Source organism: Natronospira bacteriovora (assembly GCF_030848495.1).
In the GTDB taxonomy this organism is placed as follows: Bacteria; Pseudomonadota; Gammaproteobacteria; order Natronospirales; family Natronospiraceae; genus Natronospira; species Natronospira bacteriovora.
In genome coordinates, this window is sequence record NZ_JAVDDT010000002.1 from 57,672 (window position 1) to 519,044 (window position 461,373).

Annotated in this window: 417 protein-coding genes, 16 tRNA genes, 1 other RNA gene and 2 pseudogenes (2 of these 436 running past the window's edge); 273 read left to right on the forward strand and 163 right to left on the reverse strand. The window is 62.0% G+C overall.

The genetic code is table 11. From position 1 onward, the window contains the following. Positions 1-1,079: the 3' portion of a DNA repair protein RadA gene (gene radA, locus RBH19_RS03045; RefSeq protein ID WP_306727348.1), read on the forward strand. The gene continues 301 nt to the left of window position 1, outside the view; the window shows 1,079 of its 1,380 coding nt (coding positions 302-1,380); its start codon lies off the left edge, out of view; the stop codon is at positions 1,077-1,079. Positions 1,080-1,094: 15 nt separating this feature from the next. Here radA and RBH19_RS03050 read toward each other — a convergent pair whose 3' ends face one another. Both RBH19_RS03050 and RBH19_RS03055 read right to left on the reverse strand, forming a co-directional pair. After that, a complete protein-coding gene (locus RBH19_RS03050; protein WP_306727349.1) occupies positions 1,095-2,381 on the reverse strand; it encodes an HlyC/CorC family transporter in 1,287 nt (428 codons plus the stop codon). Positions 2,382-2,489: 108 nt separating this feature from the next. Then, the gene (locus RBH19_RS03055) at positions 2,490-3,320 is read right to left on the reverse strand and encodes a cytochrome C assembly family protein (protein ID WP_306727350.1); all 831 of its coding nucleotides are present in this window, start codon (positions 3,318-3,320) and stop codon (positions 2,490-2,492) included. 173 nt (positions 3,321-3,493) lie between these two features. Between RBH19_RS03055 and ffh the strand changes: the two genes are divergently transcribed. The 12 genes from ffh (at position 3,494) to sppA (ending at position 16,426) form a co-directional block, all read left to right on the forward strand. Further along, positions 3,494-4,864 carry a signal recognition particle protein gene (gene ffh / locus RBH19_RS03060; protein ID WP_306727351.1) on the forward strand — a complete coding sequence of 457 codons (1,371 nt, stop codon included), beginning with the start codon at positions 3,494-3,496 and terminating at the stop codon, positions 4,862-4,864. A gap of 309 nt (positions 4,865-5,173) precedes the next feature. Next, complete coding sequence (gene rpsP / locus RBH19_RS03065; protein ID WP_306727352.1) at positions 5,174-5,440, forward strand: 30S ribosomal protein S16; 267 nt, start codon at positions 5,174-5,176, stop codon at positions 5,438-5,440. Between the two features lie 86 nt (positions 5,441-5,526). Beyond that, positions 5,527-6,018 carry a ribosome maturation factor RimM gene (gene rimM / locus RBH19_RS03070; RefSeq protein ID WP_306727819.1) on the forward strand — a complete coding sequence of 164 codons (492 nt, stop codon included), beginning with the start codon at positions 5,527-5,529 and terminating at the stop codon, positions 6,016-6,018. Next, positions 6,018-6,776, forward strand: coding sequence for a tRNA (guanosine(37)-N1)-methyltransferase TrmD (trmD, locus tag RBH19_RS03075; RefSeq protein ID WP_306727353.1), 759 nt, complete (start codon positions 6,018-6,020; stop codon positions 6,774-6,776). The genes rimM and trmD overlap by 1 nt, the downstream gene beginning before the upstream one ends. A gap of 84 nt (positions 6,777-6,860) precedes the next feature. Next, positions 6,861-7,205, forward strand: coding sequence for a 50S ribosomal protein L19 (rplS, locus tag RBH19_RS03080; protein ID WP_306727354.1), 345 nt, complete (start codon positions 6,861-6,863; stop codon positions 7,203-7,205). Positions 7,206-7,728: 523 nt separating this feature from the next. Beyond that, positions 7,729-9,495: a hypothetical protein gene (locus tag RBH19_RS03085; RefSeq protein WP_306727355.1), complete on the forward strand. Its 1,767-nt coding sequence runs from the start codon at positions 7,729-7,731 to the stop codon at positions 9,493-9,495. Then, positions 9,492-9,968, forward strand: coding sequence for a methylated-DNA--[protein]-cysteine S-methyltransferase (locus RBH19_RS03090; RefSeq protein ID WP_306727356.1), 477 nt, complete (start codon positions 9,492-9,494; stop codon positions 9,966-9,968). Before RBH19_RS03085 ends, RBH19_RS03090 begins: the two co-directional genes overlap by 4 nt. A gap of 121 nt (positions 9,969-10,089) precedes the next feature. Next, positions 10,090-11,946, forward strand: coding sequence for a molecular chaperone HtpG (gene htpG / locus RBH19_RS03095; RefSeq protein WP_306727357.1), 1,857 nt, complete (start codon positions 10,090-10,092; stop codon positions 11,944-11,946). Between the two features lie 169 nt (positions 11,947-12,115). Then, positions 12,116-12,655, forward strand: coding sequence for a peroxiredoxin (locus RBH19_RS03100; protein ID WP_306727358.1), 540 nt, complete (start codon positions 12,116-12,118; stop codon positions 12,653-12,655). A 108-nt stretch (positions 12,656-12,763) separates the two neighbouring features. Further along, positions 12,764-13,294 carry an alkylhydroperoxidase, AhpD family gene (ahpD, locus tag RBH19_RS03105; protein ID WP_306727359.1) on the forward strand — a complete coding sequence of 177 codons (531 nt, stop codon included), beginning with the start codon at positions 12,764-12,766 and terminating at the stop codon, positions 13,292-13,294. 290 nt (positions 13,295-13,584) lie between these two features. Then, entirely contained in the window at positions 13,585-14,367 is a 783-nt protein-coding gene (locus tag RBH19_RS03110) for a DUF6502 family protein (RefSeq protein WP_306727360.1), read from the forward strand. Positions 14,368-14,572: 205 nt separating this feature from the next. Next, positions 14,573-16,426, forward strand: a complete 1,854-nt coding sequence (sppA, locus tag RBH19_RS03115; RefSeq protein WP_306727361.1) for a signal peptide peptidase SppA — start codon at positions 14,573-14,575, stop codon at positions 16,424-16,426. Positions 16,427-16,600: 174 nt separating this feature from the next. Here sppA and RBH19_RS03120 read toward each other — a convergent pair whose 3' ends face one another. The 3 genes from RBH19_RS03120 to RBH19_RS03130 all read right to left on the reverse strand — a co-directional run bounded on the left by RBH19_RS03120 (position 16,601) and on the right by RBH19_RS03130 (position 20,708). Continuing rightward, a complete protein-coding gene (locus tag RBH19_RS03120) occupies positions 16,601-17,875 on the reverse strand; it encodes a M48 family metalloprotease (RefSeq protein WP_306727362.1) in 1,275 nt (424 codons plus the stop codon). 370 nt (positions 17,876-18,245) lie between these two features. Further along, positions 18,246-19,271 (reverse strand): L-threonine 3-dehydrogenase, encoded by a 1,026-nt coding sequence (tdh, locus tag RBH19_RS03125; RefSeq protein WP_306727363.1) that lies wholly within the window; start codon positions 19,269-19,271, stop codon positions 18,246-18,248. A 240-nt stretch (positions 19,272-19,511) separates the two neighbouring features. Then, complete coding sequence (locus RBH19_RS03130; RefSeq protein WP_306727364.1) at positions 19,512-20,708, reverse strand: glycine C-acetyltransferase; 1,197 nt, start codon at positions 20,706-20,708, stop codon at positions 19,512-19,514. Between the two features lie 152 nt (positions 20,709-20,860). On the opposite strand from RBH19_RS03130, the gene RBH19_RS03135 reads away from it, so the two are divergent. The 10 genes and pseudogenes from RBH19_RS03135 to RBH19_RS03180 all read left to right on the forward strand — a co-directional run bounded on the left by RBH19_RS03135 (position 20,861) and on the right by RBH19_RS03180 (position 36,045). Further along, complete coding sequence (locus RBH19_RS03135; RefSeq protein WP_306727365.1) at positions 20,861-21,907, forward strand: SAM-dependent methyltransferase; 1,047 nt, start codon at positions 20,861-20,863, stop codon at positions 21,905-21,907. Further along, entirely contained in the window at positions 21,904-22,725 is an 822-nt protein-coding gene (locus tag RBH19_RS03140; protein ID WP_306727366.1) for a DUF1295 domain-containing protein, read from the forward strand. Before RBH19_RS03135 ends, RBH19_RS03140 begins: the two co-directional genes overlap by 4 nt. Then, positions 22,722-23,246, forward strand: a complete 525-nt coding sequence (locus tag RBH19_RS03145; RefSeq protein WP_306727367.1) for a chalcone isomerase family protein — start codon at positions 22,722-22,724, stop codon at positions 23,244-23,246. Before RBH19_RS03140 ends, RBH19_RS03145 begins: the two co-directional genes overlap by 4 nt. A gap of 199 nt (positions 23,247-23,445) precedes the next feature. After that, positions 23,446-23,826, forward strand: a complete 381-nt coding sequence (locus RBH19_RS03150; protein WP_306727368.1) for an Hsp15 family ribosome-associated heat shock protein — start codon at positions 23,446-23,448, stop codon at positions 23,824-23,826. A gap of 40 nt (positions 23,827-23,866) precedes the next feature. After that, positions 23,867-24,322 (forward strand): NUDIX domain-containing protein, encoded by a 456-nt coding sequence (locus RBH19_RS03155; protein ID WP_306727369.1) that lies wholly within the window; start codon positions 23,867-23,869, stop codon positions 24,320-24,322. Positions 24,323-24,627: 305 nt separating this feature from the next. Then, positions 24,628-25,869 (forward strand): annotated as a pseudogene (gene icd, locus RBH19_RS03160) (isocitrate dehydrogenase (NADP(+))); the annotation flags it as partial. Between the two features lie 378 nt (positions 25,870-26,247). Next, a complete protein-coding gene (putA, locus tag RBH19_RS03165; protein ID WP_306727371.1) occupies positions 26,248-29,445 on the forward strand; it encodes a bifunctional proline dehydrogenase/L-glutamate gamma-semialdehyde dehydrogenase PutA in 3,198 nt (1,065 codons plus the stop codon). Between the two features lie 196 nt (positions 29,446-29,641). Next, complete coding sequence (locus RBH19_RS03170) at positions 29,642-31,012, forward strand: L-serine ammonia-lyase (protein WP_306727372.1); 1,371 nt, start codon at positions 29,642-29,644, stop codon at positions 31,010-31,012. Next, positions 30,996-32,189: a hypothetical protein gene (locus RBH19_RS03175; protein WP_306727373.1), complete on the forward strand. Its 1,194-nt coding sequence runs from the start codon at positions 30,996-30,998 to the stop codon at positions 32,187-32,189. The genes RBH19_RS03170 and RBH19_RS03175 overlap by 17 nt, the downstream gene beginning before the upstream one ends. Positions 32,190-32,355: 166 nt before the next feature. Continuing rightward, complete coding sequence (locus RBH19_RS03180) at positions 32,356-36,045, forward strand: bifunctional diguanylate cyclase/phosphodiesterase (protein ID WP_306727374.1); 3,690 nt, start codon at positions 32,356-32,358, stop codon at positions 36,043-36,045. 8 nt (positions 36,046-36,053) lie between these two features. Here the strand turns inward: RBH19_RS03180 and RBH19_RS03185 are convergent, their stop codons facing one another. Together RBH19_RS03185 and RBH19_RS03190 are read right to left on the reverse strand one after the other, a co-directional pair. Then, complete coding sequence (locus tag RBH19_RS03185) at positions 36,054-36,707, reverse strand: ankyrin repeat domain-containing protein (protein ID WP_306727375.1); 654 nt, start codon at positions 36,705-36,707, stop codon at positions 36,054-36,056. Positions 36,708-36,852: 145 nt separating this feature from the next. Beyond that, the gene (locus RBH19_RS03190; RefSeq protein WP_306727376.1) at positions 36,853-37,239 is read right to left on the reverse strand and encodes a DUF4168 domain-containing protein; all 387 of its coding nucleotides are present in this window, start codon (positions 37,237-37,239) and stop codon (positions 36,853-36,855) included. A 209-nt stretch (positions 37,240-37,448) separates the two neighbouring features. Here RBH19_RS03190 and RBH19_RS03195 point away from each other — a divergent pair, with 209 nt between their 5' ends. The 6 genes from RBH19_RS03195 to RBH19_RS03220 all read left to right on the forward strand — a co-directional run bounded on the left by RBH19_RS03195 (position 37,449) and on the right by RBH19_RS03220 (position 44,417). Continuing rightward, positions 37,449-38,978 carry a sensor histidine kinase gene (locus tag RBH19_RS03195; protein WP_306727377.1) on the forward strand — a complete coding sequence of 510 codons (1,530 nt, stop codon included), beginning with the start codon at positions 37,449-37,451 and terminating at the stop codon, positions 38,976-38,978. After that, the gene (locus RBH19_RS03200) at positions 38,975-40,354 is read left to right on the forward strand and encodes a sigma-54-dependent transcriptional regulator (RefSeq protein ID WP_306727378.1); all 1,380 of its coding nucleotides are present in this window, start codon (positions 38,975-38,977) and stop codon (positions 40,352-40,354) included. The genes RBH19_RS03195 and RBH19_RS03200 overlap by 4 nt, the downstream gene beginning before the upstream one ends. Before the next feature lie 164 nt (positions 40,355-40,518). Next, complete coding sequence (gene lexA / locus RBH19_RS03205; protein ID WP_306727379.1) at positions 40,519-41,127, forward strand: transcriptional repressor LexA; 609 nt, start codon at positions 40,519-40,521, stop codon at positions 41,125-41,127. A 196-nt stretch (positions 41,128-41,323) separates the two neighbouring features. Further along, on the forward strand, positions 41,324-41,935 hold the full coding sequence (gene imuA / locus RBH19_RS03210; RefSeq protein WP_306727380.1) for a translesion DNA synthesis-associated protein ImuA: 612 nt from the start codon (positions 41,324-41,326) through the stop codon (positions 41,933-41,935). A 36-nt stretch (positions 41,936-41,971) separates the two neighbouring features. Next, entirely contained in the window at positions 41,972-43,492 is a 1,521-nt protein-coding gene (locus RBH19_RS03215; protein ID WP_306727381.1) for a Y-family DNA polymerase, read from the forward strand. 37 nt (positions 43,493-43,529) lie between these two features. Next, on the forward strand, positions 43,530-44,417 hold the full coding sequence (locus tag RBH19_RS03220) for an alpha/beta hydrolase (RefSeq protein ID WP_306727382.1): 888 nt from the start codon (positions 43,530-43,532) through the stop codon (positions 44,415-44,417). On the opposite strand, the gene RBH19_RS03225 is transcribed toward RBH19_RS03220, so the two are convergent. Continuing rightward, a complete protein-coding gene (locus RBH19_RS03225) occupies positions 44,418-44,861 on the reverse strand; it encodes an FxsA family protein (protein ID WP_306727383.1) in 444 nt (147 codons plus the stop codon). 82 nt (positions 44,862-44,943) lie between these two features. Here RBH19_RS03225 and RBH19_RS03230 point away from each other — a divergent pair, with 82 nt between their 5' ends. The 6 genes from RBH19_RS03230 to RBH19_RS03255 all read left to right on the forward strand — a co-directional run bounded on the left by RBH19_RS03230 (position 44,944) and on the right by RBH19_RS03255 (position 51,886). After that, on the forward strand, positions 44,944-45,249 hold the full coding sequence (locus RBH19_RS03230) for a GIY-YIG nuclease family protein (RefSeq protein ID WP_306727384.1): 306 nt from the start codon (positions 44,944-44,946) through the stop codon (positions 45,247-45,249). A gap of 914 nt (positions 45,250-46,163) precedes the next feature. After that, positions 46,164-49,235 (forward strand): error-prone DNA polymerase, encoded by a 3,072-nt coding sequence (locus tag RBH19_RS03235; protein WP_306727385.1) that lies wholly within the window; start codon positions 46,164-46,166, stop codon positions 49,233-49,235. A 146-nt stretch (positions 49,236-49,381) separates the two neighbouring features. Further along, a complete protein-coding gene (locus RBH19_RS03240) occupies positions 49,382-49,738 on the forward strand; it encodes a hypothetical protein (protein ID WP_306727386.1) in 357 nt (118 codons plus the stop codon). 28 nt (positions 49,739-49,766) lie between these two features. Continuing rightward, positions 49,767-50,021, forward strand: a complete 255-nt coding sequence (locus RBH19_RS03245) for a hypothetical protein (RefSeq protein ID WP_306727387.1) — start codon at positions 49,767-49,769, stop codon at positions 50,019-50,021. Positions 50,022-50,643: 622 nt separating this feature from the next. Beyond that, on the forward strand, positions 50,644-51,591 hold the full coding sequence (locus tag RBH19_RS03250; RefSeq protein ID WP_306727388.1) for a sodium-dependent bicarbonate transport family permease: 948 nt from the start codon (positions 50,644-50,646) through the stop codon (positions 51,589-51,591). A gap of 1 nt (position 51,592) precedes the next feature. Beyond that, on the forward strand, positions 51,593-51,886 hold the full coding sequence (locus RBH19_RS03255) for a P-II family nitrogen regulator (RefSeq protein WP_306727389.1): 294 nt from the start codon (positions 51,593-51,595) through the stop codon (positions 51,884-51,886). Between the two features lie 117 nt (positions 51,887-52,003). Here RBH19_RS03255 and RBH19_RS03260 read toward each other — a convergent pair whose 3' ends face one another. The 5 genes from RBH19_RS03260 to RBH19_RS03280 form a co-directional block, all read right to left on the reverse strand. Then, positions 52,004-52,882 carry an alpha/beta fold hydrolase gene (locus tag RBH19_RS03260; protein ID WP_306727390.1) on the reverse strand — a complete coding sequence of 293 codons (879 nt, stop codon included), beginning with the start codon at positions 52,880-52,882 and terminating at the stop codon, positions 52,004-52,006. Positions 52,883-52,889: 7 nt separating this feature from the next. Beyond that, positions 52,890-53,501, reverse strand: a complete 612-nt coding sequence (pdxH, locus tag RBH19_RS03265) for a pyridoxamine 5'-phosphate oxidase (protein ID WP_306727391.1) — start codon at positions 53,499-53,501, stop codon at positions 52,890-52,892. A gap of 70 nt (positions 53,502-53,571) precedes the next feature. Beyond that, a complete protein-coding gene (gene arsJ, locus RBH19_RS03270; protein ID WP_306727820.1) occupies positions 53,572-54,816 on the reverse strand; it encodes an organoarsenical effux MFS transporter ArsJ in 1,245 nt (414 codons plus the stop codon). A gap of 65 nt (positions 54,817-54,881) precedes the next feature. Next, positions 54,882-55,922, reverse strand: a complete 1,041-nt coding sequence (locus RBH19_RS03275; RefSeq protein ID WP_374728949.1) for an ArsJ-associated glyceraldehyde-3-phosphate dehydrogenase — start codon at positions 55,920-55,922, stop codon at positions 54,882-54,884. Then, on the reverse strand, positions 55,909-56,253 hold the full coding sequence (locus RBH19_RS03280) for an ArsR/SmtB family transcription factor (RefSeq protein WP_306727393.1): 345 nt from the start codon (positions 56,251-56,253) through the stop codon (positions 55,909-55,911). Before RBH19_RS03280 ends, RBH19_RS03275 begins: the two co-directional genes overlap by 14 nt. 143 nt (positions 56,254-56,396) lie before the next feature. On the opposite strand from RBH19_RS03280, the gene RBH19_RS03285 reads away from it, so the two are divergent. Further along, positions 56,397-57,125, forward strand: coding sequence for a hypothetical protein (locus RBH19_RS03285; RefSeq protein ID WP_306727394.1), 729 nt, complete (start codon positions 56,397-56,399; stop codon positions 57,123-57,125). Between the two features lie 20 nt (positions 57,126-57,145). On the opposite strand, the gene RBH19_RS03290 is transcribed toward RBH19_RS03285, so the two are convergent. Then, positions 57,146-57,925 carry a DUF1499 domain-containing protein gene (locus RBH19_RS03290; protein WP_306727395.1) on the reverse strand — a complete coding sequence of 260 codons (780 nt, stop codon included), beginning with the start codon at positions 57,923-57,925 and terminating at the stop codon, positions 57,146-57,148. A gap of 29 nt (positions 57,926-57,954) precedes the next feature. After that, entirely contained in the window at positions 57,955-58,944 is a 990-nt protein-coding gene (gene arsS / locus RBH19_RS03295) for an arsenosugar biosynthesis radical SAM (seleno)protein ArsS (RefSeq protein ID WP_306727396.1), read from the reverse strand. Positions 58,945-59,133: 189 nt separating this feature from the next. On the opposite strand from arsS, the gene RBH19_RS03300 reads away from it, so the two are divergent. Next, complete coding sequence (locus RBH19_RS03300; protein WP_306727397.1) at positions 59,134-61,266, forward strand: dihydrolipoyl dehydrogenase family protein; 2,133 nt, start codon at positions 59,134-59,136, stop codon at positions 61,264-61,266. A 24-nt stretch (positions 61,267-61,290) separates the two neighbouring features. Here RBH19_RS03300 and RBH19_RS03305 read toward each other — a convergent pair whose 3' ends face one another. The 3 genes from RBH19_RS03305 to trmH all read right to left on the reverse strand — a co-directional run bounded on the left by RBH19_RS03305 (position 61,291) and on the right by trmH (position 63,099). Next, on the reverse strand, positions 61,291-61,893 hold the full coding sequence (locus RBH19_RS03305; protein ID WP_306727398.1) for a hypothetical protein: 603 nt from the start codon (positions 61,891-61,893) through the stop codon (positions 61,291-61,293). Between the two features lie 159 nt (positions 61,894-62,052). Beyond that, positions 62,053-62,280 (reverse strand): hypothetical protein, encoded by a 228-nt coding sequence (locus RBH19_RS03310; RefSeq protein WP_306727399.1) that lies wholly within the window; start codon positions 62,278-62,280, stop codon positions 62,053-62,055. 150 nt (positions 62,281-62,430) lie between these two features. Further along, positions 62,431-63,099 carry a tRNA (guanosine(18)-2'-O)-methyltransferase TrmH gene (gene trmH / locus RBH19_RS03315; protein WP_306727400.1) on the reverse strand — a complete coding sequence of 223 codons (669 nt, stop codon included), beginning with the start codon at positions 63,097-63,099 and terminating at the stop codon, positions 62,431-62,433. A 99-nt stretch (positions 63,100-63,198) separates the two neighbouring features. Here trmH and RBH19_RS03320 point away from each other — a divergent pair, with 99 nt between their 5' ends. From RBH19_RS03320 to RBH19_RS03345, 6 genes are all read left to right on the forward strand, one after another. After that, a complete protein-coding gene (locus tag RBH19_RS03320) occupies positions 63,199-63,606 on the forward strand; it encodes a secondary thiamine-phosphate synthase enzyme YjbQ (protein ID WP_306727401.1) in 408 nt (135 codons plus the stop codon). 36 nt (positions 63,607-63,642) lie between these two features. Next, complete coding sequence (locus tag RBH19_RS03325; protein ID WP_306727402.1) at positions 63,643-64,188, forward strand: thioesterase family protein; 546 nt, start codon at positions 63,643-63,645, stop codon at positions 64,186-64,188. Further along, positions 64,181-64,666: a GNAT family N-acetyltransferase gene (locus RBH19_RS03330; RefSeq protein ID WP_306727403.1), complete on the forward strand. Its 486-nt coding sequence runs from the start codon at positions 64,181-64,183 to the stop codon at positions 64,664-64,666. The genes RBH19_RS03325 and RBH19_RS03330 overlap by 8 nt, the downstream gene beginning before the upstream one ends. A 96-nt stretch (positions 64,667-64,762) precedes the next feature. Continuing rightward, a tRNA-Ala gene (locus RBH19_RS03335) sits at positions 64,763-64,838 on the forward strand. 127 nt (positions 64,839-64,965) lie between these two features. Further along, entirely contained in the window at positions 64,966-65,541 is a 576-nt protein-coding gene (gene msrB, locus RBH19_RS03340; protein WP_306727404.1) for a peptide-methionine (R)-S-oxide reductase MsrB, read from the forward strand. Positions 65,542-65,575: 34 nt separating this feature from the next. After that, a complete protein-coding gene (locus tag RBH19_RS03345) occupies positions 65,576-66,463 on the forward strand; it encodes a substrate-binding periplasmic protein (RefSeq protein ID WP_306727405.1) in 888 nt (295 codons plus the stop codon). Between the two features lie 7 nt (positions 66,464-66,470). Here the strand turns inward: RBH19_RS03345 and RBH19_RS03350 are convergent, their stop codons facing one another. Beyond that, on the reverse strand, positions 66,471-67,631 hold the full coding sequence (locus RBH19_RS03350; protein ID WP_306727406.1) for a hypothetical protein: 1,161 nt from the start codon (positions 67,629-67,631) through the stop codon (positions 66,471-66,473). 94 nt (positions 67,632-67,725) lie between these two features. Here RBH19_RS03350 and RBH19_RS03355 point away from each other — a divergent pair, with 94 nt between their 5' ends. Next, positions 67,726-68,472, forward strand: coding sequence for a creatininase family protein (locus tag RBH19_RS03355; RefSeq protein ID WP_306727407.1), 747 nt, complete (start codon positions 67,726-67,728; stop codon positions 68,470-68,472). 12 nt (positions 68,473-68,484) lie between these two features. Beyond that, a complete protein-coding gene (locus tag RBH19_RS03360) occupies positions 68,485-69,660 on the forward strand; it encodes a BaiN/RdsA family NAD(P)/FAD-dependent oxidoreductase (protein WP_306727408.1) in 1,176 nt (391 codons plus the stop codon). 8 nt (positions 69,661-69,668) lie between these two features. On the opposite strand, the gene RBH19_RS03365 is transcribed toward RBH19_RS03360, so the two are convergent. From RBH19_RS03365 to RBH19_RS03385, 5 genes are all read right to left on the reverse strand, one after another. Beyond that, the gene (locus RBH19_RS03365; RefSeq protein WP_306727409.1) at positions 69,669-70,934 is read right to left on the reverse strand and encodes an HD-GYP domain-containing protein; all 1,266 of its coding nucleotides are present in this window, start codon (positions 70,932-70,934) and stop codon (positions 69,669-69,671) included. A gap of 71 nt (positions 70,935-71,005) precedes the next feature. After that, positions 71,006-71,479: a free L-methionine (R)-S-oxide reductase MsrC gene (gene msrC / locus RBH19_RS03370; RefSeq protein WP_306727410.1), complete on the reverse strand. Its 474-nt coding sequence runs from the start codon at positions 71,477-71,479 to the stop codon at positions 71,006-71,008. A gap of 20 nt (positions 71,480-71,499) precedes the next feature. Further along, a complete protein-coding gene (gene asd, locus RBH19_RS03375; protein WP_306727411.1) occupies positions 71,500-72,366 on the reverse strand; it encodes an archaetidylserine decarboxylase in 867 nt (288 codons plus the stop codon). After that, positions 72,363-72,845, reverse strand: a complete 483-nt coding sequence (locus tag RBH19_RS03380) for a copper chaperone PCu(A)C (RefSeq protein WP_306727412.1) — start codon at positions 72,843-72,845, stop codon at positions 72,363-72,365. The genes asd and RBH19_RS03380 overlap by 4 nt, the downstream gene beginning before the upstream one ends. A 12-nt stretch (positions 72,846-72,857) precedes the next feature. Then, entirely contained in the window at positions 72,858-73,487 is a 630-nt protein-coding gene (locus RBH19_RS03385; protein ID WP_306727413.1) for an SCO family protein, read from the reverse strand. A gap of 103 nt (positions 73,488-73,590) precedes the next feature. On the opposite strand from RBH19_RS03385, the gene prmB reads away from it, so the two are divergent. The 17 genes from prmB to RBH19_RS03470 all read left to right on the forward strand — a co-directional run bounded on the left by prmB (position 73,591) and on the right by RBH19_RS03470 (position 92,089). Beyond that, on the forward strand, positions 73,591-74,544 hold the full coding sequence (gene prmB / locus RBH19_RS03390; RefSeq protein ID WP_306727414.1) for a 50S ribosomal protein L3 N(5)-glutamine methyltransferase: 954 nt from the start codon (positions 73,591-73,593) through the stop codon (positions 74,542-74,544). Next, entirely contained in the window at positions 74,534-75,637 is a 1,104-nt protein-coding gene (gene aroC / locus RBH19_RS03395) for a chorismate synthase (protein ID WP_306727415.1), read from the forward strand. Before prmB ends, aroC begins: the two co-directional genes overlap by 11 nt. Next, positions 75,634-76,791, forward strand: coding sequence for an MFS transporter (locus RBH19_RS03400; RefSeq protein ID WP_306727416.1), 1,158 nt, complete (start codon positions 75,634-75,636; stop codon positions 76,789-76,791). Before aroC ends, RBH19_RS03400 begins: the two co-directional genes overlap by 4 nt. A 17-nt stretch (positions 76,792-76,808) precedes the next feature. After that, positions 76,809-77,828 carry an aspartate-semialdehyde dehydrogenase gene (locus tag RBH19_RS03405; RefSeq protein WP_306727417.1) on the forward strand — a complete coding sequence of 340 codons (1,020 nt, stop codon included), beginning with the start codon at positions 76,809-76,811 and terminating at the stop codon, positions 77,826-77,828. A gap of 142 nt (positions 77,829-77,970) precedes the next feature. Beyond that, positions 77,971-80,715 (forward strand): motility hub landmark protein FimV, encoded by a 2,745-nt coding sequence (locus tag RBH19_RS03410; RefSeq protein ID WP_306727418.1) that lies wholly within the window; start codon positions 77,971-77,973, stop codon positions 80,713-80,715. A gap of 78 nt (positions 80,716-80,793) precedes the next feature. Then, positions 80,794-81,468 carry a hypothetical protein gene (locus RBH19_RS03415; RefSeq protein WP_306727419.1) on the forward strand — a complete coding sequence of 225 codons (675 nt, stop codon included), beginning with the start codon at positions 80,794-80,796 and terminating at the stop codon, positions 81,466-81,468. A gap of 51 nt (positions 81,469-81,519) precedes the next feature. Beyond that, complete coding sequence (gene truA, locus RBH19_RS03420; RefSeq protein WP_306727420.1) at positions 81,520-82,347, forward strand: tRNA pseudouridine(38-40) synthase TruA; 828 nt, start codon at positions 81,520-81,522, stop codon at positions 82,345-82,347. 108 nt (positions 82,348-82,455) lie between these two features. Next, positions 82,456-83,091 carry a phosphoribosylanthranilate isomerase gene (locus tag RBH19_RS03425; protein ID WP_306727421.1) on the forward strand — a complete coding sequence of 212 codons (636 nt, stop codon included), beginning with the start codon at positions 82,456-82,458 and terminating at the stop codon, positions 83,089-83,091. A gap of 34 nt (positions 83,092-83,125) precedes the next feature. Then, on the forward strand, positions 83,126-84,310 hold the full coding sequence (gene trpB / locus RBH19_RS03430; RefSeq protein WP_306727821.1) for a tryptophan synthase subunit beta: 1,185 nt from the start codon (positions 83,126-83,128) through the stop codon (positions 84,308-84,310). Beyond that, positions 84,307-85,152 carry a tryptophan synthase subunit alpha gene (trpA, locus tag RBH19_RS03435; protein ID WP_306727422.1) on the forward strand — a complete coding sequence of 282 codons (846 nt, stop codon included), beginning with the start codon at positions 84,307-84,309 and terminating at the stop codon, positions 85,150-85,152. The genes trpB and trpA overlap by 4 nt, the downstream gene beginning before the upstream one ends. Continuing rightward, a complete protein-coding gene (gene accD / locus RBH19_RS03440) occupies positions 85,149-86,018 on the forward strand; it encodes an acetyl-CoA carboxylase, carboxyltransferase subunit beta (protein WP_306727423.1) in 870 nt (289 codons plus the stop codon). The genes trpA and accD overlap by 4 nt, the downstream gene beginning before the upstream one ends. A gap of 22 nt (positions 86,019-86,040) precedes the next feature. Beyond that, entirely contained in the window at positions 86,041-87,405 is a 1,365-nt protein-coding gene (gene folC / locus RBH19_RS03445; RefSeq protein ID WP_306727424.1) for a bifunctional tetrahydrofolate synthase/dihydrofolate synthase, read from the forward strand. 1 nt (position 87,406) lies between these two features. Continuing rightward, positions 87,407-88,033, forward strand: a complete 627-nt coding sequence (locus RBH19_RS03450) for an SPOR domain-containing protein (protein ID WP_306727425.1) — start codon at positions 87,407-87,409, stop codon at positions 88,031-88,033. Between the two features lie 126 nt (positions 88,034-88,159). Beyond that, positions 88,160-88,657 (forward strand): CvpA family protein, encoded by a 498-nt coding sequence (locus RBH19_RS03455; RefSeq protein ID WP_306727426.1) that lies wholly within the window; start codon positions 88,160-88,162, stop codon positions 88,655-88,657. Positions 88,658-88,668: 11 nt separating this feature from the next. Continuing rightward, positions 88,669-90,180, forward strand: coding sequence for an amidophosphoribosyltransferase (gene purF, locus RBH19_RS03460; protein WP_306727427.1), 1,512 nt, complete (start codon positions 88,669-88,671; stop codon positions 90,178-90,180). A gap of 56 nt (positions 90,181-90,236) precedes the next feature. Next, positions 90,237-91,451 carry a DUF4147 domain-containing protein gene (locus tag RBH19_RS03465; protein WP_306727428.1) on the forward strand — a complete coding sequence of 405 codons (1,215 nt, stop codon included), beginning with the start codon at positions 90,237-90,239 and terminating at the stop codon, positions 91,449-91,451. Positions 91,452-91,492: 41 nt separating this feature from the next. Further along, entirely contained in the window at positions 91,493-92,089 is a 597-nt protein-coding gene (locus RBH19_RS03470) for a MiaE family protein (protein ID WP_306727429.1), read from the forward strand. A gap of 88 nt (positions 92,090-92,177) precedes the next feature. On the opposite strand, the gene lpxH is transcribed toward RBH19_RS03470, so the two are convergent. After that, positions 92,178-92,906: a UDP-2,3-diacylglucosamine diphosphatase gene (gene lpxH, locus RBH19_RS03475; protein ID WP_306727430.1), complete on the reverse strand. Its 729-nt coding sequence runs from the start codon at positions 92,904-92,906 to the stop codon at positions 92,178-92,180. Continuing rightward, positions 92,903-93,532, reverse strand: coding sequence for a peptidylprolyl isomerase (locus RBH19_RS03480; RefSeq protein WP_306727431.1), 630 nt, complete (start codon positions 93,530-93,532; stop codon positions 92,903-92,905). The genes lpxH and RBH19_RS03480 overlap by 4 nt, the downstream gene beginning before the upstream one ends. 102 nt (positions 93,533-93,634) lie before the next feature. Between RBH19_RS03480 and gltX (RBH19_RS03485) the strand changes: the two genes are divergently transcribed. Both gltX (RBH19_RS03485) and cysS read left to right on the forward strand, forming a co-directional pair. Then, positions 93,635-95,050: a glutamate--tRNA ligase gene (gene gltX, locus RBH19_RS03485; RefSeq protein WP_306727432.1), complete on the forward strand. Its 1,416-nt coding sequence runs from the start codon at positions 93,635-93,637 to the stop codon at positions 95,048-95,050. A 120-nt stretch (positions 95,051-95,170) separates the two neighbouring features. Beyond that, the gene (gene cysS / locus RBH19_RS03490) at positions 95,171-96,559 is read left to right on the forward strand and encodes a cysteine--tRNA ligase (protein ID WP_306727433.1); all 1,389 of its coding nucleotides are present in this window, start codon (positions 95,171-95,173) and stop codon (positions 96,557-96,559) included. A 164-nt stretch (positions 96,560-96,723) separates the two neighbouring features. Here cysS and folD read toward each other — a convergent pair whose 3' ends face one another. After that, a complete protein-coding gene (gene folD, locus RBH19_RS03495; protein ID WP_306727434.1) occupies positions 96,724-97,578 on the reverse strand; it encodes a bifunctional methylenetetrahydrofolate dehydrogenase/methenyltetrahydrofolate cyclohydrolase FolD in 855 nt (284 codons plus the stop codon). 178 nt (positions 97,579-97,756) lie between these two features. Between folD and RBH19_RS03500 the strand changes: the two genes are divergently transcribed. The 4 genes from RBH19_RS03500 (at position 97,757) to RBH19_RS03515 (ending at position 98,260) form a co-directional block, all read left to right on the forward strand. After that, positions 97,757-97,833: transfer RNA gene (locus tag RBH19_RS03500), tRNA-Pro, on the forward strand. Positions 97,834-97,871: 38 nt separating this feature from the next. After that, positions 97,872-97,948 (forward strand) — tRNA-Arg (locus RBH19_RS03505). 52 nt (positions 97,949-98,000) lie between these two features. Then, positions 98,001-98,076 (forward strand) — tRNA-His (locus tag RBH19_RS03510). Between the two features lie 108 nt (positions 98,077-98,184). Beyond that, positions 98,185-98,260, forward strand: a tRNA-Lys gene (locus RBH19_RS03515). A gap of 512 nt (positions 98,261-98,772) precedes the next feature. Here RBH19_RS03515 and RBH19_RS03520 read toward each other — a convergent pair. After that, positions 98,773-99,942: a pyridoxal phosphate-dependent aminotransferase gene (locus RBH19_RS03520; protein WP_306727435.1), complete on the reverse strand. Its 1,170-nt coding sequence runs from the start codon at positions 99,940-99,942 to the stop codon at positions 98,773-98,775. Positions 99,943-100,102: 160 nt separating this feature from the next. Between RBH19_RS03520 and RBH19_RS03525 the strand changes: the two genes are divergently transcribed. Next, a complete protein-coding gene (locus RBH19_RS03525; RefSeq protein WP_306727436.1) occupies positions 100,103-101,080 on the forward strand; it encodes an esterase/lipase family protein in 978 nt (325 codons plus the stop codon). Positions 101,081-101,101: 21 nt separating this feature from the next. On the opposite strand, the gene RBH19_RS03530 is transcribed toward RBH19_RS03525, so the two are convergent. Continuing rightward, positions 101,102-101,491 (reverse strand): DUF559 domain-containing protein, encoded by a 390-nt coding sequence (locus RBH19_RS03530; protein ID WP_306727437.1) that lies wholly within the window; start codon positions 101,489-101,491, stop codon positions 101,102-101,104. Positions 101,492-101,692: 201 nt separating this feature from the next. Between RBH19_RS03530 and RBH19_RS03535 the strand changes: the two genes are divergently transcribed. After that, positions 101,693-102,070: a DUF6164 family protein gene (locus RBH19_RS03535; RefSeq protein ID WP_306727438.1), complete on the forward strand. Its 378-nt coding sequence runs from the start codon at positions 101,693-101,695 to the stop codon at positions 102,068-102,070. Positions 102,071-102,077: 7 nt separating this feature from the next. On the opposite strand, the gene RBH19_RS03540 is transcribed toward RBH19_RS03535, so the two are convergent. Beyond that, the gene (locus tag RBH19_RS03540) at positions 102,078-103,028 is read right to left on the reverse strand and encodes a pirin family protein (RefSeq protein ID WP_306727439.1); all 951 of its coding nucleotides are present in this window, start codon (positions 103,026-103,028) and stop codon (positions 102,078-102,080) included. A gap of 300 nt (positions 103,029-103,328) precedes the next feature. On the opposite strand from RBH19_RS03540, the gene RBH19_RS03545 reads away from it, so the two are divergent. From RBH19_RS03545 to RBH19_RS03590, 10 genes are all read left to right on the forward strand, one after another. Further along, a tRNA-Leu gene (locus RBH19_RS03545) sits at positions 103,329-103,416 on the forward strand. A 97-nt stretch (positions 103,417-103,513) separates the two neighbouring features. Then, positions 103,514-104,815: a trigger factor gene (gene tig / locus RBH19_RS03550; RefSeq protein WP_306727440.1), complete on the forward strand. Its 1,302-nt coding sequence runs from the start codon at positions 103,514-103,516 to the stop codon at positions 104,813-104,815. Between the two features lie 34 nt (positions 104,816-104,849). Continuing rightward, the gene (gene clpP, locus RBH19_RS03555) at positions 104,850-105,488 is read left to right on the forward strand and encodes an ATP-dependent Clp endopeptidase proteolytic subunit ClpP (RefSeq protein WP_306727441.1); all 639 of its coding nucleotides are present in this window, start codon (positions 104,850-104,852) and stop codon (positions 105,486-105,488) included. Positions 105,489-105,682: 194 nt separating this feature from the next. Further along, a complete protein-coding gene (gene clpX, locus RBH19_RS03560; protein WP_306727442.1) occupies positions 105,683-106,963 on the forward strand; it encodes an ATP-dependent Clp protease ATP-binding subunit ClpX in 1,281 nt (426 codons plus the stop codon). Between the two features lie 195 nt (positions 106,964-107,158). Continuing rightward, positions 107,159-109,618, forward strand: coding sequence for an endopeptidase La (gene lon, locus RBH19_RS03565; protein ID WP_374728951.1), 2,460 nt, complete (start codon positions 107,159-107,161; stop codon positions 109,616-109,618). Between the two features lie 255 nt (positions 109,619-109,873). Further along, complete coding sequence (gene hbs / locus RBH19_RS03570; RefSeq protein ID WP_306727443.1) at positions 109,874-110,146, forward strand: non-specific DNA-binding protein Hbs; 273 nt, start codon at positions 109,874-109,876, stop codon at positions 110,144-110,146. Positions 110,147-110,158: 12 nt separating this feature from the next. Next, a tRNA-Val gene (locus tag RBH19_RS03575) sits at positions 110,159-110,234 on the forward strand. 8 nt (positions 110,235-110,242) lie between these two features. Continuing rightward, positions 110,243-110,319 (forward strand) — tRNA-Asp (locus tag RBH19_RS03580). 257 nt (positions 110,320-110,576) lie between these two features. Further along, positions 110,577-112,493: a SurA N-terminal domain-containing protein gene (locus tag RBH19_RS03585; RefSeq protein ID WP_306727444.1), complete on the forward strand. Its 1,917-nt coding sequence runs from the start codon at positions 110,577-110,579 to the stop codon at positions 112,491-112,493. 127 nt (positions 112,494-112,620) lie between these two features. Then, complete coding sequence (locus RBH19_RS03590; protein WP_306727445.1) at positions 112,621-113,916, forward strand: dicarboxylate/amino acid:cation symporter; 1,296 nt, start codon at positions 112,621-112,623, stop codon at positions 113,914-113,916. 164 nt (positions 113,917-114,080) lie between these two features. Here RBH19_RS03590 and RBH19_RS03595 read toward each other — a convergent pair whose 3' ends face one another. From RBH19_RS03595 to gloB, 3 genes are all read right to left on the reverse strand, one after another. Continuing rightward, positions 114,081-114,866, reverse strand: a complete 786-nt coding sequence (locus RBH19_RS03595) for an enoyl-ACP reductase FabI (protein WP_306727446.1) — start codon at positions 114,864-114,866, stop codon at positions 114,081-114,083. Positions 114,867-114,973: 107 nt separating this feature from the next. Continuing rightward, the gene (locus RBH19_RS03600; RefSeq protein WP_306727447.1) at positions 114,974-116,641 is read right to left on the reverse strand and encodes a lytic transglycosylase; all 1,668 of its coding nucleotides are present in this window, start codon (positions 116,639-116,641) and stop codon (positions 114,974-114,976) included. 22 nt (positions 116,642-116,663) lie between these two features. Further along, positions 116,664-117,437 carry a hydroxyacylglutathione hydrolase gene (gene gloB, locus RBH19_RS03605; RefSeq protein ID WP_306727448.1) on the reverse strand — a complete coding sequence of 258 codons (774 nt, stop codon included), beginning with the start codon at positions 117,435-117,437 and terminating at the stop codon, positions 116,664-116,666. Between the two features lie 185 nt (positions 117,438-117,622). On the opposite strand from gloB, the gene RBH19_RS03610 reads away from it, so the two are divergent. From RBH19_RS03610 to RBH19_RS03625, 4 genes are read left to right on the forward strand one after another with little or no spacing between them, the layout of a single operon-like run. Beyond that, a complete protein-coding gene (locus RBH19_RS03610) occupies positions 117,623-118,369 on the forward strand; it encodes a class I SAM-dependent methyltransferase (protein WP_306727449.1) in 747 nt (248 codons plus the stop codon). 58 nt (positions 118,370-118,427) lie between these two features. Further along, complete coding sequence (gene rnhA / locus RBH19_RS03615) at positions 118,428-118,880, forward strand: ribonuclease HI (protein ID WP_306727450.1); 453 nt, start codon at positions 118,428-118,430, stop codon at positions 118,878-118,880. Between the two features lie 14 nt (positions 118,881-118,894). Then, entirely contained in the window at positions 118,895-119,677 is a 783-nt protein-coding gene (gene dnaQ, locus RBH19_RS03620; RefSeq protein ID WP_306727451.1) for a DNA polymerase III subunit epsilon, read from the forward strand. Beyond that, on the forward strand, positions 119,667-120,164 hold the full coding sequence (locus tag RBH19_RS03625) for a GNAT family N-acetyltransferase (RefSeq protein WP_306727452.1): 498 nt from the start codon (positions 119,667-119,669) through the stop codon (positions 120,162-120,164). The genes dnaQ and RBH19_RS03625 overlap by 11 nt, the downstream gene beginning before the upstream one ends. A gap of 195 nt (positions 120,165-120,359) precedes the next feature. Here RBH19_RS03625 and RBH19_RS03630 read toward each other — a convergent pair whose 3' ends face one another. From RBH19_RS03630 to RBH19_RS03675, 10 genes are all read right to left on the reverse strand, one after another. Continuing rightward, positions 120,360-122,072, reverse strand: coding sequence for a Na(+)/H(+) antiporter subunit D (locus RBH19_RS03630; protein ID WP_306727453.1), 1,713 nt, complete (start codon positions 122,070-122,072; stop codon positions 120,360-120,362). Beyond that, the gene (locus RBH19_RS03635) at positions 122,065-122,376 is read right to left on the reverse strand and encodes a hypothetical protein (protein WP_306727454.1); all 312 of its coding nucleotides are present in this window, start codon (positions 122,374-122,376) and stop codon (positions 122,065-122,067) included. Before RBH19_RS03635 ends, RBH19_RS03630 begins: the two co-directional genes overlap by 8 nt. 76 nt (positions 122,377-122,452) lie before the next feature. Continuing rightward, a complete protein-coding gene (locus RBH19_RS03640) occupies positions 122,453-123,931 on the reverse strand; it encodes a monovalent cation/H+ antiporter subunit D family protein (protein WP_306727455.1) in 1,479 nt (492 codons plus the stop codon). Beyond that, a complete protein-coding gene (locus RBH19_RS03645; protein ID WP_306727456.1) occupies positions 123,928-125,418 on the reverse strand; it encodes a monovalent cation/H+ antiporter subunit D family protein in 1,491 nt (496 codons plus the stop codon). Before RBH19_RS03645 ends, RBH19_RS03640 begins: the two co-directional genes overlap by 4 nt. Continuing rightward, the gene (locus RBH19_RS03650; protein ID WP_306727457.1) at positions 125,418-125,771 is read right to left on the reverse strand and encodes a cation:proton antiporter subunit C; all 354 of its coding nucleotides are present in this window, start codon (positions 125,769-125,771) and stop codon (positions 125,418-125,420) included. Before RBH19_RS03650 ends, RBH19_RS03645 begins: the two co-directional genes overlap by 1 nt. Beyond that, positions 125,771-126,190 (reverse strand): Na(+)/H(+) antiporter subunit B, encoded by a 420-nt coding sequence (locus RBH19_RS03655; protein WP_306727458.1) that lies wholly within the window; start codon positions 126,188-126,190, stop codon positions 125,771-125,773. Before RBH19_RS03655 ends, RBH19_RS03650 begins: the two co-directional genes overlap by 1 nt. Then, entirely contained in the window at positions 126,187-126,705 is a 519-nt protein-coding gene (locus tag RBH19_RS03660; protein WP_445353961.1) for a DUF4040 domain-containing protein, read from the reverse strand. The genes RBH19_RS03655 and RBH19_RS03660 overlap by 4 nt, the downstream gene beginning before the upstream one ends. A gap of 47 nt (positions 126,706-126,752) precedes the next feature. Then, positions 126,753-127,082 (reverse strand): monovalent cation/H(+) antiporter subunit G, encoded by a 330-nt coding sequence (gene mnhG, locus RBH19_RS03665; protein ID WP_306727460.1) that lies wholly within the window; start codon positions 127,080-127,082, stop codon positions 126,753-126,755. Next, entirely contained in the window at positions 127,082-127,381 is a 300-nt protein-coding gene (locus tag RBH19_RS03670) for an MrpF/PhaF family protein (protein ID WP_306727461.1), read from the reverse strand. Before RBH19_RS03670 ends, mnhG begins: the two co-directional genes overlap by 1 nt. Then, entirely contained in the window at positions 127,381-127,863 is a 483-nt protein-coding gene (locus RBH19_RS03675; protein ID WP_306727462.1) for a Na+/H+ antiporter subunit E, read from the reverse strand. The genes RBH19_RS03670 and RBH19_RS03675 overlap by 1 nt, the downstream gene beginning before the upstream one ends. A gap of 310 nt (positions 127,864-128,173) precedes the next feature. Here RBH19_RS03675 and RBH19_RS03680 point away from each other — a divergent pair, with 310 nt between their 5' ends. Both RBH19_RS03680 and RBH19_RS03685 read left to right on the forward strand, forming a co-directional pair. Further along, a complete protein-coding gene (locus RBH19_RS03680) occupies positions 128,174-129,916 on the forward strand; it encodes a S49 family peptidase (protein ID WP_306727463.1) in 1,743 nt (580 codons plus the stop codon). A gap of 314 nt (positions 129,917-130,230) precedes the next feature. Beyond that, the gene (locus RBH19_RS03685; protein ID WP_306727464.1) at positions 130,231-130,527 is read left to right on the forward strand and encodes a DUF3634 family protein; all 297 of its coding nucleotides are present in this window, start codon (positions 130,231-130,233) and stop codon (positions 130,525-130,527) included. A gap of 3 nt (positions 130,528-130,530) precedes the next feature. On the opposite strand, the gene RBH19_RS03690 is transcribed toward RBH19_RS03685, so the two are convergent. Together RBH19_RS03690 and RBH19_RS03695 are read right to left on the reverse strand one after the other, a co-directional pair. Further along, complete coding sequence (locus RBH19_RS03690) at positions 130,531-132,060, reverse strand: sensor domain-containing diguanylate cyclase (RefSeq protein ID WP_306727465.1); 1,530 nt, start codon at positions 132,058-132,060, stop codon at positions 130,531-130,533. A gap of 215 nt (positions 132,061-132,275) precedes the next feature. After that, positions 132,276-132,662 carry a SirB2 family protein gene (locus RBH19_RS03695; RefSeq protein WP_306727466.1) on the reverse strand — a complete coding sequence of 129 codons (387 nt, stop codon included), beginning with the start codon at positions 132,660-132,662 and terminating at the stop codon, positions 132,276-132,278. 733 nt (positions 132,663-133,395) lie between these two features. Between RBH19_RS03695 and RBH19_RS03700 the strand changes: the two genes are divergently transcribed. Next, positions 133,396-135,900, forward strand: coding sequence for a putative bifunctional diguanylate cyclase/phosphodiesterase (locus RBH19_RS03700; protein ID WP_306727467.1), 2,505 nt, complete (start codon positions 133,396-133,398; stop codon positions 135,898-135,900). Between the two features lie 80 nt (positions 135,901-135,980). Here RBH19_RS03700 and recD read toward each other — a convergent pair whose 3' ends face one another. The 5 genes from recD to RBH19_RS03725 all read right to left on the reverse strand — a co-directional run bounded on the left by recD (position 135,981) and on the right by RBH19_RS03725 (position 146,653). Then, the gene (gene recD, locus RBH19_RS03705) at positions 135,981-137,792 is read right to left on the reverse strand and encodes an exodeoxyribonuclease V subunit alpha (protein WP_306727468.1); all 1,812 of its coding nucleotides are present in this window, start codon (positions 137,790-137,792) and stop codon (positions 135,981-135,983) included. After that, positions 137,789-141,442, reverse strand: coding sequence for an exodeoxyribonuclease V subunit beta (recB, locus tag RBH19_RS03710; protein ID WP_306727469.1), 3,654 nt, complete (start codon positions 141,440-141,442; stop codon positions 137,789-137,791). The genes recD and recB overlap by 4 nt, the downstream gene beginning before the upstream one ends. After that, the gene (recC, locus tag RBH19_RS03715) at positions 141,439-144,810 is read right to left on the reverse strand and encodes an exodeoxyribonuclease V subunit gamma (RefSeq protein WP_306727470.1); all 3,372 of its coding nucleotides are present in this window, start codon (positions 144,808-144,810) and stop codon (positions 141,439-141,441) included. The genes recB and recC overlap by 4 nt, the downstream gene beginning before the upstream one ends. Positions 144,811-144,908: 98 nt before the next feature. After that, positions 144,909-145,622, reverse strand: coding sequence for an SIMPL domain-containing protein (locus tag RBH19_RS03720; RefSeq protein ID WP_306727471.1), 714 nt, complete (start codon positions 145,620-145,622; stop codon positions 144,909-144,911). Positions 145,623-145,642: 20 nt separating this feature from the next. Then, a complete protein-coding gene (locus RBH19_RS03725) occupies positions 145,643-146,653 on the reverse strand; it encodes a helix-turn-helix transcriptional regulator (RefSeq protein WP_306727472.1) in 1,011 nt (336 codons plus the stop codon). Between the two features lie 309 nt (positions 146,654-146,962). On the opposite strand from RBH19_RS03725, the gene RBH19_RS03730 reads away from it, so the two are divergent. From RBH19_RS03730 to RBH19_RS03740, 3 genes are all read left to right on the forward strand, one after another. Continuing rightward, complete coding sequence (locus RBH19_RS03730; RefSeq protein ID WP_306727473.1) at positions 146,963-147,121, forward strand: hypothetical protein; 159 nt, start codon at positions 146,963-146,965, stop codon at positions 147,119-147,121. Between the two features lie 146 nt (positions 147,122-147,267). Beyond that, a complete protein-coding gene (locus RBH19_RS03735; protein WP_306727474.1) occupies positions 147,268-147,642 on the forward strand; it encodes a helix-turn-helix transcriptional regulator in 375 nt (124 codons plus the stop codon). After that, positions 147,639-148,964, forward strand: a complete 1,326-nt coding sequence (locus RBH19_RS03740; protein WP_306727475.1) for a type II toxin-antitoxin system HipA family toxin — start codon at positions 147,639-147,641, stop codon at positions 148,962-148,964. The genes RBH19_RS03735 and RBH19_RS03740 overlap by 4 nt, the downstream gene beginning before the upstream one ends. Positions 148,965-149,035: 71 nt before the next feature. Here RBH19_RS03740 and RBH19_RS03745 read toward each other — a convergent pair whose 3' ends face one another. The 3 genes from RBH19_RS03745 to RBH19_RS03755 form a co-directional block, all read right to left on the reverse strand. Next, positions 149,036-149,521: a DUF411 domain-containing protein gene (locus RBH19_RS03745; RefSeq protein WP_306727476.1), complete on the reverse strand. Its 486-nt coding sequence runs from the start codon at positions 149,519-149,521 to the stop codon at positions 149,036-149,038. Positions 149,522-149,678: 157 nt separating this feature from the next. After that, a complete protein-coding gene (locus RBH19_RS03750; RefSeq protein WP_306727477.1) occupies positions 149,679-149,876 on the reverse strand; it encodes a helix-turn-helix transcriptional regulator in 198 nt (65 codons plus the stop codon). Then, a complete protein-coding gene (locus tag RBH19_RS03755) occupies positions 149,873-150,265 on the reverse strand; it encodes a hypothetical protein (RefSeq protein ID WP_306727478.1) in 393 nt (130 codons plus the stop codon). Before RBH19_RS03755 ends, RBH19_RS03750 begins: the two co-directional genes overlap by 4 nt. 234 nt (positions 150,266-150,499) lie before the next feature. On the opposite strand from RBH19_RS03755, the gene RBH19_RS03760 reads away from it, so the two are divergent. Together RBH19_RS03760 and RBH19_RS03765 are read left to right on the forward strand one after the other, a co-directional pair. Further along, positions 150,500-150,985, forward strand: coding sequence for a GFA family protein (locus RBH19_RS03760; RefSeq protein ID WP_306727479.1), 486 nt, complete (start codon positions 150,500-150,502; stop codon positions 150,983-150,985). A 105-nt stretch (positions 150,986-151,090) separates the two neighbouring features. After that, the gene (locus RBH19_RS03765) at positions 151,091-151,843 is read left to right on the forward strand and encodes a UPF0149 family protein (RefSeq protein WP_306727480.1); all 753 of its coding nucleotides are present in this window, start codon (positions 151,091-151,093) and stop codon (positions 151,841-151,843) included. 214 nt (positions 151,844-152,057) lie between these two features. On the opposite strand, the gene RBH19_RS03770 is transcribed toward RBH19_RS03765, so the two are convergent. After that, on the reverse strand, positions 152,058-152,426 hold the full coding sequence (locus RBH19_RS03770) for a helix-turn-helix domain-containing protein (protein WP_306727481.1): 369 nt from the start codon (positions 152,424-152,426) through the stop codon (positions 152,058-152,060). Continuing rightward, on the reverse strand, positions 152,426-152,719 hold the full coding sequence (locus tag RBH19_RS03775) for a type II toxin-antitoxin system HigB family toxin (RefSeq protein WP_306727482.1): 294 nt from the start codon (positions 152,717-152,719) through the stop codon (positions 152,426-152,428). Before RBH19_RS03775 ends, RBH19_RS03770 begins: the two co-directional genes overlap by 1 nt. A gap of 546 nt (positions 152,720-153,265) precedes the next feature. On the opposite strand from RBH19_RS03775, the gene RBH19_RS03780 reads away from it, so the two are divergent. Beyond that, positions 153,266-154,324: a helix-turn-helix domain-containing protein gene (locus RBH19_RS03780; protein ID WP_306727483.1), complete on the forward strand. Its 1,059-nt coding sequence runs from the start codon at positions 153,266-153,268 to the stop codon at positions 154,322-154,324. Further along, positions 154,308-154,802 carry a PIN domain-containing protein gene (locus tag RBH19_RS03785; RefSeq protein ID WP_306727484.1) on the forward strand — a complete coding sequence of 165 codons (495 nt, stop codon included), beginning with the start codon at positions 154,308-154,310 and terminating at the stop codon, positions 154,800-154,802. The genes RBH19_RS03780 and RBH19_RS03785 overlap by 17 nt, the downstream gene beginning before the upstream one ends. Before the next feature lie 289 nt (positions 154,803-155,091). Here the strand turns inward: RBH19_RS03785 and RBH19_RS03790 are convergent, their stop codons facing one another. Next, a complete protein-coding gene (locus RBH19_RS03790; protein ID WP_306727485.1) occupies positions 155,092-155,409 on the reverse strand; it encodes a hypothetical protein in 318 nt (105 codons plus the stop codon). A 187-nt stretch (positions 155,410-155,596) separates the two neighbouring features. Between RBH19_RS03790 and RBH19_RS03795 the strand changes: the two genes are divergently transcribed. Next, on the forward strand, positions 155,597-156,559 hold the full coding sequence (locus RBH19_RS03795) for an IS5 family transposase (RefSeq protein ID WP_306727486.1): 963 nt from the start codon (positions 155,597-155,599) through the stop codon (positions 156,557-156,559). A 168-nt stretch (positions 156,560-156,727) separates the two neighbouring features. On the opposite strand, the gene RBH19_RS03800 is transcribed toward RBH19_RS03795, so the two are convergent. The 3 genes from RBH19_RS03800 to RBH19_RS03810 all read right to left on the reverse strand — a co-directional run bounded on the left by RBH19_RS03800 (position 156,728) and on the right by RBH19_RS03810 (position 158,168). Continuing rightward, the gene (locus RBH19_RS03800; RefSeq protein ID WP_306727487.1) at positions 156,728-156,994 is read right to left on the reverse strand and encodes a class I SAM-dependent methyltransferase; all 267 of its coding nucleotides are present in this window, start codon (positions 156,992-156,994) and stop codon (positions 156,728-156,730) included. Between the two features lie 143 nt (positions 156,995-157,137). Continuing rightward, positions 157,138-157,929, reverse strand: coding sequence for a hypothetical protein (locus tag RBH19_RS03805; protein WP_306727488.1), 792 nt, complete (start codon positions 157,927-157,929; stop codon positions 157,138-157,140). Continuing rightward, positions 157,917-158,168: a hypothetical protein gene (locus RBH19_RS03810; protein ID WP_306727489.1), complete on the reverse strand. Its 252-nt coding sequence runs from the start codon at positions 158,166-158,168 to the stop codon at positions 157,917-157,919. Before RBH19_RS03810 ends, RBH19_RS03805 begins: the two co-directional genes overlap by 13 nt. 110 nt (positions 158,169-158,278) lie before the next feature. Between RBH19_RS03810 and RBH19_RS03815 the strand changes: the two genes are divergently transcribed. The 3 genes from RBH19_RS03815 (at position 158,279) to yjjJ (ending at position 161,486) form a co-directional block, all read left to right on the forward strand. Beyond that, a complete protein-coding gene (locus tag RBH19_RS03815) occupies positions 158,279-159,223 on the forward strand; it encodes a metallophosphoesterase (protein WP_306727490.1) in 945 nt (314 codons plus the stop codon). Next, complete coding sequence (locus tag RBH19_RS03820; RefSeq protein ID WP_306727491.1) at positions 159,220-159,972, forward strand: SGNH/GDSL hydrolase family protein; 753 nt, start codon at positions 159,220-159,222, stop codon at positions 159,970-159,972. The genes RBH19_RS03815 and RBH19_RS03820 overlap by 4 nt, the downstream gene beginning before the upstream one ends. Positions 159,973-160,133: 161 nt before the next feature. Then, positions 160,134-161,486, forward strand: a complete 1,353-nt coding sequence (yjjJ, locus tag RBH19_RS03825) for a type II toxin-antitoxin system HipA family toxin YjjJ (protein WP_306727492.1) — start codon at positions 160,134-160,136, stop codon at positions 161,484-161,486. A 28-nt stretch (positions 161,487-161,514) separates the two neighbouring features. Here the strand turns inward: yjjJ and RBH19_RS03830 are convergent, their stop codons facing one another. Then, positions 161,515-162,537: an NAD(P)-dependent alcohol dehydrogenase gene (locus RBH19_RS03830; RefSeq protein ID WP_306727493.1), complete on the reverse strand. Its 1,023-nt coding sequence runs from the start codon at positions 162,535-162,537 to the stop codon at positions 161,515-161,517. A 148-nt stretch (positions 162,538-162,685) separates the two neighbouring features. On the opposite strand from RBH19_RS03830, the gene RBH19_RS03835 reads away from it, so the two are divergent. Then, the gene (locus RBH19_RS03835; protein WP_306727494.1) at positions 162,686-163,744 is read left to right on the forward strand and encodes a Kelch repeat-containing protein; all 1,059 of its coding nucleotides are present in this window, start codon (positions 162,686-162,688) and stop codon (positions 163,742-163,744) included. Between the two features lie 54 nt (positions 163,745-163,798). Here RBH19_RS03835 and RBH19_RS03840 read toward each other — a convergent pair whose 3' ends face one another. Together RBH19_RS03840 and RBH19_RS03845 are read right to left on the reverse strand one after the other, a co-directional pair. Further along, positions 163,799-164,116: a hypothetical protein gene (locus RBH19_RS03840; protein WP_306727495.1), complete on the reverse strand. Its 318-nt coding sequence runs from the start codon at positions 164,114-164,116 to the stop codon at positions 163,799-163,801. Between the two features lie 43 nt (positions 164,117-164,159). Next, positions 164,160-165,797, reverse strand: coding sequence for a sensor domain-containing diguanylate cyclase (locus RBH19_RS03845; RefSeq protein ID WP_306727496.1), 1,638 nt, complete (start codon positions 165,795-165,797; stop codon positions 164,160-164,162). Positions 165,798-166,047: 250 nt separating this feature from the next. Here RBH19_RS03845 and RBH19_RS03850 point away from each other — a divergent pair, with 250 nt between their 5' ends. Continuing rightward, positions 166,048-167,439 (forward strand): amidohydrolase, encoded by a 1,392-nt coding sequence (locus RBH19_RS03850; protein ID WP_306727497.1) that lies wholly within the window; start codon positions 166,048-166,050, stop codon positions 167,437-167,439. Here the strand turns inward: RBH19_RS03850 and RBH19_RS03855 are convergent. Both RBH19_RS03855 and RBH19_RS03860 read right to left on the reverse strand, forming a co-directional pair. Then, complete coding sequence (locus RBH19_RS03855; RefSeq protein ID WP_306727498.1) at positions 167,415-169,550, reverse strand: tetratricopeptide repeat-containing diguanylate cyclase; 2,136 nt, start codon at positions 169,548-169,550, stop codon at positions 167,415-167,417. The two genes, RBH19_RS03850 and RBH19_RS03855, sit on opposite strands and share 25 nt — an antisense overlap. 203 nt (positions 169,551-169,753) lie before the next feature. Then, positions 169,754-170,797 (reverse strand): lipid A deacylase LpxR family protein, encoded by a 1,044-nt coding sequence (locus RBH19_RS03860; RefSeq protein ID WP_306727499.1) that lies wholly within the window; start codon positions 170,795-170,797, stop codon positions 169,754-169,756. A gap of 313 nt (positions 170,798-171,110) precedes the next feature. Between RBH19_RS03860 and RBH19_RS03865 the strand changes: the two genes are divergently transcribed. Genes RBH19_RS03865 through RBH19_RS03880 form a run of 4 tightly spaced genes read left to right on the forward strand, consistent with a single transcriptional unit; the run spans position 171,111 to position 173,317 of the window. Further along, entirely contained in the window at positions 171,111-171,677 is a 567-nt protein-coding gene (locus RBH19_RS03865; protein WP_306727500.1) for a hypothetical protein, read from the forward strand. A 36-nt stretch (positions 171,678-171,713) separates the two neighbouring features. Further along, positions 171,714-172,310, forward strand: coding sequence for a hypothetical protein (locus RBH19_RS03870; protein ID WP_306727501.1), 597 nt, complete (start codon positions 171,714-171,716; stop codon positions 172,308-172,310). A gap of 10 nt (positions 172,311-172,320) precedes the next feature. After that, positions 172,321-172,941, forward strand: a complete 621-nt coding sequence (locus RBH19_RS03875) for an RNA polymerase sigma factor (RefSeq protein ID WP_306727502.1) — start codon at positions 172,321-172,323, stop codon at positions 172,939-172,941. Next, entirely contained in the window at positions 172,928-173,317 is a 390-nt protein-coding gene (locus RBH19_RS03880; protein WP_306727503.1) for a hypothetical protein, read from the forward strand. The genes RBH19_RS03875 and RBH19_RS03880 overlap by 14 nt, the downstream gene beginning before the upstream one ends. A 42-nt stretch (positions 173,318-173,359) precedes the next feature. On the opposite strand, the gene RBH19_RS03885 is transcribed toward RBH19_RS03880, so the two are convergent. Both RBH19_RS03885 and RBH19_RS03890 read right to left on the reverse strand, forming a co-directional pair. Further along, a complete protein-coding gene (locus RBH19_RS03885; protein ID WP_306727504.1) occupies positions 173,360-174,493 on the reverse strand; it encodes a GGDEF domain-containing protein in 1,134 nt (377 codons plus the stop codon). Positions 174,494-174,604: 111 nt separating this feature from the next. Further along, a complete protein-coding gene (locus RBH19_RS03890) occupies positions 174,605-176,896 on the reverse strand; it encodes a cyclic nucleotide-binding domain-containing protein (RefSeq protein ID WP_306727505.1) in 2,292 nt (763 codons plus the stop codon). A gap of 169 nt (positions 176,897-177,065) precedes the next feature. On the opposite strand from RBH19_RS03890, the gene RBH19_RS03895 reads away from it, so the two are divergent. The 4 genes from RBH19_RS03895 to RBH19_RS03910 all read left to right on the forward strand — a co-directional run bounded on the left by RBH19_RS03895 (position 177,066) and on the right by RBH19_RS03910 (position 182,553). Further along, a complete protein-coding gene (locus RBH19_RS03895; RefSeq protein WP_306727506.1) occupies positions 177,066-177,293 on the forward strand; it encodes an AbrB/MazE/SpoVT family DNA-binding domain-containing protein in 228 nt (75 codons plus the stop codon). 13 nt (positions 177,294-177,306) lie between these two features. Further along, on the forward strand, positions 177,307-177,729 hold the full coding sequence (locus RBH19_RS03900; protein ID WP_306727507.1) for a type II toxin-antitoxin system death-on-curing family toxin: 423 nt from the start codon (positions 177,307-177,309) through the stop codon (positions 177,727-177,729). Positions 177,730-177,820: 91 nt separating this feature from the next. Next, on the forward strand, positions 177,821-179,113 hold the full coding sequence (locus RBH19_RS03905) for a metallophosphoesterase family protein (protein ID WP_306727508.1): 1,293 nt from the start codon (positions 177,821-177,823) through the stop codon (positions 179,111-179,113). Further along, complete coding sequence (locus RBH19_RS03910; RefSeq protein WP_306727509.1) at positions 179,110-182,553, forward strand: ATP-binding protein; 3,444 nt, start codon at positions 179,110-179,112, stop codon at positions 182,551-182,553. The genes RBH19_RS03905 and RBH19_RS03910 overlap by 4 nt, the downstream gene beginning before the upstream one ends. Here RBH19_RS03910 and RBH19_RS03915 read toward each other — a convergent pair. Beyond that, the gene (locus RBH19_RS03915; RefSeq protein WP_306727510.1) at positions 182,538-183,080 is read right to left on the reverse strand and encodes a TlpA family protein disulfide reductase; all 543 of its coding nucleotides are present in this window, start codon (positions 183,078-183,080) and stop codon (positions 182,538-182,540) included. The two genes, RBH19_RS03910 and RBH19_RS03915, sit on opposite strands and share 16 nt — an antisense overlap. A 143-nt stretch (positions 183,081-183,223) precedes the next feature. Between RBH19_RS03915 and RBH19_RS03920 the strand changes: the two genes are divergently transcribed. Continuing rightward, positions 183,224-184,405 (forward strand): S1C family serine protease, encoded by a 1,182-nt coding sequence (locus RBH19_RS03920; protein WP_306727511.1) that lies wholly within the window; start codon positions 183,224-183,226, stop codon positions 184,403-184,405. Position 184,406: 1 nt separating this feature from the next. Here the strand turns inward: RBH19_RS03920 and RBH19_RS03925 are convergent, their stop codons facing one another. Together RBH19_RS03925 and RBH19_RS03930 are read right to left on the reverse strand one after the other, a co-directional pair. Continuing rightward, positions 184,407-185,444: an amidohydrolase family protein gene (locus tag RBH19_RS03925; RefSeq protein WP_306727512.1), complete on the reverse strand. Its 1,038-nt coding sequence runs from the start codon at positions 185,442-185,444 to the stop codon at positions 184,407-184,409. Beyond that, a complete protein-coding gene (locus RBH19_RS03930; RefSeq protein ID WP_306727513.1) occupies positions 185,441-186,268 on the reverse strand; it encodes an SAM-dependent methyltransferase in 828 nt (275 codons plus the stop codon). Before RBH19_RS03930 ends, RBH19_RS03925 begins: the two co-directional genes overlap by 4 nt. A gap of 204 nt (positions 186,269-186,472) precedes the next feature. Here RBH19_RS03930 and RBH19_RS03935 point away from each other — a divergent pair, with 204 nt between their 5' ends. Then, positions 186,473-187,210 (forward strand): DUF2884 family protein, encoded by a 738-nt coding sequence (locus RBH19_RS03935; protein WP_306727514.1) that lies wholly within the window; start codon positions 186,473-186,475, stop codon positions 187,208-187,210. 58 nt (positions 187,211-187,268) lie between these two features. Here the strand turns inward: RBH19_RS03935 and RBH19_RS03940 are convergent, their stop codons facing one another. After that, positions 187,269-188,432, reverse strand: coding sequence for a serine hydrolase domain-containing protein (locus tag RBH19_RS03940; protein WP_306727515.1), 1,164 nt, complete (start codon positions 188,430-188,432; stop codon positions 187,269-187,271). 89 nt (positions 188,433-188,521) lie between these two features. Continuing rightward, the gene (locus tag RBH19_RS03945; protein ID WP_306727516.1) at positions 188,522-189,604 is read right to left on the reverse strand and encodes an alpha/beta hydrolase; all 1,083 of its coding nucleotides are present in this window, start codon (positions 189,602-189,604) and stop codon (positions 188,522-188,524) included. A 246-nt stretch (positions 189,605-189,850) separates the two neighbouring features. On the opposite strand from RBH19_RS03945, the gene RBH19_RS03950 reads away from it, so the two are divergent. From RBH19_RS03950 to RBH19_RS03960, 3 genes are all read left to right on the forward strand, one after another. Further along, the gene (locus RBH19_RS03950; protein ID WP_306727517.1) at positions 189,851-192,676 is read left to right on the forward strand and encodes an AMP-binding protein; all 2,826 of its coding nucleotides are present in this window, start codon (positions 189,851-189,853) and stop codon (positions 192,674-192,676) included. A 91-nt stretch (positions 192,677-192,767) separates the two neighbouring features. Beyond that, the gene (locus tag RBH19_RS03955; RefSeq protein WP_306727518.1) at positions 192,768-193,139 is read left to right on the forward strand and encodes a TraR/DksA family transcriptional regulator; all 372 of its coding nucleotides are present in this window, start codon (positions 192,768-192,770) and stop codon (positions 193,137-193,139) included. A gap of 16 nt (positions 193,140-193,155) precedes the next feature. Further along, a complete protein-coding gene (locus RBH19_RS03960) occupies positions 193,156-193,812 on the forward strand; it encodes a thiopurine S-methyltransferase (RefSeq protein WP_306727519.1) in 657 nt (218 codons plus the stop codon). 33 nt (positions 193,813-193,845) lie between these two features. Here RBH19_RS03960 and RBH19_RS03965 read toward each other — a convergent pair whose 3' ends face one another. The 9 genes from RBH19_RS03965 to fbp all read right to left on the reverse strand — a co-directional run bounded on the left by RBH19_RS03965 (position 193,846) and on the right by fbp (position 204,999). Then, positions 193,846-194,967 carry a site-2 protease family protein gene (locus RBH19_RS03965; protein WP_306727520.1) on the reverse strand — a complete coding sequence of 374 codons (1,122 nt, stop codon included), beginning with the start codon at positions 194,965-194,967 and terminating at the stop codon, positions 193,846-193,848. A 12-nt stretch (positions 194,968-194,979) separates the two neighbouring features. Continuing rightward, complete coding sequence (locus RBH19_RS03970; protein WP_306727521.1) at positions 194,980-195,225, reverse strand: acyl carrier protein; 246 nt, start codon at positions 195,223-195,225, stop codon at positions 194,980-194,982. Beyond that, positions 195,222-196,415 carry a dihydrolipoamide acetyltransferase family protein gene (locus tag RBH19_RS03975; protein WP_306727522.1) on the reverse strand — a complete coding sequence of 398 codons (1,194 nt, stop codon included), beginning with the start codon at positions 196,413-196,415 and terminating at the stop codon, positions 195,222-195,224. Before RBH19_RS03975 ends, RBH19_RS03970 begins: the two co-directional genes overlap by 4 nt. After that, a complete protein-coding gene (pdhA, locus tag RBH19_RS03980) occupies positions 196,412-198,424 on the reverse strand; it encodes a pyruvate dehydrogenase (acetyl-transferring) E1 component subunit alpha (RefSeq protein ID WP_306727523.1) in 2,013 nt (670 codons plus the stop codon). Before pdhA ends, RBH19_RS03975 begins: the two co-directional genes overlap by 4 nt. Next, positions 198,417-200,150: an acetate--CoA ligase gene (gene acsA / locus RBH19_RS03985; RefSeq protein WP_306727524.1), complete on the reverse strand. Its 1,734-nt coding sequence runs from the start codon at positions 200,148-200,150 to the stop codon at positions 198,417-198,419. The genes pdhA and acsA overlap by 8 nt, the downstream gene beginning before the upstream one ends. A 140-nt stretch (positions 200,151-200,290) precedes the next feature. Continuing rightward, positions 200,291-200,989: a helix-turn-helix domain-containing protein gene (locus RBH19_RS03990; protein ID WP_306727525.1), complete on the reverse strand. Its 699-nt coding sequence runs from the start codon at positions 200,987-200,989 to the stop codon at positions 200,291-200,293. A 186-nt stretch (positions 200,990-201,175) separates the two neighbouring features. Further along, a complete protein-coding gene (locus tag RBH19_RS03995) occupies positions 201,176-201,802 on the reverse strand; it encodes a response regulator transcription factor (protein WP_306727526.1) in 627 nt (208 codons plus the stop codon). Beyond that, positions 201,789-203,714, reverse strand: a complete 1,926-nt coding sequence (locus tag RBH19_RS04000) for a PAS domain-containing sensor histidine kinase (protein ID WP_306727527.1) — start codon at positions 203,712-203,714, stop codon at positions 201,789-201,791. Before RBH19_RS04000 ends, RBH19_RS03995 begins: the two co-directional genes overlap by 14 nt. Positions 203,715-203,868: 154 nt before the next feature. Beyond that, positions 203,869-204,999, reverse strand: a complete 1,131-nt coding sequence (fbp, locus tag RBH19_RS04005) for a fructose-1,6-bisphosphate aldolase/phosphatase (RefSeq protein ID WP_306727528.1) — start codon at positions 204,997-204,999, stop codon at positions 203,869-203,871. Positions 205,000-205,160: 161 nt separating this feature from the next. On the opposite strand from fbp, the gene glgP reads away from it, so the two are divergent. After that, complete coding sequence (gene glgP / locus RBH19_RS04010) at positions 205,161-207,803, forward strand: alpha-glucan family phosphorylase (protein WP_306727529.1); 2,643 nt, start codon at positions 205,161-205,163, stop codon at positions 207,801-207,803. Here the strand turns inward: glgP and malQ are convergent. From malQ to glgC, 3 genes are read right to left on the reverse strand one after another with little or no spacing between them, the layout of a single operon-like run. Continuing rightward, complete coding sequence (gene malQ / locus RBH19_RS04015) at positions 207,739-209,277, reverse strand: 4-alpha-glucanotransferase (RefSeq protein ID WP_306727530.1); 1,539 nt, start codon at positions 209,275-209,277, stop codon at positions 207,739-207,741. The genes glgP and malQ overlap by 65 nt on opposite strands. Before the next feature lie 2 nt (positions 209,278-209,279). Beyond that, positions 209,280-210,947, reverse strand: a complete 1,668-nt coding sequence (locus RBH19_RS04020; RefSeq protein ID WP_306727531.1) for a glycoside hydrolase family 57 protein — start codon at positions 210,945-210,947, stop codon at positions 209,280-209,282. Then, a complete protein-coding gene (gene glgC, locus RBH19_RS04025) occupies positions 210,937-212,211 on the reverse strand; it encodes a glucose-1-phosphate adenylyltransferase (RefSeq protein ID WP_406671980.1) in 1,275 nt (424 codons plus the stop codon). Before glgC ends, RBH19_RS04020 begins: the two co-directional genes overlap by 11 nt. A gap of 148 nt (positions 212,212-212,359) precedes the next feature. On the opposite strand from glgC, the gene glgB reads away from it, so the two are divergent. Together glgB and glgA are read left to right on the forward strand one after the other, a co-directional pair. Further along, positions 212,360-214,540, forward strand: a complete 2,181-nt coding sequence (gene glgB / locus RBH19_RS04030) for a 1,4-alpha-glucan branching protein GlgB (protein ID WP_306727533.1) — start codon at positions 212,360-212,362, stop codon at positions 214,538-214,540. After that, the gene (glgA, locus tag RBH19_RS04035; RefSeq protein WP_306727534.1) at positions 214,537-216,072 is read left to right on the forward strand and encodes a glycogen synthase GlgA; all 1,536 of its coding nucleotides are present in this window, start codon (positions 214,537-214,539) and stop codon (positions 216,070-216,072) included. The genes glgB and glgA overlap by 4 nt, the downstream gene beginning before the upstream one ends. A gap of 47 nt (positions 216,073-216,119) precedes the next feature. On the opposite strand, the gene glk is transcribed toward glgA, so the two are convergent. From glk to RBH19_RS04055, 4 genes are read right to left on the reverse strand one after another with little or no spacing between them, the layout of a single operon-like run. Further along, positions 216,120-217,184 (reverse strand): glucokinase, encoded by a 1,065-nt coding sequence (glk, locus tag RBH19_RS04040; RefSeq protein WP_306727535.1) that lies wholly within the window; start codon positions 217,182-217,184, stop codon positions 216,120-216,122. 24 nt (positions 217,185-217,208) lie between these two features. After that, a complete protein-coding gene (locus RBH19_RS04045; RefSeq protein WP_306727536.1) occupies positions 217,209-217,661 on the reverse strand; it encodes a CBS domain-containing protein in 453 nt (150 codons plus the stop codon). Then, positions 217,658-218,395: a dienelactone hydrolase family protein gene (locus RBH19_RS04050; RefSeq protein ID WP_306727537.1), complete on the reverse strand. Its 738-nt coding sequence runs from the start codon at positions 218,393-218,395 to the stop codon at positions 217,658-217,660. Before RBH19_RS04050 ends, RBH19_RS04045 begins: the two co-directional genes overlap by 4 nt. Positions 218,396-218,408: 13 nt before the next feature. Continuing rightward, entirely contained in the window at positions 218,409-219,101 is a 693-nt protein-coding gene (locus RBH19_RS04055; protein WP_306727538.1) for a phosphoribosyltransferase, read from the reverse strand. Positions 219,102-219,252: 151 nt separating this feature from the next. Between RBH19_RS04055 and RBH19_RS04060 the strand changes: the two genes are divergently transcribed. After that, on the forward strand, positions 219,253-221,091 hold the full coding sequence (locus RBH19_RS04060) for an adenosylcobalamin-dependent ribonucleoside-diphosphate reductase (protein WP_306727539.1): 1,839 nt from the start codon (positions 219,253-219,255) through the stop codon (positions 221,089-221,091). Here the strand turns inward: RBH19_RS04060 and RBH19_RS04065 are convergent. From RBH19_RS04065 to RBH19_RS04080, 4 genes are all read right to left on the reverse strand, one after another. Then, a complete protein-coding gene (locus RBH19_RS04065; RefSeq protein WP_510184478.1) occupies positions 221,088-221,348 on the reverse strand; it encodes a metallothionein in 261 nt (86 codons plus the stop codon). The genes RBH19_RS04060 and RBH19_RS04065 overlap by 4 nt on opposite strands. Positions 221,349-221,350: 2 nt before the next feature. Beyond that, on the reverse strand, positions 221,351-221,926 hold the full coding sequence (locus tag RBH19_RS04070; protein WP_306727541.1) for an HPF/RaiA family ribosome-associated protein: 576 nt from the start codon (positions 221,924-221,926) through the stop codon (positions 221,351-221,353). A gap of 68 nt (positions 221,927-221,994) precedes the next feature. Continuing rightward, entirely contained in the window at positions 221,995-222,459 is a 465-nt protein-coding gene (locus RBH19_RS04075) for an archease (protein WP_306727542.1), read from the reverse strand. Next, on the reverse strand, positions 222,456-223,175 hold the full coding sequence (locus tag RBH19_RS04080) for a dienelactone hydrolase family protein (RefSeq protein WP_306727543.1): 720 nt from the start codon (positions 223,173-223,175) through the stop codon (positions 222,456-222,458). Before RBH19_RS04080 ends, RBH19_RS04075 begins: the two co-directional genes overlap by 4 nt. A gap of 167 nt (positions 223,176-223,342) precedes the next feature. On the opposite strand from RBH19_RS04080, the gene RBH19_RS04085 reads away from it, so the two are divergent. After that, positions 223,343-224,401 carry a hypothetical protein gene (locus RBH19_RS04085; RefSeq protein WP_306727544.1) on the forward strand — a complete coding sequence of 353 codons (1,059 nt, stop codon included), beginning with the start codon at positions 223,343-223,345 and terminating at the stop codon, positions 224,399-224,401. Here RBH19_RS04085 and RBH19_RS04090 read toward each other — a convergent pair. From RBH19_RS04090 to RBH19_RS04100, 3 genes are read right to left on the reverse strand one after another with little or no spacing between them, the layout of a single operon-like run. Next, complete coding sequence (locus RBH19_RS04090) at positions 224,365-225,459, reverse strand: ribose-phosphate diphosphokinase (protein WP_306727545.1); 1,095 nt, start codon at positions 225,457-225,459, stop codon at positions 224,365-224,367. The genes RBH19_RS04085 and RBH19_RS04090 overlap by 37 nt on opposite strands. Beyond that, complete coding sequence (locus RBH19_RS04095; RefSeq protein WP_306727546.1) at positions 225,452-225,871, reverse strand: DUF3775 domain-containing protein; 420 nt, start codon at positions 225,869-225,871, stop codon at positions 225,452-225,454. Before RBH19_RS04095 ends, RBH19_RS04090 begins: the two co-directional genes overlap by 8 nt. Then, on the reverse strand, positions 225,861-226,091 hold the full coding sequence (locus tag RBH19_RS04100) for a hypothetical protein (RefSeq protein WP_306727547.1): 231 nt from the start codon (positions 226,089-226,091) through the stop codon (positions 225,861-225,863). Before RBH19_RS04100 ends, RBH19_RS04095 begins: the two co-directional genes overlap by 11 nt. Before the next feature lie 198 nt (positions 226,092-226,289). On the opposite strand from RBH19_RS04100, the gene RBH19_RS04105 reads away from it, so the two are divergent. After that, positions 226,290-226,490, forward strand: a complete 201-nt coding sequence (locus RBH19_RS04105) for a dodecin family protein (RefSeq protein WP_306727548.1) — start codon at positions 226,290-226,292, stop codon at positions 226,488-226,490. A 126-nt stretch (positions 226,491-226,616) separates the two neighbouring features. Here the strand turns inward: RBH19_RS04105 and RBH19_RS04110 are convergent, their stop codons facing one another. Together RBH19_RS04110 and RBH19_RS04115 are read right to left on the reverse strand one after the other, a co-directional pair. Continuing rightward, entirely contained in the window at positions 226,617-227,063 is a 447-nt protein-coding gene (locus RBH19_RS04110; protein WP_306727549.1) for an Hsp20/alpha crystallin family protein, read from the reverse strand. A gap of 117 nt (positions 227,064-227,180) precedes the next feature. Next, positions 227,181-228,173, reverse strand: a complete 993-nt coding sequence (locus RBH19_RS04115) for a zinc-dependent alcohol dehydrogenase family protein (RefSeq protein WP_445353964.1) — start codon at positions 228,171-228,173, stop codon at positions 227,181-227,183. Positions 228,174-228,472: 299 nt separating this feature from the next. Here RBH19_RS04115 and RBH19_RS04120 point away from each other — a divergent pair, with 299 nt between their 5' ends. The 9 genes from RBH19_RS04120 to RBH19_RS04155 all read left to right on the forward strand — a co-directional run bounded on the left by RBH19_RS04120 (position 228,473) and on the right by RBH19_RS04155 (position 236,459). Beyond that, the gene (locus RBH19_RS04120; RefSeq protein WP_306727551.1) at positions 228,473-229,831 is read left to right on the forward strand and encodes a site-specific integrase; all 1,359 of its coding nucleotides are present in this window, start codon (positions 228,473-228,475) and stop codon (positions 229,829-229,831) included. A gap of 237 nt (positions 229,832-230,068) precedes the next feature. Further along, a complete protein-coding gene (locus tag RBH19_RS13630; protein ID WP_374728957.1) occupies positions 230,069-230,266 on the forward strand; it encodes a helix-turn-helix transcriptional regulator in 198 nt (65 codons plus the stop codon). A gap of 417 nt (positions 230,267-230,683) precedes the next feature. Next, a complete protein-coding gene (locus RBH19_RS04125; RefSeq protein ID WP_306727552.1) occupies positions 230,684-232,114 on the forward strand; it encodes a DUF6371 domain-containing protein in 1,431 nt (476 codons plus the stop codon). A 134-nt stretch (positions 232,115-232,248) separates the two neighbouring features. Continuing rightward, the gene (locus tag RBH19_RS04130; RefSeq protein WP_306727553.1) at positions 232,249-233,043 is read left to right on the forward strand and encodes an RNA polymerase sigma factor; all 795 of its coding nucleotides are present in this window, start codon (positions 232,249-232,251) and stop codon (positions 233,041-233,043) included. A 66-nt stretch (positions 233,044-233,109) separates the two neighbouring features. Then, positions 233,110-233,322, forward strand: a complete 213-nt coding sequence (locus RBH19_RS04135; protein WP_306727554.1) for a hypothetical protein — start codon at positions 233,110-233,112, stop codon at positions 233,320-233,322. A gap of 189 nt (positions 233,323-233,511) precedes the next feature. After that, entirely contained in the window at positions 233,512-233,880 is a 369-nt protein-coding gene (locus tag RBH19_RS04140; RefSeq protein ID WP_306727555.1) for a hypothetical protein, read from the forward strand. A 79-nt stretch (positions 233,881-233,959) separates the two neighbouring features. Beyond that, positions 233,960-235,363, forward strand: a complete 1,404-nt coding sequence (locus RBH19_RS04145) for a terminase large subunit domain-containing protein (RefSeq protein ID WP_306727823.1) — start codon at positions 233,960-233,962, stop codon at positions 235,361-235,363. Next, positions 235,360-235,758 (forward strand): hypothetical protein, encoded by a 399-nt coding sequence (locus tag RBH19_RS04150; protein WP_306727556.1) that lies wholly within the window; start codon positions 235,360-235,362, stop codon positions 235,756-235,758. The genes RBH19_RS04145 and RBH19_RS04150 overlap by 4 nt, the downstream gene beginning before the upstream one ends. Then, complete coding sequence (locus RBH19_RS04155; protein WP_306727557.1) at positions 235,755-236,459, forward strand: hypothetical protein; 705 nt, start codon at positions 235,755-235,757, stop codon at positions 236,457-236,459. Before RBH19_RS04150 ends, RBH19_RS04155 begins: the two co-directional genes overlap by 4 nt. Positions 236,460-237,398: 939 nt before the next feature. Here RBH19_RS04155 and RBH19_RS04160 read toward each other — a convergent pair. Beyond that, positions 237,399-237,473: transfer RNA gene (locus RBH19_RS04160), tRNA-Val, on the reverse strand. A 168-nt stretch (positions 237,474-237,641) separates the two neighbouring features. Here RBH19_RS04160 and RBH19_RS04165 point away from each other — a divergent pair. The 10 genes from RBH19_RS04165 to RBH19_RS04210 all read left to right on the forward strand — a co-directional run bounded on the left by RBH19_RS04165 (position 237,642) and on the right by RBH19_RS04210 (position 248,414). Continuing rightward, positions 237,642-237,944 carry an ArsR/SmtB family transcription factor gene (locus RBH19_RS04165; protein ID WP_306727558.1) on the forward strand — a complete coding sequence of 101 codons (303 nt, stop codon included), beginning with the start codon at positions 237,642-237,644 and terminating at the stop codon, positions 237,942-237,944. An 86-nt stretch (positions 237,945-238,030) separates the two neighbouring features. Next, positions 238,031-238,612, forward strand: coding sequence for a Tll0287-like domain-containing protein (locus RBH19_RS04170; protein ID WP_306727559.1), 582 nt, complete (start codon positions 238,031-238,033; stop codon positions 238,610-238,612). Positions 238,613-238,666: 54 nt separating this feature from the next. Beyond that, entirely contained in the window at positions 238,667-239,797 is a 1,131-nt protein-coding gene (locus tag RBH19_RS04175; RefSeq protein WP_306727560.1) for an NAD(P)/FAD-dependent oxidoreductase, read from the forward strand. Between the two features lie 19 nt (positions 239,798-239,816). Continuing rightward, positions 239,817-241,139: a sensor domain-containing diguanylate cyclase gene (locus RBH19_RS04180; protein WP_306727561.1), complete on the forward strand. Its 1,323-nt coding sequence runs from the start codon at positions 239,817-239,819 to the stop codon at positions 241,137-241,139. A 106-nt stretch (positions 241,140-241,245) separates the two neighbouring features. Beyond that, a complete protein-coding gene (locus RBH19_RS04185; protein WP_306727562.1) occupies positions 241,246-242,646 on the forward strand; it encodes a winged helix-turn-helix domain-containing protein in 1,401 nt (466 codons plus the stop codon). A gap of 105 nt (positions 242,647-242,751) precedes the next feature. Beyond that, complete coding sequence (locus tag RBH19_RS04190; protein ID WP_306727563.1) at positions 242,752-244,095, forward strand: outer membrane protein assembly factor BamB family protein; 1,344 nt, start codon at positions 242,752-242,754, stop codon at positions 244,093-244,095. A 206-nt stretch (positions 244,096-244,301) separates the two neighbouring features. After that, entirely contained in the window at positions 244,302-245,480 is a 1,179-nt protein-coding gene (locus tag RBH19_RS04195) for a serine hydrolase domain-containing protein (RefSeq protein ID WP_306727564.1), read from the forward strand. Between the two features lie 25 nt (positions 245,481-245,505). Beyond that, a complete protein-coding gene (locus tag RBH19_RS04200; RefSeq protein ID WP_306727565.1) occupies positions 245,506-247,359 on the forward strand; it encodes a DUF885 domain-containing protein in 1,854 nt (617 codons plus the stop codon). A gap of 148 nt (positions 247,360-247,507) precedes the next feature. Continuing rightward, complete coding sequence (locus RBH19_RS04205) at positions 247,508-247,945, forward strand: YciI family protein (protein WP_306727566.1); 438 nt, start codon at positions 247,508-247,510, stop codon at positions 247,943-247,945. Between the two features lie 31 nt (positions 247,946-247,976). Then, positions 247,977-248,414 carry a hypothetical protein gene (locus RBH19_RS04210; RefSeq protein ID WP_306727567.1) on the forward strand — a complete coding sequence of 146 codons (438 nt, stop codon included), beginning with the start codon at positions 247,977-247,979 and terminating at the stop codon, positions 248,412-248,414. 23 nt (positions 248,415-248,437) lie between these two features. Here the strand turns inward: RBH19_RS04210 and RBH19_RS04215 are convergent, their stop codons facing one another. Further along, positions 248,438-249,637, reverse strand: a complete 1,200-nt coding sequence (locus RBH19_RS04215) for an aminotransferase class V-fold PLP-dependent enzyme (protein WP_306727568.1) — start codon at positions 249,635-249,637, stop codon at positions 248,438-248,440. Positions 249,638-249,934: 297 nt separating this feature from the next. On the opposite strand from RBH19_RS04215, the gene RBH19_RS04220 reads away from it, so the two are divergent. After that, positions 249,935-250,420 carry a CBS domain-containing protein gene (locus RBH19_RS04220; protein ID WP_306727569.1) on the forward strand — a complete coding sequence of 162 codons (486 nt, stop codon included), beginning with the start codon at positions 249,935-249,937 and terminating at the stop codon, positions 250,418-250,420. 144 nt (positions 250,421-250,564) lie between these two features. Here the strand turns inward: RBH19_RS04220 and RBH19_RS04225 are convergent, their stop codons facing one another. The 10 genes from RBH19_RS04225 to RBH19_RS04270 form a co-directional block, all read right to left on the reverse strand. Further along, entirely contained in the window at positions 250,565-251,848 is a 1,284-nt protein-coding gene (locus tag RBH19_RS04225; protein WP_306727570.1) for a thioredoxin, read from the reverse strand. Between the two features lie 97 nt (positions 251,849-251,945). Beyond that, the gene (locus RBH19_RS04230) at positions 251,946-252,395 is read right to left on the reverse strand and encodes a Dps family protein (protein ID WP_306727571.1); all 450 of its coding nucleotides are present in this window, start codon (positions 252,393-252,395) and stop codon (positions 251,946-251,948) included. Continuing rightward, entirely contained in the window at positions 252,376-252,801 is a 426-nt protein-coding gene (locus RBH19_RS04235; protein ID WP_306727572.1) for an ArsR/SmtB family transcription factor, read from the reverse strand. Before RBH19_RS04235 ends, RBH19_RS04230 begins: the two co-directional genes overlap by 20 nt. 6 nt (positions 252,802-252,807) lie before the next feature. Next, positions 252,808-254,103: an NAD(P)/FAD-dependent oxidoreductase gene (locus RBH19_RS04240; RefSeq protein WP_306727573.1), complete on the reverse strand. Its 1,296-nt coding sequence runs from the start codon at positions 254,101-254,103 to the stop codon at positions 252,808-252,810. Between the two features lie 170 nt (positions 254,104-254,273). Beyond that, complete coding sequence (locus RBH19_RS04245; RefSeq protein ID WP_306727574.1) at positions 254,274-254,465, reverse strand: YgaP family membrane protein; 192 nt, start codon at positions 254,463-254,465, stop codon at positions 254,274-254,276. Between the two features lie 51 nt (positions 254,466-254,516). After that, complete coding sequence (locus RBH19_RS04250) at positions 254,517-255,818, reverse strand: hypothetical protein (RefSeq protein ID WP_306727575.1); 1,302 nt, start codon at positions 255,816-255,818, stop codon at positions 254,517-254,519. A gap of 24 nt (positions 255,819-255,842) precedes the next feature. Next, positions 255,843-256,658: an outer membrane lipoprotein-sorting protein gene (locus RBH19_RS04255; RefSeq protein ID WP_306727576.1), complete on the reverse strand. Its 816-nt coding sequence runs from the start codon at positions 256,656-256,658 to the stop codon at positions 255,843-255,845. A 43-nt stretch (positions 256,659-256,701) separates the two neighbouring features. After that, on the reverse strand, positions 256,702-259,302 hold the full coding sequence (locus RBH19_RS04260) for an efflux RND transporter permease subunit (protein WP_306727577.1): 2,601 nt from the start codon (positions 259,300-259,302) through the stop codon (positions 256,702-256,704). Between the two features lie 275 nt (positions 259,303-259,577). After that, entirely contained in the window at positions 259,578-260,471 is an 894-nt protein-coding gene (locus RBH19_RS04265; protein ID WP_306727578.1) for an MBL fold metallo-hydrolase, read from the reverse strand. Positions 260,472-260,644: 173 nt separating this feature from the next. Beyond that, entirely contained in the window at positions 260,645-261,034 is a 390-nt protein-coding gene (locus tag RBH19_RS04270) for an HPF/RaiA family ribosome-associated protein (RefSeq protein ID WP_306727579.1), read from the reverse strand. 160 nt (positions 261,035-261,194) lie between these two features. On the opposite strand from RBH19_RS04270, the gene gltX (RBH19_RS04275) reads away from it, so the two are divergent. The 3 genes from gltX (RBH19_RS04275) (at position 261,195) to RBH19_RS04285 (ending at position 262,910) form a co-directional block, all read left to right on the forward strand. After that, positions 261,195-262,607 carry a glutamate--tRNA ligase gene (gene gltX, locus RBH19_RS04275; RefSeq protein ID WP_306727580.1) on the forward strand — a complete coding sequence of 471 codons (1,413 nt, stop codon included), beginning with the start codon at positions 261,195-261,197 and terminating at the stop codon, positions 262,605-262,607. Positions 262,608-262,718: 111 nt separating this feature from the next. Next, positions 262,719-262,794: transfer RNA gene (locus RBH19_RS04280), tRNA-Ala, on the forward strand. 40 nt (positions 262,795-262,834) lie between these two features. Next, a tRNA-Glu gene (locus RBH19_RS04285) sits at positions 262,835-262,910 on the forward strand. A gap of 112 nt (positions 262,911-263,022) precedes the next feature. On the opposite strand, the gene RBH19_RS04290 is transcribed toward RBH19_RS04285, so the two are convergent. Both RBH19_RS04290 and RBH19_RS04295 read right to left on the reverse strand, forming a co-directional pair. After that, a complete protein-coding gene (locus RBH19_RS04290) occupies positions 263,023-263,661 on the reverse strand; it encodes a hypothetical protein (RefSeq protein ID WP_306727581.1) in 639 nt (212 codons plus the stop codon). Then, complete coding sequence (locus RBH19_RS04295; RefSeq protein ID WP_306727582.1) at positions 263,658-265,070, reverse strand: hypothetical protein; 1,413 nt, start codon at positions 265,068-265,070, stop codon at positions 263,658-263,660. The genes RBH19_RS04290 and RBH19_RS04295 overlap by 4 nt, the downstream gene beginning before the upstream one ends. A 389-nt stretch (positions 265,071-265,459) precedes the next feature. Here RBH19_RS04295 and RBH19_RS04300 point away from each other — a divergent pair, with 389 nt between their 5' ends. The 3 genes from RBH19_RS04300 to RBH19_RS04310 all read left to right on the forward strand — a co-directional run bounded on the left by RBH19_RS04300 (position 265,460) and on the right by RBH19_RS04310 (position 270,609). Beyond that, positions 265,460-266,695, forward strand: coding sequence for a cyclic di-GMP phosphodiesterase (locus tag RBH19_RS04300; protein WP_306727583.1), 1,236 nt, complete (start codon positions 265,460-265,462; stop codon positions 266,693-266,695). A 279-nt stretch (positions 266,696-266,974) separates the two neighbouring features. After that, a complete protein-coding gene (locus tag RBH19_RS04305) occupies positions 266,975-268,039 on the forward strand; it encodes a ParM/StbA family protein (RefSeq protein WP_306727584.1) in 1,065 nt (354 codons plus the stop codon). A 218-nt stretch (positions 268,040-268,257) separates the two neighbouring features. Next, positions 268,258-270,609 (forward strand): N-acetylmuramoyl-L-alanine amidase, encoded by a 2,352-nt coding sequence (locus RBH19_RS04310; RefSeq protein ID WP_306727585.1) that lies wholly within the window; start codon positions 268,258-268,260, stop codon positions 270,607-270,609. A gap of 76 nt (positions 270,610-270,685) precedes the next feature. Here the strand turns inward: RBH19_RS04310 and RBH19_RS04315 are convergent, their stop codons facing one another. The 3 genes from RBH19_RS04315 to RBH19_RS04325 all read right to left on the reverse strand — a co-directional run bounded on the left by RBH19_RS04315 (position 270,686) and on the right by RBH19_RS04325 (position 273,049). After that, positions 270,686-271,387 (reverse strand): class I SAM-dependent methyltransferase, encoded by a 702-nt coding sequence (locus RBH19_RS04315; RefSeq protein ID WP_306727586.1) that lies wholly within the window; start codon positions 271,385-271,387, stop codon positions 270,686-270,688. Between the two features lie 140 nt (positions 271,388-271,527). Further along, complete coding sequence (locus RBH19_RS04320) at positions 271,528-272,505, reverse strand: glutathione S-transferase family protein (RefSeq protein ID WP_306727587.1); 978 nt, start codon at positions 272,503-272,505, stop codon at positions 271,528-271,530. A gap of 130 nt (positions 272,506-272,635) precedes the next feature. Beyond that, complete coding sequence (locus RBH19_RS04325) at positions 272,636-273,049, reverse strand: DoxX family protein (protein WP_445353962.1); 414 nt, start codon at positions 273,047-273,049, stop codon at positions 272,636-272,638. 112 nt (positions 273,050-273,161) lie between these two features. On the opposite strand from RBH19_RS04325, the gene RBH19_RS04330 reads away from it, so the two are divergent. Continuing rightward, the gene (locus RBH19_RS04330) at positions 273,162-274,052 is read left to right on the forward strand and encodes a LysR family transcriptional regulator (protein WP_306727589.1); all 891 of its coding nucleotides are present in this window, start codon (positions 273,162-273,164) and stop codon (positions 274,050-274,052) included. Between the two features lie 57 nt (positions 274,053-274,109). Here the strand turns inward: RBH19_RS04330 and RBH19_RS04335 are convergent, their stop codons facing one another. The 5 genes from RBH19_RS04335 to RBH19_RS04355 all read right to left on the reverse strand — a co-directional run bounded on the left by RBH19_RS04335 (position 274,110) and on the right by RBH19_RS04355 (position 278,521). After that, positions 274,110-274,559 (reverse strand): host attachment protein, encoded by a 450-nt coding sequence (locus RBH19_RS04335; protein ID WP_306727590.1) that lies wholly within the window; start codon positions 274,557-274,559, stop codon positions 274,110-274,112. 176 nt (positions 274,560-274,735) lie between these two features. Further along, entirely contained in the window at positions 274,736-275,743 is a 1,008-nt protein-coding gene (locus RBH19_RS04340; RefSeq protein ID WP_306727591.1) for a serine/threonine protein kinase, read from the reverse strand. After that, entirely contained in the window at positions 275,740-276,984 is a 1,245-nt protein-coding gene (locus RBH19_RS04345; RefSeq protein ID WP_306727592.1) for a threonine/serine exporter family protein, read from the reverse strand. The genes RBH19_RS04340 and RBH19_RS04345 overlap by 4 nt, the downstream gene beginning before the upstream one ends. After that, positions 276,981-277,349 (reverse strand): DUF3301 domain-containing protein, encoded by a 369-nt coding sequence (locus RBH19_RS04350; protein ID WP_306727593.1) that lies wholly within the window; start codon positions 277,347-277,349, stop codon positions 276,981-276,983. The genes RBH19_RS04345 and RBH19_RS04350 overlap by 4 nt, the downstream gene beginning before the upstream one ends. Positions 277,350-277,366: 17 nt before the next feature. After that, a complete protein-coding gene (locus RBH19_RS04355) occupies positions 277,367-278,521 on the reverse strand; it encodes a GGDEF domain-containing protein (RefSeq protein ID WP_306727594.1) in 1,155 nt (384 codons plus the stop codon). Positions 278,522-278,720: 199 nt separating this feature from the next. Between RBH19_RS04355 and typA the strand changes: the two genes are divergently transcribed. Both typA and dusA read left to right on the forward strand, forming a co-directional pair. Beyond that, complete coding sequence (typA, locus tag RBH19_RS04360; protein ID WP_306727595.1) at positions 278,721-280,535, forward strand: translational GTPase TypA; 1,815 nt, start codon at positions 278,721-278,723, stop codon at positions 280,533-280,535. Positions 280,536-280,619: 84 nt separating this feature from the next. Then, positions 280,620-281,612 (forward strand): tRNA dihydrouridine(20/20a) synthase DusA, encoded by a 993-nt coding sequence (gene dusA, locus RBH19_RS04365; protein WP_306727596.1) that lies wholly within the window; start codon positions 280,620-280,622, stop codon positions 281,610-281,612. Between the two features lie 572 nt (positions 281,613-282,184). Here the strand turns inward: dusA and RBH19_RS04370 are convergent. Then, positions 282,185-283,615, reverse strand: coding sequence for a M28 family peptidase (locus tag RBH19_RS04370; RefSeq protein WP_306727597.1), 1,431 nt, complete (start codon positions 283,613-283,615; stop codon positions 282,185-282,187). A gap of 164 nt (positions 283,616-283,779) precedes the next feature. On the opposite strand from RBH19_RS04370, the gene RBH19_RS04375 reads away from it, so the two are divergent. Beyond that, complete coding sequence (locus tag RBH19_RS04375) at positions 283,780-284,604, forward strand: class I SAM-dependent methyltransferase (RefSeq protein ID WP_306727598.1); 825 nt, start codon at positions 283,780-283,782, stop codon at positions 284,602-284,604. 64 nt (positions 284,605-284,668) lie between these two features. Here the strand turns inward: RBH19_RS04375 and RBH19_RS04380 are convergent, their stop codons facing one another. Continuing rightward, entirely contained in the window at positions 284,669-287,482 is a 2,814-nt protein-coding gene (locus tag RBH19_RS04380) for a serine/threonine-protein kinase (RefSeq protein WP_306727599.1), read from the reverse strand. A 134-nt stretch (positions 287,483-287,616) separates the two neighbouring features. On the opposite strand from RBH19_RS04380, the gene RBH19_RS04385 reads away from it, so the two are divergent. Beyond that, positions 287,617-289,041 carry an SLC13 family permease gene (locus RBH19_RS04385; protein ID WP_306727600.1) on the forward strand — a complete coding sequence of 475 codons (1,425 nt, stop codon included), beginning with the start codon at positions 287,617-287,619 and terminating at the stop codon, positions 289,039-289,041. Between the two features lie 69 nt (positions 289,042-289,110). On the opposite strand, the gene ssrA is transcribed toward RBH19_RS04385, so the two are convergent. Further along, positions 289,111-289,483: a transfer-messenger RNA gene (ssrA, locus tag RBH19_RS04390) on the reverse strand. A gap of 72 nt (positions 289,484-289,555) precedes the next feature. Next, the gene (gene smpB, locus RBH19_RS04395; protein WP_306727601.1) at positions 289,556-290,044 is read right to left on the reverse strand and encodes an SsrA-binding protein SmpB; all 489 of its coding nucleotides are present in this window, start codon (positions 290,042-290,044) and stop codon (positions 289,556-289,558) included. 255 nt (positions 290,045-290,299) lie between these two features. Between smpB and RBH19_RS04400 the strand changes: the two are divergent. From RBH19_RS04400 to RBH19_RS04410, 3 genes and pseudogenes are all read left to right on the forward strand, one after another. Beyond that, a pseudogene (locus RBH19_RS04400) lies at positions 290,300-291,646 on the forward strand (sodium-dependent transporter); the annotation flags it as partial. 94 nt (positions 291,647-291,740) lie between these two features. Next, positions 291,741-292,178 carry a type II toxin-antitoxin system RatA family toxin gene (locus RBH19_RS04405; RefSeq protein ID WP_306727602.1) on the forward strand — a complete coding sequence of 146 codons (438 nt, stop codon included), beginning with the start codon at positions 291,741-291,743 and terminating at the stop codon, positions 292,176-292,178. Continuing rightward, positions 292,165-292,488: an RnfH family protein gene (locus tag RBH19_RS04410; protein WP_306727603.1), complete on the forward strand. Its 324-nt coding sequence runs from the start codon at positions 292,165-292,167 to the stop codon at positions 292,486-292,488. The genes RBH19_RS04405 and RBH19_RS04410 overlap by 14 nt, the downstream gene beginning before the upstream one ends. Before the next feature lie 51 nt (positions 292,489-292,539). On the opposite strand, the gene RBH19_RS04415 is transcribed toward RBH19_RS04410, so the two are convergent. After that, on the reverse strand, positions 292,540-292,896 hold the full coding sequence (locus RBH19_RS04415) for an outer membrane protein assembly factor BamE (RefSeq protein ID WP_306727604.1): 357 nt from the start codon (positions 292,894-292,896) through the stop codon (positions 292,540-292,542). 81 nt (positions 292,897-292,977) lie between these two features. Here RBH19_RS04415 and fur point away from each other — a divergent pair, with 81 nt between their 5' ends. Next, positions 292,978-293,406 (forward strand): ferric iron uptake transcriptional regulator, encoded by a 429-nt coding sequence (gene fur, locus RBH19_RS04420; protein WP_306727605.1) that lies wholly within the window; start codon positions 292,978-292,980, stop codon positions 293,404-293,406. A gap of 18 nt (positions 293,407-293,424) precedes the next feature. Here fur and recN read toward each other — a convergent pair whose 3' ends face one another. Together recN and RBH19_RS04430 are read right to left on the reverse strand one after the other, a co-directional pair. Then, positions 293,425-295,092, reverse strand: coding sequence for a DNA repair protein RecN (gene recN, locus RBH19_RS04425; RefSeq protein ID WP_306727606.1), 1,668 nt, complete (start codon positions 295,090-295,092; stop codon positions 293,425-293,427). 93 nt (positions 295,093-295,185) lie between these two features. Continuing rightward, positions 295,186-296,082 carry an NAD(+) kinase gene (locus RBH19_RS04430; protein WP_306727607.1) on the reverse strand — a complete coding sequence of 299 codons (897 nt, stop codon included), beginning with the start codon at positions 296,080-296,082 and terminating at the stop codon, positions 295,186-295,188. A gap of 147 nt (positions 296,083-296,229) precedes the next feature. Between RBH19_RS04430 and hrcA the strand changes: the two genes are divergently transcribed. From hrcA to greA, 8 genes are all read left to right on the forward strand, one after another. Beyond that, positions 296,230-297,291, forward strand: a complete 1,062-nt coding sequence (gene hrcA / locus RBH19_RS04435; RefSeq protein WP_306727608.1) for a heat-inducible transcriptional repressor HrcA — start codon at positions 296,230-296,232, stop codon at positions 297,289-297,291. Between the two features lie 79 nt (positions 297,292-297,370). Next, entirely contained in the window at positions 297,371-297,973 is a 603-nt protein-coding gene (gene grpE, locus RBH19_RS04440) for a nucleotide exchange factor GrpE (RefSeq protein ID WP_306727609.1), read from the forward strand. A gap of 87 nt (positions 297,974-298,060) precedes the next feature. After that, positions 298,061-299,992, forward strand: coding sequence for a molecular chaperone DnaK (gene dnaK, locus RBH19_RS04445; RefSeq protein ID WP_306727610.1), 1,932 nt, complete (start codon positions 298,061-298,063; stop codon positions 299,990-299,992). A 125-nt stretch (positions 299,993-300,117) separates the two neighbouring features. Then, complete coding sequence (gene dnaJ, locus RBH19_RS04450; RefSeq protein ID WP_306727611.1) at positions 300,118-301,260, forward strand: molecular chaperone DnaJ; 1,143 nt, start codon at positions 300,118-300,120, stop codon at positions 301,258-301,260. Between the two features lie 44 nt (positions 301,261-301,304). After that, positions 301,305-302,090, forward strand: a complete 786-nt coding sequence (dapB, locus tag RBH19_RS04455) for a 4-hydroxy-tetrahydrodipicolinate reductase (RefSeq protein ID WP_306727612.1) — start codon at positions 301,305-301,307, stop codon at positions 302,088-302,090. A gap of 234 nt (positions 302,091-302,324) precedes the next feature. After that, entirely contained in the window at positions 302,325-303,467 is a 1,143-nt protein-coding gene (carA, locus tag RBH19_RS04460; protein ID WP_306727613.1) for a glutamine-hydrolyzing carbamoyl-phosphate synthase small subunit, read from the forward strand. A 71-nt stretch (positions 303,468-303,538) separates the two neighbouring features. Then, on the forward strand, positions 303,539-306,760 hold the full coding sequence (gene carB, locus RBH19_RS04465) for a carbamoyl-phosphate synthase large subunit (protein WP_306727614.1): 3,222 nt from the start codon (positions 303,539-303,541) through the stop codon (positions 306,758-306,760). After that, positions 306,757-307,233, forward strand: a complete 477-nt coding sequence (greA, locus tag RBH19_RS04470; protein ID WP_306727615.1) for a transcription elongation factor GreA — start codon at positions 306,757-306,759, stop codon at positions 307,231-307,233. Before carB ends, greA begins: the two co-directional genes overlap by 4 nt. On the opposite strand, the gene yhbY is transcribed toward greA, so the two are convergent. After that, positions 307,224-307,565 carry a ribosome assembly RNA-binding protein YhbY gene (yhbY, locus tag RBH19_RS04475; protein WP_306727616.1) on the reverse strand — a complete coding sequence of 114 codons (342 nt, stop codon included), beginning with the start codon at positions 307,563-307,565 and terminating at the stop codon, positions 307,224-307,226. The two genes, greA and yhbY, sit on opposite strands and share 10 nt — an antisense overlap. A gap of 100 nt (positions 307,566-307,665) precedes the next feature. Here yhbY and rlmE point away from each other — a divergent pair, with 100 nt between their 5' ends. The 29 genes from rlmE (at position 307,666) to pnp (ending at position 338,221) form a co-directional block, all read left to right on the forward strand. Then, positions 307,666-308,289, forward strand: coding sequence for a 23S rRNA (uridine(2552)-2'-O)-methyltransferase RlmE (rlmE, locus tag RBH19_RS04480; RefSeq protein ID WP_306727617.1), 624 nt, complete (start codon positions 307,666-307,668; stop codon positions 308,287-308,289). 92 nt (positions 308,290-308,381) lie between these two features. Then, positions 308,382-310,313 (forward strand): ATP-dependent zinc metalloprotease FtsH, encoded by a 1,932-nt coding sequence (ftsH, locus tag RBH19_RS04485; protein ID WP_306727618.1) that lies wholly within the window; start codon positions 308,382-308,384, stop codon positions 310,311-310,313. Positions 310,314-310,510: 197 nt separating this feature from the next. Next, a complete protein-coding gene (folP, locus tag RBH19_RS04490) occupies positions 310,511-311,362 on the forward strand; it encodes a dihydropteroate synthase (protein WP_306727619.1) in 852 nt (283 codons plus the stop codon). Next, the gene (gene glmM, locus RBH19_RS04495; protein WP_306727620.1) at positions 311,362-312,717 is read left to right on the forward strand and encodes a phosphoglucosamine mutase; all 1,356 of its coding nucleotides are present in this window, start codon (positions 311,362-311,364) and stop codon (positions 312,715-312,717) included. Before folP ends, glmM begins: the two co-directional genes overlap by 1 nt. A 189-nt stretch (positions 312,718-312,906) precedes the next feature. Then, a complete protein-coding gene (gene tpiA, locus RBH19_RS04500) occupies positions 312,907-313,671 on the forward strand; it encodes a triose-phosphate isomerase (RefSeq protein WP_306727621.1) in 765 nt (254 codons plus the stop codon). A gap of 14 nt (positions 313,672-313,685) precedes the next feature. Beyond that, positions 313,686-314,057, forward strand: a complete 372-nt coding sequence (secG, locus tag RBH19_RS04505) for a preprotein translocase subunit SecG (protein ID WP_306727622.1) — start codon at positions 313,686-313,688, stop codon at positions 314,055-314,057. Between the two features lie 102 nt (positions 314,058-314,159). Then, positions 314,160-314,246 (forward strand) — tRNA-Leu (locus tag RBH19_RS04510). Between the two features lie 231 nt (positions 314,247-314,477). Further along, entirely contained in the window at positions 314,478-314,834 is a 357-nt protein-coding gene (locus tag RBH19_RS04515) for an NADH-quinone oxidoreductase subunit A (protein ID WP_306727623.1), read from the forward strand. After that, positions 314,825-315,304 carry a NuoB/complex I 20 kDa subunit family protein gene (locus RBH19_RS04520; protein ID WP_306727624.1) on the forward strand — a complete coding sequence of 160 codons (480 nt, stop codon included), beginning with the start codon at positions 314,825-314,827 and terminating at the stop codon, positions 315,302-315,304. The genes RBH19_RS04515 and RBH19_RS04520 overlap by 10 nt, the downstream gene beginning before the upstream one ends. 13 nt (positions 315,305-315,317) lie before the next feature. After that, the gene (locus tag RBH19_RS04525; protein WP_306727625.1) at positions 315,318-316,031 is read left to right on the forward strand and encodes an NADH-quinone oxidoreductase subunit C; all 714 of its coding nucleotides are present in this window, start codon (positions 315,318-315,320) and stop codon (positions 316,029-316,031) included. Beyond that, the gene (locus tag RBH19_RS04530) at positions 316,024-317,277 is read left to right on the forward strand and encodes an NADH-quinone oxidoreductase subunit D (RefSeq protein WP_306727626.1); all 1,254 of its coding nucleotides are present in this window, start codon (positions 316,024-316,026) and stop codon (positions 317,275-317,277) included. Before RBH19_RS04525 ends, RBH19_RS04530 begins: the two co-directional genes overlap by 8 nt. A gap of 35 nt (positions 317,278-317,312) precedes the next feature. Next, positions 317,313-317,774: an NADH-quinone oxidoreductase subunit NuoE family protein gene (locus tag RBH19_RS04535; RefSeq protein ID WP_306727824.1), complete on the forward strand. Its 462-nt coding sequence runs from the start codon at positions 317,313-317,315 to the stop codon at positions 317,772-317,774. Positions 317,775-317,779: 5 nt separating this feature from the next. After that, positions 317,780-319,108, forward strand: coding sequence for an NADH-quinone oxidoreductase subunit NuoF (nuoF, locus tag RBH19_RS04540; protein ID WP_306727627.1), 1,329 nt, complete (start codon positions 317,780-317,782; stop codon positions 319,106-319,108). Positions 319,109-319,173: 65 nt separating this feature from the next. Continuing rightward, positions 319,174-321,549: an NADH-quinone oxidoreductase subunit NuoG gene (nuoG, locus tag RBH19_RS04545; protein ID WP_306727628.1), complete on the forward strand. Its 2,376-nt coding sequence runs from the start codon at positions 319,174-319,176 to the stop codon at positions 321,547-321,549. Positions 321,550-321,619: 70 nt separating this feature from the next. Beyond that, positions 321,620-322,678: an NADH-quinone oxidoreductase subunit NuoH gene (nuoH, locus tag RBH19_RS04550; protein ID WP_306727629.1), complete on the forward strand. Its 1,059-nt coding sequence runs from the start codon at positions 321,620-321,622 to the stop codon at positions 322,676-322,678. A 7-nt stretch (positions 322,679-322,685) separates the two neighbouring features. Beyond that, positions 322,686-323,174: an NADH-quinone oxidoreductase subunit NuoI gene (gene nuoI, locus RBH19_RS04555; protein WP_306727630.1), complete on the forward strand. Its 489-nt coding sequence runs from the start codon at positions 322,686-322,688 to the stop codon at positions 323,172-323,174. 47 nt (positions 323,175-323,221) lie between these two features. Further along, complete coding sequence (locus RBH19_RS04560) at positions 323,222-323,821, forward strand: NADH-quinone oxidoreductase subunit J (RefSeq protein WP_306727631.1); 600 nt, start codon at positions 323,222-323,224, stop codon at positions 323,819-323,821. A gap of 37 nt (positions 323,822-323,858) precedes the next feature. Further along, a complete protein-coding gene (nuoK, locus tag RBH19_RS04565; RefSeq protein ID WP_306727632.1) occupies positions 323,859-324,164 on the forward strand; it encodes an NADH-quinone oxidoreductase subunit NuoK in 306 nt (101 codons plus the stop codon). A gap of 51 nt (positions 324,165-324,215) precedes the next feature. Beyond that, on the forward strand, positions 324,216-326,168 hold the full coding sequence (nuoL, locus tag RBH19_RS04570; RefSeq protein ID WP_306727633.1) for an NADH-quinone oxidoreductase subunit L: 1,953 nt from the start codon (positions 324,216-324,218) through the stop codon (positions 326,166-326,168). Between the two features lie 26 nt (positions 326,169-326,194). Continuing rightward, positions 326,195-327,709, forward strand: coding sequence for an NADH-quinone oxidoreductase subunit M (locus RBH19_RS04575; RefSeq protein ID WP_306727634.1), 1,515 nt, complete (start codon positions 326,195-326,197; stop codon positions 327,707-327,709). A gap of 89 nt (positions 327,710-327,798) precedes the next feature. Beyond that, positions 327,799-329,235: an NADH-quinone oxidoreductase subunit NuoN gene (gene nuoN / locus RBH19_RS04580; protein ID WP_306727635.1), complete on the forward strand. Its 1,437-nt coding sequence runs from the start codon at positions 327,799-327,801 to the stop codon at positions 329,233-329,235. Positions 329,236-329,364: 129 nt separating this feature from the next. Continuing rightward, a tRNA-Met gene (locus RBH19_RS04585) sits at positions 329,365-329,441 on the forward strand. A gap of 186 nt (positions 329,442-329,627) precedes the next feature. Next, positions 329,628-330,062: a ribosome maturation factor RimP gene (gene rimP, locus RBH19_RS04590; RefSeq protein WP_306727636.1), complete on the forward strand. Its 435-nt coding sequence runs from the start codon at positions 329,628-329,630 to the stop codon at positions 330,060-330,062. Positions 330,063-330,094: 32 nt separating this feature from the next. Further along, a complete protein-coding gene (nusA, locus tag RBH19_RS04595) occupies positions 330,095-331,609 on the forward strand; it encodes a transcription termination factor NusA (protein ID WP_306727637.1) in 1,515 nt (504 codons plus the stop codon). 91 nt (positions 331,610-331,700) lie between these two features. After that, the gene (infB, locus tag RBH19_RS04600; RefSeq protein WP_306727638.1) at positions 331,701-334,310 is read left to right on the forward strand and encodes a translation initiation factor IF-2; all 2,610 of its coding nucleotides are present in this window, start codon (positions 331,701-331,703) and stop codon (positions 334,308-334,310) included. Between the two features lie 13 nt (positions 334,311-334,323). Beyond that, positions 334,324-334,725, forward strand: a complete 402-nt coding sequence (gene rbfA / locus RBH19_RS04605; protein WP_306727639.1) for a 30S ribosome-binding factor RbfA — start codon at positions 334,324-334,326, stop codon at positions 334,723-334,725. A gap of 4 nt (positions 334,726-334,729) precedes the next feature. Further along, positions 334,730-335,644 carry a tRNA pseudouridine(55) synthase TruB gene (truB, locus tag RBH19_RS04610; RefSeq protein ID WP_306727640.1) on the forward strand — a complete coding sequence of 305 codons (915 nt, stop codon included), beginning with the start codon at positions 334,730-334,732 and terminating at the stop codon, positions 335,642-335,644. Between the two features lie 188 nt (positions 335,645-335,832). After that, complete coding sequence (gene rpsO / locus RBH19_RS04615; RefSeq protein WP_306727641.1) at positions 335,833-336,102, forward strand: 30S ribosomal protein S15; 270 nt, start codon at positions 335,833-335,835, stop codon at positions 336,100-336,102. 25 nt (positions 336,103-336,127) lie between these two features. Continuing rightward, complete coding sequence (gene pnp / locus RBH19_RS04620; protein WP_306727642.1) at positions 336,128-338,221, forward strand: polyribonucleotide nucleotidyltransferase; 2,094 nt, start codon at positions 336,128-336,130, stop codon at positions 338,219-338,221. Positions 338,222-338,378: 157 nt separating this feature from the next. On the opposite strand, the gene RBH19_RS04625 is transcribed toward pnp, so the two are convergent. From RBH19_RS04625 to queF, 5 genes are all read right to left on the reverse strand, one after another. Next, positions 338,379-339,344: a hydrolase gene (locus RBH19_RS04625; RefSeq protein WP_306727643.1), complete on the reverse strand. Its 966-nt coding sequence runs from the start codon at positions 339,342-339,344 to the stop codon at positions 338,379-338,381. A 28-nt stretch (positions 339,345-339,372) separates the two neighbouring features. Continuing rightward, the gene (gene acs / locus RBH19_RS04630; protein WP_306727644.1) at positions 339,373-341,316 is read right to left on the reverse strand and encodes an acetate--CoA ligase; all 1,944 of its coding nucleotides are present in this window, start codon (positions 341,314-341,316) and stop codon (positions 339,373-339,375) included. Positions 341,317-341,404: 88 nt separating this feature from the next. Then, complete coding sequence (gene gluQRS, locus RBH19_RS04635; protein ID WP_306727645.1) at positions 341,405-342,355, reverse strand: tRNA glutamyl-Q(34) synthetase GluQRS; 951 nt, start codon at positions 342,353-342,355, stop codon at positions 341,405-341,407. Positions 342,356-342,395: 40 nt separating this feature from the next. Next, on the reverse strand, positions 342,396-342,887 hold the full coding sequence (dksA, locus tag RBH19_RS04640) for an RNA polymerase-binding protein DksA (protein ID WP_374728962.1): 492 nt from the start codon (positions 342,885-342,887) through the stop codon (positions 342,396-342,398). Positions 342,888-343,119: 232 nt separating this feature from the next. Further along, positions 343,120-343,509, reverse strand: a complete 390-nt coding sequence (gene queF, locus RBH19_RS04645; protein ID WP_306727646.1) for a preQ(1) synthase — start codon at positions 343,507-343,509, stop codon at positions 343,120-343,122. A gap of 218 nt (positions 343,510-343,727) precedes the next feature. Between queF and smc the strand changes: the two genes are divergently transcribed. From smc to RBH19_RS04665, 4 genes are all read left to right on the forward strand, one after another. Next, positions 343,728-347,225, forward strand: coding sequence for a chromosome segregation protein SMC (gene smc / locus RBH19_RS04650; protein ID WP_306727647.1), 3,498 nt, complete (start codon positions 343,728-343,730; stop codon positions 347,223-347,225). A 79-nt stretch (positions 347,226-347,304) separates the two neighbouring features. Beyond that, the gene (gene zipA / locus RBH19_RS04655) at positions 347,305-348,246 is read left to right on the forward strand and encodes a cell division protein ZipA (RefSeq protein WP_306727648.1); all 942 of its coding nucleotides are present in this window, start codon (positions 347,305-347,307) and stop codon (positions 348,244-348,246) included. A gap of 3 nt (positions 348,247-348,249) precedes the next feature. Continuing rightward, entirely contained in the window at positions 348,250-350,574 is a 2,325-nt protein-coding gene (gene ligA, locus RBH19_RS04660; protein ID WP_306727649.1) for an NAD-dependent DNA ligase LigA, read from the forward strand. 87 nt (positions 350,575-350,661) lie between these two features. Then, complete coding sequence (locus RBH19_RS04665) at positions 350,662-351,177, forward strand: DUF1499 domain-containing protein (RefSeq protein ID WP_306727650.1); 516 nt, start codon at positions 350,662-350,664, stop codon at positions 351,175-351,177. An 84-nt stretch (positions 351,178-351,261) separates the two neighbouring features. On the opposite strand, the gene RBH19_RS04670 is transcribed toward RBH19_RS04665, so the two are convergent. The 3 genes from RBH19_RS04670 to RBH19_RS04680 all read right to left on the reverse strand — a co-directional run bounded on the left by RBH19_RS04670 (position 351,262) and on the right by RBH19_RS04680 (position 352,796). Then, positions 351,262-352,077, reverse strand: coding sequence for a foldase protein PrsA (locus RBH19_RS04670; RefSeq protein WP_306727651.1), 816 nt, complete (start codon positions 352,075-352,077; stop codon positions 351,262-351,264). 54 nt (positions 352,078-352,131) lie between these two features. Further along, the gene (locus RBH19_RS04675) at positions 352,132-352,413 is read right to left on the reverse strand and encodes a BolA family protein (RefSeq protein WP_306727652.1); all 282 of its coding nucleotides are present in this window, start codon (positions 352,411-352,413) and stop codon (positions 352,132-352,134) included. A gap of 83 nt (positions 352,414-352,496) precedes the next feature. After that, a complete protein-coding gene (locus tag RBH19_RS04680; RefSeq protein WP_306727653.1) occupies positions 352,497-352,796 on the reverse strand; it encodes a YciI family protein in 300 nt (99 codons plus the stop codon). Positions 352,797-352,993: 197 nt separating this feature from the next. Between RBH19_RS04680 and RBH19_RS04685 the strand changes: the two genes are divergently transcribed. The 5 genes from RBH19_RS04685 (at position 352,994) to rluB (ending at position 357,895) form a co-directional block, all read left to right on the forward strand. Further along, positions 352,994-353,617, forward strand: coding sequence for an L-threonylcarbamoyladenylate synthase (locus RBH19_RS04685; RefSeq protein WP_306727654.1), 624 nt, complete (start codon positions 352,994-352,996; stop codon positions 353,615-353,617). A gap of 119 nt (positions 353,618-353,736) precedes the next feature. After that, positions 353,737-354,954, forward strand: coding sequence for a tryptophan--tRNA ligase (locus RBH19_RS04690; protein ID WP_306727655.1), 1,218 nt, complete (start codon positions 353,737-353,739; stop codon positions 354,952-354,954). 53 nt (positions 354,955-355,007) lie between these two features. Then, positions 355,008-355,991 (forward strand): segregation and condensation protein A, encoded by a 984-nt coding sequence (locus RBH19_RS04695; RefSeq protein WP_445353965.1) that lies wholly within the window; start codon positions 355,008-355,010, stop codon positions 355,989-355,991. After that, positions 355,984-357,003 carry an SMC-Scp complex subunit ScpB gene (gene scpB / locus RBH19_RS13635; protein WP_374728958.1) on the forward strand — a complete coding sequence of 340 codons (1,020 nt, stop codon included), beginning with the start codon at positions 355,984-355,986 and terminating at the stop codon, positions 357,001-357,003. The genes RBH19_RS04695 and scpB overlap by 8 nt, the downstream gene beginning before the upstream one ends. Continuing rightward, positions 356,975-357,895, forward strand: a complete 921-nt coding sequence (rluB, locus tag RBH19_RS04705; RefSeq protein ID WP_306727656.1) for a 23S rRNA pseudouridine(2605) synthase RluB — start codon at positions 356,975-356,977, stop codon at positions 357,893-357,895. The genes scpB and rluB overlap by 29 nt, the downstream gene beginning before the upstream one ends. A gap of 5 nt (positions 357,896-357,900) precedes the next feature. Here the strand turns inward: rluB and RBH19_RS04710 are convergent, their stop codons facing one another. Further along, the gene (locus tag RBH19_RS04710) at positions 357,901-358,527 is read right to left on the reverse strand and encodes an FkbM family methyltransferase (RefSeq protein WP_306727657.1); all 627 of its coding nucleotides are present in this window, start codon (positions 358,525-358,527) and stop codon (positions 357,901-357,903) included. A 77-nt stretch (positions 358,528-358,604) separates the two neighbouring features. Between RBH19_RS04710 and RBH19_RS04715 the strand changes: the two genes are divergently transcribed. From RBH19_RS04715 to RBH19_RS04725, 3 genes are read left to right on the forward strand one after another with little or no spacing between them, the layout of a single operon-like run. After that, positions 358,605-359,267, forward strand: a complete 663-nt coding sequence (locus RBH19_RS04715; RefSeq protein ID WP_374728959.1) for an endonuclease III domain-containing protein — start codon at positions 358,605-358,607, stop codon at positions 359,265-359,267. A gap of 25 nt (positions 359,268-359,292) precedes the next feature. Further along, positions 359,293-361,395, forward strand: coding sequence for a prolyl oligopeptidase family serine peptidase (locus tag RBH19_RS04720; RefSeq protein WP_306727658.1), 2,103 nt, complete (start codon positions 359,293-359,295; stop codon positions 361,393-361,395). A 15-nt stretch (positions 361,396-361,410) separates the two neighbouring features. Continuing rightward, on the forward strand, positions 361,411-363,207 hold the full coding sequence (locus RBH19_RS04725) for a choice-of-anchor B family protein (RefSeq protein WP_306727659.1): 1,797 nt from the start codon (positions 361,411-361,413) through the stop codon (positions 363,205-363,207). Between the two features lie 82 nt (positions 363,208-363,289). Here RBH19_RS04725 and RBH19_RS04730 read toward each other — a convergent pair whose 3' ends face one another. The 8 genes from RBH19_RS04730 to RBH19_RS04765 form a co-directional block, all read right to left on the reverse strand. Beyond that, on the reverse strand, positions 363,290-364,111 hold the full coding sequence (locus RBH19_RS04730) for a hypothetical protein (RefSeq protein ID WP_306727660.1): 822 nt from the start codon (positions 364,109-364,111) through the stop codon (positions 363,290-363,292). Between the two features lie 67 nt (positions 364,112-364,178). Further along, complete coding sequence (locus RBH19_RS04735) at positions 364,179-364,931, reverse strand: YciK family oxidoreductase (RefSeq protein WP_346433171.1); 753 nt, start codon at positions 364,929-364,931, stop codon at positions 364,179-364,181. 47 nt (positions 364,932-364,978) lie between these two features. Further along, positions 364,979-365,827, reverse strand: a complete 849-nt coding sequence (locus RBH19_RS04740) for a squalene/phytoene synthase family protein (protein WP_306727661.1) — start codon at positions 365,825-365,827, stop codon at positions 364,979-364,981. A gap of 9 nt (positions 365,828-365,836) precedes the next feature. After that, positions 365,837-366,535, reverse strand: a complete 699-nt coding sequence (locus tag RBH19_RS04745; RefSeq protein ID WP_306727662.1) for an HAD family hydrolase — start codon at positions 366,533-366,535, stop codon at positions 365,837-365,839. Then, a complete protein-coding gene (gene ubiG, locus RBH19_RS04750; RefSeq protein ID WP_306727663.1) occupies positions 366,535-367,251 on the reverse strand; it encodes a bifunctional 2-polyprenyl-6-hydroxyphenol methylase/3-demethylubiquinol 3-O-methyltransferase UbiG in 717 nt (238 codons plus the stop codon). The genes RBH19_RS04745 and ubiG overlap by 1 nt, the downstream gene beginning before the upstream one ends. Continuing rightward, positions 367,248-368,600, reverse strand: coding sequence for a TRZ/ATZ family hydrolase (locus RBH19_RS04755; RefSeq protein ID WP_306727664.1), 1,353 nt, complete (start codon positions 368,598-368,600; stop codon positions 367,248-367,250). The genes ubiG and RBH19_RS04755 overlap by 4 nt, the downstream gene beginning before the upstream one ends. After that, positions 368,597-369,430 carry a mechanosensitive ion channel family protein gene (locus RBH19_RS04760; protein WP_306727665.1) on the reverse strand — a complete coding sequence of 278 codons (834 nt, stop codon included), beginning with the start codon at positions 369,428-369,430 and terminating at the stop codon, positions 368,597-368,599. The genes RBH19_RS04755 and RBH19_RS04760 overlap by 4 nt, the downstream gene beginning before the upstream one ends. Before the next feature lie 84 nt (positions 369,431-369,514). Beyond that, complete coding sequence (locus tag RBH19_RS04765; RefSeq protein WP_306727666.1) at positions 369,515-370,147, reverse strand: DUF3047 domain-containing protein; 633 nt, start codon at positions 370,145-370,147, stop codon at positions 369,515-369,517. A gap of 69 nt (positions 370,148-370,216) precedes the next feature. On the opposite strand from RBH19_RS04765, the gene mtnA reads away from it, so the two are divergent. From mtnA to RBH19_RS04840, 15 genes are all read left to right on the forward strand, one after another. Next, positions 370,217-371,257 carry an S-methyl-5-thioribose-1-phosphate isomerase gene (mtnA, locus tag RBH19_RS04770; RefSeq protein ID WP_306727667.1) on the forward strand — a complete coding sequence of 347 codons (1,041 nt, stop codon included), beginning with the start codon at positions 370,217-370,219 and terminating at the stop codon, positions 371,255-371,257. Between the two features lie 153 nt (positions 371,258-371,410). After that, complete coding sequence (gyrA, locus tag RBH19_RS04775; RefSeq protein ID WP_306727668.1) at positions 371,411-373,999, forward strand: DNA gyrase subunit A; 2,589 nt, start codon at positions 371,411-371,413, stop codon at positions 373,997-373,999. 122 nt (positions 374,000-374,121) lie between these two features. Then, positions 374,122-375,201, forward strand: coding sequence for a 3-phosphoserine/phosphohydroxythreonine transaminase (gene serC, locus RBH19_RS04780; protein ID WP_306727669.1), 1,080 nt, complete (start codon positions 374,122-374,124; stop codon positions 375,199-375,201). A gap of 125 nt (positions 375,202-375,326) precedes the next feature. Further along, positions 375,327-376,514 carry a phosphoglycerate dehydrogenase gene (locus RBH19_RS04785; protein ID WP_306727670.1) on the forward strand — a complete coding sequence of 396 codons (1,188 nt, stop codon included), beginning with the start codon at positions 375,327-375,329 and terminating at the stop codon, positions 376,512-376,514. A gap of 39 nt (positions 376,515-376,553) precedes the next feature. Beyond that, positions 376,554-377,684 carry a histidinol-phosphate transaminase gene (gene hisC / locus RBH19_RS04790; RefSeq protein WP_306727671.1) on the forward strand — a complete coding sequence of 377 codons (1,131 nt, stop codon included), beginning with the start codon at positions 376,554-376,556 and terminating at the stop codon, positions 377,682-377,684. Positions 377,685-377,710: 26 nt separating this feature from the next. Next, entirely contained in the window at positions 377,711-379,000 is a 1,290-nt protein-coding gene (gene aroA / locus RBH19_RS04795) for a 3-phosphoshikimate 1-carboxyvinyltransferase (protein ID WP_306727828.1), read from the forward strand. Beyond that, a complete protein-coding gene (gene cmk, locus RBH19_RS04800; protein WP_306727672.1) occupies positions 379,000-379,683 on the forward strand; it encodes a (d)CMP kinase in 684 nt (227 codons plus the stop codon). The genes aroA and cmk overlap by 1 nt, the downstream gene beginning before the upstream one ends. A 109-nt stretch (positions 379,684-379,792) precedes the next feature. Then, a complete protein-coding gene (rpsA, locus tag RBH19_RS04805; protein WP_306727829.1) occupies positions 379,793-381,499 on the forward strand; it encodes a 30S ribosomal protein S1 in 1,707 nt (568 codons plus the stop codon). A 124-nt stretch (positions 381,500-381,623) separates the two neighbouring features. Next, positions 381,624-381,938 carry an integration host factor subunit beta gene (locus RBH19_RS04810; RefSeq protein ID WP_306727830.1) on the forward strand — a complete coding sequence of 105 codons (315 nt, stop codon included), beginning with the start codon at positions 381,624-381,626 and terminating at the stop codon, positions 381,936-381,938. 141 nt (positions 381,939-382,079) lie between these two features. After that, complete coding sequence (locus RBH19_RS04815; protein WP_306727673.1) at positions 382,080-382,370, forward strand: LapA family protein; 291 nt, start codon at positions 382,080-382,082, stop codon at positions 382,368-382,370. Then, positions 382,360-383,583, forward strand: a complete 1,224-nt coding sequence (lapB, locus tag RBH19_RS04820; RefSeq protein ID WP_306727674.1) for a lipopolysaccharide assembly protein LapB — start codon at positions 382,360-382,362, stop codon at positions 383,581-383,583. Before RBH19_RS04815 ends, lapB begins: the two co-directional genes overlap by 11 nt. A gap of 119 nt (positions 383,584-383,702) precedes the next feature. Next, complete coding sequence (locus RBH19_RS04825) at positions 383,703-383,972, forward strand: helix-hairpin-helix domain-containing protein (protein WP_306727675.1); 270 nt, start codon at positions 383,703-383,705, stop codon at positions 383,970-383,972. 185 nt (positions 383,973-384,157) lie between these two features. Beyond that, entirely contained in the window at positions 384,158-385,039 is an 882-nt protein-coding gene (gene galU, locus RBH19_RS04830) for a UTP--glucose-1-phosphate uridylyltransferase GalU (RefSeq protein WP_306727676.1), read from the forward strand. A 329-nt stretch (positions 385,040-385,368) separates the two neighbouring features. Continuing rightward, positions 385,369-386,700 (forward strand): S8 family peptidase, encoded by a 1,332-nt coding sequence (locus RBH19_RS04835; protein WP_306727677.1) that lies wholly within the window; start codon positions 385,369-385,371, stop codon positions 386,698-386,700. A gap of 175 nt (positions 386,701-386,875) precedes the next feature. Next, positions 386,876-388,576: a hypothetical protein gene (locus RBH19_RS04840; protein ID WP_306727678.1), complete on the forward strand. Its 1,701-nt coding sequence runs from the start codon at positions 386,876-386,878 to the stop codon at positions 388,574-388,576. A gap of 38 nt (positions 388,577-388,614) precedes the next feature. Here RBH19_RS04840 and chrA read toward each other — a convergent pair whose 3' ends face one another. Next, positions 388,615-389,793 (reverse strand): chromate efflux transporter, encoded by a 1,179-nt coding sequence (chrA, locus tag RBH19_RS04845; RefSeq protein WP_306727679.1) that lies wholly within the window; start codon positions 389,791-389,793, stop codon positions 388,615-388,617. 2 nt (positions 389,794-389,795) lie between these two features. After that, on the reverse strand, positions 389,796-390,185 hold the full coding sequence (locus RBH19_RS04850; RefSeq protein WP_306727680.1) for a DCC1-like thiol-disulfide oxidoreductase family protein: 390 nt from the start codon (positions 390,183-390,185) through the stop codon (positions 389,796-389,798). A gap of 428 nt (positions 390,186-390,613) precedes the next feature. Here RBH19_RS04850 and RBH19_RS04855 point away from each other — a divergent pair, with 428 nt between their 5' ends. From RBH19_RS04855 to RBH19_RS04895, 9 genes are all read left to right on the forward strand, one after another. Next, entirely contained in the window at positions 390,614-392,020 is a 1,407-nt protein-coding gene (locus RBH19_RS04855) for a tyrosine-type recombinase/integrase (RefSeq protein WP_306727681.1), read from the forward strand. Beyond that, entirely contained in the window at positions 392,017-392,427 is a 411-nt protein-coding gene (locus RBH19_RS04860; protein ID WP_306727682.1) for a hypothetical protein, read from the forward strand. The genes RBH19_RS04855 and RBH19_RS04860 overlap by 4 nt, the downstream gene beginning before the upstream one ends. A 76-nt stretch (positions 392,428-392,503) precedes the next feature. Continuing rightward, positions 392,504-392,728, forward strand: a complete 225-nt coding sequence (locus RBH19_RS04865; protein ID WP_306727683.1) for a helix-turn-helix transcriptional regulator — start codon at positions 392,504-392,506, stop codon at positions 392,726-392,728. Between the two features lie 490 nt (positions 392,729-393,218). Next, complete coding sequence (locus RBH19_RS04870) at positions 393,219-394,040, forward strand: hypothetical protein (protein ID WP_306727684.1); 822 nt, start codon at positions 393,219-393,221, stop codon at positions 394,038-394,040. Between the two features lie 108 nt (positions 394,041-394,148). Next, the gene (locus RBH19_RS04875) at positions 394,149-394,460 is read left to right on the forward strand and encodes a P27 family phage terminase small subunit (protein WP_346433172.1); all 312 of its coding nucleotides are present in this window, start codon (positions 394,149-394,151) and stop codon (positions 394,458-394,460) included. Between the two features lie 89 nt (positions 394,461-394,549). Continuing rightward, positions 394,550-394,756: a hypothetical protein gene (locus RBH19_RS04880; protein WP_306727686.1), complete on the forward strand. Its 207-nt coding sequence runs from the start codon at positions 394,550-394,552 to the stop codon at positions 394,754-394,756. Next, complete coding sequence (locus tag RBH19_RS04885) at positions 394,716-395,321, forward strand: hypothetical protein (protein WP_306727687.1); 606 nt, start codon at positions 394,716-394,718, stop codon at positions 395,319-395,321. Before RBH19_RS04880 ends, RBH19_RS04885 begins: the two co-directional genes overlap by 41 nt. Then, complete coding sequence (locus tag RBH19_RS04890; protein WP_306727688.1) at positions 395,318-395,554, forward strand: hypothetical protein; 237 nt, start codon at positions 395,318-395,320, stop codon at positions 395,552-395,554. The genes RBH19_RS04885 and RBH19_RS04890 overlap by 4 nt, the downstream gene beginning before the upstream one ends. Then, positions 395,551-396,075: an HK97 family phage prohead protease gene (locus tag RBH19_RS04895; protein WP_306727689.1), complete on the forward strand. Its 525-nt coding sequence runs from the start codon at positions 395,551-395,553 to the stop codon at positions 396,073-396,075. The genes RBH19_RS04890 and RBH19_RS04895 overlap by 4 nt, the downstream gene beginning before the upstream one ends. Positions 396,076-396,475: 400 nt before the next feature. On the opposite strand, the gene RBH19_RS04900 is transcribed toward RBH19_RS04895, so the two are convergent. Both RBH19_RS04900 and RBH19_RS04905 read right to left on the reverse strand, forming a co-directional pair. Next, positions 396,476-397,399 carry an SH3 domain-containing protein gene (locus tag RBH19_RS04900; protein WP_306727690.1) on the reverse strand — a complete coding sequence of 308 codons (924 nt, stop codon included), beginning with the start codon at positions 397,397-397,399 and terminating at the stop codon, positions 396,476-396,478. Beyond that, on the reverse strand, positions 397,392-397,754 hold the full coding sequence (locus RBH19_RS04905; RefSeq protein WP_306727691.1) for a hypothetical protein: 363 nt from the start codon (positions 397,752-397,754) through the stop codon (positions 397,392-397,394). The genes RBH19_RS04900 and RBH19_RS04905 overlap by 8 nt, the downstream gene beginning before the upstream one ends. Before the next feature lie 221 nt (positions 397,755-397,975). Here RBH19_RS04905 and RBH19_RS04910 point away from each other — a divergent pair, with 221 nt between their 5' ends. Beyond that, entirely contained in the window at positions 397,976-398,284 is a 309-nt protein-coding gene (locus RBH19_RS04910) for a hypothetical protein (protein ID WP_306727692.1), read from the forward strand. Between the two features lie 265 nt (positions 398,285-398,549). Here RBH19_RS04910 and RBH19_RS04915 read toward each other — a convergent pair. Continuing rightward, a tRNA-Asn gene (locus RBH19_RS04915) sits at positions 398,550-398,625 on the reverse strand. Positions 398,626-398,708: 83 nt separating this feature from the next. Continuing rightward, positions 398,709-399,896 carry a pyridoxal phosphate-dependent aminotransferase gene (locus RBH19_RS04920; RefSeq protein WP_306727693.1) on the reverse strand — a complete coding sequence of 396 codons (1,188 nt, stop codon included), beginning with the start codon at positions 399,894-399,896 and terminating at the stop codon, positions 398,709-398,711. A 171-nt stretch (positions 399,897-400,067) separates the two neighbouring features. Between RBH19_RS04920 and uvrB the strand changes: the two genes are divergently transcribed. From uvrB to RBH19_RS04995, 15 genes are all read left to right on the forward strand, one after another. After that, positions 400,068-402,086 carry an excinuclease ABC subunit UvrB gene (gene uvrB, locus RBH19_RS04925; RefSeq protein WP_306727694.1) on the forward strand — a complete coding sequence of 673 codons (2,019 nt, stop codon included), beginning with the start codon at positions 400,068-400,070 and terminating at the stop codon, positions 402,084-402,086. Positions 402,087-402,219: 133 nt separating this feature from the next. Beyond that, positions 402,220-403,728: an AAA family ATPase gene (locus tag RBH19_RS04930; RefSeq protein ID WP_306727695.1), complete on the forward strand. Its 1,509-nt coding sequence runs from the start codon at positions 402,220-402,222 to the stop codon at positions 403,726-403,728. A 29-nt stretch (positions 403,729-403,757) separates the two neighbouring features. Then, positions 403,758-404,435 carry a hypothetical protein gene (locus tag RBH19_RS04935; protein ID WP_306727696.1) on the forward strand — a complete coding sequence of 226 codons (678 nt, stop codon included), beginning with the start codon at positions 403,758-403,760 and terminating at the stop codon, positions 404,433-404,435. 69 nt (positions 404,436-404,504) lie between these two features. Further along, positions 404,505-404,581: transfer RNA gene (locus RBH19_RS04940), tRNA-Val, on the forward strand. A gap of 271 nt (positions 404,582-404,852) precedes the next feature. After that, positions 404,853-406,775 (forward strand): threonine--tRNA ligase, encoded by a 1,923-nt coding sequence (gene thrS / locus RBH19_RS04945; protein WP_306727697.1) that lies wholly within the window; start codon positions 404,853-404,855, stop codon positions 406,773-406,775. Positions 406,776-406,778: 3 nt separating this feature from the next. Then, entirely contained in the window at positions 406,779-407,294 is a 516-nt protein-coding gene (gene infC, locus RBH19_RS04950; RefSeq protein ID WP_306727831.1) for a translation initiation factor IF-3, read from the forward strand. Between the two features lie 152 nt (positions 407,295-407,446). Continuing rightward, entirely contained in the window at positions 407,447-407,647 is a 201-nt protein-coding gene (gene rpmI / locus RBH19_RS04955; protein ID WP_306727698.1) for a 50S ribosomal protein L35, read from the forward strand. A gap of 12 nt (positions 407,648-407,659) precedes the next feature. Then, positions 407,660-408,016: a 50S ribosomal protein L20 gene (gene rplT, locus RBH19_RS04960; protein WP_306727699.1), complete on the forward strand. Its 357-nt coding sequence runs from the start codon at positions 407,660-407,662 to the stop codon at positions 408,014-408,016. A gap of 146 nt (positions 408,017-408,162) precedes the next feature. Further along, on the forward strand, positions 408,163-409,179 hold the full coding sequence (gene pheS / locus RBH19_RS04965) for a phenylalanine--tRNA ligase subunit alpha (RefSeq protein WP_306727700.1): 1,017 nt from the start codon (positions 408,163-408,165) through the stop codon (positions 409,177-409,179). A 187-nt stretch (positions 409,180-409,366) separates the two neighbouring features. Then, positions 409,367-411,736, forward strand: a complete 2,370-nt coding sequence (gene pheT, locus RBH19_RS04970; protein ID WP_306727701.1) for a phenylalanine--tRNA ligase subunit beta — start codon at positions 409,367-409,369, stop codon at positions 411,734-411,736. A 5-nt stretch (positions 411,737-411,741) separates the two neighbouring features. Further along, positions 411,742-412,041, forward strand: a complete 300-nt coding sequence (gene ihfA / locus RBH19_RS04975) for an integration host factor subunit alpha (protein WP_306727702.1) — start codon at positions 411,742-411,744, stop codon at positions 412,039-412,041. After that, the gene (locus tag RBH19_RS04980; protein ID WP_306727703.1) at positions 412,022-412,378 is read left to right on the forward strand and encodes a MerR family transcriptional regulator; all 357 of its coding nucleotides are present in this window, start codon (positions 412,022-412,024) and stop codon (positions 412,376-412,378) included. The genes ihfA and RBH19_RS04980 overlap by 20 nt, the downstream gene beginning before the upstream one ends. 100 nt (positions 412,379-412,478) lie before the next feature. Then, positions 412,479-412,555, forward strand: a tRNA-Pro gene (locus RBH19_RS04985). Positions 412,556-412,765: 210 nt separating this feature from the next. Then, positions 412,766-413,434: a rhomboid family intramembrane serine protease gene (locus RBH19_RS04990; protein WP_306727704.1), complete on the forward strand. Its 669-nt coding sequence runs from the start codon at positions 412,766-412,768 to the stop codon at positions 413,432-413,434. Positions 413,435-413,524: 90 nt separating this feature from the next. After that, positions 413,525-414,592: a PA0069 family radical SAM protein gene (locus RBH19_RS04995; protein ID WP_306727705.1), complete on the forward strand. Its 1,068-nt coding sequence runs from the start codon at positions 413,525-413,527 to the stop codon at positions 414,590-414,592. 19 nt (positions 414,593-414,611) lie between these two features. On the opposite strand, the gene RBH19_RS05000 is transcribed toward RBH19_RS04995, so the two are convergent. Further along, positions 414,612-415,811, reverse strand: coding sequence for a cyclic di-GMP phosphodiesterase (locus RBH19_RS05000; RefSeq protein ID WP_306727706.1), 1,200 nt, complete (start codon positions 415,809-415,811; stop codon positions 414,612-414,614). Between the two features lie 221 nt (positions 415,812-416,032). Here RBH19_RS05000 and RBH19_RS05005 point away from each other — a divergent pair, with 221 nt between their 5' ends. Next, on the forward strand, positions 416,033-416,560 hold the full coding sequence (locus RBH19_RS05005) for a PH domain-containing protein (RefSeq protein WP_306727707.1): 528 nt from the start codon (positions 416,033-416,035) through the stop codon (positions 416,558-416,560). Beyond that, entirely contained in the window at positions 416,553-418,088 is a 1,536-nt protein-coding gene (locus RBH19_RS05010; protein WP_306727708.1) for a PH domain-containing protein, read from the forward strand. The genes RBH19_RS05005 and RBH19_RS05010 overlap by 8 nt, the downstream gene beginning before the upstream one ends. Here the strand turns inward: RBH19_RS05010 and RBH19_RS05015 are convergent. After that, positions 418,076-420,157, reverse strand: a complete 2,082-nt coding sequence (locus tag RBH19_RS05015) for a methyl-accepting chemotaxis protein (RefSeq protein WP_306727709.1) — start codon at positions 420,155-420,157, stop codon at positions 418,076-418,078. The genes RBH19_RS05010 and RBH19_RS05015 overlap by 13 nt on opposite strands. Positions 420,158-420,446: 289 nt before the next feature. Here RBH19_RS05015 and RBH19_RS05020 point away from each other — a divergent pair, with 289 nt between their 5' ends. From RBH19_RS05020 to RBH19_RS05030, 3 genes are all read left to right on the forward strand, one after another. Continuing rightward, complete coding sequence (locus RBH19_RS05020) at positions 420,447-421,811, forward strand: leucyl aminopeptidase family protein (protein WP_306727710.1); 1,365 nt, start codon at positions 420,447-420,449, stop codon at positions 421,809-421,811. A 233-nt stretch (positions 421,812-422,044) separates the two neighbouring features. After that, complete coding sequence (locus tag RBH19_RS05025; RefSeq protein ID WP_306727711.1) at positions 422,045-423,250, forward strand: Na/Pi cotransporter family protein; 1,206 nt, start codon at positions 422,045-422,047, stop codon at positions 423,248-423,250. A gap of 51 nt (positions 423,251-423,301) precedes the next feature. Then, positions 423,302-423,985, forward strand: coding sequence for a PhoU domain-containing protein (locus tag RBH19_RS05030; protein ID WP_306727712.1), 684 nt, complete (start codon positions 423,302-423,304; stop codon positions 423,983-423,985). A gap of 84 nt (positions 423,986-424,069) precedes the next feature. Here RBH19_RS05030 and RBH19_RS05035 read toward each other — a convergent pair whose 3' ends face one another. Beyond that, positions 424,070-424,627 carry a hypothetical protein gene (locus tag RBH19_RS05035; protein ID WP_306727713.1) on the reverse strand — a complete coding sequence of 186 codons (558 nt, stop codon included), beginning with the start codon at positions 424,625-424,627 and terminating at the stop codon, positions 424,070-424,072. A 161-nt stretch (positions 424,628-424,788) separates the two neighbouring features. On the opposite strand from RBH19_RS05035, the gene RBH19_RS05040 reads away from it, so the two are divergent. Together RBH19_RS05040 and RBH19_RS05045 are read left to right on the forward strand one after the other, a co-directional pair. Next, positions 424,789-425,688 (forward strand): EamA family transporter, encoded by a 900-nt coding sequence (locus RBH19_RS05040; RefSeq protein ID WP_306727714.1) that lies wholly within the window; start codon positions 424,789-424,791, stop codon positions 425,686-425,688. Next, positions 425,685-425,813 carry a hypothetical protein gene (locus RBH19_RS05045; protein WP_306727715.1) on the forward strand — a complete coding sequence of 43 codons (129 nt, stop codon included), beginning with the start codon at positions 425,685-425,687 and terminating at the stop codon, positions 425,811-425,813. The genes RBH19_RS05040 and RBH19_RS05045 overlap by 4 nt, the downstream gene beginning before the upstream one ends. 5 nt (positions 425,814-425,818) lie before the next feature. Here the strand turns inward: RBH19_RS05045 and RBH19_RS05050 are convergent, their stop codons facing one another. Together RBH19_RS05050 and RBH19_RS05055 are read right to left on the reverse strand one after the other, a co-directional pair. Further along, positions 425,819-426,844: a DUF5924 family protein gene (locus RBH19_RS05050; RefSeq protein WP_306727716.1), complete on the reverse strand. Its 1,026-nt coding sequence runs from the start codon at positions 426,842-426,844 to the stop codon at positions 425,819-425,821. A 116-nt stretch (positions 426,845-426,960) separates the two neighbouring features. After that, the gene (locus RBH19_RS05055) at positions 426,961-428,388 is read right to left on the reverse strand and encodes an aldehyde dehydrogenase family protein (RefSeq protein ID WP_306727717.1); all 1,428 of its coding nucleotides are present in this window, start codon (positions 428,386-428,388) and stop codon (positions 426,961-426,963) included. Positions 428,389-428,554: 166 nt separating this feature from the next. Between RBH19_RS05055 and fabB the strand changes: the two genes are divergently transcribed. The 7 genes from fabB to RBH19_RS05090 all read left to right on the forward strand — a co-directional run bounded on the left by fabB (position 428,555) and on the right by RBH19_RS05090 (position 437,885). Further along, positions 428,555-429,772 carry a beta-ketoacyl-ACP synthase I gene (gene fabB / locus RBH19_RS05060; protein ID WP_306727718.1) on the forward strand — a complete coding sequence of 406 codons (1,218 nt, stop codon included), beginning with the start codon at positions 428,555-428,557 and terminating at the stop codon, positions 429,770-429,772. Positions 429,773-429,829: 57 nt separating this feature from the next. After that, complete coding sequence (locus RBH19_RS05065) at positions 429,830-430,360, forward strand: macro domain-containing protein (RefSeq protein WP_306727719.1); 531 nt, start codon at positions 429,830-429,832, stop codon at positions 430,358-430,360. Between the two features lie 9 nt (positions 430,361-430,369). Further along, the gene (gene cls, locus RBH19_RS05070) at positions 430,370-431,821 is read left to right on the forward strand and encodes a cardiolipin synthase (protein ID WP_306727720.1); all 1,452 of its coding nucleotides are present in this window, start codon (positions 430,370-430,372) and stop codon (positions 431,819-431,821) included. Between the two features lie 57 nt (positions 431,822-431,878). After that, positions 431,879-432,409 (forward strand): phosphatase domain-containing putative toxin, encoded by a 531-nt coding sequence (locus tag RBH19_RS05075; protein ID WP_306727721.1) that lies wholly within the window; start codon positions 431,879-431,881, stop codon positions 432,407-432,409. 126 nt (positions 432,410-432,535) lie between these two features. Beyond that, positions 432,536-433,726, forward strand: coding sequence for an efflux RND transporter periplasmic adaptor subunit (locus RBH19_RS05080; RefSeq protein WP_306727722.1), 1,191 nt, complete (start codon positions 432,536-432,538; stop codon positions 433,724-433,726). A gap of 76 nt (positions 433,727-433,802) precedes the next feature. Then, positions 433,803-436,916, forward strand: coding sequence for an efflux RND transporter permease subunit (locus RBH19_RS05085; RefSeq protein WP_306727723.1), 3,114 nt, complete (start codon positions 433,803-433,805; stop codon positions 436,914-436,916). 144 nt (positions 436,917-437,060) lie between these two features. Further along, positions 437,061-437,885 carry a GGDEF domain-containing protein gene (locus RBH19_RS05090; RefSeq protein ID WP_306727724.1) on the forward strand — a complete coding sequence of 275 codons (825 nt, stop codon included), beginning with the start codon at positions 437,061-437,063 and terminating at the stop codon, positions 437,883-437,885. Positions 437,886-437,928: 43 nt separating this feature from the next. Here the strand turns inward: RBH19_RS05090 and RBH19_RS05095 are convergent, their stop codons facing one another. Beyond that, the gene (locus RBH19_RS05095) at positions 437,929-439,128 is read right to left on the reverse strand and encodes an EAL and HDOD domain-containing protein (protein WP_306727725.1); all 1,200 of its coding nucleotides are present in this window, start codon (positions 439,126-439,128) and stop codon (positions 437,929-437,931) included. 241 nt (positions 439,129-439,369) lie between these two features. Between RBH19_RS05095 and RBH19_RS05100 the strand changes: the two genes are divergently transcribed. The 4 genes from RBH19_RS05100 to RBH19_RS05115 all read left to right on the forward strand — a co-directional run bounded on the left by RBH19_RS05100 (position 439,370) and on the right by RBH19_RS05115 (position 444,841). Next, entirely contained in the window at positions 439,370-439,639 is a 270-nt protein-coding gene (locus RBH19_RS05100) for a late competence development ComFB family protein (protein ID WP_306727726.1), read from the forward strand. Positions 439,640-439,830: 191 nt separating this feature from the next. After that, positions 439,831-443,373, forward strand: coding sequence for a diguanylate cyclase (locus RBH19_RS05105; RefSeq protein WP_306727727.1), 3,543 nt, complete (start codon positions 439,831-439,833; stop codon positions 443,371-443,373). Then, positions 443,373-443,894 carry an alpha/beta fold hydrolase gene (locus RBH19_RS05110; protein ID WP_306727728.1) on the forward strand — a complete coding sequence of 174 codons (522 nt, stop codon included), beginning with the start codon at positions 443,373-443,375 and terminating at the stop codon, positions 443,892-443,894. The genes RBH19_RS05105 and RBH19_RS05110 overlap by 1 nt, the downstream gene beginning before the upstream one ends. A gap of 125 nt (positions 443,895-444,019) precedes the next feature. Further along, complete coding sequence (locus RBH19_RS05115; RefSeq protein ID WP_306727729.1) at positions 444,020-444,841, forward strand: hypothetical protein; 822 nt, start codon at positions 444,020-444,022, stop codon at positions 444,839-444,841. Positions 444,842-444,869: 28 nt separating this feature from the next. Here the strand turns inward: RBH19_RS05115 and RBH19_RS05120 are convergent, their stop codons facing one another. The 8 genes from RBH19_RS05120 to gspG are packed head-to-tail and all read right to left on the reverse strand — an operon-like array spanning position 444,870 to position 450,473. After that, entirely contained in the window at positions 444,870-445,631 is a 762-nt protein-coding gene (locus RBH19_RS05120; RefSeq protein WP_306727730.1) for a type II secretion system protein N, read from the reverse strand. Beyond that, positions 445,631-446,128, reverse strand: a complete 498-nt coding sequence (locus RBH19_RS05125; protein ID WP_306727731.1) for a type II secretion system protein M — start codon at positions 446,126-446,128, stop codon at positions 445,631-445,633. The genes RBH19_RS05120 and RBH19_RS05125 overlap by 1 nt, the downstream gene beginning before the upstream one ends. Then, entirely contained in the window at positions 446,128-447,375 is a 1,248-nt protein-coding gene (gene gspL, locus RBH19_RS05130) for a type II secretion system protein GspL (protein ID WP_306727732.1), read from the reverse strand. Before gspL ends, RBH19_RS05125 begins: the two co-directional genes overlap by 1 nt. A 24-nt stretch (positions 447,376-447,399) precedes the next feature. Continuing rightward, a complete protein-coding gene (gene gspK, locus RBH19_RS05135; RefSeq protein ID WP_306727733.1) occupies positions 447,400-448,329 on the reverse strand; it encodes a type II secretion system minor pseudopilin GspK in 930 nt (309 codons plus the stop codon). Beyond that, complete coding sequence (gene gspJ, locus RBH19_RS05140; protein ID WP_306727734.1) at positions 448,326-448,967, reverse strand: type II secretion system minor pseudopilin GspJ; 642 nt, start codon at positions 448,965-448,967, stop codon at positions 448,326-448,328. Before gspJ ends, gspK begins: the two co-directional genes overlap by 4 nt. Continuing rightward, a complete protein-coding gene (gene gspI, locus RBH19_RS05145) occupies positions 448,967-449,467 on the reverse strand; it encodes a type II secretion system minor pseudopilin GspI (protein WP_306727735.1) in 501 nt (166 codons plus the stop codon). Before gspI ends, gspJ begins: the two co-directional genes overlap by 1 nt. Then, the gene (gene gspH / locus RBH19_RS05150) at positions 449,464-450,030 is read right to left on the reverse strand and encodes a type II secretion system minor pseudopilin GspH (protein WP_306727736.1); all 567 of its coding nucleotides are present in this window, start codon (positions 450,028-450,030) and stop codon (positions 449,464-449,466) included. Before gspH ends, gspI begins: the two co-directional genes overlap by 4 nt. Before the next feature lie 11 nt (positions 450,031-450,041). Continuing rightward, positions 450,042-450,473 (reverse strand): type II secretion system major pseudopilin GspG, encoded by a 432-nt coding sequence (gene gspG, locus RBH19_RS05155; RefSeq protein WP_306727737.1) that lies wholly within the window; start codon positions 450,471-450,473, stop codon positions 450,042-450,044. Between the two features lie 321 nt (positions 450,474-450,794). Between gspG and fabD the strand changes: the two genes are divergently transcribed. From fabD to pgsC, 12 genes are all read left to right on the forward strand, one after another. Further along, on the forward strand, positions 450,795-451,727 hold the full coding sequence (gene fabD / locus RBH19_RS05160) for an ACP S-malonyltransferase (RefSeq protein WP_306727738.1): 933 nt from the start codon (positions 450,795-450,797) through the stop codon (positions 451,725-451,727). Positions 451,728-451,780: 53 nt separating this feature from the next. Continuing rightward, complete coding sequence (fabG, locus tag RBH19_RS05165) at positions 451,781-452,512, forward strand: 3-oxoacyl-ACP reductase FabG (RefSeq protein WP_306727739.1); 732 nt, start codon at positions 451,781-451,783, stop codon at positions 452,510-452,512. Between the two features lie 275 nt (positions 452,513-452,787). Further along, positions 452,788-453,030, forward strand: coding sequence for an acyl carrier protein (gene acpP / locus RBH19_RS05170; protein ID WP_306727740.1), 243 nt, complete (start codon positions 452,788-452,790; stop codon positions 453,028-453,030). Positions 453,031-453,121: 91 nt separating this feature from the next. Further along, a complete protein-coding gene (gene fabF / locus RBH19_RS05175) occupies positions 453,122-454,366 on the forward strand; it encodes a beta-ketoacyl-ACP synthase II (protein WP_306727741.1) in 1,245 nt (414 codons plus the stop codon). Between the two features lie 33 nt (positions 454,367-454,399). Next, positions 454,400-455,764, forward strand: coding sequence for an aminodeoxychorismate synthase component I (locus tag RBH19_RS05180; protein WP_306727832.1), 1,365 nt, complete (start codon positions 454,400-454,402; stop codon positions 455,762-455,764). Further along, positions 455,751-456,569, forward strand: coding sequence for an aminodeoxychorismate lyase (gene pabC, locus RBH19_RS05185; RefSeq protein ID WP_306727742.1), 819 nt, complete (start codon positions 455,751-455,753; stop codon positions 456,567-456,569). Before RBH19_RS05180 ends, pabC begins: the two co-directional genes overlap by 14 nt. Continuing rightward, entirely contained in the window at positions 456,560-457,609 is a 1,050-nt protein-coding gene (gene mltG, locus RBH19_RS05190) for an endolytic transglycosylase MltG (RefSeq protein ID WP_306727743.1), read from the forward strand. The genes pabC and mltG overlap by 10 nt, the downstream gene beginning before the upstream one ends. Further along, positions 457,596-458,276, forward strand: a complete 681-nt coding sequence (gene tmk, locus RBH19_RS05195) for a dTMP kinase (protein ID WP_445353963.1) — start codon at positions 457,596-457,598, stop codon at positions 458,274-458,276. Before mltG ends, tmk begins: the two co-directional genes overlap by 14 nt. Continuing rightward, entirely contained in the window at positions 458,269-459,318 is a 1,050-nt protein-coding gene (holB, locus tag RBH19_RS05200; protein WP_306727744.1) for a DNA polymerase III subunit delta', read from the forward strand. Before tmk ends, holB begins: the two co-directional genes overlap by 8 nt. Further along, a complete protein-coding gene (locus RBH19_RS05205) occupies positions 459,318-459,671 on the forward strand; it encodes a PilZ domain-containing protein (RefSeq protein ID WP_306727745.1) in 354 nt (117 codons plus the stop codon). Before holB ends, RBH19_RS05205 begins: the two co-directional genes overlap by 1 nt. Before the next feature lie 73 nt (positions 459,672-459,744). Then, complete coding sequence (pgsB, locus tag RBH19_RS05210; RefSeq protein WP_306727746.1) at positions 459,745-460,950, forward strand: poly-gamma-glutamate synthase PgsB; 1,206 nt, start codon at positions 459,745-459,747, stop codon at positions 460,948-460,950. Then, a protein-coding gene (gene pgsC, locus RBH19_RS05215) for a poly-gamma-glutamate biosynthesis protein PgsC (protein WP_306727747.1) crosses the window boundary here: on the forward strand, positions 460,947-461,373 show its 5' portion. It continues 149 nt past the right edge of the window; only the first 427 of its 576 coding nucleotides appear in the window; its start codon is at positions 460,947-460,949; its stop codon lies off the right edge, out of view. Before pgsB ends, pgsC begins: the two co-directional genes overlap by 4 nt.

A 461,373-nucleotide genomic window follows, 5' to 3' on the forward strand; every position in this document is an offset into this window, starting at 1 on the left:
GCGACCCCGGCATCGGCAAGTCCACGCTCCTGTTACAGGCCTGCGCCCGTCTGGCCAATGATCGGGGGGTGCTCTATGTCACCGGTGAGGAGTCACTGGAACAGGTTCGCCTGCGTGCCGAGCGCCTTGCGGTAGGGGATGCCAGCCTGCGCCTGGCCGCGGAGACCTGCGTGGAGCGGATCCTCGCCACCGCCGAGGCCGAGAAACCGGCAGTGCTGATCGTGGATTCCATCCAGACGATCTTCTCGGAGGCCGTGCAATCGGCGCCGGGTGCCGTCGGCCAGTTACGGGAAAGCGCGGCCCAGCTGGTGCGCTTTGCCAAACAGACGGGAACGGCCGTCTTTCTGGTCGGGCATGTCACCAAGGAAGGGGTAATTGCCGGCCCCCGTGTACTGGAACACATGGTGGACACGGTGCTGTACTTCGAGAATGATGCCGGAAGCCGTTACCGGGTCATCCGGGCCGTGAAGAATCGCTTCGGTGCAGTCAATGAGCTGGGTGTCTTTGCCATGGATGATGCCGGGCTCAAGGAAGTACGCAATCCCTCGGCCATATTCCTGTCAGGGCATGAGACCGGTGTCAGCGGCAGTGCCGTGATGGTGGCCCGGGAAGGCAGTCGCCCGCTGCTGGTTGAAGTGCAGGCCCTGGTGGACGCCAGTCACATGAATAATCCGCGTCGCGTGGCCGTGGGACTGGATCAGAATCGTCTCTCCATGTTGCTGGCGGTGATGCATCGCCATGGTGGCATTGCCATGGCTGACCAGGATGTGTTCATCAATGTGGTGGGGGGGCTCAAGGTGGAGGAAACCGCCGCGGATCTGCCCCTGCTGATGGCCGCCCTGTCCAGCTTTCGTGACCGTCCCCTGCCGGCGGAAATGGTGGTGTTCGGGGAGATCGGTCTGTCCGGAGAGGTACGTCCGGTCTACAACGGAGAAGAGCGCCTTAACGAAGCGGCCAAGCATGGTTTCCGACGCGCCATCGTGCCGAAGGCCAATGCCCCAAGGCGCGCCCCCGCCGGCATGGAAGTGGTTCCCGTTCGACGCCTGAGTGATGCCATCAACGCGGTGTTGAGGGACTGAGTCCAGCGCATCGGTTCAGTCTTCCTCGACGGGAGTGGCGGGCGTCAGTCGCGGTTTGATTCGCACCGTGCGAACGGCGCTGGCACTGCTCTGAATGATTTCCATGGGGTAGTCGGCAATGCGCAGGCTGGTGCCCGGTTCCGGGATGGTCTCCATGTATTCCAGGATCAGGCCGTTGATGGTCTTCGGGCCGTCGGTGGGCAGATCCAGTCCCAGCACACGATTGATGGTGCGCAGGTGCAGCGTGCCGGTCACCATGTAATTGCCGTCCTCTTCCTCGACAATGCCCTTGACCCGGGTGGCCATGGGATCGGTGGTGAACTCGCCCACAATCTCCTCGAGAATGTCCTCCAGCGTCACCAGGCCCTGGATGTCGCCGTATTCATCCACCACCAGGCCGATTCGGCGCTGGGTGTTCTGGAAATTGATGAGCTGGCGATGCAAGGGGGTGTTCTCGGGGATGAAGTAGGGCTCTCGAACGATATCCTCCAGCTTGGCCCGGTTCAGTTCACCGCGGGCGATGGCATTGAGTACCCGGCGTGTATGCAGAATGCCGACGATATCGTCGATGTTTTCCCGGTAGACCGGGAGACGGGTGTGCTGGCTGTTGGTCAGCTCCTCAATGATCTCTTCCCAGGGATCTTCCAGGTCAATGCCCGCGATCTCGTTGCGCGGCACCATGATGTCCTCCACCGTCGCCTGCTCAAGGTCGAGGATGCTGATGAGCATGTTCTGGTGGCGCTTCGGGATCAGCCGCCCGGCTTCGGCCACCACTGTGCGCAGCTCGTCCGGGCTCAGGGCATCATCACGGGCGACTTCCGGCCGGATACCAAAGGGGCGCAGCAGAGTATTGGCAACGAGGTTGACCAGCCAGATTACCGGATACAGCAGGCGGATCAGGGGTGTGTAGACGTAGGCGGCGGGGTAGGCCAGGCGTTCCGGATGGATCGCCGCCAGGGTCTTGGGTGCCACCTCCGCGAAAATGAGAATCACCAGCGTGAGCAAACCGGTGGCAATGGCGATGGCGGCCTCACCACCCAGGCGCAACGCAATGATCGTGGCCAGGGCCGAGGCGGCGATGTTGACGAAATTGTTGCACAGCAGGATCAGGCCCAGCAGTCGGTCCGGGCGCTGCAGCAGGCGCTCGGCGAAACGGGCGCCGCGATATCCGGCCTGAACCTGATTGCGCAGGCGATAGCGGTTCAGGGTCATCAGGGCCGTTTCCGACCCGGAGAAAAATCCGGAAAGTATGATCAGCAGCCCGAGTGTCCAGAACAGGGCGCTTAGGGGAATGGCTTCCACGAGCGGTGATGTCTCCCTTTATCCGCGTGAGTGCATTGTCTCCGGCCCGGGACGGGCCCTGCAAGGGGGCGGCGGGCGTGAATGGATCGATCGGGGGTCCTGGCCGCCTTAGCCCCAGCGTTGGTCGAGGATCAGTTCCAGGACGATGCGACTGCCGAAGTAGGCAAGTGCCAGCAGGACAAAGGCGATCAGGGTCCAGCGGATGGCAATGCGGCCCCGCCAGCCGAACTGGATCCGGCCCCAGATCAGGATTCCGAAGAGGATCCAGGCCAGCAGGGACAGAATTGTCTTGTGAACGAGATGCTGGGCAAACAGGTTCTCGACGAAGAAGAATCCGCTGAACAGGGCCAGCGTCAATCCGGCAAAGCCAAGACCGATCAGCTGAAACAGCAGCCGTTCGGTGATCTCAAGGGGGGGCAGAATACGTAGCACCCCCCCGGGATGGCGTTTTCGCAGGCGGCTTTCCTGGAAACTGAGCACGATGGCCAGGACGGCCGCGATGCTGAGCAGGCTGTAGCTGGCTATGGATAGCAGGATGTGAGCCACCAGCATGCCTGAGGGCTGATCCACCAGGGTGGGCATGTCCTGGCTGGCAATCACGCCCGCCAGGCTGCTCATGGCCCCGATGGGCAGCAAGGGGATGGCCAGATTGAGCACCCGCTGGCGCAGGGCGGAAACCAGGATCACGGTGCTCACGACCCAACCCACCAGGGACACGATATTCAGCAGGCCAAGGTCCAGCCCGTCGGGGCGCATGATCAATGCGTACAGACTCAGGGCGTGCAGCAGGCTGCCCGAGAGGCCAATGCCCAGTGCGGTTCCACGCATGCGGTCGGCGGCCAGCGGCGAGGCTGTACGCCGCACCAGGCGAATGATCAGCAGGATCATGGCCACGGTGTAGGCGCTTGCAGCCAGAATGGCGGTTAGCGGCGTGAACATGGTGAAGTGGCGTCTCTCATCAGCTGTCGGGTCATCCGGCCCTGTCGGGCGGCATGGCCGCAGGGTGTCGACTTTCAGATTACCTGCAAAGACAGGCAAATTGGAACAGGCGGGGTGCGTTCTGTGTGGGCCGGACGGTACAATAGGGGGTTCAATTCACAGTGAGCCGTAACATGTTCAAGGGACTCAGTGACAGAATCAGTCAGAGCCTCGATCGGGTAAAGGGCCGGGGCCGCCTGACCGAAGACAACATCCGCCAGACCCTGCGGGAAATCCGCATGGCCCTGCTGGAGGCCGACGTGGCCCTGCCGGTGGTCAAGGATTTCATCGAGCATGTTCGTGAACGGGCGGTGGGCCAGGAAGTCCTCAAGAGCCTGACCCCCGGCCAGGCACTGGTCAAGGTCGTCAATGACGAAATGGTTCGCGTCATGGGTGAAGCCCATGACGGGCTGAACCTGCACGGCAAACCGCCCGTGGTCATTCTCATGGCGGGTCTGCAGGGGGCCGGCAAGACCACCAGCACTGCCAAGCTCGCCCGCTACCTCATGGAGAGCGAGAAGAAGAAGGTGGCGGTGGTGAGCACCGACGTGCGTCGTCCGGCGGCCATCGAGCAGCTGGAAACCCTGGCCGGGGATATCGGTGCGGTCTTCTATCGGGCCGAGTCGGGCACCGAGCCTCGCCGTATTGCCGAGCAGGGTCTGGAGCACGCCCGGCGTCAGCACGCCGATGTTCTGATCGTTGATACGGCAGGCCGTCTCCACGTGGATGCAGACCTCATGCAGGAGGTGCGTGACATCCATGCGGCCGTGGAGCCTTTGGAGACCCTGTTCGTGGTGGACGCCATGACCGGCCAGGATGCGGCCCGCTCGGCCGCCGCCTTCGGCGAGGCGCTGCCGCTGACCGGGGTGGTGCTGACCAAGGCCGATGGTGATGCCCGGGGTGGCGCGGCCCTGTCCGTGCGGCAGGTCACCGGCAAGCCGATCAAGTTCATGGGGGTGGGGGAAAAGACCGATGCCCTGGAACCCTTCCACCCGGACCGGGTGGCCTCGCGCATCCTCGGCATGGGCGATGTGCTCAGCCTGGTGGATGAGGTTCAGCGCAAGGTTGATCAGGAAAAGGCCGACAAGCTCGGCAAGAAGCTCAAGAAGGGCAAGGGTTTCTCCCTGGCGGATTTCCGCGACCAGCTGGAGCAGATGCAGAACATGGGTGGGGTCGGCGCCCTGCTCGACAAGCTGCCCGGCGCCGGAAAGCTGCCGCCCGGTGCGGCCAGCCAGTTCGATGACCGAGCCATTCGCCGCCAGGTTGCCATCATCAATTCCATGACCCGGGAAGAACGGCGCAAGCCGGCCGTGATCAATGGCTCCCGCAAGCGCCGGATTGCCCGTGGTTCCGGGGTGGAAGTCCAGGACGTCAACAAGCTTCTCAAGCAGTTCACCCAGGCCCAGAAAATGATGCGAAAGATGGGCAAGAAGGGGGGCATGAAGAAGATGATGCGCGGCCTGCAGGGCAAGATGCCCCCGGGCATGGGTTTTCCCGGCCAGTAGGCCGGGAGCTTCAAACGACAAGCTTCACGCTGCAAGCGACCCCTGTCGGCCGCCGGTTTGTCGTTAGTTGGTTGAATTACATGGTTTTTTCAAGCTGGTAGTTTGCCGTTTTCCCTTTGCTTGGAGCACGGCATCAGCGGCGGCCCGGAGCAGCTTGTCGCTTGCGCCTTGAAGCTTGCAGCTGCCCGGCTATGCCGGGCGCCTTGAGCTTGTAGCTTTTATCTCCTTCGCGTAAAATGCCCGGTTTACCGTCGCAGCGGTAGGGCTGGCGGCGGGCAGGGATTTCTCACAGAACCGAAGAGTAACGGCATGGTCACGATTCGTCTTGCTCGGGGCGGCATGAAAAAGCGTCCCTTTTATCATCTGGTTGTCACCGACAGCCGTAACAGCCGTGATGGCCGCTTTGTCGAGCGCCTGGGGTTCTTCAACCCCGTGGCTCGCGGCAATGAAGAGAAGCTGCGCGTGGATCTGGAGCGGGCCGATTACTGGCTGTCCCAGGGCGCCCAGCCTTCCGAGCGTGCTGCCAAGCTGCTGAAGCAGGGCCGCAAGCAGGCGGAAGCCCAGGCTGAAGCCTGATTCCTGCCGCCATGGCTGAGCGCTCACCCAGTCGGGGTTCGGCGGGCGAAGCGGACCGTCATGGCGGTCAGACGCAGGCGACCGGAATGGTCACCCTGGGCCGGATATCCGGCCTGTTTGGTGTCAAGGGCTGGGTCAAGGTCTATTCCCACGCCCGGCCAAGAGAGTCGATCGTCGACTTCGACACCTGGTATCTGCGTCATCGTGGTGAATGGCAGCCCTTCCGGGTACTGGAGGGGAGAAAGCACGGCAAGGGTGTGGTTGCCCGGCTCGAAGGCATTGAGGACCGGGATCAGGCAGCGGCCCTGATTCAGCGGGACATCGCCATTCCCCGCGAAACCATGCCCGCCACCCAGGCGGATGAGTTTTACTGGGTGGACCTGATCGGCCTTTCCGTCAGGAATCTGGAAGGCGTCGAGTTCGGTGAAGTGACCGGGCTGCTGGAAACCGGGGCCAATGACGTGATGGTGGTCCAGGGTGACCGGGAAAGGCTGCTGCCCTTCGTGCAGGGCCAGTTCGTGAAATCCGTGGACCTGGAAGTCGGCCTGATCCTGGTGGACTGGGATCCGGACTTCTGATGCAGGTCTCGGTGGTGACATTGTTTCCGGAGCGGGTCGCGGCAGTGACCGGCTTCGGGGTGACGGGCCGCGCCGCGGAGCGTGGCCTTCTGCGTCTGGATACCTGGAATCCGCGGGACTTTGCCCGCGACCGTCATCGCACGGTGGATGACAGGGCTTACGGCGGCGGTCCCGGCATGGTCATGCGGGTCGAGCCCCTGGGCGAAACCATACGTACGGCGCGGGCGGCCATGCCGGCCGGCAGCCGGACAATCTACCTCAGCCCCCAGGGGCGCCTGCTGGATCAGGCCCTGGTGGAAGAGCTTGCGACCCTGCCGGGCCTGTTGCTGGTTTCGGGGCGCTACGAAGGCGTCGATGAGCGGCTTCTGGAGCGTGAGGTGGATGAAGAGATTTCCATTGGGGACTATGTCCTCAGTGGGGGAGAGCTTCCGGCCATGGTGCTGATCGACGCAGTGGCAAGGCTGCTGCCCGGGGCGCTGGGGCATGCGGAGTCGGCCGAGCAGGATTCTTTCTCGGCCGATGGTCTTCTGGACCATCCGCATTACACCCGGCCGGAGGTGGTGGACGATCAGGCTGTTCCGCCGGTACTGCTGGGTGGCGATCATGAGGCCATCCGGCAGTGGCGTCTCAAGCAGGCCCTGGGCAGGACGTGGCAGCGTCGTCCGGATCTGCTGGCGCAGCGGGAGCTGAGTGAAGAGGAGCGCCGCCTGCTGGATGAGTTCATCCGCGAGCAGGGCGGAGATCATGGGGCGGTCTAGCCCTGCCCCCTGTCCATGGGGTTCCGTGGGCAGAGGGCAGGGTTGAACTCTCCGGTAAATTCGAAAGACTGAGCAGGTGAAGTCATGAGCGACATCATCCAGGAACTGGAAAAAGAACAGATGAAGACCGACGTGCCGGAGTTTGGTCCCGGCGATACGGTCCTGGTGCAGGTGCGTGTGAAGGAAGGCGACCGTGAGCGTCTGCAGCCCTTCGAAGGCGTGGTGATCGCCAAGCGCAACCGGGGTCTGAACTCCGCGTTCACCGTGCGCAAGACCACCCACGGTGAAGGTGTGGAGCGAGTCTTCCAGACCCACAGCCCGAACGTGGCCGAGATCACCGTGAAGCGTCGCGGTGATGTGCGTCGCGCCAAGCTGTACTATCTGCGCGAGCGTCAGGGCAAGTCTGCCCGAATCAAGGAAAAGGTCTGATTGCACGGGGTCTTCTGCCCCGTTCCGCCAGACAAAACGGCCTCCGGCACAACCGGGGGCCGTTTTTTTTTGGTTCTTCGTGGAAAAGCGGGGAGGAAATTCGGGCGTGGTTGCCGGGGCGGGTCTTGGTGGCCCTGACCAGAACACGCCGTGAATACATCCCTGTAGGCTCGAGGGAAACATCCCTGTTTCCCACGGTTCTGGTCAGGGCCACCAAGACCCTTTCCAGAGCGGTGATTCGGCGGGCAGTGGTTCCAAACAGGACGTTGATTACGCAGCCTACAGGGACGTACTCGCGGCGGTTCCGGGCACGCCCCCACCAACCCGACGCCCCCTAACCGCTCGGCACTCCCCGCTTTTCCGCGATGAGTCGTTCTTGTGTTGACGTGGGATTCCTGCTCTGTTCCGCCACTCCTGGCAACGGAGTTCCGGTCTGGTCCGCGGGGCTGATCTTCCGGCGCCGTTCGGCGGGATTTGTGGCAACATTGTGGCCCTGGGCGCTTTCAGGAGAGGGATATTGAGATTGCGTGGGTTTAAAGCCGGCCTGCTGGGCCTGGCGGTCATCACATCGCCGCTGTCTGCGGCCGACCTCGCCGAGATCAGCACCCTGGCGCGAGGCGGTGCCACCGGGCTGGCGCTGGAGCTGATGGATCGCCATCAGCCGCCGCTGGCCGAGGACCCGGTGACCTGGATTCGCTGGGAACGGGAGCGCGTTTTTCTCTACCGCAGTCGCCAGCAATGGGCGGCAATGGATGCCCGCGTGGCGGCCTATCCTGAGCATGCGCCGGTGGAGTTTTCCCGCTGGGCGCGCACCCAGCAGGCTCAGGCCCTGTTGGCCCTCGGCGATGACGTCAAGGCGCGGCAGGTGCTGCGTGGCCTGATCTGGCAGGACGATGCGCCCTCCGGCGAGCGGCTGCGGGAATGGCGCCGTCTCGTCCTCGAAAGCCAGGTCGAGGCCGGCAACGCAGACGCGGCCCGGACCGCCCTCCGGCGATTCCGTCAGGATTACGGTGACGACAGCGGCGAGACTCGCGTGATCGAAGCGCGTCTCTATCTGCAGCAGGGGCAGGGCAGCGAGGCGCTCAGGGCACTGGATGGCCTGCCGGAGAATCAGTATCGCCCGCTGCGTCTGCTGGCCCGGCTGCAGGCGGACCAGGGAAATGCCGGCCGGGTTCTGAGTGCGGCCATCGAGCTGGGTTTTGATGAAGATGCCGCCATCGCCGATCGGCGAATGGCCTGGTCCGTGGCGGTGCGCGCCGCCGATGTTACCGGCAACCGTTCAGCCCGTGTCGGCGCGCTGGAGCGTGGCCTGGCCTACCGCGGCGACGAGCTGCGCGCGGACCCGGTCTTTCAACTGATGCCGGAAATGCTGTGGTCGGCCTACGAGGCTTTCGGCCGGCAGCTTGGCAATGAGGCGCGCATACTGGTGGGGGATGACCCCATGTGGTTCGAGCACGCCGATGACTTCCTGGCCAGCGAGCCGGTCAAGGGCCGCGCCATGCTGGCGGTCATTGCCCTGCACAGTTTTGAACGGGATGCCCGTCAGCGGGCCCATGGCCTGTTGACTGACAGTCTTGCCAATCAGCGCAATGGTCCGGCCCTGATCCGGCGCCTGTATCTGGACAGTGACCGCTTCCCGGAGATCGACGCTATCCCCCTCCCAGTACGTTATCGACTGGCCGACATGGCCCTGGCCGAGGCGGATATTCCGCTGGCGTCACGGCTCATGAGCGCCCTGACCGAAGCACCGGCGGGTGCGGATCCCGAGGAATGGGGGTTGCGCCGTGCCCGGGTACTGCTTCTGGGGGGGCAGCGCGAGGAAGGGCTGCTGGCCCTGGAGGGCGTCCTGCTGGAGGCCGAGGACGAGCTCAATGTGGGGCGTTTCCTGCAGGTGATCTTTGATCTGCAGAACATGAACGATCACGAGGCGGCCATGGATTTTCTGCGGCGTCTGCAGGCACTGGACCTGGAAGGGCAGCAGCGGCGGGAGATTCTTTTCTGGGCAGCGGAATCCGCCGAGGGCCTGAATGACCCCCTTGAGGCCGCACGCCTGTACCTGCGCTCGGCGGGCTTTCATGACCCCTTTTCCATGGATCAGTGGGCTCAGACGGCCCGGTATCGGGCGGCGGATGCCCTGGCCGAAGCCGGTCTGGCGGCGGATGCCCGGCGTCTCTATCAGTCTCTGCTCAATGCCACCGATGATGAGGCTCGGCGCTCGGTACTGCGCAATCGCATTCAGCGATTGCAGACCCGTCCCCTGGACGGACAGCGGGAGCGCCCCGAGCCATGAGTCCGCGTGCTCACCATGCCCTGCGCTGGCCCTTCGGGTGGCTGGACGTGGTTCTGGACGGGGACATGATCGTTGCACTGGACATGCGGGCGCAGCCGCATCCCGACAGCCTCATGGATTCCTCCCATCCCTCCGTGATACTGGTTCGGCGCTGGCTGGATGGTGACTTCAGCGTGGCTGATTCGGCACCGATCCGCCTGGAGGGAAGTGCCTTCCAGCGTCGGGTCTGGAGTGGCATGCGCACGATTCCGGCCGGGGAGATCCGATCCTACGGTGATCTGGCGCGAGCGCTGGGCTCCAGTCCGCGCGCGGTTGCCGGTGCCTGCCGACGCAATCCCGTCGCCTTGCTGGTGCCCTGTCACCGGGTGGTGTCGGCTACCGGCATCGGTGGCTATGCCGGGGCGACGCAGGGTGAACCGGTGGCGCGCAAGCGATGGCTGCTTGCCCGTGAAGGGGTGCATTTCCCGTCGTAAGGCCACGTGGCCCCTGTGGCCCTTGAAACCGAGCGGAACGCCCCCATTTCAGTGATCGCTGCCCGCCGCAGCCAATCCGAATCCCGTCGAACCGAAGAAACCGAGGAGGCTCAGCTTCGTCATGGCGACCGCCAATGCCCAGACTCGACCCTTCGAGGCCGAGGTCAAGCAGCTCCTGCAGCTGATGATCCATTCCCTCTACTCCAATCGCGAGATCTTCCTGCGGGAACTGGTCTCCAATGCATCCGATGCCTGTGATCGCCTGCATTTTGCCGCCCTGCAGGACGAAACGCTGCTGCAAGGTGACGGCGACCTGCAGATTCGGATCAGTGTCGATCCCGAGGCGCGCACCCTCACCATTGCCGACAACGGTATCGGCATGAGCGAACAGGAAGTGGTCGAGAACCTGGGCACCATCGCCCGTTCCGGTACCCGGCGTTTTCTGGATTCCCTGTCGGGAGACCAGCGCAAGGATGCCCAGCTGATCGGCCAGTTCGGGGTCGGCTTCTATTCCAGTTTCATCGTTGCCGAGCAGGTAACCGTGAATACCCGCCGGGCCGATGAAAAACAGGGTGTGCGCTGGCAGTCCGACGGGGGTGGCGAATTCAGCATCGAGACCATCGAGCGGGCCGAACGCGGCACCGAGGTGATTCTCAAGCTGCGCGAGGATGCCGACGAGTTTCTCGAGCCGGCCCGCCTGCGACACATCATCCGCCGCTATTCCGATCACATCGGTCGGCCGATCCTGATGCCGGCCGGGGAAGGCGAGGAGTGGGAGACCGTCAACAGCGCCTCCGCCCTCTGGACCCGGGGCCGGGACGAACTCAAGGACGAGGATTACCAGGGCTTCTACCAGCATCTCAGCCATGACAGCGAGAAGCCGCTGGCCTGGACCCACAATCACGTGGAAGGACGCCAGCGCTACAGCATGCTGCTCTACATTCCCGCCCGCGCCCCCTTTGACCTCTGGGATCGGGAGCGCCGGCGTGGCGTGCGCCTCTATGTGCGCCGCGTGTTCATCATGGACGAGGCCGATCAGCTGATGCCCGGCTGGCTGCGTTTCGTGAGAGGGGTGATCGATTCCGATGATCTGCCCCTCAATGTCTCCCGCGAGATTCTCCAGGACAATCGCCTGGTGCGCAGCATTCGCGCCGGTGCCGTGAAGAAGGTGCTGGGGCTGCTGGAGGACATGGCGAAGAATCGGCCGGAAGACTATGCCCGCTTCTGGGAGCAGTTCGGTGCGGTGATCAAGGAAGGCCCGGCGGAAGACCCGGACAATGCCGAGCGCATTGCCGGCCTCCTGCGTTTCGCTTCCACCCGGCATCCGGAAAGCCAGACGGTCTCCCTGCAGGACTACGTCGACCGCATGCAGCCGGACCAGAAGGCCATCTATTACCTGACCGCGGACAATCACGCCACGGCCATGAGCAGCCCGCACCTGGAGGCCTTCCGCAAGAAGGACATTGAAGTGCTGCTGCTGTCGGACCGGGTGGACGAATGGCTGGTGGCGCATCTGCCGGAGTTTGACGGCAAGCCGCTGAAATCAGTGGCCCAGGCTGACAGCGCCGAGGAGGAGATCGACTCGGAGAAGGACGCCGAGCAGCAGGCAGAGCAGCACAAGGACCTGCTCGAGCGCTTGCGGAAAGCCCTGGACGGACAGGCCAGCGACGTGCGCGTTTCACGGCGTCTGGTGGATTCGCCGGCCTGCCTGGTCTCCGAACAGGGCGGTCTCAGCCTGAATCTGCAACGACTGCTCAAGGAGGCGGGACAGAGTGTGCCGGAGCTGCACCCCATCCTGGAGATCAATCCAGAACACCCCCTGCTGTCGCGGCTGGAAGGACAGAGCGATGACGCACGTTTTGCGGACTGGGCCCAGGTGCTGTTCGATCAGGCCCTGCTCGCCGAAGGTGGCCAGCTCAGTGATCCGGCGGCGTTCGTCAAGCGCCTGAACAGCATGCTGGTGCAGCAGGGCGACTAGTGGTGCTCCGGGCCCTGACGGAGCGGTAGATAGCTTCAGGCAATGAGTCGGATAGAAAAACTTCGGTTGATCCCGGGGTCCAAATCGGTTTAAATAGCGCCCGTTAATCGAAATCGGAACTTCGATAGCAATTAACTTCGTTTGTCAATCCAACCTAGGAGAAAAAATAATGCTGGGAAACGGCGAAAAGTTTCCGGAATTTTCCGTGAACGCCACTGTGTCCACTGATGCGAAGAATGCCTTCGAGGAAATCAACAATAAGAGCTTCCCGGGCAAGTGGACCATCTACATGTTCTATCCCAAGGACTTCACCTTCGTCTGCCCGACGGAGATCCAGTCCTTCGGTGACATGGCCGATGAGTTCGAGGACCGTGACGCCCAGCTGATGGTTGCCAGCACCGACAGCGAGTTCGTGCACCTGGCCTGGCGCACCCATGACGAGCGCCTGCAGAACCTGCCCGTTCCCATGCTGGCAGACCTGAATCGCAAGCTGGTCAGCGAACTGGGCATTCAGGACAAGGAAGAAGGTGTTGCCCAGCGTGCCACCTACATCGTTGATCCGGACGGCATCATTCGTCATGTCTCCGTCAACGACATGAGCGTGGGCCGCAACCCGAACGAAATCCTGCGTGTCCTCGATGCCCTGCAGACGGACGAACTCTGCCCCTGTAACTGGGAGAAGGGTGACGAGACGTTGAACGCTGCCTGATCCGGCCGCGTATCCGATGAACCGGCGGGGCCCTTCGGGGCCCCGTTTTTTAGGCGGGGACCGCTGACCACAGCGGTATCTGCCTGACTGAATCCCTGAGGTGTTGTGATGAGCGTGAGCGATCTCAAGCAGGCATTGCCTGATTATGCCAAGGACATTCGACTGAATCTGTCCTCGGTGCTGAAGAAGGAAGGGGCACCGGGCCTGAGCCAGGAACAGGTGTACGGCGTCGCCGTGGCGTCGGCCTATGCCTCGGACAACGTGGACTTCGCCCGTCAGGTGGAAGCCATGGTGCAGGACGAGGTGGAGGAGGCCACCATCAATGCCGCCAAGGCCGCAGCCTCGATCATGGCCATGAACAATGTCTACTACCGCTTCCTGCACCTGGTCGGTGACGAGGAGTACGGTCGCATGCCGGCGAACCTGCGCATGAATGTCATTGGCCGTCCCGGTGTGGAGAAGACTGATTTTGAACTCTATTCCCTGGCGGTTTCCGCCATCAACGGCTGCGGGCTGTGCGTGGAGAACCACGAAAAGGCTCTACGCAGGGCGGATGTCAGCCGCGAAGCCATCCAGAGTGCGGTGCGCATTGCTGCCGTGGTCAAGGCAGCGGCCACCACCACCCGCTACGCGGCCTGATTGACCGGGAAGCAGGAATCTCAGGAGCCCACCGACGCGAATTCAGCGGTGGGCCACCTGCCAATTTTGGCCGACATGCGGTGCAAAAAATGGGACTGGGCGGCCATGCCGGGTGGTTGCGCCATTCGTATCCCGATATTACAATTTCGTATGACTGCGTGGTTTTTACGCATCATCGATTTTGCATAATGCAGTCACAGCCCATTGTTCGGGGGGCGGTTTTCAATGGGTTGGGAGGGAATCAAGTGATTTCGGCTCCAACAGATATTTTACATAAGAGAGATCCCGCCATGACTGACAACGGAAACCTCGCACGCGCACTGGCGACCTTCCTCCGCCCACTGGCGCGGCTGTTGCTCCGCAACGGCATGAGTTACAAGGCGTTTGCAGAACTGGCGAAGCGTGTCTTCGTGGAAGTGGCCCGTGACGAGTTTCGGATTCCCGGCCGCAAGCAAAGTGATTCCCGGGTCTCCGTCATTACTGGTCTTTCCCGAAAGGAGGTCAAACGGGTTCAGTCCGATGCTGCGCATCAGCCCGACAGTGAATTGCGCCTGCACAATCGGGCGGCACGTGTCATTCATGGCTGGGTCAATGATCCGGATTTTCAGGATCGAACGGGTGAGCCCGATCGCCTGCCCATGGAGAACGGTGGCCGCAGTTTCACCGCCCTGGTGCGGCGATACAGTGGTGATGCCCCGCCCCGTGCCGTGCTGGATGAACTCGATCGGGTGCATGCGGTTGAACGGCATGATGACGGCAGGCTGTCGTTGATTGCCCGGGACTACCGGCCACCAGCCGATGTCTCGCCGGAGAAGCTGGATTACCTGGCTGAAGCCATGGCCGGACTGATCAGCAGCGTGGACGGTCACTGGCAGAACGGCGAGCTGACCCATTTCCAGGGGCATGCCGCCGTGACTCTTTCATCGGAGGAACTGGCCGAGTTCCGTTCCCGGGCACGGATTGAAGGGGTCGAGCTGCTGGACAAGGCAAAAGCCTGGTTGCCGGCAACCTCGCAGGCGGCCGGCAAGGAGAAGTATACGGCCGGCATCGTCCTCTACACCTACGAAAAATGATCTTCCAATGGTGGTGGGCCGGAGTGCGGCCCATCACCATGCCACCAATTCCCCGTTTTCCCGCCTCCATCTAGCAGGTATAGTCAGCTCTTTCCCGCCGGCTTTGTCAGGCATGGCCTGAAGTCACGGGCGGATTGGGGGTGCATGTGACGGCGACGTGCATGAGCCCGCATCGTCAAGGATGTCGCAAGGGGAGCATTGTTCAATGAGCGATACACAACGAACCGGGGTATTGGGACGCGTGCTTCGCGGATTCGACCTCACCCGCCGGGTTGTCGTCAATCTGCTGTTCCTGATAGTTGTTCTGGTCATACTGGTGTTGGCCTTTTCGTCCCCGGACAAACCGGAAGTGGAGCGTGATGTTGCGCTGGTGCTGAACCCATCCGGTCTGCTCGTTGACCAGAAGTCGGGTACTGTGGTCGACCGGGCCATGGATCGCCTGATGGGTCAGGAACGGCCGGAGACTCTGGTCCGGGATGTGGTTCGCGCGATTCGCCTGGCCGCGGATGATGACCGCGTCAGCGCGCTGGTGCTGAATCTGAACAATCTCCACGGTGGTGGTCTCAGCAAGCTTCAGACCGTCGCCGATGAATTGAGTGCTTTTCGGGACACCGGTAAACCGGTCTACGCCCTCGGGGATCGCTTTACCCAGTCCCAGTATTTCCTCGCTGCCCAGGCCGACGAAATCTTCATGCATCCGGGTGGCATGGTGTTGCTGACCGGTTTCGAGACCTATCGCAATTACTACAAGGGCGCCATCGACATGCTGGACGCGGAGTGGAATATCTTCCGTGTCGGTGAATACAAATCCTTCGTTGAACCCTACATGCGTGCGGACATGTCGGATGAAGACCGGGAGGCTCGCCTGACCTATCTGACCTCCCTGTGGGATGCCTGGCTGGAAGATGTGGCCGAGCGGCGTGGCATGGGGTCGGATGACATCCAGAATTACATCAACGGCTTCCCGGAGCGTCTTCAGGGGGTGGACGGTGATTATGCCCGTCTGACGCTTGAGCTCGGTCTGGTGGATGCCCTTCTCCCGCGCGACGCCATGCGGGATCGTGTCATGGAGGTCACCGGCAAGGACGAGAACAACGGCAGTTTCCGCCAGATCAGCATGGGCAACTACCTGGAAGCCATGGAGGATCGCAAGAAGCGTCGTCGTGGTGGCCAGATTGCCGTCATCCCGGCCGTGGGCCCGATCATGGATGGGTTTCATCCACCGGGCACCGTGGGTGGGGATTCAACGGCGGCTCTCATTCGTGAGGCACGACGCGATGATTCGGTGAAGGCCGTGGTTTTGCTGGTGGACAGCCCTGGCGGTTCTGCGTTTGCCTCGGACGTCATCCTGCGCGAGCTGGAACTGGTGCAGGAGGCCGGCAAACCGGTGGTGGCTTCCATGGGCAGTGTTGCCGCCTCGGGAGGTTACTGGATTTCCATGGCGGCGGATGAGATCTGGGCACACCCAACCACGGTGACCGGTTCCATCGGCATTCTTTCCATGTTCCCTACTTTCGAGGGCACCCTGGACAAGATCGGCATCACCACTGATGGGGTCGGTACTACGGAGATGTCCGGCGCCTTCCGTGCCGATCGCACCATGGAAGAACCCATGCGCCGGATCCTCCAGCAGGGCATTGAGCACGGTTATCGGGAGTTCATCGAGAAGGTGGCACATCACCGGGAAATGTCCCTCTCGGAAGTGGATGCCGTGGCACGTGGACGGGTCTGGAGCGGCGTGGACGCTCATCGTGCCGGCCTGGTGGATCATCTGGGTAAGCTGGAACAGGCCATTGAAAGCGCGGCCGCCTTAGCGGAACTGGATGAATGGCATGTCCGTTATCGCGAGCGCGAGCCCACGTGGCGAGAGCAGCTGATTGCGGATTTCCTCGGTGGCGCAGGTGCCGAAATGCTGGATTTCACCGAACGCCGCCTGCATCAGGCGCCCCATCGCCGGGTGCTGGAACAACTGCGACGGGATCTGGAACAGCTTGATGCTTTCAATGATCCCAACCATCTGTATTACTACTGTGATGCCTGCGTGATTCGGGATTACTGAGTTATTCGGTATGGCAAACCAAAAGCCCCGGCCGCGAAAGCGGCCGGGGCTTTTTCGTTGTCGTTGTCGTTGTCGTTGTCGTTGTCGGCTTTTTTAAACGCGCCTGAAAATCTCGATTACGACAACGACAACGACAACGACTCAACGTCTCTTTAGCTTCGGCGTTTCGGGGCGTTACTCAACCCCCATCTCCCTCAACGCCTCCCTCGCCTGACCGCCGGCATCCGATTCGGATTGGGCCGCTACCCGATAATGCTCGATGGCGGCTGCACGCTGGCCGGCGCGGCGCTCGATGTGGCCGAGCTGCAGGTGGGCGGTGGCGGTAGGCAGTAGTTCGAGGCTGCGATTGAGGGCCGCTCGGGCCTGGCTGTCGCGTTCCCGCTCGGCTTCGAGCAGGCCGATCATCAGATGGTGATGGAAATAGCCGTCTTCCCGCCGGCGGGCCTCCTGATAGTGCTCCAGGGCCGTGTCGGTCTCGCCCCGCTGATGGTGGATGTCGCCCACCAGGGCATGGAAGCGGGCTTCGCGGGGAACAGCATCACGGGCTTCACGGGCCAAGCGCAATGCCTGTCCGGTATCACCTTCACGCAGGCGTGAGCGGGCCTCACCGGCCTTGTCGTAGGCCGGTTTGTGTTCCCGCAATGTGGCCAGAGCCTGCTCGAAGCGCTCCCGGCCCCATTCGCCCTCACGCCCCAGGCGTGCGGCCGTGCGCTGGTTGGCCTGCACCCGCTCACGGGATGGAGGGTGGCTGGCGAACAGCCCTTCCAGCCAGTTCGGGTTGCGTCCTTCGGACAGCTGCACGAATCGCTCCATAAGCTGTACAGCGCCGTCCGGGTGGTAACCGGCACGATGCATGTAGAGGGTGCCGAACTCGTCCGCTTCCAGCTCCGCGCTACGACTGAAGCGCTGGCCGATCAGGCCGGCACCGATCATGGCCGAGCCGACAATGGCTCCGGCATAGCGGCTGTCCGAACTGGCCGCGGCAATGGCGATGACACCGGTCTGCAGGAGGAGCTGGCGCTCTATCTGCTGGGCGCTGTGGCGTGCGGCGGAATGAACAATCTCATGGCCCAGCACGGCGGCCAGTTCCGCCTCGCTCTCGAACTCGGTCAACAGGCCCCGGTTGATGGCAATCTTGCCGCCCGGCAGGGCCCAGGCATTGGGCACATCACTGTTGATGACCGTGAATTCGTAGGGCAGGCGAGGGCGGTCACTTTCCCGGGCCACCCGCTGGCCGACGCGGTTCACATAGCGAAGCAGTTCCGGGTCGACCTGATATTCCCCGCCCTGCATTTGCTTGAGCGGCGCGTAGTTCTGCTCGCCCAGTCGGATCTCCTCGCTTTCCGAGATCAACCGCAATTCCCGCTCCCCCGTCACCGGATTCACGGCGCAGGCGGTCAACAGCCAGGAAGTGAGCAACAAGAGGGCAGGCGTGCACAGTCGACGCATGATCACATCTCCAGTGGGTGTTCGCCGATTCTAGCACCCGCCCTCATCACGCCAATACAGGCCAGCGCACGGAGCAGACCCTCAATCGGGAAACAAAAAACCGGCCAAAAGGCCGGTTTCTATAATGCCGAAAAAGCGCCCTGACAACCGTCAAAGCCGCCTGCCGATTCACTCGAAAGCCGAAAAGCCGAAAAGCCGACAACGACAACGACAACGACAACGACACAAATGCGTCGGGAGCGTATTTGAACTCGTGCTTTGCACGAGGCCCCGACCGCAGGGAGGGGTGAGTCTCATGGATGAGACGAATAACGACAACGAGCGGCACTGCCTACTCAGCACTCAGAACTCAGCACTCAGAACTCAAACCTCACCCCCAATCCAGAACCACCTTTCCGGACTGCCCCGAGCGCATGATGTCAAAACCCTTCTGGTATTCATCCGCGCCCAGTTCATGGGTGAGCACGGGGGAGATATCCAGGCCGGAATCCAGCATGGCCAGCATCTTGTACCACGTCTCGAACATTTCCCGGCCATACACGCCCTTCAGGAACAGACCCTTGAAGATGACTTCGTTCCAGTCAATGGCGGTGTCGGAAGGTGGGATGCCCAGCAGGGCCACCCGGCCGCCATTGGTCATGGCGGAAATCAGCTGGCGAAAGGCAGGGCCGGCGCCGGACATTTCCATACCCACGTCAAAGCCTTCCTTCATGCCCATCTCGGACATGACCTGACGCAGATTTTCATTGCCCACATTCACCGTCCGTGTCGCCCCCATGGTTCTGGCCAGATCCAGGCGGTAATCGTTCATGTCGGTGACCACCACATGGCGGGCGCCGGCATGCTTGGCAATGCCGGCCGCCATCATGCCGATGGGCCCGGCGCCGGTGATCAATACATCCTCACCCACCAGGTCGAAGGAGAGGGCGGTGTGAGTGGCATTGCCGAAGGGATCCAGGAAAGCCGCAATCTCGTCGGGCAGGGAATCCGGGAGGGGATAGGCATTTTCCGCCGGGATCACCAGGTACTCGGCGAAGCAGCCCGGGCGATTCACCCCCACGCCCACGGTATTGGGGCAGAGATGACGACGGCCGGCCCGGCAGTTGCGGCAATGGCCGCAGGTGATATGGCCTTCACCGGAGACCCGCTGGCCCTTCTCATAACCTCGGACCTCGGAACCCATGTCCACCACTACACCGGAGAACTCATGGCCCACGGTCATGGGCACCGGAATGGTTTTCTGCGCCCACTCATCCCAGTTGTAGATATGGATGTCCGTCCCGCAGATGGCGGTCTTCTTCACCTGGATGAGCAGATCGTTCGGCCCCGGCTCCGGCACCGGCACCTCTTCCATCCAGATCCCTTCCTCGGCGTGTTTCTTCACCAGCGCGCGCATAAGTCATCCTTAATCGACATGTTGAAAACCTGGAACCACCGAAGACACCGAAAGAAACAAAAGCATTAACGCAGAAAGCAATTCAAATGACGTTCACGCGGCAGGCGAACCGCCTCTCATCAGCCAGTTACTAACCTGAGACACAAAAAATTTCTCCGTGTTCTCTGCCTTCTCCGGGCTAAAGCGTTTCCTCTTTTTTTTCGGTGTATTCGGCGTCTTCGGTGGTTCCCATGTTTGCTCTTACTTGATGATACCCATCTCACGGCCCACCTTGGCGAAGGCCGCCACCGCGCGATCCAGGTGTTCGCGGCTGAGGCCGGCGGACATCTGGGTGCGGATTCGGGCCTTGCCTCGTGGCACCACGGGGAAGGAGAAACCAATCACGTAGACGCCTTCGGCAAGCAGGCGATCGGCCATTTCACTGGCCACCTTGGCGTCACCCAGCATCACCGGAATGATCGGGGTCTCGCCGGGCAGCAGTTCAAAGCCGAGCTTCTCCATTTCCTGGCGGAAATAACGGGTGTTGTCCCACAGGCGTTCACGGAAACTGTCGTCGCTGGAGAGTATGTCAATCACGCGGATGGAGGTCTGGGCAATGACCGGCGCCAGGGTGTTGGAAAAGAGATAGGGCCGGGAGCGCTGTCTCAGCCACTCCACGATTTCCTTTTTTGCCGAGGTGTAGCCACCGGAGGCGCCGCCCAGGGCCTTGCCCAGGGTGCCGGTGAGGATATCCACCCGGCCCATCACATCACAGTGTTCATGGGTGCCACGGCCGCCCTTGCCCAGAAAACCGGTGGCGTGACAGTCATCCACCATGACCAGGGCATTGTACTGGTCGGCCAGGTCACAGATGGTCTTGAGATCGGCGATGTAGCCGTCCATGGAGAAGACGCCATCGGTGGCAATCAGCTTGAAGCGCGCCCCCTGCTCGTCGGCTTCCTTGAGCTTGGCTTCCAGGTCCGCCATGTCGTTGTTGCGATAGCGGAAGCGCTTGGCCTTGCACAGACGAATACCGTCAATGATGGAGGCGTGGTTGAGCTCATCGGAGATCACCGCGTCCTCGGGGCCCAGCAGGGTCTCGAACAGGCCGCCATTGGCATCGAAGGCAGAGGGGTAGAGGATGGTGTCTTCCTGGCCCAGGAACTCGGATATCTTCTTTTCCAGGTCCTTGTGGATGTCCTGGGTGCCGCAGATGAAGCGCACCGAAGACATGCCAAAGCCATGCTCGTCCAGTGCCTGGTGGGCCGCCTTGACCAGTTCCGGGTGATTGGACAGGCCCAGGTAATTGTTGGCGCAGAGGTTGATGACCTGCTTGCCATCGGCCAGGGCGATTTCCGCCTCCTGCGGGGTGGTGATCACCCGTTCGGCCTTGTACAGGCCTTCCTCGCGGAGCGTGTCCAGTTCCTTGCGGAGATGATCCAGGATGTCCGAGTTCACGTGCTGCCTCCGGATTGATTGAAAGGTTCCGGATTATAACAGTCCGGGTGCCTTCCCCGGCCAGCGGGGGAGTGGCGTGCAAAAAATTGTAGCTGTTTTGTACAAATATTGTATAATAGGTGGCGAAAGTGAACTCGCCCTCTGGAGGCACCATGCAATCGTTGATCACCCTGGTCGAGAAAGGCCTCATGCCGGATGTGCTTACCCGATTCGGCATCCGGCAACTGCTTCGAGAGCGGGCCGACCGTCAGCGTCCCAGCCAGGCCGAAACCCGCAGCGTGGCCATTGAACGCCTTCTGGCCGCCATGCGCGAAGGACCGATCGCCGTCGCCACGGACAGCGCCAATGAGCAGCATTACGAAGTTCCCAGCGCCTTCTTCCAGCAGGTTCTCGGCCCTCACCTCAAGTACTCCTGCTGCCTGTGGGAGCCGGGTACGAGGGATCTGGCCCAGGCCGAGGCCGCCATGCTGGCCTTGTCCTGTGAACGGGCGGATTTGGCCGACGGGCAGGAGATCCTCGAACTGGGCTGTGGCTGGGGTGCTCTCACCCTGTGGATGGCGGAACACTACCCCGCCGCCCGGATCACGGCACTGTCCAACTCGGCCTCCCAGCGGGCCTTGATCGAGGAGCGCGCTCGTGAACGCGGCCTGGATAATCTCCAGGTCATCACCGCCGACATCAACGACTTCCAGACCGCAAAGCACTTTGATCGGGTGGTGTCCCTGGAAATGTTCGAGCACATGCGAAACTGGGGTGAGCTGACCCGCCGGGTGGGGCAATGGCTGCGGCCCGGGGGCAAGCTGTTCATGCATATCTTCTGTCACCGGGATTTCCCCTACTTCTTCGAAACCGATGGTGAGCGGGACTGGATGGCACGCCATTTCTTTACCGGTGGCCTGATGCCCTCCGATGAACTGCCCGCCCGCTTTCAGGATCACTTCCGTCTGCAACAGCGCTGGCGCGTGAATGGCCGTCACTACGCCCGTACCTGCGGTGCCTGGCTGGCCAACCAGGATGCCCGGCGCGGGCAGCTGATGCCGATCATGGAAGCCAGCTACGGCAAGAGGCAGGCCCGTATCTGGTTCAACCGCTGGCGCATGTTCTTCATGGCCAGTGAAGAATTCTTCGGTTTCAGGAGAGGGGAAGAGTGGTGGGTCTCCCATTACCTCTTCCGCAAACCCGGGGAGGGTGAGCAATGATCATCGACAGTGTGGCAATGACCGCGGTGGCCGGCCTGGGGGTGGCCCTGGGCATTATGTTCCTCATCTGGCTTGCCAGCCTCCTGCTTCGGGACGCCAGTCTGGTGGATCGCTTCTGGGGCTTCGGCTTCGTGCTGCTGGCCTGGTTCTGGTGGTGGAGTGGCAGTCGCGATGCCATCGCCCTGATTCCCGTCGTGCTGGTGTCCCTGTGGGGCCTGCGGCTGTCAACCTATCTCAGCTGGCGCAACTGGGGTCATGGCGAGGATTATCGCTATCGGGAAATGCGCGACAAGCACCGAGGCCATTTCTGGTGGGTCAGCCTGTTCACCGTGTTCGTGCTTCAGGGCGTGATCATGTGGGTGGTGGCCATGCCCCTCATGGTGATCGGCCATGCTGCTCCCGACATGAGCGGACCGTGGCCGCTCGTCTTCCTCATTGCCGTGATGCTCTGGGCCACCGGTTTCATCTTCGAATCCGTCGGCGACTGGCAACTGGCGCGCTTCAAGGCCGATCCGGCCAACCGGGGGCGGGTCATGGACCGTGGCCTCTGGCGCTATACCCGGCACCCCAATTACTTCGGTGACATCTGTGTCTGGTGGGCTTACTGGCTGATGAGTCTGCCCGCCGGCGGTTGGTGGACGATCTTCGGCCCGGCCCTGATGACGTTTGCCATCATCCGTTTCTCCGGGGTCATGCTGCTGGAGAAAGGGCTGAATGACAGAAAGCCGGAGTACGCCGACTATGTTCGCCGTACCAACGCTCTGATTCCGGGGCGGCCGAGAACTTCCATGTCTCGGAACGAGGGGGAAGAATCATGAGAGCCCTATTGTCGGCACTGGTGCTTTCGCTCCTGTTTCCCTTCAATCTTCATGCAGACGGAGTGGGGGAGCTGCCCGCCGAGATCCGTGAAAGCAGTGACTGGCAGGTGAAGGGAACGGCCCGTCTGCGGGCTTATCTCTTCCACGTCTACGACGGTGCCCTTTGGACCACCAACGGTGAATGGGGTTGGGATGAGCCATTCGTGCTGGATTTTCGCTATGCCAGGCGCCTGAACGGAGCTGACATTGCCGAGCGGGGCGCAAAGGAAATGCAGGCCCTCGGCCACTGTGAGGAGCTAAAGGATTGCTGGCTGGAGGAGCAGAAGAAGGCCTTTCCCGATGTCGCCGACGGTGACCGCATTACCGGATGGTACCGGCCGGGTCAGCCAACCCGCTTTTATTTCAACGGCGAGTTTCACCACCAGGTGGACGATCCGGATTTCGCTCGCCCCTTCTTCGAAATCTGGATGAGCGAAGACACCAGTGAACCTGCCTTCCGGCGGCGTCTGCTGGGACTGTGAAAACCTGGAACCACCGAAAACGCCGAAGACACCGAAGGACCCATTGTGTGCCACGGGTGCCGCCCTTGCCCCGAGCCATTGATATTCTCTGAGGCCCACTATGATTGCATTTTACTGTCGGTGTCTTCGGCGTTTTCAGTGGTTCCAGGGTTTCGCTCCAGCGCCCAGACTATCCCGTGCACCCTGATAGAATGTCCCCATGAGTGAAGTCAGAATCGATAAGTGGTTGTGGGCGGCGCGCTTCTTCAAGACCCGGTCCATGGCGCAGCAGGCCGTGGCTGGTGGCAAGGTGCATGTGAACGGCCATCGGGTAAAGCCGGCTCATGGACTGAAGATCGGGGATGAGGTGCGTGTCACCAAAGGGCCGCAGCAGTTCGAGCTCGTCGTTCATGGCTTATCCGAGAAGCGCGGCCCGGCAAAGGTGGCCGAGACGCTTTACGAAGAGACCCTGGAGAGCCTCGAGCGGCGGGAGAAAGAATCCGAAATCCGCAAGATGGAACGCCTCGCTCGCCCCATTCCCGAGCGGCGCCCGGACAAGAAACAACGCCGGGTGTTGCGGCGCATGACCGGCAAGGATTGATCCTGTTATTCTCGAAGCGCACAGGCCGACAGGAGTCCCCATGCCGAAACCCCAGACCCCCTTGTTGACGGTGGATGTGGTCATCGAGAAGCCGGATCGCAATGACGGGCGGATCGTGCTCATCGAGCGGCACCATGAACCCCTGGGCTGGGCATTGCCCGGTGGTTTCGTGGACGTGGGTGAGACAGTGGAGCGGGCCGCCATGCGTGAGGTCTGGGAAGAAACCGGCCTGGATGTCCGTCTGGTGGCTTTGCTCGGTGTCTACTCCGATCCCCGCCGGGATCCGCGCGGTCACAATGTCAGCATCACCTATGTCGGTCGTGCCGTGGGTACCCCCCGGGCCGGTGACGACGCTCGGGCCATCCAGCTGGCGGATCCCGCCAAGCCGCCCCCCCTGGCCTTCGACCACGGCCTCATCCTGCACGACTACCTGCGCTGGCGCGACAAGGGCGAATGCGCCCCCGTCCGGCCCCTGCCCGTGCCGGACAAGCCCTGAAAACCTTGTAACCACCGAAGACGCCGAAAACACCGAAGAAGACCCGAAAGATCAAGCACGTAGACAAAGTAAAGCGGCAGTGCTCAAGTGCTTGAACCCTCCATACATCCGGTGTTCTCTGTAGTTGACGGTTTTTCGCCCTTGAATTTCTTCGGTGTTTTCGGCGTCTTCGGTGGTTACAAGGTTTTCGCGGCTAGCCCGGCGCCGGGAAATCGTGGTCGGATTTCGGTATAATGGACGTTTTTTCGCCCCCGGCCATGCGCTCGGGGGCGGCTTCGTATTGTCAAAACTCCAAGGAGCACTCCATGGCTTATCAGCATGTCGTCCTGCCCGAGGGCGGGCAGAAGATCACGCGTGAAAATGGCGAGCTGAAGGTGCCGGACAACCCCATCGTCGGCATGGTGGAAGGTGACGGCATCGGCGTCGACATTAGCCCGGCCTGCCAGAAGGTCTGGGACGCCGCCGTGGAGAAGGCCTATGGCGGCAAGCGCAAGATTCACTGGGCCGAGCTGTACATGGGCGAGAAGGCCGCCGCCAAGTACGACGGTGACTACTTCCCGGCCGAGACCCTGGAAGCCATCAAGGATCTGCGCGTGGCCATCAAGGGCCCGCTGACCACCCCGGTGGGCGAGGGTTTCCGTTCCCTGAACGTGTCCCTGCGCCAGCAGCTGGACCTCTTCGCCTGCGTGCGCCCGGTGAAGTACTACGAGGGCGTGCCCTCGCCGCTGAAAAAGCCGGAAGACATCGACGTGGTGATCTTCCGCGAGAACACCGAAGACGTCTACGCCGGCATCGAATACCAGTCTGGCAGCGACGAGAACAAGAAGCTGTCCGCCTTCCTGCGGGATGAAATGGGCGCCACCTTCTTCGATGACGCCGGTCTGGGCGTGAAGCCCATCAGCCCCTTCGGCTCCAAGCGCCTGGTGCGCAAGGCCATCGAGTGGGCCATCGAGCAGGGCCGCAAGAGCGTGACCCTGGTCCACAAGGGCAACATCATGAAGTTTACCGAGGGTGCCTTCCGCACCTGGGGCTATGAAGTGGCCAAGGAAGAGTTCGGCGACAAGGTCATTACCGAGGACGAGCTGTGGGACAAGTACGATGGCAAGCAGCCGGAAGGCAAGATTGTCATCAAGGATCGCATCGCCGACATCATGTTCCAGCTGATGCTGCTGCGTCCGGACGAATTCGACGTGCTCGCCACCATGAACCTCAATGGCGATTACCTCTCCGACGCCTGTGCCGCGGAAGTGGGTGGTGTGGGTATTGCCCCCGGCGCCAACATCTCCGACGAAGTGGCCGTGTTCGAGGCCACCCACGGTACCGCGCCGAAGCACGCCGGCAAGGACAAGGTGAACCCGGGTTCCCTGCTGTTCTCCGGCACCATGATGCTGGACTACATGGGCTGGACCGAAGCCAGCGAGCTGGTGCAGAAGGCCTACGAGAAGACCGTGGCCGGCAAGACCGTGACCTATGACTTCGCCCGCCAGATGGACGGCGCGAAGGAAGTGAAGACCAGCGAGTTTGCCGATGCCCTGATTGCCAACATGTAATTGGCGTCGGTTTCGAGTCTGTCACAGGAAGCCGCCTTCCCTCCGGGGAGGGCGGCTTTTTTGAGCGCGAATGAATTGATTTGAGCTGCCTTGGTGCTGATGCGGATTTGAGACGCCGCTCTCTCGCTCGTGTCGCCAAACGCGGTGCAAGCAGAAAACCGCTGCAGGAACAAACCCCTGCGTGTCGAATTCCAACAACTGTCGACAGCGGCACGGGCTGTCAGCGGACGCGCATTCCGCTAGAATGGGGGTTTGACCGTTGTCCGGACGATTCGACGCGGCGTGTCGTGCGGAGAGCGGTTTCAATCAGTCTGTCCCGGCATCGGGCTTGTCGGGTTTATCTCAATTAATTCAACACCTTGCGGGAGTCTTATCGTGGCACTACCCGAACGCAGCCAGCCGGCAACCACCCCCTTCGTTTTCGAACGCGGCCGTCCCGCCGTGGACGATTTGCGGGCGGAGATGAACAAGCTGTACCTGGCCGACGAGGCCGAGTGCATGGAGCGTCTGCTGCCCTTGGCGAAGCTGGATGACGCCACCCGCCGACGCATCGTGGCCAAGGCGGAATCCCTGGTGGAAGTGGTGCGCAAGAAGGGTGGCAAGAAGGGCGGAATTTCCGCCTTCATGCAGCAGTACGATCTGTCCTCCCAGGAGGGCGTGGTACTGATGTGCCTGTCCGAGGCCCTGATTCGTGTGCCGGACTCCATCACCGCCGACAAACTCATTCAGGACAAGATCGCCTCCGGCGACTGGCGTTCCCATCTGGGGGAAAGTGATTCCCTCTTCGTCAATGCCTCCACCTGGGGCCTGATGCTTACCGGTGGCGTCGTCAAGGTGGACAAGCGTATCCGCAAGGACGTTTCCGGCTTCATGGGCCGTCTGACTGCCCGTCTGGGCGAGCCCATGATTCGCGCCGCCATGCGCCAGACCATGAAGATCCTGGGTTTCGAGTTTGTCATGGGCCGCACCATCGAAGAGGCCCTCAAGCGGGCTCGCGGCAAGGAACATCGCAGCTACCGTCACAGCTTCGACATGCTGGGCGAAGCGGCCCTGACCTGGGCCGATGCGGATCGCTACTTCGAGGCCTATGCCGATGCCATCGACAAGACTGGCCAGGCGGTGGGCAAGGATGAAACCATCTGGCAGGCCCACAGCATCTCGGTCAAGCTCTCCGCCCTGCATCCGCGTTACGAATATGCCAACCGCGAAGCGGTGCTGGCCGAGCTCACCCCCCGTCTGCTGCGCCTGGCCGAACGCGCCCGGGACGCCGGCATTCAGTTGACGGTGGACGCCGAGGAGGCCGACCGCCTGGATCTGTCCCTGGAAGTCATCGAAGGCGTGTATCGTTCGCCCTCCCTGGAAGGCTGGGAAGGTTTTGGCCTGGCCATTCAGGCCTATCAGAAGCGCTGCATTCGCCTGATCGACTGGCTCAAGGCCCTGACCACCGACGTGGGTCGGCGCATGCCGGTGCGCCTGGTCAAGGGCGCCTATTGGGACAATGAAATCAAATGGGCGCAGATGGAAGGTGAGCACGGCTACCCGGTGTTCACCCGCAAGATCAACACCGACGTGTCCTATCTGGCCTGCGCGAAGAAACTGCTGCAGGAGTGCGACCTGATCTATCCCCAGTTCGCTACCCACAATGCCCATACCCTGGCCAGCATTCTGGAAATGGCCAATGGCAGCACGGATTATGAATTCCAGCGTCTGCATGGCATGGGCGAAGAGCTCTACGGCGAAGTCATGAGCGAGAACGCGGGCATTTCCTGCCGCGTCTATGCCCCGGTGGGCCGGCACAAGGAGCTGCTGCCCTATCTGGTGCGTCGTCTGCTGGAGAATGGTGCCAACACCTCCTTCGTCAATCACATCATGGATCCCAAGGTGCCGGTCAGCCAGATCACCCGTGATCCGGTGGCCGAAGTAGAGAAGCTGACCCAGTTCTCGCACCCGAAGATTGCCCTGCCCAAGGACATGTATCGCGCCTTTGGCCAGGAGCGGGAAAACTCCGCCGGCGTGAACCTGACCGACCCGGACGAACTGACGCCCCTGGCCGAGTCCATGGACAAGGCCATGCAGCAGCACTGGGAGGCCCGGGCCATCATCGGTGGCAAGATTCATGGCGGTGGCAAGGAAGTGCGTGCCACGGATCCCACCGATAATCGGCGTTCCCCGGGTGTGTATTACGAGCCGGAAGAAGACGCCATTCGCGAGGCCATTGATATTGCCCATCGCGCCCAGCCGGCCTGGGACGCCACCCCGGCCACGGAGCGTGCGGCCATCCTGCGCAAGGCGGCGGACCTGTACGAAGAGCACATGGGCGAGCTGATGGCCCTGTGTACCCGTGAAGCGGGCAAGACCATCCCTGACGGGGTGGCGGAAGTGCGCGAAGCGGTGGATTTCCTGCGCTATTACGCCAACCAGTGTGAAGAGAAGTTCGGCGCTGAAATGCCCCTGCCGGGGCCCACCGGCGAAAAGAATACCCTGCGCCTGACGGGCAAGGGCGTGTTCGTCTGCATCAGCCCCTGGAACTTCCCCCTGGCCATCTTCACCGGCCAGGTCACGGCGGCCCTGGCGGCCGGTAATGCCGTCTTGGCCAAGCCGGCCGAGCAGACCTCGCTGATCGGTTCTCTGGCGGTCAAGCTCCTGCACAAGGCCGGCATCCCCGGTGATGTGCTGCATTTCCTGCCCTGTCGCGGCAGCACCATCGGCAAGATCGTGACGCCGGATGAACGCATCAGCGGTGTCGCCTTCACCGGCTCCACCGAGACCGCCCAGCTGGTCAACCGCACCCTGGCCGATCGCAAGGGCGTGATCCCCACCCTGATTGCCGAGACCGGCGGCCAGAACGCCATGATCGTGGACAGCTCGGCCCTGCCGGAACAGGTGGCCGACGACGTGGTGCAGTCGGCCTTTCACAGTGCCGGTCAGCGCTGTTCCGCCCTGCGCGTGCTGTTCCTGCAGGAGGAAATCGCGCCGCGGGTTCTGGATATCCTCAGTGGTTACATGGACACCCTCAAGCTGGGTGATCCGGGCCTGCTGAGTACCGACATCGGCCCGGTGATTGACGAAAAAGCGCTCAAGGGTCTGAAAGAACACGTGGAGTGGATCAAGACCAAGGGCAAGCTGATCAAGGAAGCCCCCCTGGGGCCGGAGTGCGCTCACGGCACCTTCCTGGCACCGGTGGCCATCGAGATTGATGACATTGGCGTGCTGGAGCGGGAACAGTTCGGCCCGGTGCTGCATGTGGTGCGTTACAAGGCCAAGGATCTGGACAAGGTCATCGAGGCGGTGAACAACACCGGTTACGGCCTGACCCTGGGCATTCACACCCGCATTGACAGCGAGGCCGATTACATTCAGCGTCGCATCCGGGTGGGCAATGCCTATGTGAACCGCAACATGGTGGGCGCCGTGGTGGGCGTACAGCCCTTTGGTGGCCAGGGCCTCTCCGGCACCGGCCCCAAGGCCGGCGGCCCCCACTACATGCTGCGTTTTGCCAATGAGCGTACCCTGACCATCAACACCGCCGCCGTCGGCGGCAACGCCAGCCTGCTGGCCTTGTCGGACGACTAAGGCACGTGAACAGTGAACAGATGAAAGTGAACAGTGGGCCGTGCTCTCGAAAATGCTATACCGATTCAGCGGGATTTCTGCACGCTCTTGGTTCCGGTTGGTAACGGCCATTCAGAAAACAGTGGGCAGTTGAGTGGGCAGGGCCCGCTGTTCACTGGGAACTGTTCACTTTCATCTCAAAAACGGAGTTTTCATCGTGGCAGTCAGCGTCTTTGACATGTTCAAGATCGGGATCGGGCCGTCCAGCTCCCATACCGTGGGACCCATGCGGGCGGCTCTGGCTTTTTGTGAGGACATGGTGGAGAAGGGCGTGCTGGAGGATGCCAGCGATGTGGTGGTCAAGCTATACGGTTCCCTGGCCCTGACCGGTGTGGGCCACGGCACGGACAAGGCCGTGATCCTGGGTCTGCTGGGCGAGACGCCGAGGGAGGTAAATCCGGACGCCATCGAGGGCATGCTGGATCAGGTCAAGGGCGACCGGCGTATTGCTCTGATGGGCCGGCATGAAATCGATTTCGATCCGGCGGTGAAGATTGAATTCCACAACGATGAACGCCTGCCTCGTCATTCCAACGGCATGGGCATGGTGGCCTTCGACGCGAATGGTCAGTTGCTCCACGAAGAGATCTTCTACTCCATTGGCGGTGGTTTCATCGTGCGTGAGCATGAGGATGACGGCGATGGGGATGCCGATGAAAGTTCCCGCATCCCCCATCCTTTCAGTACCGCGGAAGACCTGCTGGGCGAATGCCGTCGGCATAAGGTTTCCATCTGGCAGCTGATGCTGGAGAACGAGAAGACCTGGCGTGAAGAAGCCACGGTTTGCGAAGAGCTTCTGGCGATCTGGCAGGTAATGCAGGAATGCACCCAGCGCGGGTTCCGGGTGGAAGGCAATCTGCCCGGGGGGCTGGAAGTACGACGCCGTGCGCCCAGGCTCTATCGTGAACTGCAGGAACAGAATGCCGATGAGCATCTGGACCTGCTTGACTGGGTCAACGTCTTCGCCCTGGCCGTGAACGAAGAGAATGCAGCGGGCGGCCAGGTGGTCACTGCACCCACCAATGGTGCTGCCGGCATCATTCCGGCCGTGCTGCATTATTACAATCGTTTTGTTGACGATGCCTCGGAGGAGGGTGTGATCCGCTTCCTGCTGACGGCCGGTGCCATCGGCATTCTCTACAAGAAGAACGCCGGCATATCCGGGGCGGAAATGGGCTGTCAGGGCGAGGTCGGCGTGGCCTGTTCCATGGCTGCGGCAGGTCTTACCGAAGCCATCGGCGGCAGTCTCGAACAAGTGGAGAATGCAGCCGAGATCGGCATGGAACACAACCTGGGACTGACCTGTGATCCGGTGGGCGGACTGGTGCAGATTCCCTGCATCGAGCGCAATGCCATGGGCGCACTCAAGGCCATCAACGCCTCGCGCATGGCCATGCGCGGCGATGGGCAGCACAAGGTCTCCCTGGATCAGGTCATCCGCACCATGCGCCAGACCGGCGAAGACATGAAGTCCATTTACAAGGAAACCTCCCTGGGCGGGCTGGCTGTCAATGTTCCGGAATGTTGACCTCCGCCTGACAGGCCTGCTTCCACTTTTCTTCCTGCTTCTGGGCTGCGGCCATACCGCCCAGCCGGACCAGGTGCCCACTCGGGGCCAGCTGTCCGACCAGGACATCATGGTGCCGCTGGACAGGGAGATCGCCCGCTACTACGTGGAGGATTATCCGGCGGAGCATCCGGAGGGCTGGCACGAGCGTTTGCAGTCCTATGACGAGATCATTGGCAGCGGGCGCATGGATCAGCGCTTCCTGGCCGATGTGGCCGAGCGATATGATTCAGTGGACCTGGCCGCCCTGATGTTCATGCGCCATGTTTTCGAGGATCAGACCAACCGTGAATGGCAGGCCTGTCTCGGCCGGGTTTCCCGTGATCTGCGACTGGGCGACCGCAACAACCTGCCATCCCTGGAGCCGGATGCGAACGACTGGAAAGTGGTCTTCATGCCCGGTTGGCTCTACAAGGATCACGCCCACACGGAAGCGGATTTTTCTCGTACTCGCCGGGCGCTGGATTCCATTGGCTTTCCCTACCGTTTTGTCGAAACACCGCAGGATGGCACGGTGGAAGAGAATGCGCAGGTGCTGGCTGACGTTCTGCGCGAGTATGACGGCCGGGCCCAACAGCTGATTCTCGTCAGTGCCAGCAAGTCGGCGGCCGAGGTGCATTGGGCCCTGGGGCATTTGCTTGAGCCGGAAGAAACGGAAGCGGTTGCGGCCTGGATCAATGCCGGAGGGGTGATCGGCGGCACGCCGCTGGCGGATCATTGGTCCCGCTTTCCTCGAAACCTCTTTGCCCGTTCCGTTTTCCTCTGGAAAGGCTGGTCCTTCGCCAGCCTGAAGTCATTGAGAACGGAAGACAGTCAGGCCCGTCTTGAACAGGCCCGTCTGCCCGACCACGTCCTGGTGGTGAATTACGTCGCCGTGCCCATGGGTTATCAGGTCTCCCAGGCCGCCCGCAATCGTTACCAGCTTCTGAGTCGGCAAGGGCCCAGTGACGGTCTCGCCCCCCTCTGGCACAGCAAGATGCCCGGCGGTGTGACCCTGGTCGAGTTGGGTGCCGACCATTATTTCCTGACCGTGGACATCAGTAACCGAACATTGGCGCTGACGGAGATGGTCCTGGCCTGGCTGGCGTCCGGTCAATGCCCGGATGCCCCGGCGAACGCTTCCGACTTCGTGGTGTAGGATCCGGCACCACGCGCCCGGATCAAGGGCTGGCCGGAGCCTCGCGGGAGGACGAATCCCGTCGGCGTTGAGCGCGAACGGATTAATCGGAGGTTCCGTGAGCTGAAATCTCCGGGAAATGCTTTAGACTGAGTGATATGGAGCCCATGAATCGCCAGTCTGGAGAATGCAGCCGCAGCCGGGAGTGGCCGCCGGTGCATTCCGTGCTGATACCGTGACGGGGGGCAGGGTATTGCTATTGCTCAAGGGCGGTTTCCAGACTCTGCCCAGGAATCTCGTCCTCGGCTTGATTCTGGGGGGCATGTTGCTTGTCAGCCTGGGCGCCTGGCGCCTGGCGCTTGATGCAGAGCGGGTGGAGCTGCAGAGTGAGCTCCACGCACGCCTGGGGGATATCAGCCGCGAGATTGAAACCCAGATGGGGCGGTATTTTTCCCTGCTCCGTGCCGGCAGTGCGACGCTGGCATTGATCGATGATCTGGAAGCCTCTGACTGGGAGCGATTCGTCGCCGGCCTGTCGCTTGCGCGTCACTATCCGAATATTACCAGCCTGCATTACATCACCCGGGTACCGCGCGACCAGGCAGACAGCTTCGAAGCGAACATGCGAGCCGGTGCCTACCCGGAATTTCGCATCCGCAGTGAATCCAGCCTGGGTTATTTCTGCGTACTCACCCACTCGGCCCTGGATACCGGGGCCGCACGCGGTTTCGATGCCTGCCAGAATCCGACACCCCGGGCGCTTCTGGCGGCTGCGACCCAACAGGCTACACCGCTCATCTCCGGGCGCCTGGTATTCACTCCGGCAGATCGGCCCGGTGCCATCGGTGATCCCATCGACGATGCGGGTTTCATACTCGTTGTGCCGGTGTACTCAGCCGCGTCCATGGCGCGTGGTGTGCCCAGCGGCTGGCTCGGGATTGTCTTGCGTGTCGACGCTGCATTTCGGGAGTTGGGTGACTGGCACGGTGATTATCATCTGCGGGTCGTGGATATCAGCGACGATGCCGCAGGTAGTGTGATCATTGACACCAATCCCGCCGAGCAACGGGGTTATCGGATCGAAGCCAGTCAATCTCTCCCGCTGGGCAACCGGGATTGGCTCATTCAACTGTCCCATCATCATTCGGCCAGCTTGTTCCCATGGACTGTTCTCGCTTCCGGTCTTTCCATCAGTTTTCTGCTTTTCTTTCTCTTTCGGGGAAATTATCTCACCCGCTCCCGGGCTGAAGCCCTGGCGGATCAAATGACCCGTGCCTACCGTGAAAGCGAACGCCGAAGGCAGCGGACCGAAGAGATTTCCCTGATCATGGTGACTCACCTTGATGCTGACGGTCTCTGGCTCAAGGTACCACCACGCCTGCCAGAGCTCCTTGACCTGTCAGAGGCGGAGCTGCTTGGCCGTCCAGCGCGGGATTCGGTCTATCCGCTGGATGTCTCCATTCTGGACGAGGCAATGTCCCACCTGCTTGACGGGAAGGAGGAGTCTGCTCAGATCGAGCTCCGATTGCAGTCACAGTCGGGTCGGGCAGTCTGGGTGGAGATGAGTCTTTCCAGCGTTGCCGCTCACGACGGTCAGCCCAGGTATTTTCTGGCGTTCCTTCAGGATGTGAGCGAGCGCAAGCAGTGGGAGCAGGAGCTGGAGAATCGGGATCGCCTGCTGGAAGCAATCTCAAGGAGCCTGGATGATCTGATTGCGCCGGGCCAGTTCGGCCCGTCCGTCAACAAGGCACTGGAGACCATTGCCGAAGCCATGGATGTGGATCGTGCCTACATCTTTACCAACCATCCTCATTCCACCAGTGGCTTGCCCGCCCATAGCATGCGCTATGAGTGGGTGCGGGAGGGGATTACCGCCGAGATCGAGAACCCCCGCATGCAGAATCTTCCCTATGCGGATTTCCCCGAGTTCTGGTATGACCGCCTCAATACCGGAAGACCGGTCATTGCCCGGCCTCGGGAGCTGTCCGGCGAGGCCCGGGCACTGCTGGAGGCACAGAGCATCCAGTCTCTACTGCTGGTGCCCATCATGATGCGGGGAGGTTTTTTCGGTTTTGTTGGTCTGGATGATTGTCGTAGCGAGCGCCTGTGGCCTGACAGCCAGCTCACTGCATTGCTGGCCGCTGCCGCCAGTCTGGGTAATGCCTTTGAGCGCCAGGAAACCGAAGAGGCGCTCGAGCATAACCGACGTCTACTGAGTTCCATCACCGACAATATCTCGGAAGGAATCTACCGCAGCACGCCAGCGGGGCATTTGGAGTACGTGAACTCGGCTCTGGCGGGCATGTTCGGTTACGACAGCCCGGAAGAGATGATGCGGGTACCCGCACCCATTCATTATGTGTCGCCGGGGCGTCGCCGTGAGCTCCAGCAGCTGGTCACCGAACAGGGAGGTTACCGGGATGAGGAGGTGGAGTTCCTGCGGCGGGATGGCTCCCGTTTCGTAGCACTGAACAGTGCGGTGGCCATCCATGATGAAGTAGAAGGTGTCACGTACCTGGACGGTGTGATTTCCGACATCACAGAGCGCAAGGAAGCTGAAAAGAAGATCAATTATCTGGCCCATTACGACACCTTGACGGGCCTTCCCAACCGTACCTTGTTGCGGGATCGCATGGAACAGGCCATCGCCAAGGCCAGACGCGACAATACCTATCTTGCGGTTCTGTTCATTGATCTTGACCGCTTCAAGAACGTCAATGATTCCCTGGGGCATGCGGTGGGTGATCGCCTGCTGGAGGAAGTTGCTCGACGCCTGAAGCGGGATACCCGTGCCGAAGATACCGTCAGTCGACAGGGCGGGGATGAATTCATCGTACTCTTGCCGGGCATCGAGGAAGCCAACCGGGCGGCACAGGTGGCCACCAAACTCCTGAGCAGCCTCGGCCAGCCCTACCGGGTGGGCAATCATGAATTGCATGTCACCCCCAGTATCGGCATCAGTCTCTATCCCAATGATGCCGAAGATCTGGATGAGCTGATCCGCAATGCCGACGCGGCCATGTACCAGGCCAAGGAGCGTGGTCGTTACAACTTCCAGTTCTTTACCCACGATCTGAGTATTCAGGCCTGGGAACGACTGTCCCTGGAAAACCAGTTGCGCCGGGCCATCCAGCGCAATGAATTCGTGTTGTATTACCAGCCCCAGGTAAGCCTGGAAACGGGAGAGATCGTGGGAGTGGAGGCACTGGTGCGCTGGCGGCATGAAGGGCGGTTGATCTCCCCCGCGGTATTCATTCCCGTGGCCGAGCAGACCGGCATGATCATCGAGATTGGTGACTGGGTTCTGCATGAGGCCTGTCAGCAAATGCGTAGCTGGATGGACGAAGGTCTGGCTTCTTTGCCCATTTCAGTCAACCTGTCCGCGCTGCAGTTTCGCCGTCGTGATATCCGCTCTCATATCCAGGAAGCACTGACGGCAACCGGCCTGCCGCCGGATTTGCTGGAGCTGGAATTGACCGAAAGCACGGTGATGGAAGAAGTGGAAGAAAGCGTGCGCATGCTCGGCCAGCTCAGTCGCCTGGGTGTTGGCCTCTGCATTGATGATTTCGGTACCGGATATTCCAGTCTGAGCTATCTCAAGCGCTTCCCCATCGACAAGCTCAAGATTGACCAGTCATTCGTATCCGATATTCCCGATGATTCGGATGATGCTGCCATTACCGGCGCCGTGATCGATCTCGGGCATAACCTCAATCTGCGAATCTGTGCGGAAGGGGTGGAGACAAGGGAGCAGCTTCATTTCCTGCGCGACCGCGGCTGTCAGGAAATGCAGGGCTTTCTGTTCAGCCGGCCCATTCCGGCCAGCGCCATGGCGGATATGCTGCGGGAGCAGGCCCGTCTGGATGTGGCCTCCTGACGCGGATCTCAGTCCAGAATGTCGGCGATTTCGTCAAAGCCCTGATCAACGGCAATTTCCGCAGCTCGCAAGCCCTTCTGGTTGCGCATTTCCCGGTTGGCGCCGTGGTCGATCAGCAATTCGATCATTTCGATCTGCCCGGTGGCGGCGGCGGCCATCAGTGAGGTCAGTCCATCACCCTGGCGCGCATCCACAAAGGCGCCCGCATCCAGCAGCAGTTCCGCACTTTCCAGACTGGCGCCGGCAATGGCGGCATGCAGTGGCGTGAAGGCCAGGGGATTCTCACTGACATGGTCGGGCGCCGCCCCCCTTTCCAGCAACAGCGCCGTCGCCTCCGCTTGATCGAATCGGGCGGCAAAGTGCAGCGGCGTCATGCCGTCAGCACTGACGTGCATGGCGGCATCGGGATCCATTTCCAGACTGCGCTCGATATGACCACACAGACCCAGCGCCGCCGCCTCGAAGATGTCCAGCCCGTCGCGATGATCGGCGATGGCCCGTGCCAGACGGCGCTGGCCGGTGTACAGCGCCAGCATGAGTGCGCTGACGCCGGCATCCGTTCGTGTATCCGCCAGTGCCGGGTTCGCGGCGAGCAGCGAGGACAGCGTTTCACTGTCGCGAGCCTGGATCGCCTGTACGACGGCTTCTTCCTGCGGGCTCATGGCATCTCCCCGAAAAGTGTGATCAGGGCATAGTATCGGCAATTTGGCTTTGAGCCGAAACCGGGCGACAAAAAAGCCCCGCCGGAGCGGGGCTTTTCCGAAAGACGATTGGGTCTTTCGCGAGCCTTTTATCCGTGGCTACGGATTAAAGGGCGCCACGTTCTTCCAGCATGGTGGTGACCTGCTCGCGCACTTCGGCGTCGGCATTCACGGCCATGGCCACCTGCTGGTACTCCTCGATGCTCAGGCCGCTGTCTTCGATGGCGGCCGTCATGGCGTCATTGGCTTCCTGCTGCAGTTCCTGGGCTTCTTCCTGACTATCGGCTTCCTGCAGTCGCGCCGTGTATTCCTCGCGCACTTCACTCACGGCAACGTAGGCGTCCACGAAGGCATTGATCTGCTCATCGCTGACATCCGGCGCTTCCTGCTGCTGGGGCATGGGCTGGGCCTGTTGCTGACCCTGGGCCATGGCCATGGGGGCAGCGAGGAAGGCGGCGGTCATGAAAGAAATGAGTACGTTACGGATCTTCATGGTTTTCTCCTGTTCAGAGTACAAGGACATTGATTCGCATTTATTCGATGCAGGCAGCGTGCCAAGACCGCCGAATCGGGGAATGTTTTGTAACGCATTGAAATTCATGAAAGTAAGGTGAATTGGAGTCTGCCGCCGTTTTTGCATGGGTTTGTTTTGGGTGTCACAATATTGGACATGACACGTCCTGCGACAATTTGGATGCTCCCATGAAGCTGCTTTCACGCTTCCCGCGACATTTCGGACTCAGCCTTCGTGTGCGCCTGCTGCTGGGAATCGTGTTTCCCCTGCTGCTGGCCGTGCTGCTGACCATGACGGTGGTGCTGGCCACCATCGAGCAGCGGGCGGAGCAGCGCATGCAACAGGATATCGAACTGATCGCCCAGGCGATTCAGCTGCCGGTCAGTTACAGCATGGAACGTGATCGCCGTGGCTCCGTTCACCAGGCACTGGAATCGGTCTTTCAGCTGGATCAGGTCTACGGGGCCTATGTCTATGACGCTGAAGGGGCACAGATTGCCGCGGTGGGCGCCGTCCGGCCTCGCCAGGAACCTGAAATCGTCCAGGACATCACCGTGACCGGAGAGGACGAAACCGGGCAGTATGAGGAGATTGACGGTCGCGACGTCTATTCCCATTACGTTGCCCTTACGGATGAAGCAACCGGCCAGATCATCGGCTGGCTGCAGGTAACCCGCCGCGCCAGCGATTTCGAGGAGCATCTGCAACAGATCCAGCAACAAATGGCTCTGGGGCTGGCCGGCGGCACCTTGCTGGTGATTCTTCTGGTGCTGTTTGGTCACCACCGAGCCGTCGGGCATCATCTCGGCCGTTTGAGTGACACCATGGCCCGCATTGAACGGGGTCAGCGCGGTGTGCGCGCCGAACCAGACGGCCCGCGGGAATTGTCGCAGCTGGCCACGGCCCTCAATACCATGCTGGACGCCATCGAGCAGGCCGAGCAGGAAATTCAGCAGCGGCGAAATACCCAGCTGGAACTGGAAGAGCGCTTGCGTCATTCCGAGAAACTGGCCGCCATCGGTCGCCTGGCCGCCGGGATTGCCCATGAGCTGGGTGCGCCACTGTCAGTAGTGGATGGCCGTGCCCGCCGGGTATTGAAACTGGATGGAATCGATCAATCGGCCCGCGGCAACCTGGAGGATATTCGGGGCGAAGTGCAGCGCATGAGCCATATCGTCCGGCAGCTGCTGGACTTCGGTCGTGCCTCGAGTCGGGAGCGGCGTTCAGTCTCCAGTGCCCAGCTGGCGAGTACGGCCCGGGGGCAGGTTCAGGAGCTGGCCGTCGAGCGATCCGTGAAGTTGGCGGTATCCGGGGAGGAGCCCGCGCCCGAACTGGTGGTGGACCCCATTCGTATCGAGCAGGTGCTGGTCAATCTCCTGCGCAATGGCATACAGGCCAATGGCGTGAAGCGGATGGAATTGAATTGGATGAGCCACGCGAACGGTGTGGAGTTCCAGGTTCATGATGATGGTGAGGGGGTGGCATCCGCGGATCGAACCCGCCTGTTCGAACCCTTCTTTACCACCAAGACCGTGGGGGAAGGGACGGGCCTGGGCCTGGCCGTGGCGCATGGCATCATCAGTGAGCATCGTGGCTGGATTACCGTGGAAGACAGTCCGCTCGGCGGGGCCTGTTTCCGTTTCTGGCTGCCCTTTGAATCCCCCGAGTTGCCGGTCAATGACGACACTGAAACCGAACAGACCGAGGAAAAGGCATGAGTGATGCCCCGGAACGTATTCTGGTGGTCGAAGACGACCCCTCATTGTCGCGTCTGATGGACGAGGAGTTGAGCGAAGCCGGGCATGATGTGCAGTGCGTGGATACGGCCGAGAAAGCCGTACCGGTGCTCAAGGAGTGGAATCCGGCACTGGTGCTGAGTGATCTTCGCCTGCCCGGCGCTGATGGCATGAACCTGTTACGGGAGGCCCGTAGTGTCTCCGTGCCTCCCGCCTTCGTGATCCTGACCGCTTTCGGCAGCATCGAGCAGGCGGTGGAGGCACTCAAGGCCGGTGCCGACGAGTTCCTGACCAAGCCCATCGATATCGACCATCTACTCCTGAGTACCCAGCGGGTATTGGAGAACCGTCGCCTGCGCACCGAAGTCCAGCGTTTCCGTGAAGTATTCAGTGGCGATGACTTTCACGGCATGGTGGGTGAAAGCCCGGCTATGCGGCAGCTCTATGAAGAGATTCAGAGTGTTGCCGTGGCCAGTGGCCCGGTGCTTGTCGTGGGTGAGAGCGGCACCGGCAAGGAGCTGGTGGCGCGGGCCATTCACCAGGAAAGTGATCGCCGTGATGGTCCCTTTCTGGCCGTGAACTGCGCCGGCATTCCTGCGGATCTGCTGGAAAGCGAGTTTTTCGGCCACATGGCCGGCGCCTTTACCGGTGCCGTCAAGAAACACGAGGGGATCTTTGCGCGTGCCGATGGTGGCACCCTGCTGCTGGACGAGATCGGTGAAATGCCCATGAATCTGCAGGCCAAGCTGTTGCGGGTCTTGCAGGAAGGTGTCATCCGGCCGGTGGGTGGCGAGGCAGACATCAATGTGGATGTTCGTATTGTGGCGGCCACCAACCGTGATCTGGAGCAAGGGGTGGCCGACGGAGACTTCCGCGAGGATCTTTTCTATCGCATGGAAACCTTCTCCCTGCATGTGCCGCCGCTGCGGGATCGGGAACGGGACCTGGAGATGCTGGCCATTCGTTTCATGCGCCGTTTCAGTCTGGAACAGGGGCGCCAGATCAACGGGTTTTCCGATGAAGCCCTGGAAAGCCTTCAGGCCTATCCCTTTCCGGGCAATGTACGTGAGCTGCAGAACGCCATCGAGCGGGCGGTCACCTTCTGCCGGGGCGATACTGTCCAGCGCGAACATCTTCCGACCCGTCTGCGCAATCACCGCAATACCGGCGGGGCCGAAGGGCAGGGCGTCCGCGCGGGTCTGATGGAGAAGCTCAGTACCGGCCAGGCCCTGCCCACCCTGGAAGAACTCGAGCGGCGCTATATCGAGCACGTCCTGAGTCAGGTGGACGGCAACAAGCGCCGCGCGGCAGGCATCCTGGGCGTCAGTCGCCAGACCCTGTACCGCAAACTGGATTGAGGGTCATTCCGGCCCGTAATCGTAGTCGTAATCGTAATCGGCTTTCTCGCACCCTGGCTAAAGGCCGATTACGACTACGAGACAACCCCTTCTCCCCTTGCCCTCTCCGAATTACTGTATATACTGACAGTAACTGTCGGAATATACAGTCCCGGAGGTGGGCAATGAGCGAATTGACAGCACGTCAGGCGGAGGTACTCGAGCTGATCCGCCAGGTGATCGAGAATACCGGCCGGCCGCCGACCCGGGCCGAGATTGCCGAACATCTCGGCTTCAGCTCGGCCAATGCGGCGGAAACCCATCTGCGGGCCCTGGCGCGCAAGGGCGTGATCGAGCTCTCGCCGGGCTCTTCCCGGGGCATTCGTCTGGTGGAAGAGGAAGAACCGGGGCTGCCCGTGGTCGGGCGGGTCGCGGCCGGTACCCCCATTCTCGCCGAAGAGCATGTGGAGACCCGCTATCGGATGGATCCGGAAGTCTTTCAGCCCCGTGCCCATTACCTGCTGCAGGTGAAGGGCATGAGCATGAAGGATGCCGGCATCTTCGAGGGTGACCTGGTGGCCGTGCACCGGGCCACGGATGTGCGCAACGGCCAGATCGTGGTCGCCCGCCTGGATGATGAAGTCACCGTGAAGCGTTTCCGTCAGCGGGGGCGCCAGATCTGGCTGCTGCCGGAGAACGAGGAATTCGAGCCCATCGAGGTGGACCTGGCAACCCAGAGCCTGGTGCTGGAAGGCGTGGTGGTAGGCGTCATCCGCAACGGGCGTATTCAGTGAGGTAGGGAAGCACGGGTGGACTCCCGGCTGCACGCTTCCGCGTCTGTGGACTGCAGCTCCTGCGTTGCAGCACTTGCCCGTAGCGCTGCTACTGTGCGGCGTGCTGCGCCTTGGATCAGCAGCCCACAGACGCGGAATCGCACAGTCGGGAGCCCACCCGTGCTTCCAGCCGGTGATCTCTTTTCGGGGATGTAGCGTGTCGGGGCTGGATGAGCTGTTGCGGGATCCGCGGGTCTTTCGGCCGCGGCGGGGCGGGGCATCGCTGACGCCAAGCCAGGCGACCGGTTTTGCCGCCCTGGATGCCCTGCTGCCTGGCGGCGGTTGGCCCCGGGGGGCGCTGGTGGAACTGCTGGGCGATGAGCAGGGCATAGGCGAGCTGCGCCTTTTGCTGCCGGCCTTGTGCGAATGCCAACGGCAGGGGCAGTGGCTGCTCTGGGTTTCACCGCCTTATCTGCCCTATGCGCCGGCCCTGAGAGCGCACGGGTTGGCGCCCCATCGTTGCGTGATTACCCGCCCCGAAGGCGTGGAAGAACAGGTCTGGACACTGGAGCAGGGCCTGCGCTCCGGTGCCTGTGGCGCCGTGCTGGGCTGGCCTCGACAGCTTTCAGGTCGTCATGTCCGGCGTCTTCAGCTGGCCGCGGAATCCACCCGGAGCCTGGCCTTCCTGTTTCGTCCGGGGGCCATGGCCATTCAGCGATCGCCGGCGGCCCTGCGGCTGGCCCTGAGTGGCCAGCCGGAAGGATTGGGGGTCGAGTTGATCAAGTCGCGTGGAGCGGCGGTCGGGCAGCGCATCTCGCTGCCGCTGTAGAGCCGTCGCGCCGGCCATTGGCGGAGTGTACTGGCAATGACCCTGCCCCTGTTTCCCGAACTGGACCCCGGAACAGATGCAGCGCGAGCCAAGACGCTGCCGGCTCTGTCCCTGGCTCGCCCGACGCCGCGTCCGCTCCGGCGCCGGCCACCGTTGCTCTGGCTGTGTCTGCACTTTCCCGATCTGATCCTGGAGGCCCTTGAGCCTTCGCAAGCGCAGCCCTGTCTTGTCGTGGACGGGGAGGGCGGTTCGGCCCGTGTGGTGGCCGCGGACCATCAGGCCTGCTCCGCCGGTGTTCGGATTGGCATGCGCCTGTCGGCGGCCCTGGCCTGCGTGGACCTTCCCTGCCTCTTGCGGCGAAAGCCGGTCATGGAGCGGGACTGCCTGTATGCGGCGGCGGATGCGGCCATGGCCTTCAGTGACCGGGTCAGTCTGTTGCCGGGGGAGGGGCTGCTGCTGGAAGTGCGCGGCAGCCTGCGGCTCTTTGGGGGTCTGGATATCCTGCGTGAACAGTTGCTGCAGCGTCTGCGTGAGAGGGGGCATCGCTGCCACTGGGCGGTTGCTCCCACGCCACTGGCCGCGGAGTGGCTGTGTCGTGCGGCTCCGGCTTCGGAGGTGACCTCCCTGTCCGAATTGTCCGCTCGTCTGGGTACGCTGCCCCTTGCCTGCATGCAACTGCCGCCTGAGCCCTTGGCGCAGCTCAGCGGCATGGGCCTGCGCCGGATGGAGGATCTCTTTCGTCTGCCCCGGGCCGGGCTCAGCCGTCGTTGGGGGCCGGCCTTGTGTCATTCCCTGGACCGGGCACTGGGACGTGTACCCGATCCACGGCCCTGCTGGCGGGGGGCCATACGTTTCCATGCCCGGGATGAGCTGCCCCGGGAATCGGACAAGCGTTCCTTTCTGCTTCGATTTCTGAGGCGTCAGCTGGAATCGCTGCTGCGTTTTCTTCGGCGCCACGACAGCCAGATCGCCTGGCTGCAGTGTCGCTTTCATCATCATCGGGCTCCGACCACGGTGGTGGAGATACAGCTGCTCGCCGCCGTGGCCACGGTGGATGAACTGTCAACGCTGCTGGAGATTCGCCTGGAAAGCATTCGTTTCCCGGAGCCGGTGCTGGTAGTGGAGATCGTGACCGCCCCCCTGCGGGCCCGGCAGGTGGCCAGCCATGCCCTGTTTCCCGGGGTGGCGGATGCCGGCCGCGAGCAGCGTCTGCTGGAGCGCCTGCGTACGCGCCTGGGCCCGGAGCGGGTCTTTGCCATGGCCAGTTTCCCCGAACACCGGCCGGAAGCCAGCTGGCGGGTTGCCGAGCCAGGACCGGAAGCCAGTGACTATGCGCGCCCTGATCGCCCTCTCTGGTTGCTGCCTCGGCCAAGGCCTCTGTCCAGGCCCGAGTGTTTCCGGCCCCTCGCCGGGCCGGAACGCATTGAAACCGGCTGGTGGGAAGGCAGGGACATTCAGAGAGACTATTATCGGGTCATGGATGCGCAGGGGCATGAAGCCTGGGTGTTTCGTGACCGCCGATTGAAACGCTGGTTTCTGCATGGCCTGTTTGCCTGACCAGGCCAGCAGAAAACGACAGACAGGGAGACGATGCTTGAAGCCCCACAATCGACTGTTTCTGGTTCTGATATTGCTCTGCATGGGCGCCTGCGCCAGCTACCAGGGCCATATCGGTGATCGGCGCCCTCTCGATCTCGTTGCCTTCGATACGCTTGAACCCCAGGTCTATACACCCCCGCACTGGCCACAGGCACTGGAAGCCCGCGTTCGGATTCCCCGCACCCAGGGCCCGCACCCGGCCGTCCTTCTGGTGCATGGGGGCGGTTGGCAGCGGGGCTCACCCGGCAGCATGGAGGGCATTGCCCGCCGCCTGGCCCGCCAGGGGCTTGTCACCGTCAACGTGGATTATCGTTTTGCCCCGGCGCATCGCTTTCCGGCACAGCTCCATGACCTGCAGCTGGCCATGCACTGGCTCCACGAGCAGGCGGATGAGCTCGACATTAATCCGAACCGTATCGCTGCCTTCGGCTTTTCCTCCGGCGGCCACCTGGTCAGCCTGCTGACCGTAGTGGCCGGGCAGGGCGGGGAGCTGGACCAGCAATGGGGCGGGCCGCGCACCCGCCCGGCGGCGGTGGTACTGGGCGGAAGTCCCAGCGATCTGCGTCTCTGGGAGGATGGGCGCTTAGTGGTGGATTTTCTTGGTGGTACCCGGGCGGAAATGCCGGAGACTTACGCTCAGGCCTCACCGCTGGTGCATGTCCACGACAATGGTCTGCCGCCTTTCTTCCTGTTCCATGCCACCCGGGATCGCATTGTTTCCCCGGAGCATTCGGAACAGTTTCACGCCCGGCTCCAGGAAAAGGGGGTGCCGAGCGAACTTCACTACCAGTGCTGTCGTGGTCACTTCAGTGGTTTCATCTTCCGCCGAGTGGCCATGATGGAGCTGGAGGCCTTCCTGCTTCGGGAACTGGCCGGGCCCTGATCAGTCGCGGCGTTCGTAATCGCCTTCGAGGGTGCGCCGGCCTTTGTCACCGCTTTGCCCCCGGTGTTGCTGCCAGGCCGGCCCCACGGTGACGTTCATGCGCGCCAGACTGCGGCGGATGAGCGTCCGCCGCAGGGGCGGCAGCAGGAGCAGAAAGCCGAACAGATCCGTGGCAAAACCCGGTGTCAGCAGCAGCAGGCCGGCCAGTGCCAGGGCAACACCTTCCAGCATCTCCAGTGCCGGCGCCATGCCCTGCTCCATGTTGCGCCGTGCACGCATCAGCGTGCCCAGGCCCTGCAGGCGGATCAGCCCAGCCCCCAGCACTGCCGTGAGCACACACAGCAGGATCGTGGGCAGGGCGCCCAGGGACTGGCCCACCTGGATGAGAATATAGAGTTCAAACAGGGGAACCCCGACAAACAGCAGCAGAAGGATGAAAGGCAAGGCAGACCTCACGATGGGCAGAATGGATTGATTCAAAGTTTCTATACACTGGTGGCGCTTCTACAGGAGTTCAAGGCTTTTCATGGAACCTTCCCGGCAATCAGTCTGGTGGCTTTATCTTCTCGATTGCGACGGTCGCCTGTATACCGGCGTTACCACCGACGTGGACCGGCGTCTGTCCGAGCACCGACAGGGCCAATCCCGTGGCGCCCGCTTCACTCGCGGCGCCGGGCGAATCGAGCTCGTCTATCAGATCGCGCTCAATGATCGTAGCGAGGCCTTGCGTGCCGAGGCCCGTCTGCGGCGCCTGCGACGTCCGGAGAAGCTGGCCGTCGTTGAGGCGGATTTGGGGCGTGTCGCGTTGTTGGCGCGGCTTGGTCTTGGTTGAGGGGGCTTCGATGGGGGTGTGAATCTTTCCAGATCGGTGGAGGGTTTGGCTTCGGATAGGCGCTGGACCCTTCGGCGACGGTAACGGGGCGTCTCGGCCTGGGGTCAGTCGGGGGCTTTGCAGGGACGCCGTGAGGGCCCCTACCTTCGCCCCCAACGAACCCGCGACCGCACGTATTTCGTCTCTCGTGCGGCGCGCCGAGCGTGGTGTAGCCGCTGTGCTACATAAGCGAGGCGCAACAAAGCGAGAGACGAAATACGTGCGGTCCCTCCGGGTTCACAGTGAGATCCGCCGCTCCGGTGTTGCAGTGCTTGCCCGTAGTCGAACTACTGTGCTGCGCACTGCGCCTTGGAGCGACGAATCTCACTGTGAACGCGGGTTCGTTGGGGGCGAAGGTAGGGGCCTAATCCCTGGAGGCTCTGGTCGCGACGTCCTGTCGCTCACAGCCCTGCAAAGCCCCCGACTGACCCCAGGCCTAATGTTGGGTGGTGTCACCTTTGCCGTGCCTGCGGAAAGCAACGTTCAGGCTTTAACTTGAAGAGCCGTTCCTCAAAGCCGCGTGCACTGCCGCCTGAACACAACCCTCGGTTGGCACCAGCGAGGTGACACCCTCCTAGAGGAGGTCCTGTATCGGGTGGGCTTGCTCAGGGCTGTGAGCGACATGGATGTCGCGACCAGAGCCTCCAGGGATGGATTTACGGCGTCCCTGAGCAAGCCCACCCGATACAGGACCGGAACGCCCCCCGTCACCGACTTAGAAGGGTCCAAACCTCATCGAAGCCATACCCCATCACCAAGACCAAAGGGCCCAACGCCGACGGAAGCCATCCACCCCGAAAACACCACCCCAGATATCTTGCGATCAACAGCAATACTGTGTTTTTATACAGTCCCTATAAGCCGGGTACTGCCCCATGCCCTACGCCGAACTCCATTGCCTGAGCAACTTCAGCTTCCTGCGCGGGGCCTCCCACGCCGGGGAACTGGTAGCGCGTGCGGCGGAGCTGGGGTATCGGGCTCTGGCCATCACCGACGAGTGCTCGGTGGCCGGTGCAGTGCGGGCCCACCAGGCAGCCCGGCAGCAGGGTCTGCCCCTGATTCATGGCAGTGAATTCCGTCTCGACGACGGTCTGCGTTTCGTCGCCCTGGTCAGTGACCGTCGGGCCTGGGCCCGGCTGTGTGCCCTGATCACCACCGGCCGGCGGGCGGCAGGGAAGGGCAGTTACCACCTCACGCGCAAGGATGTGATGGAGAACGGCCTGGCGGGCTGCCTCATCCTGTGGCTGCCCGGGCAGACAGCGGAAGAGGGCGAACTGGCCTGGCTGCGACAGCATTTTCACGACCGCCTGTGGATCACCGTGGAGCTGCTGGCGGAGGGGGATGATCGTCGGCGATGTGATGCCCTCATGGCGCTGGGAGAGTCCAGCGGTGTGCCCTGCGTGGCGGCGGGGGATGTGCACATGCACCTGCGGGAACGCCGGACCCTGCAGGATACCCTGACGGCCCTGCGTCATCGTGTTCCCCTGGCCGATGCCGGCCTGGCCCTCTTTCCCAGTGGCGAGCGGCATCTGCGCCCCCTGAGTCGCCTGGCCCGCCTTTATCCCGCCGCTCTGATGGAAGAGACCGTGCGCATCGTCCGGCGCTGCGCCTTCAGCCTGGCGGAACTGCGTTACGAGTATCCGGCCGAGCTGGTGCCTGAGGGCGAAACAGCAGCCAGTTACCTGCGCAAGCGTGTACTGTCGGGCATGCAGCGGCGCTGGCCCCGGGGCGTGGCGTTTCGCCTGAAGCGCCAGATCGTGCGTGAACTCCAGCTCATTCATGAAATGGCCTATGAACCTTTCTTTCTCACCGTGGATGATGTCGTCGCCTTTGCCCGCTCCCGCGGCATTCTCTGCCAGGGGCGGGGGTCGGCCGCCAATTCCGTGGTCTGTTTCTGTCTCGGCATCACCGAGGTGGACCCGGCGCGCATGAACGTGCTGTTCGAACGCTTCATCTCGAAGGAACGAGGTGAGCCACCGGATATCGACGTGGATTTCGAACACGAACGCCGCGAAGAAGTCATCCAGTACATCTACGGCAAGTATGGGCGGGCCCGTGCCGCGCTGGCGGCCACGGTGATTGCCTATCGCCCGCGTTCCGCCGTGCGCGATGTGGGGCGGGCGCTGGGGCTGGATTCGGCCCGGCTGGATCGTCTGGCCTCTGCCTTCCAGTGGTGGGATGGTCTCAAGGCCCGGCGGGAAAGACTGCAGGAAGCCGGGGAAGACCCGGACAATCCGGTGATTCGTCGACTGATGGTGCTGGTCAACACCCTGATCGGCTTTCCCCGGCATCTGTCCCAGCATGTGGGCGGCTTCGTCATTTCCGACGGGCCGCTGCATGAACTGGTGCCGGTGGAGAATGCGGCCATGTCGGATCGCACCGTGATCCAGTGGGACAAGGATGATCTGGAAGCGCTGGGGCTGCTCAAGGTGGATATTCTGGCCCTGGGCATGCTCACGGCCATTCGCCGCTGCTTTGCACTGATCGGGCAATGGTCCGGTCATCACTGGGAGCTGGCCGATATCCCGGCCGAGGACGGCCGGGTCTATGACATGCTCTGCCGGGCGGACACCATGGGCGTCTTCCAGATCGAGTCCCGCGCCCAGATGGCCATGCTGCCCCGCTTGCGGCCTCGCACCTTCTACGATCTGGTCATCGAGGTGGCCATTGTGCGCCCGGGCCCCATCCAGGGCGACATGGTGCACCCTTACCTCAGTCGACGCTGTGGCGAAGAGCCGGTGGACTACCCCAGCCCGGAAGTGAAGGCCGTGCTGGAGCGCACGCTGGGGGTTCCCATCTTCCAGGAGCAGGTCATGCAGCTGGCCATCGTGGCCGCCGGTTTCAGCCCCGGGGAGGCCGACCAGCTGCGACGCTCCATGGCCGCCTGGAAGAAGCGCGGTGGCCTGGGGCATTTCGAGGATCGTCTCATCAACGGCATGCGCGAACGGGGTTACAGCGAGGATTTTGCCCGCCGGGTCTTCAAGCAGATTCAGGGTTTTGGCGAATACGGTTTTCCCGAATCCCATTCCGCCAGCTTTGCCCTGCTGGTGTACGTCTCGGCCTGGCTCAAGTGCCATGAACCGGCTGCCTTCTGTGCGGCGCTGCTCAACAGCCAGCCCATGGGGTTCTACGCCCCGGCCCAGCTGGTCCGTGATGCCCGGGAGCACGGCGTGACGGTGTATCCGGTGGATGTGCGTCACAGTCAGTGGGAATGCACCCTGGAACCCGATGAAGACGGTGCCCCGGCCCTGCGACTGGGCCTCAACCGGATCAAGGGCCTGGCCCGGGAGGTGGGGGAAAGGGTGGCAAGGGTCATGACGGCCGTGGACGGTGCGATCGGCAGTGTGGATGAGCTCCGGCACCGGGCCGGGCTGGATCGGCGGGCGGTGGATGCCCTGGCGGATGCCGGGGCTCTGGCTTCACTGGCCGGTCACCGTCACCGGGCCCGCTGGGCAGCGGCCGGCATTGAAGCGCCCACCCCCCTGTTTGCCTCAGGTGCCGTGGCGGAAGCGGAACCCATGCTGAGAAAACCCCGTGAAGGGGAGGACCTGCTGGCCGATTACGGGCGCCTGGGCCTGAGTCTCGGGCGGCACCCCCTGGCCCTGCTGCGGGATCGCCTGGAAGGCTGGCAGACCGCGGCCGACCTCTGGCAATGCCCCGCCGACAGTCCGGTATTGACCGGCGGGCTGGTGATCAATCGCCAGCGCCCGGGCAGTGCCCGGGGGGTGACCTTCATGACCCTGGAAGATGAAACGGGCAACATCAACCTCATCTGCTGGCGCCGGCTGGCGGAACAGTATCGCCCCGTGGTGCTCAATGCCCGCCTGCTCATGGTGGTCGGCACGGTACAGCGGGAGCATGGTGTCCAGCATGTCATTGCCCGCCACCTGGAGGACTGGGGCCATCTGCTTGGACGCCTCATGCACCGCTCACGGGATTTTCGCTGACGTTCGTCGGCTTTTCCATCAGGACAGCTTTTCTTCACCCATTTGGGTGAGGTGGTTTCTGGTTTATTCCCATAAGCTTTTCCTCAAGCGGAGCGAACTCCGCCCCGTCTTGGGTGTGTTTGACATAAAACATGAGGGCTCTGGTTATGACAAAACGATATCCGTGGTTGCTTCTGCTCCCGCTTTTGCTGCTGGGGTTGGCCTTGACCGGTTGTCTTGGCGATGACGACGATGACGGTGGTTCCTCCCATACGCTGACGGTTCAGAACAACAGCTCCCACACCGTCTGGTACCTCTACGTTTCACCGGTCACGGACGATTACTGGGGGAGTGATGTGCTCGGGAGCAGTGTGATTTCCCCAGGCGGCAGCTTCGACCATGAAGTCCGCAATTGTGGACAGAATCATGACATGCGTGCGGAGGACAGTGGCAGCGGCTTCTGGCAACGCTGGGATGTGGCCATGCCCTGTGATTCATCCAGTACCTGGACATTGGTGGACTGAGACGTTTGTGAGTCGAGGAGAATACATTATGAAAATCATGCACAAGATGGCGGTGTTGACTGCAGCCGGTACTTTGATGGTGGCCGGTTTGGTTTCCGCCCAGGAGACCCCGGTGCATCCGATTACCGATACCGCCCCTGCGGTTGGTGAAAAGGGCAAGGTCATGCTGTATGGGGTGATTATCGAGAAGGCACCTGAGTCACAGCGTGTCAACGACCCCCATGACACTCGTCAGTCCCTTGAGCGGAGCGGTAAGGCCGAGCAGAAATCGGACTCGGATTGAGCGCTTCCCGGGTTGGAGTCAGGCTCGCGAGCTGAGGCTGACTCCGGCCCGGGTAACTGCATGAGCCCACCGGGCCATCCATTTTCATGGCAGCGGCATGTGAGTGACTGTTGCCGGATGGCCGTCGGGGGGCTGGTATTGCGACAGATTCCCTGCGATCATTCGACCATTGACCGTATCAAGATCGGGCACTGCCCTGGAGGTTGGTCATGGTAAGAAATGCGGCACGCTTGATGGCTGTGATCGTGATGTCCTTGATGTTCGTGGCCCCCGTATGGGCGAAGAAGCCGCCGGAGCCTGAAGATATCCCTGTCTTGTCTCCGGAGGCTGAGCAGAAGATCAAGCAGTCAGCTGCTGAACGCGAAGCCAGGCAGGCTGAAATCGAGGCCAGGCGGGAGGCGGCATCTCGGAACAAAGATCGGGGACAGACCCCCCGCCAACGTAACCGTTGATAGATAGCAAGGGGTTCCGTATTCGGCTCAACTTTGCAACCAGACCACCGGGGCGCCCTTCAAGGGCGCCTTTTTCATGGCGTCTGTTACAAGGCGTGAGCGACACTCCCAGCTTGATTCGTGCCGTTCATTTGGCATGGTAATATCCCTGTGTGTGCAGGGGAGATGTAATGGGAATTGATCCGATCATTCTGTTTTTCATTCTTGGGATCCTGGCGGGTGCCGTGAAAGCGGATCTTCACCTGCCCAAGGCCGTATACGAGCTCCTCACGGTTCTGCTGCTGCTTTCCATTGGTCTGAAGGGGGGCGTGGAGCTGGCGGACAGCGACCTGCTGAGCATCCTGCCCGGTCTCGGTGTGATCGCCATCAAGGGGGTGATTCTCGGACTGATTGCCTTTGCCATGCTGCGTCTGTCGCGTAAGTTGCCCCGCGCGGATGCTGCCTCCATCGCCGCCCATTACGGTTCAGTCAGTGTGGGTACCTTTGCCGTTGCCATGGCCTATCTGGAACATCAGGGCATTCCCTTCGAGGCCCATGCCGCTGCTTGGGTGGTGGTGCTTGAGGTACCCGCTATTCTGCTGGGGGTCGTACTGGTTCGGGGCCTGCGCCCGGCCATGGGATGGGCCGGTCTCTCCCGGGAGGTATTCCTTGGCAAGGGTGTGGTCCTGTTGTTGGGAGGGCTTTTCATCGGCCTACTGGCTGGGCCTGCGGCCATGCAGCCCCTGGAACCGCTGTTCTTCGACGCCTTCCGGGGTGTGCTTGCGCTGTTCCTGCTGGAGATGGGTCTCGTGGCTGCCAGCCGGGCTGGTGCCCTGCGTGAACACGGGCTGTTCATTGCCGCCTTCGGTCTGGTGTTTCCTCTGGTCGGCGCCGCGGTTGGTACTCTCTTTGCCTGGATGCTGGGGCTCAGCCTGGGTGGGGCGGTTCTTCTTGTTACCCTGAGTGCCAGCGCCTCTTACATCGCGGCCCCTGCGGCCATGCGTTTATCCGTTCCGGAGGCTAATCCGAGCTTGTCGCTCACTGCCTCCCTGGCATTGACCTTCCCCTTCAATGTCATCGTTGGAATCCCCCTGTATCACTACATTCTTTCGCTTTTCTATCCGGGTTCCGGAGGCTGACATGCGCCGTAAACTGTTGACTGTGATTACTGAAGAGGCGCTGGAACGCCCCCTGGTCAAGATCATCAGGGATTGTGGTGCGAGGGGTTATACCATCACGGAGGCTCGTGGTGCGGGGCGCCGGGGTGCCAGAGCACCGGGTGTGGAGCAGGGTGCGAACATTCGGGTAGAGGTCATCTGTGAAGAGCAGATTGCCTGGCAGATTGCCGAGCTGCTCCATCAGAAATATTTCAAGGACTTCGCCATGGTTCTGTATCTGGCGGAAGTGGACGTCATTCGGGGTGAGAAATTCTAGCCAAAGCCTGGCCTTCATCGCACGGGAGTCGCCACAACTTCTGTCAAACCGGTCAGTCTTTCTTTGCCCCGCGGTGCCGTAACTTGCCGACAACGCCGGAGGCGCTTCCCCATGCCATTAGCTGCGAAGCGTGTTGTGGAAGGCTTTCAACAGGGGTGAAAGCTTGTCCGCCGACTCGAACTGCGGCGCATGGCCCAGTTTTCCGATCATTTCCCGCCGCAAATCCGGTAGCGCCCGACGAAAGGCCGCTTCCAGACGGTGGCCGGCCACTGGATCTTCCGGGCCGGCAACCAGACGCAGGGGGCGGCGGGTTTCTCTCAATGCACGAACCCATCGTTTGCTGCGTTTCATCAGTTCCTGGTGATAGCGGGCGTGGGCAGGCAGTATCCAGCGACCTTCATTCCGTTTCAGCAATTGCCAAAGCTGCTTTACCTCCATCGGTGTAGGTCGACTGTATGGGCCGGAGAGCTCGTTTAGGTACTGCCAGAAAAGATTTCTGCTAGCGACAAACTTCAGCAACTCCCCGAACTGGCTTGCCAGCCAACGTTCAGCGCGAGGTGGTTCCGATAGTTCCGGGAAGATGGGTGCATTGATCAGGAACAGACTCAGCGGGTTGATGCGCGGATCAAGTTCTTCCGCTTCACGGCCTTCGGCACGTGCCATCAACTCAAGCCCGATCATGGCCCCCAGGCCCTGGCCCATGACATGGAAATCACGAATATCCAGCGCCTTGAGCAGATCTTCCATGCGATCACTGTGGGCAACCACTGAGTAGCGTGCATCGCCGGGCTTGTCGGAATGACCGAAGCCGAGCAGATCGGGGGCAATGACCCGAAACCCATCCAGGTGGGGCATGAGCTTGTGCCAGCTCCATGATGCACCGGGCAGGCCATGCAGACAGAGCAGCACCGGGCCATCGCCCACGTCGTGGACGTAAAGGCGCTGCCCCCCGAGATCAATGAGCTGCTGTGGCTGGTACCACTGTGATGGTTTCATGAAAATCTCAGGGATAGAGCCGCTCGGTCAGCCACTGCTGGCCCTGGCGACGGTAAACGATGCGGTCATGCAGGCGGTGAGCACCATCGTCCCAGAACTCGATCTCGTGTGGAACGACCCGAAAGCCACCCCAGTGCAACGGACGGGTGATGGGGCCGTCACCAAACTCCTTCTCCAGTTCCGCCACTCGCTGGCTCAGGGTATCCCGGCTGTCCAGGGGGCGGCTCTGCTGGGAGGCCCAGGCGCCGATCTGGCTGCCTCGCGGGCGGCTGGCAAAATAGGCGTCCGATTCCTGTTCCGGCAGTTTCTCCACCGGCCCCTGAACACGAATCTGGCGGCGCAGCTTGTCCCACCAGAAGAGCAGGGAAGCCCAGGGGTTCTCCAGTAGTTCACGGCCCTTGCGGCTGTTGTAGTTGGTGAAGAAGGTAAAGCCGCGTCGATCCCAGTATTTCAGCAGAACGATGCGGTTTGACGGTCGACCCTCGGCGTCCGCCGTGGCCAGGCTCATGCCGGTGGGCTCATTCATGCCGGAGCGGGCCTGAGCGTCGTCCCACCAGATGCGGAACTGCTCGAAGGGGTCGTTGGCGGCGCTGTCTTCGTGAATGCCTGTCTGACTCATCGTGGCTCCCGTGATCGAAGGGTAAGACCTGCATGATGGCCTCGAGAGCGTAATTCTACCTTGATTGACGTCAGCTTTGGCAGCGACGCTCGCTCGGTGCTGCCGGCTTTGGCAGCGCCGTGGCAATCAGTGAGGACAGCAAAATGAAGGCGAGTGCTGCCAGCAGACAGCCACTCAGGCCATGGAACTGGTACACCAGCCCCGACAACAGGGTACCCACCAGGCGGCCGGCGGCATTGGCCATGTAGTAGAAACCCACGTCCAGCGAGACGCCGTCGCCCCGGGCGTATTCCAGGATCAGCCAGGAGTGCAGGGAGGAGTTGATGGCGAACAGGAAGCCGAACAGGCCAAGCCCGATGATCAGGGTTGCCGCCGGCGAGAAACCCGCATCAAGGGCGACCACCATCAGGGCGAGGGACAGGGCCAGTGCAATGGCCCAGGCAATGGCGGCGCGTCGTCCGCCGTGGGCGGAGTCCCGGCCCTGCAGGCGGGCGAAGCGTGGTGCCAGTGACTGCACCACACCGTAGCCGATCACCCAGAGCGCCATGAAGGTCCCCACCTGCACGTGGCTCCAGCCCAGTACGCCCTGCAGGAAAACCGGCAGGGCCACCACGAACCAGATATCCCGCGCGCCGAAAAGGAAGAAGCGGGCAGCCGACAGATAGTTGACGGCGCGGCTCTTGGAGAGAATCTGCCGGAAGGGCGTCTTGCCACTGGCCTGGCCCATGCCGCGCCGCAGCAGGATCAGGCTGAGCAGGAAGAACACGGCAATCCAGACCGCCATGGCCAGCACGCCGACCTGAAAGCCGATGGTGCCCAACAGGGCGCTGCCCACGAAGAACCCCACCCCCTTGAGCGCGTTCTTGGATCCGGTCAGGGCGGCCACCCACTTGAACAGTCGGCCGCTTTCTCCGGCCGGCACCAGCAGCTTTACGCTGCTCTTGGCGCTCATCTTGTTGAGGTCCTTGGCGATCCCCGACAGTGCCTGGGCCAGCATCACGTAGATCACGCCCAGCCAGGCCTCCGGCACGGTGAGCATCAGCAGCGCCACCACCTGCAGGAACATCCCCGCAAACAGCGTCCGATGGAGACCGAAGCGTGCCCCGATCCAGCCCCCCAGCAGATTCGTGATTACACCGAACAGTTCGTAGAGCACGAACAGCATGGCCACTTCGAAGGGCGAGTAACCCAGCTGGTAGAAATACAGCAGCACCAGCATGCGAAGCGCACCATCGGTGATGGTGAAGGACCAGTAGGCCATGGTGACCACCATGTACTGGCGGATGGCTTCCGGAAGTTGTCTTACACGCTCCATCATCCCTTCAATCTTCCATCCACAGTCATGATTGTCGCCGGTGGTCAACGCTCAATGAGTGAAAGTCAGGAAGTCCTGATGCGATCCACCAGATCAAGCATCCGGCAGACATAGCCCGTCTCATTGTCATACCAGGCCACCACCTTCAATTGAGTGCCATCCACCACCATGGTCGACAGGCCATCCACGATGGATGACCGGGTATCCCCGCGATAATCGCTGGAGACCAGTGGCCGATCTTCGTAGCCCAGCACGCCATTCAGCTCACCCTCGGCAGCGGCCTTCAGTGCCGCATTGACTTCCTCCTCGCTGACGGCCCGCTCCAGCTCGAACACGGCGTCGGTCAGTGAGGCATTGAGTATGGGGACCCGCACGGCCATGCCGTTCAGGCGGCCTTCCAGTTCGGGGAAAATCACCGTGATGGCTTTGGCGGAACCGGTCGTGGTCGGTATCAGGTTCTCGCCGGTGGCCCGGGCACGACGAAAATCCCGGTGGGCGGAATCGATGACGCGCTGGGTATTGGTTGCATCATGAATGGTGGTGATGGCGCCATGACGGATCCCGAATGCCTCGTGGACAACCTTGACCACGGGGGCAAGGCAGTTGGTGGTACAGGAAGCGGCAGAGACCACCCGGTCCCGGCTGGGGTCGAAGTCGCTGTCATTGACGCCGACAACCACATTGGGTGCACCACCCTTGACCGGGGCCGATACCACGCAGTGGGCACTGAGCTGCTGCCAGGGGCCAAGGGCTTCGGCATCACGGTAGCGGCCCGAGCATTCCAGGGCGATGTCCGCCGAAGCGAAGCGGGCCAGCTCCGTCAGTGAGGCGGCCTGGCTGAAGGCAATTCGCTGCTTCCCGATGATGAGGTGGTCACCATCACTGTCGACCGCATGATGCCAGCGACCATGAATGGAATCGAAGGCCAACAGGTGGGCGGCCAGGTCGGCATCCATGTTCGGGTCGTTGATGCGGATGAAGTTCATGCCCGGGCGGTCGAAGCCGTGGCGAAGCGCCAGGCGGCCCATGCGGCCGAAGCCATTGATGATGATGGAGCTCACGGTGTCGTCCTGTGCTTGGGTGCGGGGTCGTTCATTGGGGTTCATGATTCTGCCGAAGACGGGTGATCAGCCCTTCCGGGCAGGCCGCGGGGTTGCCCTCGCAGCAGTCCTCGAAGAGATAGGCCATGAGCGCATTCATGGTGACCAGGCGGGCCTGGTACAGGCGGCTGCGCCCCTGGCGGCGATGCTGGATCAGGCCTGCCCGTTCCAGGGTCGCCAGATGAAAGCTGAGCGTGGCCGGTGCCAGCCCGAGTGCATCGCCGATCTCACCGGCCGAGGCGGGGTTGGGGTGGCGTCTGACCAGCCAGCGGAACAGGGTGAGGCGGCTGTCCTGGGCGAGGGCCGACAGGGCATTGATGGCATCGTTCTTTTCCATGCTTCCAATATTATCGAAATATATTCATGGCTTCCATCGCATTCTCCGCCCGGGCCGACGTCACGGTTCGCTGTTGAAAAAGGCCGGTGCCTCTGGGTACCATTTTTTTTCTGGGGAATCATTGACCAAAACAAGGGGGGATAATGTCCGAACTCGCGCCTGGTGCCGCCAGCCGGCGGCTGACTGTTTGCCTCGTTTTCGTTGCTGTCCTGTTTACGGCCTGCGCCAGCGGCCCCGACTATTTCGAGGGCCCGGCGGCACCCAGCTACGAGAACACGCCGTCCAGTGCCCAGCTTCAGCGTGCCCAGGAGGCCTACCGTGCCGGTCGTTATGCCACGGCGCTGGAGTACTACAAGCTGGCCGCCTACTGGGCGGACAAGTTCGCCCAGTACAACGTCGCTGTGATGTACCTCCAGGGAAAGGGCATGGAACGTGATCTGGCGCGTGGCTGGGCCTGGCTGGAACTGTCAGCCGAGCGTGGCTATCCACAGATGGCCGGCCCCGCCGGCGACATCTATCCACTGCTCGACGAGGAAATTCGGCAGGAGGCGAGGCAGATACTGGGAGAAGAGCTGTTACCGGAATACGGCGACGAGGTGGCCATCGAACGAACGGCAAGGCGCATGGACCGCAATCGCCGCGTGGCCACGGGTAGCAACACTGGTTCAACGGCCGGTCTTGGACGGTTGACCGTCATTGACGGTCGCGGTGTTCACAGTGGTACCCAGTATTACGATGACAGCCGCTGGGATTTTGAACAGATCGTGGAGGCGGAAACGCGTTTCATGTTCAACTGGGCCCGCGGCACCATCGGCCTCGGCGAGATGGAACTTCATGATGACGAGCCCGAAGGCGAGGGCGAGCAACGATAGCCCTCGCCGTCGGTGGTGCCTCAGGGCATATCTTCCTGCAGTCGCGCCTCGAGCCGGGCTCGGAACTCACGAATGCGTTCCGCATTGGCGCCCACGTCCGAACGACCCACCCGGGATTTGGAGCGAATGTCCAGTTCACTGCCCCGGGTGGTTTCCCGGATGCGGATGACCACATCGTCCTTGAAGCCGAACCAGCGGGTAGTGGCCGTCGCCTCGATCCGGCCTTCGGGGGCGTCCACGTCCACCAGTATCCAGCGCATGGACTGCGCCACATGGACGGCGGCTTCCACGGCCGTGTTCCTGTCCACATTCAGGATCATTGTCTCCAGGTCAGGGTAGGCCTCCCGTTGCTGCCGGGCCGTTTCCTCACCGGCGTACGCCACCGGATTGGGGGCATCCGCCCGCAATGGTGCGATGGCCTCGAAGGCCGGAGGCTCCTCGGTGTCGGTGCTGATATCGTGAATGGGCGGGACGGAGCGGGCTTTCTGCAGCCAGCTGTAGGGAAGCCCCACGCTGATGGCGCCAATCAGCAATGCAATCAGGGCCACCGCCAGACTCTGATGTGCCCGACCCAGCCAGAGGCAGAGTCCGGCCACGGGCAGGGCAAGCAGTGCCACCAGCAGGCCGGTCCACGCGCCGTACCGGAACAGGCCGAAGGCGCTGGACAGCTCCAGCAGTCCACTGCGATACGCAGGCCCGGCAAGGGCAAGCAGAGCCAGAGCCACGATGGCAGCGGCCAGCAGCAGCCAGGCAGCCACGGGTAGCCATTGACGAACACGGTCGGTGGAAACCCGAAGCATGGCCATTCTCCTCGCAGGATGATCCCTTCTCAGCCGTTGATGATAGCAGGCCTTTCAGCGCTGTTATCGCTGAGCGCGCCGCCGCAGCTGGAGCCCTGCCCGGCGGTACAGCCGTAACAGTGTCCGGAGACCCGGATCGGATGGCCTTCAAGGTTCCTGTCCAGGAGGTCGGCCAGGTGAACGCGCTCGCCGCCCAGGCCCAGTTCCAGCATCTGGTTGAAGTCGCAGTCGTAGACAAAGCCTTGCCAGTCCACGCTGATCAGGTCACGGCACATGACGCCAGCCAGATTTTCGGGGCGGTGCGACTGGCGCAGGGTGTCCATGTAGTCATCGAACTGTCCGGTGGACAGCAGCAGGCTGCCCCAGCGCTTGATGGGCATGTTGGCCAGCGCGAACAGACGGTTGAAGCGAAGACCGAATTCATGCTCCAGAAACGCCCGGTAGTCCTGCTCCAGCTGAGACTGTTCAGGCGGCAGGTGCGCCCCCACCGGGTTGTACACCAGATCCAGTTCCAGCCCGGAATCCGGATCACCGTAACCCAGCTCATTCAGCTTCTGCAGGCCGCGAATGCTTTTGTCAAAGCTGCCCTTTCCGCGCTGTTTTTCCACATTGTCGGACTGATAGCAGGGCAGGGAGGCCACCACCTGAACCCGATGCTCCGCGAGAAAGCCGGGAATCCAGTCAAAGCCGGCTTCCTCGATGATGGTGGGGTTGCAGCGATCCATGAGGTGAACGCCCAGCTCATGGGCGGCCTGGAACAACCGGCGGAAATGCGGGTTCATTTCCGGGGACCCCCCGGTCACGTCCAGGGTGCGGATCTTCTGCCGCTCCATGAATGCCAGTGCGGTTTCCATGGTGCCCCAGTCCATGAGTTCGGTACGATTGGGGCCGGCGGCCACATGACAATGAACGCAGGACAGGTTGCAGAGGTAGCCCAGGTTCATCTGCAGCGTGTCCAGCCGGGCACGCCGGAGACCGGGGAAGGGGATCTTTTCCAGCTTGGGCAATGTATCGCGCATGCGGAGCCTGCTTCGCTTGGGTGATGTCTGGAATGTAACAGCTCGCCAGGGTGGGCGTCTTCCCACTCAAGGCCCCTCCGATTTGAATCCGAGGGGCCATGAGTGGGACGGTGGATCTCGGCCACTGTTACAGCCCTCTGGGCAAAATCAAGGGAACCTCGGGTTCCTGAGAACACCAAGGAGTGTTGAGTGATCAAGCGCATCCTGCTGATCGCGGTCGTGATCTCACTGATCGCCGCTTTTTTCCTCTCGGGTCTGGATCGTTATCTGGATTTCGAGTTCCTCCAGGCCCAGCGGGAGGCGCTCCAGCGGCTCATTGTCGAGCAGCCGCTGCTGACCATGGGGGGGTATTTTCTCCTCTACGTGCTGGTGACGGCCCTGTCCATTCCGGGCGCGGCCGTCATGACCCTGGCCGGTGGTTTCATCTTCGGCCTGCTCTGGGGAACCCTGCTGGTTTCGGTGGCCTCCACCCTCGGTGCAACCGCGGCTTTCCTGATCGCCCGTTTTCTCTTCCGTGACAGCGTCCAGCAGCGTTACGGGGACCGCCTTCGGGCCGTCAATCGTGGCATCGAGCGGGAAGGGGCCTTCTACCTCTTTGCCCTGCGCCTGGTGCCGGTCTTTCCCTTCTTCGTCATCAACATCGCCATGGGTCTGACCCCCATACGGACCCTGACCTTTCTGCTGGTCAGCTGGGCGGGCATGTTGCCGGCCACCATCGTCTACGTGAATGCCGGCACCCAGCTGGCCCGTATTGACGGGCCGGGAGACGTGTTGTCGCCGGCCCTGATCGCTTCTTTCGTCCTGTTGGGTCTTTTCCCCCTGGTCGCCCGTCGCCTGCTGGCCATTTTCAAGCGTCGCAAGGCCCTGCGGGGCTGGAAGAAACCGAAGCGCTTCGATCGCAATCTGATTGTCATCGGCGCCGGCTCCGGTGGTCTGGTCGCCGCCCTGATTGCCGCCGCGGTACGCGCCAGGGTCAGCCTGATCGAGCGCGACCGCATGGGCGGTGACTGCCTCAATACCGGCTGTGTGCCGTCCAAGGCCTTGATACGTTCGGCGACGTTCAAGGCCGCCGTGGAACATTCCGGGAAGCTCGGTTTTCCCGAAGCCAGCGCACCCGTTGATTTCCCGGCCGTGATGGAACGGGTGCAGCGGGTCATTCGCACCATTGAGCCGCATGATTCGGTGGAACGATTCGAATCCCTCGGGGTGGATTGTATCCAGGGGGAGGCGAAGATTGTTTCACCCTGGGAAGTGGCGGTGAACGGCCGGCATCTGAGCAGCCGGCATATCATCATCGCCACGGGTTCGTCCCCGCTGATTCCCCCCATCCCCGGCCTGAAGGATGTGGATTACCTGACCAGTGACACGCTCTGGTCCCTGCGGGAGCAGCCCCGTCGGCTGGTGGTGCTGGGGGGCGGGCCCATCGGCTGTGAGCTGTCGCAGGCCTTCGCCCGGCTGGGCTCGCAGGTCACTCAGGTGGAAATGGCGTCGCACCTACTGGGGCGGGAAGACGCGGATGTGGCCGACTACACTCGCCGAATCCTGGAACGGGACGGTGTCGATGTCCGCCTTGGCCACAAGGCAGTGAAGTGCGAGCAGCGTCCCGAGGGCGGCTTTGGGCTGATCACGGAAGTGGATGGCGAGGAAGTGACCATTGAGGGGGACCGGCTGCTGGTGGCCGTGGGGCGCAAACCGGTCACCGAGGGCCTGGGTCTGGAAGAACTGGGTGTGCGTCTCAACGCCAACGGCACCATCGAGACCGATGAGTTCCTGCGCAGCTCGATCCCGACCATCCACGCCTGTGGTGACGTGGCCGGCCCTTTTCAGTTCACCCATGCCGCCTCCCATCAGGCCTGGCATGCGGCGGTCAATGCCCTGTTTGGCTGGGCAAGGCGATTCCGGGTGGACTATCGTTTCCTGCCCTGGGTGACCTTTACCGATCCGCAGGTCGCCCGCCTGGGGCTGAATGAACACAATGCCCGTGAGCAGGGCGTGGCCCACGAAGTGACCCGTTACGATTTCGAAGGCCTTGATCGTGCCATCGTCGACGAATCCGCCGAAGGCTTCATCAAGGTTCTGACACCGCCAGGAAAGGATCGCATTCTGGGCGTGACCATTGTCGGTCCACAGGCGGGGGAGCTGATCAGCCAGTTCACGCTGGCCATGAAAAACGGGATCGGGCTCAACAGGCTGTTGTCGACGATCTACCCCTACCCCACGTTCAGTGAGGCCAACAAGTTTGCGGCGGGCAACTGGAAGAAGGCCCATGCCCCCGAGGGTGTGCTGCGCTGGCTGGAGCGCCTTCACGCCTGGCGGCGATAGGCGCCTCCGGCGACAGCCGGTGGCTTACCAGCGTACCCGTGCACCGAGGCGCCACTGGCGGCTTTCTTCGCGATAGTCGTAACTGCCACTCAAGGCAACCCTATCAGACAGATCAAAAACGCCCTGCACCCGCATGCTCCATTCATGGTCGTCCGGGTCGAGGCGGTGGCGACCGTCCAGCCGCGGGCCGCCACCCAGCTCGAAGCGTGGGCTGATGCGGGTCCGGATGCCGACGGCGAACACCACCGAACGGACAGTGGCTTCCTGTCGAAGATGGCTGAAGCTGGGGCCCGCTTCAACATAAGCCATGCCACGGTCGGTGATCATCTGACCGGCGCCAAAGAGCAGGGCGTTGTATTCCAGGCCGAGACGGCTGTCGTCATCAAATTCTTCGCTGGAGAGGCTTTCCCGTTCCAGGGCCACCCAGCTGTGTTCCGCAATCGACAGGTTGAGGCGCCCGGCCAGGCCGGTGAGGGTCGTGCCCTGGAGGGCCGTATCCCGGTCGGGGTTCAGGCGCGTATAGGAAAGCGACAGATAGTCATGACCGAAGCCCGGTTCCGCGTGCGCCGACGGTGGAGCGAGGACGGACAGGGCAAGGACAAGAAGGCCGAATTGCAGCTGGCGCATGACACCATCTCCCCGGGGAACCGCTTTTCAAGGGTTCCTGATACTGAAAAACACTCCCCGCTCAAGGCGGGGAGTCGGAAAAGCAGTCAAGCCCCGATCAACCGGGCACATTCACGGAACCTCTGCAGGTTCCTTGGATCGTTTTCCCTGGAGTATGCCTCATTCTTCCTCGTCGAAGCCGTAATGCTTCAGCTCATCCTGGAGGCGGCGGGCCTCCATGTATTCCTCGACGGAGCGCCATTGACTCTTTCGCTGGCTGTTGCGGGCGGCGGGGGGGCGGTTGGCCGGTTCCGTTGCCGCGAACAGCTTTTCCAGGTCACCGGCCTCGTCCAGATCCAGTTCATCGTCAAAGTCATGCTCTTCCAGCGATTTCTTCTTTCCGGCCATCGTTTGCTCGTCCTCCATGCCAGGCACGCTTGCAGGCTGACGGGGTCAATGGTGCCCCCATTTTTCAGCGCAGCCTTTTATAGGGATTTTGACCGTGAAAAGAAAGCCCTTTCTGCAAAAAAACTTCGCCGGGAACCGTGAAACTGCCGATCAATCCACCCGCGTACCCGGAGCCTCTTGCATCAGGCCGTGCTCGTCCAGGGGCGGGTAGGGGAGTCGCTTGTCCCGGCAGTATCGGGCAATGCGCGGATAGGCCCACTCGAACAACAGCTGTCGGTAGCGTTCCGGCGGCAGGCGGCAATGCTCATACAGGCCGGCCGCCAGTCGCTGCCGTTGCGCTTCGTAGAGGATCAGGGCCGCGGCTACCGAGACATTGAGCGAAGCCACCATGCCCAGCATGGGAATGATAACGTGCTCGTCGGCCAGCGCGCTGCCCTGTTCGCTGACGCCGCTGAGTTCATTCCCCAGCAACAGGGCCGTTGGGCGGGTGTAGTCCACCTCGCGAAAATCCCGGGCACGGGGGGAGAAGTGGGCAGCCACGATGCGATGGCCACTGGCCTTGAGCTTGTCGGCGGCGGTGGGGATGTCCGGGTGAATATGGGTTGCCACCCATTTTCGACTACCACCGGACATGATGCGGTAGCGCTGCACGGAACGGTCCGGGGAAACGGCGTGAATATCCTGGATCCCCACCGCGTCCGCGGTGCGCATTACGGCGGAGAGATTGTGGCTCTTGTGGACATCATCCATCAGCACGGTCAGGTCCGGCTGTCGCCGGTTCAGGGTGTCGTGCAGTTTCTGCAGTCGTTCCGGTGTCATGGATTCGCGCCAGATCACTGTCGTTTGCCGGTGGTGGACGGTTATCATACCGGCTTGAGAGAAACGCTGAACACGATCTGGCCGTGAACGGGAGTATCCATGTTCCGCAAACAGCTGGCGTTGGAGTTTTCCGGGCGGGAGATGCGCGATATCACCCGCCTGCTGAATGATCTGGTGTCCCAGAGTGGTGTTCAGCAGGGCTTGTGCCATCTGCTCTGCCTGCACACCAGTGCTTCACTGCTAATCTGTGAGAATGCCGATCCGGACGTGCCAGCGGACATGGAGCGATTTCTGGCCCGGCTGGTGCCTGACGGTGATCCCCTTTTCGTTCATGACGCGGAAGGGCCGGATGATATGCCCGCTCACGTGCGCAGCATGCTGACCCAGCCGGCGATGACGCTGCCCGTGGAGGCCGGTCGCCTGCTGCTGGGCACCTGGCAGGGGGTTTTTCTCTGTGAGCACCGAACGTGCCCCCAGCGCCGTCGTGTGGTGGTTACCATCTGCTAGGGAAGCTCTGTACAGCGGTTTCCCCAGGGAGCTGTCGTGAATCTGTGGTTGAGAATGATTCGGGTCGTGCTGAGAGCCCTGCTGGGGCAGCGCCTGGCACCGCTGGACACCTCACGGGTTTACTTTCGCGTCTGGCCCCATGATCTTGATATCAACCTGCACATGAACAATGGTCGTTATCTGACCCTGATGGATCTGGGGCGGCTGGATCTCATGCTGCGTACCGGCATGGGGCGGGTCATCTTTCAGGAGAAGTGGATGCCCGTGGTGGCCACCGCCATGGTGCGCTTCAAGCGCTCCCTCCTGCCGTTCCAGTTTTTCCGGCTCGAGAGCCGGGTCATTTGCTGGGATGAGAAATGGTTCTATCTGGAACAGAAACTTCTGCGGGGTGATCGTGAAGTGGCCCATGCCATCATGAAAGGCTGCATCCGCCGATCGGGGGGTGTTGTGCCGCCGGCAGAGATCTTTGAACGGGTGCTCGGTGAGGCGGTCGAATCCCCCGCCATGCCCGACAGCATCAGGCACTGGCAGGACAGTGAGGAAAGCCTGCGTGCTGGTTACGAGGGAGAGGGCAATGACTGAAGAGCTGATTCATATCCGCCAGGCACGTCCAGGCGATGAAGCTGTCATCGTCGAGTTCAACATGGAGCTGGCGAGAGAATCCGAAGGTCTGGTGCTGGATCCGGTGGACGTGCGGCCGGGTGTTCGGGCCGTCCTCAATGACCCCGGGCGGGGCTGCTACTACCTTTCCGAACTGGGCAATCGGGTGGTCGGGCAGATTGGCCTGACCTTCGAGTGGAGTGACTGGCGCAATGGCTTCTTCTGGTGGATCCAGAGCGTGTACGTTCGCCCGGACGCCCGTCGCGGCGGCGTCTTCCGGGCCCTCTACCATCATGTGGAGGCCATGGCTCTGGAAGATCCGGGCTGCACCGGGCTGAGGTTGTATGTGGAGCCCGAGAACGAGTCCGCCATTGCCACCTACCATGCCCTGGGTCTGGGTGATGCCCCCTATCGCATGCTGGAGCTGGATTTCTCCGAACCCGAACGGAGTGGTGAGTAGGTGCGGGTGCCTGCCCTTGCTCTGCTGGCGAAGCGTTGGGCTGGGTGCTAGAATCCACGCCTCATCCCGCCACGTGGCGGTGATGGTCCACAACACGGGGCCGTAGCTCAGTTGGGAGAGCGCAGCAATCGCACTGCTGAGGTCAGGGGTTCGACTCCCCTCGGCTCCACCATCTTCCGAAAATGCCGGGCCTCGCCCGGCATTTTTCATGGGCCTCTCTCCGCCTGTTTTCCCCGGCTTGATCCGGCGCTATGCTGGCCTCCAGTGGGTTGGTGCCCGAGCGGGCCGGGAGGTGACGCATGACGTCGGAATTCAGTCGCCGCACGATTCTGCGTGGCATGGCCGCCCTGTCCGTGTTGGCCATGCCCCTGCTGCACGGGTCGGGCCGCCGTCTGCGTGCAGCCACCCTGGATGAGGAGGCCAATGCCATGAGTAAGGAGGAATTTCCGCCCGTCGATTTCAGCAAGGAAGAATGGCGCGAACGACTGGATCCGGAAGCGTTCGACATCCTGTTCCGCGAAAAGACCGAGCGGGCCTTCACCAGCCCCTTGAACGAGGAAAAGCGGGATGGCACCTATGTCTGTGCCGCCTGCTATCTGCCGCTCTTTCTGTCGGACATGAAATTCGACAGCGGAACCGGGTGGCCCAGCTTCTACACCCACATCGAGGGTCGCATCGGAACCAAGCGGGATTTCCGCCTGATCATTCCCCGCACCGAGTACCATTGCATTCGCTGTGGCGGCCACCAGGGTCATGTCTTCAGCGACGGCCCGGAGCCGACCGGCCAGCGTTGGTGCAACAACGGCCGGGCCTTGCGTTTCGTCCCCGAGGGCGAACCCCTGCCGGCCCTGCGCGGACAACGCCAGGACGGATGATCTCTGAACACCCAATCAGCTTGAGACCGACACCATGCTAAAACAGCTTTCCCTGTGTATTGCCGCTCTGTCCATTCTCATGTCCGCCTGCGATCAGTCCGGCAGTGATTACGCTGATCGGCGTGACGGGGTGGATCATGCCGACCGCTTTGAAAGCGTCAGTGAACGTGGCCACGGTCGTATCGAGGTGCTTTATGTGCCCGCCACCGGCTGGGCCTATCGGGATGATCGTGGCGAGCTGACCGGTGTCACCGTGGAGATCATGCGTGATTTCAAGCGCTGGCTGGCCAGGGAGCAGGGCCTGGACCTGGAGTTGCTGTTTGTCACCGAGCGTGACTGGCGCCGTTTCTATCAGCGGGTGGTGGATGCCGAAGGCGGGGTCTTTGGGATTGGCAATGTCACCATTACCGAAGAGCGACGTCAGGAGCTGGCCTTCTCTCCGGCCTATCTCACCAACGTGGCCGTGTTGATCACCCATGAATCACAGGCGGAACTGCGGGCCATGGTGGACATCGCCGGCGCCTTTGAAGACCTGAGTGCGCTGGCCTTCGAAGGCACCCTGCATGAGGAGCGCCTGCAGGCCATTCGGGCGCAGTACGCACCGGAACTGACCATTGAATCCGCCCAGAGCAATGATGCAATCATCGACGGCGTGGCCGCGGGCGACTATTTTGCCTACATCGATGCCTACAACTACTGGCGTGCCCGGGAGGCCGGGCAGCCCCTGCGTCATCATCCCGTGGGTGATGATCCGGGTGAGCATTTCGGGATCATCATGCCGAGGGGCTCCGACTGGGCTCCCGTGATGGAAGCCTTCTTTCAGGCCGATGACGGCTATGTGCAGAGTGAACGCTACCGTTCCCTCCTGAAACGTCACCTGGGCGAGGAAGTGGCCGAGCTACTGCTGTCGGCCGCTGACTGAGCGCCCTTCAGAAACGGGCGGTCAGGCGCAGATAGATGTCTTCGAGGCGGGGACGTTGTGTCTCATGCTCATAGTCCAGGGGTGAGCGCAGGCGGTAACGGGCTTCCATGGACAGGGCCTGACTGAAGCGTCGCTGATAGCGGATCTCGCTCAGTCGCTGGTTGTTCTGGTAATCGACTGAATGCAGCCAGCCTTGCTCGGCCAGGCCGTGAACCAGGCCGATATGGTGGCCGGGCAGAACATCGAAAAGGTTGATGGAAGCCTGCCAGGCTTGCCCGCCTGCCTTGCCAGGCGCCCCGGCCTCGAAATGGGCCGCATCCGGACGCCCCTCGGCGTAGCCCACCTCACCGGCGAGCACCAGGCGGGTGCCCCGGATGCCAACCGGCCAGTTGGCAGCCAGACTGGCGGTCAGGCTGCGGTAATCGCGTCGTGCTCCATTGTCGTTACCGGCTGGCGGCAGGGCATCCGGCAGCCAGGTCAGGGTGACCCGCTGGAGAGAGATGGGGCCCGGCCCGCCGGGGCGTTCCATCAGGCTGTTGAGGCCGGCCCGACTCCCGGAGGCGGTGTAATCCAGCGGGGCCCGCGAGACGCTGCCACTGCCCTTGCGGTGGTTATGGAAAAGACGGCTGCGGCCCCGCCATTCTCCCGCCAGCGGGTAGCGCAGTTCCACGCCGTCGGTCCAGGAGACACCCAGGTTCGAGCTGTCCTTCCGATCCAGGGCCTTGCCGGGAACGATGGGAATGCCGGCGCTCATCTGGAAGCGGCCCACGATCATGCCCCACTCGCTGCCCGGTGCCGACCAGCGCAGCTGCAGCTCATCCACGGTGGTGTCGCCGGTGGCGATGCCGCTGCGGGTGGGGGCCCGGCCCCTCAGGTAGACATCACCGCCACTCACCTCGGAACTGTAACTGCCCGCCGCGCGCAGACGAAAGGCCCAGTTGGGGGCCAGCGGACCCTGAAAGCCGGCTCTCAGTCGTGCGCGCCAGGCGTCGCTGTCGGAACGCTCACCGCCTGTGTCCCGGCTCTCACTGGCGTAATAGCCGCCACGCAGATCACCCAGGGGTTCCCATTGCGCTGGCAGCTCTTGTGTCAGCCCGATAACGGGCAGCACAAGCAAGGCGAGGAGGGCGGGGGCGGCCCGGCTTGTCGGGCGTCGGTAAGGTCGCATTCTGTTAGGATACCCCCAGTCGATCGGCCTGGCATGCTTTTCATCGCCCTGAGCCATTCCCTGAGTCAATTTCGGAATCTGGACGGAGTTCATCGTGAAGCTGCAGCTGTGTTCCTGGCAGGAAGTGGAAAGTTATCTCGAGCGCCATCGGGGCATCATCGTGCCCATCGGTTCCACCGAGCAGCACGGTCCCAACGGTCTGGTGGGTACCGATGCCCTGTGTCCGGAAGTCATCGCCCACGGCGCCGGGGAACGGGAAGGCATCATGGTAGCCCCGACCCTGAGTATCGGCATGGCCCAGCATCACCTGTCGTTCCCGGGTTCCATGACGCTTCGGCCCCGCACGCTCATTGCCGTGGTCTACGATGTGGTCCAGTCATTGACCCGTCACGGCTTCAGCCACATCTATTTCCTCAACGGCCATGGTGGCAACATCAATACGGTGCAGGCCGCCTTTGCCGAATACTATGCCGACTACAGTCTCCACAATGCGCCGGATTGCGAAGCCCCCGGTCATCTCAAGCTGGGCAACTGGTTCGCGGGGCAGCGGGTGAAGGCCCTGTCGGCAGAGCTGTTCGGCGACCGCGAAGGCTCCCACGCCACCTGCTCGGAAGTGTCGTTGACCTATTACGCCTACCCCGAGGCCATCAAGCAGGTGAAGATGAGCCCGGAAATCGCTCCCAACGGCTCCTTCCGCGACGCGGTGGATTTCCGTCGTCGTTTCCCCGATGGGCGCATGGGTTCCGATCCTTCCCTGGCCACGCCGGAAAAGGGCAAGCAGCTCTTTGAGGCCGGCATTGAGGATCTGCTCGAGGACTACCAGGCCTTCCTGGCCGCCTGAGTCGACGCCCGCATGCAGCACGTGGATGTCATCGTCATCGGTGCCGGTGCCGCCGGCCTGATGTGCGCCCTGACCGCCGGCCAGAGGGGCCGGCGGGTGCTGGTGCTGGATCATGCCAACAAGGTGGGCAAGAAGATCCTCATGTCCGGCGGGGGGCGCTGCAACTTCACCAACATGTATTCCACGCCGGCGAATTTCCTCTCCCGCAATCCTCATTTCTGCAAATCAGCCCTGAGCCGCTATACCCCCTGGGATTTCATTGCCCTGGTGGAATCACACGGCATTCCCTATCACGAGAAGAAGCTGGGCCAGCTGTTCTGCGACAACAAGTCCCGCGACATCGTGCAGCTGCTGCTGGATGAATGCGCGGCGGCCGGGGTGGAAATTCGTACCCACACAAGCATCAGCGCCGTCGAGTACCGTGATCGCTTTGAGGTGAGTGCCGCCGGGCAGGGCTGGCGGGCCGAGTCCCTGGTGGTGGCCAGTGGTGGCCTGTCGATTCCGAAGATGGGCGCGAGCGGTTTTGGTTATGAGCTGGCGCGGCAGTTTGGCCTCAAGGTATTGCCGACCCGGGCCGGGCTGGTGCCCTTTACCCTCGATGAGCGCAAGCTCCGGGACCTGGCCAATCTCGCCGGTATCTCCGTGGATGTCCAGGCCAGTGCCGGCGAAGGGCATTTTCGGGAAAACCTGCTGTTCACGCACCGGGGGTTGAGCGGGCCGGCCGTGTTGCAGGTGTCGTCCTACTGGCAGCCGGGTGAGCCGGTAAGCTTCGATCTCTTTCCGGAACGAGATCTGTCCGCCTGGCTCAAGCAACTGCGCCGGGAACGGCCGCGCATTCAGCTCAAGCCCCTGTTGGCGGAAGCCTTCAGTCGCCGAATGGCCGAATTATGGTGTGATCGTTACCTCGGCAATCCCATCCTGGCTGACCTGTCGAACCAGGCCATCGAGGGCATCGTCAGCCAATGCCAGCCCTGGCGCATCACGCCCTCGGGTACGGAAGGTTATCGCACGGCGGAGGTGACTCTGGGCGGCGTGGACACGGATGAACTCTCGTCACAGACCATGGAAGCCCGCCGGGTGAAAGGCCTGTACTTCATCGGTGAAGTGGTGGATGTGACCGGCCATCTGGGCGGGCACAACTTCCAGTGGGCCTGGGCTTCCGGGCGAGCGGCGGGGGAGGTCGTCTAGGTGTTTTCTCAGCTCGGCAAGTCGGCCAGGGTCAATTCCTCACCACCGATACCGTGTTGCCCCGGCTCCACCACCCGTCGTATCTGCCAGTCCTGACCGGGGCGGTTGCGTACGGCAACGGCCAGATCCACCAGCTTGCGTTGCTCCAAGCGGTGTCCATGGGCATCACGCAGCATCAGAACCTGTGGCAGCAGGCGCTCACTGCGACCGGGTGAGATCACCAGTGCCAGGCTGCCGTTACCCAGCTCCACCACGCTACCCACCGGGAAAATCCCCACGCAGCGAATGAAATCCTCCATCAGTTCCCGGCCGAAGGTCTGACCGGCACCCTTGCGCATGAGACGCAGCACTTCATCCGCTGCCATGGCCTGGTGATAACAGCGCTCGCTGGTCATGGCGTCATACACGTCGGCAATGGCCACCGTCAGTACCGGGACATCCAGCTCGCCGAGCGGGAATTGCTCGGGGTAGCCGGCACCATTCACCCGCCGATGGTGGCCGCGGATGATCTGCAGAGCCACATCGGGAATATCCCCGCCGGCCTCCTGCATCATGCGGTAACCATCTTCCGGATGGCGCTGCATGATCTGCCATTCCTCGGGGCTGAGACGTCCGGGCTTGTTGAGGATGTGCTCCGGTGTCTTTGACTTGCCAATATCATGCAGCAGGGCGCCGATGCCGATGGTTTCAAGGTCCGTTCTCGAGTAACCCAGGTGGCGGCAGAAAGCCACGGTCAGTACGCAGACATTGAGGCAATGCAGCGAGGTGTACTCGTCCTTGTTCTTCATCTGCGTCAGCCATATGGCCACATCCGGGTAGTCGGTGATGGCATCGACCATCTGGCTGACAAAGCCCCTGGCTTCTTCCGTGTCCACGGTATGTCCCAGGCGCAGATCCCGGAACAGTGTCTTCAGGTAACCATGGGTGCGTTGACGGGTGTCATGACCTGTCTGTACGGCGGACAGAATGCGTTTCGGATCCAGTTGAACGACTCGGGATGTACGTGGCGAAGCGCTGTCGACCCCGGGACGGCTGGATGCCACCACCCTCTCATGCCCCGACGTCGATGAATGACTGCCGGTATGGTCACTCACGGTGGACAGGGCCTCATCCACCAGTACATGCCGGCAGAGGGAGCGGATGGTTGTCAGGTCTTCCTGCCGTTCCAGCAGGAAGCCCTGGAACAGGAAGGGGCTGTCCAGCCAGGGGCGGTCCAGCTCCGCGACATACATGCCGAGGCGCAGATCCTCGACGGCTACCTGAATCCGTTTCATTGAATGATCGTCTCCCTGATCCCGCTTCGCCTGGACTTATTCGAAATACCCAATTGGCACGATATGCGCTTTCACTCTAGTACGCTTACCAGCGCCTCCAGGCCGATGCGATCCTCCTCCCCGAAACGCGCCGGAACCGGTGCGTCGATGTCCAGGACACCGACAATCTCGCCAGCCATTCGAACCGGCACCACAATCTCCGAGCGACTGTCAGCGTCGCAGGCAATATGCCCCGGGAAGGCATCCACATCATCCACCCTTAGCGTGCGACCTTCCTTCACCGCCGTCCCGCAGACCCCTTCGCCGATGGCGATGCGCACACAGGCCGGCTTGCCCTGGAAGGGCCCGACCACCAGCTCGCCTTCCTTCAGGAAATAGAAGCCGGCCCAGTTGATTTCCGGGAGGCTCTGGAAAACCAGGGCCGACAGATTGGCACAGTTGGCGATCAGATCCCGTTCGCCGTGAACCAGACCCCGGGCGGCCAGCAGCAAGTCCTCATAGAAGACGGTCTTGTCAGCGTAGTTGAGTTCGGGCAGTGAAAGCATGCGATCTCCGTGACGGTGGCTCAGTGGCGGCTCAATGCCTGGCCCAGACGAAGGGCGGCCCCGGGGAAGAGCTGTTCCCGGAAAGCGGGTGCCGATTTCGGCATCAACAGTATGACGGTGCTGCCCATGTTGAAGCGGCCCATCTCGTCTCCCCGCCCCAGCGTCCGCCTCGCTGCCGCGGGCAGTGGCAGTCGTCGGGGTGACAGGCGAGTGGGGGGCGTGATCTCACCCGTCCACACGGTCTCGATGGAGCCGACCAGCAGGGCCCCCACCAGCACCATGGCCATCGGACCATGCGCCGTATCGAAGCAGGCGGCCACGCGTTCATTGCGTGCAAAGAGGCGTGGAATTACCCGGGTGGTGCGTGGATTGACCGAGAACAGGCGGCCGGGCAGATGCACCAGATCGGTGAGCGTCCCGTCCACGGGCATGTGAATACGGTGATAGTTGTGCGGGGCCAGGTAGATGGTGGCGAACTGTCCGTCCAGGAAGGGCTGTGCCCGCTGCTCATTACCCAGCAATTCCTCGAGGCCGTAATCACGCCCCTTGGCCTGAAAGAGCCGATCGCCCGAGATTGAGCCCAGTTGACTGATGCGGCCATCCACCGGCGAGACCAGGGCGGCGTCATCCAGCGGCCGAGCCCCCGATTTGAGGGCCCGCGTGAAGAAGGCATTGAAACTGTCGTAATGGGACAGATCGCTGTGTTCGGCTTCGTCCAGGTTCACTTCGAAGTGATCCAGGAAACGCTGCATGATGGCATCCCGCAGCCATGGACGACGAGAGCGTGTGGCCCGGTGAATGACCCGCGACAGGAGATGCTGAGGCAGCAGATACTGAGGCCAGGCGGCGGCGTAGTCACCAGGCGAGGGAGGCAGCGCAGCCGTCATTCATGGGCTCCATGATGATGGTGTTCATGCTCATCATCGCCGGCTTCCTCGCGTCCGGTACGTTTGCGCACGGGGGCAGCGATCTGCAATAGCTGCCCGTTGTCGAAGCGCAGCGTCAGCGTGACCCAGTCGCCGGCTTCCAGGGTTCGGCGAGGTTCGTGCAGCATGATGTGTTTTCCACCCGGCGCCAGCTCGGCCTGGCCGCCAGCGGGGATGAGCACGGCGTCCACGTGGCGCATGCGGGCCTGTCCATCTTCATGCACGGTCTCATGCAATTCACTGCGGCGAAACTCGTCGGCCGAAACGGCCGTCAGTGACACGGCTTCATCACCGCGATTGTGCAGTTGCAGGTAGCCGGCCGTGACCGATGTGCCGGGTGGCGCTTCCCTGACCCAGGGCGATTCTGCCGTGATCGGCGGCTCGGCGGTCAGCGCCAGGCTGCACAGGGACAGGCTCAGAAACAGGGCAATTCGCTTCATTCGGCGCATTCCTTAATGGTGACTATTGAGGTAACGGACGATGGCTTCGTAGTCCCGGGCAATGCTCTCCACCCGATGGGGTGGGGTGAAGAAGGCACGGATATGGCCATCCGGATCCACCAGGGTCAGCGATGCGCCATGATCCACCTCGTAATCCTCACCCGGCTCCACCTCGGGAATGGCCACCGGAACCCCCATCGACAGGGCCAGTTCAACCACGGCGTCCTCGCTGCCGGTCAGGCCGAGAAAGTTGCGATTGAAGTAGGGGACGTACTGGGCCAGGCGTTCCGGCGTATCCCTCGCCGGATCCACGGATACGAAGATGACCGACGGTGGCATCACCTGCCCGCTCTCTTCCACCAGGCGATGCACCTGGTTCATTTGCACCATGGTTTCCGGACAGATGTCCGGGCAGTGGGTGAAGCCGTAGAAGATCAGCGACCATTGCCCCTGCAGGCGCCCGGGTGACCAGGCCGTGCCGTAGTGATCCAGCAGGATCATGTCCGGGATCAGGCGTGGCTGATCCAGCAGTACGGCTTCCGTTTCCGGCTTCTGCCCCGGGCGGTCCGTGATCAGGTGAGCCACGAAGGCCCCGGCGGCGGCGAAAACAAGAGCAATCAGAAGAATCAGGCTGCGATGCATGGCTAAACGGTCACTAATCGTAAGGCGGTGGATGACGCCCCTTCCGCTGAAGGTGGGGCAGTCTTTATGATGGGCGCTTATTCTACCCGTTTGGAGCAGCAACTTGGATAGGCGCAACGATCAGGAAGGCCTCCCCCCGGGCGAATTGCAGACCCTGGCTGATTTTGTCCGCTGGGGTGCCAGCGAGTTCAACCGGGCCGGCCTGTATTTCGGCCACGGCACCGATAATGCCGTCGATGAGGCGCTGTGGCTGGTTCTTCACACCCTGTCCCTGGAGCCGCCTCTGCCTGAGGCTCTGTTCCATGCCCGTCTGACCCATGCTGAGGGCGTTCGCATCATGGCCCTGTTCCGGGAACGGATCGAGAGCCGGCGTCCGGCCGCGTATCTCACGGGGCGCACCCGCTTTGCCGGCCTTGAATTTCGCGTCAATGAGCATGTTCTGGTGCCACGCTCGCCCGTCGCGGAACTGATCGAAAGCGGTTTCACCCCCTGGCGCGAGGACCGTCCCGTCCATTCGGCCCTGGACCTGTGTACCGGCAGTGGCTGCATTGCGATTGCCTGTGCCGCCCATCTGCCGGTGGACGTGGTGCATGCCACCGATATTTCGCCCCAGGCCCTGGCCGTGGCCCGTGAGAATGTGGCCTTGCACGGCATGGAAGCCCTGGTGCAGCTCCACCAGGGGGATCTGTTCGCGGACGTTCCACGCCTGGGCTTCGACCTGATCATCAGCAATCCGCCCTATGTGCCCGAGGAAGAGCTGACGGATCTGCCCGAGGAGTTTCTGCGCGAGCCCGGGCTGGGTCTGGTGGCGGGGGATGCCGGTACGGCCCTGGCGGCGCGGATCATCCGGCAGGCAGCGGATTACCTGGCCGACGACGGCCTGCTGGTGCTTGAAGTGGGCAATGCGGCGCCGGCGCTGGCCGAGCGTTTCCCGGAACTGCCCATGGAGTGGCCCGAATTCGCGCGTGGCGGGCAGGGCGTGTGCATCATCCAGGCCGCCGATCTCGGCGTGCTGGAGCATGAAGAACCGGCAGGGAGGCCTGATCATGTCCGGTAGCGGTTTTGGTGAACGATTCCGGGTGACGACCTTCGGCGAGAGCCATGGCCCGGGGCTGGGCTGCATCGTCGAGGGCTGCCCGCCCGGGCTCGTCATCAGCGAGGAAGATATCCAGCAGGATGTGGAACGTCGGCGCACCGGCAAGTCCCGGCACACCAGCCAGCGGCGCGAGCCCGACCAGGTGCGGATCCTTTCCGGCGTATTCGAGGGCGCCACCACCGGGACGCCCATTGGTTTGCTGGTCGAGAACCAGGATCAGAAACCCCGGGATTACCGCAATATTGCCGACCGTTTCCGCCCCGGTCATGCCGATTACAGCTATCTGCAGAAATACGGGCGGCGTGACTACCGGGGCGGTGGCCGCTCCTCGGCCCGGGAGACTGTCATGCGCGTGGCCGCCGCCGCCATTGCGCGCAAGTACCTGCGGCAAGAGACTGGCCTGGAAGTACGCGGCTACCTGGCCCAGCTGGGTGAGATTCCGCTGGGCTTCGAGTGCTGGGAGGCCGTCGAGGAAAACCCCTTCTTCTGCGCCGATTCCACCCGCGTCCCGGAGCTCGAGGACTACATGCAACGCCTGCGCAAATCCGGCGATTCGGTGGGCGCCCGCATCAATGTAGTGGCCAGCGGCATGCCCACCGGCCTGGGTGAGCCCGTCTTCGATCGCCTGGATGCCGATGTGGCCAAGGCCATGATGAGCATCAATGCGGTCAAGGGTGTCGAGGTCGGGGATGGCTTCGCCTCCGTGGTGCAGAAAGGCACCCAGCACCGCGACGAGATGACCCCGGAGGGCTTTCTCAGCAATCATGCCGGTGGTGTACTGGGCGGGATCAGCACCGGCCAGGATCTGCGCGTGAGCATCGCGCTCAAGCCCACCTCCAGCATCCGCCTGCCGGGACGCAGCATCGATCTGGAGGGCAAGCCGGTGGACGTGGTGACCACCGGGCGCCATGATCCCTGCGTGGGTCTGCGTGCCGTACCCATCGCCGAAGCCATGGTGCTGCTGGTGCTGATGGATCACTATCTCCGCCAGCGGGCGCAGAATGCCGACAGCGAGCGGCCGGGACCGCTGGTGCCGGGACAGGCGGGAGAATGATCGGACTTCGCCTGTCCAGTTTCTATTTCTTCTACTTCGCCGTTCTCGGGGCCCTGGTTCCCTACTGGGGCCCCTATCTCCGCTCCCTGGGCTTCGGGGCCTCGGAAATCGGCGAACTCATGGCCATCCTGCTGGGCACCAAGCTCATTGCACCCTATATCTGGGGCTGGATCGCTGACCGCCGTGGCCGGCGCATGCCGGTCATCCGTCTGGCCGGTTTCCTCGCCGTTCTCAGTTTCGGTGCCGTCCTCCTCGGCGATGCCTATTTCTGGCTGGCCGGTGTCATGCTGCTGTTCAGTTTCTTCTGGAATGCCGCGCTGCCCCAGTTCGAGGCGGTGACGCTCAACCACCTGGGTGATCGGGTCAGTCGCTACGGACGCATCCGCCTGTGGGGCTCGGTGGGCTTCATTGCCTCGGTGGTGCTCCTTGGCCCCTTGCTGGAGAACGCCGGCTTCCGCCTCCTGCCCTGGATCGTCTGGGGGCTGCTGCTGGCCATGTGGCTGGGTACCCTGACGGTGCCAGAGCGGGGCGATGACCGGCCCCGCCCCACGGGCGCTGGCAGCGTGATGGCCGTGCTGCGCCGCCCCGAAGTCATCGCCCTGTTCATGGCCTGCTTTCTGGCCAAGGCCAGTCATGGCCCCTATTACGGTTTCTTCACCCTCTATCTGCAGGATGTGGGCTATGGCGGCACCGCCATCGGCTGGTTCTGGGCCCTGGGGGTGATCGCGGAGATCGGGGTCTTTCTGCTCATGCCCCGTCTGATGCCCTGGGCCGGCCCCAGGGCCCTCATGCTGGTGGCTCTGGGGCTTACGGCACTGCGCTGGCTGCTGATTGCCGGCTTTGTTGATAAAATACCCGTTCTGATCGTCGCGCAATTGCTTCACATGGCCAGTTTTGGCCTGTATCACGCGGTGGCGGTGCATTTCATCCACCGCTTCTTCACCGGCCCCGTACAGGGGAGGGGGCAGGCGCTCTACAGCAGCCTGAGTTTTGGCGCCGGCGGCGCCGTGGGCAGCCTGGCCGGGGGCTATCTCTGGGACGGTGTCGGCCCTTCCGTCGTCTTCATGAGCGCAGCCGCGAGTGCTGCCGTGGCCTTCGCCATCGCCTGGTGGGGGCTGCCGCGCCGTGACGAATCGGCAATCATTCATCGTTGAAACAGGAGTCACGCAACATGAGCAAGCAGGTCAATATCGCCATCGTCGGTGCCACCGGTGCCGTGGGTGAAACCATGCTCGAGATTCTCGAACAGCGGAAGTTTCCCGCCGCCGAGATCCATCCGCTCGCCAGCAGCCGTTCTGCCGGCAAGAGGCTGCGTTACGCCGGTCGTGAACTCGTGGTGCAGGATCTCGCCGAATTCGATTTCTCGAAAGTCCAGGTGGCCCTGTTTTCGGCCGGGGGCGACATTTCCGCCGAATTCGCTCCCAAGGCGGCCGCCGCCGGTTGCGTGGTGATCGACAACACCTCCAAGTTCCGCCGCGAGGACGACATTCCGCTGGTGGTGCCGGAAGTGAACCCGGAAAAGATTGCCGACTACGGCAAGCGCAACATCATCGCCAACCCCAACTGTTCCACCATCCAGATGCTGGTGGCGCTCAAGCCCCTGCATGATGCCGCCACCATCGAGCGCATCAATGTGGCCACCTACCAGGCCGTGTCCGGTGCCGGCAAGTCGGCCATGGAAGAGCTGGCCGACCAGACGGCCAAGCTGCTCAATGGCAAGCCGATCGAGAACCGGATCTCGCCCAAGCAGATTGCCTTCAATGCCATTCCCCACATCGACACCTTCCAGGACAATGGCTACACCCGGGAAGAAATGAAGATGGTGTGGGAGACCCAGAAGATTCTGGACCCGAACATTCAGGTCAACCCCACCGCCGTGCGCATCCCGGTCTTCTTCGGGCACAGCGAAGCGGTGCACATCGAGACCCGTGACAAGCTCAGTGCCGAGGAAGCCACCCGTTTGCTCAAGAAGGCACCGGGCGTGAAGGTGCTGGACAAGCGGGAGCCCGCCGGGTACCCGACGGCGGTCACCGAAGCCGCCGGTCAGGACCCGGTCTGGGTTGGCCGGATTCGGGAGGACATCTCCTGCGAACGTGGCCTCGATCTCTGGGTGGTGGCCGATAACGTCCGAAAGGGGGCGGCGCTGAACAGTGTTCAGATCGCCGAACTTTTGGTAAAAGACTACTTGTGAGCTATATTTAGCTCACTTACATAAGAAAGCTGATGAGGTATCGGCTCCATGCCCATGACCGCCGGCGCCAGGCGCGTCCCGGTCGCGGCAGTCGGCTTTCGCCTGGCAGCGACCTCAGTGACCGGGGAGTGACGGAGTGATAATGCGACCGATTCTGGCCTGCGCCGTGGCAATTGCCGCCCTGATCTGGATGCCTGCAAGCTGGGCATTGGGTCTGGGTGATGTGGAGCTTCGGTCCGCCCTGAACCAGCCCCTTGATGCGCGCATCGAGCTGGTTTCTCCGCGGCAGGAGGAGCTGGATCAATTACAGGTGGGCCTGGCCTCGACCGAGCATTTCCAGCGTTACGGCCTGGAGCGCACGGCCATTCACGCCCGCATGCGTTTCGAGCTGGTTCGTGATGGCCGGGATGCCTACATTCATGTCACCACGGAGCAGCCCGTCCGGGATCCCTTCGTCAGCTTCCTGGTGGAGGCCCGATGGGCGGCCGGGCGTCTCCTGCGCGAATACACCCTGCTGCTGGACCCGCCGGACTTCGGTCCCGGTGAGGCGGCGGAGCCGGAGCGGGCCGTGACCGAGGCGGAACCCCGTGAACCGCGGCCCGAACCCCGCGCCGAGCGGCCCAGGCCGGAACCGGAACCGGAACGGGTAACACCCCGTCGCACGGAAATCGACCGGGCCGCGCCGCGGCTCGGTGGTCGTTTCGGCCCGGTGCAACGCAATCAGAACCTCTGGAACATCGCCAATGAACTGCGCCCCTCCGGCGTTTCCATCAACCAGATGATGATTGCGCTGTTTGAAGCCAACCCGGGTGCCTTCGACGGCAACATCAACCGTTTGCGTCAGGGCGCCGTGCTGCGTGTTCCCGAGCGCGCGGAGCTGGATCGGGTCAATGTCAGCGTTGCCAACCGTGAAGTGACACGGCAGAACGAAGCCTGGCAACAGGGTCGTGCCCGCGTTGCCGAAGCCCCGCAGCGTGAGCAACGCGATGAGCTGCGTCTGGTGGCGCCGGGCGAGGAGGATGCCGAGGCCGTTGGCGTGGGTACGGAGGAGGCCGAAACCCGGATTGCCGAGCTGGAAACCCAGCTGGATCGCGCACGCGATCAGCGGGCTGAGGCTGAAGACCAGAGTGCCGGCCTGCGCGACCGCGTCAGCGAACTGGAAGGCGAGATCGATGAGCTGCGCCGCATGCTGGAACTCAAGGATGAGCAGCTTGCTTCCCTGCAGCAGCGGGTTCGGGACGATGATCTCGTCGCCGGTCTGGAGGAAGAGCCGGTCTTCGTGGATGAGGAAGACATGCTTCCCGAAGAGGACGATGAGCTGATTCGGGACGAGGATGAAGACGCGGCTCTGGCGGATGAGGATGATGACGCCCTCGCCGCGTTGGATGACGAGGCGGCGGCCGAGGATATGGCAGCGCTGGAGGAGGAGCCGGTGACCGAAGCCGAGGAGCCGGCCCGCCCGGCTACCCGTCATCAGGAACCGCCCTCAATGCTGTCGCGGATCACCGGGCTGCTGGCCACGCCAGTCGGCATGGGTATTCTGGGTGCCCTGGTGCTGGCGGCCGCCCTGGGTCTGGTGGCGGTTCGCCGCCGACGCGCTGCCACAACGGCGTCCGTGACCGAGTGGGATGAAGGAGACGATGGAGATCTTGCCGATGCGGAAGTCAGCCCGGACGGTAGTGACGTCGAGGATGTGAACCTGTCCGATGATCTGGACGCAGCCGAGGCGCGTGAGGAAGCCGCACCTGCCGACTGTGGCACCAACGTCGAAGAGCTGCTTGAAGAAGCTGATTTCCATGTGGCCTACGGTACCTACGACAAGGCCTCGGGCATGTTGGAAGATGCTCTGGCCAATAACGCAAGGGACGCGCGCATCCACCTCAAGCTCGCCGAAACCCATTTCGCGGCCGGGAATGCCGCCGCCTTTGTTGAAGCCGCCCGGCGGTTCCGCAACGAGATGGGCGATGACAGTGATGAATGGGCCCAGATCGCCCGCATGGGGCGTGAGATTGCCCCCAGCGAAGACATGTTTGCCGGTGCTGCCCCGGACGAAGCAGGTACGGATGATCTGGAGCCGCCTGAAGGTGGCACGCTGAGTGATGGCATGCTGCATGCCGATGACATGAGCGAAGCCATTGATCTAGATCTGGACGCCGACGTTACCGCTGATGACGGTGAAGACGAGCCTGTCTTCGACCTGCCGGACGACAGCGCCGGTGACGAAGGCGGGGTGTCTGGCCGCAGTGACGAGCTGGTGGACTCAGACGCCGGTGGCGGCGATGACGATCTTTCCTTTGATCTGCCGGATCTGGACGAGGGCGACGGCTCCGGGCCGTCACAGGCCGAACCCGAGTCACCCGCGCCGGCGGCGGAAGAGCCGTCCGACAGTGATGATCTGGATTTCGGTCTCGACGAGGAAAGCGCCTCCGTTCTCGACAGGACGGCCGAGGGTGACACGGACAAGGACGAGGACCTGGATTTCCCGACCGTGGATGTTCCGCCGGAAAAGGCCAACGAGGCTTTCGGGACCGATTCCCAGGCCCAGTTCGAAAAAGCCTTCCAGGAGTTGTCCGCTTATGTGGGCAGTGACGAGGACAAGGGCGGCGATGCCGGTGAAATGAGCTGGCAACGTGACGAGCCGGGCACCACCACGGCCGACGAAGGTCGCCCCGGTGGCATCGATTTCGGCGATGATGACGATGAGTTGCTCGACCTGGGTGACGATGACGGTGATGAAATGGGCGAGATCGATACCAAGATCGATCTGGCACGCGCCTACATCGACATGGGTGACAGCGACGGGGCGCGTGGCATTCTGGAAGAAGTGATCGACGAGGGTAACGAGGATCAGCAGAAGGAAGCCCGTTCCCTGCTCGAATCCATCTGATTGCCCGGTATCCGATGAAAGTGGCCGCCGACTCTCATGGAGGGTCGGCGGCTTTTTGATGTCAGCGCGGTAGCCGTGATGCTCAATCCACGCCTTCATCTGTTGTTGGTGGTTCTGCTGGCCTGTGCACTGCCATGGATGTCGCCCCTGTCCTTGCTGATTCTGGCTGCGGTGCTGCTCGTCTGGCATGTAAGCAGGGGCAGGGCGGCCATGCGGGGCCTGGGCCGTGGACTGTGGCGCTTGAAGTGGTTGTTGCTGGCCCTGGCGCTGGTCTATTTTTGGCTGGCCGGCATGGCCGACTGGGCAAATGCGATCGCCGAGGCCGGAACACGCATGGCCATCCTCGTTCTCATGTTCGCCAGCGTGCATACACTGCTTGTCAGTCTTTCGGCTTCGGCACTCACGGGTCTGCTCATGCTGGCCTTGCAACCACTGGATCGCATTGGTTTGCCCGGACGCCGTTTCGGCCAACGGCTCGGATGGCTGGTGCAGGCCGCGATGGCGGATCGCCAGGCACTCAGGGATCGGGCCGGGGGGCCGTCAACATCGGCAGGCCATTTCCGTTTTCGTGCCTGGCTGGCCTGGATTCCGGCGGCGCTGGCAGCAGAGATTCACCGTATCGAGGCCCGGGCCGAGGAAGAGGACGGCAAAGTTGTCCTGCCCCGGCCACCACCGGCCCCGCAGGTGCGTGACTGGCTGCTGTTCCTGGCCGGCATGACGGGCATTCTGTTATTGGCGGGCTTGCCCCTTTGATGCACTGTTGGATCGCGGAGTCAGGGACTTGCGCGCAATCTGGAGAGAGTTTTGAGCGAGATCGACAACCGCCGGATCTGGTGTGCCGGCGTGGAATACGATGGCAGCGCCTATCGTGGCTGGCAAACCCAGCAGCCCGGGGTGCCCACCATTCAGGAGCGCCTGTCCGAGGCCATTGCCTTTGTCGCCAACCACCCCGTTGATGTGGTCTGCGCCGGCCGCACGGATGCCGAAGTGCATGCGCTCGGGCAGGTCGTGCATTTTCACGGTACGGCAGATCGGGATCCACGAGCCTGGCTTCTGGGCAGCAACAGCCGCCTGCCGGATGACATCAATCTGCGCTGGGTGCTTCCGGCCCCGTCGGATTTTCATGCCCGCTATGCCGCCCGTTCACGCAGCTATCGATATGTGATCTGGAACCGCCAGGCACGCACGGCCCTGGGTCGACATCGTGCCGCCTGGATCTATCACCGCCTGGACGCGGCGGCCATGCATCGCGCTGCCCAGCATCTGCTTGGCGAGCACGACTTCAGCGCCTTTCGGGCCGTGGCCTGCCAGTCCCGCACACCGTTCCGCAATGTGGAATTCATCCAGGTGCAGCGACAGGGCGACCTGCTGTGGATGGATATACGTGCCAATGCCTTCCTGCATCACATGGTGCGCAATATTGCCGGTGTGCTGATCGCCATCGGCAAGGGTGAGGCGGATGAAGATTGGCCGCTGCGTCTGCTGGAATTGCGGGATCGCACCCAGGGTGGCGTCACGGCGCCAGCGGGTGGCCTGTACTTCCATGGTGTGCGTTATCCGGATTACCCGGACATCGATGCTCTCAGCCGCCCCGGTGATGAACCCATGCTGCCCGGAGCGCCACTGCTCTGAGGCCACGCCGTCTGGCGCGTTGTACAGGGGCGCCCGGCAGGGTGAGGCGACAAGGCCTTTCTGTTATCGTTGCAGCATTGCTGCATCACCTCGATGGAATACCGAAACATGGCTCGCGTTCCCCGCGTCAAGATCTGTGGCATCACAACGGCGCAGGAAGCGACCCTGGCGGCGGAGGCCGGTGCCGACGCCATCGGCCTGGTCTTTCATGAACGCAGTCCCCGTCATCTCGACCCGGACAGGGCAGCCCGTATCATCGCGGCCACCCCGGCCTTCGTGACGGTGGTGGGCCTGTTCATGAATCCCGAGCGCCGGCAGCTGGAAACCCTGCTGCAAATCCTGCCTCTGGAACTGTTGCAGTTCCATGGGCGTGAGAGCGGGGCGTTCTGCCGTTCCTTCGGGCGCCGATACATCAAGGCCGTGGGCATGTCGGGGAACCCTGACATGGATTCCATTGCCGGAGAATATGGCGATGCCGCCGCCCTGCTGGTGGACAGCCACGCCGGTGACCGGGATGGCGGCAGCGGTGAAACCTTCGACTGGTCCCGATGGCCGGAGGTGCCCGACCGTCGCCTGATCCTCGCTGGTGGCCTGAATCCGGGCAATGTGGGGCAGGCCATTCGTGAACTGAGACCCTGGGGCGTGGATGTGAGCTCCGGGGTTGAAAGTGCGCCGGGTCGCAAGGATCCGGAAAAGATGCAGCAATTCATCCAAGAGGTTCATCGTGTCCGTGAAAGCCACTGATCTGGAAAATGAAGCCCCGGCCAGCCTGCGCCAGATGCCTGATGCCACCGGCCACTTCGGCATCTTTGGCGGTCGCTTTGTCTCCGAGACCCTGATGGGGCCGGTGGAGGAACTGCGCCAGGCCTATGAGGACGCCCGCCGGGATCCGGAGTTCCACGCTGAAATCCGGCGCGAGCTGGCCCGCTTCGTGGGACGGCCCACGCCGCTGTATCCGGCCGATCGCCTGAGCGAGTGGGCCGGCGGAGCGCGAATCTGGCTCAAGCGCGAGGACCTCTGTCATACCGGCGCCCACAAGGTGAACAACACCGTGGGCCAGGCTATCCTGGCCCGGCGCATGGGCAAGCCCCGGGTGATTGCCGAGACCGGTGCCGGCCAGCATGGCGTGGCCTCGGCCACGGTGGCCGCCCGCCTCGGTCTCAAGTGCGTGGTTTACATGGGTGCCGAGGACATGCGTCGTCAGGAGGCCAACGTCTATCGCATGCGACTGCTGGGTGCCGAGGTGGTGCCGGTGGAATCCGGTTCACGCACCCTCAAGGACGCCCTCAACGAAGCCATGCGGGACTGGGTGGCCAATGTGGACGATACCTTCTACATCATCGGCACCGTGGCCGGCCCGCATCCCTATCCCATGATGGTGCGCGACTTCCAGTCAGTGATCGGGGAAGAAACGCGGGAGCAGATGCAGAGTCTGGAAGAGCGCCTCCCCGATGCGGTGGTGGCCTGTGTGGGCGGCGGTTCCAATGCCATCGGCATCTTTCATCCCTTCCTTGATGACCGATCCGTGGCGCTGCATGGCGTGGAGGCGGCCGGTGATGGTGTCGACACCGGACGTCACGCGGCATCACTGTCCGCCGGCAAGCCGGGTGTGCTGCACGGCAATCGCACCTACCTCATGAGTGATGAACACGGCCAGATCATCCACACCCATTCCATCTCCGCTGGTCTGGATTATCCCGGTGTGGGGCCGGAGCACGCCTGGCTGAAGGACAATGGCCGCGTGCAGTACGGCCATGTGGGGGACCGCGAGGCCATTGAGGCCTTTCACCGCCTGAGCCGTCTTGAGGGCATCATTCCCGCACTGGAGTCTGCCCATGCCATTGCCTACGGCATCCGCCTGGCGCGTGAGCTGGGCAGGGGCAAGGACATCGTCATCAATTTGTCCGGTCGTGGTGACAAGGACATGCACACCGTGGCCGCGCAGGAGGGCATTGAGCTGTGAGTCGCATTGAAACCCGTTTTGCTCATCTGCGGGAGGCTGGACGCGCCGCACTGGTGCCCTATGTGATGACCGGCGATCCGTCCCCCGATTCCACCGTCGCTATCATGCATGCCCTGGTATCGGCCGGGGCAGACATGGTGGAGTTGGGCATGCCCTTTTCCGACCCGGTGGCCGACGGCGCCGTGATTCAGGCGGCGGGCGAGCGGGCTCTGGCCGCGGGACAGCGACTGGAAGATACCCTGCAGGCGGTGCGCCAGTTCCGTGACCGCGACGGAGAAACCCCGGTGATCCTGATGGGCTACCTCAACCCGGTGGAGATCATGGGCAGTGAACGTTTCGTGGCCGCCGCCGCCGAGGCTGGCGTGGATGGCGTGCTGCTGGTGGATTCCCCCCCGGAGGAATCAGCCGAGCTGGCCCCGCGACTGCGGGAGGCGGGCCTGGACATGATCTTTCTGGTGGCACCGACCACCAGTGAGGCACGCCGTGCGCGCATCGGGCAGCTGGCCAGCGGTTTCGTTTACTATGTCTCTCTCAAGGGCGTGACCGGAGCGGGTGGACTGGACGCGGCGGCCGTGGCCGGCAGCCTGGACGGCCTTCGTCGGCACACCGACCTGCCGCTGGGCGTCGGCTTCGGAATCCGGGATGCGCAAACCGCCGCTGCTGTGGGACAATTCGCGGATGCCGTGATCATCGGCAGCAGCCTGGTGGCCCGTCTGCATGAAGCCGCCAGAAACGGTCAGGATCCGGCCGAAGCGGCAGGAGAATTCATGCGCCCCCTGCGTGAGGCCATCGATGGAGCCCGCGGGGCCGATATCGCGAAAAAGGAAATGGCACAGCAATGAACTGGTTCAAACGACTTGTTCCTTCCAGAATCAAGACCCAGGGCCGCAGCCACAGTGTGCCCGAAGGCCTGTGGACCAAGTGTTCCGCCTGTGACTCCGTGCTCTATCGTTCGGATCTGGAGCGCAACCAGCATGTCTGCCCCAAGTGCGGGCATCATATGCGACTGCGGGCCCGCCATCGTCTCGAGCTTTTCCTGGATGCGGATTCCATGGCGGAAATCGGCGCTTCCGTGGAGCCGGTGGATGCCCTGAAGTTTCGTGACAGCAAGAAATACAAGGATCGGATCTCCCAGAGCCAGAAGAAGACCGGCGAGAAGGATGCCCTGGTGGTGATGAAGGGCCGACTCAAGGGCATGACCGTGGTGGCCTGCTCCTTTGATTTTGCCTTCATGGGTGGTTCCATGGGGTCGGTGGTTGGCGAGCGCTTTGTGCGCGCCGCCCAGGCCGCTTCCGACGCCAATTGCCCGCTGATCTGTTTCACCGCCAGCGGCGGGGCCCGCATGCAGGAAGCCCTGTTGTCGTTGATGCAGATGGCCAAGACCAGTGCCGCCCTGGCGCGTCTTTCCGAGCAGGGTGTCCCCTTCATTTCCGTGCTCACCGATCCCACCACCGGCGGTGTCAGCGCCAGTCTGGCCATGTTGGGTGACCTCAATGTGGCCGAGCCCAAGGCCCTGATCGGTTTTGCCGGCCCGCGGGTAATCGAGCAGACCGTGCGCGAGACGTTGCCCGAAGGCTTCCAGCGCAGTGAGTTTCTGGTCGAGCATGGTGCCGTGGACATGATCGTGGACCGCCGCGAGATGCGTGACCGGCTTGCCAATGTGCTGTCCATCCTGACCCGTCAGAACGCCACCGACGTCGCCGGCTGACGACGCCGGCAGGGCCTTGGCCATGGCCACCACACCCTCGAACAGACGCGGGGCCCCCGGCCCGGGTGCCCCGCTCTCGGACTGGCTGTCCTGGTTGGAGGGTCTGCATTCCGCGGCCATTGATCTGGGGCTGGATCGACTCATTCCCGTTCGTGATGCCCTGGGTCTCAAGCGGCCCGGGTTCCGTGTGCTCACCGTTGCCGGTACCAACGGCAAGGGCAGCAGTGTCGCCCTGGCTGAGGCCCTGCTGCGTGCTGATGGATGCCGGACCGGCGCCTATACCTCTCCCCATCTGATCGAATTCAACGAACGTATCCGGGTCGATGGCGAGAATGCCAGTGACCAGGCCATCGTGTCGGCTCTGTGCCAGGTGGAGGCAGCGCGTGGGGACGCGAGTCTGAGCTATTTCGAATACACCACCCTGGCCGCCCTGCTGTTGTTTCGGGAACAGGGCGTGGATCATGCCGTGCTGGAGGTGGGCCTCGGCGGTCGCCTTGACGCGGTCAACATGGTGGACGCGGATGTGGCCCTGTTGACGCGAGTGGCTCTGGATCATGCCGACTGGCTGGGCAGCGACCTGGCCGGTATCGCCCGCGAGAAGGCGGGGGTGTGCCGCCCGGGGCGATCGGCGGTGGTGGCTGACGGCCAGGTTGGTGGCCATCTGCACCGGGCGGCCGAAGACAGTGGTGCCCGTGTGCACCTGGCGGGGCGCGATTTTTCCTGGCAGGGCGCGTCGGAAGAGAACTGGTCCTGGCGAGGGCCACAGGCCCAATCCCTGCAGTCACTGCCCGTCGAACCCTGGTGGCAGCGTTCCTGGCAGCGTGACAACGCCAGCGGTGCCCTGGCGGCCGTGGCCCTGTTGCGGCCTTCGGCAGTGGCCGACGGGCCTCGTGTCGTGAATGTCCTGAGCGAAATCCGACTGCCTGGACGGGTACAGCGAATGCCCGGCCCACCCGAGACTCTGCTGGATGTGGCGCACAACCCGGATGCAGCGCTCGCCCTGGCCGATTGGCTGGCGGCCCATCCGGTTGCCGGCTCCGTGCGGGCCGTGATCGGCATGAAAGCCGACAAGGATGTGGGCGGGGTGATCGCGGCGCTGATGCCTTACGTGGATGAATGGTGGCCGGCCGATCTGTCCGCACAGGGCGGTCTTGGCAGTGCCGAGCTGTCCGCCCGCTTGCCGGACACGGCGACTGTGGCCATGGATGCCAGAACCGCCGCCTTGACGCCGGAGCACTGCTGGCGAGCGGCAAGTCGGGCGAGCGCCGATACCGATCGCATACTGGTGCTGGGTTCCTTCTTCACGGTCGGGCCCGTGTTGCGTGAATGGCGCGACACGCGGCAAACTGCAGCTGTATCCCAATCCGTCGAGAAGGGGAGCCCCTGACGTGGATCGCAAGCTCAAGGAACGCCTGATCGGTCTCGTGGTGCTGCTCACGGCAGCCATCATCATTCTGCCCATGATTCTTGGTGGTCCGGACGACGGGGAAGAGCGCATCGTTCGCCTCGACCGAGAGCGGCAACAGGATGAATTGCCCGTGACCCGCCTGGATTTGCGTGACCCGGAGCAGCGCGAGCGTCAGGAGGTCGACCCCGAGCCTGTGCGGGAAGTACCCAGAGTGCGGGCCCTGGATGAGGCCAGCGACGATCGCCGGCAGGCCGTGCGGGAAGCGGAGGAGCCTCGGCCCGAAGCAGAGCCCGAACCGGAACCTGAATCCGAACCTGAATCCGAACCGGAACAGCGTGAGGCCGCGGATCGGGAAGGCACGGTACCCAGTGGCAGTGGCTGGAGTGCACAGGTGGGGAGTTTTTCCGAGCGCAGCAATGCCGAAGGACTGGTCCAGCAGCTGCGTGATGAAGGCTTCGAGGCCTTTGTCATGCAGCATGAGCGCGGCGGTACTACCTTCTACCGTGTGCGTGTGGGCCTTGAGCCGGAACGGGAGGGCGCCCAGCGAATTGCCGAACGCATTCGGCAGCGAACGGGCCATGAGGCCAGACCGGTGCCACATCCGTGAGCCATGCCGCCCGCCCCGAGGCATCGTGCCCGCAGCGCTTCCCTGATAGAATGCCCCCCGCCGGTGTGTCTGGCGATTGCCTGCTGTGGGGCAGGCACTGGCCGCTGATCCTGGGGATGGAAGGGCATGGTCTGGGTTGATTACTTCATTGTCGCGCTGGTCATCCTCTCCGCACTGATCAGTCTGATGCGGGGTTTCGTCAAGGAGGCCCTGTCCCTGGCCACCTGGATCATGGCCTTCTGGGTGTCCCTCACCTTCGTGGATGCCCTTGATGCGCTGTTGGCCAATCGCATCGAAACGCCGTCCGTGCGTGTTCTGGTTGCGTTTTCCAGCCTGTTCATCGTGACCTTGATCATCGGCGCCATGGTCAATCATTTCGTCAGCCTGGCCGTGAAGAAGACGGGGCTGGGCGGCACGGATCGCATGATCGGCGTACTGTTCGGCCTTGCTCGTGGCGTGCTGGTGGTGGCGGCACTGGTTCTGCTGGGCATACTGACGGAGGTGAACCAGGACCCCTGGTGGTCGAACTCCGCCTTCATCCCCATACTGGAGCCGGTCGCCGCCTGGCTGGCCTCCTTCCTGCCGCCGGATATGGTCGGCGACGTGCTTACGTTCAATCGCTAGAGGTATTTCGCATGTGTGGCATCGTGGGCCTGACCGGGCATCAGCCGGTCAACCAGGCAATCTATGACGCGCTGACGGTGGTTCAGCATCGTGGACAGGATGCGGCCGGCATCATGACATGTGAGGGCGACCGTCTCTTCCTGCGCAAGAGCAATGGTCTGGTACGTGATGTCTTCGCTGCCGAACACATGCTGCGTCTGCGCGGCAACATGGGCATCGGTCATTGCCGTTATCCCACCGCCGGCAGCTCGAGCTCCTCCGAAGCCCAGCCGCTCTACACGAATTCGCCCTACGGTATCGCCCTGGCTCACAATGGCAACCTCACCAATGCGGGTGAGCTCAGAGAGCTGCTGTATCGTGAAGACCTGCGCCACCTGAACACCGACTCGGATTCGGAAATCCTGCTCAATGTCTTTGCCCATGAGCTGCAGCGGGCCGGCAAGCTCAAGCTGGAGGCCGGGGATATCTTCGCGGCGGTCAGTGCCGTGCATCACCGCTGTCGTGGCGGCTATGCCGCCGTGGCGCTGATTACCGGTTATGGCCTCGTGGCATTCCGGGATCCCTGGGGGATCCGTCCCCTGGTCTTCGGTGTCCGTGAGACCGAGCAGGGCCGGGAGTACATGGTGGCATCGGAAAGTGTTGCCCTGAGTGCGCTGGGCTTTGAGCTGGTACGGGACGTGGCGCCGGGTGAAGGGATCATTATCGACAGCGAAGGGCAGCTGCATACCCATCAGTGCGCTGAAGGCCCCTCGGCCAACCCCTGCCTGTTTGAATTCGTCTATTTCGCGCGGCCGGATTCCATCATGGATGATGTTTCAGTGTACAAGGCGCGGTTGCGCATGGGGGACACGCTGGCCGAGAAGATCAACCGGGAATGGCCCGACAACGACATCGATGTGGTGATCCCCATCCCGGATACCAGCCGCACGGCCGCCCTACAGGTGGCCTTTCAGCTGGGGGTGAAGTACCGCGAAGGCTTCATGAAGAATCGCTACATCGGCCGTACCTTCATCATGCCCGGGCAGAAGCAGCGGAAGAAATCCGTTCGCCAGAAACTCAACGCCATTGACCTGGAATTTCGCGGCAAGAACGTGCTGCTTGTCGATGATTCCATCGTTCGAGGCACCACCTCGCGGGAGATCATCCAGATGGCCCGGGATGCCGGCGCCAAAAACGTCTATTTCGCCTCGGCCGCACCGCCAGTGCGATACCCCAATGTCTACGGCATCGATATGCCCACGACTGATGAGCTCATCGCTCACGGCCGCAGCACGGAAGAGGTCTGCGAACTCATCGGCGCCGATCGCCTTTTCTACCAGGATCTCCCGGATCTCGTGGAAGCGGTGCGAATTGGCAATCCGGGTCTCAAGACCTTCGATACTTCTGTCTTTGACGGCCATTACGTCACCGGTGATGTCAGCGAGGAGTATCTTGCCCGTCTGGCTCGGGAACGATCTGACGCGGCCAAGTCGAAGAAGGACAATCAATACCGGGGTGTGATCGATCTGCACAACGCGTCCTGACCGTCAGGAAGCATCACCGCTCTGTTCAAGCGGCGGACGTGTCATTGGGGATATGCATGAATCCGCGTATTGACGAAGCACGTTTTCGATTGTTGTCCGTTTACCACGATGCCGTTGCCCGGGTATCCGGGCGCCGTCTGGTGGCGAACCATCTTGATCACAACCCCTTTGCGTCACACTGTCATGTGCTGGCGATCGGCAAGGCGGCCGTGGCCATGTGCCATGGTGTGCTGGACAGTGGCATGGCCGTTCAAAGCGGGCTGGTCGTTTATCCCGACCAGCAGTGTCCGGCGGCTATCGCGCCCTCCATCGAATGTCATGCTGCCCAACATCCCTTGCCAGGCCCGGGCTCCTTCGCGGCTGGTGAACGCGCACTTGAGTTCCTGGCCGGCCTGCCGGATGCGGCTCCCTTGCTGGCCCTGCTCTCTGGTGGCGGTTCCAGCCTCATGGAGGCGCCGTGGGAGGGGGTGAGCGAACAGGATGTGGCGGCGGTTCATGACTGGCTGCTTTCTTCCGGTCTGGACATCGTTGATGTGAACCGGATTCGCCAGAGCCTGTCCCGAGTCAAGGGAGGTGGCCTGGCTCGGCACATGGGGGCGAGGCCCTGTCGCGTTCTTGCCTTGTCCGATGTGCCGCCCGGGTATCCCTCCGCCCTGGCCTCCGGCCCCTTTTTGCCTGCACTTGGCGGCGAGCTCCCCATCGTGCCGGACTGGATCTCCGTTCTGCTCGGCAAGGAGGCGCCTCCTGATACCCCCGAGATCGACCATGTGGTCGTGGCAGACTCGGGAACCCTGGCGGCGGTGGCTGCCGAGCTTGGCGGGGTATTCCACCTGCCGGTTCACGCCGGTCATGGCTGGGTGGAGGGGGATGCCGCGGACATGGGGCGTTCGCTGGCGCAGACCCTGCGTGATGCCGAGCCCGGCTTCTGGGTCTGGACCGGGGAAACCACCATCACCCTGCCCAGCGTACCGGGGCGTGGCGGTCGCTGTCAGCAGCTGGCGCTGGCTGCCGCGGAGTGTCTGGCCGGACAGGACGACTGCCTGCTGCTCGCCTGCGGCAGTGATGGCCTGGACGGGCCGGAAGGGGATGCCGGAGCCATCGTGGACGGTGAGACCCTGGAACGGGGCAGGGCAGCCGGATTGTGTGCCGAGGATGCCCTGGACTGGGCTGATGCCGGGCGCTTTTTGGCCGCCGCCGGAGACCTGGTGAATACCGGGCCGAGTGATACCAATGTCAATGACCTCATCATCGGTGTGAAACTGCCGCGCTGATCAGGCTGCCGTATAATGTTCGGCCATCCAAGACACGGTTCATGACCATGACCATTCATGATTTCCTTCCCTGTCCGACCCCAGAGGCCTGGCTCGCGGTCGCCCCGGATGATCTGGAAACCCTGTTGGTGGATCATGCCCACTGTGAGCGCAAGGCAGCTGCCACCGCCATGCGCCTGATGCATGATTACGCGGGTCTGACGGATCTGCAGGAAAAGATGTCACGCCTGGCGCGGGAAGAGCTGCGTCATTTCGAACAGGTGCTGAAAATCATCCGCCAGCGCGGCATGCGCTATCGGCGCATGGCGCCTTCGCGCTATGCGTCCGGCCTGCGGGAACAGGTCAGGAAGGAGGAGCCGGGCAAGCTGGTGGACCTGCTGGTCTGTGGCGCCTTCATCGAAGCGCGCTCCTGTGAGCGTTTCGAAGCACTGATTCCGCGGCTGGACGAGCAAGTCGGTGGCTTCTACGCTCGTCTGCTCAAGTCAGAGGCCCGGCATTTTCGTGATTATCTCAAGCTGGCCGAAGCGGCCAATGAAGGCCCGGTGGATGACAGGGTTGCCCTGTTCGCTGAACGGGAAGCAGAGCTGATCACAAGCCCGGATACCCAGTTTCGCTTTCATTCGGGGGTTCCCGCCTAGTCGATCGTTGTCGTTGTCGTTGTCGTAATCGGCATTAGTCCCTCTGGAAAAGGCCGATTACGACAACGACAACGACAACGAGAAAGGCTCAAGCCTCCAGGGGAATGCTCCGCAGGTCATAGCCCCCGGCATTCACCCGCAGGACACTGCCCTGTTCGTACCAGTCCCCCAGCACGATGCGCTGGGCCGGTTCCCCATTGACTTCAATGTCATGAATGGCCGGGCGATGGGTGTGGCCGTGAATGAAGCGGCGAACGCCGGCTGCGGCCATGCTCTTCTTCACTTCCTGCTTGTTCACATCCATGATTTCCATGGACTTTTCCTTGCCTCGGGCCGCGCTTTCCTCCCGGGCCTTCCTGGCGAAGGCGATGCGATCCTCAATGGGTTTGGAGAGAAAGTCCTGTTGCCAGGCCTCACTGCGAACCACCTGCTGAAAGGCCATGTAGTCGTGGTCGTCAATGCACAGGGAGTCGCCGTGCATCAGCAGGACCGGTTCACCGTAGAGGGTCACGGTGGTGGGGTCGGGGAGAATGCTGAAGCCGGTTTCGCGGGCGAAGCGTTCGCCGATCAGAAAATCCCGGTTGCCTCGCATGAAGTAGCCCGGCACACCGCTGTCGGTGAGCGCCTTCATGCCGGCGATCACGGCCTGGTCATGTTCGCTGGCGGCATCGTCACCGATCCAGGCTTCAAACAGGTCGCCCAGAATATATAACGCTTCCGCCTCCCGGGCTTCGCCCTGCAGAAAGTCAAGAAACAGCCGGGTGATTTCCGGGCGCGTGGTGTGCAGGTGCAGGTCGGAGATGAACAGGGTGCTCATTGTTCGTTTTCCTTTTCCATCCGGGCCTCTTCCCAGGCAATGATCCATTCCAGCGCGGCGTCCCGGTCCAGGCCGACGGCGCGCTCAACGACGATGGGCTGTTCGGGGACATCCGACGGCAGGGGCGGGCGGGCGCCGGTGGGTATCTCGGCCATGGTATCCAGCACCTCCATGCCGGCGATGACCCGCCCGAAGACGGCATAGCCCCAACGGCGGGAGCTGGGGTCGAGGCTGTCATTGTCATCCAGGTTGAAGTAGATCTGGCCCGTGCCCGAGTGCGGTTCATTGCCCCGGGCCAGAGCAACCTTGCCTCGGCGATTGCGCAGGCCATTGCCGGATTCATTGACGATGGTGGCCTCCGGGTTGCGGGGCTCCAGCGCTCTGGTGAAGCCGCCGGTCTGCGCCACGAACCCCGGAATGACCCGGTGGAAGATCAGGCCATCGTAATGCCCCTCATCGGTCAGCTCCACGATCCGTGCCGTGGTCAGGGGCGCCCGGCGATGATTGAGTTCGATCAGGATGTCACCCAGGCTGGTTTCCAGCAGGATGTGGCTGCTGCGGGTCGCGGCGTCGGCCGGCAGGGCCAGGCAGAGGGCAAGAAGCAGTGCGCAAAGCGTGCGGGGCATGGCCAGTCGTCCTGTGTCGGAGGTCGATGAGCGGGATTGGCGCATAATTCTAACAGGCCGGCTCTTTGTGGCCATGGCCGCGATCGGCTATGATGCCGCGCCATGAACGATACCGTCACCACCCGATTCGCGCCCAGCCCCACCGGCCACATTCATGTGGGCAATGCCCGCACGGCCCTGTTCAACGCCCTGCTGGCTCGAGGCCGCGGCGGGCATTTCATGCTGCGTGTCGAGGATACCGACGCGGAACGGTCGCGGGACAACTTTCTGACCTCCCTGATGGAGGATCTTCGCTGGCTCGGTCTGGACTGGTCCCTGGGGCACGATGCCGGCGGTGAGCAGGGCCCCTATCGGCAGTCGGAACGCCAGGCGATCTACGCAAGGCATTTCAAGCGTCTGGATGACGCCGGTCTGATCTATCCCTGCTTCTGCACACCGGAACAGCTCAAGCGCAGCCGGGCCGCCCAGCGGGCCGCCGGCAAGCCGCCGCGCTATGCCGGCACCTGCGCGCGGCTGGATCCGGACGAGGCGCGCAGACGCCTTGAATCCGGTGAGCCTGCTTCCTGGCGCTTCCGGGTACCCTCCGGGCGCCGTATCGAGTTCGAGGATTTCATTCGCGGACCCCAGTCTTTCCAGAGTGATGAGATCGGCGATTTCGTCATCCGCCGCACGGACGGCACGCCCGCCTTCTTCTTCAGCAATGCGCTGGATGATGCCCTGATGGGTGTCAGTCATGTGATGCGGGGGGAGGATCACCTCACCAATACGCCCCGCCAGCTCTTGCTGCTGGAAGCCCTTGATCTGCCGGCCCCCGTTTACGGTCATCTGCCGTTGATTGCCGACTCGGATGGGGGGCCCCTGTCCAAGCGGGCCGGCAGCCTCGGAATCCGGGATTTTCGTGCCGAAGGCTATCTGCCCCTGGCACTGCTCAATTACATGGCGCGCCTGGGTCATCGTTACGACGAAGAGGACCGCTTCCGCAGCCTGGAGGAACTGGCGGCGGATTTCGCCCCCGGACGCGTAGGCCGTGCCCCGGCCCGTTACGATGCCCAGCAGTTGCTGCACTGGCAGAAGGTGGCGGTGGCGCGCCTGGACGCGGACGCGGCCTGGCAGTGGATGGCCGATGCGGTCGCCGGGGCGGTTCCGCCGGGCAAGGCGCGCGCTTTCTGTGACCTGATTCGTCACAATGTGGTCTTCCCGGCAGAAGCCCGGGCGTGGGCCCGTCGCCTCTTTGATCATCCCGGTGATCTGGATGCCGACACCCGGGCGGTGGTGGAAGAAAGCGGTCGGGAGTTCTTCGAAGCGGCCCTTGATGCGCTGGAAGCGACTGGCCCGGATTATCAGGAATGGGTGGATCGCATTCGCCAGACAACCGGTGCCAGGGGAAAGAAGCTCTTCATGCCCTTGCGAATCGCCCTGACCGGCAGCCGGCGTGGTCCGGAGCTGGATGGCGTCCTCACCCTGATTGGCCAGACCGAAGCGGCCCGACGTCTGGAACGATGTATCGGACTCACCTGAGGTATCCTGTCCAGTCGTTGTCGTTGTCGTAATCGGCTTTTCTACGATTTGTTAAAATCCGACAACGATTTGAGAACCCCGGCATTGCTGTCCACTCCCCCTTACCGGCCAGAACAAGTCATGCTGAAAATCCACAACTCACTCACTCGCCAGAAAGAAGACTTTCAGCCTATCGAGCCCGGAAAGATCCGCATGTATGTCTGCGGCATTACCGTGTATGACTACTGTCATATCGGCCATGCCCGTGTGATGGTGATGTTCGATGTCATCGCTCGCTATCTGCGTCATGCCGGCTATGACCTGACCTATGTTCGCAACATCACCGACATCGACGACAAGATCATCGCCCGGGCGGTGGAGAACGGTGAGTCCGTCGACAGCCTGACCGAGCGCTTCACGGCCGCCATGCATGAAGATGAGCGGGCCCTGAATGTGCTGCCGCCGGATCATGAGCCCCGGGCCACCGGACACATGGACGACATCATTGCCATGATCCAGCGCCTGGAGGAAAAGGGCTATGCCTATGTGGCGGCCAACGGCGATGTCTATTACTCGGTGAGCCGTTTCGAGGATTACGGACGTCTTTCCGGCAAGCGCACCGAGGATCTTCGGGCCGGGTCGCGGGTAGCAGTGGAAGAGGCCAAACGGGATCCGCTGGATTTCGTGCTGTGGAAGAAGGCCAAGCCGGGCGAGCCCAGCTGGCCTAGTCCCTGGGGGGAAGGGCGGCCGGGTTGGCATATCGAGTGCTCAGCCATGTCCACCCATCACCTGGGCCGGCATTTCGACATTCATGGCGGGGGCATGGATCTCAAGTTTCCCCATCACGAGAACGAGATTGCCCAATCCTGTGCGGCCCATGATTCTCCCTATGTGAATTACTGGATTCACAACGGCTTCGTCCAGGTGGATGAAGAGAAGATGTCCAAATCCCTGGGCAACTTCTTCACCATTCGGGATGTGCTCCAGGCTTATCCCGCTGAAGTGGTGCGCATGTTCATGCTGAACAGTCACTACCGCAGTCCCCTGAATTACTCCACCGCGAACCTGGATACCGCTCGCGCTGCGCTGGAGCGTTTCTACACCACCCTGCGCGAAACCCCGCCCGCCGGTGAGCCACCCCGGGAATCCTCGTTCAGGGAGCGCTTTGCAGCGGCCATGGATGACGATTTCAACACCCCGGAAGCCGTGGCGGTCCTGTTCGACCTGGCGAGGGAGATCAATCGTCTGCGGGACCAGGGAGAACAGACATCGGCGGGAGAACATGCGGCCTTGCTGGTCGAGCTGGGCGGCGTGCTTGGCATCCTGGAGAGTGACGCGGATGCTTTCCTGAAGGGCGGCAGCGATGCCGCTGACCTGGACGCGAGCACCATCGAGTCCATGATCGAGCAGCGCAATCAGGCCCGGAAGGACCGGGACTTCGCGGAAGCCGACCGTATCCGTGATGAGCTGCAGGCCCAGGGCGTCGTGCTGGAAGATGGTCCCGACGGAACCAAGTGGAAGCGGGGATGACCGGGAAGGTGAACGGTTTCTGCTAGCGGGACTGCCATGCCGCTTCGGTGAACGGTCGAGAGAAGCCGGGTAAGGGATCGATCGGAACCCTGCTGGCGCACTTGGCTGGGCCGGCTATCGGTTCACTGGGAACGGTTCACTCGACGGAACGGCGACAAAGCGGTTCAGTCATCGTGATGCCGGGCGGCGTCGAGGGTGTTCTGCAGCAGCATGGCCCGGGTCATGGGGCCCACCCCGCCGGGCACCGGTGTGATCCAGGCGGCCCGTTCCTTTGCCACATCGAACTCCACGTCCCCCACCAGGCGGCCATCATCCATGCGGTTGATGCCCACATCCACTACCGTGGCCCCTTCCTTGATCCACTCACCCTTGACCAGGCCCGGCTTGCCCACGCCCACCACCACCAGGTCGGCATTGCGAACATGTGCCTCGGTATCCCGGGTGAAACGGTGGCAGACCGTCACCGTGGCGCCGGCCAGCAACAGCTCCAGAGCCATGGGGCGACCCACGATGTTGGAGGCGCCCACCACCACGGCATCCCGTTCCTTGAAGGGCTCGCCGATGGATTCCAGCAGGCGGATGACACCGAAGGGGGTGCAGGGCCTCAGTGCCGGAATGCGCTGGGCGAGACGACCGATGTTGTAGGGGTGAAAGCCGTCCACGTCCTTGTCCGGCCGAATGCGCTCGATGACCCGGGTGGTGTCAATGTGGCGGGGAAGGGGCAGCTGGACCAGGATGCCATCCACATCCGGGTTGGCATTGTATTCATCGATATGGTGGAGGACTTCGGCTTCCGTGGTGGAAAAGGGCAGATCCAGTACCTGGGACTCAATGCCCACCTGCTCGCAGTCATTTCGCTTGTGGCCCACATAGACCTTCGAAGCCGGGTCGTCCCCCACCAGAATCACCGCCAGCCCCGGACGGCGCAGGCCGCGCCGGATGCGCTGATCCACACCCCGCTGGATGTCTTCGCGAATGCGGGCAGCAAAGCCCTTGCCGTCGATCAGTTGTGCTGACATGGCGGATCCCGGTTCTGCGATTGGCCTGGAGCGCCGTCGGGCGCCCCCGGAGAGGGCGCAGATTGTCGCACAAAGCCGGATTGGGGGACAGTTCCCGCGATTGACGCTTACCCGCCCAGGCAGTATCATTCGCGGTCTGCCGGATCGGGCCCCCGCGGGAGGCCCGGACAGGTCGGCGCGGGGCATAGCGCAGCCTGGTAGCGCGCCTGCTTTGGGAGCAGGAAGTCGGGGGTTCAAATCCCTCTGCCCCGACCAAACATCCGGTCGGGACTCAAGGCAGGAAAACAGGGTTTGCGCCTGTAGCTCAATTGGATAGAGCAACGGCCTTCTAAGCCGTCGGTTGCAGGTTCGAGTCCTGCCGGGCGCGCCAGTCCCGGCCCGAGGGTTCGCGATGCCGCGGGCTTTCGTAAGCAGTTTCAATGGTGGGCGTAGCTCAGTTGGTAGAGCCCCGGATTGTGATTCCGGTCGTCGTGGGTTCGAGTCCCATCGTCCACCCCATTTTTATTGTGGGAGAGGCTTTCAGCCTCGATGCCAGGTAGCCACTGGCACTGGATTGTCATCCGCCGAATACGGTAGATGATGAACCGACAAGCGTTTTTTAGACGCGGGCCGCTAGCTCAACTGGTAGAGCAGCTGACTCTTAATCAGTAGGTTCGGGGTTCGAGTCCCTGGCGGCCCACCAATTACCAGCACGGCTCACCCGGTCTCGGGTGGGCCGTTTCTGTATCTGGGGGCGCGACTGGGCCAGGGACTCAAACCCCGATCATTTTTATTGGTTCGGGGTTGTGAGGGCCATCCATGGCCCTCACCCTCCGCTGTCGCTACGGGCTCCGCGCTAACGCGCTTCGCGATGGATTGTTCCTGACAATCCATTCGAGTCCCTGGCGGCCCACCAATTACCAGCACGGCTCACCCGGTCTCGGGTGGGCCGTTTCTGTATCTGGGGGCGCGACTGGGCCAGGGACTCAAACCCCGATCATTTTTATTGGTTCGGGGTTGTGAGGGCCATCCATGGCCCTCACCCTCCGCTGTCGCTACGGGCTCCGCGCTAACGCGCTTCGCGATGGATTGTTCCTGACAATCCATTCGAGTCCCTGGCGGCCCACCAATTACCAGCACGGCTCACCCGGTCTCGGGTGGGCCGTTTCTGTATCTGGGGGCGCGACTGGGCCAGGGACTCAAACCCCGATCATTTCAGCGCTGCTTTCTTGCCCAGTCGCTGAGCTGTTCGCAGCCGCGGTTGAGAGTGTCTTCGTCCTTGGCAAAGCAGAAGCGGACGAGCTGTTCGCCTCGGGGGTCGGCGAAGAAGGCGCTGCCGGGGATGCTGGCGATGCCGGCTTCTTCCAGAAGCTTCATGGCGGCGTCGCGGGCATTGTCACAGCCCAGTCGGCGGATGTCGGCGAGGACGTAATAGGCGCCTTCGGGAATGGCGGGGGTGAGGCCGGCTTCCTTGAGCACGCCGCAGAAGCGGTCGCGCTTGTCCTGGTATTCTTGTGCCAGATCCCGGTAGAAGTCGTCAGCCAGGGTGTTGATGCCATCGGCAACGGCGTACTGCAGGGGGGAGGGGGCGCAGACGTAATAGAGGTCGTTGACCAGGCCGATGGGAGCGGCCAGATCCCGGTGAGCGGCCACGGCCCCGATGCGCCAGCCGGTGATGGAGAAGGTCTTGGAGTAGCCGGTGATGGTGACCGTGCGCTCCCACATGCCCGGCAGGGTGGCGATGCTGATGTGCTTACGTCCGTCGTAGAGAAAATACTCATAGATTTCGTCGGTGATGCATAGCAGATTATGCCGCCGGCAGATATCCGCGATCGCCTCCAGTTCCTCACGCGTGAAGACCCGACCGGAGGGATTGCCGGGGGTGTTGAGCACCAGCGCACGGGCACCGCGTGCCTTTTCTTCCAGAAGACCGGCATCCAGCTTCAGTTCGGGCCCTTGTAGGGGTACCAGCTCGGTTTCGAGCTGGGCCACGCGGGCGGTGTTGAGGTGATAGCCGTAATAGGGCTCCAGCAGCAGGAGCCGGTCACCCGGATTGCAGAGCGCCATCAGGGTGGCGGCAAAGGCCCCGGTGCTGCCGATGGTGACCACGATCTCACAGTCCGGATCCGGCTTGAGACCGTTATGCCGCTCGAACTTGCCGGCCAGAGCCTTGCGCAGGCGGCCGACACCGTCGAAGCGGGTGTAGATGTTGGCGCCCCGATCCAGGGCACCCTGCACACCGGCAACCACGGGGTTGGGGGGCGGAGTGTCGCAGACCCCCTGGCCCAGGTTGACGCCCCCGAGCTCGACGCAGCGCTGGGTCATGGCGCGGATGTCCGACTGCACCAGATCGGCGACGCGATGACTGCGGATGGGTTCAAGCATGGTCAGGCTCCGGTCTTCAGGGTATGGTTTTCCGGGTGTCTGTGATTGAATTGGAGACACCCCGGCTCGGGTTGTTCATGGTGCCACGGCATCATGCTGGCATGCATCCACGAGTCGGCCACTGAAGGCGACGGGCAAGGAGCCCGGAAGGAAGTGCTTGATGACTGCCACGCGATTCGGCCTTGCTGCGGTTCCCCTGATGTTGTTGGCGGCTTGTGCCATTCCCAGGATCGAACCCGAGGGGCTGGAAGGGATCGATGACGGCTTGTTGCCCGAGCCGAACGCGAGATTGGCAATCGAGAGCCTTGGCCCCTGTTCGGATGTGCCCGATCGGCAGTTTTCAATCAATACCGGCGAGCCGGTCACCGTACTGGTGCATGGCTGCTACGGATCCGCGGGGCGGCTGCGCAGCCTTTCCCAGGTCTACGCCTTTCACGGGCAGCAGTCGGTCTGTTTCAGCTACGACGATCGGGACAGCCTTGAAGTCAGTTCCCGGCAATTGATGACGGCGCTCGAGGCCCTGGGTGAAGCCATGGATGACGATGTGGCCGTGAATGTACTCGCTCACAGCCAGGGTGGATTGGTGGCCCGGCGGGCCGTGATCGAGGATCGGCCGGATGGGCTCACCCTGTCGCGGGTTCCGAACGACCTGGTGACCGTGGCCACGCCATTCGCCGGCATACCGGCCGCCAGCGCCTGCGGATCCCGTCTGACACATGTTCTTTCGTTGGGCATTACGGTGGGGATCTGCCGCTACATCAGCGGCGACAAGTGGTGGGAGATCACGGCTGCCTCGGATTTCATTCAGCAGCCGGGCGCTCCGCTGCCGGAGCTTGAGCGCCACCTCAAGGTGGTCACCGATGAAAGGGATACCTGCCGGGTGAAGGACGACCGTGGGCGCTGCATCAGCCGGGATGGCGTGTTCGGGGTGGCAGAGCAGTATCACCCGCCGGTGGATCGCTTCCCCGTGGTCAGCAATGTGCAGGTGGAGGCCGGTCACGTGGAGATCGTTGGAGATGCCAGGCGTCCGCCGGTAAAGCTGATCGAGATCCTGCAGGTGGAAGGGCTGCTGGCTCCAACGCCGCCGGATCGTCAGGCGGCATTCGAAGCCTTGCTGGCACGTCTCTACGGGCCTTGAGCGCCTTGAGTGTTCCGGCCCTCAGCCATTGGAACGTTTTTCGCTTCGGGCGGTGCGGTTGAGCGTGTTGCGGAAGATTTCGACCACCACCCGGTCGGTATCGAACAGCACTTCCTGTTCGCTGAAGCGCAGGGTCTCCAGGCCGAATCGCCGCAGGCGAGCATCTTCGTTCTGCTGTTGTTCGCAGTTGATGCCCTCATCGTCGATGCAGATGACCAGTGCCGCTTCCGGCGAGAAGAAATCCTGCTTGTCCCTGCCCACCGCGGTGCGCTTGCGGAAGGAAACGCCCAGTTGGTGATGGCAAAGCCGTTTCCAGAGCTTCTTTTCGGCATCCTCACGGATGGCGGCGCTGGCGGGCAATCGGGTCTGGGTGGTGGTCTGGATGTTCATGTTCCCTTTCTCTCCCTTCATCAACGCATGGCTCCCCGTGCGATGTGTGATGTTGGAGCAGATTGTAGGAAGGTCCCGGTCAGGAAACTGCCATCCCAGGGCGGCAGACCGTGTAGGAAATGTCTGATCCCCCCTGCCAGCAAATGCTCACCACCCTGTCAGTCTCCTGCCAGTGGCCTGTTAGAATGGCGTTCATTACGGTGTTTGGGAGCGTTCCGGGTCATGTCAAAGCTGTTGCTCAATCTTCGCCATGTGCCAGATGACGAGGCCGAGGATGTCCGCGCGATGCTGGAAAAGGCGGACATTCCCTTCTACGAGACACCGCCCAACCGCTGGGGGATCACGGTGGGTGGCATCTGGCTGCGGGATCGCTCGGACTATCCCCGTGCCCGCTCCCTCATGGATGAGTATCAGCGCGAGCGCTTGCTGCGAGTCCGGGCGGAACGTGAGCAGCGGCGGCGGGAAGGGCGCGAGGAAACCCTCTGGCAGCGGGTGTGCCGGCAGCCCGTGAGGGTGGTGGCCAGCCTGGCGGCGGTGGCCTTCATCGTCTTTCTGATGATGCTGCCCTTTCTCTGGATTGAATGGGCTGGAAGCTCATGATCGCCAGTCAGGAGGCTCTTGGTCGCGGATTGAATTCCGGGGCGTCCAGTGGGCAGCCCGGGTAGGACGTGACGCGGCCGAACCCTTCCCCGCGCGTCCAGGCCTCGCGGGCCTCGCTGATTTCTTCCGGTTGCCGGGCAACAAAATTCCACCACATCAGAATTTCCTCCTCGAAGGGCTCACCGCCGATGAGCAGGGCGCGACTGCCCGGGGCTCCGGTAATGGTGAGGCGCTCGCGGCCGATGCCCAGATCCGCCAGTTCGCCGACCTCCGACGTGGTGGTTCCGTCCAGGTGCAGGGGGCCGTCCAGCGCCACCAGGGCATGCTCGAAGGTCGGTGCCAGCGGCAGCTCCATCTTGCCGCTGTCCCCCATTTGCAGTTCCGCGCCCACCAGGGGGCATTCCACCCGGGCGGGGGCCGTGTGAGCCAGCCACTGCCCGAGGAACAGCGTCAGGCGGCTGTCGCCCACGGCATGCTCCGGCAGCTGCGGGTGGTGCTGGAATGCCGGTTCGCCGTGGCGCCCTGATTCCGGCTGGGCCACCCACAGCTGCAGGCCGTGCAGGGTGCCGGTCTCGCCCTCCGGGCTTTCCTCGGAATGGGAAATCCCGCGGCCGGCGGTCATCAGGTTGAGCTGGCCCGGCCGGATCAGCTGTTCGTTTCCGAGGCTGTCCCGATGCAGGATGCGGCCTTCCAGCAGCCAGGTGACGGTGTGCAGGCCGATATGTGGGTGAGGTGCCACATCCAGGCCTTGTCCGGCCGAGATCGGCATGGGGCCGAAATGATCAAGAAAACACCAGGCCCCCACCATGCGCCGCTGCCGGCGGGGCATGAGCCGGTACAGATCCACGCCGGGACCCAGGGTGGCCTTGCGGCCCCGGATGGTCTCGATTGCCGTCGTGGCGTGCGGTTCATCCCGGCAGCTCAGGGCCGATCCGGGGCTGGGCAGTCGTTCACTCATTGGCGTTCCTTTCACTGCGGCGTTTCCGGCAGGAACGGTCAGCATAGCGCCCGGGCCATGCACGGTACAGTCAGGTCGGCTGGTCGGCGCGACCGGGGTTTCCCGCGCGCCGGGCGAGCCGGTATAATTGAGAATTGGCCGAAAACGCCCCGGTCAGATCAGCGAGGTCTGATCCGGTGCGCGGATTTTCCCGTTTTATGGCGTACAATCAGCCGCTTGCCGTTGAGTCCGCGTCGGCTGCCGCTCCTTGCCACGACCGGAAAGAGGCTCGCTCTGCTGGTCGCAGGGCGTGACGTTCATGCGAAAGTGGCGGAATTGGTAGACGCGCTGGGTTTAGGTCCCAGTGGGGTAATACCCCGTGAGAGTTCGAGTCTCTCCTTTCGCACCAGACAAACAGTGGGCCGGAGGATGAACCCTGTCCCGGCCCGTCATCCGGACCGGTGGGTGCGTGAGCCCGCCGGTCTTAAGTTATGAGGGAGTTTTCAATGCAGGTTTCAGTGGAGTCCACCGGCGGTCTCAAGCGCCGGATGAAGGTTCAGGTTCCGGCCGAGCGGGTCGATCAGGAAGTGGACAGCCGTCTGCGGTCCCTGGGCCGCAAGGCCAAGCTGCCCGGCTTCCGTCCCGGCAAGGTGCCGTTCAAGGTGCTGCGCCAGCAGTACGGGGATCAGGTTCGGGCCGAGGTCATCAACGAGGTGGTTCGCTCCACCTACAGTGAGGCCCTGAGCCAGGAATCCCTTCGTCCCGCCGGCGGCCCCGAGATCAGTGATCTCAAGGATGAAGCCGGCCAGGAGCTGGAATACGAGGCCATCTTCGAGGTGTATCCGGAGATCGAGCTCAACAGCATCGAAGGCGAAACCATCGAGAAGCCCGATGTGGAGATCACCGACGACGATCTCGAGGCCATGATCGAGAACCTGCGCAAGCAGCACGGCGATTTCAAGGCCGTTGATCGTGCGGCGAAGGAAGGCGACCAGGTCCGCATTGACTTTGTTGGCAAGGTGGACGGTGAGGCCTTTGAGGGCGGCACCGGTGAAGGTGTTGACGTGGAGCTGGGCGCCGGCCGCCTGCTGGAAGACTTCGAAAAGGGCCTGAAAGGCGTCAAGGCGGGCGACGAGAAGGAAATCAAGGTCAAGTTCCCCAAGGACTATGGCAACGAGGAAATCGCCGGCAAGAAGGGCGTGTTCGATGTCAAGGTTCACGAAGTCCGCGAACTGGAGCTGCCCGAGCTTGACGAGGCCTTCTGCGAGAAGTTCGGCATCACCGAGGGTGGCGTCGAGAAGCTGCGCGAGGAAGTGAAGGCCAACATGCAGCGGGAGCTGGACCAGACCCTGGACAACCACATCCGCGAAAAGGCCCTGGAGAAACTGGTCGAGAAGAACGACGTCGAGGTTCCCGAGGCCATGGTCGACGCCGAGATCGAACAGCTCAAGCAGGATACCCTGCAGCGCATGGGTGTCACCGACCCGGCCAAGGCCCCGGATCTGCCCCGCGACATGTTCGTCGAGCAGGCCACCCGCCGAGTCAAGGTCGGGCTGCTGATGGGCGAAGTGATCCGCAAGCACGAGCTCAAGCCCGGCGAGGAAGCCATCAAGGTGGTGCTGGATCGCCTCACCGCCGGTCAGGACAATGCCGAGGAGCTGGCCAAGCAGTACCGGGCCAATCCCCAGGCCATGCAGCAGATCCAGTCCATGGCCCTGGAGCAGCAGGTGGTGGACAAACTGCTGGACGAGGCCGAGCTCAAGCCCGTCAAGAAGGGCTTCCAGGACGTGATGAACTTCGGTCGCTGATACTCCTCCAAACAGGACAACAGGAAGCGCAATTATGAGCACTCATGGCAACGGCGGCGCACTGGACACCAGCGCCCTGAATCTGGTGCCGATTGTCGTCGAGCAGACCGCTCGCGGCGAGCGTAGCTACGACATCTATTCCCGCCTCCTCAAGGAGCGGGTCATCTTCGCCGTGGGTCCGGTCGAGGACTACATGGCGAACCTGATCGTGGCGCAGATGCTGTTCCTGGAGTCCGAAAATCCGGACAAGGACATCCACCTCTACATCAACTCGCCGGGCGGTCACGTCAGTGCGGGCCTGGCCATCTACGACACCATGCAGTTCATTCGGCCGGATGTGAGCACCATCTGCGTGGGGCAGGCCGCCAGCATGGGTGCCGTGCTGCTGGCGGGAGGCGCCAAGGGAAAACGGCATTCCCTGGAGCACTCCCGCATCATGATTCACCAGCCTCTGGGCGGTTTTCAGGGGCAGGCCTCGGATATCGATATCCATGCCAAGGAAATCCTCAAGACCCGTGAGCGCCTGAACCAGCTACTGTCGAAGGACACCGGACAGCCCATGGAGCAGATCCAGAAGGATACGGATCGTGACAACTTCATGAGCAGTGCCGAAGCCGTGGATTACGGGCTGATCGACAGCGTTCTCAGCCGCCGGGATCTGCCGAGCGAATAAGGTGTCATCGCGGCTGGCCGGACCAGTGGCCGGCCGGGCGGGTCAGGCGGCCCTCCGGGGGCTTGGGTGGCCCCGGTTGCCATGCTATACATAATGGTGTGAGGGAAGGCGCCAGGCGCCTTTCCCGGCATCGACGCGCCGGCCGGAACCATCCGGCCGGCCAAACTCACCGCCAGGCGAGGCTGAGACAAGTAATGACCGACGAGAAGGGCGGCAAGAACGACGACGGCAAGCTGCTGTATTGCTCATTCTGCGGCAAGAGCCAGCATGAGGTGCGCAAGCTGATTGCCGGGCCATCCGTTTTTGTCTGTGACGAATGCGTGGAGCTTTGCAATGACATCATCCGCGAGGAGATGCAGGAGAGCTCCGAGTCCGGACGCAGCGAGCTGCCCACCCCCCAGGAAATCAATGATGTCCTCGGGGAGTACGTGATCGGCCAGGAACGGGCCAAGAAGGTCCTCTCCGTGGCGGTTTACAACCATTACAAGCGGCTTGAATCGGCCCAGCGCAAGGATGATGTGGAGCTATCGAAGAGCAATATCCTGCTCATCGGGCCCACCGGTTGCGGCAAGACTCTGCTCGCCGAGACCCTGGCGCGTCTGCTCAATGTGCCGTTCACCATTGCCGACGCCACCACCCTGACCGAAGCCGGTTATGTGGGGGAAGACGTCGAGAACATCATCCAGAAGCTGCTGCAGAAGTGTGACTACGATGTGGAAAAGGCCCAGACGGGCATTGTCTACATTGATGAAATCGACAAGATTTCCCGCAAGTCGGACAATCCCTCCATCACCCGTGACGTCTCGGGCGAGGGCGTGCAGCAGGCCCTGCTCAAGCTGATCGAAGGCACGGTGGCTTCGGTGCCGCCCCAGGGTGGGCGCAAGCACCCCCAGCAGGAATTCCTGCAGGTGGACACCTCCAATATCCTGTTCATCGTGGGGGGTGCCTTCGCCGGCCTGGAAAAGGTCATCCGTGACCGCTCCAAGAAGAGTGGCATCGGGTTTGCCGCCGAGGTTCATTCCCGCGACGAGAACGTCAATGTGGGCGAAGTCCTGCATGACGTGGAACCGGAAGATCTGATCAAGTTCGGCCTGATCCCCGAGTTCGTCGGTCGTCTGCCCGTGGTGGCAACGCTGGAAGAGCTGGACGAGGACGCGCTGATCAAGATTCTGGTCGAGCCCAAGAACTCCGTGGTCAAGCAGTATCGCAAGCTGTTCGAGATGGAAGGTGTGGAACTGGATTTCCGCGACGACGGCCTGCGTGCCGTGGCCCGCAAGGCCATGGAACGCAAGACCGGGGCCCGCGGCCTGCGAACCATCCTCGAGGGCGTGTTGCTTGACACCATGTACGACCTGCCCTCCATGGAGAATGTGGAGAAGGTGGTGGTGGATGAAGCCGTCATCAACGGCGAAGCCCGGCCCTACATCATCTACCACTCGGAAGAGAAGGCGGTCGCCGGATCCGGCGAGGAGTAGGCATCCTGGCTCGGTCCGGGCCGACAAGGCTGGGATGCGGCCACGAATCGGGCCCCGCAATGTGGCGTTGCGGGGCCTTTTGGTTCTTGAAAGGCCTTCCCATCGCCCCCACATCCAGTCCAGACTGAGACGATTCGACCCCGGATGCGCCACGGCTCTCGTGCCGGCCGTATCCCCTGCAAGAGGTCACACCTGATGAGTGATGAAGAACGCATGAGCGAAGAAGCCCGGGAACCCATCCTCGAGGAAGGGGACCGTATGCAGGTTCCGGTGCTGCCGCTCCGGGATGTGGTCGTGTATCCACATATGGTCATCCCCCTGTTCGTGGGGCGCGAGAAGTCCATCCAGGCCCTGGAGCAGGCCATGGAGCGGGGCAAGCAGGTTCTGCTGGTGGCCCAGAAAAGCGCGGAGGTGGATGATCCCGGTGAGCAGGACATCTACCGGGTCGGAACCCTGGCGCAGATCCTGCAATTGCTGAAACTCCCCGACGGCACCGTAAAGGTTCTGGTGGAAGGGGTTCAGCGCGCCCGCATCACCGAACTGGATGACGCTGAATTCTTTACCGCTGAAGTGGCCGCCGTGTCCGAAGACGAACGCTACGACGAGCGGGAGATCGACGTTCTCATGCGTTCGGTGATTTCCCAGTTCGACCAGTACGTGAAGCTGAACAAGAAGGTGCCGCCGGAAGTGCTGACTTCCCTCAGCGGTATCGATGCCCCCGGTCGTCTGGCGGACACCGTGGTGGCGCACATGGCGCTCAAGCTGGAAGAAAAGCAGCAGATCCTGGAACTGGACAGCGTCCGTGAGCGCCTGGAACATGTGCTCGGGCTGATCGAGGGTGAGATCGACATTCTGCAGGTGGAGCGGCGCATCCGCGGCCGCGTCAAGCAGCAGATGGAGAAGAGCCAGCGCGAGTACTACCTCAATGAGCAGATGAAGGCCATCCAGAAAGAACTGGGTGACATGGAGGACGCGCCCAACGAGCTGGAAAACCTCGAGAAGAAGATCGAGGAGTCCGGCATGCCGAAGGAGGCCATGGACAAGGCCAATAACGAGCTCAACAAGCTCAAGCTGATGTCGCCCATGTCGGCCGAGGCCACCGTGGTGCGCAATTACATCGACTGGCTGACCAGCGTGCCATGGAAGAAGCGCAGTCGCATCCGCAAGGATCTGGCTCGCGCCCAGCGGATCCTGGATGAAGACCATTTCGGACTGGAGAAGGTCAAGGAACGCATCCTGGAATACCTGGCCGTTCAGCACCGGGTGAAAAAGCTCAAGGGGCCCATCCTCTGTCTCGTGGGTCCGCCCGGCGTGGGCAAGACCTCACTGGGGCGGAGCATTGCCCGTGCCACCGGTCGCAAGTTCGTGCGCATGTCCCTGGGTGGCGTGCGTGACGAGGCCGAGATCCGTGGTCACCGCCGCACCTATATCGGTTCGCTGCCGGGCAAGATCACACAGAACATGGCCAAGGTAGGCGTCAAGAATCCGCTCTTCCTGCTTGATGAAGTCGACAAGATGGCCATGGATTTTCGTGGTGATCCGGCCTCTGCTCTTTTGGAAGTGCTTGATCCGGAACAGAATTCCACCTTCGGGGACCACTACCTGGAAGTGGATTTCGATCTGTCCGATGTCATGTTCGTGTGCACCGCCAATACCCTCAACATTCCGGCACCACTGCTGGATCGCATGGAAGTGATTCGTCTGGCCGGTTACACCGAGGACGAGAAGCTCAGCATTGCCCGGGAGTTCCTGCTGCCCAAGCAGATCCGCGACAACGGGCTCAAGGATCAGGAGATCAGCGTCTCCGATGACACCTTGCGAGCGGTGATTCGCACCTATACCCGCGAGTCGGGTGTGCGCAGCCTGGAGCGGGAAGTCTCCAAGATCTGCCGCAAGGTGGTGAAGAAGCTTCTGCTCGAGAAGGAGACCACGCACATCGAGGTGACGCCGGATAACCTGAGTGACTTCCTGGGTGTGCCGCGTTATCGCTTCGGTCGCGCTGAAGAGCATGACCAGGTCGGGCAGGTCACCGGTCTGGCCTGGACGGAAGTGGGCGGCGAGTTGCTGACCATTGAGAGTACGGTCATGCCCGGCAAGGGCAAGCTGATTCAGACCGGTCAGCTCGGTGATGTGATGCAGGAATCCATTCAGGCGGCCATGACGGTCGTGCGCAGTCGCACTGGCATGCTCGGGGTTCCGGGGGATTTCCATCAGCAGAATGATGTGCACGTGCACGTCCCCGAGGGCGCAACGCCGAAGGACGGCCCCAGTGCGGGCATCGGCATGTGCACCGCTCTGGTTTCTTCACTCACTGGCATTCCGGTGCGTGCGGATGTGGCCATGACGGGCGAAATCACTCTGCGTGGTGAAGTGCTGCCCATCGGCGGGCTGAAGGAGAAGCTCCTCGCAGCCCACCGTGGCGGGATTACAACAGTGGTGATTCCCGACGAGAACCGCAAGGATCTGGTGGACATCCCCGAGAATATCAAGGAAAAGATCGACATCCGCCCGGTGAAGTGGATCGATGAAGTGCTCAAGATCGCGCTCACCCGGATGCCCGAGGGCAAGGCTTCGGAGCCGGAGGCGGGTGGCGCCAAGCCGGCCTCGGAGGAGGCCGCCGGAAAAGAAGACAAGGACGGCGTTCGCCCTCATTGAGGGTGAACGCCGAAATCCGTTGATCCATGCTGGTTGACACCCATTTTCGCGTGTTGGTATAACGCAATGGTCGCTTGATGGTGATAGGCACCAGAAAGTGAGAAACACGGTTGCCGCGAATTCTGAATGCTGACATAATGCCCCGCCTCATGGAGGTGAGCAGTCGGGGCCGGCAAGGATTTTGTCCAGCTTGGCAGACATTGCCTGCCTTCGGAATCTCGCGGATATTCCACCGCTAACAGGGGAAAGGTTTCCATGAATAAACAGGAACTGATCGAAGCCGTGGCCGCGTCCGCGGATCTGTCCAAGGCCGATGCCACTCGTGCCGTTGATTCCATGGTTGACACCGTGACCCAGGCCCTCAAGAAGGGCGACCAGGTCACTCTCGTCGGTTTTGGCACCTTCTCCGTGAAGGAGCGCGCTGCCCGTACCGGCCGTAACCCGCAGACCGGCGCTACCATCCAGATCGCTGCCAGCAAGGTTCCGGGTTTCAAGGCTGGTAAAGCGCTCAAGGATGCAGTAAACTAAGCAGCTCCTTGAGGGTGCTTAGCTCAGCTGGGAGAGCATCGCCCTTACAAGGCGAGGGTCGGAGGTTCGAGCCCTCCAGCACCCACCAGTCAAAGTGGAGTGGTAGTTCAGTTGGTTAGAATACCGGCCTGTCACGCCGGGGGTCGCGGGTTCGAGTCCCGTCCACTCCGCCATATAAAAAGAGCGCCCCACGGGCGCTCTTTTTTTTGCACTGTCTTTTTCTACCGTTGATGACCGCCCGGCAAGGATTCAGCGTAGATGCGCCGAAAATAGTGGCCTCCAGGCTTTGAGCCGGGGGGCATTTGGTGGCATGCTACTCCATTGTTCCGAACACGCGGATTCCGCCCGGGCAACAGTAGTGAACGGGCATTCCGATCATCATGGGGGGTCCGGATCAGCGGACCGTACAGACTGCCTCTAAAGAGTACTTATGCTTCAGTCCATCAGAGATAACATCACCGGCTGGATTGCCTGGGTCGTCGTGATCCTGCTCAGCATTCCCTTTGCCCTGTTTGGCATCAACACCTACTTCGAGGGCCGCTTCTCGAACGACGTGGCTCGCGTCAACGGGGAAGAGTTGACCAACCAGGCCTTCCGAGAACGTTACCAGAACCAGTACCAGCAGATTCGCCAGATGTTCGGTGACCAGTTCGATCCGGAAATGATCGACGAAGAACGTCTGCGTCGCCAGGTTCTGGATCAGATGATCGAGGAAGAACTCCTGGTTCAGCGTGCCGACGATCAGCGTTATCGGGTTTCCGAAGAGGAAATCATTGCCCAGATTCAGAGCTTCGAGGCCTTCCAGGTCAACGGTCGTTTCGACATGGACCGTTATCGAGGCTTGCTGCGTGCCCAGGGCATGACGCCCGCCATGCTGGAGCGCCGTATCGAGCGCGACATGAAGAGTCGCCTGATCCAGAATGCGATTACCGGCTCTGCGTTCGCCACGGAGCTGGAAGTTCAGCGCATGGCCGCGCTTGAAGGACAGCAGCGCAGCTTCAGCGAGATTCGTTTCGCACTGGATGACTTCCTTGCTCGTGTGGAGGTTAGTGAGGAGGAAGTCGAAGCATACTATCAGGCCAATTCGAACCAGTTCATGACCGAAGAGGCGGTGGATCTGGAATACGTCCAACTGGCCCTCTCCAGTATTGCGGAGACAATTGATGTCAGCGAGGAAGAGCTGCGCGATGCCTGGGAAGCGAATCGGGCCGCCTTCATGGAAGACGAGGAGCGTTACGCCCGTCATATTCTGATTGCCGTGGATAACGGTGAAGATGAAGCCCGCGCTCGCATCGAGGCGCTGGCCGACCGCCTGGCCGAGGGTGAATCCTTCGAGACACTGGCTCGTGATTATTCCGACGATCCGCTGTCCGGCGCCGAAGGTGGCAGCCTGGGCTGGGTCTTGCCAGGCGACATGGTGGATGAAGTGGATCGTGCCATCTTCGAGCTGGAAGCCGGGGAAGTCAGTGAAATTGTTCGCAGTGAGTTCGGCTTCCATCTGATTCGAGTTGACGAAATCGAAAGTCCCGAGCCCATGCCGTTTGAAGACGCCCGGGATGAACTGCTGGCCGAACTGCGTCAGGAGAAAGCCGAACGGGACTACTACGATCAGCGTGAAAAACTCGCGGATGAGTCTTTCGCCAATCCCGACGATCTCTCCCACATCGCCAGCATCATGGATCTTGAGATTCGTGAGCAGTCCAGCGTCACACGTGACGGCGGTGACGGCATTGCCGATCATGCCCGCGTGCGTCGTGAGGCCTTCAGCGACATGGTGCTGCGTGAGCGCATGAACAGTGACCCCATCGAGCTGGACGATGAGCGCGTGGTGGTGATTCGAGTGACCGACCATCATCCGGCCGAGCAGCGTCCTCTCGAGGAGGTAGCCGGCGAGATTCGTGACCGGCTCACGCGGGAGAAGGCGCAGGCGGAAGCCGAGTTGCGGGCGGAGGAGCTGCTCGCCCAACTGCGTGACGGGCGTGACCCGGCGGAACTGGCTGAGGAAGCCAATCTTCGTCTGGACGGCCCCCGCAGCGTGGGTCGCGGGGATCGTGAGCTGGATTCCCGTGTAAGCCAGCACCTGTTCCGCCTGCCACGGCCCACCGACGGCGATGTCTTCGATCTGGTTCAGCGGGATGACGGTGATCTTGCCCTGCTGATGCTGCACACCGTCGAGACACCCGAGCTGGCGGAGTTGTCCGAGCGGGAGATCGAGCAGCGCCAGGCGAACCTGCGCCAGCAGATGGCCCGCAATGATTTCAACGCCTATCTGCGCGAGCTGCGCCGTACCGCCGACGTGGAAGTGCTGGTTGATACGGCGGATGAGGACGAGGTGTTCGGGCGCTGAGTATCCCGAGCCCCGATAAGGCAAGACCCACCGTTCATCGGTGGGTCTTCTGCGTCAGGGCCAGTATCTGGCCCGCTGGCCCGCGACCGTGGGTGGCCTGAAACCGAAAGCCCGGCAGGAGACTGGAATGCCCAAGATCAAGCTGCACTGGCAGATTCTCATCGCCATCGTCCTGGCAATCGTCGCCGGCCTGATTACCGGCCACCCCGACGAGACGGAACTGGGCGCCCGCGCGGCCGCAGTCTATGATTTCTTCGGTACGCTGTTCCTCAGTGCCTTGCTGATGATCATCGTGCCGCTGATCGTGTCGTCCATCATCATCGGTATTGCCGGCATCGCCCGCGAAGGACGCCTGGGTTCGCTGGGTGGCAAGACGCTGGGTTTCTACATCAGTACCGGCCTGGTGGCCGTGTTGGTTGGGCTGGTTGCCGTGAACATCAGCCAGCCTGGTTTCATCAACGGTGAACCAGCCGGTGATCGTCTGGCCCTGGACCGCGACGCCGACGAGGTGGTGGAGCAGGTGGGCGAGGGCGGTCCGGGTGAGCTCGTGGCCATCTTTCACCGCATGATCCCCGAGAACGTGGTTGATGCGGCCGCCAACAACGAACTGCTGGGGCTGATTTTCTTCGCTCTGCTGTTCGGCTATTTCATGACCCGGGTAAAGAAGGAAAACGCCGATACCCTCTACAACTTCTGGGACGGCGTTTTCGAGGTGATGATGAAGATCACTCACCTGGTGATGCTGTTTGCGCCCCTGGGCGTATTCGGCTTGGTTGCCAAGGTGGCGGCGGAGACCGGGGTGGATGCCGCCGGGCCATTGCTGGTGTTTGCCACCACCGTGGTCATTGCCCTGGCCGTGCACGTTTTCATGGTCATGCCCCTTATGGTGCGCCTGATCACCAGCTACAACCCCTACCGGCTTTTCCGGGCCATGGGTCCCGCCTTGCTGACGGCCTTTTCCACGGCGTCTTCCATGGCTACCCTGCCGGTGACCATGGATTGCGTGCGCAAGAATGCCAAGGTCTCGCAAAAGACCAGCAGCTTCGTGCTGCCGCTGGGGGCCACGGTCAACATGAACGGTACTGCCCTGTATGAGTGCGTGGCGGCGATCTTCATTGCCCAGGCCTACGGCCTGGATCTCACCATCGGTGTCCAGTTCACCATCGTCGTGGCCGCCCTGGTGACGTCCATCGGTGTGGCCGGTGTGCCCATGGCTTCCATGGTGGCCATCGGCATCATCCTCACCGCCGTGGGCCTGCCCCTGGAGGCGTTGGGTCTGCTCTTCGTCTTCGACCGCATCCTCGACATGCTGCGAACCGCCACCAACGTCTATGGTGACGGTGTGTGTTCGGTGATCGTGGCGCACCTGGAGGGCGAAAAGGATCTTCTGCCCTCTGGCAAGATGGAGAAGGTGAATATTTGAGGTAGCGACAAGCTACAAGCTGAATCAGAAAAGCGGGGCCGTCAGGCCCCGCTTTTTTTCGCAACAAAAAAGCCGACGCCCAAAGGGCGCCGGCTTTGTGCCTTTGGCTTGCAGCTTGAGGCTTGCAGCTTGAGGCTTGCAGCTGGCGACTGATGGCGCCGCCATCAGTCGTTCAAGGTCATCCCCATCATGCTGTAGCCATTGTCCACGTGGATGATCTCGCCGGTGATGCCGGAGGCCAGGTCGGAGCAGAGGAAAGCCGCGGTGTTGCCCACTTCTTCAATGGTCACGTTACGGTTGAGCGGCGTGATGCGCTTGACGTGATCCAGCATGCTGCGAAAGTTGCTGATGCCCGCGGCGGCCAGGGTCTTGATGGGGCCGGCGGAAATGCTGTTGACGCGAATGCCGCTGGCACCCAGGTCAGCGGCCATGAAGCGCACATTGGCTTCCAGGCTGGCCTTGGCCACGCCCATGACGTTGTAGTTGGGGATGGCCCGCTCGGCGCCCAGATAGCTCATGGTGAGCAGGGAGCCATTACGACCTTCCATCATCGGGCGCGCCGCCTTGGCGAGCGCGGCGAAGCTGTAAGAGCTGATGTCGTGGGCCACCGCGAAGTTGTCGCGGGTCACGCTTTCCAGGTAGCCGCCCTGCAGGGCTTCCCGCGGTGCGTAGGCCACGCTGTGAACGAGAATGTCCAGGCCGTCCCAGCTCTTGCCCAGGCCATCGAACACGGCCTGGATTTCCGCATCGCTGCTGACGTCACAGGGGAAGCACAGTTCGGAGCCGAAATCGGCGGCCATCTTCTCCACCCGCGGCTTGAGCTTGTCGTTCTGGTAGGTGAACGCCAGTTCCGCGCCTTGCTCATGCATGGCCTGGGCGATGCCATAGGCGATGGAGCGATTGCTTGCCAGACCCACGATCAGGGCCTTCTTACCCTTGAGAAATGCCATGGTTTTCTCCCCTTGGACAATTCAGAAAGGCGGCCGGCCCCGCGAGGGGCCGGCGCCATGGAAACAATGGCGGAAATCTTACAGCCCGAAGGCCAATTCCACCAGTATCAGCTGCCGGCGTGGCTGTTGGTCACATCCACGATGATGGTCAGCCGCTGACCGGGTTGCAGATAGTCATCGGCATTGAGGCTGTTCCAGCGCAGCAGGTCGCTTACCGTCACACCGAAGCGACTGGCAATGCGCGCGAGGGAATCACCGCTGCGCACCTGGTAGTTCACCCGGCGCTCCCGGTCACTCGGCCCCCCACGCATGGGGCTTAGCTGGGCCACGCTGGCGTCGCTGACCCACACCGTCAGGGTCTGGCCGGCGCGCAGGGTATCGCCTGGTGCCATGCCATTCCACTGGGCCAGCTGACGCACGCCCACGCCGTAGCGCTGGGCGATGGACCAGAAGGATTCGCCCGGCTGCACACTGTGGTTCACCCGCTCGCGGTTGCCACGCTGGGTGGACTGGATGCGGGCAATGCGCTGGCTGACGGTGCCACTGTAACTGGCTGCATCTGCCATGGGCTGGGGCACCAGCAGGTGATCACCGGCACGGATGACGTGGCTTCGCAGCTCATTCACGTCCTGCAGCAGTTCCACGGTGGTGTTGTAGTTGCGGGCTATGCGATTGAGGCTCTCACCCGACTCAATGCGATGACGCACCCAGCGGATACGGTCGCCGGGATCGAGTTCCGCCAGGGCCTGTTCGAAGGCTTCCTTTCGGTCGATGGGTACCACCAGGCGATGGGGGCCATCCGGGTCGGTCGCCCAGCGATTGAAGCCGGCGTTCAGGCGGTAAACCTCGTCGATGTCCATGTCGGCCAGTCTGGCGGCCAGGGCCAGGTCGATCTGGCCGTCCAGCTCCACCACGGCGATGCGCGGCTCGTTGTCGATGGGCCGCAGGCTGACACCGTACTCTTCCGGATGGGCGATGATCTCGCGCAGGGCCAGCACCTTGGGTACGTAGTGCATGGTCTCGCGGGGCAGGCGCAGGCTCCAGTAATCCGTGTCCTGACCGCGCTGGCGGGCGGTACGCATGGCGCGGGAGACATTGCCGCCACCGGCATTGTAGGCGGCCAGGGCCAGCTCGTAATCGCCACCAAAACGGTTGGCGAGGGATTCCAGGTAGGTCAGTGCGGCATCGGTGGCGGCGATGAAATCCCGGCGACCGTCATACCACCAGTTCTGCTTGAGGCCGAAATGACGCCCCGTGGACGGAATGAACTGCCACATGCCGGCCGCGCGGCCATGGGAATAGGCAAAGGGGTCGTAGGCGCTTTCCACGATGGGCACCAGGGCCATTTCCGTGGGCATGCCCCGTGCCTCGATTTCATCGAGAATGTAGGTCAGAAAGGGTTCGGCGCGTGTGGCGACCCGATCCATGTAGCCGGGATAGCGCTGATGCCAGCGGATCTGCGGGTCGATGCGGTTGTTTTCCCGCGACTCCATGGCGAAACCACGGCGCATGCGCTCCCACACGTCCTCGGGCGCCTTGAGTTCGCCATCCTCGTCCAGCAGATGCCGGGCATGGTCACGCCAGTCAATATGGGTAGTGAGATCCAGCTCCACCGGCGGATCCAGCTCCAGTGCCGGCTCCAGGCCGATATCGGCCACCACATCGCTGTCCTCGCGCTCGAAGAAAGGCAGGCTGGCGCAGGCTCCCAGCGTCAGGGGCAGGGTGACGACGAGGCCGATACGGCGGAATCGACACAGGGGGGAGGCGGATGACATGAGCATTGGTTTCCTTGTTGGTTCAGAACCGGTCTTTCCAGTCCCGGATGACGGCAAATACCTCGGAGGCGGCCGGCAGCGGTTTTCCGGCCCGGGCCTCGGCGCTTTCGCGCACGGCCGGCTCACGGCAGCGCAGAAAGACATTGAAGCGTCGTTCTTCGGCGAGCGTCGTGGGCAGACTGGGCTTCTCGTCCGCAAGCCGGGCTTCGGCACGCTGCCGAAATTCAGCGATGACGTCGGCATTGGCCGGTTCCACCGCCTCACAGAAGGCCAGATTCTTCAGGGTGTATTCATGGCCGCAGTAGATCAGGGTTTCGCCGGGCAGTTCGGTGAGGCGATCCAGAGAGCCCAGCATCTGTTCCGCATCACCCTCGAACATGCGTCCACAGCCGCCGCTGAACAGGGTATCACCGCTCAGGAGCAGGCCATGCCCCGCAAAGGCGATATGGCCGCGCGTGTGACCGGGGATGCCGATGACATCGAATTCGAGGCCGAGTCCGTCCAGGGCCAGGCGGTCACCGCCACTGAGGCCCTGGGTGCGTGCGGGAACCGGCTCATCCGCCGGGCCGTAGACGGGAACGGGGTAATCCTCTAGCAGCGCCTCGATGCCGTTGACGTGATCCCAGTGCCGATGGGTCACCAGAATGGCCTCCGGGACAAGCGCCTGGGCGGTCAGGGCTTCGCGCACCGGCCCGGCCTCACCGGGATCCACGATGGCCACGTGGCGGCGATCCCGGCCATGCAGCAGCCAGACATAATTGTCATTGAGTGTGGGAACGGGCGTCACTTCGAGCATGGCGTCTATCCTACCTTGACCAACGAAAAGGTCAACAAAAATAGTGCCTTGGCCGATTTTTTCCGAGCCGGTCACAGCCGGCCTGGCCCAGGCACTGATCGCGGCGGCACTGGTCTCGAAGGCGCCGTGGGTTTATGCTCTCAGGCGGACGCACCGCCCCCTCGCCAGTGAGACCGTCGCCGTCAATGAGAGCATCACCCGACAGCCTGGAGGCCTGGTTCCACACCCCCCTGGGTACGGCCACCCTGGCCTGTGAGCGCTTGCTGGCCGGGCATCTAATGGATGAGCTGTTCGGCTATTATCTGATTCAGGTGGGCCACTGGGGGGGAACCGAGGCCCTGATCGAATCCTGCCGGGTTCGCCATCATCTGCTGGTGGAAGAGACCCCGCCGGCCAGTGTCATTGCGCCGCGTGATTCCCTGCCCGTGGCCAGCAGCAGCGTGGACGTGGTGCTGTTGCCCCATACCCTGGAATTTGACGACAATCCCCACGGGGTGCTGCGGGAAGCCCACCGAGTGCTGATCAACGGGGGCCATGTCCTGTTGCTGGGGTTTTCCCGCTACAGCCTCTGGGGTCTGCGGGAGATCATTCGCCGCCCGCCCTTCGGGGAGCTGAACCTGCTGCCGGAACGGCGCGTGGGGGACTGGATGCGGCTGCTCGGCCTGGAGCTGGTGGCCATGGAGCGTTTCCTCTATCGCCTGCCGCTCAATTACGGCAGCCTCACCCGGCGCAGTCGCTGGTTGGAGAACTGGGGCCGGTCCCTGGTGCCCGGACCCTGGCCGGCGGCGGCCTACGCCGCACTGTTCCGCAAGCAGGCCCTGGGTGGACGACCCATTCGTCCGCGCTGGAAGCGAAGCCGCCGACGTGCCCGCCAGGCAGCGGTACCGGAGGGCTGGCCCTCGAACCGGTTGCAGAAGCAACGGCGGAACTGATCGCGATACATCATGCACGGACACGACAGTCGCCGTCGTGGCCAGACAGGAGAATCACTTGGCAGACAAGACTGTAATCGTACACACCGATGGCGCTTGCCGTGGCAACCCCGGGCCCGGAGGCTGGGGAGCGCTGCTGGAATGGGGTGGTCATTGTCGCGAGCTCAAGGGCGGCGAGCCAGAGACCACCAACAACCGTATGGAGCTGCGGGCCGCCATTGAGGCCCTGAGTACACTCAAACGTCGCTGCCAGGTGGAGCTTTATACGGATTCCGAATACGTTCGTCAGGGCATCACCCAGTGGATGGACGGCTGGAAACAGCGCGGCTGGAAGACGTCGGCGAAAAAGCCGGTCAAGAACCGCGAGTTGTGGGAGGCGCTCGATCGCCAGTGTCAGCGTCACGATATTCGCTGGCACTGGGTCAAGGGGCATGCCGGCCATCCTGGCAATGAGCGTGCCGATGCCCTGGCCAATGAAGCCATTGATGAAATGCAGGGCGCCAAAGCCTGAGCAGGGAGTAGACCGTGAGCCAGAACCCGACCCATCGCCAGATCGTGCTGGATACCGAGACCACTGGTATTGAAACCAGCGACGGCCACCGTGTGATCGAGATCGGTTGCGTGGAAATGGTCAATCGCCGTTTCACGGGCCGAAATTTCCACCAGTATCTGAATCCGGATCGGGAAGTGGATGCAGGCGCCGTCGAAGTGCATGGCCTGAGCAATGATTTCCTGGCCGACAAGCCCCGATTCGAGGAGGTGGTGGAAGACTTTCTCGACTTCGTGCGTGGGGCCGAGCTGGTCATCCACAATGCCCCATTCGATGTGGGCTTTCTGGATCATGAGCTGTCCATGCTGGGGCGAGACGAGCGCGTCAATGATCTCTGCGAAGTACTGGACACCCTGGTCATGGCCCGGCGCATGCACCCGGGGCAGCGCAACAGCCTGGATGCTCTGTGCAAGCGCTATGAGGTAGACAACTCCAACCGTGATCTGCACGGCGCTCTGCTGGATGCGGAAATCCTGGCAGACGTTTACCTGGCCATGACCGGTGGCCAGAAAGCCCTCCTGCTGGGTCAGTCAGACACTGAAGACGGCGGGGAGCAGGGTGGTGCCGAACGGGTCCGGCGCGTGAATCGTGAAGGGCTCGTACTGCCGGTGGTTCGTGCCAGTGACGAGGAAGTACGCGAGCACGAGAAGCGCCTTCAGGCCATCCATGAGGCAAGTGGTGACGCGGTCTGGTTGCGTGCCGGTCAGGCACCGCAGGAGGATGACGCAACGGTGGAGGAGGCCGGCCATGAAAGCTGAAGCAGCAGCGCGACGTTTTGGCGATTTCAGCATTCGGCCCTGGCAGGCGGACGATTGCGATGCCGTGGTCGCCGTTCTCGGGCAGGTGCTGAACGAATACGGCCTCAATTTCGAACCCGAGGAAGCGGACCGGGACGTGGTCGAAGTTTCGCAGCATTACAGTGATCGGGGCGGTGAGTTCTGGGTCATCGAGCTGGACGGCAGACTCGTGGGTACGGCCGCCTTCTTTCCCCTTCATGATCGGCCCGAGGTGGCCGAGATCCGCAAGATGTATCTCTTGCCAGAGGCTCGCGGCAAGGGCCTTGGCCGCTGGCTGCTGAAGCTGCTGGAAGACCGGGCCCGTGAACGGGGTTTCAGATATGCCCGCCTGGAAACCGCCGCCGTGCTCAAGGAAGCCATCGCCTTGTACGAATCCGCCGGCTACACCACCGCCTCCGACGCCGTGGCCACCCGCCGCTGCGACCGCGTCCTCATCAAGCCGCTTTAATCCGCAAAAAAATCTTCGCGGAAAAGCGGGGAGGGAATACGGGCGTGGTTGCCGGGGCGGGTCTTGGTGGCCCTGCCCAGAATACGCCCCCACCAACCCGACGGCGCCAAACCGCTCGGCCCCCCGCTTTTCCGCGAAGATCCAAAAAAAAAACGGGGCCCGAGGGCCCCGTTTTTTTCGCTTGCAGCTTGTGGCTTACAAATAATAGATCAACAGACTTGCCGCCAGCAGAACCGCTACCCACAACACCATGCTGCCCGTGGGCCAGGTGCGGGCCAGCGCCCCCTGGGGACCGTGGTGGCGGCTGGCCGCCTCCACCACGCGATCCATGGGCCAGCGCAGGCTGGCCAGGAAGGCATGCCAGATGACCGTGCCGTGATGGCCGACGAACTTCACCGTCCGCGGGAAGGCCACCCGGTAAACCCAGTCCGTATCCACACTGATCTTGGCTTCACCACCCACATGCTTGAGCAGCAGGAAGAAGCCCAGGCCGGTGAACAGAAGCAACTGCAGTTCCCAGAACACATGGCCGGCCGTGTAGGCGTTGTAATCAACCGGGCCGGGAAGGAACTGGTAAAGCCACTGCGGGTGCACGCCGATGAAGATACAGAAGAAGGCGGCGATACCCATGGCAAAGAGCATGTTCCACGGCGCTTCCTTCGGGCGCAGCCCGCTGTCCTTGCCCATGAAGGTGAACCAGGGCAGTTTCAGGCCGGTGTGCAGGAAGGTACCCGCCGAAGCCAGGGACAGCATGAGCCAGATGGCCGCTCGGCCATCCACGGCGGCGGCTTCCACCACCATGGTCTTGGACACGAAGCCACTGAACAGCGGGAAGGCCGAAATCGAGAAGGCCCCCACCATGTACAGCAGGAAGGTGATGGGCATCCAGCGATAGATGCCGCCCAGCTCGGTGAGCTTGGCACGGCCGGTCATGTAGATCACCGCGCCGGCCCCCATGAAGAGCAGGGACTTGTAAAGAATGTGGGTGAAGGCATGGGAGGCTGTACCGTTGAGGGCGATGATGGTACCCATGCCCACGCCAGCCACCATGTAACCCACCTGGGAAATGATGTGGTAGGCCAGCAGGCGACGGATGTCATTGGCCAGCACCGCGTAGACCACGCCCCACAGCGCCATGATGGCGCCCAGCCAGACCAGGAACTCGGTGCCTGGATAACCACGGATCAGGGTGTAGACCGCGGTCTTGGTGGTGAAGGCACTGAGGAAAATGGCACCGGTAATGGTGGCTTCCGGATAGGCATCGGTGAGCCAGGCGTGCAGCGGGGGCACGGCGGCGTTGATCATGAAACCGATCAGGATCAGCCAGAAGGCCGGGCCACCCACTTCGATCTGTTCAAAGGCAAAGCTCCCGGTCTGCATGTAGTAGAGGATGATGCCGCCCAGCAAAAGCACACCACTGACGGCGTGAACCAGCAGGTAGCGGAAACCGGCAGCGAAGGACACCGGGTTCTTGCGCCGCCAGATCAGCCACACCGAGGAGAAGAGCATCATCTCCCAGAACACGTAAAGCGTCAGCAGGTCGCCCGCAAACACCACGCCCACGGCGGAGCCGGCGTAAATGAAGGCAGCCACATGCTGAACGTTGTCCTTCAGATGCAGGGAATAGATGGAGCCGATAATGGCCATGATGCCGAAGACATAGCCGAAGACCAGGGCCAGCTGGTCGGCCCGGCCCAGAGTCAGCTCGAAGCCCAGGAACTGGAAGACCCCGTGGGTGCCATGGGCCGTGCCAAAGATGGCGGCGGCAAACAGCACCGCGAGCAGTACACGATAGCTCTGTTGCACCACACCCTTGAACAAGGGAATGAACAGGGCCCCCACGATCAGCAGCAGTGAGGGATGCAGCCAGTCAATGAATGGCAGGTCAATCATCAGGTTCTCACTCATTGCCCTGCTCCTTGTCGTCGCGCGGATCACCACTCATTTCGTGGCCTTCCAGCTCGTGGTCGTAGTAATCCTCCTTGCGGTAGAGCAGGGCATAGCCCAGTGCCTTGGACACCACGATGATCAGGACGCAGGAGATGAACCCGTAGACGGCACCGAAGCCGCCGATCTGCTCCCAGAAGAAACGGTCGTAGCTGGAAGGCACGAGAATGTCGCCGATCACCAGCAAGCCCATGATGGCCAGGATGATCCACTTCAGCGTGCGACCGTTGTTGACCAGAGTTTCGAGAAACTTACCGATAGCCATCTCGCCAAACCCGTATTGAATGGATCGGCTCGCCGGCCGTGGGGCCGGCGAGACTCAGTTTACCGTTCAGCGGCTGTCAGCCGATGAACATGCCGCCCAGAAGCTCGCGCAGCGGGCCGGCCATGAAGAACATCACCAGGCACCCCAGGGCCGTCAGACACAGGGGCACCACGGAGAACAGCGGGGCTTCCTTGATGCCGCCCTGATAACCATCCCTGGGCGGAAGCAGGAAGGCGCGGATCACCGGAGGCAGCAGATAGGCGATGTTCAGCAGGGTCGAGAGCATGAACACGCCGATCATCAGCAGATGGCCGGAATCCACCGCACCCAGAACCAGGTGCCACTTGCTCCAGAGTCCGCCCATGGGTGGTGCGCCGATCACGGTCATGGCGCCAATGAAGAAGGCAGCCATGGTAAAGGGCATGCGCCGGCCGATACCGTCCATTTCGCTGATTTTGGTCTTCTTGCTGGCCACATAGATGGCGCCGGCGCAGAAGAAGAGGGTGATCTTGCCGAAGGCATGCATGACGATGTGCATGCCACCGCCGATGGTGGCGTACTGGCTGACCAGCATGGCACCGAGCACGATGTAGCTCAGCTGACTCACGGTGGAGTAGGCCAGCCGGGCCTTCAGGTTGTCTTTCTGAAGGGCCACGATGGACGCCGCCAGCAGCGTGAAGGCTGCCACGTACATGATCAGGTCCGTGGTCACCAGATTGCCCAGGTAATCCAGGCCGAAGAGGTATGTGCTTACCTTGAGTACGGTGAACACACCGGCCTTCACCACCGCCACGGCATGCAGCAGGGCTGACACCGGGGTCGGTGCGACCATGGCCGAGGGCAGCCAGCGATGGAAAGGCATCAGCGCGGCCTTGCCGATGCCGTACATGTACAGCACCAGCAGGATGGCACCCACGCCATAACCCACATGGCCTTCCATGATGCCGCCATCGGTGAAGTCCAGCGTGCCGGTCATCCACCAGGTAGCGATGATTGCCACCAACTGGAAGCCGATGGAGGTGCCCAGCAGCAGACCCAGATAAGTTCGTGCACCCAGCTTCGCGGCCTCATTGCCCTTATGTGCCACCAGCGGGTAGGTGGACAGGGTGAGCAGCTCGTAGAAGATGAACAGGGTGAACATGTTCTGGGCGAAGGCGATGCCCGCCGCACTGAACAGGGCCACGGCAAAGCAGGCATTGAAGCGGGTCTGGTTCTCCTCGCCCGCCCCGCGCATGTAGCCAATGGAGTAGAGCGACGTGAGCACCCACAGGCCCGATCCCACCAGGGCGAAAACCATGCCCAGGGGTTCCACCTCGAAGGCGATGGTCAGCCCCGGGAAGAATTCGAACAGGGTCACGCCGGGGCGAGCACCGGCCATCACCGCAGGCAGAACCTGCAGCACCATCAGGAACATGGTGGCGGCAGTGGCCACCATGAGGGTGTCACGCAGGTTCGGCCAGCGGCCGGTCAGCAGGATAAGTACGGTGCCGATGGCCGGCACCGCCAGGGCCAGTTGGATGGCCAGGTCCGGTTGGATACCGAGGAATCCGGTCACAGGTAACCTCCCAGCAGGGTTTCAGCCGCGCGGCCGGCCATGTCCAGCGGCAGCGAGGTCTGGATGCCGAAGTAGATGCACAGCAGGGTCAGTGCCCAGGTGGGTACCAGCAGGGACGGCGGTGCTTCGCGCACGACGGCCCTGTCTGCGTCCGGCTCCTTGAGGTAAGCCGCTTCCACCACCTTCCAGATGTAGATGGTGGCCAGCAGGGAGGTGCCCAGCAGGAACAGGGCCACCGGCCACAGGCCACCCTCAAGTGCTGCCAGCAGCAGGTGCCACTTGGTGACAAAGCCTACGGTCAGCGGCACGCCGATCAGGCTCAGGCCCGCCACCACGAAGGCCGCCATGGTCCAGGGCATCTGCTTGCCGATACCGGCCATGCGATCCAGGGAAACACCACCCACCCGATAGATCACGCAGGCCAGGGCCATGAAGAGTGCGGCCTTGGTGACGGCGTGGTTGAACAGGTGAACCACCGAGGCCATCAGACCCAGGGCGCTGGCAAAGCTCACGCCCAGGATCATGTAGCCGATCTGGGCCACACTGGAGTAGGCCAGCATGCGCTTGATGTTGGTCTGGAAGATGGCAACGATCGAGGGAATCAGAATGCCCAGCAGCGCCAGCGGCATGAGCACGTATTCCATGTTGAGCTCAGTGAAACTGAGCTCAAAGCCGAATACGCTGAAAATGAAGCGAAGCAGCACATAGATCGCCACCTTCGTGGCCGTCGCCGACAGGAACACCGTCACCATGGAGGGTGCGTAGGTGTAGGCGTTGGGCAGCCACAGGTGGAGCGGGAACAGGGCCAGCTTCAGGGAAATGCCCACGGCAATGAAGGCAAAGGCCGCCCGCACGGTGCGGGTGTCATTGACTTCGGGCAGGCGCTGGGCAAGATCCGCCAGATTCAGCGTACCGGTCATGATGTAGAGAAAACCGATGCCGATCAGCAGGAACGTGGTGCCGATGGTGCCCATCACCAGGTACTGGTAGGAAGACATCACCGCACGGCGATCCCGTCCCATGGCGATCAGGGCGTAGGAGGCCAGGGCGGAGATCTCGAAGAACACGAAGATGTTGAAGGCATCTCCGGTGATGGCGATCCCCAGCAGGCCACAATTCGCCAGCAGGAAGGCGGCGTAGAAAAGGCCATGCTTTTCATTGGCCACTTCCTGCTCCACGCTGCGCCGGGCAAAAGGCATGGAGATCGCCCCCATGAGGGAGATGATCAACAGCACGAAGATGTTGGCCGAATCCACGAAGTACTCGATGCCCACCGGCGGCGCCCAGCCACCCATGTGGTAGGAGATGGTGCCGTGAACGAATATCTGCTGGGCCAGAAGGATGGAGACACCCAGGGTCAGCCAGGTCACCAGCGTGGTGGTGGCCCAGGCCATTCGCGGCGAACGTGCCATCAGCATCACGATGGGTGCGGCCAGCATCGGCAGCACCACCTGCAGAGCAGGCAGATGTTGGATGAGAAGATCCATTAGTGTTTCCCGTCCTGTTCGTGAATCTCGTCTTCCTCGATGGAGCCATACAGCTCATGAACCCGGACAACCAGCGCCAGGCCCATGGCAGTCAGCGCAACGCCGACCACAATGGCGGTGAGGATGAGCACGTGGGGCAGGGGGTTGGAGTACTCGGTGACGCCCTCGATGTAGACAGGGGCGGTACCCCCATCCAGTTTTGCCAGACTGATGAAGAAGATGAACACCGAGGTCTGGAAGATGTTCAGACCCACAATCTTCTTCACCAGGTTGCCCTGGGCGATGACGATGTAGAAACCCACCATCATCAGGACAACGACGACCCAGTAGTTATAGTGGCCAAGCCATTCCATCAGTCACGCTCCCGGCCGGCAAATGAATAGAACAGTGACAGGGCAACCGTTGCCACGGTGATGCCCACACCCAGTTCAATGCCGATGATGCCGAAGGTTTCACCGGCATGATCGTCGGGCAGCAACACCTTGTATTCCAGGAAGTTGCCACCGAGGAAGAAGGATGCCAGGCCAAAGCCGATGTACAGCAGGACACCAAAGGCCGCCAGCACATGTGCCGCTTCCGGAGGAACGGCGTCCTGCGCCTTGTCCAGGCCATAGATCAGGCTGTAGATCACGAAGCCGGCGGCAAAGATGATGCCCGCCTGGAAGCCGCCGCCCGGGCTGTACTCCCCGTGGAACTGAATGTAGAGCCCGTAAAGGAGGATGACGGGGATCATCAGCTTGGTGACGATCCGAAGCACCACATACTGATTCATGATTGCTCCTCCCCGCGGTCATCGACATGGCCATCCTTGCGACGGCGGCGAACCGCGCCGCTGCCCAGCACCAGCAGCACACCCACGGCAGCGGCGTAGATCACCACGGCCTCGCCCAGGGTATCGATGCCTCGGTAGCTGGCCAGTACGGAAGTGACCATGTTGGGAATGCCGATCTCGTCCACCGACTCCTGGGTGAAGTGGGGAGAGAGATGGGTGTGTGCCGGCGCTTCCGGATCACCGAAGCTCGGCATGTCCAGGGTGCCGTAGATCAGGCCGGCGCCGGTCACGAAAACCACCACCAGGGCCAGCAGATTCTGTCCCTTGCCGTGGACCTTTTCCTTGCTGGTGGTCAGCGCCAGGGTGCCCAGCATCAGAATGATCATGATGCCCGCGCCAACGGCGGCTTCGGTCAGGGCCACGTCCACGGCATCCAGCACCACGAACAGGGAAGCGGCCAACAGACTGTAGATACCGGTGAGCATGGTCACCGCAAACAGATTGCGGATCTTCACGATGGCCACCGCCACCATGGCCAGGAAGGCCAGCAGGGTAATGTCGATTAGCGTTTCGATGACGCACCCCCTTCCCCTGGCTGCCAGGGATCGAGCTTGCTGTGACGGGCCGCCTTCGCCAGGGCATGGCTGGCCGTGGGCGCCGTGAACATGAGAAAGAGCAGGGTGAACAGCAATTTGGCGGCCACCGGAATGGATCCGGCCTGCAGCATCAGCCCCACCAGAATGAGAATCGAGCACAGGGTGTCGGTGATGCCGGCCGCCTGTAGCCGGGAATAGAAATCGGGAAAGCGCAGCAGGCCGATGCCGCCGATGATCAACAGCAGGGAGCCGGCCGCAAGCATGATCCCGCTGGTGACATTGATAAGGAGTTCCATCAGTGTTCCTCCCCGTCGTGCCGATCGGTGGACTTCCCGGCAAAGCTGCCGTATTCGAAGAACTTGAGCACGGCCACGATGCCAATGAAATTGATCAGGGCATAGACGATGGCGATGTCAATGAACTCCGGCCGGCCCACAATGAAGCCGATCACGGCAATCATCAGCACGGTCTTGGTGCCGAAGACGTTTACCGCCAGGATGCGATCGTAGGTGGTTGGCCCCACGAAGGCTCGCAGCAGGGCCAGGCCCATGGTGACCAGAATGGCGAGGGCGGCGCCGATAAACGCGAGTTCCATCACTTCTCTCCCTCGAATTCAGTGGCCCGACGGTCCATTTCACCATTGAGTACGCCCTGTTCGATTGCCTCGCTCAGGGCGTAGAACCAGATCTCGTTGTCCCGCACGTGCACAGTCACCGTGCCGGGGGTCAGCGTGATCGAGTTGGCGTAGATGGTGCGGCCCAGTTCGGTCTTCTGGCTGGCCTTCACCCTGGACAGGCGCGGGTTGATGCTGCCCTTGCCGGCCAGAACATGGCGCGCCACCGTGATGTTGGACTTGACGATCTCAAGCAGCAGCCAGGGCCAGTATTTCAATGAGGGCACGATCAGGTGCAGCGGGTGCCCTTCGCGGTCAACGATCTTCATCCGGGTGGCGAGCCAGACGGTCAGTGCCACCGATGCCGCGCCCAGAGGCACGATGATCGGGTGCGTCCACATTCCGGAGAAGAGAAGCCAGATAATGGCCAGGACGATGGCCAGGCTGACGGTGTACTTCAGCACGATCAGCTCCTTCAAGCAGCGGGATTTCACGGCGAACCGTGAAACGGGATGCGTCGGTCAGAAAACGCGAGCCCGGAAGTTTACCGACCCGGCTTGTTCCGGGCAAGTCCCCGCCAATTGGGAACATTTCGCCGCGTTCTCCGTATATTTAATAAGTATAAGGGCTGCGGTTCAGCAAGGTGTCGAGCCCGTGAAAGTGCCGACACGCAGGTGCGCAAAGCGAAAGAACACCGTTCACACTGGCTCTTGCCACATGAGGTTTGCTGTACTAATCTGCTAACACACTTAATCTGGAACGCGGGGGGTGTTCATGAAGTGGCTAAAACGAATTTGCACCGGACTGGGTGCGCTGGTTCTTGTGCTCGTCGCCATCACCCTGGTGGTGAGTCTCGTCAGCCGTGACAGCGTGCCGCGACAGGCGGTACTGAGCATCAATCTGGAGCAGGGCGTGATCGAGTCCGTCCCGGACGACCCGTTGGCCAGGGCCATGCTGGGGGAGCGCCTGATTCTGCGTGATGTGGTGGAGACCATTGACCGGGCCGCCGAGGACGATCGAGTCAAGGCCCTGATCGCCCGGGTGGGCGGTGCCAGTCAGGGCACGGCGGCCGTTCAGGAGCTGCGCCAGGCGGTGCTCCGCTTCCGCGAAAGCGGCAAACCGGCCATTGCCTATGCCGAGACCATTGGTGAGGTGGGGCCCGGCAACCAGGGTTACTACCTGGCCACCGCCTTCGACGAGATTCACATGCAGCAATCCGGTGATATCGGCCTGGTGGGGCTGATGACGGAAAGCCTGTTCCTGGGCGGCGCCTTCGAAAAGTTCGACGTGGAACCGCGCTTCGATCATCGCCATGAATACAAGAATGCCAAGAACATGTTCACCGAGACCGGCTACACCGATGCTCATCGGGAAGCCGAGCAGACCCTGCTCGATGACATGTTTTCGGTCATGGCAAAGGATATCGCCGAGGCCCGTGGTCTGAGTGTGGATGAGGTGCGGAGCCTGATTGATCGAGGTCCCTTCCTGGGCCGTGAAGCCCTCGATGCCGGGCTCATTGACGGCATTGCCTATCGCAGTGAAATCAACGACTTGCTTGAAGAGCGGGTGGGTGGTTTCGAGCTGATCGAGCAACGGCGTTATCTTGCGCTGGCCGGCCGTCCCCATCAGCGGGGCACCGGTGTGGCGGTGATCCATGGCACCGGCGGAGTGGGCCGTGGCGAGAGTGGATTCAGTCCGCTGTTCGGCAATGTCTTCATGGGCTCGGATACCGTCAGTCGGGCCTTCCAGAGCGCCATCGACGATGCCGAGGTCAAGGCCATTCTGTTCCGTGTGGACAGCCCCGGCGGCTCCTATGTCGCCTCCGACGCCATTCTCCACAAGGTGCGCCAGGCCCGTGCGGCCGGCAAGCCGGTGGTGGTGAGCATGGGCAATGTGGCGGCCTCCGGTGGCTATTTCGTGGCCATGGACGCGGATCGCATCATCGCCCAGCCGGGCACCATCACCGGTTCCATCGGTGTCCTGGGCGGCAAGCTCCTGACCAGTGATTACTGGGAAGAACGCTTTGGCATTCGCTGGGAATCACTGGTTACCAGTGACAATGCCACCATGTACAGCAGTGGCCATGACTACAGCGAACAGGGTTGGCAACGCCACCAGGATTGGCTGGACCGGGTGTACGAGGATTTCGTGGCCCAGGCCGCCGCCGGCCGGGACATGAGCTACGAGGAACTGGAAGCCTTCGCCAAGGGACGCATCTGGACCGGGCAGCAGGCTCTGGAACGCGGCCTGGTTGACGGCGTGGGTGGCTACGGTGAATCCATGGCCGCCATCCGCGAACTGCTGGAACTGGACGCTGATGCTCCGCTCAAGCTCAAGGCTTATCCCGAGCCCAAGGGCTGGATGGGGCTGTTGGGTGGGGGGTCGCCGCAACCCGTGGCCACCAGCGCGGCCGTACAGGCACTGGAGAGCATCCAGCCCCTGATGCGCCAGCTGCGTCGCGCGGGCATCGTCGGTGAAAAGGCGATACTCGAAGCGGATATCCCTGAGGTGAAATGAACCATCAGACAATCAACGTGCCCGACAAGTCGTAATCGTAATCGTAATCGTAATCGTAATCGGCTCTTAATCGGGCAATCGAAGCCAAACAACGAGCTGCAGGCAGAACCGTTCCGAAGGGTTCCCCGCCTGCAGCTCGTTTTTTTTAAAATCCGACAACGACAACGACAACGACAACGACAACGACAACGACACAAATGCGTCGGGAACGTATTTGAACTCGCGCTCTGCGCGAGGCCCCGACCGCAGGGAGGGGTGAGTCTCATGGATGAGACGAATAACGACAGCGGCTGGGTCTTGTATAATCCCCCACCATGCCTCGATCACTCCCCATCCTCGCCCGTCTGTTCAACGTCAGTGGCCGAATCCGTTTCGCCGATCACGCCATTCGCGAAACTGCCGGCAATGTGCCGGCCGCCTTCCGTTCTGCCTGCCAGGACATCGCCCGCCTGCACCGGGTGAAGAAGGGGCGGGTGGATATCATCGGCCGGGGCCGGCGTCAGCATCTGCATTTCAGCCGGGATCTGCCCGCATCGGCTTGCCAGGCGATTGCCAATTGCTGGACACCACCGCCCGGGCCGGAGCGGGGCGGTGCCCGGAAGTCACGTTGACCGTCAGTCATTGACGTCCTTGTCCGCACCGTCACGGCTGCGGTGGTGACGGGCGTAAAAGGCTTCCTTGTGGGCGTACATGCGGGCATCGGCTTCCGGCATGACCCGATTCGGTGGATGCTGATCCGAACCGGCGACACCGACGCTGATCTCCACCGGCAGCTCGGATTGACGCCCGTTGCCGAGGCGAATTCGTCCACTGGATTCCTGGCAGGCCCCCATCAGGCGTTCCACCGCACGCATGGCGTCCGCTTCACGGCAGTCATGACACAGCACGACAAACTCATCACCGCCGAAGCGTGCCACTACATCGGATTTGCGAGCATGGCGGCGCAGGCGCCGGGCCACGGTTCGTATCAGTTCGTCACCGGCTTCATGCCCGAGGCGGTCGTTGGCCTGCTTGAGGCCGATCACATCCAGCATGATGACTGAAAAATCCGCCGCATCATGGCTGCGCTTGCGCTCCATGGCGTCATTCAGCTGTTCCTCCAGATAACCCCGATTGTAAAGACCGGTCAGGGCATCGGTTTCCGCCGCCTTGCGCAGCTCCTCGGTGAGCAGTTTGTTCTGCAGGGCCGAGGCGAGCTGATCCACGAACAGCGTGAGAATTCGTCCAAGAAACTCCGCCCGCTTGCGGTCCATGACCAGATAGCCGCTGGCCTGATCCATGTATTCATGCATGGGCAGAGCCAGGAGCGGGCGGGGCAAGCCTTCCAGTACCAGAGGCTGACCGCGATCATTGCTGGCATTGTGAGCCGTAAGGCGACGAATCATGCTTTCCTGAAGGTGTTCGGGCACACCCCGGAACACCGCGTGAAGGAGAAACCGTGGTCGCCCACGATCAAACAGCAATAGACCAAAGGGGTGGCCCGACTGGAGGCGTCGGAAATGCTCCAGCGTGCGCTCGATCAGTTCCTTGACCGTGCCGGTTTCATTGCTGATCGACGCATATTCCAGCAGGGAGCGAAACACCTCATTGTTCTGCTCGATGGCACGGTGAGCACGCGCCAGTTTGGTGTTCTGGCGATAGTAGGTAATGCCCACGCCGAGAATGTAGAGCAGACTGGCGCTTGCCATGTAGAGGGTGACCATCAGGCTGGCGTGGGGTTCGAACTGGAATCCGCCAAACAGTACCCAGAGCAGGGCGCCGGCAAGAAAGCAGATCGCCGCCAGGCCCAGACGAGCGGGGCCACCGTTGATGGCGTTGTTGAGCAGGGTGGCGAGCAACAGGGCAAAGGTGATCCACAGGGTGAAGCCGAGTGCGGCCGACCAGACGCCCAGCATGATGCTGTCCGCCAGCAGGTTCTTCTGTTCAGCAGACTTGGAATCGCGTGCCAGACGGGCATGGGCGAAGGCCAGATGCGGGTACAGGATGAAGGTGGCCACGGCCAGCAGCAGGGTGGTGGTGCCGAACTCGCGTTCCGCCGTCAGCAGCAGAATGGCCACGAAGGTGCTGCCAAAGCCGAGTGCCCGGGGCAGATAATTGATCCGGGCGATGCGGTGGATGGATTCGGACTGTTCGGGGCCGGACATGGCTTGCCTCGCTGCTGGCATGCATCAGGGGGTGTGGCCCCGTCCGTGGTTTATCCGGCCCTGATGGCGGTGATGGTTTCCCTGTGTATCCGCTCCTGTGACTACCAGAGGTGGTCACGGTTTCTTTTTCGCCATGATTGAAGTCTAGACGCTGCCGGAACGGCCGGTGGCGCCGTTCCGGACAGCCGGTGGCTCAAGGAGTCTCCAGAGGTTCCCTAGAACAGAAGGGCGAGCAGGCCGCCGGCCTGCTTGCTGAAGGCAATGGCCATGGTCTGGACGAACAGCAGCACGGCCAGGAAGAACAGGCCCCAGCGCAGGCTGCCCGCCCCGGCCCGGAAAGCGGCGATGCCCACCCCGATGTAGGCGGCAACGAACAGCAGCTTGAGCAGCATCCAGCCTTGCGTGAGGAAGGCCCAGCCGGTCATGCCCAACAGGACGATACCGCTCAGCAACAGCAGGGTATCCAGCACATGCGGGGCAATTTTCGCGAAGCGGTTGGCCGGTTTCTCGCCAGTGACCAGCAGCCAGCCACCCCGCAGCATGAAACCGAGGATGCTCAACAGGGCTAGGGTCATGTGCAGATGCTTGATGCCCATATACATGGTGAAAACTCCTTCGAAAAAGGCTTGACAGAATGCTGTTGCGTTGTGGCGACAATGGCCAACGATTGCTCATTCCAGGGCGTGGGCCGATGATTGGCCGCCCTGGCGCTTTATGCACAGGGATATCCACAGATATTGTGGATGAACCGTGTACCGATGGTATCTGAACCGCCCGCCCCGGGGCAGTTTCCCGCTTTCCGGTCAACCATCCTCCACAATATACGTTAACCATGCACAGGGGCGATCCCCACCGTGAATGTCATGGCGAGAATGTATCCGTTGAGCCTCGCGTGTTGTTGCACACCGGCGACATCAGACACCCGCCGACAGGCCTGTCATGCTGGTGAAATAATGCCCATTTCGGTGGATGCCTTATCGACTCGAAGGTCCGGTCGGATTATTCACAAGCTTATCCACAGAATCTGTGGAAACTTGTACAACAGGCCGTTATTGCGGTTGGGCCGGTGGTAATTGAGCGTGGTCGCCGTGAGCAAGCCAGGACAGCTTCTTAGGGGCTATTGTTCATAAAGAGTTTCGTTTTTTTACCGAAGCCGTTATTTTCAGTCAATTTTTCCTGAGTTTGAGCTACTATTGGGCTGCAGGTAACAAATTCAGGCCGGATGATCTCCGTTCAGGGGAGTGTCCGGTTTTTCCTGCTCCATCGGCAAGCTGGCCGCGCGGCACTGGTTTTCGCGGCCAGACTTGACCGGGTGCGGGCCGCTGGAGCGATGCAATGGATTCAGCTTCCGGAACGCTGCGCATGGCCGTTGCCGCCGTACAGGCGAGGCAGGCCCGTGTGCAGCGAGGTCTGAAGCAACATTTCGAGAACGCGAGGGACTGGCTCAGGGAGCAGCCGGCGCCTGCTTTCCGACACCTGCTTTTCTGGATCATCGTGGCCGTTGCCATTCCCACCACCGCCTGGTTTCTGACTGCGGCGTGGATTGCCCATGACCGCTACCAGACGGTCCGTTCCATGAATTACACCGGGCAGCTGGCCGATTTCGCTCTCGCCGGAAATCGCCTGATCCATGCCCTGCAGCTGGAACGTAGCCTCTCTGCGGCCCATCTTGTGGAAGGCGACCCCTTCTTCTCGGTCCGGCTTGCCGAGGCGCGTCAGGAAACGTCCCGGCACATGCGACAGGTTCAGCATCAGATGCTCAACCTGCCGGCGGCGCCGCTGACCAGGCAGCTGGACAACTGCATGCAGGAAGTTCGTGGCGTGGAGGAGCGTCTTCAGAGCCTTCGCCACAACATCAATCTCGGTCATCTGACGGTCATGGAAGGTGTGGATGGCCTGAGCATCGTCATCGAGGATATTCACGCCTGCCTGTCGGTGGTGGAGCAGGCCAGCAATGAATCCGCCATTACCCAGCGCCTGCGGACGCTGCGGGCCTTCGCTGCCTACAAGGATTTTGCCGATCTGGAACGCAGTTATGGTACCGCCCTGCTGGCAGCGGGTATCCCTGATCCTGGTGTCTATCGTCAGTTCCTGCACCATGCCGAGCTTCAGGCACCCTACGCACGACGCATCCTGACGGAACAGGATTCGGGGCTGGAGAAGGCCCTCGGGTATGTGCATGACAGTGAGGTGGAACAGCGCCTGCACGACCTCCGCACGGTGATGACCCAGGCCATTGACGGGCGGAGTGATGCAAACCGCAATGCGCTGCCGGTTCCGGAAGTCTGGTTTGCCGTTGCCAGCGATCGCCTGGAAGCCTTGCATCAGGCCGAGCGCATGCTGATGGACAAGCTCTCGTCCACGGTGGCGGGAATTGATGCTTCCGCACGTCAGGATCTGCAGCGGGTGCTGGCCGCCTTCGGTGTCACTGCCCTGGCCGTGCCGCTGTTATCCCTGGGCATCGCCGCCGGTGTTGGCCGTCGTATTCGCCTGGAGCGTCGTCAGAACCGCAATATCCGCTTTCTGGCAACCCGGGACTTTCTCACCGGTCTCTACAATCGGCGTCGTTTCGACGAGGTGGCCAGACGGGTCATCGCCAAGGCTCGGCGATATGACCGCAAGGCCGCTCTGCTGATCATCGATCTGCACCGTTTCACGGACATCAACCATATCTGGGGTGAGGCCGTGGGCGACGCCGTGCTGCGCGAGACGGCCAGCCGTCTCAAGGTCGTCGCCGGACGTCATGCCCTCATCGCGCGAACCTACGGCGATGAATTTTCCATTCTGCTGCCTGATTGCAACGATCATGTGGAGGCGGAAGTGCAGGCCCGGCAGATCATGGCCGTGTTCAGTGCGCCCTTCGACCTGGAACACCGCTCCATCAATATTCAGGCAAGCGGGGGTGGTGCCGTTTTCCCGGATGATGGCAGTGACCAGGAAGAAATGATGGTGGCCGCCCGCCTTGCCCGGGACGTGGCCAAGGAGTCCAGCAGCGACAGCTTCCATTTCTTCTCTGCCGGAATGTATGAACGTTTCGAATACCAGGTGGTGATCGAGGAGGGCCTGAAACAGGCGCTGAGCAACAAGGAATTCGAGGTCTACTATCAACCTCGTTTGCGCCTGCCGGATCAGAAGCTGGTTGCCGTGGAAGCGTTGGTGCGATGGAATCACCCGGCTCTCGGTCAGGTCAATCCGGAGGATTTCGTTCCCGTTGCCGAGGCCAACGGCAGCATCGTCCGCATTGGTCGCTGGGTGCTTGAGGAGGCCTGCCGTCGTGCCGTGGATTGGCAGCGGGACGGCTTGCCGGACTTGCGGGTCTCGGTCAATCTCTCGGCTGTGCAGTTCCACCAGTCCGACATCATTGCCGACGTGACCCGTGCACTGGAGAAGAGCGGGCTTCCGGCTGACCGGCTCGAGCTGGAGCTGACCGAAACCGCCGTCATGGCCGACATTGATCAGAGTGCCGAGATCCTCCTCAAGCTGCGTGAGCTGGGCGTGATGCTCTCCATTGATGACTTCGGTACCGGATACAGCTCGCTCAGTTATCTGCAGCGATTCCCGGTTCAGCAGCTCAAGCTCGACAAGAGTTTTGTCCATGGCCTGCCCCAGGATGCCGATGCCGTTGCCATTGCCCGAACCATCATCAACTTGAGCCAGGGGCTTAACCGTGAAGTGGTGGCCGAAGGGGTCGAGAATGCCGAGCAGGCACAATTCCTGAGTGAGGCCGGCTGCAAGGAAGGGCAGGGCTATTACTTCAGCAAACCATTGACGGCCCGTGAGCTGAGCGCCTTCGCCAGCGAAAAATCCAATCTGCCTGCCGAATCGGGATCCGGTTACTGAGACCGGCCTTGGCCCTTCACCGACAGCTGGACGCGTCTCGGCGATATCCATCCTGAAGGCAGCGATTGATCAGAGGTTCCTCAGCCCGCCAATCGCTCGGCCAGGCCGGAATGGCGGCGGGTCTGGCGGCCGATGGCGGCACGCAGGATGTCTTCAGGGCCGTGCAGGCTCAGGCTTTTCCTGGCGCGGGTAATGCCGGTGTAGAGCAGCTCCCGGGACAGAACCGGGGTATCCACCGCCGGCAGCAGCAGGTGCACATGCTCGAACTCCGAGCCCTGGCTCTTGTGCACCGTCATGGCGTAGACGCTGTCATGTTGGGGCAGGGCCGTGGGCAGCAGGGCGCGGGGTTGCTCGCCCGTCTGGAACCAGACCCGCCGTCGCCCGGCCTTGTCCGCCAGGCAGATGCCGATGTCGCCGTTGAACAGCCCCGCCCGGTAGTCATTGTGCTGGATGATGATGGGCCGGCCCGGATACCAGGTTTCGGCCGGGTCCAGGCCAGCTTCCCGGCAGAGACGCTCGTGGATGGCCTGGTTGAGGCTGTCGCTGCCAGTGGGGCCGACGCGGGTGGCGGTCAGCAGCTGGATCTCGCCCAACCGGGCCAGGGCGGCCACCGGGTCGCTTTCGCTGAGCAGGGGGGCATGCGCCGCCGCCACGGTTTCAACCAGGGCGTCGAGCCCGTCGCCGGCGTCCAGCCGCGCTTCGATGGCTTCCGGCGCGGCTTCCCGGATCACGCCCATGGCCGAATCGGCATCGCCGGCGTTGACTGACGCAGCCAGTCGGCCGATGGCACTGTCGGCGGTGAAACGGTGGCTGGTCTGCAAGGTGACCACATGATCGGCCAGCGGCGGCAAGGGCGGGTCGGCGGTGGGGGCGTCCGACTTGAGCAGGGGCGCGAAGGCCTCGCGCTGTTGGGGACCGAAACCGTTCACGCCGGCCGCCCGGCACAGCTCGGCCAGCACCGATCCGGATTCCACCGAGGCCAGCTGGTAGCGGTCACCGAGCAGGATCAGGCGCCCATGGCGCGGCATGGCATCCACCAGCTTGGCCATCATCGGCAGGTCCACCATGGAGGCCTCGTCCACGATCACCACATCGGCATTGAGGGGGTTGTCGCGGTCATGGCGTGGCCGGGTGGTGTCACCGCGCAGGCCCAGCAGGCGGTGCAGCGTGGCGGCATCCTCCGGCAGGCTGGGCCCGAGGGCCTCGCTGTCGGGCAGATCCGCCAGGCCATTGCGCATGGACTCCATCATGCGCGCGGCGGCCTTGCCGGTGGGGGCGGCCAGGGCGATGGTGGGCACCGGGGTCTGGCGGGCGGCGGCATCCGCGAGCAGCAGTTTGACCAGGCGCAGCACGGTGTAGGTCTTGCCGGTGCCGGGGCCGCCGGAGATCACGCAGAAGCGGTGGCGCAGGGCGGTGGCGGCCGCCACCGCCTGCCAGTGGGTCTCTTCATCGCCCACCCAGGCGTAATCAAACAGTTCGCCCTCGCGCTCCAGGGGGGCGGTGTCCACCGCCGCCGGGGCGGTGCCGATCATGGCCTTCAGGCGTTCGGCCAGCAGGGCCTCGTATTGCCAGTAGCGATGGAGGTAGAGCCGCTCGCCCTCCAGGATAAGGGGCCGGGCTTCGCCGGGCTCGCCCACCAGCCGGCTTTCCGCCAGCGACTGGCGCCAGGCGGCCGTCTCGCAGATGGGGTTTTCCTCGGGGATCGCCGGGGGTGCCTGCTCGTCCAGCGGCAGGCAGGTATGGCCTTCGCCCACGGCCCGGTTGGCCAGCGCCAGGGCCAGTGCCACACGTTCGTCGGCACCATGGCGCAGGCCCCAATCGGCCAGGGCGGTGTCCACCGCCCGCAGCCGGCCCTCGGCGCAGGCCCGTCGCAATCGTTGGGCAAGACTCATAGCAGCACCCCCTGTTCGGGCTCAGGACGGGTTCCGGCCAGCGCCCGGTCCAGCGCCGTGATCAGCGCCGTGGGCGGCTGGTCGCTGAAGACACCGTCTGAATGTTCGCCACCGCGCATGCCCCGGAGGAAGAGATAATGCACCCCGCCCAGGTGGGTCTCCGGTTGGTAGCCGGGCAGCCGCAGGGCCAGGTGACGGTGCAGGGCCACGCAATAGATCAGGTATTGCAGGTCGTAATGGGCCACGCTCACCGCCTGGCGCAGTCGGGCCGGGGCGTAGTCCGCCTGGTCGGGGCCCAGGTCATTGGTCTTGTAGTCGATCACGTAATAGCGGCCGTCGGCTTCCACAATAAGGTCGATGTAGCCGTGCATGAGCCCGGCCAGGGTTTCCCGCTGGCGGGCCTCCGGCAGTTCGATGGCGTAACCGTGCCGGTGCAGCTGGTCCATGACCGTCGCCACCGATTGCCCGCCCAGGCCGAGCATGAATTCCATCTCCGCCAGTCGTTGCGTGGCCGGCACGGCGGCGAGGGGGCCGATGCCGGGCAGTTGTGTGTGCAGGCAGCGCGAGATCAGCCCGCCCACCTGTTCCAGCAGTGTCTGCCGCGCCCGGCCGTCGGGCAGGACCAGGCCGGCATCAACTAGCTGCTTTTCCACATGGCCCTTGTGGGACTCGTCCAGAGGCTGGTCCGGGCCGGGCCAGTCGGCGAAGTCGGCCTTCTCCAGCATGTCGTGGACCGCAATACCGAAACCGGCACCGCGCAGGCCGATGTCGCCACCGGCGGCGGCCAGTTGTTCATCGGCCACTTCGTCGCCGGCGCCGGTGCCCAGTTCGGTGCCGGCGGTGGCGTGGGCCGCGCCACGCACCAGGCGTGTAAAGCTGAACACCGACCAGGGCGGCCGCGGCCGCGGCCAGTCCGAACGGGCCTCACCGGCCGGCGCCGGTGGGCGCGGGGCGCGGGCGTCCGGCGGCAGGGTGTCGGGCAGCGCCTCCAGCCGGATGGCGCCTGGCGCCTGTTCGGCCAGCACGCCCAGGCGCTCAGCGGTGCATTCGGGCGTCATCCATTTTGGCGCCTTGGTGCTGCGGTCCCGAACATCGGCACTGACCCCGTCGGCCTGGTGCAGCAGCCAGGCCAAGGCGCCGTTCTGGGCGGTGTTGATCGGGCCCCAGGGCAGGTAACAGGCCTGCTCGGCCCGGGTCAGGGCGACGTACAGCAGGCGGATCGCCTCGGCCCGGTCCTCGGCGATGGCCTGCCTGGCAGTGTCGTCGCCGGGGCCGGCCAGGAAGTCCAGGCAGGCCCGGCCCTGCTCGTCGTGGTGGAGGAAGGGTGGCTTGTCGGCCGCCCCGCCGGCGCCCAGCAGCGGCGCGAAGGGCAGCAGGACGATGCCGTACTGCAGGCCCTTGACCTTGTGCACCGTGGCGATGCGGATCAGGGCATCGTCGGATTCCAGGCGCAGTTGTCGTTCATCGTCGCCGCTATCCCCGCCGGGGTCTTCGATCATGCGGTGGAGCCAGTCAATCAGCCCGTCCGGGCCGAATTGCTCGCCACTGGCCTGCTGCAGCAGCTCGGCCAGCTGCAGGTAATTGCTCATGCGCCGCTCACCATCCTCCAGGGCCAGCAGACGCGGGGCCTCGTCCTGCAGCAGGGGCTGCAGCATGGCCAGTACCCCGGCCTGCCGCCAGGCTTCGTGGGCCTGCTGGAAACGGGCGGTGACCTGGCGCCATGCCTCTTCGTCCTCCGCCAGCCGGATCAGGTCACCCAGGCGGTGGCCCAGGAGTGGCGTGGCCAGGGCCGCCCGCAGGGCGTCCTCGTCGGCGGGGGTGGCCGTGGCCTGGAGCAGGCGCAGCAGGTGCTCGGCTTCCTCGCTGGCAAACACGCTCTGCTGGTGCAGGCAGACCGCGGCGATGCCGCGCCGGCTCAAGGCCTGTTGCACGGCCGCCGCCTGGTCATTGGTATTGACCAGCACGGCAATGTCGGCCGGCGCCAGGGGGCGGGGCGCTTCCCTTGCCTTCACCACCTCGCAGCGCCCGTCCAGCAGCTGATGGATCTGGTGCACGGTGGCATCGATCAGGCGGGGCTCGGCGTTCTTCTTGGGCAGGGCTTCGTCCATCCGCCACAGGGTCATGGCCGGCAGGGGCTCGCCGTCGCGGCGGATCTCCCGGTCGCCGGCCTTGCGTCCGGCCTTGACCGGCTGAAAGCGAATATCCTCGATCACGAAGGCCTGTTCGCCACCGGCGCGAAAGACCGTTTCCACCGCATCCAGCACGGACTGGGTGGAGCGGAAGTTGGTGTCCAGGTGATAGCGGGCATCGGCGTCCCGCACTGCCTGCAGATAGGCGAAGACATCCCCGCCACGGAAACCGTAGATGGCCTGCTTGGGGTCACCGATCATCAACAGCCCGCCACGCTCGCGTTCCCGGTAGATGCGGCGCAGGATGGCGTACTGCAGCGGGTCGGTGTCCTGGAACTCATCCACCAGGGCCCAGGGCCAGGTGCTGTGCAGGGAGTCGGCCAGGGCTGGCCCGCCCTGTTCATCATGAATGGCCTCCGACAGGCCGGTGATCATGTCATTGAAACTGTACTTGCGGCGTTCCCGCTTGCGGGCCAGGACCGTTTCCCGGACGTGTGCCAGGGCCTCGCGCAAGGCGCCCAGGCGGCCCAGGGGCTGGACCTCGGCCAGAGCCCGGCTCAGTGCCAGCTCCTGGGGCCGGAACCAGCTCTCGGCGGGTTTTTTCTTGCACAGCGCCCGCACGCCCTCATCCGAGCCCAGTTGCACCAGCCAGTCAGGCAGGCCCACATGCCCGTTCGCGGTGCCCATGACACCGGCGCCAATCTGGCTGGCCAGTTCCCCGGCGCCACCGGCCCGCTGCAGGGCAGTTTCCAGGCTCTTTTTCTTGAGAAAGGCCTGCTCGGCCTCGCATTGCTCGAGCAGCTCGGCGAGCCTCTCGCCTTCGGCTTCCCAGAGACGGCGGGCCCTGGCGGTGAGCTTGTCGATGCGGGCCGGGTCCGGTCCGGTGAGGCTCACATGCGGCTTTCTCAGGACCGGCTCCAGATCCTTTTTCAGCGCTTCCGGGTCGGGCCAGAGCTGCAGAAAGGCCAGGGCCTGGTCAGCGGGACGGCCCACCACCTGGCCGCGCCAGTAATCGCTGATCACCTCGGTGAACAGGGGTTGGTCGTCCACCTGTTCACCCCGGTCGAAGGGCAGGGCGCTGTCGAAGGCATTTTCCGCGGCGGCCTGCTGGGCGAAGCCGTGGATGGTGCTGATGGTGGCCTCGTCCATGCGCGCGGCGGATTCACGCAAGTGGCGGATCACGGCTTCCCGCCCCCGTTGGCCGGCCACCCGCTCAATGATGGTCAGGGCGAATTGCTGTTCGTGATCGTCGTCTTCGGCCGAGTCCGGGTCCATGGCCAGCCGGGCGGCCTGGCCCAGGCGGGCGCGAATGCGTTCCCGCAGCTCCTGGGTGGCGGCACGGGTAAAGGTCATGACCAGAATCTCGCGCACCGACAGCCACTGCTCCAGCAGCAGGCGCAGGTAAAGCCCGGCCAGGCTGAAGGTCTTGCCGGTGCCGGCGCTGGCCTCGATCAGGCGCAGGCCATGCAGCGGCACCGTGGCCGCGTCGAAACGCTCCCATTGCGGTTCGCGCCGGCTCATGTGGCTTCTCCTTCCGTGCCCGGTGCCTCATCCGCCGGAATCAGGTGAGCGGTCAGGGGCCCACAGATGGCTTCGGCAACCCGGCAGAAGTCGCTGCTCTCGGCCTCGGCGCCAAGGAAGTACGGGGCCGGCGCCAGCACCAGCCGGAACCAGGGATCCGAAAGTTCCCAGGCTGGTGTCCAGGTGTTGGCCAGGTAACCGTTGCGTGACTCCAGGGCCTCGTCCGGCGATTTGGGTTCCTTCGTGTGTGCCGGGGACTGTTCTTCGGCAAAGCGCCCGCCCAGGCTGGGCAGGAAAGGCAGGGGATGCTGGCGGCCTTCATGATGAAGATCCAGCCATCGCTCGAGCTGCTCACGCGCCGCTTCCCGGCTGAGTTCCGCGGCCATCACGCTCAGGCTGCCCTCCGCCAGGCCCGCGCACTGGAGTCGGCCGTCGTGGCCGGCCGCCCGCAGGGCCAGATAGTCCAGCCAGAAGGCGAGGCGGTGGCGGGTGCCCAGCTTGCCCACCTGGATGCGTCGCAGGCCGTCCGGGAAGACGTCCCGCACCACGCCGCGCAGGCGGTGCTCGCCAAGGCGGAGGTCAATGTCCACGGCCTCGGCCGGGTCGCCGTTGTCATGCCAGGCCTGCCAGGCCGGCAACAGGGCGTTGACGTCTTCAACAAGAGCGCGGTATTCGGGCCGGTCCAGGGGCGGGGGCGGCAGCACGCCACGGGCGCGGATGAGCGCGTCGGGTTCCGGTGTCAGGGGCCCGTCTTCGCAGGCCCGCTGGAACAGTTCCCGGCGCAGCTGGTGGGCGGTCAGCCCGTCCACGCGGCGCGGTTCCTCGTCCTCCAGCAGGCTTTCCTTGCTGTCCAGGGCCAGGTGCAGGCATTCGCGGAAGAAGTAGCGTGGCGGATGATCCACAAAGCGGGCCAGATCCGCCAGACCGACCGTGGTCTCCGTGGGCGGCCGGGCACGGCTGCCGTCGACAAAGTGCGGCGCCGTGGTGCGGTCGCCGAACTGGGCCCGGGTGCCGGCCAGCCATTCGCCCTGGAAGGTGAAAACCCGTTCCTCCTCCCCGGCGTCGAAATAGCGGCGGCTGAAGGGCTGCATGGGCTGGTGGGTGATCAGGCGCTGGTGGGCGGCCTTGCGATCCAAGGCGCGCAGGTAATGGCCGTGGAGGAAATCCAGCAGCTCGCCCACCACCGGCGAGGGCTCCAGCTCCTCGCCACTGCGCACGTCCTGGCCGGTGAAGGAAAGGTAAAAGGTATCCCGCGCCGCCATCACGGCCTGCAGAAAGAGCAGGCGGTCGTCATCCCGGGTGCTGGCATCCCCCAGGCGCGGGAAGCGGCGGATGAGATTGAAACTGCGATTGCGATCCTGGCGGGGGAAATCACCGTCGTTCATGCCGAGGATGGCCACCATGCGAAAGGGCACGGCCCGCAAGGGCACCAGGCCGCAGAAGGTGATGCCCGCGCCCAGGAAAGGCTGGCGTTCGCCGCTGTCATCCAGCGCCTGACCGAGCGCCTCGCGGACCGCCTCCCAGGAAAGGAGCGTGTCCCCGCCCAGGTTGTCGTCCGCTGTGCCCAGTACCTGCAGGGCCTCGTGGACCATGGCCATGGCCATGGTCTCCTGGGGCTCTTCGCGGTCAGGGGCGAACAGGTCGTCCAGCATGGCATTGAGCCGCTCCCGCCAGTCCGCCGCACTGGCCGGCTCAGCCAGGGTGTCGCGCCAGTGGCGCAGGCGCTCCAGCAGCCACCAGAGCTTGCCCAGGGCCGCGGTACCGCCGCCCTCCAGTTCGCTCCAGGGCGCCACGTCGGCGGTGAGGCGGTCATCGTCGGCCTGGGCCAGGCCCAGCAGCAGACGGTCGAGGCCGAAGCGCCAGCTGTTCTGTTCCCAGTCGCCGGCGCCGGCCGCCTGACGGGTGCCGGCGTCCAGGCCCCAGCGCACCCCGGCCGCCGCGATCCACTGGCTCAGGCTGTCCAGGTCGGCGCCGTCGAGACCGAAGCGGCGCATCACCGCGGGCACCGAGGCCAGGCCCATCACTTCGCTGGCCGTCCAGCGCGACAGTGGCAACTCCAGCAGTTCATGCACGCTGCGGGCGATCGGGTGGGTGGACAGCCGGGCCTGATCGGAAACGGTATAGGGCAGGGCATGGGCCCCCTCCTCGCCACCGAAGACGGCGTGAATGGCCGGGGCGTAGCGGGCCACGTCCGGCAGCATCACCAGGATGTCGCGGGGCTGCAGGGACTCATCGGCGGAAAGGCGGTCCAGGATCTGGTCATGCAGTACCTGCACTTCCCGCAGGGGGCCGTGGCAGGCGTGAATCTGCAGGGAGGCGTCGGGCCCGGCGTCATCGCTCTGGTCGGCCGCAGCGTCCATGCGAATGATGCCCCGCTGCAGGCGATGCAGCAGGGCATCGCCCTCGGGCGGCCGGTAGGCCAGGGCCTCGCCCAGCTCCGGTTCATGGATGGCCGAGAGCTCATCGGAATACAGCACCCGAAGAAAGTCCCGGGCCGGCCGGCCCAGACTGGCCAGCAGGGGATGACCACCCGCCACGGCGTCTTCGCCGGGGATACTGTCGGCGGACGGATCCAGGCTTAGGGAGACCTTACGGCTGTCGATATCACCCCAGTACTCGGCGCTGGGGTTCGGCAGCAGGTAATGCACGGACACCTCCCGGCCCAGGCCATAGAGCAGGCGCAGGTAGTCCGGCGGCAGGTTGCCCAGACCGAAGCAGTACAGCCGTTCCGGCCAGGCCTGCCGGTCCAGGCTGTCCGCGCTCTCTTCCAGGCCCTGGGTAAACTCGGTCAGCAATCGGGCGCGATGGCGTTCGCCCAGGCGGGCGACCAGCGCCCGCCACAAGGGGGCCTGCCAGTCTGCCGGCGCGCGGTCCTCGCCTTCACCGGTCTCCCATGCCGCCAGCATCTCGCGCCGATAGATCAGGTACTGGTCGAAGACATCGGCCAGTTGCTCGGCCAACTGCCAGCGCCGCAGTTCCGTCGGTTTGCCGTCGAGATAATGACCCACCCGCGGGATCGATTCGGCCAGCTCGGGCAGCATGGCATAGAGATGCCAGCGCAGGTTCTCCCGTTCATAGGCAGAGCTGTCCGGCGAGGCGGGCAGGCTGCTGCTGAGCAGGCGCCAGAAGAACTTCGCCGGCAACAGAAAGTTGAGATTGGCCGCCACGCCATCACTCTCGGCCAGCTTCATCTGCAGCCAGCGGCCCACGCCCCGGTTCGGCACCAGCACCGTCTCGGTGGCCAGCGGCCCGGCGGGCGAACGCGAGAGCAGAGCGCCCAGCAATTCCGCCAGGCGCTCCAGATCGTGGTGGTGATAGAGGTGAAACAAGAGGCCGCTCCTTCGCCGTGCCTGATCATTGCAGGCCATACCTTATCCCATCCGGGCGACAGATGATGTCGCTCAGCAGACGGGAACCGGATGGCAGGTCGCCGCCGTTTCGCCGCCGCCGAGCGGGCCGTCTGAACTCAGTTCCCCATTTTGAAAGTCGCGTTCACGGTTGCACTCAGGGAAATGGGTTCGGGCTCGAAACGGATGGCGGTATCTGCCTGCTCCATGCGAGAGCCGGTGACCATCAAGCGCTCGAAGCCGCTGGCCTCTTCGGCCCGGATGAGACGGCCCAGCTCACGTTCATCACCACGGGCGATGGCGGCGGCCCGCTGGCGGGCATCGGCGGTGGCTTCGGCCAGCAGCGCCTGCTGGATGGCGCGGGGATCCTGCAGACGCGACTGCACGCGCTGCAGCTCGCCGGCCCCCGAGACCAGCAGGTCACCGAGCAGGGCGCCCACATCCAGATCGGCATCCACGTTCAGGCGCACTTCCCGGGACAGGCGCATCTCGCCAAGCACCCGGCGCTGCTGTTCACGATCCCAGTGGCTCTCCTGGCGCAGCTGCACCTCCCAGGCGCGGATATCCTCATCCGCAAGGCCGTAGTCGCGTGCAATCGCCATGATGCGATCGAGGCGGTTCTCCAGCGGCCCGGCCAGGGCGGTGCCGTCCTCGCCACGTTCCACCAGCAGAAGATGTACCTGGTAGTAGTCGGGCATCTGTTGGCGTTCGGCCGAGCCGGTGACCGTGACGGTGTCGGGCCCGCCGTTCGTGGTCGCGGCATTGCAACCGGCCAGGGCAACGGCCAGCAGGGTGATCAGCACGCAGCTGAAGGTACGTGGATGGTATTTCATGTTCCCTCCCATTTTTTGCTTCATTCATAACGGGCGGCCAGGGCCCGGGCACCGGCCGCCATTTCCTCGCGCAGTGACTGAGGCTTGATGACCTCAACCGCGGCTGCAAAGCCCTGCAGCCACCAGCGCAACTGTTTGGTGTTCTGAACCGTGGCGGTGACGCGAATGCGCTCCCCGTCCAGTTCTTCCAGTGTCTGCTGCTTGCTCAGCGGCGTCTCCTTCAGATGTTGTGCCGCCTGGGCATCGAAATCGGCCACCAGTTCGATCTCCGGGCCTTCCACAATGTCGATGACACCCGAACGCACATAGCCGTGCAGATCGAAACCCTTCGGCCGCCAGGCCGTCTCATCAATCAACTCGGCTTCTTCCATGCGGTGCAGGGCCAGCAGTCGCACGTCCTCGTAATCCGCGAGGGTGCAGGCCAGGTACAGTAGGTGATCGCGCAGAATCAGGCCGAGTGGATTGATGCGGTATTCACGGCCTTCGCCCCCCTTGGAGGCGGCGTGGTAAACGGCCTGGAAGCGCACACCCTTGAGCAGGGCATCGTAGGCCACGCGAATGGCGTTCTCATCGCCCCGCGGCGGCAGCAGCGGCTGGCTGCGCGGGGCAATGGCCACCAGCTCCGACCACTCGCTCATGCCGGGTTCGCGATCGCGGATCTCCTCCAGCACATGCCGTGCCCGGTCCAGGTGCTGGTCGAGAAAGCTGCGCATGTTGTTGGGCAACAGCGGGCGGGAGAACTCGTTCAGCATGAGAAAGGCCAGGGCCGTGGCCGGGCTCATGCTGGGCAGCTCGATCAGGCGGGCATCCCTGGCCCAGGACCAGCCGCGCGGCCGGCCGTCGTCATGGGTGACGGGGAAGTACTCGATGAAGGTATTGAGATCCCGCTCCACCGAGCGCTTGGAGATGTTGAAGCCTTCATCCTCCAGGCGATCCCGCAGTTCCCCGGCGGTGGTCTTGTAGGGCCAGCGGGGCAGGCGTTCCAGAGTGCGGATGTAACGCAGGGCGGTCTTGGCAACGTCTTGGCTCATGATGTCCGGCTCCTTCCGGATTTTCCGCCCGGCCCGTAAGTCCGGCGTGGCGGCAGTTTATCGTCAGTGATTGTGAACCATGCCAAGCGGCCGCGACAACGGCTGTCGCAATGGCCGGGATAATGAAGACTATAGCTCAAGGCAGGGCGTCCGATTGGCGGCGCTAAGCGATCGCAAGAGCTTGGCGTAACAATCGGGCCCGCCAGGCTCACGAGCCGATTGCCTTGCCCGGCGTTCTACCGGAGGATGGGCCTGAACGCATTGATGTCATGCCCGGGCGCTGACCGGGCTTCACGGAAGGAGTCTGCCATGTCCATCAACAAGACCCGTGGCCTGCTGTATTGGCTGGCGCGACTGCTCGGCGACGTGAACGCCGTCAAGCGCGGCCGGGTAGGGCGCCGCATCGGCCGCCGCGCCGCCGGCCGCCTGACCGGGCGCGGCCTGGGGCGCCTGTTCCGCCGCTTCTGATCATTTAGCACTATATAGTGCGCATTTAGAGTCTCCTTGTTGGTACAAAAAGATTATATCGATCAATTAAGCGCGCATTATATGAGTGAAATAATGCGCAGGATGAGTTACAATTAGGTCATGAATTGATCGTTGTGAGACACATCATGCGCACAGTGGATTGGAAGTCTCTGAGTGACGAGGGTGTGCTTGGTACCCTCGGCGAGCGCCTGGCCCGCCATCGCCTGAACCGGAACCTGACTCAAGCCATGGTGGCCCGTGAGGCCGGCGTGGCCCGGCGCACCGTCTCGCGTCTGGAGAACGGCCATGCCGTGGACAGCCACAGCCTGATTCGCATCCTGCGCGCCCTGGACCTGCTGGACCGCCTGGATGCCTTCCTACCCGAACCGCTGCCCAGTCCGCTGGCCTTGGCCGAACGCCGGGGACAGGAGCGACAGCGGGCCCGGCCGGACGCCGAGCCGGTAGCGAAGGGCGTGGCCGATTCCTCCGGCTGGCGCTGGCCGGATGAGGAGGACCAATGAGCGGTCGTGCTGCCGAAGTCTGGCTCTGGGGTGCACAGATCGGTGCGGTAAGCTGGGATGCCGAGCGGGCCATCGGTGCCTTTGAATACACCCCGGCGTTTCAGGGCAGCGGCATTGAGATCGCGCCGCTGACCATGCCCCTCAAGCCCGGCACACAGCCGCTGATCTACCGCTTCCCGGAACTGGCACGCGAGACCTTTCATGGTTTGCCCGGTCTGCTTGCCGATCACCTGCCAGATCGCTTCGGCCACCGAGTCATTGATGCCTGGCTGGCGCGGGAAGGGCGTTCACCAGCGGATTTCAGCCCCGTAGATCGTCTGCTTTATATCGGCCGCCGCGCCATGGGCGCGCTCGAGTTTCGGCCGCCCGAAAGCCGGGTGCGCAAGGCCCAGCCCATCGATCTCGCCGCCCTCGTGGCCCTGGCCAACGACATCCTGGCGGAGCGGGAAGATTTCAGCACCGAACTGGGTCTGGACGAGGCCGAACACCGTGAGGCCATGAACGATATTCTGCAGGTAGGGGTCTCCGCCGGTGGGGCCCGGGCCAAGGCCATCATTGCCTGGAACTCCCGGACCAATGAAATTCGTTCCGGCCAGATCGATGTGCCGGAAGGTTTCGAGCACTGGCTGCTCAAGTTCGACGGCATCAGTCACAATCGTGATCGCGAGGCCCTGGCCGACCCCCAGGGCTATGGCCTGATCGAATACGCCTATTACCGCATGGCCCGTGCCGCCGGAATTGAAATGAGTGAGTGCCGTCTGCTGCAGGAGAACGGCCGCCACCATTTCATGACCCGCCGTTTTGATCGCAGCGAGAACGGTGGCCGCCTGCACATGCTCTCCCTCTGCGGCATGGCTCACCTGGATTACAACGAAGCCGGTGCCCATGGTTATGAACAGGCCTTCCAGGTCATTGAGCAGTTGGGCATGGGCAAGGATGCCATTGAAGAACAGTTCCGGCGCATGGCCTTCAATGTCCTGGCCCGCAATCAGGATGACCACACCCGCAACATCGCCTTCTTGATGGACCGCCGTGGCCGATGGCATCTGTCCCCGGCCTTTGATCTCACCCTGGCCTATAACCCCCGGGGGCAGTGGACCCATCGTCACCAGATGAGCATCAACGGCAAGCGTGATGACTTCCACCGCGACGACCTCCTGACGGTGGCCGAGCGTTTTCGCATCACCCGCCCGCGCGCCCGGGACATCCTGAGAACCGTCGATGACGCCATCGCTCGCTGGCCGGAGTTCGGGGAGGAAGCTGGAATCGACGGCGATGGCATCCGTCAGATCGGCGGCTTGCATCGGCGTCTCTCCGGCTGACCTCGATCAAGCAGGATGCAAAAAGAAAGGGGCCACAGGGCCCCTTTCTTCAATTCATTCCTGAGCGGCGCTCAGTCCCGGTGATAACTGGCAAACACCGTGGTGCTGCCATCCGGCTGGAAGGCCAGCACGTCGTAGGGGTCATAACGGTCGCCGTGCTCCATGCCCGGTGAACCGATGGGCATGCCGGGCACCGTCAGGCCGGCTACATCCGGGCGTTCTTCCAGCAGGCGAATGATCTGCTCCGCCGGCACATGACCCTCGATGGCGTAGCCGTCAATGAAGGCCGTGTGGCAGGAGGCCAGACCGAAATCCAGCCCCGCCTCGCGCTTCTTCTCGTTCAGCTCCCGGTGGCTGATGTCATGGGCCGTAACGGCAAAGCCGGCGTCCTTCACGTGATCCACCCAGACCTCGCAGCAACCGCAGGTTTCGGTCTTGTAGACCACCATCTCCGGCAGGCCATCGGCGCCTTCATTGGCGTCCGAACAGGCCGCCAGGCCGATCAGCAGCAAGGGCAGGGCCAGGAGGAGGGCGGGCAAGTAATTCCGTGCAGTCATCAAGCATCCCCGAATGTGTTCGCCACGGCGGGCGGTAGAAAAAGGCCAACGCCGGTTTCATCCCTTTTGAGCCGGCCACGCCCGTTCGGTTCCCATAAAAGGCGCGAGGCCGGCATTCTAGCCGGCCCCGCCGCATTCGTCATGCGCCGGTTCAGCGCTAGGACGATTCATACTCGAAGATATCCTCAATCCGGCAGTCGAACAGCCGGGCCATCCGGAAGGCCGTATCCAGGGCCGGGTCATACTTGCCCTTCTCGATGGCGTTGATGGTCTGGCGACTGACACCCAGCTCATCGGCCAGGGTCTGCTGGGTCCAGTCCCGCTCCGCTCGCAGTACCTTGAGTCGATTCTTCATTGGTAGCGCTTCCATACCAGGGTGTAAGTCGCACTCCAGCCCGCCAGGGAGAACGCCCCCCACCAGACCGGGTTGATCGCCGGCAGGCCGGCCATGGCTTCCAGAATGCCCCAGCAAAGGGTGCCCGCCGAGAACACCGTCAAAATGGCCACCGCCGCAATACCGGCCGCCCGCCGCTCCAGTTCATCCCCGCACAGGAACAGCCGCAGACTGGCCCAGACCAGCAGCAGTACCGCCGCCACCGGCAGCAGTGCCACCAGCGTGTGGCCCGCCCCCTCGCTCAGTACCGAGCCCTGCAGCCAGGTGGCCAGCAAAAGGGCCACCACATAGAAGCCCATCGCCCCCAGAAAGGTCAGCGTGGCCCGTCGTTTTTTCGTTTGCAGTGTCATGCTCTCATCCTCGTTAAGTTATCCAGTCAAAAGGTAAAGCGCGCTTTACAATTTGAAAGGTAGGCGGCCCTCAGGAAAATGTCAAGTGAGCTAGACAAAAAGACGCGTGAAGATGACTCATTGGTGGTCATCCGACATGGTGTAATTCATGGTTCATAATGGGTAAGCCAGCCAGAAACTCGCGAACAGCCGCTATTTCGCGGTCCGAATTCTCGAAACCTTCGGGAGGGCGCCATGAAACTGGAAGGTTCCTGTCACTGCGGTGCCGTGCGGTTTACCTGCGAATCCCGCGCACCCTATCCCTTCATGCACTGCTACTGCAGCATCTGCCGCAAGCTCGTCGGCGGTGGCGGCTTCGCCATCAACCTGCACGCCGATGCCAACAGCCTGTCCATCGAAGGGGAAGAGCACATCAGCGTCTACCGTGCCTGGATGAACCACCCCACACGCAGCCAGCGCAGCGAGGGCGAACGCCGCTTTTGCCGCCACTGCGGCAGCATGCTCTGGGTTCAGGACCCCAACTGGCCCGAGTTGATGCACCCCTTCGCCTCGGCCATCGACACCCCGCTGCCCGAGCCACCCGAACGGATCCACATGATGCTCGATTCCAAACCCGCCTGGGTGCCCGTGCCCCACGGCGAGTATGACCGCCATTTCGATGGCTACCCGGACGAATCACTCGAGGCGTGGCACCAGCGGCACGGCCTGCTCATGGACTAGCGTCACGCAGACAGCCAGCTTCAGGCGATCGTCGTGGCGGGCCATGCCCGGGCAACTCTGGCATCATGAGGGCATCTCAGACCCATCCGCCAGCACGGAATCACCATGACCGACATCCCCACGCTCGACGAGAAGAACACCGGTCAGCTGGACGCGCTCCTGAAGCGTTACAGCAACCAGCCAGAGATTCAGGGCTACCCGGAAGCCGCCGGCTTCCTCTTCGCCATCGTCAACGGCCCCGGCAAGATGGACCCCGAAGCCTGGATGCCCTTCCTGCTGGGTGAAGAGCCCCCGGAAGTGCACAAGCCGGAAGACATGGACGCCCTGATGGATCGCCTCCTCAGCCTGTATTACTGGACGGCCAGGGACAGTCAGGGCGAACACGCACCCGGCTTTCCCCCGGGTGTGCCTCTTTCAGACAAGGCCGAAGACAACATCACCGCCGACGCCCCCCTGAGCCGCTGGTCCCGCGGCTTCATCCACGGCATGGGCGTGGTCGCCCCGGAATGGGAACGCCAGCTGCCGCAAGAATTTCACCAGGACTTCTATTACGCCCTGATGGTCATGACCGCCTTCGAGAAAAAGGCCGCCGTGGAGGAGCTGCATGAAGACTACCTGGCTGAAGAGGGCCAGGACGAACAAATGTCCTTCACCGACTACCTCCAGGAACTGCAGGAATCCCTGCCCGACGCCATGGACTGCTACGCCTTCGTCGGCAACCATGTTCGCCACCACCAGGCCCGTGAAGCCAAATCAAAAGGTCGCCGAGCAAAGAGCAAACCCGGCCGCAACGATCCCTGCCCCTGCGGCAGTGGCAAGAAATACAAGAAGTGCTGCGGCGATGCCAGCGTGCATTAGCCTGCGCACCCCTGGCGACCTTGTCCCCGCCATCATCGAAATCATGATGGACAACGCCCAGGAACACTGGGGCGAAGCCTGCTACCCCGTCCGCCAGTCCTGACGCGCAATAAACACTGATGTGAGAGGGGCATTCCTGCCCCGACACAATTGCCCGCAGAACAGCGGCGCTGTAAACGTGCTAAACGACCTGCCAGCCGATCGCTTGAGTAATTCAGGAAGCCTCATCCAACGGCTGGATGAGGCTCTCCAGGGGGATGTCCAGGCCAGCATGCAGCCGGCGGATCATTTGAAGGGAGAGGCCGCGCTTGCCGTTAAGCACTTCCGCCACCCGACCACTGTGGCCGATGTACGGCTCCAGATCTTTCCGGGTCAAGCCCTGCTGCTCCATGCGAAAGCGAATCGCGCTGAGCGGGTCCGGTGCATCAATTCGGTGGACACGCGCCTCATAGGCCGCCAGCAGGGTCGCCAGAACATCCAGCTCGTCGGCCTCCTCGGAACCCGGCTCTGCATCCATCAGCGCCTCGACCCGAGCCAAAGCCGCCTCATAGTCCTGCTCATTGTGAATAGGCCGGATATTCATTACACCGTCTCCACATCAATATGATCGTATTCCGCGTGGGTACCGATAAACCGCACGAATACAATCCCATTGTCATATCGCACATGAACAACCAGGCGATACTTGTTGCCTCCAATGTTGAAAACAACCCGGTTGTTGCCAACGAAGCTGGCTGATCGGTATCGATCCTTGATGTCCTGAGGCTGCCGCCAGCGAGCGGCCTCGGCTTCCGTATGCCACGCCTTCAGCGGCCCCTCCGCATCGGGATGCTTCTCCCAGAACCGCCGCAGCGTGCGCTTCGCTATCACCCGCACGCGTCCCCCTTTCTTCTCTGCTCGTTTAGTCCAACCATAGCGACTCCCAAAATGGGAGTCAAGTCCGCAGCAGGGTCCAATGGATTGGATAAAGGCCATTCCCGACCCCATTTGGTTGCGACATAGTTTGTCGCTACCTGCCTCCATACTGGATTCTGAGGTGCACTCCACCCGGTTGGGCCTTTGGCACTGACAGGGAAGCGGTGGGGTGCATCCCCCTTTTCTGCATGGCAATCCAGTCGAACGCAGGGAGCACCCCATGAACAAGCACACCGAATTCGAAACCGGCACCCAGGCCACCCTGGCCAGCACTGGCGAAAAGGCCCACATTCTCTACCGCGTCCACGACGGCCAGACCGGCACCACCCGCTAACGCTGCGTCCTCCCGCCCCAGGCACCGGGGCATCGCCTCAGAGTCCAGACCATCGCGGCCAAGCGCCTCAGCTGAGCACCTACCCAGAGATCGGGAAACACCTGGGCATATTTCATCGTTTACATAGAAAGTAAAAATGCTAAGCTTGTAAACATTCGAGAGGAGGGATGCTCATGCTGGGCGAACGGATTGAGCGGGCACGCCGCTGGAAAGGCCTGGCGCTTCGCGAGCTGGCCGCACGCAGTGGTGTCAGCCATACCGCCATTAGAAATTACGAAAAAGGCCTACGCACCCCCGGGTCACGCCAGCTCCTGGCGCTGGCCAAGGCGCTGGGCGTGCGCACCGAGTATTTCTTCCGTCAGCAACGAATCTCGCTGGCCGATGTGGAGTACCGCAAGCGGGCCAGCACCCCGAAGAAAGTCCTCGACCAAATCCGGGAGGATGTCATCGAACAGGCCGAGCGCTGGTCCGAGTTGCTGTCCTTCTTTCCCAAGCGGCCTATTAGGAGTTTTGAAGTCCCCAGGCCCCTGCCGGCCGTAGAGTCGCTGCCGGATGTGGAGCGCGTGGCCGACCATGTCCGACAGGCCTGGCAACTGGGCCATTCACCCATCCCTGACCTGATCGATGTACTGGAAGCGTTCGGCATCATCGTCATCACCACCGAGATTGACCATGACCAGAAGTTCGATGGCCTTGCGGGCGCCGTGGCCGGAACCCCGGTCATTGTCGTCTCGGAGCATTGGACCGGTGATCGCCAGCGATTCACCTTGGCCCACGAGCTTGGCCATCGCCTGCTGGAAGGCCATCTCCCGCCCGGGGTGGACGAGGAGAAGGCAGCCAACCGCTTCGCCGGTGCCTTCCTGCTTCCCGCAAGCCAGGTCCGGGGCCGACTGGGCGAGCAAAGAACCCGCATCGACGCCCAGGAGCTCCTGCTCCTCAAGCAGGAATTCGGCCTGAGCATGATGGCCGCGCTCTACCGTGCCCTGGATTGTGAAGTGATCACCCGGAGCTATTTCAGCCGGCTGATGAAGCGTTTCTCAAAGTTCGGCTGGCGCCGAGAGGAACCCGGCGAACCCTATCCCCCGGAACGGACCGTGCTGTTCGAGCATCTGGTCTATCGCGCCCTCTCGGAACAAATGATCGGCGAATCCAAGGCGGCTGAGCTGCTCGGCCAGTCCATGGCAAGCTTTCACCAGCAACGGAAGCTGATGACTCATGTTGCTGGTCAGTGACGCGAATATCCTGATCGATCTGATCGAGGGCAGGGTGGTTGCGGAGTTTCTGTCCCTACCAGACGAGATAGCCACGCCAGACTTGCTGTTCGAGGAAGAACTGGCAGACCACCATGGTGAGCTCCTGGGTATGGGATTGAACCTGGCCGAACTCAGTGGTGACCAGATTCAGCGAGCGGAAGAGTTGGTGGGCAATCATCCGAAAGCCAGTCGCAATGACTGTCTTGCGTTGACGCTCGCGGAAACAGAGAACTGCACACTATTGACTGGCGACCGAGCCCTGCGTCAGGCAGCCGATGCGCTGCGTGTCGAAATTCACGGGACAATCTGGTGTGTCCAGCGCATGATTGATTCCGGGCGAATCACCCCTGTTCAGGCGCGGGAGGCCTACCGCCGAATGCGGCTCGGCAACTCACGCCTGCCGTGGGATGAAGTCAACGCCCAATTGGCCCAGTATGGATTGGAGCTTCCGCGCTAAAATTACCAAGAGCAGAAGGATGCCCAGATCGAAACAGAAAAAGCTGAGATCGACTCGCTTTTCGGAGTTCATCCGGAACGCGTCCGCGCGCGAGAAGAAAAGGGTCTACAAAGAGGTCCTGCAGCGCGCAACCGAGCGCCAGCGCCGGGTGCTAGAGGACGCTTCAACCAACTCCTAACCACCCAGTGGGAGCGACCTCCCGGTCGCGACAGGCAAGACCGAAACCAGATTGGGTCAGGAATGCCCCTCCCACAGGGGTCGGGCCACACTTCGCCTGTTCACTTCCTCCCTAACCAATCGAAACCGGCCGATGCGCCCGGCCACCAACCGAGAAGCTCATCCGAGCCGGCGCCTGATGCCGGCGGAGCCCGGTGAATCGACCCTCCAGACCCAGCACCCAGTACTGATCCGGGCTGTGGTAATAACGAAACCCCAAGACCCGCCCGAACATGGGGCAGTGGCCCGGGTTCGCCGCCCGCCAGGCCCGGATGAAGGCCCGTAAACCCGCCTCCAGATCCCCGTCATCGAGGGTCAGTGACCCATCCAGGGGCAGGTCAATGATCTTCCAGCGCCGTTCCCCACCGGTCAGCGCTGCCCCTGTAATCAATCGTGGTAGCGACCGCTCCAGGTCAATTCCCAGGAAGGGCGGGGTCGGGGATTTGCCAGATTCCATCGGGGGTCTATGGCGCGAGGCCTCAATTGTTTGGTTCGCAATCCGGAATTAGGGAACCTCTGATTAATTCGGCCATTTTGCGATAATTACCTGTAGCCGTCCATTTAGAGGAGATCGCACAGTGCGTCAGCAAAGTCTTTCGGCCACCGGATTCGAGAAATACCAGAAACAGACACGGCGAGCCCGGTTTCTGTCGGATATGGATCGGGTGGTGCCCTGGGACGAGCTGGCGGCGGTGATCGAGCCCTATTACCCGGCTCCGACAGGCCCGGGCCGACGGCCGGTTGGCCTGGAGCGCATGCTGCGGATCTATTTTCTTCAGCACTGGTTCAATCTCTCGGATCCAGGTGTGGAAGAAGCACTGTACGACTCCAATGCCATGCGGGATTTTGTGGGTATCGATCTGGGCCGGGAACCGGCCCCGGACGAGACCACGGTGTGCAAGTTCCGGCACATGATGGAGAAAAACGACCTGGGCGCCGAGCTGTTCCGGGCCGTGGGCCAGTATTTGGAGGAAAACGGCTTGAAAGTGAGCCGAGGCACGATCGTCGATGCCACCATCATCAATGCGCCGAGCTCGACCAAGAACAAGAAGAAGGAACGCGATCCCGAGATGCATCAGACTCGCAAGGGCAATCAGTGGTATTTCGGGATGAAGGCGCACATTGGTGTGGATTCGAAGACAAAGATGATTCATTCGGTGGCGGCTACTGCTGCCAACACCCATGACAGTCAGCTGCTTGGTGATCTGCTTCACGGAGAGGAAACCCGGGTCTGGGGTGACTCGGCGTACGCGGGGCAGAAAGCCACCTTAAAAGAAGCGGCCCCGAGAGCCCAGGACTTCACCCAGAAGAAAGGGAGCCGACACCGGCCACTGAGTGAGGTTGATCGTGGTCGCAATCGAACCAAGTCGAAGGTGCGGGCGAAGGTCGAGCATCCTTTCCACATCATGAAGCGAGTGTTTCAGCTCACCAAGGTCCGCTATCGCGGCCTGACGAAGAACGCCAATCATGTCTTTGCCAGTTGCGCGCTCATCAATCTGTTCATGGCGCGACGACGCTTATTGGCCCTTCCGGGGGATTAGTGTGTCCGGAATCCGGGTTTCGGCCTGGATTCCGGCAAGAATGGCCGGTAAACCGGCCGAGTGGGAGCCGAATCATGCTTATTTTCGGCACCAACTGCGAATTCAAACGGAAGGGGTGGTCTCAGCGGTAATTGATCAGACCTTCCCTAGATTTAACGGATCAGATACTTAGCATCTTACACCCGTTCTAGGTGCTCTCATGGGGTTGCCCGAAGCCGGGCTGGGCTCGGCGGCAACTACCTCGTGGCCGCGCTCTGCCAACCAGACGGCATCGCGACCCGAGCCGGCGCCGATGTCGAGGATGACGGAGCCCTCCGGTTTGGGCAGCAGGTAGAGCAGCCAGTTGTGGACTTCGGGGAACTCCAAGCGCTTGTATTGTTCGGCAACGTTCTTACCGCGTTGATCGTACCAGTCGATTGGGTTGTGCTCCAGCATGGGGAAAGTATCCGGGCTTGCATCGCTTTGTGCAATTCATGATTCCGATAGGAAAGTTCAACAAACTTCCCCAGTAGTAAAACGGCGGCTCCATCGCGGGTTGCCAATGCTGTAGCCGAAGAAGCCTCCGCCGGCGATGAGGGCTAGTGCTCTGCTGCCTTGTGGATGAGCCAGCCCGGGTGCTGGCCTCGTTCGGGGGCGAAGGGGCTTTCCAGGTGCAGGCGTTCGGCTGTTTGGATCTTGCATTGATCGAGCAGAGTGGCCTGGGCGTTGGCTTCCTTTTCGCTTTGGTGGGTGATGAAGAGCTGGCCGTTGGGGGCGAGTTGGGCGTAGACGTGCTTGAGCAGGCGCTCTGGCATGAAGAAGCGTTGCGGTAGCCCCCAGCGGGCCAGGGGTTCGGGGGTGAAGAAGGGCAGGAACCAGGTGATGAGCTGGAATTGCCCTTGCAGTTGGAGGACGTTGTCGGCGCGGTATTGGCAGCCGGGGTGTGCTCGGGCCATGGCTTCGCCGTGGGCGCGCCGGGTGGTGAGGTCGATGTAGCGCAGATGGGCGTCGAGTTCCACGCCGGTCCAGGCGGTGGGCTGCCAGGCGTACAGGCCGGGCAGGTAGGGCCAGCTCTTGGCGCCGATGTCCAGGGTCCGGGCGTTGGGGCCCGGTTCGGGGTTGGGCAGGTGGCGGTCGAGCAGGTCGAGGACGTAGAGGCTTTCGAGCATTTCCTGGGGGTTGCAGATGTGTTCCCAGTGGCTGAGCTCATAACGCTGGGCCAGGGCGTCGAGGCGCGCCCGGGCGGGGGCGGGCAGCTCGTCGTGAATGTCCTTCAGGCGGGCGAGGGTTTTGCGGGGCGGGTGCGACCAGGTCAGGGCCTGCTTGATCTGCCAGTCGATCTCGCGGCGCAGGTTCAGGAGCCAGGCCATCATGGTGCCTAGGGCCGCCACCAGCCGTCTTCGTGGCGACCGGCCTGTCGCAGGGATTCCAGGCCGAATTCCAGTGCGCCTGCCACGATCAGCATGCCCACCAGCAGAAAGACCACCGGGTGATCGCGATTGACGATGCCCAGCCAGTCGAGCAGCAGGAGCAGGCCGAGGCCGAGGAGGGCGGCGATGATCAGGGTGATGAAGACGATCCGAAGTCGGCGTACGGTGTGTTCACGGATTCGGAAGAAGTCGAGTGACATGATGCTTTCCACGATTGCCGGATGATTCCGGCACAGGGTCGCAAGCCCCGGGTGAAAATGCCAGGCTTTGCGAGCGGTGTCGGGGCTTGGATTGATCAGAGGTGCCTTGAATGTATGACCTGATTGGTGATGTGCATGGTGAGCTGGATGCCCTGGAGCGCTTGCTGGTGGCCATGGAGTATCAGCGTGTGCGAGGTGTCTGGCGGCACCCGGAGCGCCGGGCGGTGTTTGTGGGGGATCTGATTGACCGGGGGCCGGCGTCGCGGGAGGTGGTGGCGACGGTGCGGGCCATGGTGGAGGCCGGGCAGGCCCACTGCCTGATGGGCAATCATGAGTTCAATGCCATTGCCTTTCACACGCCGGATCCTCGCGGCGGTGATTGTCATCTGCGGCCTCATAGCGAGAAGAACCTGCGCCAGCATCAGGCCACGCTGGAGTCTTACCGAGGGCATGCCGGGCAGCTGGCGGATGACATCGCCTGGTTCCAGGGCTTGCCGTTCTGGCTGGAGCTGGATGGGGTGCGGGTGGTGCATGCGGCGTGGTCGCCGGAGGCGATGGCGCTGGTCGAGGGCAGTGGGGTGCGCGATGGTCTGGATTGGCCGATGGCCTTTCCGGAGGCTTTCGATGAGGCCTCGCCTCTCGGGGCGGCACTGTCGGAAGTGCTGAAGGGCGTGGAATGGGCCTTGCCTGGTGATGCTTTCTTTCATGACAAGGATGGCCATCTGCGCCGGGAGGCCAGGGTGTGCTGGTGGGATGTGGCCCCGGGCCATCGCTGGCCGGCGGTGGCCATGGGGCCGCCGTCGCTGAAGAAGGCGTTGCCGGATGAAGTGATTCCGGAAGACTATCCACGCCTGCGTTATCCGGCCGAGGCGCCGCCGGTGTTCTTTGGTCATTACTGGCTGTGGGGCGAGCCTTCGCCCCTGGCTGAGAACGTGGCCTGCCTGGATTACAGCGTTGCCAAGGGCGGGCAGCTGGTGGCCTACCGCTGGGCGGGCGAGCAGCGACTTCAGCGAGCGCACTTCGTGGCCGTGCCGAGCGAGGGCGGTGGCCCGTGAAATCTGTAGACTCGATTGCCGCACTGGCCAGCTGGCTGCTTTTGCCGGTGGTCCTGTTACAGGGTGCCTACCTGCGCCTGACCGTGCCGCGTTTGGGGGAGGCGCCGGGTGCGCGTTCCGGGCGTGTGGATGGTGCGGCGCCGGTGCTTCGGCTGCTGGTGCTGGGTGAGTCGACGGCGGCCGGGGTGGGGGCGCCGGATCAGAAACAGGCGGTGGCGCGGTGGACGGCCGAGACGGTGGCGGCGCTGAGCGGCCGTGCGGTGGCCTGGCGGGTGCTGGGAAAGAATGGGGCCACGGCGCATTCGCTGCGTAAGCGTTTATTGGAGCCGGCTGAGGAGGTTGAAGCCGATCTGGCTGTGGTCATTCTGGGGGTGAATGACACCCTTCGCTTTCACGGGCCGCGGCGTTGGCGGCGGGATCTGACTCGCCTGCTGGAATCACTGCGCGAGCGCTGCGGGCCGGTGCCGGTGGTGCTGGCCTCGGTGCCGCCGATGAACCGCTTTCCGGCGATTCCTTCCCCGACGCGCCAGGTGCTTGGCCTGCGCGCTGCTCGCCTGGGCGAGGCGGCGGCGGCCTGGGCGTCGGCCATGGAGGCGGTTGCCTATTCCCCCATGCCCGAGGATTCGGATGCACCACTGGAATCGCTGTTCGGTGTGGACGGCTTTCATCCTTCGGCGGAAGGCTATCGGCGCTGGGGCGAGTTGCTCGGGCGAGAGGGCTTTGCCTTGCTGGGCAAGCCCGCGCCTTGATGCCTGAACCGCTTGAGTCGGGACGCTGGCACCGCTTGGGCTCGATCCGGAAGGAGAAAACTATTCACATATGCCTCTATACACCTCCATAAAGTTAGTTTAAACAGCGCTTTATAATCTATAATAACTATTCATTAATCTATTCACTTTCTCGGGATTCCATGGCGCGAAGGAATGACAGTGTGGAGGCAGTGCTTGCTGTCCTGGAACGGCGGGGCTGGATGCGGGCGGCGGCGCTGTGCGAGGCGCTGGGTCTGAGCCAGCCGACCCTGTCGCGGCGTCTGCGCCGGGCCGGGGCGGCCGTTTTGCGGTCGGGGGCCGGGCCCCGTACCCGTTACGCTGCCCGGCGGGGCTATGCCGGGGCGGGGAGCGCGCAGCCACTGTACGCCGTGGACGAGGCGGGTCGGGTGACGCATCTGGCCACCCTGCATGGCGTCGCCCCGAACGGCTTTTACCTGGAAGCGGGCGATCAATCGGCGTGGCTGCTCGGGGAAGACGGCCGAGGTGCCTATGACGATCTGCCGTATTTTCTCCAGGATCTTCGTCCCCAGGGCTTTCTTGGCCGGGAGATTGGTCGCTGGCTGGCGGATCGCTTTGCCTGGCCGGGTGATCCCCGCCAGTGGGATGCCGATACGGTAGCGCGTTTTCTACTGAGTTACGGTGATGATGTGCCCGGTAATCTGTTGCTGGGCGACGAAGCCCTGGCGCGTTTTGAGCGGCGCCGGCCGTCGCCCGTGGCGGCTCGGGCGAGGGATTATCCGGCGCTGGTTGAAAGGATCCTCGGCGAGGGAGAGCCGGGCTCGTCGGCGGGGGGCGAGCAGCCGAAGTTTGCGGCGTTTGTTCCCGACATCGGTCATGTGCTGGTGAAGTTCTCCCCGGCCGGCGACAGTAGCGAGGTGCGGCGCTGGCAGGATCTGCTGGTGGCGGAATGGCATGCCCTTGAATGCCTTCGTGCCCACGATCTGGCGGCCGCCACGGCTCGGCTGTATGACATTGACGGGCGAATCTATCTCGAGGTGGAGCGATTTGATCGCGTGGGCAGCCGTGGACGGCGCCCGAACCTGTCGCTGGAAGCGGTGGATGCCGAGTTCGTGGGCAGCCGACGTTCGTGGACGGAGTCGGCACAGCAACTGCACGAGGCCGGGTGGCTGGATTCGGATTCGCTGGAAAGAATTCGCTGGCTGGACCTGTTCGGTGCCTGGATCGAGAATTCGGATCGCCATCTCGGCAATCTCAGCCTGATGCCCGCTGATGATGGCTTTGTGCTGCATCCGGTCTATGACATGTTGCCCATGGCGCTTGCCCCGGTGCGCGGAGAGATTCGCGAGCCGGCATTTCGTATGCCTGTCGCATCCCGGCTGGGAGACGGCATGTCGCTCTGGCAGGCCACCGGGAAAGCGGCGGAAGCCTATTGGCAGGCCCTGGCCGACGAGCCCCGCCTGTCCGAGTCATTCCGGGCACTGGCGCAAGACCGTGCCCGGCAAATTCATGGCCTGTTACAGGGAAACGGCTGACAAGAAGCGGCCGGCCGATGATCTTGTCTTAAGGCACTATGATGATACGGCCGTTCAGCTGACCTGATTGCAGGCACTCGATTGCCTTGGGCGCCTCTGATAAGGGGAAGGTCCTGGCCACGATCGGCGTCAATGTGCCGGCCTCGAGCATGTCACGCAGGATGTGCATGGCATCACGCTTTTCCATTGTCTCGAAGGCGGGCCAGGGCAGGTGGCGGTCGAACCGTGCCCACAGCATGAGCCCGAGAAAATACGGTATGCCGCCCAGGGTTCGGCGGCCTTTTTCTCCGTAGTGATCGTGGCCGATGATGATGATCGATCCATCGGGTCTGAGGATGCGTTTGCCGCTTGAGAGCGTAAGGGTGGATGCAACATCGATGATGAGGTCGATGTCCTGTTCAAGCGCGGTGACATCGTCTTGCGTGTAGTCGATAACCTTGTCGGCACCCAGCGACCGCATGTAGTCGAGTTTGCTTGGGTGATCCACGCCGATGACAAAGGCGCCGTTGGCCTTTGCCAACTGAATGGCGATGCTGCCCACGCCGCCGGCGGCACCGTTGACCACGATGCGCTGCCCCGGCTTTGTCCATAGGTGCTTGCGCAGGTTGACCAGGGCAATGGTGCCGGCCGTTGGTACCGATGCCGCCTTCTCGAAGGTGATGCCTTCGGGTTTGAGGGCCAATACGTGCTGAGGCACGCAGACGTATTCCGCGTAGGCGCCGCCATTGACCCATTGAATCCGGTCATGGGTTTCGCCGAACACCGCATCCCCGGGCCGGAACTCCGTCACCTCGTTTCCCACCGCCGTCACTTCCCCGGCCATGTCCAGACCGGGAATCGCTTGTTTCTGTCTTCTCAATCCGGCACCCATGATTCGCATGAGGCGGGGGTAGCCGGTGACGGCATGCCACACATCGGGATTGACCGAGGCGGCCCGCACCCGCACGAGCACTTCATCCGAAGCCGGTGTCGGGATGTCGACCTCGCGCAAACTCAGCACCTGGTCGGGAGAGCCGTAGCGATCCTGGATGATGGCTTGCATACGCGTCATCTGAAACCTCACATGATCACTTTGGGGACGCGGCCTGCCTTGCAGCCGCACCTGAAGCATCTACCCTTGATGGTTCAGGGGCAATGCATGTGGCTGATCATAACGCTAACGGCACTCGATGTACCTGAGTGCCTTCAGGAGGTGGAGCATGGCTGTAAAGCAGGGAATGGCGGGATTGCTGCTGTTGGCGCTGTTACTGGCGTGTGCGCCGGAGGAGACGGAAACCGACGAACGGCCGCGGGATGAGGCGGCCCCCAGCGGCAGCTGGGCGATCATGAGCGCGGTGCCGGAGGCGCGCACGGAAGTGAGTGTGACCACCGATGGTGAACGGGTGTACATGATTGGCGGCTTCCTGCCGCCAGTGGACGAGGACAGCGATGAACGCCCGCCGGCCGCCACGGACATGTTCGCCTGGTCGCCGGTGGAGGGCGAGTGGGAGAACCTGGGGCCGATTCCGGGCGGCACCCATCACGCGGGCTTCGTGCACGTGGATGGCAAGCTCTACGTGGTGGGTGGCTATTACGACAACACCTTTGATCCGGCCGGCCATGTGTGGATCTATGACATCGCCGCCGATGCCTGGAGCGAGGGCACGGCAATGCCCACGCCCCGCGGGGCCCTGGCCTATGCGGTCCTCGATGGGCGCATCCATACCATCGGCGGCACGGTGGCCGATGCGGCCGAGCATGATCATGAGGGCCACACCACCGATGCACCGGACGATTCGGTCGGCACTCACGAGGTCTACGATCCGGCCACGGACAGCTGGGAGCGGCTCGCGCCCATGCCTACTGCCCGCAATCATCATGTGGCCAAGGCGGTGGATGGTCGTGTCGTGGTGACCGCCGGCCGGGCCGGGCGCAATTTCACCATGACGGAAACCGAGATCTACGATCCTTCTGACGATAGCTGGACGGAGGGTGCCCCGTTGCCCACCGGGCGCAGCGGCGTGGCGGCCGAGCGCCTGGGCGAATGGGTGTATGTCTTTGGTGGCGAGACCTTCGATGAAGGGGCGGCGCGTACCTTTGATGAAGTCGAGCGCTATCACATCGGCCTGGATCGCTGGGAATCCATGCCCGTCATGCCCACGGCCCGGCACGGCCTGGGTGCGGCCGTGGTGGACGAGGGCATCTGCGTGATCTCCGGCGGACCGGAGCCCGGCTACAGCTTCGGCACCGACAACGAGTGCTTCATTCCTGTGGATTGAGCCTGGTGAGGCCGGTGTTGGGGGCAGGTGGCGGTTCCTGCGGGATGGGGCGGCTCAGCGGTAGGGACGGAACCATTTCGGCCGCTGGGGGCGTAGCCCCATGCCGCCCAGAATGAGAAACAGCAGGCCCAGCAGAACCACCACAATGCCCCAGACATCGGCTTCCTCCATCAGGCCCAGCACCCCGGTATAGATCAGGGTGCCGCCAATGCCCAGGCTGGCCAGCACCAGCAGGGCGACGAAGAGCAGGGGCATGGGGTGATGTCGCACCGAGCCATTGCTGCGCATGGCATAGCCTTTCTCGGCTCGACACTTGGGGCAGACGACGACGCTGTCGTCAATTTCCGTCTGGCAATAAGGACACTGTTCCATGCCTGCATTGTGTCGGGATGGGAATCGCTTGTCCAACGCTCGCCTAGCGATACGGCTTCGTCAGCCGTTCATCGCCCTGGGTAACGATGACCACTCGGTTACGGCCTTGCTTCTTCGCGTCGTAGCATGCCGTGTCGGCGGCATCAAGGATATCCAGGGCGTCACCACTGTTTGGCCCGAGCTCCACCAGCCCGGCACTGACGGTGACGTGAAATTGCCGTAGCTCCCAGCGAAAACGGAAGTTCTCGACGTGGCGGCGAAGTTTCTCCACGATGCCGGTGGCCGCATCCAGCGGGCAGTGACTGAGAATGATGGCGAATTCGTCGCCACCGAGGCGGGCAAGGATGTCGCCCTCGCGCAGATTCGAGCGAATGACATCGGAGATATTCATGAGAAAGACATCACCGGCCCGGTGGCCGCAGGTGTCGTTGATCGCCTTGAAACCATCCAGGTCAATGAAGCAAAGCACATGACGTGTCTGGTCATCATGAGCGCTGGCAATGGTCTGATCAAGACGACGAGAAAAGGCCCGCCGGTTTAGCAGGCCGGTCAGGGCATCGTGAGTGGCTTCATGGGCGAGCGCTTCCACCTGGCTGCGTTCTTCGGAAGTGTCTTCCACCACCAGAACATAAGGGCCATGCTGATTCTTTTCCGTCAGACTGAAAGTGAAGCGCAACCACATCGGCGAGTCATCATTGCGAAGATGCTGGCGCTCCACGATGCTTCGATTGCTGGATGAATCGTATTGATCCCGAACGATCCCGATATCGATCGGCTCCTCTCGATTGCCGGGCATCGAAGAGAGCCGGGAATCCACCAGCATGGTGGAAGGGTAGTCAAGAATGTCACACAGGCGACTATTCACATATCGAATGATGCCGCGATCATCCACGATGGCCATGCCGACGCCGGCATGTTCCAGTGTTGCCCGAAGCTCCTGTTCCGAGTCACTCAGGCGTCTGGCCGCCCAGCGGAAGAGCATCATGGTGATCAGGGCCACCAGCAACAGAGCCAGTGCGACAGTAATGAACAGGCTGCGGGTCACTTCCCGGTCTACCTGGCCCAGTGTTCGGAGAAAGGCTGTTTCCTTTTCGCGCAGCACTTGTCGGGTCTCGCCAAGGCTGGCAAGAATTTCGGCCTGTCGCTCTTCGGCGGCGGCTGCGGTCTGTGGCGGTTGACTCAGGGCTTCCAGATACAGGATGTGTTCATCGGTGGCACGCCAGATGGACGCGGCCTGGCGAAAATGGGAAACGTTCTGAAAGTAACGAAACATCCAGATCAGGCGGGGGATATCATCTTCATGGCTGCCGCCTTGTTCGAAGCCCTGCCAGGCGCGCTCAAGATCAACGGGTTCCCGCTCCAGGCTCAGGCGGGCCTGCATGTAACCCGCCGGGCCCGCAATCGCTTCCCGTGCCTGTTCCAGCATTTCGGGCTCCCCGGTCCTGGCGTAAACACTCAGCGCATGCAAGGCATCTTCCTTGCCCTTGGACCAATGGCTCTCGCTGGTGGCGTAGGCACGCAGGGCTGATTTCGTCTCCAGCAGACCCCAGCTTGCGCCAAGAGCCAGAATCAGGAGCACAACAATGCCGCCCAGGCCACTGATCATCAGCTGCCTGGTATTTGATCCTCCGCCCTGGATCCATCCCCCTGGTGGCTTGTTAGCCGTCAGCCATCGGCGCATTTCCGCTCCTCCATGCGGCGGGCTTTTCCCTTGTCATTTCCGAGCATAGCAGTGCGGCTCGAGCGCAATTGGGAAACAGCAGGCCGTTTGACCCGGGAAATGATGCCGTTCGCTCCTGATGCTTTTTTCCCTGAAATGACCGCTCGGCGTGGGATGAGGCGCTCAGGACGCTGCATGAAATCGGATTGAACTGTCCGCGGGAGCAGGTCACTATGTCTGGCATTGATCAAGTGGCGGATGGAGAGGAACGATGAATCGGATGCTTTTGGCAATGTTGTTGATGGTGATCGCGCTGCTGGTGTTGGCTTGCGATGACGCCACGGAGATGGACGCCGGAGAGGCGCCCGATCTTCAGGCTGACGAGCGGACGGATGCCCGGACCGAGGCGGGTCTGGACATTCTTGGTGAGGACATGCTGGCCATGATCGAGGCCATCAATCCGCAGGTGATCGAGTGGCGCCGGCATTTTCACGAGTTTCCCGAGCTTTCCAATCGAGAGTTCGAGACGGCCGCCAAGATTGCCGAGCATCTGAACGCCCTGGGCATGGAGGTACAGACCGGTGTGGCCCATACCGGTGTGGTGGGCATTCTGCGTGGCGAGCGGGACGGCCCGGTGGTCGGGCTGCGGGCGGATATGGACGCCCTGCCAGTGCCCTCAAGAGTGGATCTGCCGTTCTCGCCCTCGGTCACGGGTGAGTTCAATGGCGAGGAAGTGCCGGTGAGCCATGCCTGCGGTCATGACGCGCATATGGCCATTCTCATGGGCGTGGCCGAAGTCATGGCGGCCCATCGCGAGCAGATCCCCGGCACGGTGAAGTTCATCTTCCAGCCCGCCGAGGAAGGCCCGCCGGAAGGCGAGGAGGGCGGTGCCGAGCTGATGGTGAAGGAGGGCGTGCTCAAGAACCCGGACGTGGACGCGGTGTTTGCCCTGCACATCATCTCCACCCAGGAACTGGGCACGGTCGAGATCCGCGAAGGCGGCATGTGGGCCAGCGTGGATGATTTTCGTATCACCGTGAAGGGCAAGCAGTCTCACGGTGCCTATCCCTGGCAGAGCGTGGACCCGATCGTGACATCGGCCCAGATCATCAATTCCCTGCAGACGGTGGTCAGCCGCAATCACAATGTGGTCGAGCATCCGGCGGTGGTGACCATTGGCCGCATTCGCGGCGGGGTGCGCTCCAACATCATCCCGGAGGAAGTGGAGATGATCGGCACCATCCGCGCCCTGGACCCGGAGGCCCGCCTGGTCATAAAGGAACGGGTCCGAACCATTGCCACGAAGACGGCCGAGTCCATGGGCGCCACGGCCGAGGTGGAGATTCCCATGTCCATCCATTACCCGGTCACCATGAATGATCCCGGTCTGACCCGCGCCATGCGCCCGGTACTGGAATCCGTGATTGGTGCCGAAAATGTTCGCGAGGCCCTGCCGGTGACCGGCGCGGAGGATTTTTCCTTCTTCTCGCGGGAAGTACCGGGCCTGTACCTGCGCCTGGGTGGCCGGCCGGCGAATGTCTCCCGGGAAGAGGCCCCCGATCACCACACGCCGGAGTTCCATATTGATGACAGCCGCCTGGACGTGGGCGTTCGGGTCATGACCGCCATGGCCCTGGCCTATCTGCGTGGAGAGGAGTCGTGATCGGTCTGATCCATCGGGGTTTGGGCCTTGTGTGATTGGGAAGGCCCAGTGATGGTCATGTGATCGACCTGGCTCTGCTCCACGGCCGCGGCCAGGTCGTTGCTCAGCTGATCTCGAATTGTCTCGTAGGGGCAGTTTAGACCGAGGATGCCGATGGCCCTGTTTCGGCCGTGGGTCTTGCCGATGTAGAGGGCCATGTCGGCGATGTGCAGGGCCTTTTCCCAGTCGATGTCGTCTTCGGGGACGCCGGCAAACGGTAGCTGGATGAAACCGCCGGTGGCGGTAACCTGTATGCGGCGATCATCGTAGATGATCGGCTCTTCAGCGATCACGTTCAGCATCTTCTGCACATGGTCGGGCAGGGCATCGGGGCTCATGTTGCGCAGAAACAGCAAAATCTCCTCGCCGCCCCAGCGAATCACCATGTCGGATTCGCGCGTGACTGATTTCAGCCGCCGTGCCAGTTCCTTGAGCACGACGTCTCCGCCGGCATGGCCGTGTCGATCATTGATGCGTTTGAAGTAGTCCACGTCCAGCAACAGCAGGGCGTCGGGATGGGCCTGGGCCCGGCGCTCGATTCCGCTGCGCCCGCGCTTCTGCATTTCCTTCTGGAAGGATCGACGGTTGAGCAGGCCGGTGAGGGTATCGTGGACGGATTGATACTCAAGCTTGCGGTTGGCCACGGTCAGGCGCAGGTTGGCCCGGCGGGCGGCCCGGTAGGCCTGCCAGAGCAGGATCAGGCTCAGAACGACCACGGCCACGAACAGGATGGTGATGCGTTGTTGCAGGCGGCTGTTTTCAATGACCCGTTCCTGCAGCTCATTGCGTTGTTCCAGCAGTTCGATCTGCGTGGCCTGTTCCCGGGTTTCGTAACGGATCTGCAGTTCGTTCAGGCTCTTGTCCCGTTCCGACTGGAACAGCTCGGCATTCATGTCCCGTTGTTCGATCAGGGTATCAATGGCTTCGTCGAGGTAGCCGGCCGCCCGGTAAGCATCGGCCACATAGCCGAGCAGGTCGGCCATGTCTGCCTGACCGTAGAAGGCTTCCAGTTCGCTGCGGGCCGCTTCCATGTCGGCAATCGATTCACTGCCGGCGCCCTGCATGATCGCCAGATAGGCCAGATTGAATTCGAGCAGGGGGCGAGTGGATTCATTTTCCAGTTCCAGGGCCATGTCCAGAGCACGTTCCAGCGTCTGCGTGGCGGCTGAATAGTCTTGCATCTGAATCTGGGCGGAGCCGATGTTGTTCAGGCTGGTGAGAACAATGCCCGGACGATCCAGGCGTTCAGCCCATTGAATGGCTTCCTCATGAACGCCGATGGAGGCTTCATGATCTTCCATCTGGCCGAAGATGTAGCCCTTGAGCAGAAAGAACTCAGGAAGGTACATCTGATAATCGAGTTCCTGCATCTCCCGGATGCCGCGTTCGGCCATCTGCAGGGCCTGATCGAAATTCCTCAATTCGGCCTGCAACTGGGCAATCTGGTAGTTGAGGAACTGCCGCCGTACCTGAGTGCGTTCATCATCGGTTTCCCGAACGGCGTCATAGGCCGCGAGAAAATGCGACAGTGCTTCCTCGTACTGGCTGTGCGAGCGCAATAGCCGCGCGGTGAGCGTGTGGGCGTAGTAACGGATTCGGGGTGAGCGGACGTCCGGCAGCAGTGTTTCCAGGCGCGGGACGTGCACCATGGCTTCCTTGCTGTCATCCATCCGCCAGAGCAGTTCGATCTGAAAGGCCTTGGCCTCGGCCAGGGTATCTGTCTGTCCGCTGCGACGGGCCAGTGTCAGCAGTTCGTCCTGCATGGCCACTGCGCGCTCATTGTCCTCAGCCGTTGCCGAGTCGAGCATTCGGTAACCCAGGGCTCGCACCCGGGTGGCCACCGGGGTATCAGAGCCCATGTCGCCGATGATTGCCTCCAGTACCTCGGCACGCTCTTCCGCCGTGGCGGAGAACAGGCTGATGTACTGATCCAGCCGCTTTTCCAGTTCGGCGTCGACTTCCGGGATGTCAGCCGCGGTCATGGTGGAAAGCAGAAGCAGGGGCAGCAACAGACTGGCGGTGATGCGCGGGAATATGGAAAATCGCTGGCTTGGCCCGGTCTGGCTGGTCAAAATCGTTTGCTCGCGTCTGTGAAATTGCATCAAGTCTACGCTAATTGCCGGTTCCGGGCTAAGCGGGGGTCGGTCGGCCCCAGCTGAGTGGTCGCGCTTAAGGGACGAGTGGCTTGAAAGGTATCGAGACAGCGATATGCTTTGTCGCGTTTGGGTTGATCGAACCTTGGCGCCAAGTTCAGGCGTAACAAAACGATGTCGGCTCAGAAGAGACGACTGTAGCTGACCGCGCCATAAAGCTCGAAAAGATCCTGGCTGTCGAACTCACGGCTGCGGGCGACCGAGGTGTAGGTCAGGCGGTTCCGTCCCCACTGCAAGGCTCCACCACCAAAGATCTCGCCAACCCAGGGGCGGCTGTCGACACTGGGGGTTTCCTGAATCAGGCTGCCATCCAGAAAGATGTTGTGGACGACGTAGCGCAGATCCATGCCCCAGAAGGCGTACCAGCCACGATCCGCCAATGGCCGAAACAGGCCGCTGCCATTGGGTGCGGCCGAGATGCGTGGTGGGCCGAAATCCCGGGGGATATTCCGGCCAATGCGATGGTAGAAGCCGACGCGGCCTTCGGTGATGATATTGCCCAGCACGAAGCCGGCGCTGGGCGTGAACTCCCACTCGTAGCGGCCATTGCCGGTCGGGCCGCGGTTCATGCGAAGGGCATTGTCGTAGGCCAGGAGCAGGCCGGCCTCATTGGGCAACTGGGTTTCCCAGCCCACCGGGCGATCCGAGCCTAGGACTTCATGAATGAAGGTCTGGGTGCGCCGGGCTCCCGAGGCCGGCCCGACCACGCCCACGGCCAGCGTGAGCCGATCCATGCGGCGCCGTTGCACGCTGGCCATGTGAAAACCGAGCCCCAGCCAGCCCGCGTAAGGGCGGTCGTCCGGGGGCATCTGCGGGTCGGTGATGCTTTCCGGGGTGAAGATGGTCTGGATCAGGCTGGTGCCCCAGAGAATGGCCTCGTCCGTGTCCGGGAAGAGGGGAAAGGCCCGCGCGGCATTCTGCATCCATTCGGGCAGTTCGCGATCCAGATTGGTCCAGCTCAGGCGCAGACCATTGGTGTAGCCACCGTCCTGACCCACGAAGAAATCATTCTCGGCTTCGACGGTGATCAGCTGGCGTGGCAGTGGTTCCGGCACGGTCTCCGCCGTGGCCGGCAGTGATGCCAGGAGTACCACGAGCAGCAGGCCCGCACGCCGTCGGCGAGGTCTGCGGGGCTGGAAGGATTCAAAGGATTCATCAGTTGCCATCAGGGTATCCGTGGCGTCTATTCGGGGGCGTCCGTTCGGGTGATGCATGCCGTTGGCGGGCAAGATACCATGACCGCGCGGCCTGTGGGATGCCGGATACTCTGTCAACCGGCGCTCTGGTCCATGTCCTGGGCGCTGCTGATTGCCGTCGTGTTCGCCTCACCCCCCCCCATTTTTTCGCGATGAGCCAAAAAATTTCTGTCATGCGGCAAACCCTGGTGCGATTCACGGCACTCAGGGGGTGAATGCCGATCGGAACGGTGGCTGATTGTTCCGGCGGCGCTTTCATTTCATGCAATTGAAGGGGGTTGCAATGACAGAAGAGAAGACATGGACGATTCGTATCGCGCTCGGCCTGCTGGTGCTGGCCGTGACCATCCATCTTCCGGCGACCGCCGGCGAAAACGGTTTGCCCGAAGGCTGGTTTCCGGTAGGGGACGGGCCTGCTGTCTATGAGACCGTGGTCAGTGAGGACGCGGGCATGGACGGTCGCGGCCTGATCATTCGCTCCCGGGATCAGGAGGAGCTTCGTTTTGGCGGTGTCGGGCAGCGAATCGATGCATCCGATTACCTGGGTGAGCGTGTACGCCTCACGGGCTATCTGCGGCCCAGGGGCGTGGAGCAGCATACCGGCCTGTGGATGCGGGTGGATCCGGTGGGCGGCGGTGATCCGCTGGCCTTTGACAACATGATGGAGCGGCCGGTGAACGGCACCGCGGACTGGAGCCAATACGAAGTCGTACTGGATGTACCCAACAACGCCAGCTTTATCTTTTTTGGTGCCTTGCTGGCCGGCAAGGGCGAGGTGAATGTGGATCAATTGAACCTGGAAGTGGTGGACGAAAGCACGCCGGTGACGGATCTGATGCTTGATAAGTAATGAGGGTCTGGAAGGGTGCTCAGATGGAGGTACGTCATGAATATGAATGAGGCAAAACACACGGGTTTCAGTGCTTTCCTGTTTGTCGTTTTGACCGCCGGGATCTGTTCAGCCACAGCTCAGGCAGGGAGTGAGTTTGATCTGCCGGAGGGCTGGGTGCCCGTAGGCGACAGCCGGGAGGCCTATCACCTGGAAATCAGCGAGGAGGCCGGCCGCGAAGGGCGTGGTTTGCGTATACGCTCCCTGGACAGTGAGGGTGGCCGATTCGGTGGCGTAGCCCAGTTGATTGCCGCGGATGATTATGCGGGTGAACGCGTCAGACTGAGCGGTTATGTACGTGCCATGTCCGTGAGCGGCTGGGCTGGTCTCTGGCTTCGGGTTGACGGACAGAATGGCAATCAGGTTTTGGCGTTCGATAACATGAATAATCGGCCTATTCGCGGTGACCGGGAGTGGGATCGCTATGAGGTTGTGGTTGACGTGTCGGAAGAGGCAGGCCGGGTTGTTTTTGGCGCTTTGTTGAGTGGTGGTGGAGAAATCCATGTGGATGCAATGGAACTCGAAGTGGTTGATGAGAGTGTCCCTCTCACGCGTGGTCTTCCTCCCAGACAGCCAAGAAACATGAGTTTCTGAGGCAGACAGCATGTTTTCTGAGGGGGAAAACAGTGACGATGAGGTATTGCTCGAGGCGGCCCGGCAAGGTTGTCGAGCCGCCTTTGGGCGGCTTCTGGATCAGCATCAGAGGGCTCTTTACGCCTTCGTGTTGCGAACGGAGGGAAATGACCGGGAGCTGGCGGCGGATATCGTGCAGGATACCTTTGAAATTGCCTGCCGACGATTGCATCGATTTCGTGGCCAGTCGCGTTTTCGCACCTGGTTATTGGGCATTGCCGTCAATCGAATTCGGAGCTGGCGTCGGCGACAACGATTGCGTGCACTGCTGCAATGGCAGGATCTGGAGGATCTTTCCCCTTCCTCCCCGGCCCCATCACCCGTGGCGGCGGCACAACAGGACAGTCAGCGGGTGATGATAGAGCGGGCGTTCTCCAGCCTGTCGAGGATGCAGCGGGAAGCCCTCTACATGCGTGAATTCGAGGCGCTATCTCACGAAGAGATTGGCCGGGTACTCGGGCTGAAAATCAATACGGTTAAATCTCGCATTCATTCGGCACGACAGGCCATGTTGCGCGAGCTGGGGAACATGAAGTCTCAGCTGATCAGTGCAGACGAATGTTCAGAGGAGCGACGCCATGAAACGGCATGAACCATCAGAGTGGGAAGCGTTGGTGCGTATCTGGCGTGAGGTTTCGCCGCAGCCGCTTCCTCCGGCAGACCTTCGCAGACGCATCATGGAGGCCGTGGATGAGAAGCCATCCAGGAACGAAACGCCCCTGGTGGGGCTTGCCCTTGCGGCAACCGTGGCATTGGTGGCCGTACTTGCCGGCGTCGTGCATTGGCCGGGCCAGGCACCACGAGACGATGTGCCCGGTCAGCAGCTGCTGGTCATGGAGCCCATGCAGACAGTGGATCCCTATGATCTTGAAATTGATCGAGACACGCCCTGTGGGCGTGCAGACCAATGTCTGGCGCCAGGCATGGACATCATGCCGCTGGATGCTCACGGCGAACGAATACTGTAATGGTCACCGATCTGATTGCACTGTGGATAAAGGAGCCTTGTATCATTCGGCCAGTTCCACGCGATTGCGACCGTTCTGCTTGGCCTGGTAAAGGGCCTTGTCCGCCCGGATGATCACGGTTTCGGTGGTGTCCCTTTCCGAGTTCAGGGCCAGGCCCAGGCTGAGAGTGATGGGCAGGGGGCCCGCGCTGGTGGGGAAGGGGGCTTCCTCTACCGCCTTGCGGATCTTTTCCGCCACCTCCAGCGATGCGGATTCATCGGTGTCCTGGACCAGCATCAGAAACTCCTCCCCGCCCCAGCGTGAGACCCGGTCTTCCCGCCGCAGGGAGGTCGTCAGACGGTTTCCCAGTTCCACCAGCACCTGATCGCCCACGTCATGGCCGTGGGCGTCATTGACCCGCTTGAAACGATCCAGGTCGGCCATGATGATGGCGTAGCGAACCTCATGCCGGAGTGACCGGGCGTGGGCCGTTGTCAGTTCCTTCGACATGGCGCGTCGGTTGAGCAGCCCGGTCAGGGGATCGGTCATCGCCGATTCCTTCAGCTGCTGATTGGCCATGAAGCTGCGGATATTGCTGTGATAGATCAGCTCCACGACGATGCAGGCCACCACCAGCATGGCCGCCGGATAGACCAGGTGAGTGGTCACCGAGCTCAGTGCCACGCCATTGTGGATCAGCAGAAAGGGCAGGCTGAGAAAGGGCAGGCCATAGATGACGGGGATGTCCCGCAGGCCGCGTGTGGCCGCCATGGACACCGCGGCGATGGTGATGATCAGGCCTTGTGAAGTGTAGTCGGCCGGCCCCCCTTGAAAGACTTTGTCGTTGGCGAATATGCCCACCATCATGGTCATCAGGGCAAAGGCCATGAGCAGCAGCAGGGGCCGCGGCCATGCACCGTCCGGTTGCTTCCAGCGCAGAAACAGGATGCCCAGGGCGGCGAGGGAGACCGGCAGGCGCCACAAGGCATTGTGCAGATGCAAGTCGTCCTGGCTTTCGTAGATGACGTAATCGATGAACTGGAAGGCGGGGAGAAGGATCAGTATGGCCAGGGCGGCCACTACGGCAATGCGCCGGGCCAGCTGACGCTGGAAGGTTTCAAAATCCGCTTGCCACGCCGCCGGTACGGTGGGGAAGATCATCGCCATCAATCGTCGGGCGGAGGAGCCAACTGTCATGTCCGTCTCCTTCGGAATGCCGGGTGCGGGCCTGGTTCAGGCGTTCATGGCCATCCTTGAGAATTGCTCCCTTTGGCTTCATTTTACCCCAGCGCCTGTATCACTGTCTTATCACTGTCCGCTGCCTTGACTGACGGTGCCACAGAGGGCCTCCGCACCCACGGCGTCGATCAGGCCGCGAGCATAGTCATAGCCATGCTGTTCGATTTCTTCCAGCTTGCGGAACTGCAGGGTCGTGGTGCTGCCCAGGGGCGGGGCGAAGCGCACATCGGCCTGGGCCAGGGTGCGTTCTGCCGCCTGATCACTGGCTGCCAGCACCGAATCCATGAGGATGTCCATGATGCCGGGTACTTCCCGGCGCGCCGGGTGGTTCCTGCCGCGCCAGAGATTGGGCCAGGGCGAGGGGAAATCCGGGCGTTTGGCGGTGATGCCGCGCGGGGCGCGAACATCGCTGGTGATCAGCCGGGCCACCTGGGGGCGAAGCAGATCCCCCGGCAGGTTGTTGAGCACGCCCCCGTCCACATGCAGTTCCCCGTTGATGATCACCGGGGTGACCAGGCCGGGGATGGCGCCTGTGGCGCGTACCGCTCGCCACAATGACCCACGCTCGTGAATCATCGGCGACTGCCGGGAGATGTTGGTGGAGACACAGCGGTAGCTGCGCCAGAGATCCTCGATCTGGATGTCCCCGTAGGTCTTGTAACTGACGTGATCCAGGCGCTTGCTGCGCAGCAGGCTGTAGCTGGGCAGGGTGTATTCCCGCCAGGGGTCGGACTTCACGAAGGCCCACTGGGCCTGGGCGAGGATATCCTCCGGCGGCATGCCCCGGGCAAACAGAGCGCCCACCACGCCGCCCATGCTGGTACCGGCCACCACGTCCACGTGCACGCCGGCTTCCTCCAGGGCCCGCAGGATGCCGATATGGGCGATGCCGCGGGCACCACCCCCGCTCAGGGCCAGACCGATGGCCCGGCCAGTCAGGCGGCGGGCGAGGGTGGCCAGGTGAAGCGGATCACCGAGGCGTACGTGATGATGTTCGTCCACCGGACGGCGCTTGAGCCAGTCCGCCGTGTTGCGCGGCAGGTCGGTCTGTTCGGGGTGCAGCAGCAGCAGGCGGATACGCGGGCTGACGCCATTGTCGCGACGGGCCTCCAGTTCCCGAAACAGGCGGGTTTCCAGGCCACGGGGGTGAGGGCTGTCTTCACTGTCGGCCAGCAGCAGAATTTCGTCGGCCCGCTCCAGGCAACGTCGGGTCCAGCCGGTGGGATCGGTGTCGCCATCACAGGGGTCGGTCAGGTAGAAGACCAGTTCGTTTTCCTGTTCCTGCTGATCCAGCCACAGGCCGAGCCCCATGTGGGCCGGGTCGCCGGGGCTGGCCTGGGCCAGACCTTCCCGCCCCAGGCGGCGGCTCACTTCGGCCGGATCCAGCACCAGGCAGCGCTTGTGGGCCTTCATGGCTTTTTGCAGCTGCAGCAGAAAGACCTTGGGCACGGCCTTCTGACCGGCTCGAACCACCGCGATGGCACGGGCCGATTCCTGCTGCGGAACGCGGCCGGACTGGCTGCTCTCCAGGCGTTCGATGACCTGTCGGCTGACGGACAGGGCCAGTTCCGCGTGGCGGCGGGCGAGATGATCGAAATCCACCCGGGCCAGCCGCAGGACACTGCTGGCATGGGTTGCCACGATTCGGGCAGAGCGTGGCTGGGCCCGCAAGACACCCATTTCGCCCACCATCTCGCCGGGTCGTATAGTGCCGATGGCCTGGAAACCCGCTTCCGCGTCACCGCGCAGGGCGCGCAGCTGCCCGTTGACCAGGATGTAGAGGCTGTCGCCGGGATCACCCTGTTCGAAGAGGCGCTCGCCGGCATTCAGCTCCCGCCAGTCCAGCGCGCCTTCGAGGGCCTGGAAGGCCTCGTCGTTCAGGGTGCCGAAATGTTTCTGGATGAGGTGGCGAATGCGGTTCTGGCGCAGGCGGCGGATGACCTCCTGTTCCAGCGCCGCACGCACCTGGGGAAACTTGCGCACCAGGGCCTCGAAGGTCCCGGCCGGCAGGCGGGCGAGGAGGGTGGTGCCCACCGCCCGCACCGTGGCCGAGCGAAAACCGCCCAGCAGCAGGGCCATCTCGCCCACCGGTTCGCCCGGCATGATGCGGCCACGGCGGCGGGCAGCGGCAAAATCCCGGCCTTCTTCTTCCGGGCCGAGCACATGCAGGGCGCCGGACAGCACCAGGTACATGGCATCGGCGCTGTCGCCGGCCTGGAACAGGTCCTGACCGTCGCTCAGGCGCACCTCGCCCATGTGACCGGCCAGGGCATCCACCACCGCCGGTTCCAGGTCCGCGAAGAGGGTTGATGTGCGCAGGCTGTCGGCAATCCGTCGCCGGCCGATATCCCCTTGATCCATCTTGATCTCCTTTGTCCATAACCCAGTATAGCTCCATGAAATGAAAGGAAAATGGTTAGGGGAATTTAGCGAAAGCCGGTCCACCTCGGCGGCCAGGATAAAGTTATAACGGGTGTGATTACCTGTGCTATGCTTGGCCTCAGGTGTTATAACAAATGAGGTGCCAACCATGGTGAAGAAGCTCAAGCTGCGGGCCATCGGCAATTCCACCGGTGTGGTTCTGCCCAAGGAAATTCTCGAGAAACTGCGTGTCACTCAGGGCGACGAGCTGATGGTGCTCGAGACCCCCGATGGCATCACCCTGACCAGCTACGATCCGGAATTCGCCCGGCAGATGGATGTGGCGGAACGCATCATGCGAGAAGATCGCGACTTGCTGAAAAAGCTGGCTGAGTGAGGGAGTGAGGGACATGAGAGATCCGGTCTGGATTTCAGAAGAGCTTGTCATGGCCATCCACGAACGTCAGTTGTCCGAGCACGGTGGGGGAAGCGGGGTGCGCGATGAGGGCATGCTGGCCTCGGCCTTGGCGCGTCCGAAGCAGAAAGCCTTCTATGGTGGGGCTGATGTGGATATACCGGGTCTAGCGGCAGCTTATGCTTACGGCGTGGTGCGCAATCACCCCTTTGTCGATGGAAACAAGCGAACGGCTTATGTTCTTTGCCGTACTTTTATGGTGTTGAACGGCTGGGATATCGTTGGCAGCTTGGCTGACCGATACCCCGTCATTATTTCACTGGCCGCCGGCGAACTGACGGAAGAGGCCTTCGCCGACTGGTTGCGAGCGAATGCCCGCCCGGATCAGGTCAGTGAGGCCAGCCCGGAGTATGGCTAATTCGGGTATGGCGGGTTTCGCCATTCCTGCGACAGCGTTTGTCGCCGTTTTCTGTATCCTGTAGCCCTCTCGCAAAGAACAAGGACGAAGCATGAGTCTCAAGCTGCTCGCGGTGGGGGATATGCACCTGGGGCGCCGGCCGTCGCGTCTGCCGGATGACCTGGCCGATCAGGGCGGGGCCTTCAGTCCGGCCGTGGCCTGGTCCCGCCTGGTGGAGGCGGCCATTGAGCAGGGTGTGGACGTGGTCGCCCTGGCCGGTGATCTGGTGGAGCGCGAGGACGATTTCTATGAGGCCGGTCGGCTGCTGCGCGAGGGCGTGGAGCGACTGGCGGCGGCCGGCATTCGGGTCGTCGGCGTGGCCGGCAACCATGATGTGAAGGTGCTGCCCCGCCTGGTGCGGGCACTGGATGATTTCGAGCTCATCGGCGCCGACGGGCAGTGGCAGGCCTGGCGGATGGAAAAGCAGGGCGAGTCGCTGACCCTGTGGGGCTGGTCCTTTCCGCGCCAACAGGTGCTTGAGAGCCCCCTGGCCGGCCAGCGATTCGAACGCGAAGCGGGTCTGAATCTGGGCCTGCTGCATTGCGACCGGGATCAGAGCGGCAGCCATTACGCGCCGGTCAGCAGCGCCGAACTGCGTGGCGCCGGCCTGGACGGCTGGTTGCTGGGGCATATTCATCGGCCCGACGCGCTGAGCGTGGAAAACCCTTCCGGCTACCTTGGCTCGGTTTCCGGCATGGATCCGGGCGAGCCCGGCGACCGTGGCCCCTGGTTGCTGGAAATCGAACGCGGGCGTCTGGCGTCCTTGCAGCAGTGGGTGCTGGCACCGATTCGCTTCGAGCCGCTCACCCTCGACCTGACCGAGCTGGAAGAAGCCGAGGCTGTCCGCAGCCACCTGGCCGAGCAACTGCGGGAACTGGACACCCGAATCGCCCAGTCTTTCCAGCCCCCGGCGGCCGTGGGCCTGCGTATCACACTGGCCGGACGCAGCCGATTCGGCGAGCAGGCGCTGGCCATCCTGGAGGGGGAGTGCCAGGGTGCCAACGACCTGAGCCCCGGCGGTGGCAATAGCCGCTACTTCATTGAAAAACTCATTCCCGCCGCCCTGCCCGAGATTCCTCTTGAGGCCCTGGCTGAACGCCAGAACCCGGCCGGCCTGCTGGCCCGCCGCCTGTTGCTGCTCGACAGCGAGCAGGCGGGCGAGGCCCGGAGTCGTCTGCTGGCCGAAGGCCGTGAGCGATTGAAGGCCCAGGCCCGTGACCCCCGCTGGCAGGGTCTGGCTGAACCGGCCCTGGACGATGCGGCGGTGGCCGCCTGGCTGCGCCAGGCCGGTCTGCGTCTGCTGGAACAGATGCTGCGCCAGCAGAACAAGGGGGAGGCGGCATGAAGCTCCAATCCCTCAAGATCACCCGGCTGCCCGGCATCCGCGGCTCCATTCATCTGCCCCCCCTGGACCCCGGTCTTAACCTGATCACGGGCCCCAATGCCGTGGGCAAGAGCAGTCTCATTCGGGCCCTGGAGTATCTGGTGGGGGAAGTGCGTGCCGGTGACCCCCGTGAGCTGGTGCTGGAAGCCGAATTCGACAATGACGCCCGCTGGACGGTGAAGCGCACCGCCAGTCATGTGCAGTGGTTTCGTGATGGCGAGGCAGTGGAGGCCGGCCCGCCACTGCCGGCACGCGAGGAGCTGCATTGCTACTGGCTCAAGGTGGAGGACCTGCTGTCCGATGATGCCCGGCAGGACGCGGCCCTGGTGGCCGAGATTCGCACCGCCCTGGCTGGAGGTTTCGACCTTGCCGCCTTGCGCCATGGCGAATTCGAGTTCGGCCCGGCCCGCGGCCGCAAGGAGGGGCGCGAGCTGCAGGCGGCCCGCCAGCATCTGAATGAGGTGGACGCGGAAAACCAGGCCCTGCAGAGAGACGAGCAGAGTCTGGAGCGCCTGCAGCGGGAGGCGGACGATGCCCGTCAGGGCGCCCGTGAGCGTGATGTGCTGCTGGATGCCCTGGAGCTGGAAAAGACCCTCGGCGAGCGCCGTTCACTGGAGGCCGCGTTGGCCGGCTTTCCGGTGGGCATGGAAAAACTGCGCGGTGATGAACAGGAGCGACTGGCCGAGCTGGGTCAGCACATCACGGCGCTGGAGGATGAACAGCGCAGCGCCGGGGAGCAGCTGGCCGCCGCCGAACGGCGACTGGACGCGGCCGGCCTGGGCGAACAGCGCCCCGCCAGTCATGCGCTCCGGGCCGCCCGCCGGCAACTGGAAGCGGTGAAGGGGCGGGCCGCCGAGATTGCCCGCCAGCAGAAGGAAGTGGCCGCTCTGCAGGCCGAAGTGGCGCAGGCCCGTCGACCACTGCGGGGTGACGTACTGGGTGAGACGGCCAAGGTGCCGGACGTTGCGGTGGCGACCCTGGAGCAGGCCTCGGACCTGGCGCATCGCCAGCGCCGGCTGGAAGCCAAGATCGAGCTCATGGACATCCGTGTTCGGGCGGCGAGTAAAGCCCCGGAACCGCGCAAGGTGGATGCCCATCAACAGGCCACGGAGGCCTTGCGGACCTGGCTGGCGGTCAATGGCTCAGCGGTGGCGCCTTCACGTCTGTCTGCCGGGCTGGCGGCCCTGGCGGGTGTGGGCGTCGTCGCGGCTGCCGCCTGGTTGACGGTCTGGTGGTTGCTGGCGCCGGCCGCCCTGGCCCTGTTGGCGGCGGGATTGCTGTTCCATCGCTCGGCGGGCGGTGGGGATCCCCGCTCATCGGCAAAGGCGCGCTTCGAGCGCAGTGGTCTGGTGGCTCCGGAGAGCTGGCAGCGCGAGGCGGTGCAGCAGCGCCTGACCGAGCTGGAATCCCAATGGGCCGAGCTGGTGCTGTCACTGCGGCGGTCCGGTGCGACGGTCGAAGATCAGGCCGAGCGTGATCGTTTGCAGGAACAGTTGGACGGGCTGCAGGGCGAGAAGGCAGCGCTGGCCGAGGCCATTGGTTTCGACCCCTCCCTGAGTGCCGCCAGCATGGATCTGGTGGCCCGGGTGGTGGGGCAATGGCAGCGGGCGGAAAGCGAACTGGCAAAGAGCGAGGCCACGCTTCGCCAGTTGCAGGGTGAACAGCAGGCGGCCCTGCAGACCCTGCAGCAGGCATTGCAGGGCTGGGGCATGAATGTCGTGGCCGAGGCCGCCGCGCTGGAAGAAGCATTGAATGAAGTGGCCGCCCGCTGCGATGCCATCGAGGAAGCGGAGCGAGAGCGTGCCTCGGCGGAAGATCGACTGGCCCGGCTGAAGCGTCAGCTGGAGGAGCGACGGGCGGAACGTGGCAGCGTGTTTGCGCGCCTGGGCCTGAAGGAAAGCGATCGCGAGGCGTTGGAACAGCGTCTGGTGCAGCTGCCCCAGTGGCGGGAAACCCAGGACAGCCTGCGAGCCCTGGATCGACGCGAGACACAGCTGCGCCAGGCCCTCGGCGATGCCCCCGGCCGCCTGCGGCAGGCGGAAGCGGGCGAGCGGGACGCCCTGCAGGCGGCACTGGAGCGGGCGCAGGAGGAGGCCAGGCGGCTGGAGTCCCTGCTGGAGGATGCCAGTGCCATTCGTGAGCGCCTGCGCACGGCCGGCCGGGATCAGGCCCTGGAAAAAGCCATGGCCGAGCTGGCCCGGGCCCGCAATGCCCTGGAGGAGCAGTGTCAGCAGGCCATGCAGGCGGAAGCCGCGCAGTTCCTGCTGGATGATGTGGAAGCCGAGTATCAGAGCGAACACGAGCCGGCCGTGCTGGCCGATGCCCGCCGGCTCTTTCAGCGCTTCACCCACCATGCCTTTGATCTCACCCTGGACGAACAGGCCGGCCTGATGGCGCGTGACCAGGCCTCCGGTGGCCGTCACCCCCTGTCCGAGCTGTCATCCGGCACCCGCATGCAGCTTTTGCTGGCGGTTCGTCTGGCCTGGACACGCCAGCTGGAACAGCGCTGTGAACCGTTGCCGCTGTTTCTGGACGAAGCCCTGACCACCAGTGACGAGAACCGCTTCCGGGCCGTGGCCGAGAACCTGGCGGATCTGGCCAGGGACGAGGGACGGCAGATCGTCTATCTCAGTGCGCGGCAACAGGAGCGTGTCCTGTGGGAGCAGCTGGCCGGGCTCAGTCCGCATCATCTGGATCTGGCCGAAATCCGCTTCGGGTCTTCGGATACCACGGCGGCCGATTTCAGCCTGCCGGCGCTGGAGACACTGCCCGAGCCGGGCGATGAAACGCCCGAGCAATGGGCGGCCCGGGTCGGCATCGCGGCCATCGATCTCCGGCAGCCGGCGGGTGGCCTGCCGCTATTCCATCTGCTGCGCGATGACCTGCCCCTGCTGCATCGTCTGATGCAGCGCTATCGAGTGCGTACCCTGGGGCAGCTGGAAAGCCTGCTGGCCTCCGAAGTGGCGGAGAAGGCCATTCCCGCGGCGGATCAACGCCGGCAACTGGCCGGTCGCTGCGCGGCGGCCCGCGCCTGGCAGCAGGCCTGGATGCAGGGCCGCGGCAAGCCGGTGGACCGTGCGGCGCTGGAGGCCTCCGGGGCCGTGAGTGACACCTTCATGGAACGGGTCTGCGAGCAGGCCGAGGCCGTGGGGGGCGATGGCGAGGCCCTGATCGAGGCCCTGGCCAACAAGGCCGTCAGTGGCTTTCGCAACGAAAAGCGCGAAGAACTGGCCGAGTGGTTGCGGGCCGAGGGTTATATCAGTGCCGAGTCACCGCTGGAGGCGGAGGCACGGCTGCAGCGCAGCGTCTGGCGCACGGCCCGACAGGCCGACGAAGACGATACCCGGCAGCTGGTCGCCTGGCTGGAAACGGGGGCGGGTCTGGATCAGAACTCGAAGTAACGTCCGAGCCGCAGCTGGTCCCGGAGCACCGCCTGCACGATTTCCTCGTCACTGCGGGTGGTGCCGCCAGTGAAATGACGAATCATGCGGCCGCTGCCATCGAACACCGCCCAGGCCGGCACCGCATCGATGTGGCCGAACTCGCCCTCCCAGACTTCACCCTCGGGATCGAGGAAGACTTCGCCACCCAGTTCACGGCCCATGCGTTCATGGCCGGCGTAACTGCCACCGCCCGGCCCGACAATCACCATCATGCCGGTATCGTCATTGGCATTGAGCTGCTCGCGCACCTTGCGCACCAGGGGAATGCTGCCATTGCAGTGCGGGCACCACGGCGCCATGTACACCAGCACACAGCGCTCGGTACCGATGCAGGGGTGTTCGGCGTCGGCGCTGGCGGTGAAGCGGTCCAGGCGCTGGGCTGGCGCGGATGCCTCGGTGATGGGCGCGCTGCTCTCATGGGTCATGACAGCCCAGCCGCCCAGCAGCAGGACCAGAATGGCAATCAGTGCAATGCGGATTTTCATCATTGATGTCCGTGGGCATGGATGTACCAGGCCCATGATCCCAGATTGCTGGCATTCTGTCCCGGTGATTCTCCGAACGGCTGTGCCGGGCAGACGGATGGGTTAATCTGGTCTGGCCTCCCGTCCATTTCAGGAGTGATTTCATGATTCTTTCCGGCCACCTTGCCCGATGCCTGTTGCTGCTGGCGGTGATGCTGCTGGGCGGCTGTGCCCGTCTGATCAGTGTCGAGCCGGCTCCTGAGTTCTTTGATGATATCGAGCCGACATTCACGGTGGGTGTGCCGGAAGAAAACCCATTGGCACCAATACGGACGGAGGGCCTGGGCCCGGAAGAGCTGCGCGCGGTTGCAATCTATCGGGAGAATCACCGGGCGGTGGTGAATGTCACTTCCCTGAGCGCCTATCGCTTCCGTTTTCTGGGTACGGTGCCTCAGGGCGGAGAGGGCAGTGGCGCCATCATCGACCGGCGTGGTGTGGTTGTGACCAATCATCATGTGGTGGCGGGCGCCCAGCGGCTGATCGTGACGCTTTACGATGGCAGCCGTTACCCGGCGGAACTGGTGGGCAGCGATCCGGAAATGGATCTCGCGGTGTTGCGATTTGATCCTCTGGGTCGTCCCCTCAGCCGGGTGCGGATCGGTGACAGCACTCAGTTGCAGGTGGGCCAGCGGGTACTGGCACTGGGGAACCCCTTCGGTCTTGACGGCACCCTCGCCGACGGTGTGATTTCCGCGCTGAATCGCCCCGTTCAACTGCGCTCCGGTTTCATCATCCGGGATCTCATCCAGTCCGATGCGGCCATCAATCCAGGCAATTCGGGCGGACCGCTGTTCAATTCCCAGGGCGAGATGGTGGGCATCAATTCCATGATGATCTCACCGGCGGCTGGCAGTGTGGGCATCAGTCTGTCCATCCCCTCGCGCACCGTGGTGCGGATCGTCAATCACATCATCAATGAAGGTCGTGTCGTTCGTGGCTGGATCGATATCGAGGGTATTGCCATGAGCGAGCGCCTTGCCCATCTCTCTGGTCGTCCGACTGTGGCGGGCATCCTTATCACCCGGACCATGCCCGGGGGGAATGCGGCTCGGGCCGGCATTCGTGACGGAGAGGGGGGCAGGGTCATTCGCCACGGTGGCCATCGAATTCCGGTGGACGGTGACATCCTGATGGCCATCAATGATGAAGCGGTGGGCAGTGTGGCTGAACTGTTTGCCGGTCTGGAAGCCACCCGGCCGGGAGATCGGGTCCGCTTGACGCTGATGCGGGGCAACGAAACCATCGAGCGTGAGCTGGAACTGAGCGATCGGCCAAGACGCGAATGAATCAATCCGGGGTGTGACGTCCGGCTTGCTGGAAATAGGGAGCCCGATTGCCATGAATCCGGGCCAGGGCCTCATCGCCGATGAGACTGCGCAGCCGATTCAGGGGCGCCAGCGTGTCGTCGTATTCCAGGCTGTCCCAGTCCGACCCGAAGAGAACCCGTTCCGGCCCGAGGCGCTGAATGGCCTCGGCCACGGCTTGCCGATTCTGCCGCAGCCGCAGGGCGGTTCGTCCACCGTCCCAGACATCCTTCTCCCTGAAAAAGGCCCCCGAGAGGTCGAAATAGAGCTTGGGATGGCTGTCCACGGCGGCGGCCAGCACCCGGGTGGCCCGTGAGGTGGGGCCATCCATGCCGCCGCCGCCGCCCATGTGGGCCAGCTGAACGGTGACATGGCGGGTGAGCGGCAGGGTCTCATCCACGAAACGCTGCACCCATTCACTGTCATAGCGGTGGCCACGCGTCCTCAAATGGATGAGCAGTGACAGCTCCAGTTCCGCCGCCAGGGCGGTGGCATCGTGCAACGCCTGAAAATGCGAATCCCGGCTCAGATCCACGGCCGAGTTGGCCATGTGCATCTTGATCCCGACCACGTTCAGTGTCGCGCAGCGGCGAATCTCTTCCAGTGCGTACTCCGCCAGCGGGCTCACCCCGCAGAAGGCCACCAGGCGATCCGGATGGCGGGCGGCCTGCTCCGCGGTGAAGTCGTTCTCACGCCGCACCTTGTCGTATTCATTGTCAAAGGCGACTTCCGGAATGGCATACATGTAGCCCAGCGACAGGATGGCGGCCTGGTGGATGCCGTATCGGTCCAGTTGCTGGATCAGTGCGTCGGCATCCTGGTAACCCTGGCTGAGTTCATGGCGGGCATAGCCCCGGGCCAGCTGCACCCTCGGCAGGGCCTGCGCCGCGATCTCGCTGCGCAGATGGACGTGATGATCGGCGGCGGGGACCCGCCCAGCCGGTGGTGACGTGGCGCAGGCACCGAGCAGCAACAACACGATCAGGCAAAGCGAAGCGTAATGGCGGAGAGGGGGCTTCATGGTGACGGTGAATCTCTTGTTTGCAGTATCCAAATGGTGCTCTGATCCGTGCCGCTCAAGGCGGGTGATGAACTCAGCTGTTCGATTTCCCCATCCCGCATCCGGCCGCGAAAGACTTCCTGGCGCTGATCCAGCGCAAGGCGGAAGCGGAACTCCCGGCCGGAAAGGTGGGTGTCACGCAGGGGAATCACTTCACCTTGCCATTCTGCCGTGCCACTGAAGCGCTGAAAATCCTGGTGGATGCGGAGTTGCAGTACCCGTTCACCGTCACTGATCTGCCACCGTCCGCCGATATTCGCGGGCACGGTCCACAGGTGGATGGGGTGGCCACCCACCTGGCGGGTCGCGTCGGCGGGCCAGCGACCCATGCCGAATTCGTGCGAAACCACGCGCGTGCCGGCGGGCATGGCGAGAATGGCCGCCTTGAGTCGGCGGTTGAGTTCCGGCAGCAGATAGAGGGTGAGGACATCGGCGGAGGAAAAGTCCGTCTCGAAGATATCGTCCTGGCTGAAGTGGACCTGGCCCGATACACCGGCCGCCTCCGCGTTTCGTCGTGAAATCTCGACCAGTTCGGCGTCGATCTCCACCCCCCAGGCAGTGGCCCCGAAATCCCGCGCGGCGGCAATCGGAATGCGTCCATCCCCGGAACCCAGGTCCACCACCAGATCATCCGGCCCGGTGCCGGCCAGTTCCAGCATGGCCGTGACCACCCGTTCCGGCGTCACGATGAAGCCCACGTCCGGTTCACGGTCGATGACGGTTGCCGCCAGTACGGTGGACAGGAGGAGAAGCGGAGCTGTCAGCAGGAAGCGGGCAGGGCGCATGGGAGAACCTGTGTGGCTGATTGAATGGCGTTCTGGCAGGGCCAGTATAAACACCGCCGGCGGGTATGGCCGGGCCCGTGCCGGTCACGGGGTTTCGCCGGCCCGGATGTGGGCCGGGTTCAACCGGCAAGGCAACGACTTGACATTGGTGTGCTACATAGGTAAAACACCAGTATGGCATGAGCCATCAATGGAGGTTTTCCCATGACAATGAAGCGTTTTGTGGTGATCCCGCTGCTGGCGGGAGCAATGTTGGCCGGTGTTGCGCAGGCGGGCGTGTCGTCGGACTGCAAGGCCTCTTTCAGGCCGGATGTCCGTGAGTCCCCGCAGGCGGTGACCCTGCAGGAAGACGGTGGCGACATTTTCCGTTTTTCCTACGGTGGCCTGGAGATCAATGGTGAACGCATGACCTTGTCGGCCCGCGGCATGGCGGATGCCCAGGCCTATGAGGACGGCGTGCGTGAACTCATGGCCGAAGTGCGAGCGATTAGCCTGGAAGCGGTGGACATCGCCGTTGACGCGGTGGAAATCGCCATGACCACGGTCTTTGGCAATGGCGCCTCGGATCTCAGTCTCGACCTTAGGGCGTTGCGGGCGGAACTCGAGGAGGAGATTCAGACTACCGAGAACTTCAGCTCCGCCGAGTTCGGCGACCGGATTGATGAGCGCGTCAATCGCATCGTTGATGAAGCCGTGCCGAAGATGAAAGGGGCGGGCATGCGCCTGGCCCTGGCTGCCGTACTGTTTGGGCCGGAGTACGTGGAAAAGCGCGTCGAAGGCCTGGACGAGCGCATTGAGGAAGTCGTCAATCAGCGAGCCAGTGACCTTGAGGCGCGTGCCGAAGGTCTCTGCAGCGTACTGGAGCAACTTGAAGCCCTGGAATCTCGGCTCGACGAAGAGCTTCCCGAGCGCTACTCACTTCGTTTCGTTCGCCCGAACTGAGCCGTATCGGATGGCCAGCCGGTCATCAACCGGCTGGCCATCGTTGATTCCCGGCCCCTCAGGAAAAATCATCAATGAGAGTCTGAAGCAGCCGCACGGCCGCCCGGTCACTGCTGTCGTCGGTTCCGTTCATGACGACGGTCACGGCCAGGTCGCCTTCCGGAATCAGCACGATGAAGCACACGAAGGTACCGGCGCTGCCGACATAGACCACGGCCTGTTCATGCCCGAACCCCCGCTGAACGCCCCAGCTGATTCCGCCCTGAAAGCGGGGCTCCAGCATGGCATCCACAGTGGCCTGACTGATGGATTCTGACTGTCCGAGCATGGCCTGTAGCCAGCTTGCGCCATAGATACCCATGTCCGACATGCTGGCATGCAGGGCGCCGGCCGGGTTGAGCAGCGCGGCAATCTGGTAGTCGCCATCGGGATCCACGGGGCGCCACTGCCCGTTCTCGCGACGATGTCCAAAGACGAACCCCTCCGCCCCGGCGCCCGTACCCGGCCAGCCAAGGCCGACATGTTGCATGCCTAGGGGACTGGCGATCTGATCCTTTATCGCCTGTTCCCAGCTTGTCCCAGTCCGGCGTTCGATCATGGCCGCCGCCGCCGTGAAGCCACCGTTGGAGTAGTGGTAACTCGCTCCCGCTTCTCCCACTGGCGGCTGCAGGAGCATCCAGCCCACCAGTGCCTGGCGCTGCTCCTGCAGGCTGCCGGTAAAGGCCGGCAATACGGCAATGCGATCATCCTCGATCAGCTGAGGCAGGCCGGATTCATGGGACAGGAGGTGGGCCAGGGTCAGGCCTTCGTAGTCCGGCAGGGCGTTGTCCCGAAACTCCGGAAAGACGTCCAGCAGTCGGGTGTCCCAGCCGAGCTGTCCGGTCTCTACCGCCTGCGCGGCGAGCATTCCGGTCATGGTCTTGGTAACCGAGCCGATATGGAAGGCATCATCCGGCTCAATGTTGGCGCCGTGATCAATTCGGCGCTGGCCGCTGACAGCGTGTGCCACCAGCCCGCTTGAGCGGCTGATCACGGCACCCATGCCGGGAACGTCCGCCTGCCGGCGCGCTTCATCCAGCCTGTTCTGCAGCGTGACCACGGCATCGACATCGAGCGCCGACGGAACCGCTGTGTCAGGTGCACCGTCGCAGGCCGAAAGCCCGCCCAGAAGCAGAAGCAGGACGGGGATGACCCGCCCTGAACCGATACGAAACTCCCTCATCTCGAATGTCCTCAGGTCATGAAGGGACGGGCCATGCCCTTGCTCCTGCCTCGGAACTTGTCCCGTCACTGCCGGGGTTCAGATCATTGTCACTGGCGGCGAGACAGCCAGGCAATGATTTCTTCCATCAATTCTCCGGAAAGCTCCATTTCACCAAAGACATGCTGACCCACCGGCTTGCCGGGCGCCCGCAGGAAGAAGTGGTCCTGCTCGGGCAGGATGCGCACCGTGAAGTCCTGGTTGCCGGCGGACAGCAGCGCGGCGGTAAGAGGGCCGGCATTCAGGGCAGCCGAGGTCAGCCGATCATGGCTGCCGTAGATCGCCAGGGTCGGAACACGGGTTTCGGCCAGGGCCTCACTGGGGTTATCAGCCAGGAAGTGTCGCATCCAGTCGTCGGTCATGCGGCCGGTGAATCCAGCCAGCATGTGGGCGTTTTCTTCCGTGCTCACATCGATATTGCCCAGGGCGAAGAGCGCAACGGTGTTCTCACGCATGTCGTCCGCGCTGGCGCCCTCGATGGAAAGGCGTGCGGCCTCGCGCATGTGGGCCTCGACTTGTGCCAGTACCTCCGGATCCTCAATGCCCACACCTTGACGGAAGCCGGCCACCTGCTGATCCACCCAGACGGTCTTGCCCTGCAGTGCCGGGGCGCCGAGCAGGATGACGAGATCCGGCGGGCTATCCTGCGCGGCCAGTCGCGCGGCAATACCGGCTCCTTCGCTGTGCCCGATCACGCCAACCTGGCTGAACGTGGCAATGTGACCGTCCCTCAGCCAGTCGAGGGCTGCCCGCATGTCCACCACCCGGTCCGCTGTGGTGGATTCCCGGGTGGTGGGCCCGGTGGATTCGGCCGTGCCACGATCATCCAGGCGCAACGTGGCGATGCCGGCGCTGGCGAGTGCTTCAGCCTGGAGCCTGAACAGTGGTGCCCCGGAAATGATGGCATCCCGCGGGTGATCGCCGCTGCCCGTGATCATCAGCATGACGGTGCCGCCCTCGGCCCCTTCGGGAACCAGCAGGGTGCCTGCCAGAGTGACGGACGGATCCGGCGTGGTGATGCGCACTTCGTGGCTCTTGTGCTGGGCGAGCAATGGCGTGGAAAGCAGCATCAATGCGGCAATTGCCAGCATTCCGGTCTTGATTAGGCGGTTTCCAGCTTTGTTGTCTGGCATGTTCAGATCCTCACGTCTTCGATCAACTTGATGTCAACGCCTTGGGGAGATTCCCCCAAGGCAGATCTAGTGTTATACATATGTATAACACCTGTCAAGTCTGATCGGTGGCCGGCGCCATGCATTCGGGGTCGGTTTTCCGCCCGCCATGTGCCAAGCTTCCCCAAAGAGCGGTCAGTCACGAACATGGACACACCGGCGCTTGTCGTTGTCTCAGCAGGCAGAGCCTGCAATGAGGAGGTCGGCATGACGGAGAAGGGCAGGGAAATCGAACGCCCCTTGCTGGAGCTGGTCACGGAACTCGCACGCAGCCTTCATCCCGGATACAGCTTTCCCGAGTTGCACCTGGACAGCGACCTGGAAAAGGACGCCGGTCTGGACAGTCTCGGCCGGGTTGAGCTCATGCTGAGAATCCGGCGCCGCTTTCGGGTCGAGATCGCCGATGAACAGGCGGTAGAGGCGCGTACCCCGGGCGATCTCCTGAAGGCCATCGAAGCCGCCGGGCCGGCCACGGAGGTGACGAGTGAGGTCACGGTGGACGACGTGGAAAGCGGTGATGGCGAGCCGGTGGAGCCATCGGATGCCGCCACCCTGGCCGAGGTGCTCGACTGGCACGCGGATCGTGTGGGTGATCGGCAATGCCTGACTCTTTACGAGCCCGGTGGCGATCTCAGCAGCCTGAGCTATCAGCAGTTGCGTGAGGCGTCGGCGGAGCTGGCGGCCGGTCTGCGCGAACGGGGCCTCGGCCCCGGTGATCGGGTGGCCTTGATGCTGCCCACCGGCCTGGATTTCTTTTTTGCCTTTCACGGCGTACTGCGTGCCGGCGGGGTGCCGGTTCCCCTGTATCCGCCCGTGCGCATCAGCCAGGTGGAGGATCATTTTCGCCGCATTGCGAGGGTGGTTGAAAACGCCCAGGCGGCCTTTTTCATTGCCTCCACCGAAACGGTCCGTGCCGGGCAGCTGTTGATGAGTCTTGCGCCGGGACTGTCACATGTACTCACGGCCGATCAATTGCGCGAGGGCATGAGCGGTATCCAGCGGGTGCCCCGACGTCAGGAAGAGATGGCCTTTCTCCAGTACACCTCGGGTACCACGGGCGATCCCAAGGGTGTGATTCTCAGCCACGCCAATCTGCTCGCCAACATCCGGGCCATGGGGGGCGTGGTGGGCGCATCACCCGATGACCGCTTCGTGAGCTGGTTGCCCCTCTATCACGACATGGGTCTGATTGGGGCGTGCCTGGGTACTCTGTATTACGGCATTCCCCTGTATCTGATGTCCCCACTGCAGTTCATGGCGCGGCCCCAACGTTGGTTGTGGGCCATTCATCGGCATGGCGGCACCCTCTCGGCCGCACCCAATTTCGCCTACGATCTCTGTGCCAACCGGCTCAGGGACGAGGACCTGGAGGGGCTGGATCTCTCCAGTTGGCGAGTGGCCTTCAATGGTGCGGAACCGGTCAGTCCCAAAACCCTGGAGGTCTTTCAGAAGCGATTCTCCCCCTACGGTTTCGGCGAGAAGACCATGAAGCCGGTGTACGGTCTGGCCGAGTCGTCGGTGGGGCTGACCTTTCCACCCATGGATCGTGCACCGCGATTCGATCGCATTGATCGTGATGCCTTTCAGCGTCGCGGTGAGGCACGACCGGCCGCGGAGGAGGCGCCCGATGCCCGCCTTCTCGTGGCCTGCGGACGCGCCCTGCCGGGGCATGAAATCCGTGTCGTTGATGAACGCAATCGCCCGCTGCCGGATCGTCGGCAGGGTCATCTCCAGTTTCGGGGCCCGTCCTGCACCCGTGGCTATTTCAGGAACCCGGATGCCACCAGCGACCTTTTCCATGACGGGTGGCTCAACTCCGGTGACCTGGCCTATCTGGACGACGGTGAGCTCTATCTCACCGGCCGGGTCAAGGACATGATCATTCGGGGTGGACGGAATTTCTATCCCTATGAACTGGAGCAGGCGGTGTCCGCCATTGCCGGTGTGCGACGCAACAATGTGGCCGTTTTTGCCAGCCGGGGTGATGATTCCGGGCCGGAGAAGCTGGTGGTGGTGGCCGAGACGCGGGAACGTGATGTGGCCGAGCAGGAACGGATCCGCGAGGCAATCATCGAGGCCAGCATGTCGTTCATGGAGTCGGCACCGGACGTGATCTCGCTGCAACCGCCTGAATCCATCCCCAAGACCTCCAGTGGCAAGATTCGCCGCCCGGCCTGCCGCGAACTCTTCGAAAGCGGTCAACTCGGGCAGCGCGTCGGCCTGTGGCGGCAGATGGCGCACCTGATGGGGAGCGGGCTCTTGCCCACACTGCGGCGAAGCCTGAACAAGGCCGGGCGTGGCCTGTTCGCCACCTGGGCCTGGCTGACCGCCATCCTCCTGTTGGTGCCGGCATCCATCCTGCTGCTGGTGATGCCGGGACGCGGCCTGCGTGCTGCCATAGCGCGAGGCGCCACGCGCTCGGTGCTGTTGCTCACCGGCATGGGCCCGACAATCCGTGGTCTGAATCACCTGCCGGAGGGGCCCTGCGTTGTGGTTGTCAACCATGCCAGCTATCTGGATGGTCCTCTCATGCGGGCGAGCCTGCCGGGGCCGCTTTATTTCATTGCAAAGCGTGAACTGGCCGGCACGGTCCTGGGCCATGTACTGCGCCGCGTGGGTGCGCTGTGGGTGGAGCGCTTTGACCACCGCAAGGGGCTTGAGGATCTGGAGCGGGCCATCGCCCACCTGGCCAATGGTGAGCGACTGCTCTTCTTCCCGGAGGGCACGCTGGCGGCTGCGCCCGGGCTGCGCAGCTTCCGGATCGGTGCGTTCATGGCCGCCGTACGCTGCCAGGTGCCGGTTGTAGCGGTGGCGGTACGTGGCAGTCGCCGGAGTCTGAGAGGTTATTCCTTTCTGCCACGGCCTTCGCGGATTGAAGTAGACATCGGCCCACCCATGGCGCCTGACGGTGATGGATGGGAGGCAGCCATCGAGTTGCGTGATCGCAGCCGGGCGTGGCTGCTGGCGCACTGTGAGGAACCGGACATCGGTGGGCAGACGACCAGCCTGTTTGATCGCGACGCAGGGGTCTGAGACAGAATTTCACGCTTGTTTTGATGTCGATCAAGCCATGCTGCCGTCATAGGCGTGAGACTGACGTTTCATTGCTTCGGGAGGTTGGGTCATGGCGATTGAAAGCAGCCAGTTCAGGCAGTTGCTGGAAGCGCGCGAGGTGGTGGTGGTTGACGCCATTCGCCAGCACCTGGATGACGCTGGGCGGGAACACCGCGCTGGCGGCCTGCCTGATGTCATGGATACGAAGGACAGCGCCTTTCGCGATACCATGAATACGATCCGGCAGGCTGGCCTGATACGCGAGGCAGAGGAACTGGAAGATATTCGCGGGGCGCTGGCGCGTATCGACGCCGGCCGTTACGGGGTGTGCATCGTCTGTGGGGAGCATATCCCCGAGGCCCGTCTCAAGGCCTGGCCAACAGCCAAGCGCTGCCGTCCCTGCCAGGAAGAGCGGGAAGCCGAGAAGAGGCGCGGCCACTGAATCAGGAGTCATCGGAATGGATCCGGAATTCTGGCGGGAACGCTGGCAGAACGACCAGATTGGCTTTCATGAAGGTGCGGTCAATCGCCTTCTCCAGAGCCATTGGCACCATCTGAACCCGGTGCCCGGGGAAGCCGTGCTGGTGCCCCTGTGCGGCAAGGCCCATGATCTGGCCTGGTTGCGGGACCAGGGGCATGAGGTGATTGGCGTGGAGCTGAGTGACCGGGCCTGTGCCGCCTTTTTCGCCGAGCGGGGGATTGAACCGGAGGAAAGCTCGGGGCAGCGTTTTACCTGCTATCGTCACCGCCAGATTGCCCTGTGGTGCGGTGACTTCTTCCAGCTAAGCCCCGACGACATCGGGCCGGTGGGTCTTGTCTATGATCGGGCGGCACTGATCGCGCTGCCGGAAGCCATGCGCCAGCCGTACGTGACTCACCTCCGTCACCTCACCGGTCCGCAGGCCAGAACGCTGCTGGTTACCCTGGATTACCCGGAACAGCCCGGATTCCAGGGGCCACCCTTCAATGTCAGCGACGGGGAGGTGGAGCGGCTTTTTGGTGACAGCCATCACATCGAACGGCTCCACCATGGTCCGCTCCCTGCCGATGACGGCCTTCGCAAACGGGGTCTTCAGGGCGGCACCGAAAGCGTTTTCTGCCTGCGCCGACGTTGATCACGTGGCGTTGACGTCACCCGCTCAGGGCAATCACGGGCGCGTGGCCAGCTGAAGCTCCAGAGCCCGCAGCAGACGATTGCGGTCAATCCAGCCGATGACGCGATCCGCTTCCGTCACCGGTACCTGATTGAAGCCGGTTTCGCTCATCAGTGCCAGAATGTCTTCCACCCCGGTGTCGATCTCAACGCTCTTGAACATGTCCTTGCCCGTCATTACCTGACTGACTGGCGTGTGTGCCCAGTCGCCGGGTGCAATGTGTCGGATGTCATTGAGGGTGATCAGACCGTGAATATCCTGTTCCCTGCCCACCAGGCTGGCCCGTTCGGCCCGTGGCAGCAGGAAATGGTCAATCCAGTCCCGGATGCTGAGTTCCGGATCGACCGGCCGTAGCTGGCGTTCGGCCAGATCCCTTGCCCGGATGCCGGAAAGCCGCATGCGCAGGTCGAATTGCCTGCCATGCATATCGGCCATGGTGAGCAGGAACCAGGCAATCAGAATGATCCAGAGCCCGCCCAGCAGGTTGCCCAGATAAAGACCATTGAACAGACCCAGGGCAAAGAGGCTGTAGGCCACCACGCGCCCACCCATGACCGCCGCCCGGATGCCCTTGCGAGCGTCCCCGGTGAAGCGCCAGATGGCGGCCCGGAATACGCGCCCGCCATCCAGGGGGAAGCCGGGGATCATGTTGAACACTGCCACCACCAGGTTGATTACACCCAGCCAGCCGAAGGCCACCGAGACGGGCTCCAGAAAGGGACTGAAGAGGAAGGACAGCATCAGGAATATGGCCGCCAATGCCAGGCTGACCAGGGGGCCGGCGATGGCGATATGGAACTCATCTTCGGGATTCTCGCTGTCCTTGCCCAGCTGGGCCATGCCGCCGAAGATGAACAGGGTAATGGCCTTGACGGGTATGCCCCGGCGAATGGCTACCAGACTGTGACCCAGTTCATGGGCCAGGATGGAGCCGAAGAAGGCCAGGGCAGTGAACAGGGCGGTGAGTATGGCCGTTGGCAGTGCCCATTCTGGATAGTGGCGAATCAAGGTGCTGCTCAATGTCACCATCAGCAGCGCAAAGATCACCAGCCAGCTGATATGAACCTCCAGGCGAATGCCCCGGAAGTGACCCAACACCATCACAGTCTTGAACATGGCGCCTTTCTCTTATCGGTTCCTGGCTTCAAGGTAGTCCAGCAATTCACCCAGGGTCTGCATGCGGCCGTAATCCCGTTCGGGGATATCCACCTGCAGACGTTTGTGGATGGCGATGAGCAGGTTCATGGCATCCATGGAATCCAGATCGTATTCCTCCCGCAGGGTTTCCGTGTCTTTCACGACGGCGGTGTCGATGTCGGGGGCGATATCCGAGAGTTCTTCGAGAATGGCCTGTCTGAGTGCGTCTCTGTTCACAATCCCTCCGGGTGCTGCAGCCGCTGGTCGATGTCGTTGAGAAAGCGGGCCCCCACATGACCGTCACAGACCCGGTGATCCGCCGCCAGACTGATGTCCACCGTGGCGTGCACGGCCAGGGCGTCGTCGATGGCGACGGGGCGGGGGCGTGGCCGGCCGAAGCCGATCATGGCCACTTGGGGCGGCTGAATCACGCCGATGACCCGGTCCACACCACGCTCTCCCAGACTGGTCACGGTGGCCGTGCCCTGATTGAACTCGGAGCCGCGCAGACCGCCGCGCCGGGCCCGCTGCACCAGGTCCTGCATGGCGGCGGTGATCTCGCCAAGGCTCAGGCGGTCGGCGTGGAGAATGGCGGGGGCCACCAGCCCGCCCCCGCGCAGGTGGATGGCCAGGCCCAGGTGGATGTCACTGGATGGCCGGAAGCCATCCGGCCCGTAGTGACCATTCAGTTCACCGAAACGGGCCAGGGCCAGGGCGGTGGCGCGGATGAACAGGCCCGCCATCAACAGCCGCTCGGCCGGGGGGCGGTCATGGTTCCAGTTCTCCAGCCATTGTTCGGCGGCGTTCAGGTCCACTTGCTGGCTGAGATAGAAATGGGGGATCTCCCGCTTGGCCCGGCTCATGGTGGCGGCAATGGCGCTCCGCATGGCTTCCGGCTCAAAGCCCCGTGATGGCTCGGCGAAAGTCCTGTCGTCGGTTTGGTCCAGGTCGCGCAGCAGGATGGCCCCATCCGGGCCACTGCCTCGGAGCCGGCTCAAATCCAGGTCCCGCAGTCGAGCCTGACGCCGGGCGGCGGGTGAAGCGGTGGGCCGTGGCTCATGGCCGGGGCCGTGTCTGGTCGGCTGGGCGGGTTTTCGGGGCGGCTGGCTGTCATCCGGACTGGGCCTTTCCGGGGCAGCCTTGCGGGGCAGGGGCGCGGTGGCGGCTTCGGCTGTCTTGCTGGCCGCCTGCTCGTCCCCGTCGATCCGTGCCAGCACCTCGCCCACCGGCACTTCGCTGCCTTCCTCCACCAGCAGTTCGCGTACCGTGCCGTCCTCGAAGATCTCGATATCCAGCACCGCCTTGGCGGTTTCCACCGCTGCCACCACCTGGCCACGCTTGACCCGGTCTCCGGGCCGGATCTTCCAGCGCACCAGCTTGCCGGATTCCATGTCCGCGCCCATGGAGGGCATGCGAAAATCGCTCATGCCTGTTCCCCCAGGATTCGGCGGGCGGTGGCAACGATCTTGTCCACCTGGGGCAGGGCCGCTTCTTCCAGGTGACGGGGGTAGGGCATGGGCACTTCCTCGCTGCAGACCCGGGCGAGTGGCGCGTCCAGCTCCCAGAAGGCCTGTTCGGACAGGATGGCCAGGATCTCGCCGGCCAGACTGCCGGTGAGCCAGCCCTCGTCCACCACCACCGCACGCCGGGTGCGGCTGACGGATTCGATCAGGGTGTCGCGATCCAGTGGGCGCAGGACCCGGAGATCAATCACCTCCGCCTCGATGCCGTCCCCGGCCAGTACCTCGGCGGCTTCCAGGGTCTTGTACAGGCAGCCGCCCCAGGTGATCAGGGAAATGTCGCGACCGGGCCGCCGGATCACCGCCTTGTCGATGTCCACGCCATCCGGCTGGGGGGTGAGTTCGGCGCTGTGGTTGTAGAGCATCACATGCTCGAAGATCAGCACCGGATTGGGGTCCTGCAGGGCCGACCACAGCATGTAGCGGGCATCCTCCACGGTGGCCGGGTAGAGCACCCGGATGCCGGGCACATGGGCATACCAGTTTTCCAGGCTGTGGGAGTGCTGGGCCGCCACCTGGCGACCGGCACCGGTGGCCATGCGGATCACCAGCGGTACCGGAAACTGGCCACCGGACATGTGCAGCAGTGTGGCCGCCGTGTTCACGATCTGGTCCATCGCCAGCAGGCTGAAGTTGACCGTCATGATCTCCACGATCGGGCGCATGCCGCCCAGTGCGGCACCAATGCCGGCGCCGGTGAAGGCGTTCTCGGACAGCGGCGTGTCGCGCACCCGTTCCGGGCCGAAGCGCTCCAGCATGCCCCGTGTGACGGCATAGCAACCGCCATAGCGGCCGATGTCCTCGCCCATGATGAAGACCCGCTCGTCGTGGCTGAGTGCTTCCTCAAGCCCGCGGGCGAAGGCTTCACGCAGGCTCAGTTCCCTACCCGCTTCCTCCGCCTCGGGGGGTGGCTCACGGCCGGCCGGGGCGGGTGCCATCACATGTTCATGCAGGTCAGTGACCGCTTCCCATTCGGAGTCTTCCGCAAAGCGAACCGCGGCCTCGACTTCTTCCATGACTTCCCGATCCAGACTGGCCTGCTGTTTTTCGTCGAGCAGGCCGGCCTGCTGCATCCAGTTGGCCAGGCGATCGATGGGATCGCGTTCTTTCCATTGCGCCACTTCTTCCTGATCGCGGTAAAGCTGGGGGTCGAACATGGAGTGGGCGCGGAAGCGGTAAGTGTCACACTCGATGAAGCGCGGCCCCTGGCCACCGCGAATCTCCTCCAGTGCGGCGCGGGCGGCGGCTTCCACCTGCACCACGCTCATGCCGTCCACCTGACGGGCCGGCACGCCGATGGCTTCGGCCTTGCGGTGAATGGCGGTCTCGGCATGGGCCACCTCGATGGGGGTGCCCATGGCGTAATGGTTGTTCTCGCAGACGAAGAGCACGGGCAATTGCCACAGGGCGGCCAGATTGAGGCTCTCGTAGAAAGCGCCTTCGGCGGCGGCCCCATCGCCCAGGAAGCAGACCGTGGCCCGCTCGATGCCCTGCAGGCGGTCGGCCAGGGCCAGGCCCACGGCCAGCGGTAGACCGCCGGCGACGATGGCATTGCCACCGAAGAAGCGGGCGTCGGCATCGAACAGGTGCATGGATCCGCCCCGGCCCAGGGAACAGCCGGCCCGCTTGCCGTACATCTCGGCCATGACCCGTTCCATGGAAATGCGATTGAGCAGGGCGTGGCCGTGTTCGCGATAGGTGGAGATGACCGCCTCGTCCGCGCGCAGATTGTGCATGACCCCGGTGCCCACCGCTTCCTCGCCAATGCAGACATGCAGGAAGCCACGAATCTTTTCCTGGGTGTACAGCTCCACGCAGCGTTCCTCGAATCGGCGAATCCGCAGCATCTGATGGAGCAGGGCGAAGGCATGTTCGCGGGACATCTTGGGCTTGTGGGCCCGGCTGATCTCAGTCATTGCTGCCCCCTTCCAGGGTGGAGAGGTCGCCTTCCGGAAGACCCAGTTCACGGGCACGCAGCAGGCGGCGCATGATCTTGCCGCTGCGGGTGCGCGGAAGCTGTTCACGGAACTCGATCTGTCGCGGTGCCACCGCCGGCCCCAGGCGCTGGCGGGCCAGCCCCAGCAGGGCCTTTTGCAGAGCCTTGTCCGGCGTATGGCCAGGCTTGAGGGTGACGAAGGCCTTGACGGTCTCGCCGGCCACTTCATCCGGCACACCGATGACACCGGCCTCGGCCACCGCGGGGTGTTCCAGCAGGGCGCTTTCCACTTCGAAGGGGCCGATGAGATGGCCGGCGGACTTGATCACATCATCGGTTCGGCCAATGAACCAGTAATAGCCATCGGCATCGCGACGGGCCAGGTCCCCGGTGAGATACCACTCGCTTTCAAAGCACTTGCGGTAGCGCTCCTCCTGGTTCAGGTAGCCTCGGAACATGGAGGGCCAGCCCTGTTTCAGGGCCAGTTCCCCGGTCTGATCGGGCTCATGGAGGATTTGAAGGCCGGATTCACTCTGGCGGGCAATGGCGGCCTCGATGCCCGGAATGGGCTTGCCCATGGAGCCGGGCCGGATGGACAGACCCGGCCGGTTGGCAATCATGATGCCGCCGGTTTCGGTCTGCCACCAGTTGTCATGGAAGGGCAGGCCGATGACTTCCCGGCCCCAATGCACCGCTTCGGGATTGAGCGGCTCGCCCACGCTGGACAGAAAGCGCAGGGCGGACAGGTCATGGGCCCGGGCCAGTTCCGGCCCCTGCCGCATGAGCATGCGGATGGCGGTCGGGGCCGTGTACCAGACCTTTACCGCCTGGTCCTGAAGAATGCGGTACCAGCGTTCGGCATCGAACTCGGCTTCGTCCACTACCAGGGTGGTGCCATTGGTGAGCGGCGCGATCATGCCGTAGGAAGTCCCCGTTACCCAGCCCGGATCGGCGGTGCACCAGTAGACATCGCCGGGTCTGAGATCGAGGGCGTACTGGCCGGTGACATGGTGGGTGATGACCGCCTCGTGCACATGCAGGGCGCCCTTGGGCGTACCCGTGGTGCCCGAGGTGAAATGCAGCAGCACTGGTGCGTCCGGGGCCATGGGACGGGTGCTGTAATGGCTCGAGGCCCGATCCATGAGTGCCCCGGCATCGCGGGTGTTTTCGGGGGCCTCGTCCACATCGCCAATTAGCAACACCTCCCGCAGGCAGGGCGTCTGGGTGATCCATTCGGCGACCTTGCGGCGATAGAGGCGTTCGGTGGTGACCAGTACCGCCGGCTCGCCAATCTCCACCCGTTGGCGGATGGGTTCGGGGCCAAAGGCGGGGAAGAGCGGGGTGAACACGCAGCCATGTTTGATGGCGCCAAAGAAGCCGGCGTACAGGTCCGGAATGCGCTGGGACAGGCCGTAGACCCGCTCGCCCGGCCGGATACCCAGTTCATCAAGCACATTGGCAAAACGATTGGCGCGTTCATTGAGGGCGCGGTAACTGATATCCCGCGCCTCGAGACTGTCGCGGGCCAGGAAGCTTAAGGCCGTCCGTTCGGCGGCGGGACCATCCATGTGTCGGTCCAGGGCTTCGAAAGCGAGATTGATCCGGCCCTCACCCAGGTCACTCAGTTGGGCACGGGCCGTGGCCCAGGAAAAGGACTGCGTGTTTGAGACTTGATGGGCATTGCCCGTTGCCTTGCGTCCAGACATGGAGATACCTCCCCGGTGCCGATGGGCTGGTTTCAGGCTAGACAATTGGTCACGGCAGGCACTTGATCCCGGTCAATCAAGGATCGAAATCGCGACCGGCCCGATCCGGCACTGCTTCTGTCGGATCACGGCCGGTTGGGTCAGCTGGCGAGATGAGTGGGTACTTGTCTGTTCTCGGCGCGGGCCACCTGCTCCAGGGCATCGTGGTCGAGAATCTGGATATGGTTGTTCTCAACAGCCAGGATGCCTCGCACGCGCAGGCGACTGAATATCCGCGAGACGGTTTCCGGCGCCAGACCGATGTAGCGGGCCAGGTCCCGGCGCCCCATGGGCAGGTGGAATTCCCGGGCACTGAATTCCCGGCGCCGCTGGGCCTCGGAGAAATCGAGCAGGAAGCGAGCTAGGCGGGCATCGGTGCCACCCCGTTCCATGTGCAGCAGGCGAGCCAGGCGCAGAATCTCGTCCTGCATCCAGCTCAGCATCATCTGCTCTTGTTCGGGATGTGCCAGCCGCTGGACACTGGAGGTATCGAGTGCCACCACCGAGAAAGCGGCGAGTTTATCGGCCAGGCTGTCGCAACCGATCAGGTCGCCGGACAGATGAAAGCCGATCACCTGCTCATCACCATCCTCATGGATGAAGTAACTCTTGAGGATGCCGCCGACCACTCGATGCACGCGATCGACCCGGTCTCCAGTGCGGAACAGATGCTGCCCCCGCTGCAGAATGCGAAGACGGCTTAACGAATCGGTTTCGCCCAACTCCTCACGATCAACGGCCGTTAGACCGGTCGGCAAGCTGGAACTGAACAATCCGGTGTTTTCAATGGTGGCCTGCATGTCGGTTCTCCAGGGTGCTGGACTATTTCCATATCCCATTGGAGCAACTGTAGGCTCAACGATTACTGCCGACTATAAGGGGTTTCCACTAAGTGCACCTCTCGGGGACTGATGGATTTTCCATAACCAAGATATCCGGGGAGGTTGGCGTTGCTCATCGCCGTCTTTTTACTGTGGATAACGCGCTTAATGTGCGTCGAGTTGGTTTATTTCCGGGGCCAATTTGGCGAGCTGGGCGGCTGAACGCAGCTGCAGCTTGTGCAAGAGGTTATGCCGATGGATCTCCACCGTGCGTTCGCTAATGGCCAGTTCGGCGCCGACAACCTTGTTGGCCTTGCCGTCGGCAACCCGGCTGGCCACCTGCCGTTCCCTGGGTGTGAGCTGCGCCAGACGGCTTTGCAGGGCCGCCTGGTGTTCCCGCTTTTCCAGTTGCAGCCTGTGCTGATTCAATGTGTCACCCACGAGCGCAAGCAGTTGCTGAGGGGTGAAGCTGCCTTTCTCGAGAAAATCGAAAGCCCCGCGCTTGAGGGCGGTGACTGCGGAGGCGACATCGGCCTGTCCGCTGAGAAAAATGATGGGCAGCTGGGGGCTGCTTGTCTGAAGTGCTTCCTGAATCTGGATGCCATTTTCTTCCCGCAAATGCAGGTCCAGTAGCAGGCAGGTGGGGCCTTCGGGCAATGGGTGATGGAGTAGGGACGCGCCCGAGGCATGGCAGCGTGTTCGAATCCCAGCGGTGGACAGGATTGCTGCCAGCGATTCGCGCACATCCACATCATCGTCCACGATGATGACCGTGCCCTCAGACTGGCTCATGCTTCTCTCCCGTCAGGGGCAGGGTCAAGCGAAAGCATGCGCCGCCTTGTGGGTGGTTACTGCCTTCAAGCGTGCCGCCATGACGGCGGATGATGGAACGGCTGATGGCCAGGCCCTGTCCCATGCCGCGGGTCTTGGTGGTGAAGAAGGGGGTGAACAGCTTTTCCATGTCTTTCTCGGCGATACCGGGGCCTGTGTCGATAATGTCCACCCAGCACTGATTTTTCGGCTTGTCGTGCCGGGCCACGATGCGGATTTCATGTGGTCCCGGGGTGTGATCCATGGCATCCATGGCATTGGAGACAAGATTGAATAGCACCTGCTGGATCTGCACGCTGTGGGATTTTATGTGACAGGGTGTATCAGGTATATCTATCTCTACACGAATATTGCTTAGGCGTGCGTCGTGATCCAGGAGGCGAAGCACCTCGCAAACCAGTGAGTAAATGTCCAGGTCCTTGTCAGGGGGATCGTCCTCATTCCGGAGGAAGGATGTTATCTGATTGAGAATGTCATTGACCCGCTTGCTTTGCCGCTCGATTCTATCCAGGTTGTCATCTATAGGCGTTTGCAGGGTCGCTGTTCCGTTCTGCTGGCGCATCGCGTAGGCCGACGCCTGTATGGCCAGCAACGGTTGGCGGATTTCGTGTGCCAGGTTAGCTGTCATCTCCCCCAGGGCATCGACGCGGTTGAGCTGGGCCAGTTGATCCAGGTATTTCCGGGCTTCGTTGCGGATCCGGTTTCGCTGGGTCAGATCATGGGTGATGCCAACGAACATGCGCCGGCCCGATTCATCGAATTCCGCGACCGACAACAGCAGGTCAATGGGTTTGTCGTCGCGATGGCGGCCCGTGACTTCCCGGCCGATGCCGATGATCCCTGCCTTTCCGGTCCTAAGATAGTTGTCAATGTATTGATCATGCTTGTCGCGCTCGGGTTTTGGCATCAGCATGTTTAGGTTGTGGCCGATCACCTCGGCGGCTTGGTAGCCGAACAGGCGTTCCGCAGCCGGATTAAAGCTGTGCACCGTGCCGGTCTCGTCAATGGTGATGATTCCATCAATGGCAGTATTGATGATGGTCTCGGCACGGCGGCTGGTACGGTCCAGTTTCCGTTCCAATGACTGTTCGTGGCTGAGATCCACTGAAAGAATATAAAAGCCGTTGATATCACCGGCCGGGTCATGGCTGGGGATGTAATTGCCGTGAATGAAACGGGGACCGCCGCGTGCATAGGGCACTTCGCCCTGGAACAGTGCATGCTGTCCGGCCAGAGCCTGGCGGAAATGCCCTTTCAGGATCCGGAAGGCCTGGCGTCCGATGACATCCTTCAGATGCTTCCCCCGCTGGGCCTCCGGGTCCAAGCCGAACCAGTCCCGGTAAGCGTGATTGGCGAACAGAATTTCGAAATCGGGACTGATGTGAGCCACCAGGCCCGGCAATGCCTTCAGCAACTGTTCCAGGTCGGTCGACCTGTCGCCCGTCTTCTGTTCGGCATCAATCACCCTTGGGTCAGGGCGTGGTGGCGGGGGGGCAGTGAGCAAATGGCAGAGTAGTTGGCCTTGGTCGTCGATTACCGGGCTGGCTGACAGCTGGAGCATCCGATCCGGCCCGGCGCGGATGCGCCATTGACAGCGGATGGTGGTCGAACTGCCCGGAGTGGAGGCGGATTGCAGCGCTTTCCTGAGGTGTCGGGCCTCTTCAGATGTCATGAGAACGGGGTCGGGAGCCTGGCCGATGACTTCCGCGGCCGGGTGTCCGGTCAGGCGTTCACACGCGGCATTGAACAGCAGAACCTGACCTTTCGGGGCCAGGGCGAAAATCAGCTGTCCGCCCTGGGCTAGCACCGCATCGAGCAGGCGGGCATGGTGCTCTGCCGAAGGGGCTTGAGCATGGACAACGTCGTGGTCCATCAACGTTTCTCCAAATCCGTGGGAAGGCGATCACTCTCAGAAGTGTAGACCAATATGCTGGCTATATCAGAGAAAACTGATAAAAGGCGGGTGGTCGGGTCAGCTTGCCCCGACCACCCGCCGCGGCGGTGGACTTTTCAGTTCCTGGGCGGGCTCAGAGCGCCTGTCGGAGTGGTTCCGGTCCGTTCGGGCGAACGCGGAAGCGTTCATCCAGGCTATCCAGGGTGGTGGTGATGCCCGTGTATTCCAGTTCATCCATGGGCAGCATGGCGGCGCCGAAGAAACCCTGCTGGCGCATGTCCATCGCCTTGTCGGCAACCTGGTCGCGCACCCGATCCCAGAAGGGATGAGCGAATACATCGACGGGGTCGGTGAGCTTGCCTTCGTGGACGCAGAAGGCGGCGCCGGTGACGATGGGCGGGCCGTCAAAATAACTGGTCCCAGCATTCAAGGGCACCGGCATTAGCGGCATATTGTGGGAACCGCGCATGCCGCCGGCGACGAAGTGGCCGGTGCTGAAAGGCGCCAGTATTTCCCCGGTGGCCGGGAAGTCTTTCTGTACCCGAACCAGCATGACCGGATCGTCCTTTCCGGTGTATTTGCCGGCAATGTTGTGCAGGCGGGAGGTGGAGGCCGCCACCGCCTGTTGGCCCGAGTGACGCGACCAGATCGATTCCACCACATAGCGCTCCGGATCCCGCAGCAGGGCGGCGATGCGGTACAGATCTTCCGGTGCCTCCAGTTCAATCACCCGGTCCTTGCCGGTATGGGCGACATCCATGATCACGAAGCGGAAGCCTTCGGTGAGGGCCGGTGAGAGCAACAGGCCGGGAGTGTTCATGGGGTCGGCGAAGGCCCGGTACAGGGGCAGGTTGAAGGCCCCCGGGTCGGTCTTGTCGGCCGCGAACAGCACAAAGGGTTCGGCATCCCGTTCCTGGAAGGTCATTTCCGCCACGCCTGGACCCATGCCGCGCACATTGCCGGAAAAGGCATCGGCGAGCAGATCCTGGCCGGCGCCGTAAAGGCCTTCCGAACGCGCCACTTCGGTACCGGCGAGAAAGGCCTCCCAGGCCATTTCATGGATGGCGGTGGCGCCCACGCCCTGCTGGTGGGTCATCAGAATGGCAATGTCGTCGCCGGTCCAGCTGACCCGGCTGTCGATCAGCTGCTTTCGCCCCTTATGCTGGATGATCTCCCGCACTTTTTCCGTCAGCGCTGTGGACGGTTGAATATGGCCGCCGATGGAGCCGATATCGGCCTTGAGCACGCTCAGTGTGATTTCCATGTGTTACTCCTCCCCGAAGGGGCTTGGCTGAAAGCGTTTCTTCATCATCAAGGCCCTGGTTCGTGTCCGCATTGACGGCGGTCATCATCATCGCCTCTCGTGACACATACATTATCTGCATGACGATCACAGAGCCGGTTGGACCGGCAGGAAGTAGCGCAATGGCAGGGCATGATCACTTGCTGGAAGTCAGGCCAAAACTGCCGAAAGCCCTGGCCCGGCTGGAGGATCTGAGCGGCAATCTTTACTACAGCTGGGAGCGTCGGGTTCGCGGGCTGTTTCATCGTATCGACCCGGATCTCTGGAATCGGTGCGAGCATAATCCGAAGATCTTCCTGCGCCGGGTTTCCCAGGTGCGGCTGAAGGCGTTGGCAAAGAGTCCGGATTTTCTGTTCCAGTACAAGAGCGTTTTGGATGCCTTTGACAGCTACCTGTCGGCCGAACGCGATCGTCCCCTGCAGGCCATCAGCGGCCTGGAGCCGGGTCGAGATCTGGTCGCCTATTTCTGCATGGAATACGGCCTCTATGAGAGTCTGCAACTGTACTCAGGGGGGCTGGGTATTCTCGCTGGCGATCACTGCAAGGCCGCCAGCGATCTCGACCTGCCTTTTCTCGCCGTTGGTCTGATGTACCGGCAGGGTTATTTCACCCAGCGCCTGGATCGTGATGGCGGTCAGGAAATGATCTACCGGCCCTTCCGGGTGGAAGACCTGCCGGTGACACCGGTGACGGACGAACATGGCGAGGAAATCCGGGTTGCCGTGGAGCTGGCCGATCGTGAGGTGGTGATTCGCCTGTGGCAGATTCAGGTCGGGCGACTGCAGCTCCTGCTGCTGGATACCGATCTGCCGGAGAATGGACCCAATGATCGACGCATCACCTACCAGCTCTACGGCGGTGATCGGGTGATGCGCCTTGAACAGGAAATGGTGTTGGGGGTGGGGGGTGTGCGTGCCCTGCGTGCCATGGGTTTTCATCCTTCTGTCTGGCACATTAACGAGGGACACCCGGCCTTTCAGATCCTCGAACGCTGCCGGGAATGGGTTAGCCAGGGTCTGACCTTTCCCGGCGCCCTGGAAGCGGTGGCAGCCGCCACGGTCTTCACTACCCATACCGCGGTGCCGGCGGGTCATGACCTGTTCACTCGTGAACTGGCCGAGCGCTATCTCATGCCGCTTGCTGAATTCCTTTCCGTACCTCTGTCGAGATTGCTGGCGCTTGGGGCATCCCCTCAGCGGGGAGACGCCTTTAATATGACCGCTCTGGCCTTGCGTGGATCACGCCGGCACAACGGCGTCAGTGCAGTGCATCGCAATGTGGCGGCGCGAATGGAGGCCCATGTGTGGCCGGACCTGGCGCCGGCAGACAACCCCATCACCTGGGTGTCCAATGGTGTCCATGTGCCCACCTTTCTGGCGCGGGAATGGGTCAATCTCTTTGACGGACGCTATCCGGACTGGCGCCAGCATCTGGGGGATGTTGAATTCTGGGAAGAGGCAGTGGGGAGTATTGCCGACCATCGCTTCTGGAGTCTTACCCAGTCACTCAAGAGCGATATGCTGGGGGCCCTGCATGGCTCCTTGTTCCGGCAGTACTGCCGGAATAATTATTCACGTTCCCGGATTGAGGGCATGGAGGCGGTCTTTTCGCCGGAGAATACGCGGCCGCTGATTATCGGTTTCGCCCGTCGTTTTGCCACTTACAAGCGCGCACTGTTGATCTTCCAGGACCTGGAACGGCTGGAGCGGCTTGTTACGAATCCCGATCGGCCGGTAATCCTGCTCTTTGCGGGCAAGGCTCATCCCCAGGATGTGCCCGGACAATCCCTGATCAAGCGCATCCACGAGTTTGCTTCCCGGCCCCCCTTTCTCAACCGGGTCTTTCTGATCGAGGGCTATGACATTGCCCTGGCGCGGAAACTGGTGACAGGGGTGGATGTCTGGCTCAATACCCCGGAATACCCCATGGAAGCCAGTGGCACCTCCGGGCAGAAGGCGGCCATGAACGGTGTCATCAATCTGAGTGTCCTGGATGGCTGGTGGGCTGAAGGCTATGACGGCGACAATGGCTGGGCCATCGCGCCCCATGACCGGGAGTTGTCGGCCGAGCAACGGGATCGGGTGGAAGCGGAGGATCTGCTGGATCTGCTCGAAGGGCAGGTGATCCCCGAGTATTACCGAATTGGCCCTGGCGCCTATTCCCCGGACTGGGTAGCCCGCTCCAAGCGTTCCATGATCAGTGTGCTGCCTCACTTCAATGCCGAAGGCATGGTGCGTGATTATGCCCAGCGTCTTTATGCGCCGGCAGCCCGTCACGGTGAGCGTCTGACGGCGGATGGTGCGCTTGAGGCGGAGCGTCTTGCGGCCTGGAAGGCCAGGGTTGCTCAGTGCTGGGAAGGGGTCGAAGTTCAGTGGCGGCGGCTACCTCCGACATCCATCCTGACCGGTGAGCGATTGAGATTGGAGGTCCTGGTCTGGCTCAACGGTCTGGAGTCCGGAGATGTGGTGTTGGAATGCCTGCTCAATGGTTGTGACGGCGAGGGGGATGCGTCCGAATGCCTGGTTCCGCTTCCTCACCAATCGCCTGCTGCGCTACTGGATGAGAAATTCAGGCTGGTGCATACTTTTCTGTCCACCAAGGATGAGGAAGAGGAGGCACAGGTATTTCGACTGGAGCTGGAGTCACCGGACAACGGTATCTATCAGCTGCATGTTCGACTCTACCCCTGGCACGAGTTGCTCAGCCATCCCTTCGAAATGGGGAAGATGCTGTGGTTATTCGAGACGGAACCAATTGAGGATTGAGAGTCGGGCCGTCCCGGCCGCTGGAGACCACCCGCTCCCTAAGACAGGCGGCCAGCGCCGGCAGCGACTCCTTTCCGCTCATGCGCCAGGACCAATTGCCCGCCGCGGTCCCCGGGGTGTTCATTCGTGCCTCGCTCCCGAGGCCAAGCAGATCCTGGAGCGGGATCACGCTTAATTGGCCCAGGGATTCCAGACAGCCATTCACCAGTCGCCAGTGCATGGGCTGTTCCGTGTCCAGGGCCTGTTCAGAAAGGGCGGCTAATACCCCTTCGCGTTGTTCCTCTTCAAGGCCGGACCACCAGCCCATGAGTGTGTTGTTGTCGTGGGTTCCCGTGTAGACCACGCAATGACTGTCGTGGTTGTCCGGATGATGGGGGTTGCCCTCCTTGCCATCGAAGCCGAACTGCCAGATGCGCATGCCCGGCAGGGCGAATTGATCGCGAAGCTGTTCCACTGCGGGCGTGATATGGCCAAGATCCTCGGCCACCAGCGGGAAATCGCCCAGAACCCGGTGAACCTGCTGCAGGAGTGCTTCGCCCGGCACTGGCGTCCACTCGCCGTCGGCCGGGTCACTGTCAATCGGATGCGACCAGCAGGATTCAAGGCCTCGAAAATGGTCCAGGCGCAGGATGTCGAACAGCTCCAGTTGATTCATCAGGCGTTCAAGCCACCATTTGAATCCATCTTCCTGCAGGCGGGCCCAATCATAGACGGGCGTGCCCCAGCTTTGCCCGGCCTCGCTGAAGGCATCCGGGGGCACTCCGGCAATACGGCGCGGATGGCCGTCTGCATCCAGATCAAAGTAGTGCTGATATTGCCAGGTGTCCGCACTGTCGGCGGAGGGGTAGAAGGGGAGATCGCCATACAGGGCGATACCACGGCGGTTGGCGGCGGTCTTGAGTCGCCGCCATTGCTGATGGAAGAGGAACTGCCGCAAGGCCTCCCGGTCCATGGTCGCCTCAATGTACTCGTCCAGTGGCAGCACCGGGTCTAGTTCATAGTAGCGAAAGCAGGCCGGCCAGTACGGCCAGGCCGCACCGTCGAACTGCGTCCGCAGGGCATGGAACTGGCACCAGGGGCGAAGCCAGCTGCGGTGGTGGTGGCGAAAGGCCTCGAAGGCATTGGACATGGCCCGGTTCTCCCGCTGCCTGATGCGTTGCATGGCAGCCTGAATGAGATCCGGGCCGGCCGTCCCGGACGGTGCTGAGGGCAGATCGAAATCCTTGGCCACCAGTTCGGCATCGATCAGGGCGGTATTGCCGGCGAACAGGGAAAGGGGCTGATAGGGCGAGGCGCTTTCATTGACCGGCAGCAGGGGCAGGGTCTGCCAAACGCTCACGCCAGCCTCGGCAAGAAAATCGATGAAGGCAAAGGCCGCTTTGCCCAGGGTGCCCACGGGGCCGGGGCCGGGCAGGGAAGTGGGGTGGAGCAGGATCCCGGCTCGACGGCGGCCGAATACGAAGTCGCGACGCATGATTACCGGGCGGGGCGCATGGTCCCGCCGCCCTCCGGTTGACCACCGCCCCGGGAGAAGGGCTGTTCCAGATACTCCGGCGGCGCCTGGCCCATCTGGCGGTAGAGGTCGGCCAGATGCCGGCGGTACAGGCGTTCGAAGCGGGCCACGACGGCTTCGGGATTGTAGTCACCAGGCCACCAGAACCAGTCGGAACCCTCGCAGGCGGCCAGTTGCCGACCGGTTTGCTCGCGCAGGGTATCGGGCAGTCGGTCCCACTGCTGCTTGGCGGCCACCAGCATTTCCCAGGCCCGGTTCTTGTCCTCGTCGCCCATCCAGGTATCCAGGTTGCCATGCACCCAGCTGCCTGCCCGCAGTCGCTTCAGCCTTCGAATGGGCACAGCGGGGTCTCGCAGGCAGCGGGAGAAGGTAGTCAGTTCGATGCGGGGATGGGCCACCAGTTTGCGATACAGGCTGCCGATGAAATGATAGCCATTGTCCGGGTAATGCTCCCAGGCGTTCTCGCCATCCAGGATCACTGAAACCACTCGACCCGGTTCCGCATTTTCCGACGCAATGGTTTCCAGGTGATGGATGAAATTGGCGACGGCGTCGTCGGCATGCCAGTCCTTGTAGGTGAAGCCGATGAGATCCGACAGGCCGTCATCTCGAAAGAACAGGGCCGGCCCCTTCTCGCCCAATTGCCAGGGCCGATGGATCTGATCCGAACCCGGATGGGGGTGGCCCAGGCTGTTGCAGAGAACCGCCTGGCCGCTGGCGGCCCAGGCATAACCGGCTTGCCCCAGCAGCTGCACGGTGTCGCCGCTGATCGCCCCCTCGGCCGGCCAGCAGCCCTGGGCGGGGCGGCCGAAGCAGCGCCGGTGGTGTTCGCCGGCGGTATCCAGGTGCCATTGGGCGCGCTCCCGGCCGCCCGGATAGCGTTGGGCCACCGGCAGATTGGCCTCGGGCTGGGCTTCGCGGGCACTGGCAAAGTCCAGTAACAGGGGCAGGATGGGATGGGCCCAGGGGCAGGTGGCCAGCTCGATGCGGTCATTCTCCAGCAGCCGCCGGTAGCGGGGCAGGAGTTCCTGCAGGGTGTCACTGATCAGGCTCAACAACAACTGGCGATCCGGGTAGCTGAAACCGCTGGCCCGGCCGAGCAACTGGTCGGCGCGGCGATCATCCCGACGCAGGGTCTCGCCCAGCCAGGCCAGGTGAAACCAGACCAGCAGGTCGAGGATGAAGCGATCCTCCAGATAGGCCAGGCCGTCCGTTTCGGCGAGGATGGATACGGCCATGTCGGCCAGACGACGATAAGGGGGGAAGCGTTCAATCAGCCGCTGGCGGTTGGCCTGGAGACAGGCACGCACCAGGCCCCGGCGATCATCCTCATTGAGCGGCAGAACCGGATGGGCGAGGGCATCCAGCACGCGGTCACCGATGGGGCTGCCATCCACCTGGTGGCGCTTGAGGCGTCGGCTGTAATCCTCCAGCTGATCCAGCAGGATGGGCGAGAAATCGAACACTGCGCAGGCCCCCGGCACCTGTTCCAGGTGGGCGGCCATGTCGGCGTAATCCTTGATGGCATGGAGATAGGTCCAGGATTCCAGGAACTGGCCGCTGAATGCGTCGCGGTATTCCGGCTGGTGCATATGCCAGCAGAGCACCACCCGCAGTGCCTCATCGGACATGGTGAACCGCCTGACCCAGCATCTCCGGGGTCACCAGTACGATGCCACCGGCGCTGAGCTCGAAACGCCGGCCATCCTCTTCCGCGTCATAGCCAATGCGTATGTCATCCGGAATATCGCAGCCGGTCTCGATGATGGTGCGCCGGAGCCTGACATTGCGGCCAATACGCACATTGCTCAGGATCACGGACTGATCGACCACCGAACCTTCATCCACCGTCACGAAAGAGGACAGCAGGGACTGGTTCACCTGGGCACCGGAGACGATGCAGCCACCGGCCACCATGGAGTTGCGGGCTTCGCCGCGCCGGCCTTCCTCGTCCAGGACGAACTTGGCCGGGGGCGCCTGCCGTTGCCAGGTCAGGATGGGCCAGTCCCGGTCATAGATGTTGAGTTCCGGCCGCAGGCCGATCAGCTCCATGTTACTTTCCCAATAGGAGTCGATGTCGCCCACATCCCGCCAATAGGCCGGGCCATCATCATGCATGTTTCTGTACGGATAGGCGTAGCAGCGGGCTTCGGTGACGGCGTCGGGGATGATGTCCTTGCCGAAGTCATGACTGGAATCGTCGCGGGTGGCATCCACCATCAGGCGGGAGAGGAGATAATCCGTATTGAAGACATAGATGCCCATGGAAGCCAAGGCCTGGTCCGCCTGTCCCGGTGAGCCCTCGCAGTGGTCGGGCTTTTCCACGAAGCGGGTGATTCGATGGTTATTGTCCACATCCATGATGCCGAAACGATTTGATTGCGACATCGGCACGGGCATGCAGCCTACCGTGACATCGGCATCGTGAGTGACATGAAATCCCAGCATGGCGCCATAGTCCATTTTGTAGATGTGATCACCGCCCAGGATCATCAGAAAACGGGGGTTATGCAGACGGATGATGTCCAGGTTCTGGTAGACCGCATCCGCCGTGCCGCGGTACCAGCCTTCGCCGGTGCGCTGCTGGGCGGGGAGCAGTTCGATGAATTCCCCCAGTTCCGAACGCAGAAATCCCCAGCCCTGTTGCAGGTGCTGGATCAGGGAGTGGGCCTTGTACTGAGTGAGTATGCCAATGCGCCGGATGCCGGAATTGAGGCAGTTGGACAGGGGGAAATCGATGATTCGGAAATGCCCGCCAAAGGGTACGGCCGGCTTGACCCGGTGCGAGGTCAGGGAGCCCAGACGAGTCCCCTTGCCGCCAGCCAGCACCAGGACGAGAGTGTCGCGGGTGATGAGACTGACGAAGCGTTCACTGACGGGATTGGGTTGGGCCATCATGCTCGGCGCTCCTGCCGCGTTTCCGAGTCTTCATTCGAGCACCCCCCATTCGCGCCGGTGTTGACTGCCGTCAACGCTTGCGCGCCTCGTCCGGCCGACCATGTTCATTCCAGTCGCCTTGCGGTAGGAAACGATGAGCCCAGCCATGCCCGCCCGATCCGTGATGGAAAGTGATGTCCTGCGCCTTGTGCAGGGCCGCCATCATGCGCCCCATGCCGTTCTGGGTTGCCAGGGCAGGCGCTACCGTGCCTGGCGGCCGGGCGCGAAGGCGGTCTGGCTGGAGCCGGGGCGGGTGCCCATGAAAGTCGTTCATCCCGCCGGTCTGTTTGAATGCCCTTTGCCCGAAAAGCCGGCGACCGAGCCATGGATTCTGGTCTGCGAGTATTCGGGCGGAGAGACCGCTCGGCTTCATGACCCTTACCAGTTCGCCCCTGATCTGGATTGGAAGGCGCTTGTGGCCTTTGGCGAGGGCCATCATTGTCGTGCCTGGCAGATCATGGGTGCGCATTGCATGGACAGGGACGCCGTCGCCGGCACCCGTTTCAGTGTCTGGGCGCCCAATGCCGAGCGGGTCAGTGTGGTGGGTGATTTCAATAACTGGAATGGCCTGAGCCATCCCATGTCGGTCCACGGCGAAAGCGGGGTTTGGGAACTGTTCATTCCGGGCCTGGCAGCCGGTGCCCTGTACAAATTTGAGATTCACAACCAGAGCGGCGAGGTGACGGACAAGGGTGATCCCTATGCCCGGCACTGGGAGGTCCGTCCCCGCACCGGCTGTCTGGTCCCGACCGAGCCCGGGCATGAATGGGGCGATGCGGCCTGGATGCGCGAGCGGCCGGATTGGCGCCATGCCCCCATCAGCATCTATGAGCTGCATGCGGGCTCCTGGCGCCGTAATGCCGACGGCAGTTTCCTGGGCTATCGCCAGTTGGCCGATGCCCTGGTGGAGACCTTGCAGGACAGCGGCTTTAGCCATGTGGAGCTGATGCCGATCACCGAGCATCCCTTCGATGCCTCATGGGGCTACCAGACCACCGGCTATTTCGCCCCCACCAGCCGTTTCGGCAACCCCGATGATTTCCGTTACTTCGTCGATCGCCTGCACCAGGCCGGTATCGGCGTGATCCTGGATTGGGTGCCGGCCCATTTCCCTCGCGATCCTCATGGCCTGGCCCGCTTTGACGGCAGCGCGCTCTACGAGCACGCCGATCCTCGGCGTGGCGAGACGGCCGAATGGGACACCCTGGCCTTCAACTTCGGCCGCAAGGAAGTGATGAGCTTTCTGCTTTCAAGTGCGCTCTACTGGCTGGAGGAATTCCATCTCGATGGCCTGCGTATCGATGCCGTGGCGGCCATGCTCTATCTGGACTATGGCCGCAAGGAGGGCGAGTGGCTGCCCAATATCCATGGTGGGCGGGAAAACCTGGAGGCGGTGGCCTTCCTGCAGGCTCTGAACACCATGACGCACCGGGAATGCCCCGGCAGCATGACCATTGCCGAGGAATCCACCGCCTGGCCGGGTGTGACCCGCCCGGTGCATCTGGGTGGCCTGGGCTTTTCCATGAAATGGAACATGGGTTGGATGCACGACACCCTGGCCTATTTCCGTCATGACCCGGTACACCGGCGCTTCCATCACGACAGCCTCACCTTCGGCCTGCTCTATGCTTTCAGCGAGAATTTCGTTCTGCCCTTCTCCCATGACGAGGTGGTGCACGGCAAGGGATCCCTGCTGGATCGCATGCCGGGGGATCGCTGGCAACGCTTTGCCAACCTCAGGCTGCTGTATGCCTACCTCTATGCCTATCCGGGCAAGAAGCTGATGTTCATGGGCAATGAGCTGGCCCAGACCACTGAGTGGTCTCATGACGGCCAGCTTCCCGAGGCGCTCGGGGCAGTGGCGGAACACGCCGGCGTCAAGCGCCTGATTCGCGACCTGAACCATCTCTACCGGGACAGGCCGGCCCTGCACCGGGGGGACTTCGATGCCGCCGGCTTTGAATGGATCGACTGCCATGATGCGGATCAGTCGGTGATCAGCTTTCTGCGGCGGGAGCCCGGCCGGGACGGGGCCGAGGCCCGTCATGTTCTGGCCATTTGCAACTTCACGCCCATAGTACGCGAGGACTACCGCATCGGCTTGCCCGAGGGTGGCGCGTGGCGGGAGATTTTCAACAGTGATGCGGAAGCCTACGGCGGCAGTGGCGTGGGCAATCTCGGACAGGTGTCGGCGATCCAATCGTCCTGGATGGGTCGCCCCTGGTCCGTTGCCTTGCGTCTGCCCCCCCTTGGCGCCGTTTACCTGGAGTGGAGGGAAAGATCATGAAACGACTCAAGATACTGATGGTGGCCGCGGAAATGTCGCCCCTGGTCAAAGTGGGCGGGCTGGGTGAAGTCATGGGCAGCCTGCCCCGGGCACTGGCCGAACGCGGTCACGATGTGCGTGTGCTGATCCCGGCGTATTCTTCGCGTCTGATCAAACAGGCCAGGGTGCTGTCCCCGACGCGGGGGTTCAAGGGACGGCTGCTGGCTCAGAAAAATGGCCAGACGCCCTTTCCTGTCTGGCTGCTGGAAACCGCGGCTTTTCTGAGACGAGAGGGCCGCCCCTATCTGAATCGCACCGGCAAGCCGTGGGCCGACAACCCCTTGCAGTTCAGTCACCTGAGTCGAACGGCGGCGGATATTGCCAGCGGCGCGCTGGGTCTGGACTGGGAGCCGGATCTGGTTCATTGCAACGACTGGCACACGGGGCTGGTTCCGGTCTGGATGCGGATGAACGAGTGCAATCTGCCGACGGTATTCACCATTCACAATCTTGCCTATCAGGGCCGTTTTCCACCGGGCATACTGGCCCGGCTGGGGTTGCCTGATTCGCTTTACGATCCCGAGGCGCTGGAGTTTCACGGTGAGGTGGCCTTCATCAAGGGCGGGCTGGTCTTCGCCGACCGGCTCACCACCGTCAGCCCGGGTTACGCCCGGGAGATCCAGACGCCCCTGTTCGGTGCCGGTCTGGACGGTTTGCTGCGGTCACGCGCCGAGAAGTTGACGGGAATCGTCAACGGCCTTGACCTCGACACCTGGAATCCGGCCACCGACCCCTGGCTGACGCATCATTTTGATGGCAGTGCTCCCGCCGCGAGTCGCAAGGCGAAGCAGTCGGAAGGAGATCGCCTCAAGCTGCGCCTGGGCATGGCCGCCAAGGACAAACCACGCCGGCCACTGCTGGCCTGGGTGGGCCGACTCGTGGAGCAGAAGGGCGTGGATATTCTGCTGGCAGCATTGCCGGCCCTGATGGACAGGGATATTGATGTCGTGGTGCTCGGGGATGGTGAAGCAGCCGTCAGCCGGGCACTCAAGTCGGCAGCCCATCGTTGGCCCGGGCGGCTGGCCTTCAAGCAGGGCTTTGATGAAGCCCTGGCCCACCAGGTGTATGCCGCCTCGGACATGCTGCTCATGCCCTCCCGTTTCGAACCCTGCGGCCTGGCCCAACTGTGCGCCATGCGTTATGGCAGCATCCCCGTGGTCAGTCCGGTGGGAGGCTTGCTTGATACCGTGATTGATGCCGGCGTGGATCCCGGGCGTGGGAACGGTTTTCACATGGAGGCGGTCAGCAGCGAGAAGCTGACGGAAGCCGTGGACCGAGCTCTGGCCTGCTGGCAGTCACCCGCTGACTGGAATCAAATCACCTCCAATGCCATGGCACAGGCTTCTTCCTTCGGTTGGGGCGAGCGTGTCCTGGACTATGAGGCGGTTTACCTCAAGACGCTGGACAGCTACCTCGGCGAACACCATCGCGCGCTGATTTCCGTGGCAAAACAGGCAGACAACTGGACTGCCATGGACAATGCACGGGGATGAGGGGTGATGATGACCCGGCGAGACAGCGTCGATGAACAGGCGCTGCGTCAGCGCCGTTGATAATAGGCCCCGGCGTGGACGCCATTTTCCGATGGCATTTCCTGGCCACCCGCTCGCCGACCTGTGCCTGCATGGTGCTGCCGGCTTGCCAGGCGGCTGATGCCTTCCAGGCCCGGTTCGGCTGTGGCCAGGGCCGTGATGGGAATGGTCTCCATCAATGGCTGCAGGCGGCCTTTGCGATGGAAAGCCTGGGTGAATCGATGGTGGTCAAGATAGGGGTGCAGGCGGGCCAGCAGACCACCGGCCAGATAGACACCGCCGGTAGCCAGATTGAAGAGAGCCGCATTGCCGGCGAAGGCACCGAGAATCTCGGTGAAGCAGCGAATGGTGGCAACAGCCGCCTTGTCTTCCACGTTTTCCGCCCGCTGGCAGATCAGCGGTACCGGGTCCTCGGTAAGGGCATGACCATCAAATGGACGGCATGACTGAAGCTGGCACTTGAACCGGTAGATCTTCACGAGTCCGGGGCCAGACAGCAGTCGCTCGTAACTGACATGGCCATATTGCTCCGAAAGTGCCTCCCAAAGCGCATGCTGCTCCGGGGTCTGGCTGGCGAAGTCGATGTGACCGCCTTCAGATGGCAGCACCCGTATTTCTTTCGACTCCGCGAGCAGACTGGCCACGCCAAGGCCGGTGCCCACGGAGATCAACAGTCGGGGGCCACGCCCCGCATGCCCCTCCTGAATGGGAAGCATCTGCCGGTCGGGAATATGCGGGAGGGCGTGTGCCAGAGCCTCCAGGTCGTTCACCAGGTGAACCCTTGGCAGTTGGAGAGCGGTTTCCAGATAGTGCTCCTCACTTTCCCACGGCAGGTTGGTGAACTGTACCCGCCCGCTGGAAACCGGGCCGGCCACGGCCAACCAGGCCTCACCCACATTGGCCCGTTCCGCTCGGGACAACTCTTCAAGAAAGCAGCGCAGAGCGTCCTCCAGGCTCTCAAACTCCCGACTTCGACGAATGGATTCATGCCGTAGCTGCCAGCCGTCGGGTGTGGAGTCCAGCAAACGCAGTCGTACGCGCGTTCCACCGATGTCGCCGATCAGTATCTGCATGGCTCACCCTCACCACTCCTGTTTTCAGGCCCGCCGACGGGCCTCGACGCCGGGCTGCCGGGTGATCACACCCACCACCATCGAGAGTTGCTCGGCCAGTAGTTCCACCACGTCATCCAGGGCGAGTATCCCCGCCAGACGGCCGTTGTTCTCCACCACCGGCACCCGGCGAATGCCATGCCGGCACATCATTTCCAGGGTTTCCTCCAGCTCATCATCCACACTGGCCGTGATCAGCTTTGGCGATGCAAAAAGATCACCGGCACTGACGCTGTCCATGTCCACGTCCATGGCAATGACCTCAACGGTCAGGTCCCGGTCGGTGATGATGCCCATCGGGCGCTGGTGATCCCTGCCACTGCCGAGAATGACGAGATCGCCCACATGGTGTTCACGCATCAGTCGGGCGGCCTCCCGGATGGAGGCCTCGGCTTCGATGCAGACCACGCTTCGGATACAGGCTTGACCGGTTTTCATGGTTGAGTGACCTCTGTGTCGGGCTGGCGGCCGAGAAGGATGAGCGAATGCCTGGCATAGGGCATGGCTGGCATGGGCAGGTTTGACTGAGTAATCAACCACTGGCCGCAGAGTTCGACGAAGGTTGACCAGGCATCGAATTCCTGGAAATGCGGTCCAGTGCCTGCGAACAGGGCTGTCCGATAGGAGCATCGCAGGTACGTAACGGACCGCTGCAGGGCCGACCTTCCTGCTCCGTCACGCTCACCCAGGGCGAACAGCACAGGGGCGTGAACCTTTGGTAGATGGCTGCCCGCCAGATCCGGTCGACCGCCCCGGCAGACGATGGCTTGAATCCGGTGGGGGTGGCGGGCGGCAACCACCAGACTGGCCGCTGCATTGTTGCCAGTGGCGATCAAGGACACGGGCAATGTGGATAGCCTGACTTGGTTGCTGCACCAGTCCAGGGCGGCGGTGATCCGGCGGGTGAGTAGTGGAATATTGAAGCGATGCCAGGCCTGGGCCGGCGCTTGCTCGCGCTCATTCTCCGTCAGGGTGTTCAGCGCCAGCGTCGCCAGACTGCGGCGATTAAGGCCATCGCGAAGACGGCGTTCCCGTTCCTGACCGGTTTGAGCCGAACGAAGGCAGATGACCAGGCCCGAAGGGTTCACGGGCAGCGACAGTCGGGCGTCCAGCATGTCGCCATTGCATGGAATGAAGAGGGGGTAATCTTCCAGGGGACCTGTCTGCAACATCGTATGTCTCCTCTCAGTGGTGTTCACGCTGGCCCACGTGAGTGTTCTCCGGGTCGATGGTGCGGCGCGTGGCCTGTGCCAATAGTGCCGAGACTTCATCATCGCCGGTCTGATCGAACACCCGGTACCATCGGCTGACCGCCTGGAAATCCCAGGGCGTCTTGAGCGAGACGAACTCGTCCACTTTCTTCGCCAGGCGTTGCCGGGCTTCGGCCGCTGCCACCGGTGTTGCCGCGATGATCTTTCCGGCTCTGGCATTGCGAGCCCAGGCGATGGCGGCTTCCAGGCTGGCGCCCGTGGCCAGGCCATCGTCCACGATGATGACCGTGCGACCCTTGGCGGCAATGGCAGGGCGGTGGTCACGATAGAGTTGCTCCCGTTCCTTCTGTTCCTCCCGCGCCTTGTGGGTGGCGTGCACAACGGCCGCCGGCGAGATATCCATGTGGGCAATGATGTCGTTATTGAGGACACGCACCCCGTCGGGTCCCACCGCACCGATGGCCAGCTCCGGTTGATGGGGGGCACGAATCTTTCGGACAACAACCACATCCAGATCGGCTCCCAGTTCATCGGCGACAGGCGCCGCCACCGGCATGCCACCGCGGGCCAGCCCCAGCACCAGGAGATCCGGCTCATCCCGGTGATGTGCCAGTGCCGCGGCCAGAGCACGGCCGGCCTGCTCGCGGTTCTCGAACAGCTCGAACATGGTTTGCTCCCTTTTCAGCAAGCATTGCCCGAAGGTTGCCTGATTCCATGCTAGGAGCAGCCGAGGACACAGGTGCTGACCGTGGTCAATGGATTGCCACCCGGATCGGCGCATGATGACCGCGGATCGGATCACTTGCGGGAGCCTGGCTGTGGACACGCTGAATGAAGCCGAGGATCAACTGGCGGCGTGGGTCTGGTCGACCCGATACCGCTACCGGCCTGCTGATGGTGCCGTGGAGTCCGGTCTGGCGGAGACCCGTGCCCGGGTGGCCCGTGCCCTGGCGGGGCCGGAAGCGCAGGGCGAACATTGGGAGAGGGCGTTTCGGGATCTGCTGGCTTCGGGGGATTTCCTGCCGGCAGGCCGGATTCTGGCAGGCGCCGGCACGGAGTCCGAACGCACCCTGTTCAATTGCTTTGTCATGGGGCGCCTGGAGGATTCCCTGGATGGCATTTTTCAGGGCCTGCGCGAGAGCGCGCTGACCCTTCAGGCGGGTGGCGGCATCGGTCTGGATTTCTCCACCCTGCGTCCGGCCGGCGAGGCCGCCCGGCGCACAGTCGGGCGAGCCACCGGGCCGGTTTCCTTTCTGCCCCTGTGGGATCGCATGTGCGAGACCGTGATGGCGGCTGATACCCGGCGGGGTGCGATGATGGCGACACTGCGCTGCGATCACCCGGACATCGAAGCCTTCATCAACGCCAAGCGGGCCGGTGGCCTGAGCCACTTCAATCTCTCGGTGCTGCTTTCCGATGATTTTCTGCGCGCGGTGGCGGCGGATGCCCCCTGGCCCCTGCTGTTTCCACTGGCAGCCGGAACCTCCGAGCCGCAAGCCGTGGAACGACCCTGGCCGGATGCGGACAGTATCCGCTCCTGCCGCATTCACCGCTGGCTGCCGGCCCGTGCCCTGTGGCACCAGATGGCGGAATCGGCCTGGCAGTGCGGTGACCCAGGCCTGCTTTTCGTTGATCGGATCAACCGCGACAACAATCTGTCTTACCGGGAAACGATCACGGCCACCAATCCCTGTGGCGAGCTCCCCTTGCCGCCTTACGGGGCCTGCAATCTGGGTTCCATCAATCTGGCGGCACTGGTGCGCCACCCTTTCAGCCGCCGGGCCTGTCTGGACGAAGCCGCCCTGGACAAGGCCGTGCCTCTGGCGGTGCGCATGCTGGACAACGCCATTGATGCGTCCCGCTTTCCCTTGACGCAGCAGGCAGCCTGCAGCCGCCAGACCCGGAGGCTGGGTCTGGGTATCACCGGCCTGGCCGATGCCCTGATCATGCTCGGTCTGCACTATGACAGTGATGCCGCCCGGGCCTGGGCGGCTGCTTGCATGCGCGGCGTGGCGGAGCGCGCCTATCGGGCCTCCATCCAGTTGGCCAGGGAGCGAGGCCCCTTCCCGGCCTTCGAGGCCGAGCCCTATCTTGATGCCCCGTATATCCGACGCCTGCCCGGGCCGCTGCGCGATGACATTGCCCGAGATGGAATTCGAAACAGTCATCTGCTGGCCATTGCCCCCACCGGCAGCATCAGTCTGCTGGCCGGCAATGTGTCCAGTGGCATGGAACCCGTGTTCGCCTTCCGGCATCGGCGTCGGATACGGCAGGTGGATGGACGGGAGGTGGTGTACGAGCTGAGGGATCATGCCCTGCGGCAGTGGCTGGCAGCCGGGGGCAGCGAAGCCGCGCTGCCGGACAGTTTCGTATCGGTGATGGACCTGCCGGCCGCGGCTAAGCTCAGGATGCAGGCCAGCCTGCAGGCGGCGGTGGACAACGCCATCTCCAAGACCGTGAACCTGCCATCATCGGCCAGCCTGGCGGACTGTCAGGCCGTGCTGGAGCAGGCCGATACCCTCGGGCTCAAGGGTCTGAGCCTGTTCCGGCAAAGAGACGAAAGGGCCGGGGTGCTTGAGGCCGTGCAGGATCCGGCCAGGGCCGGCAGTGCCTGCTGCGGTATCGGCCTCAAGGGCCCCCGGCCCGTTCAACCCTAGTTGTGGTCGGCCAGACCGCTGACGCCGGACTGCCGGGCGCAGTGCACGGAACAATAGATGTCGTCGCCGCTTTCCACACCGTGGCCAATGACACGGGTGTCACAGCGTCGGCAGTGCGGGGCCAGGGCCTGAATGGCGCATTCGAAGGAATCGAATTCGTGCTCCTTGCCGTTCATGACGACGAGGAAATTCCTGGTGTAGTCATTTCCGCATGTTTCGCAATGAGACATGGTTGCTACCTCCTTGCCAACGGTCATGGTCAATGTTGTCCGGGCTGGTGCCGGCGTTTGCGGGTCAGCAGGTGAACGGTACTGGCACGGGGGCCGTCCTCCCCGGGCACCTCCACAAAACGCACCCGGTCACCCACCTGGGCATCCCGGATGTGCGCATTCACCATGCTGTTCTCGTGAAAGAGGATCTCGCGACCGTCATCCGTCATCAGCAGGCCGCTGGCGTTGCCCTGATCCAGATCGTGGATGCTGGCGAGTGAAGGCGCTTCATGACGCTTCACCTTGCCTCGCCGCCGACGTTCGTAATCTTCCAGCTGTCGGCGCATGGCCCGGAAGCTGTCACGGGTGGCGACGAAGGCATCTTCGTGACTGTGGTCCGGCCCGGTGGCATGGCCGCTGTTCAGTTCCGCCCCGGGCAGGGTAATTCGGATATGCACGAGGAAACGGTTGCCCTTGTGGTGTCTGGCTTCGGTCCGGCTGACCGTTACATGACAGGAGACAATGTCGGGAGCGAACTGTTCCAGCTTGTGGCATTCATCCTCGATCCTGTCCCGCAGTGCCGGTGAAGGCTCCAATTCCTTGAATGTGATTTGAACCGGGTTCATGGCATGGTCACCTCATCTTTCCGGTTGCCAGCCGGGAAATGTCTGCGTGTTCTCATCGTGATGGCAATCTACGGTGTCTTACTCTTCTCCACCACGCATTGTGCGGTCCAGCAGTCGGCCCTGTGACGGACCATGAGTTCAGTGAGTGTGGCGCCCTTGATTTCAACCGCGGGACGATGGCGCACCCGGTTGATGGGTTCACCTTTCAGACGGGCACGGAGTTCATCACCGTGGATTTCCACATGAAACTGCGAGAACAGCATCTGGCGCGTGGCCATCTCGTAGACGACGGCATCGATCCAGTCGACGAAAAGCATTTCCCTGTCCGCGTTCCGGCATTGCACATCCACGGTGCGCCAGGTGGCAATCCGGCGGGGATCACAGATGATGGCGGTCATGGCCTTGGCGGCCTCTTCAAAGGCTTCTGCCATGTTTCTCCCCACACCCCGAATGCCCATGTCCGAGCCATGCTGGAAGTGTTCCCAGTGAGCGGGTAGAGCCATGTGATTCGTTTCAGCGGTGTGCGACGTCATCGTGGCGCACCCTCCTGTCCCGTGCTGGTGGCAGTCTGCCCGGTCTGTGACTCGGCCTGGGGAGTGGCCAGATAGCGCTGGAACCAGACGGCGGCCGCCTGGGCCACCTCGTCCAGCTTGCCGGGCTCCTCGAACAGATGTGAGGCGTCGGCGATCAGTCGCAGCTCGTAGGGGGCTGTAATCTGCCGCGAGGCCGTGCGGCTGAGGCGATAGATTTCCCGGTCCAGCGAACCGATGATTATCAGAATCGGCGCCCGCACGCGTGACAGGGCTTCGCCAGCCAGATCCACGCGGCCTCCCCGGGAGACCACAGCCCGAATCTGTCGCGGCCGTTCGGCGGCCGCGATCAGGGCCGCGGCCGCACCGGTACTGGCACCGAAGAGTCCGATGGGCAGGTTGCTGAGCGCTGCTTCCCGTCGCAGCCAGTCGAGCACCGCAAGCAGGCGCGCACTGAGCAGGTCGATGTCAAAGCGAAAGCGTCCGTCTGCCTTGTCCTGTTCATGTTCATTTTCCGTCAGCAGGTCGAACAGTAACGTGGCCATGCCGCGTTCATTGAGTTGCTTTGCCACGTTGCGGTTTCGAGGACTCAGGCGACTGCTGCCGCTTCCGTGCACGAACAACACCAGCCCGGCGGCGCTTGTCGGCCGGTCAAGCAGGGCGGACAGTTGCACACCGCCCACGGAAATCTTCAGTTCCTGATGGTGAGCTGTTCTCATGGGAATGTCCCCGATCGTCTGTCGTGCCCTCAGACTAGGGCGTGCTGATGATGGTGGTGATGACGGCCGTCAACAGGCGACGGAATATGTTGACGGGGATCAGCGCCGGGGGCCGTTTCGACGTATACATTTCAGGGAAATCGGTGATTCACGATGAGGGAGGCGGCATGAGCCGAGCGGTTCACAGTCAGCCGGAAGGGGAGGGCGTTGACATGGCTGCCAAACTGGCCTGTCTGTCCCGGCCCGCAAGTTATCCGGAGCGCCCGGTGCGGGTGGAGGTGTTGGAGACGCACATGTCCTGGGTCTTCCTGACCGATCGCTTCGTCTACAAGATGAAAAAGCCGGTTTACCTGCCACCCCTGGACCTGACCAGCCTCGAGAAAAGACATCGCAACTGTCTGTCCGAATTGCGGCTCAACCGGCGTCTCGCCCGTGGCGTCTATCTCGGGGTGCTGCCCCTGACTCTGGATGGCCCCCGTCGCCTGCTGATTGATGGCGAGGGAGAGGCGGTGGAGTGGCTGGTCAGGATGCGGCGCCTGCCGGCCGGCCTGATGCTGGATGCCAGGTTGCACCGTGGAAAACTGACCGCTGATGAGGTTCACCGATTCATGAAGCCGCTGCTGCGCTTTTACGCCCGTTCGGCCCCTGCCATGGCGGAGCCTCTGGCATACCAGGGCAAACTCGCCGCGGGGATCGATGACGTGGCCGCCGGTTTGTTCGAGCCCGGCCTGGCCGCGGATGCAGACAGGGTGGCGGCCATTCAAAGGGCCCTGCATGCGGCCACGGGTGCATTGGGAGAATTGCTGTCGGCCCGCGTCATGCAGGGCAGCATCATCGAGGCTCATGGTGACCTTCGGCCAGAGCATGTCTGCCTCAGCCACCCGCCGGTAATGATAGATTGCCTGGAGTTCAGCTACGAACTGCGCGTTCAGGATGTGGCCGATGAGTTGGCCTTCCTGAGCCTGGAATGTGAGTGCCTGGGCGCGGATTTCGTGGGCGATGTGATCTTTGCCGAACTGGAAAGAGTACTTGGTGATCGTCCGCCGCCGGCCGTGATTCATTACTACAAGGCGGCGCGAGCGTTTCTTCGAGCACGCCTGTGCTACTGGCATCTGCACGAGCCGCAGGATGCCGTAATGGCACAGCATTGGCGCGAACGGGGCAGTGCTTATCTGGCACGTGCCGAAGCCTATCTTGCCCGTTGTTCCGGTGTGGTCGGAAGTTGATGGCCGGGCCATTGCCAGCCTGCCATCATTCCGCCGAGCGCGTGCTCGTCGGCCTCATCGGCCATTTGCATGCCCAGATGCCAGAGGCTGCCGCCCCGATGGAGGCATTGAATGGCATCCGCCAGCAGGGGCGCCAGGGGGACGATGTACAGGTTACGCCATGCCTTGCGCCGGGTTGTTTCTGTCTGGCTCACGCTGTCAGTGACCAGGATGCGGTCAATGGGGGCCTCCGCCAGGCGTTCGGGCGCATCGCGGGTGAACAGGCCATGGGTGGCGATGGCCACGATGCCACGGGCACCCTCCCGGTGACAGGCGACTGCAGCTCGAGCCAGTGTGCCTCCGCTGGCGATCAGGTCATCCACCATGATCACCTGCTTGCCACCCACGGATGCCATGAGTCGTTCGCCGCTGAGTTTGCCACCGCTGCGGTACTTCTCCATGCAACCCGTATCCACCGGTCGGCCGGTGATCTTCTCCAGCATCCAGCGAAAGTGTTCGACCCTCTTCAGACCGCCGGTATCCGGTGACAGAACCAGGCAGTCTTCGGTGCCAATCCAGTCACGCAGATGATGGATCAGCAGTGAAGCAGCACTCAGGCTTTCTGCGGGTACGCGAAAGGCATTTTCGAAAGCGGCCTGGTTGTGTACCTCCAGGGTGATGACCCGTTCCACGCCACAGCTTTCCAGCATGGCTGCCACGTGACGAGTGGAAACGGGATCCTGACGCTTGCTTCGACGGTCCTTGCGTGAGTAACAGAGGTAGGGCAGCACTGCGGTCAGGCGTCCTGCACCGGCATCTCGAAGGGCACCGAGCAGCAGGCAACAGCGAACCAGGCGATCATTCACGCTGGCCTCGTGATCACCCTGAAGGGAATCCAGCAGGTAGACATCCCGGTCACGGACATTGTCCAGCGGCCGGCACTTGTGCTCGCCGTCTTCAAAGTGACGCAGATCCAGTGTGCCCGCCTGTCCGTGCAGTCGTCGGGCCACCGCCCGGATCGTGGCAGCATTGAAACCGTAGATCAGCGGCCCCCGGCCATCCATGCGCGGCTCAATCACAGTGATAGCCCAGAATGTCCAGGCCCTCGGTCAGCTGATCCGACAGCATGGGATGTGCCATCAGGTAGTCGGCCGTGTAATCGGTCCATTCCGCATCGGCATCACTCAGCAGGGCATGCCAGTCCTGGCGATCATAGTCGCCCCGCCCCATCCAGAGCAGGGCCACCACTTCCACCTGTTGGTTCCGGTCCAGATCGTCGATGATGCTCCGAAACTCATTCAGGCTCTGGTCATCGTGATGGGCGGCCAGAATCTGCGTTGGCCAGTCATCGGACGGGTTGCCAGGCTCCTCCGGGATGACGACGGCTTCCTGGGCGTGGAATATCCGCGCCAGCTGGATGAGCCGGCACACATTGTCCAGGTTCACGTCCAGGGTTGGCGAATCGGCCTGGCTCTCGAACTCAGCGCTCATTGGGGTTCTCCTGGTGACTCACCAGCGTCCAGTAGCGGCCGCCACGGCCTGGCATGCTGGTGGTGGTCAGGTAAAGCGTGTGCTGACAATGGCTGCATTCGATCTCCTGGCCCATGGAGAGGTCGTCGGTAGAGAGCATCAGCGGGCGTTCGCAATCCGGGCAGGCCATCACGAAACTGTCGTCGGCGTGGGAGTTTCCGCGTTGGTTTCTACGGTTCATGGCGTGTCGACTCATGTCTGGCGATGGAACCTCAATTCTGCAAATGCCGTGGATGGATGGCATTGACGCCCGTCATCGAGGCGCCGAATCCGCGATTCCGGATGAAACCGTCTGACGATGACTGTGGTCAACGCCTGGCGTGTGACGGCCCGGCAGACTGGATCTCCAAGCTGACGAAAATTCGGAAGGAGTCCAGTCATGACCGTCGCAAAGATCATTGAAATCAGTGCGACCTCAAACGACAGTTTCGAGGACGCCATTCGCCAGGGCATCGACAAGGCATCGAAGTCGGTGGATAACATCAAGGGGGCCTGGGTGGCCGAGCAGAAGGTGACCGTCGAGAACGGCAAGATCAGCGGCTATCGTGTGGATATGCGGGTCACCTTTGTACTCAACTAGGCAGGTGCCGTGATTTGCTTTTCACAGTCCGAGGATGGTGTGGTGGAGTGTTCACGGCCTCGAGAAAAGGCCCCGACCTGTTGAGGTGCGGGGCCTTTCGCTTTATGCATTTACCCGTCGTCAGTTTCAGCTCTTGATCGGGATCCGATTGCTGCGGGCCTTCTTGGTCTTGGGAATGGTGATTTCTACCACGCCCTTGTCCGAGCGGGCGCTTACCTTGGTGGCATCTGCGGTATCCGGAAGACTGAAGCGGCGGAAGAAACTGCCGTGGAAACGCTCCGAGCGGCGATAGTGCTCATCACCGGTGGACTTCTCTTCCTTGCGTTCACCACTGATGGTGAGCAGGCCGTTCTCCAGGGTGATGTCCACTTCCTCGGGTGCCACGCCGGGAATATCCACCAGTACCAGGAAACGATCCGCTTCCTCGCGAATATCCACGGCGGGGTTCCATTCTGCCATGCCCAGTGATTCGTCCGGCCGGCTGATCATGGGGGAAAAGCGGTCGAACAGTCGGTCGAAATCCGCATCCAGACTGGGAATCCAGCTGCGGCGTGGAGTGGTCAGCATTCTCATCTCAGCACCTCCCGGGTAGCGTTTACCGTCCGGAACCGGACGTCCAGTGCAGGGTGCAACGATCCCGGATTCACCGTGTTGACGGCGGTCATCGTCACCTGAGAATTTCCCGGGCTTTCAGGGCTGGACTACGGCTGCGCCACTGAAACGTCCGTGCCGAAGATCGTCCAGGGCTTGTCCGGCCTGTTCCAGCGGGTAGGTGGTGACTTCGGTGCGAATGGGGATTTTCGGGGCCAGGGCAAGGAAGTCACGGCCATCGGCCCGGGTGAGATTGGCCACGGATTTCAGGCTGCGTTCTCCCCACAGTGTGCGATAGGGGAAGGCAGGAATGTCGCTCATGTGGATTCCCCCGCTGACCACGGTGCCGCCCCGATCCACCTGTTCCAGGGCCGATACCATCAGTTCACCCACTGGTGCGAAGATGAGAGCGGCATCAAGAATCTCCGGTGGACGCTGGTCGCTGCCGCCGGCCCAGACCGCACCCAATTGCCGGGCAAAGGCCTGAGCGCTCACGTCGCCGGGGCGGGTGAAGGCGTAGACCGATTGACCGTGCCAGACGGCCAGCTGGGTGAGAATATGCGCTGCGGCGCCGAAGCCGTAGATGCCCAGGCGTTGATTGTCAGCGCCCCCGGCCAGGCGCCAGGCACGAAAACCGATCAGGCCGGCGCAGAGCAGGGGCGCGATGTCCGCGGCCTTGGCGTCAGTGGGCAGGGGAAAGCAGAAGGGGGCGTGGGCCAGGGCATACTCGGCGAAGCCGCCGTCCAGGGTATAGCCGGTAAACTCGGCCGCCTCGCACAGATTCTCCCGACCTCGCCGGCAATGGCGGCAGCTGCCGTCGGTGCGGCCCAGCCACGGCACGCCCACCCGGTCGCCGGCCTTGAGTGTCCCGCACTCGGGCCCCGCTTCCACTACCGTGCCAACGATCTGATGGCCGGGAATGAGGGGCAGGCTGGGCGTGTCCAGCTCGCCGTCGAGGATGTGCAGGTCGGTGCGGCAGATGCCGCAGGCCTCCACCTTGAGCAGGAGCTGATCCGGCGCCTGCCTTGAGGGTATCGGCACCCGTTCCGGGACCAGAGCCCGACCGGGACCGTGAAGGACCATTGCCCGCATGTGATCCGCCATCATCGTCGCCTCCGGGGTCTCCAGAGAACATAGTCGCTTGGCGGACAAACAAAAAGGCCGAACCCTGGCGGATCCGGCCTTTCTTCGGAACTGGTGGGCGATGCTGGATTTGAACCAGCGACCCCTGCCGTGTGAAGGCGGGCATAAGTTAAGCAGGCCGAACAAAATGGCATATAAAACAGGGATATAGGGGATTGCCGTTTCCGCATTGATGCACTAATATGCAGGAGAGTGGCCAGAGAGTGGCCACTTTTTGGCTACTCGAAGCGGAACCAGAGGCCCCTGCCATGTCACGACAGACCCGCATCACTTCGATCACCGAAGCGGCTGCCAGTCGGCACCTGAAAAGCGCCAAGAAAGGCGAGTCGCTTTACTGCAAGACCATTCGTGGATTCCACCTTCTAAAGACCGCCAAGGGGGGATCGTGGCGGGTGCGTTACATGATCGACGGAAGGCGGCGCGTTTATGCCATTGGGCTGCTGTCTGAGATGAAGCCTATTGAGGCTCAGGAGAGGGCGCTAGAGATACGGCGCAAGGTGGACGCGGGGCAAGACCCTGCGCAGGAGAAAAAGCGCCAGAAACAGTCTCTAGTGGCCGCTGAGGAGGCGGACAAGGCCCGAACCGTGGGGGCATACCTTGAGGGCCGTTATTCGGACCTGATGAGGAATAAGCGGACGGGTGGCGAAACGGTTGCAAGGATTCGAGCGAATTTCCCGAAGCTGATGAACAGGGGCATGGATACCCTGAACAAGTTTGATATTGAGGCATGGCAGAGGGCCAAGCGAAAAGAGGGGAGAGCGCACGCCACTTTGGTTCGGACCTATGGCGCATTAAAGACCATGCTGAATCAGGCCGTGAAGGATGATCTGCTAGACCGCAACCCGCTGGCCCATTACTCACTTGAAAAGCCTGTCAACGATCCGAGAGAGCGGGAAAGGCACCGCAAACGGAAGGAGGCGCGGCGGCTGCTAACCGATGATGAGCTGGAAGGGCTGGAAGTCGGCTTGGCGGCATTTGCGGAGGAAGTACGCGGACAGCGAAGAAGAAGCCGAAAGCATGGCAAGCCCCACCTGCCTGATCTGGATAAGGTGCCCTTTCCTCATTGGTTTGTGCCGTTCTGCTATTCAGCCCTATACACCGGACTGAGGCCGGGCGATCTGTATTCACTGACCTGGCAGGAACTGTCTGTCGAGTTTGGGCGGCTGGAGAAGGTGCCGGAAAAAACGAAAGATCATCCGAACCCGATCACCGTGAAACTGAAACTCCCCGCCGAATATGTGGCGATCATGCGGGGCTGGTGGGAGCAGGGCGGCAAGCCCCTGGATGGCTGGGTTTTCCCCTCACGCAATCCAGGCGAGAAGATGACGAAGAAGGCCCACTTGAAACCGTGGGCTAGGGTGAAGGAGCTAGGTGGACTCCCTGCCGATCTGGGGTTCTACTCCCTCCGGCATCATTTCATTTCGAGGCTGGTGGCGAACGGGGCTCCATTGTTGACCATCGCCCAAATGGTCGGGCATCGGTCCGCGCAAATGATCGAGCAACACTACGGAAATCCCGATGATGAGCTGATAGCCGAGCACATGGAGGCGTTCGCGAAAAAGCTGGCTACTCCCAGAAAATGGCAGGGAACGGCTGCGAAAGGGTGACTTCAGTAAGTAGGGCGCACCGTCGGCCGGGTGGCCTGGGTGATGAATTACTTGACACTGTATGGAATCACAGGTGAAAATAGAATTGGGGATGAAGCAATTGGGTTGCTGTGCTGTTACTTTATAACACTACAAACCAATGGCATAAATTTCGACTTATGAATCCAGTATGGCTAGATTGACAACAGATGTCAAGCCTACCGAACAAAAAAAGTTTCCACTGAGAGAGGTAACGCCATGAAATCTGAACAAATCGAACCCGCATTTCTGCGCCCGAAGCAGGCGGCTAAGTTTCTCGGATGCACGCTGCGAACCGTTCACAATTTGGCCGAATCTGATCCGCAATTCCCCCGCAAAATTAGGGTGACCAGTCGCATGGTTGGCTGGTTGCGTTCGGACCTTGAGCAATACCTGGATCGCAAAGCGGCGGCATAGGGGGCAGGCGTGAGCAATCAAAACAAATGGCTCAGCGTCATGCGGGCCGCGAGAGAAACGGGCGTTCCCGTTCAGGTTATCGGGCAGGCCCTTATAGCCGGACAAGTAGCGAACCGCCATGCCGACGGGCGGACAGCGGTGCGCTTGTCTGATGTGAAAAAACTAGCGGACAGGATGTCGGGAGGTGATTAGGCGCTTACGCAAGCAGGAGGGTTATTTTGATCTCGAGGTGAAAAATGAACGAGCAGAAACGAGAGAGGACGGTGCAGCCGCCAAGCACACACCGTCCCCTGAGTGATTTCCCCTCCAAGGAAATCTGCGTCGAGGATAGCAGTCCCGCCCGTTTGTGGCTAGTGGCCATGACGGTGCGTGGCTGGCTCCCCCTCCGAATCGGCCGCTGGGCCGAGGGAGGGCGGCGTGAGTGAGCTTAATCAGACGATGCCCCAAGTTGCCGAGACCCTGCTAGGCGACCGGAATCCAAGGCTATCAAACAACGGCGAGTGGCGCTTCGGGCGCCAAGGCTCGCTTGCCGTCAATCTTGCCACGGGTACTTTTTACGATCATGAACGCGGCGAAGGTGGTGGCGTGCTTGATCTGGTTCAGTCATACGGCCAGGCCCGCAATCGTAACGATGCCGCCCGCTGGGTCAGGGAGCGATTCGGCGGCGGTGATACCTGGACGCCCCGGCCCAAGCCTGAAAGGAAGGCCCCCAAGCCTGTCGAGCTGACGGCCCCCCGAGGCGTCAATCCCCCCACTTCGCGGCCCGACCGTCATCCCTCATTGGGTAAACCGAGTCGGATCTATACCTATCACGACGGCGGAGCCCCGATTTTGTGCCTGTATCGCTTCGACACCCCGCAGGGGAAGGAAGTACGGCAGGCAATCCCGACTGCCGAAGGGTGGGAGTGGAAAGGGCTGCCGAAGGGTGTTGCCCGGCCACTATATGAAGTCGAGTGGCTGTCTATGTACTCCGATTGCCCCGTCATTCTGGTTGAAGGTGAAAAGGCCGCAGAGGCCGCGACAGCGCATTTCCCAAAGGCGTTTTGCACGACTTGGGCGGGTGGGTGCAGTGGGGCGAGCAAGGCTTATATAGAGCCGCTGCGAGGCCGTGAGGTGGTTCTGTGGCCCGATAACGATGATGCGGGCGTTAAGGCAATGGGGACGATTGCTGAACGCCTCAAAGGTGTCGCACGCAATATCCGCTGGGTGACGCTCCCGGATTGGCTGCCCCCGAAAACGGATGCTGCCGACTTTACCACCGATCAGGCCCGCGATTTGGTGGCGACTGCGTATGGTCGCGATGCTCCCGACCCCTTTCCAGACCTTCCATCGCCTACGCCAAATGAAACCGCTGAGGATTGTGCGGGCGATGACGAGGCATTTGATTGTGACGAGGATGGCGAGGAGCTGATTCCTGAGGGTGAATATACAGCGCGGTATCAGTGGCACGCGGTTCGCGAGTATCGCGGCTCAAATGGGAAGTTTCCTAAGGTGCAAATGAGGTTTGTGCTGGTGGACGGTTTCCCTGGCCTTGAGCTGGATGCTTTCTATAACTGCAAACTTCCACCAGGGCGGACAAAAAAGGGCGCACGCCCGACGCTGGGAAAGAAATCAGATCTCAAGCGCCAACTTCGAGCAATCGCCAGGCAGCGCGGACTAAAGCGTAAATCGGGAAGATTAAGCCCCGCAATCCTGAGAGGCGTCGATCTGCGAGTGAAGGTTCAGACCGTCACTGAGGGCTGGGCCGGGTCTGACAATTACGGTGACGACTACTCAAAAGTGGCTGCGATTATTGGGCTCAAAGAAGCCGCGAACCATGCACCCCAACCCGCTGAAAGCCGCGCATGACAAGGGATTCCGCGACCCCAACTGAGTTTAAGTAACAGTACAAGTACAAGACTCAAGGGGAAGATATATATACAGCTTTAGCTTGTAAATTACTTACGGGGCGAGCGTTTCCAGAATGCTCCAGGAGATTGGACATGAACGAGTTGAAAGAGGCGAATGATCTGGCGCGGCGACTGATGGCTGGCGATGAATCGGCGCTTGAATCGGCCATGCGTGACTTTGGCGGAATGGTTCGTGGTCGCATTCGTGCCCAGGGTGTCACTGAATCGGAAATTGAGGATGCTGAACAAGCGGCGTGGCTGAGAGTATGGAATGGACGCCAGGGACTTTCCAACGAGGCGGCGTTGCCTTCGTGGCTAGGGCAGATTGCGTCGAACACTGCAAAGAACTTTACGCGACATGGGCGGACGCTGAAGCGCGCTGCCGAGGTTACGGAGACTGACTGGATGGCGGCGTGGTCGCGAATAGGCGGCGAGAATCCCGACCCCGAGGCTTTCGAAACTTCGGTGCCTTCGCCGTTCGATATGAGTGCCTACCGCGAATGGCATGCTGAGCTGATTAACGCTCGAAACGCAGAGGCGCGTTTTGATCGGGTCTGGTTCGATCTTTATAAGTTGCGCGAGATTGCCCGAATCGACCGCCCGCCGCATATTTCGAACCGGGATTATCGCGATGCCCATATTGCAATCGGCGCGAGGATTTTGCATGAGCGGCATGGTGTTCGCCCAACGGCGCGGACGGTGTGGTGCGGGAGTGTGATGGCTGCAGCTAGTTTGGCGACCATCGGCCAAAAGGCTTCCCCCGCGATTGCACGGAAGGCGTGGGAAAGGCGGCGGGAGCTGTTTCGAGATGAAGGCTCGCCGGGCTTCAATGTAATCCCCCCGCAAGCGCACCAGAAGTATTTCGGTATTTCTCCGAATTGGTGGTGATTTTTCGCACCGTTTTGCTGTTTGTAGTGTCTTTTGTAATGGGCAGGGAAATTACAGGGGCATACGATGCTGGATAAAAATTTCATGCATGAGATTCAATCGCGCTGGCCTGATCCGGCCGAGGCGGCGGTGGCCTTAGCGTTTGCCCAGGGTGAGATCAGCAAAGCCATGATCGCGGCAGGTGTGGCAGACCGTGAATCCGCAAAACTCGCGCTACGCTCACTTTCCCACACAGCCCAACTGGTGGCGGGGGTTGGCGGCGATTTGACGGAGCATTAGGGTCTTTAGTGCGCGGCGCATCCTGAGCCCCTGATAACCCCTACGGCCCGCCCGGAACGATAGTGCCCTGCCTTGTTTAGGCATAGCCAGAAATAACAAAAAAACCGCATAAACAGTGGCTTACAGCTTAACCTGGATTTTTTTAGGGCCAGAAAGTGGCCAGTGAGAAACCCCGAGAGTATCTACGATATGGAAGCCAAGAATCGCGAGTTGCCCCCCCGATATCGTCCAGATTGGATCGAAAAAATGGACGGACGCACGACCCTGGCGCGCGTGGTGAATGAGCGATACGAAACACTCGCCAATGACCTTGGGGGAATCGAAGTGCTGTCCTACCAGAAACGCAGCTTGTGTAAACGGGCAATCTGGATGGAGGCGATTATCGAACAGCAAGAGGCCGCCCTGTCCCGCGGTGAGGAAGTAGATCAGGGCAAGCTCACGCAGGCGGTCAATACCTTGATTGGCCTGCTCAAGACCTTGGGGCTAGAGCGCCAGGCCCGTGATGTGCCCGACTTGCAGCAATATCTCCAGCGCAGACAGCAGGAGGCCACGGTATGACAAAGGAAATCGGTGTGCTGGTGATCGACCTGGAGACCGGCAAGATTGTTGACGCTTATACGGAGATCCGCAAGTGAGTATGCCAGCGGCACAACAGACCACGGTAACAATCAGGGATGCCATGACCGACCCGGCACTGTTCGGCAATCAGTTTGCTGGCGACACCTGGAGCGCATGGCGTGCCCTGTTTGCTGGATTCGATGGCCTGACACTGGATTCCACCGAGCGCAAGCACTGGGAAGCCCTCACAGGCCGCACCAGCGCCCCCACACAGCGTGGGGATGAGCTTTACCTAGTAGTGGGCAGGCGTGGCGGCAAGACCAACACAGCGGCACTCAGAGCCGTCTATGATGCTGCCTTCACTGACTACACCGACAGGCTGGCTCCCGGCGAAGTTGCCACTGTTATGGTCCTGGCTGCCGACCGCAAGCAAGCCCGTTCCTGTTTCCGATATATCAGCGGCCTGCTGCACGATAACCCGATGTTGGAGCGCATGATAGTGCGTGAGGACAAGGAGAGCATAGAGCTATCCAACCGCACAGCCATTGAAGTGCATACCGCCAGTTTCCGGGCTGTTCGTGGCTATACCGTGGCCTGCTGTATCGCTGATGAGGTGGCGTTTTGGAGATCCGAGGACAGCGCCAATCCAGACTTTGAAATCATCAACGCTATCCGCCCGGCAATGGCGACACTGGATGGCCGCCTGATCGTACTCAGCAGCCCCTATGCCAAGCGCGGCGTTCTGTGGGATGCCTATCGGCGCTACTACGGCAAGGCAGGCCCCATTGTGGTGGCAAAGGCCCCTAGCCGCACCATGAACCCGGCACTGCCACAGCGCGTTATAGATCAGGCTATGGAGCGCGATCCCGAATCAGCCAAAGCCGAGTATCTGGCCGAGTTCCGTAGCGACCTTGAACAGTTCGTTCAGCGTGAGGTTGTCGAGGCGTGCGTGATGCCAGGGCGCTATGAGTTGCCCTACCTGTCCGAACACCGTTACCGCGCCTTTGTGGACCCGTCAGGGGGCAGCCGGGACTCCATGACGCTGGCCATTGGTCACGATGAGGGGCAGACGGTGGTGGTCGATGCGATCCGTGAAGTTAAGCCGCCATTCAGCCCCGAGGCCGTGGTCTCTGACTTTGCCGACCTGATGCGCGACTACCGCATAAGCCGTGTTGAAGGCGACAGATACGGCGGCGAATGGCCCCGCGAGCGGTTCGCCATGCACAGAATCACCTATGACGTGGCACAGAAGCCGCGCTCTGACCTTTACCGGGACATGCTCCCGCTACTCAACAGCAAGCGGATTGAGCTGCCGGACAACGACCGGCTAGTGATTCAGCTATGTAGCCTTGAGCGGCGCACAGGGCGTTCAGGCAAGGACACAATCGATCATGGCACAGGCGCACACGATGATCTGTGTAACGCCGTGGCCGGACTTGTAGCAGGCACCAAGCGACCCCGCAAACGGGCGGGCGTCTGGTGAGTTTTGAAGCAACAATCGAGGACGAAACTATGGGCTTTCATGTAAACAACACAGGCTTTATCTCAGGCGACGGCACGCGCCGTTACACCCCACACCGACGCACCACCAGCGGTTCGGGCAAGTTGTCTGCTCAGGCAGAACGAATGCTGACCGATGAGGTGCAGCGCCAGCTTAATGGCGACGATGCCGACGACATGCAACCGGTTAGCAGTGCGCTGGTTCCGGGCGGCCTGGTGGATGACGTTACCGCCAACAGCGCCACTGATGCGCCTTTGAAGTCACGCGGGCTGGTGGATCGGGTGCAGGCTCAAGAGCAGGACACCAGCAAGGCGAAACCGAAAACCAACACGCGGCACGATGAACAGCCGCTGAAACCGAGGGGGCTGGTGCAATGAGCGCACAAGTGAACATGACCCACGATCACGATGCCATTAAGTTGCCGGGCCATATCATGGCGGCCAGTGTGGCGTCTGCCAGTGATGAGGATATTAAACAGTGTCTGGTCGATGACCTGCACGCGCTGGCTGAAACCATCGAGCCGACCAAGCCGACCAAAGACGGCCTTGCCCCAAGGGCATGGCATGAACAAGCCCTGGCGACTCGCAACAAGCACAACGATCTTGCCGCCGTTGAACGCATGGAGCGGCGCATTCTCGCTATCCGTGTCGAGCTTGAGCAGCGGGAGAAAGCTGCCGAGGAACAGCGTAAGCGCGAAGCAGAACAGGCCCGCGAATCACTGACAAAACTGGTGGAAACGGCCCCGGAAAAGGCGCAGGAACTGGCAGAACTGGCTGAAAAGGTGGTTCCGGCCACTGAGCGCGTCCGTCAGTTTGTCGCCGATCTGGAACTGATGGCCGGGGGATCACGGCTTGCCGGGCAGTATCATGGCATTGCCGATTCTGCCGAGGCAGCCGCTAAGGCGCTGGGGCAGGAACCGCCGAAGCTGGCAGAACTCCCGGATGGGCTGCCGGGGCGCGATGAAACCCAGCGCATCATCAATACACTGGCCGGACGCCATGAGGGATTTTCCCGACTGGTCGCGGTGGAGTCCGTGTCACCCCATCGGGTGCATGACCTGGCCCGCAAGCTGAAGTAGTCCTCGCCGGTGAAGGGGCGGCCGGTCCTCCGCAAAGCGCCCCGCTGGTTGCGGCCACCAGCCCGAGGAAAGGCCGAAGTCCTGCCGATGCTTCGCGGTGGGAATCACCCCTGCCAGGTTCGTCCTGGTGGGGGTTTTTTCTATGCTACGGCTTGGGCTTTGATAGATAGTGAGGAAGCACCATGACAGTGTACTCATTCGGTTGAGGCCGTTCGGATGCCCATGAGCTAATTTCTTTCCGGGTCTCTAGTCCTGGCGGCAGTCCTTATAGCGGCCACAAAGACCGTTTCATGTTGGATCGACCGCGCCTTTATCACGTATTTCGTAGACTCAGGGCTGCGCATCAAGCCACGAACCACTGACCGAGCCGTGGTCTGTCCCGGCCTCGATGTCGAGTTTCCGTGCCTGAATAGAACGTACCGGTAATTGTGCGCCTGTGCATGCTTCAGGGCGGATATTGCATCGTCGCGGACCTCGGACATTGCGTCCCAATAGCTTTTGTCCGCCGCGCGCCTGCCACGATGAAAGTCGCACTCGATAAAACTAGCGAGTTGATCGCGCAGGCGCGTCCAGTCTCCGGCTGCTTTCTTGAACATGGCCGTTTCTCCTAGGGGGGCGATTCTGCCTAAGCCCCGCTTGAGCGACCGTGGCCGCATCGGTTGGCAGCGGCAGGACAGGGGAGACTGTACCTGATCCGTTGATGCTTTTCTGTAGGCGGTTGCTGACACCCCTTGTCAGTCTATTTCGGCTGGCCTCGCGTACTGGTCCGAAAATTCCCTTTTTAGGGGTCCGAAAAATAGGCGGCTGGGCTGGCGGTGGACGCGCTGGAGGCTGTCTGTTGAGTGGCCACTTTTTGGCTACTCGGAAGCGGCGGACAATCAGGAGGCACAAAAAAAGCGACCCCCGAAGCTCGGAAGTCGCTGATTTTGCTGGGTAATTTGGTGGGCGATGCTGGACTTGAACCAGCGACCCCTGCCGTGTGAAGGCAGTGCTCTCCCACTGAGCTAATCGCCCGAAAGCGCGGTATTGTATCGGCGTGCCCGGTGCGGGTCAATCGTCCGGGGGGACAAATCCCGGCGCGGGCAGCGAAAGTCATACCGAATTTGCTAATATACGGATATTCCTTACAACTGGCTTCGGTGCATTCTGATGTCATCAGCAATTCTCAAATCCGGGCAAAGAATGCCCTCCCTCGAGGAGATGGAAGCCCATTCCGACGAGGCGGCACGGGTCCTCAAGGCCCTGGCCAATCCCAATCGCCTGATGGTGCTGTGCTCTCTGGTCAACGGGGAGCGCTCGGTGGGCCAGATCAATGAGAAAGTGCCTCTCAGCCAGTCGGCCCTGTCCCAGCACCTGGCGCGCTTTCGCCAGGAGGGGCTGGTGGCAACGCGCCGGGAATCCCAGACCATCTACTATCGTATTGCCGACCCCAAGGTGCTGGCCCTGATGGCCAAGCTCTACGAGCTTTACTGCGCGACCGATTGATTGCCGATTGATCCCCGTCATCTTGAGATCGGAAATCACCGCCTATAATATCAGTAATATCTAATACGGCAGACCGGGAGATTGCCATGAAGATTTCACGCATTGTTCTTGCGAGTGTGCTGATGGTGCCCGGGGTCGTGTTGGCGGGTGAGAATGCCCGGGATCATTTTCGGGATGAGGCTCGGGCCGCAACCGGGGAACTGGCCTCGGAGCTGATGCAGGCGCTCCAGGCGGCCATGCAGGAGGGCGGGCCGCCGGAGGCCATTGCTGTTTGCCGTGACCGGGCGCCTGCAATCAAGACCCGCCTATCCCTGGAACGGGGCTGGCGGGTTTCCCGGGTGGGCACCCGCGTTCGCAATCCGCTGCTGGGCATGCCGGATGCCTGGGAGCGCCGCGGGCTGGCGGAATTTCAGGCACGCCATGCCGATGGCGAGGCCTATGCCGACATGGAGAAGGTCGAACAGGTCGTTGAGGACGGGCAGCGTTTCAACCGTTACCTGCGTCCCATCCCGCTTCAGGGTCAGTGCCTGGCCTGTCATGGTGACCGGGATCAGATGAGTGCGGACATCCGTGGCATCCTGGATGATCGATATCCCCACGACCAGGCCCATGGTTACCAGGCCGGTGAGCTGCGTGGAGCCTTCACCATCAAGGCCCCGGTCGATTGACGGCATGCACGACCGGATCAATCAAAGGTTCCCGAGATCAAGGATTCCGACACAATGAGTCACAAGATCACCGTCGTCGGCAGTGGCTTTGCCGCGCTCACCGCCGCTCGTCATCTTCGTTCGCTGGATCGCGATGCCAGAATTACCCTGGTTGCGCCACGCCCGGAGTTCGTCTACCTGCCGAGCCTTATCTGGTTGCCCACCGGTCAGCGCCAGGCGGAGGACATCGTCCGCCCACTGGAGGGCTTTTTCGAACGCCACCGCATCCGCTATCACCAGGGAAGTGCCACTGGCCTCGACCTGGGCGGACGCCTGCTGCTCACCGACAATGGTGAGGTGGAAAACGATGCCATTCTGATCGGCACCGGCGGGCGTTTTCTCAAGAAGCTGCCCGGCATCGAACACGCCATCACTCCCTGTGAGGGGGTTGAATCCGCCATGCGCATCAAGATGGCGGTGGAGAACATGGATGGAGGGCATATTGCCTTCGGTTTCTCCGGCAACCCCAGGGAAGGTCAGGCCATGCGCGGCGGGCCCATGTTCGAGTTCCTCTTTGGCATCGACAGCCTGCTGCGCAAGCAGGGGCGGCGTGACCGTTTCGAGCTGACCTTCTTCTCGCCCGCGCCGGAGCCGGGAAAACGCCTCGGCCCCAGGGCCGTGGGCAAGCTGCTGGGCGAGATGAACCGTCGCGGCATTCACACTCACCTGGGGCACAAACTCAAGAGCTTCAGCGAGGACAAGGTCAGCACCGAGGGTGGCGAGTTTCCCGCCGATCTCATCCTGTTCATGCCGGGCATGACCGGAAACCCCTGGTTCGACAACACCGAACTGAGCCGTTCCGACGGCGGTCTCCTCAAGGCGGACGCCTTCTGCCGGGTGGAGGGGGCCGAGCGAGTCTATGTGGCCGGCGATGCCGGCTCCTTCCCGGGGCCGGACTGGATGCCGAAGCAGGCGCACATGGCCGACCTGCAGGCCGCGGCGGCCGCGAAGAACATGCATGCCGAACTCAATGGACGGGAACCTGAGGCCACCTTCAAGGCCGAATTGATGTGTATTGTGGACAGCATGGACAAGGGCATGCTGGTGGCCCGCAGTGAAAAGCGCAACTGGGTGCTTCCCAGAAGCCGCCTGTGGCACTGGTCCAAGTCCCTGTTCGAGAAGAAGTACCTGCGTCAGTATCGATAGGAATGCCCGGTACCATGTGATGGACGATATCAGTAGCAACCGTGACCCGGCCGAACTCCGCAAGATGCTGGATTATCTTGGGGTGGCGGCGTTTCTGATCGATGTGGATTCACATGATGCGTTCCGACTGGCCGCCATCAATGCCCGCCACGAGCAACTCACTGGCATGAAACACGATGACGTGGCGGGATGTAGTGTGGATGATTTGCTGTCACCGGAAATGGCGGCGAATGTGAAAGGCAATTATCGACGGTGTGTCGAGGGGCGGGCCGCCACGGATTACCGGGAAGTGCTTGATCTCCCTGCCGGGCGGACCTACTGGCACACCGCGCTGGTGCCGCTCATGGATGATACCGGACGTATCACCCGCCTGTTGGGGACGGCCCACGAAATCAGTGACACTCTCCACCTGGAACTGGAAACCCGTTATCAGTCCACCGTGTTGAGTGCCTACCTGGATGAATCGCCGGACGGGATCCTGGTGGTGGATGCCGACAATACCATGAGAACGTGGAATCGCCGCTTCCTGGAGCTCTGGTCCATTCCCGAAGCGGTGATGGAGGCCCGCGATGGCGAGGCCGCCTTGAAGGCAGTCACAGACCAGCTGGTGGATCCCGAAGACTTCATCGAGCGAGTCAAGGCCTTGTACGCCAGCCTGGAAGAGGAAGAGCAGGGAATGCGAATCGACATGAAGGATGGACGCGTCCTGGAGCGCTATTCCCGGGGGCTCCATGGACCGGCCGGTGTCTATTGGGGGCGCATCTGGTTCTATCGCGATGTCACCGATCGGGAGCGGATGACTGAAGAGCTCCGTCGCCTCTCTCAGACCGATCCGCTTACCGGGGCAGCCAACCGGCGCGTGTTCATGGACGTATTGCGGGAAGAGTATGAGCGTGCCAGGCGCTACCGCCATCCACTGAGCATGCTCATGCTCGACTTGGACCGATTCAAGCAGATCAATGACGGGCACGGCCATGCGGCAGGTGACGAGGTGCTCAAGCGTTTCGTGGACGTCTGCACGCAGGCGCTTCGCAGCAGCGATTGCCTGGCCCGCATGGGCGGTGAGGAGTTTGCCATCCTGCTCCCGGAAACCGACCTGCAATCCGCCACCCGCCTGGCCGAACGGCTTCGCTGCGCCGTGGCCGGGATGGCGTTTTCCGGCACCGATGGTCCCTTCGCTGTCACGGTCAGTATTGGCGTGACGGATCTGGATGAAAAGGACACCGCCGAAGAGAATCTGCTGGCCCGTGCCGACAAATGTCTGTATGCCGCCAAGGCGGAAGGCCGCAACTGCGTTTTCACCGCAGAAGGCCTGAGCCAATGCCGGCAACACCCGGCATGATGACAGCGGGTTCTTGTCCGGTTCTGCCGCTCACTCGCCATTCCAGGCGCGGCGGGGGATAATCGCAGTTTGATTTTCTGGGTAAGCATCGGCAGCGAGTCACAGGATGGGGCAGGCGGGGAAGGGCATTCGAATCGGGCAGTGGAGGTTCCTGCCGGAGCGCAATCTGCTGTTGCGCAGGGGCGAACGGCGGGAATTGGAGCATCGTCTTTCGGTCCTGCTCGAGCATTTCTGTAGCCATCCGTCTGAGGTTCTGACCAGGGACAGACTGCTCGAGGCTGTCTGGGGGCCCCGCATCGTCGGGGAAGAGAGCCTGTCCGTGGCGGTGAGCCAGCTTCGGCAGTCGCTGGATGACACGGCTCGCAATCCACGCTTCATCCGTACCGTGCCGGGCGTCGGTTACCAGTGGATCGCCACCGTGGCCCGGGAAGAAGGGCCCCGCCTTCGTGGACTCTGGCGGGTGGCAGTGATGACGGCGGGGCTGCTGGTGTCCGCCTCGCTGCTTGTCTGGTGGCTGACCGGGGAGCCGGAGCCAGCGGCTGCATTGCTGGAGGAGGGAGGGCCCGGATCCCAGGCCCGGCAGCTGCTTGCCAGTGAAGAGCCGGAAGACTGGCGCCGGGCAGTTGGTCTGTTCCGGGCCGCCATCGATGCCGACCCGGATCACGCGGACGCGTATCTCGGTCTGGTCGAGGCCAAGCTGCAACAGCTTCGGCGCTCGAATCTTCCCCTCGCGCCCCATTACGGTGAACTGGAGGCACTGCTGACTCGTGCCCTGAGTCTTGCCCCCTCCCTAGATCGAGCCTTGTTGCTCTATGCCAATCTGCTGTTCCTGCACGGTCGAGACTACCCGACAGCAGAAGCAACCTTTCTGAACTTGCTGGACACTCATCCCGATCACGCCGAAGGGCGGCTGGCCTACGCCAATTTCCTGCTCGCCTTCGGCCGTTTCGAGGAGGCCATGGCCGAAGTTACCGACCTGCGTCGCCGGCAGCCCCTGTTCTTTGCGGTGCCCATGGTGGCCTGGAACTACCTCATGCAGGGTGAGACGGAGCTGGCCTGGGAGGAGATTCAGCGGATCACCCTGACCGAACCCGGATCGGCCGCGTATCACATCTCGGCTCAGCATATCGACTTCCAGCGGGGTGACGAGGCCGCGGCCATGCAACACCTGCTGGCGCTGATGGAAAGGGCGGGCTTCGACGAGGAGCGATTGATCCGTTTCGAGGCGGACTTCACCCACGGAGGCCTGACGGCGGTGCATGCCCGGCTGCTGCAAGAGCGCGAGACTGCCGCACTGGGTCACTATCGCCCACCACTGTCCTGGGCGCGCTTCGCCCTGGTCGCCGGTGATCATGGCCAGGCCCTGGATCACCTGGAAGCGGCTCGTGAGCAGTACCAGGAGGCGCTACTGTGGCTGGCGGTCGATCCCCATTATCGGCCCCTGCATGACGAGCCCCGCTTTCAGGCGATCCTGGGCAGTCTCGGTTTGGTATTGCCAGGTAATTGAAAACAAAGAATTTAATCAGGCTTTAGGAAGTTTTAGCCCAGCTTCAGGACGAACCCGATTCGCGATCAGCAGACTGGCCGGACTTCATTCTCAGGAGTCCGAATCATGTCGTTTTCCCTTTCCCGCCTTTCATTGACTCTGTTGATTCTGTTCCATGCCGCGTCGAGCGACGCGGCTGACTGGTCCCTGTTCAAGGGTGATCTCGAGCGTAGCGGTCATGTCCACCTGGAGGTGGATGTCAGGAGCCTGGCACTGGATTGGCAGTTTCGCCTGCCAACCGCCATTGCCAGTTCACCGGTAGCCGCCGGGGATCAACTCTTCGTGGCCGGCGAGAACGGCAATCTCTACGCCTTCGGACTTGCGGATCGCCAGTTGCAATGGATTCGCCCAACAGGCGGGGCCATCAGTGCCACCCCCGCCGTGTCGGGGGATCTTGTCTATGTTCTCAATCTCAATGGTCTGTTCCAGGCGATCAATCGCGCTGACGGCAGCGCGGCCTGGTCCTTCCAGACCGGCGGGGAGGAGCGCTTCAGTGCCATCCATTACATGGGCATACGGCAGACCGATGCCGCCATTCGCGATCCCTGGGATTTCTTTCTGTCATCACCGCTGGTGGCCGACGGTCGTGTCCACTTCGGCAGTAGCGATGGCTATTTTTATACCCTGGACGCCAGTAGTGGAGCGCTCCTCTGGCGCTACCGCACTGCGGGCATGATCCATGCCTCGCCAGCGCTTTCCCGCCATCATTCGGAGGGGGCCACGCTGGTGGTCGGCGACTGGTACGGCATGGTGCATGCCCTGGATGCGGAAAGCGGCGAAGTCCGCTGGTCCTACGCCACCGAGCGGGACAGTGTTCATGAGCAGTGGCTGGGCATTCAGTCCTCGCCGGTGCTGGATGGTGATCGGGTCTATGTCGGCAGCCGCGATGGCTACCTGTATGCCCTGTCCCTGGAAACAGGCGAGAGGCTCTGGCGCTACGCCATGATGCATCGTTCCTGGGTAGTGGCGACGCCCTCCGTGGATGATGAACGCATCTATCTGGGCAGCTCGGTGCCGGGGTACGTGATTGCCCTGGATCGGACCGATGGCAGTGAGGTCTGGCGCCGGGCGGTGGGTGCCTGGAGCTACAGCTCGCCGCTGGTCCTCGGCCGCTATCTGATCACGGGTGTCATGAACGGCGAGCTTCTGGCTCTGGAATCGGCCACCGGTGAACAGGTCTGGCATTACCAGAGCGATGGTGCCCGAGAGGATCATTTCGGGGTTCTGGACCCGCAGACCGGCGGTTTCAATCAGGAACGGCTTGCCGCCCGCGAGTTGCATCAGGCCCTCTACGCCTACATGGCGCATGTGCTCCACCTGGGGGTCTTTCTGTCCTCACCCGCCTGGCATCGGAACGAGCTGATCATCCCTACCTCCGACGGCCAGATTCTCGTTTTCAGCCTGCAATGAGGGCAAGCGGTCGACAGGGAGCGGGAACGCTGACTTGCAAAATCCGGTCTAGGTGTTATGGTGAGGTAGAACGGTATTACCAAGCGGTTCTCGTCCAGAGGAGTCTCTTTGAATCCGCTGAGCCATCGTTTCGTTCGGATGATGATCGCTATTTTCTGTTGATGGGCCAATGGCTGGGTCGCCAGCTGGCCGGGGAGAAATGAACAATGAAAATGTCTGTATTCCGGCACTTGGCCGCCGCACTGGTCATGGTCGTCGGGAGCACCACGGCCATGGCAGACACGCCATCCACCGCCATTGAGGAACTCAGGGCAAAGGGCGAGGCGAGCCGCAGTTCCGCACTGGTGATCCTGAAGGATGGTGAACCACTGCTGGAGTGGTACGACGACAAAGGCCAGCGCCCGATCCATGCCATGTCCGTCACCAAATCCGTGATGGCCCTGGGTGTGGCGCGCATGCTCAGCACCGGTGAACTGGAATCGCTGGATACAGCAGTGGCCGACTACTTCCCGGAGTGGCGACAGGGGAGGAAGCAGGACATCACCGTTCGGCACCTGCTCAATCACACCTCCGGCCTGCAGAATAATCCCAATGCCGGTGTCGAGATCTATCCCAGCCCGGATTTCGTGCAGCTGGCACTGGCGGCGGAACTGGAGCATGATCCCGGTACTCACTACGCCTACAACAACAAGGCCACCAATCTCATTGCCGGGCTCTTCCCGGCTGTCGCCGGCAAGGCAATGGATGACTATATCGATCAGGCACTGTTCCAGCCCATGGGGATCGAGAACTGGTCCTGGATGAGTGACGAGGCGGGGACGCCACAGGGCATGGCCGGCCTGCATATTCTGCCGATGGACCTGGCGCGTCTGGGCCAGCTGCTGCTTGATCAGGGACGATATGAAGGGGAGGTGCTCATTGAGGCATCGGCCATCGAGGCATTGTTGGCGCCGGGTTCCGACCTCAATGATTCCGTCGGCCTCCTGTGGTGGAGGCAAGCCGCAGAAGAGCAGTTTGTGATCGACGACGAGATCGTCGCCGGATTCCGGGATGCCGGTGTTTCCGATGAAGTGGTACAGGGAATGTCGGCCATCCGGGGTGAATACGACAGTCGCGATGATATTGCTGATGCCTTGACGGAAGCCTTCGGTACCGGCTGGATGGATATCGTTCTGCCGGAAACACGCCCAAAGGGCTTGTCAATGGTTCGCCGCGAGAGCAGCGAGGAAATCGCCGCCTGGTATGGCTCTGGTTATCTGGGCCAGTACGTCGTCGTCGTTCCGGAGACGGGCATTGTTGCCGTACGGATGCTTGAGTATTTCGAAGGTGTGGGCCCGGAACACGGCTATCAATCGTTCCGACAACATGTCGTTGCCCTGGATTGAAGATTTACTTACGGAGACATGAGTCATGAAAAGCCTGCGCCTGACCAAATGGCGAATATTCCTGATCGTATTGCTGGCCCTTCTCACCGGCGGTGGCGTCTTCGGCTACAAGCTGGTCTGGGGCAAACCGTTCAATGTGGATCATTTCTACGACCGGGTGTTCATTCGTTTCGCCCTGGAAGATCCGGAAATGCTGACCCAGCTCGGCATTCTCGAGAACACGCCGTTCCGGGGTCACAACCGTAGGCTCAGTGATGTATCCCTGGAACGTGGAGAGGCCATGATCCGGCGGGTCGACCGGGACATGGCTATTCTTCGCTCCTACAATCGGGATCGCATGAGTCACCAGCAGCGCCTGTCCGCGGATATTCTGGGCTGGTTCTTCGAAACCAACATGGGCGCGCGGGAATTCATGTATCACGGCTTCCCGGTCAATCAGATGTTCGGGGTACAGAACAATCTGCCGGAGTTCATGATCGAGACCCATCGCATCGAAGACCGGCGTGGAGCCGAGGATTATGTCACCCGCCTCACCCAGTTCCCGGTCAAGTTCGGTCAGGTCATCGAGCTGCTGGACTATCAGCTGGAGCGGGAGATCATTCCTCCGCGCTTCGTGGTTGATCATGTGCTCAATGAGATGAAGGCCTTCACGGCAGCCGAGGTGGAGAAGCACGAGCTTTACACCCATTTGGTGGGACGCCTGGAGGCGCTTGAGGATGTTGAATCTGATGCAGCCGAGGCGATTCTGGCGGACGCACGCGATGCCATCGGGAACCAGGTGTATCCGGCCTATGCCGACATGATTGCCTGGTTCGAGGCCCTGCGACCACGCACGACCACGGACGCCGGTGCCTGGACCCTGCCGAATGGTGAGGCCTACTATCGCCACACCCTGCTGCAGAATACGACGACGGACATGAGCCCGGACGCGATTCACATGCTTGGCCTGGAACAGGTGGAGAGTATTCTGGCCGAAATGGATGAGATCCTTCGAGCCGAAGGGTATATGGAGGGTACGGTTGGCGAACGCATGGATCAGCTTGCTCAGGAGGAACGTTTCCTCTATCCGGATACAGATGAAGGACGTGAGCAGATCATCGCCGATTACCAGGCCATGATTGATGAGCTTCAGGCCGAAATGTCGCCGTACTTCGGACGCCTGCCACGCGCATCGGTGGAGGTTCGTCGCGTTCCCGAGTTCCGTCAGGATACGGCCGCCGGGGCCTACTACCGCATGCCCCCGGTGGGTGGAGACCGACCGGGTATTTTCTATGCCAATCTGCGTGATGTGAAGGAGATTCCGAGTTTCGGCATGCGCACCCTCACGGCCCATGAAGCCGTGCCGGGCCATCACTTCCAGATTGCCCTGCAGATGGAGTTGGAAGGCCTGCCCCTGTTCCGCGGCTTCCCGCTGTTCAGTGCATTTACCGAAGGCTGGGCGCTGTACGCGGAGCGTCTTGCTGATGAGATCGGCCTTTATCACGACGAGTACGAACGGCTCGGGATGTTGCAGGCTCAACTCTTCAGGGCCGTTCGACTGGTCGTGGATACGGGTATCCATCACAAGCGCTGGACACGGGAAGAGGCCATTGATTACATGTTCGAGACCACCGGCATGCCGCGGGGTGATGTGGTCGCCGAAATCGAGCGTTATGTGGTGATGCCGGGTCAGGCCACCAGCTACATGGTGGGTATGCTGCACATTCAGTATCTGCGCCAGCAGGCGGAAGAGGCCCTGGGTGATGCCTTCAGCCTGTCTGACTTCCACGATGCCGTACTGGCCAACGGTGCCTTGCCTCTGTTCCTGCTTAGCGAGGAGATCGAACGCTGGATACGTTCTGTCCAGGAGAACGAGATAGTGGCTGAACAAGCCGCCTGAAGTGGAGCGAATGAATGCGGCGGCCCTGATGGGCCGCCGTTTTTTTTGGTGTAGAGTCTACACTCAGAGAGATTCTGTAACCGGTGTCGATTCAGGCCGGGCCCACTCGACTATGGGGAAACGACTACACTCTCGAGGAGGGCTGACAATGCGTGTGATGATTCTGATCAAGGCAAGCAGTGACTCGGAAGCGGGGAAGTTGCCGGGCCAGGACCTGCTGGAAGCGATGGGTAAGTACAACGAGGCGCTGGTCGAGGCCGGTATTCTGCTGGATGGTGATGGCCTCCGGCCCAGTAGTGCCGGTGTGCGAGTTCGCTTCTCTGGCGATGAACGTGTCGTGACGGACGGGCCGTTTGCCGAGACAAAAGAGCTGCTTGCCGGTTATTGGCTGTGGAAGGTGAATTCACTGGAGGAAGCCATCGAGTGGGTGAAACGCTGCCCCAATCCCATGCCCGGCACCGAGGCCGAGATTGAAATTCGTCCGCTTTTTGAAGCAGAGGATTTCGGTGAGGATTTCACGCCGGAGTTGCGTGAGCGGGAAGATCGCCTGCGCATGACTGTCAAGGGCTCCCCATCCGGGGAGTAAATTGTGGACAAGGAACCAGGAGTGATTGTTCATGAACACCGAAGCCACTCAGCCGCCGCGCTGGTATTGGATTGTGTCGGGCCTTGCTCTCGTCTGGATGCTGTTCGGGCTGTTGTCCCTGATCATGGACCCCATGACCAGTGAAGAAGCGCTGGCCGAGATGAGCGAAGCCCAGCGCGAGCTGTTCGAGGCACGGCCAGCCTGGCTGTTTGCCGTTTATGCCCTTGCGATATTGAGCGGCCTTGGGGGAACCGTGGCATTGCTGCTTCGCAAGGCTTGGGCGTTGCCCCTGTTCACGGTATCGCTGGTGGCTGTGGTGGCGCAGTTCGTCTACGTGCTGTTCATCCTGGATGCGATCGGAAGAATTGGGGCGGCGGAGGCGCTGCCGTTTCCCCTGGTGATCTTTACCGTCGGTGCTCTGCTATTGTGGCTCTCGGTGCACGCAAATCGGCGGGGCTGGATCGGCTGACAGGCAGGTAAGGCGTTGGGGGATTAACGAGCGAGTAGCTGGTCCACCGCCTGTAAAACCTTTTCAACCTCCGCCACGCTATTGGGCCAGTGCGGGGCAAGGCGCAGCCAGCCGGCCGGGCTGGCACAGGCGATGCCCCTTTCGGCCAGGGCAGAGGCCCAGTCTGCTGCCGGACGCTCATCCGGTGGGCGTACACTGAGGATGCCGGAGCGTCCTTCCCTATCCGGCATACGGGCACTCTCGAAGCCGCGATTTAGGAGTGGCGCTTCCAGTGCATCCAGCCAGGTCTGTACGTGCTGGTAAATGGCGTTCACCCCAATGGACTGGATCAGCCCGACACTGGCTGACAGACCGGCACAGCCAATGGAATTGAAGGTGCCTGACTCCAGCATGCGCGCTCCGCGCTGGAAGGGACGGTCATAACGCAGGGTCTCGGGGCCGCCGGTAAGAAACTCGAAGGCATCCTCGTGGCTGATCCAGCCGGCCAGGTTGGGCTGCAGTTGTTCGGCCTTCTCCGGCGAGACATAGACAAAGCCGGCCCCTTCCGGGGCCATCAGCCACTTGTGGCTGCCACAGGCCAGATAATCAATGCCCATGCGCTTCACGTCCAGTGGCACCACGCCCACGGCCTGGATTCCGTCCACGAAGAATTCGCTGTCGTGTTGTCGGCAGAGTGCGCCCATGGCGGCCAGTGGCATGAGCTGGCCGGTGGTGAACTGGACGGCGCTCGCGGCCACCAGGCGGATGCCCTGTTTCAGGTGCTTTTCGAAGACGTCCATGGCGGCGGTTCGGTCAAGCCGGAAATCCTCGGCATTCATCCAGACCAGTTCCAGACCATGGCGTCGGGCGGCCTGCTGCCAGGGCGTGACGTTGGTGGGAAACTCACCCTCAAGCAGCAGAATCCGGTCTCCCCGGCGCCAGGGCAGGGACTGGGCAATGGCGACGACACCGGCGGTGGTATTGGCCGTCAGCCCAATCTCGTGCCGGCCGTCTGCACCGATCAGTGTGCCGAGCCGCTCCCGCAGGTGCTCCCGCCGCTCCACTTCAGCCATGAAGAAACCCGCGCCTTCCCGGGTCTGGGCCGCCATGACCTCATCCACGGCCATGCGCACCGGCTCGCTGAGGGGGGAAACGGAGGCGTGGTTGGCGTAGACATCGAAGCTCAACTCGGCAAAGGCTTCCCGGCAGCCAAGTTTCACCTGCCATTGCTTGGCGTGGTTCATCTATCAGCTCCAGTTGAATCAGGTGCTTGCGCCTGATCATGCCAGCAGTATGTGCGCCAGCCAAGCCAGACGCTCGTCGTTCGACTGTTGAATGGGCGGGTCAGATGATGTTCACAAAGGGAATGGAGCCACGTTGACGGCCGTCAACACGAAATATTTCCCTCAGCGTATGTTGGTATCGAGGGTTTTTCGTCGAATGGTGCCGGGTAGAGCGATGGTCTGACTCGCCCCACTGTTCATGCGGGAAATCCGGATTTTTCCGGTATCAACCCTGGATATTGCCGGGAGGAACCCAGAATGAAAGTCAATGACATCATGGTCACGGACGTGGCGCGCTGTTCGCCCCAGACATCACTGCACGATATCGCCAGAATGATGTGGGAACGGGATTGCGGTGCTATTCCATTGGTAAATGAGCAGGATCAGCCCGTGGGCATTGTCACCGACCGGGACATTGCCATTGGGGCCGCCTTGCAGCACCGGCCTCTGTGGGAAATTCGGGGTGAGGAGGTGGCCCACGGCCGTGCCGTGCACTGCTGTCACCCGGAAGACGATATTGCCGACGCGCTGGCATTGCTGGAACGGCACGAAGTACGCCGCCTTCCGGTGATCGACCCGTCGAACAGGCTGTGCGGCATTGTGAGCATGGGCGACATCATCTCCTTTACCCGGGCCGGCCGAGCCAGGAAAGGGGACCGGGAGATGATCAGTGCCGAAGCCTCCCTGGATTTTCTCAGGCATGTTAGCGCCCACCACCAGGCCGGGGGACAGACGGCCGTCTAAGCAGACAGCCCTGATGGTTTCCCGGGCAATGGCCCGGCCCATCAGGGCTTTTTATTTGCACTCGTTTGGGGTCCCTTGTGCCATGAGATTGGAACGTCTGAAAATCATCTCGATTGCGCGGTGTGCGATAATCACCCCTTGCTTTTACCATTCATCTCCGATGTGCACACCCAGCTTCGGTAAGAGGTAGCGGTGCGTGAAGAGAATGAGTGCTGCGGCACCGAAAGCAATCAGGAATACAGCGATGGCACCTCGGATATCGTGCATCAGCTCAGGAGCCAGCAGAAGAACGCCGGCGAGGGCGAGCATGATGATGCCGCCGACCAGCTTGAGGATGCGCCCGTGCCGCTCTTCGAAACGGTCGACACGAAGCGTGGTCAGGGCCACGAGAAAGACGACCATCTCGATGGATAGGTATACCAGCAGGTAGAGCCCGAGCAGGAAGGAGAAGGAGAGCCAGTCGATGCCATGACTGGCAACGATACCGCTCCAGATGACCGGGAAGCCGGCGGTGCAGGGTAGCTCGATGAAAGCGATACCGCTTGCCATCACGGCGGTGGCGGCAATCAGTGCCGGTGTCGAGCGGCCATCGCGGATCAGGCCACGAAAGCGCCGGTAGATCCCGGGCTTGTGCTTCTCGTCGATGGTGAAGGAAACCCCTCGCTGGAACCAGAAATAGTCCTTGATGTTGACCCCGGCAAAGACAAGCGCCAGGGTCGCAACCACCCAGTACACCCAAGCGGCTGTCAGGAGCAGGGTGAGCGCGCCGAAAACGCCCATTATGAAGAGGCCGTAGATGGTTGCAGTCACTCCCAGGAACGTCAGACCCACCGTCAGGATTCGCCGGCGTGAGCCGGAGTGAATCACCAGCGCCAGCAGGATGGTCAAGACCCAGAGTGAGCAGGGATTGAATCCGTCAATGAAGGCGATCAGTGCTGTCGATACGGTGAGCGGTTGCACCATCAGATCGATGGTCCCGAGCAAGGGAAGGGTGATCGGCGCTGTTTCCTGTGCTGTTGCTGTCTGATCGAATCGTTGACGGGTATCACGCGAGTCGGGGCAGTCACCCATCTCGAGACAGTGCTCTACATGGCTGGTGATCTGGTGCCGGATCAGGCGGCTGTCCCCCAGCCAGGCCCGTCCTCCCACGAAGACAGCGGGTACCGAATCAGCCCCTGTGCCATGGGCCGAGGCCACCGCGCGAAACAGCGCGCGGCCGTGCTCGTTGTGTCGCAGCTCGAAGAAATGGGCCGATAATGCCTCGTGCGACTCATCGAGGGCTTCGATGAATGGTTTCTGGGCTTCACAGTGGGGGCAGGTATCACTGTGGAAAACCAGCATGTGCAATTCATTCATCGGCGCGGCCACCACTGTGGGAGATAGCGACAGTAGCAGGGTCAGAAAAAGCCGCAGGCGGAGTCCGGGCATGCGAATCTCCCGACGATGAATGGAAGGCGAGGGAGAGGCGGGTCGGTGACCCGCTCAATCCCCACCCAGGCCCCCTGGCGCCTGGGTGAGCCTCTGCTCATTCCAGATGGCTTCTCAGCATCCAGGCATTCTTCTCATGGATGTCCAGACGCCGGGTTGCCAGATCCGCACTGGCCTGATCCGATGCCGCCTCCGCGGCTTCAATGAGATGCCGGGCGGCGTCAGCAATCGTTTCCTGATCCGAAACCAGGGTGCGGATCATTTCCTCGGCTTTCGGCTGTCCGGTTTCCTCCTCGATCGTGCTGAGTCTGGCGAACGCCGAATAGCTTCCTGGTGCGTATGCGCCCGTGGTACGGATTCGCTCGGCGATTTCATCGACGGCGGTCGCAAGCTCGGTGTACTGGGTTTCGAACAGAGTATGGAGTGTCGTGAACATCGGGCCCGTGACATTCCAGTGGTAGTTGTGTGTTTTCAGATACAGCGTATAGCTGCTGGCCAGAAGCGTTGAAAGTGCTTCGACAACAGCCTCATTGCCTGGTTTTTTCATCTTGGCCTCCAGTTGGCAGGGAATTTTCAAGGGATTCTGCCCGACTCAGGTGCTGAACGGGGCCTTCCGTGTCGGTTGTGCAGTAGATTTCATACAGTCGGCCGATGACCTCCATGGCGCCGGGGTCGGCAATTCGGTAGTGGATGTTCTGTGATGCTCGTCGGGTGGTGACCAGCTTTTCCCGGCGCAGGCGTGCCAGATGCTGGGACAGGGCGGACTGGCCCAGTCTGTGTTCGCCCCGCGTCAGGCTGTCATGCAGTTCAGAGACGGTTTTCTCGCCCTGGATCAGCTGGCACAGGATCATCAGCCGACAGGGGTTGGCCAGCGTTCTCAGCATCCCCGCGGCCTTGTCTGCCTGCGCAGGTTTGATATCAGCCAGTCGGCGCCTGTCCTGTCTTGTGTTCATGCGCCGTCAGGCCGCCTCTTTCCTTCGTTCCGCCCGCAGCCGGCGAATGCCGAGCATTCGCAGCATGGCCCGTTCGTAGGCCGGTTCGGCAACGCCCTTTCGCATCTTTCGCAGGAAATACCATTCGAAGGCGGATTTGGCCCAGTGCACCCACTTTCCCTTCTTTGTCCAGGTGACATTTCGCGGCGGCATCTGGGGCATGGCCAGAAAGGCTGCGCCGGTGTTGCCCATGTCCGCCAGGCAGAGAGCGTTCCAGGTGGCTCGGGCTTCGGGTTGCTCTCCGGCCAGATCGAGCTTGATGTTCTCGGCGATGGCCGTGTTCATGGACTCGATCATGTAGCCGGTCTTGGGTGCGCCGGTGGCGACGGGAGTCTGTTCCACTGGCGGAATGGCCACGCAGACGCCGGATGCGTAGATGTTGGGCCATGTTGGATTGCGCTGGAACTCGTCGATCTTCACGAAGCCCCGGGGGTTGCAGAGTTCAGCGATGGCGGCCACCGGATCCACACCCTTGAAGGCGGGCAGGATCATGGAGAAGACGGCATCGATCTCATGCTGGCGACGGACTTCACCCTGATCGTCGTGTTCACTGACAAAGACCTTGCCCGATTCGAGCCTGTCTGTCTTGGCGTTGCAGATCCAGCGAATGTCCCGCTGGCGCAGTTCATGTTCCAGCAGCCCCCTGGAATCGCCCACGCCACCCAGGCCCAGGTGACCAATATAGGGTTCACTGGTGACGAAGGTGATGGGTACCTGATGGCGCAGACCGCGCTTGCGCAAATCACGGTCAAGGATGAAGGCAAACTCATAGGCGGGGCCGAAGCAGCTCGCGCCCTGGGCGGCACCGATGACAATGGGACCGGGGGCGGCCAGCAGTTGCTCGTACTTATCCCGGCAGTGCTCGGAATGATCCAGGGTGCAGATGGACTGGCTGTGGCCATTTTCCGGACCCAGGCCCGGTATTTCCTCAAACGCCAGCTTCGGACCGGTGGTGATGGCCAGGTAGTCATAATTCAGGGTCTCGCCGCCTCTCAGGGTGACGGTCTGGGCATCCGGGTCGATTGCGGCGAGCGAATCCACCTTGAGATCAATGCCGCGTTTCTTCAGCGGCGGGGCCAGCGGGGTCGTGGTTTTCGGCCGCTCCCGCCAGCCCACCGCGATCCAGGGGTTTGACGGCACGAACTGAAAGTGGTCGGCGGGACTGACCACGGTGATCTTTTCCTTGCGGCCGAGGGTCTTTCTCAGCTCAAGGGCCAAAGGCATGCCGGCCAGGCCGGCGCCGATGATGACGGTATGTGCCATGGTGATTCCCTCCAATGGCTGTTCAGTTGCTGGATGGGGTGGGCTGGTCCATCAGCCTGGCCCCGTTTATGCCTCTCGTTGGCTGTGGGGCTTTGTTCGTCGAGGCGAAAGCCTCTCCCACAGCAAGCCTCAAGTCTCTCTTCCTCAGCGCCTCTGCGCGAGGCATTCCTTTACGCGTCCCGCAGACCGGCCTTGCGCAGGATGGTCATCATCGGGCACCAGTTGCTGAAGGAAGACTGGATCAGGTTCAGGGCCACGAAGCCCGTGAAGAAGAGCCAGTAGTGATGGTGAAAGTGAGCCAGCAGGATGCTTGCAAGGACAAAACTGCCGGCGATGAGTCGAAGTGCCTGATTAACGGTCATGATGTTTTCCTCTCTGTTGATGTACTTGGGTTTTCTCGCCGTGAAGGCGGCTCAGAAGGTTCGTTTGAGCCGCACATAGACACTGGAGTCCTTCTCGAACTGGCCATAGAAGGTGTGTTCGTTCTTCCCCCCGAACAGGTTGGCACCGGCATTCAGAAACAGCTGGTCGCTGAAGCGGTAATCCACTGCCGGGCGAAGGAACCAGTCTTCATCGTCGGGGGAGTAGAAACTCATCAGTCCAATCGTGAGATTGTCACGCATGAGTCGTTGGGTCAGGCGCAGGGTTATGACCTGACGGTACTCCTCGGGCAGTGTGTCCGGGTCCCCCTGGTAATTGGCTTCGAGGGCGTCATGATCCTGAAGCCATTCCAGGTAGTACTGGGCGCCCAGCGTGAAGTTGGTAGCCACCTCCTGCTCATAACCGGCCAGGAAGCGGGCTTCGCTGTTGGGCAGCATGGGGTTGTCGCCATCCCGGTTGTCGGCCGAGTCGTACCAGGAGAATTCCAGGTTATACAGGCCGCTGCCCATTGGGCCGCGCAGACTGCCACCAAGACTGTTGAGCCGGGCAAACTCCAGCTGCCCGCTATCCGGGTTGAAGGCGGTGGGCTGGCCGAAGAACCCGCGATAGAGATAAACGGCCCACTCCTGTGAACCGCGCATGCCATGGATGCGCATGGCCAATTCGCCGTTATCGACTGTTCGTGTCGGGCGATCAACTTGTGGCAAGGGCGGAGCTGAAACACGCTCACCCTGCATGGGGTCGTAGTAGGAGAGGCGAATACCTTCAATGTAGGTGTCTGGCTCAAAGAAAGGAGTCCAGACGGCATCGATATTGACACGGTCACCGTACCAGCTGAGCCGAACGGCATCGCTGGTTCCCTTGAGATACTCATCATCACGGCCGATGAGGAAGGACACCCAGTCCTTGGGGAAGTGATCATTGAGAAAGAGCAGGTCACCGGTACCCCAGGTCAGAATCTGGCGGCCAAGCTGCACGTCGCTGCGATCACCAGCCGCAAAAATGACTCGAGCTTCGCGGACATCGCCGGTGATCTTGTCCTCCACGCCATCCGCCAGGCCATCGAGCTTGAAACGCCAGTCCGCCCGGCCGCCATCGTATTGGCCCTCGAGCTGGAAGCGAACTTCGCCGAGTGGCATGTCGTCATCAATCAGCTCATTGTCGCGGACACGATAGCCACCGGCGGCCTCGATGAAGCCATACCAGGAAACGGGGCTCATGTCGTCGTCACCCCACGGGTCATCGTCCCAGTCGTCAGCCAGCAGGGCTGGCGAGACGAGGAGGGTGAGGCCGGCCAGAAGGCCGGCTCTGAGGGAAGGTTGATGCCTGTGCATGTCTGGCTCCTTGAATCACTTGCCTTACTGCCGCTGCAGCCATTGGCGCGGCGGGTTGCGCAGAGAGCGCTCGCTGAACACCGATTCCGGGATGCCGATGTCATAGGCGCTGAAGCGGAACTCCACCAGGGTGTGCCCGCCGCTGGCCAGGTCTTCCATGCGCATGCGGGTGCCGGTGGGGTAGCCGTCGATTTCCTCTACTTCCTCGATGGTCATGCGGCGATAAACCGTGCCGTTTTCGTCCATGTACTCGCTCTTCATGGGCAGGTAGGTATCGCGATCGATCCAGGTATCAAAATGGGCAAACTCCGCACTGCCCGGAACCTTCGGAGTGCTGCGTACAACGAAGTACTCATCCGTCGTCTCAATCAGCTCATGCTCATCGTCTTGCAGATGCCGGCCGGAGACATCCTCGTAGTACACATGGGAGCCCACGAAGCTGGTGCGCTTGTCGCCGGGTGCAATGCGGCGAACTAGGTCCAGGCCGGGCAGATAGAGCCAGCGGTTGTCGTCGGCACCCGGATTCTTTTCCACGAGAAAGACCGTGCCGCGCACATCCGATGGGCGACTGAATACCACCAGGTAATGTTGGCGGCCTTCCTCGCCATTCTTGCGGAGCAGGGTGAACTGACGTACTTGCTCGCGGCCACGACTGTCAATGATTCGCATGCGGGCCTCGGCACGCCCGTCAGCACCCGCGTAGAAGGAGGCCTGGTTTGCTCTTTCCACGATATCCATGGCGGAGGGGGGTTCTGCCATGCCCTTTCCAATGCCACTGATGGCCAGGCCCGCGCTCAGAAAGGCGGCAGTCCACAGTTTTTTGAGGGGTCTGTTCTTCATTTCATCTCTCCTTCGGGCAATACGGCCCGGATTCAATGCAGGTTCATTGTTCGCTGGCATTCACTTCCTGCCTGGCTTGCTGGCCGAAGAACAGGCCCGGTGCCGTTCGCAGGATGGCCGGCAGCATCAGCAGAGTGACAATGGCCGACAGCGCCATGATGCTGGCCAGGAAGATGCCAACCGTGATGTAGGGCACCAGAGCGGCGGCCAGCAGGGGCAGGAAGCCCAGGGAGATCACCACGGCATTGCGGGTAATGGCCCGGGCAGGTTCACCGAAGACATAGTCCATGGCCTGCTGCCAGCTCCCGGTCTCATCAAATGCGCCTCGCATGCGCTGGATGAAGTGGATAGCGAAGTCCACCGACAGGCCGAGGCTGAGTGAGGACAGTACCGCTACCGGCATGTCGTAGGACTTGCCGATCAGGCCCATGACGCCATAGATCAGGGCAATGGTCAGCGTCAGGGGCAGCACGGCGAGGATGCCGAACAGCAGGGAGCGGAACAGGACAATCATCATCAGAAGAACGATGGCGAAGGCTGAGAGCAGGGCCAGCAACATGCCTTCCACCATTTCGTTCTGCCAGACCAGATTGACGTAGGTGGAGCCACCCCAGCTGAGTTCGACACCATCGGGCAGCGGATTCTTGCCGGTGTAGCGTTCCACGGCATCCACTACCCGCTGCATATCCTGGTTGTCACCACTGGGCAACTGCAGCCAGATATTGGCCGAACGGTAGTCCTGGCTGACGAAGTGCCACAGGTCGTGTGGCCGGTGGGAGCCCTGGAAGCTCAGGATGGCCTGGGCCACACCCGCCGGGCTATCGGGAATGCGGTAATCCTCATCCTGGCCACTGACCAGTTCACGATTGATGGTGCGAACCAGGTCCGCCAGGGAGTTGGATTTGCCCACATGGCCGTTGTCTTCCAGCCAGGCCTGCAGTTCAGCCATGTAATGCAGGCCGTCCGGCGTCTGGAAGTAGAGGGCTTCGCTGCGTACCGACTCGGCTTCGTCCAGCAGGGCCTCCCAGTAATCGAGCTCCGCCGCCGGGGCATCGAAGAGCAGGTCGTCCAGGGCAAACATCAGGTTGTCCAGCGTTGCACCGGGGTCGTCCTCGCGGGCGTCTTCCAGCAGCTGTTGCCATTGATCATCGAGTGACAGACCGGCCTCACGGGCGTCCTCGAGCAGTGGCTGGGCGCGTTCCTGAAGGCTCTGCTCCAGATCCGCGGCCGCGGACTGCTCAAGGACGATGTAGGCCTCGTAGGTGCCGGCGAAATGATGATTGAGCACGGCATCTGCCACCCGGATGCGGTGATCCTGCTTGAACCAGCGGGTCGGGTTGTCGTTGATCTGAATCTGGGTGATACCGAAGACGGCGACAGCCAGCAGGGCCGCGAAACTTACCAGAAGCGGGCGCGCGTGGCGGGTGGCGAAGCGGCCAGTGGCCGACATGAATTCACAGAGCTTGCAGTCGGCGCCCTTGCCTTCACGCTCATGCTTTTTCACCCGCGCCACCATGCGATCCACCGTGCTCTGGGGCAGGGCAGCGATGAAGGCGGGCAGGAAGGTCAGTGTCAGCAGCATGGCAAACAGTACGCCGACGGCTACAAAGGCACCGAAGACCTGAACCGGCGGGATCGGCGTCAGCATCAATGACGCGAAGCCCACGGTGGTGGTCAGGGCCGTAAAGATGACTGGTTTGTAAAGGCTCTGGATGACCTCTTCCATGGTGGCCTGGGTGTCGGCGCCCGCGCTGCAGCGGTCGGTGAAACCCGAAAGCACATGGATGGACGCCACCACGGCGATGGGCATCAGGAAGATGGGGATCATGGAGCTCATGATGTGAACGGTGTAGCCCAGACCGATGAGCAGGCCCATGGTGGAGATCACCGTGGCCATGGCCAGCAGCATGGGAGCCACGACCAGCGGAACGCTGCGGAAGAAATACAGCATGATCAGGAAGATCAGGATTCCCGCCAGGGGCGCGGAAATGGCCATCTGCTGGAACATCTCGACCCCGAAGGTATCCTGCGCCACCGGCTGCCCGGTGATGTGGAATTCGTCACCACTTTCCAATGTGTCGATAATGGCCTGGATTTCCGTGGCAATTCGGTGGCTTTCGTTCTTGTCCACGATGGGAACATAGACGCCCGCCGCCCGGCCGTCCTCGGAAACCAGCGTGCCGTAGAACATGGGCAGGCGCTCGACAGCCTTGCGAATGGCGTCCGCCTCGGCCTGATTGGCCGGCGGCGTGTCCATCATCCAGTCGAAGCTGAGGGTGCCTGGCGTCACCTGCTCCACATTGTCCACGGTGGCCAGGGAGAGCATGTCTCGGCTGATGACCCCGTCAATGCCTTCGATGCCTGCTGACAGCCGATGGAGGGCGGTGAGGGAGTCTGGATTGAAGATTCCCTGAGGGTGATCGGTATTGACGATGCCCACCACGATCATGTCGTAGAGATCGAACAGATCCTTGATGCGATTGTGTTCGACCCGGTCCGGCTGCTCCGCCGAGAGCATGTTTTCGGGGTCCGTATCGATGCTGATACGGGGGATCATCAGCCCCATGACCAGGGTGATCACGGCGGTCAGTCCGAAGACCCACCACCGGTATTTCATGCTGAATCGGGCAATCAGGCGTCCCATGCTGTTTCTCCCATTAACACTAAATTAGAATCTGCTAATAAATATAGGGTCAGTTTCAGTTCCCGTCAAGGCCCGGGCCGGTCATTCATGGGCAGATCGAGCCCGTGTTTCCGCTGCCACCACATGACGCCTCCTGGGCCGATCAGGGATGTGCCGCGTTCTGGCACGATCCGGCTCCGGCTTTCCCCAGCCTGCGCTCAGGTGGCCAGGAAGGTAATGACCGTGGTCATCACCTTCCGGAAACCCGTCGGGTGCTTGCGTGGCTCTGGAGAGGGTCAGTCGTGTCCACTGCGTGGCCCGGGCGCCTTGCCCAGCCGGTTCAGCGGTACCTTCAGGTAACTGACACCATTGTCCTCGGCCGGTGGCAGCTTGCCGGCACGCATGTTGATCTGTACCGAGGGAATGATCAGTCGGGGCATGGGCAGGGTGGCATCCCGTTCATTCCTCAGCCGGACATAGTCCTCCCGGCTTCTGTCCTGGCCGACATGAATGTTGCGTGCCCGTTGTTCGGCCACGGTGGTTTCGCATTGCACTTCGCGGCCGCCAGGTGCGTAGTCATGACACATGAACAGGCGGGTTTCCGGTGGCAGGGCGAGCAGTTTCTGGATGGAATCGTAGAGCATGCCCGCATCGCCGCCGGGGAAGTCGGCCCGGGCGCTGCCCCCATCCGGCATGAACAGGGTGTCACCGACGAAAACGGCATCCCCGATTCGGAAACTGTTGCTGTCCGAGGTGTGGCCGGGGGTATGGATGACCTCGATATCAAGGCCGGCGGTTCTGAACACTTCACCATCTTGGAGCAGGTGATCGAACTCCGCGCCTTGCGGCTGATAGGGGTTTGGCAGGTTGAACACCTTGGTGAAATGCGATTGCACTTGCTGGATACCATCACCGATGGCAATCCGTGCGTCCAGCTCCCTGGCCAGGTAGGGGGCGGCGGAGAGGTGATCGGCGTGGGCATGGGTTTCGAGAATCCAGTCCACGGCGAGGTGTTCTTCGCGCAGAAAATCCAGGATTTGATCGGCCGATTCCGTCCAGGTTCGCGCCGCTTTGTAGTCGAAATCCAGCACGGGGTCGATCACCACGGCTTCATGGCCTGCGGGTGCACGCACCACGTAGGAGAAGGTGCCGGTGTCTTCGTGAAAGAAGGGGGTGACTTGCGGGCGCATGGTTTCGGCTCCTGTTAAATATTAGATAACACTAATATGAAGGTTTGCCGACCATCTGTCAATGGGTTTTCGCTGGATCAAAGGGCTTTTGCTGCTTTGGCCAGGGCCGAGCGGCCGGGTCGGGGCGGGCCGAGGGCGCCCGCATGCTGGCGGCATGGGGCGCCCGATCCAGATCATTCGTCGCGGATGGCGTCGGCCTCGGCCCTTCCGGGTTTGGCACCGCGGCCTTTCTTCAAATCTTTCTGCTTGTCCAGATAGGCGCGCAGGCGCTTCTCGGCCACCTTGAAGGTGCGGGTGAGCGCCTGGTGGGCGTCCTCGACCTTCTTGTCCGCCTCGTTCTGGGTGTGGTGCACGGCCAGTTCATGGCCGGGTACCCGCATGTCAATGCGGACTTCGTAGAGGTCGCCGGCCCCTTCGGTGCGGTGGGCGGCTTCGATGTAGACCCGGCAGGATTGCAGGGGCGGGCAGGCCTGTTCCAGCTTCTGGGCAGCTTCGCGGGCCCGTTCTTCCAGGGCATCGGAGTGGTCCATGTTGTGGAAATGAACCTCGAGGGGAAGTTGCATGATGCCTCCTTGGTATTGGGGTGGTCGGCCGGGTTGGCGCGGTGCGCCCTTTCGACCCGTCCTGTCTCTTACCATGGGGTGAATGAGGGGCAAGTTCAAGCTGCCGGAGTGGGGCGCTTGTCTGCTAAAATGCCCCCTTTTTGTCCGCTGGAGGATTGGCATGACCATTCGCACCCGGTTCGCACCCAGCCCGACCGGTTTTCTGCATATCGGCGGCGCCCGCACGGCGTTGTTCTGCTGGCTGCATGCCCGCAAGCACCAGGGCAAGTTCGTCCTGCGTATCGAAGATACCGACCGGGAGCGATCCACCGAGGAATCGGTGCAGGCCATTCTGGATGGCATGGAATGGATGGGTCTGGATTATGACGAAGGCCCCTTCTACCAGACCCAGCGATTTGATCGTTACAAGGAGCTGATCGACAAGCTGCTGGAAGAAGGCAAGGCCTACCGCTGCTATTGCACCCGGGAAGAACTGGACGAGATGCGTGAGGCCCAGCGTGCGCGCAAGGAAAAGCCCCGTTATGACGGTCGCTGCCGTGAGCGCACCGAGCCCCGCGAGGGGGTCGAGCCGGTGATTCGTTTCCGCAATCCCCAGGAAGGGGCGGTCATCTTCGACGACCAGGTTCGAGGCACCGTGACCTTCAACAACAGCGAGCTGGATGATCTGATCATTGCCCGCTCCGATGGTACCCCCACCTACAACTTCACGGTGGTGGTGGATGACATGGATATGAAGATCACCCATGTCATTCGCGGTGATGATCACCTGAACAACACTCCGCGCCAGATCAACATGATCAAGGCCCTGGGTGGTGAGCCGCCGGTTTACGCCCATGTGCCGATGATCCTGGGTGCGGATGGTGCGCGGCTCTCCAAGCGGCACGGTGCGGTCAGTGTGCTGCAGTATCGGGAACAGGGGTATCTGCCTGAAGCGCTGATCAATTACCTGGTTCGTCTTGGGTGGTCTCATGGGGATCAGGAGATCTTCAGCCGGGAGGAAATGGTCGAGCACTTCGAGATTGAAGACGTGAATCGCTCGGCATCGACCTTCAACCCGGAGAAGCTGCTGTGGCTGAACCAGCATTACATCAAGTCCAGCGAACCGGCCCGGGTGGCGGTCGCCCTCAAGCCCCTGCTGCAGGCCCGCGGCTGCGAGGTGGAAGAGGGGCCGATGCTGGAAGCCATCGTGCGTTCCCAGCAGGAGCGGGCCAAGACGCTGGTGGAAATGGCGGACAACAGCCTGTTCTTCTATCGTGAGTTTGACGAGTTCGACGAGAAGGCGGCGAAGAAGAATCTTCGTCCTGTGGCTGAAGCACCGCTCAAGGCCGTGCGTGACGAGCTGGCCGCCCTGGATGACTGGCAGCCGGAAAAGATTCATGCGCTTGTGAATGCGGTTGCCGAAGCCCAGGAGCTCAAGCTTGGCAAGGTTGCCCAGCCCATTCGTGTCGCGGTGTCCGGTGGGCCGGTATCACCGCCCATTGATGAAACCCTGTCCCTGCTTGGCAAGGAAACCACACTGGCGCGTATTGATCGTGCACTGGCCTTCATTGCCGAACGCGTGGCGTCCGAGTAAAAAAATCGGGGTGGCCGGGTGACAGGCGCTTGACAGCCCCGCCCGGCTACTGCAAAATGCGCGCCTCGTTGAGAGCGGTTGTTCGCAACGGCTGGCAACGCAAGAATTTTCGGGGCCATAGCTCAGCTGGGAGAGCGCCTGCATGGCATGCAGGAGGTCGGCGGTTCGATCCCGCCTGGCTCCACCAAACAAAAGCTAGGCCTGCAGAAGTTATTGAAGGTTTCTGCGTCCCCATCGTCTAGAGGCCTAGGACACCGCCCTTTCACGGCGGCGACCGGGGTTCGAATCCCCGTGGGGACGCCACTCTAAAAACACCGGCCATCTGGCCGGTGTTTTTTTTTTGCCGGGAATTGGCAAATCGCTGGGATGAGGGCACTTGGGTCAGTCGCCGAGGCTCTTTCGGGCGCAGGCTGGATCAGCGGCAAGCGGGGAGACGGTTTGCCAGCGATGTGGTCATGATTCTCCCCGCGCCCATGTAATACAGGTACTCGGTCCAGAGCGTGACTGCATGCGGATTGCTGCTTTCCGGTACCAGCAGGAAGGCCGTCCAGCGGCTGCCAGCCAGCCGATCCTCCGGGAGGTCGCCCAGAGCAGGCAGGCCGGCTGCCTCCGGATTCAGTGCCAGGTAGAGGCAGCGGGTGCCGCTACTGCGGCGGAAACGATCGGCGACCAGCGGCAGGGCAAGCTCCAGGTTCACCCACTGATCCTCCCCGGATACCGCCAGGTGGTGGCGTAGCTGGCGCAACTGCCGGGTGGCGGCGAGAGGGCGGTCGGGAAGATCCAGATGGGCCAGTACCTCGTCGTTCCCGTCACCGGGGCGCGTTCCGAGCAGCAGGCGGTCACCCGGCTGGCGTGCCTGCAGATAGTGCCGCTCAAGTTGTTCCAGTTGATCCGCATGTCGGTGGCCAGGCAGGCTGGCGTGGTCGATGACCAGGGCAGTCAGTGGGGCCGCGTCGTGTCGGGGTGTCTCCGGGCTGCCTTCGCAAGCCGCAAGCTGTGCGGCAACCACGACCAGGACCGTAATCATGACGTGACGCGCGTGGCGGTGATTCATTCCTCGCCTCCACCCAGCGATGGCTCGCGCCGACGGAATCGGCGCTCCAGGCTCAGGGGAATGACAATCAGAAGGTCGTAGACATAGGCCAGCAGGTGTCCGGTGCTGGAGACCAGGCGGGCCAACAGCCGGAACACGATGGTGAGCATGCCGGCCAGCCAGCTCCCAGACAGCAGCAGCACAATGCGTGCGGTCTGGAAGAAGGACTCCACCGCCGGTATGAGTACCACGAAAGTCAGCGGCAGCACGAAGCCCATGATCATTTGCGCCAGCGACGGTACCCAGCGCAATTCCGGGCTGCCCCGGGAAATGCCGTCTTCCAGTTCACGGGCCAGCCATTCGGCTTCCAGATGAATGCTGTCCCGGAGCAGGGCGAGGCTGGCTTCGCTGGCCGCCAGCATTACCAGCAGCAGGCTGGATACCAGCAGCAGACCCTGGCGCGCCCGGCTGCCCAGGCGGCTTATGCTCGCGATCATTCGAGTCAGTCCGGCACTGTCGGCGACCAGGGTGGCCATGGCCAGTTGGGCCAGGACCAGCACCACGGCAATCAGGGCGGCTGCGGCGAAGGGGCCGATGGTGGCTGTGGAGCCGACCACTTCCTGCAGGGGGCTGGCCGCTAGGTGGTAGTTCACCAGCGCAACCAGCACCGTGATGCCGGCCAGGGTGGCGCCCACGAACAAGTGCAGCGCCAGCCAGCTGCGCAGGCGAGCAGTCAGCGAGCGGCGCTGGTTCTGGACGGTTTCGAATCGACGAATGCTGCGGTCGCTGCGATTCAGGCGGCCTGACAGGCGCTCCAGGCCGTCACCCAGGGTTTCCAGATGACGTTCGATGCGAGACCAGCGAGGCCGCAGGCGGGTCAGGGTCTGGTTGGCCTCCTGGGCCTGGCGCCCGTGTTCGTGGGCCAGCTCCTTGCCAACCCGTTCGATGCTGGTGCGAATTGAAGCCAGGGTTTCCTTCAATGCCGGGTCGGCACCCTGCTCGATGCTGGAAACCCGCTCCACCAGTTCTCCCCAGGTGGATGGCGGTGGCGGCATTTCGGGGGCTTCCTGGTAGTCCCGTTCAATCTGGCGGATGTCCTCACTCAGGGCATCACTGATGTCCGGAAAGTGTTTCAGCAGACGGTCGACCTCGGCCCGGAGTGCGGTGATCTCCCGGCTGGCCAGGCGAGCCTGATGATCGGCAACCAGGATCAGCGTGGCGCGGCGGGCACCCCGATCCAGCTGACGTGACCACAGCTGAAGGGCACGTGTGGCGACGCGCAGCCAGGCCGCGATGGCGCGGCTGGCCCCGATCAGGATCTCGTGGGCGGTGTTTCGTGCCAGGAACAGCAGCAGCATGGCGACCACGATGAGGACGGCGATGTCGATCCACCAGGCGCCGCTCACGGGGAACTGCTCGGAGATGGGCATTGTGCTTCCCTTTGTTGCCTTCTTGTGTCGCGGGACGGAGTTGGCTTTCCATCTGGCGTTCGCATCCCAGTTTAGCAGCCCGGCAGGATGTGACGACCCTCCCGGCGTCGGCCATGGCCCGGGTGATGGATTTGATTAATATCAAGCCAAGGTGGTCGGTTGCCAGGCGGGTTGATCCCGCTGGTCGGCAAAACTGCACCGGTGGGGATGAACACGGGGTAGCGGTATCAAGGCGAGGCAGTGGCGGCCGATACCCATGCTATACTCCTTGCGAACTTCCGCCTGACCGATTCCCAGGCCAGGTTTGCAGGATTCCCGGGGGGGGTGCGTCCGACAGGTTTCGCGAGCCGATCGCGGATTGACGCGCTTTGCGTCTGGAGAAAACTGGTATGAAATGCAAACTTCGGGTAACGGACGTCTCAACCGGCATGTATGTGGCCGAGCTGGATCGCCCCTGGCTGGAATCCCCCTTCCTGTTCCAGGGGTTCGTGGTCGAGTCCCGTCGCGAACTTGCCCAGCTGCGGGAAACCTGTCAGTACGTCTATGTGAATCCGGAGCGTTCCCGCTCCGACCTCCAGTCGAAGATTCGCCGCCTTGCCGTTCTTGATCGGGGCGAGGGCGCCGCCGCCCATGCTGCGGAACCCCCGGCCGAGCACCGTTTTCGTGCCTTCAAGCGTGAGCTGGCCCGGGCGCTGGATATCCGTGAAAAGACCCGGCAGTACCTGGACGTGCTGATGGACGATGCCCGCCTGGGCAAGCATGTGAGCATTCAGGGCGTGCACACCGTGGTCACCGAAATGCTCGACACCATCCTCATCAATCCGGCAGCCACCCTGTGGCTGATTCAGTTGCGGGACAAGGACGAGCACACGGCCCTGCACAGCATCAATACTTCGGTGCTGAGCATGATTTTCGCCCGCCACGAGGGCATGAATCGTGAAGACATCGAGACCATCGGCATGGGGGCGCTATTGCATGATATCGGCAAGGTGCGCATGCCCAAGTCGGTGCTCATGAAGGATGGCCCTCTGGATCGGGAAGAATGGGACATGATGCGCTCTCACGCCGAGCAGGGCCATCGCATGCTCAATCAGTCCGGCGGCGTGTCCGAGCAGGTCAAGACCATCGTGCTCCAGCACCACGAGCGTCTGGATGGCAGTGGTTATCCCCAGCATCTGCACGACAATCAGATCGATCGCATGGCCCTGATGGTGGGGCTGGTGGATGCCTATGACGCCATGACCGGTGACTGGCCCAATTCGCCGCCCATTTCCCCCCACAAGGCCCTTGCCAGCCTGCGCAAGACCGCCGGGGCCCAGTTCGGCGTGGAGCTGATCGAGCGCTTCATTCGCTGCATGGGTGTTTACCCCATCGGCACCGTCGTTCGTCTGACCACCGGTGCCAAGGGCATCGTGGTGTCCCACAACCGCGCCAGTCGCCTCAAGCCGGTCCTGATGATGGTGGAAGACCCGCGCGGGGAACCCTATCGCAAGCGCCCGCTGGTGGATCTGGCTTCGCAGAAGGGTGAGTCCGCGGGCAACTGGCAGATTCAGCAGGCTCTGGATCCGCATGATTTCGGTGATGAACGTCTGCGCTCGATCACGGCAGCGGAATCACTGATCTGATACAGAGCCTTCCTGGAACCGGGTGGATACCTTTCGCCCGTCCGTACAGCCCGCAACCCGGGTTGAACGGGCGGGCTTTCTCCATTTTCAGGGCGCTCGCCATGGAGGCGACAGACCGGGAGCGGGGGCAATGAAAGGGATTCGGCATTCAATGTCACTCGTTTCCGGCCAATCCATTGATCAGGGCTTCCCAAACTGCTAAAACTACAGAGGTAATGTGTCGGGGCCCCGGACAAGGCCCCCGAGTCACCCAAACTAGCGAGCCAAGGGGGTTACGCAGTGGAACGATGCATCGGTCTCGACCTTGGTTACGGTTTCGTCAAAGTCTTTGATGGCCGTGACAGCCATTCCTTCCCCTCGGTGGTGGGCGAAGGCGGATCTGGTACACCCATGTCCCTCGGCTTTCGCAAGCCGCGCGTGACAGAGGATCTGCGTGTCACCGTCGGCGGGAAGTCCTATTTCCTCGGGGATCTGGCCATTCGCCATTCCCGCATTGCCCATCGCGGTCTGTCCGCCACCCGCACCGAGGGCAATGACATCAAGATCCTGTTCCTCGGTGCACTGAGCCTCTATTGCACCGATCCCATGAACAGTTTCTACGTGGTCACTGGCCTGCCACCGGGGCGCATGCACATGGCGCATGAACTGGTAAACCTGATGCGTGGCGATCACCAGATCGTGCGTGAAATCGGCGGCAACCGCTTTGACTGCAACGTTCGTCTGGACAACATCGAAGTGGTGCCTCAGCCGGTGGGTACTTTCTGGTCCGAAGTGCTGGACCAGCAGGCCCGAATCCAGACGGACTCCCCGCTCATGAAAGGCCGTGTCGGCATCATCGACATCGGCTTCCGTACCAGCGACCTGTCCACCATCATTGATGGTGACTACGCCCCGGCCTTTACCCGCACCGTGCCGATCGGCATTTCCGTGGGTTACGACGGCATTTCTTCCGCCTTGGCCACCCAATATGGCCTGGAATGTGAAACCCACACGCTGGATGAGGCGGTGATCAACGGCAGCATCAACGTTTCAGGGCGGGAAGTGGACATTACCGGCCTGCGTGACCAGGTCTTTGGTGAAGTGGCCACCAAGCTGCTGGTGGAAATCCGCTCCCTGTGGCAGGTTGCCGGCTATGACCACGTCCTGCTCACCGGTGGTGGCGGTCAGGTGCTCGAGAAGTACCTGAAAGAGCATATCCCGCAGCTGCGCCTGGTGGACGAGCCGGTTACGGCCAATGCCCGTGGCTACTATCGTTGGGCCTACCACAATCTGCAGGGCAATCAGACGGCGGGTGAGGCCGAGCCCGCGGCCCGTGAACGAACCGCCGACGCGGAAAACTGGTAAGGCCTGGGGCGGTTTCGCCCGACCAGGCAAGCAAGTAGCGCCGGCCCTGATCTGATCAGGGCCGGTTTTTTTGTGCCTCACCAAATGGCACCGAAAAACGGGATTTCCATCCCGAAACTGTGACGACGTTCACGGCAATGACCCCTGTCTGGCAGTGAGACTGAAAGTGCCTTGCCCGTGGGCAAGGCATGAAGTCTCGACAAGCTGAGGGGGAAATCATGCAAGAACGTAAATATTGGCAAGGGGCGAGAACGCTCGCCGCCACCCTGGCGCTGGCTGCCTTGCTGCCAGCAACCCAGGCGGCAGCTCAATCCACTGCTGAATTTCCAGGTGAGGCCGCGGCCTCGGAGATCATGGACTTTCGCAGCATGCACGGCCTGGCTTTTGAAGATCGGGCCGCCTTGCTGTCTCTGAGCTGGGACGAGCGGGGTATTCAGCCTGGTGGCCGTGAACCGGTTTCCAGAGTCATCTCGCAGGCCATTGCCGTGCCACTCGAGGAGGCCCGGCCTTTTCTGGCCGTCGCGCCGGTTCTTGCGGGGCGTTTCCCGGCCCACAGCCTGGTCGAAGTGGAGATTCGCGGCTCCAGTGATGGTGTCGCCTGGGGTGAATGGTTTGACGCCAGCCATCATGGCCACGGGGATGATGATCCGGGTCATGAGTTGATGCGGGCCATGCCGGGTCTGCCCGGAGTGGGCGATGAGTCCCTGCCCGGCGAGCTGGTGTTCTTCGATGCTGATACGCGCTTCGTCCAGTATCGACTGAGTCTGATTCGGGATTTTCACGGCACGGCCCCCATCGTTGGCGAGCTGGCGCTGCATTTCATCAGCCCTGGTGAAACCCGCGGCGAGCTGGAGACGCAAAGCCTGCCGGATCAGCGCCCGGCGACGGCGGCTCCCCAGGCGGCCATGCCGAACTATGTTCCGCGCAGCAGCTGGGGCAACCTGTCCAACACGGGGTGGCTGTCGCTGGCCAGTGTCAGTCAGCTGGTGGTACACCACACGGTGTCGCCCAACAGTTCCAACGATTGGGCAGCCACAGTGCGCAGTTTCTACAACTACCATGTGCATACCCTGGGCTGGGCCGACATCGGCTATAACTGGCTGGTCGCGCCCAATGGCGCGATCTTCCAGGGCCGTGCCCACCGTCCGGATGGTAATACCAATGTCAGGGGTGCTCATGCGGCCGGTCATAACAGCTACACCATGGGGCTGGCCTATATCGGGACCTACACCAGCGTGAACCCAACTTCAGCGGCGGTGGAGAGCGGTGCCCGGGTGCTGGCCTGGAAGGCGGCCGAGCGTGGCATCAGCACGTCGCTGATTCGTGGTCACCGGGATTACGGTTCCACGGCCTGCCCCGGAAACATGTTGTACAACCGCCTGTTCGATACCCTGCGGCCCCGAGTGCAGCAGATTCTGGATGGCGACAGTGCGCCCGAGCCGGAGCCACCCTTCGACACCCTCTGGCACCGGGCCGATGCCGTCAACGCCAACCCCTGGTACTTCGGCAATAACGCCCAGCGTGGCCTTGCCTTCGGTGGCGACCGGATTTATGTGGTCAGCCGTCATTCGGAGCAGTGGGGGCCCCACGTGATGGTGCATTCCGCGGCGGATGGCAGTGGTCTGGGGAATGGGGGCGCCAGCCTGGATACCAGTGGCATCGCTGGCGGTACCCTGGTGCTGAATGCCATTGACAGCGACGCTTCGGGCCGGCCGCTGGCTGCCAACCTGGTGACCGATCTGAGCCAGCAGCGTTTCCGCGCCTATTACTGGCCGGATGATGCCAGCGAGCCGCTGCGTGTGGTGGATTTCAGTGGCCAGTCGGCCCATCGTCTCGGAGATCACATTGCCGTGCGGGGTTCCGTGGTGGATGGCACGGCAGAGATCTGGGCACCGGCCAGCGGTGTGCCGGTCATCTATCGCTGGACCATGAATGGTGATGGTTTCAATCATTGGCCGCAGGCCATCCATCTTTCCGATGGCGTGGTTGGCACCTCGGCCGCTGTGGCACCGCTCGAAAATGGTCGCTTCCTGTGGAACGCCACGGGCCAGCATCTGCGCCTGTATGAAGGCAATGGCGCGCTGTTGGGCACCGTGCCGGGTGGCATCGTGGCTCGTGATAGCAATGCCGTGCGCCTGCTTGGCCGTGACGGTGATGATCTCTGGGCCGCGGTCTATCAATTCGGCAGCAGCAACGAGAACGCCCGCATCGTTCGCATTCCCGAGAGCAATCCAGCCGGGGCCGGTTCCCTGGGCGTGACCACATCGCTGGCGGCCAATAGCAACCCCAATGCCAGTGGTGACATCGCCGTGCGTCGCAATCAGGGCAGCGTGGATGTTTTCGTCCTGGCAAGTAATAACGGTCTGGGCGCCTATCGCTTTGCTCAGCTGGATCTCAGCTCAGCCCAGGATGACGCGCCAAGGCATGAGGAGGTCGATGCCGTTGAGCCGGCTGGACACGCGCCGCGTGAGCCGATCTCGGTAGCGCCACCCATTGCCACACCGGTGGATGCCGCTTCAGGCGGCGTTGAGCATTCCCCGGCGCTGATGGATCTGGAGTTGAATCAGTAAGGGAACGCTGACGCCGAAAGGAAAAAGCCCGGACCAATGGTCCGGGCTTTTTTTATTAGGTTCCTTAGTAGGGCGGCTAGCTGGTGGTGAGCTGCTCTGCTTGCCGATCGGCCTGTGGTGAACGGCTGGTTTCGCTGTTCGCGGTATCGGGTGCATTGTGTCCGGCGGCGCGAAAATGCACCAGCTTCCAGTAGCCGAAAAGGTTGGCGCGCTGAATGCCAATGCGCTCGAAGCCCTCGGGCTCGGGCAGCTCGGAAAGGTCCATGCTGGGGCGGAAGCCTACGAAGCGGGAGAGTGGGCTGAGCAGCCATTCGATGCCTCGGAGGATCGGATTTTCGGAGGCGAAGTGATTGATCACCAGCAGGTCGCCACCCGGCTTGCACACCCGGGCCATCTCCGCCATCAGGCGGCCGGGGTTGGGCACCACCGAGGCGACATACATGGCAATGACGGCGTCGAAACTGTTGTCATCGAAGCTGAGATTTTCCGCGTCCATCTCCAGCAGCGCTTCCACATGCTCAAGCTGCCCGGAACGGGCCCGCTCCTGGGCGATGGCCAGCATATCGCTGCTGATGTCGATGCCGACCACCTTCACATCCGGCTGATAATCCGGCAGTGACAGGCCGGTGCCCACACCGACTTCAAGAATCCGCTTTCCGCTCTGTTCCCCCAGGCTATTGATGGCCAGCTGCCGTCCTTGAGCAAAGACTCGTCCGAACAGCCGGTCGTAGTAGCGGGCGTATCGACGATAGGCGGACTTGATTGACGCGGTATCCATGCAGAGCAGATCCCCTGGCAGCCTGAAGTTCCGTCTCGCCCGACCATTCCTGGCGGGAAAGCGGCCTGCGGGCCCCCGGCGGGCCGGGGGCGGCTTCAAGCCTAGACGAAAGCCCTTGTCTCCCGCAAGCGCGCTGTCACTCAGAAGCGGTCGCGGTCGTGGGGTGCTTCCAGATCCAGTTCCGGGCCACGGGGGACGATGCGCGTGGGATTGATGTTGCCGTGGCTGTAATAGTAGTGGCGCTTGATATGGCGCATGTTCACGGTTTCCGCTACCCCAGGCACCTGGTACAGCTCCCGGGTGTAGTTAAGCAGGTTGGGGTAGTCGGCGATTCGCCGCAGATTGGTCTTGAAATGCCCCACGTAGACTGGATCGAAGCGCATCAGGGTGGTGAACAGGCGCCAATCGGCCTCGGTGATCTGCTCGCCCACCAGGTAACGCTGCCGGGACAGGCGCTGTTCCAGCTCATCCAGGGCCCGGAAGAGGGCGTCGAAGGCCTCATCATAGGCGTCCTGGGCGGTGGCAAATCCGCAGCGGTACACGCCGTTGTTGACCTGGTGATAGACCACCTCATTGATGGCATCGATATCCTTGCGCAGGGCTTGCGGATAAAAGTCGGTCTTCACGTCGGTGAAGGCATCGAATTCGCTGTTCAGCATGCGGATGATTTCCGCCGACTCATTGCTCACGATGGTTTCGCGTTGCTTGTCCCACACGACCGGCACGGTGACCCGGCCGGTGTAGTCGGCGGCCGCGCGTGTATAGACCTGGTGCAGGCAGTCGTAGCCGAACAGGGGGTCATGTGTCCCGTCGTTGCGGTCGCCGAACTCCCATCCGTTCTCCAGCATGTCCGGGTCCACCGGTGAGACGGAAATCACGTCTTCCAGCTTCTTCAGTTTGCGGAAGATCAGGGTGCGGTGAGCCCAGGGGCAGGCGTAGGAGACGTAGAGGTGATAGCGATTCGCTTCTGCCTTGAAACCACCCTCGCCATCCGGGCCGGCACGGCCATCCGCGGTGATCCAGTTGCGGAACTGGGCGGATTCGCGCACGAAGCGTCCGCCGTGCTTTTCCGTGTCATACCACTGATCAACCCATTTTCCGTCTACCAGAAGTCCCATGTGAAATTCCCGTGATTGATGGTGAATGTCAGGCGAAGGCCTGCCGTGGCCGGAATCCGGGCCGGCCGTGACTGAAAAGTGCGGGAGGGGCGTGATTGTACGCCCCTCCCGGCCAAGAAGGGGGCAGGTTTCAGCTCAGATTGAAACGATGGCCCAGTGCGAAGTCCTTGACCCCATGCACGAAGACCAGCAGCAGGCCCCCGCTGATGGCCAGATTCTTCAGCAGGTGGTTGGTTTCATTGGCATCACCCAGATCGAAATGGAAAAGGAAGCCGGCCAGCAACGTAAAGGCGGCGAGGGCGGCGGCTGCCCAGCGGGCCTTGATGCCGAGGATCAGTGCCAGTCCACCGAGAACCTCAAGCAGGATCGTCGGCAGCAGCAGGATGCCCGGCACGCCCATGGCTTCCATGTAGCCCTGAGTGGCTTCGTAGCCAAAACCCAGGCCGAAACCCGAGCCGATCTTGCCGATGCCGGCAATCAGAAAAATCAGGCCAAGCAACACGCGCCCGGCCAGGTCGATGACATTGTCTTTCATGTTCGTCACTCCTTGGGTTGCAACGGAATTATCCCGTACATGATCTATTATGAATTGACTAATTAGATAAAAAAGCGGAAATTATGGATGCTTATGTTCGAAAAAATAGAAAGGTAGGAGCGTGAAAACGACCCTCGCGCAATGGCGTGCCCTGCAGGCCGTGGTGGATCACGGCGGATTTGCTCAAGCCGCAGCGGTACTCAATCGCAGCCAATCCTCGGTCAGCTACGCCGTCGGTCGCCTGGAGGAAAGCCTGGGTGTTCGGCTGCTGAAGCTCTCCGGCCGGCGAGCGAGACTGACGGATGCCGGCTCCGCACTGCTGCGGGGCGCTCGTAATCTGCTTTCGGAAGCCCGGGAGCTGGAATCACTGGCTGCGACACTGGCTGAAGGCTGGGAGGCAGAGTTGAGTCTGGCGGTGGATGGCCTGTGCCCGGAACCGCTGCTTTCCAGTGCACTGGAGGATTTCGCCTCCCAGGCGTCGGCGACACGTGTCGAGATTTCCGAAGAAGTATTGTCCGGGGCGTCCGAGGCCATCAGTGAGGGTCGGGTGGATCTGGCCCTGAGCCCGGAGGTCCCCGGTGGCTTTCTGGGAGAACCGATACTGGAGGTGGCCTTTTTGCCGGTCGCTCACCCTGACCATGCCCTGAACGGCCTGAATCGGTCATTGACCAATGATGACCTGCGGCGTGAGCGGCAGATCGTGATTCGGGATTCGGCAAGACAGGGCCGGAGGGATCACGGTTGGCTGGGGGCGCCCCGTCGCTGGACGGTGACCTCGCTGGAGTCGGCTCGGCGGTTGGTGACGCAGGGGCTCGGTTTTGCCTGGCTACCGGCCCCCGTGGTGGCAGCGGATATTGATTCGGGGCGGCTTAGACAGCTGCAGCTGCAGGCGGGTGGCGGCCGTCGCAGCCACCTCTATCTGGTGGTGGCGCGGCCCAATAGCCTGGGGCCGGCCGCGCGGTTGCTGGTGGATTGTCTGCGCACAGCCGCCGCTGACTACGCCGCTCCCTGAAGCAGCGGTTTCCTCATTGTACTGGGTGGCCGGGGCGTATGGCCCCGGCCCTCCCTTTCAGGCCACCCGATCCAGGTGTGCCTTGATTTCGTCGGGGCTCAGCGTGGAAATATCCTTGTTCAGCTCCTGTTTCACCAGTGCGCTGGTCTTCTTGTCCAGGCGCTGGCGAAGTTCGCCGAGGAAGCGGGGAGGGGCCACCAGAATCAGGGACTGCACAGCGTTTTCGCTTGCCATTTTCCCCAGCGTTCGCGCCACTTCCGTGGCAAATGCCCGTTCGACCTGGTGGGCGGCTTCGGCATTGTCACCCATCTGGGGCGAGGCGAAGCCTTTTCTGTCGTTGGTGGTGCCGTGCTTGTCGGTAACCAGATCCTGGTTCCTCATTCGTCCTTCGGGATTGACCATGTCGTGGATTTCTTCCAGGCCGGAAACATGACCACGGAAATCAAGGAAACGGGCCCGGCTGGCATCGGCAACGATGACCCAGGTCTTTGGCATCTCTACCTTCATGTGTTGGCTCCCGTTCTTCTGGGCCCCGGTTCGGGGCGAGTGGCAGTCCATTGGGGTGGGGCGCGCCTTCGCTTCCACGAGCGGCTCCACCCACTTTCAGCTTGGTGTCTGCCGGGGGGCTTTTCAAGTACGGGTGACGAGCGGGCCAGGAAGTGGACAAGGGCCGGCCAGGTATTTCAGTAGCCGGGCTGCCAGTCCAGTGGTGGCTCGTCCAGGGCGGCGAGCTGTTCGCGCAGATCCAGGATCTGTGATTCCCAGAATTTGCCCTCGGTGATGTCAGGAAAGGCGCGGGGAAAGGCCGGGTCTTCCCAGCGCTCGGCGATCCAGCCCAGGTAGTGGAGTATGCGCAGGCCGCGCAGGGCTTCCACCAGATGCAGCTCCCGAACGTCAAAAGAGCGAAAGACGCTGTAGCCTTCCAGCAGCTCACTCAGGCGGGCCATCTGGTACTCCCGGTCACCGGAGAGGTACATCCAGAGATCCTGAATGGCCGGGCCGGTGCAGCAGTCATCCAGGTCGAGCAACCAGGGTCCGTCGTCCCGCCACAGCACATTGCCCGGATGGCAGTCCCCGTGAATGCGCAGGGTCTGAATGTCGCCGGCTTCGGCAAAGCGTTGTACCACACGGCCCAGTACCTGCTCGGAGATTGCCGCCCAGGCGGGTTCCAGGTGGGCGGGCACCATGCGAACCTGGTTCACCTGCTCAATGGCATGTTGCCCGACGGCCTCCGGGTTCAGCTGGGCCCGATGCCAGAAGCGGCCGCTCTCGCCGATGTTGTGCAGTCGCGCAATCAGGCGGCCCATCTGGCGCAGGTCGTCGCCCTGATCCAGGGCCGGGGGCCGGCCGCCGATGCTGGGAAACACCGCCAGGCGGTGCTGGCCGTGGTGAAAGAGCGTGCTGTCATTGGCCAGACGCCAGGGCGCCACCACCGGCAATTCGCTGCCGAGCAGATCCAGGGCAAAGGCGTGTTCCTCGAGAATGGTGTCGTCGCTCCAGCGCCCCGGGCGATAGAACTTGGCCACCATCAGCCCGGATTCGCCGGCCGGGGCGTCTTCCCGCCCCAGCTGATAGACCCGGTTCTCATAGCTGTTGAGCGCGGTGATGCGCCCGTCCGGCCGAAAACCCGCGGCCTCCACCGCATCCAGGATGGTGGCGGGGGAGAGGTCGGCAAAGGCCTGCACGCTCACAGCGACCTCCGGGGCGGCACCAGGGCACTGGCCAGGATCAGGCCGGTGGCAATGCCGGCCGCCACCAGGGCGACGGTAAAGCCGATCTGCACCCCACCCAGGGCGTCCTGGTCCATCATTGAGGCCAGGCTGCGAAAGCCGAGGCTGCCGGGCACGATGAGCATGATGCCGGGGACTTGAATGACCACTGCCGGGCGATTGCGGATGCGGGCATACAGATTGCCCAGCACCCCGACGAGGAGTGCCGCGATCAGGGCGCCCAGGCCGGGGTTGAGCCAGTCCGAGACCCGGCCCCCGACTTCCACGGCGAGCACACCGGTCAGAACGATCCAGCCCAGCTTGTTGGGCGAGGCATTGAACAGCACGGTAAAGCCGATGCCGGCGGCCAGAATGGCCAGCCAGTGGGTCCAGGCGGGCAGGGTGGTGCTGATCTCCTGCGGCCAGGGGCCGCTGAACATCTGTGCCAGCTGGCTGCCCAGGGCCACCCCGAAGGCGATGATCACCAGGCTCACCATGGCGCCAGCCATGCGGGCACTGCCGGCGGTCAGATGGCCCGTGGCCAGTTCGCGCGTGGCCAGGGTCAGGCTGAGGCCGGGCATGAGTATGATCAGGCCGGCCACCAGGGCCAGATAGGCGGAGAAGGGCGGCAGCCAGAGCAGACCGACACCCACGACCAGGGCGCCGATCGTGCCGGCCAGTGCGGGATACAGGCGGGACAGGTTGGGTCTCGGCCCCATCAGCATGCCCAGGCCGCCAGTGAGAAAGCCCAGCAGCAGGGCCACGCCCAGCTCGATGACCCCGCCACCGAACAGGATGGCGATGGCGGCCGAGAACAGGGCCGGCGCCAGCAGGCGAACGCCGATGGAGTACTGGGGCGGGGCGTCCATGATTTCGCGAACCTGACGGATGGCGGCCACCGGGCTGAGGGTGTGGCGGGCCATGGCCTCGATCACATCATGAATGCGGGATAGCTTGCCGAGATGGATTTCCGCCTCGTCCACCCGCGCCATGAAGCTGCGCTGGCGGCTGCCACGCCCGAGGGCCGCCATGAAGAAGGTTGGCGTGCAATAGAACTGGCCTTCCAGCCCCAGGCGCTGGGCCAGCAGTTTCATGGTGTCTTCCAGGCGATAGGCCGGCGCCCCCAGTCGCAGCAGGGCACGCCCGATCTCCAGCACCAGTTCGGCCCGTCCGCGGCCCTCGTTGGTGCTGGCAACATCCCGTTTGCCGTTGGCTTCGGTCATTGTCCGGTGTGCTCCTGATCGTCGGCGGAGGACTCCCGGCTTGGCGAGACCACCAGGCCCTCGGGCGGGTCCAGCTGCACCGACCGTACCAGCAGGCCGATCAGCTCGATACGCCCGGGGAAGCGGGCGCTGCCATCGGTGGTGAATTCGAAGCGGTAGCGCCGGCGCAGACGAATACCGCGAGGGCCTTGGCCGAGACCAAGGCCGGCGATGGCCACGGTCTGATCCAGCAGCTGCACCCCCATCTGCCGGCAGGTGCGCTTGGCGACATCAATCGCCCGTTCCCGCGCCGCCAGATTGCTGCGCCAGATCCAGGCGATCAGGCCGAAGAGCATCAGAACCAGCAGGTATTTGGCTTCCAGCATGGCGCGCGTGTTTCCCCTCAGTGGTCGATTTCGACCCGATTACGGCCTTTCTTCTTGGCCCGGTACAGGGCCTGGTCGGCCCGTTTCATTGCATCCTGCACGGTCTCGCCCGGGCGCGGCAGGGCCAGACCGAAACTGGCTGTGATTTTGATGCCCCGGCCACCGCCCTGTCCACGCTGGCGTTTATCCCGCGACTGGCCACGCAGATGAAAAGGGTGCTCGGCAATGGATTTCCGCAGCGAGTCCAGTCGTGCCTGCAGGCGTTTGATGTCGCGTCTTGGAAGCAGCAGGGTGAACTCCTCGCCGCCATAACGATAGGCCCGAAACCCACCGCCGGCCGCCGCCAGTCGATCCGCCACCCGGCGCAGGACCTGATCGCCTGCGTCGTGGCCGTAGCGGTCGTTGAAGCGCTTGAAATGATCCACATCCACCATGACCAGGGGGCTGTGCCGTTGGCGCAGGCGCAGCTCCAGGGCCCGGCGGTTGGGCAGGCCGGTCAACTCGTCGATGAAGGCCAGGCGCCAGGCATGGGCCAGCAGGCCCACCCAGATCAGCAGAATGGCGGCCCCGCCCAGGGTGAGCGCCTGTGCCCTGTCCGGTGTTCCCTGGCTGAGGGGCAACAGGATCAGCAGGCCCGCCAGAAAGACCGCCCGCATGGGTGTCGGCCGCCACAGCTGGAAGGCGGTAACGACCACCGCCATGACCAGTGACAACAGCAGAACCGGGTTCCAGACTAGGGTACCGCCGGTGTTGAACAGAGCCTGATCAAGCAGGGCCGGGGCGGGCAGGTCGCGCAGCCACATGGCCAGCAGGATGATCAGGAGACCGGCCACCGTGGCTGGCCCCGGGCCCAGCGGGCCACGCTCGGGCAGCAGGGCCAGGACCCCGAAGCCCGCGGTTGTCATCAATGCAGCCAGTGGCAGCAGGGCCTCCGCCCTGGCATCAAGATGGAAGGCGGCCAGGTAGTAGCTCAGCAGCAGGAGACAGACGGCGCCCACCCGCCATTGGCTGAACAGCAGGCCCAGCAGTACGGCGGCCACGGCAAGGCAGGCCAGCAGGGCTTCCCAGAAGCCCGGGCCGATGCCCAGGCTATCGGCAATGACGGCCTGCCACAGCAGCAGCGGGGCGGGAATGAGCAGGGCAGGCAGCAGCGGGAAGAACAGACGGCGCATCAGGGATGGCTTGGTGACAAGATCATGAAGGCCCGTCTCTCCAGCCGGCTTCGGGGTGGGTTAGAGCCTTATGCTACCGGCCATGGGCCTGATCCGGCAACGACAGCGGAATTTTATGGGCGAATGGCAGTCACAGAAGGGCGGAAATGCTATACTCCCGCGTCTTTTTTCCTTAGATCCCACCGCCGGTGAATTTCCTGTGATTGATAAGCTTAGAAACGTGGCCATCGTCGCGCATGTCGACCATGGCAAGACCACGCTCGTGGATCGCCTCCTGCAACAGTCCGGAACCCTGGAAAGGGCCGAGACCCTGCCGGACCGTGCCATGGACTCCAATGACCTGGAGCGCGAGCGCGGGATTACCATCCTGTCCAAGAACACCGCCATCGAGTGGCGGGATTACCGCATCAACATCGTGGATACCCCTGGCCACGCCGACTTCGGCGGTGAGGTGGAGCGTGTGCTTTCCATGGTGGATGCCTTCGTGCTGCTGGTGGACGCCGTGGACGGTCCCATGCCCCAGACCCGTTTCGTCTGCCAGAAGGCCTTCGAGCACGGTCTCAAGCCCATTGTGGTGATCAACAAGATCGACCGCCCCGGGGCGCGGCCCGACTGGGTGCTGGATCAGACCTTCGATCTGCTCGACCACCTGGGCGCCAACGAAGACCAGCTGGACTTCCCGGTGGTGTACGCCTCGGCCCTGAATGGCTGGGCCGCCATGGAGCCGACCGAAAGCGAGAACATGGACGCCCTGTTCCAGACTATTGTCGATGCCTGTCCGCCCCCGGCGGTGAACCCGGACGCCCCGCTGCAGTTGCAGGTCACTTCCCTGGATTACTCCAGCTATCTCGGCGCCATTGCCATTGGCCGTATTCGCCAGGGCACCCTGCGCAAGAACGCCCAGGTGGTGGTGATTGACCGCGATGGCAAGCAGCGTCGTGAAAAGGTGACGAACGTCTTTGGTTTCCTGGGTCTTGAGCGCGTGGAAGTGGATGCCGCCTCGGCCGGGGATATCGTGGCCTTTGCCGGCATCGAGTTTCCGCGGGTCTCCGACACCGTCTGTGATCCCGAGAAGCCGGAAGCCATGCCGGCCCTGACCGTGGATGAGCCCACGATCTCCATGACCTTCGAGATCAACACCTCACCGTTTGCCGGCAAGGAAGGCAAGTACGTGACCAGCCGCCAGGTTCGTGAGCGGCTGAGCCGGGAAACCATCCACAACGTGGCCCTGCGGGTGGAAGACACCGATGACGCTGACCGCTTCAAGGTCTCCGGCCGCGGTGAGCTGCATCTCTCCATCCTGCTGGAGAACATGCGCCGTGAAGGTTATGAACTGGCGGTCTCGCGCCCGGAAGTGATCGTGCGCGAAATTGATGGCCAGCGCATGGAGCCGTGGGAACTGCTCACGGTGGACCTGGATGAAGCCTCCCAGGGTGCCGTGATGGAAGCCCTCGGTGAGCGCGGCGGCCAGCTGGAAAACATGAGCCCCGACGGCAAGGGCCGTGTGCGTCTGGATTACCGCATCCCGGCTCGTGGCCTGATCGGCTTCCAGACCGATTTCCGGACCCTGACGTCGGGCACCGGCATCATGCACCATGTCTTCGACAAGTACGGCCCGCTGAGCAGCGCCAGCCTGGGTGCCCGTCGCAACGGTGCCATCATCTCCAACAGCCAGGGCAAGGCCGTGGGTTTCGCCCTGTTCAATCTGCAGGAGCGCGGCAAGCTGTTCGTGTCACCGGGTGACCCGGTGTATGAAGGGCAGGTGATTGGCATTCACAGCCGTGACAATGACCTCACGGTGAATCCCCAGAAGGCCAAGCAGCTGACCAACGTGCGTGCGTCCGGCAAGGACGACGCCATCCAGCTGACCCCGCCCATCAAGCTCACGCTGGAACAGGCGCTGGAATTCATCAACGACGATGAGCTGATCGAGGTGACCCCGGAAAGCCTGCGCGTGCGCAAGCGGCATCTGACGGAGTCCGACCGCAAGCGCGTGTCCCGCCAGTCTGCCTGAATCCCTGTTTCCGCGGGTGTGAGCGACTTGCCTCACACCCGCGGGGCCGCTAGCCTGAGTTCAATTCCCTGCCGGTTCCGTCTCATGAGCCATTCGATTCCGCTCAATCGCCGACTCTCCGTTGCGCCGATGATGGATTGGACGGATCGGCATTTCCGCTATTTTCTGCGGCTCATCTCCAGCCAGACCCTGCTGTATACCGAAATGGTCCACGCCCGAGCCATCGTGCACGGTGAGCGTGAGCGCCTGATCGGTTTTTCCCCTGAAGAACACCCCGTCGCCCTGCAGCTGGGCGGCTCCGATCCGGCCGTGCTGGCCGAGGCGGCCGCCATTGGGGAGCAGTGGGGCTATGACGAGATCAACCTCAACGTGGGCTGCCCCAGTGACCGGGTACAGGCCGGCCGTTTCGGCGCCTGCCTGATGCTGGAGCCACAGACTGTGGCTGACTGCGTCTCCGCCATGCAGAGCGCGGTGTCCATTCCGGTCACGGTCAAATGTCGCATCGGCGTGGACGATCAAGACAGCGAGGCAGAGCTGCACGCGTTTCTCGCCACCGTCATCGAGGCGGGTTGTCAAAGCTTTGCCCTGCATGCTCGCAAGGCCTGGCTGAATGGTCTGAGCCCGAAGCAGAATCGCGAGATCCCGCCGCTGGATTACGCCATGGCCGGGCGCATGGTCGAGGCCTTCCCGGGGGTGGAGTTCATCGTGAATGGTGGGATACGCACGCTGGAAGAGAGCGAGCGTTTTCTGGACACCTTCCACGGGGTGATGATCGGGCGTGAGGCCTGTTCCAATCCCTGGCTGCTGGCGGCGGTGGATCAACGCATCTTCGGCCAGCATACGGCGCCGGAAAGTCGCCATGCAGTCGCGGAGGCCTATGCGGCCTATTGTGAACGCATGGGGGCGCAGGGGGTGCCGAAGAGTGTTCTGCTGCGCAACATCCACGGCCTGTTTCAGGGCATCCCCGGTGCCCGCCAGTGGCGCCGCAGTCTGTCCGAGCCCATGGCCACGGACCTCGCCCCGGAGACCATCATCCGACGTGCTCTGGAAGCGGTGCCCTTAGTCGACGCGGCTTGAGGCTCGGCGGAGCTTTTCTCAATTCGGCTTCGTTGAGGCTTGGCCCCTTCGAAGTCGGTGACGGGGGGCGCGTTCCGGTCCTGTATCGGGTGGGCTTGCTCAGGGACGCCGTGAATCCATCCCTGGAGGCTCTGGTCGCGACATCCATGTCGCTCACAGCCCTGAGCAAGCCCACCCGATACAGGACCTCCTCTAGGGGGTGTCACCTCGCCTGTGCCAACTGAGCGTTGTGTTCAGGCGGCTATGCAAGCGGTTTTTTCAAGTTGAAGCCTGAACTTTCCTTTCTGCAGGCACTGCGAAGGTGACACCCCCCAACATTAGGCCTGGGGTCAGTCGGGGGCTTTGCAGGGCTGTGAGCGACAGGACGTCGCGACCAGAGCCTCCATGGACGGATTTACGGCGTCCCTGCAAAGCCCCCGACTGACCCCAGGCCGGGACACCCCGTCACCGACTTCGAAGGGTCCAGTGCCAATTCGAAGCCATAAACCGCCACCGACTTCGAAGCCCCAAAACCAAAAAAGCACCGAATGGAGACCATCCGGTGCTTTCACGTTATCTGACTGGCAAAAGGGTCAGTCGTCTTCAGGCGTAGGCCGCAGCGCCACATCCATGTTGGCCGCCATCCAGGTCAGCGCCGCATACACCGCCACATTCTGTCGCAGCTGCTCCGGATCCACCTTGGCCAACGTGTCATTGATCGTGTGATGGATATCGAAGTAGGGGGCCGCATCCTGCAACGGATCCAGCACCGGCATGCCGGCCTCACGCAGGGGAATGAAATCGGGAATGCCGTAACCCTCGTTCGTGCCCATCTCCACGCCCAGCGGCTCGATCAGCTGGTGCAGGGCTCGGGCCACCGGCATGGCGTCCTCGTTGATGACGGTGTCGAAACGCCACACGGCGAAGGCACCCAGGTCGGCGCCGATGCCCACGTAATGCTCATCCAGGCGGTTGCGACGATTCTCCGCGTAGGTGCGGGCACCCGAGAGGCCGAACTCCTCGTTGGCGAACAGCACCACCCGGAGAGTGCGTTTCGGCTGTTCGTCCATCTGGCTGATCATGTGTGCCACGGACGTGACGATGCCCACGCAGGCAGCGGCGTCGTGAGCCCCGGGGGTGATGTCCCAGGAATCCAGGTGGGCGCCGAGCAGCACCACGCCGGCGTCCGGGTCACTGCCGGGGATTTCACCGATGACATTGGCGGACTTGGTGGGCTCCAGCATGCGCGAGGTGAGGCGCAGCTTCATGGTCACCGGGCGGCCGGTGGCGACCTGGCGTTCCAGCAGGTCGGCGTCCGGATTGGACAGGGCGGCGGCCGGGATGCGCTTGACGTCATCCGGGAAGCGGGTGCCGCCGGTGTGGGCCACACGTTCGTCGGAGCTGCCGATGGAGCGGATCACTGCGGCCACGGCACCCATTTCGGAAGCCACCGCGGGGCCGGTGGTACGGTTGCCCACGGCACCCACATAGCCGCTGGCGTCACGGGTGCGTTCCATCCGCTGGCTGAAGAAGACGATATGCCCTTCCACTTGTGAACGGCTCAGGGAACGCAGTTCCTCTACGTCGTAGACCTGGCGCACCGGCGCTTCGATGCCTTCATCAGGCGTGCCGATGCTGCCACCCAGGGCCACGGCCACCAGATCCTGGGGGTAGGGAGCGGTGATTTCCACATTGATGTCACCGCGCACCCAGCGGGGCACTTCCACTTCTTCGGCCTGGATATTCTGAAAGCCCAGTTCACGCATGCGAGTCAGCGCCCAGCTGACCGCGGCCCGGTCGCCATCGGTACCGGCAAAGCGAGGCCCCACTTCCGTTAGCAGACCTTCGGTGAGATCCCAGGCCAGGTCGCTCTCCAGGGCGGTCTGCTTGAGCTGGCGGGCGGTTTCCAGCATGTCTTCCGGCAGTTGAGCCACCTCGTCTTCGGCGTGCAGAAGCGGGGCGCTCAACAGGAGGGGCGAGGCGAGGAGACTAAGAAGGGCAGTTCGAAATGGCGCGGGCGTCATGGCTCGGCTCCGTCAGGGTGAATCCATGCAAAGACCCGCAATCTTACCGGATGCGCCGCCGGATTGCCGAGGGGCGGGGGATCGCGGCCTGATGGATGGGGTACAATGCGCCGGCCCCGTCGGGTACAGGGGTATCCATTAGTCAGTGTGAAAAGGGAATCATGATGGCCAAGCCGAAGAAGCGCCAGAAATCGCCGACCGAAGCCAGCCGGGCCGATCGCCATGTGCTGTATGAGCAATCGGTGCAGGAGCCGGAAGCGGAGATGGACTTTGTGGAAAGCGTGTTCACGGACATGCGCGGTCGGGCGCCGATCACCATCCGCGAGGATTTCTGCGGAACGGCCTATTCTTCGTCCCACTGGGTGCAGCGTAAACCGGAACACCGGGCCTTTGCCGTGGATATCGATGCGGACGTGCTGGCCTGGGGGCGGGATAACCATGTCGCCTCATTGACGGCCGATCAGCAGGCGCGCATCACCCTGATCGAAGGGGATGTGAAGACCGTGAAGACCGAGAAGGTCGATGCCCTGCTGGCCATGAATTTCAGCTACTACCTGTTCAAGACCCGCGAAGGCCTGCGCGATTATTTCCGCCGCGCCCGCGAGAACCTGGTGGACGATGGGGTGCTGTTCCTGGATGCCTTCGGCGGTTATGACGCCTTCCGCGAGCTGGAGGAAGAGCGGGAATGCGACGGTTTCGACTACATCTGGGATCAGGCCACCTACGACCCCATCACGGGTGACATGACCTGCCATATCCATTTTGCCTTTGAGGATGGCTCGGAGCTGCGCGAGGCCTTTACTTACCATTGGCGTCTTTGGACGCTCCCCGAGATCCAGGAAATCCTCAAGGAAGCCGGCTTCCGTGATGTGACCGTCTATTGGGAAGGCACTGACGAGGAAACCGGCGAGGGTGACGGTGAATTCACTGCGGCCGAGCAGGGTGAGGCCGATGCGGGCTGGATCTGCTACGTGGTGGCCGAACGCTGAATACGTCCTGTCAGGTAAGCGCCCACCGACTGGCGTTTCCCGGAAGACAGCCTGCGGCCGGGGATCATTCCCCGGCCGCTTGTGCCTGCAGCCGTCGTGATTCGGGCAGAATCGCCCGGCCCTGCCGGGTCAGTCGCAGGGCAGCCGCTTCATCGCCTTCGTCGAGTTTTTCGTTGATGGCATTCAGATAGAGTTCCTCGATTTGCTCGCGCAGGCCGGGCAGCCAGTTCCTGCCAGGGCGCATCCATCCCATCATGTCTCGCCAGGCAATGATCAGTTCGCCGCCCCAGACCGGCGTCATCCGCGGATGCTCGATCAGGTATTCAACCCGTCCTCGACGTTCGTCGAGCCCCTGTCGTTCCGTCCTGAGGGATTCCGGCCGGTAGTCGTCGGCCAGCTGGGCGCGAGTCAGTTGCAGTCTCAGCGCTTCCAGCTGCCGGGTGGGCAGCAGCGGCGCCATTTCACGCAGCAGCTCATTGGCAGCCGCCCAGCGCCCATCGTCCGCGCGGCGATTGACGCCATCGACGATGATTTCGGCCACCGAAGCCTGGTGCTCGTCCAGCAGTTCATGGCCGCCGGTCATGCGGAGCAGGGCGCGCCAGTCTTCTTCAATGAGGCGAACATCCGCCAGGGAGTTCACGGGCAAGCGTTCCGCCAGTGGCGGTGCCAGGCGTTCGGCGGCCAGAGACGCCGCCTGATTCTCTGCCCTTGTCAGGGCATCATTGATGAGTCCGTGGATGGGGTCATCGTCCGGGAACAGTTCATCAGCCGCCGCCTGCAAGCCATCGGCGCGGTCGGGATCAGCCTCGGCGGCGGCCTGTTCCACGGCATTCCGGTAGTAGGGTCGCAGAGATTCGAGGTTGGCCAGCTCATGGCGGGGTTCGATTCGTTCCAGATCCCTGAACAGGGCGATGACGTCTGGAATGGCCTGTCCGCGTTCGAGTTCACCGGCCTCGAGCCGCCCGCGCAATTGCCCGGACAGATCCGCCACCATGCGTTCACGCGCCTGTTCAACCCGAGCGTCCAGTTCCCGTAGCCGCGGATGGGCGGGGTACCATCGAAGGGCTTCCATCAACAGGCTTTCCGCTTCCAGGGGGTCGCCATCCTCAAGGGCGTATTCCACATGCCGTGCGTACTGGGCCGGCAGTTCTCCGCTAAGCGATTCCAGCACCCACTCGCGCTCATCCGGGGCCAGATTGCGGATACTGCCCCGGATGCCGGGCCAGCCGGCATCCCGCAGTTCCGTCAGTGTTAGCTGTCGCTCGCGATTCTCAAGGAAGGTCTGGGTGGGAATCCAGGCGGCGGCAATGATGGCCAGCACAGCCCCTGCCACGGCATAGGGCATCTTTGATGTCTTGCCCCGCCGGGTTTCCAATGCGGTCAGAAATGCTTCCACGGCATCCGGGCGGTCACCCCTGTGGACTTCCAGGGCCTGGCGAAGAATCTGGTTCTGATGCCGGGTCAGTGAGCGAACGCGTGGTACGGCGAGATCATTCTCCATCCGCCGAAGGCCCGATTTGCCATTGAATGGGTGGCCGCCGGTCAGGAGAGCGGCGGCGATGCAGCCCAGAGCATAGATGTCGTCGGCCGGTTCAGGGGGTGAGCCTTCCATGATCTCCAGGCTGAGGTAGGCCTCGATCGGATCCATTTGTTCCAGTTCGGTGGAGCCGGCCTGACTGGCCGTGATCTTGTTGCCGTACAAGGCCGTGCGCAGGCCGAAATCGGCAATCCGAACATTGTCCTTGTCGTCGATGAAGATGCTGGAGGGCTTGAGATCGCCATGAGGGATGCGGCGTTCATGGGCTACAGCCAGCGCCTCGCCGATCCGGCGGACGATCTTCAGCGCACGGTCGGCCGGCAGCCCCTTGACGCATTCCCGGCGAATGAAGCGTGCCAGTGTGCTGCCCACGGGCAATTTGGTGACGATCCAGGCCTGGTCGATATCCCGGTGAAGGGCAACGGGTGTGAGAATGCCGGGATGCCTGAGGCGCGCGACGCGCTTGACCACGGCTTCAACCCGCTTGGTAATGGCTTCCTGGCGGGCGAGGGCCGATGGGAGCACGCGGACGCCACAGAGCTGTGCCTCCGGGTTGGCTTCATCCTGTTCGTGATCCCGGGCCCGGTAAACCGTGCCGTAGGGGTCCTGGCTGATTCGGGTAAGGAGTTCAAAACGACCACCCAGCAAGGCGCCGATGATGGTCGTGGTGGTTACGGCCCGTTCGCTGAGGGTCTCGCCATAGTTCTCGCTGCTGCTGGGAATGGAGCCTCGAGTCTCCATGACCACTTCATGGTCGTCCGGCGCGTCATCGGCATCGGCCGTGGGTACACGATCATCGGCTTCCGGCGGGTTGTCGTCACGATCCTGTCCCGCCGGTGTCAGATGTTCCTGGATGGCTTTTTCGCCGGCCGAGGTCGGGCGAATCGGGGGGAGGGTATCGTCGTCGGTGCTGGGTTCATCGATTTCGGTGGCCTGTTCCGCCGCGTGTTCGAGCGTCTCGTGGCCGGTCTCATCGTCCTCGCCCTCGCCCGTGTCGTCCGCCTCCAGTGGAGGGCCGTCCGTGATGTCAGTGCCGGTTTCCGGTTTCTCGGGCTCGTCCACCGGCTCCAGGCTGAGTTCAAACATGTCATCGCCGCTGGATTCACCGGCGGGCTCATCCACGCTGGCCTGGCTGGTCTGTTCATCCAGCAGCTTGCGAATGGCACGTGCCTGAGGAGAGGGCAGGCCGGCTTGCTGGGACTGGTCAACCCGGTCATAGAGCCGAGCGACATCACCATCTCCGCCATCCTCGGCCAGACGCTGGCGTATGGCCGTCAGCGCATCATCAAGACCGAGTGTTTCCTTGCGCAGGTCTTCCAGGATGTCATCAATTACGATCACGGCGTTCCCCGTCAGCACGATGGATGTGGCTTTTCTGTCATATTACACCGTTGCGTACAAGACCCAACGTCCTGATCATGCTTCAGAGGTTCCTCAAGCGTGATCCGCTGAGCGGAAAGTGAGGCCCCGGTGTCATGAGCCAACACGGCGTGTACTACCTCAGCTTGCTACTGGGACCCCTGCTGTTCCTGTCCACGGTGGTATTGCCTGCCCCGGCGGGCATTGCGGGCGAGGCCTGGCTGGTCTGCGGACTGGCCGCCTGGATGATGGCCTGGTGGATTACCGAGGTGGTGCCCCTGGCGGTCACGGCCCTGTTGCCGGTCATTGTGTTGCCACTGGCCGGCATTGTCGGCCTGGCGGAGGCCACCGCCCCCTATGCCAATCCGGTCATCTTTCTCTTCCTTGGCGGCTTTCTGCTGGCATTGGGGATTCAGTCCAGCGGTCTGCACCGACGCCTTGCCTTTCTCATTGTCGGCCTGGGGGGCGATCGTCTGGATCACCTCGTTGCCATGATCATGCTGGCCACCGCCGTGCTCAGCATGTGGATCAGCAACACGGCCGCCGCCGCCATTTTGCTGCCGGTCGCGCTCTCCGTACTGGCGCTGGCGGGGCAGCACGGCACGGTTCGCCAGGATGTGCTGGCGCCGGCACTGCTGATCGGCGTGGCCTTCGCCGCCAATATCGGGGGCATGGCCACACTGATCGGCACACCCCCCAATGCCATCATGGTCGCCTGGCTGGCGGAACAGCATGACATCCGTCTCAGTTTTGTCGGCTGGATGGTGTTTGCCCTGCCACTCAGCCTGAGCCTGCTGCTCATTGCCTGGTATCTGCTGGTGCGGTGGAGTTACCCCCTCGGGCGGGGCACGGTGCCGGGCCTGGCGGACGGTTTTCGTCAGCACCGGGCCGAGCTGGGTGACTGGACACCCTGTGAACGGCGTGTCGCCGTGGTCTTCCTGCTGGCCGTGCTGGCCTGGGTGCTGCGGCCCCTGTCCGAAGACTGGCTGCCGGCCCTGGATGACCCGATGATTGCCCTGATTGCCGGTGGCCTGCTGTTCCTGGTGCGCGGCAGCCAGCCCGGTCAGGCCGTGCTGGACTGGGAGGCTACGCGGCAATTGCCCTGGGGTGTTCTGATCCTGATCGGCGGTGGCTTGAGTCTGGGTGCGGCGGTGCAGGGCAGTGGTCTTGCCGAGTTCATTGCCGAGCTCCTGCGAGCCACCACCGATTACCCGCTGGCACTGCTGGTCCTGGTGGTGGCTACCGTGACCATGCTCATCAGCCATGTCACCTCCAACACCGCAGCGGCGGCCACACTCATCCCCGTGGCCACTGCCATTGCCCTGAACGCCGGCATTGATCCCCTGTATCTCGCCATGCCCGTGGCCCTGGCCGCCTCCTGCGCCTTCATGCTGCCCACGGCCACGCCCCCCAATGCCATCGTCTTCGCCAGCAACCGCCTCCGGGTGACCCAGCTCATCCGCGCCGGCAGCCTGCTCAGCATCGCCGCCATCGGCGTGCTCGCCCTGTTCGCCACCTTGCTCGCACTCTGGATTCAATGAAGGAAGGTCGTGGAGGGGCTGAAAACAAAAAAGCCCGCTTCTGATCAGAAGCGGGCTTTTCGGGGAAGCTGGTGGAGGCGGGGGGAATCGAACCCCCGTCCGCAGGCACTCCGCCCTTGGCTCTACATGCTTATCCTGACTTTGAGTTTCACCGTCTGCTTCCCGTCAGGCAGGGAACACATCCGGCTAGTCCGGTAAGGTTTTAACGGATCAGGGCCGAACGCCCATCACCGCGAGCCCATGTAGGGTGACTCCTCAAGCCCGAAGGCTTTTCCGGGACCCATGGGCGAGTCCCGGTGAGAAGCTGGTAGCCGTTTTAGGCCGCCAGAGCGTAGTTGTCGTCGTTGGCAACTATCTTTAGGTCAGTCTGTTTTACGAGGTTGGACTGAACCTCGGCATGCACCTCAGGTTTTGCCACCTGCGTCGAAGCCAGGTCGCCCCCTTAAGTTATTCCATCCTATCACTGAAATGAGACAGTCAGCCAGAGGGAAGGTTCACGCGAGCGGCGAGGCGCTCACATGTTCTGGCTTTTCAGGATCCGGGCCTTTTGGCGCTGCCAGTCCTTTTTCTTCTCGTCGGCCCGTTTGTCCTGCTTTTTCTTGCCCTTGGCAACACCGATTTCCAGCTTGGCCCGGCCCCGTTTCCAGTACATGGCCAGGGGAATGAGGGTGTAACCACGCTGTTCGGTGAGACCGATCAGCTTGCTCAGCTCATGCTGATGCAGCAGGAGCTTGCGGGTTCGGCGGGGGTCGGGATTGACATGGGTGGAGGTACCGGGTGCCGGCGTGAAATTGGCACCGAGCAGCCAGGCTTCCCCATTGCGAAGGACGCAATAGGCTTCCTGCAGACTGGCTCGCCCCGCCCGCATGCTCTTGACCTCCCAGCCTTCCAGCACCATGCCCGCTTCCAGCCGGTCTTCGATGGTGTACTCGTGCCGGGCCTTGCGGTTGAGTGCGATTGTGCTGCTGGGCGTCTTGTCCTTGTTCTTCTTTTTTGCCGCCATTGCTGTCAGTTCGCATGCCTGAGTGGGGAGTGTCAGCCATCGCGCCCGGTCGATCGGGGGCGCCGATGCATTGCTTTCTTGGGGGCATTATACGGGTCAAGCAAGGCGCCTCCCAGCCGGGTGCTTGTGCCGAGAGCGATTTTGCACCAGAATTCCGGGCTTTGACTGTCGCGCCGAAGGCATGGAATTCGGCAGATTTTTGCGACATTTCTCCCTCGTCTTTAACATCGGCTCAGCACACTCAGGGAGTGCCTGATGCAAAAACGCACGTCGCTTCATGGCTTCTGGTCCACCCGCCTGGCCTTCATCCTCGCTGCCGCCGGCTCCGCTGTGGGCCTGGGCAATATCTGGCGCTTTCCCTACATTGTCGGCGAGAACGGTGGTGGTGCTTTCGTGCTCGTCTATCTTATCTGTGTGCTGGCCATTGGTCTTCCCATCATGATGTCGGAAATCATGCTGGGGCGTCGTGGCCGGCGCAGCCCCATCAACACCATGCGTCTTCTGTCCGAGGAAGAATCGGGCAGTCGCTACTGGCAGCTCGTGGGCTGGATGGGCGTTCTGGCCGGTTTTCTCATTCTTTCCTTCTATAGTGTGATCGCCGGGGCCTCGCTGCACTACACCAGTCTCTCGATCCAGGCCACCTTCAGCGGCATTGATGCGGGTGGCACGGGTGCGCTGTGGGATCGTTTCACGGGAAGCTGGCAGTGGATGCTTTTCTGGCACACCGTCTTCCTGGGGCTGACGGTCTTCGTGGTGGCTCGCGGTGTGCAGCGAGGGCTGGAGCAGCTGGTACGCTTCCTGATGCCCCTGCTGTTCGTGCTGCTGCTGGCCATGGTGGGTTATGGCATCTTCCAGGCGGATTTTGCCCAGGGCTTCAGTTATCTGTTCAAGCCTGATTTCAGTGAACTTTCGGCCAATGCCATTCTCATTGCCATTGGTCAGGCCTTCTTTACCCTCAGTCTCGGCATGGGTGCCATCATGGCCTATGGGGCCTATCTGCCAGAGGATGTCTCGGTGGGTCGCACCGCCTTCAGCGTGGTTGCTGCGGATACCGTCGTGGCACTGCTGGCTGGTCTCGCCATTTTCCCGATTGTCTTCGCGTTCGGTGTGGGCGTGGACAGCGGGCCGGGGCTGGTTTTCCATTCCCTGCCGATCGCCTTTGGCCAGATGCCGGGCGGTATTTTCTTCGGCACGCTGTTCTTCGTGCTGCTGGTCTTTGCGGCATGGACGTCGTCCATCAGCCTCATGGAGCCGGCCGTCGCCTGGGTGGTGGAAAGCAAGGGTATTTCCCGTAGCACGGCCACCATGGCCGTGGGCGGCATCATCTGGTTCATGGGGATTGGCACCGTACTGAGTTTCAACCTGTGGTCCGAAATCACCTTCCTGGCCGGAACGGTCTTCGACAACGTGGAGATGCTGGCTGACAACATCCTGTTGCCACTGGGAGGTTTCCTGATCGCGGTGTTCGCGGGCTGGGTGATGTCCCGGGCCTCGACTTCGGAAGAGCTGGGCATGGGTGCCGGCGTACGGTACAAGCTCTGGTTGTTCTTCATCCGTTTCGTGGCCCCGCTGGCCGTGGTGCTGGCTTTCCTGCACGCCCTGGGTGTTTTTGATCGCTCGGTGGAGGATCCGGAAGCCGTATCAGGGATGCCGGCTGAGACGCTGGTGGTGGCCGGGCTGAGAGGCTGAGTACGGCGTGCGTACCGTCAAGCGTGAGGCGCTGGTGCCGTTCTCTGCCCAGGCCATGTATGACCTGGTGAATGACATCGAATCCTATCCGCGCTTCCTGCCCTGGTGTCGGGAAGCGCGGGTACTGTCACGTGAGGAAACGGAGGTGACGGCCAGCCTGACCCTGGCCAAGGGGGGGCTGCGCAAATCGTTCACCACGCGTAACACAATGGAGCCGGGGCGCCTGATTGACATCCAACTCGTGGATGGCCCTTTCCGGCACCTGGAAGGGGAGTGGCGTTTCGAGCCCCTGCGAGAGGATGCCAGCAAGGTCAAGCTGGACATGCGTTTCGACATCTCCCACAGCGTACTGGACGCCGTCCTCGGCCCCATCTTCTACCAGATCAGTAATTCCCTCGTGGATGCCTTCGTCCGGCGAGCCAATGATGTCCATGGCTCGGGCTGACGGCCAGGGGGGAGGCTCCATGACCGTCGAGGTCGCCTTTGCCCGTCCGGACCGTCAGGAAATACTCACCGTGGACGTTCCCTTCGAATCCACCATCGAGGCCGCCATCCATGCCTCGGGCATCCTGGAGCGGTTTCCCGAGATTGACCTGAAGGAGAATCGGGTGGGGGTGTTCGGCAAGCTGGCCAGGCTCGACACGTGCCTTTCACCCGGGGACCGAGTGGAAATCTATCGCCCGCTCAAAGCGGATCCCAGGGAAGCGCGCCGTCGCAAGGCCCGTCAGGGGCGAACCATGAGGAAGGGCGACTAGCCGCGGCCGGAGACCCGTGTGCGCGGCTGTTGGCCCGGTAAGCTGCCGCGATCAGCCGTCGCTGTTGCGACGCCCGCTGTCACCATTGCGACGCCCGTTGGGGTCGAAATCAATATGGCTGACCCGGCCCTGTTCGTCGAACTGGATACTGAGGAAGCGATTCCGGTTGCGGTGTTCCCGCTGGCTGTCGAGGTAGTAGTGGTACAGCCAGCGATCGGCGTGAAAGGGTGCGTCCATCATCGGTGAGCCCAGCAGGAAGCGGACCTGCGATTGGGTCATGCCGACTTCTACCTGTTCGATGTCTTCGTCGTCCAGCAGATTGCCCTGGGGAATGTCCTGCCGATAGACGCAGGCGGACATCAGGGCGAACAGGGCGATGGTCAGTAGCTTGAGGGCTGTTTTGCGCATAGCTTGCTTCACGACTTTCTAAAGCGGTGGAGGATGCGTGATAATACGGTAATCCGACCCTTTGTGACTAGTGGAGGTTCAATGGAAACTCAGGATCTGCGCAAGGCCGGTCTCAAGGTCACCGTTCCCCGGATGAAGATCCTGGAAACGCTGGCCACCACCGAGAACCGCCATCTCAGCGCCGAGGACCTCTACAAGGTGCTGATCGAGGCGGGTGAGGATATTGGTCTGGCGACCGTCTATCGGGTGCTGACCCAGTTCGAGGAGGCCGGTCTGGTTACCCGCCACCATTTCGAGGGAGGCCAGTCCGTTTTCGAGCTGGACGAGGGGGAGCACCACGATCACCTGCTGTGTGCCAAGTGCGGCCGGGTGGAAGAGTTCGTGGACGAGGTCATCGAGGAGCGGCAGATCCATATTGCCGAGAGCCGCGGTTTTCGCATGACCGATCACTCGCTCTACATCTACGGTATCTGCCCGGATTGTCAGGGAAAGGCCGACGAGGAAAGCTGACGTCCGTCCGCTTTCGCTTCAACCGGCCTTTTCCATCATTTCCCGGGCGTGATCGCGGCTGGTTTCGGTGATCTCGGTGCCGCCCAGCATGCGCGCCAGCTCCTCCACGCGTTCGGTGTCCTTCAGCGGCGTCACCCGGGTGAAGGTTTCTCCCTGCCGGGTGTTCTTGGCAATGCGGAAGTGATGGTGGCCCTGTGAGGCCACCTGGGCGAGGTGAGTCACGCAAAGCACCTGACAGCGCTCCCCCAGTCGGCGCAGTTCTCGGCCGACAATTTCCGCTACACCCCCGCCGATGCCGGCATCCACTTCATCGAAGATCATGGCCGGAATACTTGCCCGGCGGGCGGCCACCACCTGAATGGCCAGTCCGATGCGTGACAGCTCACCGCCCGAGGCGACCCGTGCCAGGCTTCTCAGGGGCTGGCCGGCATTCATGGACACTTCGAATACGACCGCATCCGCTCCATTGGCGCGAGGCGCCTCGGCGTCCTGTGTGACCTGAATGGCCAGTTGGCCGCCGGACAGGCCCAGCCCCTGCATGACCTCGGTCACCTTCTCTGACAGGGTATTTGCCGTCGCCTTGCGTTTGGCATGCAGGGCATCGGCTGCCGTTTGCCAGCGGGAACGGCAGTCCTCGACGGTCTGGCGCGCTTCGGCCAGGCGCTCGCCGGCATGCTCGATGGCGTCGAGGCGTTCCCGCATGGACTCCAGTGTGTCCACCAGGGCCTGCGGTTCCACCCGATGTTTGCGAGCGAGTTCATGTGCCGTGCCGATGCGGTCGGCCACCCAGTTGAGTCGGGCCGGATCCAGATCCAGGTCACTCAGGTACCGCCGCAGATCTTCCCCGGCTTCTTCCAGATTGATGCCGGCCTGCTCCAGGGTGCTGCGAATGGGTTCCAGCCTGGCGTCGAGTGCCACCAGGGACTCTACGCGATGCAGGGCCTGGCTGAGCAGATCCGAGGCCGAACCTTCCTCACCGTCATAGGCCAGGGACAGAGCCTGCTGGCCTTCTTCCAGCAGACGCCCGCCATGGCGCAGGCGGTCGTGCTCGGATTCCAGCGCCTCGATTTCACCCGGTGCCAGCTCCAGGGCTTCCAGTTCCCGCACCTGGTGACGCAGGAATTCGGCGCCTTCGGCGCCGCCCCCGGCGGCTTCTTCCAGCTCGGCCAGTCTTTCGCCCGCGTCTTTCCAGGCGCGCCAGCTTTCACGCACGGCCGCCAGCTCCTGCGCATGGTCCCCGTATTGGTCGATCAGGGAGAGCTGGGTTCTGGGCTTGAGCAGTGACTGGTGTTCGTGCTGGCCATGGATGTCCATGAGGCGCTCGCCCAGTCGCCGAAGCTGCTGGACGGGTACCTTGTGGCCATTCACGTAGGCGCGGGAGCGTCCCTGGCTGTTGATGGTGCGGCGCAGCAGGCAGTGCGCTTCGTCATCCAGTTCCTGTTCTTCGAGCCAGGCCAGGGTGTCCGGGTCATGGCCCAGGTCGAACTCCACGCTGATCTCGGCGCGCTGGTGGCCGTGGCGCACCACGGCTGCATCGGCCCGGTCACCCAGTACCAGGCCGATGGCGTCCACCAGAATGGATTTGCCGGCCCCGGTTTCACCAGTGAGGACGTTCAGGCCACCGGTCAGCTCCAGATCCAGTTCGTCGATCAGGGCAAAGTCCTTGATGCGCAGATGCGTCAGCATGGCGAGGGGTGCGCTCCCTGTTGTTTTATACAGTATTCCACTCTGCCTGAGAGAATAGCAGATCAGGCATCAAATACCATGATGTGGCGGCGGTCAACGCGGCACCTGTTCTTCCTGGGCGCGGCCCCAGTGGAGTTTGGAACGAAGCAGGGCAAAGTAGTCGTATCCGGGGGGGTGGAGCAGGGTGGTTTTCTCTTTCGAGCGTTGCAGCTCCACCCGGTCTCCCGCGATCAGTTCATGGGTTTTCTGCCCGTCCCAGTTGAGCTGGGCCCGGGTGCGTTCGTCACCTCGGAGGACGAACCTCAGGCGGCTGTTGCCCGGGACGACCAGCGGCCGGTCACTGAGGGTGTGGGGGCAAATGGGCACGAGGGCGAGGGCATCCACGTCCGGGTGCAGGATGGGGCCACCGCCCGAGAGGGCATAGGCGGTGGAGCCGGTGGCCGTGGCCGCGATCATGCCATCGGCGCGGTGCAGGGAGACGAAGGTGTCATCCACCCAGGTCTCGAACTCGATCATGCGCCCGCCATCCGCCTTCTGGATAACCACATCGTTCAGGGCCAGATCCGCCTCGGCTTCTCTGCCCTCGCGCTCGATGCGGGCGGACAGCATGTGGCGCATGTCGCGGGTAAAGCGGCCGTCGAGAATGGCGGCCACATCATCCGCGGCACGACTGGCCACGATGTCGGTCAGAAAACCCAGGCGCCCCAGGTTGATGCCCACCAGCGGCACAGGGCGAGCGGCCAGGACGCGCGCGGTGTTGAGCAGGGTGCCGTCACCGCCAACGGCGATGATGAGATCCACGTCCCCGGCTAGGGTTTCGGCGTCCTCGGCCTTGTGGGGCCAGTCCGGGAGCGCGGCGGCGGTGCGCTGATCCAGCACATGATTCAGGCCGCGACGGTCCAGCAGGGCCACCAGGGCGTGCAGGACGGTGGCCACCCGTTCGTCGCCGTCCTTTGCGATCAGGCCGATACGTTGGAATGCTTTGCTCATTCTGCTTGTCCAAGTTCCTGTCTGAAGGATGGTTTTCAGAGCTTCATTGCTTGACAGTATTGTGACGGCGCTGCTAGTTTTCCGCCAGTCTGGCACTCTGATGGATCGAGTGCCAGGTTCCCGGATTCCATCTCGCTCCAGAGAGCCATGATCACCGTGAATCGCAGCGATAATCCACTCAATGACCGGGCCCAGTATCTGCTGAAGACCCTGGTGGAACGCTATATTCGCGAGGGCCATCCGGTGGGTTCCAGGGCACTGTCCCGCCAGTCCGGCCTGGAACTGAGTCCGGCAAGTATCCGCAATGTGATGGCGGACCTGGAAGAGCTGGGGTTCGTCCAGTCTCCACATACCTCAGCCGGCCGGGTGCCCACCGTCAAGGGCTATCGTTTCTTCGTTGATACCCTGCTGACGGTGAAGAAGCTCAATCGGCGCGAGGTGAGCCGCCTGGAGCTGGGGCTGCGCAATGATGAGGGTGACTTCCAGGCCCTGCTGGGATCGGCCAGCACCCTGCTGTCAGGGGTGACGCGCCTGGCCGGCGTGGTGACACTGCCGCGCCGTGAGCGGGCCACCTGGAAGCAGATCGAGTTCCTGCCCCTGTCCGACCGGCGTGTACTGGCCGTGGTGGTTTTCAGTGACCAGGATGTGCAGAACCGGGTGCTGCGCCTGGAGCGTGGCTATGACCGGGAGCAGCTGCACAAGGCGGCCAATTATCTCAACGCCCATTTTGCCGGCAAGGACCTGACCCAGGTGCGGGAGGCCTTGCTGGCCGAGATGCGCGAGGCGCGCCAGAGCATGAATGAGCTCATGCTCACCGCCATCCAGATGGCCGACCAGGTCTTTGACAGCGACCGCAATGTGGAAAGCGGCTATGTCATTGCCGGCGAGACCAATCTGATGGAGTTCGATGAATTGTCGGATGTGGAGAAGCTGCGCCGCCTGTTCGAGGCCTTCAATCAGAAGCGCGACATTCTGCATCTGCTGGACAAGGCCGTGGCCGCGGAAGGCGTGCAGATCTTCATCGGAGAGGAATCCGGCTACAAGGTGCTGGATGAGTGCAGTGTGGTGACGGCACCGTATTCCGCCGACGACGAGGTGGTGGGGGTCCTCGGTGTGATCGGTCCCACCCGCATGGCCTACGAGCGGGTCATTCCCATTGTGGACATGACCGCCCGATTGCTGGGCCATGCCTTGAATTCCCGCCAGTAGGTCCCAGATTTCAGTCAGCGTATCAGTGGCCCGAGCAAAACCCGGGCCGTTATCCTTTTTTGATCAAGGGGTTAGCAGAATGTCACAGGAACAGCCCAAGGCACCGGAAGAGCTGGAGGGCGCCGAGCAGGCCGAAGCGGAGCAGAATCCCGAATCCGATGCCGAGGCGGTTGCCGAAAGCCCGGAAGCCCGTATCGAGCAACTTCAGGCCGAGCTTGAGGAGGCCCGGAGTGAGCGCCTGCGGGCCATGGCCGAACTGGAGAACGTACGCAAGCGGGCCCGCCGTGACGTGGAGAACGCCCAGAAGTTTTCCGTCGAAAAGCTGGCCGGCGAGTTGCTGGAGGTCAAGGACAGCCTGGAGATGGGCCTGCAGGCGGTGGGTGGCGAGAACCCCAGTCTGGATCAGCTCAGGGAGGGCAAGGAAATGACCCTTCGCCAGCTGGCCGGTGTCATGGAGCGGGCGGGCATTGCCGAAATCAACCCGGAAGGCGAGCGCTTCAACCCCGAATTCCATGAAGCCATGACCCTTCAGGAGAGCAGCGATCACGATCCGGACACGGTGATGTTCGTGATCCAGAAGGGCTATCTGCTCAAGGGGCGCCTGCTGCGTCCGGCGCGAGTGGTCGTGGCCCGGGCCCCTGACGGCGGCGCGGATGATGCCGACAGCGGTGACGATGCTTGAATAACGCCGCCGCGTCCCCATCTAGGCAATCAGAGAATTCCGGTTTATCCGATTTTTTGAAATAACGCACTATCTGGAGCAACAATCATGTCCAAGATCATCGGTATTGACCTGGGTACCACGAACTCCTGCGTGGCCATCATGGAGGGGGGTGAGACCAAGGTCATCGAAAACAGCGAGGGTGATCGCACCACGCCGTCCATCGTTGCCTTCACCAAGGAAGGCGAAGAGTTGGTGGGGCAATCCGCCAAGCGTCAGGCGGTCACCAACCCCCAGAACACCCTGTTCGCGGTCAAGCGCCTGATCGGCCGTCGTTTCGATGATGCCGTGGTGCAGAAGGACATCGACATGGTGCCCTACAGCATCGTCAAGGCCGACAACGGTGATGCCTGGGTCGAGGCCCAGGGCAAGAAGATGGCGCCGCCGGAGGTTTCCGCCCGCGTGCTGAAGAAGATGAAGCAGACGGCGGAAGATTACCTGGGTGAGAAGGTCACCGAAGCGGTGATCACCGTGCCGGCCTATTTCAACGACTCCCAGCGTCAGGCCACCAAGGATGCCGGCCGCATTGCCGGCCTTGAGGTCAAGCGCATCATCAACGAGCCCACCGCGGCGGCGCTGGCCTATGGCCTGGACAAGAAGCGCGGCGACCGCAAGGTGGCCGTGTACGACCTGGGTGGCGGTACCTTCGATATTTCCATCATCGAGATCGCCGAGGTGGACGGTGAGCACCAGTTCGAGGTGCTGTCCACCAACGGTGATACCTTCCTCGGTGGTGAAGACTTCGACAAGGCTGTCATCGATTACCTGGCCGCTGAATTCAAGAAAGAGCAGGGTGTGGATATCCGCAAGGATCCGCTGGCCATGCAACGCCTGAAGGAAGCCGCCGAGAAGGCCAAGATCGAGCTTTCCTCCAGCCAGCAGACCGAGGTGAACCTGCCCTACATTACCGCCGATGCCAGCGGCCCGAAGCACCTGAGCATCAAGATCACCCGGGCCAAGCTGGAATCGCTGGTGGAAGATCTGGTCAAGCGCACAATCGAGCCCTGCAAGACCGCCATCAAGGACGCCGGCCTGTCCGTGGGTGACGTGGACGACGTGATCCTGGTGGGTGGTCAGACCCGCATGCCCAAGGTCCAGGAGGCGGTGAAGACCTTCTTCGGCAAGGATCCGCGCAAGGATGTGAATCCCGATGAGGCGGTTGCCGTGGGTGCGGCCATTCAGGGTGGTGTGCTGGGCGGTGACGTCAAGGACGTGCTGTTGCTGGACGTTACCCCGCTGTCCCTGGGGATCGAGACCCTGGGCGGTGTGATGACCAAGCTGATCGAGAAGAACACCACGATTCCGACCAAGGCCAATCAGACCTTCTCGACGGCCGAGGACAACCAGGGCGCGGTCACCGTGCACGTCTTGCAGGGTGAGCGCGAGCAGGCGGCCCAGAACAAGTCCCTGGGTCGTTTCGACCTGACCGATATCCCGCCGGCCCCGCGTGGTGTGCCGCAGATCGAGGTGACTTTCGACATCGATGCCAACGGTATCCTGCACGTGTCCGCCAAGGACAAGGCCACCGGCAAGGAGCAGGGTATCGAGATCAAGTCCTCCGGCGGTCTGTCCGAGGATGAGATCGAAGAACGCATTCGTGATGCCGAGGCCCATGCCGAGGAAGACAAGCGCTTCAAGGAACTGGTGGACGTGCGTAACCAGGCCGACGGCCTGATCCATGCCAGCCGCAAGTCTCTGGAAGAGCATGGTGACAAGGCCGAGGACGGCGAGAAGGAAGCCATCGAGTCCGCCATCAGCGAGCTTGAGGAAGCCATGAAGGGCGACGACGCGGAAGCCATCAAGAGCAAGACCGAGGCACTGACCGAAGCCGCTGGCAAGCTGGCCCAGAAGGCCTACGCCGAGCAGGCGGAAGCCGGTGAAGCGGCTGCAGAGGCCGAGGGTGGCGAGTCGACCTCCGATGACGGCAAGGACGATGTGGTGGATGCGGAATTCGAGGAAGTGAAGGAAAACCGCAAGTAAGGCGCATCCTGTCAGGTCGGCGGGGGCGTCACGGGCCGATGGCCATCGTGATGCCCCCGCCGTTGCGTCCGGATTGCTGATTGCAGCAGGTCGGGCGCATGAATGAACAGATAACGGGGAAGAGCATGTCGAAGCGGGATTACTACGAAGTACTGGGTGTGGAAAAAGGCGCCTCGGAGGCCGATATCAAGAAGGCCTACCGGCGGCTTGCCATGAAATATCACCCGGACCGCAATCCCGATGATGCCGAGGCCGAGGCTCGCTTCAAGGAAGTCAAGGAGGCCTACGAGGCGCTTTCAGACCCCCAGAAACGGGCAGCCTACGATCAGTTCGGCCACGCTGGTACCGAGGCCGGTTTTGGTGGCGGTGGCCCGCGAGGCGGTTTCGGGGGTGCCGAGGCCTTTTCCGATATCTTCGGTGACGTATTCGGCGATATTTTCGGGGGAGGAGGTGGCCGCCGCGGTGGCCGTCGCGTCTTCCGGGGTGCCGACCTGCGTTATCGTCTGAAGATCGATCTGGAACAGGCCGTGCAGGGCGACACGGTGCAGATCAAGGTGCCATCCAGCCGCGAATGCGGTGAGTGTGATGGCAGTGGTGCGGCCCGGGGCAGCCAGCCTGAGGGCTGTGACACCTGCGGTGGGGTCGGCCAGGTGCGAATGCAGCAGGGTTTTTTCTCCGTGCAGCAGACCTGCCCGGCCTGTGGCGGCAGCGGGCAGGTGATCAAGGATCCCTGCCGGGCCTGTGGTGGCCGCGGCCGCGTGCGGGAAGAGAAAACACTCTCCGTTCGTATCCCGGAAGGAGTGGATGACGGTGACCGCATTCGCCTTAGCGGCGAGGGCGAGCCCGGCGAAAATGGTGGGCCTCCGGGTGATCTCTACGTGGAGGTGGAAGTCCGTCCCCATCCCATCTTCACTCGTGACGCCAATGACCTGATCTGCGAGGTGCCCATCAACTTCGCCGCTGCCGTCCTTGGGGGGCAGGTGGAGGTGCCTACCCTGGATGGCCGTGTGGCGTTGAAAATTCCGCCCGAAACCCAGAGCGGAAAGCTGTTCCGTCTGCGTGGCAAGGGTGTCAAACCGGTGCGTGGTGGTTCTCGTGGTGACCTGCTTTGCCGGGTTACCGTGGAAACACCGGTCAACCTCACCAGGGAACAAAAAGAAATCCTCGAGCAGTTTGAGGCCAGCCTGAACAAGGGGGGCAAGCGCCACAGCCCGCGCTCGTCTTCCTGGCTGGATGGTGTCAAGCGCTTTTTCGAGAATCTGGGCTGATTGCAGCCTGGCCGGAAGCCGTCCAATCTTTACAGGAGCCATTCATGCTCAAGCTGGCACTGGTAGGCGCGGCCGGGCGCATGGGGCGTGCCATCGCCCGCCTTGCGGCCGACGCCGATGATCTGGAGGTGATCGGGGCCCTGGTTCGCAAGGGCAGCGCGGCGGAGGGGGAGGCGGTTCCCGGTTTTCCGGATCGCTTGTTCTCCAGTGACATCAACGAGGCCCTGTCCGAGGCCGATGTGGTGCTGGATTTCTCCACACCCGCCAGTACGGCCGATGTGGCCGCCTACTGTGCGGAACGCCGTATTGCCCTTCTGGTCGGCACTACCGGCCTGGGGCAGGACGGGATTGATGCCCTGCGTGCCAGGGCGGCCGATATTCCGCTGCTGCTGGCGCCCAACACCAGTTTCGGTGTCAATCTGCTCCTCGATCTGGTTCGCCGTGCGGCGGGATCCCTGGGAGACGACTACGACATCGAGATCATCGAGGCCCATCACGGGCAAAAGGTGGATGCCCCCTCCGGTACGGCACTTCGTCTGGGGGAAGTGGCGGCAGCGGCACGCGGGGTCAGCCTGCCCGAGGACGGCGTGTTCGGCCGTGAGGGACAGACCGGTGCGAGAGAGCGGGGCAGCATCGGTTTTTCCGTCATTCGCGGTGGGGATATTGCCGGCGAACATACGGTTTTGCTGGCCGGTCAGGGTGAACGCATCGAATTGACCCATCGTGCCTCCAGTCGCGACACCTTCGCCCGAGGCGCACTCAACGCGGCCCGCTGGCTCAGGGGACGGCCGGCGGGATTTTACGATATGCGTGACGTACTCGGCGGCTGAGGCGGCTTTCGCCCCTGTCCGGGGCGCTGCGCGTGGACAGCTGTGGGTGCTCTGAAGTAGAATTGGCGCGGTTTCGGGGGCGTGTCACCTTGCTCCGTAGCCAGGGTCCGGGCCACGGCTTCGAGGACATCCAGACGAATTCAGAACAGGCGGGAAGGGTTCCAGGCGAATCTTTCCCGCTTTGTGTATGCGGAATCCGCTCCCCGCCGGGAGCGGCCGTTGCGGGAGGCGCGTGTGAGAAAGCAGGCATTGCTGGCATTGGCGGATGGTACGGTGTTTCACGGTGAAACCGTGGGAGCCGGAGGCACCACGGTGGGGGAAGTGGTCTTCAACACCGCCATGACCGGCTACCAGGAGATTCTGACGGATCCCTCCTATGCCCGCCAGCTGGTGACGCTGACCTATCCGCATATTGGCAATGTGGGTGCCAATGACCAGGATCAGGAGTCTGATCGCGTCCAGGCGGCTGGTCTCATCATTCGCGATCTTCCACTGCGGGCAAGCAGCTGGCGTTCCAGCCAGTCTCTGGGTGACTACCTGGCCAGCGAGGGGACCGTGGCCATTGCCGGTATCGATACCCGCAAGCTGACCCGCCTCATTCGTGACCAGGGCGCCCAGGCGGGTTGTATCAGCACCGAGATGGATGCGGAAGCGGCCGTCGCCGAGGCCCGGAAATTCCCGGGCCTGAAGGGTATGGATCTGGCTCGGGAAGTGACCGCCCGGCAGGCCTATGAATGGACGGAAGGCAGCTGGCAGCTGGAGGGCAATCAGTTTCGGGAGGCGCCCGAGGCACGCTTTCATGTGGTGGCCTACGATTTCGGCGTCAAGCGCAACATCCTGCGCCTGCTGGTGGATGCCGGCTGCCGCGTCACGGTGGTGCCGGCGCAGACTCCGGTCGACGAGGTTCTGGCCATGGCGCCGGACGGTGTTTTCCTCTCCAACGGCCCGGGCGATCCCGAGCCCTGCGACTATGCCATCAATGCCACGCGCCGCCTGCTGGAAGAACGACTGCCCCTGTTCGGCATCTGCCTGGGGCATCAGCTCCTGGGTCTGGCCGGCGGGGCTCGCTCCGTGAAGATGAAGTTTGGCCACCACGGGGCCAACCATCCGGTCATTGATCTGGATTCGGGGCAGGTGCTGATCACCAGTCAGAACCATGGCTTCGCCATTGATGAAGACAGTCTGCCGGAGACTCTGCGAGCCACCCACCGTTCCCTGTTCGACAAGACCCTGCAGGGGATTGAACATCGCGAGGCGCCGGCCTTCAGCTTCCAGGGTCATCCGGAGGCCAGCCCGGGGCCGCATGACGCCAAACCCCTGTTCGAACGCTTCACGGCCTTGATGGCCGAACGCCAGCGTGACCGGGCCAGTGCCTGAGCCCGGCAAGCCGATTCAGCCAATGACCGATTCCTGCTACGGCGGCCAGCCGCAGACAGCGCGAGTGCGAGATGCCTAAAAGAACCGACATAAACTCCATTCTCATCATCGGGGCCGGCCCCATCGTCATCGGTCAGGCCTGTGAATTTGACTATTCCGGGGCCCAGGCCTGCAAGGCCCTTCGGGAGGAAGGCTTCCGCGTCATCCTGGTGAATTCCAATCCGGCCACCATCATGACCGACCCGGAGATGGCCGATTCCATCTACATCGAGCCCATCCAGTGGCAGACGGTGGCCGGCATCATCGAGAAGGAACGGCCGGACGCCATTCTGCCCACCATGGGCGGGCAGACAGCGCTCAACTGTGCCCTGGATCTTTACCGGGAAGGCATTCTGGAGCGTTTCGGCGTGGAGATGATCGGCGCCAGTCGGGATGCCATCGACATGGCCGAGGATCGGGATCGTTTTCGCAAGGCCATGGACGAAATCGGTCTGGAATCGCCACGCGCCATGCTGGCCCACAACATGGACGAAGCGCGCACGGCCCAGGAAGCCATCGGCTTTCCGGCCATCATCCGGCCATCCTTCACCATGGGCGGCAGTGGCGGGGGTATCGCCTACAACCGGGAAGAATTCGAGGAGATCTGCGAGCGGGGTCTGGATCTTTCGCCCACCAATGAAGTGCAGATCGAGGAGTCGGTCCTGGGGTGGAAGGAATTCGAGATGGAAGTGGTCCGGGACAAGGCGGACAACTGCATCATTGTCTGTTCCATCGAGAACATCGATGCCATGGGGGTTCACACGGGCGATTCCGCCACCGTGGCGCCGGCCCAGACGCTGACGGACAAGGAATATCAGATCATGCGTGACGCTTCGATCCGCGTCCTGCGCAAGATCGGCGTGGAGACCGGTGGCTCCAATGTCCAGTTTGCGGTCAACCCGGATGACGGGCGTCTTGTCATCATCGAGATGAACCCGCGAGTCTCCCGTTCATCGGCTCTGGCATCCAAGGCCACTGGTTTCCCGATCGCCAAGGTGGCTGCCAAGCTGGCGGTGGGCTACACGCTGGATGAATTGCAGAATGAGATCACCGGTGGCGTGACCCCGGCTTCCTTCGAGCCCAGCATCGATTATGTGGTCACCAAGCTGCCCCGGTTCACCTTCGAGAAGTTCCCCCAGACCAAGCCGAGGCTGACCACCCAGATGAAATCGGTGGGCGAAGCCATGGCCGTGGGCCGCAATTTTCAGGAATCCTTCCAGAAAGCCCTGCGCAGTCTGGAGATCGACAGCGATGGCCTGAACGAGAAACTCAACGGTGACGGTGAAGAGGCGCTGGATCATCTGCGCCAGGAACTTCGAAACCCCGGGCCGGACCGCCTCTGGTACCTGGGTGATGCCTTTCGCGTGGGCCTGGGCGTTGATGAGATCTACCAGCTCACCGGTATCGACCCCTGGTTCCTTGTGCAGATCGAGGATCTGGTGCGTGACGAGGCCGATCTGAAAGGGCATGCCCTGGCCTCCCTGGACGCTGGTCATCTGCGCCGCCTCAAGCGCAAGGGCTTCTCGGACAGCCGCATGGCCCAATTGCTCGGTTGCGAGGAGGGTGCGGTACGTGCGCGACGGCGGGAGCTGGGGGTCCGGCCCGTCTACAAGCGGGTGGATTCCTGTGCCGCGGAGTTCGAAGCCACCACGGCCTACATGTATTCCAGCTATGACGAAGAATGCGAATCCCGGCCCAGTGAGCGTCGCAAGATCATGATTCTGGGCGGTGGCCCCAATCGCATCGGCCAGGGCATCGAGTTCGATTACTGCTGTGTGCATGCGGCCCTGTCCCTGCGCGAGGACGGGTTCGAGACCATCATGGTCAACTGCAACCCCGAGACGGTTTCCACCGACTACGACACCTCCGACCGGCTCTATTTCGAACCGTTGACTCTGGAAGACGTGCTCGAGATCGTTGAAACCGAAAAACCGGAAGGGGTGATCGTCCAGTTCGGCGGGCAGACACCGCTGAAGCTGGCCCGTGACCTGGAGGCGGCCGGCGTGCCCATCATCGGTACCACGCCTGATTCCATTGACCTGGCTGAAGACCGCGAGCGCTTCCAGCAGCTGATCAACCGTCTGGGGCTCAAGCAGCCGCCCAATCGCACCGCGAGGACGGCGGGCGACGCCATTCGCCTGGCCAACGAGATCGGTTATCCCCTGGTGGTTCGCCCCTCCTATGTGCTGGGCGGCCGGGCCATGGAAGTGGTCTTCAACGAGGATGACCTGGTGGAGTACATGGAAAACGCCGTGCGTGTCTCCAATGACTCACCGGTTCTGCTGGACCGCTTCCTGGAAGAGGCCGTGGAAGTGGACGTGGACGCCGTGTCAGATGGCGAGACGGTGGTTATTGGCGGGGTGATGGAGCATGTGGAGCAGGCTGGTGTGCATTCCGGTGACTCCGGTTGCTCGCTGCCCCCCAATAGCCTGCCGGAAGGCGTACAGCAGGAAATTCGCCAGCAGATGGCGCAACTGGCTCGCGAGCTGCATGTGGTGGGCCTGATGAACGCCCAGTTTGCCGTCCGGGGCGAGGAAATCTTCCTGCTGGAAGTCAATCCGCGTGCGTCGCGCACCGTGCCCTTTGTGTCCAAGGCCACCGGGCTGCCGTTGGCCAAGATTGCGGCCCTGGCCATGGCCGGCAAGAGCCTGGCCAGCCAGGGGGTGACGGAAGAGCGTCTGCCGAAATACTATGCTGTGAAGGAGTCGGTCTTTCCCTTCGCCAAGTTCCCGGGCGCGGATCCCATCCTGGGGCCCGAGATGAAATCCACCGGTGAGGTGATGGGCGTTGGCCGCACCTTCGGGGAGGCCTACGCCAAGGCACAGCTGGGCTCCGGCATGGCACTGCCCTGTGGTGGCCAGGCCTTCATCAGCGTGCGGGACCAGGACAAACCCGCGGCCATCGAGCTTGGAAGGCTGCTGCTTGAGCGCGGCTTCGAGCTGATTGCCACCCATGGCACCGCCAGGGCTCTGGCCGAGGCCGGTCTGGCCGTGAAGCCGGTCAACAAGGTGCGGGAAGGCCGCCCGCATATCGTGGACATGATCAAGAACGATGAGGTAACGCTCATCGTGAATACCACCGAAGGCAAGAAGGCCATTCGGGAATCCCATTCCATCCGCAGTGAGGCCGTGCATCACAAGGTGGCGTACTACACCACCATTGCCGCCGGCCGGGCGACGTGTCTGGCCATGGACCACATCGATGTCGCGGCCGTGAATCGCCTGCAGGATCTGCATCAGGAGTACGAGACATGAAAAGAACGCCGTTGACGGCCAGAGGCGCTGACAGCCTCAAGGCGGAGCTGAAAAAACTCAAGACCGAGGATCGCCCGCGTGTGGTTCAGGCCATCGCCGACGCCCGTGAACATGGTGATCTGAAAGAAAATGCGGAATATCATGCTGCCCGTGAAGAGCAGGGCCTGATCGAAGCCCGCATCAAGGATATCGAATCCAAGCTGTCCACCGCCGAGATCATCGATGTGACCAAGGTGGACGCCGGTGGCAAGGTCATTTTCGGCGCCACCGTTGATGTCTATGATGAAGTCTCGGACAGTGAGGCGACCTACCAGATCGTTGGCGAGGATGAGGCGGACATCAAGCAGGGTCGGCTATCCGTGAATTCACCCATCGCCCGCGCCCTGATCGGAAAGGAAGAGGGCGATGAGTGCGAAGTTCAGACGCCGGGCGGTGTGCGCCGCTACGAAATCGTCGAGGTGCGTTACGAGTGAGCGGTCTTGCGGGCTGCCGGCGCGCCTGGCAGCTCAATCACCGGCTTTTTCGGGTGGGGCAGGTAGAGCACGGCCACATGGCCAATTCGCTGAACCAGAGTGGCGCTCGTGCGCTCGCAGATCTCGGCGATCATGGCACCGCGCTCTTCCCGGTCATTGGCGACCAGCCGAACCTTGATCAGTTCGTGGTCATTGAGACCCCGCTCGATTTCCACCATGACCGCGTCGGTCAGGCCATTGGCACCCGTCTGAACGATGGGGCGGCGGTGGTGGGCGAGACGCTTGAGGTGCTTCCGCTGCGCTTCATTGAGGGCTTTCGGGGGCTTGCTCACGGTATTCAGATCACTCCTGTTGCCGATATGAAACGCTATTCTGAGGCCGGAGACCGGCTTTGGCAAACCCACCGGGATCAGCGGAGCCGGGGAGGCCTGCATGGGGCGTAAGGGCAGCAGCCACCGCTGGCTGCGTGAACATCACTCCGATCAGCACGTGCAGCGTGCCCGCAGTGAGGGGTGGCGTTCACGGGCGGTGTTCAAGCTGGAGGAAATTGACCGCAAGGATCGGCTTCTTCGGCCGGGCATGACCATCGTGGATCTCGGTGCGGCACCCGGTGGCTGGAGTCAGTATGCAGCCGACCGCTTGCGGGGCAAGGCCAGGATCATTGCCCTGGATCGCCTGGAAATGGCCGGTATTCCCGGTGTGGATTTCATCCAGGGGGATTTTACCGAGCAGTCGGTCCTGGACGAATTGCTGGCCCTCATCGGGGATCAGCGGGTGGACCTTGTGTTATCGGATATGGCCCCCAACATGAGTGGTATGAAGGCCGTGGATCAGCCGGCCGCCATGTACCTGGTGGAGCTGGCTCTGGATCTTTGCCGACAGGTGCTGTCGCCAGGTGGGGATTTACTGGTCAAGGCCTTTCATGGCGAGGGTTTCGACGCCTATCTGGCTGATCTGCGAAAGCATTTCGCCAAGGTTCAGGTGCGCAAGCCCAGGGCCTCCCGGGGCCGGTCCTCCGAGGTCTATCTGTTGGCCCGGAACTACCGGGTGGTGTAGTGTCTAATGTTGTGGCTTTCCATGGTCGGGAAAATCGGGAAAGTCGATACGAATCAAATAGCTGAATGCGCCACCGGCGCGTGGAGTCAATCTTGAGCGAACTGGCCAAGAACCTGATCATCTGGATCATCATCGCCTTCGTCCTGCTGACGGTGTTCAACACCATGGGGCCGGGTGAGCAGCCGCGTGAGGAACTCACCTATTCGGAGTTCCTGCGGGAAGTCCGGGGCGGCAGCGTGGATGAAGTCGTGCTGCAGGGACGCAAGATCCATGGCACCCGCCGTGGCGGTGAGCGATTCGAGGTCGTCAACCCCGAGACCGACAACACCGCCCTTATCGGTGAGCTGGAAGACAATCGGGTGGAAATTGTCGCCAAGGAAGAAGATCGCGGCTCCATGCTGGGGCAGATCTTCATCTCCTGGACCCCTCTGTTGCTGCTGATCGCGGTCTGGATTTACTTCATGCGGCAGATGCAGGGGGGTGGTGCCGGTGGCAAGGGCGCCATGTCCTTCGGCAAGAGCAAGGCACGCATGCTCAGTGATGAGCAGGTGAATGTGCGCTTCACGGATGTGGCCGGCTGCGACGAAGCCAAGGAAGAAGTCACCGAGCTGGTGGACTTTCTCAAGGATCCGTCCAGGTTCCAGCGTCTGGGCGGCAAGATTCCCAAGGGTGTGCTCATGGTGGGACCGCCGGGGACGGGCAAGACCCTGCTGGCGCGCGCTATTGCCGGTGAAGCAGGGGTGCCGTTCTTCACCATTTCCGGTTCCGATTTCGTGGAGATGTTCGTGGGCGTGGGCGCCTCACGCGTACGTGACATGTTCGAGCAGGCGAAGAAGCACGCACCCTGCATCATCTTCATTGACGAGCTGGATGCCGTGGGTCGTCACCGGGGCGCCGGGCTTGGCGGTGGTCATGACGAGCGCGAGCAGACCCTGAACCAGATGCTGGTGGAGATGGATGGTTTCGAAGGCCATGAGGGCGTCATCGTCATTGCCGCCACCAACCGCCCGGATGTTCTGGATCCGGCGCTGTTGCGGCCCGGTCGTTTCGACCGCCAGGTGGTGGTGGGGCTGCCCGACGTGCGTGGCCGGGAACAGATTCTCAAGGTTCATCTGCGCAAGGTGCCGGTGGATGACAGCATTCGTCCGGATCTGATTGCCCGCGGTACGCCCGGCTTTTCCGGTGCCGATCTGGCCAACCTGGTGAACGAGGCGGCCCTGTTTGCGGCCCGTGCCAATGACAAGTACGTCAGCATGGAGCACTTGGAGAAGGCCAAGGACAAGATCATGATGGGTGCGGAGCGCCGCTCCATGGTCATGAGCGAGGACGACAAGCGCATGACGGCCTATCACGAGGCCGGGCATGCCATCGTGGGTCGTCTGGTGCCGGATCATGACCCGGTTTACAAGGTTTCCATCATTCCGCGAGGTCGCGCCCTGGGTGTCACCATGTTCCTCCCGGAAGAGGATCAGTACAGCCAGAGCAAGCAGCAGCTGGAAAGCCGGATTTCCAGTCTGTTCGGTGGCCGGATTGCCGAGGAGCAGATCTACGGGGCCGAGAAGGTCACCACGGGCGCTTCCAATGATATTGAAGTGGCCACGGGCATTGCCCGAAAGATGGTGACCAAATGGGGTCTGTCTGAGAAGCTCGGGCCGCTGTCCTATGAAGAGGACGATGGTGAGGTGTTCCTGGGTCGCGAAATGCAGCAGCGCCACAGCAACATGTCGGACGAGACGGCGCGGGCCATTGATGCCGAGATCAGGGCCATCATTGATCGCAATTATGATCGGGCCGAGTCGCTCCTCAGGGAGCATGAAGACAAGCTTCACATGATGGCGGAAGCCCTGATGCAGTACGAGACCATCGATTCGGATCAGATCGACGCCATCATGGACGGTCGCAAGCCCGGGCCGCCCAAGGGCTGGGGTGACCCCGGTCAGGGAACCGCGTCCTCCGGCGAGGTGGGTGATGACCGTGGCCGGGAAGGTGATGACCCGGTGGGCGATCCCGCCCGTCAGCACTGATCTTCCGACCCTGAAGTATCCAGGGGCCGGCAGCCTGTCTGCCGGCCCTTTTTTTTGGTCGTCCGCGGAGAGACGGGGAGCGGATTCGGTTTGGCTTGCCGGGGCGGGTCTTGGTGGCCCTGCCCGGATGTGGCGGATTTCTTGCCGGGTGCATGCTGGTATCATGCACGCCATTCCGGACACTGAAGGAGCGGTGGATGAAGCTGCAGTGCGGGCGGCGGGAACTGGATCTGTCCCGTCCCAGAGTCATGGGTGTGTTGAACCTGACCCCGGATTCCTTTTCCGACGGCGGCCGGTTCCAGAATCCCCGGGTGGCGATTGATCATGCCCGGCACATGCTGGAGGCCGGGGCGGCGATCATCGACATTGGTGGTGAATCCACCCGGCCGGGCTCTCGGGCCGTGAACGAGAGCGAAGAACTGGAACGGATCATTCCGATCCTCGAGGCCTTGCGTGCCGATACCGACGCCATTCTGTCGGTGGATACCTGCAAACCGGCCGTAATGCAGGCGGCCATTGAGGCCGGTGCCGATATCATCAACGATGTGCGGGGTTTCCGTGATCCCGAGACCGTGGATGTGGTGGCCGGAGCCGATGTGGGTATTTGCATCATGCACATGCAGGGCGAACCCCGGAACATGCAGGCCGACCCGCGATATCGGGAAGTGGTTCGAGAGATACGTGGCTTTCTGCGTGACCGGGCGGAGACCGTCGAAGCGGCCGGTGTTGCGCGTGAACGGATTCTGATTGATCCGGGGTTTGGTTTCGGCAAGACCCTGGAGCACAATCTCACCATGCTGCGTGAGTTGGGCGCTTTCTGTGCCAGTGATTATCCGGTTCTGGTCGGGATGTCGCGTAAATCCATGATCGGCCAGGTGCTCGATCGCCCAGTGGAGCAGCGACTGGCCGGCAGTCTCGCCGTGGCGACGCTGGCTGCATGGCTTGGCGCCGCCGTGGTGCGGGCGCACGATGTGGCTGAAACCCGGGACGTGCTGAAGATGGTGGAAGCCGTCCGCGCCACGGGCACCTACAACGCGGGAGCAGTCTGATGGAAAAGCGTTATTTTGGTACGGATGGCATTCGCGGCCCGGTGGGGCCGGCGCCCATGTCAGCGGATGTGATCGTTCGTCTGGGCTGGGCTGCTGGCCGCGTCCTGTGTGGTGGTCAGCGGGGGCGTGTGGTCATTGGCCGCGATACCCGCGTCTCCGGTGACATGCTGGAATCGGCACTGGAGGCCGGCCTGGTGAGTGCCGGCGCCGAAGTCGACCTGCTGGGTGTTCTTCCAACCCCGGGCATCGCCTACCTGACGAGGGCCCTGGGGGCCCGGGCCGGGATTGTCATCAGTGCCTCCCACAATCCATTCCAGGACAATGGCATCAAGTTCTTTGGTCCCGACGGGCGCAAGCTGGATGATGAAACCGAGCTGGCCATCGAGCAAGCACTGGACGAGGTCTTTGAAAGCGTTCCCGCTGCCCGGCTGGGCATGGCCCGACGGGTGGAGGATGCCCCTGGGCGCTATATTGAATTCTGCAAGAACGCGGCACCGGCCGGGGTACGCCTGGACGGTCTCCGCATCGTGGTGGACAGCGCCAACGGCGCCGCCCATCGGGTTGCACCCGCAGTGTTTCGGGAGCTGGGAGCGGATGTCATCAGCATCGGTGCCGATCCGGATGGCTACAACATCAATGAAGGGGTGGGTTCCACCTCGCCCGAGGCCATGCAGGCCGCTGTGCGTGAGCACGGTGCGCACCTCGGGATCGCCCTCGACGGCGATGCGGACCGGGTGATCATGGCGGACGAGCAGGGCAAGCTGCGTGATGGGGACGAACTGCTTTACGTCATTGCCCAGGGCCGCAAGCAGGCCGGAAAGCTGCGTGGCCCCGTGGTCGGTACTGTCATGACCAACCTGGGCATTGAGCAGGCCATCCAGTCCGCGGGCATGCAATTCGAACGAGCCAGCGTCGGTGACCGCTACGTCCTGGAGTTGCTGGACAGGAGCGGCGGCCTGATTGGCGGGGAATCCTCGGGCCACATTATCTGCCTGGATCGCAGCACCACGGGTGACGGCATCGTGGCCGCGTTACAGGTCTTGACCGAGATGGTCTTGTCGGAAACCTCCCTGGCCGGGCTGTGTCGTTCGCTCAGCAAGTTTCCCCAGCGTCTGGTCAATGTCCGGGTGCAGGAGAAGAAGACGGCGCTGGAGAGTGCCGTACTCAGGAAAGCCATCAAGGCAGCCGAGGCCGAGCTGGGTGCCGACGGCCGGGTGCTGATTCGTGCTTCGGGGACTGAATCCCTGATTCGCGTGATGGTGGAGGGGCGTGATGAAAGTCTGGTCCGGCGGACGGTCCAGGCCCTGGCCCAGGCTGTGGAAGAGGGGGCTGGTGAGCGCTCCGAGTCTGCCTGAGGTCTGCTTTCGTGCTGGTGGCCGCCGGAAATTGGCCGTGAATTCAGGCCGGCAAATTGATTTGTTGGCCCACACCGGGTAAAGTCTCGCGCCGTCAGCAGCGGCCTGTGCACATCTCTTGGCCGCTTTTCTGTTTCACCTGTTCATGCAGCGTGACGGCCCCGCCGGCCGTCGCCCAGCGGAGGCACCATGCGTCAGCCTTTTGTTGCCGGCAACTGGAAGATGAACGGCAGTCGTGAGTCGGCCGGCCGTTTGCTGGAAGACCTGGTTCGCAACCTCAGTCCGGGTAACCGGGAGGTGGCCGTCTGCCCGCCGTTCGTCTACCTCGCCGATGCCATGCGCGTGCTCAAGGGGTCGGAAATCGCCCTGGGCGCCCAGAACGTTTCCGAGGAAGAATCCGGTGCTTTTACCGGCGAAGTGTCTGCCACCATGCTGCAGGATTTCGACTGCGCTTACGTCATCGTCGGGCATTCGGAGCGTCGCGCCCTTTACGGCGAAACGGACGAAGTGGTGGCGCGCAAGTTCATGGCCGCCGTCCGCACCGGTCTGCGGCCCATTCTGTGTGTGGGCGAGACCCTGGAGCAGCGGGAAGAGGGTATCACCGACAAGATCATCGGTGAGCAGCTCGACGCCATTCTGGGTGTGGCTGGCGTGCATGCCTTCAAGGAAGCCGTGGTTGCCTATGAGCCGGTCTGGGCCATTGGTACGGGCCAGACGGCTTCCCCGGATCAGGCCCAGGCTGTCCACGCCATGATTCGCAGTCGTGTGGCGGCCGCGGATGATACAATTGCGGCGGGTCTGCGCATCGTCTATGGCGGCAGTGTCAAGGCCACCAATGCCAGTGAACTGTTCGCCATGGAAGATATTGATGGCGGTCTCATTGGCGGGGCGTCGCTGGACGCCGAAAGTTTTCTAAGTATCTGTCAGTCGGCCGAATCGGCCGGTCACCAATAAGCTGGAATCCGAACATGCTTATCAGCATCTTGCTAGTGCTTCACGTTATCGTCGCGGTGGTCATCATCGTCTCCGTTCTGCTTCAGCAGGGGCAGGGCGCCAATGCCGGTGCCGCCTTCGGCAGTGGTTCCGCCGGTACCGTCTTCGGTGCCCGGGGGGCAGCCAGTTTCCTCAGTCGTCTGACCGCGGTTCTGGCGACGGTCTTCATGCTCAACAGTGCCGCCCTGGCCTGGATCGCAGCACGGGATATTGCTGAACCCGGTTCCCTGCTGGAGCGTGTCCAGACCACGCCGACCATGGAAGAAACCCTCATCCCGGAAGAGGACGAGGACCAGGACGAGCGGGACGAGGATGAACTCGACCTTCCGCCGCCGGATACCCACTGAATAAGCGTTCCTGTGGCGTCTTTCGGGGTGCCGTTAGGGGCTCAGTCGTGGTAATATGCCGGCCTCCGTTGGGCAGCCAGCGGAACCAGCAGTAACAGCTTTGCCGAAGTGGTGGAATTGGTAGACACGCTGTCTTGAGGGGGCAGTGGCCTTACGGCCGTGCCGGTTCGAGTCCGGCCTTCGGCACCATACTCCAGGAAGCCGCCCGATCTTCGGGCGGTTTCTGCAAGGGCCAAGGGAAGATTGCTTCGGGCATGCCCGGGAATCGACTCGCGGCGCCAGTCAGGGCCATCAGTCGGGTCATCTTCGGGTGGGCCCGGGGCCGGTTGACCTGTGTCAAGGTCAGCCGGGCCCGAAACGGATAGAGTTCCGTTTTTCGGGTTGAGTGTGCCTCCAACGTGACTCTGGGACGCGGGAAATATGCTGGAAAATTACATCCCCATCCTTATCTTTCTCGGTATCTCGACCGGGCTGGGCGTGGTACTCCTCCTGGTGGGGCTGATCCTTGGTCCCCAGAATCCGGACTCCGAGAAGAACTCGCCTTACGAGTGCGGCTTCGAGGCCTTTGAAGATACGCGGATGAAGTTCGACGTCCGCTATTATCTCGTCGCCATTCTCTTCATCATCTTCGATCTCGAGATTGCCTTCCTCTTCCCCTGGGCGGTTGCCCTGGGTGATATCGGGGTGTTTGGTTTCACGGCCATGATGATCTTCCTCGCCGTGCTCGTGGTCGGTTTCATCTATGAGTGGAAGAAGGGTGCTCTGGAATGGGAGTAGAAAACGGTGTCGTAAAACGCGGCTTCGTCACCACTTCCGTGGACAAGCTTTACAATTGGGCCCGTACCGGTTCCATGTGGCCGATGACCTTTGGCCTTGCTTGCTGCGCTGTGGAGATGATGCATGCTGGCGCAGCGCGCTATGACATGGACCGATTCGGTGTCCTGTTCCGTCCCAGTCCGCGCCAGTCAGACGTGATGATTGTTGCGGGTACGCTCTGCAACAAGATGGCCCCCGCCCTGAGAAAGGTTTACGACCAGATGGCCGAGCCCCGCTGGGTGATCTCCATGGGGTCCTGCGCCAACGGTGGCGGCTACTACCACTATTCCTATTCGGTAACCCGGGGTTGTGATCGCGTCGTCCCCGTGGATATTTATGTGCCTGGTTGTCCGCCGTCCGCCGAGCAGTTGCTCTACGGCATCATCCAGCTGCAGAACAAGATTCGCCGAACCAATACCATTGCCCGCTGATCAGGTCGCTGTCATGAGTAAGTGGATCGAATCCCTGCATGAAGCGATTGTTGATCGTTTTGGCGATAAGCTGAAGCGATTTGACAGTCGTGTGGATGAGCTCAGCTATGAGGTGGCACCCGAGGATCTGCTCGAGGTCTGTCAGGCCCTTCGGGATGAGTCACCGTTCAATTTCGAGCAGCTCATGGATGTCTGCGGTGTGGACTACCTTGCCTATGGCAAGAGCCAGTGGGCCACGGACAAGAGTACCTCCATCGGTTTCAGTCGTGGTGTCGAGCGTACGCAAAGTCACGCCTTCGCCAGCAGTGACGAGGTGGAAGAGGGCAGGAATCGCTTTGCGGTCGTCTACCATCTGTTGTCGATCTCCCGGAACCAGCGTCTTCGTCTTCGCTGCTGGTGCCCCCAGGAAGATCCTCCGGTTGTGGATTCCGTGACTCCGGTCTGGAATGGCGCCAACTGGTTTGAGCGAGAAGCCTTTGATCTTTACGGCATCCTTTTCAATGGTCACCCGGATCTGCGTCGTATTCTTACCGACTACGGGTTCGTCGGACATCCGTTCCGCAAGGACTTCCCCCTGATCGGGAATGTGGAAGTCCGCTATGACCCGGAGAAACGCCGCGTGGTTTACCAGCCCGTCAGCATCGAGCCTCGCACAACGGTACCGAAGGTGATTCGCGAAGATCACCAGTATGTGGAAGGCTTCAAGGAGTCGTCCGGCAATGCCTGAGATTCAGAGCTATACAATGAACTTCGGGCCGCAGCATCCGGCGGCCCACGGCGTGCTCCGTCTCATCCTGGAGATGGAAGGCGAGGTTATTCGTCGGGTGGATCCGCATATCGGTCTGCTTCACCGCGCCACGGAAAAGCTTGCGGAGAATAAGCCTTATAACCACAGCATCGGCTACATGGATCGTCTCGACTATGTGTCCATGATGTGTAATGAGCATGCCTATGTGATGGCCATTGAAAAGCTCATGGGCATTGAGCCGCCGATTCGGGCTCAGTACATTCGTACGCTTTATGATGAGCTGACCCGCATTGCCAACCACCTGTTGTGGATTGGCGCCCACGGCCTGGATATCGGCGCCATGACGGTCTTCCTCTATGCCTTCCGTGAACGTGAAGACATCATGGATATGTACGAGGCAGTGTCCGGTGCGCGCATGCATGCAACCTATTACCGTCCCGGTGGTGTTTATCGGGATCTGCCCGACAGCATGCCCCGCTATGATTACTCCAAATGGCGCAGCAAGAAGGAAGTGAATCGTCTTAATGAGGCCCGTGAAGGCTCGCTTCTGGACTTCATTGAAGACTTCGTCGACCGTTTCCCGGGTTGTGTCGATCAGTATGAGACGCTGCTGACCGACAACCGCATCTGGAAACAGCGTACGGTGGGGATAGCGGAAGTTTCCCCCGAGCGCGCCCTGCAACTGGGCTTCAGCGGCCCCATGCTTCGGGGTTCCGGTATCGAGTGGGATCTTCGTCGCAAACAGCCCTACGAAGTCTATGACCGCCTGGATTTCGATATTCCGGTGGGCACTAATGGTGATTGCTACGATCGCTATCTGGTCCGTATCGAAGAGATGCGCCAGTCCGCTCGCATTGCCAAGCAATGCATCAAGTGGCTTCGTGAGAACCCGGGGCCGGTGATGGTGGATGATGCCAAGGTGGCTCCACCGAAGCGTGCCGACATGAAGGACAGCATGGAAGCACTCATTCATCACTTCAAGCTGTTCACGGAAGGGTATGTGCTGCCCGAGGGCGAGGCCTATGCCGCTATCGAGCAGCCCAAGGGCGAGTTTGGCATTTATCTCATTTCCGATGGGGCCAACAAGCCTTACCGCGTGAAGATTCGTGCATCCGGTTTCGCCCATCTGGCAGCAATGGATGAAATGTGCCGTGGTCATATGCTGGCGGATCTGGTGGCAGTGATTGGTACACAGGACATCGTGTTCGGGGAGATTGACCGGTGAAATACAAGGCCACTTCAGAATTCCTGCCCGAAGACATGCGCGCCTACATTGATCGCTGTGTGGCCAAGTACCCGGAAGGTCGGCAGCGTTCGGCGGTGCTGGATGCCCTGCGGGAGGCCCAGCATCATAATGGCGGTTATCTGACCGATGAATGGATGGACGCAGTCGCCCATTATCTGGAGCTGCCCCCTATCGACGTTTACGAGGTCGCGACCTTCTATTCCATGTTCGAGACCAAGCCGGTGGGGCGGAACAAGATCTCCATCTGCACCAACATCAGCTGCATGCTGAACGGCTCAGACGAAATCGTCGAGCATGTGGAGAAGAAGCTGGGCATCAAGGTGGGTCAGACCACCGAAGACGACCGCATCTTTCTCAAGTGCGAGGAAGAGTGTCTGGCAGCCTGCAAGGGCGCGCCCATGATGATGGTGAACCACGAGTACCATGAGAATCTGACCATCGAAAAGGTGGATCAGATCATTGACGGCCTGGAGTGATTGGCATGTCGGATCATGAGATCTGCTACAGAACACTGGCCCATGACAACCCCCATACCCTTGAGACCTATCTCAAGGTGGGTGGTTATGAAGCCTGGAAAAAGATCCTCAAGGAGAAGATCCCGCCCGAGCAGGTGATCGAAGAGGTCAAGGCTTCCGGCCTGCGTGGCCGTGGTGGTGCCGGCTTCCCCACGGGGCTCAAGTGGAGCTTCATGCCGAGAGATTTCAAGGGCCAGAAATACGTGGTCTGCAACTCGGATGAGAGTGAGCCGGGCACCTGCAAGGATCGTGACATCCTGCGATATAACCCCCATGCCGTGATTGAAGGCATGGCCATTGGCGGCTACGCCATGGGTGCCACCGTGGGTTATAACTACATCCGAGGCGAGTTCGAGCACGAACCCTATCAGCGTTTCGTTGAGGCGCTGAAGGCGGCCTATGAGGCCGGTTTCCTTGGCAAGAACATCCTTGGCTCTGGTGTGGATTTTGATCTCTATGATCATCTGGGTGCCGGCGCCTATATCTGCGGTGAGGAAACAGCACTGCTGGATTCCCTGGAAGGCCGCAAGGGCATGCCGCGCTTCAAGCCGCCGTTTCCGGCGCAGAGTGGTCTCTACGGCCAGCCCACGACGGTCAACAACACCGAGTCCTTCGCCCAGGTTCCCTGCATCATTCGTAACGGGGCCGACTGGTTCCAGAAGTTCGGTACGGAGAAGAGCGGTGGCAAGAAGCTCTTCTCCGTCTCCGGCCATGTGAACAACCCGGGCAACTTCGAAGTGGACATGGGCACTCCCTTTGCCGAGCTTCTCGAGATGGCGGGTGGTGTTCGTGACGGCCGCAAGCTGAAAGCCGTCATTCCGGGTGGTTCCTCGGTGCCGGTGGTCCGCGGCGAAGATATGATGAAGGTCAACATGGACTACGAGTCCGTGCAGTCCGTGGGTTCCATGCTGGGCTCCGGTGCCGTCATCGTGATGGATGACACCACCTGCATGGTGCGCGCCCTGGAGTGCATCTCCCGTTTCTATTTCGCCGAGTCCTGCGGTCAGTGTACGCCCTGCCGTGAAGGAACCGGCTGGCTGAATCGGGTGCTGCGCCGCATGCTGGCCGGGCAGGGCAGGTCATCGGATATCGAACTTCTCAAGAGCGCGGCTGACGGCATCATGGGGCATACCATCTGTGCCCTCGGTGACGCCGCGGCCATGCCTGTGAAGAGTTTCCTGGAACGCTTCCCGGAAGAATTCGAGTACCTGATCAAGAACGGCAAGACCATGGTTGGGCCGGGTCGGCCCGCCTTGCCGGAGAAAGGTCCCCATAACGCCGGTTTTGCCGCCTGAAGGGCAAGCCGCAGGATTCCGACCCGGGTCTGTTGCCCGGGTCCTGATGAACAGACGTAACGGATATGAGCGACGATACCGTCAAGTTCGAAATCAACGGCCAGACCGTCGAAGGCCGCAAGGGACAGATGCTGATTGAAGTGGCGGACGAATATGGCCATCGTATTCCCCGCTTCTGCTATCACCGCAAGCTGTCCGTGGCGGCCAACTGCCGTATGTGCCTGGTCGAGGTGGAGAAGGCGCCCAAGCCGCTGCCGGCCTGTGCCACACCAGTCGGCGACGGCATGAAGGTCTTTACCCAGTCTCCCAAGGCCCTGTCGGCACAGAAGAACACCATGGAGTTCCTGCTCATCAATCACCCCCTGGATTGCCCCATCTGCGATCAGGGCGGTGAGTGTGAACTGCAGGATCTTGCCCTGGGCTTCGGTCGTGGCATTTCCCGCTACACGGAAAGCAAGCGGGTGGTGTCGGATCCGGAACTGGGGCCACTCATCTCCACGGACATGACCCGTTGCATCCACTGCACCCGCTGTGTGCGCTTCACCGAGGAAGTGGCCGGCTTCAAGGAGCTGGGTGCCACTGGCCGTGGCGAGCACATGCGCATTGGCACCTATATTCAGCGCACCGTGGATCATGAACTGTCCGGCAACGTGATTGACCTCTGCCCGGTGGGTGCCCTGAACAACAAGCCCTTCCGCTTCCGGGGCCGTTCCTGGGAGATGACCCAGCATGCCACGGTGACCCCGCATGATCCGGTGGGCACCAACATTTATGCCCATACCCTGCGTGGTGATTTCCTGCGCGCCGTGCCGCGGGAGAATGAAGGGATCAACGAAACCTGGATTGCGGATCGCGACCGGTTCAGTTGTGAGGGGATTTACAGCGACGAGCGCTTGCGTCAGCCGCTGCTGCGCCGAGACGGCGAGCTGCAGCCGGTGAGCTGGGAAGAGGCCCTGGAAGCCGCCGCCACCGGACTGCGTGATGCCGTTCAGCAGCATGGTGGTGAACAGCTCGGTGCCCTGGCATCGCCCACCGCCAGCCTGGAAGAACTGTACCTGTTCCAGTCCCTGGTGCGTGGCCTCGGTTCGGCCAACCTGGATCACCGACTCGGGCAGGCGGATTTCCGTTCCGACGCCATCGAACCGGCCTTCCCCGGTCTGGGCATGAAGCTTAGTGAAGTGGAAGACCTGGATGCGGCCCTGGTGGTGGGTTCGAACACCCGCAAGGAAGCCCCCATGCTGGCGCATCGTCTGCGCAAGGCCGCGCTCAAGGGCGCCGAGGTTGGTTTCGTTAACCCGGCCGACTACGAATTCCTGTTCCGGCAACATGCCACTTTGGTGCGGCACGGTGCCGAACTGGTCAGTGGGCTGGCCGAGGTGGCCGTGGCGCTGGCATCGGAATCCGGAAAATCTCTGCCGGCCAGCGTGAAGGCGCTTGTGGACGGTGTCGAGGCCGGCGATGAGGCGCGCAAGCTTGCCGCCGCCCTGAACAGGGGCGGGCGCAGTCTGGTGCTGCTTGGCCCGCTGGCGCGCAGTCATGAGCATTGGTCGGAACTGCTGGCCCTGGGCGATGCCATCGCCGAGCTGTCTGGTGCGGTTCTGGGGTACCTGGCTGAAGGCGGCAACGTCGCCGGTGCCTGCCTCGCCGGTGTCCTGCCTCATCGCGGCCCGGGTGCCGCTGAACGGGAAGTGGGCCTGAACGCACGGGAAATGTTCGCCCAGGCGCGCAAGGCCTACCTGCTTATGGGCTGCGAGCCGGAGCGCGAAGCCTGGGATTCCGCCCAGGCCATGGATGCCCTGGAACAGGCCGGTTTCGTGCTCTCGCTGAGCAGTTTCCGCACGCCGGAGATGGAGCGCTACGCCAGTGTCGTACTGCCGGTTGGCAGCTATGCTGAGAGTTTTGGCACCCTGGTGAATCTGGAAGGGCGCTGGCAGAGCAGTGGCGGCGTGATTAACCCGGTGGGTGAGTCCCGTCCGGCCTGGAAGGTGCTCCGCGTGCTGGGCAACCTCCTGGAACTTGAAGGCTTCGAACAGATGGACGCCGAGGCCGTATTGGCCGATGCCCATGCTGCCATCGGTGAAGTGGTGACGGACATGCGAGTGTCCGGTGGCGTCAAGCTGAACAAGCCGGCTGTCAGCAAGGGCCTCTGGCGCCTGGGTGAAGTACCCTTGTATGCCGCAGATGCGCTGGTGCGCCGTGCCGAACCGCTTCAGCGAACCCTGGACGGTGTGGCGCGGCTGCGAATCAGTGCCGCAGACGCCGGGCGCCTGGGCGTGGAAGACGACAGCCGGGTGGAAGTACGCCAGAACGGTCGCAGCTGCGTCCTGACCGCCGCCGTGGATGACGGTCTTCCCGAGGGCAGTGTGGTTGTTCCAGCCGGTACGGCGGAAACGGCCGCCCTGGGGCCGCGTCATGGCAGCATCGAGTTGAGCAAGGTCTGATTACCGGCCGCCACCGGGCGGCACGGGACTCAGGTCAATCGTTCGGAAGAGCACAGGAATCACGAACGCAATGACGGACTTCTTCATCGAACAATGGGATGCGCTGCCGCCGGCGCTGCAGACGGTCATCACCGTCACGGCACAGATCGGCGTGCTGATGCTGGTGCTGATTCTGATGGTGGCGTATTACACCTACGCCGAACGGCGCGTCATCGGTTTCATGCAGGGCCGCATGGGGCCTAACCGCGTTGGCCCCTGGGGGCTGTTGCAGCCGTTCGCGGATGTGATCAAGCTGGTGCTGAAGGAAATTATCGTTCCCAGCAACTCCAGCCGTTTCCTGTTTCTGATTGCCCCGATTCTATCCATTGCGCCGGCGTTTGCCGCCTGGGCCGTCATTCCCTTTGAAGACGGCATGGTGATTGCGGATATCAATGCCGGCCTGCTGTATCTACTGGCTCTGACCTCCCTGAGTGTCTACGGTGTGATTCTGGCCGGCTGGGCAGCCAACTCCAAGTACGCCTTTCTGGGGGCCATGCGTTCGGCCGCACAGATCGTGTCCTATGAGATTGCCATGGGCTTCGCCCTGGTGGGTGTGCTCATGGCGGCGGGTAGCCTGAACCTGAACGATATCGTGATGCGTCAGGACGGGGGTGTGCTCAACTGGTTTCTGATCCCGCTCTTTCCTCTGTTCGTGGTCTATCTAATTTCCGGCGTGGCCGAGACCAACCGGGCACCGTTTGACGTGCCGGAAGGTGAATCGGAAATCGTGGCCGGTTTCCATGTGGAGTATTCGGGCACCGGATTTGCGATCTTCTTCCTGGCTGAATACGCCAACATGATCCTGATCTCGGCGCTCACGGCCCTGTTCTTCTTCGGTGGCTGGTTGAGCCCCTTCCAGGGTGTGCCGGTGATCGGAGAAACGTTCCTGGGTGAAGGCAGTATCGTCTGGTTCGCCCTGAAGACCTTTTTCTTCATGTTTACCTTCCTTTGGTTCCGGGCGACTTTCCCGCGTTACCGTTATGACCAGATCATGCGTCTGGGCTGGAAGGTCTTCATTCCGATCACCATCGTCTGGATCGTGGTTCTTGGTGGCCTGATCCTTTTCGAAGTCGGACCGTGGTTCAACTGAGGCTGGCATGAAAGTAATCAGCAGCTACGTTAAAAGTCTTTTTCTGTGGGAACTGCTCCTGGGCCTCAAGCTGACCCTGAAGCATTTCTTTCTTCCGAAGAGCACGATTCGCTACCCGGAGGAAAAGACGCCCAAGTCGCCTCGCTATCGTGGCATGCATGCCCTGCGCCGCTACCCCAGTGGGGAGGAGCGTTGCATCGCCTGCAAATTGTGCGAGGCCGTCTGTCCGGCGCTGGCCATCACCATTGACTCGGAACAACGCGAGGACGGCACCCGCCGTACCACGCGCTATGACATCGACATGTTCAAATGCATCTATTGCGGCTTTTGCGAGGAAGCCTGCCCGGTAGATGCCATTGTCGAAACCAGCTTCACCGAATATCACTTCGAGGAGCGCGGCCAACAGATCATGACCAAGGACAAGCTCCTGGCCGTGGGGGACAAGCTTGAGTCGCAGATTGCCGCTGATCGGGCAATCGAAAGTCGATATCGCTGAGGCTCGCAATTCCAGCGCGATTACAACGCAGCGGAGATTAGCAAGGCATGGAACTGGTTATCTTTTACGCATTTGCCGCCCTGGTCGTGGGTGCCGCCCTTGGGGTGATCACTGCCCGCAACCCGGTGCATTCGGTGCTGTTTCTGATCATGTCCTTCGTGTTCAGCGCGGGCCTGTGGATCCTTCTGGAAGCGGAGTTCCTGGGGATTGCCCTCATTCTCGTGTATGTGGGGGCGGTGATGGTGTTGTTCCTCTTCGTGGTGATGATGCTGGACATCAACGTCAGTACCCTGCGTAGCGGGTTTGCCCGTAATGCGCCCCTTGGTGTGGCGGTGGCGGCGGCACTGATTGCCATGCTGGCCTACGTCATCTGGGTGCGGGACCTGGGTATCGAGATGATGGCGCGGCCTGAGCGCGCACCGGCGGATTACGACAATACCGGTGCCCTGGGTCAGCTGATGTACACCGAATACGTCTATCCCTTCGAGATTGCCGGCATCATTCTGCTGGTGGGCATCGTGGCGGCCATTTCACTGACCATGCGCCGTCGGGAAGGCACCAAGCACCAGGATCCTGCAAAACAGGTTCGAGTACGCCGGGAGGACCGGGTGCGTCTGGTCAATATGCGCAGTGAGAAGAAGGACTGAATCCCATGCGACGTCTGACAGGAGTTCAGGGGGTCTGATGATTACGCTCTACCACTATCTGATTCTGAGCGGTGTGCTTTTCAGCATCAGCGTCGCGGGGATCTTTATCAACCGCAAGAACGTGCTGTTGCTGCTCATGTGCATCGAGCTGATGTTGCTGGCAGTCAATACCAACTTCATCGCCTTTTCCTATTTTCTCCAGGATCTGGCGGGCCAGATTTTCGTTTTCTTCATTCTAACGGTGGCGGCGGCGGAGGCTGCCATCGGTCTGGCCATTCTGGTGGTCCTGTTCAGAAACAAGAACAGCATCAATGTGGAAGACCTGGATACCATGCGGGGCTGATGCCGCCGCCGGTCTTTTCTCAGTGAAAGCACTTCGGATCGGGATTTAGGGATGGAAAACGTCTATCTGACAATCGTGCTCGCGCCGCTGATCGCCGCCATCATCGCGGGATTCTTTGGCCGCAAGATAGGTACCGCGGGTGCCCATTGGGTCACCATCATTGGCGTGGGCATTGCCTTCCTGCTGTCGCTGCGAGTCTTCTATGACCAGTGGCTGGGTGGGGCGGACGTTTTCAACGGCTCCGTCTATACCTGGATGGTGAGCGAAGGGGTTCGCTTTGAGGTGGGCTTCCTGATTGACCGCCTCTCGTCCATGATGATGTTGGTGGTGACCTTTGTCTCGCTGATGGTTCATATCTACACCATCGGCTACATGAAGGGCGACCCCGGCTATCAGCGTTTCTTCGCCTACATCTCGCTGTTCACCTTCGCCATGCTCATGCTGGTGATGGCCAACAACTTTCTCCAGCTCTTCTTTGGCTGGGAAGCGGTGGGCCTGGTGTCCTATCTCCTGATCGGCTTCTGGTACAAGCGCCCCAGCGCGACCCATGCCAACCTCAAGGCCTTCCTGGTCAACCGGGTGGGTGACTTTGGTTTCCTGCTGGGTATTGCCGCGATCTTTCTGTTCTTCAACAGCATGGATTATTCGGAAGTCTTTGCCGCGGCTCCGGGCGTGGAAGGACAGACCATGTCCATCATGGGTGGTTGGGAATGGTCGGTGATGACCGTGATCTGCATCCTGTTGTTCATTGGTGCAATGGGTAAATCCGCCCAGGTACCACTGCACGTCTGGCTGCCGGATTCCATGGAAGGTCCGACCCCGATCTCCGCGCTGATTCATGCCGCCACCATGGTGACCGCCGGTATCTACATGGTTGCCCGCATGTCGCCGCTATTCGAACTGTCTGTCACGGCGCTGAGTGTGGTACTGATCATCGGTGCCGTCACCGCCCTGTTCATGGGCCTGCTGGGCCTGGTGCAGCATGACATCAAGCGAGTAGTCGCCTATTCAACACTCTCTCAACTCGGTTACATGACCGTCGCATTGGGGGTGTCGGCTTACGCCGCTGGTGTCTTCCACCTCATGACCCACGCCTTCTTCAAGGCTCTGCTTTTCCTGGCGGCTGGGTCGGTCATCATCGGCATGCACCATATTCAGGACATGCGCCAGATGGGCGGTCTGCGCAAGTACATGCCGATTACCTACTGGACGTGTCTGTTGGGTGCCCTGGCGCTGATTGGCTTCCCGGGCTTCTCCGGCTTCTTCTCCAAGGACGGCATCATCGAGGCAGTCGCGTTGTCGGAGATTCCCGGTGCTACCTTTGCTTACTGGGCCGTTCTCCTGGGGGTGTTCGTCACCGCGCTCTATACCTTCCGTATGTTCTTCCTCACCTTCCACGGTGAAGAACGCATGGATGAGCATACAAAGCACGATCTCAAGGAAAGCCCCTGGGTGGTCACCGTGCCGCTGATTCTGCTGGCAATTCCCTCTGTCATAATCGGTGCGCCCTTCGTGAACTCCATGCTGCTGGGCGATTTCTTTGCCGACAGTATCCACGTGGCCGCCGAACGCGACGTGCTGGGCATGCTGGGTGACAAATATGATGGCGCCATGGCGCTGCTGATGCATGGGCTGGTTGCGCCTCCGGTTTATCTGGCGGCCGCCGGCGTGATTCTGGCCTGGTTCCTCTGGCTCAAGCGTCCGGACATCCCGGAGATGCTCGCCAGGCGTTTCTCAGGTATCCATCGCTTGTTGGAAAACAAGTACTACTTTGACGACCTGAACGAGAGAGTGCTGGCACCGGCCAGCCGTGGTCTGGGCCGCCTGTTCTGGCAGGTGGGTGATGTGCGCATCATCGATGGCGGCATCGTCAACGGCTCAGCCCGTCTTGTTGGCTGGTTCTCGGGCGTGGCCCGCCGGGTTCAGACCGGGTTCCTCTACCACTATGCGTTCGCCATGGTTATCGGCCTGACGGCTATGGTTGCCTGGCTGGTCCTGCGTTGATCGGACGATAAAGGGAAAGCAAAGCAATGTTTGAAACCCTGCCACTGCTCAGTCTCCTGATCTGGCTGCCGATCTTCGGCGGGATTGCCGTGCTTGTCGCGGATCGTCTCGGCCTCGGGGAAGCCCGCTGGTGGGCGCTGGGTATTTCTTCGCTCGTGTTCGTTTTGAGCATCCCCTTGTGGACCGGTTTCGATACCACCACCGCTGCCATGCAGTTCGAGGAGCGGGTGCCGTGGATCGAGGCGTTGGGTGCCTATTACCATCTGGGCGTGGATGGCCTGTCCATGCCCATGATTCTGCTTACCACGTTCATGACCGTGCTGGTGGTGATTGCCGGCTGGGTGGTCATTCAGTATCGGCCGGCGCAATACTTTGCCGCCTTCCTGTTCCTGGAGGGCTTCACCATCGGCGTATTCTCGGCGCTGGATGTGGTGTTGTTCTATGTGTTCTGGGAAGCGCTGCTGATCCCGATGTTCATCATCATCGGTATCTGGGGTGGCGATAACCGGGTATATGCCACCATCAAGTTCTTCCTCTACACCTTCTTCGGCTCGGTCTTCATGCTGGTCTCGTTCATCTATCTGTATGTTCAGACTGGCAGCACAGCGGTGCTTGATTTCCACATGGCACCCCTGGGGATGACCGAGCAGCTGCTGATCTTCATCGCCTTCATGCTGGCCTTTGCCGTCAAGGTACCCATGTGGCCGGTGCATACCTGGCTCCCGGACGCCCACGTTCAGGCCCCCACCGGTGGTTCGGTGATTCTGGCGGCCATCCTGCTGAAGCTGGGTGCCTACGGCTTCCTGCGTTTCAGTCTGCCCATCACGCCTGATGCCAGTAATGAGTTGGCCTGGTTCGTGGTGGTGTTGTCGTTGATTGCGGTTGCCTACATCGGTTTCGTGGCGCTGGTTCAGTCCGACATGAAGAAGCTGATTGCCTATTCGTCCATTGCCCACATGGGCTTTGCGACGCTCGGTTTCTTTGTCGGTTTCCTGATTCTTGCCGCGACGGGTGATGATGCCGGTGCCGCCTTCGGGATGCAGGGCGGTATTGTGCAGATGGTCTCTCATGGCTTCATCTCCGGTGCGCTCTTCCTCTGTGTTGGCGTGATGTACGACCGGGTTCACAGCCGGGAAATCGGTGATTATGGCGGTGTCATCAACAAAATGCCCATCTTTGCCGCCTTCATGGTGCTGTTTGCCATGGCCAATGCCGGGCTCCCGGGTACTTCCGGTTTCGTGGGCGAGTTCATGGTGATTCTGGCCAGCTTCCGGGCGGATTTCTGGATTGCCTTCATCGCTGCGCTGACGCTGATTCTGGGGGCGGCCTACACCTTGTGGATGGTCAAGCGGGTGATGTTCGGTGAGGTGGCCAACGAGAAAGTGGCGTCGCTGAGCGATATCAACCGTCGGGAAATTCTTCTGCTTGCCGCACTGGCGGTGCCGACGCTGTTGTTGGGTGTCTGGCCGTCGCCCCTTATCGACGTGATTGCGCCGAGCGTGGAAGCCCTGGTTGAACACATGATGCAGAGCAAGCTCTGAGGGTAGTCACCACCCCCAGTGGCCAATGATTGTTTCGCGACGGCATTGACAATCGCCGTTGAGACGAGTTTCAGGAGTCTGAGAAGACAATGAACTTCGAGATACCTCAGTTTACGCCGGTCATTCCGGAAATGTTCATCGCAGGGATGGCGTGCCTGATCCTGCTGGTGGACCTCTACCTGTCTGATCGTAACCGCGTGGTGACCCACTGGTTGACCCTGGCGACTCTGGCAGGTGGTGCCTTGCTGACCTGGCGCATCATGGGAGATTCGGCCACCTTCACCTTTGGTGGCATGTTTATCGGCGATCAGCTGGCACATACCCTGAAGCTTTTCCTGTACCTGGTGGTTGGCGTCGTGCTGGTGTACTCCCGTGGATACCTTCAGGATCGGGATATGTTCAAGGGTGAGTACTACCTGCTCAGCCTGACGGCACTTCTCGGCATGATGATCATCGTCAGCGGTCATAATCTCCTTGTGCTGTACCTCGGTCTTGAACTGCTGTCGTTGTCCCTGTACGCCATGGTGGCGTTCAACCGTGAAAATGCCAATGCCGCGGAAGCGGCCATGAAATATTTCGTCCTGGGCGCCATTGCCTCCGGTGTTCTTCTCTATGGCATGTCCATTATCTACGGCGTCACGGGTTCTCTGGATGTGGCGGAGATTGCCGCCTATGTCTCCTCGGCGGAACTGTCTCACATCGGCCTGGCACTGGGTCTGAGTTTCATTCTGGTTGGTCTGGCATTCAAGATTGGTGCCGTGCCATTCCATATGTGGATTCCGGATGTCTATCATGGTGCCCCTACGGCGGTGACGCTGTTTGTGGGCGCGGCACCCAAGATCGCTGCATTTGCCCTGTTCATGCGGCTGCTGGCTGACGGCATGGGAGGGTTCCACGAAGCCTGGCAGGGCATGCTGATTGTGCTGGCCATCCTGTCAATGGCCGTGGGTAGTTTCCTGGCCATTGCCCAGACCAATATCAAGCGCATGCTGGCCTATTCAACCATTACCCATATGGGATTCATCCTGATGGGCATCATGGCCGGTACCAGCCTCGGTTATCAGTCCGCCATGTTCTATACCCTGGTCTATGTGCTCATGGCCTCCGGTGCCTTCGGCATGATCATTCTCATGAGTCGCAAGGGCTATGAGGCGGAAAACATCAGTGATTTTCAGGGTCTGAACGATCGCAGTCCCTGGTTTGCGGCCTGCATGGGCATGCTCATGTTTGGCATGGCAGGTGTGCCGCCGCTGGCAGGCTTCCACGCCAAGCTGTCGGTCATCAACGCGGCCATTGATGCTGGCTGGGTGTGGGTGGCCGTGGCCGCCGTTATCTTCGCGATCATCAGCGCTTTTTATTATCTGCGGGTGGTCAAGGTGATGTATTTCGACAAGCCCGAGGTGGACGAGGTGCCCAGTGGCAGCCTCGGTTTGCGGGCCCTGCTGAGTGTGAACGCCCTGACTGTTCTGGCTCTGGGCATGTTCCCGGGCCTGCTGATGGCGGTTTGCGTGCAGGCCTTCGCCTGAGGCGTCGTCTGGCCGGGAACTTTTTCCGGTCATGATGCTCTTATCGGTGTCCGGGCAGGGGAGACCAGATCTTCTTGCCTGGGGGCTTGAAAAAAAGGCGCCATGGGAATAGAATGGCGTCTTGCCGGATGCGGGGTGGAGCAGTCTGGCAGCTCGTCGGGCTCATAACCCGAAGGTCGCAGGTTCAAATCCTGCCCCCGCTACCACTTTCGATGAGAAAGGCCCCTATGGGGCCTTTTTCGTTACCGGCGGCTCGGCCGGTTTCCCGCGGGAAGCCGGATCGGGACGCCCGGCTTTCGGGCCGGGGTTCCGTACAGTCTGGGCTTCCCACGGGAAGCCAATGCTGAAGGGCCGTCTGGCCCTTTTTTTGTACATGAAATTTGCAGGCGCGAATGAAGGAAGAACTGTTCAAACTGCTGGAGCCGTCGATCAATGCCATGGGTTTTGATCTGATTGAGCTCGAGTACTCGGCCGGCGGTGAATTGCTGCGGCTGTACATCGACATTGACCGTGGCGTGACGGTGGATGACTGCGAAGCGGTCAGCCGTCAGGTCAGCGGCATTCTGGACGTGGAAGACCCGATTCCGGGGCAATACACCCTGGAAATTTCTTCCCCGGGCATCGATCGCCCACTGCGAACCCTGGCGCATTTTGCCCATTTCACCGGCGAGCGCGCCAAGGTGCAGATGGATGCGCCCATTCAGGGGCGCCGCCGCTTCAAGGGTGAATTGCTCGGTGTGGAAGATGACCGAATCCTCATGAATGTGGATGGCAAGCAGGTAGAGCTGCCGTTCGAACGAATCGAGAAAGCACGACTCGCTCCCTGAGAGCGATCATCCAAAGAATGGAGACTGGGACAATGAATAGAGAAGTCCTGCTGGTGGCTGAAGCCGTGTCCAACGAGAAAGGCGTGGACAAGGAAGTCATCTTTGAAGCCATTGAGGCCGCGTTGGCTTCCGCGACCCGCAAGCGTCACGGCGGCGAGATTGACGCACGGGTCAGCATCAATCGTGCTGATGGCTCCTATGAGACTTTCCGGCGTTGGCTCGTCCTTGAAGACGAGGAAGAGATGGAGAATCCGGAAAAGGAAATCCTTCTCAGCGACGCACGTGAGCAGTATGGCGACGATGTGGCCGCCGGTTCCTATGTGGAAGAGCCGCTCGAGAACGTGGAGTTCGGTCGAATCGCCGCCCAGACGGCGAAACAGGTGATCGTTCAGAAGGTTCGTGAAGCGGAACGCGCCCAGGTTGTGGATGCCTTCCAGGATCGCGTTGGCGAGCTGCTGACCGGTCAGGTCAAGCGTGTCGAGCGAGGGAACGTCTGGATCGATCTCGGGGGCAATGCCGAAGGGTTCATTCCCCGCGAGGAAATGATTCCCCGGGAAGCTGTTCGCCCGGGGGACCGGGTTCGCGGTTATCTCAAGGAAGTGCGCTCTGAACAACGCGGTCCCCAGCTCTTCATCAGCCGCAGCGCGCCGGAATTCCTGATCAAGCTGTTCGAGCTGGAGGTTCCCGAGATTGGCCAGGGCCTGATCGACATCATGGGAGCGGCCCGCGACCCCGGGCTGCGTGCCAAGATCGCCGTGCGCAGCAATGATGCCCGAATTGACCCGGTGGGTGCTTGTGTGGGCATGCGTGGCTCGCGCGTTCAGGCGGTCTCCAATGAACTGGCCGGTGAGCGCATCGATATCATCGTTTGGGATGACAATCCGGCGCAGTTTGTGGTTAACGCCATGTCTCCGGCCGAGGTGTTGTCCATTGTCATGGACGAGGATGCCGGCAGCATGGACATTGCGGTCGACGAGGAACAGCTCTCCCAGGCCATTGGCCGAGGTGGTCAGAACGTTCGCCTGGCCAGTCAGCTCAGTGGCTGGGAGCTCAACGTCATGACGGAGAGCCAGGCGACCGAGAAGAGTGAGTCGGAAGCTCGGAGCATTCAGGAAAGCTTCATGAAGCAGCTGGATGTGGACGAGGAGGTTGCCATGATTCTGGTGCAGGAAGGTTTCTCCAGTATCGAAGAGATCGCCTACGTGCCAGCCAGTGAGCTGCTGGAAGTGGAAGAGTTTGACGAGGACGTGGTGGATGAGCTTCGCGGTCGTGCCCGCGATGTCCTGCTGACCCAGGCCATTGCCGGCGGTGGTGATGACAAGCAGCCGGCCGAGGATCTGCTCAACATGAAGGGCATGGACGAAGCTTTGGCCCATCGTCTGGCCGAGAAGGGCATCATCACCATGGATGATCTGGCTGAACAGGCCGTTGACGACATCATGGACGTGGAAGGCCTGGACGAGAAGAAGGCGGCGGACCTGATCATGGAAGCTCGCGCGCCGTGGTTTGCGGAACAGGACGGTGAGGAGGAACAGCCCCGGAGCTGACGCTCTGTAACCGATTCGTCCCGCGCCCCGCGCAGCGGGTACACGTGCCGGGCTGGTACCGGCCGGAATGAAAGACGAGGAGCTTTGCCGTATGGCGGAAGTGACCGTTAAGGAATTTGCAGAAACCGTGGGTGTCCCCGTTGAACGCCTGCTCACCCAGTTGAGCGAGGCCGGTATCGACGTGACGGACCCGGATGGAACCATCAATGACGAGCAGAAGCTGGAGCTTCTTGCCTATCTGCGTCGCGGAAAGAGTGCGGGCAGTGAGGAAGAAGGTGGCCCCAGCCGCATTACCCTGCGTCGTCGCTCCCGCAGTGAGTTGCGTACCGCTGGCAGTCAGGGTCGTGCCAAGACCGTGAATGTGGAAGTCCGGCGCAAGCGAACTTACGTGAAGCGGAGTGACATCCTGGAGCAGGAAAAGAAGCGTCAGGAAGAAGAGCAGGCCCGTCTGGATGCCGAGCGCCAGGCGCGCGAGGAAGTTGAGCGCAAGCAGCGCGAAGAAGAGGAAGCGGCTCGCAAGGCGCAGGAAGCCGAAGCGGCGCGCGCCGAGGAAGAAGCGGCGGCGGAGGCCGAGGCATCCGTGGAAGCGCCTGGGGAAGCGGAAGCTGCGGTTGCTGCTGCGGAAGAAGTGGCCGAGGCTGAAGCCGAGGAGTCTGCGGAGGAAGAAGCGGACGATGAAGCGCGCGCTGAAGCCGAGCGAGAGCGTGCCGCAGAAGAAGAGCGTCGACGTGCAGAGCAGGAAGCGCGTCGTCAGGAAGAAGAAGACGAGAAGCGCCAGCGAGCCCAGGCCGCGAAGGCCAAGCCGAAGAAAGGTCAGAAAGCCGGTCGGCAGGAGCTGCATGTGGCGCGTGACAAGCAGGGTCGCCGTAAGTCACAGGCGGGTCGCCCCAGTCGTGCTGCCGCCAGTGGTGGTGGCCGTCACGGCTTCGAGCGTCCGGCCGGCCCGGTGATTCGTGAAGTGGTGGTGCCCGAGTCCATTACCGTGGGTGATCTGGCTCAGCGCATGGCCATCAAGGCCAATGAAGTCATCAAGGTGATGATGAAGATGGGCGTGATGGCCACCATCAACCAGTCCATTGACCAGGAAACCGCCGCCCTTGTGGTTGAGGAAATGGGCCACAAGGTGAAGCTTCAGAAGGAGAACGAGCTGGAAGAACGGGTCATGGAAGTGCCCATGGAGGGCGAGGAAGTGCAGCGTGCGCCAGTCGTGACCGTGATGGGGCATGTGGATCACGGCAAGACCTCCCTGCTGGATCATATTCGCCGCGCCAAGGTGGCCGCTGGCGAGGCCGGGGGCATTACCCAGCATATCGGTGCCTACCATGTTGACACCGATTCCGGCATGGTCACGTTCCTGGATACACCGGGCCACGCGGCGTTCACGGCCATGCGTGCCCGTGGTGCCAAGCTGACCGATATCGTGGTGCTGGTGGTGGCCGCCGATGACGGGGTCATGCCCCAGACCATCGAGGCCGTGCAGCATGCCAAGGCGGCCGGGACGCCCATCGTGGTGGCGGTGAACAAGATCGACAAGCCAGAGGCGGATCCCGATCGGGTCAAGAATGAGCTTTCCCAGCATGAAGTGATTCCGGAAGAGTGGGGTGGTGATACCCAGTTCGTGCATGTCTCCGCCCATACGGGTGAAGGAATCGATACACTGCTGGAATCGCTGGCCTTGCAGGCGGAAGTGATGGAGCTCAAGGCCATCGACAGTGGCGTGGCCCATGGTGTGGTCATTGAATCCAAGCTGGAGAAGGGCCGTGGCCCGGTGGCCACCGTGCTGGTGCAGCATGGCAAGCTGAAGCAGGGTGAAATTCTGCTGGCCGGTCGCGAATACGGCCGTGTTCGTGCCATGTTCGATGAAACCGGGAAAGAAGTGAAAGAAGCCGGTCCGTCCATTCCCGTCGAGGTGCTGGGTCTTTCCGGTGTTCCCGAAGCCGGTGATGACGTGGTGGTGGTCGAGAACGAGCGCAAGGCTCGCGAGGTGGCCGAATTCCGCCAGAGCAAGCAGCGTGATGCCAAGCTGGCCCGCCAGCAGGCCGCCAAGCTGGACGAAATGTTCCAGCAGATGGGGGACGGCGCGAATGTGGGTATTCTGAATGTCATGCTCAAGGCTGACGTGCAGGGTAGTGCGGAAGCGCTATCCGAATCACTGCAGAAGCTGTCCACCGATGAAGTGAAAGTGAAGATCGTTGCCACGGGGATCGGCGGGATTACCGAGTCCGACGTGAACCTGGCAGCGGCGTCGGATGCGGTCATCATCGGCTTCAACGTGCGTGCCGATGGTTCCGCCAAGCGCCAGGTCAGCGAAACCGGCGTGGATCTGCGTTACTACAGCGTGATCTACGAGGCCATCGACGACGTCAAGGCAGCCTTGTCCGGCATGCTGTCGCCGGAGCTTCGCGAGGAGATCGTGGGTCTTGCCGAGGTCAAGGATGTTTTCCGTTCACCGAAGTTCGGCAACATTGCCGGCTGCCTGGTAGTGGATGGCAGTGTGAAACGCAACAATCCCATCCGCGTGCTGCGGGATAACGTGGTCATCTACGAGGGCGAGCTGGAATCCCTGCGCCGATTCAAGGATGACGTCAACGAAGTCCGTGCCGGTACCGAGTGCGGCATTGGTGTGCGTGACTACAATGACGTGAAGGCAGGTGACCAGATCGAATGCTACGAACGCCACGAAGTGGAACGCAGCCTCTGAGCCGGGAGGAGTGATGAAGGAACCGTCCAAGCCAGGGCAGCGAAAGCTGGCGGAAGATATCAAGCGCCGATTGAGTCTGATCATGCGTGAAGAGGTTCAGCATGATGCGGCCTGGCAGATCACGGTAACGGACGTGGAAGTGGCCCGGGATCTTTCCCGGGCCAAGGTCTGGGTGGATTTTCTCGGGGAGCCCCCCGAGGCGCTGATCGAGGCCATGGAGGCCGCCCGCAACAGTCTGCGGGCCCGCCTTGGCCGCACCATGAATATCCGCAAGTCGCCACAGATTGTCTTTGTCCATGATGACAGCCTGAAACGGGGCGCCCACCTGAGTGCCCTGATTGAAAAGGCGGTGGATCAGGACCGTCGCCGCCGTGGCGACGACGAAGACGGCGAGGAAAGCGACGGCGGACGTTGATTGCATGCCCCGACGTCGACGCGGTCGAGACATTCACGGCATTCTCCCCCTGGACAAGCCGCTGGGCGCAAGCTCCAATGCGGTGCTTCAGCGTGTCCGTCGTCTGCTGGATGCCCGCAAGGCCGGGCACACCGGTAGTCTGGATCCCCTGGCCAGCGGCGTTCTTCCCCTTTGCTTCGGTGAAGCCACGAAGGTGTCCGCGCTTCTTCTGGATGCAGACAAGACCTATCGTTTCACCTGTCAGCTCGGGAGCCGCACGGCAACCGGTGATGTGGAAGGGGGGGTGGTGGAGACGGCGCCGGTACCGGATCTGAGTGAGGACGCCGTTCGTCAGGCCATGCAGGCCTTCCTCGGAGACATCGAACAGATTCCCCCCATGTACTCGGCGTTGAAGCAGGATGGAAAACGTCTGTACGAAATTGCCCGTGCCGGAGGCGAGGTGGCGCGTCACCCGCGCCCGGTGCATATCCGACGTTTCGAGCTGCTTGCCCATCGTGGCGATGCGCTGGATCTGGAAGTGAGCTGTTCAAAGGGTACCTATGTACGGGTTCTGGCCGAGGATCTGGCTCGCGCCCTGGGGAGTGTCGGGCACGTCACGGCCCTGCGTCGCATTGCCGCCGGCCCCTACCGGGAGCACGAACTGCTCACCCTGGAGCAGATCGAGGCGGCGTCCAGGGAAGGCGATGACGCCCTTCGTGCCTTGCTGCTGCCGGTGGATTCCGCGCTCCCGGATTGGGAGTCGGTGACGCTTGATCCGGATCTGACGCATTATTTCAAGCAGGGACAGGCAGTTACGGTCTCCGATCTGCCGGCTGCCGAGCGCATCCGCGTGTACGGCGAGGGCAGCGGTTTTCTGGGCCTGGGGCGGCGGTTGCCGGACGGGCGCCTGGCGCCCAGACGCCTGATTCTCTGCAACTGAGGTCTGACCGCCCATTGCTTGTGGACAACTGGCAGGGGCGCGTACAATACGCGGTTTGGGACGGCCCGCACGGTGATCGCTGTCACTGTCGGGTTCGGGTAGTGAGTCCGGGTTTGCCCATGTCCGTGGCCCGGTATTCAGAAACCCTTTGCGTAATGGCGCAAAGTAAAACAGGAGCAATTGAAGCAATGTCTCTGAGTGCAGAAAAGAAGGAAGCCGTGATCCGCGAGTACGCTCGCGACAACAATGACACCGGTTCCCCTGAAGTGCAGGTGGCCCTGCTGTCCACCCGCATCACCGAATTGACCGACCATTTTGCCAAGCACAAGCACGACCATCATTCCCGTCGTGGCCTGCTGAAGATGGTCAACCAGCGCCGCAAGCTGCTGGACTACCTGAAGCGAAAGGATCGCAGCCGCTATCAGGAACTCATCAACCGACTCGGCCTGCGTCGCTGAGTCCACTGGCAACAGGTTTTCTATCGTGACAGTAACTACGAAGACATTTCAGTATGGCGGTCGTGCCGTAACGCTGGAGACCGGGCGGATTGCCCGCCAGGCCGACGGTGCCGTACTCGTCAACATGGACGAGACGGTGGTGCTGGTCACGGCCGTGGGCCAGAAGGAAGCCGATCCCGGCCGACCCTTCTTCCCACTGACCGTGAACTATCAGGAACGCACCTACGCTGCCGGCCGGATTCCCGGTGGCTTCTTCAAGCGCGAAGGGCGTCCCAGTGAAAAGGAAACGCTGACCAGCCGCCTGATCGACCGGCCCATTCGTCCGCTCTTCCCCAAGGGCTTCATGAACGAGGTCCAGGTGATTGCCACGGTGATCTCCGTCAACCCGGAAGTGGATCCGGATATTCCGGCCCTGATCGGTACCTCCGCCGCGCTGGCCATTTCCGGGATTCCCTTCAATGGGCCCATCGGTGCGGCTCGTGTGGGTTACCGGGATGGTGATTACCTGCTCAACCCCAGTGCCAGCGATCTGGATGAATCCAGACTGGATCTGGTGGTGGCCGGTACGGAGAAGGCCGTCCTGATGGTGGAGTCCGAAGCCAGCGAACTGTCGGAAGACGTCATGCTCGGCGCCGTTCTCTACGGTCACGAACAGATGCAGGCGGCCATTCAGGCAATCAATGAGCTGGCGGCCGAGGTGGGCAAGCCGCGCTGGGACTGGGAGCCCGTGGCCAAGGACGAGGAGCTGGCCGGCAAGGTCAGGGAACTGGCCGAGGCCGATCTCAACGAGGCCTACCAGATTGCCGACAAGGTGGCCCGCAATCAACGGCTGTCCGATATCCGCAGCGCGATCGTGGAGCAGCTGGCGCCGGAAGGTGAGGAAGAGCCCCGCTGGGCTCGTGGCGATGTGAAAGGTGCCGTGGAAGCACTGGAGAAGCACATTGTCCGTGACCGCATCATCCAGGGTCAGCCCCGCATTGATGGTCGTGACACGAAGACTGTGCGCCCCATCAATGTCACGGTGGGTGATCTGCCGCGTACCCATGGTTCGGCCATCTTTACCCGTGGCGAGACCCAGGCCATCGTGGTGACCACCCTGGGCACCGGTCGTGATGCGCAGATCATCGATGCCATCGAGGGCGAGCACAAGCAGCCCTTCATGCTGCATTACAACTTCCCGCCCTACTGCGTGGGTGAAACCGGCTTCATGGGCGGTCCCAAGCGCCGGGAAATTGGCCACGGCAAGCTGGCCAAGCGCGGCGTGGAAGCCGTCATGCCCAACATGGATGATTTCCCGTACGTCATCCGTGTGGTGTCCGAGATCACCGAGTCCAACGGTTCCAGTTCCATGGCCTCGGTCTGCGGCACCAGTCTGTCCCTGATGGACGCCGGTGTGCCGATCAAGGCGCCGGTGGCCGGTGTGGCCATGGGCCTGATCAAGGAAGACAGCGGCCACGCGGTCCTGACCGACATCCTGGGTGATGAGGATCACCTGGGTGACATGGACTTCAAGGTGGCCGGTACTGCTGAAGGCATCACTGCGCTGCAGATGGACATCAAGATCGAGGGCATCAACCGTGAAATCATGGAAGATGCGCTGGCTCAGGCCAAAGACGGCCGCCTGCACATCCTCGGTGAGATGAACAAGGTGATCTCGAAGCCGCGCGAAGAGATGTCCGACTGGGCACCGCGTATCATCACCATGAAGATCGATTCCGACAAGATCCGGGACGTGATCGGCAAGGGTGGTGCGACCATTCGCAGCATCACCGAGCAGACCGGTGCCAACGTGGACATCCAGGACGATGGCACCATCAAGATCGCTTCGGTGGACCGGGAAGCCGGTGATGCCGCGAAGAAGATGATCGAAGACATCACGGCTGAAGTGGAAGTGGGCAAGATCTACGAAGGCAAGGTGGCTCGCATCATGGACTTCGGTGCCTTCGTCACCATCCTGCCCGGCAAGGACGGCCTGGTGCACATCTCCCAGCTGGCCAACGAACGTGTGGAGAAGGTCACGGACGTGGTTCAGGAAGGCGATGTGGTCAAGGTCAAGGTTCTGGAAGTGGACCGTCAGGGCAAGGTGCGACTGAGCATGAAGGCTGTCGACGCCGCCTGATTCCAGCTTTCACGGAATCGCTGCTTGAAGCCGCCCCCGATCTCGGGGGCGGTTTTTTTTTTGGCACGGCAAAAAACCAGGCACGGCCATCGTAAGCGTAGTCGTAATCGTAATCGGACTTTCCAACAGACCGAAGAAAGCCGACACCGCCCTTCATTCAAACGCCAAGCACCTCGACCAGATGCCCCGTGATCCGCTCCTCCAGCCACCAGCGCGGGCGCCATGGCCAGCGGCCGGCCACGAAACCCACGTGGCCACCCCGGGCGCTGATCTCCAGGCGAATGCTAGGGGACAGTTCCTGTTCCGTCGGTGCGGCTTCCGGCGTCATGAAGGGATCGTCCAGTGCGTGCAGGATGAGGGTGGGGACCCGGATGCCGTGAAGGTAATGCACGCTGCTACTGTGCCCGTAGTAGTGCTCTGCATTGTCAAAACCATGCAGAGGTGCCGTGATGGCATTGTCGAAATCATGGAAGGATTTGAGGCCGGGCAGTGCTTCCATGGGCAGCGGGGCATCGTTGCGCCGGGAAAACTTGTCCCGGTAGCTGTTCTTCATCCGGCGCATGAGGAAGCGATTGTATAGGCGCGATATCCCGCGGTTGATGGCATGGGCACACAGTGACAGACGAAAGGGCACCGAGACGGCAACGGCTGTGCTCAGGGGTGCCGCGCGGCCCTGTTCGCCCAGCCATTTCAAAAGCACATTGCCACCCAGGCTGTAACCCACCGCGGCGTCCGGACGGTGATCATGCTCTGCAAGGCATTCCAGCACGGTCTGCAGATCTTCGGAGACGCCGGAATGATAGCCCCGCCGCAGGCGGTTGGCCTCCCCACTGCAGCCGCGAAAGTGCATGAGTACAGTGCGTAGCCCGGCCCGGTTGAGCGCGCGCATCTGCCCGGCGACGTACTTGGATTCGATGGAGCCCTCGAGGCCGTGGAGCAGCAGTACCAGTGGCCCTTCCTCCGGCCCGGACCAATCCAGGTCAATGAAGTCACCGTCCGGGAGCTCGAGTCGTTCCCGGACGGTTGCAAGACGCGGATAGGGCCTCAGCAGGTTCTGGTAAATGGTCTGGGCATGGGCATTTCTGGCCCACCAGGCCGGTCGAAAGCGGCTGTCGACGATCACCTTGTACGGCTCTCCTGCTGCTCGTCGCTCAGGTTTCCGGACGGATGCGGTTCTCGATCAGGTCATCGACCACGGAAGGGTCGGCCAGCGTGCTGGTATCACCGAGACTGTCCAGTTCATCGGCGGCAATCTTGCGCAGGATGCGGCGCATGATCTTGCCGGAGCGGGTCTTGGGCAGCCCCGGTGCCCACTGGATCACATCCGGGCTGGCGATGGGGCTGATCTCCTCGCGTACCAGTTGAATGAGCGCCTCCTTCAGTGATTCACTTGTTTCCCGGCCGGCCATCAGGGTGACATAGGCGTAGATCCCCTGGCCCTTCATATCGTGGGGGAAGCCAACCACGGCGGCCTCCGCCACGTCGGGGTGGAGTACAAGGGCGCTCTCGATCTCGGCGGTGCCCAGGCGGTGTCCGGAGATGTTGAGCACGTCATCCACCCGCCCGGTAATCCAGTAATAGCCGTCTGCATCCCGGCGGGCCCCGTCACCGGAGAAGTAGCAGCCCTTGTAGGCCGAGAAATAGGTTTCCGCAAAACGCTGGTGGTCACCGTAGACGGTTCGCATCTGACCGGGCCAGGATGACTTGATCACCAGGTTGCCACTGGCTTCGCCTTCCAGCTCCCGCCCATCGGCATCCATCAGGGCCGGTTGCACGCCAAAGAAGGGCAGGGTGGCTGACCCTGGCTTGAGATCGGTGGCACCGGGCAGAGGGGCGATCATGATGCCGCCGGTTTCGGTCTGCCACCAGGTGTCCACCACCGGGCAGCGACCGTCACCTACCACACGGTGGTACCAGCTCCAGGCTTCCGGATTGATGGGTTCACCCACCGTGCCCAGCAGACGCAGACTGGATCGGCTGCACTGTCTGACCGGATCGTCTCCCGCCCGCATCAGGGCCCGGATGGCGGTGGGGGCCGTGTAATAGATGGTGACCCTGTGCCGGTCAACGATCTGCCAGTGCCGCGAGGCGTCCGGATAATTGGGCACACCTTCGAACATGAGTGTGGTAGCGCCATTGGCGAGAGGGCCGTACACGATGTAACTGTGGCCGGTCACCCAGCCTACATCGGCTGTACACCAGTAAATGTCGTCTTCGTGGTAATCAAAGACGTAGTGATGCGTCATTGCGGCATGGAGGAGATAGCCGCCCGTGGTGTGCAACACACCCTTGGGTTTGCCGGTGCTGCCCGAGGTATAGAGGATGAACAGGGGGTCTTCGGCCCCCATGGCTTCCGGCTCGCACTCCCTGTCCGTGTCGGCGATGAGGTCGGCATAGCGGACATCCCGATCGTTTTCCCAGTGAATATCGGCCCCCGTGCGCTGGTAGACCACCACGGTCTCCACGCCCGGACACTCCCGGAGTGCCTTGTCGGTGTTGGCCTTGAGCGGCACGGTCTTGCCGCCGCGAATGCCCTCATCCGCAGTGATCACCAGTTTGCAGTCCGCATCCAGAATTCGATCCCGCAGGGCGTGGGGGGAGAAGCCACCGAAGACCACGGAATGGATCGCGCCAATGCGCGTACAGGCAAGCATGGCCACGGCCGCTTCCGGCACCATGGGCATGTAAATGCAGACCCGGTCGCCACGGCGCACGCCACGCTGTCGCAGGCCATTGGCAAGGCGGCAGACGGCTTCGTGAAGCTCCCGGTAGCTCAGACGGCGGCTTTCTGCCGGGTCGTCGCCCTCCCACAGGATGGCGGTCTTGTCGCCACGTTGGGTCAGGTGGCGGTCAATGCAGTTCTCACTCACATTGAGTTCGCCGCCTTCGAACCAGCGAATGCGGGGCTCGTTGAAATCCCAGTCCATGACCCGATCCCAACGGCGGCGCCAGTCCAGAAAGCGATCCGCCTGTTCGGCCCAGAAATCCTCCGGATTCTCCAGTGATCGGCGATACATGGCCTGGTAGGTGGCTCGGTCAATGTGAGCATTGCGGACAAAGTCGGCAGGAACCGGATACGTCTGTTTCTCAGCCATGTCAGCTCCCCTGTGGCGAGAATCGGATGAAGTGCGAGGCGCGCTTTCTCCTGTTTGAGCTTACCGGCTGTGGCAGTAACTGCAAGGATCAGTGTCCGGGCTGGTAATCGGATGCCACGGCAACGGCCTCACCGGTTCGATCCTGACCCGCCAGCGCCTTCATTTGCCAATGGCTGAAGGCCCATTGCCAGATCTCGGGCAGGCTGGCCCGGGCGAGATGATCGGGTGGTGCCTGACGCAGGTGGCGCAAGGCCTGGAACAGCTGCGGGCCCGGCTGGCTGGGATCCAGTGGCAGGGCGCCGGTCTGCTTGCTCAGCTTCTGTCCACCGGGACTCAGGGCCAGTGGAATGTGGCCGTAACGTGGCGCTACCAGGCCCAGTTGCTGCATGAGATGGATCTGTCGCGGGGTGCTGGGCAGTAGATCGATCCCTCGAATGACCTCTCCGATGTCATCGCTGCCGTCGTCCACCGCGGCGGCCAGATGATAAGCCACCAGACCGTCTGCGCGCCGAATCACGAAATCACCCATGTTGGCCTCAAGGTCGGTGTCGATCGTGCCCTGGAGGGCATCCTGAAAGCGAATTCGGGCATTTCTGGTCAGGGCTCGGATGGCCCGGCCCTCGCGTCCTGGGGCAAGACCATGTCGGCAGGTGCCCGGATAGATCGGCCCATCCGGGCCTTGACGGCCCTGCTCTCGGATCTCCCGGCGTGTGCAGGCACAGGGATAGGCGAGGCCCGCGTCGAGCAACTGGCGGATGGCGGCGTGGTATTGCGCCAGGTGTTGCGACTGGTAGCGGATGGGGCCATCCCACTGGAAACCGAAAGCCTCGAGTACCCGCGGGATGTCATCACGGGCACCGGGGGCTTCCCGTGGCGGGTCGATGTCGTCAATCCGAAGGTACCAGTGTCCGCCCTGGCTTCGGGCCTGGAGGTAACTGGCGGTGGCGGCCAGCAGGGAGCCGAAATGCAGTGGACCGGTGGGCGAGGGGGCGAAACGGCCGTCGGCGGACTGTCTTGCGCGGGATTTGTCGGATGGCATGGCGAGGACAGGCCGGCCCCTCGCGGGGCCGGCCGACACATCAGCCGATCATCTGTTTTTCGCGGATTTCGTCGAGGGTCTTGCAGTCGATGCACAGCGTCGCGGTGGGGCGTGCTTCCAGGCGACGAATGCCGATCTCGATGCCACAGGAGTGGCAGAAACCGTAATCGTCGTCCTTGATGGCCTGCAGGGACTCATCGATCTTCTTGATCAGCTTGCGCTCCCGGTCACGGGCCCGCAGCTCAAGACTGAATTCGGATTCCTGGGTGGCGCGGTCGCTGGGGTCCGGGAAGTTGGCGGCTTCGTCCTGCATGTGATGCACGGTCCGGTCCACTTCTTCCATCAGCTCCCGTTTCCAGGCCAGAAGGATCTCGCGGAAGTGCTCCTTCTGCGCCTCCCCCATGTACTCCTCGCCCTTCTTCGGCTCATAGGGCTTGAAGCCGGCAGCGGAAGCAACCGTGCTCTTGCCGGCGGTTTTCTTCTTGCTCGCCTTCTTGCTGGCCGTCTTCTTGGATGCGGTTTTCTTAGTCACGGTCTTTTTCGTGGCCTTTTTCCTGGATGCAGAGGTCTTCTTGGCGGTCTTCTTGCGGCTTGTCTTCTTGCTTGCGGCCATGGCCCCTCTCCCATGCGGCAGGCTGTTGAATGCCTTCGGCACCTGGCCCACAACAGGCCGGATGCTGGCCTTGCTCTGATCAGAGGCAGGTTATACAGAAACCGTCAGGGTCGCGCAAGCAAGTCACCTGAGTGGGCAAGATGCTGCCGGCTCAGGGCAGGTCGACCGCTTCCGGCGCTGTCCAGCCGGGCGCGCGGTGCTCAGCGATGACCTTGGTCCAGATGCCGCCCCGAACGTTGAAATCGCCGGTCACGCGGAGAAACTTCGGCTGGATGGCCGCGACAATATCGTCCATGATCTGGTTGGTAATGTCTTCGTGGAAGGCGCCTTCGTCGCGGAAGGACCAGATGTAGAGCTTGAGGGATTTCAGTTCCACGCACAGCTGATCCGGCACATAGGCCAGCTCAATGGTGGCAAAATCCGGCTGTCCCGTCTTCGGGCACAGGCAGGTGAACTCCGGGATTTCCATGCGAATGGTGAAATCCCGCCCCGGACGCGGATTTTCGAAGGTTTCCAGGGTCTTGCTGGGCAGCGTACTCATTGGCGTGGCTCCATTCTCGGTGTCTCGGCCTTTGGGGCCGGTGGCGCCGGTGGCCGGCGCCCCGTCGGGCGGATGCGGATTAAACCCGAGCCGCGTTTACTTTACAATGCCCCGGATACGATACTGCATCGTCCAAGGGGGCGTCCGGTACCGAACCGACTGACCCGGGACGGCCTGGTGCCGGTCCCGTCTATCCCATTCTGGAATACGGAACATTCATGCGACTGAGCAAGATCAAACTGGCCGGATTCAAGTCCTTCGTGGATCCGACGACCATCACCTTTCCCACCGCGCTGACCGGCATCATTGGCCCCAACGGCTGCGGCAAGTCCAACGTGATTGACGCCGTGCGCTGGGTCATGGGGGAAACCTCCGCAAAACATCTGCGCGGTGCCTCCATGGCGGACGTGATCTTCAACGGCTCCACCAGCCGCAAGCCGGTTGGCACGGCCTCCATCGAGCTGGTTTTCGACAACTCCGATGGCAGCGTGGGCGGGCAGTATGCCGGTTACAACGAGATTTCCGTGCGCCGGCAGGTCTCCCGTGATGGCACCTCCAGTTATTACCTGAACGGTTCCCGCTGTCGCCGCCGGGACATTCAGGACATCTTCCTCGGTACCGGCCTGGGTCCGCGCAGCTACGCCATCATCGAGCAGGGCATGATCAGTCGCCTGATTGAAGCCAAGCCCGAGGAACTGCGGGTCTTCCTGGAAGAGGCGGCCGGGATTTCCAAGTACAAGGAACGGCGCCGGGAGACGGAGAACCGCATCCGCCATACCCGCGAGAACCTGGATCGCCTCAGTGATCTGCGCGAGGAAGTGGAAAAGCAGCTGAACCACCTGGACCGGCAGGCGCGCACGGCCGAGAAGTACAAGGCCCTGAAGGGCGAGGAACGCGAGCTGCGGGCCCAGTTGCTGGCGCTGCGGATCGGTGATCTGGATGGGGGGCTGGAAAGTCAGGACCGGCGCCTGGCGGAGATTGAGAACCGCATGCAGGCGGAGATCAGTCACCAGCGCAGCCTGGAAAAGGATCTCGAAGCCGAACGTGAGCGCCAGGCCGAGGCCAGCGAATCCTTCAATTCGGTGCAGGCACGCTATTACAGCACCGGCGCGGAGATCAGCCGGGTCGAGCAGGCCATACAGCACGCCCGTGAACTGCGCCAGCGCCAGGTGGAAGATCTGGAGCGCGCCGAACACGCCCTGGAACAGACGCGCAGCCACATCCGTCGGGACGAGGAGCACCTGAGCGAGACCCGTGCCGGCCTGGAGGAAATGGAGCCTGGCCTGGAGCGACTGCGCGAGGCGGCCGAGCAGTCGGCGGTGGCCCAGGAGCAGGCGGAAGCGAAGATGAACGATTGGCAGGAGCGCTGGGACCGCTTCAGCCGTCAGGCCGGGGAGCGCCAGCAGACCGCCGAAGTGGGCCGCACCCGAATCGAGCACATGGAGAGCCAGATCCGGCGCAGCATGGAGCGGGTCGAGAAGCTGCGTCAGGAAAAGGAGCAGCTCTCCACCCAGGCCATGCAGGGCCAGCAGGAAGAACTGCGCGAGGAGCGCAGCCGCCAGGGGGAACGGCAGGAAGCCATCGCCGAGCAGCTAGACAGCGCCCGGGAAGCCCTGGAGGCCAGTCGCGGGGAGGATCGCGACCTGGGCCGTCGCCTGCATGAACGGCGCCAGGAGCTGCAGTCACTGAGTGGCCGCATCAGCTCCCTGGAGGCGCTGCAACAGGCGGCCCTGAAGAAGGACGGAGGTGAGAGCGCGGACTGGCTGGCCCGACAGGGTCTGGAGCAGCGTCCGCGCCTGGCCGAACGCATTCAGGTGGAGAGTGGCTGGGAGCGGGCCGTTGAAACGGTTCTGGCCCATCACCTGGAAGCGGTCACGGTGGACGAAATGGCCCTGGCCCTGGATGAGTTGCCGAGCCTGGAGCGCGGTTCCGTAGGTCTGGTGACCGCATCCGGCCGCGTTGCGGGTGCCAGCGGCAGCCTGGCCGAAAAAGTGCAGGGGCCGGCCGTCCTGGGCGAGTTCCTTGCCGGCGTGCGGGTCGCCGAGAGCGTGGAGGCAGGAAATCGCCTGCGGGCAGATTTGCGTGAAGGCGAGTCAGTCATCTGCCCGGACGGCACCTGGCTGGGCCGTGAATGGCTGCGGGTAACCCGCAGTGAAGACGAGGAAGCCGGTGTCCTGGAGCGTGAGCAGACGCTCAAGCAGCTGCAGGCACGCCACCAGGCGCTTGAGGAAGAATGCGAACAGCTGACCGAGTCCCTTGAGGCGGCTCGAGGCGGTCTCAAGGAGAAGGAAGGCGCGCTTGAAGACATGCAGCGCGAGTTCAACCAGCTGCATCGCAGCAACGCCGACCTGGACGCCCGCCTGGAAGCCCTGACCTCCCGCATCGATCAGGCCAATGAGCGGCGCGAGAAGCTGGCCGCGGAGATTGCCGAGCTGGAGCAGCAGATCGACGAACAGAATACCCAGCTCAAGCAGACCCGTGGAGAGCTGGAGTCGGCGGTGGATTCCATGCAGGCCGGCGAAAGTGAACGACGCGGCCTGGAAGAAGAGCGTGACGGGCTTCGCGAACAACTGGAGGCCGCACGGCGTCAGGCCCGGGAAGACCGGGATGCCGCCCATGAACTGGCTCTCAAGGTGGAAGCGCGGCGTTCCAGCCTGGACTCAACCCAGCGCAGCCTGGAGCGCATGCAGGCCCAGCTTGAGGACCTCAGCGCGCGTCGTACGGCCCTGAGCGACAATCTGGAAGCCCATGTCGACCCCGTCGGTGAGCATGAAGAGCAGCTGGAGACGCTGCTGGAACGTCGCAAGCAGGTGGATGAAGAGCTGGGGCAGGCACGGCGCCAGATGGAGACCATCGACGCCGAGATCCGCGAGAAGGAGAAGCAGCGCGTCGAGCACGAGAAGAAGGCCGCCGAACTGCGTGAGGACCTGGAAAAGCTGCGGCTCGAGAGTCAGGAAGCCCGGGTCCGGCGCGAGACTCTGGTGGAGCAGCTGGAAGAGCTGGAGACGACGTTGGAGCAGGTCAAGGCGGGACTTCCGGAAGAGGCGAACGTACGCGACTGGGCCGAATCCCTGGAAGGTGTGGAGCGGCGCATCGCTCGTCTGGGCAATATCAACCTGGCGGCCATTGACGAGTTCCGCGAGCAGTCGGAGCGCAAGCAGTACCTGGACGCCCAGTTCGATGATCTCACCGAAGCCCTGGAGACCCTGGAAGCGGCCATCCGCAAGATCGACCGCGAGACCCGGACCCGCTTCAAGGAGACCTTCGACAAGGTCAACAGCGGCCTCAAGGAAACCTTCCCGCGCCTCTTCGGTGGTGGCCACGCCTACCTGGAGATGACAGGCGAGGATTTGCTGGATGCCGGTGTGGCGGTAATGGCGCGCCCTCCGGGCAAGCGCAACAGCAGTATCAGTGCCCTGTCCGGCGGTGAAAAGGCTCTGACCGCCGTGGCACTGGTGTTTTCCATCTTCGAACTCAACCCGGCACCGTTCTGCATGCTGGACGAGGTGGATGCGCCGCTGGACGATGCCAATGTGGGCCGCTTCTGTGCCCTGGTGAAGGAGATGAGCGAGCGGGTCCAGTTCATCTTCATTACCCACAACAAGATCACCATGGAGCTGTCCAACCAGCTGCTGGGTGTCACCATGAACGAGCCGGGCGTCTCGCGCCTGGTCTCGGTGGATGTGGACGAGGCCGTGGAAATGGCGTCGGCCTGAGCCGGCCGGCGTTGCGGACAAGGTGCCCCTGGCCTGAGTCAGGGGGCCCCTCCAACTCAAGACAGAAGGCGAAACATCCATGCCGGAACTGCGACTCGCCCTGATCGTCATTGCCGTTGTCCTGGTGGTGGCCGTCTACCTCTTCACCCGCTGGCAGGCCCGGCGAGGGGAGAGTGGGGGATCCTACCCGGATATCGGTGGTTCAAGCCGTCATCCGGGGTCGACCCGGCCTGGACGGGGGCGGCCGAAACTGGAAGGGGATGAGCTGCCCAGCATCCGGCCCGAGCGGCCGCGCGCGACAGGCCATGACAGGCATGAGCCGCCGTCCGAGACCCGGGTTCAGGCCCCGCCACGCCGTAGCGCCGAGCAATCGTCACCCGGTCCGGATTTCCGGCGCCAGGCCGAGGAACGGCTGGCCGGTATTCGCCGGCGTCTGTCCGCTGGCCTGGGTAGTCTCGCCGGTGATCGAGCGGCCGATGAGCCGGAGGCAGCGGAAGCTGTCGATGCGCCGCCTGAATCGGCACATGAAGACGATCCGGCGGCTGAAGCGCTGAAAGGCTTTGATCCGGGCTCCCAGAAGATCGTCTCCCTGCATGTTCTTGCCGTTGGGCAGGACGGCCTCGATGGCGCCTTGCTGCGCAGCCAGCTGGAAGATAATGGTTGCCGCCACGGTCAGTACGACATTTTCCATCGCACCGAGCGTGCCAGCGATGGCCGGCCGTCCCTGCTGTTCAGCGTCGCCAACGTGGTCGAACCGGGGCAGTTCGATTACGAGGCCATGGAGCAGACACTTTATCGCGGGGTGACCCTGTTTGCCGTATTACCCGGCCCCTGGCCCGGTGTGGATGCCTTCAGGGAAATGCTGGGCCTGGCCCGCCAGCTGGCCGAGACCCTCGGGGGGGAGCTCCGTGATGAAGCACGCAATGCCTTTTCACGTCAGCGAGCCGGTCATATTGAAGAGCAGATCACGGAATTCGAGCGCCTGCACCGGCAGCTCGGCAGCGATCGTCGCGGGAGCTGAGGCATGAGTCGACCCCGACAGGACGCTGCCCTCCGGGTTGCGGAACTGCGTGAGCAGATTCGCCACCATGATCATCGCTACTACATCCTTGATGAACCCGAAATCCCAGACGCCGAGTACGACAGCCTGATGGCGGAACTGCAGGCGCTGGAAGCGGAATTTCCCGATCTGCAGGATCCGGATTCACCCACCCGGCGGGTGGGTGGCCAGGCCGATAGTGCCTTCACGCCGGTTCGCCATGAAATGCCCATGCTCTCGCTGGAGAACGGTTTCGAGGTGAGCGACCTGGAAGCCTTTGATCGGCGGGTGCGCGAGCGCCTTGGCGAGTCTGATGCCATTGATTATTACGCAGAACCCAAGCTGGACGGTCTGGCGGTCAGCCTGCTGTACGAGAAGGGCGAGCTGGTACGGGCCGCCACGCGGGGTGATGGTGAGACCGGCGAGGATGTGACCCACACCGTGCGAACCATACAGGCGGTACCCCTGAGCCTGAAGGGCCGCGGCTACCCGGATCGCCTGGAAGCCCGGGGTGAGATCTTCATGACCCATGAAGGTTTCGAGCGATTGAATCGGGCCCAGCGCAAGCGGGGAGAGAAGACCTTCGTCAATCCGCGCAATGCGGCAGCCGGCAGTGTCCGACAGCTGGATGTCCGCATTGCCCGCAAGCGACCGCTGGAAATCTTCTGTTACGGGACTGGTCATCATGCCGGAGGTACGCTGCCGGACACCCAGTCCGCCATCATTCGCGCACTGGCCGACTGGGGCCTTCCGGTGTCGCCGGAAGGCCAACGACTGAAAGGTGTGAAGGCCTGCCTGGCATATCAGGAAGACATGCTCAAGCGGCGGGAATCCCTCGGCTACGACATCGACGGCGTGGTTTACAAGGTCGATCGTCGTGACTGGCAGGGGCGCCTTGGGCAGGTATCGCGGGCGCCGCGCTGGGCCCTGGCACAGAAGTTTCCTGCTCAGGAGAAGACCACCATATTGCGGGATGTGGAATTCCAGGTGGGCCGCACCGGCGCCATTACCCCGGTGGCCCGGCTGGAGCCGGTTTTCGTCGGTGGTGCCACGGTCAGCAATGCGACACTGCATAACCTGGACGAGATTCGGCGCAAGGACATCCGCATTGGCGATACGGTCATCGTCCGGCGTGCCGGCGACGTCATTCCGGAAGTGGTGGCCGTGGTGCCCGATCGCCGCCCGGCGAATGCCAGAGAAATCGGTTTCCCCGCACATTGTCCGGTATGCAACTCGGAGGTTGTCCGGGAAGAAGGAGAGGCTGCTCATCGCTGCACTGGCCGAATGAACTGCGCGGCCCAGCAGCTTGAAACCCTGCGCCACTTTGTCTCCCGGGGTGCGCTGGACATCGAAGGGCTGGGTGAGAAGAGTCTGCAGCGCTTTTTCGAGCTGGAGTGGGTGCGGCGCCCCTCGGATATTTTTCGCCTTTACCGGCATGAGGAGGCCATGCGTGAGCTGGAAGGCTTCGGCGAGCGTTCGGTGGAGAAGCTGCTGGACGAGATTGCCCAGAAGCGAAAGGTCAATGCCGCGCGTTTCGTACATGCCCTGGGGATTCCCACCGTGGGTGCCACTCTGGCGAAGACCCTGATGCGGTGTTTCGGTCGTTTCGAACATTTCCGTCGGGCGCCGTTGCCGCTCCTCCTGCTGGTTCCGGATGTGGGACGCGGTGTGGCCGGTCATATCCGCGATTTCTTCGAGGATCAAGGCAATGCCGGGGAAGTGGATAGACTTTTCCAGGGCGAATGGCCGATCGAACTGCAGGACGAGGGGGATTTCGCGGCAGATTTCGTACACTCGCTGACTCTTCGGAACCTGCTCACGGCGCTTGGCCTGAAGGGTATCGGCAAGAAGGGCGCTGAGTATGTGGATCAGCATTTCGAACGAATTGAGGATTTTGCCGCAATGGCGGATGACCGCCTGAATCAGCCGGAAGGGCAGGTCGCACGCAGCCTTGAAGGCGTCGCCAGCGCACTGAGCGAGCATGGTTTGTGGTCGGATTTGCGCCAGGTGGAGCGATGCCTCATGGAGTGGGGTATCCACTGGAGCCAGGATCGTCGTCGTTTCGGCCATCAAGGTGGTAACGGGGCGCTCGCGGGCAAGACCTTCGTGCTCACCGGGACGCTGCCGTCAATGACACGGGAAGAGGCGAAAGAGAGAATCGAAGCGGCCGGAGGCAAGGTCACCGGAAGTGTATCGGGCAAGACCGATTACCTGGTGGCGGGCGAATCGGCCGGCTCGAAACTGGCCAAGGCGGAAAAGCTCGGTGTCGAGATTCTTGACCAGGCCGGGCTGGAGCGCCTCCTGGCTTGAGTGCGGCGGGCTTGCCTAAATGTGTCGATCACAGCACACTTGGCAGATATCCTTGCTGACTGTCCCCGTGGGGCAGGAGGAAGACGCTTGAGGCATCGGTCATTCAGGAGGCTGACACCGGCACTGGCCATCGTGCTGGCCGGCTGTGCGGGAACCCAGCTGCCCCCCTACGGTATCCGTGAAGGGGAGCTGCCGCCCTGTGCCGATCACCGAACCTGCCTGTCCAGTCATGCGGACGAGCATGAGGCTTCACGGGTGGATTATCTGGAATATTCCCAGGCCCGGCGTGAGGCTCGCTCGACCCTGGCAGCCATCGTGCAGGGTTTTCCTGGTGCGCGTGTGGTGTCCAGCCACCGCAATTATCTGCGAGTGGAGTTCACTGGCACCGTGGCCCGTGATGGCGAGGATTTCTTCTTTGAACCCCAGTCAGTGGTGGATGAGGTCGAGTTCTACTTCCCACCGCAGCGTTCCATCATTCATGTTCGCGCGGCTGCTCGTGCCGGCCCCATCGACAAGGCGGGCGCCCGAGACCGCTTTGCCGCCCTTCAGGTTCTGATCGAGGAATACCAGGAACGTCGCGGGCACAGCAGCCTGCGTCTCTGACACCCCGCTTTTCCACGATGAAGAAAAAACGGCGGCCATGTGGCCGCCGTCTTGTATCAGGCATTCTCGTTCTGCACCGTTTGTTCAGTGCTTTTCAACTTCCGCGTTCTCGCGCAGTTCGGAGACATACCGCTGTACCTTCTCCTGACGAATGCGGTTGACCAGATCTTCGCGTACCTCCTCCATGGCCGGCGCGTCACCATCGCGACTGTCCACCACCTTCACCAGGTGCCAGCCGAAATTGGTCTCGACCACTTCATCGCGAACAGTACCAACCTCGGTGCGGCGAACCGCCTCCGCGAAGGGGGGCACCATCTGATCGGCATTGAACCAGCCCAGGTCACCGCCATCGGTTGCCGAGCCATCCCGTGAGTATTCAGTGGCCAGATCGGCGAAATCCTCACCGGCCTGCACGCGGGCAAGCAGCTCATTGGCCAGCGTTTCATCGTCCACCAGAATGTGTGAGGCGCGATACTCTCGTACGTCACCGAAGCGTTCATCGTAAAGAGCCTGGATTTCTTCGTCGCTGACCGGCTCGTCTTCTTCCAGTTGGCGAATCATGCGGTCGGCCAGCGTTTGCATCCGCTCCAGCGCGATCGCTGCACGAACTTCCGGATCCCGGGACAGACCGCGACGTTCGGCTTCAGCCGTCAGAAGAACCAGGTTGATGATGTGATCCGCAAGCTGATCGCGCTGTTCTGTCGGTATGCTGGCGGGATCCACGTTGGGATACTGGGCAATGAAAGCATTCAGCAGCTCTTCGGAGACGGCTTCACCATTCACGGTGGCAAGCGTGTCGCCGCCCAGGTCGCGGTAATCGTCACCCTCCCGGTCTGTGTCACCGCAGGCGGCGACAAGGAACAGGGAGCTTGCGGTCAGGCTGACTAGCAGTTTTTTCATGATTCCCTCGTTTTGCGTCGTCATGGGCATTGAATGAGCATTAAGAAAACGTGTTCAGCTGTTGTCCGGTGTTTGGGCATCGATCTGCAGGGCATGAATGTCCGTCTCCATCAGCTCACCAAGGGCGTCGAAGACCATCCGGTGCCGAGCCAGTGTTTTCTGCCCCTGGAAAGCGGATGCAATGATGTGAACATGAAAGTGCCCGCGACCATCTCGCGCTCCGGGGTGCCCCACATGGAGGTGACTGTCGTCCCGGATATGGATCTGCTCGGGCGAAAGAGCCGCTTCAAGGCGTTCGCGAATGATCTGTATTCGATTGTCGTTGCTGTCGTTCATGGATTGATGTCACTTTCTGTGATGGCTTTCACAGGCGCTGACATGATCCCGTCACCTGCTCTTGTCTGCGGATCTCGGCAATTTCAGGGCAGGGCCTTGATGAAGGGGCGAACCTCCACCGAATCGTAAACACCGGCCGCCAGATATGGATCTTCATCCGCCCATTCGCGTGCGGACTCCAGGCTGTCGAATTCGGCAATGATCACACTGCCGCTGATGCCGGATGGCCCCGGCGCAGGGGCATCGTCACGGGGGCAGGGGCCGGCAACGAGCAGGCGCCCTTCATCCAGCAGGGCCTTCAGGCGGGCCAGGTGCGCCGGGCGTGCCTCCTGACGGGCGGCCATGCTGTCCATCTGATCATGACCGACGATGACATACCACATGATTCATGCTCCCACCGGGTTCGGGGTCAAGGGGCCGTGAATGGGGACAAAGCCTACCACAGCTTGCTTCCCCGGCTCTCGCTCAGGTGCGCGTAGCAGCCCCCTGGTCCGTTTCCCGATCCGCTGCGTGTTACGATTGAGAGTCACCCGGCCGGATTCGTGGCGGGTATGGGGCAAGCAGCCGCAGGGGTTTTGCGATGAGCCAGTATTTCCAGATTCACCCGGTCGATCCGCAGCCACGGCTGATTCGCCAGGCGGTTCGGATCCTGCGGGATGGCGGCGTGATCGCCTATCCCACGGATTCCATCTACGCCCTGGGCTGCATGCTGGATGCCAAGCCGGCGGTGGAGCGCATCCAGTGGCTTCGCCAGGTGGACAAGGATCACAATCTGACCCTGGTCTGCCGTGACCTGTCGGAGATCGGCAACTATGCGCGCGTGGACAATGTGGTCTTTCGCCTGCTCAAGGCCCATACCCCGGGGCCCTATACCTTCATTCTCAAGGCCACGGGCGAAGTGCCCCGGCGCCTGCAGAACCCCAAGCGCAAGACCATCGGTATCCGGGTGCCCGATAACGCCATTGTGCGCGCTTTGCTGGAAGAGCATGGTGAGCCGATTCTCAGTTCGACCCTGCTCCTGCCCGGTGATGAAATTCCCCTGAGCGACCCCGAGGACATTCGGGACCGGCTCGAGCACCACGTGGATCTGGTCATTGATGGCGGCAATTGCGGCCTCGAACCGAGCACGGTGGTGGATCTGTCGGACGGGCCTCCGCGGGTTTTGCGGCAGGGACGGGGCGATCCCGGCGTATTTCAGCCCTGAGTGGACAGACGGCTACACCCCGGGCCGGGCGTCAACGTATAATGCCGGGTTCGCCTCGGCTTTCGCCGGTCAGGCCGCTTTATTTCATCAAATCAGAGACTTGAACGAGGAGCATTGTCTTGGTTTCCTCCAGTGGACCGAACAACCGGATTGTTTCCGGCATGCGACCCACCGGTCGTCTGCATCTGGGCAATTATCACGGCGCCCTGAAGAACTGGGTTCGTTTGCAGCATGAATATGATTGCTTCTTCTTCGTTGCCGACTGGCATGCCCTGACCACGCACTACGAGGAAACCGGCGATATTTCCGAACGGGCCTGGGATATGGTCATCGACTGGCTGGCCGCGGGGCTCAATCCGGGCTCCTCGACGCTGTTCATCCAGTCCCGGGTGCCGGAGCACGCCGAGCTGCATCTGCTGCTGTCCATGATCACGCCCCTGTCGTGGCTGGAGCGTGTGCCCACCTACAAGGATCAGCAGGAAAAGCTCAAGGAGAGGGATCTGTCCACCTACGGCTTCCTGGGTTATCCCTTGCTGCAGAGCGCGGATATTCTCATGTACAAGCCGGGGGTGGTCCCGGTGGGGGAAGATCAGGTCGCTCATGTGGAGATCACCCGGGAAGTGGCCCGGCGCTTCAACCATATCTTCGGGCGCGAGCCGGATTTCGAAGCCAGGGCAGAGACGGCGCTAAAAAAGACTGGCAAGAAGAATGCACGATTGTTCAATGACATGCGCAAGCGCTGGCAGGAGCAGGGTGACGAGGAAGCCCTTGAAGTGGCACGTGCCATGCTGGACAGCCAGCAGAATATCACCAAGGGAGACCGTGAACGGCTGTTCGGTTACCTGGAAGGCGGTGGTCGGGAAATTCTGGTGGAGCCGGAAGCCAGGCTGACCGAAACCCCCAAGATGCCGGGGCTGGATGGGCAGAAGATGTCCAAGTCCTATGGCAACACCATTGAATTGCGCGAATCACTGGATTCGGTGGAAGAGAAGATTCGTCGCATGCCCACAGACCCGGCACGTGTGCGGCGCTCGGATCCGGGTACGCCGGAGAAATGCCCCGTCTGGGATTTTCACAAGGTGTATTCCGATGAGGACACCCGTGCGTGGGTTCAGAAGGGCTGCACCACGGCTGGTATCGGCTGTCTGGAATGCAAGGGCCCGGTCATCGACGCCGTGCGCAAGGAGCTGGAGCCTATCCAGGAGCGGGCCAGGGAATACGAGAACGATCCGGATACGGTGAGGGGAATCATCCAGGAGGGCTGTGAAAAGGCCAGGGCAGAAGCCCGGGAGACCCTGGATGAGGTACGTCAGGCCATGGGGTTGCAATACCGGTGAGCGGTGATGACATGAACAGTCAGGAAGGCGAAGCACAGGGCAGGGACAGGGCCATGGAAGCCGCTCATGAGGTTGCCGGCCAGGGTGACCTGGAAAAGGCCGGAGAGCATGAGGGTGTGCAGGCCGCTCAGGAAGAGATGCCTTTCGCACTGGTTCATGGCGAGCCCTATACCAATCTGCCCAAGGATCTCTACATTCCCCCGGACGCCCTTGAGGTCTTTCTGGAGGCGTTCGAGGGGCCGCTGGATCTCCTGCTGTACCTGATCAAGCGTCAGAACCTGGACGTCTGCAATATCCCCATCGCGCAGATCACAAGCCAGTACATGCAGTACGTGGACTTGATGAAGGAACTGCGTCTTGAGCTGGCCGCCGAGTATCTGGTCATGGCCGCCATGCTGGCCGAAATCAAGTCGCGCATGCTGTTGCCACGTCCGGTGAGCGACGATGAAGACGACGAGGGCGATCCGCGTGCTGAGCTCATCCGTCGCCTCCAGGAGTATGAACGATACAAGACCGCGGCCGAGGATATCGATGCCATGCCGCGCATGGAACGGGACTTCTTCCAGGCCGAAGGTGAGCTGGTCGGGCGCCGGGTGGTTCAGATGGTGCCGGAAGTCACTCTCAAGGAACTGATCTACGCCTTCAAGGAAGTGCTGCGTCGGGCCGACATGTTCCAGCATCATCACGTTCAGCGGGAAGCGCTCTCCGTACGGCAGCGCATGTCCGAGGTACTCAGCAGCCTGGAAGGCGGTCGTTTCCGGCCCTTCGCCAGCCTCTTCCCCGGAAACGAAGGGCGCATGGGAGTGGTGGTGACCTTCATGGCCGTGCTGGAACTGGTGAAGGAGCGTCTGATCGAGATTGTTCAGGCGGAATCGTACGCCCCCATTCATGTGCGCGTGCGCACATCGGCCACCGAGGGAGATTCGCAGGATGAGGTACTGGCTGAGGAAACGTCAGCTGAGGATGCGGTTGAGGAGCCGCGCGAGGACGGGGATGAAGAAGTCGGCGCGGCCGGTGGGGGAGATCGTCATGGCTGAGGATCCGATGGAGGCACAGACATCCGACAGTGGGGTGGACACGGTTTCCGGATCTGATCGCGGCGATCAGGAGCTGCACCGACTGAAGACCATTATCGAAGGGGCGCTCCTGGCGGCGGCCCGTCCCGTTCGCCTGGAAGAACTGGAGGGGCTGTTTCAGGACGATGAGCGTCCGGACAGGAATCGCCTTCGTCAGGCCATTCAGGCGCTACAGGCCGATTACGAAGATCGTGCCATGGAGCTGCGTCAGGTGGCCAGTGGCTTCCGCATCCAGGTGCGCGAAAAGGTTTCGGACTGGGTGTCCCGCCTGTGGGAGGAACGACCCACTCGCTATTCCCGGGCCCTGCTGGAGACTCTGGCGCTGATTGCCTATCGCCAGCCCATTACCCGGGGTGAGATCGAAGAGGTGCGGGGTGTGAGTGTGTCCAGCTCCATTATCCGTACCCTGCAGGAGCGGGGATGGATCAAGGTGGTGGGCCACCGTGATGTACCGGGTCGGCCGGCCATGTTTGGCAGCACCCGGGAATTTCTGGACTATTTCGGGCTCAAGAGCCTGGATGAACTGCCGACCCTGGCCGAGATTCGTGACATCGACAGCATCAACGTCGAGCTGGAGCTCGACAACGATGCGGATGAGGGTCGCCCGGAGGCATCGAGCGAGGGCACCGGACAGGATGCCGGAGCATCAAACGAAGCAGTGGAGGGTGCCGAGGACGGCATCATTGAAGACGCCGAGCAGGGTGACAGTGTGGATGAACGTCACCTGGGCCAGGTTGCCAGCGAAGACCCATTTGAGGAAGCTGCCTTCGAAGAAGGGAATGGCGGCGAAGAACTGGATTTCGAGGACGCCGATGAGCAAACGCAGGACGAAGAAGACCGCCTCGAAACCCGGGGCGAAGCCGAAGAGACGCAAGGGGCCGGGTCCGAAGCATCCGCCGAAGAAGGCGACGAGGAAGCCGACCGCGAGCCGGACGGGGAAGACGTTGCCGAACGAGGACGTTCCGGCCACTGAGACACTGCCGCGCCAGCGTATCCAGAAGCTGTTGGCCAATGCCGGCTACGGTTCGCGGCGGGAGATCGAAGGCTGGATCACGGCGGGCCGGATTCTGATCAATGGCCGACCGGCCGGTCTGGGTGATCAGGCCGGGGAAGGGGATCACCTGACGCTGGACGGCAATACCCTGAGTCTGGACGCCGGGATGATGCCTGAGCGTCGGGTCATCCTTTACCACAAGCCCATCGGCGAGATTACCACTCGCAAGGATCCCGAGGGTCGCCCCACGGTTTTCGAGCAGCTGCCGCGTCTTCGCCGCGGCCGCTGGGTGGCGGTTGGCCGGCTGGATTACAATACCTCCGGCCTGATGGTCCTGACCACCGATGGGCAGCTGGCAGCACGCCTGATGCATCCCTCCCGCCAGTTGGTCCGCGAGTATGCAGTCCGTATCTGGGGAGAGATCAGTGACGAGGCCATTGAACGCCTGATTCGCGGCGTGGTGCTAGACGATGGTCCGGCACGCTTCGAATCCATTACCCAGGCGGGTGGCGGCAGCAGCAACCAGTGGTTTCACGTCATCCTCCGGGAAGGCCGCTATCGGGAAGTGCGTCGCCTGTTCGAGGCCGTCGGCGTAACGGTCAGCCGTCTGGTGCGGGTGCGATACGGGCCGGTCAGCCTGCCCCCGGACCTGCCCCGCGGACATTGGCGGGATCTCAAGGCCGGCGAAATCCGTGGCTTGATGGATGCGGCCGGCCTGGAAGCGGATGCGCCCTTGGCAGAGGCACCGGAAAAACAGCACTCCCGTCCGTCACGGGATTCCCGGGCAAAAAAGGGGGCGCGAGCGGGTACTGGCCGGAAAAGAGAAAACGGCAAGAGGACGCCTGGCCAGGGTGGGTCGCGGCGCGGCTAGGGAGGCTAGACCCAGTCGAGATTGACGTGATGGATCTCCTCATCCGCCAGACGCCGACGCAATTTCCGGGTCGCCTGGCGCATGGAGGGGATCTTGCTCTCGTGCGTTTCGCAGAATACCTGGTCGATCCGGTGGATGAGACCCGTGTCCAGAAGGCGCTCAAGCACCGCGTATTCGCCGCCTTCGATATCCAGTTTGAGCAGGCGGATCCGTTCGCCGGCGGATTCCACCACATCGGCAATATCCACCAGTTCAATTTCCACACCCTGATCCTTGTCCACGTTTTTCTTGTCGGCGATCAGGGAGGAGGCTTCGGAATAGTGCAGTCCGTGTTCCTGGTGACGACGGTGCAGGTAGAGTGTTGCCTGGCCGTTTTGGTCAGAAAGGCCCTTGGGAATGCATTCCACCTGGGGGTGCTCACCGAATGCCCGGTTCAGATGTTTGAAAGCGACCGGGTTGGGTTCGAAGGCCTTGATCTGCGCTCCGCAGCCAATGAGTCGCAGGGTAATACGCCCGTAGTTGGCGCCCCCGTCAATAACCACGTCACCCGATTCAATCGGGAATTGATGGAAGGCACGAACCGCCGATTTCTGGCGGCGGCGCTTCAGGAATTTTCGGATCGGGTTGTTCATGGCGGATCAGAGTACTGCAATCCCGATTCCGAGTCACGTTCCAGTATCTTGCCGATGCATCGAGCGGGGGGAAGAGCGTGAGAGAGAGGGAGCCGGACCTCAGAAAGCTGTTCAGCTGGCTCTTGCGACAGCACGGCCCCCAGGGTTGGTGGCCATGCCAGGGTGGCCCCTTCGAGGTCATGGTGGGCGCCGTGCTCACCCAGAACACCGCCTGGGTCAACGTGGAAAAGGCCATCCATAATCTCCATCAAGCCGAAGCACTGGATGCCGGTACAATCCTTGGTATGCCGGAAACGAGGCTGGCACAACTGATACGCCCATCCGGCTATTACAATATCAAGGCTGGTCGGCTGCGCAATCTCTGTCGCTGGTATGTGGGTGCGGGCGGCTTCGAGCGGCTGCGGCAGCAGGATACTGGCGTGCTTCGCCGGGAACTCCTATCCATCAAGGGGGTGGGGCCGGAAACAGGTGATGATATTCTGCTCTATGCCTTTCACCGGCCTGTTTTCGTGGTGGATGCCTACACCTTTCGTCTGTTTGAGCGAACCGGCCTGATAGATTCCGGTCATGATTATGAAAGCCTCCGGGCCTGGGTGGAATCCCGCCTGGGGCCGGATGTGAAGACTTTCAATGAGTTGCACGCCCTGATCGTTCGGCACGGCAATCGAGTCTGTCGACCAAGGCCACTGTGTGATGACTGTGAACTCCGCAGTCATTGTCGATACAATCAGGCGGATTGACCCGACCTCTTACCGGAGCTGAACGATGAGCAAGCGCCTGTCCCTGCTTTTCTTCTTTCTCACTGCAATGATTCTGGTGTTGCCCGCAATGGCTGACAATGACGACCCTTATCTCTGGCTGGAAGACGTGGAAGGCGAGCAGGCCCTTGCCTGGGCCGAAAAGCAAAATGAGCGCTCCTTGGCTTATCTGGAGGCGCATCCCCTGTTTGATTCCTTGCACGAGCGGGCTTTGCAAATTGTCACTTCCGACGACCGCATCGCCTATCCCAGCCTCATGGGTGGCGCCATCTACAATTTCTGGCGTGACAGTCAGCACGTTCGCGGTATCTGGCGAACGGCCACGCTGGAGGCCTATCGTGAAGGTGACCCGGAGTGGGACGTCATCCTGGACGTGGACAAGTTGGCGAAAGCCGAGGATGAGAACTGGGTCTGGGCCGGCGCCAGTTGCCGCTATCCGGATTATGATCGCTGCATTATCGGGCTTTCCCGCGGGGGTGCCGACGCGGCGGTGCGCCGGGAATTCGATCTCGAAAAGCGTGAGTTCGTCAAAGACGGTTATTGGCTGCCGGAGGCCAAGAGCCGGATCAGCTGGCGTGATCGTGACAGTGTCTTCGTGGGTACCGACTGGGGTGATGACAGCCTGACCACCTCCGGTTATCCGCGCCAGGTACGTATCTGGGAGCGTGGCACACCGGTTCAGGAGGCCAAGCTGGTATTCGAGGGCGAGCGGGATGATGTGGCTGTCACGGGTGTGCGCGTCTGGGACAGCGAGACGCCCCATGACCTGATTGTCCGTTCGCCAGGGTTCTTTACCCGCCACTATTATCTCTACCGGGATGGTGAGACTCATCACATCCCGATCCCGGATGATGCCGCACTCGCCGGCATTGTGGGTGGCCAGTTGCTGGTAGAGCTGAAATCCGACTGGAAGACGGGCAGCCACCAGTTTGCCCAAGGTGCCCTGATCAGTACCAGCATGGAGAGCCTCAACAAGGGCAAGCCCGAATTCGAACTGGTGTATCAGCCGACGGTTTCGCAGGCCCTGGTGGGTGTGAGCACCACCGAGAATCGCATCATCGTTGGTGTGCTGGAGAATGTGATTGGTCGTCTCTATACCTTCCGTCGAGAGGAGGGGGAGTGGAAACGTGAACGCCTCGCCGTTCCGGACATGGGCACCATCAACGTGGTCAGTACCGACGACAAGAGCGACCGCTTCTTCTATAACTATACGGGCTTCCTGACCCCTTCCACCCTGTATGAGGCCGATGCGGCCGCCGACAGTCACCAGTCGATTCGTTCCGAGCCGGAGCGTTTCAGCAAGGAAGGCCTGGTTGTTGAGCAGCTGGAAGCGCGTTCGGCAGATGGCACCCGGATTCCCTATTTCATCGTCAAGCCAGATGGTCTCAAGGAAGGTGATACCCGGCCGACTCTGCTGGGTGCCTATGGTGGCTTTGAAGTATCCCGCACCCCGTTTTATTCCGGCATCATCGGCAGTTCATGGCTGGAGAAAGGAAATGTCTATGTTTTGGCCAACATCCGTGGCGGCGGGGAGTTCGGGCCGCGATGGCATCAGGCCGCGCTGAAGGAAAACCGTCAGCGTGCTTTTGATGACCTTGTTGCCGTGGCCGAGGATCTGGTCGAGCGGGGCATTACGACGGCCGAACAGCTGGGTATCCAGGGCGGCAGCAACGGCGGTCTTCTGGTCGGCGCTGTTTTCACTCAACGGCCGGAGCTCTTCAACGCGGTTGTCAGCCAGGTCCCATTGCTGGACATGAAGCGCTATCACAAGCTGCTGGCTGGTGCGAGCTGGATGGCTGAGTACGGGAATCCGGATGATCCGAATGAATGGGCCTTTATCCGCGAGTATTCGCCCTATCACAATCTTCACGAAGACGCGGATTATCCCAAGGTGTTCTTTACCACCTCAACCCGGGATGACCGGGTACACCCGGCCCATGCCCGGAAGATGGTGGCAAGGATGATGGAAATGGGGCATGACGTGCTCTATTACGAAAATATTGAAGGCGGCCATGGTGGTGCGGCGAACCTCAAGCAACAGGCGTACATTGCGGCACTCATCTATAGTTATCTGCATGGCCGTCTGGGTGGCGAGAACGCTGCACCGTAGTCTTGAAGGGGGGGTATGAAGGCTCTCATTGCGACTTTTCTGGCTCTGGCCTTGTCCATTCCAGCCTCGGCGCAGGCATTTCTCAGTGCTGAATGCGAGGATGGCATGGCAGGGCCTTATCCCTGCAGCCGGGTGGATCTGCTGGCCTTCATGCCGGCGTCCAGCCTGGGTGGCGGCACGTTCAACGATGTCTGGGGCTGGACGGATCCGGAAACCGGGCGCGAGTATGCCATCGTGGGCCGTTTCGGCGGCACGAGTTTCGTGGACATCACCGATCCGTCGGATCCCGTTTTCCTCGGGCAGCTGCCTACCCGCAGCGTGAGCAGTGGGGCAGCCTCCCGGTCGCCGGACAAGTCCCGCTCACAGTTGCTGTGTCACGATGACTGCGAGGCACCAACGCCGGGTGACGGTTCTGCCGGGTCGGCATGGCGGGATGCCAAGGTGTACGCGGATCATGCGTTCATTGTGAGTGAGGAGGCCGGACATGGCATGCAGGTCTTCGATCTGCGCCGACTTCGGGATGTGAGTGATCCCCCGGTGACTTTCGATGAAGATGCCCATTACAGCGGTTTTGGCAATGCCCACAACATCGAGCTGAATGTTGCAACGGGCATGGCCTATGCCGTGGGTTCCCAGACTTTCAATGGCGGCCCTCATTTCATTGATGTCACTGATCCGCAAAATCCATCGCCTTCCGGGGGATATGGCGGTGACGGATACACCCATGACGCTCAGTGTGTCATCTATTCAGGCCCGGATGAGGATTTTCACGGGCATGAAGTCTGCTTCAACAGCAATGAGAACAGCTTGACCCTTCTGGACGTCAGTGACCATTCTTCCCCAACAATGATCAGCCGTACCGTTTACCCCAATGTGGCCTATACCCACCAGGGATGGTTGAGCGAAGACCAACGTTGGTTCTACCTGAATGATGAAATGGACGCCCGCTCGCACAATACCCGAACCCGAACCGTGGTCTGGGATGTATCGGACCTGAGGAATCCGGTGGTGGCTGACCAGTATTACAGCCCCGATATCGCGATTGCTCACAATAACTATGTGCGAGGGGGGTTCCTCTACCAGAGCAACTACACCAGCGGCTTGCGAATTCTCGACATCAGCCGCCCGGATCGTCCGGTGGAGTATGCCTATCTGGATTCACAGCCGGGTACGCACGCGCACCAGTTTCGTGGAACCTGGAGCAATTTCCCCTGGTTTGAGAGTGGTACCGTGGTGTTCACGGATATCGAAGATGGTCTTTTCATCGTCAAGCCACTCTTGCCCCTGGATGAGATTGTGGAGGCGAACCTCCAATTAACAGCCAATCTGCAGGCGCCGATGGCCATAAGAATGGGTAACTGGACTAGAGGTGCTCGTGTTCGTGTGCAGATAGAGAACGCCGGGCCATTTCCGGCTGGCGGTGTCGAGCTGCTGGCCAGTCTCCCCGTGCGTGGGGAAATTCGCCTGCTTGAGTCCGCAGATGCGGATTGCATCGATGGGGGGCGAAAATTGCGGTGTCGACTCGATTCTCTGCAGGCAGGGGCTGCAGTGGTGCTGGATCTGGATGTGCGCAGTGAAGATGCCGTGGACGAGGGGCTGATTGTCTCTGTCACCAGTGAACTGAATGATCCGGACATGGGGGACAATCGCGTTCATGTTTCCTTGCCAAGGCCCGATCTGGCCTTGCCCTTTGCTCAGCTGGAGGAGGGGGGAAGTGGTTGCAGCCTCGCTCAGCGGGACCCACTTTTGGCGGCACTTCTGCTAATTGCTTTTTCTGGTCTGTTTCGGGCTCGTCGTCGACGCAGCCCCTGATTGTCCTCACGGCAAAATAGAAGGGGCTGACCCTGTCGGGGCAGCCCCTTTATTTGAGTCTGATTCATTTCAAGCGAACAGGTCAGAAGCTGCCCTGCCCGGAAAGGAATACCCGGCAATCCTCGGCATTATCAAACCACATGGGAGCCTCGTCATTGCCGCTCCAGTGGCCGACCTGCTCGAAGTTGCCTGAGGAGTCGGCCTGTACAGCGAAGAATCGCTCATCCGGACAGTCATTTTCCCCGTCACAATTCAGGCCATGGCGGAAGATGTAAAAATGGAAATCACCGCGAACGGCAAGACAGATGTCATCACCATCCGCCGGAGGCTCGCGGTGGGTGGTTTCTATGATCCCGTCCAGGGCCAGGTATTCCTCTGCCAGGCGATTGGTATTGTAGCGACCGTCGAAGCGAAGTGACGCCCGGCGTTCGTCATCGTTGAGGGTGAAAGTGGTTCGCAGGAATTCATTCAGTTCATCCCAATCTTGGTACTCCCCAGCCAGCAAACGATCATAGGCTTCTTCCGAAAAGAAGGCTTCGATACGATTCGGCGGCCGGCAGCTCCTGATGCGGCCGTGGGCGGAATCGGGGTAACGTGACGTGATGCCTACCATTTCGGCTACCACCCGGTTGTAAACCGAGGTCGGGGCCATCACTTCGCCACTGGCCTCCAGGCTCAGGGTCTCGGCAACACGATCAATCCGCGGCGTTTCACTGTTGTCCAGGTCAAAAAGGTTTTCGGGTTCTTCCGCGACACTTTCGCAGTCCATGGTGGCCGGGAAGAACTCACTGAAATCGTCGTCAGCGTCGTTACTGGAACTGTTGAAGCAGCCGCTGAGCAGAAAGGCAGTGCTCAGCAGGGCGCTCAAGCCGATGACGAAACGGCGGTTTCGGATGGTGTTCATAATGCCCTGATCCTCCCGTGGGTTTTTCCCACGATTGATTGCTTGAAGCTGGATGGGTGGCGTGTATTCACTGCGCATCAAAGGATTTTCCGGTGATTCCACGACTTTCACGGCCGAAGAGAAACAGGTAGGTACCCATGATCTCTTCCGGCGTCAGCAGTTCATTCGGGTCCTCGGCCGGGTAGGCATCTGCCCGCATGTCGGTGCGGGTTGCCCCCGGGTTGATGGCGTTGATCCGGATGTTCTCCTTGTTGGTGAGCTCATCCGCCAGGGTTTCCATCAGGCCTTCGGTACCGAACTTCGAAACGGCATAGGCGCCCCAGAATGCCCGGCCCTTGCGACCGACGCCACTGGAGGTGAAGACCAGGGAGGCGTCGTCCGAAGCCAGCAACAGGGGCAGGCAGGCCTTGGTCATGACAAAGGGGGCAGTCAGGTTGACGTGCATGACTTTCTGCCACTCTTCCTCGTCGTAATGGTCGATGGGCGCCCGGGTGCCCAGTATGCCCGCATTATGCAGCAGACCATCCAGGCGGCCCCAGGTTTCATTGACCTTCTGGGCGAGTTCCTGGTAATCCTCCAGGTTCGCCCCCAGCAGGTTCATGGGGTAGATCGCCGGTGTGGGGCTGCCATCCGCCTCGATCTGGTCGTAGACACTTTCCAGCTTGCTCACGGTGCGGCCCAGCAGGATCACCGTGGCGCCGTGGCGCGCGAAGGTGCGCGCGGCTGCACGGCCGATACCATCACCGGCACCAGTGACCAGGATGACCCGGTCCTTCAGCAGGTCAGGTGCAGCTTCATAGTTGCGCAGATTGCGTGCCATTCTTCGATATCCTCGTTGATTCCATTTGATTGTTCGTGACAGGGCGGTCAGCCGCTGATCCCGGCCTCCCGTCGAGCGACCCGCCAGACGGCCAGTAGCCTGGCCAGGGGGCCGATTCCACCTTCTCGAAAGTCCTTCCGCCGCAGTCTCTGCAGTTGTCGAAGGGGCAGGGCTGTCATCAGGGCAGCCATTCGCAAGGTTTTCCTTTCCTGCCCGCTCGGTGCCATTTCCAGTGCCTGGGCATGGCGCGCCTCAGCCAGCACCGCGATACCCTCCAGCAATTCGGCACGGCGGTCGGGTTCGATGCCGTCCGTGATCAGACCGGCAGCGTCGCCCCCAGCCATACGAATACGTTCTGCTGGAATCCAGCAACGCTGCTGCTGCCGTTCCTCTTCAAAGCCAAGGACGATATGCAGCAACGCCCGGGCCAGACCCAGGTCGCGAGCCGCTCTCAGGGTCGCGCCTTCTGCGGCTCCGGCCAGTCGGGCGCTGCAGACAGCCGCGGCGCCTTCATTGCGCCAGCAGTGCAGCAGCATTTCGTCATCATCATTATAAAGGCGAGCCTCGAGACGCATCAGCACGCCCTCCAGCAGCTCGCCCAGTTCCTCGCCGTCCAGTCGCTGCCAATCGGCCCGACGGGCCAGCGATTCAGTCAAGGGATGACTGGCGCGGCCATTCAGCAGGCGTTCCAATTCATCCCGCCACCAGGCCAGTTTTACCCGGGCGATGGATTCGTCGCTGACCGAGAATACGCTTTGCCGGATTTCGTTCAAGAGGGCGTGCAGAGCGATCTGGCCATCACGCTGGCCCTGCGGCAGAAAGGGTCGGACGAGGCTGAGTTCCGGATCGCGGGCAATGGCATCCCGCAGCGCATCATGAGTTGCCATATCTGCCATGAATCTGGTTCAGCCGTGGCCGCTGACGGTGTCAGTGCGACTCATGGCGAGGTGCGGACTCAGCCATTGCCGCAGGGCTTCAGGGCTTGCCAGGATCGCCTGCGCGCCCCAGCGGCCGGGATCGTCATCCTCCGGTAAATAGCCCCAGCCGGCCACCAGTGCCGGCATGCCCGCGGCAATGGCCGCCTCAATGTCTCTTGCCGCATCCCCCACATAGAGGCATTCCTGCGGTGCGCAGCCAATCGCCCGGGCCGCATGCAACAGCGGTGCCGGGTGGGGCTTGGCGTGCTCAGCCGTGTCGCCGCAGACCACGCAGGCAGCGGGCGGTTCCACGGCCAGGGCGCTCATCAGGGGTTCGGTCAACCAGGTGGGCTTGTTGGTGACAATACCCCAATGCATGCCGGCTTCGGCCACGCGGGCAAGCAGTGTCTGCATGCCGTCGAACAGGCGGGTTTCGGCGGCAATACGGGCCATGTAGGCGTCCAGCAGGCGCTCCCGGAGGCCGGCAAAACGGGCATCCTCATGACTCACGGCAAAACCGAGGGAGAGCAGGCCCCGGGCCCCGTCCGAGGCCACTGGTCGAATGCGCTCGGGCGGCAGCGCAGCACGGCCTTCCTCCAGCAGCAAGGCATTCAGGGCAGCGCCCAGGTCGGCGGCGGTGTCCGCCAGGGTGCCATCAAGATCCAGCAGCAGGGCACGATAGCGCATCAGTCCGTCTTTCCGAAATGCATGAAGTAGTTGACGTCCACATTGCCGCCCATGTGGTAATCGCGGGTGAGCGGGTTGTAGTGCAGGCCAGTACTGTCATGGTGTGTCAGCCCGACCTCGGCCGCCCAGCGGCGCAGTTCCGAGGGGCGAATGAACTTGTCATATTCATGGGTGCCCCGGGGTAGCAGCCCAAGCACGTATTCCGCACCCACGATGGCCATCAGCCAGGCCTTGGGGGTGCGGTTGATGGTGGAAAAGATGAGCTGGCCGCCGGGTTTGACCAGGCGGGCGCAGGCGGCCACAACGGAGGCCGGATCGGGCACATGCTCGATCATCTCCAGGCAGGTGACGATATCGTATTCCTGCGGCCGCTCATCGGCGTGCTCCTCCACACTGCGACGCAGGTACTCTACCTTGAGGCCGGATTCCAGCAGATGCAGGTCGGCCACCGAGAGGGCGGTCTGGCCGAGGTCGATACCGGTGACGTCTGCGCCGTCGGCCGCCATGCCTTCGCACAGCAGGCCACCGCCGCAGCCCACGTCAAGCACGCGTCTGCCCGACAGGGGGCCGCAGCGCCGGCGGATGTAATCCAGACGAAGGGGGTTGATCTCGTGCAGGGTACGGAACTCGCCTTCCGCATCCCACCAGCGCGAGGCCGTGGCTTCGAATTTCTCGATTTCGCCCGGATCCACGTTGCGGGCGGTGCGCTCACTCATGATTGTTTACCCGTTGGCTGCCTGCTGCGGCGATTCTCGTCAATCTTCCGGCCCCACTCGCGTGCCCGTCGAGCAACGTCCTGTTCATCCATGGCGGTCAGACGTCCCGTCTGAAGCAGCCGTCGGCCGGCCACCCAGACGTCGCTGACCTGATCCCGGCTGGCCGCGTAGACGAGCTGGGAGACAGGGTTGTAGACCGGCTGGGTGGAAAAACGATCCAGATTAACGGCGGTCAGATCCGCCCACTTCCCGGTCTCCAGCGAGCCAATCTGGTCGTCAAGACCCAGGGCTCTGGCCCCGCCCAGGGTCGCCATGTGCAATACGCGACTGGCGGGGAGGGCAGCGGCATCGCCGGCTACGGTCTTGGCCAGCATGGCCGCGGTGCGCATTTCCCCGATCATGTCCAGGTCATTGTTGCTGGCCGCACCGTCGGTGCCAAGGCCCAGATTGACGCCGGCCGCATCCAGGCGGGCCGTCGGGCAGAAGCCACTGGCCAGCTTGAGGTTGGATTCCGGGCAGTGCAGCACCGAGGCGCCATGGGTCGCCACCAGTTCAACTTCTTCATCGGTGAGCTGGGTCATGTGAACACACAGCATGCTTGGGTTCAGCAGGCCGAGGCGCGCGAGGCGGGCCAGCGGCCGTTCTCCGTTCTGTGCCTCGGCATCAGCCACTTCCTGGGCCGTTTCATGCACGTGCATGTGCACTGCACAATCCAGTTCATCCGCATAGCCCCGAAGTTTTTCCAGGCTGTCGTCGGACACGGTGTAGGGGGCGTGCGGGGCAAAGACGAAGGAAATCAGGGGGTCGGCCTTGAAGTCATCACGCACCGCAAGACCCTTGCTCAGATACTCCGCGGGGTTCTGCGCCCAAGCACTGGGAAACTCGATCACAATCATCCCGACCGAGGCGCGCATGCCGTGACGGCTGGCCGTGCGTGCCACCACATCCGGGAAGAAGTACATGTCGTTGAAACAGGTGGTGCCACCTTTCAGCATCTCGGCGATGGCCAGCTCCGTGCCGTCACGCACGAAGTCCGGCCCCACGAAGGCACCTTCCGCCGGCCAGACATGCTCGTTGAGCCAGGTCATCAGTGGCAGGTCGTCGGCAAAACCACGCAGCAGGCTCATGGCGGCGTGGGTGTGGGCATTGACAAAGCCCGCGGTGAGCACATGATCAGGAAGGTTCACCGTCTCTTCCGCCACAAACCGTCGGCGCGCCTCGTCGATGGGTAGGACGTCCACGATTCGGCCATCGCGAACGGCCACGGCATGGTTGTCCAGCACCGTATCCTCGGGTGCCACAGGTACCACCCAGGCGGCTTCGATCAGGGTATCCACGGACTGGCTCATGGCGTGGGGTTCTCTCCGTACAGGTGCACATCCCGCTGCGGGTAGGGGATGGTGATGCCGCGCTCGTCAAAGCGCTTCTTGATGTTCTCCAGCAGGTCGCTGCGGGCATCCCAGAAGGGATCCAGATCGGTCCAGACCTTGACCCACAGATCGATGCTGCTGTCCGCCATCTCACCCACCCAGATGATGGGGGCCGGCTCCGGGTGCAGACGTTCATCATCAGCAATCACTTCGCGGATGATCTGCTTGGCCTCGGCGATGTCATCGTCATAGCTGATGCCCACGGTGACATCGATGCGACGGCGCTCGCGGGCCGAGTAGTTGGTGATCACGTCGCCATAGATGCGGCTGTTGGGGATGATGATTTCCTGGTTGGTGGTGGTGCGAATCCGGGTATGAAAAATACCCACCGCTTCCACTACGCCCATCTGTCCGCCGGCCTCGACGAAGTCACCGGCCTTGAAGGGGCGATAGCCCATCAGCATGGCACCGGCCGCAAAATTGGACAGGGAATCGCGCATGGCCAGGCCAATGGCCAGGGTGGCGGCACCGAGAATGGCGACCAGGGACGTGACCTGGATGCCCAGATGGGTGAGGGCGGCGATCAGGGCGATCACGGTGATGAGCGCGCCGGCGACCGTACCGCCGAACTGGGCCAGGGTCGGGTCCATATTGGCCCGCGTGAGCGCCTTCTCCAACTGCCGGCCAACCATGCGGGCGATCCAGCGCCCGATGATGAAGATCAGCAGGGCAACCGCAATACGGCCGGTCCAGAGCAGGAACATCTCCAACAGATTCGGCCGGGTCAGGACATCCACGACGTCATCCATAGCGACTCTCCAGCGTGAGGGTGAGTTTCTGCGTCATCTTGCGTGCGTGCTGAGGGGCGTCACTATACCATCCACGCTGCCGGCCTATTCCGGCAGCAGGCGGATCTCCCCATACCAGCCCCGGATGTGTTCACCGGTGTCGTCGCAGTCGCTCATGATGGCAATGGCGTCGATGGTCTGCGGGCGCTCACCGTGCAGGCGTTCGAAATCATCGGCGATGAGACGACGTTCGCGCACCCATTGCCCGGCCTTGTCCTCGCCGGATTGCAGGGCCAGCATCATGGCGCGGCGGGTGTAGGCATTCGGCCACTCGCTGTCCTTCTCCTTGGCGCTGGCCCAGACGTAGTTCACCGCGCGGGTCTGCCAGCGCCGCCAGCCGCCGTCCTTGACCAGGTAGAGCCGGACCGGGTAATCGTCGCCGGCGCGACGGGTCTCGTCGATGTCCTCACCGAAGGTGGATTCAATGCGCCAGTACCACTCGATGATCGGTGTCTTGCCGAGATCGATGTTGGCTTCACGGTAGAGGCCGGAGGCGCTGTCCTCGCAATCGGCCTGCAGGGCGGGCCGACCGTCCACGTCTTTCACCGCATAATGTGTTTCACCCTGAAAGCTGCGTGACTCCCAGTCCAGGATGTCCTCGGGGCTGAATCGCTGTTCATTGGCCAGCACGCTGGCCGGCACGATCAGGGCGAGGAGCAGGGGCGTTTTCCACGGCATGGCGCTATCCGGTTCCAAGGGGATGATGGGGTACCATAACGCCCCTCAATCGCTTTCGGGAGACCCCTCATGCTGGTGCCCCTGCAATGGGAAGAAGACAAACCCTGTCTGCGGGTGCTGGACCAGCGCCTGCTGCCGGGCGAGAACCGCTGGCTGGTCTGCGAGAACAGCCGGCAGGTGGCCGATGCAATTCATGTGATGGCAGTGCGCGGCGCCCCGGCCATTGGCATTGCCGCCGCCTGGGGCGTGGTGCTGGCCCTGCATGAGGTGGCAGGCCGCGAGGATTGGTCGGCGGCCCTGCAGGAGCGTCTGAGCCAGCTGGCCGGGGCCCGCCCCACGGCGGTCAATCTGCATTGGGCCATTACTGCCACGCAGCGCCAGATTGCCGGCTGCGAAACCGCCGCGGCCGCCCTGGCGGTGGCCGGACGGCTGGCGGCCCATATCCAGGCCGCCGATCTGGCCGCCAACCAGCGCATCGGTGAGCTGGGGGCGGCCCTGCTGCCCGAGCGGGCCCGTGTGCTCACCCATTGCAACACCGGGGCTCTGGCCACCGGCGGGCACGGGACCGCACTCGGGGTGGTGCGCACCGCCTGGTCGTCCGGTCGCCTGCAGTCGGTCATGGCCACCGAGACCCGGCCCTGGCTGCAGGGGCTGCGTCTGACCAGTTGGGAATTGGCCGAGGACGGCATCCCCGTCACCCTGATCGTGGACAGTGCGGCGGCGGCCATGATGCAGGCGGGAGAGGTGGACGCGGTGATCATCGGCGCGGATCGCATCACTCGGCGCGGCGACGTGGCCAACAAGATTGGCAGCTACGCCCTGGCCCTGGCGGCCCGCGCCCACAAGATTCCCTTCTATGTCGCCGCGCCGGCCAGCACCGTGGATGTGAGCCTGGAATCCGGTGAGGACATCGAAATCGAAGACCGCGAGGCGGGTGAAATCTGGCGGGCGGCCGGTCTGGAGCACGGCATTGCCGGTGTTCGCACCCGCAATCCCGCCTTCGATGTCACGCCAGCTTCTCTGGTGACCGCCATCATCACCGAAAATGGCGTGTCCTGGCCGGCGTCCGGCGAGGGCATGGAGTTGTTGGCCGAGCCGGCCCGGCCCTGATCCCCAGGCTGTGCCGGAGGCGCTCCGTGCCGGCCCGGCTGTGGTAACATTGACCCTTTATATCCGCGCCGGGCGTCTCGCCCGGTAGCAGGCGGTCCGGGATGGATCGCTTGCCTGTCACCGCGTTGATCAACCGGGGAGCGAGCCTGCCCAATGGCCGATATCGCACGCGAAATTGCCAATGTGAATCTCGAAGACGAGATGCGCCAGTCCTACCTGGATTACGCCATGAGCGTGATCGTGGGGCGCGCACTCCCGGACGTTCGGGATGGTCTCAAGCCTGTCCACCGTCGCATCCTGTACGCCCAGAAGCAGCTGGGCAACGACTTCAACAAGCCCTACAAGAAATCGGCCCGTGTGGTCGGTGATGTGATCGGTAAATATCACCCACATGGTGATTCGGCGGTCTATGACGCCCTGGTGCGCATGGCGCAGCCCTTCTCCATGCGCTATACCCTGGTGGACGGTCAGGGCAACTTCGGTTCCATCGACGGTGATGCCCCGGCCGCCATGCGTTACACCGAAGTGCGCATGGACAAGATTGCCCACGAGATGCTGGCTGACATCGACAAGGAAACCGTCGATTTCATCCCCAACTATGACGAAACCGAATGGGAGCCGGGCGTACTGCCGGCCAGGCTGCCCAATCTGCTGGTCAATGGCTCATCCGGCATCGCGGTGGGCATGGCCACCAACATCCCGCCTCATAACCTGCGCGAGACCATCAGCGCCTGCATCGCGCTGTTGCAGAACCCGGAACTGGATGTGGAAGGGCTGATGGAGTACCTGCCCGGCCCGGATTTTCCCACCGCCGGGATCATCAACGGTGCCCGGGGTATTCACGAGGCCTATCGCACCGGTCGTGGGCGCATCTATATCCGCGCCCGCACGGAGATCGAAAGCGACGAGAAGAGCGGCAAGGACACCATCGTCGTCACCGAGCTGCCCTATCAGGTCAACAAGGCCCGCCTGCTGGAAAAGATCGCCGAGCTGGTCAAGGACAAGAAACTGGAAGGCATCACCAATCTGCGCGACGAGTCCGACAAGGACGGCATGCGCATGGTGATCGAACTGCGCCGGGGCGAAGTGACCGACGTGGTGCTGAACAATCTGTATCAGATGACCCAGATGCAGCAGGTGTTCGGCATCAACATGGTGGCCCTGGTGGACGGCCAGCCGCGCCTGATGAACCTCAAGCAGGTGCTGGAAGCCTTCCTGCGTCATCGCCGGGAAGTGGTCATCCGCCGTACCATCTTCGATCTGCGCAAGGCGCGTGAACGCGCCCATGTGCTGGAAGGCCTGGCGGTGGCCCTGGCCAATATCGACCCGGTCATCGAATTGATCAAGCAATCCCCCGGTCCGGCCGAGGCCAAGGCCGCACTGGTGGCCCGTCGCTGGGCGCCGGGGATTGTGCTGGACATGCTTGAACGCGCCGGTGCCGAAGCCTCTAGGCCGGAAGGGCTGGGCCCCGAGTTCGGTCTGGTGGATGGCGAGTACCAGCTCACCGAGACCCAGGCCCAGGCCATCCTGGACCTCAAGCTGCATCGCCTGACCGGGCTTGAACAGGATAAGATCCTCAATGAATACAAGGAATTGCTGGAACGTATTGAGGATCTGCGTGAAATACTGAACAACGAAGACCGCCTGAACCAGGTCATCCGCGAAGAGCTGGAAGCGATCATGGAGCAGTACGGTGACGAGCGCCGTACCGAGATCCAGGCCAGTCACAGCGACCTGTCCATCGAAGACCTGATTTCCGAAGAGGACATGGTGGTGACCCTGTCCCACACCGGCTACGTCAAGTCCCAGCCCCTGGATGCCTACCGGGCCCAGCGACGGGGCGGGCGCGGCAAGGCGGCGACCCAGGTCAAGGACGAGGACTTCATCGACAAGCTCTTCATCGCCAATACCCATGACACGGTGCTGTGCTTCTCCAGTGCCGGCAAGGTGTACTGGCTGAAGGTCTACCAGCTTCCCCAGGCGGGACGTGGCGCCCGCGGCAAACCCATCGTCAATCTCCTGCCGCTGGAGCCGGAGGAGCGCATCACCACGGTGCTGCCGGTGCGCGAATACGATCCGGATCACTTCGTCTTCATGGCCACCCGTCAGGGTGTGGTGAAGAAGACCTCCCTGGAGCAGTTTTCCCGGCCCCGCAGCAACGGCATCATTGCCGTTGGCCTGAAGGACGACGATGCCCTGGTGGGCGCGGCCATTACCGATGGCGGTTCGGACATCATGCTGTTCGGCACCAATGGCAAGGCCATCCGCTTCAAGGAATCGGATGTGCGCGTCATGGGCCGCACCGCCTCGGGCGTGCGCGGCATTCGCCTGCCCAAGGGCGAGCAGGTGGTCAGCCTGCAGATCGCCAGCGAGGAATGTCAGGTGCTCACCGCCACCGAGAACGGTTACGGCAAGCGCACGCCCGTGAGTGAGTACTCCGTGCAGGGTCGCGGTGGTCAGGGCATCAAGTCCATTCAGACCTCGGCCCGCAATGGCGGCGTGGTCGGTGCCCAGCTGGTGTATGACGACGATGAGATCATGCTGATCAGCAACGGCGGTACTCTGGTGCGGACCCCGGTGGCGGACATTTCCGTGGTCGGTCGCAACACCCAGGGCGTGCGCCTCATTCGTCTGGCGGACGGCGAGAAGCTGGTGGGGGTCGAGCGAATCGAAGCCCTCAACGGTGACGAGGAAGCCGAAGGCGAAGAGGGTGGCGACGGCGAAGCCACCTCGGAGGAATAAGCCCGGGCTTTCCCAGGCTCGCGCTATGCTCTGTATAAGCGGCCCTCACTGGTGTGAGGGCCGTTTTTTTTGCAAGATGGAATGAAACCACCAGACCCGGTCGTTCAAAGGGGATTGCCCGAATGAAGCGTGCATGGAATTTCAGTGCCGGCCCGGCCATGTTGCCGGAGGCCGTGTTGCAGCGCATTGCCAGTGAGCTGCTGGATACCAACGGCAGCGGCATGTCCGCCATGGAAATGAGTCACCGGGGAAAGGAGTTTCTCGCCATCGCCGAACAGGCCGAGGCGGATCTGCGTGAGCTGATGGCCATCCCCGACGATTACCGGGTGCTGTTCCTGCAGGGCGGGGCTACCGCCCTGTTTGCCACCCTGCCGATGAACCTGGCCAATGGCAGCGGGCGGGCCGATTACGTGCGCTCGGGGCACTGGTCGGACAAGGCGATCCGGGAAGCCAGTCGCTTCTGTAAGGTCAACGTGGCGGCAGACTGCGAGGGCAATGGCTTCAGTCGTGTGCCGGCGGCCGATGAATACCGCTTCGACCCGGAGGCCGACTACGTCCACATTACCCCCAACGAGACCATCCACGGCCTGCGTTTTCCCGAGCTGCCCTCGGTGGAGGCGCCGCTGCTGGCCGATTATTCCTCCTCCATTCTGTCCGAGCCCGTGAATGTGCGTGACTATGGCCTCATCTATGCCGGGGCCCAGAAGAACATCGGCCCGGCGGGGCTGTGCATTGTCATTGTCCGTGAAGACCAGTTGCAGGGTGCGCGGGAAGGCACGCCGTCGCTGATGGATCTGCAGGCCCAGGCAAAGGCCGGCTCCATGCTCAACACGCCGCCCACCTTTGCCTGGTACGTGGCCGGCCTGGTCTTCCAGTGGCTGAAGGCGGAGGGTGGTCTGACTGTCATGGCCGAGCGCAATGGTGAAAAGGCGGCCCTGCTGTATGGCGCCATTGATGCCTCGGATTTCTATTCCAACCCGGTAGCGGCCGAATGCCGTTCACGGATGAATGTGCCGTTCTTCCTCGCCGACCCGGCGCTGGAAGACACCTTCAAGGCGGAAGCCAAACAGGCCGGCCTGCTGACCCTCGGCGGCCACCGCGCCCTGGGCGGCCTGCGCGCCAGCATCTACAACGCCATGCCCAAGGAGGGCGTCCAGGCCCTGGTGGACTTCATGAGCGACTTCGAACGTCGTTATGGTTGATTAGCCACAGATGGACACAGATAAACACAGATGCGAAGCAACCATGTGTACCAGAGCTGACTGCATTCATATCCATCTGTGTTTATCCGTGTTCATCTGTGGCGATTTTATTTGAGGGTTGATCAATGGTTTTCAGGATTCGCACCTACAACAACATCGCCGAGGCGGGCCTGGAGGCGTTTCCGCGCAGTCAGTATGAGGTGGGCGCCAGTATCGAGCAGCCGGACGGGATTCTGGTGCGCTCCGCCAATCTGCATCAGGAGCCTTTGCCGGAGACGGTGCAGGCGATTGCCCGGGCCGGGGCAGGGGTGAACAACATCCCGGTGGAGAAACTCTCTGAGCAGGGCATTCCCGTATTCAATGCGCCGGGGGCCAATGCCAATGCCGTCAAGGAGCTGGTGCTGGCGGGGCTGTTCATGGGCTTTCGGCACATCGCCCCCGCACTGGCGTTCGTGGCGGAGCTGAGCGGCGAGGGCGAGACCTTCGAAAAGGCGGTGGAGGCCGGCAAGAAGCGATTCGTCGGGCGTGAACTGCCCGGGCGCCGTCTGGGTGTGGTCGGTCTGGGGGCGATCGGCGGGCAGGTGGCCAATGCGGCCCGAGCCCTGGGCATGGAGGTGGTGGGCTACGATCCCGGCATTACCGTGGAGCACGCCTGGCGGCTGGCCTCGGATATTCGTCAGGCGCGCAGCCTGGATGAGCTACTGGCGGAATGCGATGTGGTCAGCCTGCATGTGCCGCTGATCGAGGCGACCCGCGAGCTGATCAATGAACGGCGCATTGCCGTGATGCCGGACTCGGCTCTCTTGCTGAACTTCGCCCGTGACGGTCTGGTGCGGCGCTCGGCCGTGCTGGCGGCCCTGGCGGAAGGGCGGCTGGGGGCCTATGTCACCGACTTTCCCCACCCGGAGCTTCAGGGCCAGCCAGGGGTGGTGGCCCTGCCGCATCTGGGGGCTTCCACCGGGGAGGCGGAGGCCAATTCGGCGGTTCTGGCGGTCCAGAACCTGCGAGAATTTCTCGAGCACGGTAACATACGCAATTCCGTGAATTTTCCGGATGTCGTCATGCCCCGCACCGACGGGGGGCGGCTGGCGGTGGCCAATGCCAATGTGCCCAATATGGTGGGGCAGGTGGGCACCACCCTGGCCGAGGCCGGGCTCAATATCGTGGATCTGCTCAATCGATCCCGGGGCGAGCTGGCCTATACCCTGATCGATGTGGATGGTGAAGTGGCGCCCGATATCGCCGGGCGCATACTGGCCATTGATGGCGTCCTGAAAGTCCGAAGCATTCCGCCGGTCTCCGGGCGGGGCTGAGCCCTGCCGGGCCGGCATTCCGCAACTTCTGGAGACATCATGGCCAAGCGTTTTCTGGAGCAGGCCCTGCCGGGTGTGCAGAGCCTCAAGCCCTATGAGCCGGGCAAACCCATCAGTGAACTTCAGCGAGAGCTGGGGCTGGATGACATCGTCAAGCTGGCGTCCAATGAAAACCCCCTTGGACCCAGCCCCAAGGCCCAGGCCGCCATTCGCGACGCCGTGGGCGATCTCGCCCTGTACCCGGACGGCAACGGTTTCGATCTCAAGCGTGCCCTGTGTGAGAAGCATGGCGTCGACGCCAGTCAGATCACCCTGGGTACCGGCTCCGACCATATCCTCGAGCTGATTGCGCGGGTTTTCCTCGGGCCGGGCCGCAATGTGGTGTTCTCGAAGTACGCCTTTGCCATCTATGCCATCGTTTCCCAGGCCGCCGGCGCCGAGCTGCGCGTGGCATCGGCCCTGCCGGAAGACCACGCCGACATGCCCTATGGGCATGACCTGGAGGCCATGGCCGCCGAGATTGACGAGAACACCCGGGTGGTGTTCATCGCCAACCCGAACAACCCCACGGGCACCTGGCTGGATCGCGCCCGCCTCGAGGCCTTCCTGAAGCGGGTGCCTTCGGACTGTCTGGTGGTGCTGGATGAGGCCTATTTCGAATACGTGGAAGAAGCCGACTACCCGGATGGGCAGAGCCTGCTGGCCAGCTATCCCAACCTGCTGGTCATGCGGACCTTCTCCAAGGCCTATGGCCTGGCCGGCATCCGTGTGGGTTACGCCCTGGCCAGTGCCGAGATCACCGACCTGCTCAATCGGGTGCGACTGGCCTTCCACCCCAACAGCCTGGCCCAGGTGGCAGCCACCGCGGCCCTCGCGGATGAGGATCATATCCGTCAGTCCGTGGACATGAACCGCGAAGAGTTGGCCAAGATGCAGTCGGGCCTGCGTGAGCGGGGCTTCACCACCATTCCCTCGGTCTGCAACTTCGTCACCGTGGATACCGGACGCCCGGCCCGCGAGGTTTTTCAGGCCCTGCTCAAGCAGGGGGTCATCGTGCGGCCGGTGGACGCCTACGGTCTGCCGACCCATATCCGGGTGTCGGTTGGTCTGCCGCGCGAAAACGAGCGCTTCTTCCAGGCCTTTGACGCGGTCATGGGCGTCAGCGCCTGAGTCGCCGGGTGACGCGGAACTGGCAGATCGATGCCGCCCCCTTCCTGCCGGAAGGGGGCGAGCCCGTGCTCAGCGTGCCGGGGGACAAGTCCATTTCCCACCGGGCCCTGATGTTTCTGGCGGTGTCTGCCGCCGGTGGGCGCATCGACGGTCTGCTGGAATCAGCCGATTGCCTGGCCACCCTGCAGGCCCTGCGAACCCTTGGCGCCGAGATTCGTGCCCTTGGGCACGGGGCCTATCAGGTCAGTGGCGGTGGCCTGCGCAACCCCTCCACCCCACTGGATCTGGGCAACTCGGGCACCGGTCTGAGGCTGCTGGCCGGGCTGCTGGCCGGGCAGGGCATTGCCGCCGTGCTGGATGGCGATGCCTCCCTGCGGGGCCGGCCCATGGGCCGCATCGTCACGCCCCTGCGGACCATGGGGGCGGTGATCGAGGACAGCGAGGGCTGTCCCCCCCTGCGTCTGCATGGCGGGGGGCGGCTCCAGGGTATTGATTACACCTTGCCGGTGGCCAGCGCACAGGTGAAATCGGCCATCCTGCTGGCCGGCCTCAATGCCGACGGTGACACCGTGGTGCGTGAACAGGCCCCCAGCCGTGATCACACTGAACGCATGCTGGCTGGCCTGGGCGCGGACATCGAGTTCGGCGAGGGGCGGGTTCGCCTGCGTCCAGGGGCTCTGCGCGGTGGTGACGTGGCGGTGCCGGGGGATCTTTCCTCGGCGGCCTTCTTTCTCGCGGCCGCCGCGGCCAGCCCGGGCCGGCGGCTGTGTCTGCGGGCCGTTGGCATCAATCCAAGCCGGGACGGCATCCTGCGGCTACTTCGACGCATGGGGGCGGCTATTCGCCTGGAGAACGAGCGGCTGGCGGGTGGCGAGCCCGTGGCCGATATTCATGTGCTGGGGAGCCGTCTGAGCGGCATTCAGGTGGGAGCAGAGGACGTGGCCCTGGCCATCGACGAGATTCCCGCCCTGATGATCGCGGCCACCGCCGCCCAAGGCGAGACCGTCATCCGTGGCGCCGAGGAGCTGCGGGTCAAGGAAAGCGACCGCATCACCGCCCTGTGTGAGGGTCTGCAGGGCCTTGGCTGTGCGGTCGAAGAATGGCCGGATGGCCTGCGCCTGTCCGGGCCGCCGCGCCACGGCGCGCGGATCGACAGCCATGGTGACCATCGCATTGCCATGAGTTTCGCCCTGCTGGCCGGCCAGTTGCCGGATGGTCAATCCATTATCATCGAAGATGTCGATAACGTGTCGACATCGTTCCCTAATTTCGTCGAAAAAGCCGATCAGATCGGTGTCAGGATCAAGGAGCTGTAATGGCGACCCAGACTTCCATTCCGGTCATCACCATTGATGGTCCCAGCGGTGTCGGCAAGGGTACTACTGCCCGATTGGTGGCCGAGCGCCTGGGTTGGCACCTGCTGGACAGTGGCGCCCTGTATCGGGTTCTGGCTCATGCGGCCATGGAAAATGACGTACCCCTGGATGCCGAAGCCCACCTGGGTCAGATGGCGGAACGGCTGGGCGTGCGTTTCGAGGGCGAGAAAGTGCTGCTGGAAGGCCGTGATGTGAGCGGGCAGATTCGCACCGAGGCCTGTGGTGGCGTGGCCTCCCAGGTGGCGGCGTTGCCGGCGGTACGGGCCGGACTGCTGCGCCTGCAGAAGGATTTCCGCCAGCCCCCCGGCCTGGTGGCCGACGGCCGGGATATGGGGACCGAGGTGTTCCCGGATGCCCAGGTCAAGGTCTTTCTCACTGCCACCCCGGCGGAAAGGGCCCGAAGACGCCATAAGCAGTTGAAGGAAAAAGGGATTGATGCTAATGTCAGCGAGCTTGAATCGGCCATTGCCGAGCGGGATCGGCGCGATGCGGAAAGAAAGGCGTCGCCGCTGAAGCCGGCCGACGATGCCGTGGAGATCGACACCACCGATAAATCCATTCCGGTGGTGCTGGATCTCGTTTTGTCATTGGTTGAAGAAAAGACGGGTCACCGGCCGGCCTGACCGGGTGGTGCCCTGATTCTATTCATCAACTGGACGGATCAGACAGGACGTCGGATTCGATTGCCCAAACCCGGTACGAGCGGGATGGCTCGTGGCGGAAATTGATCAGATGCCCGGAAGGGCACAGGAAGATAAACACATGTCTGAAAGTTTTGCTGAGTTGTTTGAACAGAGCATCGCCGCAGAGCAGATGCAGCCCGGTTCCATCATCCACGCCAAGGTGGTGGAGATTCGCGACGATTTCGTCATCGTCAATGCGGGCCTGAAGTCCGAAGGCGTGATTCCCGCCCACCAGTTCAAGAACGAAAACGGTGAACTGGAAGTCCAGGAAGGCGACGAAGTCGAAGTGGCCCTGGACGCCGTCGAAGACGGCTTTGGCGAGACCCGCCTTTCCCGCGAGAAGGCCAAGCGTGCCCGCACCTGGACCAAGCTTGAGGGTGCCTACGAGGCCGGCGAAATCGTGCACGGCCACCTCAGTGGCAAGGTCAAGGGCGGCTTCACCGTCGACCTGGACAACATCCGTGCCTTCCTCCCCGGTTCCCTGGTGGATGTGCGCCCCGTGCGCGATCCCACCTACCTCGAGGGCAAGGAACTCGAATTCAAGGTCATCAAGCTGGACCGTCGCCGCAACAACGTGGTGGTCTCCCGCCGTGCCGTGGTCGAGGAAGAGTACAAGGAAGAGCGCGACAAGCTGCTGGAAGAGCTGCAGGAAGGCCTGGTCTCCAAGGGTATCGTGAAGAACCTGACGGATTACGGTGCCTTCGTGGACCTGGGCGGCATCGACGGCCTGCTGCACATTACCGACATGGCCTGGCGTCGTGTCAGCCACCCCTCCGAGGTGGTGAATGTGGGCGACGAGATCGACGTCAAGGTGCTCAAGTTCGACCGCGAGCGCATGCGCGTTTCCCTGGGTCTCAAACAGCTCGGCGAGGATCCGTGGGTGCAGATTGCCCATCGTTATCCGGAAGGCGCCCGTATCACCGGCAAGGTCACCAACCTGGCGGATTACGGTGCCTTCGTTGAGATCGAAGAAGGTGTTGAAGGTCTGGTCCACGTGTCCGAAATGGACTGGACCAACAAGAACATCAACCCCGGCAAGGTTGTCCAGGTGGGCGACGATGTCGAAGTCATGGTGCTGGATATCGACGAAGAGCGTCGCCGCATCTCCCTCGGCATGAAGCAGTGCAAGCCCAACCCCTGGGACGAGTTTGCCGCCACCCACAACAAGGGCGACAAGATCTCCGGCAAGATCAAGTCCATCACGGACTTTGGTATCTTCGTCGGTCTGGAAGGTGGCATCGATGGTCTGGTGCACCTGTCCGACATCTCCTGGGATCAGTCCGGCGAAGACATCATCCGCGACTTCAAGAAGGGTGACGAAGTCGAGGCCGTGGTGCTGTCCGTGGATCCCGAGCGTGAGCGCATCTCCCTGGGTATCAAGCAGATGGACAAGGACCCCATGGGTGCTTTCCTGGCCGATTACCCCAAGGGCAGCATGATCAAGGGCACCGTCCGCGAAGTGGACGCCAAGGGTGCCATCGTGGATCTGCCGGAAGAGCAGGAAGGTTATCTGCGTGCTTCCGAGCTGTCTCGCGAGAAGGTCGAGGATGCCCGCAGCGTGCTCAAGGAAGGCGAAGAGATCGAGGCCCGCATTGTCGGCGTGGACCGCAAGACCCGCGTCATCAGCCTGTCCGTCAAGGCCAAGGATGAGCAGGAAGAGCGCAAGGCGGTCAAGCAGTACTCCGACAGCAGCCAGGGCAGTGGTGGTACCACCAGCCTTGGTGACCTGCTGAAGGAACAGCTCGAGAACAAGTGATCTCGGCTGAGTGAAAGTGAAGGAAGATCCGCGCCCTTCGGGGCGCGGTTTTTCCGAGCTTTCTTTGCCATAATCCGCATCCATATAATAATTCAGAGGGAGATGGGGTCAGGGCATGAAGAAAATCACCAAGTCCGAGCTGATCGAGGTTCTCTCGAACCGATTGCAGCATCTGCCCGCCAAGGATGTGGAGCTGGCGGTCAAGACCATCCTGGAACAGATGAGCAATTCCCTCTCCAACGGGCGGCGAATCGAGATTCGCGGCTTTGGCAGCTTTTCCCTCCATTACCGTCCACCGCGCATGGGCCGGAACCCCAAGACCGGGGAGTCCGTGGCTCTGTCCGGAAAGCATGTTCCTCACTTCAAGCCCGGCAAGGATCTGCGTGAGCGGGTCAATGATGGCTTTCAGGAAGAGCTGGCGCGCGCCGAAGAAGCCTGAAGCCTGCCGGCCTGTGCTAAAGTTCGCCTCTGGAGACCCGTCCGACTGCCCATGGGCCCGCCAGCCATGTGTCAGATTTTCACTGGCCGGTGATCAGTGACGCGATGGGATCGGGGATTGAGTACCTGGAGTGAGCCTGTCATGCGTTATGTTCGACTCGCCCTGCTTGTGATCTTCATGCTGGTCGCCATTATCCTGACCTGGGTGAATACCGCTTCGGTCGAACTGCATTACCTACTCGGCAGCGTCAGCCTGCCATTGCCCATTGCCCTTTGGGCCGCCGTCGTGATCGGTGTCCTGTCGGGTTTTCTTGCTGCCTTCGGCATGGTCATGAAGATGCGCTCGGAAAATGCCCGACTGCGGCGTGCCATCCGTCTGGCGGAAACGGAAGTCAACAATCTCCGGAGCCTTCCGATCAAGGATGGACGCTGAACTTTTCCTCATAATTCTTCTGGCTTCGCTGGCCACACTGTTGCTGGGGTGGTTGTTTGGTCGCCGTCACCGTGGTGGCGGCAATGCCGGGGCAGGCGGGACGGCCATGCGGGCGGACTATTACCGTGGCCTGAATCACCTGCTCGAGGAAGAGCCAGACAAGGCCATCGAAGTCTTCATCCGCATGGTCGAGGTGGACAGCGATACGGTCGAAACCCATTTTGCCCTCGGCAGCCTGTTTCGGCGGCGGGGCGAGGTTGATCGCGCCATTCGTATCCACCAGAACCTGATTGCCCGCCCCAATCTGAGTCGGCATCAGCGCCACCAGGCCCTGTTTGCCCTGGCCGAGGATTACATGCGGGCCGGCCTGCTGGACCGTGCGGAAAGCCTGTTCCTGGAGTTGACCGATGTACGGGCCTACATGCAGGCGGCCCTTGGGCGTCTGGTCACCATCTATGAGCAGCAGAAGGACTGGGAGCAGGCCATTCTCATGGCGCGCAAGCTAGAGCTGGCTTCCGGGCAGCCCCAGTACGAGCGGGCGGCCCAGTATTACTGCGAACTGGCCGAGCATCATCTAGCCGGGCGGGACCTGCGCCAGGCCCGGCGTTTTCTCAAGCGGGCGGAGATGTTTGATCGGCGCAATGTCAGGGCGGCCCTTCTGCGTGCACGACTGATGCGGGAGGAGGGGAATCCCAAGGCGGCCATTCGCGGTCTGAGGAAGGCGCTGGAAAGCGATGTGTCCCTTGCCCTGGAGTTATTGCCTACGCTGCATCGTCTATTCCAGGAGATCGGTCATCCACAGGGGTTTTCGGCAGTTCTTCAGGAGCTGCAGCGTAGTTCCGGAAATGCCGTTTCCCAGATTGCCCTGGCGGCCATTGTGGACCCCACCATCAAGGACCCGGAGGCCGAGGCCTGTATCGCCCAGTACTTGCGCAGCGCGCCCGGATTGAAAGGGTTTACGGATCTGGTGGAACTGCTCACCGGCGAGCCACCCGAATCCTCGGAGGCGGGCATGCGGCCCCTGCGTCATGCGCTTCAGCGTTTCCTGGAAGCCGCTCCGCGTTATCGCTGCAGTGAGTGTGGATTCACGGCGCGCCACCTGCATTGGCAGTGTCCGAGCTGCAAGAATTGGAATACAACACGCCCGCATTACGAAATTGCCCTACCCACGGTACCGCAAAATCCTACAAGCGGAATCGGCATTGACCGCTGACCTCCACGATTTTTCCTGTCCATAATCACAACCGTCGGGATGAGGGACATCCCGGCGGGGGGCCAGCCAAATCGGGTTGGCTGATTGTGAAAACGGAAAATCGTGAAAGGGGTTGAACCATGAACAATCGCTTCAAGGCACTGATTGCGGCCACTCTCTTTTTCCTTGCCCACGGGCTCTTCGCCGGGCAAGCCATCAATATCAATGAGGCAAGCGCCGAAGAAATGGCCGAAGCCCTGACGGGTGTGGGCCAGGCCCGTGCGGAAGCCATTGTCGAGTTTCGTGAGGAGCACGGCCGCTTCATGAGTGCTGACGACCTGGCGCTGGTGTCCGGTGTCGGGGAAGTCACGGTGGAGCGTAATCGCGAGCGTATTCGCGTGGATGACTGAGACTCTCGCCGGTCAGCGGTGAGGGAGTGCGGAAGGGCGGGGACCTGCGGGTTTCCGCCCTTTTTCATGATGGCAACTTTCCTGATTGTGACGGTTTCAAGAATTCGCTGGCTTCGGCCTTTCATGGCAGCTCGGGTCGCATTAGACTGTCGCCGCAATGCCACAGAACCGATCTGGAGATCCGCGTGAGCAAGAAGATTCGCAAAGCCGTGTTTCCCGTTGCAGGCCTGGGTACCCGATTTCTGCCCGCCACCAAGGCCAATCCCAAGGAAATGCTGCCTGTCGTTGACAAGCCCCTGATTCAGTACGCTGCGGAAGAGGCGGTGGAAGCCGGCGCCGAGGTGTTGATCTTCGTGACCGGGCGCAACAAGCGGGCGATTCCCGATCATTTTGATCGTGCCTACGAGCTGGAGAATGAGCTCGCCCTGCGCCACAAGAACGAGCGCCTGGAAGCGGTCCAGAACATCGTCCCGCCGGGAGTGGATTGCGTCTACATCCGACAGGCCGAGGCTCTCGGCCTGGGTCATGCCGTGCATTGCGCCCGCAACCTGGTGGGCGACGAGCCGTTCTTCGTGGTGCTGGCCGACGACCTGGTTCACGCCAACGGGCAGGGCTGCCTGAGCCAGATGCGGGATCAGTACGAGAAACTGGGCGGCAGCATTCTGGGTGCCCAGGAAGTACCCATCGAGCATGTCTCCCGCTATGGCATCGTCGATGGCGAGCCGGAAGGCGAAAACATCCGCCGCCTGCGGGGTATGGTGGAGAAACCGTCTCCGGACAAGGCACCCTCCAACATGGGCGTGATCGGCCGCTATGTGCTCACCCCACGAATCTTCGACCTCCTGGCCACCACCGGCCGCGGTGCCGGCGGCGAAATTCAGCTCACCGACGCCATCGACCGCTTGCTCAAGGAAGAACCGGTGTATGCCTTCAACTTCGACGGCAAGCGCTACGACTGCGGCGACAAGCTCGGCTACCTGGAAGCCAACGTGGAACTGGCTCTGGCCCACCCCGAACTGGGCGAAGGCTTCCGCGCCTACCTCAAAGACTTCCTCAAGACCCTATAAGAATAAAAGCGCCGCGAGATGCACGCGAAATGACTGCAAAATAATGAAGAACGAAAGACAGCGAACAGTAGCGCGATCTGATTGAGCGCGCTGATTCCGATGGATGTGAGGATTTTCGCGGCCTGAAGGTTCCTGTCAGCGTCTCGTGATCTGTCTTGCTGGACAATCGCAATTTGCAATCGATATGACAGTGAACTATTTTTTATTTATCGCCGTAGGATTGCAGGCGATAAAGTATAAACCATGACAGAAGGAACCTGCCGTGAAATATCTTTTGACTCTCTCTCTCTCTCTCTCTCTCTCTATTCTTAGCTACACCTCTGAATGCCATGGAACCGCCCTGGGTGGGTACGGATGGCAGCAGGTTTGAGAACAATCGCTGGATTGTCGGGTTCAATCGACAAGACGAGTTGCCATCGCAGGCGGTTGGCGAGCTTGCCCATCAGCTCGGTCGCCAGCTGGGTTTTCAACCGTTGCTCGTTTTCGAGCACGTCCATCGTGGATTTCTGGTGGAGTTGCCGGAGCACCCAGCCCGTTCACTTGAGCGAAATCCGAATATTCGTTCAGTGCGAAGAGATCGTGTTGTGCATACCCTGAGCGGAACAACGCAGCAAGAGGCGGATTGGAGCCTCGACCGGATAGATCAGCGTGATCTCCCCCTGTCCGGTTCCTATTCCTACGACTATGATGGGGCCGGCACGCGGATCTACGTGGTGGATAGTGGCGTCAGACTGACTCACGAGCGTTTTGGTGGCAGGGCCCAGCGTGTGTACGACCGTTTCGACAGTGACTCCGATTACAGGGAAACCTGTGATACTGACTATGTGTGCTGTGTGGACGACTGCGGCAGTGTCTGTCCTATCCCATCGCCGGGGCAGGGTGATGGAGCTGCCACACCGAATTTTCACGGGACCGGGGTTGCCGGCAAGGCGGCGAGTGGTGTTCTTGGCGCTGCTCAGGGTGCGAGTATTGCGGATGTGCGGGTACTCAATTGTCGCGGCGCCGGTATGGTCAGTGATGTGATTGATGGTTTGGCTGCTATTGCATCGCTGGAGTCTGCTGCGGGGGGAAAGTTGGCAGTGGTGAATTTGAGTATCGGATTCCCCCATACGGAAGCGGACGTAACGGATCTCGAGGAGGCGATACGGGATCTACCAAGTAATCTTCTGTTGGTGGCGGCAGCCGGGAATAAAAATACGGATGCCGCTACGCTGGTCCCTGCCAGAATGGCCGAGGTTATTACGGTAGGCGCGAGCACCGAGAAAGATCGGCGTTATTGGGTGAGCAGTGAGGTTGGCTCCAATTACGGTGATGCGGTCGACCTGTTCGCACCGGGGCACAATGTGGAGATGCCATCATCGGAGAATGATACCGCGACCCGGGTCGACTGGGGCAGCTCCTACTCCGCCCCTTTGGTCGCCGGTGTCGCGGCGATCCATGCCCAAGCGGAAGGTGGTTTTATATCCCCCGGTGCACTTCGCCAGGTTCTCATTAGCGAGGCTACCACTGGGCGCTTGACACATTTGTCTGGATCACCGAATCGTCTACTTTATCAGTCGCACAATACGGGAGATTCCGGTGACGACGGGTCGGGTTCCGGTGGTGGCGGATCGGGGTGTCCGTATCAGGATGAAGACGGGAACTGGATCATGTGCCCGTGACTCTTGCGACATCCATGATGAGAACGTGTCTTTCCGTTGCCGGGCTGATGGTTTGTTGGCTGCTTGTTGGCTTGCCTGTTTCGGCGGAGGCTGCCCGGGGCGAATCCCCGGGCAGCCTTGCGCCCGCCTCGGGTGTTTTACCCCCGTATGAGTCCTTTTCGCGCTTCACGGTCGCGTGTCGGCCTATTCCGATGACTATCTGTTGCTGGGTGTGCCGGATGCGAAAGACGCCCGCGGTGTGGAAGTGGGTGGCCTGATGATCGTTGCCCCGGGCGAGGACGGGTTGTGGCAACGTCGGGAGTGGATTGATGGTCTGGACATTGTCGGCCAGAGCGGATCGCTTTTTGGCATTTCTTCAGCAGTGGAAGGGGATGGCTTCTTTGTCGGTGCGCTTTGGGAGAATAGACTCTATAGCCTAGATAATACGGGCAAGGTATATCAGTTTTATCGTGATCCTGAGACCGGGTTTGTTGAGCATCTTCGCGAGATTGCGAGACCGGAGCCTGATATCGCACAATTTGGCACTGGTCTTGCTTCCGAAAGAGATTGGCTGATTGTCGGTGCGACCCTGGGCGAGGGTACCCTGCCATCAACCCTCGGGGCGGCCTATGTCTTCCATTGGTCAGATTCGGCGAATGACTGGGTGTACCAGCAGAAACTGCTGGCCCCGGACGGCGAAGAGGGCGGACGGCAGGATGCCTTCGGCTCGACCGTGAAGCTGGCTTATCCCTGGTTGGCTGTTCATGCACGCAATGCCTGGGTGGAGGACATCGGCGAGCGCAATGGTGCCACTTACCTGTTCCGCCACGACCCCGATGCCGATGAGTGGGCCTTCTTTCAGAAAATCTCGGCCGTGCTTCCCGACGAAGGCGCGGAGGCCAGTGACACGAAGCTGATGTATTTCAATGGGGCGGATCTGCTCTTTCATTCGGGCCAACTGAACGAGGACCTCACCCGTACCACTCGTCTCGAACACTTTGTCTGGAACGAGGATGAGGTACTCTGGCAGCGTTCTGCGGTCATGCGGGGGCCGGAGCGGGAAGCGGGCAGCTGGCATACTTACGGCTGGTCGGCCATGATTCGGGACGATCGCTTGTATCTCGGATTCCCATCCGCCTTCGATGAAGCAGGCCGGCGGGGTGAGGGCGCGGTGCGTATCTACGATAGGGATCCGGGAGCGGAGAACGGCTGGCGGTTCCGGGAGGAGCTTCGGCCACCATGGTCGCAATGGGGCACAAGACAACACGCCTTGGGTGTGGCTGTGGCGCCGGCCGGTCCGTATGGAGTTATCGTTCTGAGCGGTAACGACAGTATGTATCCAGGGCTGGGTAGCGCTGCCTATGTTTACCAGCCGGACGCGAAGCCAGTGCGTCTGTCGGTTTCGGATACCTGGACGGACCAGACGCCGGTTGCCGGTCGAACATTCAGACATCATTGGCGTATCGAAAACAGTGGCGATAGCCGGGCCACTAATGTCTTGCTTCGGATGCAGTACGCGCCAGGCGCCCCCGACGATGTCAGCGGCGAGAATGCCATTTGCGAGTGGAACAGCGTCCTCCAGTCCACTCTCTGCCTAATCGAGGAGGTTCCTGCGCAGGGGCATGTGACAGTGACCTTGAAAACCACTTCCCAGCGGGTGACCAACTACAGGATTGATGCGCTTTTGGTGTCTGATCAGATTGACGAAGACCCCGACGGGCGAGAGACCTCTGTGCGTTTGGATGTCGTCGAGTTTTGGGATGTCGGCGATGGTGTGGGCTGTGCCGCCAGCGGCCGCCCACCCACTGAGCTCCTGCTGTTCCTGTTTGTGACGATATGCGCTTGGCGATATCGTTTTGGACGCCCGGAGGATGGTACCCCAAGGGTATCAAAATGATTTTGCAACCATTTAGCCGCGCATTTTTCTTTTGATTGTCAGTAAATAAACCAACCTGCGCCGGCCGCGATGATGATGAGCAGCCAGATGGGCAGGCGGCCGGTGGCCAGGGTGGTCAGGACGGCGAGGGCGATGAGGCCATCGCGCCAGTCGGCGATGCCGGCGGTGAGGACGGGGTCGTAGAAGGCAGCCGCGAGGATGCCGACGACGGCAGCATTGACCCCGGCCAGGTGGCGGCGCAGGCGCTGGTTTTCCCGCACTCGCGCCCAGAAGGGCAGTATCGCCAGCAGGATCAGCATGCCGGGCAGGAAGATGATGGTCAGGGCCAGCAGGCCGATTCCGATTCCCCCGGCGACCGTGCCGACGAAGCCGCCAAAGGCGAACAGCGGTCCGGGCAGGGCCTGGGCGGCGCCGTAGCCGGCCAGGAAGGTGTCTTCGTCCATCATGCCGGTGGCAACCGTCTCGGCATGGAGCAGGGGCAGGACCACATGCCCACCGCCGAAGACCAGGGCGCCGGCTCGGTACATGGCATCGCTGATCGTCAGCCAGGTCGCGGGCGACAGCCAGGCCATGAATGGCAGACCCATAAGCAGCGCCAGAAAGAGTCCGCCCGCCAGCAGGCCGCCTCGTCGGTGGAAGGGCAGAGCAAGGGGTGAGCCTGTCTGTACGGCAACTTTGGGTACCAGCAGGGGCGCCAGCAGGGCACCGAGAACAATCGCGCCGATCTGCCCCACAGCCGTGAGACCAAGCAGCAGCGGCAGGCCCAGGGTGGTTGCCACGGCAAGGGCCGCAATCAGCAGGCGCTGCCAGTCCGGGGTCAGGCTGCGGGCCATGCCCCAGACAGCCCAGGCAACCACGCCCACTGCGGCGGCTTTCAGTGCCCGCACTGCCCCCTCGTAATCGCCTGGTTCAAACAGTGCCAGCCCGCTGGCCAGGGCAATCATGATGATGGCCGAGGGCAGGGTGAAGGCGAGCCAAGCCGCAAGAGCGCCTGTCAGCCCGGCCCGATGCAGGCCAATGGCGAAGCCGGCCTGGCTGCTGGCCGGCCCGGGCAGGAACTGGCACAGGGCGATCAGCTCGGCGTAGGTGTCGCTGGCCAGCCATCGGCGTCGCTCAACGAATTCTTTCTGAAAAAAGCCCAGATGGGCAATCGGACCGCCGAAGGACGTCAGCCCCAGAAGCAGGAATACCCGGAAAACCTCCCACGAAGCCCTCATTCTCAATCACTGCCCTTGTCGGTTCTAATGGGTGGCACCCGGAGCAGGGTGAGCAGCAGCCGCCGCCCGACACGCAGCAGGGGGTAGCTCATGGCGCTGCGCCGCTCACTGGCATTCAGTGTCCGGAACAGGCGAAAGAACAGGCCGGAGGGCTCACTGAGCAAGGCCAGCATGCGGGCGCCACGGGCACCGTAATGCAGTTCGCCGTCAGTGATGACGGCGAAGCCTTCATCGAGATCCAGTCCGCGCAGATCCAGCCCCTGAATGTCATCCAGCGGAGCCGTGCGTGCATCGATGGCGTCGAGTTGAGCGCCACGCTGTCTGAGCCGGCTGGCCGCGACCAGTCGCCGGCAGATGGGACAGCGGCCGTCATAGACGATGCTTACCTTCATGCTCGGGCCTTGCGCGCGTGGATGGGCCGCACATCATGCTATGACGAGCCAGGCCGGGCAAGTTGCCGGGAAGGGCTGGGAGGCAAAAGAAAAGGGCCAGTCCACATGGAACTGGCCCTTCTCGAATCTGGCTCCCCGGGACGGGCTCGAACCGCCGACCTAGTGATTAACAGTCACGGAAGGCGACATTTCTGGACGCTTCAAATCACTAGGCGACCATTACAGTCAACCCCCAAAACCCTTGACAGGCAGGGCTCCCCGGCTTACCGTTAATTCAGGACATTTCCATTAGGTGCACAGCTTGTCGGCTCCAGTGTGCACCCAGTTGTGCACCCAATTCCTAGTGATGGGGAATGATTTAGGACGGTTTCGGGCCGTTTCTGGGTGCACAGAGGCACCGTTGGGTGCGCACGCGAGGAGAATCGGGCATGGCCAGAAAAGGCATTTCAGCGAAAAAGCTGGACAACCTGGAGGGTAAGCGCCGAGATTCGGCAACCCGCCTATGGGATGGGGACGGCTCCGGGTTTGGGGTGAAGGTGTCTGCTGCCGGGCGGCTGTCGTTCTTCCAGTTCTACTACGCTCCCGAAGGGACTACGGACAAGGACGGCAATGATATCTCCGGCAAACGCCGATTCCTCACACTGGGCACCTATCCGGCCATGACGCTAGGCGAGGCCCGCACAGCGGCGCTTAAGCAGCGCAAGCTAGTAGATCAGGGGGTAGACCCGCAGGAGCACGCCAGAGAGCAGCGAGAACAGGCCAGACGGGAGAACCGGAAGCGGGCCGAGCGGGGCACCCTTGCAGGCGTGGCGGCGCTCTACATGCGCCACATGCGCTCACGCGCGCGCTCACGGGAATATATAGACGCGGTGCGGCGTGGCTGGCATCGCGATGTGTTCCCGGTGGTTTCCAGAGAGACAAAGGCCGCCGAGGTGACGGCAGAGGATATTCAGTTGATCCTGCACCGCCCCCTGAGCCGGAATGCTGAGCATACCGCTAGAGTGCTCCGGGCGAATCTTCACAAGGCGTTCAAGCTGGCGATTCAGGCCGACCATGACCCCCGCAACCTTGGGAATCCGATCAAGTTCAAGGTGACTCACAATCCCGTGGCTGATGTGCCGTTGGAGGTCCATGTGACACCGGGGGATAGGGAACTGTCATTCGACGAAATTGGGCGAGTCTGGCGCGAGGTGGATCGTGCGACTCCCTACCCAAGTGATGCCCTGCTGATTCGTCTGCTATTGGCATTGGGCGGCCAGCATGTTCGCGAGGTGCGCGAGGCCGACTGGGCGGAGTTCGACTTGGCTGGGCGACAATGGCTGATGAAGGCTGCAAGGCATAAGAACCGAACCCGTGACCATCTTGTGCCCCTGAATCATTGCGCATTGGAAGTACTGGATGAACTGCGCATCCTTACCGGCGGGCGGGGCTATCTGTTTCCTCAAGTCCGAAGGCTCGAAAAGCCAATGCGGGCAGAGCGTCCGGGGGTGATCGTCCGGGCGCTGCTGGATGATATGGAAAAGCGTGGTGAGCCTATGGACAAGTTCACCGCTGCTGACTTCCGCCGAACCTGCAAAACCCGTATGCACGAGATTGGCATCCCAAAGACCACCACAAATCAGATTCACAATCACGACTTCGGTGGTGTAAGTGCGAAGCACTATGACCGCTATGACTATTGGGCCGAGAAACAACGGGCCATGACAGCATGGGATATTGCCTTGCGGGCTGCTATTAAAGGCAAGTCGATCTCCACGGCGGCCTGTCGGCGGGCGCTGCAGTGGACAGAGGCGGGCAGCGAAATTGAGCCTATCAGCATGGAGGGCCGGGCATGAGCGAAACCCAAGTTAAACGCTACTTGCGGGCAGCTTATAAGGCCGACCCAGATACTTTCAGTAGATTGGTGCGTGAATACCTTGAGCATGGTGAAGAAGTATTTGATGCCCCAAAGCCAGGCACAAATGCCGGACGGAAAAAGCAGATAGGCCTTGATAACTATGCGCTGCTATATGTCCGTGTCTCTAATTTGCGCGCAAGGGGCCTATCGGAAACGGCAGCCCTGAAAGAAATTGCGGAGCGTAAGGACTATTGGGCGAATCACGAAAGTGGATTTTCCACAACTATCGAGTCAGCGAGCACTGCTCGGAAGCATTTCAAGCATGCTGAAAAGATGTATAACGATGACCCGCTATTTCGTGAATGGGTTGAATTTCTGGTGTGGGCCTATAAGGCGATTACCTAATACCGTTTTGGTATTCATGGCATAGGATTGCGGCTCATATATTGCACTCGGGTTCACAACAAACCGAAGGTGCAATATGGAAAGATTAGAAAAGGAGGAAAGCCCGAGCCGCCTTTGCCGCAAGGCCGAAGTAATTGCCCGAACTGGGCTATCCGACACATCCATTTGGCGGCGTGAGAAAGAAGGCCGCTTCCCGCCGAGAATCCGCTTGGGTGCCCGTTGCACCGTATGGCGCGCCTGTGACCTAGAGCAATGGCTTGCAGATCCTGCTGGCTATCAGCGGGAGGTGGCCGATGTGTAGTCAATATCCTCCCGCAAACCAGCTTCGCGAAAACCCTCGACAATCCCTGGACCTTAACTACTGGCGTGAACTGGCCGCAAAGCACGGCCACCGTATGCCCCGCAGCGACACAAAGGGATGGCCCGCCCGCAAGCTGATGCGGCGATATGGAGTCACTCTGGCAGAGTTCCGAGCCGTCCACGGCTGTACCCCCACGAAATGGCGTGAATTAAACCCCAATTGGAGCCTAACTGGGTTTGCGGGCCTGCTCCTGGAGATCGTTGAAAATCGGTCTGAGAACCGGGGGCTTGAGTCGGAAGGGGCCGAAAAGTGGTGACAAACAAGGAAAAGGGGACGATGCAGCCGCCAAGCACACACCGTCCCCCGATTGACTCCCAACGAAAGGACATCACTGCCGATGGTAGCAACCGCGTCTGTGCCTGGCTAGTAGCTCTGAGCGTTCGAGGTTGGCTCCCCCTCAGTATCGGCTGGTGGGCCGAAAGGGGGCGTAATGGCTAAGCCGAGGAAGGTCAAAAAGCACTGTCGGGTTTATCAATACGAGGCAGACAGCGCGGCGTTCCGTTCGCTTTCACCAGAAGCGGTTTCGCTGCTGGTGCAGATGCGTTTGCTCTATAACGGAAAGGGAAACCGTGTGTTCATGAGTGTGAGAGAAATACAGCGGCGGGTCAATGTGGGCCGATACAAGGCCGAGAAAGCGCGTGATGAATTACTAGGCACGGGATTCATTCGCCTGCTTTCACAGGGGTCATTCAGCCGAAAAGCCCAACATGCTTCCGAGTATGCGCTGACCAATGAGGATCTGGATGACGGAACGCCAGCGCCAAAGGACTACATGCACTGGAAGCCGGGTCCAGGGGGCAGCGAACTGTCAGCATTGGGAAAAAACGCGGTGCTGGTGAGCGACACCGACGGTGCTTGTGAGCAACGCCGAGGGGCAGTTTCCGAACCTGCAATAAGGGCTGTCGGTGCTGGTGAGCAACACCGGGAAGGAGGATTTGTTCAATGTCTCGGTGTTGGTGGCAAACACACAGCTAAGTTACCAGAGGGAGTTGGTAGGGAGAGAGGGAAGATAATCAAAACAGGCGGACGAGTTGACTGCAAATGTGGCGGCGGCGCGTACCCAAATTGCGAGAAAACTGACGGTATGACGCTGCATTTCCACCAGTGTGGATCATGTGAGCGCGTAGACCGTTTTGTCTTGGAGAAAGGTGGCGCATACATCGCCAAGGATCGAGAAGCGCAACAGATATACCTGGAAGCAATGAAGGCAAAGGCTTTTAGGCAGGTGATGGTGACGAATGCTCAAAGGTGAAAGATTGGCGCTGTTCTCGGGAGGGGCGTCTTGTGTTTGTCACCGTGGACGACAGGAACGGAGAGGGATCCTTTGTAGAAAATTAATTGAGGAAATGCTTTGAAAAAATTGCCGCCCGAAAATCTGAGCCCGGAAGCTGCCGATTGGTGGAGTCGGCTGGTGACGGAATATGCCCTGGATGATGACGCGGGCCGCCTGCTGCTGCAAGTGGCCCTGGAGGCCTTCGACCGGATGCGGGATGCCCAGGCGACCATCAAGCGGGACGGGGAAACAGTCCTGGACCGATTCGGGCAGCCCAAGGCCCATCCTTTGTTGCCGACCGAGCGGGATAGCCGAGGGCAGATGTTGGCTGCTTTGAAGCAATTGAACCTGGACCTTGAGCCCCTGAGGGACGGTCCAGGCAGACCGCCGGAGGTTTAACCATGCCGACTGTTCGCAAACGCAGATCCCGCCGGAGGCAGCACGGCTGCCCAGCGGAGTTGGTGGACACATTCTCAGTGGGTGGGGGCATGGCCACCTACTCGGATGAGTGGCTGCGCCAGCAATGGAACCGCTACGGGCCCGCGTTCAAGGCCTGGTGGCATCAACACCACGGGGCGGATGATCCGCCTTTTATTGAAATCATCCTGGGTCCGCCAGAGGACAGCCAGGATGGCCAGCAGAGGAGCACGAACGATGGAAATGCAGAAGATTCTGAAGAAGATGTTTGGCGGTAACGGTTTGACGGTGGCCGAAGCCCAGTCCCTGAAGGACCAGAGCCGCCGCAGACTGGCTGAAATAGATAACCGGCTGGAGACCCTAACGAGGAAGGAGCGCCCGCATACGGTCCGCTATGGCACGCCTGAGGCTCTGTTGAAGCTGGACCAGGAGGCACAGAGGCTTAAAGCCGAATCCGAACAGGTCAGGGCCCGGCAATCGGAAGTCCGACTGGCCCTGAGAGAGGCTGAAGGGGTAGAGGCTGTGGCGGGAGCAAAGGAGTTCAAGCGGGGTATCGCAGATGCGGTAGCGGCTGCCGAGAGCTTGGAGCGTCAAGCGGCTGCAGCCAGGGAAGAAGTTTGCCAGAAGATCACGAAACTAAGCCAACTGCGCCGCAAAGCGGCAGAAATTAATCAGCCGGTGAGCAAACTGGACCTTCCTTTGGACTTGGCAAGGCGTGCTGCGGTTATTGCGAAGCGCGATAGGGTAGACCAGGTACGCCTTGTACGGTCACTGGCTCCCAGCAGTAGAAAGGTGACGCCACCGTCTGAGCAGAAAGGTGAAATCATACGGGAGGAAACATGAGAGCCGTCGAGCGTGCGGAGATCGGTCGCCGCCCACAGCAAACGGCTGATGATGAGCAGTTCCGGGGCATAGCCCGGCATCCCTTGGCGCGGCGGTGGCTTTTGCGTCGCTATCGGGAGGCCACCCGATTGGTGGCGACTGCCGAAAATACCCGAACCCGTGAGCGCTGGACATTGGAAGTCCGGCGTTTACAAGCGGAAATGTCCCGGTTGGGCATGGAGGAGAAGCGATGAAGATTCAGGGCTATGCCGCCGTGTTTAACTCGCTGTCCGCCGACCTTGGCGGGTTCCGTGAGCAGATCATGCCGGGAGCGTTCACCAGAACACTTACGGGCGGTACTGAAGTGCTGGCGTTTCACCACCACGACTATTCGCAGGTATTGGGCAGAACCGGGAACGGGAGCCTTCACCTATCCGAAAACAGTCGCGGGCTGCATTTCACGCTGGAACTGCCTGATACGACATTGGGGCGGGATACCTACGCCCTGGTTAACCGCCGCGACTTAGGGGCAATGTCGTTCGGTTTTGCGGTGCCGAACTCTAAGGGGGAATCGTGGAAGGAGACTGACAAGGGGCTTATCAGGAGCCTTCACGCTGTAAACCTGCTGGAGATATCCACCACTTCTATACCGGCATATCCGGCGACAGTGGTAAAGGGTGCATTGGCACCAAAAACTAATCATGCCCGTAGTCTGCGCCGCAGGATGAAGGCAAGGCAATTGGATTCGATTGCGGCACACTTGCAGGCGGCCTGAATCGGGCTAGGCGGATAACCGCCTGAGTCACCCGCGCGGCACGGGGCCCAAATGCCGCATAGCCCATCAATGGTTTAGAAATAATTATTTATCGTTGCGGAGAGACCACCAATTAAATATCGCTCCAAGCGCACACGACGGGATAATGTTTATAAAAGCTGAAATCAGAAAGATAGGAAACCAAGCAGAGTCAGGGGAGTTGGAGTCAATTATTAACCATGAAAAGAAAATATATGTGAATGGAAAAGATATAAAATAACTCCATTTCATCGCTCTAGACTCAATTTCCGCCTTCCTTTGGGTGTCTGTTGCTTTGTCTCTGATCTTCATGACCGCATTCAGGACGGAAAAGCTGGAGTGATGTGGGGTGAAAAACTAAAGGTATCGGGAATCACTGGGATTAACCGTCAATTAGAGTTATGTGTTCAACCGAGACCCAGCCGGATTGGTTCTTATTTCTCAGGTAATTGAAGTACTCGACATTAGCCCATCCGCCATTCATGTCTAACAACCTAAGTTTTCTGTTGGGGGGCAACACTTCTATTACATTATGTTCCGTGCTGGGGCCGGATCGGAGGTTAAGCCTGGTCGAGGTTACATAGAAAACTTCGTTTTTTTCTTCTGATAGCATTGATTTATATTGAGCGCTAATCGATCTTTCCAATTGCTCCACTGCAGATATTATTTCAGCCTGTGCTTCCTCGTGATTCTGCTTCGCGCTGTAATCCATTATCAGTGTAAATATAATCATCAGCCAAAATTCCCTGCTCAATGGTCCGGTTGGAGCTGATCTGAACTCTTCGGAGACATATTCCGTTATCTTTCTCGGGTCTTCGCTTCTTTCCTCCATTTCAGTTTGTAAGCGAATCAAGTGGTCGTATGATTCGGAAAATGCCAAGGGGCCATAAGTTGATGAAAGACGATCAGCCATTTCGGCAATCACGCGCATCGCGGGAGAGTCTTCTAGGCCGTAGAGCGCCTTTAGACTTCCAGCTTCTTGTATTTTCTCAATGAACCGGAAAGCAGGAGAGTTTTCCAGCGAGTGAGAATCCATTGCCTCAGACGCCTTCTCGGCTTGCCTGGCTAGTTGCATTTCTGGGAGGTTATTAAGTTCTTGAAGGTTATTGTAAAAGTCAGAGCGTATAAGTCTATCAACAGCTTTCTGTACTCGCGTGAAGTGTGGGTCTGTGTTTATGGTGTCAAGCTTTTCAATGGAGTTAATGGATTTGAAAATGGACTTATATGATTTCATGGCCGGCGAGTTTTCAAGAGCTTTTAGTGCTCTCAGTAAGTTTTTTGGGAGTTTTCCGCCTGCGTCAGTCATTGCTATTCAACTTCTTGTTTTGGAGCACGACAGGGATATTGAACCGTACTCTTGTCAGAGAGCTGTTTTCGCTCGACGATTGCCCGGAACCACCAAGTGAAATCAACCCAGACGCCACATTGATTCCAGCTTTAGAATCCTTTCCTTCCGTTATTGAAAGTGAAACATCGAAATCGATTAAGGTGGCAATCTGGCCGTTCATGGCTGGGAAAAAGAATCCACCGTCCTTATTTGCAGCCGTCCCGGCGATGGCCGGATTGATAATAGAATCGCTTTTTTCCGCAGCTTGCTTTGCATCTGATACGCCATCAACGATTTGTGTGAGGGTTTCGGTAATAAATTCCTTCAATTCCATTTGGCGTCTCCGTTTGGTATAAACCTGTGAACTCCGACAAGCATAGCTAATGATCAGGAATTTTGTAGGAAGTGTTGGTTTGGATTTTGCTGCTGACCACCAGATGAGAGCAGTAGCCGCCCTGAGGCACCGGAACAATGTTCATTGTCGCTGGCAGGTTTTCGCGTGGTGACGGTTTTTATACTTCGCTGGCGTGATTGAGTTATTTGGGAGAATTCTGTATGGCAGTTGTTGGTAAGAGAAGGATAGCGATTGAGGCAATTGCGGCAGATTGCATGCCCGATGCGTGGTGTATTACGGGTAGTGACGAAGGCGGGGGCGGTATCCATTTAAGACTCGAGCGGCAGGGTGATTGTCAGCCCTACTGGGTTCAGTTTCCAAAGGAGACGCTTGACGATTCCCTGTTTCACGACGACGGGTCAGTGTTGAGCGAGAGGGGCCGCGAATGGCTTACGGTTTTTTTCCGCGATCGGCTTGAAGAGTTGCCGGAAGGCGATGAGCGTATCTTTTTGTCGGCCGATATTGAGTGATCCCACCTGAGCCCCGCTTTAGCAACCTTGGCTGCGTCGGTTGGCATCGGTAGGAGAGGGCATTCTATTAGTTGCCGGGCTGGTATTCGGTAGGCTTCGACCGACATGCCTTGTCGGGCATTTTCGGCAGTCCCTGTCAGTGTTTCTTGGATGCTAAATCGTGGCAGCTCTACTGGCTTGAGCCGATGTGCACCCAGCTGTGCACCCAATTTCAGATCAGCAACAAAAAAGGGGTTAGGCGAATCGCCTAACCCCTTGCTTTTTCTGGCTCCCCGGGACGGGCTCGAACCGCCGACCTAGTGATTAACAGTCACCCGCTCTACCAACTGAGCTACCGGGGAATGGTGGGTCTCGCCTGAAGCGAGGGCGCTATCTTATTCGGCCAGGCCCTGATCGTCAACCGTCAGGGCCCGGCGATTTGTATTCAGCCTGCCAGGGCCTTGCGAATGCGGGCACAGGCGTCTTCCAGGGTGGCCATGTCGGTGGCGTAGGACAGGCGCATGTGGCCGGCCAGACCGAAGGCCGAGCCCGGCACCAGGGCCACGCCGGCTTCCTTGAGCAGGAATTCCGCCAGCTCGGTGTCGCTGTTGATGCCGTCCAGTGCCGCGATGGCCTCGCGGAAGTCCGGGAAGGTGTAGAAGGTGCCCATGGAGGGCTTGACCCGCACCCCGGGGATCTCGCTCAGCAGCTGGTAGACCTGGTCATGACGCTCCTTGAAGGCCTTGACCATTTCGGCCACCTTGCTCTGGTCGCCGGCCAGGGCCTCGGTGGCCGCCGCCTGGCTGATGGAGGCCGGGTTGGAGGTGGACTGCCCCTGGACCTTCTTCATGGCGCCGATGATCTTCTCCGGCCCGCCGGCGTAGCCGATGCGCCAGCCGGTCATGGCGTAGGCCTTGGAAACCCCGTTGAAGACCACGGTGCGCTCATACAGCTCCGGGGCGACATTGAGCAGGGTGACGAAGGGCTCGTCGGTCCACAGGATGTGCTCGTACATGTCGTCGGTGGCGATCAGCAGCTGCGGGTGCTTTTTCAGTACCTCGGCCAGGGCCTGAAACTCCTCACGGGTGTAGGCCAGCCCGGTGGGGTTGGAGGGGCTGTTCAGCATGACCAGGCGGGTCTTGTCGCTGATGGCCGCTTCCAGCTGTTCGGGGGTGATCTTGTAGTCCTGGTCCCAGTCCGCGGTCACGAAGACCGGCTTGCCACCGGCGATTTCCACCATTGCCGGGTAGGAGACCCAGTAGGGCGCCGGGATGATCACTTCATCGCCGGGGTTGACCACCGCCTGGCAGAGATTGAACAGGCTCTGCTTGGCGCCGGTGGACACCAGAATCTGATTGGGGGCGTAGTCGAGGCCGTTGTCGCGCTTGAACTTGTCGATCACCGCCTGCTTGAGCTCGGCGGTGCCGTCCACGGCGGTGTACTTGGTCTGGCCCTCGCGGATGGCGCGAATGGCCGCTTCCTTGATGTTGTCCGGGGTGTCGAAATCGGGCTCACCGGCGCCCAGGCCGATGATGTCCTGGCCGGCGGCGCGCAGCTCGGCGGCCTTCTGGGTCACCGCCAGGGTGGGGGAGGGCTGAAGTTGCTTGACGCGGTCTGAGAGAAAGTCGCTCATGAACCCCTTGCCTTGTTATTCTGTCGAATGAAGCCGCTGATTCGGCGGGTGACCCCGACCGAAGCGTTCAGCTGGCGAGAAAGCCCCCATTTTACCGGAGCGGCCGCCTTCTCACCAATCGGACGCTCAGGCCCGCCTGTGAGCGCAAATGGATCAATCAGAGGTTCCTCAATGACGTTCAAGCTGACCAGCCAGTATCAGCCGGCCGGTGACCAGCCGGAAGCCATCCGCAAACTGAATGAGGGACTTGCCCACGGCCTGGCCAGCCAGACCCTGCTGGGGGTAACCGGCTCCGGCAAGACGTTCACCGTGGCCAATGTCATTCAGGCCCAGGGCCGGCCCACCCTGGTCATGGCGCCGAACAAGACCCTGGCGGCCCAGCTCTACGGGGAACTGCGTGACTTCTTCCCCGAAAACGCCGTTGAGTATTTCGTTTCCTACTACGACTACTACCAGCCGGAAGCCTATGTGCCGTCCTCGGACACCTTCATCGAGAAGGACGCCTCCATCAACAAGCACATCGAGCAGATGCGCCTGTCGGCCACCAAGGCCCTGATGGAGCGGCGGGATGCCATTATCGTGGCCACCGTGTCGGCCATCTACGGCCTGGGTGACCCGGATGCCTACCTGAAAATGGTGGTGCACCTGGACCGGGGCGACCGCATCGACCAGCGCAAGCTGCTGCGGCGGCTGGCCGAGCTGCAGTACACCCGCAATGAGACCGATCTGCAGCCTGGCACCTACCGGGCCCGGGGCGAAGTGATCGACGTCTTCCCGGCGGAATCCGAGCGCGAGGCCCTGCGCATCGAGATGTTCGATGATGAGATCGAGAATCTGTCCCTGTTCGATCCCCTGACCGGGGAGATGCTGCAGAAGCTGCCGCGCTACACCATCTACCCCACCACCCACTACGTCACACCGCGTGACAAGCTCCTCGCCGCCATGGAGAAGATCAAGACGGAGCTGGCCGAACGGCTGGAGCAGCTACGCAAGGCGGACAAGCTGGTGGAGGCCCAGCGCCTGGAGCAGCGCACCCGCTTTGATCTGGAGATGATCAACGAGCTGGGTTACTGCAGCGGTATCGAGAACTACTCCCGACATCTGTCCGGCCGGTCGGCGGGTGAGCCACCGCCGACCCTGTTCGAGTACCTGCCGGACGATGCACTGCTGGTGCTGGATGAAAGCCATGTGACCATTCCCCAGATTGGCGGCATGTACAAGGGCGACCGCTCGCGCAAGGAAACCCTGGTGGAGTACGGTTTTCGCCTGCCGTCGGCCCTGGACAACCGTCCGCTCAAGTTCGAGGAGTTCGAGCGCCTGATGCCCCAGGCCCTGTTCATCTCGGCGACGCCGGGGCCCTATGAGAAGACCCATGCCGGGCAGACGGTGGAGCAGGTGGTGCGTCCCACCGGCCTGGTGGACCCGGAGGTGGATGTACGCCCGGCCAGCAGCCAGGTGGATGATCTGCTGTCCGAGGTGAGAAAGCGGGTGGCCGTGAACGAGCGGGTACTGGTCACCACCCTGACCAAGCGCATGGCCGAGGATCTCACTGAATACCTGGCCGAGCACGATGTGCGCGTCCGCTATCTGCACTCGGATATCGATACCGTGGAGCGCACCGAACTGATTCGCGACCTGCGCCTCGGGGAGTTCGATGTGCTGGTGGGCATCAACCTGCTGCGCGAGGGCCTGGATATTCCGGAAGTCTCCCTGGTGGCGGTGCTGGATGCCGACAAGGAAGGCTTCCTGCGTTCCGAGGGCTCGCTGATCCAGACCATGGGTCGTGCGGCGCGTAATGTGAATGGCAGGGCCATTCTCTATGCCGATCGCATGACCGGTTCCATGGAGCGGGCCATCGCCGAGACCCAGCGCCGGCGTGAGAAGCAGCTTGCCTTCAACAAGGAACACGGTATTTCACCCAAGGGCATTAAGAAGCGGGTGGCGGATGTCATGGAAGGTGCCTATGCTGATCGGGCGCCGGCCATGCAGCGAGCTCGCCGGGTGGCGGACACCGCCCGGCGCTACGACGCCATCACCCCGGATCAGGCCATGCAGAAGATCAAGAAGCTGGAAAAACAGATGTATGATCACGCCCGCAACATGGAGTTCGAAGAAGCGGCCACGCTGCGGGACGAGATCAAGCGAATCAAGGCGGATGTTTTGGGGATGCCCGAAGACAAGGCGGGCTGAAGCGATACGCCGGGTGTGTTTTTTCTCGTTGTCGTTGTCGTTGTCGTAATCGGCATTTACTCTTCAGTTAAAATCTCGACAACGACAACGACAACGACAACGATCATCAGCATTGCGGTGAGGGGGGAAGTAAATGACAACAACCAGGGCCAGCGGCACACTCAAGGCCGACAAGCACGAGCTGGCGGTTCAGCTGCGGGCCGGTAACGGCCTGATCACCATCGAAACCCGGGACGAACCCCGGGCCGAGCAGCTGTTTCATCATGTGCTGCGGGAAGTCATCCGCCCCCTGTTTCGCTGGACGGCGGCGGCCGGTCTGGAACGGCTGGACATGGATGTGCCGGCACCCCCGGATACGGATTCGCCGGAGAAGGTCCTGCGCCATATTCGCGATCGTCACAGCCAGGGCATTTTTCTCCTGCTGGACTTCCATCCCTACCTGGATAATCCCGTGCACCAGCGACTGCTGCGGGAGATCGCCCGCGGCGCGACACCCGACAGTCCCAATGTGGTGCTGATCAGTCCTCGCCTGGAACTGCCGTCCGAACTGCGTTCCCTGGCCACCCCCTTCGATCTCTCCCTGCCCAATGACGATGAACTGGAATACATGGTGCGGGAAGAGGCCCAGGCCTGGACGGATCATAATCAGGGCCGAAAGGTGCGGGCCAGCCGCAAGGCACTGAACTTGCTGGTGGCGAATCTGCGCGGCCTGCCCATGAAGGATGCCCGCCGCCTGGCGCGCAATGCCATCTGGAATGACGGTGCCCTGACCGAGAACGATCTGCCCGGTGTCATGGAGGCCAAGTTCCGCATGCTCGACCCCGGCGGGGTGCTGAGCTTCGAGATGGAGACCGAGCGTTTCGTCAACGTGGCTGGCCTGAATCGCCTGAAGGACTGGCTGCGTCAGCGCGCCCCGGTCTTTGCCAGTGGTGAGCCGCCACCGGGTCTGGATATTCCCCGTGGCATTCTGCTGCTGGGGGTGCAGGGCTGTGGCAAATCCCTGGCGGCCCGTGCGGTGGCTGGTGTTTTCGGCGTGCCCCTGCTGCGCCTGGATGGCGGTGCGCTGTATAACAAGTACCACGGGGAGAGCGAGCGCAATCTGCGTGAGTCCCTCAAGAGCGCCGAGTTGATGGCGCCCTGCGTCCTCTGGATGGATGAGATCGAGAAGGGCATGTCCGTCTCCGACACCGATGGCGGCACCTCCCAGCGCATTCTGGGCAGCTTCCTGACCTGGATGGCCGAACGTGACAAGCCGGTATTTCTGGTGGCCACGGCCAACGACATCGAGAAGCTGCCGCCCGAGATGGTGCGTCAGGGCCGTTTTGATGAGATTTTCTTCGTCGATCTGCCGAATCGGGACATCCGCCGGGCCATCATCGGTATTCACCTGCAGCGGCGCGAGCTCGATCCACGGGATTTCGACCTGGAGGCCCTGGCCGAGGCCAGCGAGGGCTATTCCGGGGCCGAGCTGGAGCAGGCCGTGGTCTCGGCTTGTTATGCCGCCCACGCGGCGGGACGCCCGCCGGACACCGAGGCCGTACGCACCGCCATCGGCAATACCCGCCCGCTGTCCGTGGTGCGCCGGGAGAGCATTGAGGCCCTGCGTCGCTGGGCATCGGAACGAACCGTGCCGGCGGACTGAGCGGGAAAGGGGGCAAGATGGTGTGGCGATTGAACTTGGGGGCGATCAGCCGTCCCACTCTGTTGAACGGTCTGGCTCGTGCGCTTGCTGCTGTTGTCGGCATGTCGTTCTTCACCATCGGGACGTTCTATCTCGCCATTCTCCTGATCGGTGGCTTATGGGAAGGTTTCGGACGTGGCAGCTTCACGGCCTGGTTCTTTCTGATGCTGCTTTATGTTTATGGCACCGCTTTTCTGGCTTTCCATGTCGCCTGCCGGCCGGGTCTCGTCCGAGGGCTGCTGCTGACGATACTGGTGCTGCCAGCCGTCGGCTCTTTCGTCCAGGTGGCCGGCACCGGTGGTGAATTGACCGCTGCCGTCGATACCTTTGCCGATAACCAGGATCCAGAGGCCGTGGCGGAAGCCGAAGCCCTGTTGCTGAAACATCAGCGCCGTGCCGGGAACCCGCCGCATGTTCAGCAGCTGCTCTTCCATCTCCAGAATGCCGACAGCGACCGACAACGTATTCGCTTGGTGCGTCTGCTGGCTCGGCTGACCCATCAGCATGAGCCCTCGCTCGAGTTGCTTCGTCGCCTGCGGGAAGAAACCCGCGGTGATCCGGAGCGCGCCGAGCTCCATGAAACGGTGGAGGAGGCGATCAAGGCCATTCGGCCGCCAGCACCCGCGTCGCCTGAAGGTGGGGCTGCTGATACCGCCGGTGCGGGCTGATGCGGAAAAGCAGGGTATTTGTTGACAGGGCGGGGCGAGGCGGTAAAATACGCGGCCTGCAAGCACTTTAGTCGCGTAGCTCAGCTGGTTAGAGCACCACCTTGACATGGTGGGGGTCGGTGGTTCGAGTCCACTCGCGACTACCAATTTTCAGGACTGATGCTTAGGCGTTGGTTCCAGTAGCGCGGTGGCAACCGCGGGGACTCTCACCACCGACGATGTCGGTGGTTGTTCGGCCCGTCCGTGGGCCTCACCCTTCGGGCTCCCTGCGGTCGCGAAATTTCGCTCCGGGCGAAATTTTCGAGTCCACTCGCGACTACCAGTTTTTCGGGAAAGCATCGTCGGCGCCCGCCACGATGCTTTTTCTTTATCCATGTGGCCCCTCGTACAGGCCACCACTGAAGAAAGGAAGGCCCAATGCCCGTCATTACCCTCCCCGATGGTTCCCGTCGTGAATTCGATCAGCCGGTCAGCATCCTGGATGTGGCAGCCGATATCGGCCCCGGTCTGGCCAAGGCCACTCTGGCCGGCAAGGTCAACGGTGAGCTGAAGGACGCCTGTGACCTGATCCGCGAGGATGCCGAACTGCAGATCATCACCCCGCGTGACGAGGAAGGTCTGGAGATCATCCGCCATTCCTGCGCCCACATGCTGGGTCAGGCGGTGAAGCAGCTGTATCCCGAGGCGAAGATGGCCATCGGCCCGGTCATCGAGGACGGCTTCTACTACGACATCCGTTTCGACCAGGGCTTTACCCCGGATGATCTGGAGAAGATCGAGGCTCGCATGAAGGCGCTGATCGATCAGGAATACGACGTGATCAAGAAGGTCACGCCCCGGGAGGAAGTGCTGCGGATCTTCCGCGAGCGCGGGGAGGACTACAAGGTGGCCCTGGTGGAGGACATGCCCGAGGTCCAGGAGATGGCCCTTTACCATCACCAGGAATACATCGACATGTGTCGCGGGCCCCATGTGCCCAATACCCGCTTCTGCAAGGCCTTCAAGCTGACCAAGCTGGCCGGCGCCTATTGGCGCGGTGATGCCGCCAACGAGATGCTGCAGCGGGTCTATGGCACCGCCTGGGCCGACAAGAAAGGGCTCAAGCAATACCTCAAGCGCCTGGAGCAAGCCAAGAAGCGCGATCATCGCCGCTTCGGCAAGCTGTTCGATCTCTTCCATACCCAGGAAGAGGCCCCGGGCATGATCTTCTGGCATGACAATGGCTGGCGGATCTACACCGAGATTCAGGACTATTTGCGTGCCAAGCTGCGCCGTGCGAATTACACCGAGGTGCACACGCCGGAAATCATTGATCGCAGCCTGTGGGAGAAGTCCGGTCACTGGGAGAAGTTCCGCGACGACATGTTCGTGACCGGTTCGGAAGAGCGGGAATTCGCCATCAAGCCCATGAACTGCCCGGCCCATGTGCAGATCTACAACCATGGTCTGCGCAGTTACCGTGATCTGCCCCTGCGCATGGCGGAGTTCGGCTCCTGCCACCGCAATGAGCCTTCCGGCACCCTGCACGGCCTGATGCGGGTGCGCAATTTCGTCCAGGATGACGCGCATATTTTCTGCACCGAGGCCCAGGTGCAGTCCGAAGTGTCCGATTTCATCGACCTGCTGTACGAGGTCTATGCGGACTTCGGATTCACCGACGTGCAGGTGGCACTGTCCACCCGGCCCGCCAAGCGGGTGGGTTCCGATGCCGTCTGGGATGAGGCGGAAAAGGCGCTGGAAGCGGCCCTGAACGAGAAGGGCCTGGACTGGCGCCTGCAGCCGGGGGAGGGCGCCTTCTACGGCCCGAAGATCGAATTCTCCCTGCGCGACTGCCTCGGCCGGGTCTGGCAGCTGGGCACCATGCAGCTGGATTTCTCCATGCCGGAGCGCCTTGGTGCCCAGTATGTGGCGGAAGATGGCGAGAAAAAGACTCCCGTCATGCTGCACCGGGCGATTCTCGGCTCCCTGGAGCGCTTCATCGGCATTCTGATTGAGGAATACGCCGGAAACCTGCCCACCTGGCTGGCTCCCACCCAGGTCGTGGTGCTGAATATCACCGATCGGCAGGCCGAATACGCGGAAAAAATCGCCGAAACCCTGCAGAATCAGGGTTTTCGGGTCGAGTCGGACTTGAGAAACGAGAAGATCGGCTTTAAAATCCGCGAACACACCATCCAAAGAGTGCCCTGGCTCGTCGTGGTCGGGGATCGCGAGATGGAAACAGACCAGGTAGCCGTGCGGACCCGGACGGGTGAGGATCTCGGCAGCATGAGCCGGGAAGCCTTCGCCGAAACGCTCCGGGAGGATATCGCACGGCTCGGTCGTCGTTTGGAGGATTGAAATATCGCTGCGAAGAACAGGACCCGCCGGAACAAGGACATTCGAGCACCGCAAGTCCGGCTGATCGATCAGGAAGGCGAACAGATGGGGATCGTGCCCCTTGAGCAGGCCCTGGAGTCTGCGCAGGAAGCGGGCATGGATCTGGTGGAAGTCTCCCCCAACGCCGAACCGCCGGTCTGCCGCATCATGGACTACGGCAAGTTTGTCTTTGAACAGAAGAAAAAACAGGCCGGTCAGAAAAAGCAGAAGCAGATTCAGGTCAAGGAAGTGAAGTTCCGCCCGAACACCGATGACAATGATTATCGGATCAAGCTTCGGAATGCGACACGCTTCCTTGAGGAAGGAAACAAGGTCAAGGTGACCCTGCGCTTCCGCGGTCGCGAGATGCTCCATCAGGACATCGGGCGCGACCTGCTCAAACGCGTGGAGGAAGACCTGAAGGAACTGGCCGCCGTCGAGCAGTTTCCCAAGCTCGAGGGCCGGCAGATGATCATGGTGATGGGGCCGAGAAAGAAATAAGGCCCCATGGCAGTGAAAAACCCGCTCAGGGAAGGGTGGGGCAAGCAAAAAGCGGGGAGCGCGGCCATGTGGCCCGACTCCTTCGTCCCTGGTGACTAACGCCCGGCAGCCGGAAAGGCCGGGGACCAGGAATAAATGAAACGGAGCAGACAATGCCTAAGATCAAGACCCATCGGGGCGCTGCCAAGCGCTTCCGCAAGACGGGCAGTGGGAAGATCAAGCGTAATCAGTCCCATCGCCGCCATATCCTCACCAAGAAGAGCACCAAGCGTAAGCGTCAGCTGCGCGACGCGGCGTATATTCACGCCAGCGACGTCGGCCTGATTACCCGCATGCTGCCCTACAAGAAGTAAGGAGGACCAAAGATGCCAAGAGTGAAACGTGGTGTAACCGCTCGTGCGCGGCACAATAAGGTCCTCAAGGAAGCCAAGGGCTATTACGGTGCGCGACGCAAGACGTTCAAGACGGCCCGCCAGGCTGTCATCAAGGCCGGCCAGTACGCCTACCGCGACCGCCGGGTGCGCAAGCGCGAGTTCCGCGCTCTGTGGATCACCCGCATCAACGCCGCGGCTCGCGAAAACGGCTTGTCCTACAGCCGTCTGATCAACGGCCTCAAGCAGGCCGGGATCGAACTGGACCGCAAGGTGCTGGCCGACATGGCCGTGCACGACAAGGCCGGCTTTGCCGCCATTGCCGAACAGGCAAAAGCGCAACTCGGCTGAACAGCTCTCGGTCAAGGTTGAAAAACCTGATCAGACCTGACTGGAGGGGAAAGGCCACCATACCTTTCCCCTCCTTTTGTTTCCGGGGCGGTGGTTTTCAGTCACCGCGCCATCAATGACAGAGAATCGACAGACGGGAGCCCACGGTGGACGATCTGAAACGGCTGAGCGGGGAAGCCGAAGAGGCCATTGCCGCGGCAGAGGATCTCAGAAGCCTGGACGATATCCGGGTGCGGTACCTTGGCAAGAAGGGCGAACTGACGGCCCTGCTGAAGAGCCTGGGCAAGCTGCCCGCCGAGGAACGTCCGGCGGCCGGTCAGGCCATCAATGAAGCCAAGCAGGCGGTGCAGTCCCTGATCGAAGCGCGCAAGGCGGCTCTGGAGAAGGCCGATATCGAGGCGCGTCTGAGCCGGGAAGCGGTGGATGTGACCCTGCCGGGCCGAGGTCAGCAGCGTGGCGGCCTGCATCCGGTGACCCGCACCCTGGAGCGCATCGAAGCCATCTTCCGTGAGGCCGGCTTCAACGTGGCCGATGGCCCGGAGATCGAAGACGAGTTTCACAACTTCGAGGCCCTGAACATTCCCGAGCACCATCCGGCCCGGGCCATGCACGACACCTTCTTCGTGCGACCAGGCGAGGTGCTTCGTACCCATACCTCACCGGTCCAGATCCGCAGCATGAAGGAGAGCGAACCGCCGCTGCGAATCATTGCACCCGGTCGCGTCTATCGCTGTGACTCGGATGTCACCCATACCCCCATGTTCCACCAGGTGGAAGGTCTGCTGGTGGATCGCGATGTGAGCATGGGGCACCTCAAAGGCATCCTGGTGGATTTCCTGCGCGCCTTTTTCGAGAAGGATCTGGCCGTGCGCTTCCGCCCCTCCTATTTTCCCTTCACGGAGCCCTCGGCGGAAGTGGACATGGAGTGCGTGATCTGTGGCGGCGACGGCTGCCGCGTGTGCAGCGGCACCGGCTGGCTGGAAGTGCTGGGTTGCGGCATGGTCCACCCGGAAGTCTTCCGTCATGTTGGCATCGACGCCGAACACTGGCGCGGCTACGCCTTCGGCATGGGCGTGGAACGCCTCGCCATGCTGCGCTATGGCGTGGACGACCTGCGCCTTTTCTTCGAAAACGACCTCCGCTTCCTCCGGCAATTCGCCTGAGGTAGTGATAGCCACAGATGGACACAGATAAACACAGATGATTTGAGCGTTGAATTCAGCGGCGGTGCATTTGGCGCGGCAATGCGGCTCTCAAAAGCCGTGACGAACGACACCACCCAAAAAATCTGTGTTCATCTGTGTTCATCTGTGGCCAATTATTTTTAGTGAAGCTTTTCGGGAGCATGCGATGCGTGTCAGTGAGAACTGGCTGAAAGAGTGGGTGGATCATGGCCTGGACACCCAGGCCCTGGCGGATCGCCTGACGATGGCGGGGCTGGAAGTGGACGCCATCGAGCCGGCGGCCGGGGAGTTCAGTAATGTGGTGGTGGGCCATGTCACCGCCGTCGAGCCGCATCCGGATGCCGACAAGCTGCGGGTCTGTCAGGTCGAGGACGGCAGCGGTGAGACTCACACCGTGGTCTGTGGCGCGCCCAATGTTCACCAGGGCATGCGCGCACCCTTTGCCCGGATCGGCGCCGTGCTCCCGGGTGGCATGAAAATCAAGAAGGCCAGGCTGCGCGGTGTGGAGTCCCGCGGTATGCTGTGCTCCGCCAGTGAGCTGGGTCTGTCCGAGGATGCCGCCGGCCTGATGGCCCTGGCGGCTGATGCGCCGGTGGGTGAAGACCTGCACGCCTACCTCGGCCTGGATGACCGCATCATCGAAATCGATCTCACCCCCAATCGCGCGGACTGTCTAAGCATGGCCGGGATCGCCCGGGAAGTGGGGGCCCTGACCGGGGCGCCGGTGTCGTTCCCGACGATTGCCGAGACCCCGGACGGTGGGGCGCCACAGGTGGCCGTTTCGGTGGAATCCGCCGAGGACTGTCCGTCCTATGTGGGCCGGGTCATCACCGGCATTGATACCACGGCCACCACACCGGTCTGGCTGAGTGAGCGACTGCGCCGCGCGGGCATTCGACCTATCAACCCGGTCGTGGATGTGACCAACTACGTCATGCTCGAGCTGGGCCAGCCCATGCACGGCTTTCGACTGGATGCCATTAGCGGTGACGTCCGGGTGCGGCGGGCCCGGGCCGGTGAATCCATCACCCTCCTGGATGGGCGCCAGGTCGAGCTGGATGAAGAGATTCTCGTCATTGCCGATGACAACGGCCCCATCGCCATGGCCGGTGTCATGGGCGGCGAGGGCACGGCCGTAGAGGGTGAGACCGAGGCGGTCTTCCTGGAGAGCGCCTGCTTCGCGCCCACGGTCATTGCCGGCCGGGCACGACGATTCGGTCTGCACACGGATGCCTCCCATCGTTTCGAGCGTGGCGTTGATCCCGCCCTGCAGGCGCGGGCCCTTGACCGGGCAGCGGCCCTGATCCTCGAGATTGCCGGCGGCGACGCGGGCCCGGTCACCCGGCTCATGCCCGAGACGACAGCCGCAGGCACGATTCGCCTGCGCCGGGATCGCCTGCATGCGGTGCTGGGTTTCGAGTTGCCCCGGGAGGATGTCACCGGGATGCTGGAGCGGCTGGGAATGGCCGTCACGGTCGAAGACGACGGCTGGCAGGCGGTGGTCCCGAGCTTCCGCTACGACCTGGCCATAGAGGAAGACCTGATCGAGGAGGTGGCCCGCATTTTCGGCTACGACCGGATTCCCGTGGAGCGCATGCCGGCCGAACTCAGGCCGGGTGATGTCTCCGAGGCCCGGGTCAGCGAAAGCCGCCTGCGGGCGCTGATGGTGGAACGGGGCTACCAGGAGGCGGTGACCTACAGCTTTGTGCCGCGGGCGGTGGATCGTGTGCTGTCAGGAGGGCTGGAAGGACAGCGCCTGGTCAATCCCATCTCCCAGGACCTGGAAACCATGCGCACCACCCTCTGGTCCGGTCTGGTGGCGACCCTCCAGCACAACGCCAATCGCCAGCAGAATCGCATCCGTCTTTTTGAGACGGGCTTGAGGTTTATCCCGCAAGGTGATGAAATAAAACAGGAAAAGTGGGTTTCCGGTCTGGTGTGGGGCAATGCCGAGCCCGAGCAGTGGGATGGCAGAACCCGGCCGGCCGACTTCTTTGACGTCAAGGCGGATGTGGAAGCGCTGCTGCAGATCAGCGGGCCGCGTGTCCTTGCATTCCAGGCTGACAGCCATCCCGCCCTGCACCCGGGCCAGAGCGCCCGGGTGTCCCTGGAGGGGGCGGATATCGGCTGGCTGGGCCGGATGCATCCGGCTGTGGCCGATGAACTGGATGTGCCGGAAGGCGCCTATCTGTTCGAGCTGGCCCTGGCTCCCATCTGTCAGGGCAGTGTGCCTGCCTACCGTGCCGTGTCGCGTTTTCCCGCCGTCCGCCGTGACCTGGCCTTCATCGTGGATCAGGCGCTGCCCAGCGCGGATCTCATCGCCGCCGCCCGGGAAGCGGCCGGTGACGTTCTCAAGGAAGCCCGGATTTTCGACGTCTATCAGGGCAAAGGCGTAGATTCCGGACGAAAAAGTATCGCTTTAGGCTTGATTCTACAGGATTCTTCACGCACTCTTAAGGATCAGGACGCGGACGCGGTGGTTGCGGCTGTACGCAACAGCCTCGAAGTCCGTTGTGGAGCCACAGTGAGAGATTAAGAAAAATGGCACTCACGAAGGCGGAACTTGCAGAAGCGCTGTTCGATGAATTGGGACTGAACAAGCGCGAAGCCAAGGAACTGGTGGATCTCTTTTTCGAGGAGATCAAGGGAGCACTCGCCGAGGGCACCCAGGTCAAGCTGTCCGGATTCGGTAATTTCGATCTTCGGGACAAGAATCAGCGGCCTGGGCGCAATCCGAAAACCGGGGAAGAAATTCCCATTTCAGCGAGGCGCGTCGTTACCTTCCGCCCGGGACAGAAGCTGAAGACAAGAGTCGAGGCCTATGCTGGAACCAGGGAATAACGATGAATTGCCGGTCATCCCGGGAAAACGCTACTTCACCATCGGCGAGGTCAGCGATCTCTGTGGAGTGAAACCGCACGTGCTGCGTTACTGGGAACAGGAGTTCCCGCAGCTCAAGCCCGTCAAGCGCCGCGGAAACCGCCGATATTACCAGCGCCATGACGTGCTGGTGATTCGCCAGATCCGCAGTCTGCTGTATGACCAGGGCTTCACCATTGGTGGTGCCCGGCAGCAGCTGTCCGGCGAGAACGCCAAGCAGGATGTCAGCCAGAGTCAGCAGATCATCAAGCAGATCCGCACCGAGCTGGAAGACATTCTGCACACCCTGCGCCACTGACCGTCGACTTTCCGCCACTCAGCCGGCCGTCAGGGTTTCCCAACGGAGCGATTTCCAGTATCATTCCGCCCTCGCTCGGGTGACCGGGCAACCGCTTTTTCGGGGTGTAGCGCAGCCTGGTAGCGCACCTGCATGGGGTGCAGGTGGTCGGAGGTTCAAATCCTCTCACCCCGACCAATTTCAAGAACCCGTCGAGTAACCTCGGCGGGTTTTTTTTGTTCTGGTGGCCCTAGACGGGAGGATTTGAACCTACGGTTCACTTCCCTGCTTCGGCATCCTGCCTCCGCGACGGAAAGCCCGGTTGGGCCTTGATGCTGGCAGGGCTGTCTTGTCTTGGTCTTTGCCTGCAGGCAGGCTGGCCCTTTGGTGGAGTGAGGAGGGCGGTTCATGTCCCGCAATGATCAAGGCGTGTCGCTGAAAGCTCTGGTGTGGCTTGTCACGGGCCTGGTGGCCGGGCTTTGGCTGTTGCACGGGCTTTTGTTGCTGTCGGGTGTGGACGCGTCTATCCTCGGTGTTCGCCCAAGGGTGGCGAGCGGCTTGTTGGGGGTACTCACGGCGCCGCTGATACACGCTTCCTGGCTGCACCTTTTTTCCAACACCCTGCCTTTGCTGGTGCTGGGGACGGCCATGTTTCATGGTTTTCCAGGGGCGGCGCGACGGGCCTTGCCCCTGATCTGGATTGGCTCCGGCCTGCTGGTGTGGTTGCTGGCGCGTGAGGGGGTGCATGCGGGTGCCAGCGGGATTGCCTTCGGCATGATGTTTTTCGTCTTCACGGCGGGGCTGTTGCGACGGGATCGGGCCTCGGTGGCACTGGTGTTGCTGGTGTTCTTTCTGCACGGATCCATGGTCTGGGGTGTCTTGCCCCAGGCGCCGGGGGTGAGCTGGGAGAGTCACCTGGCGGGTGCCGTCGTGGGGGTGGTGAGTGGCGTCTGGTTTCGGCGCCGGGATCCCTTGCCCACGCCGGCGGTGTTTGATAACTCCGACCTGCCGGATGAGCCTTTCTCCGGTGAAGAGGCCTCGTCGGATAGCGGTGAGGATGACACCGGTCGGCTCTGATCCGGTGGCGGGTGAACGGCCCGGTTCTGCCTGCTTGTCCGCCGGGCCCTGGTCGGATACTGTATAAATAAACAGCATCCGAGGTTGATCATGTCCCAGCAGGCAGGGCACAAAGGGCGGGGAGCTGCCAGCAGTCCACCGCCACGTTACCGGGCGCAACATCACGAGCGGGTGGACGACGGCTGGTGGCAGGAGGCCGAGTCGGCACCGGCGACGGTGGTTGCGCCGGATCCCGCGCGCTCGGTGATCAGCTACAACCAGTCCCCGGATGTGCCCTTCGATCGCACCATCAATCCCTATCGTGGCTGCGAGCACGGCTGCATCTACTGTTTCGCGCGGCCCAGCCACGCCTGGCTGGATCTGTCACCGGGGCTGGATTTCGAGACCCGCCTGTTTGCCAAGCTGGATGCGCCCGCCCTGCTTGAAAAGGCGTTGCGCCATCCACGCTATCGCTGCGACACCGTGGTGCTGGGGGCGAATACGGACTGCTACCAGCCCATCGAGAAGCAGTATGGCCTCACCCGGCGGCTGCTGGCGGTGCTGTATGACTACCGGCATCCAGTCTCCATTCTGACCAAGAGCGCCCTGGTTCTGCGTGACCTGGACATTCTCGGCGATATGGCGCGTGAGGGGCTGGTGAATGTGATGGTGAGTGTCACCACGCTTGATCAGGATCTGAAACGTCGCCTGGAGCCGAGAACACCTTCCGGTCAGCGACGACTGCGCACGGTGGCGGACCTGGCCGAGGCCGGCATTCCTACGGGCGTTTTGATGGCGCCGGTGATTCCGGCGCTGAATGATCATGAAATCGAGACCATCGTGCAGGCATCGGCCGAGGCCGGTGCCCGAAGCGTGGAAACGGTCTTGCTGCGATTGCCGCTGGAGCTTGCCGATCTGTTCAGGGAGTGGTTGGCGGTGCACTACCCCGAACGGGCGGGCCGGGTGATGTCGCTGCTCAGGGAAGCCCGCGGTGGCCGGGATAATGACAGTCGTTTTGGTTACCGCATGCGCGGGCAGGGCGCCTATGAGGACCTGATTTCCCATCGCCTGAAACTGGCACGAAAGCGCTTTGGGCTGGAAGGACGGGGTCAGCTGGGCCTGGACAAGGGCAAGTTTCGCTTGCCGGTGAAATCCGGGGATCAGCTGGGTCTCTTCTGAACGGGGCTGGGGTCGGGGCTCAGGCCCAGAGTCGTTCCAGATTCTCGAATCCCCATTTCGCGGGGTCTTCTCGCTGTTTGATGCTTTCCTGGGTGCCGGGGAGGGCAAGGTCCAGGGCTTTCGGGGGCAGGTGGGTGCCTGCGCTGGTGGAATAGAAGACCACCACCCGGGGTGACAGCAACTGTTCCCGGTTCTGCTCGGTGACCACGGCCAGGCGGCCGGAGCCGAGGCGGACCAGGGAGCCGGTCGGATAAATGCCCAGTGCCTTGACGAAATGCTGAAACAGCGTCTCGTCCAGGTGGCCGTCGGTCCACTTGGCCATGCGGCTGATGGCCGTGGCCGGATCCCAACCCTGCTTGTAGGGTCGATTCGAGGTCACCGCATCATAGACGTCGCAGATGGCCCCCATGCGGGCGTAGCGTGATATCTGCTCGTCTTTCAGTCCATCGGGGTAGCCGGTGCCATCGATCTTTTCATGGTGATGGCGGACAACATCGAGTACCACCTCGGTGGCTTCGCCGCCTTCGATGAGGGCCTGGTGGCCCCGGTCCGGATGTGCCTTGATGGCTTCAAATTCCCGCTCGGTCAGTCGGCCGGGCTTGTTGAGTATCTCGCCCGGAACGAAGACCTTGCCCACGTCGTGCAGCAGGCCCGCCAGGCCGGCTTCTCGCACCTGATCCTCATTGAGCCCCATTTCCCGAGCCAGCGTCACCATCAGGGCACAAACGGCGACCGAGTGCATATAGGTGTATTCATCGGCCGTCTTGATGCGGGCCAGCCCGACAAGGGCTGACGGGTTGCGCAGCATGGAGTCCGAGATTTCCTCCACCAGCGGTGCCATGCGATCGGTGGATATGGCCTTTCCCAGTCGGGCGTCCTGAAACATGTCGACCACGGCTTCCTTGCCTTTGGCCACAATCCGGCTGGCCTGGCGCAATTCCTGGCTCAGGGAAACGGGTTCATGACGGTATGGGCTGGCCGGCAGAGAGGAAAGCGGTTTTTCCGGGGGCAGGTCCCTGTCCCGGGTGGTTTCCGGTGACTTGCCTTTCCTTGTGTCGATGACAACTTCCAGAATGCCGGCATCGATGACCTTGCTTACCTGTTCTTCGTTCTCGATCAGGAAGCGGGTGCGCCAGAAGGGGTGCTGCATCCAGTCCCCGCAGAGTTCTTCCAGAAACATGCCCGGCTCGAGCTGGGTGCTGGCGATACGTTTTCGCATGTTCCCTATGCGCCTCCTTCGGGATGGAATGAGCCAGGCGTGGCTGCACCATTCTAGTGATTCTGCGAACCGGCTGACAGTTCCCGGATGACCATTTGTCACCAATCTGCCAGCGGTCATCCGTCCGCCCCAGGATCCCTTCACGAAGTGTCCCCGTGACTTGGCAGATTCCTTCTGAAAGCGCAGAATGCAGTGTCATTCTGTACGAGGGGGAGGGCAGAGTGGATTCTGCTGTGCAATTCCAGAACGAACCCGTGGATCCGGCAGCATTGCCGGATTTCTCCGAGGTTGAGCTCCATTCCGTCGAAGCGGCATTCCGGACTTACCAGATGCTCAGCAACCTGCTTTGGGGGCTTCTCATTGGTGTGGGGGTTTCACTTGCCTTCTGGTTGTTCTGGGGATTTCGGGCCATGGAGTGGGGGCAGTGGCTGGGCCTGATTATCCTGATTGGCTTGCAGTTCCACGCGGTGCTTGATCCGCGTTACCGTGGCTGGGCGCTCAGGGATCACGATCTGATTGCCCGGGAAGGAGTGATCTGGCGCGGTACGGTGGTGCTGCCCATCGCGCGCATTCAGCATGTAGAGACGGCCAGTGGCCCCCTGGAGCGCTTGTTCGGCCTGATGCGGCTGCAATGCTACAGTGCGGGCGGCATGACCGCCGATGTGGTCGTGCACGGACTGAAACCGGAGACGGCGCTGCGCATTCGCAGCCATCTGCTCCAGCACATCGGAGACGCCCCCCGTGGCTGACGGGCAGGACCGCTGGCAGACCCTGTCGGCCTGGGCGGTCATGCCCATTGCCATCCGCACCTTCACGGGCACTCTTCGCCAGTACCTGCCGGCACTGGTGGGCGTAAGTGCCGGCATTGCCGTGATCGAGGGGCTTGGGCTGAGAGACCTGTTGCTGCTTGGCGGGGGTCTCTTGCTGGCCATCCTCCTCTATACCCTTGTCTGGCGAAGACGTTTTCGCTTTCGTGTTGAAAGCAGCGGTATGCGTGTGCGCCAGGGCATATTCCAGCGTCGTGAGCTGCGGGTGCAGTGGAGCCGGGTTCGTAACGTGGATATTCGCCAACCATTCTATCTGCGGCCACTTCGCCTGGTCGGGCTGGTGGTGGAAACCGTCGGTGCCGGCGGTGAAGAACTGGTGGTGGATGCCATTCAGTATCAGGCGGCCGAGGCGATTCGGGAGAAGGCGGGGCTGAGTCGAGGTCAGGCCTCGGACGATGAGGGGCAGGAGGAAGGGCAGGGCCACGCCCCGGCCGGGGATCTGCTGCATCAGCCTTCCAATGGCGCCCTGTTTGTACACGGTCTCGTCAGTGGTCAGTTGTGGCTGGTTCTGGCAGCAATGGGGGGGATATTCGGAACCTTCAATCGGCCGATCATGAATGCCCTGGAAGATCGCTGGGAAAGAATCACGGCAGCAATGGATCTGGATCCGGACGGTTGGTTCGTCGCCAGTGCCATTGTCGGTGGCTTATCGCTTGTCATGTTGCTTTTTGTGCTGTCGGGACTCATTTCCATGATCCGCTTTCACGGCTTCGAGTTGCGCCGTGAGGGCGGGCAGCTGCGCGCACGACACGGCCTGCTTGAAACCAGGGAGCGCTCGCTGGAAGGGCGAAAGCTGCATGCCATTACGCTGATACAGTCACCGCTTGCCCTGTGGTTCGGGCGTTGCCACCTGATCGGGCATCAGGCCAGCAGCGCCTGGGATGCCAGCGGATCGTCGTCCGAGCTGTCCGATGGAAAGATTGTCATTCCCGGCCTTAGCCTGGATGGTGGGCGGGCGATTCTGGCGGCCCTGGATCCGGGCTATGCGACAAGGCCGCAGTGGCATGGTGTCGACGATCAGTTCCGTTCTTTCTGGTTCCAGCGCGTCTGGCTGCTCTTTCTTGCCGTGGTGGCCGTGTTGGTCTGGCTCGGCCTGGCCGAGCCTCCAGCTGCGGCCATGGCCCTCGTGTTCGCTCTGCTTGTGTTGCCATTCCTCCTCCACTGGCTGGTTCACCGGCGTTGGAGGAAATGGGGCTGGGCGGAACAGAGCGATTGTTTCTTCATACAAAGCGGATTATTTGGTTACAAGCTGGAGATCTTCAATATTCGGCGCATTCAGCAATTGAGGCTGCAGGACTCCCCCTTCAAACGCCGGCACGGTCTGGTGGATCTGGCGGTCTTTCTGGCTGACGGGCCGCGGACCATTCCATTCCGGCCACTGGCCTCCGCGAGTACCCAGGCCAACCGAATCCTGTATCGACTGGAGTCGTCGCCGGATCAGCTGCTCTGAGCATTGCTCCCGGCATCAATCCGGAAGGCGGAAGCCAGGCGGCTCAGGCGCCCCAGGATTTCATCCACGCTTTCAACGGTGGTGGCAGAATCGCGCGCGGATGCACTGGTGCTCTGTGAAATATCGGCAATATTGCCAATTCTCCGGTTCATGTCGGTGGCGACCTGGGATTGCTGCCGGGCCGCAGCCGCCACTTCATTGCTCATGTCCCTTATGGATGCCACCGAATGCACGATGGCTTCCAATGCCCGGTCGGCGCTGTCGACACCGTCTTCGGAGTCAGTCGGGTCGCCGGCCATGGCCCGCAGGGCCAGCGCACTGTGTTCGCGGAACTGGCCCAGCAGTTTCTGCACGTCGGCCGTGGCCTCCCGTGTCCGATTGGCGAGGCGGCGCACCTCATCGGCAACCACCGCGAACCCACGACCATGTTCCTTGGCCCGTGCGGCTTCCACACTGGCATTGAGTGACAGCATGTTGGTCTGGGAGGCGATCTCGCTGATGGTGTCCAGCACTTTCGTGATATTGGCGGTCTCGTCATTCAGGCGTTGAATCACCGTGACGGCTTCGCCAACCACCGTTCGGCCTCGTCGGGCCGTTTGATCCGCTTCATTGGCCGCATCGGCCGCGGTAGCGGTGTGGTCGGCCACATGATCTACCGCTGTCGCCATCTGGTTCATGGCGGCGGCCAGCTGATCAATATCACGATCCTGGTTCTCGGCGCCTTTCTCCACGAACCGCGATGAGGCCAGGAGTTGACTCATTTCCCGGGTGGCGTCGTTGGCCGAGGTCACGATGTCCTGGATCAGCGTTGCAAATCGGGCCTGGAAGTAATTGAAGGTTCTCGCCAGTTCATCCAGTTCCTGACCACCACCCCCGGTGGCCCTGACAGTCAGGTCATGGTCGGTGGCCGCTTTGCTCATGGTGCCGGCGAGGGAAGCGATTCGCCGCCCGATGGTCTCGACGGTCAGCAGGGCCAGCACGCTGAGTGTCAACCCGGCGAGCAACATGGCGATGACGGTCCAGATGGACCAGAGGCCATCGGCGTACAGATCACGGGCCCGACTCGCTGCATCGTCACTGATGGCATCGATCATTTCCTCGATGGCACCCATTGTTGCGGATGATTCCCGAAGCAGGGCGGCGAGATCTGAATCGGCCTCACCGGGGTCTGCTTGCGCCAGCAGTACCTGGGTTGCCGGCGTGGTGTTCACCGTCAGTCGCTGCTCAAGATTCCCCATGGCGTCCTGGATGGACGAGCGAATGGCTTCGCGATCATCCGGCAGAAGGAACAGCGCCATGGAGTTGAATGTGCCGGCCCGGCGCCGGGTGTCGGCGGCATCCAGGCCAGCAATGAGATGAAGCGCGTCGCGGATTTCCCGCTGTGCGCTGACTCCCTGGGCCGAGAGCGCCTGGCGCATCGAACTCGGCAGCTGGCCGGCGGATCGTTGCCCTGCCATGGCGTAACGGATGACGGCCCGTTCCCGGCTGCCCAGCTCGGCGGCACGCCAGAGCTTCTGCTTGATGGCGGCGTTGTTGAGGGAAACCGAGCTCTCGCCGCTGGTCGCCGCTGACAGGTAAAGACGCAGGCGGGACTGGGCTTCGATCAGATCGGTCATTGCCTGAAACCACTGCCCCGTGTCGATGGAACGGTTGCGGTCCAGTTGCCGACGTAATGCGTCGACCCGGCGGTGCTGTTCTTCCACTGCATCGATGGCTTGTCCGATTCGGACATCGGCCCGGCTGCGTAGGGTGAGGGCGCGACTCAGATGCAGGCTCTTCTCCAGCGCGGAATTCCCCCGATCACGGCTGGCCGCAGAGTCCGTGTTGCCGCGCTCACCGGCGAGCCGGGCCAGAACCTGCTCTCGCTCCTCCGCCTGGGACAGGCTGGCCGCAATGGAGGCATCAATGGCTGAATTGGCCAGTGAAAGCGTCTGGCCCTGTGCACGCTGGGGGAGGTAGATCATGAGTGCCTGCCAGATCACCATGGCGATCAACAGGGATGCCAGTAATCCCACCGAAAGGCGCAGCTTCCAGCGAACACTCATCTGGGTGGCGACGCTCTGGCGCATTGATGACTCCATTCGAAATTCAGGTGACGGGGCGGATTTGGCGGTTGAGCGAGATCCTTTCCCTGCTTAACGGCGGGTACGGCGCGAGGTTGAGCTGCCGCCTGGCTGCGGCCCCCGGATTATTGTGCGTTCACTGGGGACATGTCGGCTTGACGCAGGTCAAACCAGTGTCAAGAGCACAGTGGATTCTACCTGGCACGTTGCCTATCTCGCCTGGTGCCGGCATGGGAGAACGATGGCAACTGCGTTATGATCGGGGCCCATTCAGAAACCGGAGGTCCGCCACCTCATGTTTGTTGATTCAGGTTCCCGTGCATGCCCGATCATCCCGCTTGATGGCAGTGGATTGACCCGCTGGCTGGCCTCCGCGGAGGCGGCCCATTCCCGCTGGGTTGGCGCCCATGATTTTCAGGGCAAGGCCGGTGAGTATGTGGTGATTCCTGGGACTGACGGCCAGCCCGAGATGATCCTTCTGGGTGTGGAGAATGGTGAGCGGCTGTGGTCACTGGCCGGATTGCCGGACGTATTGCCCGCGGGGGATTACCGGCTGGATGCCGATTGGCCGGATGCGGAACGGATTCGTGCCAGTCTTGGCTGGGGACTGGCCTGCCATCGCTTTGATCAATACAAGGAAATGAAGACTCCGAAGGCCAGCCTGGTGCTGCCCGAGGCGATTCGGGACGAGGTTGAAGTGCTGCTGGAAGCCAGTACCCATGTCCGGGATCTGGTCAATACCCCGGCCATTGACCTTGGCCCCGCTGAGCTGGCGGCGACGGCCCAGGAGATTGCCGGACGCTTCGGTGCCGAATTCCGACTCTATCAGGGGGCCGAGCTTGAGGAGCAGTTTCCGGCTGTTCATGTCGTCGGTCAGGCGGCCAGCCGGCCTCCCTGTCTGGCCTGTTTCCAGTGGGGCGAGCCGAACGATCCACCGCTTGCCCTGGTGGGCAAGGGCGTCGTGTTCGATTCGGGTGGCCTGAATATCAAGCCCGGGGCCGGCATGGTTCTCATGAAGAAGGACATGGGCGGCGCTGCCCATGTGCTCGGTCTGGCCGAGATCATCATGGCACTGGGGCTGAAGGTCAATTTGCGGGTCTACATCCCGGCCGTGGAGAATGCCATTGCCGGCAACGCCTATCGTCCATCGGATATCATCCGGACCCGTAACGGAACGACGGTGGAAATTGGCAATACGGACGCGGAAGGGCGGGTGATTCTCTCGGATGCCCTCACGCTGGCCTGCGAGGAGGGCGCCGAGCGGGTAATCGACTTTGCCACTCTCACCGGGGCGGCGCGGATCGCCCTGGGTGAAGACCTGCCGCCGCTGTACGGGCGTGATGCAATCTCCGCACGGGGCATTCAGGATCTGTCCTTTGCCGTGGAGGACCCCCTCTGGCACATGCCGCTCTACCGGCCCTACAAGCGCCAGATCCAGCCGGCATTGGCCGATCTTTCAAATACCGGAACCACTCCTCAGGGCGGAAGTCTTACGGCCGCCCTGTTTCTCGATCATTTCGTGGATGAGAAGGTGGATTGGTATCACCTGGATGTCTACGCCTGGAATCTGGGTGATCGTCCGGGGCGACCGGCTGGCGGTGAGGCTCAGGGTGTTCGGGCCATGTGGTATTGGCTGAAAGAACAGTACGGGGTGAAGTAGGTTTACGGCGAATGGTGGGCAAGCGCATGATTGGGAAGGATTATTTCAATCCTGCTTCAGAACGGTCATGAATTTGCCACAAAACGCTTGCGCATGGCGGGAAGCTTGGGTACCGTTGCGCCCCAAGTTCGGCCTCGCTCTGCGTCCGCCCGAGGCGGTTCGCATCGCCGAGTCGATTCCAGTCCGTCAGACATGACTCAACGGCGCCCGGTCGCCGGCTCTGGTGTTGATTTATGGCTCAATCCGAACCCTCGCGGGCACCACGTCCGCCCGCGTTGACTCGATTTGCCCCAGTCCCCGAGGTTCCTGGCTGGCTGCGTGGCATCTACGCCGGGCTTTGCCTCTATCTCTTCCTGTCAGCGCTGAACATCATGGGTACCGGTCTGGGTACCTTTGGCGGGGAAAGTGATTGGCTGACCCGGGCATTCGCCTACGGCGAGAACCCCTTCATCGCGCTCATGGGGGCGGTGATTGTCACGGCTCTGGTGCAGAGCTCGTCCTTTACCACGGCGCTGATCGTGACCCTGGTGGCGACGGGGGAAATGACCCTGGGCACGGCGGTCTTCGCCATCATGGGGGCCAATATCGGCACCTCCGTGACGGCGGTGATCGTGGCATTGGCCAACCTGAGGATTCGTCGCAACTTCCGGCGTTCCTTCACGGCCGCTCTGATTCACGACCTCTTCAATCTCCTGACGGTGGCGGTCCTCTTCCCCCTGGAATGGCTTTCCGGTGCCCTGCACGAAAGCGGAAGAGGGGTTCTGACGCGTGCGGCGAACAGCATTGCGGACCTGATCGGCATGCAGGAGGTGGCCAACCCCTCCAGTCCGGTGAAGGTCATCACCCGACCCATGGTCAACCTCTTTGAATGGGTGGCGGGCCTGTTCACGCCCACGACCACGGCCGAAGGCCTGGTGATGGCTGCCATGGGCCTGATCCTGATGTTCATCGCCCTGGTGTTCATGGTCAAGAATCTGCGTGGGGCAGTGCTGCGTCACATGGACGGGCTGTTCCGCACCTATTTTTTCCGGACGGACATCCGCGCTTACGGTGTCGGCGCCTTCTCCACGGTGGCTGTCCAGTCCAGCACCATTACCACCAGCCTCATGGTGCCCCTGGCCGGCGCCGGGGTGGTGCCGATGAAGCGGTTGCTGCCATTCATGATGGGTTCCAATCTCGGAACCACGGTAACCAGCGTGCTGGCGGCCACGGCCAATCCCGTGTCGGCGGCGGTAACGGTCGCACTGGTCCATGTCCTGTTCAACCTGGTTGGAACGGCGATCTGGTATCCGTTGCGGGCCATCCCGATGCGGATTGCCAACTGGTACGGCCGCCTGGCGAGTAATTCGCCACGCTATGCATTCTTTTTCCTCTTCCTGATATTCTTGATCATTCCAGTGGTCGGAATCGCTATCACGGAAGTCATCATTCACCTGTAAGGGCAGGGTGACCGCACCGCTATACGGTGTGGAATCTGGCGGGAGAGCGAGATGTTCAGACAGATTTTCAGCGCATTGGCATCGGAGAAGAATTCGGTGGACAAGGCCTTCGCTGATCTCAGCGAGATGCTGGATCATGGGGCCTGGATGTTCCAGCGCGCGAATGAGGTGTTGCACAGTGAGGTGCCGGCCGAGGAAGTGCATGATGCCATTTATCGGCGTGACCGTGCCATCAATGAACTGGAGCGGTCGATTCGCCGCAAGGTGCTTCGCTATCTGACGGTCAATCCCGGTTATGACGTGGCTGTCTGCCTGGCCCTGATGAGTGTCGCCAAGGATGCGGAACGAATCGGGGATTACTGTAAGAATGTTTTCGAGGTCGGGCAGTTTTACACGCGTGGATTTCATGTGCCGCGGTATCACGAGCCCCTGGATAAGGTTTCGGCCGACATCAACGAGATCTTCAATATGGTCTCAAAGGCCTGTCGGGCCTCGGATGAGGATTTGGCTCAGCAGGCCATCGAATTGTCCAGACAGGCCCGTGGCATTTGTGATGGCGTGATCCAGGATCTCTTCAAGGAAGAAGAGGCTGTGGAAATGCATGAAGCCGTGGCCTATTCACTGTTGGCGCGCCACTACAAGCGGGTCATTGCTCACTTGTCGAATATCGCCACTGCCTTGCTGGGGCAGCTGGAGGATCTGGATTTCTTTGCCGATGATGACGAGGACGACTGATCCCCGTATTCCAGGATGATGGCGCTTGCATGAAAAAAGCCGGACCCAATGGGCCCGGCTTTTTTCTGTCGCCGAGGGTGGTGGTCAGAAGCCTTCCAGTTCGGAGACACTGTCACCCGAGAAGGTGACGACCTGGCGGGCAAAACGGTTTCGCCAGTAGGTCCAGGTGTTCTGGTCGAGACTGGGGGTCTGGTGTGCCGGCGGATAGCCACGCGCCATCACCACCGCGTCACGGCTCATGCCTTCTTTGGGCTCACCCTTCTCGATGGCTTCCCGAGTGGCGGCATCGAAGCGGTTGAGATTGACGCGGCTGTCGGAAAAATAGCGGTCGTAGATGCCTTCGATGTCCAGGTTGGTGTAACCGGGTACGTTCACAATGCGTACATTGCGATTGATGTCCGGTACGTTGATGACGATGGCGTCACGGTTGGAATCAAGAATCTCGACCCGCGTGTTGACGGGGATCTGGTAGCCGACGCGGTAGTTGGTGGCCAGGTGCTGATTACCGTCGGCCCATATGGTTATCTGGGTATAGACCGTCTTGCCTTCATGATGCTGGATCGGGCTTCCTCCCGCACAGGCACTCAGCAGAAGAACCAGGGCGGTAAGGGCAAACAGTGGTTTGAAGCTGCCAAATCGCATGAAATACCTCCTTTTTTGACCCCTTGGGCGAGTGGCCACCCGTCTCTGGTGGCGGCTGGCTTGCTATTGTCATTGCGACAGGCCGATATTACCTGAGGACGCGGGGGGTTCAAGCACCCATTTGGGGGGTGCCCCATCGGATGCCAGGAGTTTTACGGAGCATGGCCTATCTCTTGCTTGTGACCCTTCTGTGGGCTTTTTCCTTCAGTCTGATCGATGTCTACCTGGCTGGCGCGGTGGACAGCGATTTTGCCGTACTCAGCCGCGTGCTGCTTGGCGGGCTGGTTTTCCTGCCATTGCTGCGAATTCGGGGCCTTCCGACCGGGCTGATTGCCGGCATGATGGCCGTGGGGGGGCTGCAATTCGGACTGACCTACCTCTGCCTCTATCGCTCCTTTGCCTACCTGACCGTCCCCGAAGTGCTGCTCTTCACGGTGGCGACGCCTCTCTATGTGACACTGATCGATGATGGTCTGCGGCGGCGTTTCGCGCCCGTGGCCCTGCTGGCGGCGGTCATCGCCGTCATCGGGGCCGGGCTGATTCGTTACGACGGTCTCAGTGAGTCATTCTGGACAGGGTTTCTGCTGATTCAGGCCGCCAATCTCGGTTTTGCCGCCGGACAGGTGGGGTATCGCCATCTGATGCGCCATTACCCGATGGATGTGCCGCCCTGGCGGTTCTTTTTCTTTTTCTTCGCCGGCGCCATGCTGGTCTCCGGGCCCAGCTTCTGGTGGTTTGGTGATGTCGGCCGATTGCCCGAGACGTTCACGCAATGGGGCGTGATTGCCTGGCTGGGCCTGGCCGCGTCGGGCGCGGGTCTGTATTTCTGGAATCGCGGGGCCTGCCTCGTGGATGCGGGGACGCTGGCGGTCATGAACAACCTCCTTGTGCCGGCGGGTCTGCTGGTGAATCTGCTCATCTGGAACCGGGAGGCGGATCTGCTACGGCTGGCCATCGGGGGTGGAATCATCGTGTTCTCCCTCTGGCTCAACGCCCGCTACTCCCGTCATGCGGTGATTCACTGGCGAGGAAAAGAGCAGAAAGGGATCGAAGCGGCATGATCGGCTTGCTGTCGGATATCTTGAGTATTCTGGCTTCATGGGCCGGAATGGGCGTGCTGCTTTTGCTGGCGGTGGGTCTCAAGATCTGGCAGATCATGCGTGAGTACCGCAGGCGTCGGCGCTGAAAGTGTCATGCCCCTGGCTCGGACTCCACCTGAAAACGGGTTCGCCCAATCATCTGTCCCGAACGGGTCTTGACCCTGACTTCCCACTGACCTTCGGGCCGTTGCGGGAAGTTTTCCTTGCGCGTCCACGCACGGTAGCCGGCTTCACGCCCGCCGGTGATCTCCAACGGAATCACGTCATAGGTCTGGCCGTCATGGATCCAGTGGTGATAGATGGTCTCTCTTAGACCCCGGGGCGCGCGAACCGCGGTATAGGCATAAATGCCGCCATTTTGCAGAAGGTCTGCCGGGATGCGATCCACGCCGTTGCCCGCGGAACGTTGGTCTCTGTCCACGTCCTCTGTAATCACTACGCTGGTCAACCAGAGTGTGGCCGGGGGCACCATCACCCGCCCAAGCCAGGCACCACCCGCCAATGCCACGGTCAGTCCGGTCAGGCCAGCCGCCCAGGCAAGGCCACCGACCGGGATGACGCGGCACAGGGAGGGAAAGGCGAAGGCAACGGCGAGCCCGGTGGCAATCAGATAGGTCTGCAGGGTGTCGAGCTGGAAGATGACCGGGAGGGCGGCCAGCAGAAGAGCGAACAGGGCAAGGGAGTGGTAGGCGAGGTACATCCATCGACGACGCGCCAGCCAGCCGTTGTAGAGCGGATCGACGATGGAGATCAGTGCCGCCAGTGCGATCAAGACAGAGAACAGCAACTGGGGGCTTTCCCAGGAGGTGGTGATGAACAGGAAGGGGAGAATGAAGAAAAAGCTTTCCTGATGAACGATCTGGGTCGTGAAACGCAGAAGTGGTGGCGGCAGATCCAGTCTGAACAGCGTGTGCAGCAGGCGCCGGATGGGATGCTCCAGCAGCAGCCAGGCCCAGCTGGCCAGCATGAACAGCGCAATCAGGGCGGCCATTTCTTCCTGGCGTTCCACCAGCAGAAAGCTGGCCAGGCCGGACGCAAAACCCACTGCGGCGAAGAAGAGGGGGTGGCGGCGAATGTGAACCCCTAGCCGCAGCAGTCTGCCTTTCACGGTTGCCATCGATGCCGAGCCCCTGATTCCACCCCCCGGTGAAACGGGATGATCCCTTGCCTGAAGGTTGACCGTGTGGCGCCGGTCGAGTTCAGCTTCTCAGTCACAGCTTCCCCGGTTCGGCATCAGGTCCAGCCCTTGGGGAATCGGATGTTGAAGCAATAGACCTTGGGCTCGGTCATTTCATTGAGGACATAGCCCACGCCTTCGCGACCGATGCCGGAGCCCTTGACGCCGCCAAAGGGTGCTGCATCCAGCCGGTAGTCGCTGCTGTCATTGATCATGACACCACCACACTCCAGGGCATCCGCTACCCGGAAGGCCGTGTCCACATCACGTGTGAAGACCCCGGCATGCAGGCCGTAATCCACGGAATTGGCGATCTCGATCGCTTCATCTTCGCTGGCAAAGGCATGCAGGCTGGTGACGGGGCCGAAAATCTCATCCTTGACCATGGGATGGTTCGCCGGGACGGCCTCCAGTACCGTGGGTGCGTAGTAATTTCCATCGCGCTGGCCACCCGTCAGCAGGCGAGCTCCGTCACGCATGGCATTCTCGACTGATTGTTCGACCCGTTCGGCGGCCGCCTTGTCGATCAACGGACCCATGTCCATGTCTTCGGAATACTTGTCGCCATAGCGAACCCGGGTCATGGCCGCCACGAACTGGTCCCGAGCCGTCTCATAGATGGACTCATGCAGAAGCAGTCGTTGTACATGCAGGCAGTTCTGGCCAGCCGCCGCAATGGCGCCACCCACCACGGCCGGGATGGCCTGCTCCAGATCCGCATCATCCATGATGATGGTGGGGGAGTTGCTTCCAAGTTCCATGCCGAACTTCTTCAGACCGGCACGCTGCATGATCTTCTCGCCAGTGCTTCGGCCACCCGTGAAGGAGATCATCCGTACCCGCTCATCCACGGCCAGGGCATCCCCGGCATCATGCCCGTAGCCAGTCACAACCTGGAAAATGCCGTTCTCGATGCCCGCAGCTTCGAAGGCTTCCAGCAGCTTCAGGGCCGATAGCGGGGTTGCCTCATGCGGTTTGACAATGACGGTATTGCCCCCCGCAATGGCCGGGCCAACCTTGTGCGCCACCAGATTCAGCGGGTCATTGAAGGGCGTGATGGCGCCAATCAGTCCCACGGGAATGCGGCGGGAATACCCGAAGCGGTTCTCGCTGCCCGGGCGTTGGTCGAAGGCAATGGTGTTACCCACGATGCGCCGGGTCTCCTCCGCGGAAAGCCGCAGGGTCATGACGGCCCGGGCAACTTCGGCGCGGGCCTCATTGATGGTCTTTACCCCTTCTCGCGCCAGAGTGTCGGCAAACTCGGCGCGGTGCCGGTCCACGTAATCGGAAGCGTCATAAAGAACGCGCATGCGCTCGTGGACCGGCATGCGCCGGGCCCGGTCGCGCGCCGCATCCGCCCGGTCAATGGCCTTGCGCATGCCGGCCGCATCGTGACGGGGGACTTCGGCTACGAGGCTGTCATCCTGCGGGTCGAGCACGGAGATATGGGTATCACCTTGTCGTGTTGAGGTTTTCGCCGTCATTTTCTTCTCCCGCTGATTATGCGCACTGAGGTTCAACTTGGCGCATGGACGGGGTGTTCGTCAAACCGGACCGAACGGTCGCTTGAAATACGGGCGGTAGCGGTTGTCGGCAGCCATGATTTGGTAAGATGGCGGCTTTACTCAATCGATCATAAGGAAGACCGCTGTGCGTAGAGTCGTTGTCACCGGAATGGGCATCGTTTCCTGCCTGGGTAATGATCCGGAAACCGTCGTGGATTCCCTCAGGAATGGCCGGTCAGGCATTCGCTTCAATGAGGAATATGAACGACTGGGTCTTCGCAGTCGGGTTTCCGCGCGGCCAGATATCGATCTCGAAGCCCGCGTGCCGCGCAAGCCCATGCGCTTCATGGGCGACGCGGCCGCTTATGCCTACGTGGCCATGGAGGAGGCAGCCCGGGGTGCCGGCCTCGACCCGGAGGCATTGTCGGATCCCAGGATCGGTCTGATCACCGGCTCCGGCGGGGGGTCTGTGTCCTGGTTGGTCAAGGCAGCGGACATCCTGCGTGAGAAGGGTATCCGGCGGGTCGGCAGCTTTACCGTGCCGAAGGCCATGAGCAGCACAACCTCTGCCTGTCTGGCCACGGCGTTCGGCATCAAGGGCATCAATTACTCCATCTCTTCGGCCTGTGCCACCAGTGCCCATTGCATTGGCAATGCCATGGAGCAGATTCAGCTTGGCAAGCAGGATGTGGTGTTCGCCGGTGGGGGTGAGGACGAACACTGGACCATGACCATGATGTTCGATGGCATGGGTGCCTTGTCGTCGAAATACAATGACACGCCTGAAAAGGCCTCAAGGCCTTACGACCGGGATCGTGACGGCTTCGTCATTGCCGGTGGTGGCGGCATGCTGGTGCTGGAAGATCTGGAACACGCCCAGGCCCGCAATGCCCCGATCCTCGCGGAACTGGTCGGTTACGGGGCGACGTCGGATGGTGCCGACATGGTGGCTCCCAGCGGTGAAGGCGCAGTCCGCTGCATGCGGCAGGCCATGGAATCGCTCGATGGTGGCATTGACTATGTCAATGCCCATGGCACCAGTACCCCCAAGGGCGACATCACGGAACTGGAAGCCATGAATGCGGTGTTCGGAGAAGACATGCCGCCCGTTGCATCCACCAAATCCCTCACAGGGCATTCCCTGGGTGCCGCTGGTGTCCATGAAGCCATCTTTTCCCTGCTCATGATGCAGGAGGGGTTCATCGCCGCTTCGGCCAACATCGAAAATCTGGATCCGTCGGCCGAAGGGAAGGGGGTGGTGACCCAGCGCCGGGATTCGGTGCAGCTGAACCGGGTCATGTCGAACAGTTTCGGTTTCGGCGGCACCAACGCGACGCTTGTGTTCCAGCGCTACACCGGCTGAACCGCTCGCCGGCTGCTATGCTGAATGGCGTGTCCGGCCCGTCGGGAGGTGGTGGCCATGGAGCGTCAGTTTCATTCCGTCACAATACAGTTGGCGAAAGGCGATATTACGCGCCAGCCGGATCTTGATGCGGTCATCAATGCCGCCAATGCCGGGTTGATGCCGGGCGGCGGGGTGGCCGGTGCCATTCACCGGGCCGCGGGGGCGGAACTGGAAGCAGCCTGCCGCCCGCTTGCCCCGATCGATCCGGGGTCGGCGGTCATTACCCCTGCGTTTTCATTGCCCAATCGGCATGTGATTCATTGCCTGGGGCCGGTCTACGGCGTGGATGAGCCCTCGGATCGTCTGCTGACCCGATGTTACGAACGGGCACTCGATCTGGCGGAGGAAGCGAAACTGGGTAGCCTGGGATTCCCGGCGATTTCCACCGGCGCCTTCGCGTACCCAAAGCGCGATGCTGCCGCCATTGCGCTGCATGTCATGGTTCAGCGGGCTCCCAGCCTATCCGCGGTTCGTCTCATTCGCTTCGTTCTTTTTTCCGACGATGATCTGACCATCCATCGCGAGATTCTTGCTGAGCTCGGCTGAGGGGGGAAGGTGGAGTTTCTGCAATCGGCTCTGGCGGCGTGGGGTACGCCCGCCCTGGCTCTGGCAACCCTGGCGCTGGCCGCCGTAGTGTCTGGGCATGCCATTCTCAACAAGAGCGATACCCGCGCGGCAGTGGCCTGGGTGGGCGTGATCTGGCTGGCACCCGTGGTGGGTTCGATTTTGTATCTGCTTCTGGGCGTCAACCGCATTCAGCGCCGGGCGACACTCCTGCGTCATGGAATGGAACGCGTGCAGGGTGAGCAGGATCTGGCTGCATTTGCACCCGGGTCCCTGGATCGCTTCGTCCCGGCCGCCCTCCAGCCCCTGTCCCGTCTCTCCAATCGCGTGGCCCGACAGCCCCTCCTCGGAGGCAACCGCCTGGGGGTGCTGAGAAACGGAGATGAGGCCTACCCAGCCATGCTCGCTTCGATCGAGTCGGCCAGCACCAGCATTTCCCTGAGCACCTATATCTTCAATAACGACTCGGTCGGAAAGCAGTTTGCCGAGGCGCTGGGCCGGGCCAGGGATCGCGGCGTCGATATCCGCGTGCTGGTGGACGCAGTGGGCTTGCGCTACACCCTGCCGACCATTGAGGGTGTGTTGCGTCGCCGTGGTATACCACATTCGCGCTTTCTGCCGCCCCGGCTACCGTGGAATCTGCCGTTCATGAACCTTCGGAACCACCGCAAGCTGATGGTCGTGGACGGTCGCCAAGGCTATGTCGGGGGTATGAACATTGCGGAGGGTAATTGCCTGCAACGCCATCCCAGACACCCGATTCAGGATTTGCATTTCTCGGTTGAGGGGCCGGTGGTCTCAGAGCTTCAGGCGGTTTTCGCCGAGGACTGGGCCTTCAGTGCCGGTGAGGCCCTGCGCGGAGCACGCTGGTTTCCTCCGCCCGAACGACCAGGCGCGTCATTGGCAAGGGTGATCGCTGATGGCCCGGACGAACGCTACGATACGCTGCGCCAGGTCATGAGTGGCGCCATTGCCGTTGCCAAGTCCCGGGTTCGTGTCATGACGCCCTATTTTCTTCCCGATGCCACCCTCAGGGACGCATTGTGTACAGCGGCTCTGAGAGGCGTGGAAGTGGACATCATCCTGCCTGCCAGAAACAATCTGCCCATTGTTGCCTGGGCCTGCGAGCCCCAGCTTGGCTCCCTTCTCCGCTGGGGTGTGCGTATCTGGTATTCGCCACCGCCTTTCGATCATTCAAAGTTGCTGACGGTGGATGATGCCTGGGCCCTGGTGGGCTCGGCCAATTGGGACCCACGCAGCCTCTCGCTGAATTTCGAGTGCAATGTGGAGTGCTATGACGAATGGCTGCTGAGGGATCTCAATCAGGGCTTCGACAGCCGACTGGCGACCTGCCACGAGATTACCAGCGGCATGTTGTCCGCTCGCTCTCTGCCCGTTCGTCTGCGCAACGGTGTAGCCCGTCTGTTTACGCCTTACCTGTAAGGCGATTGCGTGCATGCTGGGCTTGATCCGAGGCTCCTGTTAAGAGGTGTCCTGTGAATGATCACGATTGACAGCCTTCCGCTGCCGGGCATGCCTGGCGTGCTGGGGCTTTCCCGCTGTCCCGGCACCCGGCCCGGTAATCCGCTGCGGCGTCACGCGCAGCTGGAAGAAGAACTTCGGTCAATTGCGGAGTGGGGTGCCCTGGGCGTGTTGACACTCAATGAAGCTTCGGAACTGCGTTGGCTGGGCCTGGAGGGCCTGGGTCCAGCCGTGGAACGGGCGGGAATGCAATGGTGGCATTGCCCGATCGGGGATTTTCAGGCGCCGGGACAGGCCTTTGAGCAGGCCTGGCGACAATCGGAACCCGAGGTGACGTACATCCTCGGTTCGGGGGGGCGGATTCTGGTTCACTGTCTTGCCGGGCTCGGGCGGACTGGCACGGTGGCGGGCCGTCTGCTCATGGAGCAGGGCCTGAGTGCAGCCGCAGCCATCGCACGTGTCCGGCAGGCACGGCCTGGCGCCATTCAGAGCGATGCGCAGCGGCGTTACCTGGAACTGCAGGTCTGGTCGGAGGCAGGGCGTCGATAATCGTTCGATTTCGTTGGAACCTGCGCTGCCCGGTCTGGTCACAGGCGTGGGTGTCGTTGAATCCTGACGTCTCTTCGAAAATTCAAATAAATGACCTCTTCAACGCCGATAAGGATTTCCAGAGGAATGAAGAACATCAAGGCAGTTGTACTCGGTGGCCTTGCCGCTGCCATCGCTCTGGTCTGGTGGTTTGGTGGTGGGCCGGATGGCCAGCGCGGAGCCCCCGATGGTTTCCAGCGGGGGGGGCAGGCCGTGGCCGTCGAGACCGCCCCCGTTGAGTTTCGGGACATCCAGGACGTGGCGAATTACACGGGTACCCTTCTGCCCGAGAGTCAATTCATGCTTGCCTCCAAGGTCAGCGGCCGCGTCCGTCAGCTGACGGTGGATATCGGCGACACGGTCGAGCGTGGCCAGGTCATCGCGCGACTGGACGATGAGGAGTTCGAACAGGAGGTGGCCGAAGCGCAGGCGGCGCTGGATGTAGCGCGGGCTCAGTTCGAGGACGCCCAGGCGCGACGGGATGTTCGCGAGCGTGAATACCGGCGTCTCGAGGAGTTGCGCCAGCAGGGCCTTGCATCCGAGTCGGAGTACGATGTGGGGCAATCCGAGTTCGAGGCCGCCCGATCCAATGTTGAAGTCAATCGTGCCCAGGTGGCTCAGCGTCTTGCTGCCCTGCGCGCCGCCGAATTGCGACGGTCCTATGCCACGGTTCGTGCCGAATGGAATGGAGGGGGTGAGCAGACACGCGTGGTCGGAGAGCGTTTCATCGACGAAGGATCGAACGTTTCCGCCAATGAAGCGATTGTCTCCGTTCTAGGAACCGGTGCCCTGCGTGGCGTCACATTTGTTACCGACCGAGATTTTGCTCGCCTGAGCGTTGGCCAATCCGTGGCGATTCGCAGTGATGCCTGGCCCGGTGAGGTGTTTCCCGGAACCGTGGCCCGTATTGCCCCCCAGCTGCGCGAGGATACCCGCCAGGCCCGCGTGGAGCTGCATGTGCCCAATGACGATGGTCGCCTCGGTCCCGGCTTCTTCGTCAGGCTCGAGATTGCCGTCGAGACCATCGAGGATGCCAGGGTGGTACCACTGGATGCGCTGACACGCCATGCCGGTCAGCGTGGCGTATTCCTGATTGAAACGCAGGATGGTGAAAGGGGTGAAGAGGGGCGGGTCGCCCGATTCGTTCCAGTGACCGTCGGTGTCAGGACACCGGAGTACGCCCAGATCCTCTCGCCGGCAATCGAAGGCGATGTGGTGACGCTGGGCCAGCACCGCCTGGGAGATGGAACGCCCGTGCGCATTCCGGAATCCGGTTGATCCAACCACTGAACCTTCGCCCGATCACGGTTGAATTCTCTCAAGATCGTGGCGGTGACAGGAGCACATTCCAGAAATGAAGATTGCGAAGCTGACGGTCAATCGTCCTGTGTTTACCACGATGATGGCCCTGATCGCCGTCCTGGTCGGGCTGTTCAGCCTGAGCCGTCTTCCCATCGATCTGATGCCGGATGTGACCTATCCGACTTTGACTGTGGCAACCTCCTACGAGAATGCCAGCCCCGAAGAGGTCGAGGAGACGATTACACGGCGCGTGGAAGAAGCCGTGGCCACGGTGGCCGGTATCGAGGAGCTGACGTCGGTATCGTCGGAAGGCAGCAGCAACGTGCGGGTGACCTTCCAGTGGGGCGTGGATCTGGATGTGGCCGCAAACGACATCCGCGATCGCCTGGATCAGATCGTCAATGCTCTGCCGGACGAGGCCGATCGGCCACGATTGCGCAAGTTTGACCCGGCCAGTTTTCCCATCCTCATCTACGGGGTATCCAGCGACCTGGACCCGATCGCTCTGCGTAGTCTGATTGACGAAGAGTTGAGTTACCGGATCGAGCGCATACCGGGCGTGGCTTCCCTGGATATCTGGGGTGGCTTGAGTCGACAGATTCAGATCCGCGTGGATCCCGAACGTCTGCAGGCACTTGATCTGCCCCTGGATCAGATACGTGGCGCCCTGCGAGAAGCCAACATTACCGTTCCGGCCGGCGAGGTTGAGCGCGGTCGGCTGGATGTGGCCGTGAGGACGCCCGGCAAATTCCAGAGTCTGGAAGAAATCGAGCGCCTGGTGGTGGCTCGACGGGATGGCGGGCCCGTTCGCCTCGGTCAGATTGCCGAGGTGGCCGACAGCCATGAGCGCATTACCCGTATCATTCGCATCAATGAACACCCTGGTGTGCGAATTGCGGTTCGCAAACAGGCCGGCAGCAATACGGTTGATGTAGCCGAACGGGTCAATGCGGAGATGCGTCGCATTGCCCGGGATTATCCACAAATCGGTCTGGTTCCGGTGATCGATCAGTCGGAATACATTCAGAACTCCATCGACAATCTGACCACGACCATTCTCTACGGCGGGATTCTGGCGGTACTGGTACTGCTGGCCTTCCTGCGCAGCATCCGCGGTACGCTGGTGGTTGCCGTGGCGATTCCCACATCGCTGATCGCCACCTTTGCCCTGATCTTCTTCGGCGGGTTCACCCTCAATCTCATGACCCTTGGCGGCCTGGCCCTCGGGGTCGGCCTGATGGTGGATAACGCCATTGTGGTTTTGGAGAACATATCCCGGGTTCGAAAGGAGGAAGCGGACAATCGCACCGAGGCGGCGATCGAAGGCACGTCACAGGTGGGGCCGGCCATCATTGCCAGCACGGTGACCACCCTGGTGATCTTTGCGCCACTGGTGTTCGCCCAGGGGATATCCGGGGAAATGTTCAGTCAGTTGGCCTATACCGTTGGTTTTGCGCTCATCTGTTCGCTTCTGGTGGCCTTGACGGTCGTTCCGATGCTGGCCTCCAGAATCCTGAAGGATGAAGGACAGGCCCTGACGGGAGGGCCACATCCCTTCAAGCGCCTGGCGCAGGTCTTGGGCCGTGGTTTCGACAGACTGGAGGAGCGCTATCGCTCCCTGTTGCAGATGGCCCTGCTGAATCGTGGCATGACATTGGCGGTCACCGCCCTCATTCTGCTGCTGGCGCTGACCCTGGTTCCCCGGATCGGTGCGGAGTTCATGCCCGCGGCGGATGAAAGTGAAGTCCGTGTCAGCGTGGAGATGGCCCCGGGCACTCGTCTGGAGTTGCTGGACGAGGTGATGCGAAAGGTGGAAGACATTGTCATCCCGGCCGTGCCGGAAACGGAGTCCAGCTACACGCGAATGGGCTCTTCCGGCTGGCGCGGCAGTGGTCATACCGGACAGCTTCGATTGAATCTCGTCGGAGTGCGGGAGCGTGACCGCAGCAGTGACCAGATTGCCGCCGACCTTCGGCCGCTGTTACAGGACATCCCGGGTGCAACCATCCGCACACGTGCCGGTCAGGGCCTGTTTCTTCTTCGCATGGGCACCGGGGGCGGCGATGGCGAACCCCTCGAGATTGAAATTCGCGGTTTCGAACTGGATCGCCTCCAGTCCCTCGCCGACGATATCAATGAACGGGTTCGGGACGTGGAGGGCATCACGGACACCCGCCTGAGCCGGGAAGAAGGGATCCCGCAAGAGTTGATGGTCATCAATCGGACCCGGGCGGCCGATCTGGGAGTCTCGGTGGAGCGTGCCGCCAGGACGCTGGAGGCCGCCATCGGTGGTGTCAGGGCAGGCCAGTTCAGTGAACAGGGGCGCGAATACGACATGCTGCTCCGCATGCGGGATTCCGAACGGCTGACCCAGCCGCAGATTCTCAATCTGACGGTTCCCAATGATCAGGGGCAGCAGATCGCCTTGCGCAACATCATCGACATTACCGAGGGCATCGGGCCACAGCAGATCGATCGCAAGAACCAGCAGCGCCTGAGCGTGATCTACGCAAACATCAGCGGGCGTGACCTGGGCTCGGTGGCGGCCGACATCCAGTCGCTCCTGCGGGATATACCGATGCCGGAGGGCTATGAAGCCTTCGTGAGCGGTGAGTTTGAAGATCAGCAGGAAGCATTCTCGGAACTGGGTCTGGCCATGATCATGGCAATCATTCTGGTCTACATGGTGCTCGCCTCCCTTTACGAGTCCCTTCGTGACCCGCTGATTGTCATGTTCACCGTGCCCCTGGCCATCATCGGGGTGAGCTTCATGCTCTTCCTCACCGGAACGACGTTCAATATGCAGTCAATGATTGGCATGATCATGCTGGTCGGGATCGTGGTGAATAACTCCATTCTGATTGTCGATCAGACGGCGCGTCTGCAACGTTGGGATGGTTTGCGCCTGGAAGCGGCGATCGTGGAAGCCGGCCGCCGTCGCCTGAGACCCGTGCTGATGACCACCCTGACCACCACGTTTGCCATGTTGCCCCTGGCTCTGGGTGTGGGGGAGGGCGCCGAACAGCAGGCACCCATGGCGAGGGCGGTCATTGGCGGGCTGCTCTCCGCCAGCCTGTTGACCCTGCTGGTCATCCCGGTGCTCTACAGCCTGTTTCACCGCAAGGACGACGAGAAGCTGATGAGCGAAGCGGTTTCACCGTCCTGATCACCCGTCGAAACTCCGACGGCCGGCAAGCCCTTGCCGGTCGTCGCTTCCGCGCGATCCCGCAAGTCACCGTAATTCAAGGAATTATCTTTCCAGGCATGTGATTTGCATGTGATGCCTCACGATCTGTTTCGGTGAGGACCCATGCAGAATTCTCCATTTGACCATTCAGTGTCTTGCTTGCTCGGCCCGTTGCTGCGGGCGGAGACCCCCGCGGAAGCGGTCGCGGCCCTGCACAGGCCGGGGCCCTGTGATCGATCCACTGATCATGCGTCGGCGATCACCGGTGTTGAGCTGGATGCCGGTGACGCCGGGCGATGGAGCCGGGGCGAGTGGGGTACACCACTCCTGGATGGCGATCTGGTACACGATGGACAACGGCTTGGACGTCTCCGGGTGTTCGGGAAGGAATGCTACCCGTGCGGGGAAGCCCTGGCCGTCGCCGCGCCATTGGTAATTGCGGCAATCAGCCGCATTCTCGCCCTGCATGTGGCCGAGCAGAGGGCCTTTCTTGATGGGCTCACCGGCTGCCTGAATCGCAGCGGGCTGGATCACTTCCTGGATGTCGAGCTGCAGCGGGCGGAACGCAGCCGCCAGCCGCTTTCCGTGATTCTTCTGGACGTGGACAATCTCAAGCGTGTCAACGATGAGTGTGGCCATGCAATTGGTGACAGGATGCTCACGGTTCTTGCGGGAATCCTCAATGACCGATTGCGCGGTGTGGATCGCGTTGCGCGACTCGGTGGTGACGAGTTTGTGGTCATCCTGCCAGACACCAATGCTTCAGGCGCAGAGACCGTCCGGGCCAAGATCGAAGATGGCCTGAATCGGGCGGCCATGGCACCTGGCGTCAGCATGGGGGTGTCGGAATATCGGCCAGGCGACAACCGGGGCCAGTTGCTGGATCGCGCCGATCAGGCCATGTATCGCTGCAAGGCGGCCCGCAAGAAGCAGCCTCATGTGGCCTAGTGGTTCACCGACGCGGCTTACGGTGAGTGGGGATTCTGAGGCGCTAGAACAGGGTGCGGTGCTGCTGCTGCCAGTGTACGGCAGCAAGATAGTGTTGCCTGACCTGTTCGGCCGTGAGCTGGGGCAGATGGAGGCCGCTGGGATCAGCCTCTTCGTAGCCCAGTACGGCCGTCAGCACCTGGCCGGCAGGGCCACTTCGATGCAGCAGCGCCTCCTTGATTTCATCGGCCAGTGGCAAGCGCTGGAGTATTTCCTCCATGGGGCGGTCGAGCATGGCATCCAGGCCGGAAAACAGGCCGGCGATGAAGCAGGCATCTGCTTCATCGGGAAACATGTCCTTTGCGAGGAGATCGGCCATCTTAGCCCGAATCAGAAGCAGATTGACGAGTTCATCCGGCTTGTCGGAGATGTTGCAGAGAGAGACGATCGAGCCCCAGCGTCTGAGTTCCTTCATGCCCAGCATCATGATGGCCTGGCGCAGGGCACGAATCTCGAAGGCCCGGCGATAGAAAGCCGAATTGATATAGCGCAGGAGTTTGTAACTCAGGGAAAGGTCACGGCCAATGACCGTTTCCATGTCGGCGATGTCGGCCTTGGGGTCATGCATCTTGGCCAGCAATTCCATGATGGCGAGACGTTCGGTGGGAATCGCCGTGGTTGCAGAGATATCCGGTCGGCTCAGGAAGAACCCTTGAAAGTAATCGCAGCCGAGGGAGCGGCAACGTTCCAGTTGGCCGTAGTCCTCGATTTTCTCGGCAAGAATCTTGACGTCGAATTGCCGCAGGCGGTCAATCAGATTCTGGGCATCGGGCGAATTCAGGGTCGACATTTCCAGCTTGACGATGTCGGCCATGTGCAGCAGGGGATCGCTGTCCGGCGTGTAATGAAAGTCATCAAGTGCAATGGTGTAGCCATCGGCTTTCAATCGTTCGACGGCGGCGATCAATTCATCATCGATGCGGATGTCTTCCAGAATTTCGATGACCGTCTGCCGGGTGGGCAGGGGGAGGGGGCTGGTTTCAACCAGAAATCGCCGAGTGAGATTGATGAATGCCGTTGCCTCTCCAACCAGATCATCGAGGCCAAACACCGTGAATGTATTCATGATGACTTCGGATGTTGCCGAATCGCCATCACCGATGTTGGCGGCATTGCTTACGCCGGATCGAAAAAGCAGTTCATAGCCATACAGGGAAAGATCACGGCGGAATATCGGCTGGCGGGCAACGAAAACGTTTTCCATCCACAGGACTCCATGTGTTCGCTTGGTGACCGCGTTGTGCTGCAGCGACCCGGGGATTCCATTCCTGAGACCATTGCAGGCCTGCCGGTTCCCCAGTATATGCGCAGAGGCGAAAATATGCAGCCGGCAGTCATTGCCAGGGCGTTTCATTAAATGGGACGGTGTTACCAAAAGCGCCAGGCTTTACAGCGTTAAAGCCTGGCGTGATCATGGGTTCAGCCGGATTGGAGGAGTGAGGGGCATGTTTGAGATCAGTAATTTCTATGAACAACTGGTTCAGGATTACCTCTGGAAACGCATGGAGTCGCGCATGGAGCGCCCGGCGCACGGTTTTGTCGAGGATGTGGCCTGTGTGGCGCTGAACCAGCTTCCGCCCAGATATGTCAGAAACACGGTGGATCTCGGTAGTCATCTGAGTGAGGAAGAGTTCGCGCGGATGGAAGATGCCGTGGAAAAAGCCGTGGATGTCGCCATTGAGCGGGTCACGAGTCGGCCGAGGAATCGTGATTGAATCAGGTTTGCAGGGTCGCGCGAGCGCTTGCCGGCGCTGGAGGGCTGTATTGCGTGGCCCTATCCTTCTATGATGGTGCCTGGTATGCGGGTGTGAGTCTGTCGGGCCTGCCATGAGCGGAGCGTTGATGGCGTACCCGTGACGGGTGGTTGTTGGGGATCCGTCGTTTCCCGCCAGTGGGAGTCAGAGTTTTGCGAGATTGCCTACATTTTGATGGTCAGGTCCGTGTGGCGTTGCTTGCGCTGGCTCTTCTTGCCCTTCCCACCCTGGTGTCCGCAGGTCCGGCTCCGGAGTTCGCCCGCTTTGAGCAGCTGACCATCGAGGATGGCCTGCACCAGAATACAGTGGGAAGTCTGCTCCAGGATCGCCGAGGCTTCATCTGGATCGGTACGGAAGCCGGCCTTCATCGCTACGACGGCCAGGGTTTTCGCCTGTTCCGTCACGAACCGGGCAATCCGGCATCCCTCGCGGACAACTTTGCGATATCACTGGCCGAAGGCGCGGACGGGGCCATCTGGGTGGGCACCATGACGGGTGGCATTCACCGGCTCGATCCGGATTCGGGCCGTGTCGAACGGATACCCGTCAAGGCCTCGGAACCGGATCTTCATGGTCTGATCTGGGATCTGATGGCTCAGCCGGATGGAACGGTCTGGGCCACCAGTCAGGACGGCGTTCTGGTGCGTGAGCCGGGGCAGTCGGAATTTCGTGTGCTTGAAATTGCCCAGACCGAGGAGGCCGGCGATGCCCCCGGAGTTTCAGCGCCATTTGTCGCCGTTACGGCCGATTCACGGGGATTGCCGGTTTTTGGTACCCGTCGTGGTCTGGCGAGGGTCAATGAAGCCGGGCAGTTGCTGCCCTGGCATGAGCGCTCCGATGGCACTGCCATTCCGAATGACGGTTTTGTTGCCGCCCTGTTCACCGACGCCCGCGGCAATCTCTGGGTTGGGGGTTCAAACGGGGTCTTCATGCTGCCCGTGGACGGGGGCGTCCGCCAATTCGACTCGGATCACGCCCTGGGTGCGGCAATCGGTGTTTCCCCGGTCTGGGAAATCGCGGAGACACCGGCGGGTGACCTGTGGTTTGCATCCTACGGTGGCGGCCTGGTGCGTTATTCACCTGATTCCGGCGAGGTCAGGAAGTTCGAAGCGGATCCGGCCATGCCCAGAGGCCTCGCCGAGAATGAACTCATGTCGCTCATGGTCGATTCAAGCGGGCTTGTCTGGGTGGGGACGGAGAACAGCGGGCTTCAGCGACTGAACCCCCAGGCCCTGGCATTCGGGCATTTCGGTCACCATGCTCTCGATGAGGCGAGCCTTCCCAACCCGGTGGTCTGGGCGATCGAAGCGAATCAGGATGGTCAGATATGGGTTGGAACCCAGGGTGGGCTGGCCCGGCTTCACTGGCCCCGCGAGATCGGCTTGCAATCCGTGACCCGGCTTGAGCCCGACATTGACCCCGAGAGGGAGGAACCGCCCCATGTCTCCTCTCTGTACCTGGATCCGGACGGGACACTCTGGATCGGGAGCCTGGCCGGTCTGTGGCGAATGGAATCCGGTGCCTCGGTGGACCAGACACGCTACGAGCGAATCCCCTTGTTCGGAAAGCTGGAGGAAGATCCACCGCAGTATTGGTATCCGGTCTATTCGGTGACCGGTGATGATCAGGGGCGCCTGTTTCTGACCCTTGGTGACACCATTGTGGCACGGCTTCCCTCGGCGGGAGGTGGCGAACGCTGGTTCAGAATGCTTGGTGCCGATCGCACCGGGATGGCGAACCTGTTTGGGATTTGGATGGGTGCGGAGGAAGAGCATCTCTGGGTAGTCGGCTCGCGCGGGGTTGCGCGCTATGACATTGCATCCGACCGCATCGACCTTCGCATCGGACCGGAGGACTGGCAGGGTGAAGGCCGGCTTCTGACGCTCGAGCACGGCGGTGTGTCAGGGGTTCTGGAGGAGGCCGGTGACAGGCTCTGGCTGGCTACCCAGTCGGGTCTTTACCGGATCAATCCGAATACCGGGGAAAGCCAGCGATACGATGCCTCTGGCGACCTTCCCGTTGATTCCGTTTATGCCGTGTCCATGGATCCGGACGGGAATATCTGGGCGTCGACCGCCCAGGGTCTGGTGGTGATTCGTTCCGATGACGGCAGTCTGCAGACATTTGATGTGAGCGACGGCTTGCAGAGCAACGAGTTCAATGCGGGTGCCTATCGACGCCTTCCGGACGGTCGCATGGCCTTTGGTGGTCTGAATGGCATCAATCTTTTTGACGTCAATCAGCTGGAGTTCACCGCCCCCCCTCCGCCGGTTGCCATCACGTCCGTCCAGATTGGGAGCAAGCGCTTCAACGAATTTGATCTGGCCCAATCAGGGGGGCAGGTCTCCGTTCCCTACGGAGAGCGGTTCCTGTCTGTCAGTTTCACGGCACTGGATTTTCGAAATCTGCGCAAGAATCGCTTTGAGTACCGCCTTCAGGGCTTTGACGAGCAATGGCGTTCCAGTGACGGGCTCAATCGCGCCATTTTCACCAATCTCCCGCCCGGGGCCTATGTCTTTCAGGTAAGAGCGGCCAACAGTCTCGGGATCTGGAACGAGACGGGCGCCAGCCTTTCCGTCCGTGTTGAACGACCCTTCTGGCTTCACCCCCTGGCTTATATCGCCTATTCGCTGCTGGTGCTTCTGCTGGTTTTTCTGGGGGTACGTTCCTACGCCCGGCGTCAGCAGCTTGAACAGGCGCGACGTGAGGAAGAACAGCGATTGCATCTGGCGGAACAGCTCCATCGAATGTCCACCCGACTGGCAGGCTCCCTGGATCAGGGGTTGTTGATCGATCGTCTGGCCGAGACCCTGAAGGAACTGGTCGACGCTGAGGCGGTGGCGATGTTCATGGAGGTGGATGGCCAATTGATCTGCCAGGGCAGTCGTGGAGCAAGGGCCAGGCAGACGGCTCTCGAACGGGTTCCTGTCCTGTTGCGGGATGCCGTCGCGCGAACCCGCCAGCTGGGCGTGGTTCAACTCATGGAGCATGGGGAGCTGACTCTGCTCTCCTTCCCGGAACCAAAGACCTCCTTTGGGGCCCTGGTTCCTGTTGAGGTCAGCGAGGGCAGCTTCGGCTTGCTGGTTCTGACCCGCTCAGGGTCGGCTTTCACGCACCCGGAACGGGACCTGCTTTCCTCCATCGGGACGCAGGCCATGATGGCCCTGCAGAAAGCGGAGTTGTTCTCCCGTGTTGAACAGCTGGCAACAACGGATGGTCTGACCGGGCTGCTTAATCGTCGACACTTCGAGCATTGCGCCCGTGAGGAGTTGCAGCGGGCGAGTCGCTATGGGCATGAGACGGGGTTGCTCTTGATCGATCTGGATCATTTCAAGGCCATCAACGACCGCCATGGCCATGAGGTTGGCGACCGCTGCCTGAAGGCATTCGGCCACTTGCTGGTGGATGAGCTCCGGCGATCGGATCTGCTTGCCCGTTTCGGTGGCGAGGAATTCATCGCCTTGTTGCCCGAGACCGGTCGTAAACGGGCAATGGAGGCGGCGGAACGGATTCGCCAAGCCGCCGAAGGTCTCAGCGTTGAACCCGAGCTGGAGAGCGGCGAACTCACGCTCAGTGTGGGTGTGGCGATTGCCGCCTCGGAGCAGACAGACCTGGACGCTTTGATCCGCTCGGCGGACAGGGCTCTCTATGCCGCCAAGGATGGGGGGCGCAACCAGGTGGTGGAGGCGGACTGATGGATGCTGTGGTTTATTTCGCGCACGGGAAGGAAAGCGGCCCATGGGGAAGCAAGATCACCTATCTGGCCAGAATTGCCGGTGAGCACGGCCTGGACGTGGTCAGCCCGGATTATTCCCAACATTCCCATGGTCACGACCGCTTATCCGCCTTACTGGCCCTGTTGGCGGAAGAGGCGCGTCCGTTTCTCCTGGTGGGATCCAGCATGGGAGGCTGGGTATCGGCAATGGCCGCCTGCCGTGTTCCGCCGCTCGGCCTGTTCCTGATGGCGCCGGCCTTTGACATGCCCGAGCATGACACAGCGACGTTGCCTGCGGATGTGCCCTCCTGGCTGGTTCACGGCTGGGAAGACGACATCGTACCGGTGGATCAGAGCATCAATGCAGCTCGTGAACGGTCGGGACACCTTCTGCTGGTGCCGGATGGTCATGCCCTGGCCGGGTCGGCCCGGGCGATACGTCGTCATTTCCGGCATTTTCTGAACGAGTGCGTTTCGGAAAAAATTGACAGCACCCCTTGATGTGTGGTGTCGTAAGCCAACGTTCCACTTTAAATCAATTCCATAAGTGACTGTTTCTGGGGAGGGTTTCCCAGATGCGAGCAGGTACATGACCAGGCACGACGGTAGTCGGGGGGAATGACGGCGTGGCCAATAAGGAAACAGGGGCAAAGCAGCTCGCCATGTTCGCGGATAATCCTGTCCGCTTTTGCAATTTGCGCGGGCAGCTGGAGGGTGCCGTTGCCGGTGGGGCGGTGACGGACAACGACGTGGATGTCCGCAAGGACGTCCTGCAGACCATTTTCTGGGCCTTGTTGGGTTTCGGGCTGGCTCTGTCGCTGCTGGGTTTGCTCGTATTCCTCCGGTTTCTCTCTCTGGGGCTGGGCGGGGACGACGGGCTGGTCTCGCTCCTGATGATGGTGGCAGGTCTGGCCTTGATCTGCGCGGCGACCGTCGCTCTGTTTCGCAAGAACCGCATTGCGCGCCGCAAGGAAATTTGCGAGCGCTTCGAGCTTGATCCCGATGAATTCAGTGTCATCGCGGCGAGCATCATGGGCAACCGCGGACGCCAGTTCCGTGCCAACGGTGTGACAGCCGTTCCTCACGCTGTTTTCGCGCGCACGAAGGGGCACCGCTCCCACCACGTGGCACTCCTGCTCAATCGACCCTTCAGCGGAAAGGTTCACGATGGTGATCTCTTTCGACTGACGCTTCAGATGGGCATCGTCAAGAGAGCGCTGGGTGCCCGCATGGTCAGCGGTTCCATTCGATACGCCGGGCGTCTGGTGAAAATTGCCTACAGCGACTCCCTGTATGCCGCGTTGCAGCGCATGGCGGGGGAGTACCAACGATCCGTCAAGCGGTGGTGGCCGGAGAACCGATTGTCCCTGCGGGATCGCCAGCGTGTCGCGGCCGGTGAAGCGGTGCGCTCCACCACGGTTGACTGGCCTGACGAGTATTCCTTTTGAGGGATCTCTTGAGCTTCCTCGATAACGGCTATTGAATGCGTCCACTCAGGCGCAGAGGGTGGGCACCCTGCTCATCGGCCTGTCCCAGGTAAGGCAGCATGCTGGCCAGGTTTTCGGGGGCATCGTCCCGCGCACGAATCCGTCCATTGATGCTGTAGCGGCGCTGGGGGAGAGAGAATTCGGCGTCGCCGGAAACACTGAAGGGCGCGTTTTCCCCCACATCGCGAAATGACAGGGTGAACTCGCCGTCACTACCTTGCAACTGAGCGGCGAAATTGCCCAGTTGATGGTTCCCCATCATGTTGACACCCAGGTTGAACACGCGCAGCTCGGCGTCCGCGCTGACGGGCTCTGTTCCCTTGATCCTGGCGTCACGTATCTCGAAAGCACCATCCCCGGACACCATGCCCGGTGGTTGGTTGAACAATGGGGCCAGGCTGGCGAGCGGAATCTGCTGGCCAATGGCCTGACGAATCCGGACTTCCCCGTTCGGGTGCGCACGGACCTGACCTTCCACTCTTCCCTGATTGATGCGCGCCCTGAAATCGATATCAGCCCGGCCCATCAGAAGTGGTGCCTTGCGCAGGGACCATTCCACGGATTCCAGCCGCAGCGGACCGGCCTGGACGTGGCGAAAGCGGCCATTCCAGACGGTACCCGCCGGTGCGTGGACATGAACCTCATCCAGCTCCGGCAAGGCGACAAGCAGCAGGCCGGCCGGTGCACGGGCAAACAGAAACGCCAGGAAAAGCAGAACGCCGAACCCGGTCAGCAGGAAAATCCGTTTCATCAGCTATCCCTTTCCAGGGTCAGTGAGACATTGACCCGCCCGGACTGATCCGTGCGGTCGAAGGTGGCGCGGGTGACGGTAATACCATGTTCACCTTCCAGAATCTCGATCCACTGCAGGGTGTGATCGAATCGAGCGGCATCCATTCGGACTCGCACCGAATTGTCGCCATCCGGGGTGATCTGGCGCACGGCACGCCCCAGCTCGGCGGCCTTGGAGGTTCGATCCACGATACCAAACAGGCTTTGCCCACCGCCGGCGGAAGTCTGGCGACCGCTGGCCTCCAGGGCCTTGATCTCGTTCCTGGCGCCTTCCATCCAGGCGAGCAGCTCGGTCCTATGCTCGACCTGGCGGTTCAGGTCACTGCGATAGTCCAGATAGGGTTCGACAATCACCAGATAGAGGAAGGAGAGGGCCACCAGCGTGCCTGCCAGCGATACCATCCAGCGTTCCCGTTGTTCCAGGCTTTCGAACCAGTCTTTGAATGAATCCAGCATCAGCGTGCTCCCGGTCCACGAATCTGCAGACGACCATCCACGTAGTCATCACGGGGTGTTGCCGACTGGATCACAGCCTCATAGCCAGGTTGCTCCTCCACGGTATCCTTGAAGCGATCCAGCGCCTGTCCCTCACTCACACGAAGATTGAGATCCAGAAAACCGGGGCGATAGCTCAGGCCCCGCACGTTGCTGTTGTCGAGGATGGCCATGCCTTCACTCATCACGGCGAGTGCGGGCAGGAAGTCACCCTGGCCACCGGCGCCTCGCAGGGCATTCAGTCGCTGCTCCATGCGCAGACGGGGATCCACCATGCGCTGGGCATCCGGAAGGGCATCACGGAATACCTGCTCGATTCGGCCATCCAGTGTCTGGGATTCGCTGGATAGCTGATAAACGTGGACGCCTTCGCTGACGGCCAGTACAAGCAACCAGGCGGAGGCCAGTGCCAGGACGGGGCGCCAGGGTTGCCACCAGGTCTTCTCATCTTTCCGCAGCCGGAATTCGCCCTCGGCCAGGTCGATTCCGTGGCGGGAAGTCACCACGGGAACGAAGACCTGGTCGGCCTGATCACGGAAGGGGCGATCGTCGATCTCGACGGTATGACCGAGGCGGTCCGCCAGTGCATCCAGGAAATCCCTGTCGGCTTCCGGTCGCAGCAGCCGGATTCCGTGAGGACCGGCCGCTTGCCCATCGCCTTCATCGGGCAGGCTGAACTCGATCATGTCCAGGGCCAATTCGCGATCCGTGCTGAAGCCATCGGACTCACCGGTGCGGACCATGACCCTTGGCCCTTCGACCATGATCGTCCATTCCTGGGCTGCGATCGGCAAGGTCAGATAATCGGGCAGTATGGCGGCCGGCGTCAGTTCAGCGGCTTTGCAATGATCCCGCAATGCTTCCATGTCTTCCCGGGCAACCACGGCGATTCGAATGCTGTCATCCGGCAGACGCGGGCCAAGGGCAAAATGCAGTGTGGTCACATCCTGGGCCAGGCGTTCTTCCAGTACCCATGGCGCAGCCTGCAGGATTCGCTGCTTCTTGCGCGTGGGGATCTGGGCATCCATGAGCGCTACTCGCTCACCGGGCATCAGCAAAACCTGGCGCCGGCCGGCGGCCAGTTCACGGCATTCGGACAGGCGGCCCTGACCGGGGGCACCCAGGCGTTGACCCTGCTGATCCAGAAGATACCAGTGGACGGTGTCTTCGGCCGGGTCACGGAAACGTATGACTAGGGTTTCATTCATTGGATTCTATTCACCCACGGGTGCTCAGAGAGCACCGTATGTTCGGCTGATGGCCGAGGTGGCTCCGTTCTCGTCACGAAACAGTAAACTGTACATGGTGGTCGAGGCAGTTCCAATATCCGCCCGGATGGTGAGCCGAAAGAAATAGCTCCTGACATCCACATCCACTTCCACGGTTCGTCCGAAGGCCTCATGAAAATCACCGACGTTTTCAAAGCCGCCTTCTTCCTGCAGCATGGACAGTGCCTCTGCCTCTTCAATGCGAAATTCCTCCGCGAGAGAAGCCAGCACCGGTGGTGGCGCGGTATTGACGTTGATGGGGGTCAGAACCGCGGAGGGCAGGGCAACCAGGTAGGGCTCGATGCGCTCGAATATCTCCGGGTCCCGGAATCCTTCCACCAGACGCAGCTCGCTGACCGCCTGTATCGCTTGATCGGCCGTGCGATAGGCCGGGCTGAGTCCCAGGTAGAAGCCGTCTTCCGCGCCTCGCAGACGCGGTTCCTGATCCGGATCCATCCAGTCCAATACGGCATCCGCGGCATCGGGGTCGATTTCCAGCAGCATCAGCAGGCGGCGGAATTGATCCACGGCCGGACGGTTGACCTGGCCTTCCGGGGTGATCAGGTTGTTCAGGTTGAACAGGCCCTGCTGGTCTTCCAGGCGGCCAAGAATCTGTCCGCCATCCACCGGCAAGGGTGGCATCTGCTGTGCCCAGGGCTGCGCGAGATTGTCCGACTCGGTCTCTTCCCGGTCGCGGCGGAGGATGTGGGCCGCCCAGTCCTCGCCACCACGCAGGTACTGGCGCGCCTGATTGCCATGCACCACCGTCTCGGTTCGGCGCTGATCAAGAAAGGTTCGCCACAGCAGGTCAGTGGCGATCACGGCGGCCAGGGCGACTACCACCAGCGCCGTGATCAGGGCAACGCCGCGCTGTCGATGGACTGAAACCCTCATCCCCGGTCTCCCGTGGTGCCGGAAACGCCGGGAATATCAATCAAGCGACGTACCTCACCAAATCCATCGATCTCGATGATGATGTCCACTGCGCGCGGCATCAGGAAGGGATTGGCCTGAAAGCCCCCATCCGGCGGCCATTGCTCGACCCATTCACCGTTCGGTGCGAAAAACCGCATCTGCACCTGGGTAACCTTATCGATGAGCGGCATGGCGATGGGTTGGGCGTCCGGTGATCGGTCGAGAAGATTCCAGCTGTAGCGTGTCAGAGTGTCGCCGTCGATCCGGTAAGCGACCCGCTGCATGCTCGAGCGTGGCTGCCCCAGCGGGTTGCGGACACCGCCGCGAGTGAATTCCAGCGGATACTCCAGATAGTCCCCGCCGGCCAGGGCGGGCAGCATGTCGCCGTGGCTGGCCCCGCGAACGGGCCGGGGGCGAATGTGTTCCAGGTCACGGCTGAGGATGGTCACGCCCTGCTGGATCTGCCGGAAACGATCCATGGCCTCGCCGGTCAATTCCTGTTGCCGCACCATGCCGGCCATGGCCGTCCAGGTCATGACGCCCAGCACGGAAAAGATGGCAATCGCCACCATCAGCTCGAACAGGGTGAAACCCTGGTGTTCCTTGCGGTACTGCATCAAAGGCTTCCGGGCGGAGGTGGCGGGGGTACGCCGCCACCGCCATCATCGGGTATTTCCTCGGGCGGGGGCACGAAGGCGGGCGGGTTGGTCATCATCGGCCGGCCCATGAAGCCGACCAGGGTATGGACGCTTCGCTCTGCATCCCGGTGAGTACGAATGGCAATTTCGATCCGTCGCAGGTCGTCGTCCTGGGTTTCTTCCACGGTCATCTCCCAGTGCCATTCCCGCCCGGCCATTTCGCTTTCCCCGCGATTGCGGCCGGTGGAGGGCCATTCGCCCTCCAGGCGCAGTTCGGCCATGCGGTTCTCGGCCACCCACTGGGCCAGTGTGCTGTCTCGCAGGTGGCTGATGCTGCTGACCGTGGTGCCGGAGCTGCCCAGAATCGCCGTCAGGGCGATGGCGACTACCGCCAGCGCCACCAGTACCTCAATCAAGGTGAAGCCGGCCGTGGGGCGGCGAGGGGGGTGGGCGAACACGCTGTGACCTCGGGATTTCATCGGCGGTTTCGTCGGCTCATGTCGTGGTCGTCGGGTCGGCCGTCTTCCTCGTTCCAGCGCAGAAGGCGACCGTTGCCCTGGCCCTCGAGCACCAGCGCGAAGGTGTCATCCCGATGGCGCAGGAACACCCGGAAGGGTGTCATCTCGCCGGTGCCTGTCATGAGCACCTGAGGCAGGGCCTGTTCCTGCTCGGGGCCGCGCAGTTCGCTCGGCTGGCCTTCGATTTCAAGCGTGACCCGAATACTGTCGGGCCATTGTCGCTGACGGTATTCCCGTCCCTCCGGCGAGATCCAGCCCTCCTCGCGATACTGCAGGAAATGATAGCCCTCGCGATCCAGGCGCAAGCCGTATTCTCCGCCTTCGATCATGGCCCGGTCAGCCGCCAGACGAATGAGCGCATGCAGGCGTTCCCGGCTTTCCGCCGCCTCATCCTGCTGACCCAGACGGTCGGTGGACAGGGTGGCGATCGTGATGATGACGCCAATGATCACCATCACCACCATGATCTCGATCAGGGTGAAGCCGGAGACCGCTTGTCGGGCTGGCCGGGTTGGGGAAACCACGGGCAGGGGGCTCAGTCGTCGACGTGCCAGTTGCCGATGACGGCATTGGCCCCTTCACCACCCTCACGGCCGTCAGCGCCCAGGGTATAGACGTCGAAATCGCCATGCCGGCCGGGCTGGACATATTGGTAATCGCGCCCCCAGGGATCCTTGGGCAGACGATCCAGGTAACCGCGCCAGTTGGGCGGCTGAGGGGAGCCGGTGGGTTCCCGCACCAGTGCCTCCAGGCCCTGATCCGTGGTGGGATAGACGTAGTTGTCCATCCGGTAAAGCTGCAGGGCTTGCTCCAGCTGGCGGATATCCTGCTGGGCCTTTGCGATGCGGGCATCATCGGGTCGATCCATGATGCGGGGTACGACGATCCCGGCGAGAATGCCGAGGATCACCACCACCACCATGATTTCGATGAGCGTGAACCCCCTGTTGGTGAAGCGCTTGGACATGACGGTTACGTTCCCTTGAGCAATCGAGCAAATAGACTGTTTTTCGCCTCCGGTCGACGGGACTCCCGGTGCCAACGGCCGGAATGGCGAGCGGTCAAGCGTCCATCATAGCGCAGACGACCGTCAATAGTCGCTGCGGGGTTTTTGCCCCCGAGAGACGCACACGATTAGAGGATTTCCGGTCCAGGCGAGTTCCACCGGCGGGTGGCAGGCAGGGCCGGAATGGCTATAATTCAGCCCCCGTCCTGTCCTGTTCCGGATCTTCGGGTTCGGCGGGGCGGGATCCCGACACAAGAACGCATTGCCCCAAGGAGTCGCTGCATGAGCTTCGCCATGATTTTCCCCGGTCAGGGTTCCCAGTCGGTGGGTATGCTCGCCGAGCTGGCCGAGTCCGCCCCCCAGGTTAGGGAGACCTTCGATGAGGCCTCCGAGGCCCTGGCGGCTGATCTCTGGAGGCTGGTGCAGGAGGGCCCGGAAGAGCAGTTGAACCGGACGGAATGGACCCAGCCGGCGCTGCTGGCCGCCGGCGTCTCCGTTTGGCGCGTCTGGCAGGCCAACGATGGTTCGGCCCCGGTGGTCATGGCCGGCCACAGCCTGGGCGAATATTCGGCTCTGGTGGCCGCCGGCGCCCTGGATTTCGCCGATGCCGTGCGCCTGGTGCAGTTCCGGGGGCAGGCCATGCAGGAGGCTGTGCCGGAGGGGCAGGGCGCCATGGCAGCGGTTCTTGGGCTTGATGACCCGCAGGTCATTGAGGTCTGTGGCAAGGCGGCTGGTGATGACGTGGTGGAGGCCGTCAACTTCAATTCCCCCGGACAGGTGGTCATCGCCGGGCATCGCGCCGCTGTGGAGCGCGCCATCAAGGAAGCCGAAGTCGCCGGTGCCAAGCGGGCCATGCTGCTTCCGGTCAGCGTCCCGTCCCACTGTCGTCTCATGCTGCCGGCCGCCGAGGCCATGGCCAGGCGCCTTGCCGAGGTCGAGGTTCGGGTGCCGGATATCCCGGTGGTTCACAATTTCAACGTGGCGGTGGAATCCGATGCCGGCGGTATTCGTGATGCCCTGGTGGCCCAGCTCAATCATGCCGTACGCTGGGTGGAAACCATCGAGGCCTTGCAGGCCCGGGGTGCCGAAACGGTGGTCGAGGCGGGGCCAGGCAAGGTACTGTCCGGGCTGAATCGCCGCATTGACCGCCGCATGCCGGCGCTGCCTGTATTTGACCCGGCCAGCCTGGAAAAGGCGCTGGACAGCCTGTCATGACGATCCCTGGCGGTGGCAGCCGGCCACCGTCTGTCTGAAACGAAGGAGAGGAAATGCTTGAGGGTAAGATTGCAGTCGTCACCGGAGCGTCGCGCGGTATAGGCCGGGCCATCGCCATGAGCCTTGCCGATGCGGGTGCCACCGTTGTCGGTACGGCCACGTCCGAAAAAGGGGCCGCCGGCATCGGCGAAGCCCTTGCTCCCCATGGTGGCAAGGGCCTGGTGCTGGATGTGTCGTCAGCGGAGTCCATCGAGGCCTTCCTGGGCGAACTCAAATCCATCGGTGCGCCGGTCATTCTGGTGAACAACGCCGCCGTGACCCGCGACAACCTGATGATGCGGATGAAGGACGAGGAGTGGGATACGGTCATCGAGACCAACCTCACCGGGGTGTTCCGCCTCAGCAAGGCGCTCCTGCGTGGCATGATGAAGGCGAAGGAAGGTCGAATCGTCAACATCGGTTCCGTCGTGGGCTTTACCGGCAACCCGGGTCAGGTCAATTACTGTGCCGCGAAGGCGGCCGTGGTAGGTTTCAGCAAGGCCATGGCCCGAGAGGTGGGGAGCCGCAACATCACCGTGAACACGGTGGCGCCCGGCTTCATCGAGACGGACATGACGCGGGATCTGCCGGCGGAACAGCGTGAATCCATGCTGGCGGATGTGGCTCTGGGCCGCCTCGGCCAGCCGGAAGACATTGCTGGTGCGGTGCGTTTCCTGGTCTCTCCGGAAGCCGCCTACATCACCGGTGAAACCCTGCATGTCAATGGTGGCCTGCACATGGATTGAACCGCCTCGCTTTCGGCTGAATGGCGGCTGAGCCACGGAATCAGTGGCCAAAAGCGCACCATTCAAACGACGAGGGGGTCTGTAGGTGGCTGTTATGAAAGGAAAAACAGATCGATTTCGTAACGGTGTGGCATGGGCGGAATGATTTAACTACAATAGCCGCCGCAGTCACGGGGGCGCCAGTCGGCACCCCCGTATGAGTTCAGGCCTCTCTCTCGATAATCCGGCTGGATTCAGAGGGATGCCTCCAGTTTCAACGAGAGGAATGAAGCACGATGAGCAGCGTTGAAGAACGGGTCAAGAAGATCGTCGTCGAACAGCTCGGCGTTAAGGAAGAGGAAGTCAAGAGCGAAGCCTCCTTCGTGGATGATCTGGGCGCCGATTCGCTTGACACGGTCGAGCTGGTGATGGCGCTCGAAGAGGAATTCGAGTGCGAAATTCCTGACGAGGAAGCAGAGAAGATCACGACCGTTCAGCAGGCCATTGATTACATCAATGAGCATCTGAGCGACAGCTGATTCTGACATCTGTCCTCATTCCGGAGATTCCCGGCAGCCCGGCTGCCGGGAATCTTTGTCCGTCCTGAACACCGTCCTGATGAGGTGAAGCTTGGCTAAGCGTCGCGTAGTGGTTACCGGCCTGGGTATCGTGTCTCCGGTCGGCAGTACCGTGGATTCCGCCTGGTCTGACATTCTGGCCGGGAAGAGCGGTATCGGCCCGGTCACCCGCTTTGATGTGGAAAAGTTTCCCACCCGCTTCTCCGGCGAGGTGAAGGGATTCGATCACTCCGATTACCTCAATCCTCGTGATGCGCGCCGCATGGACCCCTTCATCCACTACGGACTGGTGGCGTCCATCCAGGCCTGGCGTGACTCCGGACTGGAGGCCACCGACGAGAACGCCGAGCGTATCGGTGTTGCTGTCGGCTCCGGTATCGGCGGCCTGGACGGGATCGAGAAGGCTTATCAGAGCTACCTCGATCACGGCAGCGCCCGAAAGATTTCACCCTTTTTCGTGCCGGGTACCATCATCAACATGATTTCGGGAAACCTCTCGATCATGTACGGCCTCAAAGGCCCCAACCTGGCGCTGGTGACCGCCTGTACCACGGCGACGCACAACATCGGCGTGGCGGCACGCGCCATTGCCTATGGTGATGCTGATGCCATGGTGGCCGGTGGTGCCGAGATGGGGACGACGCCCACGGGGCTGGGTGGTTTCTGTGCCGCTCGTGCCCTGTCTACCCGGAATGACGAGCCGCAGCAGGCCAGTCGTCCCTGGGATAGTGACCGTGACGGTTTCGTGCTGGGCGATGGTGCCGGCGTGCTGGTGCTTGAGGAATACGAGAGCGCGAAGAAACGTGGTGCCCGTATCTATGCGGAACTGTCCGGCTTCGGCATGAGCGGTGATGCCCATCACATGACGGCGCCTCCCGAGGACGGCGAGGGTGCTCGCCGCTGCATGGACAATGCCCTGAAGGATGGCGGCATCAATCCGGACGAAGTGGATTACATCAATGCCCACGGCACATCCACCAAGCTGGGCGACCTGGCCGAGACCCAGGCCACCAAGGATCTTCTGGGGGATCATGCCTACAAGGTTGCGGTCAGTTCCACCAAGTCCATGACCGGCCATCTACTGGGTGCCGCCGGTGGCGTGGAAGCGGTGTTCAGTGTGCTGGCCATTCGTGACCAGGTGGCGCCGCCCACCATCAACCTCGACAACCCCGATGAGGGTTGCGACCTGGATTATGTGGCGGGTTCCGCCCAGGAGCGCTCGATCAATGTGGCGCTTTCAAATTCCTTCGGTTTCGGTGGCACCAACGGTACGCTGGTCTTCCGCAAGCTGGATTGAGCCGGTTCGCACCGGCTTGATGTCCGCTTGAACATGAAGGTTGCGGATTTCCAGACACGACGCCTGTCGACCCTGCCTGATCTGCTCGGGATGCATGAGGCGCATCCCGGGCGATACCCCTTTCTGCTTGAATCGGCTGCCCACGGTACGGCCCAGGGGCGTTACAGCCTCCTGTTTGCATTCCCGGGGGATCGCATCGAGCTGAACGCCGACGAACTGGCGAGAGGGCAGCGTGATTTCTTCACGCGCCTGGATCAGGCCTGGGTGCGTGAACGCCGTGCGAGCGCCGGCTCTCAGCTTCCGTTTACCGGGGGCTGGTTCTTCTATCTGTCCTACGAAGCGGCTGCGGTAGTGGAGCCGGGCCTGGATCTCCCCCTTGGGGTGGATTCGCCCGTGGCGTGGGCGGTTCGAACCCCCGCTGCCGTCATCATCGATCATGTGGAGTCCTGTGCCTGGCTGGTGGCTGAAGATGATCAGCCTGGCTTGATCGACACCATGGCCGCCGATTGCGCTTCCTCACTGACGCGACCGCTGCCGACCACCTTGCTGGCGGAGCCACTGCGTGAAGACGATCCGGCACAGTACTGCCGGATCGTGGAGCGAACCCGGGAATACATCCGTGACGGCGATGTGTTTCAGGCCAATCTTTCCCGCCTCTGGCAATCACGGCTTGCCGAGGGCTGCAGCCCCACGGATGTCTATCGGCAATTGCGCCAGACCAACCCCGGCCCGTTCGCCGGTCTGGCCCGATATGGCGAACAGGCCATCATCAGCTCTTCGCCGGAACGTCTGGTCAGTGTCCGCAATGGAAGGGTGGATACGCGCCCCATTGCGGGGACACGTCCGAGAGGCCGGCCCGGGGAGGAAGACGAACAGCTGCGCGCGGAGTTGATCGGTCACCCCAAGGAGCGGGCAGAACACATCATGCTGATTGACCTTGAGCGCAACGACCTTGGGCGGATCTGTCGCCCGGGCAGCGTGGAGGTCAGTGAACTGATGGTGCTGGAAAGTTATGCCCACGTGCATCACATCGTCTCCAATGTGCGCGGACAACTGAGAGAAGCCGTGACGCCCGGGGAAGTGCTGCGAGCGGTCTTCCCGGGGGGCACCATTACCGGCTGCCCCAAGGTGCGCTGCATGGAGATCATTGCCGAGCTGGAGGGCCGGCCACGAGGCGCATACACTGGCAGTCTCGGTTATCTCAATCGTGACGGCGACATGGACAGCAGCATTCTCATCCGCACCATGGAGACCCACGGCGATCACCTCCGTTTGCTGGCGGGTGCCGGAATCGTGGCGGATTCCATTCCGGAGCGGGAACTGGATGAGACCCGCGCCAAGGCCCGCGGCATGGTTCTCGCCGTAGCCCCGGAGCAGCTTGAAGATGCCGTATCCTGAGTGGGGGCAGTGGTGGGTGGACGGGCGCCCGGAACCGGCGTCGGCGGATCGTGGTCTGCAATTCGGTGATGGCCTGTTCGAGACCATGGCCGTCCTGGACGGACAGATCCGATTTCTTGACAGGCACCTGTCACGCCTGGCCCGGGGCTGTCGGGTTCTGGGTATTCACCAGCCGGCGCCGTTGCAGGAGGATCTGCTAAAGCTGGCTTCCGGCTGCACAAGGGCGGTCATCAAGCTGGTCGTGACGGCCGGGGTCGGCGGTCGCGGCTATTCCCGCCCTGTCACCCTGGCACCGCGAGTTCATATGGCACGCTTTCCATGGCCGGAGGGTCTGCCGGATGCGCTGCGGATCCGTGTCTGTGAGCAGCGGCTTTCCCGGCAGCCGGCCCTGGCGGGCATCAAACATTGCAATCGCCTCGAACAGGTGCTGGCCCGGCGGGAGCTTGAAGGCGAAGACTGTGAAGAAGGGCTGCTGCAGGATACCGCTGACAATGTCATCGAGGGAGTGGCAGCCAATATCTTCGTGGTCAGCGATGGCCGTCTTCGCACACCGGCACTGGATCAGGCGGGCGTGGCCGGTATCATGCGTGAATGGGTGTTGGAGCGGTCGGAAGCCATAGGCGTGCCGGCCAGCGAATCGGTTCTTCGCCTGACGGATGTCATGGCGGCGGACGAAGTCTTCATGAGCAACAGTCTGATCGGCATCTGCCCGGTTCTGTCGTTGCTTGGACAAGAGATGACGCGGTCGTGGTCCTGTGGGCCCGTCACGCAGAAGCTGATGGGAGAGTTGTCCGAATGTCGCTAGCTACGATCCGGCGTGGAATCTTTTTGCTATTGACGCTGATGATGATCGGCGCCGCGGTGGCTGCATTCTGGGCCTGGCAGCAATGGCAGGCGGTCACCACAACACCGCTGGCGGTGGATGAAGCCGAGTATCTGCAGGTGGATCGTGGCCGTTCCCTGATTTCGGTGATGCGCGAGCTGGAATCCCGGGGTCTCATCCAGGATGCCGACCGAGTGCGTTACTGGTCTCGGATCACCGGGGAAGGGCGGGCGATTCGGGCCGGTGAATACCGCCTGGAGCCGGGAATGACCGTGCCCGACCTGGTATCGCGAATGGATCGGGGCGAGGTCGTTCTGCATCGTTTGACACTGGTGGAAGGATGGACCTTTCGGCAGTTTCGCGAGGCTCTTGCCAATCATGACGCGGTTCAGTCCACGCTGGACGGAGTGGCCGATGAAGAGATCATGGCAGTGCTAGGATACCCGGAGATGCACCCGGAAGGCTGGTTCCTTCCCGAGACCTACAGCTTCCCAAGGGGCACATCGGATCGTGAGATTCTCCAGCGCGCCCATCAGTCCATGCGCGAAGCGCTGGAAGCGATATGGCAGGATCGCGACGGCGGCCTGCCATTCGATACGCCTTATGAAGCACTGATTCTTGCCTCCATCATCGAGCGCGAAACCGGGCAGTATGGTGAGCGGCGCAAGGTAGCGGGTGTCTTCGTGCGCCGTCTCAGGGAGGGCATGCGCCTGCAGACGGATCCGACTGTCATCTACGGCCTGCCTGAAGGTGAATACCAGGGGCGTCTGCGCTATCGCCATCTGCGGACCGATACGCCATACAACACCTACACCCGCCACGGATTGACACCCACGCCCATCGCCATGCCGGGCCGCGCTTCACTTGAGGCGGCGGTGCAGCCGCTCGTGGGGGAGTACCTGTATTTCGTCTCCCGAAATGACGGCACCCACCATTTTTCAGCGACGTTGCGAGAGCATAACCGGGCGGTTCGCAAATACCAGTTGGGTGAGGAGATCGATCTGGGTAATGGCAATGACTGAGGCGCCGGAAATGCGACGAGGCTGTTTTCTGACCGTCGAAGGGGGCGAGGGTGTCGGCAAATCATCCAACATGGCCTTCATTGCCGATTGCTTGAGGGAGCGAGGAATCACAGTCCGTCAGACGCGTGAACCCGGCGGGACACCGTTTGCCGAAGCGGTACGGCAGTTGTTGCTCGACCGTGAGAGCGCGCCCATGCCGGATGAGGCTGAGCTGCTGCTGATCTTTGCAGCCCGGGCGAGCCATGTGCGCGATGTCATCAAGCCGGCCCTGGCCCGTGGGGAGTGGGTGCTGTGCGACCGTTTTACCGATGCCAGCTACGCCTATCAGGGGGCAGGCAGAGAGTTGGGCGAGGAGGCGGTTGCTTGGCTTGAACAGTGGGTGCAAGGATCGTTGCGTCCGGATCTGACCCTGCTGCTTGACGCCCCCGTGGCCGTGGGATTCGCGCGCGCGGATCAACGAGGGGCGCGGGATCGCTTCGAGTCCGAGGTCGAAGCTTTTTTCGAACGAATTCGCCAGGCCTATCTCGCGCGTGCACGGGCCGAGCCGGAACGGTTCCGTGTGGTGGATGCCAGCCACGGTCTGCAGGCCGTCCAGGGGCAGATTCAGGCATTGCTGGACGATTATCTGAAACAGTGGCAAGTGAGTGGAACAATCCGCAATGACTGAGCATTCGTCTTCGGAGAGCCGGCCGTGTTATCGGCCGCTGAGCTGGCATGAGCCCGCCTGGCAGGGATTGATGGCCAGGCGCGATGCCGGACGCCTTCCCCACGCCATTCTCCTCTCTGGCCCGGCCGGCGTAGGTAAGGCGCATTTTGCCCGCGCTCTGGCCCAGAGCCGCCTTTGCCAGCAGGTACTGGCCAATGGCAGCGCCTGTGGTGAATGCAACGCCTGCCGACAGTTCATGGCGGGCAGCCATCCGGATTGGCGCCAGATCGGCATTGATCCCAAACGAAAGAACATTCTCATCGACCAGGTCCGGGCTCTGTCGGAATGGATGAGCCTGACGGCCTCCGGCGGGCGGGGCAAGCTGGCAATGATCGATCCGGCCGAGCGCATGAGCAACGGGGCAGCAAACAGTCTGCTCAAGACACTGGAGGAGCCGGCCGGGGACAGCATTCTCCTTCTGGTTTCTTCCCTGCCCGGGCGATTGTCCGCCACCGTGCGTAGCCGCTGTCAGCAACTTGCCCTGTCCATGCCCGCAAGAGATGTAGCCCGGGCCTGGCTGGCTGAACAATCCTCGGCCAGCGGTGAGCTGGAAACGGCACTGGATCTTGCCGGCGGTGCACCATTCAGGGCCCTGAACCTGGTTGAGGCGGGGGTTCTGGAACGAGCACGCGAGAATGCTGATGCCCTGATTGCCATCGGCAATGGTCGGGCATCCATCGTCAGCACAGCGGAAGCCTGGGCCCGTCAGGATCTGGTCTGGCTTCTGGACTGGTGGCGAGTATGGCTTCAGGCTTTTCTGCGCCTCGCACAGGCCGGACAATCCGGCGCGCCGGGTCTGATCGATGGCGAGCGCGCGGATTTGCAAAAAATCCTGCAGGGCATAGACTGCTCGGAAGCGCATCGCCTGTTGCTGGCCATTCAGGAAGGGGAACGGCGAGTGGACAGCGCCAACGCCCAGCTCCTTCTGGAGTCATTGCTGGGGCACTGGGCCCGGGCCTGCGGTGTCATCGGACAGTCCGGACGAGTCAGAGAGGTCGTGTGATGAGTGCAGCCAAGGGACCGCAGCAGGGGATTCTCACCCTGACGATCAAGGACAAGAGCGCCCTGTACGTGGCCTACATGGGCTTCATCAAGAATGGCGGTCTGTTCATTCCCACCAGTAAGCCTTATCGCCTCGGTGACGAGGTGTTTCTGCTGCTGACCCTGATGGACGACAGCGAGAAGCTGCCGGTGGCCGGCAAGGTGGTCTGGGTCACGCCCCGCGGTGCGGGAGGAAAAAGGGTTGCCGGTATCGGTGTCCAGTTTTCCGAGAAGGATGGCGGCAACACGCAGAAGAAGATTGAAACCTACCTGGCAGGCGCCTTGGGCGCCGATCGGCCGACCCACACCATGTAATTCGTAATATTTTTTGGGAACACGAGGCCATTGCCGCAGTCTCACGACAGGACTCGGAATGGAGGGGGACGGCTTGCCAGTACCGGAAATGCTCGCGGTGATGATCGCCCTTTGGGTGGGCCTTGTACTTGCCGGTCTGGTGGAGGCTGCCCGACATGGTCGGCTACTTCGACGCATACCCGTTCGCATCCACGTCAACGGCACTCGCGGAAAGACAAGTGTTACCCGATTGATTGCGGCCGGCCTGCGCAATGGCGGGAAGCGTGTCTGTGCGAAAACCACCGGATCGGCAGCCGCGCTGATCGATCCCGAAGGCCGCGAGTTCCCTCTCTACCGCATCAGCGGCGCCAATATCATCGAGCAGATGCGCATCATGGGTCGCATGGCCGCTCTCCGGCCGGAGATCGCCGTGGTGGAGTGCATGGCGCTTCAACCCCAGTACCAGTCACTGACCGAACTGAAGATGGTTCGATCCACCCACGGGGTTATTACCAATGCCCGGGCGGATCACCTGGAAGTCATGGGGCCCGGAGAAGAGGATGTGGCCCTTGCCCTGGCCGGGAGTACGCCGGTAAAGGGGGAACTCTTCACTGCGGAACGGGATCTTGTCGCGGTCTTCGAGCATGCCTGCAAGGATCGGCACTCCGAGTTGCGGCAGGTCGGCGAAGAGGAAGTGGCGGCGATCGATGATCGTATCCTGCAACGCTTCCAATACAGTGAGCATGCCGAGAATGTCGCGTTGGCTCTCAAGGTCTGCAGTGCACTTGGCGTGGATCGTGAGCGTGCCCTGGAGGGCATGGTGGGCCTGGCACCGGAATCAGGTGCCATGCGGGTCCTGCATGTGGACTATTTCCACCGGGACATCATTTTCGTCAATGCCTTCGCCGCCAATGACCCCGAATCCACCGGACGCATCTGGTCACGCATGGTGGAGCGGCATGGGGAAGGACGTCGTCGTATCGCACTGATCAACTGTCGCAGTGATCGCCCCCATCGTTCTCAGCAGATGGCTCAGGTAGCGCCGGATTGGCCACCGGCCGATTGCTATCTGTTGATGGGCTCGGGTACTTTGCTCTTCGCAAGAATGGCCGTCAAGAACGGAGTCGACCCCGAAAGGCTGCTGGTCATGGAGCATGCCTCCATGGTGGAAGTGACGGAGACCATTCTCGAGCAATGCGGTGAGCGATCACTGGTGGTGGGCATGTGCAATATTCACGGCGGGGGAGAGGAAGTTGCCCGATTCTTCCAGAACCGCGCCAGCCGGGAAGAGGATCTATGATTGCGCTCAACATTCTGGCCGTTGCCATTGGCATCGGCCTTTTCTTCACTCTGTTGCTGAGTCAGGCTTTCGGGCTGGCGGCCGGGGGACTGGTGGTGCCCGGTTATATGGCGCTCCAGCTCATGAATCCTTTCAATGTGGCGCTGACCCTCAGTGCCGCGCTGGCGACATTCCTCATCGTTCGGGTCATTGCGGCTTATGCGGTGATCTACGGTCGCCGCCAGACCATTATCATGATACTGACCGGATACCTCATTGCCGGCCTGATGGATCTGCTGCTGGGAAGCATGGTTGCATGGACAAACCTGGAAATGGCCGGTGAAAGCGGGGACGCGGAAGCCCGGGTGGCTGAACTGGAGTCCGCCTTCATGATGTCCATGATGGAGATGAGCATCATCGGGTACATCATTCCCGGATTGATTG

Coding starts and splice junctions, on each gene's coding strand:
- RBH19_RS03900 (WP_306727507.1), top strand. CDS start 177,307: ATGAGAGATCCGGTCTGGATTTCAGAAGAGCTTGTCATGGCCATCCAC.
- RBH19_RS03305 (WP_306727398.1), bottom strand. CDS start 61,893: ATGCGCCAGCTGCAATTCGGCCTTCTTGTCCTTGCCCTGTCCGTCCTC.
- RBH19_RS03930 (WP_306727513.1), bottom strand. CDS start 186,268: ATGCGCCCTGCCCGCTTCCTGCTGACAGCTCCGCTTCTCCTCCTGTCC.
- RBH19_RS03540 (WP_306727439.1), bottom strand. CDS start 103,028: ATGAGTGAACGACTGCCCAGCCCCGGATCGGCCCTGAGCTGCCGGGAT.
- RBH19_RS04105 (WP_306727548.1), top strand. CDS start 226,290: ATGACCGTCGCAAAGATCATTGAAATCAGTGCGACCTCAAACGACAGT.
- gspK (WP_306727733.1), bottom strand. CDS start 448,329: ATGAGGGTTTCAGTCCATCGACAGCGCGGCGTTGCCCTGATCACGGCG.
- RBH19_RS04890 (WP_306727688.1), top strand. CDS start 395,318: ATGAGAGCCGTCGAGCGTGCGGAGATCGGTCGCCGCCCACAGCAAACG.
- RBH19_RS03695 (WP_306727466.1), bottom strand. CDS start 132,662: ATGTATATGGGCATCAAGCATCTGCACATGACCCTAGCCCTGTTGAGC.
- RBH19_RS05075 (WP_306727721.1), top strand. CDS start 431,879: ATGATCACGATTGACAGCCTTCCGCTGCCGGGCATGCCTGGCGTGCTG.
- RBH19_RS03255 (WP_306727389.1), top strand. CDS start 51,593: ATGCGCCGTAAACTGTTGACTGTGATTACTGAAGAGGCGCTGGAACGC.
- RBH19_RS04155 (WP_306727557.1), top strand. CDS start 235,755: ATGAGCGCACAAGTGAACATGACCCACGATCACGATGCCATTAAGTTG.
- RBH19_RS03940 (WP_306727515.1), bottom strand. CDS start 188,432: ATGAGGGAGTTTCGTATCGGTTCAGGGCGGGTCATCCCCGTCCTGCTT.
- RBH19_RS04020 (WP_306727531.1), bottom strand. CDS start 210,947: ATGTCCGATGAGGCACTGCGGGTGGTGCTCTGCTGGCATATGCACCAG.
- RBH19_RS04575 (WP_306727634.1), top strand. CDS start 326,195: ATGTTTGAAACCCTGCCACTGCTCAGTCTCCTGATCTGGCTGCCGATC.
- RBH19_RS04000 (WP_306727527.1), bottom strand. CDS start 203,714: ATGGACCACGACGTTGTCCATGCTCAAGCCCCTTCGGCAGAGCACCAT.
- RBH19_RS03760 (WP_306727479.1), top strand. CDS start 150,500: ATGAAACTGGAAGGTTCCTGTCACTGCGGTGCCGTGCGGTTTACCTGC.
- gluQRS (WP_306727645.1), bottom strand. CDS start 342,355: ATGCCATCCGACAAATCCCGCGCAAGACAGTCCGCCGACGGCCGTTTC.
- queF (WP_306727646.1), bottom strand. CDS start 343,509: ATGAGTACGCTGCCCAGCAAGACCCTGGAAACCTTCGAAAATCCGCGT.
- ahpD (WP_306727359.1), top strand. CDS start 12,764: ATGAGCGTGAGCGATCTCAAGCAGGCATTGCCTGATTATGCCAAGGAC.
- RBH19_RS03195 (WP_306727377.1), top strand. CDS start 37,449: ATGAAGCTGCTTTCACGCTTCCCGCGACATTTCGGACTCAGCCTTCGT.
- hrcA (WP_306727608.1), top strand. CDS start 296,230: ATGATCACCGTGAATCGCAGCGATAATCCACTCAATGACCGGGCCCAG.
- malQ (WP_306727530.1), bottom strand. CDS start 209,277: ATGCGTCGCGACTTCGTATTCGGCCGCCGTCGAGCCGGGATCCTGCTC.
- RBH19_RS03690 (WP_306727465.1), bottom strand. CDS start 132,060: ATGTCCGGCCCCGAACAGTCCGAATCCATCCACCGCATCGCCCGGATC.
- dapB (WP_306727612.1), top strand. CDS start 301,305: ATGCTCAAGCTGGCACTGGTAGGCGCGGCCGGGCGCATGGGGCGTGCC.
- RBH19_RS04430 (WP_306727607.1), bottom strand. CDS start 296,082: ATGAGCAAAGCATTCCAACGTATCGGCCTGATCGCAAAGGACGGCGAC.
- RBH19_RS05035 (WP_306727713.1), bottom strand. CDS start 424,627: ATGCGATTTGGCAGCTTCAAACCACTGTTTGCCCTTACCGCCCTGGTT.
- RBH19_RS05045 (WP_306727715.1), top strand. CDS start 425,685: ATGATCGGCTTGCTGTCGGATATCTTGAGTATTCTGGCTTCATGGGCC.
- RBH19_RS03120 (WP_306727362.1), bottom strand. CDS start 17,875: ATGCGTCGACTGTGCACGCCTGCCCTCTTGTTGCTCACTTCCTGGCTG.
- RBH19_RS04315 (WP_306727586.1), bottom strand. CDS start 271,387: ATGGATACCGCGTCAATCAAGTCCGCCTATCGTCGATACGCCCGCTAC.
- yjjJ (WP_306727492.1), top strand. CDS start 160,134: ATGGCGCGAAGGAATGACAGTGTGGAGGCAGTGCTTGCTGTCCTGGAA.
- RBH19_RS05095 (WP_306727725.1), bottom strand. CDS start 439,128: ATGGAAAACGTTTTCGTTGCCCGCCAGCCGATATTCCGCCGTGATCTT.
- rpsP (WP_306727352.1), top strand. CDS start 5,174: ATGGTCACGATTCGTCTTGCTCGGGGCGGCATGAAAAAGCGTCCCTTT.
- RBH19_RS04095 (WP_306727546.1), bottom strand. CDS start 225,871: ATGAGCGCTGAGTTCGAGAGCCAGGCCGATTCGCCAACCCTGGACGTG.
- RBH19_RS03745 (WP_306727476.1), bottom strand. CDS start 149,521: ATGACTGCACGGAATTACTTGCCCGCCCTCCTCCTGGCCCTGCCCTTG.
- RBH19_RS04145 (WP_306727823.1), top strand. CDS start 233,960: ATGCCAGCGGCACAACAGACCACGGTAACAATCAGGGATGCCATGACC.
- RBH19_RS03840 (WP_306727495.1), bottom strand. CDS start 164,116: ATGGAACAGTGTCCTTATTGCCAGACGGAAATTGACGACAGCGTCGTC.
- nuoG (WP_306727628.1), top strand. CDS start 319,174: ATGAGCGACGATACCGTCAAGTTCGAAATCAACGGCCAGACCGTCGAA.
- fur (WP_306727605.1), top strand. CDS start 292,978: ATGGAAACTCAGGATCTGCGCAAGGCCGGTCTCAAGGTCACCGTTCCC.
- RBH19_RS04740 (WP_306727661.1), bottom strand. CDS start 365,827: ATGGCAGATATGGCAACTCATGATGCGCTGCGGGATGCCATTGCCCGC.
- pdhA (WP_306727523.1), bottom strand. CDS start 198,424: ATGACTGAGATCAGCCGGGCCCACAAGCCCAAGATGTCCCGCGAACAT.
- RBH19_RS03525 (WP_306727436.1), top strand. CDS start 100,103: ATGACTGCCACGCGATTCGGCCTTGCTGCGGTTCCCCTGATGTTGTTG.
- recN (WP_306727606.1), bottom strand. CDS start 295,092: ATGCTGACGCATCTGCGCATCAAGGACTTTGCCCTGATCGACGAACTG.
- RBH19_RS05090 (WP_306727724.1), top strand. CDS start 437,061: ATGCAGAATTCTCCATTTGACCATTCAGTGTCTTGCTTGCTCGGCCCG.
- secG (WP_306727622.1), top strand. CDS start 313,686: ATGCTTATCAGCATCTTGCTAGTGCTTCACGTTATCGTCGCGGTGGTC.
- RBH19_RS04560 (WP_306727631.1), top strand. CDS start 323,222: ATGGAACTGGTTATCTTTTACGCATTTGCCGCCCTGGTCGTGGGTGCC.
- RBH19_RS04825 (WP_306727675.1), top strand. CDS start 383,703: ATGAACAATCGCTTCAAGGCACTGATTGCGGCCACTCTCTTTTTCCTT.
- msrB (WP_306727404.1), top strand. CDS start 64,966: ATGACGTCGGAATTCAGTCGCCGCACGATTCTGCGTGGCATGGCCGCC.
- RBH19_RS04765 (WP_306727666.1), bottom strand. CDS start 370,147: ATGCCGTGGAAAACGCCCCTGCTCCTCGCCCTGATCGTGCCGGCCAGC.
- RBH19_RS04815 (WP_306727673.1), top strand. CDS start 382,080: ATGCGTTATGTTCGACTCGCCCTGCTTGTGATCTTCATGCTGGTCGCC.
- RBH19_RS03310 (WP_306727399.1), bottom strand. CDS start 62,280: ATGGCCGGAAAGAAGAAATCGCTGGAAGAGCATGACTTTGACGATGAA.
- RBH19_RS03415 (WP_306727419.1), top strand. CDS start 80,794: ATGCTCAATCCACGCCTTCATCTGTTGTTGGTGGTTCTGCTGGCCTGT.
- RBH19_RS03145 (WP_306727367.1), top strand. CDS start 22,722: ATGAGAGCCCTATTGTCGGCACTGGTGCTTTCGCTCCTGTTTCCCTTC.
- RBH19_RS03400 (WP_306727416.1), top strand. CDS start 75,634: ATGATCGGACTTCGCCTGTCCAGTTTCTATTTCTTCTACTTCGCCGTT.
- RBH19_RS03865 (WP_306727500.1), top strand. CDS start 171,111: ATGACAGAAGAGAAGACATGGACGATTCGTATCGCGCTCGGCCTGCTG.
- RBH19_RS03875 (WP_306727502.1), top strand. CDS start 172,321: ATGTTTTCTGAGGGGGAAAACAGTGACGATGAGGTATTGCTCGAGGCG.
- fbp (WP_306727528.1), bottom strand. CDS start 204,999: ATGGAAATCACACTGAGCGTGCTCAAGGCCGATATCGGCTCCATCGGC.
- RBH19_RS04335 (WP_306727590.1), bottom strand. CDS start 274,559: ATGAAGGTAGAGATGCCAAAGACCTGGGTCATCGTTGCCGATGCCAGC.
- RBH19_RS05180 (WP_306727832.1), top strand. CDS start 454,400: ATGAAGGTTGCGGATTTCCAGACACGACGCCTGTCGACCCTGCCTGAT.
- RBH19_RS04680 (WP_306727653.1), bottom strand. CDS start 352,796: ATGTGGTATGTCATCGTCGGTCATGATCAGATGGACAGCATGGCCGCC.
- RBH19_RS04905 (WP_306727691.1), bottom strand. CDS start 397,754: ATGGAATTGAAGGAATTTATTACCGAAACCCTCACACAAATCGTTGAT.
- RBH19_RS03330 (WP_306727403.1), top strand. CDS start 64,181: ATGACTGAAGAGCTGATTCATATCCGCCAGGCACGTCCAGGCGATGAA.
- RBH19_RS13630 (WP_374728957.1), top strand. CDS start 230,069: ATGAAATCTGAACAAATCGAACCCGCATTTCTGCGCCCGAAGCAGGCG.
- RBH19_RS05000 (WP_306727706.1), bottom strand. CDS start 415,811: ATGCGAAAACGTATCGCCAGCACCCAGCTCGAGCCGGGCATGTTTCTG.
- acpP (WP_306727740.1), top strand. CDS start 452,788: ATGAGCAGCGTTGAAGAACGGGTCAAGAAGATCGTCGTCGAACAGCTC.
- nuoH (WP_306727629.1), top strand. CDS start 321,620: ATGACGGACTTCTTCATCGAACAATGGGATGCGCTGCCGCCGGCGCTG.
- purF (WP_306727427.1), top strand. CDS start 88,669: ATGTGTGGCATCGTGGGCCTGACCGGGCATCAGCCGGTCAACCAGGCA.
- gspJ (WP_306727734.1), bottom strand. CDS start 448,967: ATGCAGTACCGCAAGGAACACCAGGGTTTCACCCTGTTCGAGCTGATG.
- RBH19_RS04130 (WP_306727553.1), top strand. CDS start 232,249: ATGAACGAGTTGAAAGAGGCGAATGATCTGGCGCGGCGACTGATGGCT.
- RBH19_RS03800 (WP_306727487.1), bottom strand. CDS start 156,994: ATGCTGGAGCACAACCCAATCGACTGGTACGATCAACGCGGTAAGAAC.
- RBH19_RS03245 (WP_306727387.1), top strand. CDS start 49,767: ATGAAAATCATGCACAAGATGGCGGTGTTGACTGCAGCCGGTACTTTG.
- RBH19_RS03700 (WP_306727467.1), top strand. CDS start 133,396: ATGGATTCAGCTTCCGGAACGCTGCGCATGGCCGTTGCCGCCGTACAG.
- RBH19_RS04310 (WP_306727585.1), top strand. CDS start 268,258: ATGCAAGAACGTAAATATTGGCAAGGGGCGAGAACGCTCGCCGCCACC.
- glgB (WP_306727533.1), top strand. CDS start 212,360: ATGCCCGCCCGATCCGTGATGGAAAGTGATGTCCTGCGCCTTGTGCAG.
- RBH19_RS04530 (WP_306727626.1), top strand. CDS start 316,024: ATGCCTGAGATTCAGAGCTATACAATGAACTTCGGGCCGCAGCATCCG.
- RBH19_RS03685 (WP_306727464.1), top strand. CDS start 130,231: ATGCCTCGATCACTCCCCATCCTCGCCCGTCTGTTCAACGTCAGTGGC.
- rpsO (WP_306727641.1), top strand. CDS start 335,833: ATGTCTCTGAGTGCAGAAAAGAAGGAAGCCGTGATCCGCGAGTACGCT.
- RBH19_RS04730 (WP_306727660.1), bottom strand. CDS start 364,111: ATGAACACCATCCGAAACCGCCGTTTCGTCATCGGCTTGAGCGCCCTG.
- RBH19_RS04675 (WP_306727652.1), bottom strand. CDS start 352,413: ATGAACGACAGCAACGACAATCGAATACAGATCATTCGCGAACGCCTT.
- RBH19_RS05100 (WP_306727726.1), top strand. CDS start 439,370: ATGTTTGAGATCAGTAATTTCTATGAACAACTGGTTCAGGATTACCTC.
- RBH19_RS04195 (WP_306727564.1), top strand. CDS start 244,302: ATGAAAATGTCTGTATTCCGGCACTTGGCCGCCGCACTGGTCATGGTC.
- RBH19_RS03770 (WP_306727481.1), bottom strand. CDS start 152,426: ATGAATATCCGGCCTATTCACAATGAGCAGGACTATGAGGCGGCTTTG.
- recC (WP_306727470.1), bottom strand. CDS start 144,810: ATGGCCTGCAATGATCAGGCACGGCGAAGGAGCGGCCTCTTGTTTCAC.
- RBH19_RS03890 (WP_306727505.1), bottom strand. CDS start 176,896: ATGGATCAAGGGGATATCGGCCGGCGACGGATTGCCGACAGCCTGCGC.
- RBH19_RS04070 (WP_306727541.1), bottom strand. CDS start 221,926: ATGAACCCGGTTCAAATCACATTCAAGGAATTGGAGCCTTCACCGGCA.
- aroC (WP_306727415.1), top strand. CDS start 74,534: ATGTCCGGTAGCGGTTTTGGTGAACGATTCCGGGTGACGACCTTCGGC.
- RBH19_RS04045 (WP_306727536.1), bottom strand. CDS start 217,661: ATGAAAACCGGTCAAGCCTGTATCCGAAGCGTGGTCTGCATCGAAGCC.
- RBH19_RS03960 (WP_306727519.1), top strand. CDS start 193,156: ATGGATCCGGAATTCTGGCGGGAACGCTGGCAGAACGACCAGATTGGC.
- pheT (WP_306727701.1), top strand. CDS start 409,367: ATGCGTGTCAGTGAGAACTGGCTGAAAGAGTGGGTGGATCATGGCCTG.
- ffh (WP_306727351.1), top strand. CDS start 3,494: ATGTTCAAGGGACTCAGTGACAGAATCAGTCAGAGCCTCGATCGGGTA.
- RBH19_RS05030 (WP_306727712.1), top strand. CDS start 423,302: ATGTTCAGACAGATTTTCAGCGCATTGGCATCGGAGAAGAATTCGGTG.
- RBH19_RS03860 (WP_306727499.1), bottom strand. CDS start 170,797: ATGGCAACTGATGAATCCTTTGAATCCTTCCAGCCCCGCAGACCTCGC.
- RBH19_RS03320 (WP_306727401.1), top strand. CDS start 63,199: ATGTTCCGCAAACAGCTGGCGTTGGAGTTTTCCGGGCGGGAGATGCGC.
- fabD (WP_306727738.1), top strand. CDS start 450,795: ATGAGCTTCGCCATGATTTTCCCCGGTCAGGGTTCCCAGTCGGTGGGT.
- RBH19_RS03155 (WP_306727369.1), top strand. CDS start 23,867: ATGCCGAAACCCCAGACCCCCTTGTTGACGGTGGATGTGGTCATCGAG.
- recB (WP_306727469.1), bottom strand. CDS start 141,442: ATGAGCCGGCGCGAACCGCAATGGGAGCGTTTCGACGCGGCCACGGTG.
- RBH19_RS03845 (WP_306727496.1), bottom strand. CDS start 165,797: ATGCGCCGATGGCTGACGGCTAACAAGCCACCAGGGGGATGGATCCAG.
- RBH19_RS04685 (WP_306727654.1), top strand. CDS start 352,994: ATGAGCCAGTATTTCCAGATTCACCCGGTCGATCCGCAGCCACGGCTG.
- RBH19_RS04065 (WP_510184478.1), bottom strand. CDS start 221,348: ATGACCGTTGGCAAGGAGGTAGCAACCATGTCTCATTGCGAAACATGC.
- RBH19_RS03830 (WP_306727493.1), bottom strand. CDS start 162,537: ATGACGCGTATGCAAGCCATCATCCAGGATCGCTACGGCTCTCCCGAC.
- RBH19_RS04850 (WP_306727680.1), bottom strand. CDS start 390,185: ATGAAGGTAAGCATCGTCTATGACGGCCGCTGTCCCATCTGCCGGCGA.
- RBH19_RS03680 (WP_306727463.1), top strand. CDS start 128,174: ATGAAGTGGCTAAAACGAATTTGCACCGGACTGGGTGCGCTGGTTCTT.
- RBH19_RS04110 (WP_306727549.1), bottom strand. CDS start 227,063: ATGAGAATGCTGACCACTCCACGCCGCAGCTGGATTCCCAGTCTGGAT.
- RBH19_RS03925 (WP_306727512.1), bottom strand. CDS start 185,444: ATGAAGCCCCCTCTCCGCCATTACGCTTCGCTTTGCCTGATCGTGTTG.
- accD (WP_306727423.1), top strand. CDS start 85,149: ATGAACTGGTTCAAACGACTTGTTCCTTCCAGAATCAAGACCCAGGGC.
- RBH19_RS04225 (WP_306727570.1), bottom strand. CDS start 251,848: ATGCCCGGACTCCGCCTGCGGCTTTTTCTGACCCTGCTACTGTCGCTA.
- RBH19_RS03915 (WP_306727510.1), bottom strand. CDS start 183,080: ATGAAAATCCGCATTGCACTGATTGCCATTCTGGTCCTGCTGCTGGGC.
- RBH19_RS03235 (WP_306727385.1), top strand. CDS start 46,164: ATGCCCTACGCCGAACTCCATTGCCTGAGCAACTTCAGCTTCCTGCGC.
- RBH19_RS03850 (WP_306727497.1), top strand. CDS start 166,048: ATGAATCGGATGCTTTTGGCAATGTTGTTGATGGTGATCGCGCTGCTG.
- tdh (WP_306727363.1), bottom strand. CDS start 19,271: ATGCGCGCGCTGGTGAAGAAACACGCCGAGGAAGGGATCTGGATGGAA.
- RBH19_RS03585 (WP_306727444.1), top strand. CDS start 110,577: ATGCTTCAGTCCATCAGAGATAACATCACCGGCTGGATTGCCTGGGTC.
- RBH19_RS03955 (WP_306727518.1), top strand. CDS start 192,768: ATGGCGATTGAAAGCAGCCAGTTCAGGCAGTTGCTGGAAGCGCGCGAG.
- trpB (WP_306727821.1), top strand. CDS start 83,126: ATGCCTGATGCCACCGGCCACTTCGGCATCTTTGGCGGTCGCTTTGTC.
- glgC (WP_406671980.1), bottom strand. CDS start 212,211: ATGGCCCAACCCAATCCCGTCAGTGAACGCTTCGTCAGTCTCATCACC.
- tpiA (WP_306727621.1), top strand. CDS start 312,907: ATGCGTCAGCCTTTTGTTGCCGGCAACTGGAAGATGAACGGCAGTCGT.
- hbs (WP_306727443.1), top strand. CDS start 109,874: ATGAATAAACAGGAACTGATCGAAGCCGTGGCCGCGTCCGCGGATCTG.
- glk (WP_306727535.1), bottom strand. CDS start 217,184: ATGCAGATACTGATCGGCGACATCGGTGGAACGCGCGTACGACTGCGT.
- RBH19_RS04525 (WP_306727625.1), top strand. CDS start 315,318: ATGAGTAAGTGGATCGAATCCCTGCATGAAGCGATTGTTGATCGTTTT.
- nusA (WP_306727637.1), top strand. CDS start 330,095: ATGAATAGAGAAGTCCTGCTGGTGGCTGAAGCCGTGTCCAACGAGAAA.
- arsJ (WP_306727820.1), bottom strand. CDS start 54,816: ATGGAGCGTGTAAGACAACTTCCGGAAGCCATCCGCCAGTACATGGTG.
- RBH19_RS04855 (WP_306727681.1), top strand. CDS start 390,614: ATGGCCAGAAAAGGCATTTCAGCGAAAAAGCTGGACAACCTGGAGGGT.
- RBH19_RS05120 (WP_306727730.1), bottom strand. CDS start 445,631: ATGAAACGGATTTTCCTGCTGACCGGGTTCGGCGTTCTGCTTTTCCTG.
- cmk (WP_306727672.1), top strand. CDS start 379,000: ATGGCGACCCAGACTTCCATTCCGGTCATCACCATTGATGGTCCCAGC.
- RBH19_RS03280 (WP_306727393.1), bottom strand. CDS start 56,253: ATGGAAAAGAACGATGCCATCAATGCCCTGTCGGCCCTCGCCCAGGAC.
- truB (WP_306727640.1), top strand. CDS start 334,730: ATGCCCCGACGTCGACGCGGTCGAGACATTCACGGCATTCTCCCCCTG.
- serC (WP_306727669.1), top strand. CDS start 374,122: ATGAAGCGTGCATGGAATTTCAGTGCCGGCCCGGCCATGTTGCCGGAG.
- RBH19_RS03750 (WP_306727477.1), bottom strand. CDS start 149,876: ATGAAGAATCGACTCAAGGTACTGCGAGCGGAGCGGGACTGGACCCAG.
- folP (WP_306727619.1), top strand. CDS start 310,511: ATGAAGCTGCAGTGCGGGCGGCGGGAACTGGATCTGTCCCGTCCCAGA.
- fabG (WP_306727739.1), top strand. CDS start 451,781: ATGCTTGAGGGTAAGATTGCAGTCGTCACCGGAGCGTCGCGCGGTATA.
- RBH19_RS04910 (WP_306727692.1), top strand. CDS start 397,976: ATGGCAGTTGTTGGTAAGAGAAGGATAGCGATTGAGGCAATTGCGGCA.
- RBH19_RS04720 (WP_306727658.1), top strand. CDS start 359,293: ATGAGCAAGCGCCTGTCCCTGCTTTTCTTCTTTCTCACTGCAATGATT.
- RBH19_RS05020 (WP_306727710.1), top strand. CDS start 420,447: ATGTTTGTTGATTCAGGTTCCCGTGCATGCCCGATCATCCCGCTTGAT.
- RBH19_RS04695 (WP_445353965.1), top strand. CDS start 355,008: ATGGAAGCCGCTCATGAGGTTGCCGGCCAGGGTGACCTGGAAAAGGCC.
- RBH19_RS05055 (WP_306727717.1), bottom strand. CDS start 428,388: ATGACGGCGAAAACCTCAACACGACAAGGTGATACCCATATCTCCGTG.
- RBH19_RS03655 (WP_306727458.1), bottom strand. CDS start 126,190: ATGAATCAGTATGTGGTGCTTCGGATCGTCACCAAGCTGATGATCCCC.
- RBH19_RS05125 (WP_306727731.1), bottom strand. CDS start 446,128: ATGCTGGATTCATTCAAAGACTGGTTCGAAAGCCTGGAACAACGGGAA.
- ubiG (WP_306727663.1), bottom strand. CDS start 367,251: ATGAGTGAGCGCACCGCCCGCAACGTGGATCCGGGCGAAATCGAGAAA.
- RBH19_RS03190 (WP_306727376.1), bottom strand. CDS start 37,239: ATGAAGATCCGTAACGTACTCATTTCTTTCATGACCGCCGCCTTCCTC.
- RBH19_RS03920 (WP_306727511.1), top strand. CDS start 183,224: ATGATTCTTTCCGGCCACCTTGCCCGATGCCTGTTGCTGCTGGCGGTG.
- RBH19_RS03945 (WP_306727516.1), bottom strand. CDS start 189,604: ATGCCAGACAACAAAGCTGGAAACCGCCTAATCAAGACCGGAATGCTG.
- RBH19_RS04535 (WP_306727824.1), top strand. CDS start 317,313: ATGCGCGCCTACATTGATCGCTGTGTGGCCAAGTACCCGGAAGGTCGG.
- RBH19_RS03405 (WP_306727417.1), top strand. CDS start 76,809: ATGAGCAAGCAGGTCAATATCGCCATCGTCGGTGCCACCGGTGCCGTG.
- RBH19_RS03290 (WP_306727395.1), bottom strand. CDS start 57,925: ATGCTTCGGGTTTCCACCGACCGTGTTCGTCAATGGCTACCCGTGGCT.
- RBH19_RS04135 (WP_306727554.1), top strand. CDS start 233,110: ATGCTGGATAAAAATTTCATGCATGAGATTCAATCGCGCTGGCCTGAT.
- RBH19_RS03285 (WP_306727394.1), top strand. CDS start 56,397: ATGTCCGAACTCGCGCCTGGTGCCGCCAGCCGGCGGCTGACTGTTTGC.
- RBH19_RS04995 (WP_306727705.1), top strand. CDS start 413,525: ATGTCCCAGCAGGCAGGGCACAAAGGGCGGGGAGCTGCCAGCAGTCCA.
- RBH19_RS04345 (WP_306727592.1), bottom strand. CDS start 276,984: ATGACCGAAGCCAACGGCAAACGGGATGTTGCCAGCACCAACGAGGGC.
- RBH19_RS04980 (WP_306727703.1), top strand. CDS start 412,022: ATGCTGGAACCAGGGAATAACGATGAATTGCCGGTCATCCCGGGAAAA.
- lexA (WP_306727379.1), top strand. CDS start 40,519: ATGAGCGAATTGACAGCACGTCAGGCGGAGGTACTCGAGCTGATCCGC.
- RBH19_RS03140 (WP_306727366.1), top strand. CDS start 21,904: ATGATCATCGACAGTGTGGCAATGACCGCGGTGGCCGGCCTGGGGGTG.
- RBH19_RS03180 (WP_306727374.1), top strand. CDS start 32,356: ATGCAGCCGCAGCCGGGAGTGGCCGCCGGTGCATTCCGTGCTGATACC.
- mltG (WP_306727743.1), top strand. CDS start 456,560: ATGTCGCTAGCTACGATCCGGCGTGGAATCTTTTTGCTATTGACGCTG.
- RBH19_RS04320 (WP_306727587.1), bottom strand. CDS start 272,505: ATGGGACTTCTGGTAGACGGAAAATGGGTTGATCAGTGGTATGACACG.
- RBH19_RS04085 (WP_306727544.1), top strand. CDS start 223,343: ATGAGCCGAGCGGTTCACAGTCAGCCGGAAGGGGAGGGCGTTGACATG.
- RBH19_RS03365 (WP_306727409.1), bottom strand. CDS start 70,934: ATGAAACGGATTCAGGTAGCCGTCGAGGATCTGCGCCTCGGCATGTAT.
- glmM (WP_306727620.1), top strand. CDS start 311,362: ATGGAAAAGCGTTATTTTGGTACGGATGGCATTCGCGGCCCGGTGGGG.
- RBH19_RS03765 (WP_306727480.1), top strand. CDS start 151,091: ATGACCGACATCCCCACGCTCGACGAGAAGAACACCGGTCAGCTGGAC.
- RBH19_RS03535 (WP_306727438.1), top strand. CDS start 101,693: ATGTCAAAGCTGTTGCTCAATCTTCGCCATGTGCCAGATGACGAGGCC.
- nuoL (WP_306727633.1), top strand. CDS start 324,216: ATGGAAAACGTCTATCTGACAATCGTGCTCGCGCCGCTGATCGCCGCC.
- RBH19_RS03470 (WP_306727429.1), top strand. CDS start 91,493: ATGACCATGACCATTCATGATTTCCTTCCCTGTCCGACCCCAGAGGCC.
- asd (WP_306727411.1), bottom strand. CDS start 72,366: ATGACGGCTGCGCTGCCTCCCTCGCCTGGTGACTACGCCGCCGCCTGG.
- RBH19_RS04735 (WP_346433171.1), bottom strand. CDS start 364,931: ATGGCACGCAATCTGCGCAACTATGAAGCTGCACCTGACCTGCTGAAG.
- gspG (WP_306727737.1), bottom strand. CDS start 450,473: ATGTCCAAGCGCTTCACCAACAGGGGGTTCACGCTCATCGAAATCATG.
- RBH19_RS04865 (WP_306727683.1), top strand. CDS start 392,504: ATGGAAAGATTAGAAAAGGAGGAAAGCCCGAGCCGCCTTTGCCGCAAG.
- RBH19_RS03215 (WP_306727381.1), top strand. CDS start 41,972: ATGACCCTGCCCCTGTTTCCCGAACTGGACCCCGGAACAGATGCAGCG.
- RBH19_RS05015 (WP_306727709.1), bottom strand. CDS start 420,157: ATGCGCCAGAGCGTCGCCACCCAGATGAGTGTTCGCTGGAAGCTGCGC.
- RBH19_RS04205 (WP_306727566.1), top strand. CDS start 247,508: ATGCGTGTGATGATTCTGATCAAGGCAAGCAGTGACTCGGAAGCGGGG.
- clpP (WP_306727441.1), top strand. CDS start 104,850: ATGAGCACTCATGGCAACGGCGGCGCACTGGACACCAGCGCCCTGAAT.
- RBH19_RS03950 (WP_306727517.1), top strand. CDS start 189,851: ATGACGGAGAAGGGCAGGGAAATCGAACGCCCCTTGCTGGAGCTGGTC.
- smpB (WP_306727601.1), bottom strand. CDS start 290,044: ATGGCGGCAAAAAAGAAGAACAAGGACAAGACGCCCAGCAGCACAATC.
- rpmI (WP_306727698.1), top strand. CDS start 407,447: ATGCCTAAGATCAAGACCCATCGGGGCGCTGCCAAGCGCTTCCGCAAG.
- RBH19_RS03590 (WP_306727445.1), top strand. CDS start 112,621: ATGCCCAAGATCAAGCTGCACTGGCAGATTCTCATCGCCATCGTCCTG.
- sppA (WP_306727361.1), top strand. CDS start 14,573: ATGAGCGATACACAACGAACCGGGGTATTGGGACGCGTGCTTCGCGGA.
- RBH19_RS04290 (WP_306727581.1), bottom strand. CDS start 263,661: ATGAATCACCGCCACGCGCGTCACGTCATGATTACGGTCCTGGTCGTG.
- RBH19_RS03425 (WP_306727421.1), top strand. CDS start 82,456: ATGGCTCGCGTTCCCCGCGTCAAGATCTGTGGCATCACAACGGCGCAG.
- RBH19_RS04200 (WP_306727565.1), top strand. CDS start 245,506: ATGAAAAGCCTGCGCCTGACCAAATGGCGAATATTCCTGATCGTATTG.
- RBH19_RS04385 (WP_306727600.1), top strand. CDS start 287,617: ATGAGCCAACACGGCGTGTACTACCTCAGCTTGCTACTGGGACCCCTG.
- RBH19_RS04375 (WP_306727598.1), top strand. CDS start 283,780: ATGGCCAAGCCGAAGAAGCGCCAGAAATCGCCGACCGAAGCCAGCCGG.
- RBH19_RS03345 (WP_306727405.1), top strand. CDS start 65,576: ATGCTAAAACAGCTTTCCCTGTGTATTGCCGCTCTGTCCATTCTCATG.
- gltX (WP_306727580.1), top strand. CDS start 261,195: ATGACCATTCGCACCCGGTTCGCACCCAGCCCGACCGGTTTTCTGCAT.
- RBH19_RS04295 (WP_306727582.1), bottom strand. CDS start 265,070: ATGCCCATCTCCGAGCAGTTCCCCGTGAGCGGCGCCTGGTGGATCGAC.
- clpX (WP_306727442.1), top strand. CDS start 105,683: ATGACCGACGAGAAGGGCGGCAAGAACGACGACGGCAAGCTGCTGTAT.
- dnaK (WP_306727610.1), top strand. CDS start 298,061: ATGTCCAAGATCATCGGTATTGACCTGGGTACCACGAACTCCTGCGTG.
- cysS (WP_306727433.1), top strand. CDS start 95,171: ATGCTGAAAATCCACAACTCACTCACTCGCCAGAAAGAAGACTTTCAG.
- RBH19_RS05085 (WP_306727723.1), top strand. CDS start 433,803: ATGAAGATTGCGAAGCTGACGGTCAATCGTCCTGTGTTTACCACGATG.
- RBH19_RS03780 (WP_306727483.1), top strand. CDS start 153,266: ATGCTGGGCGAACGGATTGAGCGGGCACGCCGCTGGAAAGGCCTGGCG.
- RBH19_RS03835 (WP_306727494.1), top strand. CDS start 162,686: ATGGCTGTAAAGCAGGGAATGGCGGGATTGCTGCTGTTGGCGCTGTTA.
- RBH19_RS03815 (WP_306727490.1), top strand. CDS start 158,279: ATGTATGACCTGATTGGTGATGTGCATGGTGAGCTGGATGCCCTGGAG.
- RBH19_RS03110 (WP_306727360.1), top strand. CDS start 13,585: ATGACTGACAACGGAAACCTCGCACGCGCACTGGCGACCTTCCTCCGC.
- RBH19_RS04415 (WP_306727604.1), bottom strand. CDS start 292,896: ATGCGCAAAACAGCCCTCAAGCTACTGACCATCGCCCTGTTCGCCCTG.
- nuoK (WP_306727632.1), top strand. CDS start 323,859: ATGATTACGCTCTACCACTATCTGATTCTGAGCGGTGTGCTTTTCAGC.
- RBH19_RS04710 (WP_306727657.1), bottom strand. CDS start 358,527: ATGAACAACCCGATCCGAAAATTCCTGAAGCGCCGCCGCCAGAAATCG.
- rbfA (WP_306727639.1), top strand. CDS start 334,324: ATGAAGGAACCGTCCAAGCCAGGGCAGCGAAAGCTGGCGGAAGATATC.
- rlmE (WP_306727617.1), top strand. CDS start 307,666: ATGGGGCGTAAGGGCAGCAGCCACCGCTGGCTGCGTGAACATCACTCC.
- RBH19_RS03410 (WP_306727418.1), top strand. CDS start 77,971: ATGCGACCGATTCTGGCCTGCGCCGTGGCAATTGCCGCCCTGATCTGG.
- RBH19_RS04250 (WP_306727575.1), bottom strand. CDS start 255,818: ATGCACAGGCATCAACCTTCCCTCAGAGCCGGCCTTCTGGCCGGCCTC.
- RBH19_RS03785 (WP_306727484.1), top strand. CDS start 154,308: ATGTTGCTGGTCAGTGACGCGAATATCCTGATCGATCTGATCGAGGGC.
- RBH19_RS04260 (WP_306727577.1), bottom strand. CDS start 259,302: ATGGGACGCCTGATTGCCCGATTCAGCATGAAATACCGGTGGTGGGTC.
- RBH19_RS03625 (WP_306727452.1), top strand. CDS start 119,667: ATGAAAGCTGAAGCAGCAGCGCGACGTTTTGGCGATTTCAGCATTCGG.
- RBH19_RS04115 (WP_445353964.1), bottom strand. CDS start 228,173: ATGCGGGCAATGGTCCTTCACGGTCCCGGTCGGGCTCTGGTCCCGGAA.
- RBH19_RS03200 (WP_306727378.1), top strand. CDS start 38,975: ATGAGTGATGCCCCGGAACGTATTCTGGTGGTCGAAGACGACCCCTCA.
- RBH19_RS05050 (WP_306727716.1), bottom strand. CDS start 426,844: ATGGCAACCGTGAAAGGCAGACTGCTGCGGCTAGGGGTTCACATTCGC.
- RBH19_RS03870 (WP_306727501.1), top strand. CDS start 171,714: ATGAATATGAATGAGGCAAAACACACGGGTTTCAGTGCTTTCCTGTTT.
- RBH19_RS05040 (WP_306727714.1), top strand. CDS start 424,789: ATGGCCTATCTCTTGCTTGTGACCCTTCTGTGGGCTTTTTCCTTCAGT.
- RBH19_RS03810 (WP_306727489.1), bottom strand. CDS start 158,168: ATGTCACTCGACTTCTTCCGAATCCGTGAACACACCGTACGCCGACTT.
- rpsA (WP_306727829.1), top strand. CDS start 379,793: ATGCCCGGAAGGGCACAGGAAGATAAACACATGTCTGAAAGTTTTGCT.
- RBH19_RS04165 (WP_306727558.1), top strand. CDS start 237,642: ATGCCCTCCCTCGAGGAGATGGAAGCCCATTCCGACGAGGCGGCACGG.
- RBH19_RS03055 (WP_306727350.1), bottom strand. CDS start 3,320: ATGTTCACGCCGCTAACCGCCATTCTGGCTGCAAGCGCCTACACCGTG.
- RBH19_RS03740 (WP_306727475.1), top strand. CDS start 147,639: ATGAGCGGTCGTGCTGCCGAAGTCTGGCTCTGGGGTGCACAGATCGGT.
- RBH19_RS03100 (WP_306727358.1), top strand. CDS start 12,116: ATGCTGGGAAACGGCGAAAAGTTTCCGGAATTTTCCGTGAACGCCACT.
- RBH19_RS03630 (WP_306727453.1), bottom strand. CDS start 122,072: ATGAGTGAGAACCTGATGATTGACCTGCCATTCATTGACTGGCTGCAT.
- RBH19_RS04240 (WP_306727573.1), bottom strand. CDS start 254,103: ATGGCACATACCGTCATCATCGGCGCCGGCCTGGCCGGCATGCCTTTG.
- RBH19_RS04080 (WP_306727543.1), bottom strand. CDS start 223,175: ATGAGAACAGCTCACCATCAGGAACTGAAGATTTCCGTGGGCGGTGTG.
- RBH19_RS04215 (WP_306727568.1), bottom strand. CDS start 249,637: ATGAACCACGCCAAGCAATGGCAGGTGAAACTTGGCTGCCGGGAAGCC.
- RBH19_RS04120 (WP_306727551.1), top strand. CDS start 228,473: ATGTCACGACAGACCCGCATCACTTCGATCACCGAAGCGGCTGCCAGT.
- scpB (WP_374728958.1), top strand. CDS start 355,984: ATGGCTGAGGATCCGATGGAGGCACAGACATCCGACAGTGGGGTGGAC.
- RBH19_RS05065 (WP_306727719.1), top strand. CDS start 429,830: ATGGAGCGTCAGTTTCATTCCGTCACAATACAGTTGGCGAAAGGCGAT.
- zipA (WP_306727648.1), top strand. CDS start 347,305: ATGCCGGAACTGCGACTCGCCCTGATCGTCATTGCCGTTGTCCTGGTG.
- rplT (WP_306727699.1), top strand. CDS start 407,660: ATGCCAAGAGTGAAACGTGGTGTAACCGCTCGTGCGCGGCACAATAAG.
- smc (WP_306727647.1), top strand. CDS start 343,728: ATGCGACTGAGCAAGATCAAACTGGCCGGATTCAAGTCCTTCGTGGAT.
- RBH19_RS04350 (WP_306727593.1), bottom strand. CDS start 277,349: ATGCTGGAAGCCAAATACCTGCTGGTTCTGATGCTCTTCGGCCTGATC.
- lapB (WP_306727674.1), top strand. CDS start 382,360: ATGGACGCTGAACTTTTCCTCATAATTCTTCTGGCTTCGCTGGCCACA.
- RBH19_RS04370 (WP_306727597.1), bottom strand. CDS start 283,615: ATGACGCCCGCGCCATTTCGAACTGCCCTTCTTAGTCTCCTCGCCTCG.
- RBH19_RS03755 (WP_306727478.1), bottom strand. CDS start 150,265: ATGACACTGCAAACGAAAAAACGACGGGCCACGCTGACCTTTCTGGGG.
- ihfA (WP_306727702.1), top strand. CDS start 411,742: ATGGCACTCACGAAGGCGGAACTTGCAGAAGCGCTGTTCGATGAATTG.
- RBH19_RS05110 (WP_306727728.1), top strand. CDS start 443,373: ATGGATGCTGTGGTTTATTTCGCGCACGGGAAGGAAAGCGGCCCATGG.
- RBH19_RS04725 (WP_306727659.1), top strand. CDS start 361,411: ATGAAGGCTCTCATTGCGACTTTTCTGGCTCTGGCCTTGTCCATTCCA.
- RBH19_RS03965 (WP_306727520.1), bottom strand. CDS start 194,967: ATGTTCAAGACTGTGATGGTGTTGGGTCACTTCCGGGGCATTCGCCTG.
- RBH19_RS03530 (WP_306727437.1), bottom strand. CDS start 101,491: ATGAAGGGAGAGAAAGGGAACATGAACATCCAGACCACCACCCAGACC.
- RBH19_RS04175 (WP_306727560.1), top strand. CDS start 238,667: ATGAGTCACAAGATCACCGTCGTCGGCAGTGGCTTTGCCGCGCTCACC.
- RBH19_RS03725 (WP_306727472.1), bottom strand. CDS start 146,653: ATGAGCCAAGACGTTGCCAAGACCGCCCTGCGTTACATCCGCACTCTG.
- RBH19_RS03935 (WP_306727514.1), top strand. CDS start 186,473: ATGACAATGAAGCGTTTTGTGGTGATCCCGCTGCTGGCGGGAGCAATG.
- RBH19_RS04140 (WP_306727555.1), top strand. CDS start 233,512: ATGGAAGCCAAGAATCGCGAGTTGCCCCCCCGATATCGTCCAGATTGG.
- RBH19_RS04860 (WP_306727682.1), top strand. CDS start 392,017: ATGAGCGAAACCCAAGTTAAACGCTACTTGCGGGCAGCTTATAAGGCC.
- mtnA (WP_306727667.1), top strand. CDS start 370,217: ATGCTGGTGCCCCTGCAATGGGAAGAAGACAAACCCTGTCTGCGGGTG.
- RBH19_RS03995 (WP_306727526.1), bottom strand. CDS start 201,802: ATGAGCCAGTCTGAGGGCACGGTCATCATCGTGGACGATGATGTGGAT.
- RBH19_RS04210 (WP_306727567.1), top strand. CDS start 247,977: ATGAACACCGAAGCCACTCAGCCGCCGCGCTGGTATTGGATTGTGTCG.
- RBH19_RS04755 (WP_306727664.1), bottom strand. CDS start 368,600: ATGAGCCAGTCCGTGGATACCCTGATCGAAGCCGCCTGGGTGGTACCT.
- acs (WP_306727644.1), bottom strand. CDS start 341,316: ATGGCTGAGAAACAGACGTATCCGGTTCCTGCCGACTTTGTCCGCAAT.
- RBH19_RS04410 (WP_306727603.1), top strand. CDS start 292,165: ATGGCTCGGGCTGACGGCCAGGGGGGAGGCTCCATGACCGTCGAGGTC.
- RBH19_RS03670 (WP_306727461.1), bottom strand. CDS start 127,381: ATGGAACTCGCGTTTATCGGCGCCGCCCTCGCCATTCTGGTCACCATG.
- RBH19_RS04760 (WP_306727665.1), bottom strand. CDS start 369,430: ATGGATGACGTCGTGGATGTCCTGACCCGGCCGAATCTGTTGGAGATG.
- thrS (WP_306727697.1), top strand. CDS start 404,853: ATGCCCGTCATTACCCTCCCCGATGGTTCCCGTCGTGAATTCGATCAG.
- lpxH (WP_306727430.1), bottom strand. CDS start 92,906: ATGAGCACCCTGTTCATCTCCGACCTGCACCTGCACACCACGCGCCCG.
- dusA (WP_306727596.1), top strand. CDS start 280,620: ATGAGCCATTCGATTCCGCTCAATCGCCGACTCTCCGTTGCGCCGATG.
- carB (WP_306727614.1), top strand. CDS start 303,539: ATGCCTAAAAGAACCGACATAAACTCCATTCTCATCATCGGGGCCGGC.
- acsA (WP_306727524.1), bottom strand. CDS start 200,150: ATGTCTGGACGCAAGGCAACGGGCAATGCCCATCAAGTCTCAAACACG.
- RBH19_RS03990 (WP_306727525.1), bottom strand. CDS start 200,989: ATGCAGGCCACCATTGAAAACACCGGATTGTTCAGTTCCAGCTTGCCG.
- gspL (WP_306727732.1), bottom strand. CDS start 447,375: ATGAATGAAACCCTAGTCATACGTTTCCGTGACCCGGCCGAAGACACC.
- RBH19_RS04300 (WP_306727583.1), top strand. CDS start 265,460: ATGAAATGCAAACTTCGGGTAACGGACGTCTCAACCGGCATGTATGTG.
- lon (WP_374728951.1), top strand. CDS start 107,159: ATGAGTGATGAAGAACGCATGAGCGAAGAAGCCCGGGAACCCATCCTC.
- RBH19_RS03610 (WP_306727449.1), top strand. CDS start 117,623: ATGAGAGCATCACCCGACAGCCTGGAGGCCTGGTTCCACACCCCCCTG.
- RBH19_RS04895 (WP_306727689.1), top strand. CDS start 395,551: ATGAAGATTCAGGGCTATGCCGCCGTGTTTAACTCGCTGTCCGCCGAC.
- RBH19_RS04900 (WP_306727690.1), bottom strand. CDS start 397,399: ATGACTGACGCAGGCGGAAAACTCCCAAAAAACTTACTGAGAGCACTA.
- ligA (WP_306727649.1), top strand. CDS start 348,250: ATGAGTCGACCCCGACAGGACGCTGCCCTCCGGGTTGCGGAACTGCGT.
- RBH19_RS04885 (WP_306727687.1), top strand. CDS start 394,716: ATGGAAATGCAGAAGATTCTGAAGAAGATGTTTGGCGGTAACGGTTTG.
- RBH19_RS03240 (WP_306727386.1), top strand. CDS start 49,382: ATGACAAAACGATATCCGTGGTTGCTTCTGCTCCCGCTTTTGCTGCTG.
- tig (WP_306727440.1), top strand. CDS start 103,514: ATGCAGGTTTCAGTGGAGTCCACCGGCGGTCTCAAGCGCCGGATGAAG.
- msrC (WP_306727410.1), bottom strand. CDS start 71,479: ATGCTTTCACTGCCCGAACTCAACTACGCTGACAAGACCGTCTTCTAT.
- RBH19_RS04180 (WP_306727561.1), top strand. CDS start 239,817: ATGGACGATATCAGTAGCAACCGTGACCCGGCCGAACTCCGCAAGATG.
- RBH19_RS05205 (WP_306727745.1), top strand. CDS start 459,318: ATGAGTGCAGCCAAGGGACCGCAGCAGGGGATTCTCACCCTGACGATC.
- RBH19_RS04190 (WP_306727563.1), top strand. CDS start 242,752: ATGTCGTTTTCCCTTTCCCGCCTTTCATTGACTCTGTTGATTCTGTTC.
- gyrA (WP_306727668.1), top strand. CDS start 371,411: ATGGCCGATATCGCACGCGAAATTGCCAATGTGAATCTCGAAGACGAG.
- RBH19_RS04055 (WP_306727538.1), bottom strand. CDS start 219,101: ATGTTCGAGCTGTTCGAGAACCGCGAGCAGGCCGGCCGTGCTCTGGCC.
- RBH19_RS03465 (WP_306727428.1), top strand. CDS start 90,237: ATGAATCCGCGTATTGACGAAGCACGTTTTCGATTGTTGTCCGTTTAC.
- RBH19_RS04785 (WP_306727670.1), top strand. CDS start 375,327: ATGGTTTTCAGGATTCGCACCTACAACAACATCGCCGAGGCGGGCCTG.
- RBH19_RS04245 (WP_306727574.1), bottom strand. CDS start 254,465: ATGACCGTTAATCAGGCACTTCGACTCATCGCCGGCAGTTTTGTCCTT.
- chrA (WP_306727679.1), bottom strand. CDS start 389,793: ATGAGGGCTTCGTGGGAGGTTTTCCGGGTATTCCTGCTTCTGGGGCTG.
- RBH19_RS04745 (WP_306727662.1), bottom strand. CDS start 366,535: ATGCGCTATCGTGCCCTGCTGCTGGATCTTGATGGCACCCTGGCGGAC.
- RBH19_RS03480 (WP_306727431.1), bottom strand. CDS start 93,532: ATGCCCCGCACGCTTTGCGCACTGCTTCTTGCCCTCTGCCTGGCCCTG.
- RBH19_RS04075 (WP_306727542.1), bottom strand. CDS start 222,459: ATGACGTCGCACACCGCTGAAACGAATCACATGGCTCTACCCGCTCAC.
- RBH19_RS04920 (WP_306727693.1), bottom strand. CDS start 399,896: ATGAGCGACTTTCTCTCAGACCGCGTCAAGCAACTTCAGCCCTCCCCC.
- RBH19_RS03635 (WP_306727454.1), bottom strand. CDS start 122,376: ATGGCTATCGGTAAGTTTCTCGAAACTCTGGTCAACAACGGTCGCACG.
- RBH19_RS03230 (WP_306727384.1), top strand. CDS start 44,944: ATGGAACCTTCCCGGCAATCAGTCTGGTGGCTTTATCTTCTCGATTGC.
- gspI (WP_306727735.1), bottom strand. CDS start 449,467: ATGAAATCCCGAGGTCACAGCGTGTTCGCCCACCCCCCTCGCCGCCCC.
- RBH19_RS03250 (WP_306727388.1), top strand. CDS start 50,644: ATGGGAATTGATCCGATCATTCTGTTTTTCATTCTTGGGATCCTGGCG.
- RBH19_RS03260 (WP_306727390.1), bottom strand. CDS start 52,882: ATGAAACCATCACAGTGGTACCAGCCACAGCAGCTCATTGATCTCGGG.
- RBH19_RS03885 (WP_306727504.1), bottom strand. CDS start 174,493: ATGACAGTTGGCTCCTCCGCCCGACGATTGATGGCGATGATCTTCCCC.
- rplS (WP_306727354.1), top strand. CDS start 6,861: ATGAGCGACATCATCCAGGAACTGGAAAAAGAACAGATGAAGACCGAC.
- RBH19_RS04265 (WP_306727578.1), bottom strand. CDS start 260,471: ATGCGCCCGCAAGTCACCCCCTTCTTTCACGAAGACACCGGCACCTTC.
- RBH19_RS03600 (WP_306727447.1), bottom strand. CDS start 116,641: ATGTCATCCGCCTCCCCCCTGTGTCGATTCCGCCGTATCGGCCTCGTC.
- arsS (WP_306727396.1), bottom strand. CDS start 58,944: ATGCGCGATACATTGCCCAAGCTGGAAAAGATCCCCTTCCCCGGTCTC.
- RBH19_RS04515 (WP_306727623.1), top strand. CDS start 314,478: ATGCTGGAAAATTACATCCCCATCCTTATCTTTCTCGGTATCTCGACC.
- RBH19_RS03720 (WP_306727471.1), bottom strand. CDS start 145,622: ATGAAATACCATCCACGTACCTTCAGCTGCGTGCTGATCACCCTGCTG.
- RBH19_RS03645 (WP_306727456.1), bottom strand. CDS start 125,418: ATGGATCTTCTCATCCAACATCTGCCTGCTCTGCAGGTGGTGCTGCCG.
- mnhG (WP_306727460.1), bottom strand. CDS start 127,082: ATGGAACTCCTTATCAATGTCACCAGCGGGATCATGCTTGCGGCCGGC.
- RBH19_RS04670 (WP_306727651.1), bottom strand. CDS start 352,077: ATGAAAAAACTGCTAGTCAGCCTGACCGCAAGCTCCCTGTTCCTTGTC.
- glgA (WP_306727534.1), top strand. CDS start 214,537: ATGAAACGACTCAAGATACTGATGGTGGCCGCGGAAATGTCGCCCCTG.
- gloB (WP_306727448.1), bottom strand. CDS start 117,437: ATGCTCGAAGTGACGCCCGTTCCCACACTCAATGACAATTATGTCTGG.
- RBH19_RS04185 (WP_306727562.1), top strand. CDS start 241,246: ATGGGGCAGGCGGGGAAGGGCATTCGAATCGGGCAGTGGAGGTTCCTG.
- nuoF (WP_306727627.1), top strand. CDS start 317,780: ATGTCGGATCATGAGATCTGCTACAGAACACTGGCCCATGACAACCCC.
- glgP (WP_306727529.1), top strand. CDS start 205,161: ATGGCAGGGCATGATCACTTGCTGGAAGTCAGGCCAAAACTGCCGAAA.
- RBH19_RS04220 (WP_306727569.1), top strand. CDS start 249,935: ATGAAAGTCAATGACATCATGGTCACGGACGTGGCGCGCTGTTCGCCC.
- RBH19_RS03150 (WP_306727368.1), top strand. CDS start 23,446: ATGAGTGAAGTCAGAATCGATAAGTGGTTGTGGGCGGCGCGCTTCTTC.
- RBH19_RS04835 (WP_306727677.1), top strand. CDS start 385,369: ATGGAACCGCCCTGGGTGGGTACGGATGGCAGCAGGTTTGAGAACAAT.
- RBH19_RS03385 (WP_306727413.1), bottom strand. CDS start 73,487: ATGCATCGCAGCCTGATTCTTCTGATTGCTCTTGTTTTCGCCGCCGCC.
- folC (WP_306727424.1), top strand. CDS start 86,041: ATGGCCACCACACCCTCGAACAGACGCGGGGCCCCCGGCCCGGGTGCC.
- RBH19_RS03910 (WP_306727509.1), top strand. CDS start 179,110: ATGAAGCTCCAATCCCTCAAGATCACCCGGCTGCCCGGCATCCGCGGC.
- RBH19_RS03975 (WP_306727522.1), bottom strand. CDS start 196,415: ATGAGCGATTTTCGCATGCCCTCCATGGGCGCGGACATGGAATCCGGC.
- RBH19_RS04170 (WP_306727559.1), top strand. CDS start 238,031: ATGAAGATTTCACGCATTGTTCTTGCGAGTGTGCTGATGGTGCCCGGG.
- grpE (WP_306727609.1), top strand. CDS start 297,371: ATGTCACAGGAACAGCCCAAGGCACCGGAAGAGCTGGAGGGCGCCGAG.
- RBH19_RS03360 (WP_306727408.1), top strand. CDS start 68,485: ATGCAGCACGTGGATGTCATCGTCATCGGTGCCGGTGCCGCCGGCCTG.
- pdxH (WP_306727391.1), bottom strand. CDS start 53,501: ATGAGTCAGACAGGCATTCACGAAGACAGCGCCGCCAACGACCCCTTC.
- RBH19_RS03185 (WP_306727375.1), bottom strand. CDS start 36,707: ATGAGCCCGCAGGAAGAAGCCGTCGTACAGGCGATCCAGGCTCGCGAC.
- recD (WP_306727468.1), bottom strand. CDS start 137,792: ATGAGTCTTGCCCAACGATTGCGACGGGCCTGCGCCGAGGGCCGGCTG.
- RBH19_RS03520 (WP_306727435.1), bottom strand. CDS start 99,942: ATGCTTGAACCCATCCGCAGTCATCGCGTCGCCGATCTGGTGCAGTCG.
- RBH19_RS03730 (WP_306727473.1), top strand. CDS start 146,963: ATGTCCATCAACAAGACCCGTGGCCTGCTGTATTGGCTGGCGCGACTG.
- RBH19_RS03135 (WP_306727365.1), top strand. CDS start 20,861: ATGCAATCGTTGATCACCCTGGTCGAGAAAGGCCTCATGCCGGATGTG.
- trmH (WP_306727400.1), bottom strand. CDS start 63,099: ATGACACCGGAACGACTGCAGAAACTGCACGACACCCTGAACCGGCGA.
- RBH19_RS04930 (WP_306727695.1), top strand. CDS start 402,220: ATGACAACAACCAGGGCCAGCGGCACACTCAAGGCCGACAAGCACGAG.
- RBH19_RS03350 (WP_306727406.1), bottom strand. CDS start 67,631: ATGCGACCTTACCGACGCCCGACAAGCCGGGCCGCCCCCGCCCTCCTC.
- RBH19_RS03735 (WP_306727474.1), top strand. CDS start 147,268: ATGCGCACAGTGGATTGGAAGTCTCTGAGTGACGAGGGTGTGCTTGGT.
- RBH19_RS03650 (WP_306727457.1), bottom strand. CDS start 125,771: ATGGAATGGCTTGGCCACTATAACTACTGGGTCGTCGTTGTCCTGATG.
- RBH19_RS03895 (WP_306727506.1), top strand. CDS start 177,066: ATGGTGAAGAAGCTCAAGCTGCGGGCCATCGGCAATTCCACCGGTGTG.
- RBH19_RS03905 (WP_306727508.1), top strand. CDS start 177,821: ATGAGTCTCAAGCTGCTCGCGGTGGGGGATATGCACCTGGGGCGCCGG.
- RBH19_RS04880 (WP_306727686.1), top strand. CDS start 394,550: ATGGCCACCTACTCGGATGAGTGGCTGCGCCAGCAATGGAACCGCTAC.
- holB (WP_306727744.1), top strand. CDS start 458,269: ATGACTGAGCATTCGTCTTCGGAGAGCCGGCCGTGTTATCGGCCGCTG.
- RBH19_RS04255 (WP_306727576.1), bottom strand. CDS start 256,658: ATGAAGAACAGACCCCTCAAAAAACTGTGGACTGCCGCCTTTCTGAGC.
- tmk (WP_445353963.1), top strand. CDS start 457,596: ATGGCAATGACTGAGGCGCCGGAAATGCGACGAGGCTGTTTTCTGACC.
- RBH19_RS04870 (WP_306727684.1), top strand. CDS start 393,219: ATGGCTAAGCCGAGGAAGGTCAAAAAGCACTGTCGGGTTTATCAATAC.
- hisC (WP_306727671.1), top strand. CDS start 376,554: ATGGCCAAGCGTTTTCTGGAGCAGGCCCTGCCGGGTGTGCAGAGCCTC.
- RBH19_RS04355 (WP_306727594.1), bottom strand. CDS start 278,521: ATGCGCCGTCTGTTCTTCCCGCTGCTGCCTGCCCTGCTCATTCCCGCC.
- RBH19_RS03175 (WP_306727373.1), top strand. CDS start 30,996: ATGTTCCGGAATGTTGACCTCCGCCTGACAGGCCTGCTTCCACTTTTC.
- rimP (WP_306727636.1), top strand. CDS start 329,628: ATGAAGGAAGAACTGTTCAAACTGCTGGAGCCGTCGATCAATGCCATG.
- dnaJ (WP_306727611.1), top strand. CDS start 300,118: ATGTCGAAGCGGGATTACTACGAAGTACTGGGTGTGGAAAAAGGCGCC.
- RBH19_RS04270 (WP_306727579.1), bottom strand. CDS start 261,034: ATGCAACTTCCCCTCGAGGTTCATTTCCACAACATGGACCACTCCGAT.
- RBH19_RS04050 (WP_306727537.1), bottom strand. CDS start 218,395: ATGTTGCAGACAGGTCCCCTGGAAGATTACCCCCTCTTCATTCCATGC.
- RBH19_RS03455 (WP_306727426.1), top strand. CDS start 88,160: ATGGTCTGGGTTGATTACTTCATTGTCGCGCTGGTCATCCTCTCCGCA.
- RBH19_RS05025 (WP_306727711.1), top strand. CDS start 422,045: ATGGCTCAATCCGAACCCTCGCGGGCACCACGTCCGCCCGCGTTGACT.
- trmD (WP_306727353.1), top strand. CDS start 6,018: ATGCAGGTCTCGGTGGTGACATTGTTTCCGGAGCGGGTCGCGGCAGTG.
- RBH19_RS04100 (WP_306727547.1), bottom strand. CDS start 226,091: ATGAACCGTAGAAACCAACGCGGAAACTCCCACGCCGACGACAGTTTC.
- RBH19_RS04235 (WP_306727572.1), bottom strand. CDS start 252,801: ATGAACACAAGACAGGACAGGCGCCGACTGGCTGATATCAAACCTGCG.
- RBH19_RS03275 (WP_374728949.1), bottom strand. CDS start 55,922: ATGAACCCCAATGAACGACCCCGCACCCAAGCACAGGACGACACCGTG.
- RBH19_RS04230 (WP_306727571.1), bottom strand. CDS start 252,395: ATGAAAAAACCAGGCAATGAGGCTGTTGTCGAAGCACTTTCAACGCTT.
- rimM (WP_306727819.1), top strand. CDS start 5,527: ATGGTCACCCTGGGCCGGATATCCGGCCTGTTTGGTGTCAAGGGCTGG.
- RBH19_RS04990 (WP_306727704.1), top strand. CDS start 412,766: ATGTCCCGCAATGATCAAGGCGTGTCGCTGAAAGCTCTGGTGTGGCTT.
- nuoI (WP_306727630.1), top strand. CDS start 322,686: ATGAAAGTAATCAGCAGCTACGTTAAAAGTCTTTTTCTGTGGGAACTG.
- infB (WP_306727638.1), top strand. CDS start 331,701: ATGGCGGAAGTGACCGTTAAGGAATTTGCAGAAACCGTGGGTGTCCCC.
- pabC (WP_306727742.1), top strand. CDS start 455,751: ATGCCGTATCCTGAGTGGGGGCAGTGGTGGGTGGACGGGCGCCCGGAA.
- RBH19_RS03880 (WP_306727503.1), top strand. CDS start 172,928: ATGAAACGGCATGAACCATCAGAGTGGGAAGCGTTGGTGCGTATCTGG.
- htpG (WP_306727357.1), top strand. CDS start 10,090: ATGGCGACCGCCAATGCCCAGACTCGACCCTTCGAGGCCGAGGTCAAG.
- greA (WP_306727615.1), top strand. CDS start 306,757: ATGAAAAGAACGCCGTTGACGGCCAGAGGCGCTGACAGCCTCAAGGCG.
- RBH19_RS03380 (WP_306727412.1), bottom strand. CDS start 72,845: ATGAAGCGAATTGCCCTGTTTCTGAGCCTGTCCCTGTGCAGCCTGGCG.
- RBH19_RS05080 (WP_306727722.1), top strand. CDS start 432,536: ATGAAGAACATCAAGGCAGTTGTACTCGGTGGCCTTGCCGCTGCCATC.
- RBH19_RS03595 (WP_306727446.1), bottom strand. CDS start 114,866: ATGGCATTTCTCAAGGGTAAGAAGGCCCTGATCGTGGGTCTGGCAAGC.
- gltX (WP_306727432.1), top strand. CDS start 93,635: ATGAACGATACCGTCACCACCCGATTCGCGCCCAGCCCCACCGGCCAC.
- nuoN (WP_306727635.1), top strand. CDS start 327,799: ATGAACTTCGAGATACCTCAGTTTACGCCGGTCATTCCGGAAATGTTC.
- RBH19_RS04520 (WP_306727624.1), top strand. CDS start 314,825: ATGGGAGTAGAAAACGGTGTCGTAAAACGCGGCTTCGTCACCACTTCC.
- folD (WP_306727434.1), bottom strand. CDS start 97,578: ATGTCAGCACAACTGATCGACGGCAAGGGCTTTGCTGCCCGCATTCGC.
- uvrB (WP_306727694.1), top strand. CDS start 400,068: ATGACGTTCAAGCTGACCAGCCAGTATCAGCCGGCCGGTGACCAGCCG.
- RBH19_RS03090 (WP_306727356.1), top strand. CDS start 9,492: ATGAGTCCGCGTGCTCACCATGCCCTGCGCTGGCCCTTCGGGTGGCTG.